Raw genomic sequence first — 461,373 nt, 5'->3', positions numbered from 1 at the left:
ACAGTTCATCATCCGGGTCAAACAAACTAGCAAATGGAGGTGCCTGTTCGGCCTTTGCCAATAACACATCATAGCTAATTCCCTGCCCCTGGCGGTCCCACTCCCGCATGCTTTCCTGCAAAATCCATAAGCCCATAATGTTCTTCAGCAGACGGAATGTTCCGCCCGCCCCGCCTTCATTCGTGAAGTTCAAGGCCAGACTCTGGCTACTTATCGCAGGATGATCTATCTCCGTACCCATCAGGGACCAGGTTCCACAGCTCAGATAAGCAAATGAACGTTCCGTTGCAGGAACAGCCACAACGGCTGAACCCGTATCATGCTCCGCAACAGCGATCACGGGAATCGGGGACAATCCCAGATCGTTACAGATACTGCTTCGCAATTGTCCAACACGGGTACCTGGCAGCACGGCTTCACCAAACAGTTTCTCCGAAATGCGAATATGCGCCAGCAACTCACTATCCCACTGCCCCGCTGATGGATTGTATAATTGGGTTGTGGTTGCATTGGTAAACTCATTCACCGCTTCCCCGGTCAGGAAATAACGTAGTAAATCCGGAATCATGAGAAAACGCTCTGCTTCATGAAGTAACGGGGAACCGCTGCGTTGAAGTGTCGCCAATTGATACAAGGTATTAAAGCTAAGAAACTGAATCCCTGTACGTTCGAAGATTCGCTGGGAGCTCAGCTCTTGGCGCACCTGATCCATCATGCCGTTAAACTGTGTATCACGGTAATGATATGGGTTACCCAGCAACTCACCATTACTGCCAAGCAGACCAAAATCAACGCCCCACGAATCGATCCCCAGGCTCTCTGGTTTTTCTCCCTGCTGTTTCACAAGTGTAAGCCCTTGCAACAATTCATGATGCAATCGCAGAATATCCCAGTGCATCCGCTCGCCAACCTTCACTGGTTCATTCTTGAACCGATGAATTTCGCTCGTTTCGATCCCTCGATCATTCAGATGTCCCAGTAACGCTCTCCCGCTCCCAGCGCCCAAATCATAAGCCAGCACACTCACCGCGCTTCACCAACCTTTCGAACCCATCCTATTTTCCAAACGGTATCTCTTGATTCAGTCCGTAACCCTGTACTTTATTCTGTATTTATTGTTTGTTTGTTTTTGTTTAATACTGTTTTACTTTATTTTACGAGTATATCACCATTGTAAGCGTTTGAATACCCTTCGGTATTTCTTTCTTTTGGGTATACCAAAAACGACTCTCTCCCACTTGGGAGGAGCCGCATTTCTTTTTTTACGTATAAAATTGACCTTTGCTTACCCCGGACTGGGGCTGTACATCTCTCTCAAAATGCTTGAATCGTGTCCCCTGATACGTCAGCATCCCTCGATCATTTTCCACCATCATGCCATAATGGTTTCCGCCAACAATTAGTTCAGTGCGCTCCCCATTGTCGAATTCAAATGTAACATAATACCGGGTAGTCGCACGGCTATCCCCGCTGCCACCTGAAACTTCCGTTCGTTTGGTCACCACCGTTGAGTGCAGGGTTAACAAGGCTGCCGCGTTATTTGACATCCCTGAGCGTATGCCTGAAATAATAACAAAAACAATAACTCCCGCAATGATGAGAAATATGGCGCCAATGAAAATCGAAGCAAATGCATTCATTGCAGCAAACTCACTAAATCCCGAAAAAAAACCACCCTGATTGCCTTCAAAACCTGGTACTCCATTCATGTCGTCAAACACACCAAAGCCGTCTACGCTTAATCGGCCCATCGATGAGGACTCGCTTGTTAACGCCATTCATCATCGTTCCTTTCCCCTTGCAAAAATAAGATGCACCGCCCCCCACGCAAGGAAGGCGGTGCATGCAGACAACCCGTTCTGCCTTGTCCGTATACTATATGAACCAGATCAGGAATACAGACGTTCAAGTTCGTCGACCAGACTGCCGACATAAGCAACCGCAGAGCGAATCGGCTCAGGTCCGGACATATCCACACCCGCAAGCTTCATTAACTCCTGTGGCGTGAGACTTCCACCAGCTTTGAGTGCATCAAGCCAGCGATCTACCGCAGGCTGTCCTTCTTCACGAATCTGCTGTGCAGCCGCTGTGGAAGCCGTCAAGCCTGCCGCATAGGTATATGGATATAGTCCCATATAATAATGAGGTTGTCTCATCCACGTGAGCTTGGCCCCTTCATCAATTACCAGATCAGGTCCCCAGAATTCGGAAAGGATGTCTCCCTTGAGCTGACTCAACGTCTTTGCCGTAATGGGCTCATCATTGGTTGCGCGTGCGTACACCCTGCGCTGTAATTCACCTTCCAGCAGATGTGTAACGAAGTTATGGTAATATGTGTTCAACAATTGCAAAATGACCCAGCGACGCATTCTCGGATTATCGGAACGCTTCAATAGATGGTCTGCCAGCAGCATTTCATTCATGGTCGACGGTGCCTCAATAAAATAAAGAGATGGCCGTGTATTCGTGAGCCGTTGGTAACGTCCCGCAAGCATGAAGTGGCCTGCATGCCCCACTTCATGGGCAAGCGTAAATGCTCCGCGCATATTGTTTGCCCATGAAATTAAGATATAGGAGTGTGAACCATATATGGAGGAGCAAAATGCCCCTGTGGATTTGCCTGCATTATCTGCGTAATCCACCCAGCGATCACGGAATGCTCGCTCTACGATCTCGCCGTACTCCGGCCCAAGCACATCAAGTGCTTCTCGAATGAGTGTGCACGCCTCATCATATGTAATGGCAGGGCTAAATTCAGGATCAAGCGGCGCCTTCAGATCACAAAACATCAGTTTGTCCAGACCCAGCTCACGTTTCTTAAGAGCCGCCAGTCTGCGCATATGAGGTGCGAGTTCCTGCTGGATAATATCGAGCACATTATTGTACATCTCTTTGCTCACTTGCTGTGGGCTGAGAAGCATATCTGTAACATCGTCGTAACCACGTAGCCTGGATAAAACAACCTGTTTCTTCACTTCGGTTGCATAACCTTCTGCGAACGTATTTTTGTAATCATTTAATGTCGAGCTGAATGCAGCATAAGCAGAACGGCGTAGCTTTGTATCAGATGACATCTCATAATTATTTTCGTAGAATGACCAGGACAGTGGACGAGTATTATCCTCTCCATCAAGAGCATCGTCAAACGTCATGTCTGCCAGTTTACCGCGCAGATAGATACGGTATGGAGAATCCAGTACCTCTCCAAGTGAGGCAAGTACCTTCTCGGTCTCTGGCGTAAGCCGATGTGCTTTTTCTCGAATCAAACGCTCCAAACTGCGTGCATACGGCTCCAATCCCGGAAGTTCTTCAAGGTAACGTTCAACGGTTCCCTCCGGCAAATCAATGATCTCCGAATTGACAAAAGACAAGGACGACGACAGATTTGATAGGATATCTCCTGCTTTAGCTGAATTCTCAATATTCACCGGATTGGTGCTGTCCTCGGACTGCTTCAAGCGGGCATAAGAAGCCGTCTTGCCGATCCGCTCCTGCAAAGCTTCACGCGCATCCAGACAAGCCAGCAATTGTTCAGCGCCTTCGCCCAGACGTCCTTTGAACGTTTCGATCTGGGCAGCAGCCAGTGGAAGTGATCGAAGCTCCTGCTCCCATTCTGCATCGGTTACAAACAAGTCTCTCAAATCCCAAGTCGTTTCCTGATTTACCTCAGCGCGTGTACGTATTTTTTCCATCTTTAGTTGTCATCCTCCTTGCATTTTCCAATATCTCTCATCGTATCATATTCCGCTCATCTATACATGACATGACCTAAAATGAGACTTTTGGTATGGATTTATGGTAGAGCAGACAAATGGATTACTCCTTATTACTCCGCTGGCAGAATAGCCCTTCGATCGCTGTTATCCCCGGATTTTTTGATTCACTTTTTTAAAGGTGAAAATCCGTTGATAAAGGCGAACGCTTCGCTTCTTAAGTCTATTTCTGCCCGCTGCGTTTGGAGTAAACTATTGATCCACTGACCAAAATTTAAAAGTAACTAAAAAAAACGCCAGGTGATGGAAGTATCCATTTACCCGGCGGTTCATTATAGAACATACTTATTTAGCTTTCTTAGAAACTTGTTTAGCTTTCTTTCCAGATTACATTTTCACCGTAATTTTTACCCCAGTTATACATCGCGTGCAGGACGGGCATCAGGCTCTGACCGTGATCGGTCAACGTATATTCCACCCGAGGAGGTACCTCTGCATACACCTTGCGCTCAATCAGCTTGTCTTCCTCCAGCTCACGAAGCTGGTTGGTCAGCATCTTCTGGGTAATATGAGGGATTAGGCGTTTCAGCTCGCTGAAACGTTTGGTGCCTTCCAGACCCAAATGCCACAAAATAATCAGTTTCCATTTGCCACCGATCACCGCAAGGGTCAATTCCTTCTCACAGTTGATTTCTTTCAGATTAATCCGTTCCTTGACTTCGGCTGCCATGGCTCCGAGCCCCCTCATCTTCAATCTTATATCGCGTATGTTACACATATCACGGGGACACTTCACACGAGGTAAGCTTTCCGCTCCATGCATGATGTAATAAGTACATTCATTCGATACAGCTATCTAGTAATTCTACTACAGCCTGGTCGGGATGCAAAGTTTAACTGAAAATCACGGATAAAACCTACACAGATGAATGACTATGTATCGCAGAAAAGACCAGAACCCTTCATAATCAAAGGATTCCAGTCTTCAACTATTCACTATTCCAGGTTCGCGTGGCGGCCAAACATATCCGCTCCGGTCATACCCTTCATTTCCATCATCGTAAGGATGAGAGCATCCATGCCGATTAATAGTCCTTGTTCGAACAACGAGCCCATCGGCTGAATGGTTACTGCCGCTCCGGAAGTTGCTGTGTCCTCTTTGGCTGAAGCCGGAAGGCGCACTATCGTAGTCGCCAATTTCCCAATCGTGGACTCTGGCTTAATTGTAATGAGTCCTACAGGTGCACCTGCTTGACTGGCCTTCTGAGCCATGGCTGCCAGACTGCCTGTCTCTCCTGAGCCAGAGCACAGCAAGAGGAAATCCTTCGAGCTGATCCCAGGTGTTACGGTCTCGCCCACCACATATACACGAAGCCCCATCTGCATCAGTCTCATGGCAAAAGCCTTTCCCATAAGTCCCGACCGTCCTGCTCCTGCTACAAAAATCTGTTCTGCAGCCAGAATATGTTCAGCCATCGCTTGCATCTCTGCATCATCGATCTGACTTAACGTGCGTTCCAGCTCCTTCAAGATGTCAGCTGCGTATTGTGTTTTGGTCATTCGCTTACCCTTGTTTAACGAGACGTTGCATTTCAGCTGCAACTGCCGCTTTGTCTGCTTGTCCTGTGATACCGCCACCTACAATAACCAGATCCGGTTGTGCTTTGATGACTTCTGGCAATGTTTCCAGCTTGATTCCACCAGCGACTGCCGTTTTAGCATTTTTCACAGCTGCTTTGATCGTTTGCAGATCTTCGAACGGGCTTTGTCCTTCAGCTTGCAGGTCATAACCTGTGTGTACACAGATGTAATCTACGCCAAGCGCATCAATTTCACGAGCACGTTGTTCAAGGTTAGGCACGTTGATCATGTCCACAAGAACTTGTTTGTTTTGTTTCTTCGCTTCTGCTACTGCACCTTTGATCGTACTGTCATTGGTTGCCCCAAGCACAGTGATCAGATCCGCACCAGCCTCAGCTGCTTTCATGATTTCATAACCACCAGCATCCATGATTTTAAGGTCTGCAAGAACTTGCAGATTAGGGAATGCTTCTTTCATCGCTTTAACCGCGTGCAAACCTTCATTAATAACGATTGGTGTACCAATCTCAACGATATCAATATATTGTTCAACCTCTTTAACCAGTGCGATACCTTCAGGGATATTTACCAAGTCAAGCGCCAATTGCAATTTCATCATTTATTTCTCCTTTGTTGTTCAAGTATGAGTCGTTCCTGTACAAATAATAATCAGATATTTAGCCTGCACCAATTTGTCTGTTCAGATGCATGCAGTGTTTGTTTTGGCTACTCACTTATTGTAGACTCTGACTATCCATTCAGGAAGTACGCACTTTGAAGTGGGGTAGTTACTTGGGCGATACTATTGACAACTTTTCGTTGTTAGATGAATCCAATATAGAATTAATTCTCTATTCCAATACGCCTGCTTACAGCAGAACAGCAGCCTACTCCTCCAATTAGATATGCAATATAAAAGACCCCGCCACATGGCAGGGTCTTTATCTTTATCTTTATCATTTTCAATCCAGCCAGGGCTGGTTTAGAAATTTATCATTTTACAGATATACAGGTTTCACGCATACCGGCTTGGATACACCTGTGCTGTGACCAGTGTATTTCAGACGTCCGCTCTCCTGATCTACCGTGAATGTCACGAGGTTGTTGGTATCGCGGTTAGCTGCAATCAGCAATTTGCCGTTAGGTGTCAGCGCAAAGTGACGCGGGTGCTCACCTTCTGCAGATACATGCTCAACCAGTGTCAGGTGACCTTTGTCTGCATCTACTGCAAATACAACGATGCTGTCATGTCCACGGTTAGAACCATATACATAACGTCCATCATTGGAAACCGTGATTTCTGCTGTTGTATTTTCTTTGCCATCATATCCATCAGGCAGTGTAGATACTGTAGACAATTCAGTCAACGTGCCCGCTGCTGCATCATATTGGAACGAAGTAATGGAAGAATCCACTTCGTTGATCACATAAGCGAATTGACCATTCGGGTGGAACGCCAAGTGACGTGGGCCTGCTCCCGGATGTGTTTTGGTTTCACTGTGCAGCACAAGTTCATTTTTGTCTGCATCAATGGAATAGATCGCGATGTTATCCGCGCCCAGATCCTGCACCATCATGTATTTTCCATCCGGGCTGAAGAATGCGGAGTGAACATGTGGCTTGTCCTGACGTTCAGGATGCGCACCTTTTCCTTCATGTTTCTTCTCGTCCAGAAGCGCTCCGACTTCACCGTTATCCGTCAAGGCTTGCAGACCTACCAGGCCGCCGTGGTAGCTGGAGAGAATCAAGTATTTGCCAGAAGGATCACGCTGGATATGACATGGTGGAGCTGAAATGGAGTTATTCCGGTTCAGCAACGTTAATTTTCCTGTAGAAGGATCAATGCTCAGAGCTACCGCTTCAGACATTTTGTTGCCTTCAGCTGACGCTGTTTCACCAATCGCATACAGTTTGTTTCCTTCAGCATCCACGTTGACAAACGTTGGGTTTTTCACGCCCGCGATGCCGTCAAGCTTGGACAAGCTGCCTGTATCCTCATTCAATTCATATGCATAAATGCCCTCATTTTCCGCTTCGGCGTAAGAGCCAGCAAGTACGAGCAAGCGTTTTGATTCACTCATTACAGTTTCCTCCTCTATGTGTATGTAATCTTGTTGCACCTCTTCTATAATAAATCTGCCATATCAAAATAGCAATCCGCTGTCGCTGCCCAGCAGGGAAATCCTTAGTTAAGCAAGGCGATTACTACACATCATCATACTGAAATCCATTCATATGAAGTGCATCTTCTGCTATGATAAGATAGGTTTTTCATCCAGAAGGGACTGAATTGCATTGCTTCACTCATTTTTACTCACGTTATACCATGTGTTCTTGCCGATCTCACTTCCCGTGATCGGAGGTATTCTGTTAAAACGCTTTAAAAATTGGGATACCCGGTCGCTCTCGACCTTTTCCCTTTATATTTTGAGCCCTGCGCTCATCTTCAATACATTGCTGCATGCAGAGATTACCTGGACGGACGTCACCAGCACGTTCTGGTTCTCTATTATTAATCTGATTGCTCTGTGGGCACTCGCCGAGCTTTTAAGCCGGATTTTCCGTCTGGGTGCAAGCGAAAAAGCGGGTCTCACCCTCGTCTCCACGTTTACAAACTGCGTGAATTACGGGCTCCCGCTTGTACTGCTTGCCTTTGGTCAGCTTGGACTCGACAAGGCTTCCGTCTACGTCATTGGACAGATGATCATTGTTAATACGGTAGGTATCTTTTTTGCCGCGCGATCCGAATTCACGGTGAAAGATGCGATCCTATCCGTTTTCCGCATGCCATCCATCTATGCTGCTGGCATCGCCATTGCACTGCGAGCGTCCAATCTGAGCCTCCCTGAAGCGCTGGATGGAGGGATCTCCATGCTGGCTGCGGGCTACTCTCCTGTCGTTCTCGCCATTCTGGGAGCACAGATGCTCAGACCAAAAGGTGCAACGGTGCCTTGGCTACCCAATGTACGCCGAGCTTTCTGGACCGGGCTTGTGGTCCGTCTCGCAGCTGCGCCAATTCTGTCCTGGCTGATACTAACCGCTCTTCAGGTCGAAGGTACGTTGTTCAGTGTGCTGCTGATCCTCGCATCGATGCCAACCGCAGTGAACGCCGTTATTTTGGCTGAACAGTTCAATGCTTCTCCGCAGTTTGTATCCCGCTGTATTCTGTGGACCACCGCTGCATCCATGTTGATGCTGCCCATTATGATTGTGATGGCTTCCTGATTAATACCGGAGGTGATACCGAAGCGATGTCCGCTTGTCGGCGTTTCTCCAACCGGCGTTCATAACGCCGGTTGAGCGCTCTGACGTAGAAGAATTTCACGACAAAGTACGAAATCACACCCAGAATGACACCAAACACGGACATGCCTGCCAGAATATCCAGTCCACCAAGCAACAATTCACTCACGGCCGACCAGTTCCCGCGAAACAGCTCCATGAATGCACTCTCATGTACCAGTCCCTGTCCCATGCTGTGAGCAGGCAATATCCATGAGCCAATTTGTTTGGCGAGTGGCATCAGAATAATAGGTAAAAACGTAAGTTTCCCGATCACATTGCCAACAATCGCTGCTGGCACCGAACCCCCAGACAGTCGCACAATCGGATAAAATACGAGATAGATCAGGGAAGCGGTCGAGATCACGATCAGTTCCAGTCCGAACCCTATGGCAAATCCGGTAGATACTTTATGGGCACCTCCGGGAGCACGTAACAATTTGAGGAAATTCAGCTTCATAGCACGTGTTAAACGTACCCAGCGGTTAGTCTTGCGCTTCTGTGTGTTCATACTGAATTACTCCTTATTTTACACAAATGACAACTTGAATCGTCTATTCTTCAGTATATCACACCGCGTTAGCTCCTGTAGTAACAATGACCGGCTGTGTCTCCATCTGGACATTACCTGCCACCGCTCGGGAGATCATACAGGAGGATTCAGCCTTATGCGCCAAGCGCTCAGCCTTGATCAGATCCGCCTCTGAAGCATCCTGGCTGAGTACAATCCGGGGTCTATGTACGATCCGTTCGTACGTAAATACGTTATTCGTAACATCTACCGTTGCTTCCGATTCAAGCGTTAATTCATCCGGTGTAATATCCGAGCGCTCCAGCATCGCTGCCAGCGTGATCAGGTAACAGGTGGAGGCTGCACCCAGCAGCATCTCGTCTGGGTTAGTTCCCGTACCGGGTCCGCCCATCTCCTGCGGAATCGATATGACCGTTTTTAATCCACCTGCATCGATTGTTCCCTCACTGTTACGCCCACCATTCCATACCGCTTTCAGATGAAAAGGATGTTTCATGACATTCATTCCTTTCTTGTTTACACACGTATACACGTAATATTCTGTTCGATCAATGCGCTAACGTGCTCTTCATCTACACCCTGATCTGTAATCACTTTGCCCACACTGCTCATCTCAGCAACTCTGGTAAACGCCTGTATGTTAAATTTGCTGGAATCTGCTAGTAGAATGACCTCATCCGCAATATGGATCATTTTCTGCTTCACCAAGGCCTGTAATTCATTGGATTCACTGATGCCTTTGGTCAGATGTACCCCTTTGCAAGACAGAAATACTTTATCCACATGGTAGGCATCCAGCGAACGTTCCGCCAGCGGTCCTACAAAAGACAGTGACTTCGAAGCCAATTGCCCACCTGTGGCAATCACACGAATCTGCTCCTTGTTACTCAGCTCTGCAGCAACCTTAATCGAGTTGGTTAATACCGTCAGTGGAATGTTTGGCAATCCTGCCGCCATATACCACGCCGTTGTACTTGCATCCAAGGCGATCCGGTCGCCGGATTCCACCATTTTCACTGCTTCGCTTGCAATTCTGCGTTTCTCTTCTGCATGGGCTATAGCCCGTTCCGGATACGGAATCTCCGACTGTAACTCATCTTTGTATTTTACACTGACCGCCCCGCCATGGGACCGTCTGAGCCTGCCCGCCTGTTCGAGCTTGTCCAGATCACGACGAATCGTCTCTTCTGTCACTCCGCAGCGCTCACTAAGTTCGGTCACACGCATGCTGCCTTGCGTATCCACCCATTCCACTATTTTCTCATACCGTTCAGCTACGAGCATATTCCTTCACTCCAAACCGTTGATTATCCAGTTAATCCTGTTCATCCATCATACCACAGAGCGATGACAAGGAGAATTTGGACCATGTGCAAAAAGAGGGAGCTTTCGCCCCCTCCATTCCAGTTCTGAAGTGTATTTTATTTATCTTCTGCCATAGGGAACCAACCTGGTGTGTGGATGATTGCATTCCACAACCCGTCAGGGATAACCAGACGTTCCTGATCGGATTTGGTCAGAATCGTCTCAATATCTTCTTCCCGTCCACTCTCGATTTTCTCAACCCAATCCGGTTCAATAATCAGCTCACGTCCAATGGCAAGCAGAGGTACTCCCGTTTGAAGCGCCTCAGCGGCCTGATCAGCCGTATGAATTGAACCTACGCCAATAACAGGCAGTTTACCGTTCACACGATCCAGAATGAATTCCATTCTCGAACGCGTATCTGCTTCGCCACGTCTTGGTTTGGACCAGAATTCGTTCAGGGAAACGTGCAGGTAATCCAAGTTTTTATCTTTCAGCGCATCCACCAGTGCATACGTATCTTCCATTGTGAGTCCCGGTGTTTCCGGTTCTTCCGGAGAGAAACGGTAACCAATGATGAACGGCAGTTTGGTATGTTCGGCAACCACTTTCTGAATCTCATCCACTACAGCAAGTGGGAATGTCAGACGTTTCTCTACACTTCCGCCCCAACGATCTTCACGCCGGTTGGAATGCGGGGAGAAGAATTGCTGGATCAGATAACCATTAGCACCGTGAATCTCAACACCATCAAATCCGGCTTCAATGGCACGACGTGTCGCTTCACCAAAGTCTTTGATAATCGAAGTAATCTCGGCATCCGTCAACTCTCTTGGTTCAGGAGATCCCGGACGCTCACTTGCAACCGCACTAGGAGCAACTACTTGACCCGCAGGTACAGCTTGTTCAGGCGTAAGACGGCCCGCATGGAAAATTTGCAATACGGCTACGGAGCCCTGTTGTTTCATGGTGTCAGCTAGTTTCTTCAGACCAGGAATGAAGCGATCATCATAAACGCCAAACTGAGCCGGGAAACCAATGCCATGCTCTGTTACATGCCCTACAGCCGTAATTGACATGCCAGCACCACCGGTGCGACGTGCATAATAAGCAAGTTCAGCGTCGGATATCGTACCATCAGCATTCGAGGACATATGAGTCATGGGAGCGAGCACGATACGGTTTTTCAGTGTAATACCAGTCGGCAGTGAAACTTGTTCAAACATCTGGTTAAACTTTGGATTCATTCGTGTTTCCCTCCTGATTATAAATATCTCTTTTAATAGATATATGAATATATGCGTTCACTTACTGTAATGATTATAGTTACGTTTCATTGCAATTGCAACTTTTCATTTTCTGAAAGGAAAAAAAAGGGCAGAGTGTCTCCAGACTCTCAGCCCTCTTCATCTTCTTCACATCATGCAAAGGATATTCAGAAACTCCGAACGTAAGCCAGCTTCTGATCCATCTCTTCCACGCATTCGTAACAATCGTGTTCATCGTTGGCGACCATTGGGGTGACTGGATACAGATTCATCTCTGTACTGTTATACGATTTCAATAGCGGTAACAACTGAGTCACCCGTGTATTGGCAGGGTCAAGCCAGGTGTTGATTTCTTCTTCGGAGAGGATGGCCGGCATTTTACTGCCAAATTCACGTGTAACCATGTTTGCGCCTGTCATAAGCATCGTGCAGGTACGAAGCGGCTCTTTCCGTGTATCTCTCCACACCTCGTATAACCCGGCAATGCCGAACAGACCCCGATCTGGCATGACAACACGAACTGCATAACTTTTTTTGCCCTCTTGCCGCCAGTAATATAATCCATTGCAGGGAATGACGCAGCGCTTGGTCTCTACCAGTTTGTAATAGGAAGGATTCTCATGCACCGTCATGAGATTTGCGTTAACGGCATCACGACCCCAGAATGGAATGAACCCCCACCGGAACTCATCCAGTACACGCTCACCATCCTGATGCAAAATAATCGGCGTATGCTGGGTTGGGCTGATATTGTATCGGTTTTTGTAATAATACATCACTCGCTGAATCTTGAAATGATCTCTGACATCGTCCAAATCGGCTGCCAATGAAAAACGGTTGCACATGTTCAAGCACTACCTTTCCCTATGAGAAGTTGAACGTATTGTTTGTAATTTTAGGGAAATTATTCATGAACATTGAACAGAAAATGACTTATTTTTACACCATTAGGGTCGGATCAAGATATATTTCATGTTTTTCACGACAAAAACAACGACCTTGGACTCATTTCAACTCCAATATTACTTGTTACTATAATAGAGAATAAAATACATTTATTGGAGGTTTTAAGTATGAAAAGGAAGTTTTTGATGAGCATCATGTTGTTCTCAGCGATTGCGATGTTTGGTAGTACCATCTATGCGGCAACCTTTCTAACCTACGGTTACCCCAGCACCACCATTCCCATTCGTACGTATAATTACGCCGCCGCATGGCAGAATCCCATGGACGCTTCCCTTACCAACTGGAACAATGCAGGTGCCAAAGTTCAATTCACCAAAACAAGTAACTCCCCAAACACCATCACCGCAGGAAACTTCAATAATACAGCATATGGTGTCAACTACGCCTCCGTATCCGGCAGTCAAGTCGTAAGCTTCCGCATCGAACTCAATGCATCCACAATCACCCCTGACGCAACCAACTTATCCAACTTCATTCAAAGCGTATTTGTCCACGAACTCGGACACTCCATCTGGCTCGGTGACAACCCGACAACAAGCAGTCCTTCCATTATGTCATACTCCCGCAACCGCAATTCCATGACACAACCCCAAACTTTTGATATCAATAACGTGAGATCCAAGTACTAATCCGCTACGAACTTATCCCAAAATCCAAGGAGGATTCCTGTCCATGAACAAAAATCGAGTATTAACACTGCTTCTCTCTTCCATTTTCATTTTATCTGCTGTTGGATGTTCTTCTGTTACACCTACCGCGTCCCCATCCGATGCACCCATGACCATTATTGCTTCTGAAGATTACCCGAGTTATGCCAGCATTGGCGACCTGTCCGAGAGAGCAAATACCATTGTGAAAGGCAGTGTTGTTGAGACTCGTGTGGAAGCTTTAAACGATATCGTACAAGTTACTGATGCTGCAAATGAGAACGAGTTAAACCCCGCGTCCGATCCGGGCGGAGAGCCATCTTCCTTTGACAAAATCTATACGATCCACACGATTCAGGTCGCTAAATCCTATAAGGGCGGTTACACTGCCGGGGAAAAACTTGAAGTGAAGCAACTTGGCGGACAACTAGGCAACACCGAGATTATTAATGATGACAACCTCAAGCTGGTTCCTACCAAAGACTATGTACTCTTCCTGGAAACGTATGAAGACACCCCAGCCAGCCTGCTCAACTCCGTTCAAAGTCTCTACGTGATCAAATCTGCCGCCAAGTCGAACCAGCCAGGTCAGCAACAATCACAGTCAGAAGTCATTGTGAGTGCAAACCCCGAGAATGACCTTACACTCCAGCTGGAGGATCTGCAAGAAATTCAGAACGAACAAAAGAGCGAATAAACTCTTATACGGTAATCACACTGTTATTTCATCTCCCTACAGGCAGTTAATCCCCTCTACTGTTCAGTCCTACATAAAATATGAAAACCGTGCTGCTCAGCAAACTGGGCGGCACGGTTTTTCTGAAGTTCCTTACTTAGACGGTGTATTAAGTCCAATAATCCATTCAGCCAGATCCTGTGTCTGTTTCAACAAGGCGATCGGATCACGGAACCAGGATTGCTCTTCCGTCCATATGTACACTTTTCCATTTTTGATTGCAGGCAATGAACCCCAGATCGGATCTGCCTGAAGGTCTTTCAGTTGAGAGTTGCTGGTCAACACAATGTAATCTCCAGCGTATTTGGAGAGCAGTTCTATGGAGAATTCATGATAAGCGCCCTGCATCAACTCGGATGGAATGTTCTTTGGTGCTTGCAATCCAAGCAATTCATAGATGTTACGTCCTCCTCGGCCCGACTGATTGCCAAAAATGAACACTTGGCGATCATATTCCTGCATAACGGAGAATGTAGCATCAGCTGGAACAACGCTCTGCACCTCCTGTTTGATTTTGGCAACCTCCTCATCAAAATCAGCCAGCCACTTCTCTGCTTCCGCTTCTTTGCCAAGGACTTTACCGAAATAGTTCACTTCATCCTTCAGTGTCGGAAATGTGATGGATGCGATCGAAACGGTTGGAGCAATCTTGCTGTATTTCTCATAAGCGGCCTTGTCCGGATTCAATGTAATAATGAGATCAGGTTCCAGCTCCATCAATTGTTCAACGGAATCCCCTATCGTTTCAAGACCATCCAAGTGACCTTCCAGATAAGGACTGTTCATTAGAAATTGGCCTCCACCAATCGGTTTGACACCAAGAGCAAGCACCGTTCCCAGATAATCTATGGCAGCAACTCGCTCCGGATGTGCAGGAATCTCTACCTCACCAAAGGTCGTATTTACCATTTGGGTTTCCACGACTGCCGGTTGTTCGGGTTCAGCCGCAGCTTCGGATGTTTCTGCCCCCTGCTGGGCTGTTCCACAAGCACTCAATGTGAGTACAAGCGCAAGCGACATGATCGCTGATTTAAAATGGTTAAACATGTTGATTTCCTCATCTCCCTTATATTGATAATGATTATCATCATCAATTAAAGGATAACGTTCATCCCCACCTGTTACAATGGATTCATTTGTTGCATTTAATGTACTTTTTGAAACTGATTTCGAGTTTTCCTGCTGCTTCAACCGATATTGCCCCGGTGTGATACCGGTCTCTTTTTTGAATATGCGATTGAAATAAAACGGGTCCATATAACCCACATACGCAGCAATCTCCTGTAATGAAGCTTCTGTGGACGCAAGCAGACTCCTTGCCTCACCCATTCGTAACCGAATCACATATTCTGTCGGTGTACATCCCGTCTGTTCCTTGAATTTGCGTGATACATATTGCGGACTGTAACTCAAGGACTGGGCAAGCGAATCAAGTGAGATGGATTCCCGGTAATGAGCTTTGATATATCGCAAAACCTGATCGGTAAGCGAAGGCTGTTGAACTTCGTTAAACATGCGACTCCGCTGTAACAAAACTAGCTGTACCAGTTGAAAAAAATACACTTTGACTTGAATTTTGCTCACTCGCTCCTGCCCTGACCAATATTCATGTATATTCCGCACAAGCTCACGTAGCTCAAGTGTATGATCCGGCACTGTCGCCCAGGACTCTTCAAACGGATTACGCTGGTTCAACATCATTCGGTACTCCACAAGCACGTTGGAGGGCAAGGTTGATTTGTACAAAATCAGATGTACCTCCATAACCCCTGTCGCTTCAAGTGTCAGACGTCTTCCTTTTCCACCATGCAGCAGCAAGAACTGGCTTGTAGTCCATACCTCTTCATCCAGCCAGACCTGACCCCTGCCTTGAACATACACAAATGCACTGGTTGGTAACACATAATTGCGTATGAACTCGTGTGTTGCGAGTGATATAAGACGCACATCAAGCACGCGAACCTGTACCTGATCCCACAGCTTGATGTCATTCTGAATTCCCATATAAACTCCCTCTCCTGAGCGATCAAACACACACAATACCTTGGCATTGTGACTAAAAACCCACCTATAATTGATAATGATTATCAATTATAACAATGATGGAACCATCTTAGAAGCCTACCTCCGTTTTTGTTAGATGCCGCAGAACAAAAAACGGTCGAAATCCCTCATAGAGAGATCTCAACCGTTCTAAAATTATGGCCTTATTATCTTTTGATAAAGTCAGCTGCCCTTCTCTACTCGACAAAAGACAATAAATACCCGTATCGTTCTTCCTCCATCTTGTCTAACGGAATAAACCGGATCGATGAACTGTTAATGCAGTAACGTTTGCCGCCGCGATCTTCGGGACCATCATCGAACACATGACCGAGGTGGATGTCACCTTCCCGGCTTCGTACCTCCGTGCGCTCCATCCCAAAGCTCGTATCCGTTGTATAGGTAACAACCTCAGGTACAATCGGTTTTGTAAAACTTGGCCACCCGCAACCGGAATCGTACTTATCCAGGCTGGTGAATAACGGCTCTCCCGTTGCAATATCCACATACAGACCGGGCTCCTCATTATCCCAGTATTCGTTACTGAACGCATGCTCCGTATCATTGTTTACCGTAACCGCATACTGTTCGTCTGTTAATTGTTCCTTTAATTGTTCATCTGTTGGACGTGGATATTGAGCCGGATCAATTCCAATCTCCAGGTCATCCAGGACAGTCATATCAATGTGACAATATCCGTTCGGATTTTTTTCCAAATAATCCTGATGGTACTCCTCCGCCAAATAATAATTCTGCAGAGGCATCACTTCCGTTACAATGGGTTGGTCATATTTTTCTTGCTCTACCGCTACAGCCTGCTCAATGATTTTGGCATCTTCAGGCAACGTATAATATATGCCAGTCCGATACTGAACGCCACGATCATTGCCCTGCTTATTCAAGCTGGTAGGATCAATAACTCGAAAATAAGATTCAAGCAATTTCTGCAAAGAAACTTGCTGCGGATCATATTTTACATGAACCGTCTCCGCAAACCCCCGGTCCCCGCGAATAACCTCCTCATAGGTTGGATTCTCTCCTTCACCGTTGGCATAACCGGAAGTCACATCCTGAACCCCCGGAATACGAGCCATATATGCCTCCACACCCCAGAAGCAGCCTCCTGCCAAGTACAAGTTACTCAGGTTTTCCTCGGAGACACTCGATGCCTTGACAGGTTGAGTGGATATCGAAGATGAAGATGAAGCTGAATGGCTCTCAGCCCTGTTTCCACAAGCAGACACAACTATCGCTATAACAAGGAGGCACAAGCCGAGCAGCGTCCTTTTCATGACACTTCCTCCCTTCTCACAAAATCTCTTGTAATGATTCCATGATCTGTTCATTGGATGCATGCCCTGGCTGCGATTTCGTTAAAATACCATCAGAGCCAATATAAAAGGAACTAGGATACGCTCTTACGCCAAATTCCTTGGCCCATACACCTTTCTCATCCAAAAGAACAGTTATGTTATCATACGGCTGTTGGTCAAACCATTCGGTAAACGCTTGGGAGGATTTCTCCCCTTTGTAGTCTGGCGTCACAATCGTAATGACTTGAAAATCATTGTCTTGACCAGCTAGATTGTTCAGGTCTTCCAAACCCGCAAGGCAGATGGAACACCAGGAAGCCCAGTATTTCACATACACTTTCTTGCCTTGAACATCAGAAAGTCCAACCGTGTTTCCTTTCAGATCAAGCAATGAAAATTCAGGAGCCGTCTCTCCCTTGTTCATCATCGTTGACGAACTCATATCGGATGTTGATGCTGGGGTTGATGATGACCCCGTTTGTTTTGATTCAGTTTGCTGTGATCCACATCCGCTCAAGATCAACAGGACTCCAGCAAATACGATTACAGATACCATCCATTTCCGTGCCATCTTCATACCAAATTCCTCCAATGATTATTGAAACCAGGTCACCAAACTGTTTAGTCGGTCTGTCATTAACAATAGTCCCATGATAATAAGAATACAGCCGGAAGTTATTTTGATGACACCCATGTACCTGTATAAACGACGTATCCGCTTCATAACATATTCCGAAAAAACGGACAGAATCAGAAAGGGAATCGCTAACCCAAGGGTATACAGGAACATGAGAAACCCGCCATACAGTGGAGAGCCTTCTCCTGCGGCGATACCAAGAATGGCCGCCAGCACAGGCCCGATACAAGGCGTCCAGCCAAAACTAAACGTCAGACCCAACAGGAACGCTCCGACATACCCTCCCCGTTTGGCTTGATTGTTTGACAGCTTTCTCTCCCGTTCCAGCCAGGATAGCCGGATCAACCCGGTTTGATAAATCCCAAAAAGCACCACGATGGCTCCGCAGATGGCAATAAACACAGGACTTGTGATCAAATTACCAACGATGCCCGAACCAAAACCGAGTAAAACAAATACCAGGGACAGCCCAAGAACAAATAAAAATGTCCGCAAAACAAGTGTAGACCGCAACCGAACCGAATTGGTGTCAGGCTGTTGCTGATTCGTAGCGTTGACCATACTTCCCGACAGATAAGATACGTATACCGGGATCAGTGGCAGAATACATGGCGCAAAAAACGATAACAATCCTGCACCAAAAACGCCGAAAAGGAATACTAAATCACTGGTCAAGTCATTCACCACCTGAATAAATACTGCGTTTGATTAACCAAGGTTAACGACTGACGTAGATCGGAAGTGTGAACCAGAAGCAGCTTCCTTCTCCTTTTGTACTCTGAACCCCGATCTCGCCACCATGGAGTTCCACAATCGATTGAGCGATGGCAAGGCCAAGCCCGGCCCCACCATTGCTCTTGCTACGTGATTTGTCAATTCGATAAAAACGTTCAAATATACGCGAAGTTTCCTCCGCTTCAATGCCTTCCCCTTCATCCGTAACTGAAATTCGTATAAACGGCCCCTTCTCTTCGGCAGCCAGAATGATTTTTCCTTCAATAGGAGAGTATTGAATGGCATTTTGCAGCAAATTGGAAAGGACCCGCTTCATTTGTGCAGGCATCATGACCGCGGCTGGCAATTTATCGGGCAAATCGATTTCAACATTCAGCGTTTTCTCGGCGAGATGAAACGAAAAACTCTCCAACGTACTGAGCAGCAACTCATCGACGTGACAAGGTTGAGGCACAAATACCTCCCCTTGCGCTTCCAGGCTGGATAATTCGAACAAGTCTTGAATAAGCCCTCCCAAACGCATTGTTTCAAGTCGTATTGTGTTCAGGTAACGTTGAAAGGTTTCTTTATCCTTAATGACATCATCCTCCAACGCTTCAACGAAGGACTGAATGGATGCCAAGGGAGTCCGTAAATCATGGGAAACATTGGCGATCAACTCTCGTCTCGCGGTTTCTGAGTGATGCAGATGATCAAAGCTTTCCTTCAGCTTGGAACTCATTTCATTAAATTGCTGTGCCAGGAGCCTAAATTCCTGCGTACCGATGAGAGGGACTTCCGTATGGAAATCCCCTTCGGCAATTCGTATCGTCTGCTGTGTAATTCGCGCAATTGATTTCTCTAATGGCTTAGTCAGCAAATATTGAAGAATAAACGAAAGTAAGCCTACCCCTGCCGTTATAGCCGATAACCAATACAATTGTTCGATCGTAAGCAGCATTTTGGAATAACTGATGAACAAACAAATTAATAATACGCCAATGCCTGTGAGACTGGACAATACCAAGTATGTGCGAAGTTTCATGAACTACCACCCGCAAACTTGTAGCCTATGCCCCAAACTGTTTTAATATATTTTGGATCAGAAGGATTCTGTTCGATCTTCTCTCGTAATCTCCGAACATGTACAGTCACCGTTGTTGTATCTCCCTCGTAGCTAAAATCCCAAATCTTGCTTAACATCTGGTTACGGGAGAACACCTGACCCGGGTGACTTGCCAGCAAATACAACATCTCAAACTCTGTAACGGTCAATTCAATGGCCTGCCCGCTGATGTGCACTTCACGCTTGGTAAAATCAATGGTAAGCCCTTCATAATTGATCGTATATTCAGATGTTGTTACAGGTGATGCCTGTGCAATTCGCATTCTCCGCAGGATTGCCTTCACACGCAAAACAAGTTCTCTCGGACTGAATGGTTTGGTCAGATAATCATCCGCCCCCATCGTCAGTCCCATCAGACGGTCCTGTTCCTCACCACGGGCCGTCAGCATTACAATGGGCACATCCTCAGTTTGCCGAATCTCGTTGCAAACTTCCCAGCCATTCTTATGTGGCATCATCAGGTCGAGCACAATCAAGCTTGGTGTTTGACTGTGCCACAGCTCAATAGCCTCCAAACCGTCCTTGGCCGTCACGACAAGATAACCTTCCCGTTCCAGATACCTGCGACAAACGTCCGTAATATTGGTATCATCATCAGCAACCAGTACACATTCATTCAAACGAACCCACCCCATATTCCAGAAAATACATTTGAGCCAATCATATCATATGGTGATGGCGATGCTTAGCCCTTAAATTACTTCATTCCCATGGCTGGCATCATGTATTGTTTAATTACAGACTCAGCCGCATACGAATTCCCTTCATGGATGACAGGCATCGATTTCAAGTTAACTTGCATACCGTCTACCATGATTTTTTTCGATCCAATCCACAATTTAATCGTTTTCCCCGCAGGCATCATCGTTTCTTCCATCATGTCATCTTTCATCATGTTGTCATCTTTCATCATCATGTCGTCTTTCATCATCTTGTCGTCTTTCATCTTCATGTCATCTTCCATCATGTTGTCGTCTTTCATCATCATGTCGTCCATTTTGCCCATATACATCAGAGTTACAGATCTATCCTTGCTGTCCCACATAATGCTGTAATCATACATTTTGGCTGCCTGTCTCAATTGAACAAGCTCCATGCCATCCTTTTTAATCGTTTTCATATCTGCAGCACTTGCCAATCCAGAAAAGGCCATAGACATCATCAATACCACTGCTACCATCACTTTTTTGCTCTTATTTGTTTTCATCATTCTTATCACTCTCCATTGGTTTATTTCTTACATGGATTACAATAAGCAAGACAGCTTACGATTCTCTAAGCGAAGTATTACGAAACCATTACGATATATAAATGGGGTCAGGATAAAAAAACGGTTGAAATCTCTCTTACGAGAGACTCCAACCGTGTCTTCTAGGTCAAACGAATAAAATCAATCATGGATCGAACCTCGATCGGTCCCGGATTTGATATCACATCATTAGACTGCATTCCCTCTCTGGACGTAAAGTGCACCTTCACCGGAATGCCAGGAATCAAGTCGAAGAAGTTATCTGAGAAGACACCCTCCACATCCGAAGATAGCCATACCTGTTTAGCAAGCACATCACTTTCCAGTACCAGATGAACGCCGTTCTCATCCGCTCCCCCGCTTACATTGATGTTTGCAGGCTGCAGAGCAAGGTCTTTGGACGGTACAAAATAGTGTTCCTGTACAATATTCGCCGCACCTTCCTGTTTCAGATCCAGGCGCAGCAGCGTGTTAGCTGTATCATGACCTTCAAGCCACTCCGCGTTACGTAATGACAGCACTTGATCTCCTGTATTAGATGCCAAGGTCACGTCATGTGTTTCATTACGATGCACCGTTCCATCGAACCCGAGCAAACGAATCTGTAACTGCCCTATTACAGGTTGTAATTGATCCGAAATGATATATATATCTGTTGTATCTTCTTTTGTTCCATCTACCGATACCAACACATCGCTGAAGCTGCGTTTCGCATAATATTGCAATGCTTTCCAGCGACCAAGGTAGTCCATACCTGCCCATGAAGCCACCGGCCAGCAATCATTCATTTGCCAGTAAAGTGTGCCCATGCAGAATGGTTTGCGGCGACGGTGTGCCTCGATCGCTGTCTTCATCGCTTCGGCCTGAAGCACCTGGCTCATATACAGGAACGATGGGAAGTCCTTCGATTCATGCATGTACATATCCATGTACTGTTTGATCAGACGATTACCAGCGCCATTCTTCTGATGTGCAAGCATGACTTCCGATTCCAGAGCAAGATCCTCTTCTTCCGCGTAAGTGCGTACTGACTTGTACTCCGGGAAAGACTGGAATCCGTATTCACTCATGAAACGACCCACATGCACGTTATAGTTCTCGAATGGTTCTACATTGTGCCACACGCCCCAGTAGTGGATATCCCCTTCGGCTGTGGACGGGTGCGCATGCTGCGTCTCATCCCCTGTCAGGGATACAAGTGGTGAAGAAGGCCAGTAATCCACACCTGGAGCATACGCTTCAACCACTTCTGGCAGCAGATCATGGAAGATGGCTTCGTAATCGGCCCAGATGCTTTCACGCTGCTCGGCAGTAAATTCCTTTTTCCAACCCCAGCCACCATTCTCAACATAGTGAGCCCACGCCGAATCAATCTCGTTGTTCCCACACCAGAGTGCAATACTTGGATGATTGCGCAGACGTTTCACATTATCAATAGCTTCATGTCTCACACTGTTCAGGAACGCTTCATCTCCTGGATACATACTGCATGCAAACATAAAGTCTTGCCATACCAGGATTCCGTATTCATCACACAGTTCGTAGAACACATCCTGCTCATAGATTCCGCCACCCCACACACGCAACATATTCATATTGGATTCGGCTGCGGATACGATCTCATGACGATAACGTTCATTAGTAATTTCAGTGATGAAGCTATCATTCGGAATGTGGTTGGCCCCTTTGGCAAAGACCGCAACACCATTCAGTTCAAAGTAAAAGGATGCTCCTGCTTCATCTTTGTCACGTACCAGCCGAATGGAACGAAGCCCAGTCTTCACTGTAGATTCAGCCACAGCTCTTTCACCTTGAAGCACTTCGGTAAGGAAAGTGTACATATGCGGATCACCAAGCCCACGGCTCCACCACAGTTTCGGTTCATCCATGGAGATTGGAATCTCCACAGTCTGAGTTCCGGGTTGTAGCGATACGGATTTTTCCCATCTCTGTCCATCTGCGCCGATACGAATAATCGTATCTACCGCTTGTGATGTCTCGACTTCCACAACAGCAGTTAATGAAGCTGAGGTAGCGCTTACTTTATTTTGCTGGATATACACATCATTGATTCGTACCTGTGTCCAACCTTCAAGACGTGCTTCACGCCAGATCCCACTGGTTACAAATCGCGGACCCCAGTCCCAACCATAGTGATACGGGGCTTTACGGGCAAAAATACTTACTCTCTTGTCGCCAAGTCCACCAACATCGGACTGATCATTCGATGCCGGTAATGCATATCCGAGCTTCTCCAGCTTAGGCAGATCTTCCTGAATTGGTGACCGAAAACGTATTCGGAGAATGTTGCCTTTCCCCTTCAATACAGCCTTTACATCTGCCTTCCACACCCGGAACATATTATCTGCTGATAACACATGCACCTCATTCACATACACATCCGCATATGTATCCAGACCATCAAACACCAGTTCCAGATGTTCCTGGGAGAACAACGCTTCGGCAACGTCAAATTCGGTCTGATATTCCCAATCTATCTTATCAATCCATTGTACTTCCTTCTCGTTTGTTCCATAAAAAGGATCTGGAATCTTGCCCAGCTTCAGCAAATCTGTATGCACACAGCCGGGCACCTGAGCCGGCATCCACTCTTGATCTTCGCAAGCCTTAAACGTCCAATTCTGAAAAACATGTGATTGTATTGTGCTCATGACAGCCTCCATTGTTGTTAGAGTTGGTAAATATTATTTTGTTAGGTTTTGTTATTATAAAAACGAATAACTTACAAAACAAAATTAACACGATTCACTTCTTATAGTCAATCTGTTTTGTAATTTAATTTGTTAAATGGTTTCTGCATAACAAAAAGACATGAAGCTCCAACCTCTCCATGTCTTTCACCTGATTTCATCTACACGTATGTTCATTGTTAGAATAGTTCATCAACTTTATATCACATTACTCTATACTGGCGTTATATTCATCACGAATAATTAATTCCGAATAGATCAGCTTGCGTTCATAAGGTTCATCCAGATGTTTGATCCGCCACAACAGCTGATCTACTGCTCTTGTTCCCAGATTCTCTTTGTTAATATGTACCGAAGCAAGAATGGGTTCATCCATCTGCGTATTGTCAAATCCGGTTACAGCACAGCGTTCAGGCACCTGAATGCCTCGACTTTGGAGTGCCTGAATGACAATGACAGCTGTATGGTCATTTGCACACACGAATACTTCAGGGATATCCTCCAGCTCCATTCCAGCAATGGATCTCCGGATCTCATCATACTCTGGTCCCAGCAACCCTTCTTGCTGTTCCCCCTCCAACTGCTTCTCTTCCAGCACCGTACGATATCCAAGCCAGCGTTCTCTAAAACTTGCCGCATCGGGCAGTTGCCCGGCAAACTTGAACTTTCTATACCCTTTTCCAACGAGCATCAGAACCAGTTCTTTCATACATTTCATATTGTCCGTAAAAACCGAGTCAGCGTATATGGCAGGGTCTTCATGATCCACCATGACAAGCGGAATACGCAGCCTGTAAATCTCCAGCAATACCGATGTCGAGATGGTGCCCACGGTAATGACTCCGCTGATTGCGTCGGGATTAAGGACCGAGAACATCCGATCTGAAGAGGGTTCTGTCAGCGTTAGAATATCCATTCCCTTCTCATTCAGCCTCTCAGAAATGCCATCAAACACTGGACCCCAGTATAAGGAAGATCGATTCTGAGAACGAATGTTGGGAAACAAAATCAATATCGTGCCTTGTCGCTCCGCTTCTGGCTTCATCTCCGTTGATATCTGTGTCTCGCCCGGATAACGCTTAGGCTCAGTTCTGAAATACCCGAGCTGCCCCGCTGTTCTGACAATCATCTCGCGTGTATGCTCACTCACACCAGGCTTGCCCGTCAGCGCACGGGAGACTGCGAATTTGGACACCCCCGCAGCATCCGCAATTTGCTGCATCGTTACTCTTTTGGCCATCCTACTCACCCGTTTTTCCTAATTTTCCATTCAGTGTAGCATAAAAAATAAAAATCAACAAAACAAGGTTATGTTATTTTGTTTTTGTTAGGTAGATGTTTATCTGTTTCACAAGGTGTACGACATAACCAAAAAAGGCCCTCTCCCCACCTTCATAGAAGATGACGAAAGGACCCTTTGTCTCCAATTATACACTTGGTGCTCCCTGATCGCCGAGTTCCGACTGTAAAACCGGGCGTTTTCTGCGCCAGAAGATAGGCTGTGGAAGTTTGATCTCTGTGATCAGAACACCGACCAACATCAAAGCTGCTCCTGCATACCCTTGCAACGTTAGCGACTCTCCTTGAAAGATAAATGCAAAGGCTGCTGCAAATAGTGGTTCGAGTGAAAAAATCAGACTTGTTCTTGTAGGAGAGGCATGACGCTGCGCGAGTGTCTGCAGAATATACCCCAAGCCACTACACAAAACACCTAACCCGAGAATGGCTGCCCAGGATTCAGCCGTATCGGGCATACGTGGCGTCTCCAGCATAAATGTAGCTGCAATTCCCCACACCGCCGCAACACCCAATTGAACTGTCCCTAATGTTAATGGATCATGCTTCGGTGTGAACTTGCCAGCAATCATGATATAGATGGCATACACAAGTGCTGCTAGTATGCAGAGAATATCTCCCGTGTGCAGACTAAGCTCATGTTGAAGCGTCAACAAGCCAAGCCCGGTAACTGCAACCAGGATACTGAGCGTCAATCGTTTGTCTGGCATACGACGATGCTGGATGGTCGTTAGGATCGGTACAAAAATAACGGCCAAACTTATCAGGAATCCCGCCTGCGATGTCGTTGTTCGTTGCACACCATAGGTGATGAATACAAATGCAGCGAATAAAGCTGTCCCCATAATCGCTCCTGCCACAAGTGTTCTGCGATCCATCTTAAACAACCGCCGATGAAAAAGAAGTCCTGCGGCAATAAAGGCAATTCCAAAACGAAATGCGACCAGATTCAATTCTTGCATGGACTCCAGGCCCGATTTCATAAACAGATAGGATGATCCCCATATGACCGTTGCGAGCAGCATCTGTATGTCCGCTCTTCTTGTTGCCTGACCTTGATTAACCTGTACACCATTCATCTTGCTTCAACCTTCATTCTATGTATTCTGATCTGTGTGATCGTGCGTCAAAGTAACTCGCCTTGGCAAGTATAAACGATCTCTTTGCATTATAAAAATGAATATTTATAATGGATTATATGAAATAAACTCATGTATCGAAAATGGGAAGGAACGGAACCATTCATGTCACTGATCAAATACGAAATTTTGAATACCGTTGTGGAGTATGGCAGTCTCACCAAAGCAGCTGAAGCTCTGAATATCACCCAATCCGCAGTCAGCCATGCCATCGCAAGTCTTGAGACAGAATGTGGTTTTTCACTGCTCCATCGCGGCCGCTCCGGTGTGCGTGTTACCGCTGAAGGCGAACGTATTCTGGGATACACCCGTGAAATTCTGCGCTGGACGGAACTCATGAATCAGGAAATCTCCCTCATTCGCGGCGCGGAGATTGGTACCGTGCGTATTGGTACTTTCGCCAGTGTGTCCACACAGTGGTTGCCGGGCATCCTGAAACAATTTCGTCTGCGTCATCCCGGAATTGAGATCAAGCTGTGGGAAGGCGATTATGCTGAGATTGAGGGCTGGTTGGCTGGAGGTGCCATCGATCTCGGATTTCTGTCCCTTGGCGATTCATCACCTTTTGAGACGATCCCATTACAAAAAGACAGGATGATGTGTATCCTGCCTCTGGATCATCCTCTCGCCTCAGAGGAGTCTGTTTCGTTTGATATTCTGCTGGAGCAACCCTTTATTCTGCCCAAGTGGGGCGGAGATAACGAGATAGAACGACTGATCCGGCAGCATGCGGCCAAGCTCAATGTCGTCTATGAAGTAGCAGAGGATCAAGCCATCATGGCGATGGTCCGGAATGGTCTCGGTATCAGCCTGCTTCCCGAAATGGTACTTCAAAATCATACTGATTCACTCGCGCTCGTGCCACTCACTGGAGATCCTTATCGTACGATTGGCATGGCCTGCCCATCTTTGGGTAATCTATCGCCCGCTACGCGACGTTTTATAGAAGAGGTGCAACAGTGGCTTGGCCCTGCTATGTAAATTTGGAGAACTCACTAGCTCTGTAGTTAAGATCGATTTCTCCTATCCGATACTCACAAATTGGATAACACCAAGAGTCAGCAGCAGTACAGATATAATCGCAATCGTGATGCCAAAACCAATCAGGAAGCGCACGCCAGGTGAGCGTTTGTTCCGCTGGCTGCCTCCCAGGTTATCCAGCTTTTGCTCAATCTGATCCAATCTTTCATTTACCTGTTTCAGTTCTTGATTGGAGTTCATTCATACATCCCCTTTTCTGTGTATTCGATCTATTCCCACACCCGATCGAGCTGATCTGCGTAGTAACGGATTGCTCTGTTATAGTCATTGATTCTCTTGTCACTTGACGTGTCCGCAAGTTGCACGAGCAGTCTTTGCATCGCTTCTGCATGTTCACCCAGATTGTAGAGCACCATGGCAAAGAAAACTTCAAATTCCCGGTACGCCGGGAATTCTTTCATGCCCGTTTCAAACCAAACCTTCGCCTGCTTATACTGTCCAAGCGTTCGATATGTACTGCCAAGTCCAAGTATTGCACCTGCTCTGTCCTCGCCAGAAAGTCCAAGACTTAGTGCCTTCTCATAATGCGGGACAGCCTCCCGCTCTAACCCAAGCGAATCATGTGCCCAAGCGAGCTGATACCAGACATTGGCATTCTCGGGTTCCTGGACTGTAATCTCTTGCAGTAGTTCAATCGCTTCCTGCACCTTGCCTTCTTGTCTCCATCGTACGGCCTGTTCCAAATTACTCATGCTGTCACTTCCCATCTTGCAATATAATTTCCACATATATGATTCAATTGTTTTATTATACCAAAAAAGCACCCCAGAGAATATGTTGTAACAACTTAAGGTTGTCCAAACGCTATTCCATCGTGTGCTTTTTCATTCGATGCAGCTTGTTATAAAAAATGGACTAAAGCATATTTCCACTGAACACTTCGATGACAGAACAACCTTCCGATCGCTGTTATCCCCGGATTTTTCGAATCATTTTAACAAAGGTGAAAATCCGGGGATAAAGGCGAACGCTTTCGCTTCTTCAGGTTCTTTCTGTCCTCTCCGTTTTGTGTAAATGTTTAATTCAATTTATATAGCTTAAGCTGAAATCTCTCTGAAAATGATCTGTTCATCGTCTAATTATGACCATACCGTATTCGCTACCATGACAATAAATACGAGCATGAGATAATTAACCGAGATCAGAAAGTTTACTTTTGCCCACTTCTCATCATCCTGTGTCTTCAGTCCGCTAAGTGTATGCACGAACCAGATCAGTCCACCGACCAGAGATACAATCAGAAATACCAGACCTACGTAGTTGTAATAATACAACAGAAATACAGCAGGAAGCAGCAGAAAAACATAAGGAATCATCTGAAACTTGGTGCGTTTCACCCCTTTAACCACTGGCAACAACGGGAAGCCCGCAGCGCGATACTCCTCTACCCGGCGAATACCCAATGACCAGAAGTGTGGTGGCTGCCACAAGAATAATAGTGCAAACAGCAACCAGGCACCTGCATCAATTTCATTGGTTACAGCCGTATAACCGATGACAGGCGGCATCGCTCCCGCAATTCCACCGAGCGACGTGCTCCACGTTGAACTGCGTTTCAACCACATCGTGTAAATCACGATGTAAGCGAACCACCCAAGCAGTGCCATCCAGCCTGATAACGGATTCACCAGGAGATACAGTACTGCTAGTCCCACAACACCAAGGATAATGCCATAGCCAAGTACAAACCCTGGTTTCAGATGGTTGATGTAATCCATCCTTTTTTTGGTGCGCTCCATCTTTTGGTCCAATTCACGATCCCAATAATTGTTGATTACACAAGCTGAAGCAATAACCAAAGTTGATCCAATCACGACCATGAGCAGAGATAACCAGTTGATATCCCATTTTGAAGCTACCCAGAATCCTACCGCCACCGCAAACACATTTAACCTTAGAAGTCCGGGCTTAGTTAATGCAATCATGTCTTTAAGCATGAGGCTCCTCCTGAACTATGTAAAAACGCCATTCCAATAATGATACATGTACCTACCATTAATTACAATCGCTTTCATGAATTTGTCATAACCAAAAAGCATCCCTCACCGTTCCAATGAACAGGAGGAATGCTTGAATGATGAATTTCATCTAATTTTATGGGATGTATTGTTGCACAATTTTAGTCACTTTTCCATCCTGCACCGTCAGATGATACGGGAATACGGACAGATCAAGAATACGGGTATTCTCATACAACGATTCGAACTTGGATAATGTCACAGGCTCATTCCACTGAATGTCTACGCCCTGCATCGTACCATCCCGATCATACAACTGCATCAACACTTCAGCATTGGCACTAACCTCAACTTGTTCCTGCTCTTTGCTATCGTTAACAATATAGTAACCATCTGGAGCACCATCTATACCAGCTTCCGGATTGCGCTGTGCAAAAATCGTATCAGCTTCTTCACCCTGATACCAGCCAATCTTGTCCACTGTCATAAACAATTTGCCGTCTTCTACATGCATACCTTCAACATAGGCTGTAAACATCTCAGAGTTCGCAACCTGTGCGTCTTTGCCAGAAGGCTGTTGAGCGTCCGTACTACCTTGAGCATTCGCAGGGGTAAGTAAATATGTAGTCAGCACAATCATGCCAAGTAAAGCAACAACTGCACCGATCATTCGTAGTTTCCATTGTTTTGTCGCGTTCTTCATAGGTAACACCTCTCCTTAATATGAACGTTATTATTCCTTAACCGGAAGTCTTGCTTCTCAAACGCTCATGTGAACTATCGATTCCAACGTTCTTTCTTTTCCTATCATACTTGGAACAGAGATTATAAAAGTATCAGCCAGATTAAAAATAGTTACAACGCGCGTCATCACTTCTGTCTGTAGTCTCCATAAACGGTAAAGAACCCTTGAAGGCATCGCCATTCAGAGGTTCTTTACTAGGGTGTGTCTTTTAAACTCAGTCAAGTGATACATGAAGGATGTCTATGTCCAAACATCTTGAAGTCCAAGCTGCCTAGTTGTGACGAATGGTCCAGACGGCTAAAGAACCGAGGACATCTTATTCGGCCTTCTGGCGCTCCTTTTATTTTGAAAGGAACATGAAACACGTTATTTGCCAAAATTCCCTGAAACACGATATTAACGGCCGTTTATACCAATATAGCGCGTCTCAGATTCCTTAGTTTGCTGCGGGACTTTCAAACCCTTGAATAAGACGTCACAGGTTCCCGCATAGATGTTAATCTTAATGATTGGGTGTGGAGCTTTGTGCCAAACGAACGAGCATATGAGCCAGCATGTGACGTTCATCTTCCTTGCCGACATTCCACAGCTCCTGAAGCAGTTTCTCTTCACGATTCCGGGGCTCCTCCCGAGCTGCCAGATAATCCGCTACTTTCTCGGCAATTTTGGCCATCTGCTCCTCACTTAGTCCAATCGATTCTCCCATGGCAATTCGCTTACCCAGGTATTCTTTGAATGCATCAAAGTTCTGTAGAATCTGTTCTCTTTCTTCCGGCGCAATCTTCTCAATTGCGTTGTCCACCTTGTCCGTTGAAACCTGGCCATCTTTATGGATTACATGATTTTCTTCATTCATTTGAATAACCTCCTGCATAATAGTTGTTTATTGGTTTGGAGCTTTAAACTTAATACTCACTGGTTATCTATAATATAAACGTATTGCAGAACTTTAATCAGTACGTTCAATTCTGTATAGATCTTCTATATATGAGCAAGTACACGTTTCAAAAGAACTACAGCGGTTAATCGTTTACATATACGTAACGGTGTTTGGATATGTTAATGAACACCTTATACAATATCGAATCAGGAGGGATTTCCCATGCGTGATAAAACCAAACATGAGAAGACAAACGATGAACTTGAACCAGGAGTAAATACCGTTATCCATCCAGACAAAAATAATCCCGGACCAACCGATATGATCGAAGGCGTGGTTGGTGATATCGTGGACAACATTCGCAAAGATTTCTCACATGACTCAAAGGGCGAGAAGTCTTCTTCCAAGTCAACGGATTCATCGGATAAACAAGCGTAATCCTTTTCTCCATAGCAAAAGTTAGCTTAAAAAGTCCTCCTGCCATACGCATGGCTTGGGAGGACTTTTTGGTAATAATTGAATAATCAGCCTCTTATCCAGAGGTACATTTCAACGTGAATCCTTTGTCATCTGCTGTAACGCCTTATGAATCCAGATCGCGGCAATGGAACCTTCACCCATCGCAACAGTTGCTTGCTCTGCGTGCAGACCCAGATCCCCGGCAATCCACACATTAGTCGCTGCCTTCAAGCTGCGTGGATCAGCTTCTACATGTTTGTTATCTGCGATTACAGCTCCAAGCTGCTCCGCCAGTTCATAGTGTACACGATTGCCTCCAAATGCGATAAATCCACGCTCCGACTCAAAGATCTGACCATCTTCGGTCAGAACACCGGTGATATGACCATCCTCAATCTGTTGCACTTCCTGGACAGCCGCTTCCAGATAACGCACTCCCGCCTCTTTCATGCTGCGATGCAGCTCTGCAGATATGGGGGCCTGCTCATGATTAATATATAACAGATCATTCGTACGCTGAATTAAAATCATTGCCATATTGGCACCTGCTTCACCAGATCCCAACAGTACCGTACGTTGATCCTGAATCTCATAACCATCGCAATCAGGGCAGACATACACGGTTCGGCCCAGCGTAGGGGTTAGTCCTGGAATGTCCGGAACTCTATCCGTGAGTCCCGTTGCCAATAACACGGTTTTGCTCCTATATTCAGATCCGGAAGTACCGAATAAATGAATATTTTCTCCCTTACGTTCCGCTTTAAAGATACGGTCTTTCTCAAAAGATACACCTGTCCGCTCTGCCTGCATCCTGCCTCGTTCTCTAAGCTCTTCACCGGATACCCCATCGGGGAAACCGAGGATATTATGATAAGTCCGGCACAACGTCGATCTGCCTTCTCCCGCGTCGATTACCAACACCTGATGAGCTGAATAACGTCCAAGTTGAATGGCTGCCTGAAGCCCTGCGAGCCCTCCACCTACAATTATGCAATCAACCTCTCGCATGCTCCTTCTCCTCCTGAACTATATACATTGAACTAAAGAATATTTACACTGCTCACTCCGATGACAAAACAACCTTCCGATCGCTGTTATCCCCAGATTTTTTAATACCTTCTACAAAGGGTAAATCCGGGGATAAGCGTATGCTTTCGATGCAGCTTTCTTTCAGAAAGCTTTTAGGCGCACGCTTCGCTTCTTCAGATTCGTTCTGTCCTCTCCGTTTTGTGTAAATGTTTAGCTCAATATATATATATTTTGTCCTTCTATACATTAAACCGTTCAGCAAAGCTTAAACGATTCCTCTTATTCCTTATCTTATACCAAAATAAACAGGCCCAAACCATCCGTAGGAATCACGGTGAGTTTGGACCTATAAGATTTATGATTACTTAGAAGTTATAAGATTCAAATCGCGATGCATTCGAGATGGCGTTCCATACATCCGCTGTTTCGCCGCCCATATACCAGTAAGCCAGTCCAGCAATTTGCCGTTGCTCACTCATTAACACTTTGGCTGATAACGAACGACTATCCTCTGCCCATATATATCTTGGCTTACCATTACTGTTGTACCCGATAATATATTGAACCAGACTTGCATCCCATCGTCTTACAGATCCCGTAGCATGCGCACGCATTCCCTGGTCTGCCAGTGTAATGTCCCAAGAACTGGTTGCTGGATTCACGGAAGACCAGTCTCGTGTATACAATGGAAGGGCCAAAATTGTTTTGGCACGTACCACCTCGGAGAGCATGGTGTCCAAAGCTTTTTCCACCCATGGAAGAGAGGCCACAGACCCTGCTTTTGGATCACCATTCCAGTGTTCCTCATATCCCATCAGCACCATATAATCCGATACAGCGCCCAGCTTGGCATAATCAAATGCATCCGTCCAATCAGTACCCAGGTCTGGCGATACATCCACAGACACAACTGCACCCAGTGCGTGCAACGTTGCCGTCAACGAGGTGACAAATGCTGTTAATCCTTCACGATCCATAGGATCGACATTCTCGAAGTCCACGTTAATGCCGTCCAGTTTATAGGTTTTGACATAAGCGGCTACCTGTGAGATCACTGCCGCTCGGTTGGCCGAACTGGATAACATCTGATGCGTAAGTGCCGAATCGGAACGATTCCCAAGTAATGGCCATAGCTGCCTGTCGGTGGCGGATGCCCAGGAGATCAATGCTGGGTCTGCGTGATCAGTTACTTTCATACTGCTGTTCAGGAAAAACCAGCGCGGGACAAGCGTATTCACTTCAGACTGTTCCACTTGCTTCTTGAACTCAGCTGTAGTGGAGTTATATTGCCAGCCCAGCTGAACGCCAAGTTCGTCCCCACGTTGTAACTGCTCAGACCATGTTTTCTTTTGTAAAATGGCATCAAGCATGACGGCTGCTTCTTCCCGCGTTACCTGGTGATGTGGTCGGAACACGCCTCCGCTTCCCCGCATTAGTCCAAGTTGATAGACTGTCTGCACATAAGGACGTGCCCAGTCCGAGATATCCGCTGCGTCAAAATACGTTGAAGATAAGAGTGATGTCTCTACCGGCTGTTGTTTTAACATCCGCACAAGAAGGGCAGCCGCTTCTTCACGCGTAATGGAAGCATTAGGCTGGAAAGTTCCCTGACCCTTACCCTCCAAAATAAAAAGATTCGTCATGGCAGCAACGTTGCCGTAATACCAAGCATTCATGCTTATATCCTGATAGGGATTTATATTATTTTTTACGGACTTCAAACCTAGCAATCTAACCGCAAACGTCGCAAACTCTGCACGAGTAACGGCTTTCTTCGGTTCAAACGTAGTCTCTGACGTACCGGCAGCAATACCTTTGGCCACCAGATGTGTAATGGCATCCTTAGCGTAACTGGTGTGCGTATCCTGAAACTGTTGCTGCACGCTTGCAGCCTGAACGGTAGAGCCGTATCCAGCCACCGATCCAAGTGTTAATAACCCGCATAAAGCTATTTTCCATATCCGTTGGTTTGTTATGTCTTTTAATCTATTATTCACATCAAAAAGCCTCGCTTCATTGGATTACGATCAACTATCATCGTATCAAATTAAAGCGAGGCCGTATGTGGTTAAATGTTGGGAAATGCGAAGCTTACTTGTGTACTTTTACGCGATCTTCAATGGGTTGGAATTCTTTCTCACCCGGTGCTGCCGTTGGTTTACCAAATGGCATCTGAGCGATCAATCTCCAGTTCTCAGGAATGCTCCATTCTTGCTTCACTTTCTCATCAATCAACGGGTTGTAGTGCTGCAAAGATGCACCCAGACCTTCTTGTTCCAGAGCAGTCCAGATTACCAGTTGCAACATGCCGTTGGATTGGTTAGCCCAGATTGGGAAGTTATCTGCATAAGCTGCAAAATTTTGTTGAAGCTGTGCGATCGCATTGTTATCTTCGAAGAAGAGAACCGTACCATATCCGCTGCGGAATCCAGTCATTTTCTCTGCTGTGGATTTGAAGGCTTCTTCATTGCCTACCACTTCACGCAAAATTTCTTCTGTGTGATTCCACAATTTATCATGTTGTTCACCGAGCAATACAACGGCACGGGATGTTTGTGAGTTAAAGGAAGTTGGTGTATATTTCACCGCTTCTTCTACGATTTCCTGGATTTTAGCATCCGAAATTGTAGATTCCTTGCTGATCCCATAATAAGATCTTCTGTTTTTCAACGCATCAAAAAAAGTTGTCATTCTTAATCGCCTCCCAATTTTTTTTCAATTGCCAACACAGTAACTATAATATAGTAACATACATTAGTCAACAAACTAATTTATTTTCACTAAATATACATTCACCGAAAACAATTCAACAAGTTTGCCCAATACAGCAATTGAAATTATCCTTCGCCCGTCTTTTTACGATAATCCGCCCGGTATTTCTCTTCAGTAGACGAGTTGCTTTTTGTCTGGTCTTTATTCTTCTCTTCCTGAGCCTCCATATTCAGATCTTCCATCGGAATTGGATCTACAGTCTGTTCTTCTTCATATCTGTCAAGCAGACTTTCGTGCTCTGTCTTATATTGTTCAGGATTGTCACGGGATTGCTCCTGATGGGTATCGCTGTTATTCTGATCCGGTGTGCGCTGTTTCATTCATATTCGCCTCCTCTAGGTTCATTACCTTTCTTTACCTGTTCTGCGTGTCCTCTAAACACAGTGGTATGCATTCCTCAAACGAAAATCAACAAAAAAAGCCAACCAGACAAGCTGGTCAGCTCAAACAAGACTTCTATGATTGGCGATGCAATTGGGTACGGTACAGATCAGGCGAACATCCCACACTTTGTTTGAACATCCGACTAAAATGCGAAAGGCGTTTGAAACCGGACAATCGACTTGCTTCTGTCACGGTGATCTCAGGCTGAAACTGAAACAAAAGCTTCGCCTGATTGATACGGCGGTCATACAGATATTTGAATATCGTCAAACCTGTCATTTCCTTAAACATACCTGCCAGATATGGCTTGGACAGATGTAATTCCAGTGCCAAATCATCCAGACCAATGTCCTTCATATAATGGGTATCCACATAACGAATAATGTGTTGGACATGCCGCTCTCTCTCCGATGAGGGAAGTTGTTCCTGGACATCACCCTGGCAGATCTCTGCTACAAAATACAACAGATCACACAGTCTGACATTCATTCGCTCTTGCCTGAAATTGCTCTGACTTTGAGACAGACGATGAAGATCATGCAATAGAGCTTCGAATTCAGAGCGGTTATCTCCCTTCAGATTGACCCGACAGTTTCTGAGTTCTTCAAATGGTCTCAGGACCTCAGCCATACGGTCCGGATGCAGGCTGCTGCGGATTGCAGACGGATCAAAATGCAGTGTGCTTCGCTCATAAGCACTGCCTGGCTTCGGATGTGGTCGATGAAGAGTCAAGCCATGCATTAACACCAGATCACCCGGCTCCAGGTTATATACCCGGTCTCCTATGATGTAGGTACATTCTCCATCATGAAAATAATAAATCTCATAATGTGGATGTGAGTGGAATCCATCTGACTTGCCTGGGTTAAATATGCTGGTGGATCGGTAACTATACTCCAGTGAAGCACTAAATTGCATCATGCTCGGCACATTCATGCACCTCCTGTTCGGAAGAGGGAAACGATTTGTGTCATGCCCCTGTAGGATATATGAAAGTGAAATTATAGAAGCTGTTTAATACTCTCTTGAATCTCGTCGATGGAGTCGATAGGTTCGAAGCGTCTGACCACACGACCCTCTGCATCAATCAGGAATTTCGTGAAATTCCATTTGATTGCATCGCCGTGTAACCATTCTGGTGCCTTCTCAGCCACCATTAATTTCAATAATTTGGCCTGTATATCTGTTTCATCAAAGCCGGCAAAAGGCCCTGATCTTTTCAAAAAGTCGTAGAGCGGGTGCGCCGCTTCTCCATTCACATCCAGTTTGGAGAACATCGGAAATTTCACACCATAGTTAATCTGACAAAAGGATTCCGCTTCCGAACTGCTTCCAGGCTCTTGCTCTGCAAACTGGTTACACGGGAAACCAATAATCTGAAGCCCTTGATCCTTGTACTGGTCATACAGCTTCTGCATGTCATCAAACTGGTGCGTATATTTACATTTACTTGCCGTGTTTACGATGAGCACAGGTTTTCCTTCATATTGATAGAGCGGGAAACGCTCTCCACTGGTTCTGGTTACGGTAAAGTCGTAGATGGTTGGCATAAGTCTAGTGCACCTCGCGATAGTTATGTAGTCATACAGCATCATATGTCATTGTTAATTATATACGAAGTTTGAACTATTGTATCGCGCAAGATAAGTTACTCTCCCTCACCACAGAAAACCCTTCTGCCACGAAAATCTCTTCGTTCAGCAAAAGGGTTATTATATGGGATCACAGTGACAGCAGATTCAGCCTTTCACGGCACTTCCGGCTACGCCCTGAATGATATAATGCTGACCCACGAGGAAAACGATGATCATCGGGATAATGCCTGCCGTTGCAGCGGCCATCATGCCGTTGTAATCCACATTATTCTCCAGAATAAAATTCTGCAGTCCGAGCGGCACGGTGTATAGGTCTTTGTCGATGAGGAACACAAGCGCATTTTCATAGTCATTCCAGTGCCAGGAGAAGTCAATGATCGCCAGCGTAGCCAACGCTGGCTTTGCCAAGGGCAGAATCAACCTGAAGAATATTCGCAGGTGACCGGCACCGTCGATGAACGCCGCTTCCGAGATCTCTGAAGGCACGGACAGGAAGAATTGCCGCAGCATAAACACCCCAAAGATCGTGAACATTCCGGGCAGGATCAATGCCCAGTGCGTATTATATATGCCGACCCATTCAAACATCAGGAACTTCGGTACAAAGAGCACCTGCGGAGGCACCATCATCATCGAGAGATAGATCAGGAACAATGTCTCCCGACCTTTGAATTGAATCCGTGCGAAGCCATAGGCTGCAAAAGCCGAGAGAAATACAGCTCCGACCGTACTAATTAGCGATATTTTCAACGAGTTCAGATAATACGTCGCAAAGGTATCCGCTCCGCTCCAGACCTTAATGTGATGCTCCCAGTTCAGGCTGGAGGGTATCCACTGGATGGGATAGGTGAATACGTCCGCAGGAGATTTGAACGACGTGCTGATCATCCAGATGAACGGCATAACCATCAGCAGGGCAAACCCGGACATCAGAATTGTCAGTATGATTTTTCGAATCTGGCTCAAGGACTCCATGCGGACTTTAACTTTAGGTGAATGTGGAGCTGTGGGCTTCGCATTCGCGGCAATTTGTTTCTCCATAACGATCCCTCCCCTCCTTAATAGTGAACCCAACGTTTCTGACCGAGCCACTGCAAAACAGTGAAGACCATAATGATGGCAAAGAGTGCCCAGCTAATGGCAGCAGCGTAGCCCATCTCGTAGTAGCGGAAGGCATTCTGGTAGATAAACAGCGACAGGACGGTTGTACTGTTCCCCGGCCCACCCTGGGTAATCGCTTGAATGATACCAAAGTTTTTGATGGTCATAATCAGCCCGGTAATCAGCAGCAAAAAGGTAGTTGGACTCACAAGAGGCCAAATCACTTGGCGTATCGTCTGCCATGGACGGGCTCCATCTATCCGTGCAGCCTCAACCAGTTCCTCCGGAATTTCCTGCAAAGCGGCCAGATAAATAATCATGTTGTAACCCAGCATGAACCAGATCCAGATGATATCAATCGCATACATGGACCATTCGGTTGTTGATAACCAGCCGGGAGGGTTCGTAATACCGATTCCGCGCAAGAAACCATTAATTGGCCCCGATGTTGGCTGGAACAGCAGCATCCAGACAAAAGCGATGGCAACACCGCTGGTGATATAGGGCATGAAATAGAGGGCACGCAGCGTTTTTTGCCAGTACACCGACTTGTTCAGCGCCACAGCTACGATAAATGCCAACCCCATCGATACCGGAACCGCTAACAGAAATACAAATGTATTTCGCAGCGCCACGCCAAACAGATCATCATTCAACATCCGGCGGATATTGTCCAGCCCGACGAAATTCGTCTCCGGGCTCATAAATTTGTAATCAGTGAACATGAGATAGAACGAATAGACAGCCGGTATAATAAAAAACAACAGCACGCCAATCATATTGGGCCCAATAAACAGATACCCGAGCCTGCTCTGCCGTTTCATCCAGGATTTATGCATATGCTCCCCCACTCCTTAACATCTGTTCTGGAATTAAGCATAACAAGATGTCCTCTAACATTTAAGGAACATAACCCTGTACCTGATATCACAGATATATGTATTTCGGCAGTTCCTTATGGGAGAGAAATAACATGGAATTGTTCTATTGTTTATATAGAAAAAACCGCCCCATTGGGACGGCCTTTGGACTCATTGCTTTTGCAATCTATTGATTCTGCTTCAGCCAGTCATTATGGCGTTTGACCATGTTCTGTACCGTTACTTCGGCAGTCTGGTTACCAAGGAAGAACTTTTCATACTCCTGTGCACGCAGATCGACCACTTCCTGCGCAATGCTGCGGACAAACGTAGGTGTCTCGTCACCGTACAACACAAATTCCAGAGACTCTTTATCATAAGAATCGGCATAATCGCCCAGCAAATGATCGATCGCAGTCTGTTGATCAACCGCATTGGAGGAAGGCAAACGTCCACCCGCAGCCATCGGCATCATTCCCCCATCGGCGTACCATTTCAGGAACTCCCATGCGGCTTCTTTATTTTTCGACTTGGAATTGATCGCAATAAAGTCACCAAGTCCTCCACTCTTCACCATATCTGCTTCTTGTGCAGCCAATCTCGGTACAGGGGCAAAGGCGATTTTCCAATCCCGCGGGAACTCGGTCATATTGTTGGATGTGCGGATCAGCCATTCGCCGATATTAATCATGGCAGACTCACCGCCAAGGAACATGTTTTCCACCGGCATTTTGGAAGTCAGCTGCTCACCGAGTGGAGGCGTAGTTGCGTCCTCTTTCATCATTCCGTTCAACGTCTCCAGCCATTTGGTAACGAGTGGATCATCGAGGTTGGAAGAACCGTCTGCCTTAACATAACCGTTCTTCACCAGAACGGAATCGAGCGGGTCTACATAGGAAGCGGTATGCTGCACCAATCCGTACTTGAAGCCAGCTGTCTTCAGTTTGAGTGCATATTCACGGGCTTCATCCCATGTCCAGGCTTTCGGTACACTCAGTCCGGCCTGATCAAGCGCTTTCATATTTAAAGCGAAGAAGGCAGCGTTTTTCTTGGTTGGCATCCCGTAATATTTTCCGTCCACTTTCCAGGAAGCCGCATCTTCACCCATTTTCTCATCAATGTTGTAGTCGGTGAACTCGCCCAGATCCAGTGCTGTACCGCCCTTGATGCGTTTATCCAGATTTGTAAGGGTATAGTTGACATACAGGTCAACGTTCTGCCCGGTGGACAGCGCCGTATCCAGCTTCAGGTTGCCATCATCGTCATTCACAAACCGCACATATTCCACCTGAATATCAGGATGCTCCGCATTCCAGGTATCCACGACTTCCTGTGGACCATTCTCGGGCGGTACCGCGCCCCACATGGTGAGCTTCACTTTTCCCCCTGCCGCTCCACCTCCGTTATCCCCACCGTTCGTCTCATTTTTACCTACACAGCCGGCAAGCAAGCCCAGCATCAGCGCACCTACGATTAATCCTGTTAATCCTTTTTTGATTCTCATCTGGTCACATGACCTCCCTGAATTGAAGTGTACCTTCCGTTACATCGTAGCAGGGACCTTGCTGGGTTCATAAGATACATATCCATGATTCGGATTGAACAAAAATACGGATTTACTTGTGCTTGCCTGAGCACTCGGTACACATATTCCTTCTACTCATCCTGTGAGTCACGAACGATGGCGATACTGGCTGGGCGTGCAACCGGTCCAACGCTTGAATATTTTAATGAAATAATTATCACTTCCGAACCCTACCCGGTAACCAATCTCCTGTACAGGAAGGTCCGTCTCGCGCAAGTATTCAGCCGCTTTCTCCATCCGTACCCCATGCAAGTAATGAATCAGGGTATGGCCGGTTTTCTTTTTGAACAGAGCACTCACATAATTCTCGCCCATCATCACATATCGTGACATGGATTTGACGGTAATGTCCTGGTCGTAATGCTGTCCGATGTACTGAATTATTTTGCTAATCTCCGGATGCTTCACAACCGGCTCTCGAACAGGTGTAAAGGGAAGATCCTTATCAGGTGAGGGCGCAGAAGAGACCGTAAGAGAATTAGGCAAATCAGGCGTTGATGTGAGAACCGGTGTGGAAGGTGGCACTTCATGATGATCTGTCTCTGTCCGGGCTTCAGTTGAAGCTCCCAGTTCTGCACTTACTTTACGGAGTGTATCACGCAGTGAATTCACACTCATGGACAGTTTCAAAATATAATTGGAAGCCCCGTATTCCATTGCACGGCGTACATATTCGAACTCCCCCATACAGGTGAGCATGACAAACTTGGTTTTTAACCCGGCCTGACGGGTCTGTTTGAGTAATTCCAGACCATCCATACCTGGCATAACAATATCGGTCAGTACCAGATCCGGTGTATCCTGTATGATCATCGCCAGCGCTTCGGTCCCGTTACCGGATTCTCCGATGACCGTGAAGCCTAGCTCTTCCCAGGAAATAATCTCTCGCACCGACTCACGTACAAATACCTCATCTTCTACAAGTAATACTTTCCACATGCCAGATTCCCCTCTCCAGTCGGCTAGTCAGATCGCTTCTGTACGTACGGCGTCGACAATAAAAAAGGAATGCTGAACCTCACTAATGTCCCCGGCTTGGTATCAATCACTTCAAGTTCACTTTGGCCTTTGAACAATAACCGCAATCGTTCTCTGAGGTTGGACAGACCGATCCCCGGACGTGTGCGGGTCATCTGCTGACGCCGGGATTCCTCCATTCCAATTCCGTTGTCTGCCACCTCCAGCATCAGCATACCTGTGTCTTGCCTGTAAATTTCGATGCGGATCTGACCAAGCTGCTCCAGTGGCCCGACACCGTGATGAATGGCATTCTCCACCAGTGGCTGCAAGCTCAGCTTGGGCACCAGCGCATACTCCAATTTATCGTCAAATTCACAAGTCACCTCAAAGCTATCGCGGTAACGAATCCGCTGAATATGAAGGTAGGCTTGAACCAACTCAATCTCGTCCTTCAGGTATACCAATTCGACCTGTGAATTCAGGCTGACTTCCAGTAATTTGCCCAAGGAAACACACATCTCGGAGATCTCTTCATTCCCGCTGCGGATCGCGCTCCATTTCATTGTATTCAATGTATTCAGGAGAAAGTGCGGATTCATCTGGGCCAGAAGCATATGAAAATGTACCGCTTCCTTTTGACGTTCCTCCGCCTTGAGTCTGTTGATCATCTGATTAGCATCATCCAGCATCGTATTAAACGTGCGTGTCAATTCCAATACTTCCCCACGGCTGCGGCCTTCGGGAATACGAATCTTGAGGTTTTTGCGGACAACCTCCTTCATCTTGTTCTGTAAGTGCGACAAGGGGCGCGTAAACGTTGCCGAGATCATAAAAGCCATCACTACAAATGCTCCTGTGAAACCAAAAAAGGTCAGAAAGTAACGTTGTTTAAGCTCGGATATCTCTGTAAACAGGATGGAAAGTGGAATGCGATTCACCATATACCAGTCCAGTGATTCGATGTACACGTAGTTAATCAGCGTATCCGAGGCTGGATCAGTCAGATAAGCCTGTGCCGGATGAAGAGCTATTTCACGCGTAACCTCCGGGGAGAGCACCGCTGTTTTGGATGAACTGGTGATGGTCTCTCCACTACCTGTAATAAGGTAATACTCCTGGTTACTCTGTGAATCCTTCAACATGGTCTGGAACCAGTAGGAATAATCAATGCTAATTCGTGCCAGCCCGTATCGCTTGCCGCCGCTATCTTTCATGTAAGCATACAGCGACAACAGATATGGGCTGGAAGATAACTCTCTAAGCACAGGGTTGGAATCCCGTGCATCCCAGCGATAGAAGAGTTCTTCCGGTTGAAGCGAGTGTGAATCCGCACCGCCTTTTGGAATGGTTATTTCCCCCAGACGCTCACGGAATTGTTCCAGATAGGGGCCATACGTCAGTGCTTTTTTGGGCAAATACGAAGTGTAAACGCTATCATGAAAATCCAGCAAGGTAAAGTACACCGAAGGATTATATAGGAAAAAACTGTTGTTGATCATCTTGAACTTTTCTTCTACCAGCGACTTGTTCTCAAGCGGCGTACGACTGTCCGGGGAGGTTAGCACATTTCTTACCGCGGAATCCTGTTCCAGAAAAATGAGCGTTTTGAAGGCAATGCTCATCTGGTCCTCCAGAGAGCGATACATCTGGACTAGCTGCTCATGACTCTGCTCACTGATTTTCTGCTCGACCAGGGATTCAATTTGCTGATAATTGTAGACATTCAATGCACTGAACGGCAAAAGAATCAACACCACAAATGCACCGAACAGGCGGTATCTGAGACGCTGTGGCAACCAACTCTTCCAATTTGGCTTCTTCATTCCTTAGTGCTCGCTCCCCTACAATTAATGACCCCATTATAGCACCTGCCTGCCATTTACAGCCGGAGTCGAATGATTTGCATGGATTTGTGATATTCGCTGCCTGCATCCATGTGAACTACACAGATATGTTCTATTGGTGTAAGCAAGAAATGAATGAGTGAATGGATGGAAGGTTGGATGGACGAGACACTTACCTCATACTTGATGTCGTTTCCGATACTCTGAGGGACTGATTCCTATGGTGGACGAAAATACACGGCTCAGATAAAATCCGTTCTCATATCCACATCTCTCAGCGATCTGCGTGAGGGTCAGACGGCTATCTGCCAGCAAAGCTTTTGCTTTTTTGAGACGAATCGCTTTCAGATAATCGGATGGTGTCTCTTGAAAGGCCTCCCGGAACCTTCGGGTGAGCTGGACTGGACTCAAAGCCAACTGTTCAGCCAACGTTCGGAGACTGACCGCCTCTCCTGCCCACTCCTCCAACAAAACTGCCGCTTCAGTCATGAGGGCATCCTCCGTGAACTTGGTTTCCATTAGCCTGCTCTGTCTGCGCTCCCATTGATACAGCCGCCACAAATCCAACATCAGATGGGTTTTCCATCCTGTTGTATCCTCATCGTTGTCCTCGCTCGCCTGACGCAGGTAGGCATATGTTGAAGCCAGACGCTTTGTATCGTTAACGAGGGATTTTCCGATTGGCGGCAGGAGATGCTCATCCTCTGCGGAGTTACAACGGAACAGCATATAGTGAAACGTCAGCGGGGTTACCGTCTCTCTGCGAAAAGGAACGTGGGGCGGACATAACACCAGATCAGCAAAACCCGCCTCTCCGCTCTGTCCATCAATCTCGTAACGAAATACACCCTCTTCAACGGCAAAGACCACCCAAGCGTCGTAGATATCTTCTGTCAGAGCAAATTCAGCTTTCTTCTTCCAGTAGATGTGATTAAGGAGGTCCATGACACACCTGCCTTTGTTATGAAATAAAGTATATGCTCGATGATAATATAGTGTATTTGAAAAGTAAATATATAGAACTAATATGAAATTATAGATATGAAATATGAAATCTGAGCTTAGGCTCATCCATATTCAATGAGAGAGGTGTTCACATGAAGCACGAACTCGTTAAACCGGATATCACCGTCATCGGGGGCGGGCTCGCTGGCGTATGCGCTGCTATATCTGCTGCCCGGCTGGGCCAGCAGGTCGCGCTGGTGCAGAATCGTCCTGTACTCGGCGGAAATTCAAGCAGTGAAGTACGCGTATGGGTCTGCGGCGCTACCGCCCACGGGATTAACCGCTATGCCCGCGAGACGGGTATCATGGGGGAACTGTTTGTAGAGAATCAGTATCGTAATCCAGAGGGCAATCCTTATCTCTGGGACTTGATCATTCTGGAAGCCGTTCGAGCTGAATCCAACATTAGCCTGTACCTGAACACGGATGTACATGAAGTCGAGGCCACTGGGGATGGAGATGAACGCATGATCACCTCCGTTACCGGATGGATGATGGGTTCTGAGCGCAAAATCCGATTCGAGAGTCAGATCTATCTGGACTGTACGGGTGATGGATTGGTTGGCTTTCTGGCTGGAGCCAAGTTTGCACTCGGTCGGGAAGCCCGCAGCGAATATGGCGAAGAGTGGGCACCAGACGTGGCTGATCAGATCACGCTGGGCAGTACACTTCTCTTCTATACCAAGGATGCTGGTGCGCCTGTCCGTTATATCCCGCCTTCTTTTGCCAAGGATATTACACAGACCAGCATTCCGATTCGCCGGGTCATTCGCAGCGGGGATTCCGGTTGTCATTATTGGTGGATTGAATGGGGCGGTGAACATGACACCGTTCATGACAATGAGCTGATCCGTGATGAACTGTGGTCCGTGATCTACGGGATCTGGGACTATATCAAGAACTCCGGCAAGTTTGATGCCGACCATATGACGCTAGAGTGGATTGGTTCTCTGCCTGGCAAAAGGGAGTACCGCCGCTTCACGGGTGACTATGTGCTCACCCAGAACGATATTATCAGCCAGCGGGAGTTCCCGGATGCCGTTGCCTTTGGCGGATGGTCCATTGACCTGCATCCCCCGCAGGGCATGTACGCCGAAGCGAGTGGCTCGAAGCATATGCATGCCGATGGCGTATATCACGTGCCGTTCCGCTCGTTGTATTCCGCAAATGTGCGGAATATGCTCATGGCCGGGCGCGACATCAGTGCATCACATGTCGCCTTCGGCACGACCCGCGTCATGGCAACATGCGCGGTCATCGGCGAAGCCGCTGGTACGGGCGCGGCGCTCTGCGCGGCCATGGGGGTATCGCCGCGCGAGCTGCACGCGAGGCATCTGGCGGTGCTGCAGCAGACGTTGCTGCGGCAGGACGCTTCCATCATCGGGGTGCGCAGCCACGATGAGCTGGATCTGGCCCGGTGTGCCAAGGTTACAGCCTCCAGCACGCTGACGGGCATCGCCCTTGAGCAGCCTGGCGAGACGTACCCGCTGGGTACGGATGTTGCCCTGCTGCTGCCTGTGCATCCAGTGCTCAGCGGCCTGGAGCTGCTGCTGGATGCATCCAGCAATACCGCGCTGACGGTAGAGCTGTGGGATACGGGGCGTAAGGAGAACTACGTCCCGCATTTGTTACAAGTTACGGCGACTGTTAACGTTACAACGGGAAATTCGCAGTGGGTGAAGCTTCCGCTCGAATGGCGACCGGAAGAACCGCAGAATGCTTTTATAATCATCCGCTCCAATAAAGCCGTCTCACTCTATCATTCGACAGAAGCACACAGCGGGGTGCTGATCTTCTTCAAAACAGAAGAAAACCACGTGTCCAAAAATCTGGAGGACCACGCCACGGATCAGCCTGTCGTATTATGGTCCATGCAAGGATTGGCGCGTCAGCCCTTCTGCTGTCGTACCCTCTCTGAGACCACGGCCTATTCAGCGGACAACACGATCAACGGTTACCATCGCCCTTATGGTGGGCCGCAACAGTGGATGTCACAGCCGATGCAGTCTGGCAAGCCAGAATGGGTACAACTGACATGGGAAGAGCCACAAACCTTGACTGAATTGCACTTGACGTTTAATGATGATGTGAACGAGGATTTGGTTAATTTACATCACCATCAGACCGCATTCCGTGTGATGCCTGAGCTGGTGTGTGATTATCACGTGGATGTTCTGACTCCGGCTGGCGATTGGACACAAGTCGCAAGTGTTCAAGAAAATCACAAAAGAAAAGTTATTCATTCCCTGGATGTCCCTGTGTCAGCTCAGGCTCTGAGAATCATGATTGATGCCACAAATGGCAGCAGATATGCCGAATTAATCGAGATTCGAGCTTACTAAACAAAAAGGAGGATACAGGAAACTGTATCCCCCATCCTCCGTACAAGTCCGCCTGATTCTATTCGGCGGTTGGAACCCGCAAACCCTCAATCAGGATAAACAACGTAAGGGCTTGTCCATAACCCATCGGACTGATTGCTATATCTTTATAAAACTGAGCATCCTGCCCCACAGGAGTACCATAGGACACCTGCTGTACAACTCCGTGATCATCAATATGTTTCAACACCGCTTCAAGCGCTCTCAAGCCATTCTGGCGATAGGATTCATCCAGGTATCCATATCGGATTCCCTTGAGAATGCCGTATCCAATCGCAGCTGTTGCCGAGGTTTCTTTGTAAGAGGTTGGATCATCCAGCACAGTGTGCCACATGCCATCCTCACCCTGAAGCTTGCTCAGTGCTCTGACTTGAGCGGTTGCTGTATCCAATAGATAGGCCTTCAGCCCGTCTTCAATCGGAATGATATTCAGGAAATCCATAACTCCCGCCGTATACCATGCATTGCCCCTTCCCCAATGAACAGCACCATAGTTATGATTTCCATTGAAATCCCAGCCATGATAGAACAAACCGGTTTCCTTGTTATATAGATATTTGATATGCACAAGGAACTGTCGTTTGGCTTCTTCCACCATGTCGGGTTTCTTGAAGTATACCCCTGCCTTCGCCAAAAATAGCACCGTCATAAACAGGGTATCAATCAGAATTTGACCATCATTGGCGTCTCCCGTGATCATATGTTGAAACGCACCATCTCCGGTTCGCAGCAGTCCATCCATGATCCAACTGCTCCACTCCTCACAGACCTGTTCGTACTCCTTGTTTCCGGTCAGCTCGCATAATGAGATCAAAGTAAGGAGCGGAGCACAGGTGTTCACATTTTTTTCCGGTAACCCTTCCATCAGCCTTGCATTATACCATGATTCCAGAAATTCTAGCACTTTGGGATCTTTCGTTGCCTCATGGAGCTGAAGCAAGCCATACAGACCGACACCTTGCGGCCATTCCCATAGATGTATGTCGATTAGTCCGATGGGAAACTGTTCATTGATGCTTGTGTTTTTCATAGACTCCATCGCTTGGGATACCTTGCTTATTCTCTCCTGCAGCACCATTTGATTCAGCATGTTGGTTATCACTCCCTTGGTTTCTTGCACACGATTCAGCGCTCCATGTCCAGTAACTTCAGTTGTCCCTTCACTCCATAACCTTCGTGTATAATTTCCTCTTCTTTAATAAGAAAAGGCTTGTTCATTCCCCATTGAATTGGACCATATACCGGGTCTGTTAGAGTGAGAGTTAAAGCTTGATTATCGAATTGCGGACTTGCAGAACAAACTTGGTTGATAAAAGCGTCAAATGACCCGAATTGCTGTTTGCTTCCTGCTCTTATAATCCAGGCGTTACGCAAGCCAGGTGAAATAAGCTCACGTTCTCTTGTCACCCCGTTGCTCTCCATACTCATCCCGTTGGCCGCATATATAGCTGCATAACCCTTATCCAAACGAGCAAAATGCCAGTTCTCATGCCTTACCCATTCCGTGAAGGAGTGGGTAGGGAAATAAGCATGTGTCCAGTCAGAGTTGTTATCCGCAGGAATATCAAACATCATCAAAGCGATCCCCTCATGCTGAACAACATCGGGCAATATCCCATTCCCAGCCCAGAAGCAAGGTCGACCATCCCCATGCTTGTATATTTCTGCCGGATGATTCACCCAGATCAGCGCCTCAGGTGACAGAGATAAATGCTGGACATGCTCCTGATAACCTGGCTTGCCTGGGCGGAAGCGACTGATTGAGGATAAGGAATATTCCTTTGTCCGACAGTGATAGAGCTTGGCGTAACCTCCCTTGCCCTGCTGATTGGCGAACACCAATTGCTGATTGTCCCCGAGCAACAGATGCTCCTGATATGCTGCTGGAGGACTGTAATCCGATAAACTCAAGGCAACATTGCTTATTGAATAATTGTTTACATTGCCAACGCCATAAGCGATCCAGCACATTGAAGTGGTACCCGCTGCATAACCACCCAGCAGTTCCTTCTCATAGCTGCGCCCAAACGTTGTGGACAAGACTCCTTGATGCATCTGAACGGTAATATAATAGAATAACAGGTCCATTGCCTTTTTGGCTTGCTGTCTGAGCTGTTCATTATGGGCAAATTCATAGATATGCAATAGCCCAACCGCATCAATCGGAATGTATGCACTTGAATTCCATTCTGCCAATCCTTCATCCAAAAAGCGCTCAAACCATAATGCAAGCCTCTGCTCTGCTTTTTGACGGTGTACTTCACCGGATTCACCACTGTTGCTGAACATTTCATCTCCAAACAGCTGTCCGGCTAACAGTTCATTGGTATGGAACAACAAGGCATGGTTCTCACTGAAGAACCACATCACATCATCGCCAGGTTCATCAATCCAATATCGATAGCCCAGAATGCTTGCTTTTACCCGATCCCAGAACGGTTCACTGAACAGACCGCTATTTCGCTCATCTCTCCAAAGACGGAACAGTCCCACCAGATAGAAGTCACTGCAATCATTCCGTTGCTCAATCCCTTCCACACCCTCAAGCAAAATGTTCTCCGCTTCTTGCAGATTGCCTCCTGTTTTGAGCATAGCGATGGCCTTATGAATATTGGGACTGCCCTTCTCGGCAATGCATCGCAGAGCCAGGGATTTGCGGGCTTCAATATCCGCAGCTTGCTGAGCTGCCTCATCATAGCTGGTATCATAGGATTGGCAGCCAAACTTCTTGGTTAGTACAACATTTGAAACTGAGATAGCCAGCGTGAAGTATACGTAATGATGACCGAGTTGATTCGTATGTGCCAGGACCAGGTCCGTTTCCTTTTCGGCGATGTGTATCGTCTTATTTTCGGTACCGTCAAAAAAATTGCCATACTGAATATCAACCTCTCTAACGATGTCCGGTAAGGGAAGCGGCAGCTTAAGCTTAATCTGCTCACCTTTGAAGAGATCCGAAGGAAAATAAGCCTGTTCGAGGGCTTCCTCTGCGGATTTTACAGACTCCGCCAAATGAGTAGCAATAGGCAGGGAAATGACCAATTCCTCATCTCCAAGATATTCCACCGCAAAAGCATACATGGTATCCCGCTCAGCTAGATCCTCCCAGCAGGCATATATTTCATTGATTCCAGCTTCTAATTCAGCTTTAATAACGATTTCCTGTTCCTTGTTACGCGTGAGTGGTGCAAAATCCGTTACCATTTCCCCATTCACCCACAACGTCAGACTGCCATAGGTCTTAATCCGCAAAGAGGCAGTATGAGCAATCGGAGAAATGAGTCTTGTTGCCGCGTAACTGCGCAGATGTGTCGGTACAAACCAAAATCCTGATTGCTCCACCCGTGGATTATTCCAAGGAGAGTACAGTGCCCAAGGCATTCCGTTCTCTTCTCCAACGAAGTCGTCTCCCGGGCTAGGAAACTCGCTCCATTGATCAAAAAATCGGTGCACAGGCTGCGTTCTCCGATGTTCTACAAATTCCTTTCTGCATGGATTCTCATGAATGGCAAAACCATCGATAAGCCAATCATTAATATCTCCCTCCATCGTTGTTGGAACAAAGGCAACAGGCTTTGTATATATGCCGCTGATCATCCAATGATTAATGACCTGATTGTGACCTAATTTCATAGGTTTATAATTCAAGGTATCCATCCCACTCCGGGTGGTATCTGACATTCAACTCATCCTTTCATTCCTGAAGTAATCATACCGCTGACAAAATACCGCTGGAAAACCATAAAAACAATGAGTACCGGAAGCATCGTGATGACAGACATCGCAAGCAAACTTCCCCAATCCACGTTGTATTCACCAATAAAATTAGAGAGCGCAAGCTGAATCGTATATTTCGATGGATCACTAATCGCAATTAACGGCCATACAAAATCATCCCATCTCCACATGAAGGAGAAGATTGCGAGCACCGCAAGAATCGGCTTCGCTATCGGAAGAATAATGCTCCAGTAAATTTTCCATTCGCCCGCTCCATCCATCCGGGCAGCTTCCAACAGCTCGTCAGGTACGGACAACAAATACTGCCGCATAAGGAACACACCTGTTGGGGTTGCTGCTGGCGGGATAATAATCGCGAGCAGGCTATTATACAGCCCCAGTGCGCTCAGCACCTTGAATATGGGGATCATAATTACCTCAATCGGAATCATGAGTGTTGAGACAAAAGCAATTAATATGATCGCGCTTCCGCGGAAGCGATATTTCGCCAATGCAAAACCTGCCATGGAGTTAATCAATAACAGTAGCAGCGTTGAGCTTACAGTTACGATCGTACTATTCATAAAATACAAGCCAAAATCACCTTTACTGAATGCCTCCTTGAAATGCTCGAAGGTGATTGGCTGCGGCCATAACTTAGGAGGGAAGCTGTACAGATCGCTATTCGTTTTCAAAGCAGAAATCACGACCCACAGGACAGGCAGGAGCCACACCACTGCGGCAACACTTAACAGACTGTAGATGAAGATTTTGACCATAGGCTTCATTACCATTACGTAGCCCCTCCTTTTGATAGACGGAATTGCAGAGCCGAGAATCCACCAATAAGGATAAACAGTATCACCGACATGGCACTGGCCAGACCGAGCTCCTGTCTGTTAAAGCCAATCTCATAAATATATTGAACAATGTAGGTAGTATCTTTGCCCGGCCCACCACCTGTAAGCGCAAACATAAGTGGGAATGCTTTGAACGCGTCAATCAGAGTCAGCATAACAACAAGCAAACTTGTGGGTTTCAACAGCGGGAGCGTGATATAGCGAAACACCTTGATTCCCGTTGCTCCGTCCAATCGGGCAGCCTCATAATAATCCGTAGGTATAGCCTGCAAACCGGCGATAAAAATGACCATGAAAAAGCCTGCACGTGACCATACTGTCGCGATGATTACAGCCGTATTTGCCCAAAAGGAAGAGGTTAAAAAACCTACAGGTTCCACACCAACCACGGTTAACAGATGATTCAAAATGCCAAATGAATCTCCGAAAATCCACTTCCAGGTCAATCCTACGATAATGTAAGAAATCATGGTCGGCCAGTAAAATACGGCCCTGAAGAACCCGCGCATTCTAATCTCGCGCGCAAGCAGCAAAGCAATGCCTAATGCTGCTGCATATATTAGCGGGACAACAATTGCTGCATAAATCCCCGTTCGTCCGATGGTCGACCAAAATTCCCGATCTCCTATAATTTTGATATAATTGTCCAGCCCGTTGAACTTCATCGGGTTCAATCCATCATAGACATGGAAGGAATAATATAGGCCCAATAAAGAGGGAAATACGATAAAGGTTCCAAAGATCAGGAGGTTGGGTAATATAAACAGATAAGGAGCAATAACGAGCTTCCTATTCTGTTTTGCCAGCGTATTTTTGTTTAATCGTTGTCCTTCACTCATCTGCTTGCCCCTTCCTTATGCGTTATTCGAAAGAGAGGCTTCACAGGAATCGCTAAGCCCCCGTATACGAATGAACCACATGGCTTTACGTTTATTGACTGCCAATAGCCTCGTTAATCAGCTTGGCTGTTCGATCCAAAGCCTCCTGCGGAGTTGCCTTATTGGATAGAACCTCAACAATATTATTTTTCAGGTCCGTTGTAATTTTGGATACAATTGTCTGTCTGGACCAGTCATTAGCTGCAAGAGGCGAACTGTTCTTCAGTTCATCCGCGAAAATTTCAAACATCTCCTTGCCAAATTCATAATTCAGGACAGCGCTGTCCTTTCGTGGACTCATAAACAATGACTCCTGATTATATTTTGAATTCACTTCTTTGGACGTTAAGTATTCAATAAATTCTGCCGCCTCCTGCTCATATCCACTGCCTTTGAAAGCCATCAGAAACTTCCCGCCTGGTACTGAAGAACGTTGTGTTCCTTTTGGCATATAGGTGACTCCCCATTCAAAATCGGTGATATCCTTGTAATTGCTGATCATCCAGTTGCCAGCCCAGTGGGTAGCCACCGTCCCGGAACGGAACAGGTTGTTTGGATTTTCCCCTCCGAGCCATACGGATTCGGGCATGATCCCTTCTTGATGAAGCTGCTTGAACTGCTCCATGCTACGAATTCCGGCTTCACTGTTAATCGCTGCTGCAGTGCCATCCTCTGTTAAGATACTTCCGCCATTCTGATACAAAAGAGTGGACCATCTATGCGGTGTAACATCCCATACCATGCCATAACGTGCTCCGCCTTTGTCCATAACCTCTTTTAACGCAGCTGTGTATTCATCCCACGTCCATACCTGGTCAGGAGAGGTCGGTACTTTGACGCCCGCTTTATCAAATAAGGTTTTGTTATAAATAAGCCCATTCGCTGTAACATCCATAGGCGCCGCTACCAGCTTGTCATTAATAACATAATAAGGTTTAAGTGAGTCAATAAATTGATCCTTGAATTGGTCCGCATTGTCCACGTAAGGTGTCAGATCAACCGCCTGATTAGCAAATGATCCGGTATCCGTGACCCGGCTCAGGGCAGGTGGCTTTCCACCGGATAACATTGTTTTTAATTTGGTTTGGATATCCTTGAAGCCAACTTCAATAAGGTTGATTTTAACCTTGGTATTGGTCTGCTCATACTCTTTAATGATTTCCTTGATGACTTCTCCTTCTTTTCCGTCAGAGAACCACAGGAAATCCAGGGTTGTTTGTTTTGGATTAGCATTGGTACCTGAATTTCCGCAAGCAGTCAATGCGATGAGTAACATGACCAATACCATGCTAGTGATGAACTTAAACGTTGTTCTTTTTGTCATATCAACATCTCCTTGGAAGGGTCTAATGAATTTTGGCTTCGTTGAGCAATTCACTTTTACGGAATAACTGTGGTGATACGCCCACATATTGTTTAAAGGCCCTGCTAAAATATACAGGTGTGTTAAAACCTAGCGTCTCAGATATGGACAAAATCGGTGCATCCGTAGACAGCAACAATTTTTTGGCCTCTGCAACTCTTTTCCGTATAACATAATTGCTTATGGTATATCCCGTCGTCTCTTTGAAAGAATGACAAATGTAGTACTTATTCAAATGGAGTGTTTTGGACAGTTCATCCAACGAAACATTCTCCGTATAGTTCTGGTTTAAATAATGAAGAACCCGGCTTACGCTTGTCTGCTTCTGGGAAGAACATAAGATAGGATTGGCGGATTGCTCACTGGTCGTTTTCCGGTAAATCCGCAGTAGCAATTGGGTAAGACTTAATTTGACCATTGTTTTGTACCCTGTATTCCCTGCCCCCATCTCCTCCTTGATTCCCTTAAATATAGCTGTGATATGCTCACGCTCCTCTGGAGGCCAATGCACCAATAACCCATTGGGATGACGGAATATGGACATCAGATTCTCCAACTGACTGACAGCAAGCATGTCCAAAAGCAATAATTCCGTGAAATTGACAAAACTTCGCTTGTACACGATTTCTCTTGAAGGATTGATTCGGTGGGGCACACCGCCTCTGAATATAAACATATCTCCAGGCAGCGGCTTATATATTCGGTCACCGATTAAAAAGGTTGCATCTCCTTGAATAAAATAATGTATCTCATACCCATTATGCGTATGAACAGGCCATTCATCCTGAAAATTATCTGCTTCTGATCGCACATAAACTTCATTTTCCTGCAAAGCAATATTCGTCGGGGTGTGTATGGTTAGCATCAGTAAAGATCTCCCTTCCCAGAATATAAAAAGCAATATAGTTTAATAATTTACAATGATAGCGCTTTACAATGAATTGTATCACAGTTATTTCTATCTAATCTGAACTATATTGCTGTATTGTTGATCACAATTGTTGAAAATGAATAGAAAGGAATTCATAGGGATTCGAAAGATGGAAACAAAAAAAAACCGCTGTCCAGCCCTTAGGCTATCACGCGGTCCATTAGCATTACCTTTCAAACCCATTCATCCCAATGGTTTTCAAGAAAAATGACTTCTTTCTCATAGTGGGCCAGATGACCCTCTTCGACCATCTTCATAAAAGCGACATCTCCATCAGCCGCACGATCAGTCAGTGTTTTACACATGAAACGGATACGGGATATGACCCAATCCTTCAAATCTGCTGGAACACTCAGCCCGTACGTAGCCATGAATAAGGTAATTCGTTCTTTTCGAACAGTTCCGTGCGCCTGGCTGGCGTATGGCGTTACACCCTTTCCGTCCATCTCTGGTGAAAAATCTGCGAGTGGAACGGATGTATACAAGACATAGGCGATATCCCACATTCGCGGACCCGGACCCGCCATATCAAAATCAATAATGCCTTGAGGACGGCCATCCTTGAACACCACATTATACGGCGCAAAATCGTTATGACATACAACTTCATCTTCAGTTACGCCTGGATATCTGTTCGTTGATACTGATGTTGTTGTAAATCCAACGGTCGCATCATGGTAACTTCTCAACAGTTTCGCGACTTCAATCAAAGATTCGTCTGACCACATATACTCTTCTAGATCAGGATAATCATTGCCTGGAACGATGCCTTCGAGGTAAGAAAGTACTTCTCGCCCTTGTTCATCTATTCCCAGAAATCGAGGGACATGATCATAACCAACCTTTTCGAGATGTAAAAGCAGTTCATGCACGTATGGATTTGGTTTGGCATACCGGCGAACCGTCTCACCTATTCTGACAACCTGATTCACATTACCTCCCGATAACGCTTCCTCCTGTTCGGACACTTTCATCCCTCCTCAAGCTAAACTTCCTTGCTATGCCCATGATTACGATTTTTCTTATAACTCCCCGGGAATCCCGCAACCAATAGTATGAATCCAACAAAGAACATGAAGTATACGAGTAAACCTGTTGGATGCTCGTTCGTCTGAGCAAACTGGGGTACGTTAGTCCCTCCTGAAGCATATCCTGCTTCTACTATAGCGACAGATACTCGTATTGAAATTCTCTCCATTGTCGAAATGAACACACTGCCAAGCATGAGGACTACACCCAAAATCTTGTTAATATTATTCATTTAATGCCTCCTTCTTGAGCCGTCCACTATTTTATGAGGTTATCTACTTAATGTCTTTCGATTCTCTAGTCCATATTCCTGCATTTTATATTAACGGTCCGTTCCTATATCATATCAAACAGCGGCGTCATCACTGACGCCGCTGTTAACGCTCTCTGTATAAGTTACGTAGCTACTACTTGGTGCAGATCCATACTATTTTCGAAAAAGGCTGACCGTTCTACATGATACAGATCATAGATTTGCTCTTTGGCATTGATCCGTTGATATACATCGGGATAGACATCATTGGCCAACTTCACGTAAGGCAGTTTTTGTACTGCTTTTCTGGATCTTATATTCTGCTTGCGTATCTTCATAAATACCGTTTCAATCCCATGTTCCAGAAACAATTCAACAAAGAAGGCTGATTTGGCTCTTTGGCTATACCCATTTCCAAAAAACGGTGATCCAATCCATGTGGCTAAAAAACCGGTTTGATGCTCAATATGATATAGATCAATGGTTCCAATAGGCTGCCCTGTTTCATTCAAAATCGTTCGGGATATCACTGTCTTTTGTTCTTCTTCAGCCATCAATTGTTTCGTCAGGAATAGATATTCCTCATACGATTGGCATGCATAACGAACGTAAGGAGAAACTGCGGGGTCCATCATTAAACTGTACAGTGAAAGGCATTCCTGCAAATCACGCTTTTTTAACATTCTGTCTACCACCTAGTCCTTTTAGTTCGCTATATCAAGCAAATTAAGTATATAAAAGCTATTGTGGGATTTAATGAATTCTGTATGTGGCTTATGTAAAATGCATTGGTAAATGTTGTTCAACTTTATCTCCGGGTAGCACAAAAAACGGCATGTCCCTTTTGAAGGAACACGCCGTATGCACGAATGCAGATAGACAGTAAATTATTGCATACCTTGCATGATCGCGTTAATGATATTTTGCTGAGTCACGGTATTATTCGAGCGGTTAAACAATGCGAATCCATGTTGACCGTTATGCCCGTTATCCCAATACACAGGAACCATTTTGTATTTCTTGGCTTTTGCTGTAACTGCTTTGGCATATGCAGCACGATAAACATTGTTGCTGGAATCGTAAGTCGTTTTATCAATGGAACCGAACTCACCAATCACTACAGGATAGCCTTGAGTCACAAATTTGTCGTACATGGACTTGAATTGCGATTCAAGATAATCCTCTTGTCCCCAAGTAGACTTTTTGGCAGGATTCGTAGAAGTTGCACCCCACTGTGTGATATTGCCGTTTTCCTCACCTGCAAAATCCCACGGAGAGTAATAGTGTGCCGAGATCATGATTCTCTTCTGCGAACTAGGAATAGCTGAGGATCTGTAATTATCTGTCGGAAGAGCAAACCCATAATTACCAACAGTGTAGTCAATGTTGGTGTTCCATCCTGGAACTAGCAACCATCTGGCATTGTTGTTACCTCCAGTCTGACGAACCGTATCCACGAAGATTTGGTTGTATGCGTTCAGATTGGCGTAATAGGCCGAGTTTGGATTGCCATAGTTACCATCAAAAACTTCGTTCATGGATTCGAAAATAAGGCGATCATTGTAGTTGCTAAACTTGGTGGCAATCTGCTGCCACACCTTCTTATATTTTTCCTTAATGGCAGTCTGATTGCCACCATTCACGAGCAGCCATCCACCCTGTACGGAATTATACCCATCACCATGAATATTGATGATCACATACAGACCTTCATTGTACGCATAGTCCACGACTTGCTGAATTCGATTCAGCCATGCCGCATTGATTGTATAATTGGGAGCGCTTCCAATGTTGTTCAAATAGGAAACGGGAATACGAATGGATTTGAAGCCTGCCGCTTTTACCTTTTTGATTAACTCTGGAGTTACCGTAGGATTGCCCCAAGCTGTCTCATTCGGTGTACCGTTCACCGCTGCTTCCAGCTGATTGCCGAGATTCCATCCTGCACCCATCTCAGATACTATTTGCGAAGCGTCCGCTGCTGATGCTTTAGCGCTCCATCCCGTAAAGACTACCGCAGCCACTAATACCAGTGCCAAGCTGCTGATGCCAAATTTCTTCCATTTTTTGAACATAACCATACCTCCGCTTATTCTATTATTTTTAACAAGCAGTGCAGTTAATCTATCCATACAGATTGAATGATTCGAGAATACGTGCCTCCTCTCCCTATCGATCAAACAAATGAATTTTTCGTCTACCACCAACATAATAACACATTTTTGGAAAATAAAGCGATATCTTTATTGTTTTTTGTGACTATTTACTACAAAATAATCCATCTATCCGTTTAAGTGGATTGCTTGGATTTGTTCTCTATCAAAATCAATAATCATGATGTGATCGCGCAAAATATGATCTCCGCAAGATATTGTTGCGCCGTAGTCGGTTATACTGTTAAATGTGATATCCACACGATAGACTTCAATTTCATTAAACCAATTCTGATGTACCTTTTCATGAAGTTCATTTTCATAATATTCTCGAAAGACAGTCTCACAAGTTGAAAACCACTTAATGTAGTCTTCTATTTTATGAACAATTGAATCTAACGGTGTATTAGTGGACACATATATTCGGACGTCATTTAACCACTCATCCTGTATGCAATGTTTGAATATTTGCACTGTATTTTGCAGAGTGTAACACCGGTAACTCTCATCACTCTCTTCTTCAAGCTCAATGAAATCATTTAACAATATGATCTTGCTCCTTTCAATGCATATTAAAATAGCTCATTTAACCACTTTACGAATTTTTCTTTCTCCTCGAACTGTGGGTAATGCGCCGACTCATTGAATACAATGAAGTCTTTGATCGGTGCATCCAATACGTCAAAATAATCACGTGCTGCATTCGCAGTAGTCATATAATCATATTTACCCGTTACAAAATAGGTAGGAATCTCCAGATGATCAACAATATCAGGTAAATTTTGATCAAATGCTTCCTTCAGTAAGATGTCTTGTGAACTGAACATCCCTGAATAAAAGCGTATCATATCCAGCCCATTGTATTCGGGATTAAAAAGGAATCCTGAAATATAATCTCTATTCTCGTTGATGAGTCTGGCTGCACCACCATACTTTTGCAACAACATTCTAGGCGTAAGTTCCTTTCCTTGCTCGATCGAGCTGCGAATTAGCTCCAGTTTTTTAACATCCTCTTCATTACCGGCTTGTTTCGCTTGCTCGTACGTGTACTCCAAACTTTCCAGTTCGCTCTGAAGTGTATTAGCCATCTGTCCAATGCCTATATAAGCGTGAAACTGAGTGGGTGCTTTAGCCGCAGCTTTCATCCCGATGTATGTACCAAATGAATGACCAATTAATATAACCTTCTCTTGACCTAACTCCTTAGATACATAATCCCTTATCGCTAACAAATCATCTACTAATACATCTGTTGTCAGATTCGAGTAATCCTCAAAAAAGTGATAGGACTTCCCACTCCCACGTTGATCGTAATGCACCACCGTGAAGTGTTGCTCAAGCTCTTTCTGATACTTCCTTACGTATGGAATCTCCGAGCATCCCGGCCCGCCATGCACAAAAATCAGGATAGGGTTAGTCCGATCAACACCCCTGATCATGACTTCATGTCCTGTACCGTTAATTTCGACCTGCTCTAACATGCTGATACTGTTTTCACCTTTAATTTTGGGTGTCCATGTGGGAAATATCAGAGCTACTATAACCATTAAAATAATACTGAATATGCTGTACTTGAGTGTTTTACGTATTTTTTTGCGCATGTAATGCTCCTTAAATATAAGTTTCATTTGTAATTCTACCAACGGTTCCTTTATCGTAACGGATACAACAATTCAACGGGTTCTATCATCAGCTCTTCTTGGAAGATGTAATTGTGATCGGCTCCAACGATACAGAGGATTCGTTTTCCTGGATGAGCTTCAATTGTATGTTTGACTCTTTGAACCATAATCTGATTACGAACCACCCATCGAAAGTTCTGTGCCTTCGCGTTTACCTGATGCAACCATTCATATTTTTGTCTGGTTACACGATCGAACTCCTTTGAATTAAAAGAAATCTCGCCAAACTGATACGTCTCCATTTGCTCTGCAAACCAGTGATCATCCCGTTGTTCAAGTTCTTTGCGTTCCACGCCCGAATAACCGTTGAATGGATCAAAAGCATTCCACACGTCTAATTCAAACCAATCTATAGGGACAAATGTGATGTTCAGCTCCTCGCATAAAGGGAAGACCAATTCCCAATACTCACTGGCTGGTTCTCCCCAGTATCCTCTGTCATGTTTATCCTTCAGATACCTCAACCAACTCTGAGGATGAACTTCACCACAAATGAGATCTGGTTTAAACTCAGTAATCACATCCTTGTAAAGAGAAAGGGAACAATGATATCGCTCCCTGAGTTCTGGATTATGAATGGTTCCGAGTATCCCAACCGTTGTCATGTGTCCAGCTCCTTTATCATGTGTATATCTTTCGGCTCTTTGTCATAAAGTTCTTGATCAATCTCGCTTGCAATCTGACTGCCCTGACTTTTATAAAAGGATACCGCTGATTTCGTCTCTGTGGAGGAGATATACAGATACTGTGCACCACGTTTCTTAGCCTCTTCACCTAACTCGTTTAGAATACGTTTTCCAATACCTTGTCTTCTGTACCCGCGTGAGACATACATCAAGTCAACTTGTAATTGATTTCGTTCTTTTCCTCTATATTGATGTGCCAGCACACCAAATCCGATTAATTGATCGTCAGCAAACGCACCATATGCCATGCCACCTTGTTCTAATTCGTACACATATCGATTTTGAATCTCTTTCAAAAGCATCTCATCCCAGTTTGAGCATTCATGATTTTGTTCAAGCTCAACCAATCGGTTCTCTCTCATTTCATAGATGAGATCAATATGTTCCGAGCGATCTATTTCCTGCAGCTGATTCACATCATCAAGGGTCAACGTTCTATACGCTATCATGGTCGTTGCCAGCTCTCCTTCCCATGTTATTTCTAAGATCCTATGGCTTTATTGATCGAAGTCTGTATTTATCAAAGACTCTTTTATCGTACAAAATAGTGTATTCCTTGTTCTCTTCAATTAGTTTTGACATATCCATTGGAACGGCTATTGTTCGTTCGTGATACTTAAATCAGCTTATTTTAATTTCAGGTAACTCATTCAAATGATTTATTTCGATAGTGTATTTCTTAAGCTTATGGTTCTCAAGTCCATCCCATCTGTCTGAGAAACGATATAACATATCTCCGAAGTTCATCCCTTCAGGTAATACATCCACAAGCTTTATTTCATCGATTTCAGACTCCGGTAAGCTCTCCAGCGATTTAACCTCAGCATAAGAAACCATACCAAAGCTCCCATTCCATTCATATACTCCATAAGGAGTTAATTCGAAGCGTACTGCCCCTGTCTCTTCATAGAGTTCTCGACTCGCCGTGTGTAAAATGGTTTCCCCTATTTCTTTGTTGCCTCCTGGGATCTCCCAACCTCCTCTTTTCCTCTTTTCCTATTTTCCTATTTTTTATAATGATGAATTTATTGTTGTATTTCGCGATCATAACTGCAAATTTGATTAACTCCGGATCGAGTTCATCTAGATCAAACCAGTGGCTCATGTTATCTCTCCTATAAACAACTATTCTTCAACATAAAATTGTTAAACCAATGAAGTGATAACAAGCTATCATTGGATATAATTGTAGTGAATACCGCAACCAATGGTAGCTCTTGGTTAACAAATATGTATTGCCCTCTTCCACCGCCCATACCCATAGCATAAAACGTTTTATTTTCAGCGTCTTCTTCCTTGTTGCTTTTCATTATCCACCACTGATATCCATACTGAGACTCTATATTTGGGATATTATGTATTGATCTAGCGATCCATTCAGCAGAGATGAGTTGTTTCGAATTCCACTCCCCATTCTGAGCGTATAACACTCCAAACTTCAGCATATCTTCGATCTTCATTCGCAAACCAAAACCACCGATCGAAATCCCTTGTGTATCTTGATACCAGTGAAAATCGTTAATACCAGAGGTGCAAATAAGTACTTTTTTGCAAATTCCGAAGTGTTCATACCAGTCGCCTTCTGCAATATGGCGCTAAGTATATGCGAACTCCCACAACTATATTTCATTTGAATTCCAGGTTCGAATTCAACAGGCTGCTCAAGAACAAATTTCGTCCAATTCTTAGATGGAATCATCGCTTCATTCCCCGAATAGTGTAGGCCCAAGGACATTGTTAATAGATGCTTAATGGTAATCCCCTTTTTGCTATCATCCAGATCGTTAAAATAGTTCACAATTGGAATATCCTCATTCTCAATGTATCCCTGTTCTATAGCTATTCCCACCAATGCGGAGAGCACACTTTTTGTAATTGAATTCACTTTATGTTGTTTTTCTTTCGTTTTTTGATTTCGATAGTATTCATATTGAATTGAGTTTTCTCGGTATATCATGCAACTCTACGCTTTATTTCTTTTGATCTCTCTTTCGAGATCATTAAATTCAGTGATATATAACACTCCCTTCTCCTGTGATTCAAAGCTCCAGTACGGTTATTAACTCATCATGACAGATTTCGCCGTTGTCTACGAAACCAAAGCTTTCATATAATTTTTTCGCGCTGACATTTTCGGGACTATAGGAAATCCAGCAATATTGTGCAGGTCCAGCTGGGTATGTACGAACAAATTCCAAAACTTCTACCATAGCTTGTCGTCCATATCGGCGGTTCTGATATTGATGATCAATCATCAGTCTCAGAATGCAATAACTATTATCCGCGATAGAGGGTAGATCATATCCAGTAATGCCATAGGTAATCATCACAAATCCTATCGGTTGATCGTCCATATATATAGCAAAAGGAAATGGATGACCTCCATTTTGCGAAAGAACATAACATGAAGCTACACTCGACAGATTGGAGGCCACGAATTGCCGTTGATCATCCGAGACCTCCAGATTAAATATTGCACGACGATTATCCAACGTAATTTTTCTCAAACTAATCATCTTATCACTTCCTAGTTGTGTTTTGTTCAGCCAGATATTCATCTATTTTACCAAATGCTCTATAGCCTTCTTCATATAGATATATTGCCCTCTGAAATGTTGAGTCTATCATTTTATTTCCAACCTGTAGATCATTTCATCATCTGAATTGGTTCTATTCTCACTAATGAAGGACATGCCCTTGTACAAGTTCTGTGCTATTTCGTTATCCCGTTCAACCGTTAATGAAATAACCTTGCATACCGGATGCTGTTTTGTAATGTAATCTAGAATGGCTCTTATAGCGCGCTTTCCCATTCCTTTGCCTTGATAGAATTGATCGATTTGAAAACCACCAATCCAGTAATTATCTGTACTATTGGGAGTGTAACTTAGATAAAAGAAACCAAAAACCTTCCCATCGATCTCAAGTACGTAAGGATCAAATGCTTCATCCCACGGTTTTATATAGGCGTAAGCTATCCCCTCAATAACAGATGGAACTAATGACGCTTGGTGTTTATACAAAGAGATCTTCAGCGCCTCTTCCCAATTCTCTCGTGTGACTGGTTGTATTTTTATATTCACCACTGTATCTCCTCTTTCGACATTCCTTAATTCATTCTAACGTTCTTTTCACTTTCACTTACAACCACTTCCAAATGATGTTCAATCAACTGTATCGCTTGTTTTTTATTCTTCGTGATTGTTGCAGTCTTATGGTTTTTGTTAATTGTACACATAACTTCTTCTATATTATATTGATGGTTCCATTTCACAATCATCTTGCATAAGTTCTTGAATGACTGCTTGTAATTCCACGGTCGCAAGCCCACTCTGGACAATACAAACCTCTTTATAATCCGATAATCTCTAATGAAAACATTTGGAGCTAATACAAAAATCAAATCCGCTTCCTGGATGGACTTTATTGTCCAATCTTTGCACTGTACTCCTTCTATGATCCAAGCTTCTGAACTGACAATAGATTGGACCAATTCATCCCTAACACTTTCAGGATATCTCAGATTTTCTGCACTTCTGTCCCATATGAGATTGTCTAATTCATAGGAAGGAATACCATATTTATCCGACAATCCTTTGGCTAATGTTGATTTCCCACTGCCGCAAGATCCAATAATTCGTATTCTCATACATATTCTTTCTTCAAAAAATGCATAGATGACATTATCAACAAATCGATTTTTCCAATAATAATGTTCTTTCAATATGCCTTCTTCACTGAAACCAATTTTCTCAAGCAACTTTCTTGATCCCGCGTTCTCTGGCTCTACAAATGCTTCAATTCTGTTTAATTCAAGGTTCTTGAATCCATATTCAACGATTTTCCGAGTTACCTCGGTCATGTAACCCTGCCGCCAGAACTTCGGTGCTAACTCATATCCCATCACAGCTTTATAATGTTGTTTCATCCAACCATGAAATCCGCATGTTCCAATAATTCTGTTGTCCGATTTCAAAGCAATTCCCCAGCGGATCACCTGACCATTTTCGAATCGTTCTTTCCTCCTTTGTATAAGTTCTTCTGCTTGTTTTATAGTTGTGAAACTTTCTACATCGTAGAATCTTGTAACTTCATCTGAAGAAAAAATATGAAATATGTCTTGGGAATCACTCTGTTTAATCTCTCTTAACAGCAATCTTTTGGTTTCTAGCTCAGGAAATCGAGTCATATTCACTTCACCTCAATCGAGTATACTGCTACATTTTTCCCAATTATATCTACGTCCTTCTCGTGTTTCATGCCATTCTTTTGCGCGACTTTCATAGAACCCACATTGCCATGTTGAATCAACGATATTAATCTTTTCTGCTTCAAGTGATCCATTCCATATTCTTTCCACGCTTTTGCTTGTTCATATCCGTAACCCATTCCCCAGTATTGCTCTACAACCCAGTAACCAACTTCTAGCTCATCAGCGCCTTCAATGATTTGAGGAATCAGTCCAGAGGTTCCAATTAACTTGTTATCCTCTTTATTGAATGCGAGGAACAGCCCTTTATCGTCTTTATTCCAGTTGATGAACTTTTCCAGACTTTGCATGGTTTCTTCCTTCGTCCAAGGTCCTCCATGTCTTATAAATTTCATCATATTCGGCTCACTTGTCATATCAAAAAGTAAATCGAAATCATTTTTGGTATATTTCCGAAATATGAGTCTTTCTGTCTCCATCATTCTCTCAGCTCCTTATGCATTTACTTCACTTCAAAATCGTTTGTTCTCGATCTACTGTCGATGTGAAAAACGCTTGTCTAATCTCTTCTCGAAATACTTCTTTATACCGATGTCTTCCAATCTGATCAAAACGCGCTTGAACTCGCTTTACGTGTTCTGTATCTGATTGTATCTTTTTCTCAATCTCTTCGTATTGTTCAAGGGTATCGTATTCCCACATCGCAAAAATTTCACTGGTTTCATCATCGATAGGCGTGTGCCATCTCCCAATCAGTCTTGATCCGTATTTCAACTGTGATGGCAGCAAAATATCATTAAATAAAGCGTTAAATTCTTCTACAAAAGAAGTCGCAATAGTATAGGTTTTTCTCCGATATATCATTATCTTCCCCTTCATATGATGTAATCGTATTCATAAATATCAAATATTATAGGAGATTTCCACTCACTCACATCCTGGTTATGGAGCTAGTGAGCAAAACTCTCATAAAACGCCTATCATATTTATTAAAATTGCCGTGCACTGATCGTTATATCAACTTTATGTCCTGTACTGCTGAAAACATAAACTTTGAAGTCGGTTGTTACCCCCACAGCCAAATTCACTTTTTTTTGAGTTCCTTTATCAATAGGAACTTCAAGTGAAGTGTTATTGCCCACGGAAATTTTCATATAAAGATTGCTCTTACTGGTATTTTCAATCCACAGATGCGCATCTTCACCGTTATCAGGGTCCATTGTAAAGGTCTTTTCATAAGAAGCATAACTACTATGATTTGTAGAATGGATGAGTTGAACGGACGAGGGTGCATTAACTGAATTTGTGGGGGACAATAATGATAAAGCTAGGCCAATTCCTAAAAACATATGTAATGACAATGTATTCCGCTCCTCTATATCGTTACTATAAAACCAAGGATTCCAATTACTTACATAATTGTACTACGAAAGCATGGGAGGGTCTATCTAACCTTAGCAGTTAATCCCATGCACCTTTATCACCAGACAGACAGTTAATACTTGTAGTTGCCAATAAACTAGAGAAAAATGATAAACTGATCTTAGTATACAGAACATATTGTAGGGGGAAAGATTTTTCACACCAACGCAGTACCTTTACTTTATCTGCGTATATTTGCTTTATATTTTATGATTGGGAGGTCATCATAATGGATTTGGTAAACAAATTTTTAAATGGATTAAGAGCAGCATTATCACCAGAAGAACTTGAGGAACTGAATACAGCGAGCGGTGCTACAAAAGAAGATATAACTACTTTAAGATCAAAATATCCAAATTGTCCAGAATCACTCATCGGTTTACTAGAAAATATTGATGGTACATATTGGAGGAAGTACGGAGGAAAAGAAATTACGGTTTGTATTCTTGGCTCAGATTTTGAAGAAGGCAGATATCCATATTACTTACTCTCTACCCAACAAATGCTCGAAAGTTCAAAAAATGAAGAAGACGTCTCTTATCTTTTAGTATACGAAGATGAAGAGTATGCCGTTGACTCTAAGATCAATCGTGAGGGGCTTCTTCCAGGGAAATACATTCACTTTTCAGACTGTATGAATAATGGTGGAACATCGAGACTTTATATTGATTTTAACCCTACTGATGAAGGTGTACACGGTCAAATTGTTCGCTTTTTGCACGATCCTGACGAATACGTAGTGATTGCAAACAGCTTTGACGAGTATTTACAGGGGCTTATTGACAGTGATTTTGTTTTTCTAAATGAAGAAGAGTAACTTCGATAGGTTTGTATAAAGTTGTACATAAATTGGTTTAGAAGAATAAAAGAGACAGCTTTTTCGCTGTCTCTTTTATAATCAAGTATACCAAGTGAAGAGTGAAGGATTATTTCACTCGATATTTCTCATTATTTATAATTTCACTTACTATTTCAGGTAATTGTGCTTCTGTAAAATGATTAGTATAGAGCTTGTTGTCTACTCTCAAATCCAGATGATTTTCAAACTCATCCAGCAGAATTATACTTCTTTCTTTCATTTGATATTCTTCTGCTCTTAGACGGTCTCTACGAATAATCGTTTGACGATCAACCATGAGTACAACATAGATTATGCGAACATTATAGTCTGCCAATTCTGTCATTAATTCATCAATGTCTTCCGGAAAGGCCACATAGTCCAGCACTACATCGTATTTATAATCCAATAAGTTTTTCACTAGACTAGATATATTTTTCCAAGTTAAGTCGTTTGTATCCTTATCAAGCCAGGGTTTACCTCGCCCTTTGACCGGAAAGTGACTAACCGCATCTCCAGAAATGTAGGCACTTTTATCTAAAGTCTGAACCAGCAGCTTGGAAGTTGTAGATTTCCCTACTCCAGGGGGTCCAGATATAATATATAGGTTTCTACTCATTTCGTATTCTCCTTACAATATCTTTTGGAAACTTCCAATATCCAGTTTTCTATCGAATTTATATCCAATCTCTTTAAACAGAGCACATTGTTCATAACCATTTCTCTCAAATAATGATTTACTTCTTGTATTCTCCATGCAAATCGTCGCAATTAAGGTATGGAACCCTTGTTCTTTTGCAATCTTCTCAATAAAACTTAATGCTTGTTTCCCCAAGCCTTTTCCCAAAATATCGGGCTTTAAATATATGGTGACTTCACCGCAAATGTCATATGCCTGTTTACTCTTATACTGGGTGATCAGAACATAGCCCATCATTTGATTGTTTTCAAGAATTATATAAGTTTTATACCGTGTATCCTTGTTCATTACAGAGGATTTAATCTGATCAAGATCTAATTCCTCCGTATGAAACGAAATCGTTGTATTCATTACATAATAGTTATAAATCTCTCTAATTTCAGGGAGGTGTTGTTCGGTTACCTCTTCAAAAGTCACAGTCGTCAATTAGGTTCCATCCTCTTCTGTTCATTTCTTCATCATATGTATGAAATACCGCGTCTAGATTTAATTCACCGGAAATATGAGGATATTCCCTGCCTTCATTATACAGATCTTCCCATATAACTTCTGACTTTATTTTAGAATCCCATTGATCAACGCGGCTTCCCATTCTTTTCTCGAGAGCACATGTACAATCATCATCATCATAAAACCCTCCTATTAAAAAAATGATAATTATTTGGATAGGACCTTTTTCAATATGAGTTCTATGATTTCACTAGTCACCAGATGATCGGTAATAATGCAAGTTTGAAATTGTTCATCCTTAAAAGCTTCAACACACTTTGGTGCTTGTTGATACTGCCAGCCTCCATATTCATCTCCGCGTTTAGCCAAACGATGATAAATTGTCTCTTCTTTAGCCGTAAGGCAAAAATGATGAATGTCCTGATCGATCTCTTTCAACCCGTTATAGATGTAATTAAAATTTTCCTCTTTATAAATGGTCATGGGGATAATTAAGTGTTTGTTGTATTTCTGCTTTACTTCTTTAGCCGTCTTTACGGTTAGAATTTTCCATAGATCGATATCTTGAAAATCATCCGTACGTTCCCTTTCCTCTCTACAATTCTCCGGAAGAAGTTTTCTGAGCATATAACCTATTTCTTCAGGATCGTAGATCATGCTGTTTGCAATTAAGGGCTGAAGTGCTTCTGCTGCAGAAGTTTTTCCCGAACCAAACGCTCCATTAATCATAATAATCATTTAATTCTTTCACTCCTATTCAATAAAATTTTTCAATAGAAACCAGATTCTTTACATACAATTTCATCCATTATAAATGTTTTCCTTCCACTTTTGTGTTACAAAATGGCCAAAACATGATGAAATCCCATTGGGTCAACCCAACGGGATTTCATCATAGTGCATTATTTTCCAATCAACCTTGAGCTTGTTAATGTATTTCCAAGTAATCGATGTATATATCCCATGTCCCGTCATCGGCTGTTACAACCAACTCAATGACCTGATTTCCCGTTCCGTGGCTGATATTATTCAGGGTATAAACCGCTGGAGCGCTTCCGCCAAAGTAAAAGGTTCCCTTCGTCTGTCCGCCAATCTTCAAATCAACTCTAGCCATGTTGGCATTGTTTGAAGCTCCACGAAGCGAGAAATTATGAGTGCTCGTTGCAAAATTCTGAGTGTATTTAACCAAATCATTGTTGGCATAAAGGACCACACCATTGAAAGGAGAACTGATATTGCCGGTGTATTGTCCACCTTTGGTCATGTTCTCAGATTCCACTTTTGTTCCGTTACTTGGGGGATTCGTAGTGCTACTATCGGGTGCGACTGCCCGACCGGTCGTTGATGAGATCATGCCGGAGCAAAGGCCACGATTCTTCAGATTTTGTGCAATCTGCGGAATGGCCTGAAGTGTCGTCTGGTACTGATCATGCATTAGAATGACGTCACCACTTTTCATCGTATTCACAGCTGCTACGATCTGAGCTGCGCTGGCACCATTCCAGTCTTGGGAATCTACGTTCCACAGTACTTCCTTCAGACCGTTTTGGCTCACAACGGATTTCAAGGTCGCATTTGTCGCACCGTAAGGAGGTCTGAACAGTTTAGGTGAACTTCCGGTAATGGACTGGATCGTCTGCTGTGTCCGAGTAATCTCTGACGACATCTGAGAACTGTTTAATGTAGTCATGTTTGGATGTGTATAGGAATGATTGCCAATCCACATACCAGCTGCTACTTGTGCAGAAACCAGAGATTTATTATTTTGCGCATTTTGTCCAACATTGAACATCGTTGCCCGTAAGCCCGCCTGCTTCAACGCGTTAAGCATGTTTGTTGTATTTCCAGATGGGCCATCATCAAACGTCAGACCTACATAACCATTCGGACAACTTGCATCTGCAGCACGAGCATCGGGCACCCCCGGAATAGAAAACAAGGTACCGAAAAGTGCGAGAGATATTACCGCCTTTGCCAGCTTTACTTTGAACATAAAATTACCTCCCTCATATTATATTCACAGCATAATACCTTCTACACTCCCTCTCTTTATCGAACTCTCACCCCTCAAAAAAGCGCTTTCAAAAGTATGTAATCCGCTACGTCCTTTCTCATAGAGAAGAGCTTTTAGTTCAAGGTGAGTTCAGTATAAACGATACCTCTATTTAAAGTAAATTGAATTTTATCCAAAATGTTCTAATTTATCACGAATTCTAGAATCGCCTGTTGTACATCTCCCGTCCAGCACTCTCCTTTGTAAAAATATCCTCCGGGGGCACCATGCGCTTCGGGAGTGTACGCCCTGCAATAATTTCTTTTGTAGCCTGCATAAGCTGAGGACCAAGCAGCGGGTTACATTCCACCACAGCGTTGATTTTCCCACTCGCCAAAATTTCAAGTGCTTTGCGGGAGCCGTCCACCGAGACAATGATAATGTCCTCTCCCGGCTTCAGCCCAACTTCTTCTATCGCTTGTATGGCGCCAAAAGCCATTTCATCATTATGGGCAAAAAGAACCATCGGCCGTTCGTCTTCCGGGACCTGAAGGAATTCTTTCATCACTTGTTTCCCATTGTCCTCCGTAAAATCGGCAGGAGCACTTTGTGAGAATATGATATCTGCTCTGGTGTCGAAAATGCTTCTAAAGCCTTCGCCACGCTGGATGGAAGGTGTAGAACCACTCGTGCCTTGCAGTTCGGCAATTCGTATCGAACCCGGATGATTTCGCATCCGATCCTGAATGTACTTCCCGGCCTTCACACCTTCCTCATAAAAGTCCGATCCAATCGTTGTTACAAAAAGTGAAGTGTCTTTGACATCAACTGACCGGTCTACGATAATCACGGGTATACCTGCATCCCTGGCCTCCTGAAGAATACCATCCCAGCCCGATTCCACGACCGGTGCAATGGCAATGACATCCACCTTTTGCCTGATGAACGACCGAACAGCCTCGAACTGTTTCGTCTGAGACTGTTCTGCATTTTTTATTACAAGGGAGATTCCCGATTCAGCCGCAGCATTCCGGATAGACGTGGAGTTTGCCAGACGCCAGGCACTCTCTCTGCCCAGTTGGGAAAAACCCAAAACAATCGGTTTCGTAGAGGTATCCCTTGCTACCGCTGATTCCATCCATTCCTCAACGGAGGGAAGAGTTTCCAAGTTGTTAGACGAGATGGGAGGAGGAACAGATTCAGACTCAGGGGTTGTGCAGCCGACAAGCAGCAGTAGAATGAACAAACACAACCCGTTCACATGTCTTCTCACTCACGCATCCCCCATCTCATTGTTATATCATTGTTTCGGTATCCGTGTTCAATATCATTTAAATTCGATCAACTTAATGCAGTGATTTCGAGGATACTCGCCGCCCGCTAAGAAGTCGTTGGAACAAAATAAAAACAAACAGCATCAGGCCAATCACAATCTTGGTCCACCATGAGCTGAGCGTACCTTCGAAGCTAATTATAGTTTGGATAGCCCCTTGGATCAATACACCAATAAAGGTTCCCGCCACATACCCTACACCACCTGTTAACAAGGTGCCTCCTATTACAACAGCGGCGATGGTATCGAGTTCAAGACCCATGGCGTGTAATCCATAACCGGATAACATATAGAAGGTAAAGACAACACCGGCAAGCGCGGAGCACAAACCGCTGAACGTGTACACCAGGATTTTGGTACGTGCAACCGGCAGTCCCATAAGCAGCGCGGATTGCTCGCTTCCGCCGATGGCGTAAACGTTGCGCCCGAACCGAGTGTAATGTGCCAGGTAGATTGCGAGCAGTACAATAACCAGAGCAATAATCACATTAATGGAGACAAAACTGCCCCCTGGCAGGGAAATTTTCGCCTGCGCAACCTGTGTGTAAAATGGATTCGTAATGGTAATGGTATCGAGACTGATGACATAACACAGCCCCCGCGCCAAAAACATGCCTGCCAGTGTCACGATGAAAGGCTGGATTTTGAAATAGTGGATGATCGCCCCCATGACTGTGCCAAACAACGCACCCATGACAAGCACCATAGGTATAACAATCGCAGGCGACCACCCTTGCTTCTCGACCAGACTTGCGCTAATGATGGTCGTTAGCGCAATTACAGAACCTACCGACAGGTCGATTCCTCCCGATACAATCACAAAAGTCATGCCAATCGCCGTGATAATCAGAAATGCGTTATCAATGAGAAGATTAAGCAGTACCTGTGTGGAGAAGAACCCCGTATACCGAAAAGAGCCTATGGCAAACATCACGGCCAGCAAGCCGAAAGTGACAAAGACCGGGAGATACTTACGATTAAGAAACATGGCGGTTAACCCCCTGTTCGGCTGGAAACTTCCGTTTTTTCCAACGGATCACCATAGAATTGCGGAATGAATCGGATTGAATCAAACATACGGCCAGTACAACAAAGGCTTTGACAACCAACGTAACTTCTGGCGGGACTCCGATCATATAGATCGTCGTTGTTAAGGTTTGGATAATGAGTGCTCCAACGACGGTACCCATTAGATAGAAACGACCACCATTGAGCGAAGTACCCCCGATGACTACAGCAAGAATGGCATCAAGTTCATACCACAGACCTGCGTTATTGCCATCCGCACTGGATACATTCGAGCTGAGAATAAGCCCGGCAATGCCGGCACACAGACCACAGAAGACATATACCGTGAGAATAACCGTTTTTGAACGAATACCTGCCAGTTGGCTCGCGTTTGCGTTACTTCCAACCGATTCAATAAACAGTCCAAGTGCCGTTTTTCTCGTCAGCAATGAGGCAACAAGCAGCACAGTTAATACGATGAAGATGGAAAAAGGTAATGCTGCAAGCGAACCTGCACCGATATAGGCGTAGTTCGCGTTGGATACAGTAATAATCTGTCCACTCGTAATCAATTGCGCAATCCCACGTCCAGCTACCATCAGAATAAGCGTTGCAATAATGGGTTGGATTCGGGCGACCGAAACCAGCGCCCCATTCCATATGCCCAAGATCAGTGAGAGACCTATAGATAATCCAAGTGCACCCAACACAAGCCAGAGCGAACTCTGATCCACTCCTCTGCTGATGCTCATACAAGCCACGGCACCGGAGATCGCTACAATAGAGCCCACGGACAAATCGATACCTCCGGTTGCAATCACCAGTGTCATGCCGATCGATACCAGAATTAAGGGCGCTCCAAAATTGAGAATATCAATCAAGCTGCCATACAGATTCCCTTCACGCATGACGAGGGAGAAGAAATCCGGAGAGTACAGCAAATTAAAGATTAAAAGTAAACCAAGCATACATAACGGCCAAAACAAATGATGTTTACGCATCTTGCCCGCCATCTCTTTAACCTCCTGCCATTGCTTTCATGATTTGCTGTTGATGGATCTGATCCCCGCTAAGTTCTTGCACTTTTTTGCGGTCCCGGATTACGGCAATCCGGTGGCTGACACGAATCACTTCTTCCAGCTCGGACGAAATGAACAGCACGGCCATGCCCTGCTTCGACAGAGAGAGCACCAGCTTCTGTATCTCAGTCTTTGCACCGATATCAATTCCACGCGTAGGTTCATCGAGAATCAACAGATCGGGGTTCATCAGCAGCCACCGTGCAAGCAACACCTTTTGCTGATTACCGCCGCTCAGATTTTTAATTAAATGCTCCGGGTTTTTCGGATGGATATTTAACAGGTTGATGTACTTTTCGGCGATCTCATCCTGTTTCTTGCGTGAGATTGGTTTGGACCAGCCTCGTGTCGCTTGTAAAGCCAGAATAATGTTCTCCCGAATGGTCAAATCATCGATTATGCCTTCGGTTTTACGGTTCTCGGAGCAAAAAGCAATATTCTGATCAATTGCATGACGCGGCGACTTGACCGTACTTCCTGTATCTACAACGAGCAGCTTGCCTACATCTGAACGATCTGCACCAAAGAAAAGGCGAGCGATCTCGGTACGACCAGACCCCAATAACCCAGCCAAGCCCACGACTTCTCCTTTGCGAATGTCCAGATCGAACGGCTCAATTGCTCCTTTGCGTCCAAGTGCCTTAGCGGTAATTAACAGTTCTCCCGACTCCGCCTGGGCAGCATCCGCTTCCTTCGGAAGCTCCTCAAGGACCTCGAGCTCCTTGCCGATCATCTTGAGCACCAGTTCCATGCGTGGAAGTTCTGCGGCTATGTACTCTCCTTCCAATTCCCCGTTACGGAGCACCGTTAGACGATCCGACATTTCGTATACCTGATCAAGAAAATGAGTGACAAAAAGAATTGCGAGACCTTCACTCTTTAATTTGTGCATAATACGAAACAGTTGCTGAACCTCGTTTTTGTCCAGACTGGATGTGGGTTCATCCAATATGAGCACTTTTGCCGAGATGCTGAGTGCTCTTGCAATTGCAATCAGTTGTTGCATCGCGACCGAATAGGTCTGTAAAGGAGCCTTAACGTCGATGGACAGATGTAATCTGTCTCGCAGAAGGTTCTCCGCATCTTTGTTCATTTGCTTCCAATTGATTTTGCCAAATCGCATCGGTTCCCGCCCGATGAAAATATTCTCAGCAACCGTTAAGTTTGGACAGAGATTGACCTCTTGGTAAACGGTACTGATTCCCGCCTTTTGCGCTTCAAGCGGACCGGAGATCGAGAGATCACGGTTATCCATGGTTACCGTTCCTTCGTCAATGGAATAAACGCCGGTCAGAACTTTAATAAGCGTCGACTTCCCCGCTCCGTTCTCACCCATCAAGGCATGAATCTCGCCCGGAAACAAGCGAAAGCTGACGCTGGATAGCGCTTTAACCCCGGGAAATTGTTTGGTGATGCCTGACATTTGCAAAATGGGTGCTTGCTCAGCCATATAACCCTCTCCTTTGTTATGGAAAAAAGTCATTTAGCGACAGCCTGGTCGAAAAATGACTTTTCGGTGTTATACGAATCTGCTTTTAATATTCGCGTGATGGCAATGCTTCTTTGGCTTGCTCTGATGTGAAGGTCGTCTCATCCGTAACGATTCGGGGTTCGATGTCTTTCCCGTCCACTACCGATTGAACCGCTTCCATTAATTGAGGTCCCAACAACGGATTACATTCAACGATAAAGTTGATTTTGCCATCAGCAGCAGCCTGCATCCCATCCTTCACGGCATCCACAGAGATAATGGTAATATCTACGCCTGGTTTCAATCCTGCCGCTTCAATGGCCTGAATTGCACCAAGTGCCATATCGTCATTATGTGCATAGAGAACATCTATTTTTTTATGTGCTTTGAGGAAAGCTTGCATGACTTCTTTGCCTTTGGCACGTGTAAAGTCACCCGATTGTGAAGCAATCACTTTAAGCTTCGAATTGGAAGCAATCAATTCCATAAAGCCCTCTTGACGGTCATTCGCTGGTGCAGAGCCTGTTGTACCCTGCAGCTCAACGATATTGATCTCGTCTTGTGTGTCCTTGTATTGGTCACTAAGCCACTGACCTGCTTTGCGTCCTTCTTCTACAAAGTCGGAGCCAATAAAGGTTTTGTAGAGGGTTTTATCCGGCGAATCCACAGCACGGTCCGTCAAAATCACGGGAATGCCTGCATCCTTCGCTTCCTTCAACACGGTGTCCCAACCCGATTCCACAACAGGGGAAAAAGCAATCACCGTCACCTTCTGTTGTATGAAGGATCGCAAAGCTTTAATTTGATTTTCCTGCTTCTGCTGCGCATCGGAGAATTTCAAATCATAACCCGCTTCTTTGGCTGAATCCTGAATCGACTTGGTATTCGCCGAACGCCAACCACTCTCCGCACCAACCTGCGAAAAACCAAGCGTAATTGTTTTGGCGCTGGCAGGTGTACTGCCATTCCCACTCGTTGAAGTTTCTTTATCGGAGCCTGCTCCTCCATTGGTACTGCTACATGCCGTGCTGACCAGCATCACCATAGCCAATGTTATGGCAAGTCCCCACTTTTTTTTGGTTCGCATGTTGTGATCCTCCCTTTTTTCGTTTCACCTTGTGGTGTGACCACATTATAGAACGCTTTCATTCCGAGCTTATATGGAGTCTCATACTTTATTTATGTAATAATTTAGTAATTTCAAAAAATGGAGTTTAGAACGTGTAATTTCTTTGTTTAATTGTGTAGTATTTAGCGATTCTCTTACATATTAGAAAATCATGTTATACTAATGATACATTTTTGATCCCTTCAGATGGAGTGGAATACGTTGAAACTCATTCAATGGATTGCTTCAAGCCTCAGGCTTAAACTACTCAGCATGTTTATCATCCTCAGTTCAGTACCACTGATCGTGGTTGGATTGATTTCTTACCACAAATCCTATACGGTCGTATCCAATCATAACAAGGCCTCGACACAGCTGGTTGCCGACCAGCTTGCCAGGAACATTGACATCTTGTTTGAGGATACGGAACGGCTGCTTGAACTGGGCAAGAACCCGCAAGTGCTTCAATACCTGTATTCTCAATCGGAGTCCTACCCGGAAGCCAAAGCCATCCTTCAGACATACAATCTTTATCGCGAAACCTACAAGTATGACAAGGTACTTAATATCTCGTTCGTGAATTTCTATGGAAAAGGCATAAGTGAACGAAAAGGCGTGTTCAAGCTGGAACGAAATCCGCTACGTAACCCGTACTTCAAGTATCTGATACAGTATCCGGATGCGATTCTGCGCATCCCTCATTCTGCAGCCTATGCCGAATATAACAGGCTGGATGGGTTTGCTTACCCTAAACAGAATGCGCTTTCAATTATAACTACGGTCAAAGAGCGAATTACACATGAGGTCATCGGGTTCATAGTGATTGATTTGAATGATTCGTTCATTGATGATTTTTTGACGAATACCCCTATTAAGGATTCCGGTTTTTTCTATATTAGTGATCAATACGGAAATACACTCTTCAGGCCGGATGCCACCCCGGCATCCATAACCATGATGGATCAGATCCGATCGGTCCCTTTACATCTACAGCACGATAGCTTTATCCTGTCTGCAGGATCCAAGCCCCAATTTGTTGTATACAGCACCTCAAAACAGACCGGATGGAAAATGATCGGGGTAGCTCCTTATCAGGAAATCATTGCAGAGGCCAATAGCATTCGCCAATTGATCATCATTACGGTTTTGTTAAGTGCTTTCTTTGCGATATCGTTATATTTTTTCCTGAATAATCGACTGATTCTTCCCATCCAAATTCTGATGAACAAGATGCGTAAAGCTGCAAACGGTTACTTGGAAGCCAAAGTCACACCACACGGCTCGGACGAAATTGCTGATCTGGGCAAAAGTTTCAATGTGATGCTGGATAAACTCAAAATGTCAATCGAAAAGAGCATTCGAGAGAATGAACAGGTGAAAATAGCTGAACTACGTACGCTACAAGCTCAGATCAACCCTCATTTCCTGTATAACACGTTGGAATCCATCCTATGGATGGCTGAAGCAGAGAAAAAAGAAAATGTAATCAAACTTGTGCAGGCCCTCTCGAAGTTCTTTCGTTTGAGTCTGAACAAAGGATTCGACTGGGTATCCATTCAAACCGAGCTTGAACATGCGCGGAGTTACTTGGTTATTCAACAGATGAGGTACCACGATATTCTCACCTACGAGATCAGCGTTGATCGTGAGCTTCAGGATTATCCCATTTTGAAAATGACGCTGCAGCCCCTGATTGAAAACGCGCTCTACCATGGGATCAAGAACAAACGCGGTCAAGGACTGATATCCATACACGGATATGTAGAGGACAATAGCATCATTCTCACCGTACAAGACAACGGAATTGGCATGTCTGCGGATCGATTGGCACAATTACGTGAAGAGCTGGAGAAGCCGGCCGGTTCACATTCACCCCAAGATAACGAGCAGGAAGGCGGATTCGGTCTACTCAATGTACATCACCGGATTCGGCTCTATTTCGGACCATCTTATGGTGTTGAAATGGAAAGTACGTATATGGAAGGCAGCACATTTATGATTCGTATCCCCAAAAGCAAGGAGGTTAACCGTTGAAAAAGGTTATGATCGTGGATGACGAAATTGGAATTCGGGAGAATATACGGAGCTGTATTGATTGGGAAAAGGAAGGTTTTCACTATTGCGGGGATGCACCCGACGGTGAGCTTGCGTTACCTTTAATTCACGAATGGGCTCCGGATATTCTGATTACGGATATCAAAATGCCATTTATGAACGGATTGGAACTGACCTCCATCGTTCGCACGCAACAACCTGATATCAAAATCATTATCATGAGCGGTCATGATGAATTCAGCTATGCCCAGGAGGCTATCCGACTTGGTGTGACCGAGTACTGTCTAAAGCCCATTAGTGCAGCAGAGCTAATCCAAATGCTGCATAAGGTCAGCAGACAAATGGATGAAGAACATCAACGCATGACAAACCGGACGATCACCAAAGAAAAACTGCTGGCCGATCTGTGCGGAGGACTCATCGGTACAACCGATGCGATTGAATCAGCCAAACAACTCTCACTTCCTCTCTCGGCCAGGTATTATACAATTGTCATTATTGATGTTCGATTAACAGATGATTCCCGGGACCCGGAATCCCTGATGAAGAAGCTGCTTCCCATACTGGAGGAAACTCGTGATCCCCACGTTGAACTTCTTCCTTATATTCGAAGCCGGACCGAGTTGGTGCTTCTGCTCAAGTATCACTCCGATGACAGCATATCCGTCTATCTCGAGCAGCTTCGCGGGCGGGTTCGTATGGAACTTGAGCATACGTTCAAATGTAATATTATTCTGGGCATTGGCAGTCAGCAGGAACGTCTGCAAGGAATTCACGTCTCTTATCTGGAAGCGGAGGAGGATAAATATATTAATCGACTCACTCTTCAGAACAGAGCTTCTCTACATGAAATTAACCTGGATGAGCAAACGACTCTTTTTCTTGACAGGAATTCGTTTCTTGAATTTCTCAAAATCGGCACCCCCAACCTGCGTGACCATTTTGTGCAGGAGTTTGCCGCTCCTTTACAGTCCTTCGACTGGAAGTCCTCCTCGTATGGCTTCTATCTGTTGAATGATCTTACGCTGGAGTCTTTTCGGCTCGCGAATCAGTTGTTCCGCATGAGTGACCATTCGGATGAGAACATTACTTCCCTGCAACAGACGATTCGGAAGATTACGTGCTGGGAGGATTGCACCCAATACCTCTGTTCCCTCCTTAACCTGTTATGGCAGAGAAGAGCAGCGTGCTCCGGAAAATACAGTGATGTCATTGATCAGGTGAAAGCTTATGTATCCCGTGAATACAATAACGAACAGGTCTCGTTGAAGATGATTTCTGCACACGTCAGAATCAGTCCAAGTCATCTAAGCAAGATTTTCAGTCAGGAAACCGGTCAAACGATAACGGAGCATCTAACCCAGATTCGAATCGGTAAAGCCAAGGAGCTGTTGAAAACAACCAGTAACAAAACCTTTGAAATTGCTTACAAAGTCGGTTACAACGATTCTCACTATTTTTCTAATATATTCAAGAAAACAACAGGTTTTACGCCAAGAGAATATCGAACTCAAGGAACCGAGGAATCGCAGGCCAGACCATCAGATATGAGAAAAGAGTCCATGTATGAATAAAGCCAGATTTGCACTTTTACTTACACTAATACTTCTGTTCCCGATGATCATTTCATCCGGTTCGGCACACATTCGCCCACAGCAGATGGCTGCAACACTTCCTGCGACTTCACCTGTAGAGAAATCTGCAGCGAGCAAAACTTTCGGTATTATCTATCCAATGACGTATCCAACCTATGAGATGATCACGAAGGATGCAACGGAGTATGCAGGGAAACACAATATTACATTAATTGTAAACGCCCCTGATGAAGCCAATACCGAACAACAGATCCGTATCATGGAGAATATGATCAAACAACATGTGGACGGGATAGCTATATCTCCTGTGGATGCTGCTGCACTTACACCCGTTATTGATGCAGCCCAAGCTGCAGGTATTCCTGTCATTACATTTGAGTCAGATGTCCCATCCAGTCATCGAATCGCTTATGTGGGCGCCGATAACTATCGCACTGGCCAGCAGTTCGCGATGACGACTACAAGATTTCTGCATAATCAAGGCATGATTCTTGTCGAGAATGGTTTGGAGGAGATGCAAGGTTTGCAGCAGCGGCTTAATGGATTCATTGATTATATCCGCAGTGAAACAGACATCGAAATCTTGGAAGTTCGTTATCATCAAGGGAATGAAGATCAAGCCATGTCCGATATGGAGAACATGATTCAAGCTCACCCTCACTTCAATGCGATTATCGGGCTCGATTTTGTTTCTGTCTCTGCCTCTACCCTGATCTGGAAAGCAAAAGGCCTTAACCGGCATTTAATTGCGTTCGGTGATAGCCCGACCAGTGAAAACGGGTTGCTCAACGGTCAATTGTCTGCCGTTATTTCGCAGAATGAAGGAGTCTGGGGTGCCAAAATGATGGAGACCCTGTTACTCACTAGCGACGGTGTGCCTGTGGAGGAATTTATTGATACGGGGATCATTGAAATAAACAAGGAAGGTAGTAATTAAGGGAGGTCCTACTGTCATTCTGATGACAGTAGGACCTCCCCTTTTAAATTTTCGTACACGTAGTTATTACATCCGTTCATGGAAGTGTTTCTCAAGAAAGATGACTCTCAAGTATGATGATCCTTTTTGAGAAGTCATTTTTTCCATTCGTTTTCTAATATGCTCATCTCGATAAGATTCCAGAAGGTATCTTCGTATCTTCTCGCATCACGAATAAGTCCTTCTTGTACAAAGCCCGCTTTTTCATAACATCCGATGGCTGAGACATTAAAATCAAATACGCCCAGACTGATCCGGTGTAACTTCTCCTCTTCAAATCCAATGCGAAGTGCCTCATCGATCATTTGCTTCCCATAACCTTTACCTTGGTATGGCTTGCCAACAAGCACCTTACCGATACGTCCTGAACGATTATATCGATCGATACCGCCAAGAGCAATATGGCCTACAATCTCCTGAGTTGATTCATCCATCACTTTATAAATGAACTTATTTGAAGTGTTCTTATCATTGGCACCCTGCAAATAATCCGACAGCTGCTCTCTGGAAAGTGGATAATGGAACTGAGGGCCGGCCCACTGGAGCAAAAATGCTTCATCCCCACTCCATTCGATCAGTTGTTCAAAATCTTCCGGTTCAAAGTATTGGAATGTAATCATGTATACCGCCCCTTCTTTTTTTATGTCATATCATATCCTATTTCAGTTCTCTTGTATCGTCATAGTTACGAGTTTCATCAAACGCTTTGTTTCTTATATTCATTTCACGAATGTAGTTTCGGACAACATTCATTGTACTAATCAAACAGATAACTCCACCCAAAATGCATATCGCGCCTATCCAATAATTCAGCTCAAAATTTACTTGATAATCAGTCGGAGTATAACTGCCAGCTGCTGCTGACTGGAATGCTGCATACCCCAGCTTGGGAATCACCTCTTCAATCATTTTCGAGATCGTAATAATCACAATTCCTAACATGATAAAGAGTAATGAGAAAATAATGTGTACACGCTTCAAAGACAAGCTACCTCCTTTACAATCCACATCGCGTGTGTTTTGGCACTACTTGCATCTTAGAAGCCGAACGACTTCGCCATCAATCAATCCCTCACTTACGCTGTGAAAACCAAGTGATTCATACAGATTTCCGGCGATACCATTTTCCGGCCTGTGTCCAATCATGATGCGTTTGCAATTCAGCGATTCTTTCATTAGATCAATCAACTTCCTAAGCGCTTCTCTTCCATAACCTCTGCCCTGATATTTTGTATCTACCATTAAAGCAAGAAGCCAGTAGTTATCCTCATGATCCGGCTTATCTGAGTATACAGCAAATCCAACCAGATCCGAATCAAAATAGATGGCCATGGGTTGAAAGTCTTCCACTACTTTGGATTCAGCAATCCAATATACAACTGGCGCGGGAAAACTTTTTTTCTGTTCTTCCGTTACATTCAGTTGAGTACATGCATACCAATTATCCACCAATACACGTTTTAAATGAATCATATATTGAAATTCCTCCTCGTGAAAATTACACAGAGGAATCCCTCCGAACCCTTCCTTGGGGGTCCTCTGCGCTAGACAAAAACACCTCTTGAACTTCATTTCTTCTACTCGGATTTGTAATGTTTCTCATATCACATCACTCCTCTCACGTTGTTGTGCAGGCCTCTTGCGACTTAAATCACCTCATGCTAAACCTTTGATTTCTGATAATTTAGGAGTATGTTTCACAAGGTCCGCTATTTCATAAGATGCATTATCTGCTAATGCATCTTTAACTGTCTCAGCCCCTCTTGTCTTCCAGATCGAATATATCCATTTGGAAAAGCCATGTGCCTTCATGTGGTGACCACGTTCCTCTATCTGCATAAACAATTTCACACTTTCCTCATACTTTTCGATATCCGTTAAAATACATGCCAAATTGTTTAACGCAATGTTGATATCTCTCTGCGAATTTCTGGAGACATTAAAATCCTCCCAGCTGCCGACCACTTTATCTTTTCTTGAAATCCGTAGTGCTCCATCATTCATTTCATCAATCCAGTCCATCGTTTCGTTTACAAGAGCTTCGACGCCCGCCAAATCCCCGGCATGATACAGATAGACCAGACGCTGTTTGTTGTATGTAATTCGGGCAAAAAGAATATTGGACCATGTCTCATCTTCTTGTATAAGCTGGTTCATATTTTCAAGCACACTGTCCATTTCACTGTATCTCTCCAAAACCCAAAGCGAACCACCCAAAGCCCGATGGCTCTCGAATCGAACACCTCGGTTGGTATCCAACTTCGGAGCATGATCGCAAGCATATTGGTACCAGTCCATCCAATGATCAAAGTAGTTCCCCAGAGATAATGACAACGCTTGTGTCGAATCCGAAACGATCCAGTGTAACTGCTCCGGGGCGAGATTTTTCTTTTCCCCATTTGAAGAATTCCTGGTGATTGGCATAAAGCGGTTCCGGCTCTCTTAACAAGGCATAACCATCTGAAATATTCCAGTAGACCCAGCCCTGTTCATGGACAGACAATTTTCTGGATTGTTCGTAGTTTTTCAGTAACTCAATCATACCCTGATGATCCCCTCGAACTACTAATTCCTGAAAAGAATGAACGATATTCATTTCCATCCTCCGTCCCTAATTAGTTTCAACCCAGCTATGTCAATGGCTTCGTGCCGCAAGCTGTAATGAAATTCATCATGGCATAGGCTTCCGGCGAATGATTTATCGCTTCAGAAGCGTGTTGCAGCTGAGCAAATTCCTCCGAACTGATCACACCTTTTTCAGCAAAATGTACAAAACGATTAAGATTAAACTGCTGCTTAAAGCCTTCTATGCCTAACAGATCACTATGTTGAAGGACGGAATCAATGTCAACATTGATGTATCCGCTCTCAGAAAGGAGACGCGGCAGACTTCTACCAATTAAACGGTTACCGCCGTGTTGTGCCACATAGTCCGAAATTTTCATTAATACCGTATGCAAAGCAGGAACATCAGGATTCACTGCTCCAAAAACGCCGTCATCCACATCAATAATGGCAAGACGGCCGCCAGGCTTCAGTACACGATATATCTCTTTTGCAGCTTCGTTTGGATTGTTCAAGTGAAGAAAGATCAGTCTTGCCACGACAAAATCAAAAGAATCATCAGGCAGATCCATCTGGTAGATGGAAGACTCTACAAATTGTAATCGCGTGGAAGGAATATCTTTCAGCCGTTCTTTGGCTTGTGCTTGCAGTGAATGATCAATCTCAAGTGAGGTAAGCTCGCTGTCCGGCAGACTGTTCAATAATTGCTCTGTAATGTAACCTGGTCCGCTTCCAACCTCCAATACACGGATTCCATTTTTCAAACCATACCATTCTAGATTTCGGAACTCTTTGGACCACCCCATTATCGCCTGCATCTTTAACCTCTCTAATTCCTCTTGTAAACTTAAAACTGCCGTTTGGATACTGTATGTTGAACATCCTTATGATTCAATTGTTCCCCTGTGGCTTGTCCCACAACCAATCTCAAGAATGGAATCCTCTTTATTAAGATTCAGGTATGTAAAAATATCATCAAACATTTCACTCGGATAGACGGGTCTATATCGTTCATATTCATCTGCTACGAGATTAAACGTTTCCTTATTTTCCAAGTTCGCATCCTCCGATTTCAATTGTGGTTTTCCTATAATACATTGACTAAACTTACCATATCTTATTATTCTTGATAGTAAGAGGATAAACCTTTCAATAAGAGAATGATGATAGTTTAAGTTCAAATTTTATATCCTAGAGGACTGAGGTGTTCTTGTGAAAAGCATATTTGATACGATCAATGCTGCTGAAATTACAGAGCGCATGGCTCAACTTAGTGAAAACTCCATCCCTGAATGGGGCACGATGCAGGTCTCTCAAATGCTGGCTCACTGTTCAGCATTTCATGATATTCCCTTAGGAAATGCTTTTCCACCTAGAGGATTACTTGGGAGACTTATAGGACGGTTCGCAAAACCAATGTTTTATAATGACAAGCCCTTGCCCCATAATATGTCTACGATCCCGACAATCATTATTGATGACCAACGACAGTTTATGGCAGAAAAAGAAAAGCTTGAGCAGCAGATTAATATCTTTCAACAAGGTGCTTCAGAAAAATTCTCCCGCCACCCCCATCCCTTCTTCGGAAAATTAACAGCCGAGCAATGGGGTAAAGGCATATACAAGCATTTAGATCATCATCTAAAACAATTTGGAGTTTAGCAGGTAATATTCGGAACTGATTGGTTTCTGGATTACATTCTAAATTAGCAATGACTCAACTTCATTAACCCAATCTCCTTCTTCGTCAGCCAGTAAAGTCCTCCAACCAAGTAGCTTAGCAGAATGTAAATTTTTCTCTTGATCATCTATAAATAGAACCTCTTCTCCAGCTGCCAGGAGGGTTTTGACCCGTTGGTATATCTCAATCTCAGGTTTGCATAAACCCACTTGATTAGAGATGGTTACACTTTTGGTAAATGAGCTTAAACAGCTCAGATTCGGCTCAATCCATTCCTTACAATGATTGCTGAGTAGATGGATATCGGCGGACTCACTCCATCGCTCAAGGTATTGAGCGGCTGGTAAGGGACCGATTGAATTGTATAAGATGTCCTTCGCTCGGCTTATTGATAATTCGGGATACATCTCCTTCAACGATTGCCAGAACTCTTCTTCCCTCATCATTCCTGTCCAGAGCTTTCGTTTGATTCCTGCAAAATGTACTTTCAAAGATTCTGCCGATAGGTTGGTTTCCTCACTCATATCTTTCCAGCACGTCAACGACATATTACTTAACAAAACCCCTGCGATATCTAAAACGATCTGTGGTCTGCCTTTCATTTTATCGACCCCCAAGTTCTAATACAACGTATAACAGGCCTTAAGTTACTTAAAAGCATCATGCGGAAGGACAGCATGCACACCCTTCACGCCATTCACAATTTGGGTGATACGCAGGTCAATTACCGCGCTTCCAAGTGCAATCGCTTCCACTCGATCTAGTCCGTACAACTCACCCATCTGCTTAATCCTTTACGCTTCAAGGTTGGCAAGATATTTCTTCAACGGTTCCATATGATGCTGGTCATGCCATATAAAATCTTTAAGGTATTGGGGAATATAAAATACGTTATCCTCTGCGTCCAAATACGTCTGATGAAGCTGTTCTTCCGATAACCCTCGAATGTCATTCATAATTTTATGGCGGTACGTGATAGCCTTATTTACGATTTCAGACGTCTCAGTGCGGTTACCGTACTCAATAGCTTTGCGATTAAACTCTTCAAAATTCATATGTTTCAACGTAACTGCCTGCTTCAGAGCAATCTTCTCAATCGCTTCTTTGTAAAAATATCGATCCCATAACATCATGTGGTTGACGATGGATTTAATCGTCCACTTCCCTTCTTCCATGCTGGAATTCCAGGTCTTCTCCTTGAGATGATTCATCGTCTTGACAAACAACGCCCATTCTTCAAAAGTTTGAAGCAAATGTTCAATTTCTTTGGTCATGATTACATTTCCCCCTTCTTTCTTTTTGAGATGATTCACTGCTCTCTTCGGTTCCGATTCATCCATCCCAAAGCATAATCAACCATCTCTCTTTGGGGTATCAGATAACTCACAGCTTCCCCTACCATTCCTTCGGTAACAGCGTTAGTTTGGATCTTAAACTCATTAAAAATCAATTCAAAATCATCTGATTCATTGTTAATATCATGGTATGTAGTCCATTGCTCAAGTCCATCCACCAGCATTTTTACTCCCCAGATTTTTTGCTTAACAAATGAATTCTGCTGTTTATATTCAGCCAGGTGCAAGGAGGTGTTACTATTTGTAGGCGCACCAAGTAACAGAATGTATCCACTCAAATCATAGATTTTTCCTAACGGAGATTTCTCATTTAATGCATAATGCAAGTTGTGATCTTCCATTATCCGTTTTGCCTCTTTCCCCCAGGCAGCAAAAGACATGTGCGGATGTGAGCTTCGAAACACACCATCTTGCTTCCGAAACACCTCAGGAATGATACCCATATACGAGGTTGGGGTTAAATCAGGATAATAAATAGGCATATTGTCTTTGATGAACTCAATTTCCGCTGAGGACAGGTTCGCGTCATGCTCTGAAGGTTCACAAAGATGTTCTGTTTGAGTGGGCATGACAATGGTTCCATTGGTTCCAACGGCTTCTTCCAGAGCTAAAATAACACTTACCGGGCCGCCTATAACCTTACCTATTGCTTTGAAGGAGGCATGAACGATTATCGTCATGCCCTTCCTTATCCCCATTGCCTTTAAATCATTAACTACACTTTTTCTTGTTTGTAACTCCATTGAAATCCTCATTTAATCCTCCAGACCAAAGCAGACAAAGTTGTCACTAGATATCGATTCCGCTACAGCTTCGTAATATAATTTTTACATATTTTTCAATGGTTCATGATGGGGCTTGAACAGCGCTGCAATAATCTTCTCTGCACATTCTTCCGGTGTGTTCATACTTGTATCAATCGAATAGCTATAGTTGATGTTTTGGGCCATAATTTGATGTTGCTCATCCGATTGCTCTTCTCTGCGATCACCACGCTCAATGTTACGCTGACGACAGATATCGAGAGGACAGTGCAGTTCAACGATATCCAGTGGATACCCTTCAAAAATCTGTTTGACTTGTTCATAATGCGGCGCGAGCTCCGGTCTTTCCACAAGAATGCCATCAATCAGAACATGCTTTCCATGGTATGAAAATACTTTTGCCGTATGATACATCATTACAATCGCTTCACTCAGATACTTCCAGTAATCCGTCTGAAGATGTTTATCACCAATCGTATTTTCAAATAAATCATTAGCCACAACATAGAAAAACGGATCATCGTATGATTGCATCGCCTCTACAATTGAAGTTTTACCAGAACTGGTTACACCGTTCAAAAATATAATTTTGCCTTTTTCCATGATAGTCATCTTCCTTGCTTAAGTATAATTTTATAAACGTAATACAGCATGTACTACGTGTGTTTCATTGATTTTTTGAGCAGCATGATCTGGCCAATATGATAGGCATTATGAATACATAGATTTGATACAACTCCCCACCATGGCGCGTTGAAATAGGCAGGGATTTCACGGGTCAATTTATGTTCTTCACTATCTTCGAGTGCCCTGTTCCAATCACTAAACACGGTTTTCAGTCTATGTAATGTCTTGCGCCACTCCACATCATTCAGGTTAGACGTATCTATGTCGAATGTATCCTCATTATTCACTGAATTCTGCCCGTTGACCTGTTCGGCAATATATCTCTCAAGCCACTTCTCATTCCAGAAAATAAGATGATTGACGATCGCCCAAATGGAATGCTCTCCCTCATTCTTTACATAAGAGGCTTCCGCCGCATTGAGGTCTGTCAAAATATCATGAAGCGGTATAAACCAGCTCTTGTCATGATAACAAGCGTTTAATTGGTCTATGAGAATAGTTTTGTAACTCATCGTTGCACCTCACTCAGATTAATATCATCATTTATCCGTTCATTGACTTCGCAATCTTCATCACAAGATCTTCTGACATATTTCTGCCAATGATCTCGTATTGCAACGCCTTCCCATGCACATCCTCTTCGATCCATATCAATTGGGAAGTTTCGTTATTGAAAATATAAAATGCTTGGACGCCACGTATGGCTACCTGTTTAACCTTAGTACCATCATGATCAGACAATGCGATCCGGCTCTTTGTTGTCCCGAAAATATTAAGTTTATAACCACCGTATTCTTTATACGTGATGCTGATGCCCACAACCTTCTTATTGGGCTTCAATTCTCGTATCACTACATTTCTGCCTGACCTGTTACTTTCTTCAATCATTTCATCGATTTCTTGCGAAGTTAAATTATCAAATCCATAAAATACATGAATGGCATCTATATCAGAATCAATCGGAAATTTCGGCTGCCATGGAGAGTAATGCCGTTGCAATAGCTCCAGACCATCTTCCCATGGAATGGCTGCATAATTGGTCTGTTGCGTGAATTGATTCTCTATAACATCTGCGGTGTAAATCGCCTTCCCGTCACCAGGCTTTAAGTCAATGACGATTCGGTCAATCGCATGATCATTGCGTAAGGATTCAATTTGAATCTTTCCAAGCACATCTCCGCTTTTGTTTTTGATATCCATTGTTCTTTCACTCCTTTGTTTTCAAAAATACCTTTCTGATCTTCATGCTATAGAAAGCTGAGACCTACAGAAGATAAAACGATCATGAGGACTCCAAATATGCAAATCGTCGGCAAGATATCCTCGTAACCATAACTTGTCGTTTATTCGTCTGAGATAAAAACCTTTTGGAAATTCATTATCCTCCGTAAGGGTTGCAGATGCTATCGTAATGGAGCCGGACGGAGCTTTGTTACCCTCTGAAATATTGGTAGAACATATCTCAGGCTGATCTAAATATTGCATTCTTAGATAAGGACCTAACTCAACCGGACAACATTCCAACCCAAGATCATTTGCTCTTCGAAAGAGCTGAAAAGTCGTAGCACCATCCGAAAATCCAAGTTGTCTGACGGTCAACTCAACCGTTTGCAAGCTTCGCTTTGTACTGGAAACTATAAATCTCTCATCATTTAACAACTGTTCTCCATATTTATTCAATAAAATAGAGTGTTGGTCCAGTTTCTGTATAAGCTGTGGTTTTGTTAATCCGCCAACGTCTACTATTCTTATTTCAACTGCGCAATCAGGGTATACTTTTTCATCTTCAATCAACATCCGTATCCCCCTAATCAAGATTACTTCTATTTGACTTTATATTTAAAACGCAGTCACTCATCTAGTTCTGAATCCGTTTACATACTAATCCTAGGTAATTGATAGCAGCAGCCCAAGGCTCCTCAGAAATTCAATTCACAATTTCCCATTATGTTACCTCCACACTTGAGATGTATAAAACCCTACCACCTCTGCGATGTTATACAAGATTTAATTTGAGCAATATGATGCTGCCCGTGCCATACAAATCTTTGAAGGGCGATATCCAATGAAATTGTACCTAACACTTCTGTTCGGAGTTTTCGTCTAAACTGATCGAGATGTAAACTATACAACAGCGTGAGAAATCGCTTGTGCAGTATCTCCATCAGCAAAATTGAATCTTCGATGGGCGTATTCCTGTAATGATGTAATGATGCCCATAAATCCTCTCGATATGAGCTTGCCATCGGTTCATCCTCAGTTAACGCTCTCTTAAATCTGATATAAGCGTTCATGTCATTGTCCGCAAGGTGGTGCACAATCTGTGTAATCGTCCAACCGCCATCACGATAAGGAGTACAAAGTTGATCATCATTGAGATGTTCTGTAACCTCTCTTATGGTCTTCGTAATTCCGGGAATTTGATCAATGATGTGGATTCTTTCCTCATTAGAGAGTTTAAGATTTGGCTCAAAGTGTCCTATCGGAAAGCGTATATTTTCATCCAAGGTTGACCACCTCTCTCCATTTCTCTACTATAGAACCAAATCATATCCAATATAACCCACAATGTTCCATTTGCGAAGTATAAAAGCAAAAAAGAAGCAACCTTTATTCTCGGGCTGCTCCTTATATTACACTACTCTCATATCTGTATTTGGATTAGAAAACTAGCACAATTAAACCTGAGTTACGAAGGTACAATTATATAAGAAGCGCCCCTATCTTGGGTAGAATGGTGCTTGTCCAGAACATCACCAAGCAAGAGAGGAGCGACTTTAAGGTGGAGTCTACCATAATGAGTGATCTTATTCTGAAAATTCAATCAAAAAAGGATGGCTTTTCTCATCAAGTGCATTATGAATTCTGTCATAGAAATTTCCCCATGTTATCATTTGCCCAACTTCTTCTAAAGTAAAGTAGCCCACCTCTTCACTTTCATCACTGGTAGTTAAAGCTCCACCAATCGGTTTTCCAGTAAATATATTGTTGCATACGCCACGCGTTATGTTCTGATACAAACCACAAAATTTAATTAATTCGATGTCAATTCCTGTTTCCTCTTTCACTTCTCGAACTGCTGCCTGCCTAATAGTCTCTCCTTCTTCAACACAACCTTGAGGCATTTCCCAACCTCTTCGACCTTTCATAAGTAAAATCTCATTATGTTCATTGAGAACGATTACACTTGCAGAAACGATAAATTTCATTCTAATTCCTCCTATGTTGGTTTAAATAACCACTCGTCCTCTAATAGCTATAGCTAAATTCCTAGAACTGAAACATAATCTTTTGTTGTTAATTGCTCTTTAATCCATACAACAAACTCTATGATTAATTCACGAAGTCTCTGAACATTATTGAGAAAATCTTGTTGAAACTCATCTTTAGAACTGCCAAAGAAGAAATATACATGTTCATTTATTAATTCCATTGTTACTTTTTCATCAAGGAGATTAGCAAACGTTTTCAAATCCTCAAGGATCACCTCCCACGTTTTCCGATGTATTTCGTTAAATGCATAATGATCATATCCAGAAAATATATTTTCTATTGATTTCTCTATATAGCCGAATACTTCTTCATCAAAGTAAATTGAGTTCTCATTCCAACATTGCCCTAGGTACTTCCCGGGTAAAACTTCAATATAACCAGTTCCTTCAAGTTCTTCCCTATCTCTTATTATCTTCATCGTTCACCCTCATTAAATAGTTTCGTCGATTTCACATACTTTTCTGTATATAAGACCCAGCGTATGCTGGGTGTGTGAATGCGGAGTTATGTGATTTCACTGCCTTCATTGAGTAAACTTATCATTTGCCTGTTGGTTTTTAAGATTATCACTTTGTCTTTATAAGGGGACAAGAAACTACAGATTTCTTTCCGATTTGTACTATTGAATTTATGATTCCAAATAAGCATTTCAATTAGTCCTCTTAATGTTTGCTTGTATATAGATCTTTCTGCGCCTATTCTTTGTTTAACAAATCTCATGATAATTCTAAAATGTCGAATCAATACATTAGTGTCTAGGTAATAAATTACATCTGCTCTTGAAAAGCTATCAGAAAGCCATTTATAATATACTCCCTCTACAATCCAACTATCATTATCAATTATTTTATGTAGTAATTTATCTCTCATGTCTGGAGGGTTCTTTCCTGAAAATTCCACTCTACTGCTCCACATGACTGTATCCAGTTCGTAATATTTTATATTTAATTTCTCTGATAAAACTTGACCAAGATATGTTTTCCCGCTACCGGTTGAACCTATAATATGAATTCTTAAAGGTCTAGACATAATTAGCTTCTCCTCTTTAATTTATTGCAGTGATTTCTAATCACCTTCCTGTTTTTATGCAGTTCAACAAACTCGGAGGCGTCTACCATAATATCAACTTCGAAATCCACTTAGCAGACCTAGGCTCCGTTAGGAGCCGTTGCTTTATGTCATACGACGGAATCTCAACTTTGAGTAACCAGCAGATGTTATCATCCCATCATTGATCTGCTATATGCTCCAATAGATCTCCAGGCTGGCATCCCAATGCCGTACATAATTTATCGATTACTTCTAACGATACATACTCATTCGTATTAAGTTTTGCCATCGTTGCCGATGAAATCCCCGTCATTTTCAATAAATCCTGCTTCTTAATCTCCCTGTCAATCAATAATTTTTGAAATGGTTTATAACTTATCATCTGGTATCCCTTCATATCCGAATTCAAGCTTTATATAGGACCTTCTCAAAAACAAATTCATCTATAATCAATTCTCATCTGATCGGAATCTTTACTTCAATGCTATACCATATCTGAAATAAACATGGCTTTAGTTCCTTCTTCTGGCTTAAATCCAAATAATCCATAGAATTTTTCTGCACTATCATAAGATATAAGCACTTTTGTCTTGATATTAGAATATCGACTAAGCATTTGTTCCATCATTCTCTTTCCAATTCCTAATGATTGATATTCTTTGTGTACTAACATGTAATGAAAATATACTGTCATCACGCCGTCAGACAATGCATTTATTAAACCAACTAATTTGTTATCATCCCATGCAGTAATAACCGTATGCGAGTTATTTATTGCTTGTCTAAGATCTTCTGGGAAATCTCCTGATTTCCAGTCCACCGAATGAAACAGTTCTTGAATTGCCTGTGTATCAATGTCTTTTATTTCTTTGAAAATAATTGTCATAATATTGCTCCTATGCTTGTTGTTTTGATTGGTAGTATTGGATAACCGTTCTTATATCCACGATGTCCCGCCACGTTAATCAGCTTCTATCTAATCCTACCTAATCCTCTATCAGCCTCTAATTGAAGTTGCATGGTTTTAGGTCCCATATACTCTTGTGCAGCCCTAAGAATCTTTTCGTCGTTACCCAATATTTCCGATACCGTAACTGAAAAAATGCTATCAATTAAGTAATCATCTTTGCAATTAGATACTTCTTCAAAATAATCAAAAATACTTTCTAGAAGCTTGTTATTTCTATTCTCGCTTAATAACTTAATAATCTCCGGCATGAATATTCCCTCAATTATGACAGTTTCTAATACCATACCGTGATTCTCAATTGATTTTTTATAATCAGTACTAGTGGAAGGGAAGAAATTTAACATTATCTTTAAAAATTCCTCCGATTTTCTAATCATGAATCCCCACTCCTCTGTATAAACTGTCTTTGAATTACGATGACGCAAGTCTGAAAATTTTTGTATTTGATTCTGTTCTTTAACACAGTTCTTAACAGAGGTTTTTGCTAATGTTCTTGTATTCACGACGTCCCACCGACTTTAAGAGACGAAGTCGCTGGGCGTGATGCGCTTAGTCGGTGCGGATGTGTACAGCTGATTCCACTTCCCTGCAGCTACCAAATACTTCTCCGAATCCTCATCTTACTTTGGCCGGACCGAGCTCCGAATGACTCGAAGAGTGAGATGGATCAGACTTCTGCGAATTACTAACCATTATCCATTTTTAGAAGGCCCATCTATGCTCCTCTGGCAAACACTCATCACAAAGTAATTGCCCTTCAACAACAGCTCCGTTATTGAGTTCATCAATATGATTTGGCTTTTCTCTATCAGTTGCCCATGAATTACATTTTGCGCATCTTCCGCAATTCATTGCTTCTGGATCGAGATATACAGAGGAACTGCTCTCCCAATGTAATTTCAAATCTCTCCTTATTGTAATTTCATTTTCTAGTACAGGAGTCAAATCCCCATCGATTTCTTTATATTCTTCGTCAGTTAAGTCAATTAGATAAGCTATATTCACAAGATATGTCTTCTTACTCATTTCTTTCATCCTTTAAATTTTCATGGTTTATACGTTCTTCGGCCTTTCGCATAACGTTCGTGCATTCACGACGCCTCAATGGCATAAGGTAGGTAGGCCGAGTGGCTCCGCCACTTTGCCAGTGCAGGGGTGATCGCCTGACACCGCTTCCTGGTTCCTTACCTTCTGGTGACCGAAGGACAGTATTGGAGTACGATGGGTGAAAACAATGTTATCCGCTGTTGCCGGCATCATTGAATTACATTCTAAAACTCTTCAATATATTGTTAGCCAAATGAATTTCTAGAAGCAGCCATTGTATTTAAAGCGTTCTCAAAATAGCGATATACTTCATCTGCGATTTCCAGAAACTGTTCAGCAGATACATCGCTATCCAAGTAACAAGCATACAGATACTCAACTAAAGCGGAGTTAATCTCACAATAGTTTAATATGGCATTCTTCATCTTAATGATTTCATCTTCCCATACCCCTGTATCTTCTAAAACCAAAGAGTATAATGCACGAATTAATCTCTTAGAGTAACCTTTAATATATCTAGTTTTCATTGCGTGATCACTAACATTAGAAAGTGATCGATGTACACGATCTACTTCCTCCTTGGTATCTGTATTTAAGTCTAAAATGAATTCTTGAGAAATGTTGATCGGGGGTACTTTTTCACCAATGTCCTCCCCATGTATACAAACACAAATGATCTTAATCCAAAAACCCCAATCATTCGGTCTACTTAATACATCATCAATCGAGCAAATGATCGTATCCATCTTAGTAACGAATGGATATTCTTCCAAAAGCCTGTCTTTAATCATTGACAATCTTTCGTAATCAATATCTTCGGGATTTGCACATACAATAGTAAAGTCTGCATCTGACTTAAAAGGTTGAGCTGTTCCTTTTGGAATCGAGCCACACATATAAATGCTATGAATCTTACCTTTAAATTCGTTAAGTATATGATCTATATACTTATCAACCAAATCCTTATATTCACTTTGTATTGTAATTCTATTTATAACTTTTTCTAATATCATATAGACTCCTCCTAAAATAAGAACTTGTTTCGGCTAACGTTGTTGTATTCCTGACGTTCAAGCAGCTTACCGTAGGGAACGAGTCAATAGACTTAGCTGATTGAATGTGTCGCCTTAATCAACTTCTCCGATATCCTTCTTGGCGACCGAGGAGCAAGTGCGACGGTGTATGAATGTACTGTGAGATAAAGTAACCTTGAGTTACCCACAAAATCTTTCTAGACTTACAGCAACACCGTTTTCATCATTATTAACGGTTATTTCATCAGCGATTTCCTTCAATTCCCTAATCGCATTTCCCATAGCAATAGAATATCCCGCCATCTTAAAGAGGCCTACATCATTATGATCATCACCAAATACAATAACGGAATCCCATTCTACATTATATAATTCACAGAGTTTAGTAATTGCCATTTCCTTAGATGCCAGAAGAGGCATGATTTGTACTAATTTATTATTATCCGTAATTAGTATATTCACTCTACCCTCGAATTTTTCAAACAATCCAGGATTGTGATTATTGCCAGTCAGAAGTATCTTCGTAGCATCATATTGCTTTAATTCTTTTAAGGGTTTTACTATGGGGTTTGATTGTGTGTTCATTGAGCTAATATAATCAAGCTCTCTTAAACTAAACCACTCATCCTTCACTTCCATAGTCAACTCAACTTGAGGGCCACACTTCAAACAGTAATCAAGAATTTCTGTAGTTACATTAGCAGGGATTGATTCATTAATTTCTATCTTGGTTTCCTTACATATCACTTGAGCTCCGTTGTAATATACAAAAGCCCCGATATCTACTAATCCTTGTGGAAGCAACCAATTAACCGCCCTCGGCGGTCGAGCTGTTGCAAATATTATTCTTATTCCTTTCTGATAACAAGATAAGACCACATCTGCGTTTCTCTTAGATACTTCTTTTTTTGAATTTAATAATGTTCCGTCCAAGTCAAGAACTACAGTTGAATACTTCAATGAATCAACTCCCAATATAAACTACTTCGTTATTTTATTTACCGTTGTTGTATTCACGAACCCGAGAGACTTAAAGGAGCGACTAGGTCGAAGACTTAGCCTCACAGGAGTTGTCTACTGGATACTACTTCCTCGAAACCCCACTGACAGACCAAGGGGCTTAGCCCCGCAGTGTGAATACGGTGTTGGCAAGATTTTAGGGGCTTCTTCGAGCTACTTTCAATGTGCTTGGTTCATTAAGATTGAGATATATTCTTCATCTTTAAGCCTTGTCACCTTACATTTCTCATTGCATTCAAATTCTAATATTCTCTCTTCAATTGTTTTATTAGAACTATCTTTAAATACGTCCTCTCTGTCATAGTGAGGGAAAATAAGCTTGTCGGTTACACCTAATGCCTTAAAATCCGTTAAATCCATTGTGTTCATCTGTGGAGTAAAGAAATCGACAATGTTAATATTCGGCCCCAGTAATAACGTTCCAGCACTTACTCCAACTATAATTACATTCTGTGCGGCCAGTGTTTTAATAATTTTATCAGCACCACTTTTCTTAGCGTAATACAATAAAGTAAATGGATTTCCACCATTGATATATATAACATCTCTATGTAAGAGAATTTGCGGGTCATCAAATTCAATATCTACAAAATTGATATGTTGAAATCCCATGTCCTTAAACTCTTGCATCGCACTTTGTGCATATCTATTAGTTTCTTTTCTAGGGGATGCTGTTGTAATAATTGAGACTTTTAATTGAGAAATATCTCCATCAATAAAATCCAGAAATTGATTTTTAATATCTTCAGTATAAAAACCACAAGAGGTTAGTAACAAGCTACTCATTTTAATCCCCGTCCTTAACTAATAGTTATCAATCTTTTAATTAAGCATTCCCCTGATTTTTGCTAACTTTTTTGTGTTCACAAACTTACGCAGCAAGTTGTCACATAAATCAACTCCCCTGCCAAAAACATCATTTTGACCAAGGGGTAACCGTAGCAGTGGTTGTCTGCTGAAATCCCTCTTCGATATCCTTCCCGCAGAGCTAGGCTCCATCAGGAGCCGCTGCTAGAATATTATGTTATGAGATGTCAAATTACTCTTCATTGCTTTCACTTTCAAATTTCTTTTCTTGATTTTGCTTAAACGTTCTTCCGTTAACATCTATCCACTCTACAGGGCCTGCTGCTTGACGGCCTAATACTACAGCAGTCGCTGCACTGATACTGGAGAAAATCGCATTCTCATTAAATATATAAAATTCCCCGCCATCAATCAGAACTCCAGTTTCTATCAATTTGTTTCTCTGCTTGATCCATCCCTCGGAAATTGAACTTGACGTCTGTTTACAGCTTTGAGATCCAGATAGAACTACATAGCCTTTTTCAGTTTCTATCAATTTAGCAGAAGCTCTTTTGCTTTTTAGCGTGTATATGATATCACTACTAACCGGAGGTGATGAAATTACATTATCATTTGATTGTTTAAGGGTAGAAGGAACCAAGAACATAAAATTAACTACTGGAAAAATCAACTTCATCTGCTCTAAAAAGTATTCCATATCTGAAATATCAGCTTCAGGGAGAGTTGTTAACTCAGGCTGTACAGCATTATCAATTTCGGCTGTTTTCGCATCCTTAGATAAAGAAATAATTCGAGATTCTAAATACTTGATATGAGATTTAGTAAGCATTCCATCCTTGCTTATAAAGGCTACAATTTCGATAAAATCCTTATCTGAATCCGCTAAGTGTTGCTTTAATCTCTTTTTAAGATTCTCTGCTTCACCTATGTATATGCGTTCATTATAGTTTTCGTTGTTAGGTAAAGATTTTAGAATGTAGACTCCTGGTCTATTAAATTCGGGTCGCTCTATGATTTTAGGCAAAGAAGAACGCTGTGAATATAAAGCCTTACCTGACCAATTACCGATTTCAATTGTTCTAGGCCCTGTTTCTGACCCATCCACAAGAAATATAGTTAGTTTTTTTCCCACTCTTGGTTTCCCCTTTAATTTGATTTCTCATAACATCATATCTACGAACTTCGTAAATATCTCTCTTATCAAACAATATCCGAACTACATATAATATAACCCATATTAATCCATCTGCGAAGTCACGAACATACTCAAAAAAAGCAGCCCCAGTGCGAACTGCTCCATTTGTTAGAAAAGACTAACCTGTTGGATGCAGTTTTACATTTGGGCTGCTCTTTCTTCGCTCAACTTTACTCATAACCTTCAGTAATCAACCTTTGCTCCCCTTCACCTAAAACATTTACTTCGCTCCGCTACTCCACACCACGCGTTCGCTCATCGCTTTATGTTGTGCAATCAGGCAGAGTTCTGCCGCTTTGAATGCATGTTCTTGTGTCATGGCTGTCTCGGTGCGATCCAGACAATCGCGAATCAGTTGACCAAAGAACGGATAACCGACCTTGCCCTTCACGCTGTAGCGAAACTCGCCTTCATGGTTTACCAGATAGACCTGATCTCCTTCCGGTTCTCTCGCTACATCGATATACTTCCGCAGCTCGATATAACCGTCCGTTCCCAGAATAACTGTACGCCCATCACCCCATGTGCCCAGACCATCCGGTGTGAACCAGTCCACTCGGAAGTAACCGGAAGCTCCGTTATCACCAATCAGAGAAGCTTCGCCGAAGTCCTCCAGTTCCGGGAACTGTGGGTGATTGAAGTTATGCACACGACTGAACCCTACCTCAGCGTCCGTACATGATGCAAACGTCAGAAATTGTTCGATCTGGTGACTCCCGATATCACAGAGAATACCGCCATACTGCTCATGCTTGAAGAACCAGTCGGGTCTTCCTCCAGCATTCAGGCGATGCGGGCCTGTACCCATAACTTGCACTACTTTGCCGATTGCCCCTTGTTCGATGAGCTGCCCCGCATAGATCGCACTTTCTACATGCAGTCGTTCACTGTAATACACCATATACTTTTTGCCCGTTCGCTTCACTTCTTCTCGTGCAAGCTTTAATTGCTCCAGCGTGGTAAATGGGGCTTTGTCTGTAAAATAATCCTTGCCTGCGGCCAATACTCTCATGCCAAGCGGCGCACGATCTGAAGGGATCGCTGCACTTGCCACCAATAACACCTCATCGTCTGCAAGCACCTCCGCTTCAGATCCAGCGACTTGAGCCTGTGGGAACTGCTTCCGAAATGCCTCCACCTTCGCCGGGTCCGGATCATACACCCACTTGAGAGTAGCTCCAGCCTCCAACAATGCCCCAACCATGCCGTAGATGTGTCCATGATCCAGCGCAACAGCAGCAATCGTGAACTCACCCGGACCACATACGACCTCTTTTGTAACGCTTTTTGGTGCATAAAACATCCCATCTTTAGCCATGTCATCCCATCCTTATTATAAAATGTTGATTACAATGAACTCGTCTTATATATCATCTTCATTTAAACGTCTGACTCAAATCAGCAGGTTGACTGCCACTGAATGCCTTGTCTTTCTTCGTCGTTGAACCAGCAATGCGTTCCTGCAGATGCTCGTAGAACAGATCCTCATCGATCGGCAGATCGACCCAGTTATCCGTCCAGGTAGACAGCAGCATAGCGTTGGATAACGTCAATCCGTGTATACCATCCTCACCGGGAGCAATAAGTGGTGCGCCTGTAAGAATCGCATCAACCCAGTTACGAATCAGACCCGGGTGACCCGTTTCCACACCTGTAATCGGGATTTCACATTTCCAGCATTCTGGCTGTCCAAAACCTCCGGTAAACCGCTGATTGAATTCAGGCTCAGATTCCCGAAGTCGCCAGAACGTAAGTTTTCCATCTTCGATCACGATTTTACCTCGGTCTCCGTTGACCTCGAATCGATTGGTACCCGGTGCTTCGCCAGTGGTCGTTACAAAGACACCTGTTGCTCCATTTTCATACTCCACATAAGCCGTTACATCATCTTCCACTTCAATGTTCCGATACTTGCCAAACGAACAGAAAGCACGCATTCGTACCGGCATCATGCCGATGGTCCACTGCCACAGATCCAGTTGATGGGGGTCTTGGTTAATCAGTACACCGCCCCCTTCACCTGCCCATGTTGCCCGCCAGCCGCCGGAATCATAGTAACTTTGGGATCGATACCAGTTCGTAATAATCCAGTTGGTACGCCGTACCTCTCCCAGTTCCCCTGAAGCAATCAAGTCTCTCAGTTTAATATAGAGTGGGTTGGTCCGCTGGTTGTACATCATGGAAAAGACTTTACCGCTGGCTGCGGCCGCTTCATTCATCTTGCGTACCTGTTTTGTATACACACCTGCTGGCTTCTCAATCATGACATGCAAGCCATGCTGGAACGCCTGAATGGCCTGTTCCGGATGATCATAGTGCGGCGTTGCAATAATGACTGCATCAATCGTACCCGAAGCCATCATCTGCTCTGCATCCTGCCAATAGGTTACCGTTGCCGGAAGATGACTGGATACCCAGCTCTCCATCTCTCTTCTTACATCACATACGGCGACCAGCTCTGCACCGGGTACTTCTCCAGCCACCAACGTTCTGGCATGTGCTGCTCCCATGTTTCCAATGCCAATCACCGCTACTCGTACGATACTCATGACTGCTCCTCCTCGTCCACACGACGCTCGATTTCGGCGAAAACGTCTGCAAAATGCTGTAACATCGCCTTGGATTCCAAGGCACCACTAAAGTCCTCAATTCCGTAGTAACCGTCATACCCAACGGCACGAAGATCTCGCACCATCTGTACCCAATCGACCATGCCTTTAGTCAGCGGTGTCCACTGACATTTCCAGGCTGTATTCAGAGCCACTCTGCTGCTTTTCTCAGTCACATTAGCCTTTTGCGAATCTTTCCCTTCTGCTTCAAACCACCCGGCATTTTTTACATGTACATGAGCCAGATAAGGCCCCAGCAACTCAAGTCCCATACGATGATTCTCATATCCTTCATGTACCATATTGCCTGGATCGTACAATACACCCACATGCTGCGGGTCGAGTGATTGCACAAGCCGATAGGCCAGCGATGCCGTCGGTGCTATCGTCTGATGATGTGTCTCTACAATCGCCTTGATGTTGTACTGTTTGGCCATATCCTGTACTTCACTCAGGTAATCAACAGCTTTACGATACAACTCAGGATAACTGGTCTTGCGATCATATCCAGGAACACCCACACGCATCATTGAAGCTCCTAAACCAGCAGCAGCCTGAAACGCCTGCTCAGTGGCAGACAGATCTCCACAGTTCAGATACGGCACAAGTGCAATGGATTTCCTACCTTGCCCTAACGCTGCTTCACGAAAAACAGGAACCTGTTCCTCCCAGCGACTCGGATCTACAGAACATCGATTATTTCTCCAGTAAGAAGGCTCTTCAGACATAGCATCTTCAGGAATTCCACGGAATCTCCACTCAATTCCATCAATCCCTGCTGCTGCCGCAGCCGATGCCAATTCTTCTGCATTCAGATCAGGGGTAGCCACCGTGAATACAGACAGTTTCATCATGATCCATCTCCTTATGTAAACGTATTCATTTCATGTCGTAAAGGCATTGTATCACTCCACTGAACGTCACCATAGGGAAAAACGCCAACAGATGAATGACAGATAACGAACAGAGCACATTCCCCATTCAGAGATAACTTCCAAGAGAATGATGTGATCAAAAATCAAAAAAGACATCCCTGGAACAGATTTGAATTCTGCTCAAAGATGCCTTGTACAATAATCATATATATAAGATGAAATTTAAGGAAAAGGTTCCCTATCAGTTATCCAGTCGCCACTTCAGTAGCTGGTTCTGGTTCTTGTACTCGTCCAACTTGCAACCCGCGCATTATCTCTCTAATCCCGATCAAAGAATACATGTTCAGCCTGTATTTTCCCCTGATCTATTGTCATGATGCCAAATGAGTATTGTTTCTGAAAACGCCGATCCGTAGGCGACCCCGGATTAAATACCAGCGTGTTATCGACGGTATGCATCACCGGGATGTGTGAGTGTCCGTAGATTACAGCATCCACATGCTGGCCTGCAAAGGTATGAATCGCATTCTGCTCCGTACCCTTTGATCCCAGATGACCGTGCACAAGACCCAGACGAAGCCCTTCCACTTCAACAATACGGGAATATCCCAGTTTTTCAGCGATTTCGGACGGGTCCGTATTACCCGCTACACCTTCAACTGGTGCATACTCACTAAGCAATGGGTATACACTCCAATCCGACCAGTCACCGGCATGAAGAATGAGATCTGCACTCGGCAATACATCCAGGAGCCTAGTCGGTAACTTCCGTGATTTACGTGAACAATGCGTGTCAGAGATGACTACAATTTTCATATAACAACCCACCTTTCCTTCGTCTTGTTGCAATCTACTCTGTCTGTGATGGAACAGCTTGCATCTGAGTACAGGAACGTTCCATATCTTCGAGTGTAATGGATGCAAAGAACTGCTCCACCTTCGCCTCGGCAACCTGATACAGATTGGTCAGCAAGCTGTCTATATGCAAGCCCACTTCACAATCCGGGTTACAATTGCCGTGAATCGGGAACAATGGACCTTCGTCCTTGGCAGCCTGATAGATCATGGCTAATGTGATTTCACTTGATGGCTTCGCTAAGTAGAAACCTCTTGTTCCAGGAGAGGAGTTCACTAATCCTGCCTTTTTCAGCCCGCCCAGAATACGTCTGACGACGACAGGGTTGGTATTCACGCTACCTGCAATATGTGCAGACGTGATTCGTTCAGGCGCGCTGAGTGACAATAACAACAAACAATGCACACTGACCGAAAAATGAGTACTCATGATTAACCACCTTTATTTAATATAATCCAGGACATGCCGACCTTATTCAGAGAACAGATCCTTTTCGGGACGTGCTCTGATCTTGAGCTGTCGCACACTGTATTCCAGTTGTTTCACAATATCATCCAGCTGTTTGCGATCAATCTTGGTTGGATCTTCCACCGGTTTCGCGGACGACTTGAGATCGCGGATCGTTAACTGCTGTTCTTGCCATTTGTCCATTAGATCTGCAATATTGGCATAGAAACGTTCGTAATCTTTGATGACCAGATCAAGATAAGCATCTACCTCATCCGGATCATAACCACGAAGTTTATAATTAAATTGTTTTTCATGTATCGATAACGCATCTAGCTGCACACCCAATTGTTTGAACAATTGTCTTTGTTTATCCAATCTTCGTTTCATATGTTCATCCATATTGACAACCTCCATTATAAGCCAAGCCGTAGTTCTATTTCCTGGGAAGAACACACGGCAATTTCTCTCTCTATTTTTTATAACACATAATCCGTCAGATATAAAACGATACAGCCCTATTCCTCACGAAAATGATTGCTTTTCTTCCAATTCGGGTAAAGACACACTACACCCCACAACGGGAAAGGAGCATGTCCTTATGAGTACATTAACTAAAGATCAACATCAAATACTGAAAAACGCCCTTTTGGAGCAACGTGAAAACTTGCAGCGTCATTTTGAATCCAGCATGGAAGACGGTGCTCCAGTCGAGTCGCTGAAAGATTCAACCGGTGAGCTGTCCTCCTACGATAATCATCCGGCAGATGCCGGTACAGAAACATTTGAACGCAGCCGTGATCTGGCGATTGACGATACATTAACAGACGAATTCAATCAAGTGAACGACGCATTGGAACGTATGGAACAAGGTACATACGGAACCTGTGTAACGTGCGGAGAAGATATTCCTTTCGAACGACTTGAGGCTATCCCTTATACCGCTTACTGTATTGACGACACACCTAATCGGGAGATCAGCAACGATCGGCCCGTTGAAGAAGAAGTGATGACCATGCCTCCAAGTGGTGCTGGAGAAGGAAGACAGCAGCGAGCGGGCAAGTTCGACAACGCAGATGCCTGGGAAGCAGTTGAAGAATATGGCACATCCAACTCCCCCGCAACCGCAGCCAAACGTGATGTGAAGGGCTACGATGAGAACATGTAACTTCGTTATGAACTGAAACGGTAGGCATCAAAATTAATTGATTCCATAGGCTGCTCCACCATTAGCCTTCCTTATCACGCATTAAAAAGCCGCCATTGGGCGGCTTTTTCTAGTTTTCTCCAAAGCAGCCTCTCACGTTTGCGGTTACTTGCTTCCAGCGATAAGGCTGAACCCATGTATTCCATCCGTTTATTCTTCCGACTCACTACCAGATGATGCAGATTCCTGTCGCTTAGACACAGATCGAGACGTTTTCGGAGTTGCTTTGTCCTTATCAGACGTAGCATTCTTTTTCTCTTTTGCATTTGTCTTAGAAGCAGGTATTTTCACTATAGGTTTGGAGAGAGCAGAGAATAACTGAAAAACCTCCTGTTCCCCTTGTCGATTCTCTTTTGTAGTATAGGGTTCACAGAGTTTTATGATGTTTTTATACAACTGCTCTACTTCCTCACGGGTTGCATACAGCGTGATGTCCGAGAGAAACATCCGATCTTCGTTTTCCGCCTGATGCATGAATCGCTGACGACTTTGTTCGAACATCTCATTTAATAATTTGAGCGTCTCGGATCGAAACACCTGTTTCAATGGAGAGTTTTCCTTATCTTCATCTTCGTGACGGAGATGGATCTCTCCGGTGAATGGTTCGTAGTATTTTGCGATAATCCCATTAATCTCACGTGTGGAAACGATGGTCAGCAGACCGATTTTCTCCAGCTTTTTTACATGATAGTGAACTTTGGCTGGCACCTCACCCATCTGGTCGGCGATCTCTTTGACAGTGGATGGTCTGCCCTGCTTGTTAAACATATTCATAATCTGAATCCGATACGGATCGGAGTAGATTTTAATTTCTTCAATTGTTGAAAGAACCTTGTGCTCCATCCCTGTATCCTCATTTCCGGGGTACCTGTTGTCCATCGATGTCTCTATTATACCGCTGCGTCAGGACTTCGGTCAAAACGAGCCAGAAATGACTTGATACAGAAAATCGGCTAAGGATCACTTCTGAATATCTTCACAGAGCACTTCGAAAACTTTTGCTAAATAACAGCATACCTGCGGACATGGCAAGCATAATACCAGAAACGATAAACAGAACAGGCATGGTCATCCAATCTGCAAGTGCTCCCGAAGCCAGACTCCCAAGGGGTGAAACACTCAAGACGAGCATACCCTGAAGGGCATACACTCTGCCCAGCATCTCCGAAGGGGTAACTTCCATAAGATAGGTGGCCAGCGGTGTTGTAGCCAGCGGAATCCCCATACCCATCAGTAGACAAAAGGCCGCTGCAACCGGCAGTTGGAAGGAAGTCATATAAGCGGGTAGTGCCGTCATCGCATAACTGAGACCCAACATGACAATACCGCTGATGACCAGCACACTTTTACGATAATTCGCTCCCCTTTGTGTCAACCATACACCACTGAGCAGCATGCCTCCCACCATCAGCCCACTAAGCAGACTTAATCCCCCAGCGCCAGCATGCAGCGTTTCAATGACATAGGGTATACGGAGAACATTAAACGGCATCAGGCAGAAATTAACGAAGGCAAACAGGATGGAGACAATTAACAATAAGGCATGTTTACGGAGAAAATGAAAAGCTTCCGCCATTTCGGAGAATATACTACTTTTGTCGGATGGAAGAGAATTTATTTCAATTGATGTTTTATCTTCATTGTTAACAGATGTTAAGGCTTCAGGGTAGCCTACTCGGCTCATAATCAAAGCACTTAGCGCAAACAACCCCGCATCAATCAAGATCGTCCAGGCAATGCCTATTGTAGCAATAAGGGCACCCGCCACTGCAAGTCCTGCGAGTTCGGCCACTCTGGTTGCGGAAGAGGACATGGCATTACCCGAAAGCAGCATCGATTGGGGAAGCAATCGGGGGACACTGGACACTTCCGCAGGACTAGTGAAGCATTCCAGCAAAGAATTCAGAATTGTAATAACAAACAGATGCCAGACTTCAAGTTGGCCCAATCCAAACAGCAGAGCTGTAATCCCCACCAACAACCCGCGACCGGTATTCGTAATCACAATCACTTTTTTGGGAGACATGCGATCAACCAAAGCCCCGGCGAACAGACCCAGAAGGATATTGGGCAAAAAATTCACCGCCAGCAACGTACCCATCAGCACTTTCGAACCGGTTAGAATGTACACCATCCAACTGTAAGCAATCGAGTCAATCGAATCACCAAATCTGGATACAACTTTACTAAGCATAAATTGCATGTACGGTCTGATTCGTATTAACTCACCCATACCTTGCTTGCCAACTGCTGTGTTATCGCTCATCCCTTTTCACTCCTCAACGTTAAAATATTTTTCATGTTAATTTTATTTTAACGTAAGTTATGCAGAAATCAATACTTCCGTGAAAATAATTTTAACGACAAGGAAGAAAAGTAAAATCTCGTTCTTCTTTCAGATGATTCGTAATCAACACAAAGATTTTTGGGACAACCTTTTTGAACAACCTCCTATAACACAAAAAAACAGACCACATGTGGTCTGCTCGGCTTGACGGATTATATTTGAACTGCCTTCATTTGCTGCCTACTTCTCAAGACGCAATTGAAATCCAGCTTGCTCAGCCTGTACCTCCAACATCAAATCACGTACCCGGTCTGCTTCATTCCCCAGGCGTTCTTCGCTGATTAGGTAGTTGGTCCATTTCAGCTCAAGTGGAAGTTCAATCGTACCCGTCAGACAATCCCACAATGCATCAAGATTACCGCCATAAAAATCCGGCAGCTTCAGCTTATCCTTTAATTGTTGATGAAGTTCAGTGCTACTCGTAAAGTCTTCTCCATCCAGAATCACGGTATTCATGGCTGCTCCTTCCTCTATTTCAAACGTGTAAATGATGCATAGTGATCTGTCGTTTTGTAGATGAGCCCATCATTGGAGTACACAATTCGATCCGAATTACGGAAGCCGGAAGTATAGTTAATATCCGCTTCGCGCCATGTACGTCCGCTGGCCGAAGGCAGCAGCCCCTCCCGATTGCCAAATGTATCCCCACCGATGCTTTTGCCAGGAGCAACTACAGCCAAGTTTCCTTTTGACGCTACCCAGCCAAGTCCTGTTGCCTGTGATTTGGTAATAAAGTTACATGGCAACGTTCCGTTTGCACTTAAATAGTTTGCTACACCTGTAAACGTATTGATGATGGTACATGTTGCAGCAGATGCCTTCTGCTGTCCGACTGGAGTGAACTGTGAACCTGTGAGGAAAACAAACGTTAACAACAATGCCAGTAATGCGGTGGATATCAACTTTTTCATCAATCCGGCCTCCCGATCCCTCAAAGTAGATGAACGTTGTCACGATATGCGTTCTGCAAGCTGTAACGGTCTAGTTGTATGTTCTGCTAGATTATAGTAAACAAGTCATCTCATGACTATTTATATCACATCATTTTGGTAGAAATATCAAATGAAGACGTTTAATTTGTAAAATATTATAATTCTAACATTTTAAGACAGAAAAAAAAGACTCTCATCCCTGAAGATGGAGTCTACTTTTCTAGTATGTTTAAACTGAGCTGACCTAATCTAATCGATCAATTGCACACGTTGACGAGTTCGAGCCGATTCCAGGCATGCATCAATAACGCGCATGTTTTGAATGGTATTTTCCGGACTAAATGGTAGGGCTTCACCTTCAAGCACAGCCGTTGCAAACGTCTCCACCTGAAGCACATAGGAATTCGACACCGATACACGCTCCTCACGGCTGACCGAATCCGTGTGCACAATAATCTGAGGTGGAATATCACTGTTCTCCCAGCCAAACACTTTTGGCAGTTCAATCCGCCCTTCCGTCCCAAGAATCTCCATCTCCGCTCGTCCTGAAGCCCACATGCCACAGTCAAAAGTTAAAGCTACTGAATTCGGAAATTCTACCAGTCCCGACGCCATCATATCCACGCCATCATGCTCGTCCGAGAATAGAGCGTGTACTGTCACCGCTTCCGGTTCCTGTCCCAGATACATCCGGGCTGCCGAGATCGGATACACGCCAAGATCGAATAATGATCCGCCGCCCATCTCTCTTTTGAACCTTACATTCTCCTTGTCATCAGCGGTATTACAGGTAAAGTTACCATGGATGGCTCTGACGATGCCTATTTCTCCACTAGCTATAATCTCTAGCACACGTCTGTGCTTGGGATGATATCGATACATAATCGCTTCTGCAAAAAGAACACCATGCTGCTCACACGCCTCGATCATTTCTGCCGATTCATCTGCATTCAAGGCAGCAGGTTTCTCACACAACACGTGTTTGCCAGCCTGTGCCGCTTTGATGGTCCATTCTTTGTGCATATGGTTAGGCAAAGGAATATAGACGGCTTCGATGTCCGGATCAGCGATGAGCTCTTCATAACTGCCATACGATCTGGCAATGCCGAGTTCTTCGGCAAGGATTTCCGCCTTTTCTTTGCTGCGGCTGGCAATCGCCAACACCTCACCACGTTCAGACTGCTGGATCGCCGGAATGACTGCATTTTTGGCAATGGTTGACGTACCGAGTACTCCCCACTGTAACTGTCTGTTCATGCTCATCTTCCTTTCGTACCGTAATTGTCCTCTTCTGCCTTGTGTAACATGCCGAGACAACGATCCAGATCCGTTTTGACCTGTTTTTTGTATAACTCAGCTTTTTCCGCACCATCATCTGTAAAATGATATAAAACGATTTCCTGAAAATCGACCTTTGGATCATTGCCTTTAAGTTTCTTTGTCCGATAAAAAACACCTTGCTGTACCAATTCATGCAGTGCCCGATATACCTCGCTCTGGGGTGGTACATAACCGTAGTCTTTGAATTCCTGCTTCATCGCCTCCAGCATCTCGTAACCATACCCCCTGTGCTGTTCAACCATCGTAATCAGATACAGCTTGATAAATGCCCGCTGTGCAATCATAAAAGCCACGTTCATTCCCCTCCTGTCAGAACCTATATATCTAGTATTATAAAACTTATGTTCGTGTTCTGCCATCTTTCTCCGCTTTGCCTCCCTTTTATCTATCTTCAAGGAGGACGAGCAAGAAATCGTGTGAATTCGCGTTAATCTGAGGGAAGCACGGAAAAAGGTTTTCTGTTGTGAATTTTTCAGGTAATGAAATTTTAATTTTTATTCAAAAGAATTAATTTCATAATACCTTTAGCTGCTTCAATCAAGGCTGGATATAGATCGAAACCGTTCAATTTGTCTATATCCAGTTACAGAAATTCATTTTAGTGAGTTATGAAATTAGTTCAAAAATTGTTTATTTCAGGGCTCAGGGAGTCGTGAGATCGAATTTTAATGACAAGAAAGTCTGTGCAAAAGCTGTAAAAGCTGTACTACCTGTGCTTCTGTATCTTGTGATCGTATACTCTCGTACACCTGAACAATCCTGTACAGGTGTGATTTTGTTGTGAATTTTTCATATGTTGATATATTCATCTATTGCGGGCAGGCTTGGGTACAGACCCCACAATCCATTTGCCCCAGCTTACACGCGAGATAAGCCATGTCAGTACACAGGATAATGTAAGAGCCAACAACCAGGTGATGATCATTCGGACGACAGGGTTCCAGCCCATAGCAACGTAAAACAACTCATCTGGAATGTAGCTATACCGCAGCATCAACATATGCATCAGATAACCGCCATACGATACACCACCAATCCATCCCAGCAATCGTGTAGCCCTGAGGTTATGCAGTTTCCCGGCCAGCTGGTACATGACCATAATGGAAGCGATCAGAAAGAGTGCCATATCAGGGCGGATCAAGCTGACTGTGTAAAATGTAATTTTGATTCCTTCCGGCTTCTGAAACTCCAGCATTAATAAATAAGTAAACCGCAGACCCAGAACAATAAACACTGTCCAGTATATCCAGCGCAATCGATGAATCCATTCATTCCAGTGCTGGACGGATAACCCCGCGGCTGCACCTAGCACAAAATAAATAAAAAAATAGAGGAAATTGCGGTCTGCATACGTTGTAAAAGCATCTGTCAGCACCGGTATATTTAGTCGTTCCATGAATTTGGCGATGTTTCTTAATTGATCCGCAAGTACCAGATACACCACACCAGAAATCAATAATGCGATCAAGCGTCCCTTGGCCTCATATCGGTTATATACATAACGAATGGCCCGCAAGAAGAGCGGAAATAACAGATAAAACTGGATCAGCATAATGATGTACCAAAAGTGTGATGTCGTTTTGCCCGTAAGCAACTTCAAGCTTAGATCTGGGATGTCATTCAATCCAAATCCGGTCCAACCACGCGGTGCTAGTGTAAAATAAATGAGTGACCAGATCAGATAAGGCACGATCACGTCGTTTACTCTTTTTCTCATGAACTGGCCATAATTCAGCTTGTCTCCCGTGTTATAAAAAAGCACCATCCCTGTTATGAATATGAATAAAGGAACTGCAAATTTGGAGAGCATCAGCAGTATGGCCAGTAACACCCCATCCTCCAGTCTCGTTTCCGGGACCAGAGAGTAATGTGCGATGGAATGCTGGAGAACCACTGCTCCAAAGGCAATTCCCCTTAAGCTCTCTATTTCTGTAATTCGTTCTTTGCGAGGCATACATTCAGCCATCCTTTCTTGGTTTTGCGATACAAACAAAGTACAATGAAGCCGTATATTTAATGAACGGAGTTGATTCACATTTCTTTAACAGACAAAGATGTAACCACTACCGATTCCAAGTATGTCCAGCAACATCTGGCTAACGAGCGAACTTTTCTGGCCTGGGTACGCACAGGTATTGCCATGGCGGGCATTGGCTTTCTTGCTGCCGGATTTGGTTTCAATTCATCGGCGTATGATCGGCTTGCACATATTGCGGCGATTATTACCGGTATCACTTCTCTGATTGGCGGCATATCCATCATTGTATATTCGGCAGCAGCCTATCATCGGAAGCGTACACAAATCAATGAACAGACGTTTCAGGCATCGACCGGATTAATCCGGTTCCTTACCATGATGCTACTGGTGATTGGACTCGCTTTGGCTGTACTGTTATATGTATTGTTATTCCCTGCTTGACTGGGTAAAAACACCATCCGACATTATTGACACCCACCCATATGCAACACAGGGACAAAAGCCGGCTTCCCTTAAGGAAACCGGCTAATGACCATCTGGTGGATCATATATGTCACTCCATTTTACAGATATTAAGTCATTGGGTTTTATTTCATATCAACCGAATTCGCGGCAAAATTACAGGAATGTATTGTTACCCAATCGCGTTGCCTTGGTTTGGGCTTCCAATCTGCGTTCTTCCATATCCAGATCCGGACGTTCGGCTGGCACATCTCCGCGATGAGCTGCTTCGGCTCTGTCCCGGTTAAGCTGGCTGTTGCCACTGAACACATCGTACACATCGGAGTCCCGATCCGTAGAATCTACGAGCAGCAGGATTTTACCATTCTGTACATACTCCTCATACTGTTTAGCGTCCTCTTCCGGAATACCAAGACCTACCAGTCCACCCACCAGTCCGCCAGCTCCCGCACCTACGGCTGCACCGGTAAATGCTGCTGCAATAGGGCCTGCGGCCAGAATGGGACCTATGCCAGGTATGGCTAGTGCACCGATACCTGCGAGCAGACCGGCTACGCCACCAAGGACACCACCTGTTGCTGCACCAGCAGCCACACCTTCAGGGGCTTTGGTACCTGTCTCTTCCCGAATAGCCTTCAGTTCATCCCGATCCTGTGTAACAACGGAGATTTCGTCTGAAGTGAATCCTTGTGCTTTCAGACCCTCGATAGCCTGCGATGCTTCACGTTCTGTATTAAACACACCTACGATTTTCTTCTGCATAGTGAATTCCTCCTCATATTATTGAGTGGTTCGCTATGTTATTACCCGCCTAAGTTTCTTTTAAACGCTCGCAAGTCAATATACTATGTGTTGATAGCAAATAATTGCTGAGGTTCATTCCTTTTATTCCTCATCATGGTGTGCCTTCAAACTCAGGCATATGATACGTTGTCAGGCATGCTCTACGTTGAAGGACGTGGGCGTCCAAATCATCTTGAAGTCCAGACTGGCTGATCCTGGTGAATTGTCCAGACGATATTCTAAGGAACCGGGGACGGCTTATTAGCCTTTGGGTCTTCATTTTAGTTTATATGGAATCGTTGATGTCTTAAAGAATGAAGTAATTCATCTACTTGCCCCGTGGTTTGGCTCGATTCGTGGCGACCGCTTCAAGTGGATTATCCGGCCAGTAGTGCTTCGGATAACGACCTTTCAGGTCTTTTTTGACGTCAAAGTACGTCTCTCGCCAGAAATTCGCCAAGTCTCGTGTGACCTGTACAGGTCGCTGAGCCGGTGATAATAGGTGGATGGTCAACGGGACTCGCCCACCCGCTATACGCGGTGTCTCCTGTTGTCCAAACATCTCCTGTAATCTTACCGCCAGCGCCGGGTCCTCTGGACGACTGTAGTCCACGGGAATACGAGAACCACTGGGCACCTGTATATGCGTCGGCGCTTCATCGTCCAGTTGTTGTCGTTGCGTCCAGCTCAATCCACCCAGTAATACATCCTGCATCGACAATCTCTTCAGGTCGGCTGCCGATCGCATGCCTATCAGATAAGGGGTAAGATGTTCTGCCAACTCTTCTGTTAGATTATCTTCGATCAGGTCGGGCCACTCAGGTAGATGGAGATGCAGGAACCGCAGCCTGTCCGCAAGTTGTCTGGATGTTTTTGTCCAGGGCAAACAATCAAGCCCTTCCATCCGTATTCCGGTTAACAGTGCTTCCAGCACCTGATCTTCAGGTGGCTGTGCAATACTGCTCTCTTTAATCACAAGGGCTCCAATACGAAGTCTCTTATGTGCGCGAACGCTGCGGGTATTGGAATCCCAGGCCACTTGTACTTCATTGTGCAGCAAGTGCTGCCCTGCCTGCACCAATGTCTGCTCCTGCAGCGGCGCAGCCAGCAGGATGCGAGCATCTGCGCCCTGGTCGTCTGCCTCGGCTGCGACCAGATACGCTGAACGGCTCAGCGATTCTGTCGCTGCGAGCCGTACGCCGCGGCCGCTGCTCAGCAGATAGCGGCCGTCCTCCCGGCGTTGCCCGATCCGGTCCGGATAGGCGAAGGACAGCAGCAATCCGCAGCTGTCCTCATCCGGCCGCACCGGATCGGCCGCCGGGCCGAGCGCCGAGCGCAGCTGGCGGCTCTCCTGGAGCATGCGCCGCACGGCCGCGCCGTCTGCGACAGCCGCGGCCGCTTGAGACATGCCGCTGCTGTCCGCGGTCAGCAGCGCCTCTACGCGCGGGCGGAGGTCCGTGCCCGCGCCTGCACTGCCACTGCTGCGAAGGCCCGCAGGCTCCTGCAGCAGTGCCGCCAGCATGCTGGCGTAGCTGGCCAGCCCAAGCTCCGCTGCGCGGAGCAACATGCTGGCCAGTCGCGGATGCACGCCAAGCGTGTTCATCCGCCGCCCGAAGGGCGTGATGCGGCCTGCGTCGTCCAGGCCGCCCAGCTGGCGCAGCAGCGCCTGTGCCTGGCCGTAGGCGCCGTCAGGCGGGGTGTCCAGCCATTGCAGCTCTGCTGGGGACTGGACACCCCAGACGGCAAGCTCCAGCGCCAGCGGCGCAAGATCCGCGGAGGTGATCTCCGGGCGTGCTGCCTCAGGCAGTCCCCCGTGAACCTCTTCGCTCCATAGCCGATAACACACCCCCGGGGCAATTCGCCCTGCACGCCCCCGCCGTTGATCGGCTGACGCCTTGGACACCGGCAGGGTGACGAGTCGGCTCATGCCGGTGCGCGGCGAGAATGCCGATGCACGACTCAGCCCTGCGTCCACCACAATCTTAACTCCAGCGAGTGTGAGGCTGGATTCCGCAATGGAGGTGGACAACACCACTTTGCGCGCGCCCTCAGGGGCCGGCCGTATGGCCTCATCCTGTTGTTCCACCGGCATACTGCCATACAGGGAATGAACATTCACATGTCCAGGAAGAGATCCATTTGATAACTCCCGTTCTGTACGGTGTATCTCTCTTGCGCCAGGAAGGAAAACAAGCACGTCCCCCTCCTGTTCGGCTAATGCCCTGTTCACCGTCTGAGCCGTGAATTGTTCCAGTGGCATGGCTGTTGGTTTCGGTACATATCGTGTTTCCACCGGAAACGTACGGCCCGGACAATGAATTGATCTTGTGCCTTCACCAAGCAATGCACAGACCGGAACAGGATCAAGGGTTGCCGACATGATCAACAGTTTCAGATCCGGACGTAACATCGCTCGCGATTCCAAGGCCAGAGCCAGACCCAAATCCCCATGTAAATGCCGCTCATGGAATTCATCAAATATAATCATCGCCGTATCCTCAAGACCCTGGTCCTGCTGCAACATCCGGGTCAATACCCCTTCCGTCACAACTTCAATCCGTGTCACCTGACTCACCCGGGTATCCATGCGTACACGATATCCTACCGTCTGCCCCGCCTTTTCCCCTAGCGTAGCCGCCAGTCTCGATGCAGCCGAACGCGCAGCCAACCTTCGGGGTTCCAGCATAATGATTTTCCGTCCCGCGACCCACGGCTCCTCCAGCAAAGCCAGCGGTACAACCGTCGTTTTTCCCGCTCCTGGCTCTGCAATTAACACACCTGTATCTTGATTCCGAAATAACTGTCTTAATTCAGGAATAACCTCTTGTATCGGTAACTCTATATGCATATAATCGCTCCTAATGAATGTACCCTACTGCTCTTCAGTATCTCTATTCGAATGTTAGCATTATAACAAAAAAAGCCGTTCCAGAGGAACGACTATCGCAGACATATCCTAAGACACGACTTAAGTAAAATGGAATTTATCCAGAATGCTCACTTAGCTGAGCAATGATTCGGCACCATCAATGACGATCTCTGCTCCGGTAATATGTCTGGATTCAGACGAAGCGAGGAAGCTTACCAGATCCGCAACATGTTCCGGCTGACCAGGTCCATCTGCAAGTGGCTGCTGGCCTTCCGGGAACTCCATTGGAATAATGATCTGTTGCAGATCATCCGTTTTGACCGTACTTTGATCGATATTGGTCGCAATTGCTCCCGGACAGATCACGTTAACACGTATCTTGAACTTCGCGAGCTCAAGCGCCGCCATCTTCGCAAAAGCAACCTGCCCTGCCTTGGATGTGCTGTACGCCGACATACCAAAGCTTGAGAAGCGTTGATTGCCGTTAATCGAACTTGTAATGATAATGCTGCCGCCACCCCGTTTTTTCAAGTGAGGCAATGCATATTTAACGGTGAAAAATGTGCCATCCAGGTTGGTTGTAATAATCTGCTGCCAATCTTCAACCTGAATCTCTTCAATGGGTGCCGATACCCCATTAATGCCCGCATTGGCAAAAACAATATCCAAACCGCCGAATAACTCAACGGTTTCCAGTACAGCCTTTTCCACACGTGCCGGGTCGGCAATGTCTACATCAAATGCTCTTGCCGCACCAGGGTGCAGCGCATTAATCTCTGCTTCCGTTTCCGAGATCCGATCATTCACCAGATCAAACAATGCAACATGTGCACCCTCTTTAGCCAGCTTGACTGCAGTGGCCTTCCCAATCCCGGAGCCTGCTCCGGTAATAATTGCAACCTTCCCTTGAAACCGTGACTTGCCGTTATGTTGTGTCATTATCCATTCCACTCCTTTGATTTAGCAATTATGTAAGAATGTACGTTCAAGCTCAAAATCAATTCTTCACAAGATTACCCAAAAAGAGTGTCTTTTAAATCAACACCAGCAAGTTTTTTCACCGTTGATCTACACCAACGTCACAGCAACTTCAGGATCAGTCCACAACTTTATAACCGGCACTCACCATTCCAGCTCAATGAAAGCGGCATCATCTTCAAGTCCGCCCGTATGTGTAGCATCCAGCAGTACCTGAATGTGTTCATCCGGGACATAGGCTTGAATGGCATCCAGGTCGTTCAGTCCATCCGTATATAACTGGAGCCGCAGCGAATCGCCTGCTGAACCTTTTGTCTCATAGATGTGCGGCTTGCCACCCACGGGACCATCAAGTGTAGACCAACGCTCATTCGTTTTGCAATGTGCCTGGAACATGTCAGACTGTTCCTGATTATTGCGCCAAAGGCGAATACGTGAATCTCCTTGCCACGCTAACCACACACGGCTTTTGCGTCCTCCTCCCGTGAGCTCAATCCGCCCACAGACATACATGGCCTGGCTCCCACGGCTTCGTTTTTCCATTAATACTTCACGCAGTAACAGAGGGGAACTTTCCAGTGGTTGTAATTTCTCCAGTTGCTCGGATGCAGGAAGGGTCAGATCATGAAGAAGACGTTCCACGGCCTCAACCGTCGGATGCTGCGTCGTTTCCAGCCAATCCAGCAAAGCATTTCCCAGAAACCGTGCTGCAAAGTCGCCCAGATAACTCATGCCTACTCCATCACATAATACAAAATTGCAGACATTCCCATTCATGCGGACCGCAGCAAAATCCTGTCCGGAATCACCCTGATTAACCGTCTCTGCGGCTCTGCCGTAACCATATCTGCACTTGAATGCACCTTGATAACGAGTTAATGGCTGTTCTCCGGTCTGCACACTCACATACCGAAAGTTGCCATGCCGTTGCTCGACATGGCCCCCCTTATCACCAGCAGACAATGTTGCCAATCGTATCGCTCTCATGATTCCCCTCCTATCTAACAGGCGTAGCAGCGGACATCTGGAACCCGATCGATACCAATTCTGCACAGGTACCTGGCAGCATCATGAGTGCACCGGGAGCAAGCAAATAATCAGCTTCAACAAGCATTTCCCGATAACTTTCGGGCAGGACGGATGACATATTCCGCAGCTTCTCTCCATGCTCATCCTGTAGATTCGTTTCCGAAGAGATTCCCTTCCATCTTCGAGGTTCAGCAATTGGCCCATCCAGCAGATGATCCGATATAAAAATATTCTCGACCAACACATTGCCGTCCGGCACACTCATGCCCATGATTCTCTTGGCAATCGGTTCGGGATCTTCACCTGTAGCCACCCCATCGGTCATGTGGCATACAAGTGGCGCAGGACAGTCCTGCATATTCGGAATCTCGGCCTGTAGAATCTTTTCCGCCTGCAGGAAAGCCTTCGCAGAATCTGAAAACCGTCTCGGTGTCAGGTCAGGCAAAGAACCAACTGCAGCAATTTCGTCAATCCCTTTGATTCCGTTCAACAAGTCATATACATCATCACTGTAAGCCAATATGGCTATACGATAGCGCGGTGTCAGACGATTTCCCTTAGTAGACCGAAATACCATTTGCCGGATCGCGAGAGATAAGGCATCATAGACGACGTCAATCCGTCGACGATTTTCCAGAACCATGTTCATGGAGGCGCTAATATCAATTAAATATATAATAAGTGCAGGTGTACGCTGTGATGCTTGAATCGTGTAGTTCATCTAGGATGAGTCACCTCCATCATTCACGTGTTATTTTATAAGAAGTTGTTCAAAAAGTCCTCTTTTGATTACGATGGATGCCTGTAGGCATCATCAGCATCGAATATGAAATTCAGCGAATAAGCTTATGCTTACGAAGTATGTTTCTTTCGGAAACATTTTAGTTGCTCACGTAGTTCTTCCTACGCTCCGCTACTCCATTTCTAGCTTCATCCCATCTTCTCGGTACTGAAAACCGCCCTTTTTGAACACGTATTATAAGTTAGGCAACGTGTAGCTGTTGTTGCTCAGGAATTTGTTAATGGCACTCATTCGAGCAGCCACTTTGCCGACACCTTTGAAATAGGAAGCATCGGTATTGTAGAGATTTTTGAAATCACGGGCATATGCTTCCGCATTTTCAATTTTTCTGCCTTTTTGCGCGTTATACGTCTTATTGTAATGAGCAATCAGCGTGACCACATTCTGGGCACGTTTTTTCTTCAGAGCTGCTTTTTGAGCAATTTCCTGTTGACGTTTAACTTCAGCTGCCGCTTTACGCTCCGCTTCCTGTTTTGCAAGCTTCGCATCATTCTCTTTTTTCCAGACCAGATAAGCTTCGTATTTCGCCTGTTTATCGTACTTCTCCTGCTGCGCTCTCTTAGCGGCTTCTTTCTTCTGCTGTTCCTGCTTCACCAGAAAGGCCTCATATTTCGCCTGTTTGTCGTACTTGGCCTGTAACGCCTTACGTTCTTCTTCCTTTTTCTTTGCTTCAGCTTCCTTCTGCTTGGCTTCAGCGAGCTTTTTCTTTTCCTCTGCGTCCAGTTTTGCAGCATCTGCGGCCTTTTGCTTCTCTTGTTCTTCCTGTTGTTTGAGCGCAGCTGCCTTTGCTGCTTCAGCCTCTTCCGCAGCTTTGATATCTGCCAGTCGTGTGGCTTCCTGCTGTTCTTTCTGCTTCACCTCTGCCTGATCGGCGAGTATTTTGACCGTTGGCACGCCACCTGCCAGCAATACAATAAGCACAGCAGAGGATATCATGAACTTTTTGGATCTGTAGAATGGCACAGGTACAGGTTTGTCTGTGTCTTCTTTTGGATTAAGCTTGGCATCCAGTTCCTTGATTGCAGCCTCCACTTCCATCTGCATCGCGCTGTTATGAGGAATAAAATGATAAAGCGAGCGGTACACTTCCAGTGCTGCAGCCGGTTTATCTTCATCCTCCAGGGCTCTTGCTTGCAGGAACAGACGGTTCACAACCGCTTCCTGATCGGGAGAGTGCGGCGTTTGAGGACGGTTCCCGTCTTGCGTATTCACCGGTTCAATTACTGGTTCTGAGCTCTTTTTCAGATTCACATCAGCTTCGGACGGATTGGCAGCTTCTTCTTCCGATGTCGCAGCAGCAGCCGCATTGGCCTGATTCACGTCTACCGCAGCCAATGCAACATACCACTCACCAAACGTCGGGCAGCTGCTCAGATCGTGACTTTCCCAAGCTCGAATGAACAGATCGGACAGTTTGGAACCCCAACGCTTCTCAAGGGACTCCCGCATCGCATAATAGCGTTCACTCACCGTTTGCATTTCATGCTGGTCAAAATAACTTTCGCCCCACGCTTTCTCTACAATCACAGGGTCCGACCAGCTTAACATTTCAGCAATGATAACAGCTCCGGCAAATCGGTCAGCATATGAACTCCACAAACCGCTGTGCACTGTTCGATGGGCTGCATAACCGGGTGACCCGGCAAGCAGGGCATCCGGACGATCCATCTTGGAACCGTACATCTGCTCGACATCCACAAGTTCTACCGCAGACGCCTTCCCCAGGTTCTCCACTTCGGAAAAAAACGGAATCATTACATTGGGAGCGGACATATCACAATGAGCCAGTCCACGTTGTTCCATAGCCGAACCCGTTCCAGCAAGCGCTCTAGCCAGCTTCAGGCTCTCCTCAGCCGTCAACTGTCTCTGATCACTGATCACATCGAACCAGGTCTGACCTTGCACCCATGGCATCAACACCGCATATAACAGATCGGGATGTTTTCCAATGAGCGCTCCGTTTCTTTCCGGAGTGAGCACATCACGCTTGCATACCTGCAAACCTGGCAGTTCACTATAAGACTCCATATGTTCAGACTGATATACCATAGCCGGAATACGGAATTTAGGAAAAAAGACTTTTAGTGCTTTGGACCCATGAATGGAACCATTACGGGGTATCAACTGATAAACAATCCCCTGCCTTCCGGCTTGGGCATAAGCCAGACCCGGCGCAGCCGGATGTTGCCCAATCGTATAGGCAATGTCGTTAATCACCACTTCATCCCCGGGATTTGGTTGAAAAGACATGCTTATCCCTCTCTCTGTCCTAGTGTCATAGTTGCAACAAAAACCGGGTGTTGTGAAAACGCCCGGTTTTTGCTGTAGTTGTACATCTTCAGCTTGCTATCCACCTATAATTCAGGACGAATTCAGACTTCACATCGGCCTGATCTATGTAAAGCAGATTAACGAGCTTGGTCAGCTGTACGGAATTTGTTAGCAATAGCTGTAAGTTCAGCGCTGATACTGTTCAGCGTTTGAACGAATGATTGCATTTGTTTGCTAGCTTCCTGGAACTCCTGGAAGAAGCGTTGCTTTGTCATACCTTCCCATTGTCCTTCCATGCTTGTGATGGATTGAGTCAATGTAGATACGATTTGCTGACTTTGCTCACCGCTTTGTTTAAATTGGTTGGAAACCTGATCAAGCTGCTCTGGGGTAACTAAAATACGTCCTGCCATTTGTAAATTCCTCCTTGGTTTGTGCAATTAAATTTTTAGCTTGTTCAAATTGTACTATACCAGGATCGATCGGACAAAAGCCGAAGGACCTAATCCTATTTACCCCATTTTCAGCATTTGAAACTTCTCCTAACAGCCTATTTACAAAAAAAAAATTCACTTTCTGCTGTTACTTTCATTTACTTTGCTCAGGAAACCACAGGCTCGGTCCCTCTTCTCCCCCGAAAGGAAGGATCTGTGAATCTCCATGCTACAGGCTCAGGCTGCATAGCCTGCACCAGTGTAGCCGGGGAGCCATCAGGCGGAGCGGCATCCTGTACACGATATACGGCCGCCATTGCGGAAAGGGGATCGGATACTACAGCTACAGTTGCAGAATGTGCAGGCATGATTTCTCCTGTACGATTGTTCTGAAGAACATTCAGCATATTGACCGCATTACCATAGGCTGTGTTCACATGACTCAGCACGGAACGATACTCCATGTCTGCCTGCTGGAATAACAACGCTTTGCGTCCCAGCTGTACGCTTAAGTCCATTAATCGACGCAGCGCATCCTCGCCCAGTCGTTTACTGTGATTCCATTCATTCATCACCGCTGCGCGGGATTCAACCTCCCACTCCAGCGAATGAATCGCCTGATCCAACACTGTCATCTTTTGCTGTATTTGCTCCGCTGCATACTGAATCTGCTTGCTCAGTGCCCGAAGCACATCCGGTTCCACACGAATGCGCATTTACCATCACCTTTCCTCTTCCCCTGCAGGCTGTTTAAGCCAGTCCAGCAGCATCTCGTGAAACTGTTCTCTAGTCGTCAGTGCTGCAACAAGCCAATCATCTGAAGCCGCAGTGCTCATCCGGAACAACCAGTTGGAGACCGCACTTGCAGCAAATGCTGCCGACTGTGATTTCCACCCATCTTCATTCCATACAAGCAACCTAAGCTCCCCGTCTGACTCCTTACCCACCAGACAGCGTGCCAGTGCAAGTGAGCCCTCAGGATCACTTGTCTCCTGCTCGAGCTCCTTTGCTACGGTCTGTATCCCGCTGTTTTCGAGCTCATTCATGACATCATAAAATTTTTTCTTGGAGCACATTAGGGCCGGTTTCTCCGCAGGAGAATGGCCGCTCCATTTCATCCGCTCTATCAGAACATCAATGGCTTCACGAACACTTCCCAGATCGCTGAGCCGGAACGAGTCCGGTACGTCGTCAACACGGGAAACTTCAACGACCCGCTCATCCGTGCAATGGATATAACTCTCATACGACTTTCCGTTGATCGTGTAGCGAATCCAACAAGCTCTGTCGGACAATCCGGCAATGGCTACCCTGGAGAAAACGGTCGGTGTCATGATCAGCTCATCGGTATCCTGATCCCGAATCAGATATCCTTTGTCCAGCAGGGAGGTTTTGACACGCTCCCACTCCATCGCGATATCCTCCGCCATATAGCCGCGAAACGGATCTTCCACACCAAGCAGTCGGTCTGAACCGAGAATACCAGCCAGGAAAAAAAGTTCCTTTGTTTGCAACGTGACTACCTTTTGCTTAGAATCATGAACCGTCAACATTATGAGCCACCTCCCCTCAAACTACAACATGCCATCGGTCACGAATTTCAGAAATCCAATCGGTCATTTTCCAGCTGTCATCACATGGAACTGCACCTTTAACCCTGGAATATTTACGTTTTACATAATAACCTTGACCCGGAGGCAGTACCTTCAGCCCACCTGTACTACCTCCAGATTCGGAATAAGGTATACGGAAGAACGAGAGATCGTTAGGGTCTAAAGTCCCGAACAGCATTCCGCTCTGGGAAGCCTTCACATCCGTTACCCAGTCAGAACCAAAGGTTGGGAAGTCTGCCGGAACCCCGGACAGAATCACGTGTACACCGCGATCCCTTCCTTGACGAACAATCGCTCCCAATTGATCTTTTACATTAAAATCGTTTAGCTGCTTGGACAAGGTGTCCGCATCGTCGATAACGAGCACAAGTTCCGGTCCACCGGAAATCTCGCCTCTTTTCAGAACTTCATCGTACAACTGTTGAATCACAGGTGCAAGCTGTTCTTCTCGCGATACATGTCCACGGACATGGGGCAAACTGCTGATTTCCCCCAGCCCACCTGAGCCATAACGCATATCTACTGTGTATATTTGCACATCTTCCGGAGAAGCATGATAAGCCAGTGATAACATCCATGTCAATAAAAATGTCGTTTTGCCGCCTTCCATCGGACTCGTTACCATGAAATGCGGACCTTCACGCAGATTAAGCTCGAATGGTTCCAGATCATCCGTAAGCAGTCCCACAGGAACAGTTACAGACGATGTATCCCAAGCCTGACCATAAGATCCTGTCTGAATGAGCAGATCTTTCAGTTTGATCTCTTCCGGAAGTGGAGCAATCTGCGGCGCTTCTTCGCCTGTCCAGCCTTGGCGAATCTCAGCAATCGTACGGCGCAGTGCAGATGAACGCTTGCCCTCATCTGCCCCGGAAGAAGGTAATGCCGCCTGGAACATTAACGGAGGCACTTGCCCTTTGACCAGACCTCTTCCTGGCGGAAGTTGACTTGGCGCCTTGGAAGGTCTTCCCACGGCATAATAATAATCGCTTGGATCGGATAACTCAAATGAAACCGCCTTGGGAATATTGCTTCTGAATTTTTCAAATACATCTGTTACCCGATTCGCAGTAAGCACAAAGGTGATACCCAGACTTCCGCCTTCACGCAGGATCGTCTCCAGAAGTTCATTTTCTTCCGGATAGGCATTGCGGAATGAAAGATAACCATCAATAACGACCACAACCTGCGGGACTGCGGCGTGAGCTGAACGGCGGTACGCCGAAATCGTTTTAACACCCGCCTCCGAGATGATATCTTTACGTTGTGCTGACAGCTTGAGAATATAGCGGAATAATCGCTTGATCCGGTCTTCCTCTTCAGCCATCATCACGCCACCGATCTGAGGTAGTGCTGCAAAATCCTTCATCATACGGCCCATGTCGATAATGTAACCATGCCAAGGCTCCGTTCTATGGGAACGTGCCAGGGACATAAGCAAGGTCTGAACAAATGTTGTTTTGCCCAGTCCTGGCATGCCGTACACGACCAGATGTCCTTGATCCACAGGCAATGCGAGCGGCTGCTGGCGTTGATTCGGGAGATCATCCAGCAAACCCACCAGTGGTTTCAAACCACTCGCTCCGCCATCAAGCAGCAAATCCCGATTCTCTTCTTCCTGCCAGTCCTGAAGACCTTCCCATTCCAGTGTCTCTGGTAAAGGTGGCAACCATGGTCCTGGCAAACGACGGATACCCGCATCCGCTGCAGACTGTGCAACATAATCAATAAATACCTGAAGCTGTTTCGGAACATCTTCCCCTTTGAGAACGGCTCTGCGCTCACCAGTTAACAGAGGCTCCCGCTTACCGTTCAGGCGCACTTCCATAACAGGCAATACCGTCGTTGAATCCTCCTGCTGGTTATATGGTGCACCACTCCAGGCAAATTGCATTTCTTCAAACACTTCATCACTACCAACCTGGAAATATCCACGACCAGGCTTTGTAATCCAGGCAGCATTTGGAATCTTGATCATGTCCCTGCTATCTCCCTCACTCTGTACGCGAAGGCAGATCCGGAAGCGCGAATTACTCCATATTTTATCGTCCACAACACCAGCAGGCTTTTGGGTTGCCAGAATTAGATGAACCCCTAGTGTCCGGCCAATGGCCGCGATACTGATCAATTCATCCATGAACTCCGGCTGATCCCGTTTCAATTGAGCAAACTCGTCAATGATAATAACCAGATGTGGCAGTGGCTGTTCATGTCTGGAACGCAGAATTTTATAATATTCATCAATATGCTGGAGATTTCCCGCATCATTTAATATCTTTTGCCTTCTGACCAGTTCGGCACGAAGTGAGATATTCGCCCGCTCGATCAGATTCCCATCCAGATTGGTGATCGTCCCTACCACATGAGGCAGATCGACAAATGTGTTGGACATACCGCCACCTTTATAGTCAATCAACATAAACGCCAGATCATGTGGATGGAATTCAGCAGCCAGTGAAGCTACGATGGACTGGATGACTTCACTTTTACCTGAACCAGTTGTACCTGCAATCAGACCATGGGGACCATGACCCTGACGTTCGATTTTATCATGCAGGTTAAGAGCAATTTTTTTGCCACCAGCTCTTACGCCCATAGGAACGGGAAGTGTGTCAGGATATCTTGTCTGTCCCCACCTGGACACCACATCCAGTTCCTCCACACGTGATGTGCTCAGCATATCGAATAACGGGAGCAGTTGCGGGATATCCGACGCAGATGAACGCTTCAAACGAATCGGTGACATATATCGGGAAAGTGCCTCTGCCATCTCCTTCGAGATTACATCAGGCTTGTACGTTTGCTGAATAACATCCGCATCTTCCGTTTTTTTGATATACACCCCTTTGCCTTTGGAGGCATCCATAATCAACTGACAATGCATCGGTAGAGACTCCTTGCGATTAGCCAGTATGATGGTGCATACATCAATGTCTTGAGCCGACTCCAGCAGCAGCGGAAGTAACGGTTCTTCTTCAATCAATTGTGTATCGGAGAGAATCACAACGTAACATGGCGTTTGTATGCTTTTCTTGTAGCGGTCTTCCTTATTGTTACGGCGCCGGTTCAACACGGAAAACAAGCTGTCCGCTAATTGATGCGCACCGCTGTGCCTGTCGGCCATATAGCGTTGTCCTTGGTCTTCATCCCAGATATGGGGCATCCAGCGAAGCCAGTCCCATTCCTTGCTGTCCTTCTCTTCATAAAAAGCAGCAAGCTTCAGTTCATCCGGGGAATGGCGTACCGTCAGTTGTGAGATGATGACTCGCAGGGAAGCAAGCACTTCCTCCCGATCACCGACAAGTCCCATAACCTTCGATTGGAACAAAGGCAATGTAATGGAAGCATCCGGTACCGTCTGGAATTCAGCCGCAAGTTCATGGGCCGCTTCAATCAGCTCATCCTTCTCATAACCATCAATCCGCGGAACCTGAAGTTTGATGCGGAATGGAATCTCTCCCGTACCAATGCGCACCTGAAGGAAATCATCATCCTCTGGTGAACGCTCCCACAAGGAACTGTTCCGGTTCTTCACCACTTGAAGACACACACCCGGATCACCATGAATTTCGTACAGGCTCTTCACTTGCTCCGCCTGAGCTTCTTTCAGTTCTTCCCGGTGTTTGTCCAGTTGGGCAAGATACATTATTTTTCGTTCTTCCAATTTTTTGCGATATGATTTCTTGTTGCTCAGATACACGAAGAATGGAATGGTGTAAGAAGTAAGCATCATCATGACCGTCATCATCTGAAACATCATATAATTACTGTTATTCATTTTGCCGGTCATATTGATATATACGTAGAAACCAATGCTGACCATGGTCATCATGATCGGCACAATAATGGATATCATGGAAAACGTGGGTTTGCTCGGTTCTGTTGGAGGCCTGAGTATTTCGAGTCTCTCTTCCTTGAGAACCGGTGTCATTCTTGGAGAACGCTGATATAACACATTCACGAAGAGAAGACCTCCTTTAGTTAGTTCAATAATGAATGTATACGTTCAAAAGCCCTATTTGTTGCTGTCCTGCTGAAACAATGAACGTCTTCCATATACAGGCGCTTCTTCTGAAGTCGTTGAAAATGCCCGCTGGACACGTACGCAACTGCCTTGCCGCAACCCGGTTTCCATTAACTGCTGCGCGTTCTGTGGAGAGAACCACAGACCTTCCGGAAACTTGGCTTCAAGGATGTACTGAATGCCGTCGCCCGGTGCCTGTCCAAAAATGCGAACGCCGAGTAATGTCTTCAAATGTTCGATGGTACATTCGTCCGGAACATCGATGTCGAACCATTCTCCTTCCTCGCGGCCGGAATACACGGTTAGAATCATCCGAATCCCTCCCATGGTCTCATATGTAAATTGTCCTAATGTCAGATTAAATCAAAAAAAAGAGAATGAATCGTTATATCAACCCTATTTTCTTACATAAACACCCTGTTTGCAATGTACCACCTGTAATTTTGTTACATATGACCCACGTATATATTAAAATATCGTACGTTCGACTCAGAACTTTCGTGGCAGTTATGCAATTAAATATTGCGAGGATACGAAAATTATCGTTTTTTGTTCCATTTAAATGGTAATTAAGTTACGTATTTCAGGACTTTTATTCCTTCGCTCACAATTGAATTGTGAACACTTTTCAAACATTACCCACCTTTATGTTTTCATAAGCTGATTTTAAGGTAATTTTAAGCATTGGAATTTAATATTAGCTGTATGAAATAACAACCGTGAGGTGATTTCAAGTGAGAACCCTAATAACCTTTCAAAACAAATCAATCCCTGTATATTTTAATCAAGAAAACAAACAACCTATGCAGAAGACATTAAGATTGCTTAGCAGTGCTCTTGAGCATAAAATTAGCAACGGTAAACGCGCCATTCAAAAATGTCTGCATTCTTTAATTAGTATTGAGATTGTTAATGGAGAAGCCATTCTCCACAGTCGAAGTGAAAACGACTCCCTTGCTTTATCCTTATATTAAAAGGAGTCAAACAAGACACAGTCAGTACAAGACATGAAAAAGGAAGCTGTCGTTATTAAACTGTACCCTATGTAAAGGACATTTCTAAAAAAAACTATATGGCTTCAAGAAGATGATCTCTGTATTGTACAGGGGTCATCCTTTTTAGGTTCCACTGGTATCTATAGTGATTATAGTAGGTCATATAGGCTTTAACTTCACGTTTGACTTCGTCTAACGTGGCATAGCTCTTTAAGGAAGTTTCATCCTTAAAATGACCAAAAAACGACTCCTGCGGTGCGTTATCCCAACAATTTCCTCGTCTTGACATGGATTGTCCAAGCCCCATCCGTTTCACTTTCTTCTGAAAATCCGGATGAGTGTAATGCGTACCTTGATCGGAATGAATGAAGGCATTACGACTCTTCTTGAATTTGCGATTTTTCTGTAAGTGAAGCAACGTGTTTGTCGCCAGATCCATCGTCATTCGCTCCGACACATGATAAGCCAAAATTTCATTGGTGGAACTATCCTTAATGGTGGACAGATAGGCGCGTTTCCCTTGGCCGTAACTTAAGTATGTAATATCTGTTAGAAGTACTTTGCCCGGGATGCCTTGTTTGAAGTTGCGTTGTAACAGGTTAGGCATGGTTCGATGTTCATGGGTTGCCTTCATCATTCGTTTGTAGGGATTAGCTCGTCGATGAGGGCATACAATATCGTATTTTTTCATGATTCTTCGGATGCGCTTGAGATTCCAAATGATCTGAAATTGTCCTTGCAGCGTCATCTTAATGGAACGAGCGCCCTTGTTACGTTTCTTAAACTGGAAGGCTTGACGAATGTACACACCTATTTCCTCATCAACCTGTTCCTTCTTCGTGCGTCTGTGAATGGCTGAAGTGCTCCAGTATCGGTAATATCCGCTTTTGGAGACCCCAGCAGTCTCACACAGAACACTTACCATTCGCTGAAGATGGTATTTCTCAATCACGGTTCGGATTAACCTGTATCGAAGGCTAGGCGTTAGTTTTACTCGTGGTTCCACCCCCGTTCGGCCAGGCGAATCTTTTTTAAGAGTTCATTCTCTGCTTGGAGCAGGTGAATCTGCGCTTCGAGTTTCGCGTTCTTTTCTGCCAAGGTTAACTCTCGTTTTAGAGACTCTCCTGAATGTTTGCCTCGTGTATCTTGTAAGCCTATAGCCCCTTGCTCGTTGTAACTGGCTCTCCATCGGTCGGCTGCGGCTTTGACCCGAGTCATTCCAATGATCTGAACGTCAAATCCACAAGTCTCAAAGATCTCTCTAGGCAGCCTTTCTTGCTGATTTAATGTAATAAAGAGTTGTTTGAACTCGTCCGTATAAGTGATTCCCTTGGTCGAAACAGACTTCACATAGGGATTTGTAGCAAGTTGCTCTAGTTCGCTTGTTGTAAATGTTTTCTTACTCATTAATCGTTCTCCGTCCTTGTCTCGTACATGGTATATAACAAAAATACCCCATAGAGAGACTTTTTTAAAGTATCTACTCTATAGGGTACAGTTTATATAGACAAGCTTCCTTTTTTGAGTTGTATACACGTTAACAGCGGATCGCAATTATTATCAGCCATCACTCAGTGCAGTTTGCTCAGGACATAGGCGGCATCATGTTCTTCCGCAATCTCGGCTTTACGAATACGAATGACAAACAGCCGAACCAAATTGGCACGTGTATGTTCTTCCTGACAGGTATTCAGTTTCCTCAGAATAAAGCGGTCAATGGACATGAATTTAAAGCCCCTTTGCCATTGGATTTACGGATCGATTCCTCCGTGTATCCATAAATAACCAGATAGCGTCAGCCCCAAACAGCTTTTCCACTCTTATGTTAAGCCATATTTTGCCGAGGTGTAAAATTGTGCAAAAAGCCCGTCTCACCAAGCTGGAGACGGACTTTCGCATGAATTGTCGATCTTTTTGTAACCCACTCTAATCATTCATAAATGCCCCTGCTAGTTCACCCTTTTTCGACTTATTTCACTCCCGGATATTCCCGATATTGGTGCTGAATGCTGATCCAACGAGTACGTGTAAACTTCTCAATCGCCCAATCCCCACCGAAACGTCCAATCCCTGAAGCTTTTTCACCGCCAAACATCACATGCGCTTCATCGTTCACAGACTGATCATTTACATGCACCATACCAGATTCAATGCGCTGGGCAACCTGATATCCTCGATTCAGATCTCTGGTAAATACGGAACCACTAAGTCCATAAGGCGTATCATTCGCCAAACGTACAGCTTCCTGCTCATCATGAGCCTTCATGATCACTGCTACTGGGCCAAACAATTCCTGCTGCACGATATCCTGTTCAGGTTTAACATCGGCAAGTACAGTAGGAGACAGCACACTGCCTTTACTGGTCCCCCCGAGCATTAACCGTGCGCCCTCGGCCTTGGTTTTGTTCACAAGCTCCAGCAGTCGTTCTACCTCTTTTTCCCGAATGAGAGGACCCACAAGTGTGTTGGCATCCGTTGGATCACCTGCCTGGACATTCTTCGTTTTGGCAACAAATGATTCGACGAATTGGTCGTAAATATCGGCATGCACAATGATACGATTCAGAGCCATGCAGATCTGTCCCTGATGCAGAAACTTGCCAAAGACCGCCGCTTCGGCAGCACGTTCAATATCCGCATCTTCCAGCACAACCATGGCGTTGTTGCCGCCTAGTTCCAGTGCTGTTTCTTTTAAATGTTCACCCGCCAGTTTACCGATCCCTTGTCCAACTTCTGTGGAACCCGTAAATGAAATTACTTTGGGAACCGGATGAGCGACAAAGTAATCCCCGATCTCGCTGCCACTTCCGGCAACGACATTCAGCACGCCCTCAGGCAGACCAGCCTGTTCAAACAAATCGGCAATGAGCCAACCTGCCGTAATCGGAGTGTCTGATGCCGGTTTAATCACCACACCATTACCAAGAGCAATCGCTGGAGCTACAGATCTCAGGCATAGATGCAAAGGGAAGTTCCATGGCCCGATAACACCAATTACTCCCTTCGGCTCACGAACCACACGGTTCTCTTTGCCAGGGGTATTGGACGGGATGATCTCACCCTTCATGCGATAAGGAAAAGATGCTGCTTCGTCCACAATGCGTTTAGCCGCTGCAAATTCCGCCTCCGATTTGATTCGGGTACTCCCGGATTCCGTGATCAACAGTTGAATGATCTCCTCTTTTCGCTCTGTCATCAGGGATGAAACTTTACGCAACACCTCTTCTTTCGCAGCAGGTAATGACTTCGCCCATTCAACCGAATTTTTCTGAGCTGACTCATAAGCCTTATCTATGTCTTTTTTATTGGAAGAGCGCCATGTGGCAATAACTTCTCCCGTATAAGGATTGATATTCTCCATTGTTTTCTCACCGGAGCCATCTACCCATTGGCCATTAATATATTGTTTCGTCCATGTTGTATGTTCAGTGTCCATTAAAGTCATGTGAATACGCCTCCTGATCAAGATAAAATGTCGCACCTGCACAACGGTGTAATACATCATTAACCTTGTTCAGAATTACGCAAACGTGCAGACCTGAATTAGCTATTCCATTCTTTAAGCTTAAGGGAAACAATACATTTCACACTATTCTGTCGCCATCTGGACGTCTTTCAACAGTCGGGCAGGTTCTTCTCTCCAAAGAGGCTCAAGTCTTCCCATCCGTAGCCAACTTCGATCAGATCTTGACCACCAATGCGGATGGACTGTGTTTGGACTGGAGTACCTCCCATCTTTTCATAGAAGCGACAAGCTGGATTACGCTCCAAAGCCCATATGATCATACGTTTCATATTGTGGGTCTGCAGATGATGAACGACATGTGTCGCCAGTTGCTGACCTATCCCCGTTTGTTGTACTTCCTTCAGCAAATATATGGCGTACAACTCTCCATCATAAGCTAATTTGCCTTCACGCTCCCTACCCCCACAGGCAAATCCGACAATGTTCCCATCATGCTGTTCAGCTACTACCAAGATCTGATCCTTTTCGCCAGAACGAATGGTCTTCTCCCACTGGGACAATCTTGATTCTATAGTCAAATGATCCAAAAAATCGTCAGGCACAATTCCCCGATACGTTGTTTTCCAACTCTCTGTATGTACATGGGCTATTCCTTGCGCATCCCCTTCACGCGCCCGCCTGATCAGCATAGCTATCACTCAAATTTACCATATTATATATTCATCTTTCTATAATTCCAAACTCATCCACTGAACTAACTCTTATAAAGTAAAATCCGGCCCTACGGCCGGATCGTTACTCTCGTGCCTACAGATACCTTGGAAGACAGATCCAATACATCCGAGTTGTACATGCGTATACAACCATGGGAGACGGATTTGCCAATAGACCAAGGCTCATTGGTTCCGTGTATCCCATAATGGGGAGCAGACAGTCCCATCCAGAACACGCCAAATGGCCCACCTGGATTAGATTGTTTGTTAATAATAGTGAACTCCCCGTTTGGAGTCTGCGTGAGCATCTTGCCGGTGGCTACGGGATAACCTTTAATCACCTGATTGCCATCCAGAAGATATAACATGTGGTCAGACAGATCTACAATAATCCTGTAATCTGGCATAATGACATCCCTCCTGACCTATCTTATGCAAGATACTGGATGATGCCCGCCTGATTTCATGCTTCCTCCCACTCTTTCACACTACGGGAGTGCTTGGGTTTGCGACTATTGGCCGGTTTGCTGGAGGCGGTACGCCTTCTGGATGCCACTTCTTCCTTGCGCTGCTGATATTGCAATTCCTTCTGCATTTTCAGATAATTATTCAGCCTTTTTTCATCCAATGAACCGTCCTGTATGGCCTCTTTCACTGCACATCCAGCTTCCCGTGTATGACTGCAATCCAGAAATCTGCACGTGGCGGCAAGTTCTTCAATTTCTCCAAACGCATGCGACAGTCCATCATTGCCCTCATCCCAGAGATTAAGCTCGCGCATTCCTGGAGTATCGATTAATACGGCGCCCTGTGGAAGTACAAACATCTCCCGGTGTGTTGTCGTATGTCTCCCACGGCTGTCTCCCTCGCGGACGGATTGCGTAAGCTGCAGATCCTCACCCATCATCCAGTTCACCAGCGTAGACTTGCCACTGCCAGAAGATCCTGTGAGCGCAACAGTCAACCCTGGGTGCAAATATCTTTCCAGTAAGGATTTCCCTTGACCCTCCACTGCAGATATCGCAAGCACTTCAACGCCTGGAGCAATTCCTTCTACACTTCGGATCTGTTCTTCCACATTGTTGCACAGATCACTTTTGCTCAAGACAATGACTGGCCTCACGCCACCATTCCAAGCCATCATCACGTATCTTTCGAGTCGTCTAAGGTTGAAATCATGATTAAGTGCAGCCACGATTAACAGTGTATCTACGTTTGCGGCGATTAATTGTTCCTTGGTCACTGGACCTGCCGCCTGTCTCGATACCCTGCTCCGACGTGGCACCAGATTGTGAATAATAGCTTCTTCACCTGCCTGACCTGTAATCGCCACCCAATCGCCAACCGCTGGAACCAAGCTGGTCTCCAGACTATCATGACGCAGTCGACCCGAAATCCTTCCCCAGCATTCGCCCTCTTCTGTAATCAAACGTTGCAGATGTCCATGGTCTGCGATAATTCTGGCTGGTTTTCTCTCCTGCTCTTCCATCCCTGTCTCTTGCCACAGTTCCTGCCACTTTGCAGACCAGCCGTACTTCTCAATATGGTTATCTAAAATAAAAATTCCTCCCAAAATAAGTTTGTTTACTTCGTTCAAGCCGAGTGAACAATCATCTCCGGTTCAGATCAAAACAAAAAAACCACGAGTAGAAATACACCCGCGGCAATAAGTAGTTAGCCGAATCAAGATCATCCCTTCTTGCAGATCTAACGGACAGAATACTTAAGCATCCGATATAAACCATTCAGGAACACCCTTTTATCGGCAAACAAAAAAGCCACGGGTGCGTCACCCGTGGCTTCATCTGAGCATGTGATACTTCACGTTACAATGGATATTGCTATCCAGCTAACGCAAAATTACATGCTTTGATCCGTTCCGGAGACGCTGTTCATATTCAAATTAACGTATACTGCATTTAAGTTTGTCATAAACAATCGCCTCCCTTGTAGAATTATCCATTATGTTACACACTGAGCTTTACAGTTGTCAAGCCCAAATTATTTTTACCACCAGCCCACTTTATTTGACCTGATCCCAGCGTGTCCACATTTCCTTCGGATTCAATTCATAGATATCCTCTTCCCGATACATGAACTGATGCATGATAAATTCCCGCCGAATCGTGGCAAAGTCTTCATGGTATTGCTTTATAAATGTATTGATTTCTTTTTCCGTATACTTCCGACCAAATTCAAGCTGCTCGACCAGATGACCAAGTACAATCAGTTTTTTCTTGTATTGAGCCGGAATCTGACGCAGTCGTCCATCTTTGGAGAAAAAATTTCTCATGACCGACGCTTTCAATGTTTCGTTCACATCACTCATATCCGTAACCTCCTCTCGGTTAAAGATAAAATCAACCGAAGCCTGTGCATTCTCGCGGATAAAGGAAGGATTGAGTGTGAAATACACTGTATTTTTCTCCCGTCGTTCCTTAATCAGCGCCGCCTCTCTCAGCTTGGATGCATGATGTGTCACGGTTGGCTGTGACAGATTCAGCCGCTCGGCAAGTGCCTGTCCGTGCAGTTCACCCTGTGCCAACAACAGCAGCATGCGAAGCCGGGTCGGGTCAGCCAACGCTTTATGATAAGCCACAATTTTCTCCAGTTGCATCATCGTTCGTCTCACTTTCATTTAGATATACATCTAATTTGATATTAGTCTTTTCTTCTCTGCACGTCAACTCCTTTGGTTTCAAGTAAGCTTGTCTAATTAAACTACACGCTTGAACTGGCATTGGCTCGTTATTTACGGTAGGATTATATTGCTTGAAATAAGGAGGATTAAGAACATGGAAGATGTCATTATTATCGGCGGAGGCCCATGCGGTCTGTCTGCTGCCATTGAATGTGAGCGGCTGGGACTGTCCGCTGTGATCGTTGAGAAATACAATATCGTTCAATCTATTTATCTGTATCCAACCCATATGCAGTTTTTCAGCACAGCCCCATTGCTTGAGATCGGAAACGTTCCGTTCAGCACACCTAATGATAAACCGTTTCGTTATGAAGCACTTGCCTATTATCGCAGGGTAGCCGAACATTTTGGTCTGCGTGTTCATAACTATGAGGAAGCCCGTGAAATTAAACGCAAGGATGATGGTACGTTTGAGGTACATACGCTCAATCGCCGCGGGGAGGCCATCGTACACGTTGGACGCAATGTCGTTGTAGCTACCGGTTATTTTGACCATCCTAACTATCTGGGCATCCCTGGAGAAGATAAAGATAAAGTAACCCACTACTTCCGGGAAGCCCACCCTTATACCCGTACACGTGTCGCCATTATTGGCGGAAGCAACTCAGCTGTGGATGCAGCCATGGAACTGGTTCGGGTCGGAGCACATATCGATATGGTTTATCGCGGCAGTGGTCTGTCCCAGCATATTAAACCATGGGTACGTCCGCTATTCGAGAGCATGGTGACAAAAGGTCGTATCACACTGCACCTGGAATCACGCGTGAATGAAATACTGGATGATTCGATTCGTCTGATACACACGGATGGTTCCACTCGGGAGCTGGATAATGACTTCGTACTGGCAATGACCGGCTTCCGCCCGGATCGTCAACTACTCACTTCGGTAGGTGTGGAGATGTCTGATGATATGGATAAACCTCTATTTGATGCACAAACGATGGAAAGCAGCGTACCTGGTGTATATGTAGGCGGAGTCATCGCTTCGGGTCGTAATGCCAATGAAGTCTTTATTGAATCCGGGCGCTGGCATGGACGTTATATTGCGGAACATATCGTTAGCAAACAACGTGGACAGACTGAAGGGAAATGAAAACAATGGATATGACTTCCCTGCTGTTGCTCGTATTTGCGGCTCTCGGGATTATCAGCAGCAACACACCTGTGACCGTAGCGATGGTATTTCTGTTGTTGCTACGAGTCCTGAACCTGAATCAGGCTTTTCCATGGCTTGAAAAATACGGACTTACACTGGGCATTATCATTCTGACCATTGGCGTGATGGCACCTCTTGCCAGTGGCAAGATGAGTCTGCAGACGATCGGCGAGTCTTTCCTGCACTGGAAGTCACTGCTCGCCATTGGCGTAGGATTATTGGTGGCATATCTTGGAGGACGTGGCGCTACGCTGATGGGTACACAGCCAACTGTCGTTGCAGGGCTGTTAATCGGAACGGTACTTGGGGTTGCCCTGTTCAAGGGTGTACCTGTGGGTCCATTGATTGCGGCGGGAATTTTATCATTGCTACTGGGCAAATCCTGATTGAAGTTGTGAAGGTTGTGACCTGACATGCTATGCAGATTGGCTGTATTTCCCACCGTTGTGTGATATACTTCTATTCATGCAAATCATGTACACGAGTCTACAGCAGAATAATGCATATTGAGGTTATGCTGTTGCATGAAATATAGATTCACTTTGCAACTATTAATGGCGCAGGAGGATTCAGGAACCATGTCACGTCAGTTTATTACAGAAGCCGTGATGGTGGCCATTTACGGTCAATTGTTAGCGCCGCCCGCGCCTGTTGAATATATTGTTCCTTATACCACCATCCTTGAGCTATATGAATTCCAGACCAGTCCTGATCCCATGATGGATAACCCGGCAGATGATCAGCATGTGAAATCCAAAATCAATGAAATGATTTCTTATTTCGAGGAACCGCTGAATAAGAAAAAAATAGAGCGTGCGTTACTTGTTCCATGGGCCAAAAGCCCCTCCATTTTATTTGGTGACCAAGTATCCATTGCCATTATCAATGCAATAGATACGGCACAGTACGGGGAGTATTTCGATCCCATTGAGACCGAACTGCTGCTGACATCTCAGCGCCTGAGTATCCCGATTCTCACCGATCAGGTTGAACTGATTGCACGCATAATTGAGTCTGAATCGCCTGTACAGGTATTTGATATTGATGATTTTGATTTTGCGATGGATGATGAACCACTGGATCAAGTGTAGTTCATGCTCTGAGCACCTGAATTGGTTTTTTAAAAAAATGACCTTGGCATCCACTTTATCGTGCATGCCAAGGTCATTTTTTTTTTGCGGTCAACACTTATTTTATTCTGCAATATCCCGCGCTAACAGGATTCGGCTAATCTGATTAAGAGGTGGTAACGACTCCAGCGCAAAAAACTTCAGACCTGCATCACTATTTACACGCGACTCTACAAGGTCATCCTGAATGATCACTGTCCGGAACAGAGCAATGACATAATACTCTTCATCTCCGCTTGAATGCAGATACCGAAGTTCAGGCCCCGAATAGAGACCTTCAAGTGTCATGGTATCAGCAGTCCAACCTGTCTCTTCCCATAACTCCCGATGTGCAGCATCTTCAATGGCCTCACCCGGGCGCATCTCACCTGCTGGCAACCGCCAGTGACCGTGTTCAGCATGCTGAATCAGCAGTAATTCACCTTGTTCGTTCTCAGCCCGCACAGCCGCCTTTACAACAATATGAGAGCGTTTTGCGATATACTGGGCCAAATCTCGTGCTGGCAGATTCACTGCTTATCCCCTCCTCCTACTCGGAAGCCGGTGGCGACCTGTAATCCATCTATTACTTAGCAGAATACTTCAAGGATTAGGGTATGTCTCAAAATCGCCCTAGACTTCCGTATAACGGTATTCGATATCCTGACCTTCATCAACGATATCCACATGCAGTTGGTGCCCTTTCAGATACCAATAATCGTGATCTTCCATAAAGAACTGAATTCCCGACACTTCGGTTTGATCCGCAGGATGTCTTGGTTTCTCCACAGCAATACCTAACGAAAATCCAGGATGAAGACCTCCGCCAGAGCTATAACGGGCAAAAAAACGGATGCTGTCCCCCTCGTTCAAATTCAGTTCTTCCTTGTACCAGCGAGCAGCTTGATCGGATACATGTATGGTACTCATTTGGTGTCAGCTCCTTCTGTATATATATGTTCCATCATATCTCGACAGGGACTTGAATACAAACCCGAGAGAGCATATAAAGACAAATTAAGTTGTGAAAAATGTTTGACAGATTGTAAAAGCTGGTGTTAAGATGCAAACATACGAGGTCTACATTGTATTTATTTCCAAAAAAAGAAAGGGTGATTACGGTGTTTAACAAACATATGATTGGTCAATTCAGCACACAACTAAATACCGGAGCACACCCGAAATCATTATTCCGTTCATAAGTCGGCATGACAAGGCGTTCTTTCATTAGAACCTCTGTGATGTATACTCACAATCGAACTTATATATGGTGACGGCTCTGTTCTCTGAGCCATGCTGCCGTATGATTATATGAAGACATACCGCCTGCGTGCGGTATGTCTTTTTTTGTGGGTACATTTCGGCATACATGAACGGAATTTGCATTTCTCGGACATCGAAAGGAAGGGATAACACTTGTTCTCTGTACTTAAAAACCTGGCCTGGTTCTTCCGGCTGGAACGCAAACGATACCTAACCGGTGTCATTTTGCTTATTCTGGTGGGCATTGCTGAACTGCTGCCTCCCCGTCTTCTTGGCAATGCCATCGACGAGATTGTGCGCGGTTCCATTACCGGCACCTCACTTACCCGTTATATTTTGCTTATTCTGGGAACGGTCATCATTATCTATCTGGTTACATACGTTTGGATGCACAAACTGTTTGGTGGTGCCAACCTGGTTGAGCGGCTGCTTCGTTCACGCTTTATGGACCACTTGTTACGGATGACTCCTCCCTTTTTTGAGAAAAACCGAACAGGAGATCTGATGGCTCGGGCCACCAATGATCTTCGTTCCATTGCTACTACAGCAGGCTTCGGCATGCTGACTTTAACAGACTCTACAGCCTTTCTGGCCACCGTATTGTTCGCCATGGGGTTCCTGGTTAGTTGGAAACTGACCCTGGCGGCAATTCTGCCATTACCTTTTATCGCCATTGCCATGATGATCTATGGTAAAGCTGTACATCAACGTTACACCCTGGCACAGGATGCATTCGGAGATATGAACGACCAGGTACTGGAATCCATCGCCGGTATTCGCGTCGTGCGTGCCTATGTGCAGGAACGTCTGGACGAGAAACGGTTCGCCGATGTGACCGAAGATGTGTATCGCAAAAATTTGGCTGTTGCCAGAATGGATGCCCTATTTGAACCTACCATCCGCCTCTTCGTTGGACTCAGTTATGTGATTGCACTTGCCTACGGCATATATCTTGTATTTCATAATGAAATTACCCTGGGAGATCTCGTATCGTTCAATATGTACCTGGGGATGATGATCTGGCCCATGTTTGCCATCGGCGAATTAATTAACCTGATGCAACGTGGTAGCGCTTCGCTTGATCGGGTCAACGAGACTTTATCGGTAGAACCTGCCGTACAAGATGTTGATCAACCTGCTCACGTTACGAATCCAGCAGAAATTGCGATGCAGGATGTTACATTCCGTTACCCAAGTTCCACTGTGGACAATCTCAGTCACATCAGCTTTTCGTTGCGACGGGGTCAAACATTAGGTGTTGTGGGTCGTACGGGTAGCGGTAAGTCTACTTTGCTCAAACAACTGCTTCATGAATACCCTGCCGGTTCGGGCACATTAAGCATCTCGGGTCATCCAATTCAGGATATCGCCAAAGATGACTTGCACAGCTGGATTGGGTACGTACCACAGGAACAAGTTTTGTTCTCCAAATCAGTTCGTCAGAACATTCAATTTGGTAAACCTGGGGCCAGTGATGAAGTTATCATGGAAGCCATTCGTACCGCCGCTTTTGACGGTGATCTGGGAACCTTGTCCGATGGACTGGATACACTCGTTGGTGAAAAAGGAATCTCTCTGTCCGGTGGACAGAAACAGCGGGTATCGCTGGCGCGTGCCTTTATTGCTAATCCTGATATTCTGATCCTGGATGATGCCTTATCTGCTGTCGATGCACGTACTGAAGCCAAAATCATTGAAAATATACGCAACAAACGCTCGGGCAAAACCACGCTGATCTCGACTCATCGCCTGTCTGCTATTGAACATGCTGACCGAATCATCGTACTGGAGCACGGGAAAATTACGGAAGAAGGCACTCACCAGGAACTGTTAGCCATGAACGGCTGGTACCGTGAACAGTATGAACGGCAACAGGTCGAGTCCAATCTGTCCACGTAGGAGGTCAATTCATTGAAGTCTAATACAGGCAAAAGGCTGCTTGATTACGCCTTGAAAGCCAAAGGAACATTTATCGCTGCATTAATTATGCTTACCATTGGTGTTGCGGCCGAGCTTGCCGGGCCGTTCATCGCCAAATCCATGATCGACAATCACTTGCTCGCGATTGAGCAGCCTTTCTATGAGACAACAGCTTCAGATGAAGCCGCAGTATACAACGGTAAGAACTACAAACGCGAAGGTTTGTTCGAACCGGATGAAAACAAAGGTTCGGAAGTGCGGGTTTTACAAGCCGGCAGAAGTTTTTATTTTGTAAACGAACCGGTAAGCGCACCTGACGGGGACCGCACATATACGGATGGAACCCTCACGGTTACACGCGCAGGTGAAGTGACAGGCCAATATGCGGCAACACCGCTGTCCGCTGGTGAACTGTTTGCTTTTTACAAACCGGAGATGCCCAGCATCTATCAATTAATTGTGTATTACATGATCTTCCTCGTGATCTCGGTCATTATGGAGTTTGGTAAAACATTCTGGCTGCAGTCCTCGGCCAACAAGGTCATTCAAAGACTGCGTAACGATGTGTATGCCCATATTCAGCGACTGCCGGTGCACTTTTTTGATAACCTGCCCGCAGGTAAAGTTGTATCTCGGGTCACGAACGACACAGAAGCCGTCAAGGATCTGTTCGTTGCCGTTCTTTCGAACTTTTTCTCAGGAATCATCACGATTACAGGTGTGTATGTCGCACTCTTCCTGCTTGATGTTCGCCTGGGTCTAATCTCATTATTCGTTGTGCCGATGCTCATTACATGGATTGTGCTCTATCGCAAATTCGCCACTCGTTACAACACGATCATTCGATCACGACTGAGTGAGATCAATGCAATCATTAACGAGTCCATTCAGGGGATGTCCATTATCCGCGTATTCCGCCATCAGAAACAAACCAAACAGGAATTCGAAGATCTGAATGATGACTATATGAAACACCAGAACAAAATGCTGAACCTGAATGCCTTCACCTCACACAACCTGGTTAACGTATTACGGAATATCGCCTTTGCGGTGGTCCTGTGGTACTTCGGTTCCAGTGTGCTGGATGGCACAAGTATTATCTCACTGGGTGTTCTATATGCCTTCGTTGATGTTCTGGGGCGCTTGTTCCAGCCAATTACGGGCATGGTGAATCAGCTCGCCAACCTGGACTCCTCCCTCGTATCTGCTGGTCGCGTCTTTGAGCTGATGGATGAAAAGGGAGAAGCTGTAACGGATGGCTCCATGCCAAGATACAAGGGGAATGTTGTCTTCGACGATGTATCCTTTGCCTATAAAAAGGATTATGTGCTTAACAATATCTCGTTTAAAGCATCCCAAGGTCAGACCGTCGCTCTGGTCGGTCACACCGGTTCAGGTAAAAGCTCAATTATCAACCTGCTGTTCCGGTTCTATGACCCGCAAAAAGGCAAGATCACGATTGACGGTCAGAACGTCAAAGATCTGCCTAAACAGTGGATTCGCGAGCATATGGGGATTGTATTGCAGGACCCGTATCTCTTCACAGGCACCATTGCTTCCAACGTCAGTCTCGGCGATGAGAAGATCTCCCGTGAACGAATTGAACAGGCGCTGCGTGATGTAGGCGCTGAACGTATACTGGCTCATTTGCCTCAAGGCTTTGACGAACCTGTCATCGAAAAAGGAAGCACATTATCCGCTGGACAGCGTCAATTGATCTCCTTTGCTCGTGCACTGGCGTTTGATCCTGCCATCCTCATTTTGGATGAAGCGACAGCCAATATTGATACGGAAACGGAAGCATTGATTCAGAACGCACTCGAAGTCCTCAAAAAAGGACGTACCACCTTCATCATTGCTCACCGTCTCTCCACCATTCGTTCAGCAGATCAGATTCTGGTTCTGCATCGCGGGCGTATCGTTGAGCAAGGTGCACATGATGAACTGATGGAGCTTAAAGGCCGCTATTTTAAGATGTATCAGCTTCAGCAAGGTGCGCAAGCAGCGGGTGCAACTAGCGAGAATCCGTCGGGCGAGATCATTCCAATCTCAACCTCCTTTGCCGGAGGCAATGCATAACAGAGTAAAACAGAAAGCTCTTTAAGTAACCAATCAAAATGATGTACTCGACGGCAACACAAAAACCGATCTACACAGCTACCTCAGGGTTTGCGGTGTAAATCGGTTTTTTGTATTTTCATCGGGATTCAGGTTCCGATACTGTTTATTTCGATTTCGGCCAGACAAAAAAAAATCCGCGTGCAACCTCATGGCTGCTGCGGATTGTCTATCCATCCTTTGATCGTATATCCCATGTACATCACGGTCTCTCTTGCGAGAAAAGGAAACTTGCTGCGCCAGGTTCGATACGCCGTAGTTCGTGTCGGAGATGGTACGGCATCCATACCCAGTCCGGTAGCCAGCTTCATGGCCCGTTTCATATGTAACGGATCACTCACAATCGTATAGGTTTGATATCCGGCCTGTTCTCCTATTGGAATTGAATTGATCAGATTCTCCTCGGTGATTCTGGATTTGATCTCTACACGAATGTCCGCTGGATCTACTCCATGTTCAATGGCATACTTCTGACCAACTTCAGCCTCCGTATGTTCTCCATCATCACCTGACCCGCCTGTAAAAAGCAGATTACGAACGGTACCCTGACGGTATAATTCAATCGCGTGTTCAATACGTTCGCGAAATACAGGTGAAGGGTCATCCCCCGCCACGGCTGCGCCCAGAATGATCGCTGCATCCGATACCCTGGATGAGTCCTCATTCGTATAGGCTGATATACGTACTGCCGTAACTACAGTCCACAGGATTCCAACTAATACTATAGCCAGAGCCGTCATTAATATCCAGCGTTTCGTTATCCGTTTGCTTGTCATTCATCCTCTTCCAAAGCCCTTGCTTGCATACTCTCGGTATGCATCCGCTCCAGCGTTTGCAGAGCTGCTGCGGATTCGGCATCCAGACCAAGCTCTGCGATCCAGGCACCCGTATATTGCTGAAGTCGGATCTCCAACTCCTGTGCACGGTCTTTGAAATCCTCCAATTCCTTAATCATGCGTGAACGTCCTTCCGGACTGAATGTCTCGTGAATTCGTTCCTTGAAATAATGATGTACAATACGGTTACGTTGTTGCCATAATTCATTCAACTGGCGAGTCTCTTCCTCAGAGAATGTAAAATGATGGCGCACTTCGTGAATGAGCTGCCCCAGTGAACTGCTCATCTTTCGTTCGTACAGATCTTCCAGATCCTCTTCAGACACGGCTTTGCCCTGAGACATTTTCATTAATAAAATCAGATTGACCAGCTGCTGTTCAAGCGCCTGCCCGTAGTACACTGCCAATCCGTAATAGGCAAACAATTCCCTGGAGTGTTCGCTGTCCAGCATGTCACCATTCTGGATATCTGTATTTTGCATATGCGAGCGCCCCCTTCAACCGTACAATGTTAACCATTCCATGTCCCTCTATCCTAACCAAACCAAGAGCAACATTCAAGTTATCGGGAAGCGCGTCTCCTAACTCCGCAGATCTCTTCTTCCGGACAGCCACACATGGATGATTAGTAACCCTAATGCATAGAGCACAGTCCACAGCATAACCGAGACAAAAGAGTCCATCTTTGATTCATCAAATAACATCATCTCACGAACCAGATAAAAGGCTGGTGGAAGAATGCGGCCAAGCCATTCTAACGATTCAGGCAAACGTTCACTTAAGGAACCTTGGATAAACGATAGTAATAATACAATAATGAGAGCAGGCATACTGCGACTAAGCAAGGGAATGTACGATTTTTGAAAAAATACACTGATGCCTAATCCCAGCAGTGATAATCCCAGATGTCCTAACCAAGTCATCATCCACTCCTCACCTGTAGGTTGTCTCTCGAACATTCCCGCGAACACGGGATACAGCACAGTGATTACGGTGAGCATGAATTGCATTATCCAGGCACAGATGAGTTGACTTATTACAACCTTACGCCTGCTTCCTGTATGAAGGACGAGTAATTGATACTGCTTAGCAGGTTCGGTATTCATCACCATTACTCCGAGCCAAGCAGCTGCCAGAAATAACAGCATAGCCGTGACACTGTAACTGTCCGCAATAGGGTTGGGTTTGTAGGAATAGATCAGCAGCATGGCGATGATATAAAAGATAACCGGTGCAAAATATTTCTGTGAGCGAATGTGATGCCTTAACAAATATCGGGTCAGATAGATCATTCGGCTTCTCCCCCCGCATCATCCATGGAAGAGCTAAAGTCCACAGATCCTGTGACACTTCCACGACTCGCATGTACAGCTGGATGTTGTCCTTCCAGCAGACTTTCCATATGTAATTGACTTTCTTCCTGTTGTACAGACACAACCGAACCTCCGGATGCCAGAATCATTCTGAGGACATCATCTGTTGATTGTTGAACTACTTTCCAATCCCACAACCAAGCATTGGATTTCTCCAAGCTCGTATTACGGACTAAAGACAGGACTCCCCGTTGTTGTAAAATGGATGGATCGTCAGCCAGATCCTCTCCAGCTTCCATCAGACTTTGAATACGTACAACGGGTTCGCCAGCTTGAAGTATATCTTCACGACTCCAGTAGCGGAGCACGCTGCCTTTTTTCAACACAATTACCTGGTCTGCCAAACGTTCAATAAGCAACGGTTCATGACAAGCTGTAACGATGGATGTCCCTTCATCCTTCCATTGCCCCAATAAGGATACAATGCCCTCTTGAGCTGGAATATCCAAGCCTGATAAAGGTTCATCCAGCAGCAAAAGTCCACCCGGTCCAGGTAACAGGGCCTGAATCAAATTCACTTTTTGCAATGTGCCCTTGGATAATAGGGGTAACTTCTGATCGATCGCGGTATCCAGATATAAAAGTTCACTAAGTTCTCTAATCCGCTCACGCAGTATTTCGGGGCGAATGCCCCGAATCCGTCCCATGTCCCACAAGTACTCTCCAGAAGTAAAGGGTAAACGTGGCAAGCCATCTACTGCATACCCATCAGAACCCTTCATTGTGCGCTGTATCGATCCTGTATCGGGTAACAAAATACCTGCCAACATACGTAGCAACGTACTTTTGCCAGAACCGTTTCTGCCAACAAGTACAGCACATTCTCCCTGCTTCACTTCCAGGTTAATTTCATCAAGTACTTGAGCATTACCTAATCGCTTGCTCACTCGTTGAAGCAACATACCTCGACCTAATGAGTCTGGTACATCTTGATTGGCTTTCTTGAAAAGTCCACGTGTACTCCATATCACCTGGGATCACATCCGCTCTGGAGCTTGCACACCTAGCAAATGTAAACTGTACGCGAGGCGTTCGGCAGTCCGTTTGGCCAATGCCACCCTGAAGGATCTTACATCAGATGACGCATCTGCAATCCGTTCGGCGTGATAGAAGCGGTTGAACGCTTGAGCGACATCTATTGTATATTTGGCAATGACCGAAGGCTCATTCCGATGAATTGCTTTTTCCAGATACTCGGGATATTCACCAAGCAGTTTCAGCAATGCCCATGAGGTATCTCCGATACAGGATGGAGTGGTCACTGTGTCAATCTCACCATCCGCAAGACTGGGGTTAGACAGAGGGTTTTCATTTTCCACGCGGATCGCCTCTTCTGCCTTGGCAAGCACACTTTGAATCCGGGCATGGGTATACTGCACATAAGGTCCGGTCTCTCCTTCAAAACTCACCGCATCCTCCAAGGAGAAGTCCACATCGTTTAACCGACTATTACGCAGATCACCGAAGACAATGGCACCTACACCAACCGCCTCAGCCACCTTCTGAGGGTCCTCCAGATTCGGGTTTTTCTCCTGGATAATCTGCAAAGCACGAGCGACTGCCTCATCCAATACTTCCTGCAAAAATACGACTTTACCCCGGCGGGTAGACATTTTCCGTCCCTCAAAACGCATTAATCCAAACGAAATATGTTCACACTTCGCAGACCATTCATGACCCATCCGGGATAGGACCGCAAATACCTGTCGGAAATGTAACTTCTGCTCACCTCCGACCACGTATAACAACCGATCTGCCTTCATCACCTCATGACGATAAACCGCCGTAGCTAAATCCCGTGTAGGATAGATTGTTGTTCCATCTTTTTTGATAATCAGGCACGGGGGCATGTTCTCATCCTCCAGACGTACCACGAGTGCTCCATCACTCTCTTCAAGTAAACCTTTTGCCTTCAGTTCTTCAACCACTGCACCCATCTTGTCATTGTAAAAGCTTTCTCCCAGCGTATGGTCGAACTGTACATTCAGACGTTCATACATCCGGTTGAATTCCTTCATGCTAACTTCCACAAAGAACGCCCATAACCGCTGTGCTTCATCATCTCCCTGCTCCAGTTTGCGGAACCAATCCCGTGCCTCAATCTCCAGAGAAGGATCATTCTCCGCCTCATCGTGGAAACGCACATACAGCTCAAGAGACGTACGGATCGGGTCTGCCTGCAACGCTTCATCATTGCCCCACCGTTTATACGCTGCGATCTGCTTGCCAAACTGGGTTCCCCAGTCTCCCAGATGATTCACACTTACAGAGGTATAACCCGCTTCGTTATACAACCGATACAGTGCTGCACCGATTACAGTAGAACGCAAATGTCCAATTCCGAAGGGTTTTGCGATGTTAGGGGAAGACATATCAATCACAACACGTGAGCCTTCGCCAATCTGAAGCTTACCAAATGCGGCATCCCCCAGTTCTTTCAGCAGATTCGGCGCAAGCTTCTCCCGATTGAATCGGATATTTACATACGGCCCAGCGGGAGTCGCTTCAATTCCAGATGCCTGCAGACTTGTTGCGAGCTCGGTCGCAATGACTGCCGGTGCTTTTTTTAATGACTTCGCTAATGCAAAACAAGGGAATGCTGCATCCCCCATCTCTGCCTGTGGTGGGACTTCCAGTAATCTCAGAACCTCTTGTTCATTCAATCCCGTTAAAGGGGCAATATCGGCCGCAGCCTTCTTCATCAACATGTCAAACACTCCTTATCCATTCATGATTGGCTGAAAATAAACACAAAAAAGCTCTCGTCTCTAAATAAGAGACGAGAGCTGACTTAACAGTTCCCGCGGTACCACTCTAGGTGAACAGCTACTCCTAATATACATCAACATGCATACCTGTAGAACCTGTTCCGCTCGATGCGTATAACGGTCGCAAGCCGAATTACCCTCAGACAGATATGACCTATCCCCAATCGGGATAAATTCATCTTTTCGGATAACCATCTCACGGGTGCGGTTCACTCAGGTCATGTCATACCGGCTTCCACCTCTCCCGGCTCGCTGTCATGTATGGATCTGGCTACTCTCCCGATCGTTGATGTTCTTCGTTTCAATTCATTGCCATCATTATACATACCACGATCAGACTTGGCAACCTGCATTAAAAATCCCCTATTGAAAGGCAACACAGAGGCACATCGTCTCAAATGCCTGTGTTCACTGCCTTCACTTAGGGGATAACGTCATTATCGGTTTTAATTATATATTCCAGTGAAATAATATTTACGCCACTGCTGCCATTAACCGGCAAGCTTCTGCACATCTGCGGCAAGCCTCTGCACATGCTTGGCAGTGATCATGGTGGTGTTTGCCACACTCTGCGGCGCAAGCTTCACAAGCTTTCACACACAATTCGCATATTTCAGCAATGAAATCACTTCCACGTGTCATCGCTTGTGCAGCAAAACTGCAGATCTCCGCACATTCCCGATTCAAACGAATACAATCACGCAGCATCGCCAGATCATATTCTTTCAGACTCGATATGTAACATACGTTGCAAGCATTCATGCACTCCAGGCAAGCATCGATACATTGTTGATATTGTTGTTGTGTCATTTAAAGTTACCTCCCAGGCAAAGTTTGCTATGCATCTTAATACCCAGTTCGGAGGAATTTTGAATCATCTAACCTACTTTATCGCTTCCAATTCCAGTAATTGGTCACGAATGACAGTTTGGTCAAAATGTTCACCTATAAACACTGCAACATTAGGGACATCTCCCTGAGGTGTGATCTTCATGTAGTCCGATTCGCGGTAGGCATACTGGAACCAGAAACGGCTCGCCGTATCACTAAACGATAAAATGCCTTTTGCCCGATACACATCCCGTGGCAAAGCAGATACAAATTGTTCAAATGCTTCGCTGTTCACCGGATGACTGAAATAATGCGTATATACCATAACATGTTCGTGTGATGCATGAGGCGCGGAATGCTCGTGACTGTGGGCATGGACATGGCTATGGGATGCGTCAGTATTCGTATCATCGCCTTGAACTGTATGATCTGTATGTTCATGACCATGACTGCATCCATGTGTACCACAGGCTTCTGTATGCACATGATGCTCTTGGTGAGCCGGCTTGCCTGCTTCAGAAGCTGAATCACGTACATGCACGTCTGCCCCGCTGCGAAGCAGCAGATCCATCTCCACCTCACATTTCACTGTAGGAATTACAGGTGCGAAGCCATTCCATTTTGCCAAAAGCTGTTCCAGATCTTGCAGTTCCTGTGCACTCACCCGATCCGTTTTGTTCAAGAGAAGCACAGACGCACAACGAATCTGCTCCTGCATCAGTTTGAACGTCTGCCCCTTCTGCTCCTGATACAGACCAGATAGATGTGCTGCATCCACAACGGTAATGAGACTTTTCAGTTCCAGTCGCATGTAGAGTGAGGTCTCCGTTACCGCATCCAAAATCTCCATTGGGTTCGCGGCACCGGTGGCTTCTATAATGATCACATCCGGTGATTCCTCTTGAACGAGATCAGCAAGTTGCAACCCCAAGTCACCACGTACGGTACAACAGATGCATCCACCTAACATCTCTGTCATCGGAACGGTGGAATCCACAATCTGACCATCCAGATTGACTTCGCCTAACTCATTCATAACCACTGCGGGACGCAAACCCTGCTGTTGCCAATGTTCAATCAACTGAACAAGCAGTGTTGTTTTGCCACTCCCCAAAAAACCTGACAGTATATATACAGGTATGGATTGTTCTTTTAAAATCGTTTCATTCATGCGTATACACCTCTCTGATTGTCCTTCTTGTAACCTGATCTTTCTATATCTAGCGAGTGTACACCATCCCGCATTCGTTGTGCAATAACGTTCAACTCTTCTCCAGTACATTGCCTGATTCTAACGGATGGTCTATGCTATGAGGACATGTTGATTGAAGGAGGAAGTTTCATGACTAATTCAGTGGAACAACATCGCCAGGAAGCCCCTGACACGGTATCGTGCATGATTGTTACGGTGTCGGACACACGCACTAAAGACACTGACACCAGTGGCCAGCTCATGCACCAGCTTCTGAATGAAGCCGGTTATCAGATTGTTGAATACATCATTACACCAGATGAAACGGAGAGCATTCGAACCATCCTGCAAGATGCAGCCGTTCGTGATGATATTGAAGCCGTGCTGCTTAGCGGCGGAACAGGGATTGCACCCCGAGATACAACCTACGAAGCGGTGTCCTCACTACTGGACAAGGAACTCCCGGGCTTTGGTGAGATCTTCCGTTTTCTCAGTTACACCGAAGATATCGGTTCCGCTGCCATCCTGAGCAGAGCCGTCGCTGGAACGATTGGACGCACAGCTGTATTCTCCATGCCAGGTTCCAAAGGAGCTGTCAAATTGGCCATGGAAAAACTCATTTTGCCCGAGCTACGGCATGTGATGCGTGAAATATATAAACCCGTCTGAAAGATCAGACGGGTTTTAGGGTTTATTTTCAGCTGTACGGTAAGGATTGAAAGTTTTCTGTGCTCCCATCTTCTCCTACCTTAATTGCTCCAACACATGTTGGAATACCTGCATAACATCCTGTTCATACTTATCCTTTTCTCCACCAGAAGCTGTATAAACGAGTGATACATATCCTTTGCTGCGAATCGTTGTCCGTCCAAGCGCATTCTCCAAGACAGCCTCATCCCGATCCTCACTATACATTTGTTTCATGCTGGCAGCTCGTGCAGCCTTATCACTGAAAATATGAACTTTCACGATGTGTCTGCCACTTCCATTCAACAAATACATATAAGAGATCCCACCATGGCCGTCATCGGCAGACATATTATTCATCAGCTGAATGCCTTTTGATTCAAAACTCTTACTGATCTCACTCACCAATTCACCGTTTAATCCGTGTCCTTGATTCTGTGCCCGCATATTTCCTTCATCTGTCGCTTCGCGGGTATAGACCTTCCGCTCCTGTTCAATGGATGATGCCGAACAAGCCACCAGGGACCAGATACTTGTGATCAACACGCCACTTACAAGTACCGACTTCATTGTTTTTCCAACCAGACCTCGCCCTTTTCTACCAAACCACATGCCAATCCTTCCTTTCCAGCCACGTGTACTGTGACCCAATCAGGTAGAATTAGCATGTCTAAGGACTTAGAATCTTATGCGGATGGCAGATCTGATATTGTATTGACCACCGTACGACCTACTGCACCACCTTGGAGTATCGTCTCCAGTGTATGAGGTAATTGGTCTAGAGAAATCTCCCGGATTCCCAGTTCCAGTGCGCGCTCCGGTTTCCATTCTCCACCGAGCAGTTTCCACAATCGTTCCCGACGTTCCATTGGACAATATACAGAGTCTATACCTATAAGCTGGATGCCACGCAAAATAAACGGAAGTACCGTGGACTCAAAAGCTGTGCCTCCGGTTAAGCCGGATACCGCTAACGCACCTCCGTATTGAATCTGTTTCAATCGCTCCGCAAGAGCTGGTCCTCCTGTTGGATCAACAACTCCCGCCCATAGCTGTTTCCCCATGGCTCCTTTAGCTGGAGCATCAGCTTCTTCACGAGTAATAACCTCTGAGGCCCCCAAGTTTCGGAGCAATGACTCCTCCTGATCTTTCTTGCCTGTACTGGCTGTTACTTCGAAGCCCAGTTTCGCCAGAATGGCAACTGCCATACTGCCAACACCACCCGTTGCACCCGTAACCAGAACCTTGCCCATCTCCGGTGTCACTCCAGCCTGTAACAGCGCCTCAACCGAAAGTGCAGCCGTAAATCCTGCGGTTCCAATTGCCATGGCTTCTTTCTCACTGAGACCCGGTGGCAGAGGCACCAGCCATTCACTGCGCAGACGAGCATACTCGCTGTACCCTCCGTAATGGGATACGCCAGGTTCAAATCCTGTACTGATCACCCGATCTCCCGGTGCAAAACGTCCGCTTACCGATTCCTCTACCGTTCCTGCCAGATCAATCCCCGGTACCATGGGGTATTCACGAACGACACCACCCTTCTCAAGGGTAGCGAGCCCGTCTTTATAATTGACACTGGAATACTGCACCTGTACCGTTACATCTCCATTTGGCAGATCTTCCTTCTTCAGTTGCTCTATAGCTACTTTTACTCCCCCCTGGTCTTCTTTGCGGACTACATATGCGTTAAAATGATTTTTCATCGATAGCCACTCCTTCTTTGGATTTTATATTTTTCCATTAAGCACATGAATTGTTCGCATTCAGGCTTAAGGGCTACCTTTTACTTCTGCATTCTTCAGATGTTAATGATCAGGCTATGTCTCTTCTGAGCGTCAACAGATAGATTAGTGGACCCACAATAGGGAAGATCCCTGCCGCTGCCCAAGCTGCTGAACGTCGACTCACTTCAGTATCCCTGTATATCCCAATCATCGAAAGTAAGGTCAGCAGTACAAAATCAATCGTCATGATATGTACAAAGGCAGATTGATTGAATGCTTCCATATATACATCCGGATGGCCTTGCGTCACGGCATAAAGTGCCGTCCCCAGCGTCAATAGCAGAAGCACTACATGCGTCAGCTTGTGGGCTGCTCCCCGTCCAATTCCCGACTCCCGCTGACGACCAAAATCTAAGCTTGCGTAACCCGAAGCTCTATTTGCGGGTGATAACCATGCATAATAGGGAAGCAGCGCAAAAGCACCCAGTCCGAAAGAAAGTATAACAAAAGGCCAAGCCGGTACACGGCCACCTCGTTCTTTCACAGATGTTCTTAACAGCATACAGGCATAAACCGCCGGGAAAATACCTAACCACGAAAACACCGTAAGTAACCAAGGTTCTTTGTTTTGCATTGTGATCAGTTCTTTGAATATCGGATCACTTCCAGGTGACTGCCCCGGTGCCACCAACAATGCATAGGCAATAAAAGCGATCCAGACCAGTCCTAATATCCATCTCATGTCTGCACCTCCTCTTACTTTCATCCCCTACAGCTACGGGATTGAAACAATGCGATGCAGAATTTGGCGTCTCCTGCGCTTTCCCGAGAAATAATTACTGCTTTCCCCCTACAACCTCTTGAATTGGGCATGACTATTTCCAGTATAGCCTGTTACCTCGGCAGTCTGTCCATGAGATTTCTTACATCACTGGTCCATCTCATCGGGATCATATTAAAAAGGCATAAGCCAGTATTCCTCACTGGTTATGCCTCTCTGTAATTCTTATGAGTAGATCATTCCTCTGTGGATTTCACATGTTCCGCAATGAGCTTCTGCTTCATATTCCATGCCGCAGGGCTGATGTTCACACGGTAGATCTCCGGGTTGAGCTTCCGCTGGTATTCAGGCCAGAAAAGGTCCATCTGCTCTCGATGATACTCACGAATCTCATCCAAATTAGGCAGTTCATACACTTTGCGTCCGTTCACAAAGATCGGCTCCAGCATATTTACCGCTTCGTAGCGGGTAACCGTCTTTTTCAGGTAAGGGTGTAGCGGGTTGAACAGCTTGAGCGGTCCGCCCTGTAGCGGCTGCTCTTCATCTGGATAGCAGATATAATCTGCAATCGCTTTGCCATGTTTCGGATCAATGATCCGGAACACTTCCTTTTTACCTGGAGTGGACACCTTTTCAGGATTGGCAGATATTTTGATCGTAGGCAACATGGCACCGTCCACTTCACGCTCCACCAGTTTGTACACTCCACCCAAAGATGGCTGGTCAGAAGCGGTAATCAACTGTGTACCAACACCCCATGTATCAATCCGTGCTCCTTGAGCCTTCAGGTTGAAAATCGTATTTTCATCCAAATCATTGGATGCAACAATTTTCACATAATCCAGGCCAGCCTCATCCAGCATCTGACGTGCCTGAATCGACAAGTACGCTAGGTCACCACTGTCGAGACGAATGGCATTCATCTTTTTGCCTTGGCTCTCCAGCTTCTTGGCTGTCTTGATGGCGTGAGGTACTCCACTGTTCAACGTGTCAAAGGTATCAACCAGCAGCGTAACCTGATCAGGCAACACTTTGGCATACACGTCAAACGCCTCCTGTTCGCTCATAAAGCTCTGTACCCAGGAATGGGCATGTGTACCTGCTGTTGGGATCCCGAAGCGCTCTCCGGCCAGCATATTAGACGTTGCATGGAAGCCTGCCACATACGAGGCACGTGCGCCCCAGATGGCAGCATCCGCTTCCTGCGCACGCCGTGTGCCGAATTCGAGCAAAATATCCTGCTGCGCTACCTGTTTGATCCGCGAAGCCTTGGTTGCAATCAACGTCTGATAATTCATGAAGTTAAGTATCGCCGTCTCCACCAATTGAGTCTCCATAATGGAGCCTTCTACCCGAATGAGCGGTTCGTCAGGGAAAACAATTGCACCCTCCTTCATGGAATGAATCGTTCCCTGAAATGAAAACTGGAGCAACTCTTCCAGAAAGACCGGATCGTAATTTTCCTCTTGTTTGGATAAAAATTTGATGTCGTCCATCGTGAACCGAAGCTGGCTGATATAGTTCACAATACGTTCCAATCCGGCAAATACTGCATATCCGTTGCCAAAAGGAAGTTTGCGGAAATAGGCTTCAAATACCGCCTTCCGCTTGTGAGTACCATTCACCCAATGGGCGTACATCATATTGATCTGATATTTATCCGTATGTAAAGCCAGGCTAGTTGTCTGCATTTGTCTCATCCTCTCTGACTTCCGCTCGTGCCCCCAGAATTCATCTGTGGACACGGGTTAACATATGGAGACTTATTCTTCATGATTCTGTTCATCCGTATTAAACAAACAAGTCTCCCGTAAAAAACTCTATACACCATTCACCACATTCATCCGGTTCCTAACGTGAGGTCAACCAAACATGACTATGGAGTAGATTAGGCCAAGACTGTCTCGCTCGCCTTAACCACCGAAGCACCAAGGCTGGAACGAAAATGTCCAAGTGCCCACTCATGCCCTGCCGGATTGAAGCTGGCAACAGCATCTTCATATACCGTAATATGAAAACCCTTATTGTAAGCGTCCACTGCGGTATGCAATATACAAATATCCGTGCATACCCCAATCAGTGCAATATCCGTAATACCACGTGCACGCAGTCTGAGTTCCAGATCGGTCCCACAGAATGCACTATATCTCGTCTTATCCATCCACTGTATATCCGTTTTCCGTTCTTCCATCACTTGGGCAAGACGACCATATAACTGTCTTCCCTCCGTATTACGGATGTTATGAGGTGGGAAAAGTACAGTCTCCGGGTGATACGGATCATTCTCTTCGTGCAGGTCCACAGCCATAATCACTTCATGTTTATTCTTACAATAGGCTTCAGTTACAGCCGCAATCGTCTCTTCGATCTCTATTGCCGGCTGACCTACTGGCAAAGAACCTGTCACAAAATCCTTCGTAAAATCAATGACAATCAGTGCTTTCATCGTCAACACTCCCTTAGCCCAGAAATGGTTGATCCTGATTCAGATTGACACATCTACACCTTATTACGTATAGATGGAAAGGCGTGGTACGAGTTCTGTAAAACGATATAGCTGCGCCGGACGCTGCGAGTACTGGTTGGAACTCACCAGGTTCCCCTCTTCATCCCGTACTTCTTCCACAATGCCTTTACGGCTGCGGGTAGACGTAATCTTGCGAATGAAGTTTGGTTCTTCAAAATCCGGCACAACACTTTGAATAACCTGATATAATTCACTTAATGTAAAATCACGTGGCAGAAACTGACGAGCAATCGTCGTTTCCAGCATCTGCTGTTGAATACGTCGATAAGCATCTTCAATGATTGTTCTGTGATCAAAAGCCAGTTCCAGTTCTTGCAGCGCCTCCTGGATGGTGAACAATCCAACATCCTCAGCATCATCTGCTGCTTGGCGTTGATCCAGCATCCATTCTTCCACAAGCGCGAAAAATGCGTGAGAGATAATCCAGCCCCTCGGGTCACGACCTGGCTGACTGTATACATTCAAGTACTCCAGATGTCCACCGTCTACACCTGTCTCTTCCATCAGCTCACGCTTAGCTGCACCATAGATGGATTCATTCTCCTGACAAAATCCACCGGGTAATGCCCATCTGCCTGCAAAAGGCCAGCCTTTGCGCTTGATCAGCATCACTTTCAGTTCCCGAATGGGAAGTGTCTTCGTCACCGTCTTGCGCTCCCGCTTGGTTAAGGTGAACATAACGATATCCGCAGGAACACCATCGGGGGTACGATATTTTTTGGAACTATAAGCACGTGCTGCTTGTTCGTCGCTCTCTGCATTGAAGTGTTCGTAGTTTTCGCTCATGGGCACCACCGACTATTTTCATTTTGATAATTTCATTATGACATAATAATATCTTTTGTCAACCGCAGGATTCGTGCGTTACGTTCTAGGGCGTGCTATGCGGAATGTCGCCGTAGCCATGCATCCCAACGTACCCGATTCATCACGAACCTCCGAATGAGTCGTAACACTGCGTCCAGCTTGATGCAGTACCGTAGCTGTCACCATTAATTCCCCTTGTTTCATTGGTGCGAGAAAATGTACGTTCAGATTCGTTGTCACACAGCCGTCCACTTCCATTGCTGCTGTTGCAACCATACCCATCGCCTGGTCCATCAGTGAAGTTAATACACCCCCATGTATAATCCCCATGGAGTTGGTATGATGTTTACCTGCTGTCAACGCGATCTGTACTTCTTTGCCGTCTCCTTTAATATAACGACAGCCGAGAAATCCCCAGAATCGTCCGTCTCCGTCTTCCACCATTTTGTCCAAAATACTCATTATTCATTTCTCCTTTATTCACTGTACGTATCAAGCTCTCTTGATGTCATGTGCCTTTATCATTAAAAATCAGCTGCGCCACACAAAATAACCCCACAGCGTGGAGCTTTGCTTGGAATTATATTCCGAGTACTTGGCGATAGCCACTCCACGTTAACGGTTATGTAATGTCAAAAAAGGCGCGGACAGCGTCCGCACCCTTCCGTCATTTAACCGCAACTGGTCGGAGGTGAATCCGTTCCAGCCTCCACGTTTACTTTTTCAGAAACCGTATCCCGGATTACGGAGATCACTAGTTGAAGCAAGTAGTTGATGTCACTCTGGCTCTGCTGGAATTCCGTAACCAATGGAATACTGTCCAGTTCGCTTTGCAGATCTTCAATTTCCTGTTCAATTTTGCTGACCATCTCCACATTTTTGAAGCTTTCAAAAGCAACAATCTCTTTTTGTTTTTTCTTGATCGTTGCAATCAACTGCTGGATGCGCTCATGATCCCGAATTTTGGTTTCAGCCTGTTGAAACTGTCTAACTTCCTCACTCGTTCCGAGCATATCAGCCAATTCTTTGGCTTTTCCCATAATGTCGTCGCGTATGACCAGATTGCGCGTATCGTAGGTTGGCATTCCATAATGGTTGTACTGCACTTCTTCCTGCGCCACTGAAATCGCTCCATTCTATGAGATGATATAAGATGAATACTCACTGTTGCTCTAAGTTCAGCTGACTGCTGAGTGACCGCTGCGGTGTCGGATCGTTCTTTTGATCGCTGTTGTCTCCGAATTTTTTCGATTGAAATGTTCAAGGTTAAAATTTGGAGACAAAGGCGAACGCTTCGCTTCTACAGAATCGATTCCGTCACCTTCGCTACGCTCAACCGTAACCCCGCCAAGTGCAAAAATCATTCATCTTATTGGTGTGTGTATTACTGATTGGCAGCTACCGGCTCAGAGAGCAGGTTGCCCCGAATATAAAAAGTCATCGGATCGGTGATTTCCACTTGTACAAAAGTACCGATCAATTCTTTAGGTCCTTCAAAATGCACCAGCTTGTTGCTGCGCGTACGTCCTGCCAGAACTTCGGAATTCCGCTTGCTCTCGCCTTCAACGAGCACTTCAACGATTTTGCCGCGTTGCTGTTCATTGCTTCGGTGGCTGTATTCGTTGATCGTTTCGTTCAAGCGCTTCAAACGTTCCTTCTTCACTTCCATCGGTACGTTGTCTTCCATCACCGCAGCCGGTGTACCTTCCCGTGGGGAATAAATAAAGGTATAGGCAAAATCATACCCTACTTCACGGACAAGGGAAAGTGTATCTTCAAACTGTTCTTCCGTTTCCCCCGGAAAACCAACAATAATATCCGTTGTCAACACAACATCCGGGATGGCCTTTTTAATTTTGTCAGCCAGCTTCAGATAGTGTTCCCGGCTATACTTGCGGCTCATACGTTTGAGTACTTCCGAACTGCCAGATTGCACCGGAAGATGAATGTGCTCCACCAGGTTTCCACCCTTCGCCAGCACTTCAATCAAGCGATCATCGAAGTCACGTGGGTGACTGGTTGTAAACCGTACTCTTGGAATATCAATCTGGCGAATGGCATCCATCAAGTCACCAAAGCTGTAGTTCAGGTCGGTGAAATCCTTGCCGTACGCATTCACATTTTGACCAAGCAACGTGATCTCCTTAAAGCCTTGTCGTGCCAAATCCCTAACCTCGGCAATGACATCTTCAGGACGACGGCTGCGTTCTTTGCCCCGTGTGAACGGAACGATGCAATATGTACAGAACTTGTCGCAGCCATACATAATGTTCACCCAGCCGCGCATACCCTCACGTTTCTTCGGCAGGTTCTCGATAATGTCGCCTTCCTTGGACCATACCTCAACAACCATTTCTTTGCTGAACAGCGCTTCCTGGATTAGATGTGGCAGTCGATGCACATTATGTGTACCAAAGATCATATCCACAAATCCATGCTTCTGCATAATTCGGTTGACGACGCCTTCTTCTTGGGACATACAACCGCATACGCCAAGTAACAATCCCGGACGTTCGAGTTTTAGCGTTTTCAAGTGACCAAGCTCACCAAATACTTTATCTTCCGCATTTTCCCGTATGGCACACGTATTGAGCAGAATAACATCAGCTTCTTTGCGATTCTCTGTAGCCTGATATCCCATAGACTCAAGCAGTCCTTTGATGGTCTCCGAGTCATGCTCGTTCATCTGACATCCATACGTATATACAATATAATGTTTGCCGTTCCCTATGTTTTTCAGTTCATCGGGAACGGCATTTTCGTAAAGCACCTGGACGTCTTCCTTGCCCCGCTGTTTCTCCTGACGATGATTGGGTTCCGATTTGATGTTAATCTCACGGCCCCGGATTCTTATCTTTTTGCTGAATTCATCTTGCGAAATTACTTTGGCATCCGAGAAATCAAAATATTGGGAGTAATCCTTTTTTGAGTCTTTAGCCATTTCCTTCGGTCACTCCTTACAGCCTCTATTAATAAAAAATCGTACATTCATCCCTGTTCCACATGAATTTCTTGCGTGGAACATTAAAAGAGCATTACAGCAAATTATAGCATGAATTGGGCTGTAGTTCCACATCCAAACCGTATGTCCCTTCGTCTAATCCGAAACATGCCATGCGCAGAAGAACACTCAGAAAACACAAAAACCTGAGCCTTGCCATCAGGGCTGGAATTAACCGGCCCCTGTTGGCTGTGCTCAGGTTTATATGTTATTCAGACCGCCCCAATTGGCGGCTGAAGCTATTACATGTAATTAATCGATGATTTCAGCAGTGTCGCCATTACGAGCGCCAGCAGCGTTAGCTTCATCTGTATCAATATGCATGTCCAGTGCAAAAGAATCGGATACACGAGCAAGTACATTTTCCAGTACAAGACCGCGATCTCCGCCAAGGCGAACTTTCAACATTTGTTTGTCCTCGATACCCCATTTAGCAGCATCAGAAGTATGGAAGTGAATGTGACGAGCAGCAACGATAACACCTTTTTCAATTGTTACTTCGCCAGCAGGACCTTTAATTGTGATTCCTGGTGTACCTTCAATGCTTCCAGATTCACGTACAGGTGCTTTAACACCAATCGCAAATGAATCTGTCATGGAGATCTCCAGTTGCGTTTCAGGGCGAACAGGTCCAAGGATACGCACTTTATCAAACTGTCCTTTCGAACCAATTACCGCTACAGTTTCGTTAGCAGCGTATTGGCCAGGCTGGGACAGAGGTTTAAATTCAGTCAGTTCATAACCTTTGCCAAACAAAATTTCAACGTGCTCTTGGGATACATGAATGTGACGGGCAGATACGCCCACAGGTACTGTTTTACTCATTGTAAATTCACTCCTTGTTTATCTATGGCCTGTACTCAGGCTCTTAACAATCCAATGGTATTATACCCCTTTTTGGAGTGAAATGAAAACGAAGTGGTGAAAATTCATGAAATACACTTATTTCGCCATCATTCCCCTCCTTTATTTGGAAAACCAGTTTCAATTCAACACATTTAACACACACCAGTTCACTATTTCATGGAATTGCCCTTCATCTGCATCTTCGGATTGCTCTCTGGCAAGTGTTCCCTCAGATAACTCATCGCATTCCCCCACAACCAGCCACGAACCAGATGTTCATCATAATGTTTGAGCAGGATTTCCATCAGTCTCGGATAATGTCCTGAATGTTCCAGTTTCTGAATATACGTTGAAATTCCATCAAAATCAGACCCCATCATCAGATGATGCTGCCCGCCGAGAGAACAGAATTGCTCAATATGAGGCAGCAGATCTTCTATACGTACTTCCCCCTCCTGCTTTACAAACCAGGGTACAAACGTCAGTCCGATCCGCCCTTCCCGGGCAATGATAGCCTGAATCTGATCATCTTTCAGATTACGCACATGGGGACACACGCTATAACTGTTGGAATGGGAGGCGATAAAAGGACGTTTGCTCAAATCAGCCAGTTCCCAGAAACCTTTCTCTGTCAGATGTGACACGTCGAGCAGCATTCCGATTTCATTACACTGGTGCACCAGCTGCTTCCCTTTCTCGGTCAGACCTGCTCCACGTTTCTCCATTACTCCGTCAGCCGCCCAATTGGCATAATTCCACGTTAGTCCAATAATTCGAACGCCCATCTGATAACATAACTCCAGATAGAACAGGTTGCCCTCCAGGCCATCCACACCCTCCAGTGTGATTAATCCCCACGGACCCTCTGTTTGCCCCACCTGAGCCACCTGTTCACGCCATAACAACGTCTGTGTGCCGTCAGGCCGCTCCTGACTTCCCTCTACACGTCTACGATAAATCTCCAACTGTCCCATCACATGTTCAAACTTGCCTCTGCCCAGCACTTCGGGTAAATAGATGGCGAACGCCTGCAACCCTACATTCCCCTCTTTCAAACGTTGCAAGTTCACATCCAGTTGTGGAGCATCTTGGAATGAAAGAGCAGGCTGCATCAAAATTTTGCTCAGTGCATCACAGTGAAAATCAGCTACACGCCAATCAGACATGGACATCTTAAACCCTCCTCCATATGTTATTGCAAAAAAAACGCAAAAAAACCTGTCTACATCGTAAACAGGTTCAATGCATACTGCATGTATTATCTGGGCTCCACAATCAGCTTAATGGCCGTTCGGTCCTCGCCGTCAATCACAATGTCTGTAAAAGCTGGAATACAAATCAGGTCAACTCCGCTTGGTGCTACAAATCCCCGGGCTATCGCTACCGCTTTAATGGCTTGGTTCAGTGCTCCTGCTCCAATTGCCTGCAGTTCAGCATTTCCACGTTCACGAAGAACCCCTGCAAGAGCGCCGGCTACAGAATTAGGATTGGACTTTGCTGAAACTTTTAATACATCCATGGTAAGTACCTCCCTGGGAATGTTGAAAGTTTGTTTCCACTTACTAGATGTTATTCGCGGGAGGCAAAAAAATTCCTTCTTTTTAGACGGGTTTCCCTGCAAAAAGGGACAATCCCCCTATTCCATGCGCCACTCGTCCTCCGTCAGGCGAATTTTTTCGATGCGTGTTGCCGCACCTGTGGCTTCATCAATTTCAACAAAAACACCATGGAAGTGCCATTTGCCATCATCCACAACAAAACGTACAGGTAGCTGGGTGTAGAACTTACGCAGCACGGCCTCACGCTCCATACCCAATATACCGTCACGAGGCCCTACCATGCCTGCATCCGTCAAGTAAGCTGTTCCTCCAGGCAAAATCCGATCATCATTACTTTGTACATGCGTATGTGTACCTACAACGAGAGACGCACGTCCATCCAGATGCCATCCCATGGCAATCTTTTCTGACGTCGCTTCAGCATGCATATCGACCAAAATACATTTATGGTCTTGGCGCAGCTCATCTACAATTTCATCAGCTACACGGAATGGACAATCCAGAGCAGGCAGGAACGTTCTTCCTTGAAGATTGACAATCGCTAGCTCTTTCCCTTCGCCTTTGACAACCGTGTACCCTCGTCCTGGTGTTCCTGGTGGAAAGTTCGCTGGACGAATCATGCGGGGCTCATCATCTATAAAATCAAAAATATCCTTATTGTCCCAAGTATGATTACCAAGTGTAATACCATGTACTCCCCAGTTGAAAAACTCATTTGCAATTGCACCGGTAATGCCACGACCTGCTGCCGCATTTTCACCATTCACAATCACCACATGTGGCTTATACTTCGATTTCAGGTAAGGTAAATTTTCCTTTAATGCCTTACGTCCCACGTTACCTACAATGTCACCAATAAACAAAACTTTCATTGATTACTGCCTCCTCAATTCCTGCAAAGTCCTCTTACTTCAAATGTGGAACCTTTGCAGGACTCTATCTCATGCTCCATGATGTATAGTTGCCTTTTAACAGGCTATCAACAGGAAAAGTGGCCCACTACTGCGGCCACTTTTCCGTAATGCTCTATTTTGCGTATTCAACCGCACGGGTTTCCCGGATGACGGTGACTTTGATGTGACCCGGATAGTCGAGTTCATTCTCAATCATCTTCGTGATGTCACGGGCTAAGCGGAAGGCTTCAGCATCATCGATCTTCTCAGGCTGTACCATAACGCGAACTTCGCGTCCGGCCTGAATGGCGTACGATTTCTCGACACCTTCGAAGGACTCTGAGATTTCTTCCAGCTTCTCCAGTCGTTTGATATACGTTTCCAGCGTTTCGCGGCGTGCGCCTGGTCTTGCTGCGGAGAGCGCATCTGCTGCGCCAACCAACATGGCAATGACCGAAGTCGCTTCGCAATCTCCGTGATGGGACGCGATACTGTTGATTACAACCGGATGTTCTTTGTATTTCTTCGCCAGTTCCACGCCAATTTCGACGTGTGATCCTTCCACTTCGTGATCCAGCGCTTTACCGATGTCATGCAATAGACCTGCACGTCTTGCCAGAGTTACGTCTTCTCCGAGTTCGCCAGCCATCAATCCAGCCAGATAAGCGACTTCCATGGAATGTTTCAAGACGTTCTGACCGTAACTTGTACGGAACTTCAACCGGCCCAAAATTTTGATCAGATCCGGATGCAGACCATGCACGCCCACTTCAAAGGTAGCTTGCTCACCGTATTCACGGATGCGCTCATCCACTTCTTTGCGGGATTTCTCAACCATCTCTTCAATCCGTGCCGGGTGAATACGTCCATCAGCCACCAGTTTCTCCAGGGCAGTACGGGCGATCTCACGGCGAATCGGGTCAAAGCCCGACAGAATAACAGCTTCTGGCGTATCATCGATAATGAGGTCAATCCCTGTAAGGGTTTCAAGCGCACGGATGTTACGTCCTTCACGACCGATAATCCGGCCTTTCATTTCTTCATTTGGCAGGGTAACAACAGATACCGTTGTTTCCGCTACGTGGTCAGCCGCACAACGTTGGATGGCGAGTGTAATAATCTCGCGGGACTTTTTGTCCGCTTCTTCCTTCGCTTGTTGTTCAATGTCCTTGATCATTTGAGCCGTCTCATGACGAACTTCCTGTTCTACGTTGGACAGTATGATACTGCGTGCGTCTTCCATGGTGAGGTTGGATATACGTTCCAACTCTGTCACCTGGTTTTTGTAAATCATTTCGATCTGCTGCTGAGTCTCATCAATTCGTTTCTCTTTGTTAGCCACTTGCTCTTCTTTACGTTCGAGTGATTCCAATTTTTTATCCAGCGACTCTTCTTTTTGCAACAATCGTCTTTCTTGTCGTTGAATTTCATTCCGACGTTCACGAGTGTCTTTTTCAGCTTCAGCGCGAATGCGATGGATTTCGTCCTTCGCCTCCAGCACCGTTTCTTTCTTCAGTGCTTCTGCCTCTTTCTTCGCGTTCTCCACGATTTGTACGGCAGCTTGTTCCGCACTAGAGATTTTAGCCTCTGCAAGAGATTTGCGAATAAAATATCCTACTCCGAACCCAATGAATAGCGCGGCTGCAACGAGAGCGATCGTGATTGCAATTTCCATACTGTTCACCTCCTCGTTGGTTCCTCCAAGGCATTCCTTGGGTCAATTTGCAGTTTTCAAACCTTACATATGTTTGGGAATAACGAATACTCACGGCGATCCCCCGCCGATTTTCATTTCACATGTACATGTTTCCACGTACTATTCACTGTTTCCAGCGAACCCATAATTAAGAATGGTATAAATCTTAAGAAACCGAAACCGCTTTTTTGGAAGGAAAAAGGGTTGTCCATTTCTTACAGACTCATGTCCATTTTAGTATTTGACGAAAGAAATTGTCAAGAGAATGCAGTATAGAGACTCTAGTCTGCTAATCCCATAACAACGCTTCGTCATCTTCAGGGTCCCCAGCCTCATCTTCTTCAATTAAACAATTCACGACCTTGCGCACCATATCCATTGAAAAACCACGTCTCATTAGGAAGGGAAGCGTTTTATTTTTCTTCTCTTTGACGTCCCCTTTGACCTGATTCCATTTTTTGCGTCCTGCACTCAAGGCAGTCTCAAATTCCGCATCTGTACTGATCCCTTCTAGTGCCTCAACAATGAGATCATTGGCAATGCCCTTTTGACGCAGCTCTTGCCTTATCCACAGTTTTCCCTTCCGCTTGCCCTCCATACGCTGTCTTGTCCATTCCTTCGCAAATAGATCGTCATCCACCAGGTTCTCCCGCTCAAGCCGATCCAGCGCCTCTTCAATCAAAGGTGCAGCAAACTCCTTCTGACGAAGTTTCTGACTTAATTCATGGCGCGTACGTGGCTTATGTTCCAAAAAACGCAGAGACTGTGCATACGTCCGCTGTCGCTCATCAGCTACAATGATTTCCTCCAGATCCTTCTTCATAAACGTATTACCTTGAGTCATCCTGTATTTAATCATCACATCTTCAAGAACCGTAATGGAGTGGTTGCCAAAAGTGATTCGATAACGAGCTTGCCTGCTCTTCGTTCGTTCTACACGTGTAATAATCAGTTCTTCGTTGTCCGGAAATTGGGATAGGCCGTCCTGTTCTGCTTCTTCATATAAATCCTCGTCATGTTGATCCATTCTGGTCTCCCCTTTCATAACATTTTCATTCTGACTACGCCAAGCACATCTTCACATAAGACATAGAACACTAATAATACAAAAGACCGGGAACTCTGCCCGGCCTTTACTCCACAGTTAGCGTGCCAACAGCCCCTGTCCATTGGGACAGGGGCTGTTGGACAGCACGAGTACCCCACTACAATCCATTATCCAGATTGATCCAAGCTCAATCAGATAAGTTTACGGAGTCCAGTGGGGAACACCCTCAGGATCCTCCCTACAAGGGAGGTTTTGAGAGATTACTCGTTGATTTCAAACAATTCTTGTTCTTCTGCTGCTTCTTTTTGTTGCTCTTCACTCGTTGGCGCAGGAACTGCAGTAACCAAGTTACTGGCTACACGAATTTTTTGTTCAATGATGTCAGCAATATCTTTATGCTCTTTCATGAACTGCTTGGCGTTCTCACGACCTTGTCCTAAACGCTCGCCTTCGTAGGAGTACCATGCACCACTTTTATTAACGATGTCCAGCTCTGTACCAATGTCAATGATACTGCCTTCTCTCGAAATACCCTCGCCATACATGATATCCACTTCCGCTTGTTTAAACGGAGGTGCCACTTTGTTTTTCACAACTTTAATACGAGTACGGTTACCAATCATGTCATTGCCTGATTTGATACTCTCAATACGACGCACATCCAGACGTACTGTGGAATAAAACTTCAGAGCACGACCACCAGGTGTTGTTTCCGGGTTACCAAACATAACGCCGACTTTCTCACGAAGCTGGTTAATGAAGATTGCGATTGTTTTGGATTTGCTGATTGCACCAGACAGTTTACGCAGCGCCTGAGACATCAAACGCGCTTGCAAACCAACGTGTGAATCACCCATTTCGCCTTCAATCTCTGCTTTTGGAACCAATGCGGCTACAGAGTCAATAACGACGATATCTACTGCACCACTGCGTACAAGAGCTTCTGCAATTTCCAGCCCTTGCTCACCCGTATCTGGCTGAGACAGAAGCAATTCATCAATATTAACACCAAGTTTGCTTGCGTATTGTGGGTCAAGAGCATGCTCGGCATCGATAAATGCAGCTTGTCCACCCGCTCTTTGTACTTCAGCGATAGCATGCAATGCTACGGTTGTTTTACCAGAGGATTCGGGTCCATATATTTCAACAATACGGCCTTTAGGCAAGCCGCCTGTTCCTAATGCAATATCCAAAGCCAAGGAACCGCTGGGAATAATTTCCACATTCATATGAGTGGACTCACCCAGTTTCATGATGGATCCTTTACCAAATTGCTTCTCTATTTGACGGAGCGCCATATCAAGCGCGGCACGACGGTCTGACAATAAGCTCACACCCTTTACTGTTTATAAGATAATAATACCTTGTTTTAACACGTTTGCCAAGCTTTTTTTCGAACATACATTCGTTTTTTTTGTAAAGGCCGAGGCGCCTCTTCCTCAAGGAAACTTTCCATTAAACAGAAAAAAGAACCGTAAACAAGGCTTTAAAGCCTAATTCTACGGTTCTTCCGTCTTCCTTAATTATACTTGCTTGGAACTGTAAATGCAATTGAAGCTATTAACTAATCAATCCATCGCCACAAGTTTTTGCCATAAGCGATAGAGAATCGCTTTGGCTGAACGAATGCGAACCGTCTCACGATTACCATTAATACGCAGCTCATGAATTTCCGTCTCTTTTCCACGTTCGGCAAGAGCGATGAAGACAAGTCCGGGTGGTTTGCGTTCCGAATATCCCGGTCCAGCTACACCGGTAACAGCCAGGCCAAAATCAGCATCGCCAATCATGCGGATCTGCTCAGCAAGTACTTTTGCAACCTCAGGACTTACCGCCCCAGGTGCATCTTCACCTTCCAGATAATCATGAGGCACATTCAGCAGCTTTTCTTTAATTTCATTGGAGTAACAAACAATTCCACCTTTGAGCATTGACGCACTTCCGGGTACAGAGGTCAGACTTTGCATGACAAGCCCTCCTGTACAGCTCTCAGCAGCGCTGAGCGTCAGCCCCATGTCAGACATCATGGTTACAATCGTGTACTCTATAGGCACATCCTCGTTCGCGTAGAGATGTTCTGTCAAACGCTCCCGAATCTGAACCTCCATCGCATCCAGCTTCAGCTTCGCCTCTCCCTCACTCGCAGCCTTTGTGGAGACACGTACCGTAACTTCGCCTTCGCTCGCGTAAGGAGCAATCGTAGGGTCTGTCTGCGCGTCAATCAGATCCAGAAGTCGATCTTCAAGAGCAGATTCACCAATACCTGCGAATTTGAGCATTCGGGAATAGATCGGCATCTCTTCTGTGAGTACATGCTGGAACAGCCAAGGTTTGACTTCCTGTTCAAACATTGGAATCAGCTCTTTAGGTGGTCCAGGCATCACAACATAATATTTGTCATTGTCAGAAATCGCATTTCCTGCCGCAAGGCCTGTTTCGTTGGCCAGAGGTGTTCCGCCATCAATAACGATCGCCTGACGTCGGTTATTCTCTGTCATGTCCACATTACGATCTCTGAAAAAGCTCTCAATTTTGTCCATAGCCATTCGATCTGTATGCAGTTTCCGGTTAAGAACAGCTGCGAGCGCATCCTTGGTCAGATCATCTTGGGTAGGTCCGATGCCACCGGAAAATAAAATAACGTCTGCACGGCTCTGCGCAATGCGAATAGCTTCACTAAGCCGGTTCAGGTTATCCCCAACCACCGTTTGGAAATATACATCGATCCCCATCGCAGCCAATTCACGGGATAGGTATCTGGCATTGGTATTGACGATTTGTCCAAGCAGTAGCTCTGTGCCAACTGCAATGATTTCTGCCTTCATTGAGCATCCTCCTGTACACGTGGTGAGTGATCAAAGGGCAATAGGATAATTTCCTATTGCCCCTGACCCAATGCTTCCTTCATGATTACCCATTTAAGAACAAACCATTATGCTTTTGTAAAATGAAGCAGGTTTTTGTTTTTGATAAAGTAATCGATACCCGACCAGATGGTAATAAGCGCTGCTGCCCATACCGCGATAATATCGACGTGAATACCCGTGTATGAAAACGGGAAATTGTTCAACAGCAACAGCACAATCGCCACAATCTGCACTACAGTCTTCAGCTTGCCCCAAGCACTGGCGGCAACAACCGAACCATCCAGCAATGCAATTTGACGCAAGCCGGTAACTGCAAATTCACGACTAATAATCACAACTGCAATCCAGGAATCCAGCTTGCCCATCTCCACAAGCGAGATCAAAACTGCAGTAACCAGCAGCTTGTCTGCGAGTGGATCGAGCAGTTTCCCCAGATTGGTAACCATGTTATTTTTCCGCGCAAGGTATCCGTCAATTCCATCTGTGCTTGCGGCGATGATAAAAATAACAGCAGCAATCAGTTGATTATACGGAAGCGACAAGCTTCCAAGCTGCAACGGCTCTGGATAAAATGGAAAATCCACGAGCAGGAACACCATCAAAAAAGGGATTAAGCAAATTCGTGCAAGCGTAATCCGGTTGGGTAAATTCACAAGACGCCCTCCCTCATATCCTCCATTACTCCAAACAATCATCATAATCCCGTTATCATCATCCGGAACATGAAATGTACAAGTTTCAATGTCAATCCATATTAACATGATCCCACTATGTAGAAACGCAAAAAATAAAGTCAACCGCTCAAAAGCAAAACGCTTTAAACGTTCCGGTGACTTCCAGAAGATGTACTGCTTTTCACAAAGTCAGCAAACGATGAGGACTGGACTTGATGCTTGACTGCCAGCAATGCACACTTAGTATAATATACGCCCAATACCGTGTCAAAAAACACGTTGGCTACAGAAAGGCCATATTATTTGAAATTTGTATATTGCAAATCCAGAGGCAGGTTAGCACCATTTAACAGCTGCATGACAGCTTGCAAATCATTTTTACTCTTACCAGTTACCCGGAGTTGGTCTCCCTGAATCTGACTCTTCACCTTCATCTTGGAATCCCGAATCAGGATATTGATTTTCTTGGCGATGTCCTGATCAATCCCCTGTTTAAAATTCAGACGCTGGCGGACTGTACCAGAAGACGCTGGCTCTACCTTTGCGTAATCGATGTTTTTCAATGGTAGACCACGCTTCGCCATTTTGGATTGCAGCACGTCAATGACAGCCTTGAGTTTGGTCTCATCATCAGATACGATCGTTAACGCATCCTTATCCAGTTTCAGGCTGCTCTTGCTGCCCTTGAAGTCATAACGAGTGCCAATTTCCTTCTCGGTTTGTGTAACGGCATTTGTCAGTTCTTGCAAGTCCATTTTGGACACGATATCAAATGAATTTTCTGAGCTCAAACCAGTCACCCTTTCAGTTAATCGTATGTTCTGTAACATTATAGAGGATACCTTAAGCAAAAGTCTAATTTCAAGCTGTTTACACAAAGAAAAAAAGCATTTTTGGCTTCCACTTGAAGTGGCTGCCAAAAATGCTTTGCTGGTCCAGCTTCCAACTAATAGCGGCTGCGGTTGGGCTGTCTGAACATATCGAGCACACCCAAAAGTACATGTGCAAGTCCAAAACCCAATATTCCGTAACCCCAAGCACTTGGAGTCAGGTAATAACCCAGGAGGCTGACAATGATCCCTAAACCTGTTACGATCCAGCTGACTGTCACAGCCATCCACCTCACTTCACCAAAAGTTAACTGCAAGTTAAGACACGATTATTGTCTCCTGCAGTTGACCGGGTTATTCGCTACCCGTGGTACCCCCTGTAGCATCCGTTGATCCATTTTCAACACCTGTGGAAGAAGTAGTGCTACTACTGTCTTCACCAAGCTTCAAACGGATCCGATTGGTCGCCTTGCCATCCGTAACAACTTGCCCGCCAACTTCAATCGTGGTCGCTGCAGCGTAACCAGACTTAATATACATGCCTACACTATCCAACTCAAAGGTATAGCTGTCACCTTCGGCTGTGTTACCATACTCCAACTTCTCTCCACTGGAGTTTTCGCCTTTATACACTTCCAGCCAGCTATTACCTGTTGCTTTGATCGTAACCGTTACAGGTTGCCCTGCACTACCGTTAACTTTAAAGTTCGTAATATTCCCTGATTTCCCATCTTCTGCAACAGTCACATTAGACGGTGAATTGTCAGTTGGTTTTTCCTCAGTTTCATCCGTCTGTCCGTCCGTTTGACCATCAGTTTGACCATCAGTTTGGCCATCAGTTTGACCGTCCGTCTGTCCTTCTGTGTCAGTACCGCCACCGTTACCGCCAGCGTCGCCTTCACCAGTACCGTCAGTACCTGAATCTGTCGCAGGCGGATTAGATGCCTGTCCGTTGTCGGCAGGTTGATCCGGTTTATCTTCAGGCTGTTGTTGACTGTCTGTAATTTTGACTGAATCAAGCCCCTGATTATCTGATTCATCACCATTGTTATACACCACGTATACATACAACAGCACTACGATCAAAACAGGGAATGTCCACATCAGCGCAACAGACATCCACCGATTACTTCGCTCAACCGGACGGCTGGAACGCTTCTGAATAACCGGTTCCATCGTTGCTTCCGTCTCTTCTGCGGGTACGTCTTTTTTGTGTCCCTCCAGCAGCTCATCAGGGTTCAGTCCCACAGTCTCCGCATAGGTTTTGATGAAAGCACGCACATAGAAGCTGCCCGGCAGCACTTTATAGTCTCCTGCTTCTATGGCCTCCAGATACCTCTTGCGAATTTTTGTCATTTCCTGTACATCGTCAAGACTCATCCCTTTTTGCAGCCGGGCCTCCCTTAACTGCTGACCCAGTTCAGACATGCCATCTCCTCCTTATGTTTATCTCTTGAGTTGTTGCTAATCTATTCCATGATTCCGTACGGTTCCTTACAATTCATCGGTGTAGCTAGCCGTAAACGTATCATAAATAATTTCTTCATTCGGATTGTTGCGAAGTTCAATTATAATATCAAAATCATTAAAATCATATTCGGATTCCTGAACAAAAATATCCGGATGTTCAATAACTTTGGTGCTAGGCATGGACATAATATCCTGCAACAAATTGTAATGCCGCTCACTTGAACGAATCGTACTTACAATTCCGTCGATAATGAACACATTGTTCGGGTTCAATTCGTCTTCGGACATTTGACTCCTTATCGTCTGACGAAGAAGTGTGGAGGAAACAAACGTCCATCGCTTCATTGCACATACGCTGCCCGCAATAATAGACTCCGTTTTGCCAACACGAGGCATTCCGCGCAAACCGATGACCTGATTGCCTTCCCTCTTAAATACTTCACCCAAAAAGTCCACAAGTAACCCAAGTTCATCTCGTGTGAAACGAAATGTCTTGCGATCATCCGAGTCACGGTCAATGTATCTGCCATGACGCACGGCCAGAATATCCACCAATTTAGGTTGACGCAAAGCCGAGACGGTGATGCTGTTTACTTTGCCAAGCATTTCACCAAGCAAACGGATCTTTTCATCATCATCCGATTCAAGCAGCATGCCTCGAGTTTTGCCTTCAACACCGTTAATGGTCAATATATTCACTTCAAGCATCCCCAGCATAGAGGCAATATCGCCTAACAAACCAGGTCTGTTCTTATGTATTTTATATTCCATGTACCATTGTTTAGATTCCATTTCAACACCCCGTAATGCATTATTCCACATTATTCGACAGCAACAGAACGTGTCCACTGGACAACAATCTGAGACATCTTCTAAAAATGGGTCACGTTAATGATATATAAAATGAAAATGAATTACAAGAACAGCTCTGTAATCCGTTTGTAATCATTAGAGAAAAGCCCCCTTGCGGGAGCTCTTCATCTGTAATCTTATGCGTTTTGTTTGGCCAATTTGACCATCAGGGTCGCAATCGTACGACGCTCATCTGCATCGCCGACATCCCATAACTCTTTCAATGCCCGGTTGGAATGGTTCGCCGGATCGACTTTCTCATCAAGGAAGTCGCCGATTTCATACGCAAGTTTGTTGATGGTTTCTTCACTCATCCCCATCTTCTCTGCTTGCAGTACGCGGTCACCCAGGAACTTCTTCCATGTGTCAAAACTGGAGAGCACTGTTTTTTCTGTTGACATGATAAATCCTCCTTAGATGACGCATGAGATTTAAAATCAACAGTTGTAATATGTGCTTTCGAGACATTTTATATACGAGCAATTTGAAAATAATCCGGAAGACGGCCGCTTCTCGGCAACCTTCACCTGTTTCGTTCATAGCCAGTCAAGTTTTCTTGCTTTTTTACGTTAACCAACCGCCATTTGGACTGATGATCTGCCCATTGATATAACCCGATTCAGGGAGGGCCAGAAAATAAACCAGTGATGAGATTTCATCAGGTTGAGCAAGCCTTCCTGCCGGAATTTCCTCTTCCAGCATCTTCAGTTCACTCTGATCCAGATGGTTCAGCATGGATGTCTGAACGGCTCCAGGAGCAACGGCATTTACGGTTACTCCGGAAGGTGCGAGTTCTTTCGCAAGCGCTTTGGTGAATGCATTCACCCCACCCTTGGTTGTGGAATACAGCACCTCACAAGAAGCACCAGACAGTCCCCAGATTGACGATACATTAATGATTCGGCCATACCTTTGGGAGATCATGTGAGGCATCATTTCCTGTGTACACATAAACGTGCCTTTGAGGTTAATCGCCATCACTTCATCCCAGATCTCCTCTGTAACATCAGCCAACATTCCGTAGTGTGAGATTCCTGCATTGTTCACAAGAATATCAGGCATAAGATTATGCGACTCGAGCTTCTCACGCATGCGCTCAATCTGTTCACGGCTGCGAAGATCCGCAGACACGGTCATGATTTTTCCACTGCCCTGTTCCATGCACCGTCTAGCGGCTTCATTCGCTGCTTCATGCGATTTCATATAGTGTATAACAACATTCATTCCCACTCTGGCGAAGCGTTCTGCGATCGCCGCTCCAATACCACCGCTTGCGCCAGTTACCAGTACAGTCATTTCCCCGATTGCCTTCAATTGTCCTGTTCCCCTCTCCATATCAAGGACTCACGACTAGCGATACAGCCAGTTGATCCCAGCGAATATGCTCTCTCAGTCTGAGATTTACATCTTCCAGTGTAATCGATTCATAGAGCGGGAGCATATTGAAAAACTCACCGCCACGGAATTGCTGACGTGTAAATTCATGCGCAATGTTCTCCGGAGAATTGAGCATACGCAAATATCCGCCTATTTTCTTTTTGCGTGCACGTTCAAAATCTGTGGATTCGAACCCTTTTTCTACAATGGCATCCACTTCTTCACGTATACGCGCAAGCAGTTGATCCGGGTCTTTTGTATCACCACCAATGGCTGAAAACGCATATTGCGGCGAACTGTTATACTCATGTCCAAAGCTGTCCGAGATCAGATCTTCATCGTAGAGCTTCTGGAATAATCGTGTGCTTGAGCCAAACAAAAGATCCATCATCAGCTGCGTGGTCATATCTCGCCGTAACAATTGTTCCCCGGTAAGTCCAACGTCCGTCTCCTTGAATCCAAACAGACATTTGGGCAGTGAAACAGCCAGTTTTGCTTCCCGTCTGGCTTCTCCTACCTGCTCAGGCTCCGGTTCGAAGAAACGTTGAATACTCCCCTGTGGCTTATAATCCTTCTGCTCCTGGTTCGATCGAACCATATCAATAACTTCTTGTGGATCTACACCACCCACCACAAACAAGAGCATGTTACTCGGGTGATAGAAGGTGTTATAACACTCATATAACATCTCTTTGGTGATTGTACGGATGGACTCCACCGTTCCTGCAATATCGATATGCACTGGATGTTTCTGATACATGGCCTCAATCAATCCAAAATAAACACGCCAATCCGGATTGTCAGCATACATATCAATTTCCTGTCCGATAATGCCTTTTTCCTTTTCAACATTTTGATCCGTGAAGTAAGGATTTTGCACAAAGTCGACTAATGTTTGTATATTTTCATTCACATATTCAGTCGCTGAAAACAAATAAACCGTCTGATCAAAGCTCGTAAATGCGTTAGCTGAAGCACCATGAGACGCAAACGTGGCAAAAATATCTCCTGTTGGTTCTTCGAACATTTTATGCTCGAGGAAATGAGCAATCCCATCCGGAACCTTCACTTCTTCCTTTCCTTCAACCTGAAAATGATTATCCACCGATCCATACTTGGTTGCAAACGTAGCATACGTTTTCTGGAATCCCGGTTTAGGCAAAATATAGACATGCAGTCCGTTATCCATTACTTCGTAATATAGTGTCTCCTGCAAATGCTCATACCGAATGCTCTCCACCGATTATTCCTCCTTCTCATCCCGCAAGAAATAAATCGTATCCAGGCGGAATTGTTCTGCCGCCTCACGCACATCTTCCTTGCTAATATGTTCTACCTGAGCCAACAATTCTTCAGCCGTTCTCTCTTTGCCGGACAACTGTCGATTGAAGTCATAAGCGATCATCTCAAAAGCAGAATCCTGCATTTCCTTAAGCAGGTTACGGATCATTGCTTTGGTCTGGGACATTTCCAGATCACTGATTGTACCACTTTTCATTTCTTCCAGCTGCTGCTTGATGATAGTGACAGCCTTCTCATAATTAGGGATTTCAATCCCGGATTGAATCGTTGCAATACCCTTATGTCCGTCATAACGCGAAGACGCGTAATACGCCAGACTTTCTTTTTCACGAACATTGACAAACAGTTTGGAATGAGGATAACCACCGAGAATCCCGTTGTACATTAGTGCTGCGGCATACTGAGGATCTCCATAAGTGATAGATGTACGGAGTCCCATATTGAGTTTTCCCTGACTCACATTCAGTCGCTCCACAACGGTCTCCACTTCCTTATCTCCTCGAACCGCTGCCTGTGTCTGATAATCAGAGGAGGACGTTCGATCTACATTGAAATGACGCTGAACAAGGTTCTCGACCTCCTCCAGTGTCGTATCCCCTACCACGTATAGATCCATACTCGCCTTTTGCAGCCACTCCTGATAAGACGCAGTCAGTGTGTCAGGCTCGATTCCGGGCAGAGCCTTTCGCTCACCCAGTGGGTGAAGACGGTACGGCTCGTTCTTGCACATTTCCTCAATACTGCGTTCAGCGGCATAGCGCATTTTATCATTCACGATGGACTCCAGCTTTTTACGAACAGTCTCTCGCTCTGCTTGTACATAAGACGTCCTGAAATGTCCATTCTCCTGTGCAGGTCGTGTAAGAACCTCTCCAAGGAAGGCAAATGAACGATCCAGTAGCTGCTCATCCCCTCCAACAAAGGAATCATTAATGGTATCCATTCGGAACTGTACAATCTGATAATCCCCGCGTTTATAGACATCAAAACCAAAACCTGCTCCATACAGATGCTCCAGTTGCTCACGAAATTGCGTTGTTTCCGGATAGGACTCCGTGCCGCGTCGCAGAACAAAAGGTGTCAGCGCTACTTTGGTTACTGTATCTTCCCGTAAGGGAACTCCTGCATATAGCGATATAGCAAACGTTTTGAAACGTTTAGTCGGAAGCACATGTATACGAAACTCTCTCTTGTTACCTCGTTCGAATCCTGATGTATTCAAATGTCAAAACCCCTTTACGGCGTCATTTATCATGCAATCGTATTATGCTAAACGTAACAACCATTTTAACCCATTCAAAAGGCAAGAAGCAACCGAAGTCACGCCTTCTGGTTGCTTCCAACATCATCACATACAAAAGATATGCTGTCCGATTGTTTTCACTTGCGGGCGGGTCCAGATCCATTTGGATGTTGCTGTCTTCGGGTTAAAATAATAGAGACATCCACCGGACGGATCCCATCCATTCAGGGCTTGCTCAACTGCCTTTTTGGCTTGTGCGTTCGGTTCCAGATAGATCTGTCCGTCCGCTACAGCCGTAAATGCGCCTGGTTGAAAAATTACACCAGAAGGTGTACTTGGAAAACTTGGTGAATTTACGCGATTCAAAATTACTGCTGCTACTGCGACTTGACCTTCAAACGGTTCACCCCGGGCTTCACCATATACAGCGTTAGCCATAATCTTGAGTTCATTCTCTGAGAGACCAAGGGCATTGGCAGATCCCATATTATCTTGCTCTTTATCTGCCGTATTGTTGCTGCCTCCACCCCCACCTGAGGACTCCTTGTGTAGCGGCGGCTCTGTTGGCGACCATTTAGTTGACGCATTGTACAGCTTGAGCTTGGTCTCAGCTCCAACCACACCATCTGCCTTCATGCCAAACTCGGATTGAAACCATTTAACGGATTTCAGTGTGCTGCTGCCAAAATTACTGTCGATTTTACCATTGTAAAATCCCAGGTACTTCAGACGCCCCTGAAGCTCATATACATCCTGACCATAACTTCCATATTTCACTGTATTGCTGCTAAACGTAGGCAAGGCCTTTTCTTCTACCTGCGGTGTACGCTCGGCTGAACTTTCAGTTGCTGTATTCCCAGGAAGCAAATAACGAATTCCCAATGCGGATATCAGCAAAATAGCAGTGAAAAGCCATAGGTTCATTTTTCGCATCGACTGTGCTCTACCTTTCTCTTGTGGGATTAACAGAATCGCTAAGGTTATTATGACAAGCCTGCTTGTTTCCTATGCACCAAATCATCCGATCTTTGGAGTAGATGGCAAAACTTCAGTCTACTGAGCAAGCAAAAAGCCCTCAACCAATACGGTTGAGGGCTTAAACGATTCGTTGTAACCATGTTACATGTTACACTACGAGCTTATTTTATTCTGCTGATACTGTTCAAGTGAAATCAGTACTTCCCTTGGTTTGCTACCCTCGTAAGGACCAATAACGCCCCGGGTTTCCATGGAGTCAATCAAACGTGCGGCACGGGTGTATCCTACTCGCATTCGACGTTGTAGCAGAGAAACAGACGCTTGCTTGGCCTCCAGAATAATCTGTACTGCCTTTTCGTATAACTCGTCCTGTACTTCATCTTCAGCCTGGATAGAGTCATCCACCTCAGGTACAAGGGACTCATCATACTGTGCTTCACCTTGACCACGTACGTAGTTTACAATATTCTCGACTTCTTCATCGCTCATAAATGCACCTTGTACACGAACCGGTTTTGATGCGCCCATTGGCATGAACAACATGTCTCCACGGCCCAACAGTTTCTCAGCCCCACCCATATCCAGAATCGTTCGGGAATCGACTTGGGAGGATACGCCGAAGGCAATCCGCGATGGAATGTTAGCCTTGATTACCCCGGTAATAACGTCAACAGAAGGACGTTGTGTGGCAATAATTAGATGGATTCCGGCTGCACGAGCCATCTGAGCAAGTCGTGCAATGGCATCCTCTACATCTCCGGCTGCAACCATCATCAGATCTGCAAGCTCATCCACAATGACAACGATATAAGGCAGAACAGCCGCAGGATTATCTTTCATCAGATTATTGTAACCCTCGACGTTACGTGTGCCTGATTTGGAGAACAGTTCATATCGTTTCTCCATCTCAACCACAATCTTTTTAAGAGCAAGTGACGCTCGTTTAGGATCAGTTACTACTGGTGCCATCAGATGTGGAATTCCGTTATATACGTTCAACTCAACCATCTTGGGATCGACCATCAGAAACTTCACTTCATCCGGCTTGGCTTTGTACAATATGCTGGTAATAATTCCGTTAATACACACCGACTTACCGGAACCTGTAGCACCCGCGACCAGCAAATGGGGCATACGAGCCAAGTTACCAATAATCGTCTGTCCCGAGATATCTCGGCCAAAGGCAATGGTCACTTTGGATTCTGCATCCTGGAACGTTGCTGTCTCCATTACTTCACGCATCGTTACAACCGATACTTCACCATTAGGTACTTCGATACCAATCGCAGACTTTCCGGGAATCGGTGCTTCCATCCGAATATCTTTTGCCGCCAGAGCCAACGCGATATCATCAGTTAGGCTGACAATTCTGCTGACTTTAACACCAATATCAGGTTGAATTTCATACCTTGTAACAGCAGGGCCCCGTACCACTTCAAGCACTTTGGCACGAACACCAAAACTCTCCAGTGTAGCTTCCAGCTTGCGTGCTGTCTGCATATAATCCTTCTGGTCACCCGCCTTGCCCCCATTGTTTGGCTTGGCAAGGAGACGGAATGATGGCAGCTTGTACGGCTTAGGAGGTGGCGGTGGTGGTTTCACCGGTTGTGTGTCCTGCCCTTCAGGAGTTGGAGTATCTGTTCCCTGCATTGCATCATTAGGTACTTCTTCTCCACTCTGAATCTCATCCACAGCATTCATCCCGTTTGTACCCGCATCGGATGCAGACCACTCCGTCTCTACCAGTTCATCCGTTATTTTAATGGCATGCTCGTCCTGTTGTACTACGTTTGGATCGGCCAGATTATCCGGGAAAGGATAAGCATCGTCCAGATCATCTTCAATGCTTGCCTCTTCTGTTCTGACGTGCTCGAAAAAGTCTCGAATGATCGGCGCTGAGTTAGGTTTAGCCTGAACAGGAACACGTGATGAAGCTGATTTGTTCACTACGTCTTCGGTCGCATCCTGCCACGCCTCTACATTGTGATCTTGTTCGGCGCGGTACACAATCTGTTCTGTTTCTGCCGAATCGACCTCATCCATTTCACGTCCTGATGTCGCCTGTTCCCGTTTAGCTCCCCATTTTCCGAAAAGTTGGAAGAATATGGGCGAGTTTCGTTTTGGCAGATGCTGTTCCTCTAATTCATCCTCATACTCGTCTTCGTCATCTTCAACAGGAACAGGGACCACTTTACGAGCGTTACCTTTTTTCCTTCCATCAGACGCTGAAGCAGAACGTACAGAGGGCCTCGACTCCAGCTTCTTGTACATCGAACTCCCGGCATCCCAAATCTTTGTACGGAATATTCGTATCAAATCCACATAAGATAGACTCGTAATCAGCATAAAACTGATGATAAACATGACAATCATGATGAGTCTCGCCCCAAGACTGCCGAACAGCCACAGGAAAAGAGCAAATTGCCCAGCTCCAAGATAACCACCGCTGATGTCCTTGTTAAGCATGGAGTCCCTCTCACCTGGCGCAGCAGGGGTTAGCAACTCGGTTTGCATATCATTATGTACCTGCGTAATCACAGCACCAGGCTCAAGCGCACCAACCGGAATGAGCTTCTGGTGCATTGCAGAAACAGTACTCATGAGAGTTAAAGCAAAGACCAGCAAAACAAGTCCTGTCTTGCGTGTGGTCCAGCCACTCGGCCATTTCCGGTGAATCATCACCATGAGACCATAATAAATACCAACAAGTGGAATCGCAAAATAAAACTTACCAAGCATCAGTCCGAACATCTTGGAAAGCGAACGTCCAACGGTGGCTTCACCCGATAATGCAATCACAGCAAGGGTTATAAGCACAATCCCGTATATCTCATATTTTAAAACGCCACTAAAACCAGCGCCCTTTTTTTTCCTCTTTTTTCTTCTGGCCAAAATCAGGTCACCCCCAGAAGAATATTATACCATACAAATATAATCCGTACATATGTTCTTTTTCTGCTCAATTTGTCTGAATTCGTCGTGTTATGCTGACCCCGAGTTACCAGAAAGCGGGATGGTTGAACCCGGCATATTGGCAGGATTGAGATAGGCTTCAAGTGGACAATCCAGCAATCGTACAATAACAGCTTCATTATCATTCACTGGTCTCACCTGCATTAATAATCCATTCATCTTGATCTCTCTCGTATCTTCACTCTCTTTCCACATGCCTGACCATAGTTGTTCAGGGGGCATCACGGTGTATAGTGTCATTGGGTATAACCTCCCGCTTGCAGGGTCTGTCTGTTGTCGCCTATGAGCTGATTTAACTGCGCAATGGCCTGACCAATGCCGCCAACTGCATCCATTAGTCCATATTTCACTGCATCTGCGCTTCCTACAGCTGTACCAATATCCCGGTTCAACTCACCGGTCTTAAACATCAGTTCCTTGAACATCTCTTCAGATATATTTGAATGTGAAGTGACGAAACGAACAACCCGTTCCTGCATTTTCTCCATGTACTCAAATGTCTGAGGTACACCAATGACAAGACCGTTCATCCGAATGGGATGGATCGTCATCGTGGCACTTCCAGCAATGAGAGAATACGTCGAAGCTACAGCGATCGGAACTCCAATGCTATGCCCGCCTCCAATGACCACAGTAACCGTAGGTTTGCTCAGAGAAGCAATCATCTCTGCAATAGCCAGACCCGCCTCTACATCTCCACCTACCGTGTTCAGAATGATCAGAATACCTTCAATACGCTGATTCTGCTCTGCAGCGACAAGCTGTGGAATAATATGCTCGTACTTTGTTGTTTTATTTTGTGGTGGCAAAATTAAATGCCCTTCCACCTGTCCAATAATGGTCATACAGAAGATGTTCGATTCGCCTGCTGGCGACTGTGTCTGCCCAAATTGCTGAATAGCCTCCGTCACGGGAGAGATGTCCTTCTCCTCCCTGATCGGCATTTCCGGTGCTTCAACCTCCGGCTGATTGGATTTTGACGCCTGCTTGTCATTCATACGTTCATTCATTTCATTAATCCCCTTCTCCAGAAACATTTAATGTATTTCCTTAGTATGGGGAATTTTCCAACCGCCTTATACCCGCAACATCAAATTGCCTCACATTGTGGCAATCTCCTTGAAAAACGCAAAAAAAGCCCCTTCTCTACGAGGAACCGTCCAATATTACTCGTAGAGAAGGGGCGACTGTGTGCCTGAATATATGTTTTTGCTTATTTTAAACTTCCATAATGATTGGCAAAATCATCGGTCTACGACGAGTTTGCTCATACAGGAAGCGTCCCAATGCATCTTTAACATTCGTTTTGAGTGAAGCCCACTCGTTAACGTTCTCACTCATCAACTTCTGCAATGTGCTGCTAACGATCCGGTTGGCCTCATCCAGTAGTCCTTCCGATTCACGTACATACACAAATCCGCGAGAGATGATGTCAGGACCGGAAACAATTTTTCCATCCTGTTTGCTCAGGGTTACCACAACAACAAGGATACCATCTTGTGACAACAATTTGCGGTCACGAAGTACAATGTTACCCACATCGCCTACACCCAAGCCATCGATCAACACATTACCTGCAGTAACTTTACCCGCTCTACGTGCTGCTCCACCTTGAATTTCAATCACTTCACCGATATCCGTGATGAAAATGTTCTCAGGTTCTACCCCTACAGATTCAGCAAGAACCGCGTGGCGACGCTGCATACGGAATTCACCGTGAATTGGCAAGAAGAATTTCGGTTTCATCAGGTTGAGCATCAGTTTCAGCTCTTCCTGGCTACCATGACCAGATACGTGGACGCCACTGTTAGCACCGCTGTAATGCACGTTAGCACCCAGACGGAACAGTTCATCAATCGTACGGCCTACATATTTTTCATTACCTGGAACTGGTGTTGCTGCGATAATAACGGTATCACCTGGCAGGATGTCCACTTTACGGTGTGTGGAACGAGCCATACGTGTCAGTGCTGACATTGGCTCTCCTTGACTTCCTGTACAGAGAATTACGACACGATCAGCTGCCATCTTACCTACTTCTTCAGGTTCAATGATCATGCCATCCGGAATCTCAAGATAACCCAGTTCTGAAGCAATACCAACCACATTCACCATGCTGCGTCCGATAACTGCAACTTTACGTCCAGTCACTTCTGCTGCATTGATCACTTGTTGGATACGGTGTACGTTGGAAGCAAATGTCGCTACAACAACACGTTGACTAGCTTTACGGAAGATATCTTCCAGAACGATACCCACATTTTTCTCCGATGGTGTGAATCCAGGTTTCTCAGCGTTTGTACTGTCGGACAACAGCGCTAACACGCCATTTGTTCCGATCTGTGCCATACGCTGAAGATCTGCATATTGACCATTGACTGGAGTATGGTCGAATTTGAAGTCACCTGTGTGAACAACTGCACCTTCCGGTGTTTCGACACATACACCAACAGAATCCGGAATACTATGGTTAGTAGCGAAGAACGATGCTTTCAGAACAGATCCAAGTTGGATCTCGGAATCAGCATCAATCAGAATACGTTTTGTTTCACCCAGCAGATTCGCTTCTTTCAACTTGTTTTCTACAAGTCCAAGCGTAAGTCTTGTTCCGTATACAGGAACATTCAGATGTTTGAGAACATATGGCAGACCACCAATGTGATCCTCATGTCCGTGAGTAAGGATAATTCCTCTTACTTTGTCACGGTTCTCAGTCAGGTAAGAAATGTCAGGGATGACAATATCAATACCAAGCATATCTTCTTCCGGGAATTTAAGACCAGCATCTACGACTACAATGTCGTTGGCGTATTGGATGACGTACATATTTTTACCAATCTCGCCTACGCCGCCCAAAGCAAAAATCATCAGTTTATCGTTATTATTTTTCTTAGACAAATGAATCTAAACCTCCTATGGTAGTTGGACGTCGTACCTTATTATTTATTGTAAGTTAAGAAAAGTAGTCTATACATCACATACCCACCTATCGGGATGAATGCAAAAGAACACCTTTATTCACGATATTTGGAAGAAGTTCTTCGAAGTTATTCCCTTTGACCAACAAGTTGGATTTGAAATTCCCTCTTAGCCGTTCCTTCCTTTTTCACCGCAAAGCTACACCACGAAACGATGTCGCTTTCAATTTCAAAAAAATACCGCACCCAGTCACTTGACATCATTATACATGATTAAAAACAAAAAAAACAAGTCACTCTCTCGTTAACCTGTAGGTTTCCCCTTAGCATTCGAAAAGAAACCTCACATTACTCGTAAAAAAAAGAACCGCAGCCTCTACGAAGAGGAGCGGTTCTTTTGCTGATCTGAAGGATATTCCCATGATTAATAAAATAGTCCATAAGCAGCCAAAATGATTACAAATTAAGCAAACCTTTGATATAAACCTGCTCCTCTTCCGTTGGCGGAATAAGGGGCAATCGTACAGAACCAACGTCTAGACCACGTAATGTCAGCGCATATTTCACCGCTACCGGGTTTGGTAGAGGCTGTGGACACTCAAACAGGCCTTTGAACACTGGGAACAACTGCTGATGAATCTGAGCAGCCTCAAGAGGTGCTCCGCCATAGAAGGCATCAATCATTTTCTTCATTTCTGCCCCTACGACATGACTGGCCACACTGACAATTCCATGTGCTCCAACCGCAATCGCTGGTAAGCCTGAAGCATCATCACCGGAATAGACTCTGAAATTCTCTGGAGCACTTGTTGCAATCAGCGTAACCTGCTCCATAGACGCACATTCCTTCGTAGCGACGATATTAGGTATCTGCGCAAGACGAAGTGTTGTCGCTGCTGACAGGCTGGTTACAGTCCGCCCAGGCACGTTGTAGAGCATAATTGGCAGCTTGGTAGAGCCTGCAATCGCTTCAAAATGTTTGAACAAACCTTCTTGGCTAGGTTTGTTATAATACGGAACTACCAACAATATGCCATCCACTCCGGCACGTTCAGCTTCCTGTGTCAAATGGATGGAATGTGCCGTGTTATTGCTTCCCGTTCCGGCTATAATTTTGCACCGACCGGCCGCATGTTTCACTGCAAATTCGAATAATTGAACTTTCTCAGTATCACTAAGTGTTGGAGACTCCCCTGTTGTTCCAGAAACCACAAGCGTCTCCGACTTTTGATCTGCAATCAGATAGTCGATTAGACGTGCCGTTTCCTCCCAATGAATCTCTCCTTGTTCATTGAACGGAGTGACCATTGCTGTAATCAATCTTCCAAAGTCCAATTCGATTCCTCCTTCAAAACAGGTTTGGCTCCTCTAACTTCAGTTATTTACAAATGAAGTTCGAATGAGGCGTGAAGTGCCCTCAGGGCCTGAACCATATCTTCTTTTTTTACGAGTACCCAGATCGTTGTATTCGAATCTGCCGATTGCAAGATCTGAATGTCTGCCAGTGTCAAGGACTCCACGATTCGAGCCATAATTCCAGGTACACCATTAATGCCTCCGCCAATGACGGACACTTTGGCACAACCGGACAAGCTTTGTGGCTTGAGACCTATCTCCTGCAATACCTGTATGGCTTTCTCGGAATCACTGTCAAAAACCGTATAGACAACTCCCGAGGGGGTAACATTAATAAAATCAACACTGATTGAATTCTCTGCCATGGTTTTGAACACTTTAAGTTGCAATCGATCTGCACCACCACCAGGCACATCCACCGTAATTTGCGTTACATTGCTCACGTAGGCGATGCCTGTTACATAACGGTCAACAATGCCTGTCTGCACATCCTGAAATCCTTCCGGATGCGTAACCAGCGTTCCTTCCGTGTCTGCAAAAGTAGATCTTACCCGCACTGGAATTTGGGATTGCATCGCAATCTCAACCGCACGTGGATGGATTACCTTGGCCCCGTGGTGGGCCATGTTACAGATCTCTGCATAACTCACAACAGTCAGTGGACGTGCATCCTCAACAATTCGCGGATCAGCGGTAAGTATCCCGTTCACATCTGTGTAGATATCCACCATTTCAGCACGTAATGCTGCACCGAGAGCTGTAGCAGACGTATCACTTCCCCCACGACCCAATGTCGTGAAGTCTCCGTTCTCTGTCTGCCCCTGGAATCCGGTTACAACAACGACACGGCCGAGCTGAAGCTGCTCCAACACACGAACAGGACGGACATCCAATATCCGGGCATTCCCGAAATTGTCGTCCGTCACAAAACCTGCTTGTGCGCCGGTCAGCACTGTAGTTGGAATGCCTTCATGTTCGAGTAAACTGCTCAACGTTGTCGCAGATATGATTTCACCACAGCACAGCAGTAAATCCTTTTCGCGTGCGGATAGTGCGTTTCCGTTCTGTGCAGCCCAGTCCAGCAATGTATCAGTCGCATATGGCTCGCCGCGGCGGCCCATCGCAGACACAACGATGACCAGACTCAATCCTGCTTCAAGTTCACGTTTAACGTGACGGAGCACATGCTCTCTCGCCTGAACAGTGGAGAGAGACGTGCCTCCGAATTTCTGTACCATGATACGCATCTTTATTCCTCCATTTGTGTACGCAAGAAGACTGGACACGGGTCAAATCAACAAATGGATCACTCTAGGGAGCGTTCTGATGCGATAATTTCAGCATTTTATACGAGGTCATGACGCATACATTCACAATAGACCTCTCCCGCTTGCTTAACCTGTACTGCCCGCAAGCAGGAATGCCTTATATACAGGAACGTGGACATAGTAGCTGTTCAATCCAGCATATCGTCCCCCATGATTTTCTTTGTCTCTCGAACCCCTTCATTTCTCCAAGCGCATAAACGTTGTCACCGAATCATTGTTCCATCAAGCCTGTGAAGAACGCTCCACAATCATCGGCTGCAACTGTTTGCCCTCAAGAGCACTCCAGCAAGCCTCTGGAATCAATTCCATTTTGGCGACTAACGAGTTTGGTTTTTTCATTGGATCGTCCTGCCCAAATGGCACAAAATACAAATATTTGGCCACGAGCAATTTGGCGATATTCGCAGCATTCAAGCCCAGACCGTCATTCGTGGAAATCGCGAGCACAAGCGGACGCTGATTGCGCATCTGCGCTTTGGCGGCCATTAGCACTGGACTGTCGGTCATCGCATTAGCCAGCTTGCTTGTTGTATTCCCTGTGCATGGAGCAATCACCAGCACATCAAGCAACTTGGAAGGCCCTAATGGCTCCGCTTCAACAATTGTAGAAATGATATCATTACCTGTTATATCTTTCAACTGTTTTTGCCAATTTTGCGCCGTACCAAAGCGTGTATCCGTCGTCAGAACCGAATTCGAAATAATCGGAATGACGTTGGCACCTTCAGCTACGAAGCGGCTAATTACCGGCATAACCTCTTCAAACGTACAATGAGAACCCGTAATTGCATAACCTACCGTTTTTCCCTGCCAGTTCATGATTTAACCTCCCGTGCGTTCTGTTCTTCCAAAAGCAAACGGATCAACGCGTCGGCAATAATGCCGCCAGCCGTTTTGGGAGCAACAATGCCGGGGAGGCCAGGCGCAAGTAGCGCTTTGATACCGCGTTTGTCAGCATACCTGAAATCACAGCCGCCAGGAGCGGATGCGAGGTCGATAATGACAGCCTTTTGCGGCATTCTGGACAGGATTTGTGCTGTGATTATCATAGTCGGTATCGTATTAAAAAGCAAGTCAACTTCCCCGGTTTGAGCGGCCAAATCCGTTGTCATGAAAGGCTTCCAGCCCATTATTGTAGCGCGGGCAGCATCCTCTTCCCGCCTGATTCCCACCCGTACATTTGCTCCAAGTCCCTGCAATGTTTTGGCCATTGTGAATCCTGTTCGACCAATGCCAAGCACAATGCATTCCGAACCATGGATTGTGAAGTCCGTCTCCCGAATAGCTATGGCGATGGCTCCCTCAGCTGTTGGAATAGAGTTGTAAAGTGCAATATCATCACGATCAAGTACTTCAACAAGTCGCAGCCCATTTTCAAGACAAAGTTCGCGCAGGAACGGCTTTGCCATACCTGTGAACACAATACAATGCTCTGGTAATGCTGCAATATGTTCCTTTTTCAAATAGATCGGTGTGTCACTGAATGAAGTACTTACTTTCCCCTGATCATCGCAACCGACGACAGGCAGTACCAGTACATCTGCGGAAGCAAACACTTCGTCCTCCAGTTCCTGGTGCTCAATCCCTGGAATGGAACGCTCTATTTTATCGAAACCCACCACACTTACCGTTGCATCCAGCTCAGCGCACTTTTGAATGACTTCAAGCTGCCGCGCATCTCCGCCCAGGACTACAATCCGGACTCCGGTCAGCATCGGGACGTCACTCCTTTCACCACATGTATGCCTTATCGTATGCAAGGGCCCACAGGGGGGTGAAAACAATAATTGCATTCCACCGTCCGTTTCTCGAATGTAAAAAAGAGCCGCCCCTGTCAGGGACGACTCTAAAGAATGGGTATATTTACGCTGCTTATTTCCCGGTATGACCAAATCCGCCTTCGCCACGTACCGTTTCCGAAAGTTCATTCACTTCCGTCAATTCAACCGCAGGCACGGTCTGGAAGACAATCTGTGCGATGCGCTCTCCCCGTACAATCGTGAACGGTTCCTGACCCAGATTAATCAACAGCACTTTAACTTCTCCGCGATAATCCGCATCAATGGTCCCCGGTGTGTTAAGGCAGGTAATACCATGTTTGAATGCCAGTCCGCTCCGAGGACGGATCTGTGCTTCCAATCCAGCTGGCATTGCCATCGCAAGTCCGGTAGGAATCAGCGTACGCTGACCCGGGTGCAATACAACATCTTCCTGAAGTGCAGCTACTACATCAAAGCCGGATGCCAGCTCCGACATTTTTTGAGGCAGTTTAATATCTTCATTGCCCGGCAGTTTCTGTATTTGAACGTAATGCAACAAAATCATCCCTTCTCAATCCAGCGATCGTCTTATCTGAAGCGCCAACCATAGCAAGTGCAAAAGGCTCAGCAAACATCAGATCAAGTACCGCGTTAATATCGTCCATGGTAACTTGCTCAATTTTGGTGATCATCTCATCCAGCGTATGGTGTCTGCCCAGCATGAGTTCGTTTTTACCCAGACGATTCATGCGACTGCCTGTGCTTTCCAAGCTCAGAATCAAGCTGCCTTTCAGCTGTTCTTTTCCTTTACGAAGTTCATCTTCGGACAAGCCGTTAACAGCCAGGTCGCGCAGAACCTCTTTGGTCAGATCGAGCACTTCTTTGGTCTGTTTTGGTGCTGTACCCGCATATATCGTGAAAAGTCCGCTGTCCGCATGAGAGCTATGATAGGAATACACGGAGTACGCAAGACCCCGTTTCTCACGAATTTCCTGGAACAGTCTGGAGCTCATGCCTCCACCAATGGCGTTATTCAGAACAACCATAGCGAATTGCAGCGGATCACCGATTTTACAGCCCGGGAACGAAATACAGATATGATTCTGTTCCGTTTTCTTTTTGTGAAAGAGCTGTCCACTTTGGAAGGCTGGCATCGTGACTGCTTCCGTTACCCCATTTACATCAAAAGCACCAAAATGCTTCTCCATCAGATCGATTACACTGTCATCAATATTACCCGCGATACTAATGACCGTGTTCTCAATCGTGTAGTGCTCCTTCATATATGCACGCAGATGACTGGAATCCATCGCTTTGAGACGTTCTTCCGTACCCAGGATTGGGTATGCGAGTGGATGCTCACCATAGGCGGCCAAGGCCATCAGATCATGAACCATATCATCCGGCGTATCTTCATACATTGAGATTTCTTCCAGAATGACGTTTTTCTCCTTGATCAATTCACCATCATCCATTTTGGAGCGGAAAAACATATCAGACAATACATCAACCGCAATCGGCAAATGTTCATCCAACACTTTAGCATAATAACACGTGTATTCTTTGGAAGTGAACGCATTCACATTACCGCCAATCGCATCGAACTGCTCTGCAATCGCCTTGGCATCATAACGATCTGTTCCTTTGAACAACATGTGTTCAATAAAATGTGATACTCCGTTACTTGCAGGTTGCTCATTGCGCGAACCTGTCTTGACCCATATTCCGAAAGACACAGAACGGCAGGTCGGTATCTGTTCCATGACAACTCTGAGGCCATTGCCCAGCTGAATTTTTTTCATGGTTGGCCCTCCTACATCTCTATAATTGCCTTGATCTCAACCTTGAAATTGAAATCGACATTTGGTTCCAACTGTTTGATATTAACAAAAAAACAACGTTCACTCAACCGCAGACGTATTTACACGTTCCGAAGACAACGTCTCACTTACTGTTCCGAGCACCAGACCTTTGGCCCGTATGGATTGAATCATGCCCTTTAAAGCTCCCGAAGAAGCAGCTGTAGGGTGCATTAGAATTAACGTGCCTGCCTCGGTATTTTTTGCAATTTTAGCAACAACGGCATCCGGGCTTGGCTTACGCCAATCCACAGTATCTACTGTCCATAACACGGTTTGCAGCCCCATGGATGAAGCAATGTCAACGGTCTTCTGATTAAAGTCACCGGAAGGCGGAGCAAACCAACGATTCTCTACACCCAGTGTTTTATGGAGCAGATCCTGGGTTTTGCTAATTTCCAGCTTGGCCCGTTCTGCGCTCAATCGACTCATATTCGGGTGAGAATACGCATGATTGGACATCTCATGCCCACGCTTCTGAATTTCTTTGGCCAGTTCAACGTTTTTGCTTAACCAACTTCCATCCAGAAAAAAAGTAGCCTTCACTTTCTCGGCATCGAGCGTATCCAGCATCGGTTTAATGTATTCGTTCCCCCAGGCCACATTAATCATAAAAGAAACCATCGGTTTGTTTGCATTTCCCCGATAGATCGGATGTGCACCCAAATCTTTAAGCTGAATCTCCGGCTCAATCTGACGGTAGACATACGCTATTTTGGTATTCAACGTTCCACTCAGCGCCTTACGGTATGTCGCTTCCACATCAATCTCCATGCCATTATAACCAGGAATTGCTTTCCATACCCGATCCACTCTGGCATTCACCGGAGCAATTTTCGTTTCAGCCGCTTTATCCCGAATCGCAGACAACAGCGCATCTTCTCCAGTTGCTTCCTTAAACATGTCAAAAGCATTTTGCGTACCTGGCCCATCACGGATCTCCGTAATGTATGTACGTACACTGCCAACTTGTCCGATCAATATGACCGCAGTCACACCCGCCAGAACAGCCGCCAGCTTTTTGGATTGGTTTCCCACAGCTCCATCCTCCCGCCGTCTTTGTCCCCATCATATGAGGACAAGGGCAAGAATATGAATGCTAAGCCATGTTTTCATCCTTGCTTTACGTATTTAAACGTTAAAAAAAGAGCCAGAAATTCACATTCTGTCTCTTCATTCAATCTATCCATTTATAACCTGTCGCTTCGGTATCCTAGGATTGAGCCGGAGCTTCAGCAGTCAAAACTGCTTTACGGGACAAGTTGATTCGACCTTGTGGGTCAATTTCCGTTACTTTTACCGTAATGGAATCACCGATAGCTACAACATCTTCCACTTTGGCAACACGTTCAGTTGACAGTTGCGAGATGTGTACCAGACCTTCTTTGTTCGGAAGTACTTCAACAAATGCACCGAATTTTTCTACGCGTTTTACTTTGCCGACATAAATCTCGCCGACCAATACTTCGCGCACAATACCTTCGATGATCGCTTTGGCTTTATCATTCATCTCCTGGTTGGAAGAAGCGATAAAGACACGTCCATCCTGTTCAATATCAATTTTAACACCGGTTTCTTCGATGATTTTATTGATAATTTTACCACCTGCACCGATAACATCACGGATTTTGTCCGGGTTGATATGCATCGTTGTAATTTTAGGTGCATATTGTGATAACTGCTCACGTGGAGTTTTCAAAATTTCGTTCATTTTGCCCAAAATGTGCATACGACCTTCTTTGGCTTGCGCCAATGCATCAGACAAAATTTGACGATTAATACCAGCAATTTTGATGTCCATTTGGATTGCAGTTACACCTTCAGGTGTTCCAGCTACTTTAAAGTCCATGTCACCGAGGTGATCTTCCATACCTTGAATATCACTCAGAATGGATACATGATCTCCATCTTTGATCAGACCCATAGCTACACCCGCAACTGGAGCTTTGATTGGTACACCTGCATCCATCATAGCTAAAGTGCTGGCACAGATACTTGCCTGAGATGATGAACCGTTGGATTCCAGAACTTCAGATACCAAACGAATCGTGTATGGGAAATCCGTTTCGGAAGGAATCACTTTGGAAAGCGCGCGCTCACCCAGAGCACCATGTCCGATTTCGCGACGGCCTGGAGCACGTAATGGACGAGCTTCACCTACGCTGAATGGTGGGAAGTTATAGTGATGCATGAATCGTTTCGTTTCTTCAAGACTGATTCCGTCCAAAATCTGAACATCACCCAGTGCACCCAGTGTACAAACGCTAAGTGCTTGCGTTTGACCGCGCGTAAACAGTCCTGTACCATGTGCACGTGGCAACAGAGATGTATCACATTCAATTGGGCGAATTTCAGCAAGTCCACGTCCATCCGGACGAACTTTATCATGCGTAATCAGACGACGCACTTCTTCTTTGACGATATCGTGCAGAACTTCCTTCACGTCTTTGAACAATTCCGGACTTTCAATATATTTCTCTTCAAAGTGAGCAACGGTTTCGTCATTCACTACATCGATTGCATCTTGACGAGCATGTTTCTCGGCGATTTTAACCGCTTCGACCAGACGAGCGCTGGCGAATTCACGCACGCTGCTGTTAACTTCAGTATTAACGGTACGCAACTTAACAGCCATTTTTTCTTTTCCAGCAACTTGCACAAGTTGTTCGATTACAGCAATAATATTTTGGATCTCATCATGTCCAAACATGATTGCTTCGAGCATCACTTCTTCCGGCACTTCGTTTGCTTCCGCCTCAACCATCATGATGGCATCTTTGGTTCCTGCAACGACCAGTTCAATATCACTGACTTCAAGCTGTGCAATCGTTGGGTTAATGATGAACTCGCCATCAATACGTCCAACTTTCACGCCACCAATCGGTCCGCTGAATGGAACATCCGAAATACTCAATGCTGCCGATGTACCAATCATTGCAGCAATTTGCGGTTCGCAATCCTGATCCACACTCATAACGATATTCAGAACTTGTACATCATTCCGGAAGCCTTCCGGGAACAAAGGACGAATTGGACGGTCTGTCAGACGGCTTGAAAGAATGGCTTTCTCACTCGGTCTGCCTTCACGTTTAATAAATCCTCCCGGGATTTTACCTACGGCGTACAATCTTTCTTCATAGTTCACCGTTAATGGGAAAAAGTCCAGATCTTTCGGCTCACTTGATGCTGTCACGGTACACAATACCACGGTATCCCCGTATGTTACCTTAACGGCAGCATTAGCCTGCTTGGCCAAACGCCCGGTCTCAAGCGTAAGCTTTCTTCCACCAAGCTGCATTTCAACACGCTGTTCCATGAAACCCCTCCTTATATTCGTTCCTAATTCAATGGATTCTGCATATTTACAGTATTTCCTGCTTGTCCTGCATTCATTAGCTATGTATGGAACTTTCAACATGCTAACCTGCACAACAAAAGCTCCTCACGGAGCCCCATCTACAAATATATGGCAACATGTTCATCTACAAAACAACCCGGCTGTAGGTTCCGCTTGTCCTTTTAGACAAAAGAATGACGGATAACAGCCAGGTTGGTTTTGAAAACATGTACGATAATTAACGACGCAATCCGAGTTTTTCGATCAGTGCGCTGTAACGTTTAACATCTTTGTTTTTCACGTAAGCCAAAAGCTTACGACGTTGACCTACCATTTTCAAAAGTCCACGACGTGAGTGGTGGTCTTTCTTATGCGTACGCAAGTGGTCTGTCAAACTTCTGATGTTTTCCGTAAGGATAGCAACTTGCACCTCTGGAGATCCTGTATCGGACTCGTGAGTTTTGTGCTCGTCGATCAGTTGTTGTTTACGTTCTTGAGTCAATGCCATCCTATTCACCTCCTTCAATATAATCGCCATTAGCCTCGTCACCGCCGGTGAGAGCAAGCAACCAAGCCAAGGTTAATGTTGTCTTAATCGACAACGTAGTACAGTATATCATAATTGCCTAGTTAAAGTAAATGTAAACATGCATTTAATCCTGAACCTTTAAGATAACAGGCGGCCGGCAGTTAATGCATCTTCACGAATTTGGCTAATCAATGCATCAATGGAGTCAAACTTTCGTTCTGCACGAATATAGTGAACGAGCTCAACCTTTAGTTCCTGGTCATACAAGTGTCCATCAAAATCAAGCAGGTGCACTTCAAACGTAGGTTTCATCCCGCTTTCGTGAAACGTAGGTTTCACACCAAGATTCATTACGCCATGCAGTTCCTGTTTGCCATACTGCACACGAACAGCGTAAACACCCTTCGACGGGGTAACGTAATGATCCGTGAGTTCAAGGTTGGCTGTAGGAAATCCAATCGTTCGTCCACGCTTCTCCCCATGAATGACGGTTCCTCTGATGCTGTAAGGTCGACCAAGCCACTGACTGGCCTCATCCATCTCCCCACGCTTCAACAGGCCACGAATGAGAGAACTGCTCACTTTTTCACCATTTAACAAGAACGGAGGAACGGTTTCCACCGTCATCTCTCCTTCTCCCAAAGTACGAAGAAGTTGTTCATCCCCTGCACCCTTGTGACCAAAACGGAAGTCAAAACCCACCACCGCTGTTCGTGTCTGAAGAGGAATCAACAGGTCGTGTACGAATTGTTGCGGCGTCAACCGTGAGAAATCTTCATTGAACTCCACCACATAGAGTACATCAACGCCCATTCCTGCCAAGATATCTTCTTTATCTCTCAAGGGAGTTAAATAACCCTCGTAATCCCCTTTGCGCATAACTTCCTTCGGATGTGGATGAAAGGTCATGACCGCTGCCTGCATGCCCGTTTCCCGCGCAATGCGGACAGCTGATAAAATGACACTTGCATGTCCGAGATGCAGTCCGTCGAATTGACCAATCGCAAGCACTTGGGGCAGTGTGCTCAGCTCAGTCGAATGTAACGTCTGCGGATAGGTTAGCATTACGGTTTTCACAATCATTCACCTGCATTTCACTAGATAGGCCAAGCTTGAGCATCACCACAACTCCAAGCCCGAAACCTCTTTATTCCGGCAAAAAGACTTTAACTGCCCTCACCGTTGGTTTTAGTTCATCCCGCTCAAATATCCCCAGAAACGTACCATCCTGAGCATACAACCGCATTAACCCAGGTTGCTCTACAGGTGGTTCCAGAAGACGTGCAGACAGTTTCTGACCTTGAAGTGCTCCTTTGGTCTGTTCTTCTCCAACCTTGTGGGCCGGAATTGAAGAAATAGCCTCGTCAACAGGAATCAGCGCCTCCGCTAAAGTCCCGTCAGCCATAAGTTGTTCCACTTCTTCAATACGAAGACAACGATCTGCAGAGATACCTGCCGATATTGTACGCTCCAGTTGAACCATGGTCGATGGATATCCGAGTTGCCGGCCAATGTCTACACACAATGTCCGAATATAGGTACCTTTTGAACATAAAGCCCGGAAAGATATATCGGTGGTCTCACCCTGAGTCTCAATCCCTGTAAGTTCGAGCTCATAGATTGTGACCTCACGACTCTTACGCTCTACCGTCTTACCTTCACGAGCAAGCTCATAAAGACGTTTGCCGTCTACCTTTACCGCAGAATACATGGGTGGTACTTGAGAGATCGTGCCCAGAAACTGCTCTAGCACCTGTTGAACCTGTTCCTGTGTTACTTCCACAGTCGTTTCAGCCCGCTCAATGACTTCCCCTGTCATATCCTCTGTGTCAGTAGAGAGTCCCAATCTGAGCGTAGCCAGATATTCCTTCGGAAGCTCCTGCATGTACTCCACCACACGTGTCGCCCGTCCAAGACAGAGCGGCAGAACGCCTGTAACTTGTGGGTCAAGTGTGCCCGTATGCCCAATGCGCTTCATTTTGAGAATGCGACGCATTTTGGCTACAACATCATGAGAAGTAAATCCCGCCGGTTTATATACCGGAAGTACACCTTCAAATGGCTTTACCATTGTGAGTTCACCTGCTTCAGTACTTTTGTGACAATATCATCAAGTCTGCCTTCCAGACGACATCCGGCTGCAAGCACATGCCCGCCTCCGCCAAAGGTCTGGGCTAGTGCAGCAACATCAATCTTGCCAGCTGAACGCAAAGAAACCTTGACCGCATTCTCGTTGATGACTTTGAAAAAGATACCAACTTCCACGCCCTGAATGTTACGCGGATAATTCACTACCCCTTCAAGATCTTCATTAGCTGCTCCACAAGCCACCATATCATCTGGTGTAATAACAACCCAGGCTATCTTTCCATCATCCGTCATCTGCAGGCTTGATAGTGCCTGATTCAAAATCCGAACTTGCGGAAGAGTCACCTGCTCCAACAAGGTCTGGGCAAGATAGGGTCCATCCACGCCATGTTCAAGCAGTCTGGAGGCCGTTGTCATTACATTTGGGCTGGTGTTGGCATAGCGGAAGCCACCTGTATCCGTAAGCAATCCTGTATAAACTGCCGTCGCAACATCTTTATCCCATGTTACTTGGAACAGGTTAAGAAAATCGAACAAAATTTCAGCGGTTGCAGCAGCATCTGACTTAATGATGTTGACTGTACCATAACCGTCATTTGTAGGGTGATGATCAATATTCAAAATAACAGCATCGTCTTCGAAATAATGACGTGTCAAACCTACTCTGGCAAAGTCTGCACAATCCACACAAATAACAGCTTTATATTTTCGCTGCGGTGGTTGTTCGGTCATGTTCACAATGTTGCCTGCTTCCCACAAAAAATGCATACGCCCGGGAATTTCGCCTTCATTAATCATCGTGAATGTCTTACCCAGACATGACAGCAGCCAGCCCACCGTTACCGTCGAGCTGACTGCGTCACCGTCCGGCTGTACATGCGACACGACCAGGTAATCATCATGCTCCAGCAGAAATTGCTTTCCGGCCTGGAGCGCCTGTTCATAAGTGTGCATTGCCGTCTCCTCTATTCTGTTACTGGGATTCGTTCTTGTCGGAACCAATATCGCCAAGCAGCTTCTCAATTCGGCTGCCATAAGCGATGGATTCGTCAATCTTAAATATCAACTCGGGAACATGCCGGAACCGGATACGTTTGCCCAGCTCGGAACGCAAAAATCCATTTGCTTTTGCCAGAGCTTTGAGCGTGTTATCTTTTTGTTCCTGCTCACCGAAGACACTCAGATAAACTTTGGCTTGCGACAAGTCTCCTGTCACTTCGACTCCCGTTACCGTAATAAAGCCGATACGTGGATCTTTCAGTTCAGACTGGATGAGCAGACTGATTTCTTTCTTGATCTGCTCGCCCACTCTACCTGTACGAATCTTAGCCATCGTTGTTCACCTCATGCTTCCTTGCTTATCGTTGTACTGTCTCCATAATGAAGGCTTCGATAACGTCGCCCTCTTTGAGATCATTATATTTATCCAGTGTAATACCGCACTCGTAACCTTGGGCTACTTCTTTGGCATCATCTTTATAACGTTTCAGGGAATCCAGCTTACCTTCGTAAAGGACAATGCCATCACGAATCAGGCGTGCTTCCGCAGAACGCGTAATTTTACCCGAGGTAACCATACAACCAGCGATGGTACCCACTTTACTGATGGAGAACGTGCTCCGAACTTCAGCATGACCGATAACTTTTTCTTTGTAGATCGGATCAAGCATACCTTTCATCGCTTGTTCAATTTCTTCGATAACACTGTAGATTACGCGATGCAGACGAATGTCTACTTGCTCTTGATCTGCAGTTGCTTTCGCCTGGTTATCAGGACGAACGTTGAAACCAATCACGATGGCATTGGATGCTGCTGCCAAAATGATGTCGGACTCCGTGATTGCACCAGCGCCGCTATGAATGATTTTCACGCGTACACCTTCAACTTCGATCTTCGCAAGGGAACCTTTCAATGCTTCAACCGAACCTTGTACGTCACCTTTGATGATTACGTTCAGATCTTTGATCTCGCCATCTTTGATGTGTTGGAACAGATCATCCAACGTTACGCGAGTATGTGTACCCAGATCGGATTCACGTTGCGTAATCGCACGTTTGTCAGCGATGGAACGCGCTTTGCGCTCATCTTCAAACACCATGAATGGATCTCCCGCACCTGGAACTTCAGTCAAACCTGTGATTTCAACAGGTGTTGAAGGTCCAGCCTCTTTCAGACGACGACCTTTGTCATTGACCATCGCACGGACACGACCGAAGCAGTTACCTGCTACGAAAGCATCGCCGACTTTCAATGTACCGTGCTGTACGAGGATACGTGCAACTGGGCCACGTCCTTTATCCAGCTCGGCTTCAATCACTGTACCACGGGCACGTTTGTCCGGGTTCGCTTTGTATTCGTTCACTTCTGCAACCAGCAGAATCATTTCAAGCAGACCTTCCAGACCCATTCTTTGTTTCGCTGACACGTTAACAAAGATGGTATCTCCGCCCCACTCTTCAGGAACGAGTTCATAGCTAGTTAGTTCTTGTTTCACTTTGTCTGGATCAGCACCCGGCTTGTCAATTTTATTGACAGCCACGATGATTGGTAGCCCAGCAGCTTTGGCATGGTTAATCGCCTCAATTGTCTGTGGCATAACACCGTCATCCGCAGCTACGACAATAATCGTCATATCCGTAACTTGTGCGCCCCGTGCACGCATCGCTGTAAACGCTTCGTGACCCGGAGTATCCAGGAACGTGATCTTTTTGTTGTTGATTTCAACTTGATATGCACCGATATGTTGCGTGATTCCGCCTGCTTCGCCATCGGATACATTCGTTGAACGAATAGCATCCAGCAAAGTAGTTTTACCATGGTCAACGTGACCCATGATCGTAACTACTGGTGGACGAGCCTGCAAGTCAGCAGCATCATCATTCTCTTCCAGTGTTTCGAAACGGTCATCTTCAAGCACAATCTTCACTTCAACCTCAACACCGAATTCACCTGAAAGCAGAAGGATCGTTTCGATATCAAGCTCTTGGTTGATTGTTGCCATAACGCCCATAGCGATGAGCTTTTTGATAACTTCGGAAGCATCCTTATGGAGCAACTTCGCTGTTTCACCAACAGTCATATCACCACGAACGATGATTTTCTTAGGTGTGTTATCAATTTTTTCACGTTGTTGGTACTGTTGTTGATTTCTGTTGCGGTTGTTCTTGCCACCACGGTTACCACGGAAGTTGCCGCCACGGTTGTCATCATAACGACGTCCACCGCCACCGCTGTTCGAACGGTTACCACTATTGTTGTTGCTGCCAGTAGTGCCACCTGGGCCGCTTCTACGTTGGCCTTGTCCTTGGCTCTGACCTTGGCCACCGCTACGGTTGCCAGCAGTACCTGTATTACCACCGCTGTTAGGTCCTGAAGTTCTTACCTGACCGCCACCGCTGTTATTCGGACGTTGACCCGATCCTTGCGGACGGGATGCAGTACTGCTTTGTCCACCTTGAGCTGGTCTTGGACGGTTAGTTGATTGTCCTCCTTGGCTTGAGCCTTGGGAAGAGTTCGTTCTGTTGCGGCTGTCTTGGCCGCTGGGTCTTTGGGTGCCATTGTTATTGTTGGAATTTGGTCTATTGTTCATACCTACCTGCTTTTCCTGTTGTATTTTTGTTTGTACGGGACTACCGGATGGGTTACTGCTCTTCGGCGTGTTCACTCCGCCGGCCGGCTTGTTGCTGTCCACTGGTTTGTCACTGCGCACTGCCGAAGTAGCAACTGGTTTTGCATCGTTACTTTGTTTCGAAGCAGCAGTGGATTTTATATCTTTAAAAAATTGTTCCACCTTACCGACTGAACCATTCTCCATGACACTCATATGATTGTTTACGGGAATTTCCAGCTTTTTAAGAATGGTTATAATTTCTTTACTACTCATATTAAGGGACTTCGCATATTCATAAACTCGCAATTTATCCTTGTTTTCCTGTTTACTCAATATACTCCACCTCCGACATTATACCGACTTGCTTGGAGATCATTTTTGCAAACCCTCGATCCGTTACTGCAAGAACAACACGCGTGTCTTTACCGATACTTGAACCCAGACTATCCCGGTCAAATCCGATCAACAGAGGAACCTTATAAGTTCCGCATTTATCGCGAAATTTCTTTTGTGTATTGGCTGAGGCGTCACCCGCAACAATAACCATTTTAGCTTCGGAAGAACGGATCGCTTTAAGTACAATTTCTTCACCTGTTACAAGTTTACCTGCACGCATAGAGAGTCCCAAATAAGATAGCGTTTTAATATTAGTCATGTTCACGCTCCTGTGCTGCTTTGAATTCATCCTCAACCGCGATGAAGTCAGCTGCTAATTGCTCGTAAATTTCAGGTGAGACTTTGCCTTTCAACGCCCGATCCAAAGCCCGGTTTTTGAGTGCGAGCTTAAAACAGGACTCTTTGCCGCATAAATAGGCACCACGTCCGGATTTTTTGCCAGTCAAATCGATCAGCACTTCATCCTCTGGCGTTTTAACAATGCGAATCAGCTGCTTTTTGGGCATCATTTCTTGGCATGCCACACATTTGCGCAGCGGCACTTTTTTTGGTTTCATACGTCAGCGCCCCCCGTACTTTACTTTAGTCGACGGAGACGGAATCCTGATGCATTTCAGAAGAAGAATCTTTTTCTCTGCCGAATTCCTGTTCCGCCTGGCTCTCGCTCTTAATGTCGATTTTCCAGCCGGTTAATTTGGCTGCCAATCTGGCATTTTGGCCTTTGATACCAATTGCGAGCGACAGTTGATAGTCCGGAACGATAACCCGAGCCATCTTTTCTTCCTCAAATACATGAACTTCCAATACTTTGGAAGGACTCAGTGCATTAGCAACATATTCGTCTACCTGATCGGAGAAACGAACGATGTCGATTTTTTCACCGCGCAGCTCACCCACAATGGTCTGCACGCGCATTCCCTTAGGACCTACACAAGATCCAACTGGATCCACTTCCTCGTTGCGGGAATGAACGGCAATCTTGGAGCGGAACCCTGCTTCGCGAGCGACGGAGCGAATTTCAACTACACCGTCAAAGATCTCAGGCACTTCCAGTTCAAAGAGACGTTTCAAGAGGCCCGGATGGGTACGGGACAAAATGATTTGCGGCCCTTTCGTCGTATTCTCGACCTTGGTGATATACGCCTTAATACGGTCACCATGAACAAACTTCTCGTTCGGCATCAATTCGGTCAGCGGTAAAGCCGCTTCGATTTTGCCCAGATCGATGTAGATATTGCGCAAATCCTGACGCTGCACCACTCCCGTAACGATATCTTCTTCCTTATCTACGAAAGCGTTGTAGATCAGGCCGCGTTCGGCTTCACGAATCCGCTGGGTCACTACCTGTTTGGCAGTTTGTGCCGCGATACGTCCGAAATCACGCGGCGTAACTTCAATCTCCGCAATATCTTCCAGCTGGAAGTGTGGGTTGATTTCTCGTGCAGCAGGCAATGAAATTTCGGTACGTGAATCCAGGACTTCTTCCACGATCAATTTACGGGCATACACTCGAATAACTCCCGTATTACGGTTCATGTCAACACGCACATTCTGGGCCGTGTTGAAATTCCGCTTGTAGCTGGAAATTAGTGCAGCCTCGATCGCTTCAAACAGCACATCCTTGCTGATCCCTTTTTCCCGTTCCAATTCATTCATTGCTTCAATAAAATCCATACTCATGAATGTTGATCCCCCTTTCAAACATGGCATCTCATACGTAAAACGGCGAAAGGCTCTGAACTCATGAGCACCTTGCCGTTATCGTGAGATGTGTCTTTTTCATTAATAAAGTGAACAAGGCACTTAAAACAAAATAGCTAGGCGCGCACTGGCAACCTTATCATAAGAAATGGCATGCTGTTTTTTGCCTGCTTCGATCACGAGTTCCTCGTCATCAAAGGAAAGCAGCTTGCCTTCAAATTCCTTCAATCCGTTCACCGGCTCGTAGGTTGTAACAAAAACATTTTTGCCTACAGCTTTGGTAACGTCCTCAGGTTTTTTCAGTGGACGCTCCGCACCGGGAGAAGACACTTCAAGGAAATAGATGGTTGGAATCGGATCGTTCTCATCCAGCTTGGCGCTCAGCTTTTCGCTGATCAAGACGCAATCGTCGATGTCGATGCCACCCTCTTTGTCGACATACACCCGTAAAAACCAGTTGCTGCCTTCTTTGACGTATTCGATGTCAACCAGCTCGAAGCCTTGTTCGTTCAAGTAGGGTTGGATCATTTCTTCCACGGTAGATTTAATGTTCGTTGTGCTCAAAACCAATAACCTCCAACTTAGGTTACACCAGCAAAAAAGCACTGGCAGATTATTCAATACCCAAGATTCTTGTATACCAAAGACTAAAGAGTGGGTTTCCCCACTCTTTAGAAATTCGTACTATCTCGTTCACTTCAAAAATTATAACATAGTCTGGTAATAGTGACAAGTAAGCGATGGTTCTGGCAGTTTACTTACTAATGAAGGAAAAATTACGTTCCCCCAGCAATCGCTATGTTTAGATCCAAATTCAATCCTAGAAAAGAGAAAGCTGATTGCTCTCTGGCAAGCCACGGAAACATCCCATATTGGACAGGAGTTCAACAATGGTCTTACTTGCTTTCGACTTCTGCTGGAAGTCCTCAACCGATAGAAACTCACCATGATCTCTTGCTGCAGCAATGTTGCGAGCAGCATTATCCCCGATTCCTGCCAACGCCGAAAATGGAGGGATTAGTGATTTTCCGTCAACGATGAACTTTGTCGCTTCCGAACGGTATAAGTCAATGGATTTCAGCGAGAATCCGCGTGCTGCCATTTCCAGACCCATTTCCAGAACAGGTAACATGTTTTTCTCTTTTGGAGGTGCCTGGAAACCTAATTGCTCAATTTCCGTAATTTTGCGATAGATCGCGTCATATCCCTGACACATCAGTTCGATATCAATCTCATCTGCCCGAACGGTAAAGTAGGTTGCGTAATATTCAATCGGATGATACAGCTTGAAGAACGCCGTACGTACTGCCGAAATAACATAAGCGGCCGCGTGTGCCTTCGGGAACATGTACTGGATTTTGAGACACGAATCAATGTACCATTGAGGCACTTTACAATTCTTCATCTCGTCAATCCATTCCTGCGGCAGGCCCCGTCCCTTACGAACACTCTCGGTAATCTTAAATGCCAGACTTGCGTCCATTCCCGTTTTATAGATCAGGAATAACATGATATCATCCCGACAACCGATCACCGTCTTAATGTTACACGTTCCGTTCTTAATCAGATCCTGAGCGTTTCCAAGCCATACGCCTGTACCATGGGACAATCCGGAAATCTGCAATAAATCGGCAAAAGACGTCGGCTGGGATTCGACAAGCATCTGACGTACAAACTTCGTTCCCATCTCTGGCACACCAAACGTCGCGACTGGCGACCTAATCTGTTCCGGTGTAACACCCAGAGCGTCGGTTGAGTTAAACATGCTCATGACTTTGGGATCATTCATCGGAATGCTCGTTGGATCGACACCTGTCAAGTCCTGCAACATCCGCATCATAGTTGGATCATCGTGCCCCAGAATATCAAGTTTCAGCAAGTTTTCTTCAAAAGCATGATAATCAAAGTGTGTGGTTTTCCACTCCGCATTAACGTCGTCAGCTGGAAACTGAACAGGTGTAACGTCTTCGACTTCGATATAATCAGGTACCACGACAATACCGCCGGGATGCTGTCCAGTACTCCGTTTCACCCCAGTACAGCCAGAGGCCAAACGATTCAATTCAGCTCCGCGCCATTTCTTGTGATGTTCTTCCTCATACTTCTTGGCAAAACCAAATGCTGTTTTCTCAGCCACGGTACCAATGGTACCCGCACGGAAAACACTCTTCTCACTAAATAGTACTTTCGTATAGTTATGAGCATGAGGCTGATAATCACCAGAGAAGTTCAAGTCAATATCGGGAACTTTATCTCCTTTAAATCCAAGGAAGGTCTCAAACGGAATATCTTGGCCTTCTCCTTTAAGTGTGCCACCACAATCCGGACATTCTTTCTCTGGAAGGTCAAATCCACTTCGAACACTGCCGTCCAGGAACCACTCGCTGTGTTTGCATTCTGAATTCACACAAATATAATGTGCAGGTAGTGGATTAACCTCGGATATACCCAGGAATGTAGCAACAACAGAGGAGCCTACCGATCCCCGTGAACCTACGAGATAACCATCCTGATTCGATTTTTTAACCAAGCGTTCCGAGATCAGATAGTTGGCAGAAAAACCGTATTTAATAATTGGAATGAGCTCTTTCTCTAGTCGTGCCACGATTACTTCTGGTAATTCCTCGCCATAGATGGACTTGGCAGTATTATAACAGGTATTACGGATTTCTTCGTCCGCACCTTCCAGAATCGGAGTAAACAGTTTGTCCGGGAACAGCTTAATTTCCTCAAATCGGTCAGACAACTCCACCGTATTTGTAACAACGACCTCGTATGCTTTCTCTTGACCCAGGAACTGGAACTCTTCCAGCATTTCCTCTGTCGTTCTAAAATGTGCATCCGGTTTACGCTGATCTTTCAGTGGACTAAATCCTGTAATTCCGTGAATGGTGATATCCCGATATAACTTGTCACGTGGTTCCAAATAGTGCACGTTACCTGTGGCTATGACCGGTTTATTCAGTTTTGCACCTATATCGATAACTTTACGGATCGCTGTTTTGATTTCTTCGGGCGTAGCCACCAACCCTTTATCCACCAAATGCATATACATGGTAAGCGGTTGGATCTCCAGTATGTCATAGAACTCAGCGATCTCTTCTGCTTCTTCGAGCGATTTGTTAAGCACCGCTTCGAAAAATTCCCCTTTTTCACAGCCCGAAATAATAACAAGACCTTCACGCAAATTAATCAGTTTCGATTTGGGAATGCACGGTACCCGCTTGAAATGTTCCGTATGAGAGAGAGATACCAGCTTATATAGATTTTTCTTGCCGACATCATTCAATGCATAGATTCCACAATGGAAAGGTCTTGTATTCGACAAGTCGACACCTACATAATCATTCAAGCGATCAAGCCTTGTTAAACCTTTCATCTGAGCAGCATCATTTAATAATCCGATCAGTATACCCGCGAGTGCAACCGTATCATCTATGGCACGGTGATGACTTTCGAGTCCAACCTTATATTTATCCGCCATCGTATTCAGACGGTGGTTCTTATTTTTGGGAAATAACAATCGCGCCAGTTCCAATGTATCAAGGACCGGGTTAGGAAGCTCTGGCAATCCAATTTGCTTCAGGGAAGCCTGGATAAAGCCCATGTCAAAACGTGCATTATGCGCAACAAGCACACCATCACCAGCAAACTGCACAAAGTCACGGATAACAGGCTCCAGCTCAGGTGCGTCTTTTACCATGTCATCATTAATATTGGTCAACTGCTGAATGTTGTAGGGAATGCGTTCATGCGGATTCACAAATGTTGCAAACCGATCGATTTCCTTACCATCTTGCATCTTCACTGCTGCAATCTCAATGATTTTGTTCTGTGTTACCGACAAACCTGTGGTCTCGATATCAAATACGATGTATGTTGCTGTTTGGAGATCCAATGGCTGAGGAGCCATTACAACGGCAACAGAGTCATTCACGACATTGGCCTCAAGGCCGTAGATCATTTTAATCCCATTTTTCTTGGCAGCCTTGGAAGCCTCAGGATATACCTGCACCCCACCATGATCACTGACAGCAATCGCCTTGTGTCCCCACTCCGCTGCCATTTTCACGTATTTGTCGATCGAAGTTACAGCATCCATCGTGCTCATTGTAGAATGCAAATGGAACTCTACCCGTTTCTCTGGTGCATTATCCTTGCGAGACGGCGGTGCTTTGACTTCTATCAGATCTGAAGGGATCATGGCGAGTTCAGGAATCTGCATAAACCGGTCATACTCTACACGGCCACGCACTTTCACCCATTTACCGTTAGCCAGCAAACTGAGAATTTTAACATCCTCTTTTGTTTTGGCAAACATCTTCATTTGCATGGAGTCCGTGAAGTCGGTCAGGTAGAAGGTAAACAACGTATTTCCGTTTCGCAATTCTTTGCGATCCAGACCAAATACAGAACCTTGAAGCGTGACCTTTTTCTCTTCATCCTGGATTTCCTGCATGGGTACTGGTGGCTCCTTAATATCGTAACCCATTTGCAAACGCAGATCACCCTGCTCCTCATCCACCGGGATTTCTGTGTCCACTTCACTCATCATCTTCTCGATGACCTCAAGTTCCTCTACACGTTTTTGGGCCTGGAACTGTTCCATGGCCTCTTTATTACTTCCCACTTCACCCACTTGCATCTTGATGCGAAGAGGTAAATGAAAGTACTTATCATAGAATTTTGTAATAGCCTGATCAATCTGTTTCTTACGAGCCAACTCCATTGACGTTGCATCACTCATTGTCAGTTGTAGAAGATCCTCTTCACATTCAAAGGTTGTCCGGTTCATCCAACCATTTACAGATGGAATCTCACGGGTAACCCACTCCAGAAACAGATTCCAATATTCACTGACGATATCACCATTTTGTACTTGATCCGTGTATTTGAAGCCAAATGAAATTTTGGCAATATGATTCATCTTCTCTTGAATATGCAGGCAAAATGTGCGATAGATTGGAGCGGGTACCAACGTATCCTTCGCAATCAGAATATTCCATTCCCGATTACTTCGATTGGTCTCTACTTGTTCAATCCATCCATCCAAAAAATAGGGCTCTAACAGGCCAGCCGGGAGCTCTGCCTGTTTCATCAACAACTCAAACCGTTTTCTCTTCTCCTCGAATCCGCTCATCGTGTTCCTCCTTGTACCCCCTTAAAGCATGAAAAGCCCCTGCATTCAAAAATGTCACCGATCCGAACTCGCACCGACTCATTTTATCCGACAGAAGCTCTCCATTCATTACTTAAACGGTGAATAAGTGCTTTTAGTCAAGAAATCCTGACTTAGTATGCTCTTGCAAACACAACCGTGTGTTCTGCCTGTTCACCACAAGCCAGGCACGTATGCTTTTCTTCCGCAGGCTTGAACGGAATGTTCCGGCTTGTTGCGCCTGTGACTTCTCTTACTTTATCTTCGCAAGCTTCTGAACCGCACCATCCAGCCAGTGTAAACCCGCGTTTATTTTCCATCAGTTCTTTCATCTCATCGAGTGTATCCACGGAGTAGAAGTTATCCGACATAAATGTGCGAGCACGCTCTAACATATCTACTTGGATCTGTGTAAGCATAGCCTGGATCTCTTCTACCAGGTTCGCTTGTTCTACCACTTTCTTCTCACCTGTGATCCGTGATACGAGTACACAAACGCCATTTTCCATATCACGTGGACCAATCTCCAGACGAATCGGAACACCGCGCATCTCGTATTCATTGAACTTCCAACCTGGGCGAACATCGCTGCGATCATCCATTTTCACACGAACTCCAGCTTTTTTCAACTCAGTGAACAACTCATCTGCACGCCCAACAACAGCATCACGCGTTTTCGGAGGTCCAATTGGAATCATGACCACTTGTGTTGGTGCCACTTTAGGAGGAAGTACGAGACCACGGTCATCTCCGTGAACCATAATTAATGCACCGATCAAACGTGTGCTTACTCCCCATGAAGTAGTGTAAGCCAGCTCCAGCACATTATTGCGGCTAAGATACTGGATTTCAAATGCCTTTGCAAAGTTCGTCCCCATATAGTGAGATGTACCTGCTTGTACAGCACGTCCATCCTTCATCATGGCTTCGATCGAGTACGTATCCACCGCACCCGCAAACTTCTCGGACTTGGTTTTCTGACCCACAATTACAGGAATAGCCAAGTATTCCTCAACCACTTCACGATAAATCTCAAGCATTTTCATCGTTTCTTCACGTGCTTCTTCTTCCGTCTCATGCGCTGTATGACCTTCCTGCCACAGGAACTCACTTGTGCGAAGGAACGGCAACGTTCTTTTTTCCCAACGAACTACGTTAGCCCACTGGTTGATCAGTACCGGAAGATCCCGATAAGACTGAATCCACTTGGAATACATGTGACCGATAATCGTTTCGGATGTAGGACGGATTGCCAGACGTTCTTCCAGCTTCTCTCCGCCAGCTTCCGTAACCCATGGTAATTCAGGGTTAAAACCTTCCACGTGCTCTTTTTCCTTTTGAAAGAAGCTCTCAGGAATGAACATCGGGAAGTACGCATTGCGATGGCCCGTTTCACGGAAACGACGATCCAACTCATCCTTAATATGTTCCCAGATTTCAAAACCGTCTGGTTTGAACACAATACAACCGCGTACGGGTGCATAGTCCATGAGATCAGCTTTTTTGATAACATCAATGTACCAGCGTGAGAAATCCTCACCCTGTGGTGTGATTTCAGTCACGAACTGTTTATCATTTTCCTTTGACATAAGACTCCAGCGTCCTCCCATAACGACTATCTCTGAATGTCCAGAGCGTAGTCCAACCGTAATTATCCGTTAATTAAACGTAATATATCATTGTAAGTTACTGCCAGCATCAACACAAACAACATCGCAAACCCGATAAAATGCACCATGCCTTCGCGATTGGGATCAACAGGTCTGCCGCGCAGCGCTTCAATTCCCAAAAATACCAGACGGCTGCCGTCCAGTGCAGGTATTGGTAGCAAGTTAAATATCCCAAGATATAGACTCAAAATCGCTGCCCATCTCGTTAACTGCTCAATCCCTTGTTTAGCAATTTGCCCTGTCACTTCAAATGTACGAACTGGGCCACCAATATCATCCATGTTGAATTGGTTGATCAGATGTTTGAAACCTTCAAATATTATTTTGGTTGTATCAACCATGGCCACGCCTGAGACTTTAAATGTCTCTACAAATCCAACAGATCGGGTTGGTAGCGTAGGTACGATTCCCACTTTACCGCCCTCTTGTCCTTCTACAGCACGTGGAGTAATCGTTATATTAAACGTATCCGAACCCCGGCGCAGCGTCCATTCCATCGGCTTGTCTTTAGAATCGGCAATCATCGACACCATTTTTTGTGAATCCGTACCAATTGCAGTACCATTGATGGTTTCGATAATATCGCCCTTTTGCAGGTTTGCCTGATCGGCTGCCCCACCTTCAAGCACTTCACCAATTTGAAGATTTTTTGGATTTCCCACCGGAACTCCTGCCATCTGCGCATATACAGCAAACAACACAAAGGCCAAGATAAAGTTCATGAGTGGGCCCGCAAAAATAGCTAATGCACGCTGTCCAACAGTTTTGCTGCCGAATTGACGATCTTTCGGTGCAATCTGCGTTTGTTTACCACGACTTACCAACATTGCTTGAGGATGAATACGATACGCCTGAATCTCACCATCTACATCCAGTTGAAGCTTCAGGGCGTTCTCCATATCAATGGAGATGACTTCACCACGTATTACATTTTTACGGTTATCCAGCTGGTCCAGATAGATCATCTTCACCTGGTCATCCGCTGATCTTACCGCAATGGTCTGTCCTTCCTGGATCTCTACCAGTTCCGGATCTTCCCCTGCCATCCGTGCATATCCACCAAAAGGCAACAAACGCAATGTAAACTGGGTCTCGTTTCTTTTATATGAGAACAATTTGGGACCAAAACCGATCGCAAACTCCCGTACAAGAATACCGGCGCGTTTGGCAAAATAATAATGCCCCCATTCATGAACCGTCACGATGACAAAGAACATGAGCACCGTTAGAAATACCACTTGTATGGTTTCCAATCCCTATCCATCCTCCTTCACGGCACATACCGCAGTCTGTCCCTCTAGATTATCATTATTCTCTGATGCCGCACAAGAGAATCACTTCTTCCAATTTGTTATGAAAAAAGAGATTACAGACTGGCCGCAAACTTACGGCTCTCCTGATCACAACGCGCGATCTCATGCAGATCAGGCTCGTCCACATTGTGGTGTGCTTCCAGCACAGAAGCAATAATATCTTCTATTTTAAGGAATGAAATCTCTTTACGCAAGAAACGGGCTACAGCAACCTCGTTGGCTGCATTAAACGCCGTTGTTGCGGTTCCTCCCATTTTACCACACTCATATGCCATTCTTAAACACGGGAACCGTTCCATATCCATCTCACGGAAATGTAATTTTCCAGCTTGAGCAAGAGACAGACGCTGTGCTGGTGATGGCAAGCGGTCAGGGTAAGTCAGTGCATATTGAATGGGAACTCGCATATCCGGATTCCCCAGTTGTGCGATGATGCTGGTGTCATCAAATTCCACATAGGAATGAATAACACTCTCTGGGTGAAGCAATACATTAATCTGATCATATCGAAGACCAAATAACCAATGTGCTTCAATGACCTCGAGACCCTTGTTAACCATCGTTGCCGAGTCTATCGTAATTTTGGACCCCATTGACCAATTCGGATGTTTAAGCGCATCCTCAATAGTCACGCTCTTCAACTGTTCACGTGTAAGATCCCGGAATGATCCGCCTGATGCGGTGAGCGTAATGCCTGCCAAGCGTTCTCTGTTTTCACCATTCAAGCATTGGTATATCGCAGAGTGCTCACTATCGATGGGTAGCAAAGAGATTCCTTTGGCAGCCGCTCTTGTAGTAACAATATGCCCCGCCGTAACCAATGTCTCCTTGTTGGCCAGCCCGATCTGTTTGCCTGCGTCTATGGCAGCAAGCGTTGACTCCAATCCAACACTCCCCACCACCGCTGTAACAACCGTATGCGCATCGGTTCCTGCCGCAACTTCTACGAGTCCCTCAGTGCCATAAAACAGTTGCGTTCCTGCCGGCAAATGTGGAGCTACCTTCTCCGCCAATTCTTTGGACCCCACCGATACTTTCTTCGGCCGGTAACGTTTGGTTTGTTCGATCAGCAGGTCTGTATTGCCTCCGGCAGCCAGTCCCTCCACTTGAAAGAGTTCTGGATGCATGTCAACTACATCCAGTGTCTGGGTTCCAATGGAACCGGTTGACCCGAGAATCGCAATTTTTTTCATGCTGCACCTCATCTTTAATTATCAATGCCTACAACGAACAATGCTGTTATCTCAGACTCATGTTCTTCTTTAGTAGGGCAATAGCATTAGTATATGTACGAATGGAAAAACAACAATCCAGCTGTCGCACCGATCAAGAATGCCTCCATGCCCTGGGAGAAGACTGCCTGAATCCTTGATATTATATACACGTTTGTATGCAGACTGGATCAAGTCACCCATCTGACCTACAACTGCACAGGCAATTCCGATCACAATCGCTCTCTGCCAGGAAAGCAAACCATCTGATACTAATGCAAAAATAACAGAAGTAACAATTGCAATCAAGATGCCACCCAGTGCACCCTCCACGGTTTTGTTTGGACTGATGGAAGGCCACAGTTTGTTTTTACCAATTAGTTTCCCTACAAAATAAGCTCCTGCATCACTGGCCCATATGGAGCCCAGCAACAGGAACGTCCAGAACAATCCATGATGCAGATGTCTGGATTCTGCAATGTAATAGAAACCGATCCCTATATACAACACGCCGAGGAAAAGCATCGCCACTGTATTCACGGGAAGCTTATTTTTGGTGACAACCGAAGCTGTCATCAGCACAAGCATTACTATCCAGATGACCTGAAATAAGGATAACGGTCTTGCCTCCCAAAGCATTTCCCAAGGAAACACAATGGCAAAAACACCAGCATATCCAATCAGGGCCACACCTGAAAAAGGCATCACCCCGGTCATTTTAACAAATTCATAATAACCGATGAGAGCCATAAGCAGTACCAAACCATGGTACCAGGGTCCGCCCAGCATGCAAAAACCTAAAAACAACACACCTGCTATGATTCCTGTCGTTAATCGCTGTTTCAACGGCTTCATCCTCCATCTATTTCAAACCGCCGTAACGCCTTGTTCTGCGCTGATATTCGGCTACTGCTTCAAGCAAATGCTTTTTGCCAAATTCGGGCCAGTATATATCCGTAAACCATAATTCACTATATGCAAGCTGCCAGAGCATAAAGTTGCTTAATCTCAACTCTCCGCTCGTCCGGATCAGCAGATCCGGATCGGGCATGTCAACCGTCAGCATATGTCTATCAATGAGTTCTGGTGTTATGTCCTCTGCCGATAGTTCCCCCGATTTCACCTGCAGAGCGATCTGTTTAACACAATCCGTCATTTCACGACGACTTCCATAGTTCATTGCAAAGTTCAAAACGAGACCTGTATTATGTTCCGTAAGACGAATGGCTTCCCGCAAGGCATTAATGGTATGAGAAGGTAAATGTTCCTCTTGACCCATCATGCGAATGCGCACATTTTTTTCTATAAGTTCATCCAGCTCTATGGCTAGAAATTCTTGCGGAAGTCGCATCAGAAAATCCACTTCTTCTTTTGGACGCGTCCAGTTTTCTGTCGAAAAAGCGTACATCGTCAGATATTTGATGCCCAGTTCATCCGCCGCGATGGTCGCACGTTTGACCGCCTTCATGCCATTTTGGTGCCCGGCTATACGCGGGAGTCCCAAACGTTTGGCCCATCGTCCATTGCCGTCCATGATGATGGCGACGTGCTGCGGGATATTGTCCTCGGATATAGTCAGCGTTTCCTGCTTGTCAGCCCCATTCCACCACGACCGAACCCGTTTGATCATTCCTGTTCCTCCAAAATCCCTGAAGTTTCTTTATCTGAAGCTTGGAAAAAGAGACAAAACCCCACCGTATTGGAGGGGCTGCGCTTGTCTTACACTTCCATGATTTCTTTTTCTTTGGCAGCGAGTACCTTATCGACTTCAGCAATAAACTTGTCGGTCGATTTTTGGATATCGTCCTGATGTCTCCGGGATTCATCCTCGGAAATATCTGACTTTTCCATTTTCTTGATGTCATCATTCGCGTCACGGCGAATGTTACGAATCGCTACTTTACCTTCTTCACCGAACTTTTTCGTCAGCTTAACAAGTTCCGCTCTACGTTCTTCCGTCAATGCCGGAATAGACAAACGGATCATGCTACCATCATTGGCTGGAGTAAGACCCAGATCCGATTTCATGATGGCACGCTCGATGTCACCCATGGAGGATTTGTCCCAAGGCTGAATCATCAGGGTACGGGAATCCGGAGTACTGATATTAGCGAGTTGATTCAATGGCGTCATTGCCCCATAATACTCTACCTGAATTCGGTCCAGAAGAGCTGGAGTTGCACGGCCTGCACGCAAAGTAGCCAAGTCACGACGCAATGCTTGAATTGCTTTTTCCATACGCTCTTCGGCATGTTGTTTAACCGCTTGTGGCATTAATCTACACTCCCTTTAACGATTGTTCCGATACGTTCGCCCAGAACAACACGTTTGATGTTACCTTGTTCCGTAATGGCAAATACGATCAACGGGATGTTGTTGTCCTTACAAAGCGAGGATGCCGTCGAATCCATTACACCAAGGTCTTTGTTAAGAATATCCATGTAGGTCAACTGATCAAATTTCACAGCTGTACTGTCCTTAAACGGATCTGCTGAGTATACACCATCAACTTTATTTTTGGCCATCAAGATAACTTCTGCTTCAATCTCCGCTGCGCGCAGTGCTGCTGTTGTATCCGTGGAAAAGAACGGGTTACCTGTACCTGCTGCAAAAATAACGACCCGGCCTTTCTCCAGATGGCGAATAGCTCTACGACGAATATAAGGCTCTGCAATCTGTTGCATTGCAATAGATGTCTGTACACGCGTAGGCACTTCAATCTGTTCCAAAGCATCCTGCAGTGCCAGCGAGTTCATCACTGTCGCCAGCATACCCATATAATCGGCAGTTGCACGATCGATGCCTTTTTCGCTACCGGCAATTCCACGCCAGATGTTTCCGCCGCCACATACAATAGCAACCTGTACACCAAGTGCAACAACCTCTTTTACCTGTTGGGCAATCGACGAGATCGTATCTGCATCAATACCGTAGCCGTTTTGACCGGAAAGAGACTCTCCGCTGACCTTTAAGACTACACGTTTAAATACTGGCTGTTCCAATTATTCACCCTCCACTTTGAATTGAACACGCTTGGTGTTCAACCAACAAAACTTCTCGCGCATGGCCTCCTGCTTAAAAAGAAAGGAACACAGTTGTGTTCCGCTCTTTTAGGAAAAACGTTTAACCGGTAAGGCACTGTTTTCCTGAGATATAAGGGAGTTTACGCTTCGAAGTTTCATCATTCTTATATCTTCGAAAATCAATTTTGCTCGCCGGTTTATAGAAACCGTCTTATTTGTTTACTTGGGACATTACTTCTTCTACGAAGTTGTCTACTTTTTTCTCAAGACCTTCACCCAGTTCGTAACGAACGAAACGACGGATGGAGATGTTTTCACCAATTTGGCTGATTTTTTCGTTCAACAATTGAGAGATCGTTTTGTCTGGATCTTTTACGAAAGTTTGTTCCAGCAGGCAGTACTCTTCGTAGTATTTACCGATACGGCCTTCAACCATTTTTTCAATGATTTTCTCTGGTTTGCCTTCGTTAAGAGCTTGAGCTTTCAGGATTTCTTTTTCTTTTTCCAGCTCATCTGCAGGAACTTCTTCGCGTGTAACGAATTTAGGATTAGCTGCAGCGATTTGCATAGCTACATCTTTAACGAAATCCTTAAATTGATCCGTTTTACCAACGAAGTCAGTTTCACAGTTAACTTCAACCAAGACACCAATGCGTCCACCAGCGTGGATGTAAGATTCTACAACGCCTTCAGTGGCTGCACGGCCTGCTTTGCTTGCTGCTGCAGAGAGACCTTTCTCACGCAACAATTCAGCTGCTTTTGTTACATCACCATTTGCTTCTTCCAGTGCTTTTTTACAATCGAGCATACCAGCGCCCGTTCTTTCGCGAAGTTCTTTTACCGCACTCGCATTAACTGCCATTATAAATTCCCTCCAACATTAAGTATTGTACGTACACTCTAAAAAAAGGGCAGTGAGAGGTTATCCACCTGCCAACCACCCTTTTCATTTAGTTTATAACATATGTTCGAATCTATTAAGCGGAAGTTTCTTCGCCTTGGTTAGCTTCGATTACTGCGTCAGCCATTTTACCTGTCAGCAATTTAACAGCGCGGATCGCGTCGTCATTACCTGGGATAACATAATCGATCTCGTCCGGATCGCAGTTAGTATCAACGATACCTACAATTGGGATACCCAATTTGCGAGCTTCCGCAACAGCGATACGCTCTTTGCGTGGATCGATGATGAACAGGGCGCTTGGCAGGCCTTTCATATTTTTAATACCGCCCAAGAATTTCTCCAGACGATCTTTTTCTTTGCGAAGCAAGATAACTTCTTTTTTAGGCAATACAGCGAATGTACCGTCTTCTTCCCAAGCTTCCAACTGTTTCAAACGATCAATACGTTTTTGAATTGTTTGGAAGTTAGTCAGGGTACCGCCAAGCCAGCGTTGGTTAATGTAGAATTGACCAGCACGTTCAGCTTCTTCTTTAACGGAATCTTGAGCTTGTTTCTTAGTACCCACGAAAAGAATTTTACCATTCTCTCCTGCGATTCCTTTAACGAAGTTGTAAGCCTCTTCGACTTTCTTCACCGTCTTTTGCAAGTCGATGATATAAATTCCGTTTCTTTCAGTGAAGATATAACGATCCATTTTTGGGTTCCAACGACGAGTCTGGTGACCGAAGTGTACCCCAGCTTCGAGAAGCTGCTTCATGGAGATTACTGCCATCTTCACACACCTCCTAATATGGTTTTTATTGTGTCCTCCGCCGGCATCATTTTTCGCCAAGACTCTCCATAAGGAAAGCACCCTCAACAAAATTAGCACATGCGTGTGTTTTAACACCGTTATCTAATATAGCATAATTGACTGTCCGATGCAACAGTCTTTAAAGCTAAAATCTACTTTTCGTTTTTTGCTAGTATCGAATCATTTTAAACTTGATATGTAACTCAGGCGCTAATTATTATCAAGCTTTGAAAATGCACCGTTTAATACGCAAAAACCGTCCTGTCCGAGCATGCTCAGTTTGACGGTTCTTTCGTAATTTTTGCGATAATGGATTTGAAACTTTCGCCTTTTTCAAGCGCATAGGTACCCACTTGGATTTTCGTATTGATTCGCTCAGCTTTGCCAGCCTTGATGAACGCTTGAGCATCATCTACGATTCCCGCGGTTTTTAGGTTTGCTGCAACGATCGCCAGACTATTGCCTGAGCGTACCTTGAATGATACTGTTGCGCCTTTCGGATTGCTCGGCGTTACAGGTTCTGTTGTCTTCGGCTCAGTTATCTCTTTTTGCCCTTCACCTTCACTTGCAGCAGGCTCTTGTGGCTTCTCAGGCTCTGCGGGTGTTTCCGTAGAGGTTACTGTCTCCGGCGGTGTTGCTGTTTCCCCTTGCAACTCACTGCTTTCTTGCTTTTTCTTCTCTACCCACTCAGCTTCTGTGAACAATCCCTCTTCAGAACCAACCACCTTCATATCCAGGCTTTTTGCGACTGTTTCAAGCTGTTCTTTGGTCATATTGGCGGTCTGCTCAGGGTCCAGATTACTATCCGATAATGCATTTTGTCCAACTGTGGCCAGTTGTAGCAAAACCGCACCAATAATCAAGCCGCTCCCTATACCAATCCATAAGGATCGCTTGTCCATGACTTAGCTTTCCTCCCGTTCTGCCAGTTGCAGTATTAACTGTACCTCACCACGCTGAATGCCTGTCTGCTTGGATATGGCATCCATCGACTTACCCTCAGCATGTAGATTAAAGAGTTCTGCATATCGATCTTTAATCGACTCACTCCCAGGCAAAGATTCGACTTCACTGGTCTGTTCGTCTGCTTCTAACGCCTGCTGGGCCGCCTCTGCTTGTACACTTTTCACGAGCGCTTGTGCTTGCAAACCTTCGGAAGATGGTACGGATACATTACCGGAGTGTGGAACAGGTGCAGCGACAGGTTCGTTCTTTTTGCTCTGTTCCAGCTGATCCAACCGCTGCTGTAATTCCTGAAGTTGCAATTGCATACGTTGATCGGCTGCTGTCGCTTCTCCCTTCATTTCAGCTACACGTTGAATAAGAGCATCATTATCATTTTCGATCTCGGTCATGTAGTGTTCAAGCGTAGATTCCATCTCCTGCACCAGTTGATGCCCAGGCTCTTGCGCCTTGTTTTTCCGAGGCATAATACAAGCATAGGCGATGGCGCAGGCCCCTAATATGACAATAATGATCCATGGTGACAAATTGGGTTCTCTCCTTCTGATTCAACCATCGGTGCGCAAGATTCCATATCCATAACAACCATTTATTATAAAGACAGATCTATGTGTTTTCCCTTGTACGGGTGCTCTGCAGGTTTGACAGTTTCTTGAGCCTGAGCAGACTCCTGTCCATCGGAACCACTCTGCTGATCCCCATCATGGTTATGACCATCACGCACCGAAGTCTGTGAAGTTTCGTCCATTGCTTCACTTCGTTGCCTTGCTTCATTTGCTTCTTTCGATGTTTGCTCTGCCAAAAGATTCTGATCCGTAATCGGTCGCTGCTGGGCTTCACTTTGATAACGTCCCGCTTCACTTGTTCGTGGTACCGCAATCTGCAACTCCACTGCTTTGAAACTCATACGCTCACCTCACGGTTTCGAATGGATTTCTTCCTGTGCCTGAATGCTGTACTTAAACGTATGGAACCATCGTAATATCACCATCGTGATAATAAAATGAAATTCGACTCACTGGATCTTTAATAAATTTCGTGTATCTGCCGATAACTATTTTAGAGCCTCCATAAATCATCTTCAGAATATCAACACGAGCCTTACTTGTATCTTCAAGTGCCTTTTCAATTTCAAAGATACGCGTTTTCGTTTCTTCACTTATACGAAGAGCAGATTTCTGCGTAGCATTCAGCTTGATTCGCATCGACATCTTATCTGGAGTGAGTTGTCCAGCGGCAGCTAATTGATCCAGCAATGTCAAAGCTTTCTTCGTTTTATCCAAGGAATCCATCTGCTCTCTGACTTCCTTGCGCAAATCATTGAGTTCGTTACGTAGCTTTGGTAGCACACCAACTTCAATGGAAGTGACCGTGGACATGCTGTTGCCCACAACACGCGCTGAGACGTTCTGACCAGCCTGGATCGAGCCACCAACGATAAGACCTTTGGTGCCCGCACAGATGACACCATGGCCAGCACGAATATTGGAATGCATAATACTTTGGGAAACCAGAACATCTTCACCGGCATCTACGTTACCTTCTTGAATGAAAGTACATTTAACATTATGGCCTGCTTGTACCAGTCCTTTGTTATAACCAATAATACCACCGGTAATTTCGATTGAGCCGCCTGCTTCCAGTTCAGCTCCTTCGACACCTCCGACAACACGAATGTCACCTGCTGCTTTTACTTTAAATCCGGTAAGTACATTGCCTCGTATGACAACTGTGCCTACAAAGTCAATATTACCGTTATTGTAGTCAACGTCACCATTGACTTCATAGACCGGAAACACATTCAGTTTGTTACCGTCCGTTTTGGTAACCAGCCCATCCAGTGCAGCATACATCGCAGAACCATCCGGGTTAATCACAACGTTTTTCCCAACTTTAAACCGAGCTTCTTTTCCCGGACGATAAGGAATTTCCTCACCTGTTACTGCCCTGCCTGGTATGCCATCGCTAGGAGCGATCCGCTCTGCAATGATCTGACCACTACGGACATTGTTTAACCGGGTCACTTCTTTGTAATCGACGGTTCCATCTTCCGATTCCAATGGTCGTCGTTCATTCGTATCGTCCATCCCAACCAGGACCTTGATGAAGCCATCTGTTCCTTGAATGGGAGCGACACCCTCTGCAATCTTATATTTATCTTTCAAATAGGTTTCAGGGTTGCTCACAAAAAGTAATAATGCCTCTCGCGATACACCTTGTTTGATGCCCTTGTTCGCCACAAATTGTTCAAGTTCATCGATCGTGCAGGCAAAGCCTTCTTCCTCTTTGGAAAATTCAAGGTAGGCTGTGCATTTGTCGTCCGATAAAACAATGTTTAAACATTGTTCCAAAGCAGTCCGCTGTGTCACTGCAATTCTTCCCCCTTTTAGACTTTCCACTCCCCAAACTCCAATGATATTACTTCTCTCTATTAATCTTTACGCATCAACAAATCTTTCTGTTTGTCCAACGTGCCGCGTAATCGTAATATTGCCTTGGAATGTAACTGGGATATACGAGACGGAGAAAGAGACATAACCTCAGCAATTTCACTAAGAGAAAGATCTTCGTAATACAAGAGTGAAACAACCGTTCTCTCTTTTACCGTCAACTTGTCAAGCCCTTGCACCAAAGCTTCCTTCAAATAAAACTCATTCACTTTATAATCCGGGTTTTTGGCTTTCTCATCCACCATCAAAGACAGACGAGTCTCAGACTCTTCCTCACGAATTGGGTCCTCCAGCGAGCAAAGTGACATGACTGCCACTTCCTGAAGCATATGTTGAAAATCTTTAGTGGACACGTCCAGGTACTCGCTCATTTCCTCATCACTAACAGACCTCAGATAACTTTGTTCCAGCTGTTGGTAGGCGTCTTCAATTCGCTTGGCCTTCTCACGCACAGAACGCGGAACCCAATCTCCTTGACGCAGACCGTCAAGAATGGCTCCGCGGACCCTCCATGATGCATAAGTTTCAAATTGCAGACCACGTTCATAGTCGAACTTCTCCAATGCATCAATTAACCCCATAACGCCATTGCTCTCCAAGTCATCCTTGGGAACATTTTTGGGTAAACCAACAGCCAGTCGACCGGATACATAATTTACAATATGAAGATACTTTTCAATCAACGTTTTCTTGGCATCAAGATCTCCATGTTCTTTCCACTTTTCCCACAGATCAGAATGGTTCAAATGTGAAGCTTTACGCTCGTTCAATTGCTTTCACCCTCCTTATTTGTCTGTCAGGTGACGAACGGCCTGCGCCAATTCCTCCGGATCCTTGGTCCGGACAAGTTTAGGCGGATCCAAAGGGGCGAATCCCGTTGGAGCTTTCGTCTCAGATGGCGGAAGATCGTCCCCAGATGAAGCGTTCTGTCCACTCTTGAGCAAATCATTCAGCTCTTGTCCATCGTCTTCGATTTTAATGTCCACCTGTGAACCTCTTTGATCTTGAGCATTTGGTGAATCATAACCATACCCATTTCCCTCGATCTGAGGGTTCAGCAGCAATCCCAATCCCCAGCGTAAACCATATGCAAGGACAAACCAGGCTACGAATCCGATCAATCCGCGAATTAAACTGGTCATCAGCACATTGCTGCTGTATGCTACAAAAAAAGTAAGAATAAACCCAACGATGCCTGCTCCAAGATTAATGCGGTAGTTTCCTATCATAGTCTTATAATTCCTTTACACCCATTTGTACACTTCGAATAGTCAAAAGTCCAGTTTCACAGTCCATCTCAATCGTTCGTCCATAATTCCCACCCGTATCTTCTGCTAGAAGAGGGATATTGAGTTTTTGAAGCCACTCTCGACAAGAATCTGCATTCCTTGGTCCAATGCGCATTGTATCTCCTGCGCCAGCAAAGGCAAACATCTGAGAGCCCCCGGCCATTTTAGACACAATACGTGAGTGAGAAGCGCCTAGTTTTATCATCTTTTCCAAAAGCTCAGGCAACGCCGTATCCGCATATTTCGCAGTGTTCAGTTTCCCTTCACGGGCGATCTCTGAAGTAGGAAGCATGACATGCGCCATTCCAGCCAGCTTCAAATGTGGGTCATACATTGTTAATCCCACACACGAGCCCAAGCCCGTCGTACGGATTACACCAGGAAGATGAGCGATGTTTAAATCCGCCATACCGACTTTAACGACGCTTTTGTCCTCAATCATGGCTCAGTGGCACCCCTAGCGATTCAAATATCTTTGCAAAGGATGGTGGATCCGGAATGAGGAAAAACTGACCCTCAACTTGATCTTCACCTTCAAAGAAAGATGTGTCAATCAACAATGCAGCGTCACCCATCTCGCCAAATTGCAGCAAGCCATAACTTAGAATGGCACCCGCCATGTCGATGGCAAGTCCAGGAACAGTTGGATACATAGACAACTTCGTGAAATCTGCCAAAGAAGAAAGATAGGATCCAGCCAAAATATTTCCAATTTCGGAAAGCGCTGATTGTTCCATATCTGTAAAAGCGAGTCCTTCTTTTAGATCAAACCCGGCAAGTCTATTCAACAACATTTTAGCAGCCTCTGGTGTCATCATAAAGAAAAGATTTCCCGGTGCTTCGCCTTCTACACGAAGAAACACGGTAACCACGATGCGTTCATCTCCGCCCACTTTTTCGGCAACTTCTTCAAAAGGGAGCATTTGTACTGTAGGTACACCCATGTCAATCGGTCTGTTGAGGAGTTGAGACAACGCCGTTGCGGCGTTGCCTGCTCCAATGTTACCGACCTCTTTGAGCACATCCATCTGGAATACCTCAAATCGGTTGAACATCTCCACGGTACTAGCCCTCAACACTTTCCAGCTGTACAATCTCGCTTTTATTTAATACTTCGTTTAGGTTGAGCATAATCAACAAGCGTGAATCCTCCAATTTAGCAACACCTCGCAGGTATCTTGCTTTGACGCCGCCAACCACTTCTGGTGGGCTATCGATTGCACTGCTCTTAATATCAATAACATCATTGGCAGAATCTACGATAAAGCCAACTTGCATGTCGTCTACACCTACGATAACAATACGAGTCTGATCCGTGTATTCCGTTTCCGGAAGGGAGAAACGACCGCGTAGATCAATGACCGGAATTACAACACCGCGTAGATTAATAACTCCTTTTACAAAGGAAAGTGTCTTGGGAACACGGGTAATTGGCATCATGCGCTCAATCGTCTGAACCTTATCTACCTCAATACCATACTCTTCGGAACCCAATTTAAAGACGATGACTTTCAACTCTTCTTCCATGTAAAAAACCTCCCTATTAAATGTAAGACTTAGCTCTATGCTTATTTAATAAATGCATTAGGATCAAGAATCAGGGCTACTTGTCCATCTCCGAGAATGGTTGCTCCAGAGATTCCTTCAATAGCAGGAAGATAGGTTCCCATTGATTTGAGAACAATCTCACTCTGTCCAATAAATTCTTCAACAGCTACGGCTGCAAGACGGTCGCCTTTGCGAATCACGACAATTTCTGTTTCCTGCTCATCAGCGTCATTGAAATCCGGTACGGAGAAAACTTCGCTCAAGGACAAGTACGGAATCAGTGACTCACGGAACGTGATCATTTTATTGCCGTGAATATTACGAACTTGCTCACGTTGTACAATGGCCGTCTCTACAATGGAGGACAACGGAACAGCGTATTTCTCTGAACCAAGTCGTACAAGCATTGCAGCAATAATGGATAGAGTCAATGGAAGCTGAACAGAGAAGTTCGTGCCTTTGCCTGGAGTTGAATGAATGGTTACATTACCGCCAAGCGAAGTGATCTTCGATTTTACTACATCCAAGCCAACGCCCCGACCAGAGATATCCGAGATAATATCAGCAGTACTAAAACCAGGTGCGAACAACAGTTGATTTACTTCATCGTCACTCATCTTGGCACCTTGTTCTTCGGTTACAACACCACGTTTGATCGCGGTTTTCAAAAGCTTGTCGCGATAGATACCTTTACCATCATCTTCAATCTCGATAAATACGTGATTCCCACTGTGGAAGGCACGCAGGTTTACTGTACCCATCTCTGGTTTACCTGCAGCTACACGCTCTGCAATGGATTCCACACCATGGTCAACCGCGTTACGCAGTAAATGCACAAGCGGATCACCAATCTCATCAATTACCGTACGATCCAGTTCCGTCTCAGCACCTGTAATCACCAGATCGATTTTTTTATCAAGTGTCTTAGCCAGATCACGGATCATGCGCGGGAATCGATTAAATACAGTATCTACCGGAACCATCCGCAATTTCAGTACAATATTTTGCAAATCTGTGCTAACTCGACTTAAATGAGCTACTGTATCGGATAAATCATTGTTGCCTGTTTCACTGGCCAGTTGCTCCAGACGTGAACGGTCAATCAACAATTCGCTGAACAGGTTCATCAATACGTCGAGACGTTCAATATCCACACGAATGGTACGTGAAGGTGCAGCAGCTTGCTTCGGTGCAGCTGTTTTAGCTGGTGCCGTTGTGGTTTCTTCTTTGGGTACAGAATTCTTATCCGGCGAAGCAACCTCAGCTACAGCTGTTGGTGCGGGTGGCGCTTCAACTGTAGCTGCTACCTGATTGGCCATCTGCTGAAGAGTCTCCTGATCCAGTTGAATGAGCTTCGCACTTTCAATTTCAGAGATACTCATGATGCCTTCTTCCAGTTCGTGCGCCTCTTTAGTTGTTATGTAATACAACGAGAAACTGCGCTCAAACTTCTCCTGCTCAATATCCTGAACGGATGGGTAAGCCTTAACGACTTCACCTGAACGTTCCAGCATATCAAAGACCATATAAGCCCGTACACCTTTTAACTGGCTATGCTCGCTAACAAGCACATCCACGTAGAACACACGATGACCTTCGGCGATCGACTGATCCAGCACTGAATATTGGAATTCATCCAGCTCCACAGCCGAAGAAATTGAAGCGTTAGCTGGCTTGTTTGTTTCTGTAGCAGGTCCGTCTCCATTTGTCATTTCACCATTTTCAATGGCCTGAAGTGAAGCTACGATTGCCGACACATCTGCTTTACCTTGTCCACCTTCGGTAATATCCTGAACCATGGTTTCCAAAGCATCCAGACTCTTGAACATGGTATCAAAAATGTAATCCTGCATTTTCAACTTCTCATTACGAACCAGATCCAACACATTTTCCATTTTATGTGTCAGTGATGCCAAATCTTCAAAGCCCATAGTTGCTGCCATACCCTTCAAGGTATGAGCAGAGCGGAATATAACCTGAACTATGCCCAGGTCTTCCGGATTGCCTTCGAGTTGAAGCATGTTTTCGTTAAGCGATTGCAGATGATCATTAGACTCATCAATAAACATGGATAAATATTGGTTCATGTCCATTGTGAGGCACCTCCTCCGTGAGTTACACTCCGTTATTTCACTGCTTGAACAAGTTTAGACGCAATCTCCTGCAATGGCAGAAGATGACGAACGCATTGCAGCTCTACAGCAGAACGCGGCATACCATATACAACACATGTTTCTTCATTCTCGGCAAAGGTTGATGTAACTCCAGCTTCGTATAATCTCTTCATCATACGTGCTCCATCACTTCCCATTCCCGTGAGCAAAACAAGATGCCTTTGTAAAGATGTAAACGGCAGAAGTGACTCAAACATCGTATCCACTGAAGGTCTATGGCCATTCACTGGTTGATCTTCAGTCAGCTTCACGATAAACTTCCCGTCTGCTGTTTTGTTAACTTTCACATGGAATCCGCCGGGTGCTATATAGGCAGTTCCTTTTTTCAGAACCATGCCCTCTTCAGCTTCAACCACATGCAGTGGACTGAATGTATTTAATCGTTGAGCCAGAGAACGTGTGAAGTTGGGCGGCATATGCTGCACAATAATAACCGGTGCAGGCAAATCAGCAGGCAACTGCTCAAGCAATGTTTTGAGAGCCCTCGGTCCACCCGTAGAACAACCTATTGCCACAAGTTTGTTGAATGGTCCTTCCAGCCCCCCTCCACCTTTGGGGACAGGATTAGGCTTGATTACATCCTTGGCTTTTGCAGAGGCAGAAGTTGCCGCTATTTGATCGGCTGCCACTCTAGCTGCATTAGGTAGTCGAACTTCCTTTGGAGTCTGTACCGTATTAGCTGACCTCACTGCTTTTTCTGCCTTCGTCCCCAGATTACGCTCAGCCTTCGGCAAAGGCTCTGATTTGTTCTCTACGCGACCTGGTTTTGAAGGTGACAATGGTTCAATTGCTTTCTTTGACTTGGCCTGAAAAGCTTCAGTCCGCTCTCGAAGAGAGTGTTGACTCGTCTGGACAGGTTCGATCGTTTTTTTCACAGGTTCCGCTCGATCCCTAGCCGGCAGTTCTTTCTGCACTGGCTGAGTTGGGGGAGCAACTGCTCCTCGCAACATGTCTCTATTTTTCATGGATAACTCACGATCAGCTTTTCTTTTGATCTCATTCATCGCAGCACGCATGCGCTCAACCAAGGCTTTACCGACTTGAGCAATATCCTGGTCATGTGAAATAGATGGTTTGCGAATGAAGTCAAATGCCCCGGCTTCAAGCGCCATAATGGTTTCTTTCATACCTTGTTCATTGATACCAGAGAGCATAATCACAGGAACGAAAGATTCCTTCATAATTGATTTTAAAGCATCCAACCCATTCATTTCGGGCATCTCAACGTCCATTGTAATAATATCTGGTTTCAATTCCAGTGATTTTTGAATCGCTTCTCTACCGTTTGATGCCGTTGCCGTAACCTTGAATTCCGGATCCGCTTGGATCAAATCCGTAACAATCTTACGCATAAAAGCGGAATCATCGACAACCAATACTTGATACACCGCCATGTTGTGTCACCCCTGTTTCCTTTATTCAGAAATCATGTTGTTCGTTTAAGCCACTTATTCATAAATCCCCTGATTCCTGTCAAGGTTCCGGATCCCGGAGTTGCAGGTACAGCCAGATAACGAAGAGCAAGTTTCTCTATATCTTTGGAGGCTTTGGCATTGGGATAAGCCAGACTATAGGGCATTTGCCTTTTAACCGCCTTGACTACCTGGGCGTCTTCTGAAATATACCCAAGTAGCGGAATATCCGTCTGCAAAAACCGCCTCGCCACTCCAGCTATTTTATCTGCCACCCGTTCCGCTTCTCGTTCGTCTTCCACCCGGTTAACGATCATCCGAAAGGGCGTAGCATTTTCCTGGCCGTGCATAACTTTGACTAAAGCATAAGCATCGGTTATTGAAGTCGGTTCAGGTGTAGTTATAATCAGGCATTCATCAGCAGCACCGATGAACTTCATATTCTCTCTGGAGAGTCCTGCCCCAGTGTCAAAGATGACATAATCCATTTCCTGGGCAATATCCTCGACTTGACTGGCGAAAAACTCCAGATCACGATCAGACAATGAGAACAACTCTTTCATGCCTGATCCCCCAGCAATGTAAGGCAAGCCACTGGCACCCAGTTGTATGATTTCCCTTATGGATTTATGTCGGTACAACAGGTGGTAAAGATTATAGGAAGAAGACGTACCCATAAGAACATCAATATTAGCCATTCCAATATCAGCATCAAATACAAGTACCTTTTGCCCCAAAGCCTGCAATGCCAAGGCAAAGTTCAGTGTGAAATTGGATTTACCAACACCTCCCTTACCACTGGCCACAGTAATGATTTTCGAGGATCGAATATCTCGCTCAATGCCTTCCAATTCCAATGGCGCGGAGACCATACTTCGAAGTGCAGCTGCCTGATCCTTCATTGTGACCATTCTCCCAGCAACTGTTTAGACAACGAATCTGCATCCGGCTTCAACAAATCGTCCGGAACATTTTGTCCATTTGCCACATATGCGAGCTTGAGTGGAAAACGGTGTAACAAGTTAAATAACGGACCGCAACTCCCAGTCTCATCCATTTTGGTGAAAATCACCTTATCTAGACCATATTTACTGAAATGTTCCGTAATCTGAACCATATCAGCACTTTTGGAAGTCATACTCATGACCAGAAAGGTTTCGCTATTCTCTACAGGAGCAAGCAAACTTTGCAATTCCGAAACAAGTAATTCATTTCTGTAGTTTCTACCCGCTGTATCCATAAAAATCAAATCACAATTCTCTAATCGAGAAATGGCACGTTGTGTATCACCGGGTGATTGTACCACCTCAAGTGGAACATTCAGTATAGATGCATATGTTCTAAGCTGTTCTACCGCCGAGATCCGATACGTATCTGATGTAATGAATCCAACTTTACGCTGTTTTTTGAACATTTGTTCAGCAGCCAATTTTGCAATTGTCGTTGTTTTCCCTACACCGGTTGGTCCAGCTACATAGACGATTCGCGTGGTAGGAAGAATGCCTTCTTCAATACGTTGCTCCAAAAAGTGCATAACCTCAAGCTTCACTATTTGCTCTACATCCTGTTCTTTCAATCCATCCTCAGACCATTTTGCTTGAATTGAATCAAACCAGGATTCCCATACTTCAGGCCAAACATCTTGTTCTGTCAAACGTTCTCGGATCGTATGCAGTTCCTCTGGCACAGGATCCGCAGAAGTACCTTGCTTTGAAAGCCTGGTTACCATCTGTTTAAGATCCTGCAATTCAGTCATCAACTTATCCTGCTGCAGGTCTGAACCTGTTGGCTTCGGACCAGTTGCTGAACCCGAAAAATCCGCCCCTTGCGGTCGCGGTTTATGATCCGTGCTCGAAGAACCAGAGCCGCTGTCTATGTCTGAACCGATATTACGCGATTCAAACACAGACGGCGCAGCCGCAGATTGGTCCTGTGCACTTTGATCACCTGTACTCATTGTCGCCGACTCATCAGAAGCCGCAACAAACGAACGAGCTGTTTGCCGATAAGCCTCAGGTACAAATGCACGAGGTACAGGTGTGAATTGATTTTGTACTGGCTTTGTTGTTTGCTTGTTTTCTTCCTTATCCACTGCAGCTACAACTTCGATCCGTTTTTTGCGAAACATTCCCATTACACCGCCCACCTTAATCTCTTTGGTGGACAGAATAACGGCATCACTTCCCAGGTCTTTGCGAATTTGAAGCATAGCTTCGGGCATGGTCTCAACAACGTATTGTTTTACTCTCATAAGTTCACCACCCCGATACTTTGAATTTCAACATTCGGCTCCAACTCGCTGTAGGAAAGCACAGGAATGTCCTGCATAGTACGTTCAATAACCTGACGCAGATACATCCGAATGGTTGGAGAAGTTAATACAACAGGTTGCTGACCTGATTGAATCAAACGGTTCACTTGTTCACTGAGCTTCTGATATACACTTTGTGTAGATACAGGGTCCAGCGCAAGATAACTGCCTTGATCCGATTGTTGCACACTTTCAGCAATTTTCTTCTCAAGACCAGGTCCAACCGTGATCACTCGAAGTGTCTCACCTTTTTGAGAGAACTGCTGAGTAATCTGACGTGAGAGGGATTGTCTGACGTATTCAGTCAGCACATCAGGATCCTTCGTATACGTACCATAGTCAGCCAGTGTCTCGAAGATGGTAACCATATCCCGAATAGATATTTTCTCACGCAATAACTTGGCAAGCACTTTCTGTACATCACCAATGGAAAGTAGAGAAGGGATCAGTTCATCCACAAGGGCAGAATAGTTCTCTCTGAGATTATCCACAAGTGCTTTTGTCTCTTGTCTTCCAAGTAACTCATGCGCATGTTTCTTAATCAGTTCCGTCAGATGTGTAGCCACAACGGAAGGCGGATCAACGACCGTATATCCTGCAAGTTCCGCTCTGTCTTTGGTTACTTCATCAATCCATAGTGCCGGAAGTCCAAAAGCAGGCTCCGTCGTTTCAATACCTGTCACAGACTCCTCATCATAGCCAGGACTCATGGCAAGGTAATGATTCAGCAACAGTTCTCCTCCGCCTACCACATTACCCTTGATTTTGATAACATACTCATTGGGTCTTAGCTGGATATTGTCTCGAATCCGTATGACCGGAACGACCAACCCAAGTTCAAGAGCACACTGCCTCCGAATCATAATGATCCGATCCAATAAGTCCCCACCCTGCTGATTATCAGCAAGCGGGATTAAACCATAACCAAATTCAAACTCAATAGGGTCCACCTGAAGCAGGTTAATTACACTTTCAGGACTTCTAACCTCTTCAATCTGCTGTTCTTCTTCCAACTGTTCTTCCGCTACTTGTTTCAAATTCAGATTATTCTGCATACGCCACGCGGCATATGCCAACACACCTGCCAACGGAAGCGTAGTAATAACATGAATGGGTGTGAAGAAACCGAGCATGGCGATAACGAAAGCTACGATATAAATAAGTATTGGATATGTAAACAGTTGCCCTGTAATATCATCTGCCAGGTTTCCTTCGGATGACGCTCTGGTGACGATAAGTCCTGCTGCTGTGGAAATAAGCAGAGCAGGGATTTGGCTTACCAATCCATCTCCGATCGTCAGTACAGAGTACGTTGACATTGCATCTGCAAAAGCCATCCCATGCACAGTCATACCGATTATAAATCCACCAATGAGATTGATCAGGAGGATGATAATACTTGCAATTGCGTCACCTTTTACGAATTTACTTGCTCCATCCATCGCTCCATAGAAATCGGCTTCACGTTCAATTTTGGAACGACGCTCACGAGCTTGTTGCTCGTTGATCAGACCCGCATTCAGATCCGCATCAATACTCATTTGTTTACCAGGCATCGCATCGAGGGTGAATCGGGCAGCAACTTCAGCTACGCGCTCAGACCCCTTTGTAATAACGATAAACTGAACGACAACGAGGATCAAAAACACAATAAATCCAATCGCAATTTGCCCACCAGCAATCCAGCTACCAAAGGTAGCAACTACAGCTCCGGCATCCCCATCACCAAGGATTAGCTTGGTTGTCGAAATGTTCAGTGCCAGTCGGAATAGTGTAGTGATCAACAGCAAAGCTGGAAAAATAGAAAACTGCAACGCTTCTTTGCTGTTCATGGCAACAAGGAGTATCATCAGAGCAATTGAAATATTCACGACCAGCAACAAGTCCAACAGCCAGGGCGGGATCGGGAGAATCATCATCAACACAATGCCAATGATACCCGCAAGGACAGCTATATCTTTAATCTTCAATGAATGTACGGCCTCCGATCCCCTTTTATTTCGTTCTGCCCTTTAGTTTATATACATAAGCCAGCACTTCGGCTACCGCTTGAAACAAATCGGCCGGTATAGCGTCACCAATCTCGGCTCTCTGGAACAATGCTCGTGCTAACGGCTTGTTTTCCATCGTAATAACACCGTTTTCTTTGGCAATTTCCTTAATACGCAAGGCGACATAATCCTGACCTTTGGCAATAATCTGCGGTGCCTCCATCTCGGAACCTTCATACTTTAGCGCAACCGCGAAGTGGGTCGGGTTCGTGATGATTACATCCGCATTCGGCACTTCCTGCATCATACGCTGCATAGCCATACGACGCTGACGTTCCCGAATTTTACCTTTGATCAGCGGATCGCCTTCCATTTTCTTGTACTCATCCTTAATGTCCTGCTTGGACATGCGAATCTTCTTCTCATGGTCATACTTCTGATACATGTAATCAAATATCGCAAGTATCATTAATGCCACTGCAATCTTGATACCAAGACTTAAAGTGATCGACGCAGCGAAATGTAAAATAGCATCCAATGAAAAATGAGAAAGTGATGCAATATCTGACTGGTAGCCTTTAATTGTACTGTAAACGAGATAACCGATAATCGACATTTTCAAAATGGATTTAGCAAATTCCACTAATGAGCGGAGAGAGAATATATTTTTGAAACCTTTAATCGGGTCCAGTTTCTCAAGTTTTGGCTTCAAACCTTCCCCTACAAGAAGAAAACCAACTTGCATGTAGTTAACGATCAAAGCAACCAATAACGCACCCAGCAAAACGGGAGCGATCAGTAACAAAACTTCAATGCCATAGCGCATCATAAGCGCCATCACATTCTCTCCGGTGATATCCATACTCAATCGATTGATAAAGATATCTGTAAACAGACGAACTATACGTTCTTTATAGAAATTGCTGAATACCATCATGATCAAAAACGCGATTAGGAGAATGGATGCGCCAGATAGTTCAGCACTTTTTACAACCTGTCCTTTTTTTCGTGTATCCTGTCTCTTTTTCGGGGTAGCTTTCTCCGTCTTCTCCCCTGAAAACAACTGGAGGTCGAGTTGAAGTTTCATCCGTGTCTTTTCCTCCGTTTCACTCAGCCGGGCCTTTGTCCAATGGTTCCAAGCAATTTTTCCATCGATCTGAAAATCGCTTCGAACAATTGACTAAATACAAAGGAGAAACTGGGAACCAGCAAAAGCAAAATAGCAAGACCAACGAGTAACTTAAGCGGCAACCCAACTGCAAATACATTAAATTGAGGAGCAGTTTTGGCCAAAAAACCCAATCCAACATCCGTCAAAAACAACGCAACTACAATTGGAGCCGACATCTGAAAAGCCAGCATAAATGATTGACCTAAGGTCTGAATCAAAAATTCAGCAATACTTCCATCTGCCAACCGTAGGAAAAACACATTCGATAATGGTACCCACCGGTAACTGTAAACTATCGCATCCAGCAAATAATGGTGTCCATTCATCGTCAGAAACAGAAGCATTGCAAATGCATACTTCAAGTTACCCGTAAGTGGAGCTGAAGCACCTGTCATTGGATCATATACATTAGCCATACCAAAACCGATCTGTAGATCGATAAAGGTCCCCGCAGTCTGGACAGCCGTCATCAACAGATAAGCCACAAAACCTAAAAGCAGGCCAATTAAAATCTCTCTGATGATCAATAAGACATAGCTCAGGTCTGTAGGCACGGTCTGGTCTATTCCATAGATCAGATAGACAGACAATGTGACAAATGCAGAGATACCAATTTTAACTGAAGCCGGCACATTTCGAGCCGAAAAAACTGGTGCAGTTACAAAAAATGATGTGATTCGACAAAACATAAGCAGAGCGACAGGGAAACTTTGCAACAATGTCTCCATCTGCTAAAGCCTACCCTATGTATCTGTATAGATTATCGAGAATGTTAAACGTAAAATCGACCAAGATATTTAAGATCCAAGGTCCAAACAAAAGTACTGCCAGAAGTACGGCAACAATCTTGGGCACAAAAGCTAATGTTTGTTCCTGAATTTGAGTTGTCGCTTGAAAAATACTGATTGCAAGTCCTACAACCAGAGCTAGTATAAGCATGGGTGCGCTGGCCAGCAATGACGTGTATACCGCTTTCCCGGCCAGACCGATAATAAATTCCGAAGTCATGACCGTCCTCCTTTAACTTTCCGGATCAAGTATTAAAACTCAGTAACAGTGACTTGACAACCAGATACCACCCGTCTACAAGGACAAAGAGCAGTATTTTGAAAGGTAATGAGATCATGACCGGCGGAAGCATCATCATCCCCATTGCCATGAGTGTACTCGCGACAACAATGTCTATAACCAGAAACGGAATAAAAATCATAAACCCCATCTGGAATGCTGTCTTCAACTCACTGATTACATATGCCGGCACCATAACAGTAATTGGGATATCCTGATAGGTCTTTGGTTGTTCAGTCTGATTGTACTTCATAAACAGTAACAGATCTTTTTCTCTGGTATGACTAAACATAAATTTCTTTATGGGATCAGCTGCTTTTTCAAGTGCCTCGGTTTGCGTAAGCTCTCCCTGGAGATAGGGCTGAAGCGCTACCTGATTTATGGAAGACAACGTCGGCGACATAATGAAAAGTGTCAGAAATAGCGCCAAACCGACCAGCACCTGATTCGGTGGCATTTGTTGTGTACCTAAAGATGTACGTATAAAACCGAGCACAATCACAATCCGAGTAAAACTGGTCATCAGTACAAGCATTGCTGGAGCAATACTAAGCACCGTAATTAACAGAATGATGGACAGTGAACTCGTGCTTGGTGTCCCTCCATCACCGTTTCCAATCTGAATATCAATATTCGGAATGGGTTCGGCAAAGGCAACCGTTACAGATGCCAGACTGATAAGTCCTAATAAACAACACGCTAACCAAATCTTTTTCTTCATGAATCCCTCGACCGATCTGTAGTATTGTCTTTATCCAGGAGCTTTTCCATCTTCTCTTTACGGTTAGGCATCTGCCGAAGTTTGGATTCAAACATTTCGTGAAAAGAAGTTGTGTCCTCTAGTTCCATTTCCCGCGGCGGTTCTTCTCTACGGAAACGTTTTGTGAGCTTGGCAATGAGAGGTGAGAGATTCCCTTGTTGTGCAGCAGCATCTCGTTCGAAGGAATCAATGATTCTTTGCGCCTCTTCCAGATCTGAAACCTTATCTACCAACTGAATGTCTTCACCTACACCAAGCAGATATACACTTCCACCAATTTCAATAATTTGCAGCGACTTGTTTTGCCCCAGTCCAACCCCGCCCAGGGTACGAATTGTGCCGTGCCGGAACATTTGCTGATTCCGTTTGTTTAAAAAACGGATCAGATAAACAATAAGGGCCAGGATGACGGCCAGGACAACAATCACCCATACAAGCTGTAAATAATAATTGGTTCCCACGCCAGCTCCTCCTGGAATATCACCCTGAGCCATCATCATGTCTCTTAAACGCCCAGTGTCTTGCTGATCGCTTCGATAACCCGGTCAGATTGGAAAGGTTTAACGATAAAGTCTTTGGCACCTGCTTGAATAGCGTCGATTACCATCGCTTGTTGCCCCATCGCGGAGCACATAATTACTTTAGCGTTAGCATCAATCTTCTTGATTTCTTTCAAAGCTGCAATGCCATCCATCTCAGGCATCGTAATATCCATTGTGATCAGATCCGGACGAAGCTCTTTAAATTTCTCAATTGCTTGTGAGCCATCCTGTGCCTCACCAACAACCTCATATCCATTTTTGGACAAAATGTCCCGGATCATCATTCTCATAAATGCAGCGTCGTCTACGACTAAAATTCGGTTTGCCATCTTGATTCAAGTCCTCCCTAAATTGTGCTTATTGTAATTTCTGAATTCGGTCCCATTGGCTAACGATATCTATAACACGAACACCAAAGTTTTCGTCAATAACGACAACTTCTCCCTTGGCGATCAGTTTGTTATTCACCAAAATATCGACAGGTTCCCCGGCTAACTTATCCAGTTCGACAATCGAACCCTGTGACAGTTCCAAAATATCTTTAATTTGCTTCTGGGTCCTTCCTAATTCTACGGTGACCTTAAGGGGAATGTCCATCAATAAATTCAAATTGTTTTCGTCTACCTGACCATACGCCCCGTTTTGCAAATTGGCGAATTGAACTGGTTGTACGTTAACATTCCTATTTGGCATTCCACCGTAATGTTGAGGTGCACCATAAGGTTGCTGCGGGGGCATGCCATACGGCTGCTGTGGCGGCATTCCTTGAGGCATACCCATCGGGGCCTGTCCATATCCGTTATAGTCCTGAGCAGGCTGTTGTGGAGCTTGTGGAGCCTGTTGGTGCTGAACGGGCGGCTGCTCCGCAACCGGTGGTGGCGTTGCTGGTACAGCTGCTGGCGCAGGTTCAGGTGTTGATGCCACTGGTGCGCTGGCAGTTGACTCCTGAGCGCCTCCAATCAGCATATCTACCATGTTTTTGGCAAAATGTACTGGAAGCAACTGCATCAGATTGGAATCGATCAGATCCCCGATTAACAAACGAAATGAAACTTGGATAAGGGTCTCATCTGCTGGAAGATTACTTACACCCTCTCCACTCTCCAGATTGAGAATATCGATTCCCGGAGGGGAAATATTCACAAAACGATTAAAAATCGTGGACATTGAGGTTGCAGAGGAACCCATCATCTGGTTCATCGCTTCCTGTACCGCACTAATATGGATTTCATTCAGTTCTTCATCGACCGGATTTCCTTCACCACCCAGCATCAAATCAGCGATGACTTGAGCATCTCTCTTCTTGATAACAAGTGAGTTAATGCCTTCGAATCCATCCACGTAATTCACATGAACGGCAACATGCGGCTTAGGAAAAGCTTCTTCAAACTGCGTTCGACTAATGATAGAAACTTTAGGTGTTGTAATATCTACTTTGAGGCCTAATAGCGTGGATAAGGCTGTTGCCGCGCTACCAAATGTGATGTTACCAATCTCCCCCAAGGCATCCTGCTCCAGCTCGGTCAAAAAATCATCAACCGTCTTTTCAGCGGGTTCCGAGCTGTTTATCGATTCCGATTGCCTGAGCAAAGCATCGATTTCTTCCTGGGATAAATAATCCTTACTCGTCAAATTCTTCAACTCCTTCGGTGACAATCTCGTCTATTTGCACAGCCACACGGTCCTTGATTGTCCCCGGACTGCCCATGTATTTCAGTTTGTCACCCACTTTAATGGAAAGTCCCTCATCAACCGGTTTGTTCAACGTAATGACATCGCCAACCGACAGACCCAGAAATTCTGCAATTGAAATTCTGGATTCTCCCAATTCCGCAACGATGGGTAACTTGGCTTTGTTCACACGCTCTTTTAGAGCATCATACTCCTCCGGAGCTCTCGTTTTCTTCTCCGAAACAAACCACTGATGAGTTGACAACCGTGACATAATAGGTTCAAGAACGACATGCGGTATACATAGATTGATCATGCCTGTCGTGTCACCAATTTTGGTACTGAGCGAGATCAGAGCAATGGTCTCATTGGGAGATACAATCTGCATAAATTGCGGATTGGTCTCGAGCGCTTCCATCCTCGGGGTAATATCCAACACGGTCTTCCATGCTTCTTGCAAACTTTCAAATGCACGGCTGAATATTCGTTCCATGATGGTCGTTTCAATCTCCGTCATCGATGCAATCTTTGTTGGAGCACTCCCGGTTCCACCAAGAAGGCGATCCAACATAGCATATCCCACGTTTGGATGGACTTCCATCACCATTCGTCCCTGTAGTGGCTCCGCTTCAAAAATGTTCAATATCGTCATCTTAGGAATAGAACGGATAAACTCATCATAAGGCAACTGTTCGACCTGAACGACATTGATTTGAACGAACGTCCGCAGTTGGGCTGAAAAATAAGTGGTGAGAAAGCGTGCAAAGTTTTCGTGAATACGAGTCAAGCTTCTGATATGGTCTTTGGAAAAACGCACTGCCCGCTTAAAATCGTACGATCTAATTTTCTTCTGAGTTTCTTCCTTCTTCAATTCTTCTGCGTCCATTTCACCAGAAGAAAGGGCTGCTAATAGGGCGTCAATCTCATTTTGTGATAATACATCCACCATGTTCTCACCCCCTTACAGGTCTACAGCGTGTTCTGTTCATTACATTGGCGCCATTACAAAAGCTGAAAAACTGGTGCTGCTCAACTTACCTTCAGGTAAAGCTTCATTAATTAGTCCCGTCAATCTCTCATTAAATTGTATGCGGCCCTTCGCTGTAGCCAGCTCCTCAGACTTTGTATCCGCAAACGTCTGAATGATAATAGGCTTCACTGTAATTTCTTTGATTTTCTCGAAATCTTCTTTGGCTGTTTTGTCTGACAACTTGAATGAGAAGCTGACAACTACAACATGATCCGTATCAGCCAAATTGGTTTTAATTTCTCCAAGCTCAGAGGAAACCTCTACAATCTCATCCGCAGTCATCTTCTTGGCTTCTGAAGCCGCCGCCGTATGTGTGTCGTCCTTATTTCCGTTCTGTCCTTGCATAAATACAAACACAACCACCACAATGAGTGTTATCGCCAGCAACATTGTTGCAAGCCAGGGCATCATTTTTTTCATCAGGATTCCTCCGTTTGCTGCACTTTAATAGTGGCTGCCTGAACCCCGATTTCACGGTTGTAATCTTTAATCTTGGAAATAACGTCATCGGCTTTTTCAAGCACAATCAGTCTCTTTCCAGTTACCAGAGTAATATACGTATCCGGCGTCTCTTCCACAATTTCAACCATCAGCGCATTTAACCACATGGGAGAACCATTTAACCGCGTAACCGAAATCATGCTAAGCCCCCTTGATCAGAGTGGGAGGAGCAAGCTCCCCCACGTTTTAAAAATTCATTAATCAGCTATTAACGTTTCAGGTTAACAACTTCCTGAAGTATTTCATCCGACGTTGTAATGATCCGGGAGTTTGCCTGGAATCCACGTTGAGCTACAATCATCTCAGTAAACTCTCCTGTCAGATCCACGTTAGACATCTCGAGCTGTCCAGCAATGATTGCTCCTGTTCCGTCCTCAGCACTGTTCGCTGTTAATGGTTCCAGCGCCCCATCCGGATTCGCGTTTGCTGTCATACGGTACAAGTTGCCCCCAATTTTCTCAAGGCCTTCTGGATTGACAACTTTACCTATTCCAAGCTGTGGACCTGCTTCGATGGTTCCGTCTGCCATGGTTTGGTTAATTGTTCCATCCTGACCTATCGTGAAGGAAACCACATCATCCGGTATCGTAATATTTCCACCACCATTATCCAGAACAAACAATCCATCCGAAGTCAAAAGGTTACGTGCAGCATCCACATGGAAATCCCCTGCACGAGTCAGGTAAGGTATTTCCTGATCTTCACTCAAACGTACCAAGAAGAATCCATCTCCATTAATCCGAAGATCTGTTGGATTATTCGTTGTCATTGGGCTACCTGCCAGATGCAGCGTATCAATTGAACCTACCGTTACACCAAGACCGATTTGTTTCGCATTGACACCACCACTTGCATCGCCAGGGGCAGTTACCCCTGCCGTTGTTTGGCTCATAATATCTTTGAACATAACCCGACTGCCTTTGAAGCCAACCGTGTTTACGTTCGCAATATTGTTACCAATTACGTCGAGTTTTGTTTGGAAACCCCGCATCCCGGAAACGCCTGAGTACATTGATTTTATCATTTTAAAAAATCCTCCCAGTCTTCATTTGGTTACCGCATCAGTCGGTCAGCGGCATTCCGGCTCCCGAGAAGGGCCAGCCGGTTAAGAAATGATTACGGCACTATCAATCTGAGTGAACACATTATCCTTCATGCTCTCACTATCCATAGCTGTAACCACAGTACGATTTTTGACATTGACGATAAAAGCCATATCCTGCATTAAAATCAATGACTCTTTGGCTCCTTTAGCAGCAGCTTTGTCCAAAGCAGAACCAATCTGTTCCATTTGCTCGGTCTTGAGTTCAATACCACGCTGTTCCAATCGTTTGGCAGCATGATTGCTCAATTTCAGAAGATTATCTTCCAGCACCTTTGCAAAAGGTTTTTCGGGTATGACCGAAGCTTCTCCCGTTTTGGGTCTTTGAAGCATATTCGGTGTAATCGGGCCTGCGTATAATTGTCCAACCGTTATGCGATCACTCATATCGTTTTCCCGCTATCTTCCGTGTCACCCGTTTCAGTGGATGATTCAACTGGCTGGCTCTCGTTCGTTTCAGGGGTTACGTCCTGAACGTTCTGTACCGGAGTTTGACTCTCTTCTGCCTGTTTTGGATAATTCACCTGAATGATCTCATCCAGCTTAATCTCGTCTTTGCCCACTTTTGCGTATTGAACGCTATCTCTTACAATGATGGAATCTACAATACCCTGGCGAAGAGTTCCGTTATCATCTTTATTAGAAGAAAGCCAACTTACCTCCATGCCAATCATGCCGGATACAGCACCAAGTGACTGGTTCAATGTTTTGAGCTGGGTAGAAATATTGACCAGTTGTTCCACTGAGCTGAACTGTGCCATTTGAGCGATAAATTCCTTATCCTCCATCGGCTGCATCGGGTCTTGATTTTGCAGCTGGGTAATCAGGATTTTTAGAAACTGATCTTTACCCAATTCTTTTGTTGCAGCACTTGTAGTTGCTTTATTGGCTGCCGAATAGTTCGGCCAGGTATTATTCGTTGAAACAATTTCATTAGCCATTTGCTCACCTCATTTCTGTTTAAGCCTTAGCACTAAATGTATCTCTCTGTAATTCATTTCCTTCGACTTGCTCGCTACGCCAGTTACGCAATTCTTCTTGAATTCCTGCTGTAGCTATAGCATCATCCGATTGTTCCTCACGCTCACGCGAACGGCGTTGTTGCTGAGAGTTACTTCCCGGCTGACGGCCTCCGTCCTGATACATCTGTGATCCGATTGAACTGTTCTGAGTAACCTCAAGTCGTTCCACTTGAATTCCCTGGGCTTGAAGTGAAGAACGTAGCTGCGTCATTTGTTGTTCAAGCATGTCTTTAGCCATCGTGTGCTCAGTCATAAACCGTGCAACCAACTGCCCGTTCTGCAAGGTAATTTGAACATCCAACTTCCCTAGATGCTCAGGCCGAAGTGAGATGGTCGCCTCGGAAAATCCTTTTTGCTGGACAATATCCAGCTTGTTAACAACAAACTGTGTCATTTCCTTGGCAAACTGTGATGTTTGCATTACAGGTTCAGCCGGTTTTCCTGCTGTTGTACCTGATGAACGCAAGGACAGCTCTCCTGCAGTAATGATGGTTGAGTGTTCCACTTCTCCACCTGCATTTGAAGCAGATGTGGTAACAGCCTCATCTTTCACCTGGGTTCCAGAATTCGCCACTGCCGCAACAAGAACTTGTGGTACAACAGAATCCTGTTTGGATGATTGAAGCGAAGTATTTGGAGCGACTTGTGCAGACTGATCCTTAACTGCAGTCAATGTATCCAGTATGGATTTCAGTTCAGTCCATCCTTTGTTACTCGCGGTATCCACTCCAGCCTCTTGAAGCTGACTCTGCAGAGATTGTAACAAATGTTTGAATTCAGGAGCGTTCTTCGCAACGTTACTCTCAGGATCATTCATTCCAGCTACTAATTGTGTAAGCATATCTTGCAGAACAAAACGTACTGCTGCCGGATGCTGCGACAGTTCAATTGCGGGTACTGTATTTACGCTTTCCGCTCCGTTCGAAGACTCGTCAGAACCTTCTGTGTTAGTACCTGAAGGATTACTTAATTGTGTATACAGCTGTTGAATCAGAGTTTGCAAACCTGCAAGTAGGGATGGGTCATTTTCCAAAGCTTCGTCAAGTGAATCCAAGTCCGTGAACAACGAATTCAGTATAGCCGTGATTGATGCCGCTTCTCCTTCTTCACTTGTAGCAAAGGAAAACACCAACGGATTGGCAGTTAAGCTTCCAGTAGCGCTTGAACTATCACCTTCTGTGTTTCCTCCAGATAACGATTGTGCAAGAGTTTGGAGAAATTCACCGCTAGCACCTGCAGCTGAACCTTTAGATTGTGCTCCGGTTGTCTGACCTGCTCCTGTTGCTTTTGCAGATGCTGTGGATGCCATTTGATATACAATCGACATTTATTTTCACCTCCTCTCGGTTATACAGTAATCAGTTCTACTTGTTGCCCATTAATTTGTTCAAAATTTTTGCAGTTTCAACCGAGTCCTCTGAAGACATGTTCTCAAGCAATTGAGAGCGTGTTGCATCATCTACTGAATTCAGGATGGTCAATGTTTTGTCAGGACTTAGCTTGTATGTTTCCAATAATAGCTTGGCACCACTTGAAGCAGACATCGAAGCAAATGTTTGACTAAGCTGGTTTTTATCCAGGTTTTTGCTTGTGGTTGTGGATGCAGTTGAAGTTGCTGCGGTTTCTTTCTTCAATCTGGATTGCAGCGCATCCAGTGCCAGATCCCCGGACGGTTTGGCATCCTTCATCATCATGGTGACATCGGCTGCTGTTTTCGGGTCCATCTTTTCAAGCACCTTGGTCCGAGCAGATGACTGCATGGCATTCAACAACAATACCATTTCCTCATTCGTCATATTTTGCAAAATCGGTGCAGCTTTGCTTGGACTCATGTCCGCATACATTTTAGCCAAATCTTTGATTTGCTTTTGATAATCGGATTCCGTTTCCGGCGTTGCTGCCGTAGCTGTTTCAGCCACTTTTTCCGCATCATCCAACTTCTTCTGAAGGTCCGTTGCTTTCTTCGCTTCAGTTGTTGTCGCTTCCTGTGCTGCCTTAAGTTCTGTTTCTTTTGCCGTAACTTGGGACTTCAGCTTTTCGATTGTGGCTTCAGCACTTTCAACCTGCTGCTCACTTTTCTCCAGCTTATCTTTCTCAGGGTCCAGCACAGGATCAGGTACCCATTCCTTAACTACCGGGATCTTGTTGGCGAATTCAAACAAATTATTACGAATATCTACATTAAAAAGCGTAAGCAATACGCCCAGCAATACTACGGTGAATACAATCGGGATGGAAATCATGAGAAATTTTTCCCAGCCGCCTCCCGATTCTTTTTCCATGTCGCTATCGTCTTTAACAGCCATCGTTCATTCCTCCTTCACGAGACAACTTCGCGTCCGGCTCACATCAATTCGCGCGTCCGGCTTTGGCAGCGAAGCGTACAGTAGCCATCTCGTCCAGATCGTTCTGTTCCCGGAGGAGCATATCCTGCTGAAATTTGATCTTGGCCTTGTCTCTCGCTCCAAGCCATACTTTTTCATCAACCATCTTACCGTTCAGAAACGTCTGATTCCGCTGCACATTGACCTGAGCATGTTTAACATCATTGTTTTTACGTGAAATGCACTCGTCAAGATGATGTACATATCGCTGCATCTCCTGCAGACTGTTTACAGACGCTGTATTTTCCGTAGCAGATTGAATAATCCCGACCAGATTATTTCTATCGTTCAGAAGTTGTATCAGATGTTCTTCCTCCGTCTGAAGTTTACCGATCGCTGTGGATAACATCCACTCTGCCTGTGTTTTTTCATTACTCTTCAGGTCAACAACTTTCTGGAAATGATATCGAAATTTCATCGCTTAACCATTCATCTCCTTGCAAATTCAAGAATCAAACGTTCCTGCACTTCACTTAAGGTGACTTTCTCGTCGACTTTCTGCTTGGTAAAGTTCCATATACTATCAATCTGGTCTATGGATTCATCTATGGCTGCATTTGATCCCCGCTGGTAAGCTCCAATATTGATCAAATCTTCAGATTCTTTGTACACAGCCATCAAACGTTTCATATTATTAACGGCTTCCAGCTGCTCTTCCGGAGCAATATCTTTCATAACACGACTTATGCTGGCTAACACATCGATCGCTGGAAAATGACCTTTATTTGCAATGGATCGGTTTAACACAATGTGGCCATCCAATATACCCCTCACCGCATCGGCGATCGGTTCGTTCATGTCATCCCCATCAACCAGAACGGTGTAAAAGGCTGTAATCGAACCGGTAGGTCCTGTACCCGCCCGTTCAAGAAGTTTGGGCAAACTCGCAAAAACCGATGGCGTATATCCTCTCATTGCCGGAGGTTCACCTACGGCCAGACCAACTTCCCTTTGTGCCATCGCATATCGGGTTACCGAATCCATCATGAGCATCACGTTCATTCCACGATCTCGGAAATACTCTGCAATAGTGGTAGCAATAACTGCTCCCTTAATCCGAATCAGGGCAGGCTGATCTGATGTTGCAACAATGACTACGGAACGTTCCAATCCTTCTGGACCCAGATCCCGTTCAATAAAGTCACGTACCTCACGTCCACGCTCACCTACAAGCGCGATGACATTGACATCCGCCGCGGTATTACGAGCGATCATGCCCATCAATGTACTCTTACCAACACCAGAACCGGCAAAAATACCTACACGCTGTCCCTTACCTACGGTCAGCAATCCATCGATAGCCCTTACACCAACACCCATCGTTTCAAGTACACGTGGACGATCCATTGGATTGACCGGAGTATTGGAGGTAGAATACATCGGCATTCTGGATGGGAGGAGGGAACCGTCCAGCGGTTGTCCAAGTCCGTCCAATACTTTACCGAGCAATTCAGAGCCTACCTGAACACCGAGTGGTTTACCCGTACCTACTACATCGCAACCAGGGCCGATGGATTGAAGTTCACCCAGTGGCATCAGCAGCACTTTGTTATCTCGAAACCCAACAACTTCGGCTTGAAGAGGCTTGGCCGATTTACCAGGATAGATATAACATACGTCACCTATACTTGCATCTGGCCCTTCTGACTCCACCATAAGACCAATGACCTGAGTAACTTTGCCGTTAATACGAACAGGATCGAATTGGCGCAAATGTTCCATATATCGCTGTGAACTAAGAACCTTCATGTTGATTTTTTCGCTCCTCATCCTCAAGTGCTATGCGGACCAGTTCTTTTTTAATCTCAGCAAGCTGTGTATCAATTCTCGCATCTACACTTCCAAACGAAGAACGAATGACACATCCCTTATCTTTGACCGTTGAATCAGGCAAAATCTGCAATTCTGCCTGAGAGTCAATAGACAGAGACAATTCTTCACGAGCTGCCTGTACAAATGTAAACTGATCAGGTGCCACACAAAGTGTGATCAAACCCTGCTCCCGTTTACGTGACAAACTCTGACGAATCAGTTCCAATGTATGATCGGGTTCAATGGTAAGTTGCTTGTCAATGACTTTCTCAGCGATCCCGCAAGCAAGCTCCACGAGGAACGGTTCAGCTTCCTGAATGATCTGATCTTTAGCTACATAAGCTTCCTTGAGCACTTCCTGGGCTTCAATCATCATCTTTTCGATCTGCACCTGGAGATTCAGTTCAGCTTGTACTTTGCCTTCATCAAAACCCTGTTGAAAACCTTGTGAACGTAGCGCTTCTGTCAGATGTTCATCCTGTTGTCGTTGTTCCTGCCACCAGCTGTCGATCTGTTCACGGGCCTCTTGAAGCATGCGCTCTGCCTCTTCTGAAGCTTCACGTACTTGCTTTTCTGCAAACTCCTTGGCATCTTCCAGCATTTCTGCGGTAAGACGTTGTGTTTCTTCGTCCACGCGTGCTTGAAGCGTTTCTGCCTCAGAACCTTCAGCACTATCACCGTATAATTCCGTTTCAGACTCCTCAGCACCACCATAATGATGGTGATTTTCAAGTTTTTTGCGGTCATCAACCGGTACATACTGGAAAGATTTAATCAAATTAGACAATGATATCATCTCCTCCACCGCGTGCGATAATGATCTCACCGGCTTCTTCCAATCTCCGTATCGTTCCTACAATACGTGTCTGAGCTTCCTCAACATCACGCAATCGCACAGGCCCCATAAACTCCATCTCTTCTTTGAATGTTTCGGACATCCGCTTCGACATGTTCCGGAACACAGCATCCCGAACCTCTTCGCTTGCCACCTTGAGTGCGAGTTGCAAATCTGCGTTGTCGATATCCCGGATAATACGCTGGATCGAACGATCATCCACATTGACGATATCTTCGAATACAAACATACGTTTTTTGATTTCCTCTGCAAGCTCTGGATCCTGAATTTCAAGCGAGTCCAAAATGGTACGCTCTGTACCCCGATCGACTCCGTTCAGAATCTGAACGATCGATTCGATACCACCCGCATTGGTGTAATCCTGCGTTACGGTAGAAGATAACTTCTGTTCCAGAACCCGCTCCACTTGAGAGATAACTTCTGGCGAAGTACTATCCATAACAGCCACCCGGCGAGCGACATCTGCCTGTTTCTCTTGTGGCAAGGATGATAGAATCGCTGCTGCCTGTTCGAATTGCAGGTAAGACAGAACCAGGGCAATCGTTTGCGGGCTTTCATTCTGAATAAAGTTCAAAATTTGATTCGGATCTGCTTTGCGCGCAAAGTCAAATGGTCTAACTTGCAGCGTAGCTGTCAAACGATTAATGACTTCAAGTGCTTTTGATGAACCCAGAGCTTTCTCCAGGATTTCTCTCGCATAATTGATACCGCCCTGAGAGATATATTCCTGCGCCAGACAGATCTGGTGAAACTCGGCCATGATCATGTCCTTTTCGGAAGAATCAACCTTGCGAACGTTGGCAATCTCCAACGTAAGTTGCTCAATCTCCTCATCACGCAGATGTTTGAAGATCTGAGCCGATACTTCCGGACCTAATGTAATCAACAAAATTGCTGCTTTTTGTCTTCCAGTCAAACCTTGACTGCTTGCCTTCGCCAATGCGTTCACCTCTATTCGTCAGCCAGCCATGTACGCAGCAGATTGACGAATTCGTCTGGCTTTTTCTTGGCCAAACTCTCCAATTGTTTGCGCACCTGACTTTCGTTCGTTACACTGTCCAGCGTAATGGACGGGAACTCTGTTGCTATTGGAAGAGGAATCTCTTCTTCTTCCACTTCGTTTTGTTTGCGGCGACGGCGTACTAACAAAATAACTACCGCTGCGATCAATGCCGCTATGAGTGCGCCTCCACCCCACATCATCGTTGAGGAAAGCTGGAAACCTGTATTGTCTGCAGAGGCAGTTTGGAATCCTTGTGACATGACTGATACTTTCTTTGTCAGATCGGCGTCACTTATTACAGTGCCTGAGTCTGCCAGTGAAGCACGAACAATGTTAACCAAAATGTTCTCAATTGCGTCCTGAACCGGTCCCTGTAATTCTGTTTCTCCATTCGGTGGTTCAACTGCAACGTTAATGGTTAAGTCTTTTACAGTATATGGACTGGAAATGATATCCTTGGCGATTCGATTAACATCGTAGTTTATAGTGCTTGATGATTCTTCAGAGGTAGAATTACCGGTTGCATCAGATGATGGGTAACCCGGAACTTCCTCTTGTCCTGTGCCAGCAACACCACCTGTTGGGTTGCTTGCGCCAGTGTAGCTCTTTTGAATCTCCTGCACACTGATCTCGATGCCTTTCATATTATCTACATCAACAGGTGTGACCAGATTTTCCTTACGTGTTTCTTTGTCAAAATTAAGCTTGGAGGCTACCAAAACATTAACTTTGTCTTCCCCTACAATCTGGGAAAGGAATTGCTTTACGTTATTCCGGACATCGTTTTCAAATTTTTTCTGTAATGCCATGTTTTCTTGAACTTCGGAAGACAACCCGCCACTGCCACCTCGGGCAGTTGGAATCAATTCTGCTTCATCTGTGTTCGTAATCGTGATGTTCTCAACAGGCAGATTAGGAATTGCAGTCTTAACCAAGTTAAAGTAGCCATCTACCGCTGCCTGATTTGGGTGATAACCCGGTTTGAATTGGAGAGCTACCGATGCTGATGCTTTGTCTTGTTCTTCTAAACCAGCAAAAATGTTATCTTTCGGCATATTAACGAGTACTTTAGCATCCTGTATTCCTTGCATCCGCTGAAGTAACTGTTCAACTTCTCCGTTTATAGCGTTGTTGTACTTTACATCAAACTCTTTATCTGTCATCCCGATAGGTGATGATGACTCCTCAAATGACTTATACCCTAATGAACCATTCTGAATAATCCCTTGAGATCCAACATTGACCTTTGCGATTGCAACACTTGTACTCGGTACGGATATGGTCTTGCCATCTGAACTTAATTTGTATGGAATGCTAGATGAATCTAGATAACTAATCACGCCCGCTGAATCACTTGCATTCAAATCTGTAAAAGCAACTTCATATTCCGTCTTGGACAATTGCATCGTGAGCACAACTGCAGCCAAAATCAGAAACAGGAAGGTGGATATAAATAATACTTTTTGCTTTTTGCTAAAACTATTCCAATACTGGGATGCCTTATCCCTGTACTGGGCGATTCTCTCATTCACTCTGTCACCCCATCCGAAACTTTGCTTAGTCTGTCCTTACTCAACCCCAGCCGTTTCATGGGTTGACGATCAGGAGCAGCATCGCAGCTGCTTTGTTGTAATGATCAGCGCTACTATCGAAGCGCAAGTAGGTTGTTTTATAACTGCGTTCGCATAACTTCCTGGTATGCTTCAACCACTTTGTTTCGGACTTGAGTTGTGAGTTGTAGGCTTAACAAGGCCTGTTCTGAAGCAATCATCACTTGATCCACATTCGCTTTGCCGACCAAAAATTGATTCGACATTTCATGCGATTGAGCCTCCTGTGCTGCAACGGACCCTAATGCATTCTGTAAGTATGTACCGAAGCTCTGAATGGTTTCGGCTGGTGTAGAAGGCTTACTTTCGGTTGCACTCTTCATCTGTAGCGGTTGTATCCCCTGTGTGCTAAACATGTTGTTCTGAATCATTAATGTCCCTCCCCTTCATCCTGGTTTGTATTTTTCTTATTTTCATTTCAAAGCAACTTATCTTCCAATCTCCAAAGCTTTGGAGATCATTGCTTTGGTTGAATTCAGTGCTGTTACGTTTGCTTCATAGGAACGGGAAGCAGAGATCATGTCGACCATTTCTTTCGCAATATCCACATTAGGCATAAATACATATCCTTCTGCATTGGCATCCGGATGAGAAGGGTCATACACAGGCTTCAAAGGTGACTGATCCTCGCGAATCTCCGTTACTCTCACGCCATCTCCTGAACCGCTACCTCTCATCTGATTTTGCAGCATCGTACCAAATGACGTTTTATTCGGCTCAAGCACAACCATTTTACGTTTGTAAGGGACCGCTTCACCATTGGATACGCTCGCGCGCGTCGTCTCTGCGTTGGCAATGTTGGAAGATATAACGTCCATCCGCAACCGTTGGGCTGTCAGAGCTGAGCTACTGATACTAAAACTATTACTAATGTTCAATTTAGGTTATCTCCCTTCCACGCCAACACGCATGATTTTAATTTGTTCGTTCACTTGTTGAATATAAGCGTTATAACGCAACTGATTCTCCGCCAGAAGACTCATTTCTCTGTCTATGTCGACATTGTTTTCGTTGTTATTCATGGAGGTTGACTGGTCCATATTAACTACTGGCGTTGGTACGGAAGAGGAAGGACCTATGACAAAATGCCTTGCATCAGTTACTTTACCCTTAAGAACAGGCATATCTCCATTCATTTGCCCTTGTAACATTTCTTCAAAAGAAACGTTCGAGCGCTTGAAATACGGGGTATCGGCGTTCGCGATGTTGTCAGCAATTGTTCGCTGTCTGATATTGGACGCATCGAGTGCACCTTGCAATCTTTTAAAACTGATATCGTTTAAAAGATTCACAATCCCCCTCCTCTCTTTAGAAGTTATGGAAAAAGATTGAATCTTCTTCCTTGAAAATCCTAATGTTTTTTCGACAAAAACATTCGTCTTTACACGGTTTTCTAGGACTTAAGTAGAATTAACTCTGATGTTGTCGTATAACATAAGTTTCTTCGAGTTTGGGATATATTACAATAAGAAAAAAGCCCTATCTTTTCTGAAAGACAGGGCTTTTTGTGTATTTTCTGCAAATTATGAATTTTTTCGTAAATGTTCAGGCCCAAAACAAAAGTATGTTAATACTCTCCCTGATTGTTCTTAAACATTCTTAAAATAAAAAAAACCTTTCTCGTCTCGGCAGCACTGTATAAAGCCTGTAATTATGTATATTTTCGAAATATTCATCGTTGATAATGTTAGAATTTTTTGCCGTTAGATTAAGGGTTTAGCGACTACATGATAGGTATGCATATGAAGCTGTGTATTAATCAATTGACAAGTTATCTTTCACGAATTAAGATTTCTCACCAATTCTACACAACACTTTCTTAACAATTAAGTAGGGTTTACGTATTTTGATCCCCAGAAAACAATTGGTGACTTCGTACTTTTCTATAAATTCTTTTTTTGCGCATTTACGCAACATTTACCAATCTGTCAACTAAACCGATGCCCAGACTTGGAATAAGAAACATTCTTTTAATGGGAATGACTGGATATAAAAATTAGAAATAACTACCACTCCGATAGGTTTTAACACGCTTTGCATGCGGCACAAGTCCTAGGTTTTGTCGATCCAGACAACAACCACACATCTTTTATCGGCTATCTCATCGAAATCCTTTAGATAGAAACAAAAATAAACGATATGTCACCGGTCGGAGAGATAACCTTTTACGATTCGTCTAAGGAATGATTATCCTTCGTCGATCTCGTAAGTGTTCTCTACGGTCCAGTGCATATCGTTCATTCATTCGACCTTTTAGCAATTACATTGCAAGCCTATATCACAGGATATACTGACTTAAATCACGATCAAGTGCAATATCATTCAATTTCTCACGGACATACTCCGGAGTAATCACCATACGTTCCAATGTAAGCTCAGGTGCCTCAAAGGATAAATCCTCCAAAAGCTTTTCAAGAATTGTATGCAATCGACGAGCACCTATATTTTCTGTATTTTGATTGACGGATTCAGCCAATTTGGCAATCTCGCGAATGGCCTCATCCGAGAACTCAATCTCAATATTCTCGGTGCGCAACAGATCCACATACTGCTTGGTCAGTGCATTTTGGGGTTCAGTCAGAATGGATACAAACTCCTCCAGTGTTAGACTGCTTAGTTCCACACGAATTGGGAAGCGTCCCTGAAGCTCGGGAATCAGATCAGAGGGTTTAGCGACATGGAATGCGCCAGCTGCCATAAACAGAATATAATCCGTTTTGACAGGGCCATATTTCGTCATTACTGTAGAGCCCTCTACGATAGGCAGAATGTCACGTTGCACACCCTCACGGGATACATCGGGTCCACTACCGCGTCCTTGACTGGCAACCTTGTCGATTTCATCGATGAAAATGATACCTGTCTGCTCCGCCCGGCGAATGGACTCCTGGGTAACATCATCCATGTCGATCAATTTCCCTGCTTCTTCCTGGATCAACACTTTGCGCGCTTCTTTAATAGCGAGTTTACGTTTTTTCGTACGACGAGGCAACAAGCTACCAAACATCTCCTGCATGTTCATGCCCATCTGATCATTACCTTGACCAGCAAACATGTCCATCATGTTAGGCGCAGTGTCTTCGACATCAATTTCAATGATGTCATCCTCCAACTTGCCAGATAACAGATCAAACTTGATCTTACGGCGGCGTTCGGCAACCCCAGTATCCGGTTCTGGTTCATCCTGTTCCTGAACGTTGTTACCATTATTCCCAAAGATCATCTCAAAGGGATTACGCTGATTCTTGGACTTAGACTGTGAAGGAGCCAAAATATGTACAATTCGCTCATTGGCCGCTTCTTCAGCTTTGTCCTTCACTTTTTCAGTCCGCTCCAGCTTCACCATCCGCAGTGATGTCTCAATCAGATCACGCACCATCGATTCAACGTCACGGCCAACGTAACCTACTTCGGTGAACTTGGTAGCTTCCACTTTCACAAATGGGGCACCTACCAGTTTAGCAAGGCGACGGGCGATCTCCGTTTTACCCACACCGGTAGGTCCAATCATCAAGATATTTTTAGGCACAATGTCGTCCTGCGTATGCTCAGGCAAAAGGCTACGCCGATAACGATTACGAAGGGCTACGGCTACCGATTTTTTGGCTTTCTTTTGACCTACAATATACTTGTCAAGCTCTGCAACAATCTGTCTCGGTGTTAACGCTTGAGTATTCATATTGCTTCCCTCCTACCAGTATGTTGAATTTATTTTACCTAACAAGGACAAAGAATCCCCTAGACGTCCTGGAGCAGATTACAGAATCATGCTCCACTACGGGAGATTTCTTTGGCTTATAACTCTTCTACAATAATATTACTGTTCGTATATACACATAGCTCCGAGGCAATCTGAAGCGATTCACGCGCAATATCTTTTGCTTCCAGGTTTACTGCATGACGTTTCAACGCACGCGCAGCAGATAAGGCAAAGTTTCCACCTGATCCGATAGCGATAACGTCATCATCAGGCTCAATAATTTCGCCGCCACCTGAGATGAGCAACATGCCTGTTTTGTCCATTACAATCAACAACGCCTCAAGCTTGCGCAAGATCCGATCCTGACGCCAATCCTTGGCAAGCTCTACAGCAGCACGCTGCAAGTTACCATGGTGCTCCTCCAGCTTACCTTCGAATTTCTCAAACAGGGTGATCGCATCCGCCACAGAACCAGCAAAGCCAGCAACAACCTGTCCGCGGTACAAACGTCTTACCTTCTTGGCTGTATTCTTCATCACAACACTTTGGCCCATGGTCACCTGACCATCTCCTGCGATTGCAGCCTTACCATTATGACGAACAGCACAGATCGTTGTAGCATGAAATGACATATCCATGATATCAGCATCCTCCCACGAATAATTTATACGCGTTCCGGAACAGTTAGACCTTCTGCCTCAGCAAAACTCGTGATGCCATCCAGTGCACGCTGTGCAAGAGCTTCATTTTTTTCCTTTTTGTTACGAATCTTCGTTTCAAGCTTCGGCAACAAACCAAAGTTTGCGTTCATTGGTTGGAAGTGCTTGAAGTCAGCCGTTGTAATATACTGAGCCATACTCCCAAGTGTTGTTTCTACGGGCAATACCACCAATTCCTGCCCAAGTGCTGCTTTGGCTGCGTTCATGCCGGCAATAAGCCCTGATGCAGCAGATTCCACATAACCTTCTACACCCGTCATCTGACCTGCAAAGAACAAGTTAGGACGCTCTTTAAACTGATACGTCGGAAGAAGCAGTTTAGGAGAATTAATAAATGTATTACGGTGCATTACGCCATAACGAACGAACTCTGCATTTTCAAGTCCAGGAATAAGGGAAAAGACTCGTTTCTGTTCTCCCCATTTCAGATGCGTCTGGAAGCCAACCAAGTTATACAGGGTTCCAGCTGCATTGTCCTGTCTAAGCTGAACAACCGCATGTGGTAACTCTCCTGTATGAGGGTTAACCAGACCTACCGGTTTCATTGGACCAAACAGAGCTGTCTGTTTTCCGCGTTTCATCATCACTTCGATTGGCATACAGCCTTCAAAGTAGATTTCTTTCTCAAACTCTTTTAATTGAGCAACCTCAGCAGTAATGAGAGCTTCATAGAAGACATCAAACTCTTCTTCTGTCATGGGACAGTTCAGATATGCCGCTTCGCCTTTATCATAACGGGAAGCCAGATACACCTTGTTCATATCAATTGAATCTTTTTCGATAATCGGTGCAGCTGCATCATAGAAGTAGAAATACTCTTCTCCCATTAGTGCCTTGATTTGCTCAGACAATGCGGGTGAAGTCAGCGGCCCCGTTGCAACAACAACGATGCCATCTTCCGGCAGAGAAGTTAGTTCCTCATTCACCACTTCGATGAGCGGATGCTGGTGCAACGTGGATGTAATCTCACCTGAAAATCCATCCCGGTCCACAGCAAGTGCCCCACCTGCAGGAACTGCATGTTTGTCTGCTGCTGACAATACAAGAGAATTGAGCATTCTCATTTCTTCTTTTAACACACCCACTGCATTGGTCAATCCATTCGCACGCAGCGAGTTGCTACATACCAGCTCTGCAAATTTATCCGTATGATGAGCTGGCGTTTTCACAACAGGTCTCATCTCGTATAATTTTACGCGTACGCCGCGACTTGCAATCTGCCAGGCCGCTTCTGTTCCTGCAAGCCCGGCACCAATAACGGTTACTTGTTGTTCATTTGTCAAAATCATTTACCCCCATAAAGCAATTTCATATTTCACTATAATTGAATTGATTCACATATATACTAATCCGCTGATTCGTCATCCGGTTCATCCACCGGCTCCTGATGATCACATGAAGTACACTGCAATCGTGCTCCCTTTTTGTTCCGCTTTTCAATCATTAGCGATCCGCAACTTGGACATGGTTTGGCTGAAGGTCTGTCCCATGAGACAAAATCACATTCAGGATATTTGTCACAACCGTAGAAAATACGTCCTTTTTTGCTACGACGCTCAACAACATGACCTTCCTTACACTTCGGACAAGTCACGCCGATATCCTTGATAATCGGTTTGGTATTCCGGCAATCAGGGAAGCCAGAGCACGCAAGAAACTTGCCAAAACGCCCGAGTTTATAAACCAGCGGTTTGCCGCACTTCTCACAGATCTCATCTGATACTTCGTCTTCAATCTCGATTTCTTTCATTTCTTCTTCCGCAAACTCAAGGCGCTTCTCAAAAGATTCATAGAATTCTGCGAGTACTTTGACCCAATCCTCGGAACCTTCCTCAACATGGTCAAGATCACCTTCCATGTTTGCGGTAAACTCTACATTCAGGATTTCCGGGAAAAACTCTTCCATCTGTTCGATGACCAGTTCACCAAGCTCGGTTGGCATGAATTTCTTTTCCTCTATCGCAACATATCCGCGCTTCTGAATGGTCTCCAGTGTTGGCGCATATGTACTCGGACGCCCTATACCCAATTCCTCAAGCGTCTTAACCAACCTTGCCTCCGTATATCGGGGTGGCGGTTGTGTAAAATGCTGTTTTGGCTCAATCTCCTGCTTATCAAGCACATCTCCACTTTTCAACGGAGGCAGCAGACGATCTTCATCAGTTGTACCATCGTCGTTTCCTTCAACATATACCTTCATGAAACCTTGGAACCGCACCTTCGAACCTGCTGCACGGAAAATGGTGTCCCCCGCAGCAATATCTACAGAGAGTGTATCCAGGATAGCCGAGGACATCTGGCTCGCTACAAAACGTTCCCATACCAGTTTATACAAGCGGAACTGATCGCGACTCATGAATGACTTGATTGAGTCAGGATCACGCAGAATTGAAGTTGGACGAATTGCTTCATGCGCATCCTGAGCATTAGCTGCTTTTTTGGAATAGTTTCGTGGAGTCTCAGGTGCAAATGGCTCACCATACTTACCAACGATATATTCTTTGGCTTCTTCTTGTGCAGATGCCGCAATTCGTGTGGAGTCCGTACGCATATACGTGATGAGACCTACTGTGCCTTCTTTTCCAAGGTCTACACCTTCATATAGTTGTTGGGCGACCGACATCGTCTTGGAAGCTCTGAAATTCAATTTACGTGCCGCTTCCTGTTGCAGAGAACTCGTCGTAAACGGGGCGGAAGGGTTACGGCTCCGTTCTTTCTCTTTAACTTCCTTGATCGTAAAGTCGGCTCCTTCGATCTGTTTCAAGATCGCTTGCACTTCCGCTTCACTACCCAGCTCTGTTTTGGCCCCGTTCAGTTTATGAAACTTGGCTTCAAACGGATTGCCGTCTGCTGTCAGTTTAGCGGTAATGCTCCAGTATTCTTCCGGCTCAAAATCATCAATTTCATTTTCACGATCTAAAATGATTTTTACAGCCACGGACTGAACCCGGCCTGCAGACAAACCTTTTTTCACTTTCTTCCATAATAACGGACTAATTTTATATCCAACGAGTCGATCCAGAATACGTCTTGCCTGCTGCGCGTTAACCAAATCCATATTGATTTTCCGCGGCGTTTTGAACGCATCTTTGACCGCCTGTTTTGTAATTTCATTAAATACAACCCGGCAATCTGCCGTATCGTCCAGTTCAAGGGCATGGGCCAAATGCCATGCGATAGCCTCACCTTCGCGATCCGGGTCAGCTGCGAGATACACTTTTTTCACTTTCTTCCGTGCATCCTTCAGTTCTTTCAAAATTGAACCTTTGCCGCGGATCGTAATATATTTCGGATTAAAATCATTCTCTACCTCAACGCCGATCTGACTCTTTGGCAAATCGCGAACATGCCCCATCGAAGCTTTTACGATGAACTTGCTGCCTAAATATTTGCCTATCGTCTTCGCCTTTGAGGGCGACTCCACGATTACGAGTGCATCCGCCATAGGTTCATCCTCCTCTCAGTCATGAAACTGTCATGAAACTGTTTCTGTAAGCTTATGCATAGTTAATAACTTCTGCTAATTATATATTTCCACACACTGCGTAGGTTGTAGCTTCGTCATACCCTCGCGTATTTAGTGCCTGGTAATTGGCTAATCTGCTTTTTTATGATTAAAGATAACAGAACTGAATGCAAATGTCCAAAATCCCAACCAAGCAGCTCAACTAGTTGATCCAATGATTGTTCTCCCTGTTCCAACAGATAAATCACACATTGTTCATCTGGAGTGAGCTTAACCTCAGCGAATATCCCTCGCCCGGAAGGCTCGGTTGTTTCGGTCGAACGTCCTCTATTGTAAGGAAGTTGTTCTGCATTTGGCAAGCCCAATCGATACTCTTCCAATACATCTGCTGCACAAGTGACCAATTTGGCCCCTTGACGGATAAGATTGTGTGCTCCCCGACTTTTCGGTGATGTGATAGGTCCAGGGACTGCAAATACATCCCTGCCTGCTTCAAGCGCAGCATCTGCTGTAATGAGTGAGCCGCTGCGAATGTCAGCCTCAACAACCAATGTTCCCAGTGTCAGACCGGCAATGATTCGATTCCGTTCCGGAAATAATCCCTGGCGTGCTATTGTACCTGGTGGATATTCCGACAAAAGCAGACCTGTCTCCGCGATTCGCTCTGCGAGGCTTCTATTTTCGGGTGGGTATATATGATCAATCCCTGTTCCGAATACGGCAATCGTTTTTCCTTTAGCACGTAGTACTGCCTCATGACATACGCTATCAATACCGCGGGCAAGCCCGCTTACAATCGTCAGTCCTGCATTGCATAATTGTTCTGCCAGCTTCTCTCCAACTTTGCGCCCATACACGGTTGGCATACGAGTTCCCACCATGGCAATAGACGAATTGTGTAGCAAACTAACATCCCCTCGAGCATACATTACCCAGGGAGGCTGAACGGTTTCCTTCATTAATATGGGATAATTCTGATCCAGATAAGTAATAACCTCTATCCCCAGATTGTAAACGTGTTCTCTTTTACTCTCAATCCAATCGATAGTAAATTGGCTAGCCAAACGTGCAGCCTGATCTTTGCGCAAGCCTGCTGCGACCCAGTCGCTTTCCCCATAATTCAATAGATCGGGTAATTCATGTTGTCCCAGAATCAGTTTCGAGATCGTTTTCTTGCCAATACCCTCCATCTCATGTAACCCAAACAAGATCCATCGTTCTTCCATACCATAAACCTCCCAAAGCGGGAAGAGATCTTCCCTCATATTGTGTGTTAAGTGACCACGGAATGCAAGCGTTTACGCAGGTGGGAGACAATTCCTCCCCTTTTTGCCGTAAAAAAAACGCAAAAAAGCAACCCTTCGCCCTGTTTAAGGACAAAAGGTTGCTTACCTTTTCCGTAACCATAATAGTCGGTCTACCAGAAATAGATCATTTCCGAGCCGTTTCTTCTATTATAACGAAAAAGAATTAATGTGTCGTGCACAAATTCAAAATACCGCGTTCCTCAAGTACACTCACCAAAGTCGAACCCATCTCAGCAGGAGTTGGTGCTACTTTGATTCCACATGATTCCAGCTTCGCAATTTTCTCTTTGGCTGTACCTTTACCACCAGAGATAATAGCGCCAGCATGGCCCATCCGTTTGCCTGGAGGCGCTGTTACGCCACCGATAAAGCCAACAACCGGTTTGGTCATGTTTTCACGTACCCAATCTGCAGCATCCTCTTCAGCTGTACCACCAATCTCACCAATCATGATGACCGCATGAGTCTGTGGATCTTCATTGAACCGTTTGAGGATATCAATGAACTCGGAGCCTTTTACAGGGTCTCCCCCGATTCCTACAGCAGAGGATTGTCCAATGCCACGTGTCGTCAGTTGATGAACGGCTTCATAGGTAAGTGTTCCACTACGGGAAACAACGCCTACGTGCCCCGCCATATGGATATAACCAGGCATGATACCAATTTTACATTCTCCTGGTGTAATGACACCTGGACAGTTTGGTCCGATCAGGACGGTATTTTTGCCTTCCATGAAGCGGTCAACCTTGATCATGTCAAGAACCGGAATACCTTCTGTAATACAGATTACGAGGTCCAGCTCAGCATCAACAGCTTCCATAATGGAATCTGCTGCAAATGCAGGAGGAACGTAAATGACGCTCGCTGTTGCGCCTGTAGCTTCCTTCGCTTCCTCCACAGTGTTGAACACCGGCAGACTAGCTACTGTACCGTCTTCCAACGTGATATCCACATTAGTTCCGCCTTTACCCGGTGTAACTCCGCCTACCATCTGGGTTCCGTAGTCCAATGCGCCCTTCGTGTGGAACATTCCCGTTGAACCCGTAATGCCTTGCGTAATGACTTTTGTATTTTTATCGATCAAAATACTCACGTTGCTTCACATCCTTACGGTTATTTTTCAATTCCCGGACAGCTCCGGTACTAAGGAATGAACTTATTTTACGAGGGCAACAATTTTCTGTGCACCATCGGCCATGGAATCAGCAGGAACAATATTCAGGCCAGATTCACCCAGAATACGTTTGCCAAGCTCCACGTTAGTTCCTTCAAGACGAACAACCAGCGGTTTGGTCAGGCCAAGCTGCTTCGCGGCTTCAACAACACCATTGGCGATAACATCACAGCGCATGATGCCACCGAAGATGTTAACAAAGATCCCAGCTACTTTGGCATCGGACAAGATGATCTTAAATGCTTCAGTCACCTTCTCCGTTGTCGCACCGCCCCCAACGTCAAGGAAGTTGGCCGGGTCTCCACCGTAGTATTTGATAATGTCCATCGTTGCCATCGCAAGTCCCGCACCATTGACCATACAGCCGATGTTGCCATCAAGTGCTATGTAGCTGAGGTCGTATTTGGAAGCTTCGATTTCTTTTTCATCCTCTTCATCCAGATCACGCAGTTCCAAAATGTCTTTGTGACGGAACAGGGCGTTGGAGTCAAAGTTCAATTTTGCATCTAGCGCGATAACGTTTCCATCTCCGGTAACAACGAGAGGATTGATCTCGGCAATAGAGCAATCTTTTTCGACAAATGCAGTGTACAGCGCGAGCATGAACTTAACAGCTTTGTTCACCAGTTCATTCGGAATCTTAATGCTGTAAGCCAGTTTACGGGCCTGGAACACTTGCAATCCAATAGCAGGGTCAATAATTTCTTTGAAAATTTTCTCAGGTGTAGCTTCAGCTACTTCTTCAATCTCAGTACCGCCTTCTTCGGAAGCCATCATAACTACACGGCCTGTGGCACGGTCCACAACAACACCCACATAATACTCTTTGCGGATATCGCATCCTTCTTCAATCAGAAGACGTTTCACTTCTTTGCCTTCTGGTCCAGTCTGGTGTGTTACCAATACTTTGCCCAGAATTTCGGAAGCATAGGCACGAACTTCATCCGTACTCTTCGCCACTTTTACGCCGCCGGCTTTACCCCGGCCACCTGCGTGTATTTGCGCTTTAACAACAGTCACCGGACTGCCCAGTGCCTCTGCGGCCGCAACCGCTTCATCGACTGTATAAGCAACCTTTCCGTTTGGAACGGTAACTCCATACTGTTTCAGTACTTCTTTTCCTTGATATTCATGGATATTCATTCTCGAATCCTCCTATCAACATGACTGCAACAAGGCGGGTTGGTAGACTAACAAAAGACAAATGTTGACTATTTTCACTTAAACCCAATTCATTGTAACACGTTTTTAAAACGCTTTCCTTAAAAAATTAATGGTTAATAGACAGTATTTTGATATGAGTATGATCCCATATTGTGAATGCTTGGGTATATATGGAAAAAACCTCAGCTAAAAGCTAAGGTTTCCTTGATCTAAAACTACATTTTATTTTTTGGCTGCGTTCGTGTTGGTTTGGTGAACTTTCTCCAGCAACCCTTTGAACTGACCCAGCAAAGCTTCAAACTCTGTACTGTTCAAACACGCATCACCCTGAATGGATTCAGGTATGGATAATGCCTTGTTCCGCAGCTCACGGCCGGAGTCGGTTAATGTAATTAATACTTTTCGTTCATCCTGAGCAGAGCGTTCGCGATTAATAAGTCCTGCTGACTGTAACCGTTTGAGAAGTGGTGTCAACGTTCCCGAATCGAGATAGAGTGCCTCCCCGATCTCCTTAACCGTACATTCTTCACGTTCCCACAATACCATCAGAACCAGATACTGTGAATACGTTACGCCGAGCACCTCGAGATAAGGCTGGTACATCTTCGTAATCTCCCGTGAACAAGCATATATGGCAAAGCATAATTGGTTATCCAGCTTCAAACTGTCAGTCTGCATATATCTTTCTCACCTGCCTATTGTGCATTCTATTCCTTATAAAAAAGGAACTATAAATCTATCTTATCACAAATTAGAAAAAAAACAGAATAATTGAGCACAAATGATTTTACTATTCAATTTAATTATGATAAATTAGATTGTGTGAAATATAAAAAACGAATAGATGAGCCGTAAGTACATCTCATAATTCGATAAAAATATTACATAAGGTCCATGGAATACATTCGCGTTTTCTCGGGCCAAATTTGATAATCATAATGAAAGTTTAATACGTAACCATTTTCGCCAAAGCTATTTAATGATTTCCTTCCAAAAATAAAATTCAGGGATCAGGAAAGATGACTACAGCAATGAGAATGACAGGTTGACTCCATGATTCCTTTTATATAAAATGCTTAATAGAAGCTGAGGAAGCACCTTAATTCGTAGACTGGCCCGTATTATGCGGAGTCAAGAATCGAGTGAGGTGTTTCTTTGTTATGTATGGAAAATTACACAGTGCGTGTTTGTACGGAATCGATGGTGTACTGATCGAGGTGGAAACCGATTTATCCAATGGTCTGCCACAGACATCCATCATCGGTTTACCGGATTCAGCTATTCGTGAGGCCGTTGAGCGTGTCCGTGCAGCGATTAAAAATTGCGGATATCAGTACCCTTTACAGCGGATCACAATCAATCTGGCCCCCGCTGATCTGCGCAAGGAAGGATCTTCCTTTGATCTGGCCATTGCTATTGGTTTACTTATGACAAGCGGTCAGCTTGTACTGCCTCCCCAGGAACGGACACTAGTGGTTGGCGAACTGGCGTTGGACGGTTCGATCAGGTCCGTGCCCGGCATTTTATCCATGGTGGACCTGGCCAAACGACAAGGCTTTACTTCTGTGCTCCTGCCTTTGGATAACGTAGAGGAAGCGTCACTGATTCGAGGTATCCAGGTGTTTGGCATTCGACATTTACAGGATATTGCTCCGGAAAATTTAGATCAATCTGCAAGTTCGGTTGGAATACCCAATAATTCGAATGCAGGACCAGTCGTGTTGAAAAATTATGCACACCTCGCTGCGCCTATAACGGATAAGACTCATAAGATGGCGGATAGGAAGCCGAGACAAACACCATTATTTGCAGACGACTATAGCGATGTTCTGGGGCAGCACCATGTAAAACGCGCGCTTATGATTGCTGCAGCAGGCATGCATAACATACTGCTCGTTGGACCGCCAGGCACGGGCAAAACGATGTTAATCAAACGTCTGCCCTCCATCCTTCCTCCTTTGTCAGAAGATGAAGCGTTGGAAGTAACCAAAGTATTAAGTGCTGCAGGCAAATTAAAAGAAGCGCCTCAAGGCCTGATTGCAGACAGACCTTTTCGCTCCCCTCACCACACGATATCCACCTCTGGTCTGATTGGAGGCGGTGGTATCCCAAAACCAGGTGAAGTGAGCCTTGCCCACCGGGGAATATTGTTTCTGGATGAATTACCTGAATTTCAGCGCCAAGTGCTGGAGGTATTAAGGCAGCCGTTAGAGGATCGCACAGTGACAATTAGTCGGGCTCGCGCTGCATTCACCTTTCCGGCCCAGTTCATGCTTGCATGTTCCATGAATCCCTGTCCCTGCGGATATTTGTCCGCTCATTCGGAGGAACAACGATGCATATGTAGTCCAGCCCGTGTTGCCGCGTACCGAGCCAAAATTTCAGGACCACTGCTGGACCGTATTGATCTTCAGGTTGAGGTTCCTCCACCAGGCGAGTGGCGCAAGTCTGCTGCTTCCCCTTCCTCTGAAGAAATGCAGGCAAATGTGATCCACGCTCATCAAATTCAGGCTAAACGTTATGCCAAAAGTTCGGTTCGTTGGAATAGCCAGCTTTCAGGCACGCTTTTGCGACGAACGATTCATCTCCCCCAAGAGGCAGAACAACTGTTAGAGCAAACGCTGCAAACGTTAAACCTGAGCATGCGTGCACATGATCGGATTATCAAGATGGCACAGACAATTGCCGATCTGGACCATGAAGGTGAAATTGTGACAGCTCATGTGGCTGAAGCCATCCAGTATCGTCAATTGGATCTTAATTTATTTTGAAGCTATTTTAGAAGCATATGGAGGAAAGAACAGGCCGATTTACCCAAAGCAGTGTTATGGCATGAAACTGTAAACAGCAGAGGAAGATCGAGAAGAATTCCTTATGCAAATTCTACAATGCGGATACGCCAACACGACAAAAAACGTACAAGCCCTTCTCTTCTGTGAAGAAAGGTACTTGTACGTGGATTTCCCTGAAACATAAGGGATCGTAAATAGCTAAGGTTTTTAATAATTTATTATTCGAAAAGAGTGAGTTTCTCCTTAGCTGGTGTGCGTTCTTTGGCAGAAGGAATAACATCAGGGTATCCCATATAAATCATACCTACAATCTTCTCTCCCGCCTCTATTCCAAGCGATTTGCGGAATTTGGGAGCGTACAAGAATGGCTTGGTCACCCAGAACGTTCCAATGTCTTCACTCCAGGCTGCAAGCATAAAGTTCTGAACCAATGCACTGACCGCAGCAAAGTCTTCGTCCCAGATATTCTGTCTTGGATCTTCTTCCAGCACGACAAGCATAACGGATGGAACTTGCATAATATTGGGTGAAAATTTGTTGTCTTCTCCCATTTCTGCATCAATAGCCTCGGCCAGTTTCTTCCGTCCATTTCCGGTAAACAACAAAAATCTCCAAGGTTCACGCAGTTTATGGTTAGGAGCCCAGACTGCCGTATCCAGCAATTCTATAATCTGCTGTGTAGGAACAGCTTCTTTTTTGAATTTTTTCACCGTACGACGGTTTTGAATCGCATTTCTGACTTCATTTGTTGTTTTCGTAGCTTTACTCATCGGCCGTACCTCCCTGATTATAAAATCATTTGCAACCGCAATAGTGATTCGCGGCCTAGTACACTCATTATAATTTCTTTATGACATAAAAAATAAATTCCAGTTTACCTTCTTGATTATACACCCATCTGATCACGAGATTCAAAGGGGCGGCAGAGGTCATTACCGTTAAGTTCATTACGAACAGAAAAGACGACTCTGAATCTTGATTCACCACGAGGGATCATCAAGTCAGAACCGTCTTTTATTCTCATGTTGTTATTCATTCACATATCTTATCAACAAGTAATCAATCGTCGTAACTCGCCCCTTCAAACGTGCCATTCCCTTCAAATGTGCCATTAACAAAATCCATTTTGTTGTACTTCTCCTGGTTACCTGCAACATCTGTACTATAGTACTCTACCACCTTGACATCAGGGGCATAAAACTTGACGGGTCCTTCATAGTTCTTCCATTCTCCCCCATTGATTCGATATTGCGTTGTTTTTACGCCCGAACCTTTGACTTCGTCTGTTGCCTGAAGTCTGAATGTAAATCCTTTGATGTATATTTTCCCGTTCACAGTATCTGTAATAGGAACTAATCTGTACTTGGTTACTGGAGGTGTAATATCTGCATCCTTCTTAAGTACGATATTAAACGTATTATGATCTCCTTTTACAAGAGTAACGCTTAGGCTCGTTTTTAGATATCCTGCTGCTTCTCCCGTTATCGTTCTGGCCCCTGTTGGTACGCGCTTTATAAAATAATCGCCTTGAGCATCTGTCGTTGCCGAACCGCCAGCATAAACTTTAGCACCAGTTATCGGATTGCCCGCTTCATCTATTACTTTTCCACGCACGTGTGCCGCCTCTGCCAAAACAACATCCTTTCTCAAGGTTCCCCCCTCCCGGACACCCAAGCGATCCTGTTCATATAGCATATAATCATCGGCATCTACCCATATTGCAATGTTCGGATTATAGGCGTAATCAATTCCTGTAACCGCATATCGACCTTGCTGATCAGTTTTCACTATACGATCAAAGACACTTGTTACTTTTATACGAGCATCTGGAACAGGTCTGCCCGCCTGATCTTTGACTGTTCCTACAATCGTGGAAGGTTCATAAATATGAAAATCAAGCTGTTTTTGCTCTCCACCCCTTAAACTATAGTAAGTGTGATGTCGATACGGCACATACCCCTCTGCTTCAACTGAAAAGGTAAATACAGTATAGTTCTCAACGGATTCAATAATACGATAATTCCCACTCTCATCTGTCTCCACGCTGTGTTCCTTATTCCCATAATCAAGCCAATACTTGACTGTGGCGTCCTTGACAGGCAATCCCTGACGATCAATCACTTTACCTGACACACTAACCGCATTGTCAGATTCAGCAGCATAAGAAACTCCGGAATACATGATTCCAAACAAAATGAAACATAAAGATAGTGTACTTAGTCGAATTATCCATTTGATACTTGTCTGCATCTTCCACTACACCTCACCATTTATTTTATTGATCAAACATTCCTCTTTAACCTCTTAAATTAACTGACCATAAGTTCAAGCTTCCAGAATTCTCCGTCCCAAACATATTGCCAAATCCCCTGTCCACCGTTCATGGTCTCGCTGATATCCAGCACTTCCATCCGAGGGCACTCCCATACTTGTTTTACTGTGTTGTTCGAAGTATTCTGAAGCTCTTTCATACATCCCACCAACCTCTCTTTAAATTTTTCAACGTTCTTATTTTATTACAAATGATACGATTTGTATCTAAAAATTCTGAAATACAATGATTTTATTATCAATGCTCTATTTTCTCCGTTTTGTGATTTCATAGTTAAATCAAAAAAAGCCGCAGTTCCTGTATAAATAGGAATTGCGGCTTTAGTATATTAACTAATTTCAAAACTAAAACAATGCAAAGATAAGACATAATTAAACTTGTACTTCGAAATCACTGACCGACTCACACTAAAATGATACAAATCGTATCTATTGATACAGCAATAACTTCGAGTGTAATTCTTAAAAAGCATTAACAATATGATTCAGAGAGACAATCTCTCCTGCTTGATCAAGCATTACGGCAATTACATCAAAACGGATCTGAAGTTCCGTCTCTCCCGTCATTTGCAAATACACGGATGCGGTTGAACGCACCTGCTGCATTTTACGCATATCAACCGATTCCTGAGGTGTACCGTACTGAACGGCTCCACTTCTGCTTCTTACTTCCACAAAGATAATCAGGCCCTCGCTGGAAGCAATGATGTCAATCTCACCGCTACGGCAACGCCAGTTCTGTCTAATGATCCGATAATCGTGCTCTCGCAACCATTGACAGGCAGCCTCTTCACCTAATCGGCCTTTCTGCTGTCGTGTGAGCTTTAATCCTGGCTCCTGACCCAATCTACGTTCTACCATGACTCATTTTCCTCACGTCCTGAGGCCATGCGATCTGCACGGTAGACGTACGTTAGCACCTCTGCGACCAGTTGATACAGTTCTGCCGGAATCTGTTCATCCAGATCCAACTTGGAGAGTACCTCCACAAGTGCTGCATCCTCCTGAACAGCCACGCCGTTTTCTCTGGCTTTATCCAGAATGGCTTCTGCCACTTTGCCGCGCCCCTTGGCTACAACAACAGGCGCTTCGCTCTCTCCAGGGACATATTTTAGGGCAACCGCCTTTTTGGAGAGCAGGTCCGGTTGTGACGACTCGTCTTTCATACCTTCAAGTCCACCCCTTTGTATCGTTCAGGACTATAGTCCGAGGCCCTCGTTTTTCGTTCCGCGCCCGGCTCCTGGCCGGCAGGCCACGGTTCCGCCTTGAAGGTCAGCAGTTGATAGCCCAGCTTGTCCAATGCCTGATGGATTACCTCTCGTCCACTCTCCAGGAGCGGTCCCATTCCTTCGCGATCATTCAATACACGCAGACTGACAATGTTATTAACCACATGCACATCTACCAGAGTAGGCCCAAGACTTTTCATGTCCAGATCAAACCATAGACGGCAGTTGGACGCATCCAGCTCTCCACGTTGACCTCTGCGAGACTGAATCTGAACAGACGCCGTTTCTTCCCCGTCCGGTCCAGTGATCGGAATAAACCAGTGCATCTGTGCAAAAGTAGCACTGCGATCTGTCGTTAGCAATAACTGCTGACCTGTCAGATACTGCACGGCCTGTCCGGCGGCATCCTTAAGCGCTGCTGGTGCACCTTCGCTGCTGGCAAGCTGCAGCAGCAAGCCCTTCAGCGTGTCCGCATTCGCCGGACTCGCCACATCCCCTACGCGCGGCTGCGCTACCGCGCCGTGAACGGCCTGCTGCTCGTGCTCCGCACCGAGCAGCTTCAGCACGCGCCCCACCCACGGGTCCCCCTCGTGGGTGACAGGCGCGTGCACTGCCGCAGCTCCCGCAGGTGCTGCGGCAGTACCGCCAGCCGGCGGCGCATCAGCGCCGGCTGGCAACGGCTGCGGCACGCCTCCGGCAGCCACAGCCGCCTGGCCGCCCTGCGATGCAGGGGCGGCCTGTGCTGCCGCACCAGGCTGTGCCGGTGCGGCAGTGGACGCGCTGCGCAGGGCGTCCAGCAGCGTCAGCAGCTTGGGCGCCAGCTGCGCTGCCGTAGGCGCTGCTGGCGCCGCCTGGCCTGCTGCGGACGGAGTCCCCGCAGCAGCAGGCGTTTCAGCGCGGCCGTCAGTTCGCCCGGCCGCGCCTGCTTCAGGCTGGCCTGCACTTGCACGGCCAGCCACAGATTCTGTAGCCGCGCCTGGGGTTCCCGGGCGGCTCACAGCTTGCCCCGCGTCAGCCCCGCGCGGGCTCTCGCCAGGTATTCCGGTTCCAGACGGAATACCGGCACCTCCTTTGCCAGCCGTTTCAACGTTGCTGGCAACTGCCTTTGCCCCGGCTTCAGCATTTCCTGTACCTCCGCCAGTCTGCATGTTTCCTTTCACCGCAGTACCTGCATCCTCTGCCCCACTATCAGTCATGGATATAGATCCTGCCAATGCCGCTTGTCCTTGTTGCGTTGACAAAGTAGGTGTTCCGGTTCCAGTCATCTGACGACCATTGCCTGATGTAGCCAGTCCTTCTTCTGTCTGTGATGCATTCGGTACTACAGGTGCACCAGCCATGACTGCTGGTTTCAACGTAGCAGATTGTTCTCCAGTCAGTACCTGTTTACCTGTTGTTTGTGTCAGCATCGTTTCCAACTGGTCAGCCAACCCGCTTAATAACTGATGCAGAGGGGGGCCAAACACCGTCTGGTGTAATCCTTTTACTGTTTCCGCCGTAACCGGAAGGCCACGCTGAAAAGCAATTCCTGTCGCCTGCACCCATTCTTCCACAGGGACCTGTGCAGGTTTGGCAGTCATCATATTTTGAACCATTGCCACATTATCTTTCGTTAGCGGCACTCCGCTACGCTGCATGGCAAGTAACAGTTCCCGGTTCCCTTTTGTATCCGGTAGTCCTACATCCTTAAGCAGGTTGTTCAGCGAAGCTTGTGGCAGCTCAGCAAGTGTTCCGGACATAGGTTTCATTACCGTTATGCCATTTTCACCTGAAGGCTGCACTTGAAGTAACGTGGTCTCACCCGGACGGAGTGGAGTCTCCAACTTGGCGCGCACCTGCACACCTTGAATCTGCAGAACTGCTTCTCCCCCATCATCGGATACACTAACGACGGAGCCACGAACCACCTGACCTTCCTTTAATTCAAGCGGTTTGGCATTGCCGGGTTTACTATCTCCCATTAACCCCTTTATCATGGAACCGATATTCAAATCTCTCCCCCTCCTTTCTTTAAACCTGTGTTAAAACAACGATTGCTGCTCTCCAAGCAGGTTGCCCAGAAAACTGCGCCGATGCATCGGGGTTGCCCCCAATGCCATAATTTGCTCCCGATGAACTTTTGTTGCATATCCTTTATGTATCGACAAACCATATTCCGGATATAACGTATCCCATTCTTCCTTGCACAGCCGATCTCGCGTTACCTTGGCAATAATAGATGCCGCTGCGATCGATTGACTATTGGCGTCACCTTTAATAATGGACAGTTGAGGTACATTCACATCCACCTTCTCGGCATCCACCAGCATATAATCAGGAGTTTCTCCCAATGCTTCAACAGCTCGTTTCATCGCAAGTCTCGCAGCCTGCTTGATGTTAAGCCGATCAATTGTCTCGGCATCCGCGTACCCGATACCTACCGCCAGCGCTTTTTCCATAATGACGTCATATAATGCATCACGTTTTTTCTCCGTTAATTTCTTGGAATCATTCACACCTTCCAGGATGAGATCCTTCGGTAAAATAACTGCAGCTGCGACAACATCCCCAAACAAACATCCCCGTCCTACCTCATCAATACCAGCAATACGTTCAAATCCACTGTCCCAATACTCCCGCTCATAGAGCAACAGATCTCGAGGTTCACTGGCTTCTTTTTTCTTCTTTGGTCCAATTGGGTTCTCCAGTAGATTCAACCCGATCTCTTCTTTATTTTCAACCATAACGTTCATCTCCTCTACCCACGCTTTTTCAGCATGTGTATCACTTACAATTTTTTATAATATAGACGTATATCCTCTGTCTTTTGTTCTGTACAACCTGTCTCTCACAGCAAAACTTTTCCTTGAGGGTTTTCAATATAAAGATAGTGATGTCTTCATTTATCGGTATTTGATGGTTTAAATTGAATATATCAGACCTCGTGTATTCTAATTTGCACCACCATTCATCATAGCACGATTCTGACGCACCTGATATATAGGTCTGCCAATTCCATAAAGCGCACTGTTCTTCAATCCTCTTCCATTTTATCGTTTTCGACGTATGTTCCAGCTCTACTCCCACGTTGGTATACACAAAAAAACGACCGCTCCCGGTAATCCGGTAACGGCCGCTTCTTTCGGCACTTGTATATATGAAATGAACAGATAAAGATAATGATCTTCATCGTGTAGAGTCCATTTTTTTAATAGGGAGCTTCCATAGAAAAACGTCCCATTTTACCCGCCCGCAGTTCACGCAGAAATGCTCGTGATGCCTTTTCCAGATCAATGCGTCCACCGCTTACAATGCAACCACGGATACGGCCGACTTGTTCCATAATCGCAATAACACTGTCCGAATCATCTGCATCCCTGGAGAACTCCTGAAGTCCGTATCTCTCTTCCAAAGCGTCCCAGTAATAACGCATCAGATAACTGATTCCAAAAAAGGCGATATCCTCTGCATTCAGAATTTCTTCTTTGATCGCACCAGTTACGGCAAGACGATAACCTACATTTTGATCTTCGAACTTAGGCCAAAGAATACCTGGAGTATCCAATAACTCCATTTCTTTGCCTACCTTAATCCACTGTTGCCCCTTCGTCACACCAGGACGATCTCCTGTTAACGCAATACTCCGTCCAGCCAGTCGGTTAATCAGTGTTGATTTACCTACATTGGGAATCCCTACGATCAACCCGCGAACCGCACGAGGATTAATCCCTTTAGCAATTTGACGGTCAATTTTTTCTTTAAGAAGAAGCTTCGCCTGTACCGGAATGTCTTTAACATTAGTGCCTGTCGAAGCATCTACAGGAAAAGCAGTAATTCCTTCTTTTTTGAAATATTCAATCCATTCTTGCGTCACTTTGGCATCTGCCAAATCCGATTTGTTCAACAAAATCATCCGGGGTTTATCCAGCAATATTTCGTCAATCATCGGATTACGGCTGGAGACAGGCAGACGGGCATCCAATAGTTCGATGACCACGTCGATGAGCTTTAACTTATCCTGAATCTGGCGTCTGGCTCGAGTCATATGACCTGGAAACCATTGTATCGTCACCTTGTCTTCACCTCATTATTTACTTCAATTTCAGTGGTTGATCCACTTGATCTCACCGATCGGCCAGAAAATCACATCTGCACGACCAATAATATCTTTTAACGAAACATAACCGATCATACGGCTGTCTGTACTATTTGGACGGTTATCTCCCATGACAAACACATGACCTGCAGGCACTTTGCCATCAGGGAACTGCTCATTCGGGAAATCCTTCACGTTATAGGTTCCACCATTTGCTTCAGCTGCATCAATGGCTCCTTGAATATACGTTTCATCAACCTTTTTACCGTTAACCATCACGGTATCGTCCTGAACCTCAACGGTATCACCTTCTACAGCAATAACACGTTTAATGAAATCCCGACCTTCGGATGGTACGTGGAAGACGATAACTTCACCGCGCTTTGGTTCTCTGATATCATATAAGATCTCGTTGACGATCACACGTTCACCCGTTTCAAAATTCGGCTGCATGGACGGACCGTCCACAACAAACGGTTTGAAGAGCAACCACCGAATGAGAATGACGAGAACTAATGCGATAACAATGGCTTTAAGCCATTCAACAATTTCATTTTTGGCTTTTTTGGATCGACTGTTTTTCTCTTCGGCAGGATTGCCCCGGTCATGTTGAACTTCTTGTTCCATTCAAGATCTTCCTCTCTTCACAGTACATGTTTATAGCAGTACACACATCCAGCATTCTGTATCGTTCCAATAACTCAATGGATGGATACAAAACATTCACATCAGTTATGTAATCTTTCACCAAGCATTACAGTACATTTAATCCACAATTCAAATGTTTTCCAATAACTGATTTTACAAGCCTCCCGGACTATTCCCGCATGCGTTGCCATACCATTTTACTCGGAAGTGTACCTCCGGTTCAACTTTTCCCGGACAAAAACGAAAAGGGCTTGTCTCCAAGCCCTTCCCGGTATCCGTTATATTAACGAATTTCTTTAATTCTCGCTGCTTTACCGCGTAGTTCACGAAGATAATAAAGCTTCGCACGACGAACTTTACCACGGCGAGCCACTTCGATTCTATCGATTTTTGGGGAATGAAGCGGGAAAGCTCTTTCCACACCTACACCGTAAGAAATTTTACGAACTGTAAAAGTCTCACTGATTCCACCACCACGGCGTTTAATCACAACACCTTCGAACAATTGGATACGCTCACGAGTTCCCTCGATTACCTTAACGTGCACTTTCAAAGTGTCACCAGGACGAAAACTCGGAATATCCTTACGAAGTTGTTCTTGTGTAATCGCTTGAACGATATTCATCTATGACTCCCTCCTTCCGTACAGGCGTTCATACTTCTTCCAGAGATCACCTTGTCTCCTTCATTATCCATAGAGGACCGCCGTATTCCACATAACAGACTTATTGTATCACGCAGCATATCAAAACACAAGAGAAATTAGACAGAATGCCTATTGTTCAATCAGCAACGCTGATACTCATCTCCATCTCATGTTGACCTCATTCTAAAATACATTCTCTCATATGGATCATGAATCAACGTTCTCATCTGCAAGTCAACCTGATGCAGGAAAAAATACTGTAACTTCCCGTGTAGCAATATCGTCTATGATATAACTTATTGACCACTTTAAAAGGAGAATCCCAAGACTCATGAAATATTGGAATAAGATCACACTGGCCCTACTTGCCATGCTCACATGCTCCATTACACTATATGCATATGCCGTAACTCATCCAACGAATGCACTGTCACACAAAGCCTGCACATCCTGGGACATAGTCAAACGCAAAGCATTCGAGCTGTCACACACTGACTTCTCTAACCAATCTGCGCTGGATCGTTCTACCTTCAAGATTGAACAAGGTACGGCTACAGAAGTCCCTGTACTGATGTATCATTACATAGAGCCCAAATTGAATAATCACGAGACAGATAATAAATCCATCATTAATCTGGAGGATTTTGAGCAAAATATGAAATACCTGCATGATGAAGGCTACCAAACGATTACACTGAATCAGCTTGAACAATATGTTAACGGGAGAATTTCCCTACCACAGAAGTCCATTGTCATTACCTTTGATGACGGATACCAGAACAATTATACATTAGCTTACCCTGTGCTTCAGAAATATAATTTTCACGCCTCGCTGTTTGTCATAGGCAGTAAAATTCAAGATCAACCTTCGGAATTTGAGCCCGCCATTAACAGTTTCATCTCCAAGCCAGAGATGCAGGCGGCAACTGACGTATTTGAATTTAACAGCCACACCTATAACCTGCATCACAAGGGATTTATGCGCTGTGGTAACAGTGTGCCTGTCGGTCTGGACACCAGCCTTCTGGATGATGATATCCAGCATATGAAGCAAACCGGAATCGACACACCTTATCTGGCCTATCCATTTGGTTATACCAGCACACAGATGATCTACAAGTTACAACAACATGGATATCGCATGGCATTTACCGTAAAGTCTGGATTTGTGCATCCAGGAGATCATCCCATGAAGCTGCCTCGCTTGACGGTCTCGACAGGTACTGATCTGGCGTCCTTGCTTCAACCCGAATCCAGTCCGCAGAACGAATTACCTGCATCGGAGAATGACCAGTGAAACCTAGAGTTTAACTTCACCGCCTGGATACAGAGTCGAGCTATACAGCCTTTTGAGCTGTGGCTTGGCTCTTTTTGCATCGGTAAGTGATAATGTCATCGGAGAACTGGAATAAATCACTGCTTCCTTTGCGTCATAGATGATGATCTGTTCCTGTCCGGTCTGAACCAGATCTGCATGTACTACATATCCCTCTTTCGGGAATTCAGTAACCGTTTTCATATTTCCATCCACCAAAGAAGGCAACACATCTCCACCTCGGCGATAAGCCAAAATATAATCGAGTCCACCTTCATCCCATTTACAAACAGGCTCTATAATGGTTAACCAACCACGAGTCGTGCGATTTTCTTTCCAAATTTCTCTCCCTGCGCTATCCAGCATGAACATTCCATCCTTACCATTCTCATCCCCACGGACAATCCGGTCCAGACCTGCAATCTGTAAACCTTCCATTCCAGTACAAAAATGACCTAACGCAATATGCTGTGATTCAATCGAATCTTCATAACGCCACTTCTCATTACCATAGCGGTCCATCATGACCGTAACACTGCCACCGATAACAACCTCAACTTCCCCATCACCGTCAACGTCTCCAAACCATATACAGTCAGCATGATCATCGAGATTAAGACAAGACCATAATAACGTCCCATCATGATCCAACATGTCATATCCGGCCATCACTTCATCTTTCCCATCTCCATCGATATCATATACCCATGGAAAATGTCCTGGATTCCCTTCATGCTTCCATAACAAATTAAAATCATGGTCAAGTGCCCATAACGTCTTATAGCGGTCTTTCAGTATAATGTCCATTCTCTGCTGGTTACCCGTCAGATTGGCGAGAATAATACAGTCATGTGCTTCATCACCTGGCAGATCACGTGTTTCTTTGATCTCTCCGGTCCGGCCATCCAATACGAGAAATTGTTTGTCCATCACACACAATACTTCATTATTTCCATCTCCATCCCAATCTGCGACCTGAGCGGGATAGTCTGAACCCGGACCACCTGCATCGGGATCGGGAGTTCCGACCTGCCATAGTAATGTTCCTTCCAGATCAAACACAGTCAAACAACATACCTGATGCGGAACATACCGATCGTCTATACCCCCATCTGCCTGTACCAGCAACATTTCAAGTCTACCGTCCCCATTCAGATCTCCCAAAAGCATTTTGCAGCGTTCTCCGGCTTGGCTAATATCTACTCTGGCGATTTCATAAGGCTGATGATTCATAACCTTCCTCCTCAGCTATCTTTATTATTGAATTCCAGCTGAGTTCACCATAAAGAAAATCCCTTTCTTTTACAACCCCATTTAGAATCATGCAAAAAAGTTCAAAGCTGCAAAAAAGTGCCTACGTAATTAAACGATGTAAACGAATGATTTTAAACCCACTCTAAAAACTCAAGGCGATTGCCAAAAGGATCATTTATATAGAAACGTCTTACACCTTCATCTGCCCTTGCTTCGTCATCGACAATATGAATTTGGTTATGAATGAGATGTTCACGCAACTGATCCAAATGTTGTACATGAAATGCCGGATGAGCTTTTGTGGCGGGAATAAAGTCTCTTTGTACTCCAATATGCACTTGGTGTCTGCCACACTCGAACCATACACCACCACGTTTTCTCAGAATTTCAGGTTTAGGAATCTCCGTCCAGCCCAGTACTTTATTGAAAAAATGACGCGCCTGCACTTCACAATCTTCTGGTGCTGCGAGCTGAATATGATCAAGACCAATAATATTGTACATTCATACACCGCCTTTCGTTTCACTTAATGAAACCTAGTTTCATTAATTATATTTTTATCTTATAGAATATACCAATAAAAATCCAGTATTCTTTTCAATGTACACAAAAAAAGCCAACCTGTGGTCTTACCCCTGTCAAGTAGACAGATGGAAAAAAGCTATGCTGCCAGTGCGCATCGATATTCAATCGGTGCGCGCTGTTTGAGTTTGGCTTGAAAACGTCGGTAGTTGTAATGGTACATATAATCTTCCACGGCTTGTCGAATCTCTGCTTCTGAATTACACTGGTTAAGGTACAGCTTCTCTGTCTTGAGATGCGAAAAGAAGGATTCGATGCATGCGTTATCCAGGCAGGTTGCTTTGCGAGAGTGGCTGCCCTTCACGCCGAATGCTTCTAATCGTGTGTTGTACGCCTGAGACGTGTATTGGAAGCCTTGATCCGAATGGAGCACGGCTTCCGAAACGTCTCTTTTTTGTGTCCATTGTTCCACCGTATCCAATACGAGCTGAACATCGTTCCGTTTAGATAATTGCCAAGCTACAATTTCGTTGTTGAACAAGTCTTGAATGACAGACAGATAAACGAATGTGTTTCCATCCGAAATATAAGTAATATCCGTCACCATTTTTTGCTGGGGGGCTGTGGCATGAAATTTGCGCTTCAGGCGATTCGGATAAATCACAGATGGCGTATAGCTGGACTTCTTCCGCTTCTTACGAATGACCGATTGGATCGATAGTTCCCGCATGATTCGCCATACTTTCTTGTGATTAACGTTCAGACCAGCCTCCCAGAGCGCCGTTGTCATGCGAGGATAACCAAACTCTCGGTTTGCAAAATGAATAGCCATCATGTGTTCTTTGATCTCACGATCACGGTCTTGTCTTGCGTCTCGCTGCGGCTGTGTTGCTCGCCATTTGTAATAACTGGAACGGGGTATTCCTGTAATCGATAATAGGCGTGTAATGCTATGCGAGCAGCGCAATTCGTCTATGATATCGTAGTTCTCCCGTTGGCTCAGCGCTTCTCCTTTACTAGATTTGGATACCGCTTTTTTAAATAATCCACCTGTGCTTGAAGGTAGTCACGTTCTTCTTCTACACTGCTAAAGGCAGTACGGGGACGTCCTTTCATTGGATTCGGAACATTGTTTTTTCGCTCATCGAACGCTTCCCCGTTTTTCCACTTTTTCACCCACACCTTCAGTTGTGAACAGTTTCGAATTCCTTCGCGTTCAGCTACCACTTTATAACTTGAAGACCCTTCGACATAGGATCTAACCGCATTCAATTTAAATTCTTCGGTATACGTCTGAAATGTTTGTCCTTTTTTTGCCATAAAAATATCCCCTCCAAGTGTCACTTGAACCCTCATGATAACATGAAGGCTTTTTCAAGTGTCTACTTAAAGGGGATAATACCACCTGTGGGTATCAAGGTTGGCCTTTTGCAACTCTGGATATTTAATATTTACGTGTTTAACGATTATACTTACTCTGTGCCATTTTCACGGTTTGAGCTTATCTTTTTCAGCCAAACTCGCTCTTTGTCCGTCAAATCCGCTGTTTCCAACATCTCCGGTCTGCGCTCCAGCGTACGAAGCAAAGATTGCTCTCTGCGCCACGCCTCAATGTTCAGGTGATGTCCTGACAACAGCATGTCCGGTACTTTCATGCCTCTAAACTCGGGTGGACGTGTGTAATGTGGGTATTCCAAAAGTCCAGTGCTGAAGGAATCCGTCACGGCACTTGTCTCATTGCCAAGCACACCGGGTATAAGACGTACGATGCTGTCGATCGCAACCATAGCAGGTAACTCCCCACCCGTGAGTACGTAATCACCAATGGATAGTTCATCCGTCACGAGAAATTCGCGGATGCGCTCATCGTAACCTTCATAATGTCCACATATAAAAATCAGATGATCTTCCTGCACAAGTTCTTCTGCTTTCTTCTGTGTAAACGTCTCACCTTGCGGACACATTAGAATGATACGTGGAGGTTTCATCGATGCCGCAGCTTCTCCGCGTTGCTCCAGAACATCTTCTACAGCAGCAAAGATCGGATCTGGTTTTAGCACCATGCCTCCACCTCCACCATAAGGGGCATCATCTACTGTATTATGTTTATTGGTCGCATAATTACGGAAGTTGGTTGCACCGAGGGACACCAGCCCCTTCGTTTGGGCTTTACCCAAAATGCTTGCTCCAAATACACCGTCAAACATCTCCGGGAATAGCGTTAATACATCCACTTTCATGTTACAGCAGCCCTTCCATCAGGTGAATCTTCACTTGCTTCTGTTCGATGTCCACATCAAGCACTACATCATCAATAACGGGAATCAGCACTTCTTTACCTGCTGGCGTTTTGACAACCCATACATCATTGGCACCCGGAGTCAAAATTTCAGAGATGGTTCCAAGCGTTTCACCCTCTTCGGTGATGACCGAACACCCAACGATTTGATGGAAGTAGTATTCACCTTCGTCCAGCTCAGCCAGGTTCTCTTTTAACACTTTGGCCATGCCGCCTTTAAACTTTTCTACTTCATTAATATTGCCGTACTCTTTCAGACGAAGAATATACATATTTTTATGCAAACGTGAAGACTCCACGTTAACCATGACTGGATGATTATCTGGTGTAAAGAAAAACAACTCTGCATTTTTCGCGAAACGCACTTCCGGGAAATCGGTTAAAGGCATGATTCTCACCTCACCGCGAATTCCATGCGTATTAACGATTTTACCTACATTCATAAACTCTGCCATACGTTCCTCCTACGAAATTAAATCAAACTAAACAGCTACCTCGACTCTCGTACGGTCGTTCCGGCGACGGTTCGTTCTTTCGATCGCTGTTACCCCCTCATTTTTTGAACTTACTTTAAAAGGTGAAAATGAGGTGATAAAGGCGAACGCTAACGCTTCTCCAGAATCGATCCCGTCCCCTGCACTGCTCCGAAGTCACTCATACCCAAAAATATTTTAATTCAATATCTAATCCAAACGTATTAAGTTCAGCATGCACGAAAAGGGGCTAGGACATGCATCCTAACCCCCTTTCGTATATCTTTAAGATATGATATCAACGGTAACCCGTTTATCCATCTTAACTGCTGCTGATGTGACGACCGTACGAAGTGATTTCGCGATTCGTCCCTGTTTACCAATTACCTTCCCGACATCGTCAGGATGAACGGTTAACTCATAAACGACAAGCCGGTCTTTCTCAACCGTCCGAACCGTCACATCTTCCGGATGATCGACTAAAGCCTTAGCAATTATGCTTACTAATTCTTCCATAGATGACCCTCCGAATCAGCACTTTATTTAGATAATTTAGACTCGTGGAACTTCTTCATCACGCCCGCTTTGCTAAGCAAGTTGCGGACAGTGTCAGATGCTTGTGCACCGTTTTGAAGCCATGCCAATGCTTTATCTTCATCGATCTTAACAACAGCCGGTTGTTCAACCGGGTTGTAGTAACCGATCTCCTCGATAAAACGACCGTCACGTGGGGAACGGGAATCCGATACCACTACGCGGTAGAAAGGAGCTTTGTGAGCACCCATACGTTTCAGACGAATACGAACTGCCATTTGAAAATTCACCTCCTTCAATGAAATCTGTATATGATCCAGCTTCGCTTAAATCAACGGAAAGGAAACTTCATTCCTTTACCCATACCTTTAAGCTGCTTCATCGCTTTATTTTTACCGCCTTTAGGTCCCATCATATCCGAGAACTGTTTCATCATGCGGCGCATCTCATCAAACTGTTTGATCAGACGATTTACTTCAGCCAGAGATGTTCCGCTTCCGGTAGCAATACGCTTCCGGCGGCTATGGTTGATCATGTCCGGGTTGCGTTTCTCCTCGGTCGTCATTGAGTAAACGATCGCTTCGATCCGGCCCATCTGTTTATCATCAACCTTCAGATCCTTGGCTTGTTTCATCTTGCCCATGCCGGGGATCATATCCATGATCTGATCGATTGGTCCCAGCTTTTTCACTTGATCCATCTGCTCCAGGAAATCTTCAAACGTGAATTCTGCATTACGCATCTTCCGTTCCATTTCCTTGGCTTTATCGGTATCAATGTTTAATTGTGCTTTCTCAATCAGAGATAACATATCACCCATACCGAGGATCCGTGAAGCCATACGTTCCGGGTGGAACGGCTCCAAGGCGTCAAGTTTCTCTCCAAGGGAAGCAAACTTGATTGGACAACCCGTAACTGCTTTGACGGAAAGTGCAGCACCACCACGAGTATCGCCATCCAGCTTCGTCAGGACAACCCCGGTCAGATTAAGCTGCTGGTTAAAGTGTTCTGCTACGTTAACCGCATCCTGACCTGTCATGCTGTCTACGACAAGCAGTACTTCATCCGGATTCACTACGCTGTGAATCTGGCGAAGTTCTTCCATCAGTTCTTCATCAACATGCAGACGTCCAGCTGTATCGATAATGACATAGTCATTACCGTTATCTTTGGCATGTTGGAGACCTTGACGTGCGATCTCAACAGGGCTTGTCTGATCTCCCAGTGTGAATACCGGCGCTTTGATCTGCTCGCCAAGTACTTGCAACTGTTTGATAGCTGCCGGACGATAAATATCGCCTGCAACAAGTAATGGTCTGCTGTTTTGCTTTTGCAGCATTTTAGCCAGTTTACCCGATGTGGTTGTTTTACCAGCACCCTGCAAACCAACCATCATCAGCACCGTAGGCGGTTTGTTCGCTTTAGCCAGTTTCGCTTGGCTTCCACCCATCAAATCCGTTAGTTCCTTGTTAACGATGTCGATGATGACCATTCCTGGCGTGAAGCTCTCCATCACTTCTTTGCCAACAGCCTTCTCTTTCACCTTGGCGATGAATTCCTTGACCACTTTGAAGTTTACATCCGCTTCGAGCAATGCCAGACGTACCTCGCGCATAGCCTCGGCTACGTCTTCATCAGACACCTTGCCTTTGCCGCGCAGCTTGCTGAACACATTCTGTAATCGGGTCGTTAATCCTTCAAATGCCATGATCCCACCTCCTTAAGCTTTAATACTGTTTTCAAGACCGATACGTTCCGCTCAGCCAACTTTTCATTCACTAAGCTGAGCAACGATATCGTGTATTTGTTTGTTGTTATCAATGGAGACGCCTGCGCGTTCCAATGCATTTTTCAAATCTTCAAGATTGCGATTACGCCGTTCATGCTTTTCCAGCAAGCCCAGCTTGCTTTCGTAATTTTCCAGCACTTGTTCGGCACGCTTGATATGCTCGTATACCGCCTGGCGGCTGATCTCAAACTCGGCTGCAATTTCACCAAGTGAGAAATCGTCATGAAAGTAATACTTTAGAAAAGTCTGCTGTTTCTCGGTAAGTAACAATTCATAAAAAGCAAACAGCAAGTTAATCCGGTTTGTCTTCTCAAGCCGATTTTCTTGACTCACATCGGGGCACTCCCTTCGTCAAGGAAAAACACTTTACACTCTTGCAACGTTCCTAATAATACCTAAAACAAATCAGGTTGTCAAGCAAAAATACTTGTCACAATAAAAACAGCTCTGATGATATGTTATTTCGATGTTTAACAGGTGGTTTATGCCCTTTTTCACAACTAGCAAATTCAATCTGTATCTCTGCAATCCACCTCTATTTAGAAGAAAAAACGAATGCGTCTCAGTCCTGGAGATGCATCCGTTTATGGTGTTCTAACGAAGAGGTGTCAGGTACAGCAGTACCATAAAGAAATGAAGAATACTGCCTGCTAGCACAAAGAGATGCCAAATCGCATGGTGGTACGGAAATCCACGCCATACATAAAAGAGCGTACCCAGTGTATACATCAGGCCTCCAGCAACCAGCAGCACAATGCCGCCTGTAGGAATGGCAGCCATAAGCGGTTGCCAGGCAATAACGATGAGCCAGCCCATCGCAATATAGAAAATCGTGGACATGAATAGAAACCTTTTCGTAAAAAATGCCTTAAAGATCACGCCGAATAATGCGATTCCCCAGATTATACCGAACAGGGTCCATCCAAGTGTACCGCGAACAGCAATAAACAAAAGCGGAGTATATGATCCGGCAATAAACAAATATATGGAAGAATGGTCGAAAATCTCAAATAAATCTTTCACTTTTCCATCTTTCCATGCATGCACGAGTGTAGAGCTTGTATAGAGCAGCAGCATGGTGATCCCGTAGATCGTGAAACTGACCACATGCCAGGCCGTGCCTTTCATACTTGAAAATACAATCAATATCACCAGTGCAGCTACACTGAGTGCAGCGCCGATTCCATGTGTCACCGCATTGGCGACTTCTTCACGGCGAGAATAGGTATACGTATTGGCCATTTTCAACCGTCCTTTCTAACCCTTTAACATTGCCTTCTTTATACCTCCATTATACACGTATTGCCAGTGACATTACACGTGACACTTATCACGTATATCACTGGCAATACGGTTAACATTATTAATTCAAACTATTATTAATGATTCTAGGAATTAGCTTCCTCTTCTTCAGCACTTTCCGCTGGCTGTTCCTGAATCAATCCGGCGAACAAAGCATGCACAAATTGCTCCGAATCAAACGGCTGCAGATCATCAATTTTCTCACCCAGTCCTACGAGCTTCACAGGCAAGTCCAGCTCCTGACGGATCGCAACAACGATCCCGCCTTTGGCTGTTCCATCCAGTTTCGTCAATACGAGGCCAGTTACACCGCTTTTCTCACCGAAAAGTTTAGCCTGATTTAAAGCATTTTGACCTGTTGTTGCATCCAGTACCATCAGTACTTCATGCGGAGCATCCGGAATCTCACGCTGAATGACACGATAGATCTTGTTAAGCTCGTCCATCAGGTTGGATTTGTTTTGCAGACGACCTGCTGTATCACAGAGCAGAACATCCGCACCCCGTTGTTTCGCTGCTTGTACCGCATCATACATAACCGCTGCTGGATCAGAACCAGATTGCTGTTTGATCACATCGACACCAGCACGTTGTCCCCATACTTCCAGCTGTTCAATAGCTCCTGCACGGAACGTATCTCCAGCAGCCATGATGACTTTTTTACCTTGTTGTTTAAATCGATGTGCCAGCTTGCCAATCGTTGTTGTTTTACCAACACCGTTAACACCAACGAACAAAATGACGGTAATGCCATCCGGGTTCATTTTCAATTCGTTATTCTGTTCACCGCGAAGAAGATCCGTCAGTTTCTCGGACAATACAGGCTGCAGCTCAGCCGCGTCCTCAATTTTGCGTTTTTTCACCTCAACGCGCAGGTCTTCGATCAGATTCATGACTGTATTCACACCAACGTCTGCTCCGATCAAAATCTCTTCCAGTTCTTCATAGAACTCTTCATCGATTTTTTTGCGGCGGATTACGAGATCCGACACTTTTTCCACTAACCCTTTACGTGTCTTTTCCAATCCATCCTTGAACTGTTTGGTGACCGACTCCGTTTTGCTTGCAATGCTGTCTCTCAGCTTTTTAAAAAAACTCATAAAGCCCCTCCATCGTGTCCATAATCTAAGCGCTTTTGCAAAAATGCTCAATCTGAATGATTTTCAATGATTACAATGAGTTCATTTGTCTCGCAGGTTTGGATCAGATCAGGCAATTACTGCTTCCTCATCTTCCAGTTTAACCGAAACAAGCTTGGATACTCCGCCCTCTTCCATTGTAACACCGTACAGCACATCTGCCTCTTCCATCGTACCTTTACGATGGGTAACAACGATAAACTGTGTCTGTTCGGAGAATTCACGCAAGTACTGGGCAAAACGTACGACGTTAGCTTCGTCCAGTGCTGCTTCTACTTCATCCAGCACGCAGAATGGTACAGGTTTGACATGCAGAATGGCAAATAATAAAGCCATCGCCGTCAAAGCCCGCTCCCCACCGGATAACAGTTGCAGGTTTTGCAGTTTCTTGCCTGGTGGCTGAGCCACAATATCTATTCCCGTTTCAAGCAAGCGCTCCGGGTCCATCAGAACAAGGTCAGCACGTCCCCCGCCAAACAGCTTGCTAAACACGGTACCAAACTCACGGCGGATGGCATCAAACGTGATCTTGAATCGCTTCGCCATCTCGTCTTCCATTTCCCGAATAACCTGATACAACGTTGTTTTAGCTTCCACCAGGTCATTCTTCTGTTCACTCAGGAACTCGTATCGCTCATTGACTCGCTGGAACTCCTCAATCGCTCCCAGGTTCACATCACCCAGGGCCGATATACTACGCTTCAGCTTCTGTACCTCTGCCTGTGTATGCTCCACGTCTTCCGGCACAGGATAACGCTCTTTGGCCAGTTCATAGCCCAGTTCGTATTCATCCGTCAGTTTTCGAAGTATATTTTCCAGCTCAACATCCAGCCGGTTCACGGAAATTTCCGTCTGTCGCATCTGCTCTTCCACAGCTTTTAACTGCGTGCGCTGTTCCTTCGTTTCGCTCTCGGCAAGCTCAAGCTTCTTCGACAACTCACTTCGGGCAGCACGTTTGAAGTCCAGCTCCTGGGAAGCTTCCGCTTTTTTCAGCTTGTACTGGTTCAGATCTTCAATCTGCTTAACACTCTCGGTCTGTGTTTTCTTGAGATCTGCTTCCATCGAAGCCAGCAACGTGCGATTCTGACGAAGATCTTTCACCAACGACTCCACTTCCCGCTCCAAACGTCGCAATTGTTCTCCATTGGAGAATCGCTCCTGATCAAGCTTGCCTTCGCGCACTTTCAATTCGGTGAGTTGGCTCTGCAATTCTTCCTTCGCGGATTCATTGGCTTTCCGAGCAAACTCAGCTGCATGAATGGCACGATGGGTCGCTTTTTCTTCCTCTTCAAGCTGCTCCAGCTTCTTCACAGCGACGATACGAGCCGTATCCAGCTCTTTGATCTCTTCGGTGAAGCCGCTCTTCTCCTGCCCGGCAACGGCAACCTGTTCAAGCACATGGCGAAGCTCATGCTCTACCTGCTTCATTTCCATCGAAGCCTGCTGTTCTGCATTTCGGGTATCGTCACCGGACTGACGAAGTTCATCCAGTTTGTCCTGACACTGCTCCAGTTGAACTTTTACATCATCCACACTGCGATGCAGTTTCACGATCTGATTTTCGGTATCCAAAATATCCTGGTCGAGCTGGTCCAGCTGCCGTTTCCGACTGAGCAGACTCACATTTTTCTTGTGCTGGCTACCACCCGTCATGGAACCACCGGCATTGACCACGTCACCTTCAAGGGTCACGACACGGAAACGATACTGGCAACGAGCCGCAATTTTATTGGCAACCTCCAGCGTTTCGGCAATAATAACATTACCGAGCAAGCTGCCAATGATCGAAGCGTACTTGGATTCGAATTGTACAAGATCAGCACCGATCCCCACAAAACCCTCCATACCTTCGATCATGGAACGTTCAGCCGCTCCAATGGCACGAGGACGAATGACATCCAGAGGCAGGAACGTTGCACGCCCCAACTGGCGTTGCTTCAGGAAAGCGATTGCCTGTCTGGAAACTGATTCATTTTCCATGACCACATGCTGCAAGGATGCTCCCATTGCAGTCTCTACGGCAAGTTCGATCTTCTCGGGAACTTTAACAAGTTCAGCCACAGCTCCATGAACACCATTGAGCGTACCTTTACGTGAAGCCTTCAGGACCTCCTTGACACCCAGCATGAATCCGTCAAAATCATCCTGCATCTCTTTCATCGTATCGCGGCGGGAGACTTGAGCTTCACGCTTCTGTTCCCATTTACGGACCGTGCCTCGACTTTCTTCGAGCAGCTTCTGCAACGACTGAAGTCGTTCACTTTCCGTAATGTAACCACCACGCAGATCACTGATTTCTTTGCCCAAACGAACAACTTTTTTCTCAATGTCCGCTTTGCGACTTTCCAGTGTCTCTTTCTGATCTTCCCATTTGCCTGATTCTTCAGCCGCGCGATTCATCCTGCGCTCCAGCGTTTCTTTCTGCTGATCCACATAACGAATTTCATTGCGTGTCTGAGCCATCTGATTCATCAGTTCCAGCAAATTGCCTTTGAGGCTTTCCTCTTGCTGTTGACTAATGCCACCTGTAACACCGATGAGTTTGGCTTCTTCCTGAGACAACTGATTTCTCACATCATTCAGTTCATGCTCAAGCTTGCCAAACTTCTCACGCAGTGCAAGCAGCTCCGTTTCCCGTTCGCGATGTCTCTCTTCACTGGCGGCAAGCGTTACTTTGAGCTGCTCCTGATTCGTTTGCAGATGGTGTGAGCGCTCCTTGAGCAATTCCCCAAGCCCTTCACTTTTCTCAGTCGCTTCACTGAATTGCAATAAAGCGGCTTGCAGTTGCTCTGTCTCTGTTTCCAGGATACGCAGCGCATTCCGATCATTTTCCAGCTTGGCATCATGCGTAGAGACAATCGCTGCCAGTCCAACCTCTTCCTGCTTCAGGGATTGCAGTCGCTCATTCGCCTTACTCCAGGACGCATGGATCTGTTCGATCTGGTACACATACATGGAAATTTCCTGTGATTTGAGCTGTGAACGAAGTTCCTTATAATGGATCGCTTTCTCCGATTGTTCCTTTAGCGGTCCAATCTGATCTTCCAGTTCAGTCACCAGATCATGAATCCGCAGCAAATTCTGCTCTGTCTCATCCAGTTTGCGCGTCGCATCCCGCTTGCGGGATTTATATTTAACGATACCTGAAGCTTCTTCAAAGATGCCTCTGCGATCCTCTGAACGGGTACTCAGAATCTCTTCGATTCGCCCCTGTCCAATAATCGAGTAGGCTTCCTTACCGATGCCGGTATCCATAAACAACTCCGTAATATCCTTCAAACGACAAGATTGCTTGTTAATAAAATATTCACTATCTCCGCTGCGATGTACACGACGAGTCACCGTCACTTCACCAAAATCCAATGCAAGTGCGTGATCCTCGTTATCAAGTGTTAGCGACACCTCACCGAAATTAACGGCCTTCCGTGCGTCACTGCCTGCAAAGATGATATCTTCCATCTTGCCACCACGCAGCGACTTGGCACTCTGTTCCCCCAGAACCCAACGGATTCCGTCCGATATATTACTCTTGCCACTTCCGTTCGGACCTACAACAGCCGTAATGCCACGAACGAATTCCATCTCCGTTTTGTCGGCGAATGACTTGAATCCACCCAATTCAATCCGTTTTAAAAACATAGGGTTTCTCGTCACCTCCTCTTGCAAATTTCAAGTATTGCATTCAAGCGCTAAATAAATTGAACAATTGTCATTACACATGATCACTCCAATTGCAGTACCATCCTCCGATCGCTCTTATCCCCAGATTTTCTTGATTCCCTTATCCAAGGGAAAAATCCGTTGATAAATGCAGAGCATATGCTTCCGATGTAGCTTTCTTTCAGAAAGCTTTTAGCTTCGCTTCTTCAGATTGGTTCTGCACTCTTCGTTTTGTGTAAAATAAGATTCAACTTATGAGTTAACGATCAGGCAAACTCCCCCTGAACCTCTTTACAAAAAAAAGAGCAAAAAGCAGTCCGGCCGATTACTTCCGCCGGGGCGGACCCGCGGGCTGCTCTTTGCTCTTCGTTTGTCTATGCGCTATCGGTTAAGCTCCGGCTTCCGGAAGCTTCAGTCGATCAAGTGCTGCAGATGCAGCCTGTTGTTCCGCTTCCTTTTTGGAACGTCCTGTACCTCTGCCAAGCCGTTCTTGACCCATATGGACCTCCGAGACAAACTCACGTTCATGGGCAGGTCCCCGTTCCTCAACGATACGGTATTCCAAAGCTCCCATATTGTGATGCTGAGTAAGTTCCTGCAGTTCCGTTTTGTAATCACTCATTTGCAGCTTGCTGCCCAATACGATTAATGGGAAGACATGCTGGTCGAGAAATGTCCGGACAGGCGCAAGCCCCTGATCCAGATACAATGCACCAATGAAAGATTCAAACACATCTGCCAGCAGAGCCGGCCGTGTCCGTCCTCCAGTTAGTTCCTCACCTTTACCAAGAAGTACATACTGCCCAAAACCCAACGCTTCAGCAAATTTGACGAGGGAAGGCTCACAGACAATGGATGCCCGCAGCTTAGTTAATTCACCTTCCGGACGGTTAGGATACAAATGATACAAGTACTCCGATACAGTCAGTTCCAGCACGGCATCGCCCAGAAACTCCAGACGCTCGTTGTCCTGATGCTGACTGAACCGGTGTTCGTTTACATAAGAAGCATGGGTAAACGCTTGTTTTAAAAGCTGCCTGTTGTCAAATTTGATTTGAAGTTTATGTTGTAACTGCTTCAGATCTTCACTCAAACGAACTAGCCCCTTATGCTTCAAATTTTTTGAGAATAATGGTGGCATTGTGACCGCCGAATCCAAATGAATTGGACATGGCAATATTAACTTTGGTTTGACGTGGAACATTTGGTACATAATCCAGATCACATTCTGGGTCCTGATTTTCCAGGTTAATCGTTGGAGCCAGTGTCTGATGTGTCAGTGACAATCCGCAGATGACCGCTTCTACACCACCAGCAGCGCCAAGCATGTGGCCCGTCATGGATTTAGTGGAACTCACGGCGAGCTTGTACGCATGATCACCAAACGCCTTTTTGATTGCAAGCGTTTCGGATCTGTCGCCTACAGGCGTCGAAGTTCCGTGTGCATTAATGTAGTCTACTTCTTCAGGCTCAATACCCGCATTACGAAGTGCCATCTTCATGCAACGTGCTGCTCCGTCCGGATCTGGTTCTGTCATGTGATGTGCATCACCTGTCAGACCGTAACCGATCACTTCACCATAAATGCGTGCACCACGTTTTTGAGCATGCTCCAGGGATTCCAGAATCAGAACACCAGCGCCTTCGCCCATAACAAAACCATCACGTTCTGTATCAAAAGGACGACTTGACTTCGCAGGATCATCATTACGTGTAGACATTGCGCGCATCGCACAGAACCCTGCAAGACCCGTTGGTCTGATTGTTGCTTCCGCACCACCACAGATCATGGCATCTGCATCACCATTCGCAATCAGCTTGAAGGAATCTCCGATGGAGTGTGTACCTGTTGCACAAGCAGTAACAACATTAATGTTAGGACCTTTGGCACCAAGAGAAATGGACATTTGGCCTGAAGCCATGTTGGAGATCATCATGGGAATAAAGAATGGGCTTACCCGTTTTGGACCTTTTTGCAACAATGCGTTATGTTGGTCCTCCCACGTACCCAATCCACCAATACCTGATCCGATGGATACACCGAATCGCTCTGCATCAATATTCTCGTTAATTTTCAGACCACTGTCTTCAACGGCTTTGAAGCCGGCTGCCACAGCGAACTGTACAAAACGGTCCATTTTGCGAGCATCCTTGCGATCCATATATTCTTCCGGGTTGAAATCCTTGATCTCGGCTGCAATCTGTGTCGTGTATTCACTAACATCAAACGCCTCAATCTGAGAAATTCCGGACTTTCCTGCCATTAAACTGCCCCAGAACGTTTCCAAATCTTTTCCGAGCGATGTCATTACGCCCATTCCGGTAATTACTACTCTTTGTTTCAAACCGAGTCACCTCTATATCGACTGCATTACGCAAGTATTTTGTGGGAATATCCGCAAACAGGCATCTATTCAACCAAGATAGGCCTGTTTGAGTAGAGCTGCTTGCGGAATGAGAAAAACCAATGAATGATGAGAAGTCCCGCCTGTTCGAAAACATGTGCGGGACTAAAAATGACTTTAGGTATGAGATTGTATGTAGTTTACAACTTCACCTACGGTCGTGATTTTTTCTGCATCTTCATCAGAGATTTCCAAATCAAATTCATCTTCCAATTCCATGACCAATTCCACTACATCCAAAGAATCAGCACCCAAATCTTCTTTGAAAGATGCTTCAAGTGTAACTTCAGCTTCGTCTGCGCCCAAGCGGTCGACGACGATGCGTTTTACACGCTCCAATACATCGGACATCCGGTTCACCTCCTTCTTTGGTATTATACGAGAATCGCAGGCAAAATGCCATAGAAGACATATGCGGCTCCCGGCCGGGGAACCCGGCCTTTTTCCGGCATTTCGGATCGTCCAGCGCCTGTTCCCCGACTATTGTTCAAGTCCGGGAAGAATTACATGTACATGCCACCATCGACATGCAGCGTCTGCCCTGTCATATAAGATGAAGCCTGTGAAGCCAGGAAAGTGACTACACCGGCGATTTCATCCGGCTGACCCAAACGGGACAACGGAATACCACTTAGCATACCGTCCACCAGCTCCTGGGACAACTCTTTTGTCATATCTGTCTCAATGAAACCTGGTGCAACACAGTTAACTGTGATTCCACGAGAAGCCAGTTCACGAGCAGATGCCTTTGTCAGCCCAATGACTCCTGCTTTGGCAGCAACATAGTTTGCTTGTCCAGCATTACCGAGCACACCTACAACCGAGGAGATATTGATAATTCTTCCCGACCGTTGTTTCATCATTGGACGTGTAACCGCCTTAAGGCAGTTAAACACACCTTTAAGATTGGTTTCAATAACCTGATCGAATTCTTCCTCTTTCATACGCATGATCAGATTATCACGGGTAATACCGGCATTGTTCACCAGAATATCAACGTTTCCCCATGCTTCGAGTGTAGCTTTGACCATTTGTTCAGCTTCATCCATCAGGCCAACATTGGCTTGAAGTGTAATCGCTTTGACTCCTTTGGCACGAATCGCTTCCGCCACTTCCTCAGCTGCCGCTTGACTACCCGCATAATTCACGGCTACGTTCGCTCCAGCTTCAGCAAGTGCCAGTGCAATACTGCGCCCAATGCCCCGGGATGCCCCGGTAACGAGTGCATTTTTACCTTCTAATGGTTTAGACATAATCATTCCTCCTTTCCCCAAATCTATATCAGTTCAACCAAAGAATGTTTACACTTGCCACTCCGATGACAGAATAACCTTCCGATCGCTGTTATCCCCAGATTTTTTCTGTCCTCTCCGTTCTCATGTAAAAAGTTTAGTTTAACTCATATAACTCCTTCTAATTCACTTGCCGTTGCTTCGAGCGTTTCAATACTGTTCACATTGTACAATTTTACGGTTTTATCTGTTTTTTTAATCAAACCGGTCAATACACTGCCAGATCCAATCTCGATGAACGTATCCACGCCTTGCTCAATAAGCCATGTCACACTGTCTTCCCATAATACAGGAGAATAGACCTGAGCTGTCAACAAATCCTGAACCTGTCCATCCTCTGCAGGTCTTGCAGTCACATTAGCGACTACAGGGACCGCTGCCGGTGAGAACGTAACGGTTTTCAGTTTCTCTGCCAGCTTCTCAGCTGCACCCTTCATCAATGAAGAGTGGAACGGACCGCTTACTTCCAATGCAATGGCGCGTTTACCGCCTGCTTCTTTCACTCGTCCCGCGACAGCAGCTACGCCCTCCTTCACACCAGAAATGACGATTTGTCCCGGACAATTAATATTGGCAAGTTCAACCGCATGACCACTTTCAGATACGTCACGGCAAAGCACCCCCAGCGCTTCCCGATCCGCACCCAACACAGCAGCCATCGCTCCTTGTCCACCTGGTACTGCCTGTTCCATATACTGACCACGTGCCCGTACAGTGCTCACTGCGTCAGCAAACGAAAGAACGCCCGCTGCCACCAGTGCACTGTATTCTCCCAGACTGTGTCCAGCCGTATAGTCAGGCTGAATTCCTTTTTCTTTGAAAGCTTCAAGCAAGGCAATACTTGCTGTCAACAGAGCCGGTTGTGTATTTGATGTCTGTTTCAACTCGGTCTCCGGTCCTTCAAATACAAGGTTGCTCAGCGAGAAACCCAATGTTTCATCTGCTGTGCGAAAAATTTCAGTTGCCGCAGGCACGGACTCATACGCGTCCTTGGCCATGCCTACAGCCTGTGATCCCTGTCCGGGAAATACAAATGCTATTTTACCCATCTCATTCATCTCCCAGATGTCTATTTTACCAAACGAGTACCGATGCACCCCATGTCAAACCGCCACCGAATCCAACCATCAGAACGGTATCTCCGGCTTTCATGCGACCTTCCTCCGCAGCTTCTACCAGAGCAAGCGGGATGGAAGCTGCCGATGTGTTTGCATACTTATCCACGTTGACTACAACCTTTTCTTCAGGAAGTTCAAGTCGTTGCATCGCAGATTGGATAATCCGAATATTCGCTTGGTGAGGAACAAACAGATCCACATCCGTACGCTCCATGCCAGCCTTGCGTAATACCTCAATGGTAGCCGTCCCCATGACACGTACCGCAAACTTGAACACTTCACGACCGTTCATGTAGATGTAATGTTTTTTATTTTCAACGGTCTCTGCGGAAGCAGGCAGACGGGAACCGCCGCCTTCCATCTGAAGAAGACTACCGCCAGCACCTTCGGCACCGAGATCGAATGCTTTGAAGCCGCGACCTTCCGGAACTTCACCAACGACTACCGCGCCTGCTCCATCACCAAAAAGGACACATGTGTTGCGGTCTGTATAATCCGTAATGCGAGACAAGCAGTCTGCACCAATAACAAGTGCATTGTTGTACATACCGCTTTGGATGAAGCTCGTAGCACTAGCCAAACCGTATACAAATCCGGAACAAGCAGCCGACAGATCAAATGCCGCGGCACCTTTTGCACCCAATTTGTCCTGCAAGATGCAAGCTGTCGATGGGAACGAAGAATCCGGGGTAATGGTTGCAACAATAATCAGATCAAGATCACTGCCTGTCATGCCTGCAGATTCAAGGGCTTTAATAGCCGCTTCGTATGCCAGATCAGAAGTTGCCTGATCGGGTGCAGCGATGTGACGCTCTTTGATTCCAGTACGACTGACGATCCACTCGTCATTGGTATCGACCATTTTCTCCAGATCGCTATTTGTCAAAATTTTCTCAGGCACATATTTCCCTGTACCAATAACCCCTACTGGGCGCAAATTATTCATATCGTCACTCACTTCCCGCTAATTTCCTTAGATATGCTCTCTACCAGCTGATTCTGCACTGCAATCCGAGCTTGACGCACAGCATTTTTGATGGCATTGCCATCAGCAGATCCATGACTTTTCACAACCAGTCTACTCAAACCAAGGAGTGGCGCTCCGCCATGCTCCGTATAATCCAGCTTACGTTTCAACCCACGCAGCTCAGGCATTAGTACAGCTGCAGCCAGTTTACTTTTGAGAGAAGATGAGAATTGTTCCTTAAGCAAGGCGAAAATGGCACCTGCTGTGCCCTCTAGCGATTTCAGCAGGATATTCCCTGCAAAACCGTCACATACAAGCACATCACAAGCACCAGTCAGCACATCACGTGCCTCAACATTACCGACAAACCGAATTGGGAGTTGTTCCAGTAAAGGGTATGCATGTTTGGTTAACTCATTTCCCTTGCCTGGCTCTGTTCCTACATTGAGCAAGCCCACTCGTGGGGACTCAATGCCCTGTACTTTTTGCCGATACAAACTGCCCATCAGGCCATATTGTGCAAGGTGCTCCGGTTTGGCATCCATATTCGCTCCTAGATCCAGCGCAAGCACACCTACATCATCAATCGTTGGAATCATAGGCGCAAGCGCCGGACGTTCAATGCCTGCCATGCGACCTACAACAAGCAAACCCGCTGTCATGAGCGCTCCAGTATTGCCCGCCGAGATCATCGCGTCCGCTTCGCCCTCTTTCAGCATACGGCCTGCGACCACCATGGAGGCATCCTTTTTGCGACGCACTGCTTTGACGGGTTCATCATCCGAACCAATAACTTCGGAAGCATGCCGGACCGTAAGATTGGCAGGTCTAACACCTGACTGACTCAAAAGAGGTTCCAGCTTGGCTTCATCGCCGATCAGGACGATCTGTGTATCCGCCCATTCCGTGGCTGCGGCAATCGCACCTTCTACCGTTGATGCAGGTGCATTGTCGCCTCCCATGGCATCAATGACGATTTTCATTCCAAATGACCTCCTTCTCCGCTGTCTTCTCCACCTGAATGGTAGATTACAAAGTTGCCTTGAAACACCATTTCTTCACCTACATAAGTGAATACTTCCACTTTGGCTTTGCCCTTTTGACCCGGAATCGATCTCACATAAGCCTTTGCAATACATTTCTCTCCCAAATGAACCGAACGGACAAAGCGAATGTCTGCTGATGCAGTCAACGCGATCTCGTCATTAATAATCGCTACAGCCAAGGAGTTAGCCTGTGCAAAGACATAGTGTCCACGTGCAATGCCTGTTCTGGAAAACACGTGTTCTTCCTTAATCTCAAACAGGGAAATCCCGCTTTTATCCAGCTGTAGATCCACAATATCACCGATAATCTCATGCAAGGGCAACGAGCGTACCTGATCATACGAGAGCTCTGCCATCAGTTTCATGCGTTCCCGAAGTTCAGGTATTCCAAGTTCCAGCCTGTCAAGACGAATCGTCTGAATACTCACCTTCAATTGGCGTGTAAGTTCCTGATCCGTCACAAACGGGTTCTCTTCTATCATTTTGGTTAACTGCTGTTGCCTCTGTCTCTTCGGTACACGTTCGATGCCTGACACCCCCCGCTGTATCGTTTACGGAACCGTCCCGTCCGGCCAGTTCAACCATTCTTTCGTGTTGCTTCTATAGTTGCATCCCTGGTCACCAGGGTCGTTCTCAAACGGATTATGGTTCATCTATATGTAACGTCAAATCTTAGAACCTGGTACTAAACTATAGTATATCTCATCCCGTATCAAAAAGAAAGACTGGCCTAACAAAAACAATACACCCCTGTGAAGCACGGATTTCATGCCTGCCAACTCCCTCTATAGCCACCCTCTAATCCAAAAAAAGTAGCACCTCATCGAAATGAAGTGCTACTTAATGTCCAACTATTATTGAGAGATGATCTCTCTTGCTTTGTACGTTCCGCACACTTTGCACACGTGGTGACTAAGTTTAAGTTCGCCACATTGTTCACATTTCACCATGCCCGGTACAGCCAATTTAAAGTGAGTGCGACGTTTGTCGCGACGCGTCTTGGACGTTCTCCGTTGAGGTACTGCCATTATTCCCACCTCCTTATCAAAATCAACCTTTGCAGGTAGTTGTTACAATGTTCGATTTTCAATCATGCTCATTTAAAAAAATCCTTGAGCCCTGCAAGCCGCGGATCGATAACCTGGTTATCACAACCGCAGTCACCTTCGTTCAGCTCATGGCCACACTTGGGGCATAACCCTTTGCATGTATCGCTGCATAGCGGTATAAACGGAAGATCCAGCAGAAAAGCTTCCTCAGCATAACCCTTCAGATCAACGCTATCTCCATCCACATAGAGCGTATCATCGTCTTCGTGTAATCCCTCTGGCTGTTTTCCCTGCTTGAATTGCTCATGAAAATCAATATGAAAATGTTCATTGATCGGCTTGAGACAACGGGAGCACAACATGTCCACTCCTATGGTCAGCTTGCCATGAACATCCACAACGTCACCTTCTCTGAATTCTGCAGATAAATCCGCAGTCAGCGGGGTAACGGCTGTGATATCTTGTCGGTTAGAAACCAGTTCCTTGATATCCCACTGTTCGTTAAACTTCAGCGGGCCATCACTGGTAGCCACTTTGCGAAATGGCATTAACATTTCCATCACTCCAAACGAAACCAATTTCATAATTCGTATCAAACGTATCACGACAGTTATACAGGTCAAGCCTTCTTTTGTAAAGCAGTAAATCCTGACTGTATGTATTCTGACGCTTCATCGTTAAAAGTATTATGAAATTGACTTAACAAACAAAAATCATTATACCGATTTTTCAAGACGTTTGTCAACACTTTTAACTTTACACCCTTTTTAAAACCAATGGCTCAGAACCGTTTACTCCATCTGGTCTATTATAGACTCACTTCAAGATAAACTACAAGTCGTCATTTTAGTTGTAGTTCCTTGCAAACATCGGTCACATTTCGTTAACGTTTAGTGTGATCTATATCACACAGACCTACTTGCTCCCTATCTATACTTGCTATAAACCGAGGCACGATCAGCTCCATGACCGATTTATTATCCAACTATTTCATATCATATCGGGAGGGAAAATATATGTTAAATGAGCACACAATTAGAATCATTAAATCTACAGTCCCCGTACTTGAAGTCCACGGCGAAGCGATCACACGCCACTTCTACGAAACGATGTTCACAGCTCATCCGGAACTGCTGAATATTTTCAATCATACAAATCAGAAACAGGGGCGGCAGCAAGCCGCCCTCGCCAATATGGTGTACACCGCCGCCCTTCATATCGATAATCTGTCCTCCATCTTGCCTGCCGTCCGGCAAGTTGCACATAAACATCGCAGCCTGGGTATCGTTCCCGAGCAATATGCGATTGTCGGCACCTATCTGCTTCAAGCCATCAAAGATGTGCTTGGAGATGCGGCAACGGATGAAATTATCACGGCGTGGGGCGAAGCCTATAATGTCATTGCAGGCGCCTTTATCGGGATCGAACAGGATATGTATACAGAAGCGAAAAACCAGACAGGTGGCTGGGAAGGATTCCGGACATTCAAAGTTGCCAAGAAAGTTCAGGAAAGCGAAGTCATCACGTCCTTTTATCTCGTTCCAGCCGATGGTCAGTCCATTGCCAGTTATGAACCGGGACAATACATCAGCATCAAAATCCAGCCAGAGGCACAGTCATTTACCCAGATTCGTCAGTATAGCCTTTCAGATGCCCCGGGTAAACCCCACTATCGCATTTCCGTTAAGCGTGAACGAGGTGTGTTAGAGCGCCCTGACGGAGTTATCTCGACGTATCTACACGATCACATTGAAGAAGGCAGTCAGGTGGAGATATCCGCTCCTGCTGGCGACTTCACGCTAAATGCAGACGATCAACGACCTGTTGTTCTCCTGAGTGGTGGTGTCGGTCTAACGCCCATGATCAGCATGTTAAATACGCTGGTTAACTTGAACGATAACCGTGCAATTACATTTTTACATGCAAGTCCGAATGGTCAATCTCACGCCTTCCGTGATCATGTGAACAGTCTGGCCGAACGTAATCAGGGCGTTAAAGCTTATTATTGTTATACTCAACCTGAGGGTTCTGATCGTACGAACAATCACTTTCATAAGGAAGGTTATATGGATGCGGCCTGGCTTCGTCAAGTGATCGATGAACTGGATTCCACTTATTATCTGTGCGGACCCGTTTCGTTCATGCGGGCAGTGTATACGGAGCTTCAGGCGCTTGGTGTTGCAGCGGACAACATTCATTATGAATTTTTCGGGCCCAAAGCAAGTCTTTCTCCCGCACCGGAAAGTGTCTAAACGTTGTGAAATGTGATTAGCTCCTAATGTATAAGTGTATAGGTACGTGTCCTATCCTGCTGATTTATCAAGGTGAAGAGGACGTTCGTCGATTATCAAAAATGTGTACTATACAATAGATTTGCAGGCACACAGTCTGACATCCGTTGATGTTGGATTTGTGCCTTTTTCTTGTCTGAATTGGTGCATGATTTGATCTAATACATGACATCCCCTATGATGGAATGGATGTTATACATACTCGGTTATCCAATCGAAAGGAGGACGTCTAATCATGAAAGCCGTAGGCGTCATTGTTGAATATAACCCCTTGCACAATGGGCATGTTTATCATTTGCAGGAAGCTCGGCGGCTAAGCGGCGCAGACGCCGTTGTTGCGGTCATGAGCGGCCCTTTTCTCCAGCGTGGCGAACCCGCCATCGTAGGTAAAAGGGCACGCACCGAGATGGCGCTGCACGCAGGCGCCGATCTCGTGCTTGAACTGCCGGTTGCCTACGCGGTCCAACCGGCCGAGTGGTTTGCCTTCGGTGCGGTCTCGCTGCTGCACCGCACCGGCATTGTGGACTCGCTCTGCTTTGGCAGCGAGTCCGGCGACCTGGACAGCCTGCAGCGCATTGCGCGCGTGCTGGCTGTGGAGCCCGCAGGGATGCGCGAGGACATCGCGCGCCGCCTGCGGGAAGGCGCCAGCTACCCCGCCGCGTACGCAGGCGCGGCGGCGGCGCTGGCGCCCGGCGGCGTCGATGCTCACGACGCCGCTGCACTGCTGGAGCAGCCCAACAATTCGCTTGGGCTGCACTACCTGATCGCGCTGCAACGACTTGGCAGCGCGATCCAGCCCTTTACGGCGGCGCGTACCGGTGCCGCGTATCATGAGGCGACGCCCGGGCCGGGGGCGATCGCCAGTGCTACAGCCGTCCGCCGCCTGCTGATGGCGGACGGACCCGATGCCGCCGCACCATACGTGCCGGCGACAACCCTTGCCATTCTGCATCGCGAATGGCAGGAAGGGCGCGCTCCCATACACTGGGAGCGCTTTGCACAGCCGCTGTTGCACCTTGCGGCCACCCGCCGTGCCTCCGAGCTGGAACGCATCGCCGAAGTCACGGAAGGCCTGGAACACCGGGTGAGCCGTGCACTCGCTCAGCTCCCGGAGCCTTCAGTCGAAGCACTCCTGAATGCAATGAAGACCAAACGATACACACGCACCAAACTCCAGCGTATGCTCGCCCACCTGCTCCTGAATCACACCAAAGCCGAGTGTTCACCAGAGCAATTGGCTGCCGGACCTGGATATCTCCGAGTCCTCGGATTTAATACTCAAGGACAGAGCCTGCTTAAACAAATGAAGAAGACCGCGTCACTGCCTGTTGTACTGAAACCGTCGACGTTCACACACAATCAACTTGAACTGGATATACAAGCTCAGGTTGCGTATGGGCTCGCTTGCGAGCATAAGGACACACGCAAGATGTTCAGTGACTACTATGAGTCGCCAGTGAGACTGTAATCCGCTTTTGACCATAAGGCTTCATCTCTAACGAGCTTTTTTCCATCATCAAACAGATCATTGATATCCACTATTCGTTACTCAACTATACAATTTTAAAAAATCCCCTTGCTGCACGCCACTCAGGCACCTCGCAACAAGGGGATTTCCTTATTCACTTCTCTTGTTCTCTTAATTCTTTTTCTCTTAACTCTTTTCGTTATCTTTACCCCTTTGGGTCTATTAAGTCTGTTGATCTTCTCAATCTCTTGATCACACTTCATTCCACTGTAATCAATTATTCGAATTCATCCGTACTTTATCCATCCGGTTCAACGCTGGCTCGATCTCTTCCCGCTCGATGATAACCTATGATTTCACGGACAAGGTTTTCAGGTAAGCCAGCGCATCTTCCACCGTGCTCACAGGCACAAGTTTCATTTTGGTGCCAATCTGTTCAGCCTTGGCTGCTGCTTCCTTATAGTTATCCTTCGGCACAAAGAAAATCTCGGCTTCTTTTCGGTCAGCGGCTACAATCTTGTGCACTACACCGCCAATGGCACCCACCACACCATCCTTGGTAATGGTACCTGTACCCGCAATTCGATGCCCCTTGGTCAGATCTCCAGGTGTTAACTGGTTATAGATCTCCAGCGTAAACATCAAGCCGGCAGACGGACCACCAACCTGAGTATCTGTGAAAGAGATCTGTTTGTTCGGGTCTTCAGCTTTCACCTTCTGAACCGCACCGATCATTACTCCGAGTCCCGAGCGGGCTTCACCCGTTTTACTGTCTTTTACCTGAATCAGTTTCACGTCCCGGCTAATGGTCTCCCCACCACGTTCCAGTTGCATTTCGACCGTATCTCCGACTTTTTTATCTTTTAACTGGGCAGAAAGCACCGTATTATCCGGCGTAGCTGTTCCATTCACTCCCAGAATAATATCGCCCGGAGCAATATCTCCTTCCGGTTTTGGGTCTTCGGACAATCCAAATACAAAGATATGTTCAGGTACAATAGAGTACGTCACACCAGCCTGCTCATATGCAGCCTCCATTGCGGAGGATTGTGAGTCACTCATGAACCACACCTGTTCGGCAGAGTATTCCGCTTCGCTTTTGCCGCGCAGTCGGTCTTCCTTTTTATCCACTTGAGCATTTTTATTGAACAGAGAGGTTCCTAGCAAAAACACATTGGCATATGTTGCCGACACGGTTGTCATCATGAACACACCGCGTTCTTCCTGGTCTCCACCCTTAACGGTTACCATTGGTTTTACTTCATCTGCACTGCCAGGCATATATATGATATACGGCGTTGGCATGTACACGGCAACATAGACGACCAGAGCCACCACGATCACAAAGATCGAAGCTCTGAATCCGCCAGATTTCCGAATCCGATTCATCGCATGAGCCTCCGTTCTTTGTATCTCTATAATAAGCGATCGTAATTCCATCCTGTTTAATCATTTTTTTCAAGTCTAACACTCTGGTCCTTGTGCATACAATGGTACAGGCCGGATAGGCCGCTGTATACAAAATCCTGTCCGGTCAAGGCCGAACCGCCCTTCGGGCGTTATTCGGCCGTCCATAATGATTAAGATGCCGAATCGGCGTTATCTGATATGAGGTGAAACGATGACATTACAGAGCGAGGTTAGAGATTCTGGCCCGTTGCGAACGATAATCCTAAGTACTGGCGCTTTAATGTTGGTCATTGCGGTAGTTGCTTCCCCCAAAGAAGCGTTTGATGCCTCTATTCAAGGTCTGGATATATGGTGGAAAATCATCTTCCCTGCCATGCTCCCGTTCCTCATGTTATCCCAAATGCTCACTGCGTTTGGCTTCACCCACGCGATCGGCGCCTTGCTTGGACCGTTAATGCAACGCTGGTTCAGACTTCCAGGCAACGCAGGTCTGGCGATTGCCGTAGGCATGTGCGGCGGATTTCCCGCAGGAGCAGATGCGGTATCCCGTTTATTTCAGGATAGACAAATTACCGCCAAGCAGGCGGTTGTCCTTGCGGCGGCATCTCATTTTGCCAATCCAATGATGATCATTTTGGTCGTTGGTGCTGCTTTTCTCCACCAGCCAGCGGCCGGATATTTTCTACTCGTGGTCCACTGGATCAGCGGCTGGATTGCTGTCATTCTTGCCACACGTCTCCTGCCTGCACCTGGTAACCAGACAAACAAGGTTGGCTCAACAGCCGTACAAGCAGATAACAGCTCTCTTGATTCTCAGCCTGCAAATTCCACAAGTCGCTCATCTGCACCGAACCACGCAACGTTCAAACGACGCAGTATATGGTCCGATATGATGATTGCAGCCAGGGAAGCCCATCGTCGTGATGGAAGGGGATTTGGCAAACTGTTAGGTGACACCGTATCCCAAGCTGTGCAGACCTTGATGATGACTGGAGGATACATGATCGGTTTTGCCGTGTTTATCCGGCTGGTCTCCCTTTATCTGACGCCCGGGTCCTCTGCTGCGCTGTGGCCAGCTTTCTTTGAGCTTCATCTGGGCACCTATCATTTGAGCCAGACTTCACTTACACCCATGCTGCTCATGTCTCTACTTGCAGCCGTTCTGGGATGGGGTGGTTTATGTTCCCATCTGCAAGTCTCTGCTGTCCTGAAAACAACTGGTCCGGGCACCAAATCGATGTTGTACTTTGCTGGAGTTCGCCTGACTCATGGCTTAATCGCCTTTTTTATCAGTCTGTTCCTATGGATGCCGTTCAGCCGTTATAGCACAGAAGTCTGGACCACATTACAGACGAATGCAGAGCAGAACCTCACGACACCATTCGGTTGGCTATTCATACATAGTCCAGGTAACACATACACGATCAACACCATTTGGAGTGTCTTCCCTGTTGCATGCATGGGTCTTGCGTTACTTCTTGCAGTCATGGTTAGTCTATCCGGTCTTACCTTCTGGTTTAACCGCCGGTTTTCTCGCTGATTTTCTGACGGAGCGCAGCTTCCACTTCAGGTGAGACAAGATCTGTAACATCTCCATGATAATGAGCAATTTCTTTGACGATGCTGGAACTTAAATAGGAATATTTGGGATTTGTCATCATAAATATGGTTTCCGCATCTGGGTTCAACTTGCTATTGGTCGATGCCAATTGCAACTCATATTCAAAATCAGTTACCGAGCGTATACCGCGGACGATGACCTGAGCTTCCTTTTGCCGGACGTAATTGGCTGTCAGATCGCGGAAACTGTCCACCTCCACATTGGGTAGATGGCGGGTTACTTCCGTAATCAGTTCTTTGCGTTCCTCCACCGTAAACAGCGGATTTTTGCTCATATTGTTCAACACAGCCACAATGACGCGATCAAATTGCTTCGACGCTCTGGCGATAATATCCAGATGTCCCATCGTTACGGGATCAAAACTTCCAGGATATACGGCGATCCGTTCCTGTCGATGTATCATTTCAGTCATGAGGAGCCTCCTCTTCCGGTGTAATGGATTCTCCATCTTCAACTGCTTCAGGCGCATAATAATAGATGGATACTGCCGTCTCCCCATACAAAGCCTTGCGCGTTTGTTCAAACGGGCCGAATTGCTCAGGGTAATCATGTTTGGATTCATATTCAAGCACGATGGTTGCTTCGGGTTCCAGAAGCTCCAGTTCGTGCATGGTCAGCATTAACTCGTGCCCATTCTTCATGCGATATGGAGGGTCGAGAAACACCAGATCAAACGTTGTGCCTCGTTTTGCGAGTGCCTTCAACGCACGACCTGCATCATTACGATATACGGCCGCCTGGTCTTCCAGCTTGGTCGCCTTCAGATTCATGCGGATAACTTCAATACTTTTTGATTCCAAATCAACAAAAACAGCCTTGTCCATGCCGCGGCTCAGCGCCTCAATACCGAGACCTCCACTGCCTGCAAACAGATCCAATGCTGTGCCGCCCTCAAAATAAGGACCAACCATGCTAAATAACGCTTCCTTCACCTTGTCGGTGGTTGGCCGCGTACCCGTGCCAGGAACAGCCTTCAGCGGCCTGCCTTTTGCACTCCCAGATACCACTCTCACTTGACGAGTCACCTTTTCTCTATGTAAGTTTATTGATACGACTATCGTACCACATTCGGGTTCAGTTTGAAAAATGTGCGGTCTTCATTTCCCTTGGAAAATTGTTGACGAATTGTTGACGCATATGTATAAAAAGGAAACAATCGGGCGATTCTATAATTATCGACATCACAAGTGTCGTAGACAACCGCGGAGAAGACTTACGTTTCCCCATAAGCTCTTCGTCCGGTTTCTCCTCTCCCATGAAAAAGAAGCTCTCGAAAGAGAGCTTCTTTTTGTTGTTTATGTTTTCATTTATTTTGCTAGTTATACTTTTCTTCAAATTCACTTATTTCGGCTTCCTCTTCGGTCTGCAACCATCCAATCTCCCTCAGCCACATGCCCATATCTGCAATAAATTCATTTGTGTTTAGATGTTCAATCTTGTATTTCTGTATCTTTTCACTTAAAAAAACATAAAACTCATGGCTTAACACATACCGTTGTTTGCTTTTGCTTAATGTCTTATACCGATCCTCGCTGACCACCAGATCAAAATAGATGACATTCTCCTTCTTCACATGTCTGACCGTCGACTTCCGCTCATATTCTTCAGGAAGACACCTGAAAACAAAGAAGAGTTCAATATCGACTATTTTATATTTGCTTTCTGCTTTATCAAAAACAGGCTGCAACTCATCCGAAAGATTGGCAACTTGCGTTAAACCTGAAGTGTCAGTTGATTGGCCCAGAATCATCACTAAACTCCTCCTTGTTCATTTTCACCATTCATAATGAAACTGAAAAAGGTTGACTAGTGATGTAATCTCCGTCAACCTTTCCTATGTTCATCCTTCTTGTGCCTCATCCCAACGTAGCAAGACCTTACGAGTTCAGCTCTCGATGTTTTCGATTGGAGAGTCGCAAATTAATCAATGGAATGATGAGTACAACAACCGGTAAGAGAAGATTTATTGAACCATTCTTAATCATCATGAAGGTAATAAACAACACGGCGAGCCAAGTCATAATCTCCGTCATTTCATATTTGGTTAACGTCAGTTTGAATGCTTTTTTCGAAATGAAACGAATTAAGAAATATGCGATCAAGCTATAGAACAGGATCATTCCCAAGATGGCAACAAGGATTATGAGGTACATATCCACCATAAAAATCTCACCCGACCCTTATATCTTTTTCCTTAATTTTACCATATAAGCAATAGGGTGTCATTCCTAATTCCGAACCAGCGTCTCTTCAAGCTGGCAATCTACGTTTACTTCTCTTCAACAACAATCGTTGCATTATAGATCACAACACGTTTCCCATTGAGATCAAATAATACTTTATTCCCGTATTCCGTATCTTCCACGTCAATTTTGCCATCATAGGTCTGAATCAATTCACCGTTATTGCTGTACACTTTAACAACCCTCTCCAGGCCACCCGAGTTATTGGACCTCATCGTTTTGAGTGCACGTTCACCTGAAGCGGTATTGAAATACCATATGAAACATCCAACTATGATGCCCAAGAAGACCAACACCGTCACCCATATACCTGTCTTTGCTTTTTTACTCATCTTGACCCCCCCCTTATGTTTCCTGTCTCGTACATTACGAGGTTGGAGAGAGAACGGTTTCATACAAAGCCTCTCAAGCTGTTCATTGACATAACAAAACAGAGGCCTCCGATGAGCGAAGACCTCTGTTCTTTATAGAATACATTCTTTATTCTGTACGATTCTTTTACTTACAGTGCACGAATGACAAATTCAAATGTCAGTTCGCCGTCTGAAGGGATCAGGTATTCCGGATGAACCGGAGCACCCCAGCTATCATCACCGCCAACACCCATTTGTTTACCTGCTACAGTCACGACCGTATAGTGCACAGGAGGCAATTCGTACGCATGTTGTGCGTTCTCCAGCTCAAATGCCGTATATGGTGAAACATTCAGCTCAACCGGAGTTCCGGATGCTTCAATTTTGAAGCCACGTCCCACGTTGTCTGTCAATTTGGCCCAACGTACGCCCGTACGGTTGCCTGATTCCTGTGGTACCAGATATGGAGCCATGGTATCAGCTACCTTGCTGCCGTGGATACCGAGACGTGCGCCAAATGCGCGGTCTGCATAGTTTTCTTCGGGTCCCATCGCAAGCCATTCCACGTTTTCGAAGTCAGGTGATGTTCTGAAGGACAATGCATGAATTGGCAGATTTGGCAATCCGGCTGTACCTTTGTACGTATTATGAACACGTACACTTCCATCTGCATGAACGGTATATACCACTTTTACTTGTACATCCTCCGAGATGTTGAGCTTGTACGTGAACTCGATCCGGTATTGATCCGGTTTCTGTTCCGCTTTCCACTCTACAGAACGTGGCATCAGGCTCGCTGCATACCAGGCGCCCAGTTCAAAGCCCATCGCCATACCTTTGTCATTATCCGTCATTGCACGCCAGAAGAGTGGTGCAGGTGGTACAGCAATCGTCTCGCGACCAGACAATTTCAGGGAAACCAGTGTCCCAAACTGTTTGGAGAACAGCACATGTGTCTTGCCGGCACGAACACCGATGTTAACGTCACCTTCGATAACTTGTACATCACTTACAAGGTTCAAGTCGACTTCAACTGCATCATTTACCTGATCCTGGGTGAAAATAAACTGTCCAAATGCCACTTCTTCGCCTTTGTCAGCCCACAGTGTAGCTTCTTTTAACACAAATGCAGTGTTCACAGCGTACTCGCCGCCTACCAGAGCTTCTGCACCAAGCGGAAGTTTCACTACCGTCTCGCTTTGGGCATCCACGTTGACTTCCAATGTTCCACGCAGCACTTCATGTCCCTCCCGCTCCAGGCTGTATACCAGTTCCAGCGCAGATGTATCTGCGAACAGATTACCGTTCACGATTTTAACACCTTCACGATCCGGGAACAGCTTGATGTTCTGGTACAGGAATTTAACCTCCTGCATTTTCGCAGTTACTTTACGGTCAGCATGGACGATACCGTTGCCACAGAACGAATAGTCTGATGGACGATCACCAAAATCTCCGCCATAAGCGAGGAATTCTTTGCCGTAACGATCTTTTTTGTAAATCGATTGATCGATGTAATCCCAGATGAATCCACCTTGATACATTGGATATTTGTCTTCCAACTCCGTATATTTGTGCATACCACCAATGGAGTTACCCATGGCATGCATGTACTCACAGCTGATATACGGCTTGGTCGGGTTTGCATTCAGGAATTCCTCAATGTCTGCCGGTTTGGCATACATGCGAGACTCCATATCACTGGTCTCATCGAAACGGCGATCATGGAATACACCTTCGTAATGTACCAGACGTGTTGGATCAGCTGATTTGAAATATTGGGATACTTTGTAGATGACTTCACCACCATGTGATTCATTACCACATGACCAGATCAGAATGGACGGATGGTTTTTGTCACGCTCCACCATGGATACAGCGCGATCCATAACGATATCATGCCATTCCGGTTTGTCCCCTGGAATAACCCATGAAGGCTCAACGGCGCCAAGCTTCTGCCAAGATCCGTGTGTCTCCAGGTTCATCTCGTCAATAACATAGAGTCCGTATTCATCACACAGCTCATACCAGAGACTTTGGTTTGGATAGTGTGACGTACGTACGGCATTCATATTGTTTTGTTTAATCGTACGAACATCCCACAGCATATCTTCCTTCGTAACCGCACGTCCACGACGCGGGTTGAACTCATGGCGATTCACACCTTTGAATACGATACGTTTACCGTTGATGTGCATCACTTTATCAATCATTTCAAATGTACGGAAACCAACGGCTTGAGGAACAACCTCAACCAGTGTACCCGCAGCATCATATACACGAATATAGAGACGGTACAAGTATGGAATCTCTGCGCTCCACAGGTTCACTATGCCGATATCTTCACGAAGACTTACTTGTCCATCGTTAACTTTGGATTCAAACGTTTTAACGGTATTGCCTTCACGATCACGAAGTTCAGCCTCTACGCGCGCTCCTGCAACCGCATTTCCTTCCAGCTTCAGATCCACTTGCAACGTACCGTTAGTGTAAGACTTGTCCAGATCTGTGCGAACATGAACATCACGAACGTGTGCAGTTGGGACGGTATACAGATACACATCTCTGAAAATACCGGAGAAACGCCAGAAATCCTGATCTTCCAGCCAGCTGCCTGTGCTGCGTTGATACACCTCAACCGCGAGTTTGTTCTCTCCATCCTGGAGGAATGGCGTCAGGTCAAAATCAGATGGCGTGAAGCTGTCTTCCCCGTATCCTACGAATTGTCCGTTAAGCCATACATAAAATGCAGACTCTACACCTTGGAAAGAAATATATACCGGATTCGACTCCCAACCTGTCGGCAGGTGGAATGTGCGAATGTAACTTCCAACCGGGTTTTTATCCTGTGGTAATGCCGGTGGACGAATGTCGTTCAAACCATCCCAAGGATATTGTGTATTTACATATTGAATCTGACCGTATCCTTGAAGTTGGATATGCCCCGGAACTTCAATATCATCCCAGCCTTCACTGGAAAAATCGGATGTATAGAAAAACTCAGAACGGCTGTCTGGACGAATCGCATAGTTGAATTTCCACGTACCATTCAGATCATAACGCATGGACATCGCGCCTGAACCTACAGCCTCATCCATCGTTTGGTAATAACGGTGATCGGAATAGGCATGAAGACGGTTCACCTCAAATACACTTACGTCCCCCAACCAGTTGATATCTGCCTTTGTTGCTTTCATCGGCTCTCTCTCCCTTTAAAACGTTATAGTTTGACTTATTCAAGGTTTACTCTGAATTTCCTTTTTGCTTTACATAAACAAAAAAGACAGAGGTACGCCATAACAGCGCCCTCTCTTCTTTCCTGCACCCGTCATTTGCACGGATTATGCTGTTTTCATTACTTCACTGAACCTACCATACCTGCAACAAAATGTTTCTGCATGATGAAGAAAACGATTGCTGTAGGTAGTGTTGCAATAACGATTGCTGTCATGATTACTCCGTAATCCGGAGAATAACCAGCACCGAGGTTCGAGATCAACAGTGGAATCGTTTGTTGGTCAGGTGTTTGCAATACAATGAGTGGCCACAGATAGTTGTTCCAGCTACTCATGAAGGTAATAATTGCTGCCGCTGCATATGTTGTTTTCATGGTTGGCATATAGATTTTCAGGAAGATCCCAAGTTCACTCAAACCATCAATACGTCCAGCTTCCAGCAAGTCTTTCGGGAACATTTTAGTGTTCTGACGGAAGAAAAAGATCAGGAACGCTGTTGCAATGGTTGGCAAGATCACTGCTGCCATGGTGTTAATACCGATAACCGGTGCAACTCCCGAGATTGTTGCAAACATACGATACAGGGGTACCATAATCGCTGCAAACGGGATCATCATGGATAACAACAGGATATTAAACACAATGTCACGAGACTTCGTGCGATATACCTCGAAGCCATAACCTGCCATGGAACCAATAAACAGTGCCAAGAGAGTGGAGACCACAGAGATAATCGCCGAGTTTCCGAGAGCCTGTACCAGATTCGTCGAATCAATCAGTTTGTTGAAGTTATCAATGAAAGCTGAACCCGGTAACAATCTGCCTTTCGTTACATCGACAGATGCATTTGTTGAACTGACCAGCATCCAGAAGAAAGGGAAAATGGATACAAAGGCGACGATGGATAGGAACACATACGTGAAAATCCGTTTTGCTTTAGCTTTAGCCATTTTTATTATCACCTGCCACTTTAAACTGGATGATGGACAATACAATAATCAAGATTACGATGGAATACGACACTGTTGCTGCATAACCGAAGTCCGGTGAATATTTGAACGAAAGGTTGTAGATGTATTGTGAAATCGACATGGTCGCATTACCTGGACCACCTTTGGTAATATTCATGATCTCATCAAAGATTTGCAATGTACCAATCGTTGATGTGATGGACGTGAAGAGGATAATCGGTTTAAGCAAAGGTACTGTGATTTTGAAGAATTGTGTAAAAGCATTCGCTCCGTCAATTCTTGCAGCTTCATAGATCGATTGATCGATGTTTTGCAGGGATGACAGATAGAAAATCATGTTATATCCGGTCCAACGCCAAGTAACGGCGATTATGATCGTAATTTTAGCCCAGAACGGGTCTGTGATCCATTGAATTGGATCCCCAATAATGTGCAAGCCCATCAGGAATTGATTTACCATTCCATCTGGTGCGAACAGATATTTGAATACAACAGAGTACGCTACCAATGAAGTTACACAAGGCAAGAAAATCGCTGTACGGAAGAAGCTCCGAAAACGTAGTGTGCTGTCATTCAGCAATACGGAAATAAACAAACCAAGAATAATCATTACAGGCACTTGAATAATCAAGTAGATAAATGTATTCGATAATGCTGTACGGAATGTTGTATCAACTAACAATCTTTTGTAGTTAGAAAGGCCCGAAAATTCAAGATTGGCTCCTACACCAGACTTGAACGATAAGAGCAGCGCTTGAATCATCGGGTAGAAGTAAAATGCAACAATCCCGACAACAGCCAGCAAAACAAAAGCCCATCCAGTCAAATTATTTTTCTTTTGGAGACTGTCTCCTGTATTCATGGCTTTCACAGTATGGCTCCTCTCTCTCCATGGAACATGGGTAGAACCCACGGAGCCTCTCGCCATATCCGGTTCGACTTGCGCCGGACGTGGGAGACGGCTCCGATGTTTCCTAGGGTTCTATAAGTTACCTTGGGTATCTTAGTTTAATTGTGCTTCAGCTTGTTTTTGTGCATCAGCCAGAACGTCATCGATTGATTTACCGTTCAGGAATGCTTGCATTTCTACAACCAGAATATCTTCAATGGCATAAGTGTTGATACCATAGTTTACGCTTGGAATTTCTTTCGTCCAATTCGCAAAGTCTGTGAAGATTTTTTGTCCGCCGAAGTACTCGTCTGCTTTGGCATACGCGTCACCATCAACTGCTGGTTTGTACGTACCAATTGCGCCGATGTTGTTCAACAGATCTTGATACAATTGTTTGTCAGAACCAAATGTTTTAGCTACAAAATCAGCTGCTTGATCTGCACCAGGAACGTTGTTCATAACATACCAAGAGCTACCACCCAAGTTGGATGCGTGAACAGAGTTTGCTTGACCAGCCATTTTCGGTATTGGAGCTACAGCCCATTTACCGGATTGGGAAACTTCTTGACGTACAGATGGTGAGAACCAGTTACCTGTAGGAATTGTTGCTACGCTACCGTTATTGGCGTTGGCAACGAATTGACTCCAGTCAGAGTGCAATTTAACAATGTTGGCATCCATCATTGCTTTGTAAGTAATAAACGCTTCTTTCAGAGCGGCATTAGTTGCAATGTCAGGTGTTTTACCATCTTCTGCGGAATACCATTTACCTGCAGTTTGGATCATCATACGAATCAAACCAAGGTCATTCGGGTCAAGAGAAAGAAGCTCTTTACCTGTTTTAGCTTTTACGTCTTTACCAATTTGGATGTAGTCATCCCAAGTGATGTCTTGCAGATCAGCTGCTTTGTAGCCAGCTTGCTCCAGCAGATCTGTTCTGTAGTACAAACCAGCAACGCCGGAGTCAAATGGTACTCCATATTGTTTGCCATCAAAAGCTGTTGGTCCGAGTTTGTAATCTGCAAAGTCGGAAGCCGTGATGTTGGAAGACAGATCTTTGAACGCATCCGGATATGCATTCAAGAAGCTTTGTGAACGATAGTCTTCAATCAGAACTACGTTTGGAAGACCGCTGGCAGTTCCGGAGTTAAGCCCCGTGTTCAGTTTCTGGATGATATCAGCTTGAGCGTATTCAATGATGTTGATTTTCACATCAGGATTTGCTTTTTGATATGCTTCTTTTGCTGTTTCCATTGCAGCTACGTTAAAAGCTTTGTCCCAAGCCCAGACTGTAATTTCGTTTGTTTTTTCGTCACCACCACTAGCAGAATTACCTCCGCCACCGGATGAACATGCGGACAACAGCAGTACTGTAACGAGCATCAATACCCACATTTTTTTCAAAACATTCAACTCCCCTTCGACCTCTTTGTGTGTAATTTGTTTACGTTTTCTGAAAGCGGTTGCTTTCGATGTATTCATCTTATCATTCCCATATCTTCATTCGTTAGTAATAATTTTGTACGGATTTGTCATCTTATTGCCACAATGAAAACCTTTACAGAAACCGTTTGCATTAAATTTGGCTTTTTGTAATTTCTTTTGATTTTGTAATTTCTTGATCTTGAAATAGTACAAATATGTATTTTACTTTACCTCTGACACGCGAAAATCCCCCGCCTCTGTAAAAAACAGAAGCGAGGGATCTCGATTTTAGTGTATTCAATCGAATCAGGTTTCGATTCAACTCGTGATTAAAGGCAGTGTAACGGTGACTCTCGTTCCTTCCCCAACCGTACTCATAATGGTGACACCATAAGGTGAACCATATAATAACTCAATACGGTCATGTACGTTGCGAATACCAATACCACTGAATAGTTGACGATTGTTCTTTGGATTGGGCAACGTTTCTCCCATGACAAGCCCTTCAATTCCATCACCATTGTCCATAATCTCACAGATGAGTGATTCTCCCGCTCTGGAAACCATGACATGAATTGTACCCATTTCTTTCTTGATGAATCCATGGAAAAATGCATTCTCAATAAACGGCTGTATGACCAGCTTCGGTACATGGTAATGTGTACAATCCGGAGCGACGTAGAAAGCTGCTTTAATCCGGCCTCCATATCTGACGTGATTAATGAAGACATAATTTTTCAAATTCTCGACTTCTTGTTCCACTGTAACGGTCTGACTCACATCACTAATTGTATTCTGTAGTAATCCGATCAGCGCATTAATGGTCTCCGCTGCCCTGTCCTTGTTACCTTGTTGCACCAGAACTTTGACAGAAGCAAGTGTGTTGTACAAGAAGTGCGGATTAATCTGACTCTGTAAAGCTGCAAGTTCTGCGTTACGTTGTTCATGCTGGGTCTGCACTAATTGATCCACATAATCATGCAACTCATCAAGCATGTAATTGTAAGCATGACCAAGCTGCCTGCTCTCGTAGCTTCCACTCACTGGAATATAGTTGTCCAGATCACTTTTCGTAATATTGGACATCTGCTTCACAAGTCTGCGCAGGGACTTGGTAATCTGGCTGGTGATGAGAAATACGAGAATAAGAGCCCCTACAACAATTACTGCACAGATTAGGGCAACCGTCTTCATGTCGATGAGTTGACCCATCGCCAGATCCTTATCCACGACATTGACAATGTAAAACCGATAGAACGGTAAATACTCCGATAGAACAACGCTATCCTGATCCATCACACGAGCATTGATACTTCTCGGAGACGTTTTGTTCATTTCTCGGGCATAGGACAGCAAATCCAGCTGAGTTGTCCCAATCCAGTCTTCACGATTCGAAGATACAATCTCACCTTTTTCGTTCATAATAACCACGTCATTGCCTCGACTAGTAAAGCTGGCATAGAACTGACGGAACGCCTCTTCTCTCATCGTGACATAAAGTGTACCGTATATTCGGCTGCGGGTCCGATCCGTCAGTGCTTTCGTGGCAGAGATCATCTGCTGACTTCCGACCGTTGCATCGTTTTGGTAATCATCAAAGATAAGACGACTCGGCGTCTCAGCGGCTTCCACCGTGATCGGTTCATCTTTCAATTCATCCACTGACATCTCAAGGTGAGCACGATTGGTGGAATAACTCCGCCCATTGATCCCGATAATCGTTATCCCTACTTCATACGATTCCGTTATCGATTGAACGCGGTCCATCGTTTCCCGCATATTATAGAAGGATTTGGCCATCGTGAGGGAATCGGCATCACCTTCGGACAGGAATCCTCGGATCGATCCACTCTGCGTCACATTATTCGATACGGCAGCAATGGCCTCATTAAAGGATTCAAAATTTGTTTTGATCTGATTAAGCACCTTGGAATTTGTGATACTGAACGTCTCAGTAAACAGATTGGTTGACATGTGAATGGTCGTCCATAAGATGAGTACAGAAACGAGGACAATACTGACCACCATAACCAGAAACAACTTGGGAAACAATCCGAGACGAGATAATTGGTTCATCCATTTCTTCATGATCTTATCCTTCTGACTTTATGCCCAGAATTTGCGCCGGTATCGGCTTGGTGATAATCCGGTGAATTTTTTAAACACTTTGCAAAAGTAACTATGATCGGAATAACCTACCATACTGCTAATCTCAGAGATCGTTACATCATCGGATCGTAGCAGTTCCTCGGCTTTTTCAATCCGAATTTTATTTAAGTATTCATTAAATCCTTCTTTTTTGTGAGATGAGAAATAACTGGATAAATACGATGGATTAAAATGAAAATGCTTGGCTACTTCAGCCAGCCCGAGCGGCTGATCAAAGTGCTCATGCATGTAATCCAGCAGCATCTTCATGTTGGGATCACTTCGTTTTGCACCCGCACCAACGGTGCACTCCTGAACTTCCGTCATGAATTGGTCAAGCACAGTCATCACTTCGTCCAGACTCGAAGCACCATCCACATTTTTAAAATACGTATATTTGCTCTCTTCCAGCCCCGCAGACTGGACATCCATATCCGCGAGGGTAATGGTCACGTTAAAGATCAAGTTACCGAGAAATGATTTGATCTCAAACACATCGGCAATATAATCCCGTCCAAGTGTTTTTGCATGATCCTGTAAATACTCCCTTGCCGCTTCGACCCGGTTACGCTTCACATGCTGCAAAAACATATTTACATTAAACTGGTAACCTGCGGGATGCATTGGAGGCAGTTCACCATACACCAGGATTGGTCGATCCTTATAATAGAAGCGATATTCAATCAGCTTAATCAGGCGTTCCCGGTAAACAACACCCATCTTTTCAAATGAAGTAAAGCTTTCACTAAGCACCCAACCAGGACTGCCTTCTCCTGCTGCATTTTCACTGGCCAACTGTCTGATCCGTTCAAGCATCCATTCATCTCTCGCAGGATCGACATTAAGAAGCATCACAGGTAATGTACCCTCTGCGGGAACCATTGCACATTCTACTTCAGGCAGATCACTGCGGAGCTTGGATTCAATCTGTTCCTGATCCATCTTCAGTGGATTCCCTCCAGCACCCACGGGTTTATACACCAGCAAGCGAAAGGATTCATACGGAAAGGTATCTCGAATGATCGGCATTTCGCTATCTTCATCCAGTGTGAATCCGGACAGCATCTTCTCCATCAGTTGCCCAAGTCTCCAACCATCATGCGACGGCTCGAACTGTAACTCCGGAATTTTACCCGCTGTGCGTTGAAGGACCTCCAATAATTCATTTGTATCCAGCTTTGGTTTCAGTATATAATCGGCTGCCCCATGCTGAAGCGTAGAACGTACATACTCGAATTCACTGAAGCTGCTAAGTACAATAACTTCAATCTGCGGATTACTGGCTTTTAGTGTACGGACAAACGTTTCTCCATCCATGACAGGCATGACAATATCGGTGATCACAATATCCGGTTTTAACAGGTTCACCTGCTGTAATCCTTCTTCACCGTTGGAAGCTTCACCCACAATGTTAAATCCTTCCGCTTCCCAGTTCATATGGTGCTTTATGCCCTGCCTTACCAAGAACTCATCGTCAACAATCAGCACCTTGCACAACCGGTTCATGATCGCGACCCCCTTGTCTAATCTTTCCTCTATATCTGTACAGGCTATACCAACTATTATATATCGGTTATAAACACTTTCCAGTGTTAGCGGTTACATTAATTTTAAATTGATTGTACATCTTTTTATATCCTAAAACGATCCTTTAAGCAATGGTAACTATCTATAGTTTACACTATATTTCGACAAAATAAGAAGCCCCGACTCGCCATTTGATCATCTGGCGAATCAGGACCCCTATTTCAATCCTTTATTTCGTTAAATCACTCACTTATGGTTCAATTCCCCATTGGAGACTTCCCGCGATATAACCGGTGACTTTGGACCAGTCCGTATAGGAAGTCTGACTACCTGCAAAAGAATAATCATCTGTTTGGGTATAGTTGGTCCAATTGTTCTTGGAGATGCGCGTATGGATTTCCGTACTTTGTCCTGCATTCAGTGTTCCAGCCGAAGCTGTGAATCCGATCTCAAGCACGTGATCAGCACCCGTCCGTACTGGATTGAGTGCACTGAACGTGCCTGTTACATTCACACTGCCAGCCGTCGCCCAGTCAGCGAAGAAGTTCTGAGGCTGTTCACCGTTTATCGTGTAATAGTATCTGATTTTCACATCAGACAGATTCAAGGCTGTAGTACTCGTATTTGTCAGTTTGAATTTGGGACTAATCGAGCTGCCCGTTGCTGAAGTGTTGCTGTTAAACATCTCAATGCGTATGGTTCCAACAGGTGCAGCTGTCGTGTCTTTAATGAGCAGATTCAAGGTCGCAGGAGCGCCTGCGCTGAATTGAAAGGTTAGCGTCGCTGCGCCATTTGGCAGTGAAGCTAGGTAGTTTTTACTTAATACGACCTCATTGCCTGTCAACGTGTAATCTGTACCTGAAACCAGCGTTGCATTCCCGTTGCGAATGGATGCAAGTGTATTGCCGTTAAGTGTTAACGTGACTGGAATATTAACCTGATTGTCTGCTTTGCGATCAAATTCGGCTGTAACCGGTGTAATCACAGAGTTGGTCACTGGTGTACCCCCGCCGTCTCCTCCGCCATTGTTACCTCCAACACGGTCAGCATACAAAATTCCGCGGCCATTTGTTCCAAGATATACTCTTCCATACAAACGCGGATCACCCGTAATTGTAGTTACACGAGCATACTGGTGCTGATCATCATTGATACGAACCCAATTGGCACCACCGTCATCGGAGCGGAAGAATCCACGTGTTCCATCGATCTGTGCAACCGTGTATAACGCAACAACGTTCTGCCCAGGGGCGGCTTTACCAAATCCGATACTGTCTGCTTCCTCTACATTGGCAAGCTTTGTGAATGTTGCTCCTGAATCCGTGGAATGCCATAATCCGTAAGGACCTTCTTCCTCACTGCCACCTGCAAACCAGAGTTCGCCCTCAACACCTGGAACGGCATCCAGATCGGCATTTCCTTCCATCGGGAGTCCGGTCGCAGGTGATGCCGTGAAGGTAGCACCACCATTCACACTTACATAGATTTTACCCGCTGCAAATCCATAGAATTTGTTTGGATTGACACGATCCGAAATCACTTTCGCCTGTGCAGGTATCCCCGTACTTGCCGTCCATGAATTGCCGCCAGTCGAATAATGTACGCCTTTATCTGACGTGCTCCATACGAGTCGGTTACCATTCGCAGAGATCGCTACGGTTCCCCCTCCGGTTGTGCCAGCAGGTTCTGCATTGGCCTTATACCACGTAGTACCTCCGTCACTGGACAAACCAATGGATTTTGCATTTGGATCAGCAGCATAATCTGCTTTACCTACGCGAACCATCGTATTGGGACTTAACTCTGCAAAATCCAGACTTTCTGTGGAAGAATAGTTTGGGCTCGTAAATATGGTGTCTGGTGCCTGATCCAGATTGTTATGACGGAATCCGGAGACATCCCCCACTCCGCTTATCAAATGTGCACCACTTGGCGGGCTGATCAGATCCAGTACGGCAATCTCCTCAACCCCCTTCGCCATCACTGAAATATTGATTTTTTCGTCATCATCCCAGTCTGTCAGGTTCTTCGTTCCATAGATCGTAGCACCTGTTCCATACATCATGCGATCCGAATCAAACGGATCAATCTCCAGATCACCGATCATCCAGCCCAATTTTGGGCTTGTTTCGGGTGGGGCAGGATTGGTGCCAAATGTGAGCCATGGCGCTGCCGAAATATCCTGTGTATAACGTAACTTCCGGTTCGGATATCCTTCAAATTCCCATATGCGTGTCCACGTCGCTCCGCCATCTGTACTGCGGAACAAAGTGGCATCCGGCCACCAGGAATTCAATGTCGCAACCATCAATGTACCGGGATTCTGTGCATCAACAGCCAATCCGCCATATCCAAAATAATTATCCGTGCTGCTGCTTGGAACAGGGCTAATGTTGGTCCAGACACCTGTCGATGTGGCTAGTTTCCACACGTCACCTTTTTCCCCATCATACGGTCCAACACCATCGCTGTACGTAATATAGAGGCTTCCGTCTGAATCAAACACGCCATGATGCGGAATATAACCTGTAGGTTGACCAGCAACAGCTGACCAGGTCAGGCCGCCATTTGTGCTGCGATATACGCTTTGATCTTTATCCGCAACGCCTACATAGATCGTCTGGGTTGCCTGCCCTGCCGAACCGCTTGTTTTGTCAAATGTAATCCATGCCAGACCTACGATGTCACTTGTGTATTCATTCGAAGGGTCTTGTACATAATTTCCCGGATTCGGGAAGCTTGTGACTTCGTTCCAGGTCACACCGTAATCGGTACTTTTCCATAACCCATTACCACTTCGTGCACCGAAATACAGGATACTGTTATCATTCGGGTCCACGGTCAGGCGTTCTCCCATCGAACGTCCCGGCATGTTGCCGCCCACTTTGAACGGAAGTGTTGTGGTCTGCCATGTATCTCCCCGGTCCGTAGAGCGCAAGATGGAGCCATTATTTTGGTCCCACGAATTCGTATACGTTCCAACTGCCATATACACCCGATCGGGATCAACCGGGTCCGTAGCCAGTGCGTCCACACCATTCTTGTTCCAGTCATCCCAGCCGACAAAATCCGTTAAGGGTATCCACCTCTCGTCAGCCGCATTCCAGCGATAGGCTCCCCCGATATCCGTACGGGCATAGATCAGATCCTTTTCCGACTCGTTGAAAATAATGCCCGGCACAAACCCGCCACCTGCACCCGTCACCACATTTTTCCACTCATAGGCTTCACTTGGTGCCGCCGCTGTGGTTCCAGCAAGTCCTCCCAGCGAGGCGGTTACTACGGCAACCGTCAGGCTCATCATTCGCAATTTCCCCATAAACGTTCTCATATCAACTTATCCTCCTCTTCTACTTCGTTACTGCATTTCGGTCTATCCCCGCTGTCTCATCGTGCTGACGATGGCGTGCCAGACGAATCAATGCATCCCTTGATACAAGGAGCCTCACCCCCTTCCAGTCATCATGTTAAGCGCTTACATGATTGTTCTTAATTCGCGGTTATCTGGATAATACTTTCAATAAATAACATTCGCTGGCAATCTCCAAACCCCTCTGTCGAAATTCCGATTTTTGTAAAATATTTTCAGTGTTTAAACTTGTTTATACAACAAAAAAAAGATGCTGTTAGAACAGCACCTTTCGACATTTTATATAAGAGTAAAAAAAAGGAATCGTTTCTTTCCTGGCAAACCAGGCAAAGGTTCACTGAGGTTCACTACATAATTGGCACCTGTTTATTGCTGGCTACCATAAGTGTGAGTCTCCTGCCCTTTAACTCCCGGTCTGATGACAAAAAGTGAGCCCGCATCCGGTGTCTCTTTCAGACGTTCTTCCTTAATCCCTATCCGTGCAGTTGTAATGTATAACTCTTCGAGATCCGGTCCACCAAAACAGCAGGATGTTACCTGATCTGCCGGCACCTCGATCTGTTGCAACAATTCTGATGTATGCGGGTTCCAACGAGTGACTCTTCCTCCGCCCCAGTGCGCAACCCACAGCATGCCCTCACCATCAACCGTCATCCCATCCGGAAAACCGAATTCCTCCGGTATTTGAATGATACTTGTCCGATTTTGTATGGTACCTGCCGTCAGATCAAAACCAAACCGGTCAATAGAACGTGTCGGGGTATCAATGTAATACATGGTCTGCCGATCCGGACTCCAGCCCAAACCGTTGGATGTAGACACACCTTGTACCATTGTGCGAACGGGTTGCCCTTGCTCCAAACAATACAATGATCCGGCTTTGCTCTCATTATTCATGCTCATTGTGCCTGCCCAGAAGCGGCCCTTCGCATCACATTTTCCATCATTAAAACGATTCGTATCCTTATCTTGTTCAGGGTCCTCAATGGCATGCAGCTCACCCGTAAGCAAGTGATACGTATGGAATCCACTGCGTAAAGCAACCACAACTTCGTCACCACGATAGGGAACAACAGCCCCGACATGTTCACCGACATCATAAGACTGATCCTGCCCTGTAACCGGATCATACACATGCACCTTGAAGCTTTCAATATCTACCCATAACAATCGATTGTTCTCCGCATCCCAGCTTGGACCTTCCCCCAGTAATGCCTGGGTTTGTACTGCTACAGTTACGTCGCTCATGCCCTCACGTCCTTATTCAGATTTGACGCCGCCTGACCATTCGAATCCGATGGCATCCAAGAATGCTTTGGACAGAACCATATGGCCCGTTGCATCCGGATGTACCCGGTCATAAGTCAGCACAGACGTATAGAAATGATCCCAAAATGGAGCAAATGCAGCCTGTGTATCCACATACACTGCATCATACTCACTCGCTACCCTGCGAACTGCTTCTCCGTAGATATCCATCGTTGCCCGCATCGGATCTTCCGGGTTGGCTTCAAGATAATAAGGCGTCATTAGTACCAGACCTTTCAGGTTGGGACGAACCGAAGCCACCAGTTCACGCAATGTGGATTCGTATTCTTCAAGAAACACATGTGAGTCTGTTGATAATGGGTTGTCGAACTGACGCCATACATCATTAATGCCGATCATGATCGTCAGCCAGTCCGGTTTAAGGTCCAGCACATCACGATCCCAGCGCTGTTTCAGATCACGAATCGTATTTCCACCATTACCCACATTCTGGACACGCAACATCAATTCCGGATAGATGGACCGCAAGAGGGCATAGACTTGCGCTACGTAACCATGGCCCAGACCTGAACTGCCTTCGCCTACAGGATGTTCCCGACCACAATCTGTAATCGAATCCCCGATAAACAGAAGCTTGTCATTTTTCTGCAATTTCATCGTTATTTTCTCCTTCGCTCTAAGGCGTTAATATACGGATTACTCGATTGGTTAGGACCGTTCACTTGCTATCAGCCAATAAAATTACCAGCCCTGATTCTTGAGCCATGTGAGACACAGATCCGACCATACCCGAATCGCGTGGTTATCCTCAGCCAATCCCAGACCATGTGAACCTTTCTCAAAAACGTGCAAGTCATAGGGAATGCCATGCTCGCCCAAAGCAAGTGCATAACGCAAGCTATTCTCCACAGGTACTGCCTGGTCATCGCTGGTATGCCAGATGAATGCTTCTGGAGCATCCGCTCTCACCTGTTGTTCCGCACTGAAAGCCTTGATCTGCTCGGCTGACGCATCAGGCCCAAGCAAATTCTCACGGGACCCAGCATGTCCATAGGACTCCATCGTAATGACCGGATAACAGAGAATAACTCGATCCGGGCGTGAACTTTGGCGTTCAATAAGGTCCTCATGATCCGGTTGTCCCTCGTCATACAGCGTTCCCAGTGTTGCTGTGAGATGTCCGCCTGCGGAGAAACCAAGCACTGCAATCTTGGCAGGGTTGATGCCATACTGCTCAGCATGAGCACGAACATAACGTATGGCACGCTGACCATCTGTTATAGGTGCAGGATGCTGGTGAGGCGCCACCCGATATTTCAGGACAAATGCACTTATACCTGCACGGTTCAACAATTCGGCTATTGGAGCACCCTCATGATCAGCCAAAAATCCATAGCCGCCACCTGGACATACAATGACAGCGCTCTCGGAACCGGGCTGAATAAATGGAATCAAATGTGGCATTTCGTCTTCATGGCCCTGGGCTGCATAAGGTGCAGCATGATCCCATAAGAGTATAGTTGTTGTCATCTTCAATCATCCTCTCCAAGTAGAACGGATACATGGGTCCGTTTAAACGTTTTCGAATCTCAGGAATCGATACCATCATAACGGTAATGACCCTAACGCATCAATACCTTCCTGGCATCACTTTTTGTTTATTTGGGTACATGTTAGTACAAATTACGGAACTGTTCAGGAGTCACCCCCTCAATCCTGCGAAAGGTTGCTACAAAATGGCTTGCATCGCGAAACCCTACCCTAACTGCAGTTTCCCTAATCGTGGGTCTATAGTCTGCGGTCATGATTTCCTTGGCTTTGCGAATGCGCAGCAAAATAAAATAACTGTAGGCTGTCATGCCAAAGGACTGCTTGAACAAGGTGTTCAGATGTCTGGATGAGATCCCTGTGAGGTCAGCCATATGTTCGAGCCCAATCTCGGGATTCGCATAATGCTGTTCCATGAATGCAATGAGCGGAGCAAGTCTCTCCACAGAATGTGAGATGGAAGAACGATTGCCCGTCATGCCATGTTTTTTGAGCAAAATCAGAAATCGGTATATATCCGCTGACGCCTCGAGTCCCGACAAATCCTGATCACTTCTGATCGAATCCAGCACTTCCTGGCCGTAATCATTGAACGGACTGCTCTGCTCCCACTGATAGAACGCCGCTTCACCCAGACTAAGTGACTCCAAGATTGCCGGACACTGGGAACCACCAAATGTTATGTAAAGTGTCTCCCACTCTCCTTGGGCGCGCACATACTCATGCGGTTCATTCGGCGGCAGCAAAATACCGGATGCTTCCCCCAGTACGACCGTGGACCCGGCAAACTTGAATTCTCCGGCTCCCTTTACTGTCTGAAGCCAATGGTAACAGGGATACCCCACAGGTCTGGACACCTTCTCCTGATTGCCGTTATAACCCAGGCTCTCAATATAAAGGGGCAAGGGCTGATCACGTGATGTCATGAAATATCGTTGATGTCGGGGGGAAATAAACATAGGATGCCTCCTTGGTTATAAGCTGAAATACACTTCCGTATTCTTATATCAGCCATTACTTTTATTATATTTTAAAAGTCATATATATCATATAATATAGGATTATTCTTATACAAGAGGTGAACACATTGATTAGTAACAAACTGCCCAAAATGTTCTACGGGGGCGATTACAACCCGGAACAGTGGGATCACGAAACCCACCTTGAAGACCTGCGCATGTTCCAATTGGCAGGTATTGATATTGCCACAATCAACGTATTTTCATGGGCACTAATTCAGCCTGATGAAGTTACTTACCGTTTTGAAGAACTCGACCAACTGATTAATCGTTTATATGAAAATGGTGTCTATATATGCCTTGCAACAAGCACGGCTGCACATCCGGCTTGGATGGCAAAGAAATATCCAGACGTGCTTCGTGTAGATGCCGATGGACGCAAACGCAAATTTGGGGGGCGCCATAATTCCTGTCCCAACAGCCCGACCTATCGCAAATACGCTGAGAAGATTGCGGATAAACTGGCCGAACGATACAAGGATCACCCCGCGGTTCTCGTATGGCACATCTCCAACGAGTATGGTGGTGAGTGCTACTGTGACAACTGTGAGAAAGCGTTCCGCGTGTATCTGAAAGAACGCTATCAGACTCTGGAACAGGTCAACAAAGCATGGAACACGAATTTCTGGGGGCATACCTTCTACGATTGGGACGAGATTGTATTACCAAGCAACCTGAGCGAACATTGGGGTAACAACAATTCAACATTCCAGGGAATTTCACTGGACTACTCCCGCTTCAACTCCGACAGCATGCTGGATTGTTATCTGTTGGAATACGAGGCGATCAAAAAACACATTCCGGACTCCGTCGTTACTACCAATCTGATGGGATTCTTCAAGCAATTGGACTATTTCAAATGGGCAAAATATTTGGATATCGTCTCCTGGGACAGTTATCCTGGTCTCGCCACTCCTGTCAGCTTCACGGCAATGGCTCATGACCTCATGCGCGGACTGAAGGATGGCCAACCGTTCATGCTGATGGAACAAACACCAAGTCAGCAGAACTGGCAGCCATATAACTCACTGAAACGTCCAGGTGTCATGCGTCTGTGGAGTTATCAATCTGTTGCGCACGGGGCCGATACCATCATGTTCTTCCAGCTTCGCCGCTCCATCGGTGCCTGTGAGAAGTATCATGGTGCAGTTATTGAGCATGCTGGACATGAGAATACACGTGTATTCCGCGAAGTCGCTGAGCTGGGCAAGGAATTGCAGCTCCTTGGAGATACCACGCTGGATGCATCTGTTGAATCCAAAGTAGCGATTGTGTTCGATTGGGATAACTGGTGGGCCATCGAAAAATCAAGCGGACCTACGGTTGCCCTGAACTATGTGGATCAGATCCATAAATACTACGCAGCCTTCTTCCGCCGCAACATACAGGTAGATATCATCAGTGTGGATACGGATATGAGCAAATACGACATTGTCCTCGCCCCTGTTCTTTACATGGTTAAACCAGGGTTTGCCGCCAAACTGGAGAAGTATGTTGAAGCAGGTGGAACATTCCTGACGACCTTCTTCAGTGGCATTGTCAACGAGAACGATCTCGTGACCACAGGTGGATATCCGGGAGAACTCCGTAAACTGCTCGGAATCTGGGTGGAAGAGATTGATGCCCTGCTGCCTGAGCAAAAGAATCGCATTGTCCTCAAAGAAACCTACGGCGATCTTGAAGGAGAGTATGGCTGCGGCATGCTGTGCGACCTGCTGCACAGTGAAGGAGCCGAAGTCATCGCGGAGTATGGAAACGACTTTTATAAAGGCATGCCTGTTGTGACACGTAATACCTTGGGTCAAGGTGAAGCCTGGTACGTTGCATCCGACCCGGATGAACGTTTCCTGGATGGTTTGCTGGGACAGCTTGCAGCAGCCAAGAACGTAGAGTCCTTGCTTGAGACACCAGAAGGTGTTGAAGTAAGCGCACGAACCAAAGACGGCAAACCCTACCTGTTCGTCATGAACCATAACGCAACCACGCAATCCTATGATCTGGGAACAGCTAAGGCACATGATCTGCTCACCAATCGTGAGCTTTCGGGAAGTGTTGAGATTGAAGCCCGTGGGGTGCAATTACTCGAAATGAAATAAGCGATTTCGCTTAATTCGAATCATTTGGAATAATATAATGTGATAAAACACCCGTGATACAAAGTGTCACATATTCGTTCCTTTTATACTTGTTATTGTCTTCAGCGAGGATATTGGTATAGATTTCAGACCTTTATCGTCTTCTGTAAGCCAAAAGCTGCTACTTCCCGTATCCGTCTACACCGGATACGGGTTTTTGGCATGATCTGTGGTCTTTTTGATAGAAGGAAATATCAGTATGCAAAGCGAATTGGACGAGAAACACATTTTAACAAAGCCTGCCGGAACATACTTGTGAATCCTGATGCTGATCCATTATAAAATAATGAACAGTTGAGATATATTGGTGACACTCATGATGTCACTTATTCGTTGTTACAATAGAAATATAACTACGACATCACTTTCCGGCGGCGCAGATCGAAACGGAGTGGCTGACATGAACAGAACAAATCGGCTTGCTGCCATTGTAATGGCATTACAGCATGGTCACGAAACGGCACACTCATTAGGCGAGAAATTTGAGGTTTCCCGTCGCACAATTCTCCGGGATATTCAGTCCCTCTCCGAGATGAATGTGCCCATTATTGCCATTTCCGGTCCGGGAGGCGGTTTCAGACTTATGGAGGGTTACGTATTACCCCCACTACAGCTGGACCCGGTAGAAGCAGCGACGCTCCTATTCGCTCTTGAAGGTCTAAGTCGCTACGCCGACACACCCTTTCATGAGAAACGCTGGACCCTGATGAACAAAGTTAAGGCCATCATTCCGGATGATATTATGTCGCGAATTGATCCTATGCTCCAACAGCTGTATCATCATATTCCAGACCGCAATTACATTCTTCCTCATCTGGACGCACTGCTGGCATGCATACCCGAACACGAGTGGCTCAGTGTGCTGTATCGCTCCGTATCGCGTCAGCGATGGTTGCATATCTGTCCCTCACGGGTATATGCTTCCTCCGGCTTTTGGTACTGTGAAGCATATTCCCTCGAACATGGTGAACAGCGTCTGTTCCGGGTTGACCGAATTACCGATGTCAAAGCGATCGAACCACAGGATGCACAGGTGCTTCACGAACAGGCCGAGCAACAGCAGAGCAAGCCGATCCCTCCAGAACAGCAGCCAACCCTGGTTAAGGCACAACTGAGTTATCGGGGAATGATTGAAGCTGAACAGGACGAGCATATTGGTGAAAAGATGATTGAAATTGCCCCGGATCTCTGGGAATTATCATTCCTTTGTCCACCAGGGGAATGGGACTGGGCCGTACGATTCTTTTACCGATTGGGACGTGAAGCTGAAGTGATCGAACCCCTCCAACTTCGCAGTGAGATTCGTCAGCATGCCGAGGAAGTGAGCCGGAGATACCTTGCTTCAACCAAGTCGTAGCCTGGACTACACACAAAAAGGAGCCTACTGATATCATGACATATGAAGCCGTTATAACGTACGAAGAAGCAGTACAGCGTATCCAGTCTATAGGGCTGCTGCCTCTGGCACCACTATTTGCCGAATATCCTTCTCTGTCATCGCTAACCCCCAAAGAACATTGGCACAAGGATGATGAATTCGATCCCTGGTTATGGCGTTCACGCCTGGCTGAGGAGGGCATTGCTGCCTATGGAAAATTTGTCAAAAAGAAAGCGCTTCTTGTCTCATCGGAATACTTCCCTTGGGTACACCGACTGCTTGCCGACTCCAGAACCATCAAGGAACAGTATGAAGCGGGTCTACTCTCCCGTGAAGCGTTCAAACTCCATGCGTTAGTTGCAGAACAAGAAGGCATCGATGGACGTGCCTTGCGATCACAAGCCGGTTTCGGGGCAAAAGAGGACAAAAAAACATTTGACCGTGGACTTCTGGACCTTCAGGGCTGTGCAGCCATTGTGATCAGTGGCACCAAAGAAAAAGAAGGGCTCGCAGAAGGCAAAGTCGCCTGGAACAGCTCCGCATACGAGACTGCTGGTCACTGGATGGAACGTCACGGCATTAAGCCATTTGAAGGCAGCATAGAAGAGGCACGTGAACTATTGATTGTGCAACTACAACAACATGCTTCACCTGCCGCATTATCAAGCATCTCCAAAGCGCTTGGCATCCGTGGAATCTAAATAAAGCCAATCCCGGTTGTAGTGCAAATTTCAACCGGAATTGGCTGTGGTTCATCATATAATGCAACCCAGACGATCAACAGCCCCCATCGACAATGGATTTAGAGAATTACGCCATCCTTGAATATGGCAATCTCCCGGAATCCATGCTGCTCACTGAGTGTGTGTGACCGTCCTGAAGCAATGTCAATCAGCTGGCTGAACAGCTGCACTTTCACCTCATCCATCGTGCGCCCCTCCAACAGCTGGCCTGCGTTGAAATCAATCCAGTGTTTTTTGCGATTCGCCAGATCAGATTGGGTCGCAATCTTGACGGTAGGTACCGGACCTCCGAAGGGAGTCCCCCGCCCTGTTGTGAAGAGCACAATATGTGCACCCGCCGCAGACAGTGCCGTTACAGATACCAGGTCATTACCCGGTGCTTCTACAATGTTCAGACCGGTTTGAGTTACACGTTTGCCATAGCGCAGCACATCGACTACGGAAGAACGTCCTCCCTTTTGCGTACATCCAAGTGACTTTTCCTCTAGCGTTGTGATGCCACCAGCCTTATTCCCAGGTGAAGGATTCTCATAGATGTTCTGGCCATGGTTTACAAAATATTGCTTGAATCCGTTCACAAGGTCTACCAAATCGTGAAATACCTGTTCATTGGCAGCCCGGTTCATTAAGATCGTCTCCGCACCAAACATCTCCGGAACTTCCGTCAGAATAGCCGTACCCCCGGCAGCAACCAGCATATCAGCAACCGCACCGACCAGCGGATTGGCTGTAATGCCAGATAAACCATCGGAACCACCACACTTCAAACCAATTTTGAGTTTGCTGAGCGGAAGCGGCTGCCGTTGTTCATGTTCAGCGATCTCCACAAGTTCTTCCATCAGTCGAAGCCCTTCCTCAAGCTCGTCATCCGTTTCCTGTGCTTTGAGAAACCGTACTTTGCCTCGGTATTCCGGAGCAATACACTCACGGAATTCATCGACCTGATTGTTCTCACAGCCCAGACCGATGACGAGCACGCCTCCTGCATTCGGATGCTCCACCAAGGAGGCCAGCAACTGTTGTGTATACTTCAGATCATCACCAAGCTGTGAACACCCGAATGGATGCGGAAAGTGAAATACACCATCTACCCGGCTTCCAAACTGGGACTGACCCATACGTGCCAAAGCTTCACACACTTTATTGATACATCCAACCGTATTCACAATCCAGATCTCATTACGAATACCTGCGTCACCATTGGGGCGCAAATATCCATCAAATGAGCGCAGATGTTCCGGAGGCATGTCCGTCTGAACCTGCGCGCCCGGCTGATACTCATATTCAAGCAATCCGTGCAGACCCGTCTTCAGGTTATGACTATGAATCCAGCTTCCCTGCTCAATCTGCTCTTGGGCAATCCCGATGGAGAAACCATACTTCATCACATCATCACCCGGTGCCAGGGTATGCACAGCAATCTTATGCCCCTTCGGCACGTCATCGAGCAATGTAAAGGAAACACCGTCTGGCAATGTAATACATTCTCCTTTGGCATAATCCCGAAGCGCTATAATGACATCATCCTGTGGTTGAATGGCAATCCAGTCATTGATTGTACTTGTTGTGTTCATTTCCCTTCACCTTCCAATAATCCGATTTCACGAACAAGTGCTGCACGCAGCCCTTCTCTTGCATCCAGATTTTCGCCCCAGATCAGGGTATCTGACAACACAGCCGCTACCCGGTTATCCAGTTGCTCCTGATCCCTGTTAAGCGTGTCATAACCGTCCCAGTGTGAAGCCAAAGCAATCAGGACATCCGGGTCATCCCGCAGCAGAATATCCTCCCCATTCAGTCGTTGTACCTTGTAACCTTCTGGCGTATTTACCGGACGATAGAGACACAATAATCCAGCAAACCCTTGAATTAAACGTTCTGGCCAACTTCCCTGATTTTGCTCGTAAGACAAAAGTGTTGGCAGCACACGCACCTTGAATTTTCCGATCGTATTCAAAGCAATATCTTGCAATTTGTGATTAATATACGGGTTAAGGAACCGTTCGAACACTTCTTCTGCATACTGGTCCAGCTGATGATCGGGCATATCCAGAGCAGGCACGATCTCCTGATGCACAGCTTCCCTGATCCATGTGCCAAAATGTGGATCTTCCATCGTTTCTCTCACATGCTGCTTGCCTTGCAGAATGCCGAGGGATGACATTAAGGTATGTGCCCCATTCAAAATACGAACCTTTCGTACCTGGAAAGGCTTCAGATCTTTCACCCAATGTACATTAAGACCTGCCTGCTTGAGAGGAAGTTTTTTGTCCAAGGATTCATCACCCTGAATGGCCCAGAAATGATATGGCTCTGCCGTATTAATCAACTGGTCCTCATACCCCCAACGATTTGTCAGGGAATCGGCTTCCTCCTGGGTCGGCGCACCTGTGACAATTCGGTCTACCAGATTGTTCAAGAAGTGATTATGGTTCTCGATCCATGAACGGAAGCCATCCGAATACCCATAATCCTCACTATGACGGAGGACACAACTGCGCAGCACATCACCATTGCCTTCAAGCAGCTCGCATGGCAGATGAATCAAACCTCTGGATGGATCACCATCAAATTTCAAATATCGCTGATGCAGGAAAACCGTTAATTTCCCCGGAAATGATTGGACCGGTTCACCCTCGATATAGTCCGCATACGTATATTTCAATCCTGATTCGGTTGTATTGGAAATAACGAACTCAAGTGAAGGCAGTTCCGCCAAGTTCAGAAAGGCATCCCATTCCTCATACGGATTGATACACTGTGAGAAAATAGAGATCAACTCTGTCCGCTCAACCGGCTTTCCTTGGGACAGACCACGCGTAATCATTGTATATAACCCATCCTGATCGCGAATCTGCTCCAGCTTGGCCTTGCCTCCCGGTCGTGGTTGGGTAACAGCTACACTTCCATGGAATTTGCCTTGTCTGGCACTCTCATGAAGCATCCAGTCTGCAAATCCCCGCAAGAAATTACCTTCTCCGATCTGCAAAACCTTCACGGGACGCTCCATAATCTCCTTGCACTTGCGCTGACCATCGCTCCCCAGTAAATTCAGCTTCAACCTTGGCCGTTTCGTGCTCGCCGACATGGACACTCACCTCATCGATTATTTGTACTGTCGGAATGCAGCTCGAAGGCTCTGCACCCTTTTATTGTAAACGCTTTAAATTCATTGTATCATCAATAAAAGGAAATTAAATTGCTTATATTGCGGTAAATATACTCTCTCATGACCAGGTATAACATCTCGTTGAAGACGATCGTCTGGAAAGGAGTCTTTATGGAACGTTCACCTGTTCGTACGACTATTCAAGCAGAATCCGGTATTCCGTTCCGCCTGGTGTACAGCGACACCAAATCCCCTCAGAACGAATTGCCAGATCACCTTCACGACTGGCATGAAATTATCTATGTATATCGGGGGCAGGGAAGCATCTTTATTGATACTGGACTTGAGAATATGCAAGAAGGAGATCTGTTCATTATACCGGGCAGCACGGTTCATCGAGCCTTGCCGGATGCAGGCAATCCTGTCACATCTTCCGCATTGTTCTTCAGCCCGGGATTGCTGGCATCCACCGCCGGAGGTGCTGCTTCTTCTTTGCTAAGCCTGTTTGAACGTTGTCGTAAACAACGCGTGTATAAGAGACATCTGAACACAGAGGAGCAATCACAGGTGGCCGCCCTCATTGATGATATTCAGACCGAATTCCAGCTCGGTCATCATCTAAGCGCACATGCGGCTCTGTTAAGGCTACAACTGTTGCTTATTTTTCTGGAACGTCTGGAAGCTGCGGGACCTGCGAATCCGGGTAAATCCGCTCCGGGTCCCTCCTGGCTCTCTTCTACGATCTCTCATATTGACGATAACCTTCGGAATGGCCTTTCCCTCCCTGAACTGGCGCAGTACGCCTCTGTATCCCCTGCCCATTTCAGTCGTGCCTTCAAACGATACACAGGTATGACTCTAACGGATTACGCATTAGCGCGAAGGGTCATTATGGCGAAAGAGCATCTGGTGCAAGGTGATGAGACGATGGCAGCCGTTGCCGATGCTTGCGGGTTCGACAGCCTGCCCCACTTTTACCGTCAATTCAAAAAATTAACCGGTACAACGCCCGCAGCTTACCGCAGAACCATGAACAGTTCTCGTTAAAATAGAACCAGACTGGACGTAGGTTCCTGGGTCTAATCATATATATCCACATATTCTTCCATATGGAAGATGTGGTATGATAATCTGGATTATTACTTGTCGGAAACATTGCATTCCGTTGTCAGAGGAGCTTAGCATTCCATGTTAAACGAATTAAATCGCAGGAATATTGGTTTCTTCGCCCATGTGGATGCGGGGAAAACAACCACCACCGAGCATATGTTATTTGAGAGTGGTGTCGTCCGCAGTCCGGGACGTGTAGATGACGGAACAACAGCCACAGACTCCTTGGACATTGAGAAAGAACGTGGCATATCCGTTCAGGCAGCCATGACCTCTCTGATCTGGAAGAACACCATCATTGACCTCATTGATACGCCTGGTCACATCGATTTCAGCTCCGAAGTAGAGCGAACGCTACGGGTAATGGATGGCGCTATTCTCATTCTGTCGGCAGTAGAAGGCATTCAGTCCCAGAGTGAAGCCATCTGGCATGCCCTTCGTTCACTTCGCATCCCAACCATCATTTATATTAATAAAATGGATCGGGTTGGCGCATCTGCCCCAGCGGTAATGGAGCAGATTCGTTCCAGCCTGTCCCCTTTCGCATGCGAAATCCAAACGTATCGGCTCCAGGAAGATTCATTTCATGGCATCGACTCCCTATGGAACCCGAATCAAGATTCTCTGTCAGATGGCACACCTTCCATTCCAGGTCTGGTCGAGATCCTTGCCGAGCTGGACGAAGAGGTCATGGAAGCCTACATCCAGGAGACTCCGTTATCGCAAAGGGATCTGAATGAAGCATTCCTGCGGTATGTGCATCAGGGTGAGATGTTCCCTGTGTGTTATGGCGCTTCCGGCAAAGGAATTGGTGTCACGGCATTGCTGGACATGGTCCTTGCATTCCTGCCCCCACCTGCACAACCAGTGGATTCTCCCGTATCGGGTGTTGTATTCAAGATTGAACGTAACCGTACGATGGGTCGCACGGCTTACGTCCGTATGTATGCTGGCAGCTTACACAATCGGGATACCATCCATAATTCGACGCGGGAGCTTGAAGAGAAAGTGACGCAGATTCGCCGCATGGATGGACGGAAATGGGCGGATACCGGTGCCGTTCACGCGGGGCAGATTGCTGCGCTGTACGGACTGAGTGACACACATGTGGGTGACATTATCGGCAATCCTGAGGGTGTACCTCCTCTGCCACAGATGGCTGTACCTTTGCTGACCGTACAAGTACATGGCAAGGACCCGGCACGTTACCCCGATCTTGTTGCAGCATTGCAAGAGTTGACGGATGAAGACCCCTTACTCGACCTGCAATGGTTGCCGGAGGAACGTGAACTGCATCTCAAGGTCATGGGAACCATTCAGCTTGAGATTTTATCCAGCCTGTTGCTAAGTCGTTTCGGATTGGATGTCGTGTTTGATCCGCCATCCGTCATCTATAAGGAGACACCACGTACAGCCGGAGAAGGTTACATCGCCTATACGATGCCTAAGCCCTGCTGGGCCATCCTCCGCTTCAAGATTGAACCTTTGCCTCGCGGAAGCGGTCTGATCTATGCCTCAACCGTAAGGACAGATGATCTGCTGTTACGTTATCAGAATGAAGTTGAACGACGAATTCCGGAAGCCTTGTCTCAAGGTATGCTCGGTTGGGAAGTCACCGATCTGCGCATCACGCTGGTGGAAGGGGAACATCATGTCTGGCATACACATCCGCTGGATTTTGTCGTAGCCACGCCTATGGGAATCATGGATGGATTGTCGAGAACAGGTACCACGTTGCTGGAACCCCTTCTTCAGTTCCGGCTGACGGTCCCGGAAGAATACGGCGGTAAGGCCCTTAGCGATCTGGTACATATGCGGGCAACCTTCGAAGCCCCCGTCATTGGTAGCGGACGTTGTATCATTGAAGGAGTTATGCCTCTTGCCACCTCAATGGATTATCCGGTGAAACTGCGTTCCGAGACAAGCGGACGCGGGGTGCTTACGACTTCGTTTGCCGGATACCAGGATTGTCCTGCGGATGTGAATCATGCTCGCAAACGCAGAGGAGTTAACCCGTTGGATCAGTCGAAATATATTTTAAGTGTACGAAACGCGATTACATCATAAATGGAGTTGAACCTGTGCTTATTAAATTTCTTATCTTTGGCCTTCTATGGCGGATTGTAGGTAATCCGTTCATTGCCATCCTCATTTTACTCGTTATACTGTATTTCCTGGATCGTCGTTACGTTGGGGTGTTCCCAAGCTTCACGAAACCTCTCAAACGTATGCGTAACATCTCCCGGCTTCGGCAACAGCTTGCCATGAGTCCTAATGAAGTTTCTTCCAAGCTTGAACTGGCTCGCCTGTTAATTGAGCGCAAGCGTTACAGTGAGGCACATGCCTTATTGCTTGAACTGGAGCGCCCATACGAACAATCGGCTGAGTACTGGGAGGCACTAGGGACGACTGAGCTTCACCTGGGTAACATCGAAAAAGGCGAACGTCATATATTACAAGCTCTCGAGATCAATCCCAGAGTCAAGTATGGACGCCCGTACCTAACCCTTGCTGGAGCGTTCAAAGATACGCATGAGGACAAAGCGCTGGATTATGTGCATCAGTTTCAGGAGATTCATTCCTCTTCCAGTGAAGCTTATTATCTGCTCGGCTCGGTTCACCGTTCCCTCGGACGCAATGCAGACGCGAAGCAGGCATACGAGCAATCGTTGAACGTTTATCGTTCGTTACCCAAATACAAAAAACGTCAGGAGCGCCGCTGGGCTGTCCGCAGTTGGTTCCGCAAACGTGGATTGTAATGTCATCCGCTATACGCTGTAATCTTCATACATCACTTTTCTAACCAATAAAAGTGCACTGATCTCTGCCCTCGTATGAGCAGAAACAGTGCACTTTTATTCTTAACAACGATATTTAATACACCAATATCTCATGCAGTCGTTCTTCATGAAGACGCATCCAGTCAATCCGCTGTTTGAGTTTCACAATCTGCTCCACAGCCACTTCCGGCTCATCTGTACCCTCAAACATCCGACTGATGAAATGCATGACCACATCCAGACTACGCAGCAAAATTAATCGAGGTATGGCCAGCAACTCTTCCGGTTCCAGGCTGACCTGTTCCCGAAATCCCCTGATCAGTCCCTCCTGTGCCTGCCACATCCAATCTTCACTCTTGTCCATGGTAAGGAGGTCAGACATCGGAACAGCCAGCTCCATTACCCGCAAGTCCCATGTCGCAAATTCAAAATCCAAAATGGCACAGATTTCACCATCCAGCTGCTGATCTACCAATACATTCGAGGCATTCACGTCCCCATGAACCAATTGATGCGGCAGATGTTCCATACCACGCAGAGCTTCAAAAAGATCTGGCAGCGCATCTCTCAGTTGCTTCAATTCATTCGCACATGCGGCCAATTGCTCGGGCGGCGATGTGCATAGCTGTAATAATCGTTCTGGTGAACAGAGCGGATACGCATCCTGAATTCGATAGTATGGTGGATACACAGGTTCAAGTGGTATATCCAGCGTAGCCATAACAGAAGACAGGGCCCCCGCCGCTTTACCGAGCCCTATCAATTGATCTGGTATATGCCAGATGGGATTGACGCCTTCCCTATAATGAAACAGAGTCACGATTTTGGTATGACCTGTGAGGGTATCTTTTACAGGAAGGAATGTACCTCTCTCACCAGATAACCGCCTTACAGGTGAAGGTGTATCAAGCTTAAAGTTCGAACGTTGGAGGGCTGCCAGCACCTCGTGTTCAAAGGCGATTTTCATCGGATCATTATGTGTTTCATATTGTCTCATGACGTAATTAGTCCCGTCTACCTGGAGCATGTAAGTAGAATTATTCATCCCACCCTTTCCACGCTCGCCTTTCCAGTCCGATGTGAAACCATATAAGGCCAACACTTCGGATATACGCTGCTGCTCTGAAGGATGGAGGGAACCGGAATCGATGTTTTGCACCAAAAATTAACCCCTTTATCTCACAAAATGGAACGGTCTTCTATTTATCTTAAAGGAAGTCCATCGCTTGGTCTAGTTCTGCTCCAAAGTGATCAAGAGAATGGATAGTATCCCGTCCGATTAAGCTGCTCTGCAATGACACGATATCCTCTTGCATTGGGATGTACTCTGTCCCAGAACAACAGTTCACGCTCACGACCTTCAAACCTGTCATACACCTGAGCACACGCATAGTTTCCCGATCCCGCACCATTCAAAAACGAATTATATTGGCGTACCCAGTACGCAGCTTCCGTCGCTTGTGGATACGGGTTGTACAATCCGATGGATCGGACCATATACTCATGGTTACCCTTTAACTGCCGAATGTGCCGCATGATCTGGGATACATTACTGCGGGTTTCTCCGAGCACCTGTGTCATTTTGCTGGCATTTGGAATGCCATTACTTGCTTTAAACGTACGAATCAGATCATTCCCGCCAATGGATAGGGTAATGATATCCGCTTCACGGAGCGATTGCCGTACACAGGGATGCGAAGAGATCATCTGCAACATTTCCCCCGACGTCAGTCCATTCACGCCCATATTTTCCATGGATACAAACGTACGAACATTCATTTCCGCCATTCGCCGATATAAAGGAACAAAGCCGGTGCCCAGCAACGCTCCTGTACCTACCGTTAATGAATCGCCTATAGCCACATATCGATATACCATCCCGTCGCCCCTCTCTGCTGTGATGTCTCTGAACAATAATGAACTGCTCTATATCTTATGATGAGTGGGACGACAAAGCGCGGGACGGTGTCCTTAGGCATGCACCTTTCTTTTGCACAAGTTGCAGCTTTCCTGTAGAGGCAAAAAATAAAAAAGCCCTGCCGCATAACGCGGCAGAGCCAGATTCATTGCAATGCATTACATGCCTATGGTCCGATCCGAATCAACGGAATCTGATTGTTCCTTGTTCGGGAATGGCCACCAGTTGGCCCGGCCAAACATCTTCACCATCACTGGGACGAAGAATGGCAGGAACAGCAGAGAGTACAAGATCAATCCGCTAAGGACTACTGTGGCAATCTGCATCATCGAGAGAACACCGGATGGATACATGGCAGCAAATGTACCGCTCAGAATGACCGCGGCAGATAGAATAACGGTGCCCATGTTTTTCATCGCGTACAACATGGCATCCTGTACTTTCATGCCTTTGTTCTCATTGAAACGGTCCATCAGGAAGATGCTATAATCCACACCGAGTGCAATCAGCATAACAAATCCGAAGAACGGAGTAACCCAGCTGATGCCTGCGAATCCGAGGATATTAACAAAGATCACTTCGGTTAACGCCATCGATGTGAAATAAGCCAGTAATAAGGAAACGATCAGATACAATGGCATAATGACTGAGCGGAGCAGCACAACCAGAATAATAAATGTGCCTGCCAGCATCAGCATTACAGTACGTGTATAGTCGTTATTCGAGATCTCCTGCAGATCTGCAAATGTGCTGGTAACTCCGCCTATGGCGATGTCTGCTTTTTCAAGAGTACTGCCTTGTACCGCGCGATGTACAGCCGCCTCAATGTCAGGGACACGATCAATGGCTTCTGTTCCGTATGGATTTTCGGCGAAAATAACATCAATCGTCATCGTTTTCCGATCTTCAGACAGATACGTATCAAATACCTGTGTGAAGTCTTTGCTGTTCAGTGCTTCATCAGGAACGTACCAACCTGCCAGATCGGAATCTGGTGAATTTTGCAATTGCGTCAGGTAGTCCTGCGCTGAATCCAGTCCCCCGGATACCTGTTTAATACCATCGACACTTTGATTCAAGCCATCTGTCAGTTGTGTTAGCTGACCACTCAGATCCGAGAAGCCTTGCTGAATTTTCTCCTGACCACCCTGAAGCTGGCCAAGTCCATCCTGTATGGAAGGAATTTCGCTAATCACTTTGCCTTGACCATCTGCAGCCTGTTTGAGACCGGATTGCAACTGACCAATTCCTGTTACAATTTGACCCAGGCCATCGGCAAGCGCCTTTTGTCCGGCTGCGGCGGAGGCAAACCCTTCATTGGCCTGATTAATTCCAGCAGCGGCTTCCCCAAGTTTGGTCTTAATCTGACCCAGACCTTGAGCAAGCTGCGCTGTGCCAGAACCTGTTTCACCAATCGTGCCTTTAATACGCTGGTAATCAGCATCTTGCTGCAATTCAGGATAACGCTCTTCAAGTGCTGTGAAGGATTCGGACAGACTGGTTAGAGCTGATGAAACCCCGTTCAGCTGTTGTTCCAGTTCGCGGGTTCCATCCCCCAGTGCAGCGACTCCTGCTCCCGCCTGACGATAGGCTTCAAGCAACTGATTGTTCGCCTGTGCAAGTTGATCTGCACTTGTTTTGGCTTGCTGGAGCCCTGCCTTCAGATCCCCTGCACCTGCCGAACCATCTCGAATGCCTTTTTCAATCTGCCCAAGTCCCTGACTGAGTTGCGTGATACCCGATTGCAACTGGGAGGTTCCTTTGGTAAGTTCACCTGCTCCATCAGCAGCTTCTTTTAACTGTGGTTCATTCTTACTTAGCTGACTGCTGGCTTCACTCAGACCATCACGGATTTTGTCCAGACCCGTCTTGCCTTCACCCAGTCCATCCGATAATGTTCCCACTTGCTGTGTAACTTCAAAATCTTTAATCTCATCCCCCGTAGGTCGTGTCATACTGCGGACACCAGCGACTCCGGCTACTTTCTCTACTTCCCGGCTAATTTTCTCGGCAACGGCCATATACTTCGCATTATCCATCGCTTCATCGTTCTGAATAACGATCTGACCTGGCAGCGATTCACCCGGACCAAAGCTGTCAGAGATAATGTTGAATGCTTTTACGGAATCATATTTCTCACCAATCTCATCGAGACTATTAAACGACAGTTTGCCATCGTAGGTTGCCAGAAGAGGCACACAGACAGCTGCAACGATGAGCAGCGCAGCCCATGGACGTTTAAGTGAAAAGCGACCAGCTGCACCATAGATCTTGCTCTCGGCGTGTTCAAGTGAACCCTTCGACGGCCAGAATAACCTCTTGCCCAGCACCGCCATGAAGAATGGCACGATAGTCACCAAGGCAAGCATCATCACAGCAATACCTACAGCTACGGCAACCGCAGAACGGTACAACATAAACTGGGCAAATCCGATTGCAATGAATCCAACCAGTACAGCTAGTGCTGAGAAGAGTACCGTTTTACCGGCAGTACGATAGGTGGCAATGATGGCATCCCACGTATTCTCATGATGAGCCAGTTCTTCCTTGAACCGACTGATCAGCAGGATGCAGTAATCCGTACCAATCCCGAACATGACGGCGACCATAAAGATCTGTGTAAATGTGGATATCGGGAAGTCGAGCCCATCCACCAGGAATGCAACAATCTGTTGCGATACAATGTAACTGATCCCCACCGTCAGCAGCGGTACAAACGGAGCTACAAACGAACGGAAGACCAGGAACAGAATGAGTAAAATAAAGACAACGGTAATATATTCCGATTTCTTAAGCCCCTCTTGGGAACTTTCAATGGTGTCCTCATCAATCAGACCTTTACCGGTTATGTAGTGCTCCACATTGACGGACTTCAATGCTTCATTCAGGTCTTCACGCATTTCCTTGACCGTACGATCTCCCTGATCAATGGATAGCGATGTTAGAATCGTTTTGCCATCAGCTGAGATCATCTTCTCTGACAGTTCAGGCTGAGAGAAAGGTTCCAGAATGGACAGAATGCCCAGCTTCTCCTTGTCGGCCTCCAAGTTTTTAACGGCCTTCTCTGCTTCTTGTTTCCCCGTGGTACCCAGCCCATCGGGATTATAGAATACAAGGGCGATCTGGCTGCCTTGCTGCTCTCCCTTTTGTGCTGCAGCTTCATTCAGAATCGCCGCTGCCTGGGTGGAAGAGTACCCTTCCGGAACCGAAAACTGTCCCTTTTCCCGAATCAGTTCACTCATGTTAGGGGCGGTAAACATCAGCACGGCAGCTACAACAACCCATAGCCCCATTAACCACCATCTTGCTTTTAGTATCGTTCTCATTCGTTCTCCTGTCCTCCTTCATGCGTTAGCAAAGCTGCAAGCTTCTCAAAAGATTCAATGAAAATCCGAACCTCTTCCGGTTTAAAATGAACCAGATACGGCTCCAGAATCTGCTGTATTTCCTGTTCTGTTTCCCTGTATACCTGTCGTCCGGTATCCGTCAGTGTCAGATATACAACGCGGCGGTCGCGTTCATCCCCGGCCCGATGGACCAAATCGCGATCCACCAGCTTGTTGACCAAAGCAGTAATGCTGCTCTTGCCTATGCACAGAAGCTCTGCCAGATCAGAGGGTGTGCAGAAAGGTTTCTCTTCAATCAGACGAAGTGCGCAGAACTGATCGGTCGTTATGGTCTGCCCCACTTGTTCGCGTATCCGCGTATCAAACCGCTTATTGACCATAAAGGAAGCATCCAAATAGCGGTTCACCAAACTTTTTGCATCCGGTGTAGTCATTCTTCATTCTCCTTTCCCGAATCTATATAGTTCACTTAACGAACTATTCTTCTGTGAAACTATTCTATAATGAAACAATCTCACAAAGCAATACTTTTTTCCTGCTTTTTTGATGAAAACGACAAAAAAACAGGACGTCCGACTCAGCTCATTGCCAAATCCAACATCCTGTAATGATTATAATCCATATATTCCTAAAGTAATAAAAGGCCTCTGTGCTACTCTTCGTCTGTATCTTCCTCTTTTTCGAGCACACAACGGAATCGCTCCACACCTGGGTATAATTCACCCAGACTATATACCACAAACCCCGTATTCCGATAAAACTCGACGGCTTCCAGCTCGGTCTCCGCAATCAGTCTATCTGGATTGTATGTTGCCAACAGCTGTGAGATCATACCACGTCCATAATTTTTAAAGCGGTTTTCAGGTAAAACCGAGATATGATGAATGGTAACCTCACTTGTTCCTGTTTTCTCATATCCAATCAGACCGATCAATTGTCCCTCATCTTCGTAACCGGCCATTTGCAGTTCGTCTCTCTCTACATATTGTTGCAACGCACGGTTCAAGTGATCCGGATCAGGAAAGACCGAGTAGGACAACAGCTCCTGTACTTCCGGTTCCTGTATGCGTGATTTCAGATTAATTAACACCTTGATTCCTCCTATACCTTGCTTGTTTCCGTTATCGTATTGTAGTCGTTAGCCTCTAAAAGTTCAAGTCGTGTGCCGATTCAGCTCCGATTGAAGCACAGTTGAGATGTTATCCGATACGTTGATCTGCGCCAAATGATAGGCATCCAGCAGCGCACCCCCAACTGCCAGCAAGTTACTGGTTATGTATTGAATTCTTTTCCCTTCGGGCCTATAGGCAGCATCCAGTCCTTTCTGAACAGCCTCCACCATATATGGTGAACGCAGACAGCTTCCGGTAAGCGTCATGGACACTGTGGGCTGATCGAAACAGGATGCCAGCATGAGGATTCCCACAACAGCCGTATCGGCAGCCGAGTCGCACACCCTAACTGCGAGGGGAATATTGCGAGTAGCAGCTTCAGTCACCATAGACGCCATCTGACCAAATTTTCGGTTGGTCGCCTGTTTATTTTCGGCAAAACCGGCTATCCCCAGCGCAGCGAGCTCTCGAATTGAGGCAACATTCCAATACGTTAAAACCTGCTCAACCCATTCTTGATCCTGCAACTCATAACGTCCAGCCAGTATGGAATGAACCGTGTCGTAAGCCAGAAAACGTGCTGCTGTCGGCGCATAATGACCGAACTGATCATTGCGGAGCCAAGCTCCCTGTTCGGTTCTGCCAAGGATCAGAGATCCTGTTCCTCCAATAGCGACAATACCTGGCTCACCGTCGAAGGCCGCTGTATGTGCGATGTGCGTATCGTTTACCGCACTGATCCTGCCTGTAATCCCCGTACGAGCGAGTAATGCCTCCGCCCAAACTGTATCTTCAGGTCGATTCAGACCTGCCATTCCGGCCTGAATGGCAGCGATCTGATCTGATTGGAGTCCAGCCTGAGTTATGGCTTCAGCGATACCCTCCAGCACATTTTGCTCAGCATTGGTATCGTGATAACGGTTGCAACCATTCTTTTGCACATAGGATACAATCTTCCCGTTCTGATCTGCGACAGCCACACGCGTGTGGCTCCCTCCTCCATCGATCCCTATTACATATGTATTCATCCTTAACGATCTCCCTTCAAACCACACATTAAGAGTGCCGGGTCCATGGTCAGGTCCCGGCAGAGAATTCATTGCTTTTGTACAGCAAAACGAAGCAGTTCACAACGAAATTGTGTCGGTTCATCATACTTTTCCTCTTCAATCGTCTGTGTAACATGTTCCTGAAGCAGAATATTCCATCCTTTGTAGACATCCTCCAGCAATGCGATCGCTTCAACTGTCGACAAGTTCAGTTCAATTAATGGTTCAATCTCCTTGCCTGTATTGATTTCTTTTTCCTCCACATTGGTACTCATGGTAATACAATGAATACCACCTGTGCGAGTTCCGGCCTGTAACCGGTCTATCGCTTCCATGAAGGCTTGCTTATTGGAGACATGCTCCAGACAAGAACAAGCAGCGATATAATCAAAATAGTTTGGTTCCACAGCATAATGTTCAACATCTGCTTTCACTGCCTGCACGATATGATCAACCTGATATTCTTTCGCATACTTGCGAAGTCCGTCTACTGCCTCATCCAGCAAATCCACACCGATGACTTCACTGTTCGTTTTAGCAAGACGCTGTGCAATCGGTATCGTATGCCTCCCCACTCCGCATCCCAGATCGAGGACACGCAATTCCTCCTTGTGAGCAAGTAGACGTTCCAGCATATCCATCACCATAGGCATGGGCCTCGACATCCAGGTACCGGAGGCGAATAATTCATTATTCTGATAGAAGTTGGAATGATAACCTGCCTCTGCTTTTCGCGCAGTCTCAAATTGTTCGTTTCCCATCAAGATACCCCCATCGTTTAGAAAATGATTTGCATCTTCTACTTAATACCCAGATTGTCACAAAAAAATCAATTAAAAGCAGGCGACAGATTTTTCTTCATAAAGGATTCCAGTGCCGCCTCATATCCAGTGCGATCGACTTGAAACGCTGTGCCATGGCCCGCACGGGGGACGGTCAGCAATTCCTTTTCGGTTGGGCAAGCTTCATACAACCTGTACACCATTTCCGTTGGTACAAACGTATCAGCCTCACCGTGGATGAATAACACGGGAACGTTAACTTTGGCAAGCTGCTTGAGAGCCGAAGCCTCTCTAAAGGAATACCCTGCTTTCCATCGGGAGATTAGACTTGTGACAGGTATAAACGGAAATGCAGGAAGCTTGTATAATTGCTTTAACTGGAACGTCAGTTCTTCTTCTACGGATGTATACGCACAATCAGAGATAATCGCTTTAACCTGAGTCGGCAGGGCTTCACCACCTGTCATCAGTACGGTTGCTCCTCCCATGGATATGCCGTGCAATAGGATTTCCCCTTGTGTACCCACTTTTTCAAGCACCCAGTTGGTCCACTTGACATAATCCTTCCGATCTAACCAACCAAAACCGATGATATCACCTTCGCTCCGGCCATGACCCCGATCATCTGGCATGAGTACGTTATAACCGTGCTTTTCCGCATAAAACCGGGCAAACCCAGCCATTTCTCTGCCTCTCCCCGAATAACCATGTGCCAGAATAACCGTCTGATCCGACCCTTTATTGGAACCGAGCCATGTACCATACAGTTTTAATCCATCATGTGATTGAAGAGATATCTCTTCTGTAGGCTGAGCATCCAGCCACTTCAGGTCAGAAGCACTGCTAATGATTTCATTGTCCGGTTCAGGCATCAGATTCGGATTATCCACCAAAAATGTTTTTGGCGTACGGCGAATGGCCGTTTTGAAAAAATAAAGCCCACCTGTCCACAGAAGAGCAAGAACGATCAGTACCAGTGCTGCAAGTACGTAGAATAACATGAACGAGTCCTACCCTCTTTCCTCATTAAGATATGTTCAATCTTTACTTATTTGTTGCAGTGATGCACATGCTGCTTGATAGGCGGGTAACAAAGCATCCAGCAAAGGTTCTGCTTTCCGTGATTGACCTTCCTTCGCGAACTGCTCTACCCGGGCAAACAAAGTTGATAAATAACGAATCCCCAGACTCAGACTCCCTGATTTCAAATCATGGGCTACCTCGGTTGCAGCAACATGGTCGCCCGACACAATATGTCTACGCAGCACCTCAATCTTTCCGGGTGTTTCGGTACGATACATGTCCAACAATATACCGAGGAGTGTACGATCGCCATCGGTGTTTAATTCCGCAATCTCATGTACGATGCTCATATTTAGTACCTCGGTTGGTTCGGAGGATTGCTGCCACTTCTGGATCATCTTACTCAGAATTTCCAGCGTGAAGGGTTTGCCAATAAAGTCATTCATCCCGACTTCCATACACTTGTCTTTCTCTTCCTGCATCACATTACCTGTCATTGCAATAATGGGTGTGGTATGGCGCATTTCATCCATTTCTATAGAGCGAATTTTGCGTGTTGCCTCCAAACCGTCCATTAATGGCATCATATAGTCCATGAGAATCAAACTGTATTTTTTGCTGAGAAAAGCAGCTATTGCCTCTTCCCCATTCACTACAGCGTCCACTTGGGTTATTCCCAGTTTTTTGAGCTGCAATATAACAAGCTGCCGGTTGATGACATTATCATCGGCCAGCAATACAGATACAGAAGGAGCTTCATCATCCATATTCTGCCCCTGATGCTCTTGAGTGGAAGCAACGGACGGGTTAGTGGACTGGTTACCGTCTTTCTTACCAAGTGTAAGTTCGAACCAAAATGTTGATCCTTCACCCTCCTGACTGTCTACTCCAATCTGACCTTCCATCAGTGTAACGAGCGACCTGCAGATCGATAATCCAAGGCCCGTTCCTCCATATTCACTTGAGCGTCCTCGTTCAGTCTGCATGTAGGGTTGAAATAACTGGTTCTGATCTTCTTCCGAGATACCAATCCCCGTATCTTCGACTTCAAAGCGAATCATTTGTGTAATCTCATCATCTTTCATAAGGGTGACTCTTATCCGCACCGTACCTTCTGATGTGAATTTGTTCGCATTCTGAATTAGATTGATCAGTATCTGTGTGATTCTCGTTGAATCCCCTACAAGAAGAGTAGAGATTCTGGGGTCACAGTCTATCGATAACTGATTTCCGTTCTTTCTGACTTGGGGTTCGAGCAAACGAATAATATAGTTTATCGTCTCTTGCAGATCCACTTCTCCCAGTTCAAGTCGCATCTGACCCGCCTCAAGTTTGGACAGATCCAGAAGATCCTGAATTAGCTTAAGCAGCAGTTTGGCAGCATCCTGTATAACGGAAACGGAATTCTCCTGTTCTTCAGACAAGGGGGACAACTTAAGCATCTCAGCCATCCCCAATATTCCATTTAATGGCGTGCGAAAATCATGACTGATGCCTGCAATAAATGCGTTTTTTGAATCACCCGCATCTACTGCTTGCTGACGTGCAGCTTCAAGACTTTTATTGTTCTTCGCAAGCAGACGCTGGAGTGTCACCAGTTCATTATTCATATCCGAGAATTCCGAGAGTGTCCGTTCCTCTTGCTCTTTACTCCTGATCATCTGATCCGATAACTGCTCAATCGTTCTGCGTAGCCTCTGTATCTCTCCGCTCTCATTAGACATCACATCATCCCTCTCCTAATCCCTAACCATATCAAGATGATTACATGCAGCTGGCTGAGCCAGTAATTGTTCTGCAACCGCTACCGCTTCATCGGCTCCTGGAGCATAACCGTCAGCTCCTATCGTTTTCCACAACTCCTGATCAATATTGAAGGGATATCCCCCAACCATAATCTTCACATGTGCCGTTGCCGGATGATGACGGATCAGATGAATCAACTCTTTGGCCAGATGAAGGTGATACGTCATCGTAACTGAAATCGCAACAACATCGCCCTGATGCCGCACTATAGCCTCTATTACACTTCCATTGGGAACATTGGCTCCCAGATAGTGCGTATCCCAACCTTCCATCTCGAACACATCTGTGAGCATACGCAGTCCGATCTCATGTTGTTCACTGCCTACACAGGTAGCCACTAGTTTTTTATCCTGACCTGTATGAATCAACCAGCGGGAATAAAGACGTGAAATGAATGACTGGGTCGCTGCCGTACAAAAGTGTTCTTGCCCCACACTGATACGATGGCATTGCCACAATCGTCCAATTTCATATTGGGTGGGCTGAAAGATATATCGATAAATATCACGAATCGTCACCCCAGCTTCTAACTGGGCTTCAATGATCTCGAAGGCTTCTGTCCGTTTATTCTCCAGCAAACACTGTAAGTACGATTGCGCGGCATCTGCATATGGCATGGATTCGTTGATGTAACCCGCCTGTGACTCCATGTGTGTTGCTCTATATATTCCCATCTCCAGATACTCGAGCAGAAGTGCCTTTGACGGATGGTCAAATTCTTCTTCCAATGTCTCTTTGATCAGATTGAGATTAATAATAAGGTCTTCTGGTGATACCTTATAACCCTCAAGTAGAACTTTCAGCCAGGCAATATAATGAGTAAACAGACCTGGACTCTGTACGAGCGCACTTTCTGCCAAATAGTTCAAGCTATACTCCGAATCCTGTTTGGTTCGCATTTTTCCATTCTCGCCAAATCGCTCAAGTAAATCAGGCTGTCTGAGATACTGTTTCTCCGTTATTTTATCAGCTAAGTTTGCAGATTCTTGGAGCAATCGTTCTCCTGCTTCTTGATGACTCATAGATGCCCCCCTCCTCATACCCGCATCACACTCAATCTTCATTCGTGGCTAATCCAGAATGAGATCAATGTTAGCTAACTTGCAATCGGGATAGGTTCTTCTACTTATTCCAATCCATCCATTCCGCTCTTAATTGTTCTGTTCCATTATACATGAACTTTCGATAATCATTTTTTACACACGATGGATGTATAGAACAATCTTCCTATATTATGGAGAGCCTTGCAAGTCAGTCAGCCAGTATATGCCTGTACTTTTCGAGTTCCACAAAAAAACTGACCTGCGTTATGAACGCAAGTCAGTTTTCCCTTCTGCAGCCAGTCCCAGCTTCTTCAACATCTTAATCGCATCCACTTTCTCAGAAGGATCAAGTCCTTCCAAAGCATCAATGATGACCTGATGATGTTGAGGAAATATCTGTGTGAACAATTCTCTTCCTTCCTCGGTTAACTCAGCGTAAATGACACGCCGATCTTCCTTGGATGGTCGACGAAACAGCAGATTTTTATTTTGCAACTTATCTACAACGTACGTAATATTACCACTGGACATCAAGACCTTTTCACCAATCTTTTGCAATGCCTGCGGTCCCTTATGATATAACAAATCAAGCACACCAAATTCTGTCGTATTCAGTCCGTGACTCTGGATGTCCCGATTGGAACGTGAGGTCACAGAATTGTAGGCCCGAACAAGAACCACGAATAATTGTAAAGACAGTTCCCGGTTGTCCTCCGTGTTCAGCATTTCAATAATCCTCCATCAGTTGTTTACATTTCGGCTCGTATGGGGGGCCAGCTTCTGCTCCCACTCCTCACGGAGCATCCCCATACGAATTGAATCATAGTACTGCCCACGAACGATACGACACTTCCGCATTCGCCCCTCCACCTGAAATCCGGCTTTCACAGCCGCACGCATCATTCGTTCATTACCAGACCAAGTAGTCAATCCAACCCGAACCAAAGGCAGCTGTTCGAACAAATGACTTGACCACATGACAAGTGAACGTGTGCCAACCCCACGTCCCCACTGAACAGATCTGTATATTACAATCCCCATTTCCAGCCACATGGATAACTCATCTTCTATGTAATAGCTGATTGTACCCACAATTTGTCTGTCGGATTCAATGATACGGATTGATACGGGTTTGGAATCGCCTGGATCTACGTCCATACGTTTGAGCATACCTTGTTCAAAACTTTCATAACTTTCGTGTTTAAGTGGGTAATAGGGTGCATCCCATTGCTTCCATTCAGGTACGTCATCACTGTAGATCAATTCATAGAGTTCTTTCAGATCCTGTTTCTCCACACACCTGAGTACAAGTTCACCATCAACGATTGGCAGTTCTTTCATACGATGAAAAGCACCCTCTTCCATATTAAGAACGATGAAGCTCTTCGATACTTCCGTCCGCATTGGCAAGAATGACTGTACTAGCCATATCCACAAATAGTCCGTTATCAACAACACCTGGTAACATGTTCAATTGAACATTAAGATCCGCAGCGTGATCAATCGCCTCCAAGTGGCAATCTGCTATCAGGTTTCCGTTGTCTGTCAGATAACGTTGCTGTCCATCCATCCGCCACTGTGGTTGACACCCCAATTTTTCGAGCGCCTGGAAGGTCCACTCAGAAGCAAATGGAACCACCTCAACTGGAAGCGGGAATTTCCCCAACTTTTGCACAGCTTTGCTGCCATCCGCCACAATAATCAATTTGTCACTATTGGCTGCCACGATTTTCTCACGCAAAAGAGCCCCGCCCCCCCCTTTAATCAGGTTAAATTCGGGATCTACTTCATCAGCGCCATCAATGGTCAGATCCAGACGCCCAATCTGGTCAAATGGTACGATGGGAATCCCCCATTCACGGGCAAGTTTGTCCGAAGCCTCTGAAGTGGCAACCGCTTGAATGTTCAATCCATCGCGTACCCGCTCACCGATTCGGCAGATGGCATAATAAGCTGTTGAACCTGTACCCAATCCAACCTTCATTCCATCCTCAACATATTCTGCCGCACGCTCTGCTGCTATCTGTTTAAGATTCATCTATAAACCCCCGCTGCTCATAATTTGAGAAATGCATATGTAGTTATTATAGATAAAACCGCTTCCGATGTATATCCGTGCCTTCTGTTGCATCTTTGCCAACATATTTTTGTTTGGTTGAAGGATGTATTTTTACCCACCATGTTATAGAATACAGAATGAAGCTAAAAAATGGGAAATTTTAAAATAAACAGTTCTAAATACCTATAAACCATCTGATATGTCCATAAATACGTAAAATATTAAAAAAATTTTAACGATACTATTCAATTTAACGACATTTTATACGACATATTAATTATAGATGTGTTTTAATAATTAGACACCTATGGTTCATACGGTACATAAGTCTCTACGAAAGCGACTGATAAACCAAGACCATGGTCGCATAAATTTCCTTTGGAGGGGATCACGGAATGATCTAGTTCACTGTACCAATGCAAACCTAAAGTTTCTTAATTTAAAGAAGATCAGGAGTGGAATTTAGTGAAATCATTAAGTTGGAAAAGCATGTCGTTTTTCTCCAAAAATTTGTTACTCTCATTTACTAATATCGTTATCATCGGGGTAGCACTTATCGCAAGCAGTTACTATTTTCAAAAAACAGTTCTTGTTGATCAACTGCATGGACAGGTGGAGCAAATTACCAAGAAGTGGGCTGAAGATATCAATCCTGCCGAGGTACAAGCTGCTATTACGGAAGGTAGCTATGATGGAGCAACACAAACGAAATTACGAGCGTATTTCGATGAAATGCAAGAATATTATCCTAACATTGCACAAGCCTACATCTTCGGTGTTGAGCTCGGTGGCGATAACAAGAGATTAACTTCCCTTGTAGCGATGCCGACCAACCTAAGAGAGGCTTTTCAAAGTGAGAACGTAAATATTGGTGACATGTATGAGCAGCCAGTCGTTGTAGCCAATGCACTGAAAGAAATGCTTAATACGGATCGCCCAACATTCACAACATTTTATTCTGATGATTTCGGTACATGGACAACCATTGCATATCCTATCAAAGACAGCAACGGTAAGATTTTCTCATATTTTGCCGTTGATGCAGATGCATCAGCCGTACCCGCGGGACTGAACTCCTTGCTCAAAAACGGAATTATCATCCTTGTGGCCTTCTTGCTGTTATTCCTGATTATCCAATACCTTGTAGTTAAAAACACACTTTCCCCTATCCGTCACTTGATCAAAGGAATTGATGACGTCAGTCGGGGTAATTTGAATGTCAACATTCCGACAGGCAAAGACGATCTGGGACTCGTTAACGAGAAGTTCAACACCATGGTTCGCAAAATCAACGATACGATCGTAAAAGTGCAAATCACATCTCAAGAAGTAAATCAGTCTGCCAAAGAGCTATATGAAGTTTCCGAGCGCAACAGTGAGAATGCAGATTCTATTAATAATAATGTGACTCAAATTACTTCCAACATTCGTTCACAGGAACAGGCAACCCGGGATAGTGCACGTGCCATGTCCGAGATGGCTACCGTAATCCAGACGATTGCCAGCAGCTCGGCAAGTGTAGCGGATGAAGCCTATGAGATGGAACGTCGTTCGCAACAAGGTAACAGCGTTGTCCGTCAGGTATCTGAACAGATGAATCTGATTACGGAATCGGTTAAGAATACCGCTTCTGCCATTGAGGTTCTGGAGAGTCGTTCACAGGAAATCGGCGATATTCTCAATATTATCTCGGGAATCTCCAGCCAGACCAACTTGCTTGCTCTTAATGCATCCATTGAAGCAGCTCGTGTTGGTGAAGAAGGAAGAGGATTTGCAGTTGTTGCAGGTGAAGTACGCAAACTTGCCGAGCAGTCTGAACAAGCAACCAGCCAGGTTGGCGTGTTGATCCAAGAGATTCAAGCTGGAATTAAACAGGCTGTACGTGCTATGGAACAAGGTACTTCAGAAGTAGATACAGGGCTCAGCGTAGCCGATCAAACAGGACAACTGTTCGAAGATATTTTAGAAGCAGCGAAAAAGGTATCTAATCAGATTCAGGAAGTATCAAGCGCGACGGAAGAAATCTCTGCGAGTACGGAGGAAATGACCGCTACAGCAGACGACTTGTCTTCAAGCGTAAGTAAGACAGCAAACAGCAGTGAACAGATTTCCTCATCTGTTGATGAGCAAAAAGCATCTTTGATTACACTGGTAGACTCCTCCACACGTCTTAACAGCATGTCTGAGGAACTCCAAGAATTGATCTCTCATTTCAATGTAAGCAAACAATAATTCAAATCCAAAAACATTCGGTTTGAACCAAGGAGGAATAACTGAAGTGATTGAAAACCAAGCATCTTCTTCCCATTCCACGGAATCTAGCTTGCCAGTTCTGCAGATTCCACTGGATTTTGGGCGACGTCAACAATCATTCTCTTATCAGTCTGCTCAAATCACATTACATGCTTCTCTGAGCCGTGAACTTAAACAGAAGTATGGAGAACAGATGGTGTACCCGGTACTCCTCTCAGCTTATGCAGCCTTGTTATTCCGATTGTCAGCTGAACAGGAACTTGCCATAGGTATACTTTCCCCAGATCAGGCAGCTTCCTATCTTTCATTACAGATTCAGGGAAAATTGACCTTCAGCCAACTATGTCATGAGGTGTCAGAGCAGCTCAAGATTGAATACACGTTGCAAAACGGTGGATACCCTGAAACGTTTTTTATGCTGAATAGTGTGCAGTTGCCTCAAGCTCCTCAAATATTAAACTGGAACGTTCGAGATGATCAGAACATGCTCATTCTCGATCTGTTCTATGATAGTTCACTGTTGAAAGAGTCTACCGTGCTGAGATATGCAGAATATTATCAGACTCTTCTACTCGCCCTAGTGCGTGACGGTGAAAAAGCAATCGGTACGGTAGATATTCTTTCCGCCTCAGATCGATTGCTTTACCGTGAAATGAACGATACTTCTGTTCTCGAACCAGAGAACCAAACGGTTCATGGCTGGTTCGAAGCAACGGCAGCGGCATATCCGGATTCACCGGCGATAACATCGCCATCCAAAAGTTATACGTACAGGGAATTGAATGAACGAGCTAATCAGGTTGCACGTGTTCTGTTATCCAATGGATTGCAGAAAGGTGAATTCGTCAGTATCTTTATGGATCGAAGTCTGGAGACCATCATCTCTCTGCTTGGTATTCTGAAAGCAGGTGGTGCATATGTTCCGATCGACCCTGAGCATCCACAAGAACGTAACAGTTATATCGTGGAAGATACGGCGTCCTCATTCGTGCTGACAACGGAGGCTTCTTATGCCCAAGCTTCCAGCTTGTTCTCCAGTATAGCTACGGTCCGTCAGATTCTCGCTGTGGATGGTCGTTTAGCCGGATTTGCTGCAAGTAATCCCAATCTGGATATTCAGCCAGATGATCTTGCGTATATTATCTATACGTCAGGGTCGACCGGTAAACCCAAAGGTGCACTGATTGCCCACCGGGGTGTAACCAATCTTGGCAGTGTGGTTCAGCGTGATTGTGACATTCAACCAGGTGATGTATTAACCCAGTTTGCCACATACAGCTTTGATGCATCCGTGTGGGATACCATTGGCGCCTTGTTCTATGGAGCAGAATTATATCTATTGTCTGCGGAAGAACGTGTATCCGTTGAAGAGTTCGCAAGTGCAATTGAACGGACAGGAACAACCATCATTACGATACTGCCTACGATTTTCTTCAATCAGCTTGCTTCCTACTTATCCGATGAAGGTTTCCACAAGCTGGCCAAAGTCAGAATCATTACTGTAGCCGGAGAAGCGTTATATGGTGAACAAGTTCGTGCCTTCCAGCGTAAATTTGGAAACCAGATTGATATTGTTAATGTGTACGGACCTACCGAATGTACAGTAGCCACAACTACTCACCGCATCAGTGAGCAGGTTCCCGAACATGTGGTGAACATCCCTATCGGTAAACCGATTCATAACTATAAAGTATACATTGTAAATGAAGAACAACAGCTCTGTCCCGCAGGTGTACCTGGTGAGGTATATATTTCTACCCCTGCACTGGCCAAAGGTTATCTGAATCAGCCAGAACGTACAGAGCAAGCATTCATTGAGAACCCGTTTGCCATAGGTGAGAAAATCTACAAATCTGGCGATATTGCCAAATTGCTGGATTCCGGGTTGCTTGAATATGTTGGTCGCAGTGACTCACAGCTAAAAATTCGTGGTCACCGGATTGAGATTGGGGAGATTGAAGATCACTTTGCACGGCTTGATCAGATCCAGAACGTTGCCGTCATTCCGAAGAAAGAATCCGACGGACAAAATATGCTGGTTGGTTACTTTACATCGAAAGATGGCAGTACGCTCTCTGTTTCGGACATCAAGGCAGAACTGACGGAGAAACTTCCTTCTTATTTTGTACCGAAGTGGATCTGTCAGCTGGATGAAATGCCGATTGCACCGACTGGAAAAATCAATCGCAAAGCGATGGTATCCCTGCCTCATGTGGAACGACATGAAGATCGTCCTGACCGAGTCATGCCTGAGACGGAGACGGAATCCATTATCCTGGACGCATGGAAAGAAATCCTTCAGCATGATGACTTCGGTGTCGAAGACAGCTTCTTCAATATTGGTGGGGATTCACTCCGGGTCATTCATGTACTGGTCATTCTGAAGCCACATTATCCGCAACTGAAAATTGCCGATTTCTTTGCCGAGAAAACAGTCCGCGCTCTCGCTCGTCGTGTGGAAGTATTGTCTCTCAGTGCAGCAGAAGTTACGGATTCAGTGGTGACCGATGGTATGATTACACAATTATCCGAACACCCTGTGGAGCTAACATCCCAGTTGGGGTATCCGCTCATTCGTGAACCTGAGCATGTGTTACTGACCGGAGCAACTGGTTATCTGGGCTCTCATGTGCTGCAACAGTTAATTCTGAATTCCAGTACACGAATCTACACCCTTGTTCGTCGACCATCCAATGGAATAACTGCAATGGAACGTTTGACTAACGTACTGGAAGGTTATTTCGGCAAACAACTGACTGACCAGCTCTCCACTCGTGTGGAGATTATTGAAGGGGATCTCGAACAACCTAATCTTGGTCTGTCCGCTGAACAAACGGCTTATGTACAGGATCGAATTGACCGTGTCATCCACTGCGCTGCAGACGTACGTCATTTCGGAGATGCCGACCAGTTCGCCAAAACAAACGTGGAAGGAACGGTCGCATTGTTAGACTTGATTCGCAGCAAACCAGGTGCTTCCTTCCACCATGTATCCACGATGGGTATTCCGGAAGATCTGGCACTCAGCGGACAATGGGAATCTTCCCTGCAATATTTTCGGTTCCCGGCTGACTTGCATGTGGACAACCTGTATTCGGACAGCAAGCTTGAAGCCGAGAAAGTGCTCATGATTGCCGCTGAGCAAGGTGTACCTGTCAGCATCTATCGTGCAGGTAACCTCACTTGCCACTCTGAGACTGGACGCTTCCAGTCCAATATTGATAGCAACGCCTTCTATCGTATGATCAAAGCGATGTTATTGCTCGGTAAGGCTCCTGCAGCTGACTGGATGGTTGATTTTACACCGATTAACTATGCAAGTGAAGCGATCGTTCATCTGGCCTTACGTCAGGATACCGCCGGTCGTGTATTCCACATCTGTAATCCGGAGCCTATCCGCTATGATGAGCTGATCCGTTCTGTGAATCGGGCTGGTTACGAAGTCGAGACGCTACCATTCGCGGATTACACACGCTGGTTGTTCGATGCGAGCATCAGCAAGGAGCCGGAAGCTCTTCAGTTGGCTATTGCACAGCTTGAAGGCGACGGTGCGAAGGATTCAGCATATGTCTATGCTTGCCCTGTCACAACGGCTTATGTGGAGCCTGCCGGAATCTCATGTGCGAGAACAGATGATCGCTTCATCTCCGCCATGTTGGACTACGCCGTTCAGATTGGATATTTCCCGTCTGCAATCCGGCACCATAACGGCACTTCTACAGCGATGGAGTAAGTTTCACTTAATCATTAGCATTAATTAATAAATAAGGTCATACGAAGAGAAGCCATCTATCGTCATTCACTGACGATAAGATGGCTTCTTTACTTCGCATTTTTGGATCATTCTTTTAGACCCATCGGATAATTGCAATAATGGCGAGATGCGCAGGATAGAAATAGCGCCACACCCAACGTGGACCTTTCATACGGAATCCCGCTTGGTAATACTGAGCAATAGCAATGCCGGCGGTTGCGAGCACACTATACATTTGCACAGAGCTGTTATGCAGCAGAAGATATAGTGCATTTAACAAGACATGTGCCACGACAAGTACAGGACCCTGGAAATAGCGGAATAACAGAACCAATAACAACCCGTACATCCCGTAATCCATTTGGCTAATTTCCATGAACCAACCTGCTCCAATTACAATCGGAATCCCCAATAGTTTGGATGGCAATTTATCAATAACGAATAATACCAACAGGGCTGACCATAATGTCCATACCACGTTCAGAGAATAATGATTAAACGCAGCCATGAACGGCACCTGTGATATGATCGCGATCCAGAACAGCCGCCATATGTATTTTTGCACGTCTCGTGTATGTTTATAACCGATATATACTGCAAATGCATAGATTGGAAAAGCGATACGACCTATGATCCTCAACTCTATAATATGTGGAAAAAAGACAGCCCCTATATGATCAATTAACATCGTGATCATGGCAATCCACTGCATCATTTTGCGACTCCCCTCCCTTGTTCCCGACGACACGAGTCTGCCATTCATTTATATAGTGCGTCTTTTTGAGCAACCTCTTATACATTAAGTTCATAATACATGAATTTGGTATCCTGTGCATATCCTTCGGATTCATATAAAGCTTGGGCTTGCTTGTTATTTAACTCAGTTGACAGTGATATACGAAGAACTCCACGTTCAGATGCCAATTGCTTGGCTGCTTGCAAGAGCTTCCTCGCAATGCCTTGCTGACGATAATTCGGATGCACATATAGATCATTTAGCACCCAGACAGGCCCCATCGATACCGAACTGAAACTGGGATATAGCTGAACAAATCCAGTACAAATTAAGCCATTCGTGAGTGGCTTTTCTGCTACCAAAATCACCGATTCATGGCGTTCCATTCGTTCTCCAATATACTGACGTGCTGCCTGAATGTCAGCATTTTGGTTGTAGAACATCCTGTACTCATTGAACATTTGTCCCACTTCGTTACAATCTGAAAGACCCGCTTGTCTGATTCGATGCTGCATTTCACTCAACTCCTCTGGGATGGAGACCATCGTCTCATCGTTTGTATTTCTTCAATTGTAAAACAGTCCCCTCCCTTTCCCCATTCATCATCTGTATCAATGTTTGTAGTATCCAGAACTTTTCTCTAGAGATACCGAACATTCATCGTTCGGAGTATATTTCAGTCGAAGCGTTGCACACTATAGTATCGCTCATAGCGGACAGGCAACCGAGCCATTCATTGATTTAGGAGGAAGGGATCTATGAAAGAAAGCATTCTGATACAGGTGCAATCACGTCTAATCGGCGTGGCAGATATGATCTATCAGCCTCTTCAGATCGGTCCGCTCCATTGCACTTTGCTCTATATTCAATCTATTGTCGATACACAGATCATGCGTGAAGCTATTGTCAAGCCTTTGCTTGAGGAGGCTGCACGGAACGAGGTCGGTCCCGATTTCATTACGCAAGTCGTGAGCGGAACCTTTTTTTCTCTTGAAAACGAGCACAGGGATTCAGCGGAAACGTTGGTAGATGATATCGTAACCGGTAACGCAGCACTCTATATCGAAGGCATGTCTGGCATGATCATTTTTTCAATTCAATATTATCAGAAGCGCTCCGTACCTGAATCAACAAATGAAGTCGTCGTCGTTGGCCCCCAGGAAGCATTTATCGAAGATATTAATGTAAATATGTCTCTGCTGCGACACAAAATCAAACATTCCGATTTTAAAATGATCAAATTTACCATCGGCAAATATACCAAAACCGAAGTTTTTGTTATTTACATTCAAGGATTATGCAAACCTGAGATTTTGGAAAATGTATTAACCAGTCTGGGTGAGATTGATATGGACAGCAGTCTCGGGGTCAGCTATCTATCAGAGTTTCTGGAAGACCATCCGCTTTCTCCATTTCCACAGTATCAATATACCGAAAGACCAGATACCGTTGCAGCTGCTCTCGTAGAAGGACGAATCGGGGTCATGCAGGATGGAACACCCTTCTCCCTGCTTATTCCAGTCACATTTTTCTCTTTGATGCAGTCGTCCGAGGACTATTATCAGCGGTTCCATTCGGCTTCATTTATCCGAATTATCCGTTTGCTGTTTGCCGTCATTGCTTTCCTGCTGCCCTCCGTATATGTAGCAGTTACTACATTTCATCCCGAGATCATTCCAACCAATCTGCTCATTACAATTGCCTCCGCGAGAGAGAACATTCCTTTTCCGGCATTAATTGAAGCCTTCATTATGGAGATTACCTTCGAAGGATTACGTGAAGCCGGAATACGTATTCCCAAGCCGCTTGGACAGACGGTTTCTATTATTGGCGGTATTGTCATTGGACAAGCTGCTGTACAGGCAGGTATAGTCTCTGCCCCTTTGGTTATTGTGGTGTCCATTACAGGCATTGCAGCCTTTATTATTCCGCATTTCGAGTTAGGTCTGGCCTTCCGACTGCTCCGCTTTCCTGTCCTGTTGATGGGTGGAACACTGGGCCTATTCGGTGTAGTCATTTCTATCTATCTGTTGTACTGGTATATGGTCAGCATGCGTTCATTTGGTGTTCCGTACATGCAGCCTTTTGCCCCACTCGTCCTGCGTGATTTTAAGGATACGTTTATTCGGGTACCTTGGTTCTTGATGAAAAAACGAACCAAAGCCTATGCGACCGATAATGAAAGGAGGCAGGATACATCATAATATTTCGAAAGTCTCCCCTTCCACTTATGGTCGTCATTATTTGTTGTCTGTTATGTACCGGATGCTGGTCGAAAGTCGAGATTAATGAGCGCACCTTTATTACGGCCATGTACGTGGACAAAGCAGATACTCCTGGAGAGATCGAGGTCACCCTTAGCATGCCGCTCCCCAATCGTCTTTCTCCCGAAGGTGGGGGTACAGGCAAAGATCCCTATGCAGCGGTTTCGGCAACTGCACCGACAATTGCCGATGCGATAGAGCGTATCCAGACAGACTTGACACGTAAAATATCCTGGGGACATACGCGAGTGATTGTCTTTGGCCAAGCTTATGCACGTGAGGGGATTGAAGACACGATGGAATGGATTGCACGTCAGCCCCTTTTCCACCTGAGCAGCTACGTAATGGTTGCGAATGGCAGAGCCAAGGACGTTTCTGATCTGACTCCGGTGTTCGAAGAAACGCCGAGTGACGTGCTTCGGGAATTCTCCACCGAGGAAAACCTGCTAAAAACCCAGGTGTTAAGCATATTTACATCCGATAAAATGAATCAGGGATTTGCCTCATCGATGTTAGGCAGCAAACAAACCAACATGGTCAGTGAAGAGGGAGAATCCAAAAAGTGGGTCAGTCAAATCGGTGGCTCCATATTCAGTCAGATGCGGATGGTTGGAACACTCTCACCGGATGAAGCACGCGCTGTTGCCTGGGCAGGACAAAACCTGGATTCGATGACCATTTCGGTTAGAACCAAAAAACAAAAAGCAAGCATGAAGTTATACCGCATGCATTCGGATATACATGTAAAGCTCCAGAATGGTGAACCACATTTTGTAATCAATTTGTCGGGCAAAGCGGAGTTGAATTCGGTCATTCCTGTACTAAAGGCCGAAGATATTGTTGGGATTAAGGACATTGAACAAGCTGCTAATGAAAAAGTGAGTGCTCATCTTACTCAGGCCATTCAAACCGCGAAACACCAAGGCTCCGACATACTCATGCTTGGATATCGGCTCGAATGGAGATATCCGAAGGTATGGAAGAAGCTGCGGCCTACATGGATCGACTATGTAAAGAATGATCTTCAGTTTACTGTCAACACAAATATCAACATTCAGTTTGTTGGCTCGGAGTCAAGCTTCTAGCTTGCACGGGAATGGATTTTTAAGGAGGTTACATACGTGTTAGCCGTTTTAGTATTTGCGGGACTGTATTTACTGGATTGGTCATCTGTAAAAACAAGCAAAAAAACAATCAGACGTGCCTATTTCATACTGCTCGGCCTATTTCTCGTATGGAACACGCTCGCTGTAAGCTGGTCAGCATGGCCTAATCCCAATGATGTAATCCAGTTGGTCTTTGGCTGGGCTGATCACATGATTAAGAAAGGAGATTAACCATGAACCATCTGACTGCGGGGCAGGGTTACCGCTTCATGTTTGTTTACCTGTATTCCGAACCCATTGCCTTTCTTCTGCAACGTTTATTCAAAATGAGTGGCTATCAGGGATGGTTATCCACGATCGGCGGATTTTTAATCAGTCTGATTTTTCTGTTCTTTACATACCGTTTGGGTTCCATTAACCCCGACAAACCCTGGATTTCCTATGGAGAAGATATCGTGGGCAAGGTTGTGCATCGCTTTTATATCGGGTTAATTGTAATGTTGTGTATCTACTTGTTGTCCATTGATGTGGAGAATTTCATTATCTTCCTGCAATCGATGTATCTGCCACAGACTCCGATATGGTTAACATCAACCCTCACTTTGCTGTGCATCTGCCTGACTGCGCGTTCAGGATTGGTTACCATTGTATTTATGTCGGAAGGTATTTTTCTGGTACAGCTTCTCACTTCCGGCTTACTTATTCCGGCGGTTGGGGGTGGGGGCAATCCTGGCATACTGCTTGCGATGGCAACCCATCATGATCTGGGTGAGATCATGATGGGTTCTTTGTCCACCATGCCATGGTTCTCCGAATGGATGTTTTTCCTCTTCCTCGCACCGGTCGTTGCTTTCAGGCGTCCTATGCTGAAAAGCATGTTATTTGCCGGCATCACCGTTGTTATATTCATCGTTGTATTCTGGATATTCATCTTGATGAATTTTGGTCCGTATGTTGCCGCCGGGCTTCGCTATCCTTTACTTGAGATGGTACGCTTTGCGCGATACGGAGATTTTCTGGATAATCTGGACCCTGTTCTGATCGCAATTTGGTCAACAACGATGTTCACTCGCAGCTCATTTCTGTTGTATGTCGCTTCCGTCTGTCTCTCCAAACTCAGCGGGATCAGGCAGCAAAAATCTGTTGTGTATCTAATTGGGGGAACGGCTGCTGCCATTGTCCTTCAATATGCCAGAGATGCCGCCTCTTACGAGTTGGCTATCCGCTCTTACGCTGTACCTTTGTACACGGTACTTATCGAATCCATGCCCATTCTGTACGTTCTGGTATACTGGCTCCGCAATGGCAAAAATAAAAAGGCGACCAGAGCATCCACTGCTCCGTCGCCGTAATTATTCAGTTCGATTCAGCATTCTGCTGTTCCTGACCAGGATCAGCATCGGGGAAAATGACACCTTTCTTCAAAATCAGATTGGCATATTGCGCTCGCTCACCAGTTGCAACAATCACATAGGCATTCGAAGCACGTTTATAAAAATCAAATCGCTCTTCATGATCAAAAGCATCCGTTATTCCTTCATATTCTTCAATCAACCGGCGATAGTCTTCCCATATAATCGGGATCACCTGGTCCCCTTCCACAACCTGCATGACAGCAGCGGGACGCTTAGCATAGGTGTCCAGTGGATATAATTGCAGGATGGCATCCAGCAGTTCAACGACTCCCAGTGCATCACAGCGTACCAGTCGCTTGGCATGACTGGCTGCGGGGAAATTGCCATCCGCCAGAACCAACTCGTCTCCATGGCCCATTTCGGACATGATTTTGAGTAACTCTGGAGGTAATATTGCGGGTATATTCTTTAGCATGCACAGCTCTCCTTGGTCATCTCCAACATTTGTTAGAGCAAATTGGTTTTCTACATTTTTCAAGCACTCTAGACATCGATTCCATAAAAGCGGTTTCATTACTATTCTAACAGTATTTTCAGATCATTGCACAGCGTACCCGTACGTTCAATATGAGAATATTTCATTTTGACAAAAATACTTGTTTAACATATAGTTGTTATAACAACTAATTGATTGGGACATTTTATTAGGGAAGCGAGGTCTAGCAATCACATGGACTATACACTGGAACAATCTGTTGGATTCATGCTGGGTTTCACACATCGTAAAGCTGTAGCTTTACTTGCAACACGATTCAAACCTTATGATATTACGACAGAGCAATTTTCTGTTCTCTTTAATGTTGACCGCGGTGAAGGTGTGAATCAGAAGGAGCTCGCTGCACGTGTCTTCAAAGACCAACCCACCACTGCGCGGATTATTGATCTGCTTGAGAAAAAAGGCTGGGTAGAACGCCGGACCAGTGAACAGGATCGCAGAGCCTATCTGTTATATCTCACCACAGAAGGCAAAGCGTTAATTGATATCCTCGTTCCGATTGAAAGAGAAATGAATAAAGAACTTGCTGAAGGTATACCCGAAGACCAGATGGAAGCATTTAAACATACTCTTTCCCTCATTAACCGCAACTTGTAATGAATCACAACTCAGGGGGAATACATCATCATGAAAGAACAATCTACACAAGTTAGACTATGGACCACCGATTTTATTCTGCTGATGCTGTGCAACTTCTTGTTGTTCTTGCAACTGCACATGATCGTCTCTCCGCTTCCGTCCTACGTTCAGGAGCGATTTCACGCCAATGCATTTGAAGTAAGTTTATTCACATGTCTGTTTGCACTAAGTGCCATTGCAGCCCGTCTCTATTCCGCGAAAGCACTGGAGAAGGGCCTTCGTAACGCCATGATCTATATAGGCCTGTCCGTAGCCCTGCTGGCAACGCTCGGCTATTATTTTGCTGCCGGTATAGCTGTGCTCTTGTTGCTGAGAATGTTGTTTGGTATCGGGTTTGGTATGAGCAGTACCGCTTTTCCAACGATGGCCTCGGACATTGTGCCTGTCAAACGAATGGGTGAAGGTATGGGTTACTTTGGTCTATCGACTAGCCTGGCTATGTCTATGGGGCCAATTATTGGGGTCACTCTGCTACAGGGTGCTGGATTTGTAACCCTCATGTTATGTACTGCGGGTGTCCTCGCTGTGATCTATCCACTGAGTTATTCGCTGACACGCAAAAAAGCAGTCAGAACCGATAACAGTACAACCATCATGCCACAAGCCACAACAAGTGCTTCAGGGTCCAACCCAAAACAGAAGACACCTTTCAACCGCAAGCTGATTCTGCCCAGTGTGCTGAATTGCCTATTATCCATAACCTATGGTGGGCTTGTTGGATTCATCGTTCTGTATGGCAAGGAAGCCAATCTGGCCAATCCTGCGCTGTTCTTTTTGTTCAATGCACTCGCCGTGTTATTGGTTAGACCCTTTGCAGGACGGATCTATGACACTAAGGGTCCAAAAGCACTTCTCATTCCAGGGGCTATATTTATTGCTGTTGGCCTCATTCTGCTCTCGTATGCAACCTCCATGTCCATCTTGTTCATTGCTGCCTTTATCTACGGGATCGGCTATGGTTCCATGCAGTCATCTCTGCAGACCTGGATGATTCAAGTTGTATCTCCATCTCAACGGGGTATGGCTAACGGTATGTTTTTGAACTCGCTGGATCTGGGTATCGCAACCGGTGCCCTTCTTCTTGGCGCCATTGCGGCCATAACCAGTTATACCGATATGTATCGATATTCCGTGATGTTTATGATTCTGTTCTTGCTTATCTATCTGATTCAGGGAAAACGAAGCGGCAGCTTCTCCATTGAACCTCATGCTCTGCTCGCTCATACGCATATACCTGCAACAAATACAGATCAGCCCAAGGATTCGGAACATAATACGCAAGATACCAGAAATAAGAAATAAACCCGTCCATGGGAATGACACGATTATGTGCTTTATTCTTATGATCAAGAAAACGCGTTTACACCGAGAATGCATACTTTCTCAGGCGTAAACGCGTTTTTTATGGTCCATGGTATTCAATTAAAGATAAGAATGAATTGTCGGCTAATACCATCCATCTAGAGCGGACTTTTCTTGCGCCGTATAGGAGCATAACCTCGACTCGTCTCAATCCGATCGATATGCCGTTCATCCTGTTTATGTCCGCTTCCTGAAGTAGGTTGGTCTCCCTTATCGGGTTTGACCGCAAATAAGGTGAGCAATGCCCCCACAGCTCCAGATGCGGCGAGCACACCAAAAAGCCAAAAATGTTGAGTGCCAATCAACAGGGACACAACTGGAGGACCAAGCGATACACCGATAAATCGCATGCTGCTGAACAAACCTGTAATTGTACCACGCTGTTTCTTATCCACACCTTCAGTAATAAGGGCATCCAGACATGGTAAGGTTGCTCCTACTCCGGCACTTCCTAATGTGAACAGTCCCAACACAACGTAGATATTATCGAAAATCCCAATAACACCCAGCGAAACGGTTACAAGAACAAGTCCTGCGAATCCGAGCCATTTCATGCGAGGCTTACTCTTTCCAATCCACTTTCCTCCGAAAAAGGAAAAAAGACATAAGGCTGCCAACGGAATCGCAAGTACAAGACCTTTTACGACCCCTTTCATGGCGAACTCGCTCTCCAACGTCTCGGATAGATAATAAAGCACACCAAAAAGAATAAACATGCAGATTCCACCGATTGCAAACAAGGCGTATAACCATCGACCTTTTTCTTTCAATACGTCCCGAATGGAAGCCACAAATTCCGTAAAGGTGGGTGGCTTTTCTTTTTTCTTGGGAGACTTCACCAGGAAAATAACCAGAATCACCGAGATTAAACACAATACAGGAATAGCCATAAATGGTAAGAACCATAGCCAAACAGCCAGTGCTGCACCCAAAATTGGACTTAACACTTTACCAAACGTATTCGAGGTTTCAATGATTCCCAGGCTTTTGCTAACCTGATCTTCATCATTAAACATGTCCCCAACCAATGGAATGACAATAGGGAATGCGCCGGCTGCTCCAACCCCCTGCAATAACCTGCCACCCAAAATGGTCCAGTAAGCTACATTTCCATCCAGAATCCATGCACCTACACCAGCTACAGCACCCCCGACGGCTGCAATGATGAGGCTGGGAATAATGACTGCTTTTCTGCCAAAACGATCCGATAAATACCCTGCGAGTGGAATAAGCAGGATGGCAACTACAGCGTAGACTGTAATAAGCATACTGACCTTGAATGCAGATACCTTCAATTCACGTTCAATCTGTGGCAAGATCGGTATAAGCATGGAGTTACCCAAGGTCATAATTAAAGGGATGGAAGCAAGTGCGACGAGGTCCCACTTTTTATCATTCATACCACAACCACCTTTACAGGTTCTACACACAACAGCATTATTGTGCTTGTTTCGGAGGTTGATTATTCAGGACATGCTACAACTACAACAATCTAAAGTGCCGTAACGCTGCTCCACCTTTGAAAATAATGTACAGCTCATTCACCTTATGTGGCGCCTCAAGCGAACACTGGACTGTTGTCCACTTGATATCTTTCCCATTCACACTGCCTCCAGGTCCAGAAACTTCACATACACCGAGCAGTTCGCCCTCCAGTCCTCCAGAACGAATCTCCAGACTGCCCTCTTCCCCAAAAGCTGCCACTCTGGCTTCAAATCCTTGTACTTCTTGAACAGCATTATGGTTGAAAGCGATCCAGGACAACTGCGTCTCTTGATATAAGGGTTCTTCCCGAATGATTGCCCGAACTGCCGAACGCCCTTCCAGACATTCATCCAGTAGAACACCTGCACAAGCATCGTAATTCTCGGCAAAGGTAAGCAAGTGTAGCGGACGATCAGGAATCGTCTCACCTTCAATCTCAATATCAGCCGACTGACGTATATCTGCGGAAGAACGCCCTGCCAAGATGGCCCAGGTTGATGTCTCCAGGCAGTATCGATCTCGGGTAACATCCCATAGCGCCAGCTTCTGAACAGGGACTTCTAGACTTATCGTAACACGTGTCCCTGCTTTGACATGAACACGGCGGAAAGCAAGCAGTTGCTTCTGAGCACGTTTCACTCGGGAGGTATGCGAAGATCCATAGATCTGTACGACTTCATCACTGTCACGTTCACCTGTATTGTGTACCTCCACCTCAATTTTCAATTGATCTGTGGTGGTGGATTCCTCTGTAGCACTGCGACTTACACGAATCGCTTCGTATTCGAATTCCGAATACGTCAGGCCATGACCAAATGCATATTGAACCGGTCCTTCATGATACATATAGGTCATGCCATTCTGAATGATGTCATAATCCATCATGTCAGGAAGCTGTGATTCATCTTCATACCATGTCATGTTCAATCTGCCTGCCGGGGCGTAATGACCTAACAGCACATCTGCAAGCGCGTTCCCCAGTTCCTGACCTGCATGTGTCATATAAACGATTGCGCGGGCAATACCTTTCAACTCCTGCAAGGCAAATGGATAACTGCCCATAATGACAACCACTGTATTGGGATTGGCTTCACACACAGCTTTGACGAGCTCGACCTGACTCGGCGGAAGCAGAAGACTTGGGCGGTCAATTTCTTCTTTGCCGTTGATGTAAGGGCTGTTGCCAACAACAACGACAGATGCCTGACTGCTACGTGCAGCTTCTACAGCTTGTTGTATTCCGCTTGTCACAATATCAATATTGAATGCAGAAGGTATCTGTGTATTGCCTGGTGATTGACTTGCGTGTCCAGAGTCACCAATATCATTCGGATTTGTACCTGTAGCTGTAGTCTGTTCTCCTTGTGGCCGGAGTGGAGATACAGCAGACTGTCCCTGATATTCGCTCAGTCCAACAGGAATGCCGTTCCACGTCCGCAAGGTGTTACTTCCATCCGTTAGAGGATCTATGCGAACAACTTCCTTCACGAACCAGCCACCAATCTCCGGTGCATTTGCCTGATAGATACCTTGCTCGGTTAAGCTAACGTATCGATTATTGTTCACACTTCTCAGCGTATGACTTCCCCAACCCCAATCCTGATGTACAAATTCGGCGGCTGTAGGTACACTGGCTTCCGGTACAGCGACGAGTGTACCTTCCGCACCCAAGGTAATAACCTGACCGTCTGTTGTCTTCAGCTGAATACGGTCATTCCCATCTGCATACGTTATGTCTGATTGAGGTAGTCGATTACGCAGTCCATCGAGGACGGATACACGATAAGGCAGTGTGCCACTGTACCAATCGGTATAGACAACATCCGCAAGTGGTCCAATCACACTGATTTTCTGCAACGCTTCTGGCTGCAACGGAAGCAATCCATCATTTTGGAGCAAAACAATGGATTCCGCAGCGGCACGATAACTGAGTTTGGCGTGCTCCGGTGCACATAATACCGACTCGGGAATAGACGCATATGGATTTTGCCCCGACTGATCCAGTTGTCCAAGTCGCATCCGCACACCAAAGATGTTACGAATCGCTCGGTCCAAATCAGTGACCTCCAACAGATTCCGGTCAAGAGCCTCCTCCAGAGCAGATACAACAAGATCAACTTCATCTGTAAGACAATCCACTCCTGCCTTCAACGCACCTGCTGCTGACTCGGCATGGCTGGTATGATAACCATGATAATTCACCGTCTGTGACAGGTCTCCACCATCACATACAATGAAACCTGGCATCGCCCACTCACCCTTAACCACATCATTCACATATGGACTTTCAATGGCAGGTGTACCATTGATGGAATTGTAAGCTGTCATCATGGACAAGGCTCCACCTTCCACAAATGGTGTCTCAAATGCTTTCAAATAATATTCCCGCAGATTGCGCGGATCGATGCTGGATGAACAATTCAGCCGATCTTTCTCATTATTATTGGCAAAAAAGTGTTTCAATGTCGCGACCATTTTCAGATAAAAAGGATCATTCCCCTGCATACCTTTGACGAGAGCCGCCGACATTTCTCCCGTGAGGACCGGGTCCTCGCCATATCCCTCTTCCGTTCTGCCCCAGCGTGGGTCACGTTCCAGATCAACCGTTGGTGCCCACAAAGTTAACCCGTGAACTTCAGGATCACGGTGATGATATGCCCTCGCTTCATCGCCAATGACTGAACCAATCTCCCGCATAAGTCTCGTATTCCAGGTACTTGATAGACCGAGCGGTTGTGGAAATACCGTTGCCTCCCCTTTCCATGCAACCCCGTGTGCAGCTTCGCCCCCAACGTTGTAGGCTGGAATGCCCAGTCTTGGTACAGCTGCTTCGCGTGTAGGAATTAGTCTGATCTTCTCCTCCGTTGTCAATCGTGCAATCAGGTCATCCAACCTTTCCTCAAGTGAAAGTGACGCATCCCACATCGGGTATTGATGATACTCCTTCATCCTTCATTCCCCCTGCGAATTAGTTAAGTCCAAGTTTCTTCCATTGCTCCAGTAAATCCAGCGTGCGCTGGCGATACTTCTGACCATCTTCAGGTTGATTGACCTGATGTTCATGAACGTAGGCATTAAAATACGAAGACAGTATTCGATAGGCAAGCCTGCGTGCCTGTCCTTCAGCGGATGAGTCCAGTGGACGATCATATCCTTCATGAAAAGCCGCTGATTCTGACGACAATATGGCTTCAAACTCCCTGTCTGCAAACATGGAACGATCTCCGTCAATGATGGCCGCAATGTTTAGCTCACCGTTTTCTACATGAACAAGCACGTTGGCTTCCCACAGGTCATTATGAACGAGTACCGGACGGGTCACTTGATCAAATAAGTCTTTATTTTTGATGAAAATAGCAGCGATATCTTCTCCCACACCTGACATATAATCGACTTGTGCCGCTTTAAGTGCCGTTTCTTCTACAAAAGAGTGCAGCACCTCGGACCATTGATCCGATCCTTTAATCGTCCCATCCCCCTGCGGCCAGCCAAACGAAGCACCCTCGACCTGATGCATGATGGCGGTATAGGCGCCAAGCTGATGGTACAATCGCTCTTTGTTTATATCTGAAATCGATGCGTGATCCAGCTGCTTACTCGGGATAAACTCCATAAACATGTACGTTCTTGGGATGATTGATCCGCTGTCATCACAGGCGATAATGTTGGGAGCAGGAATGCCTGCGTTACGGTAATATTCATACACAATCGGTTCAGCCGCCATCATCGTGCGTTCAAAAGAAAATAGGGGATCACTCGCAGAACCAGCCTCCATCTCTCCCCGCTCTGGTGCCAAACGTAAAATCACATCCGTATAGGATGTATGTTCAAGGTGAATCCGATAGGTTGTATTAAAAAGTCCACCTTGCAGGAGACCAAACTCCTTCACTTTGGTATCGCTTCCAAAATGAATTTCTACCAGTTGATGCAGCATCTCTGCTGATATCGTGCAATGCAAACCGGAATTCATTGTACTCATTTCATTCAATCTCCTATCATCGTAGACAAACAGACGGCACCTTTCGGCACCGTCCTTTTCTTCTACTATATCATGTTACAGTTGGATTGTAAGCGCGCTTGCGCCTGTTGCTGCTGTAACAACAACACCATTTGCACCAGACACTTGGGAACCACCTTCAACGCTGGATACACTTTCAATACCGCGAAGTACGATGTTCCAAGGTTTACCTGCACCTTCAGCACGAACATCCAGCACTGATCCCTTACGTGTAACGTTAACTGTCAGCTCCTGTTCAGCCGCTTGGTTCACAACGACCGCTTGAGCCGTTTGACCATCAGCCAGTTCGAACAAGTGCAAGGACACATCATTTGCAAAGTCGTAATCCGGTTTACTATCCACAGCACCGACAGCGATCAGACTGTTTGGCTTAATCATCATTGGCAGTGTTTTAAAGTCATGGTTTTCACTGATCCAGCGTCCACCTTGTACTTTCGCTCCTGTCAGATAGTTCGTCCAAGTTCCTTCAGGCAGGTAATAACGCACATCACCCTCCTTATTGAAGATTGGAGCCACCAGAATCGAGTCACCAAACATATATTGCGTATCCAGGCTGTATGTTGTTGGGTCCTCTGGGAAGTCCAGCAGCATAGCGCGCATCATCGGAATCCCTTTTACCGTTGACTCTACCGCAGAATTGTACAGGTACGGCATCAGGCTGATTTTGAGTTTGGTAAAGTCACGAACAACGTCCACGGATTCCTCGTCAAACAGCCAAGGCACACGATAGGAAGTGCTTCCGTGCAGGCGACTGTGTGAAGATAACAGTCCGAATTGTACCCAGCGTTTGTATACGTCAGGGCTCGCTGTGCTTTCAAAACCACTGATATCATGGCTCCAGAATCCGAAACCGGAAAGTCCGAGCGAGAGGCCACCGCGAAGCGATTCAGCCATGGATTCATACGTGGAAGAGCAGTCACCGCCCCAGTGAACCGGGAACTGTTGACCACCTGCTGTTGCAGAGCGTGCAAACAGGGCAGCTTCGTTTTTGCCAATCTTCTCTTCGAGCAATTCAAATACAGCTTTGTTATAGAGCTGTGTATAATAGTTGTGCATTTTAACCGGATCAGAACCATCGAAGTACACAACATCTGTCGGAATTCTTTCGCCGAAGTCGGTCTTGAAGGAATCTACACCTTGATCCAGCAGGACTTCCAGCTTGCTCTTATACCAGTTCACAGCATCCGGATTCGTGAAGTCAACCAGAGCCATACCTGCTTGCCACATATCCCATTGCCATACGCTGCCATCAGCTGTTTTCACCAGATAACCGTTCTCCATACCTTCATCGAACAAGTAGGATTTTTCTGCAATATATGGATTGATCCAAGCACAGATTTTAAGGCCCTTCTCTTTCAGACGTGCAAGCATGCCTTCCGGATCCGGGAACATCGCTTCATCCCATACGAAATCAGACCATTGGTATTCCTTCATCCAGAAGCAGTCAAAATGGAATACAGAAAGTGGAAGATCACGTTCAGCCATACCATCTACGAAATGATTAACCGTTGCTTCATCATAATCCGTTGTGAATGATGTTGTCAGCCACAGACCAAAAGTCCATGCCGGTGGAAGCGCTGGTTTACCTGTTAATTTCGTATAATTATCAAGTACATCCTTTGGATTGTCACCGCCGATAATGAAGTACTCCAACGTCTCGCCTTCTACGCTGAACTGAACTTTAGATACATTCTCGGATGCAATCTCATATGATACGCGTTCAGGATGGTTTACAAATACGCCATATCCTTTATTGGACAGGTAGAACGGAATGTTTTTATAGGACTGCTCACTGCTTGTACCGCCGTCCTCATTCCAGGTATCGACGATTTGACCATTCTTAACAAACGGCGTGAAGCGCTCACCGAGTCCGTAAACGTATTCACCAATACCGAGATCAAGTTGCTCGCGGAAGTATGCTTCCTTACTTGGACCTGTAATATAACCAGCTGCTCTTTGACCGCTACCTGTAATGCGTTTTCCTCCATATAGGAAGCTAACGTCCCAACCGTTTGTTTTGTCGATTTGAACTTCCAGGTTGCCACTTTTCAAAACAGCACCTTGTTCATTTTTTGAGATCTCAACGTTGGCTTCTTGTGTGTTAAGCTCAAATACAGGCCCTTTTTTCACGCCGCCCTTATGGTGATTCAAGGTTACACGAATAACGTTAGGCATTGGTGAGCTGTACGTTGCTTTCAGCAATGTACCGTTCAACGTGTCGCCTTTGCTGCGAATATATTTAGTTGCCGCATATACGGTCACAGAATTATTTTTTTGCACAATATCACGAATGTCAGTCGGGTTTTGAATCTGGTACCCTTCACGAGTCATCCAGAATCCATCAGTAAATTTCATGTTTTCTTTCCCCCTTTGGTTATATTATAATAATATTGATATTAATAACGAATTTCTTCTCTTATTTTGACCAAATATATCACGATTTTGATAATAAACATCCGATTCTTGAACATCATCACCAATCTATGGAAACGATTACATTAATAATGATACAAAAGGAGAAGCCGATATGGAACGTGAACGATTACGGGAAGACCGGATTCACGGCAATGCCATGTATCCCGTCAGTGTGTACCCGGATATTCAACAACTGAACGGGGATAGCATTCTCGATTGCCACTGGCATGATGAGATGGAGTTCACTATGGTGACCCAGGGCTGCGCCGTCTTTCAGATCGATATGAACACTGTTGAGGTTCAAGCTGGAGAAGCCATTTTCATCAATCGAGGTGAGATTCATGCGGGGTATCTGAAGGGCGATGTGCCCTGCGTATTCTCTTCCATTGTATTTAATCCCGAGCTGCTTGGCAGCCGTACCTTCGATACAGTCCAAGAGAAATTCATCGGTCCACTAGTACGCAAAACGGTGATTCCCCCCAGTCATATCAAGGCAGATGAGGATTGGGGACAAGAAATTCTGGATCTTCTGAAACGTATATTTGCAGACCATGCTACCCGAACCGAAACGTGTGAAATGTCAACAAAAGCGTACCTGTACCTCATATTTTCCAGAATGTTCGAACATATGAAACCTGCTCCGCTCAAAGGCACCGTGGCTACAGGGAGTCATGACAAGGTAGAGCGCCTGAAATCCGTGCTCGGTTATATCCACAAACGTTATCCTGAACCATTAAAGCTGAAAGAACTGGCCGATGAAGCCAATATGAGCGAGGGACACTTCTGCCGTTTCTTCAAACAGATGGTGCAGAAAACCCCTGTAGATTACATTAACTATTACCGTGTTCAACAGGCCTGCGTTCAGCTTGAGAATACAGATCACAAGATTGTTGATATCGCCATGGATGTGGGTTTTGAGCATCTAAGCTACTTCATCACTACATTTAAAAAGCATAAAGCCACCACACCTTCACAGTATCGCAAAATGTTCTATGAGAACGTGGCCATGGATTCTGCCCTGGTTCAGGTGTAAAAGAAGAAGGTGCTCGCAGCTATTCAGCTGCAAACACCTTCTTTTATCAACTTCCAATTCCCGAAAACTAACAAAGTAACGCTCTGAGACCATTGTTTCAGTTAGAACTCTTTCATATATTACTTCAAGCATTGCGCTAAGGAGCTTACTGGTGTCTCACTTTTTCAGGGTCTTCCATGAAGTGTACTCATGTACGGAGAAACCGTTAAAGGACGTATGAACTGAAGCCATTTTTTCGACCAACTTTAATTGTGTTTCCATATAAGCAGATCCCTCTTCATAAAAAGTAATGAAGTCGCCTTCCTTACTTTGCTTTGTCTCCACCGCGATCGAGATCGTCTTGCCAAGCAGAGCTGCTTCTGCAAGTTCATCCTTCGCTACACTATAGATTGCAGAAGCTGTATCGCGGTAAGCCATAATGGTGATGGAATCAAATTTGCGAATCATCCAACTGCTTACGGCCATCGTGGAACCCGGGATTTTGTAGTTATCGAGCCAGAAAGGCAGATCAGCCGCTACCGGCATCTTCATCCGTGATGCTCGCTCAACAATGTACTCCACATTGCCTTGCCACTGGGTAATTACACTAGCCTGATTGATTTTCCACTGCGGGTGCACATGTGGCTCAATATCCAGATGGATACCAGCAAACTTCTCATTAGGCAACGCCTGCGCCTGATATGCCTCAATCCAGTCCAGGAAAGAAGCAATCTGCTCCCGGCTTTCCGTCAAACCCCAGGCTGATCTTCCGTCCATGACATCCACCGCAATATTCTTGACTCTCGCCTGGCGGATAAAACTTTTATACTCAGGAATCTTTATATCCCGGTTTATCTGCAGATAGATCGTATTGATCTTGTTCGCTGTAGCGTAATTTAACACCTCTTGAGGATTACTTCGGATCTGGGTCGTATCCCACACCCAAGTCGCTCTCACCGGCACATCAAGTTCTCCATGAATCGTTGCATAACTGTCGACTGAACCATCCGCAATGGCTTTGGAAGAACAGGCTGTACTCACACACAGGATCAAACAACTCAGTAATAAGATAAAACGGTAACCCCTTTTGCTTTTCATATTTGTACACTCCCTCTGAAGTTATCAGCTCTGACGTGCAAATCTGGATGAAATTGTGTCGTTTCATATTCATTTAATGGATACTTATTAGGTACGACGAATTTGGATTGCTTTTATATGCAATATCATCTTCAAGACTTACGACGAAAGAATCATATAACTATATTTCGGGAATTCGTAGTTCTGTATGTATAGTTCAAAAGTCGCAATTATTCATTATTTTCAAATTCAATCCTTATTTCAGCATGACTTCAGTCATTATTGCCATATGTACACCAAGCTCCAGAAGACCTAGAAAGCGTTTTCTCCTAAAACACACCAAAAAACCGCCCTAAGGCGGCTTTATATGGAACCCTATTTAATGATGTTCTAGTCGACATTTCCGTTCATTCATTACCCGATGGAGCTACAGGTGTATTCTCAACCACTTCATCGAAAAGGGACACCAGTTCTATACCTTCTGCCGAGATCCGCACAAGCCCCTTGTCGGACAAACGTAATTCCGGAATTACAACCAGCGCCAGCAACGAAAGCGTCATGAACGCATTATTCAACGTACATCCTGCGGACTGTAAAGCTTCACTGACTGCTGCCGATTGGGCTGCAACGACTTCGAATGGCTCGGTTGACATCAAACCTGCAATCCGCAGCGGGAATTCGGTTACACCTGCTACCGTTACCACGGCGACCCCGCCCTGCATACGAATGACGCGATTACCGGCTTCAGCCATTAACGCATCATCATTACCGATAATCAACAGATTGTGACTATCATGAGCAACCGTCATTGCAATCGCTGCCGGTGATGTGAAGCCGATGCCTCCAACAAGCGCTACCGCTCGATTCCCGGTTTGTTTGTGACGCTCCAAGACCGCAATTTTGCATACTTCCCCTGAAGTTGAAACCACAACCTTGCCGTTCTCTACGGAGACTGGCAGGTGTTTCTCCTTAGTATCCACATGGTTCTCTGTCACATGAATGATTTTGGCACCAATCGTCCCCTCTTGAATCGGTGCAGCCAACTCCAGATCTTCCGGCTGAATATTAGCTTCTAACTTCACCGTGTTCAGCGCTTCCTCAGGGTACGTGAAGCTGTCCCATACCGCCGTCATCTTCCCATTCTCGGCTACAACTTGCCCGGCAGCAATCGTCATGCCTACACGTACATCCGCCAACCGACCGTCCAGCAGAATAATATCGGCTATATTGCCCGGAATAATCGCACCAATGTCGCGCGCAACACCAAAGCGCTCAGCCGTGTTAATGGTTGCCATCTGGAAAGCCGTAACCGGCTTCACCCCTTGGGAGATTGCGAGACGAACAACAAAATCCATATGTCCTTCTTTGAGCAAGGATTCAGAGCTTCGGTCATCGGTCACCAGCATCATCCGGCGTGTATCCAGTCCAAGCTCAGTGCAGGCTTTGATTGTCTCAGCCACATCATGCCATGCTGAACCTTGGCGCATCTTCGCGTACATCCCGAGTCGCAGACGTTCAACCACATCTTCCTTGGTCACACATTCATGATCCCCTGTAACTCCACTCGCTGCATACGCTGGCAGACGCCAGTCATCTGCAGCCCAGGTGAAATGACCGTCTGCCACTTTACCTGCCCGGAGCGTTGCCTGTATCTCACCAATCATCGTCTCATCCCCATAGACCACTCCAGGGAAGTTCATCACTTCACCAAGACCAATCATGTCCGGACCCCAGGAAAGAGCCTCAGCTACCTCTTCAGGCCCGATATAAGCACCTGTTGTCTCCAATCCTGGATGCGTGGAAGGCACACAGGAAGCCACCTGCATATAAGCTGCCATCGGTGTGGTCCGTGCTTCATCTAGCATCAGTCTCAGACCTTTCAGACCAAGCACGTTGGAGATCTCATGTGGGTCAAAGAAACCTCCGGTCGTGCCTGAAGGCAACACCGCTCTCGCAAACTCGGTTACTTTCATCTGTGTACTTTCAATATGGCAGTGTCCATCCAGCAGACCAGGAGCGATATACTTACCGTTTGCTTCAATAATCCGCGTATGTTCTCCGATAGTGTGGCTTACATCTTTACCGACATAAGCGATTCGAGCTCCCTGTACAGCTATGGACATCTCAGGCAAAATCTCGCCCGATATCACGTTTACCAGCGTACCTCCCCGAATGACCAAAGTCGCTGGCAAATCTCCCCGTGCTGTAGCGACCAGATCCGGTACACAATCGGCCATAAGTGGCCGTTCAAAAGATGGTTTGTTCATTTTGTTGCCTCCTTTAATAAACGATCCAAAAAAAATATATTGTTACGATTATATGAGTCCGGACTTCATGTGTAAAGAAAAATCACATCGATTGTGCTTAAATACAAATTATGCAGACGTATTTATCCACGGGACCCAATCCTTACGAATTCACGTTAGGTATTTTTATCAATACGATCACCTATATGGCTGTAACCTCATCACGTATAATTCCCTCGCTAAGCTAGCTTCTTCCCGATATATGTATCATATACAGAAAAACTCCCGTTCCATTGAACGGAAGCCTTCTTCATGCATATGAAGTGTTATGTCAGTCCACTTGCGTAGCAGACACCTTGCCAAGATCATACTGTTCTTCCGACTGGGCGGTAATGAACGGACTCGGTGTGCCCACACAGTAAACGTGCAGCAGATGCATCGCTCGTGTGCAAGCCGTATAGAACAACTTGCGTTCATGCTCCTGAGCATACTGCTCCGCAGAGCCATCATAGATCAGGACAGCATCGAATTCCACACCTTTAGCCAGATACGCCGGGATCACATGAACACCCTGCTCAAAAGCCAGCGTCGTTTTTTTGATTAACTTCGGTGCTATGGGTAGCGCCTTACTCAATGCAGCATGTACGTCTCTGCTCTCTTCGGCGGTTTTGCAGATAACTGCAACCGATTCGTACCCTTCCTTAATCAAATGCTTCAAGTCTGTCGTGATGACATTCATATGACGCTCTGAATCAGAAGAAACGATCACTTTAGGTTTCTCACCGCTACGGTTAAATGGAATAATCTCTTCCCCACCAGGCACCATGCCACGTGTAAACTCCACGATCTCCCGGGTAGATCGATAACTTCTGGTAAGCTCAATGACTTCCGTGTTGTCTGGTCCGTACAGGTTAGTCAAGGGTCCTGTTCCACTAAGTACTGAAGAGTGGGCATAGATTGCCTGATTAAAATCACCAAGTGCTGTTATTTTCGCCCGTGGGAACAATCTCTTCATAAATGCCAACTGAAACGCGGAATAATCCTGGGCTTCATCAATAATGACATGACGAATATTCGAGTTAATATGGAATCCAAGCATAAGCTCACGCAAGTACAAGTATGGCGTAATATCTTCATATGCCAACTCCTGAAGCTTCAATCTGCGTAACGTCATCTTACAGATTTCATCCCATTGAGCAGGCAGCGATTCGTCACCCAGCAATCGCTCCATCTGAGCCTGATCGTTGAATAGATGTGCATATAATTGTCTTATATCAACGAATCGTAAGGACTTAATCCATTTTCGCAACGGTTTGAGTCGGTCACTGACCACCATACGTGCCAGAATCCCTCTTTCCTGCTCGAAGTCATTAAACGTATGGGTCTTTCCTTTTTGCTTGCGCTTCAACCGTTGGTACGCACGTTGCAGATCCTCCGGCTCCATCAGATCAAGCTGCTGATCAACCCAAGGCGCATCCAGTTCACCTTTACCAAAGGCAGACAGTTCTTTCAGCATCCAGTCCCGTAACATCTCCAGTCGACTCACCAGCTTAACGGATGACTCGAAACTGTAGAATTTCTCAGCCATAGCCTCTGACGTGACAATCGCTCGGCCCTGAAAGCGAACCGGCTTGAATTTCATGCCACCTGACAACATACTTTCCTTATAACGTGTAATCACCTTGAGGAACGTTTCGGACGACTTGAAGCGAATGCTGGACATGCGAACATCGTAATCGGGATCTTCCGTCCCCGTAAGTACATATTCGAGTTGAATAAACGGATCTTCCAGTTGATATTCACGACCCAAACGGCGCTCCAGATACTCCTGGAAGGTCGTTTGCAACATGTTTTCCTCCCCAAGCTCAGGCAGTACCGTGGAGACATAACTGTTGAACATTGGATTTGGTGAAAAAAGAACCATCTGATCCGCTTGCAGATGCTCGCGGTATTTATAGAGAAGATATGCCACACGCTGGAGCGCCGCGGATGTTTTGCCACTGCCGGCTGCGCCTTGCACAATGAGCATACGTGTCCGGTCATTACGGATAATCCGGTTCTGCTCCTTCTGAATGGTCGCTACAATACTCTTCATCTGTGCATCCGAAGTTCGACTGAGCACAGCCTGCAACAACTCATCACCAATCGTAACCCCTGTGTCAAACATAAACCGGATACGACCATCCCGAATGACAAACTGTCGCTTCATCTCTATATCACCGCTGATCTCCCCACTGGGTGTATGATACGTGATTGGACCCGGTGCTCCGTCATAATACAGGTTGGAGATTGGCGCACGCCAGTCGTAGACCAGAAAAGATTCTTCCTTCTCATCCAGCAACGATGCAATGCCGAGATAAATGCGTTCTGCATTTGGATATCCATCTTCCTTAAAATCAATGCGTCCAAAATACGGTGAATGATGCAGTCGTTTCATTTTATCCAACGCAGCCGCTGTATTGAGATGGCTACGCTCCCGATCGGACAATACCTGTGACTGCTGCCGCATGCTGGTTGAAGTCTCCCCAACATCATCCGCTTCGCTAAAGTTCATCGTGACTTCGTCCCAGAAGTCTTTTCTCATGCCAACCACTTCGTCACGGAAGGAACCAACTTCATCTTCCAGCGTTGAGATCTTGCGTTCAATCTGATCGGTCACGGTGTTGACCCGTTGTTGTTCCACATTCCATTGCTGATCTGTACTCATATGTTAATAGCCCCTCTTTCCCCGGATTGTGTCCTCAAAATCCCATTTGACAAGCCCGAAAAGGCAATGGTATAATTATTAGAAAGTAAACATTTTAATTATATGTTAATTAGTTCTAATTTTCTGAAAACCATTTTTTATTGTACCAGTGACAACGTCCCGATGCAAGCGGAGGCGTTTTTTGTTGTTTTCTTCTTCATTATTACCCAATCACCGGGTCCTCAACTGACTTAGCTACTCTTGCCTACTTTCGTAATTCTTCAATCGTCTCTTTCCAGCGTGTAATTGCTCCAAGTTCATCTTTTAATTGAAAGGTTATTCCTGAAGTGATCTCCGCATATGGCGCGTAATCCACACGTACATGGAGCACTTGTGCTTCAAAACGATCTCTCGGATGGACAGCCCCCTTCATCTCAGGCAGCCGTTCTACTTCTGTACGAATATGCAGCAATCGATGTCCTTGAACCGCAATCAAGGTAGCCTTGCCTGTTTTGCTCATGTTCATACTGGTCTGTGTACCCTGCCATAAAGCCAGTCTTAGCTGATGCGGATTTATCGCAATCACTTCCCCCATACTAATCATCGCCTGATGCGGCCACTGATCCTCGGATACGGTCAGCAGTTGCATGGCTTCATGCTGTTTATGCGCCAGATTTGTCCCACTCAACCATTCCATTAGTCCAGCGTCCAATTCCTCTATAATCATGTCTCTATCCCTCAGTTCGTTAATATTCATTCATGCCCTTCAGCCGTATGTATGACAAAACAACCCGGACACGATTGTCCGGGCAATGTTGTAACTACATTGTATATGATCGCCAAGCAGGTGCGCAATTCGCATTAAGGCCACTTAAGCCAATTCAAAATTTTATCCTGTGATTCTTTGTCTTCGCTAGCGCTATGCACATGTTCGGCAAGTCGATTCAAACGTTCCAGCTGATATCCGTAATCATAGATCGCAGCAGCCACGATGGACAATCGTAACATCCCTTCCTTGTCGATATCAAACTGGGTGATCGCCTGCTCCATGAAACGGTCATTATCCAATACAAACTGTGCGGCCTCTTCACCATTAGGCTTCAGCTTATCCTCGAACTTGAGCAGTGCATGCTCATGGAATTTGATAACCAGTTCAAGATGTGAGTCAAAAAACTGATCCATGGCCGTTGTCCGCGGTGCCTGGAAATAGTGGCGTTCCACCGAATCCAGCACCTCATACCCTTTTTGCAGACTCAGCAGCATTTGTTTGTAGACCACCATCTGACGAGTTTCGCTGAATTTCGAACGTTTCATCTTTTTCTGTTCCTCTTCGAACAAGTTATACTTGTCGGACAAAGACTTAATGGAACCGCCCAGGTTGCTTTTCTCCTCCCGGAATACAACTTCCTTGATCTCATCCGAGATCGAGGTTCGCAGAAGCAACGACATACCGCTGAATACACTATGGATCTGCTTCACGAACTGAACCTTCGGTTTCGGCGGAAATACCGTAATGTTGATGAGAAACGCCGATACAATACCAACCAGTGTCAACAGAAAACGATTGAGTGCAAAATGCCAGTCACCCGATGCTTCCATAATGGATACAACCGTGACCAGTGTCAGGCCAACCGTCTCACCCATATTCAATTTAAGACAGATCATGATGACAAGTACAATAATTAATCCAACAGCGATTGGCTCATTGGACAACACCATGCCCCCCACCAGGGCGACAATAGCTCCCAGCGTGGTCGTTTGCAATTGATCCAGGAAGTATTTCCAGGAACGATAGATGGAAGGCTGCATGGCGAATATAGCCGCGATTGCGGCAGGCACGGGAGATTGCGGGTTCAAGAACAGACTGCTTAGGTACAAGGCAAGCGTGACCGCGATCCCCGTCTTAAGTACACGTGCACCAAACGACATGGTGATCACCCCTCCTCTTTACCGAACCTGAAATTTTACATTTGATAATCATGTTCATTATTACCCCATATTTCTTTTTTTGCCTGAATTCATTCAGGAGAACGATTTATTGTACCATGTAAGGTCTTCCGTTGCCATGTCATAAGTCAGAGGTATTATGAAATTGATTCCTTTATGTATGTTCATACACATTATTAACCCAAAAAGAAGCAAATCTTCAAAATGGATTTTCACCACTTCAAAGATTCGCCTCTGTTACTTATGATACCTCTGTGGAATGCTCATGCTTATTATGCCTGCCTAACGGTCCGTGCCCTCCCATTCCCTTTTGAACTGGTTCACGAACTGCACCATATATTCATGACGCTGTTCCGCCAGCTCCCTGCCATAGGAGGTATTCATCAGATCCTTGAGCTTGAACAACTTCTCGTAAAAGTGATTTATCGTTGTGCTGCGCCCATTGCGATATTCCTCACGGGTCATCTGCTCCCGTGGGGGAAGGGACGGATCGTACATCTCGCGCCCTCTGGCGCCTGAAAAGGCAAAGGTTCGCGCGATCCCAATCGCACCCAGTGCATCCAGTCGATCTGCATCCTGAACAACCTGTGCTTCAAGCGAACTGACCGCAGGACGCTGACCTCCCGCATATGAGATGGTGCTAATAATACCCACAACCTTATTACGAATATCCGGGTCAAGAGGCTGGGTATCCAACCAGTCATTCAGTTTGGCCATCCCGGCTTCCAAGCTCTCATTCAGCTTCTCATCCGGTACATCATGTAATAATGCAGCCAGCTCACAGACAAATGGATCTGCACCCATGCGGTGAGCGAGTTCAACCGCAAGTGCCGTTACCCGTTCAATGTGCGGCCAGTCATGACCATCACTATGCTTGGATGAGTCCCCTTGAACAAAGGATCGGGCGGCGCGCAGAACAGCCTCTCCTGCCGTTATTCCATCTATATTATGCATGTGCCCTAATTCTTGCAGATTCCCACCAGGTTGAAGAGGGTTCTCTGACATCTTACGATTCCCCGCCTTCACGGGCCTGTTCACGAGGAATACGTCGAGCTACACCCGTCTTAATAGCTGCTTCAATTACACGACTGCGCATCGATTTGACTACTTTATCATTGAACACACTCGGAATAATGTAATAACGTGTACGCTCTTCGTCCGTAATGGCCGAAGCAATCGCTTGCGCAGCTGCCAGCTTCATTTCTTCATTAATTTCGGTGGCTCGGCAATCCAAAACTGCCCTGAACATGCCCGGGAAACATAACACATTGTTAATCTGATTCGGATAATCGGATCGTCCTGTTGCCATTACAGCAACAATGTCTTCCACCAAGGCAGGCATAATCTCAGGCACCGGGTTTGCCATTGCAAAAACGATTGGATCTTCTGCCATGGTCTGTACATCTTCGCGAGTTAACAGATTCCCGCGGGATAGGCCAATGAACACATCGGCTCCACGAATGACATCACGCAGCGAACCAGTCTCCAGTTCGGGATTAGTACGAGCTGCATAATCACTCCAGACTTCATTTTCATAGGTTTGTGTCCGTACAATTGCACCTTCACGATCGACACCTATAAGCCGGCTGGCTCCCGCGGACAATAATATATTGCTGCATGCCACACCTGCTGCACCGATACCACAGACCACAATCTTCACATCTTCAATGGACTTGCCCACCAGTTTGAGTGCATTGATCAGACCGGCATATAACACAACCGCTGTGCCATGCTGGTCATCATGAAATACAGGAATGTCCAATTCCTCATTCAGACGACGTTCAATTTCGAAACAACGCGGTGACGAGATATCCTCCAGATTAATGCCGCCAAAACCAGGTGATATCGCTTTCACAGTACGTATGATTTCCTCGGTATCCTGTGTATCCAGGCAGATTGGGAAAGCATCCACACCAGCAAACTGTTTGAATAACATCGCTTTACCTTCCATGACAGGCATCGCTGCACGGGGACCAATGTTGCCCAGTCCAAGTACCGCACTGCCATCAGATACGACGGCTACAGTATTCCGTTTAATTGTCAATGAGAAGGCTTTGCCGGGTTCTTCTGAAATGGCTGAACATACACGAGCCACATCCGGAGTGTACACACGTGACAGATCTTCCCGGTTTTGAATCGGGGTCTTTGGTGTTACTTCGATCTTACCGCCCAGATGAAGCAGGAACGTCCGATCCGATACATTAATAATGGACACACCTTTAAGCTGGCGCACCCCTTCTATAATTTTACTGTTATCTTGTGCATCTGTAACTGCGACCGTCAAGTCGCGCACGCTTACATCCTGATTGGTGGAAATCACGTCGATGGCAATGATGTCTCCCCCAGCTTCCGAGATGGCCGAAGCCACTTCGCCAAACTTGATATCCTTAGTTGTCATTTCCAGTCGAATAATAATGCTGTTACCATCCAGATTTCTTTGATTCATTTCCATTCCTCCCAGACTGAAAGTCTTGAGTTACATGTTACGTGTTTGTCTTCGCTGCGCGGACACGTTTATCCTTTATCTTGTCCAGAAAAAGTGGTTCAACAGCCAAATGCATAAAATAAAAAAGATGCCCTGAACACCAATGCAGGCGTTTCAGGGCAATCTCTTTCTATCCTAACTCCGTTTATAAAGTAAGGATGAACTTATATTATTTCCGGGCAGCCGGTCTGCGCAGAACACAAATGTCATATGGCTTCAAGCTGAGACTTGCTTCCACAGCATCACCACTGAGCAGATCGGTATAGGATTGTCCATCTAGTTCAATCAGCTTCTCATCTGGTGTGTAGTTCTGTACAAACACATAATCTGCTGTACCATCTGTACGTGTATGTGCCGTTGTTCCGGCAGGCAACTCGGTTTCAAGTCCACGCTCAATGTTCAGGTCAGCGATTAGTTTCGCATAGAAATCATCATAGAATGGCGCTTTCAGACGTGTCGCTACGTAATATGCTTTTCCTGAACCCAACTGGTTAACCGTCAATGCCGGACGTCCGGCATAAAAGTCAGAACGGTACGTAGCCAGTGACTTCGCGCCTTCCAGATGAATCAGATCACACAGTTCAATTGCATCATACGCTGTATTGAGTTGAAGCTCATTGCCCTTCTCCGGAATGATTCCGTTCAGATCACGGTCATGCAATCCGTCAATTTCCTCGGACCAGATGCCAAGTGTCTTACGAAGTGGGCCCGGGAATCCACCCAGGAAACACAGATCGTTTTCGTTAACAATACCAGACCAGTAAGTTGCTACAAACGTACCGCCTTGTTCTACAAACTTCTCAATGCGTTCCCCAACACCTTCACGTACCAGATAGAGCATTGGCGCAATCAGCAACTTGTACTTGGACAGATCTGCTTCCATATCAATAACGTCTACAGCAACTCCCTTTTTCCAAAACGCTTCGTAATGCTCTTCCACGGTCTGCTCATACTTCACACCGATATTACGCGGACCCTGGGAATCATTAACGGCCCAGCGGTTTTCCCAATCAAATATGATTGCAACTTCTGCCGGAACCGCTGTTCCTACAATGGCTTCCATGCCTTCAAGAGCCGTTCCTACGTCGGTGACATCTTGGAACACTCGAGTGTGTTCCGTTCCTACGTGGTCTACCACCGCACCATGAAGTTTCTCACTGGACCCCCGGCTTTTTCTCCACTGGAAGTACTGAACACTATCGGAGCCGTGTGCCACAGCCTGGAGAGAAGAGAGCAGATGCATGCCAGGTTTTTTCAGCTTGCTAACATCTTGCCAATTCGTTGAACTTGGAGTACTCTCCATCAGCAAGAACGGCTGACCGCCTTTGATGGAACGAACGATATCATGCATCATGGCGATCCGGGATGCCTGTTTCGCGTCATCATCTGCATCATGCCAAGTCGGATAGCTGTCCCAAGAGAGGAAATCCAGAATATCGGCGAACTTCCAATAGTTCAGACCACCATAGAATTCCATCAGGTTTGTTGTGACTGGCAGATCAGGATTCTGAGCTTTCAATGGTTTTGTTTCATGCACGATAAAATCAGCTGTCTGATCCGTAACGAAACGGCGCCAATCCAGATTCATTGCGTGTACCTGTGTCTCACCGTGTGGAGCCGGAGATTCCACTTGACTCCAGTCTGTAACCGTATGGCTCCAGAATGTGGTCCACCACGAATGATTCAGTTCATCGAGTGTTTTATACTTCTTCTGAACCCAACCACGGAATGCTTCCTGACAATAATCACAATGACAGTCTCCGCCGAACTCGTTCGAGATATGCCAGCCGATTACAGCCGGATGATCCGAATAACGTTCTGCCAGTTTTGTGTTGATCGCAGTAACCTTCTCACGGTATACCGGGGAAGTATAACAATGATTATGACGGAAACCGTGGAGATTACGGACACGTTTCTCAGAGACACGGAGTACTTCTGGGTACTTGGCGGACATCCATGCTGGTCTCGCACCACTTGGTGTAGCCAGGAATGCATAGATGCCATTAGCTGCAAAACGATCCAACACCTGATCCAGCCATTCGAATGTATATACGCCCTCTTCCGGCTCAAGGGATACCCACGAGAAGATACCAATGGACATCACATTACACTTGGCAAGCTTCATCAAGCGAATATCTTCTTCCAGAATTTCAGGATAGCGGAGCCATTGCTCCGGGTTATAGTCTGCGCCATGCAACATGTGCGGGGCTTTGGAACTTACAGGTGGAAATTTGTATGTCATAAGGACAACTCCCTTGCTTTAATTACTGTTTTTTTAGTTTATATACGATAACGATAACAACGACTTCACAGACGATACATATTACGCTAGATTACACGTATGACACGACATCTGATTCTTCAACAGACGCGAGTGCTGTAAACGATTCCAACTTGCGACCTTTAAAATCAAACATGGTGAGGTTGCCCCAGTTATTCGGATGACCGACGGACCATTCTTCTTTACTTGGTATCCAGGCAGGTTCCCAATAATAGAATCCGTGCCCCAAACCACCAGGAACTTCGCGAATAATCTGCAATAGATCCTTCAGATATTTGGTCTGTCCCTCTACACTTGCAGGGTATCCTGGTAACAACATATCTTCCTGATTCAAAATCCATTCAATGCCTTCCGGCTGCTCCAGCGTCCATGGATAAGCGGTTTCAACTACATTGATCGGTTTGCCATAACGCTCAGCCAGATCATGCAGATTGTCACGTAACGCTTCGAGTGTGCCATGCCACCAAGGGTAATACGAGAGACCAATGATATCGAACTCCACACCCAGTGCTTCAAAGCGATCGTAAAACTTGCGGCTCTCGGCGTTATCTCCACCACGATCAATATGTATCATAATCTGAATATCCGCGTCAACGGATTTGACCGCAGCAATTCCGTACTTCACAAGGCCTGCAAAACGCTCCCACTGTTCATCCGTATCATGCTCTTCTCCACCGACACGTCCCTCATTCCATAACATGCCTGGTGTAATCTCGTTGCCCACCTGCACCATGTCTGGAAGCGCATCGTGTTCCTTCAACGTTCTCAGAACGTCAGCCGTATACATGCATACCGCACGTTGAAGCTCTTCATAGGACAGATTCTCCCATGCTTTCGGCTTCCATTGATTGGCTGGATCAGCCCAGCGATCAGAATAATGGAAATCAAGCAAAAACTGCAGGCCCTGTTCCTTGATCCGTTTGGCTACCTCCACCGTCCGCTCCAGATTGCAGAATCCACCAACAGGATCATTCCAGATTCGAAGTCGTATCGCGTTAGCGTCATTAATCTTCAGGATGGACAGCAAGTCTTGTTCCTTGCCATCCACATCACTATAACTCCCGCCATGCTGTTCGATTTCATCCATAAAGGACACATCCATTCCCAGAATGAATGTCTTTTCCGTCAAGTTGCTCACTGTATCAACCTCCAATAATTTGGGGTACAGGCTCAGCCTTTAACTGAGCCCAACGTCATACCTTTGACAAAGAAACGTTGCAGGAAAGGATACACAATCAATATCGGTGCACTTCCGATGAAGATCTGAGCTGCCCTTACCGTGGTTTGAGAGAGAGCTTCCATTTCTTTTGGATTCATGCTCATGCTACTCATATCACGTCCAATAATGACCGTTTGCATAAATGTAGCAAGTGGATAATCCTTGGCGTTATTCATGTAGAGTAATCCATCAAACCAGGAATTCCAGTGGAACACCATACTGAACAATGCAATTGTTGCAATGGACGGCATCGAAATGGGAAGGAAGATCCTGAATAATGTTCTGAAATGGTTAGCTCCATCCATCAGCGCCGCTTCCTCCAGCTCTTTTGGAATACCGCGGAAGAAGTTCAGCATCAAAATGACAAGGAATGTATTCACTGCCCCTGGGAGTACCAGTACCCAGAAGGAATCCATCAACCCGATCTTCTGGATAACCATGTAAAATGGCACCAGTCCCCCGTTAAAAATCATACTGAATACAAAAATCCAGGAGTAGATCGTTCTGCCTTTGAATTCACTATTCTCTTTGGACAACGGATACGCCGCCAGGAACGTAATCAGCAAGGTAATCGCTGTACCAATTACTGTACGTAGAAGTGAAATCCAGAGCGAGTTCAAGAAAATTGGATTGTTCATCGTCTTTTTGTATGCCTCAAGTGAAAAACCTACGGGCCAGAGATTGACCAGATTGGCGTCGGCAGCAGCCTTTGTACTAAAGGATACTGCCAGTACATGAATCATTGGTACAATACACATAATGGCGACCAAAATCAGAAAGCAGGTATTGACTATATTAAACACGCGATAAGGCAATGATTTATGATACATCGTGGTCCCTTCTTTCTCTGTTCATTCGTTTAGAATATGCGATATCCAGCGTATTTTTTGGCTAAGCTGTACGATACAAGAATCAAGATCATACTAATGACCGATTTGAATAATCCGATCGCGGTTGCAAAGCCCATCTCACCATTCTGCATTGCGGAACGATATACGAATGTATCAATGATGTCACCCGTTTGATATACGAGCGGGTTATACAAGTTGAATATCTGGTCAAATCCGGCATTCAGTACGTTACCAAGTGCCAGTGTTCCTACAACCATCAGCATCGGCACAAGCGAAGGGATTGTAATGTGCAGTGTCTGTTTCCAGCGTCCTGCTCCGTCAATTTCCGCTGCTTCGTACAATGCTGGATTAATTCCGGCAAGGGCAGCCAGAAAGACAATCATGTTATAGCCAAATTCTTTCCACACATCTGTCAGAATGACCGTAGATCGGAACCAACTGTTGTCTCCCAGGAAGAAATATGGCCCGAGTCCAAAGGTTCCCAGAACCCGGTTAACCAAGCCGCCTGTTGACAACAGATCTATCAAAATCCCGCCCAGAATGACCCAGGACAAGAAGTGAGGTAAATAGACAAGTGTTTGAATCGTTCGCTGTACAGCCATCTTGCGAACCTCATTCAAAAGAATGGCAAAAACAAATGGAACAAATAAATTAAAAATCAGTTTAAGTACAGCAATAATCAATGTGTTCCAGATGACCTGTAAGCTGTCTTCACGTTCAAACAAATATCTAAAGTTGTCCAGCCCAACCCATTCAGAACCGCTAATCCCAAGCCATGGCTTGTAGTTCTGGAATGCCATAATAATCCCGCCCATAGGCACATAACTGAAGATAATCAGAAAGATAATGGCTGGCAACAGCATAACGTGGAATGGCCAAGTGCGTTTCAAAGTTCTCATGATTGCTCCCCCTGTATTTCTTCCTACTCAAGTACTCCCTGAGTGGCTTATAAAGCGATTATATCAACCTTTTACGGGGTCCAAACAGCACATAAAAGCAATATAAATGGCACAAATTCAACCACTTTGCCTTAGCATGAATAAACATAAAAAAGCGCCCAGACGTTAGTCGTCTGGGCGCTGCTTGTAACTATTTTTTCACACTGTCATACCATTCGTTAACCTCTTGCGTGATTTGGTCGCCGCCACCCGATTTCCACGTTTGTACAAAGGTATCAAACGCATCAACCGGATTTTTGCCATAGATAATTTCGTTAAATGCTTGATTCTCGATTTTGTTCAGATAGTCAAGCTTGGATTTCATTGTCTTTGTTGTTGGACCTGTGAACATGTTTTTGAAGGAAATTTCTTCTTGGCTAAGCAAGACTTTCGCTGCTGCTGGAGTTTCTTTACCGTAGTTGACAGCAACATCTTTTTCAAGCTTGGTTTCAGGCTCTTTGCCATTGGCCAAATTCATCAGAGCTTTCATCTGTGCATCTGGAATACGAGCACCGTCACGAACAAGCAAATAACGTACAACGTTAACATATCCGCCTTCGATCTCGTCAATCGGCATTTGTTTTCCATTTGCATCTAATTGATAGTCATAGCCTGCAAACAGACCATTGTCATAAGGGCTACCTGGTGCCGGGTCTGCATAATTGTCGAACAGGTAGTTCTGGTACGTAAAGAATGCTTCTGGGTGCGCCATGTCTTTTTTGATCAACGTAACACCATTAACGAACTGTGTCCCGTGACGCATCGCTTTGCCTTCAGGACCAGACGGAATTTCAATCGGTTTCCACACGGCACTCGGTACATTTTTCACTGTATCGAGAAGTGGCCATCCACTCATCCAGTAAGGTCCTGGAATAATACCGGCAGTTCCTGCAACTGCTGGCTCTGCTGTTTTGTTCTCATCCCATAGAGCTGCTTCCTGCGGGATATATCCTTTTTTGAGCCATTCGCTCAATTTGGTCAGACCTTGTTTCATACCCGGATTGATGGAGCCATACTCCAGCTTGCCGTCTTCCCCCAGATTCCATTGGAACGGCAATGTTCCATATGCTCCGAAGATCCAGGATGGGTCTCCCATCCATGTATTCATGGAAGTTTTGAAACCAATGCTGAGCGGAGTGACTTTATCAGGAGCCAAACCGTCAGGGTTATTATTTTTGAATGCTTCCATAACAACTTCTAATTCATCAATTGTTTTTGGCGCTTTCAGATTTAGCTTGTCCAGCCAATCCTGACGAATCCACAATAGATAATCATTGTTGTAGGCATAGTCCAGAACAGGGATACCCATTCTTTTGCCATCACGACTATATTGGTTCCATACGTTTGGATCTTGTTCAATTGCTTTTTTCCATGTATCCGAAGCATACTTATCGAACAGTGGCCCTACTTCTTGATACATTCCAGAATCAATCAGATCCTGAGCAAGCAGATTATCACCCACGTTTACAATATCAGGCATTTCCTGTCCTGATGACATCGCAAGACGAAGCTTGGTTGCAAATGCTCCGTTTGTATCTGTAACTGACCACAACGATTTGATTTCAATACCGAATTGATCTTTGGCCCACTTGGTTGCCACGTTATTTTCCATGGATTCGCCATTTTTGAATTTCAGCTCTGGATCAATTCCCCAGGCTGTTGTAATCGTAACTGGCGGATCGTATTTCTCTTTGTATTCGTTTTCAGTTCCTGTTGTGTTTGAAGCTGCATTATCTCCGCCTCCACTGCCTCCTGAACATCCTGCAAGAACGACAGTCAGACACAGCGTTGTAGCGAGAAGCGACAAGAATCTCTTTTTCGTTGATTGCGCTCTCATGTTGTTCCCCCTTAAATCGTTTTGGTTACCCTTTCATTATAGGCTGACCAGGCCTTTGAGCCTATGATACGAAATCAAGATTTCTGCACCTTTGCCAACCTATATTCTGGAATGTTGTTGTAATTATGCCTGATCCCGAAATTCATTTGGTGTCATACCATAATGTTTTTTGAACATTTTGCTGAAATATTGCGGATTTTGATAGCCAAGCTCACTCGTAATCTCGTATATTTTTTTGTTGCTATTCTTAAGCAGATACAGAGCACGCTCCATGCGCATACGAATCATGTAGTCCCCAAGACCTTCCCCAGTCTCTGCCTTGTAAATTTTCGATAGATATACGGGGTGTAAATATACCTTGTCCGCAATCATCTTCACTGACAGATCCTGTCCTGTATCTCTTGTCACCAACTCCTGAACCTGCTTGATCACATGTCTGCGGCTCTGCACACCTTCCTGATCGGACAACTCTTCCTGAAGCTTTGCCAGCATCTCGGTTGCCCAGCGCCGCAGCTTCTCGGGTGATTGAATCAACTGATGGGCAAGGAGCAGATCAAATCCCGCATGATCAATCTCATGCACCAGATGCCCCTGTTTATGGGCGATATACATAAATGCATTGGTTACCGACAGATACATCTCATACACATGTTCTCTGGACAATCGAACCTGTTCTGCCGCGTCAAAGACCGTGTTCAGCTTACGCGCTGCCGCTTCCCATTGCTTGGTCTCAAGCAATTGCGGAAGTACAGGCGGTTTGTACAGCTCTTCGAGCGCCTGCGTTGCATCATTCTCCGGTCTTTTGCTGAGTGCCTGATCCATGTCCATATATATAATCTTGTGTTCTTCCGGTCCTGAAAGGACAAGCGAACCCAGACTTTTTCGATAAGCTGCTGTCAACTCGTTAAAGGGAAATGACGGTGTAACTACCATGGACAGATCTCCCTGTAAATATCGAATGACATGCTCACGGAAAGTTTCAGCTGAGATTCTCAGCGTCTCCACGTCCATCTGCGGAGCTACGATCTGATCTTGATTCTGCAAGAACATAACCAGACACTCATGGGGTCCGCGACCAAACCACACGTTAAATTGCTCTCCGAGTACTTCCTCAGCAATATTACCTACCGCAAAATCCATCAGATCCAGAGACTGCTGGTCCATTGATGAGAAACGTCCTGTTAGGCGAATCAGCATCATCACAGCCGATTGTTCCGGATCAATATGAATCTCATACTGTTGCAGTTGTTCTCGAAGTGCCCTCGCCGTGATTTCACGTCCCAGCAGCAGATCATGCATGAGATTTTCCCGTAAAATTTTATAGTCAGACTTCCGGCTGTATAAGAGCCGGTGATATTTATCGAATTCATCCCATTCATCGCGAAGAGACGTGATGGCTGCCGACACGGAACTCATAAATTCATCATCGTTTACGGGTTTCAGGATATAATCCGCTGCCTGCAATTGAATAGCTTTCTTCGCATAAGTAAAATCACTGTGACCGGTCAGCAAGATACAGCGGATATGAGACCAGCGTTTGCTTACCTCTGCAATGAGATCCAATCCTGACATACCAGGCATTCGAATATCGGTAACTACGATGTCTACTGCATTTTCCTCCATAATCTCCAGCGCTTCCTTACCGGATGCGGCACGCAGCACGGTCGTTACCCCAAGTTCTCCCCAGGGGATCGTAAGTTCCAGACTTTCTGTTACGTATGTCTCATCATCTACCAGTAATATATCAATCAAGTGATTCACTCCCTATTTCGTTCATTCTGCCAATGGATTCCATCGTTCATCATACGCTGCACATTCCAAGTGCTTATCCTTCATTCTCCAGAAGAAACTCCTGCTCGGCAGGCCATGACAGCGTAACTCGTAATCCACCAAGTTCCGATTCCGTTACATCCAGCCCAGCCTGCTCCCCATATCGAAGCTGGAGTCTCTGATTCACATTCCACAGGCCACAGCCCATCTCCTGATCCATAGTTCCCCTGAGCTTATTCAGAAGCGCCTCACGTGCCTCCTGCGTCATGCCTTGCCCATCATCTTCTACCACAAGAACCATGACACCGCCCTGTTTTTCCCCGGATACTCTTATTTCTCCGGCTTCCGCGTCCGCCTCGATACCGTGAATCACCGCATTCTCCACTAGTGGTTGCACGATGAGTGGCGGTACCTCCTGTCTTAACATCTCATCAGTCAGATCAATCTTGTAATGAATGCGGTCCATACGCATCCGTTGGATCTCCAGATAACAGCTGACAAATTCAATCTCTTCTGTCAACGGTACCACGTCCCGCTCCTGTCTTGTCGTATACCGATAATATCGCGATAGATTATGCGACATCGCTACAACAGCGTCCATACGCTTGAGTTTCGCCATACTTGTGATGAAGGAGAAACAATTATAGAAGAAGTGCGGGTTAATCTGCGATTGCAGCTGCTTCAACCGAGCTTCACGCACATGGATCTGTTCCAGGTAAACGTGCTCAAACAACTGCTGGATCTGCTCCACCATCAAGTTGAAACGTTCGGACAGGAAACTGAATTCATTGCGGCCCTTTGGCTTAATTCTCACGGAATAATCTTCCTGCTTCAACCGCTGGAACCCGCGAATGAGTTGTTTCACTGGTACCTGCACCTGAACATAGAACAAATACGCCACACCAAAACTCATTAACAACAAACAAATCATGGAAGAATAGAACAGCATATTTGATTGGTGAATGGGCTTCAGAATATCTGATAGCGGCATATAGTCCACCAAATACCAGCCTGTTGTACTTGATTTCACCGTGTTGACCATGTAAGGCTCGTTCCCGATCACTACTGTACGATTATCAACGTCCTGAAGTTTATGGATGGACAGTTCTTCCATCAACTGATTCGTTAATGAACGGTCTGAAGTCCGGTTATAGATAACCCCCGACTCTTCACGGAAATAGAAGGGGTCATGCCTGCCATCGTCCTTGAATTTGTCCAGCATATCCCGAATGTTATCACTATCAAACTCCAGTTTAATAATCGTTTCCGCATGATTAGCCGGGTCTTTAATACCATATGGAGATACCGTAATCCAGCTAAACATGAACCGATCATCTTCTCCATCCTGAATTTTGCGTACATCCCAGCCGGAAATGATATTTTCCCTTAGCGCTTCTTTATCGTAAGAACGTGCGTCCCTTTCGGAAACCACCCTACCCAGCGAAGGAGAATACAGATATAATTTCGTGGCCCAATTGGATGAGCTTTCCTGAATACTCAGCTTATTCTGAATACGTTTGACCAGGTTGATCGCATCTAGGTCAAAGTAATTACTGTCCGCATAGATTCGCCGGAAGCTGCCAATATCAGGATCATGTATGAGCAGATTTGGCCATGAGGATAACAGTTCGATGTGTGTGTTCACTTGATTTTGGAAAAATTCAAGCTGGTTACTATTCGATCGATTCAACTCGTCTCTGAGAACAGCTGTTGTTTTGTGATTGGAGTACCAGTACAGAAGCACTACAGGAATCAGCATAATCAGAATAAGAATGACCATTTTGGAAAACAGGTTTGTCCGATATGACATCTTTTCATCTCACCTTGTCTAAATTTGTCGTGACATTAATTGTAATGATGTAAGCGCTAAAGACAAACTATTTTTTTGAGACAAACCGATTCATTATCTAGCGTAAGCGTTACCAATTCAAGGGGGAAGGAGATAAAACCAACATTTCTGCACTAATTGCAACTTCCACGCACAAAAAGAGCCAGCGATTAGCCAGCTCTCTCTAATTTCAGTATATGCCTTTGATCTTTCTATTCTACTCAAACCTTATTCCACTTCTGTTTATGTAATTATTCTTTTTTACTATAAAAAAATCAACTATGGAATATCATAATCAAATACCGTATTCGCTCCATCCACGCCTACATCCAGCACAATATCCATAAGCTTCCCATTGACGAACAGAGGAGATTCCGCTTTCCCGTAAAACTCCAACTTGCCTGTAAACGTTCCATGGGGTTCAATCTCAACATGTACCGGCCTTAACTGGACAGACTGCAAGGCTTCCAACAGTGGATCGTCCTTAAACTTATAACTGCGTGCGAGATCAGGCAATAACACGGCGGATACGGAATCTCTGCCGTAATTTTTGAGTGTCAGGTCACAGGTGGCTCGGGTCTCACCCGTTTTCAGCACGTTAAAGGTACAAGAGCTTGCATTCTGTACATAGGATACCGCATTAATGCCTGTAGCTCCCCACTTGGCTACATACATCAATTTATCCGTCATGTACGAATAACTGAGAATGATAGCGATAACTACGATCCATAACCCTTTTGCAAGACCGGGGAATGATTTCCCGATTTCTTTGCGTGTAAGGTAGAAGCCGCAGGCGAAAATCCCCAATCCTAGGAAAAGTGTGATATGTACACCACTTAAATAAGACGTAGTATACGGTGATATACCTATTGCTGACAGCATGGTATCCCCAACAGAAAAACCAAGATGATGGTTAAATGTAAAGATGATAGCAAATAGCAATAAAGCCCCTGAGAACACAAGTCTGGTTCTCGACACACGAACACCCCCTAATCAACCACCTTATTATATCATATTTTTCCTATTTATGATTAACAATCCAAATCAAAAAACAACAATAAAAAGGACGTCTTCGGTTGTTCACCGAAAACGTCCTCCATTTTCACCGCTGACAAGAGCTTGTAATAACACAAGTCTCTCTGTCATGGCTGACGATCATTTATTGCTTAGACAAGAATGCATCAAGTTGTTCCTGTTTGGCTGCAATAATTTTATCAATTCCCGCTGCTTTCAATTTCTCCAGATATTTCGGAATCATCTCATTTGGATCAACGGCACCCGATGTCATACCCGGCTTGAACTGTTTGTTTACGTTGTTGACCGCAGCAATTTCATTTTTGACAGATTGGCTGTTGAACGTAAAGCCCAGTGCTGGCGACTTCACACCTTTGGCGTTAAACTCTTTGAACTTCTCCCATTTCTGTGGATCTTCATTATCCCAGAGGAAGTTCAGGAATTGGTTACCCAGTTGCCATTGTGCACCTGGATTGTAGGTACGACTGTTGGCATCTACGCCATCAGGGAGAGCAATGATATTATCCTGTCCGTCTTTTTTCACATAATGTGTACCTTCAATTCCGAAGTTCAGCAAGTTGTTAATTTCCTTGTCCGAATGCAGCAGGTTAATGACCTGCATCGCTTTCTCCGGTTGCTCGGAAGAACGGGAGATTGCAAGCATCGCTCCAGATGCATCACCCGTCGTGATTGTTGGCTGTGTCATCTCAATCTGAGTGAGTGGGAAACCCACATACCCTTCTTCTTCTTTATCCTTGCCTGGCTTCATGCCATCTGTCCAGAGAAACGCTTTTCCAGCCTTCGCCTGGTCTTTCGGGAACACATTGGATGTAGCAGCATCACTGTTGATATATCCCGCTTGATACCACTTGCGAGCGAGTTCAGCCGCTTCTTTGAATTCAGGGGTCTCCACTTCATTCAGCACCGTTGTTCCGCCTGCTGTTTTGGAGATGACTCCAGGTACGGAAGCATCACCGAGATAATCCCAATCCAGATTCTCCAATAGCCCGTTACCATTGGTATTGGACATATAGAACGGTGTAATGGCTGGCTCGTTTTCCTTAATTGTTTTGAGAAGTGGCTCCAGATCAGCCCATGTCTTTACAGCTGTCAGGTCCAGCTTATACTTGTCAGCCAGATCTTTACGTACCAACACACCACGTGTGGCCGCGAGTTCCTTATTCGTAGGAACGCCGTAATTCACGCCGTCCACCTGGGAACCTTCCAGAAAGGCAGGGTCCAGGTTTTTCTTAATATCCTGACCATGTGCATCAAGCAGATCATTCAACGGCAAGAATGCGCCTTTAGCTACATTCACCGTGTAGTTCTGCCAAGCTGCTGTGAAGATAATGTCTGATTTTTCACCTGAAGAAATCATGAGATTCAGCTTGTTATCCCACTGTCCCCAGTCAATCGCATTGATCTTAAGCGTGGCCCCGATCTTTGGTTCCATCTTTTTGTTAATCTCGGCTTCCACCAGAGCGACATCCTTCTGTGGTGTCCCTGGGTAGAACAGTGTCACTTCATAGGGTTTGCCCCCACCTTCACTTGCTCCTCCGCCTTCTGCGCCAGGTGTTGTTGTTCCACCTTTGTCTGATGAGCAAGCAGCCAGCACCAGGCTCAGCGTCATCACCGTTGCCATCATGCGTGACCATACCTTTAATGATCTAACCAATTGAACCCCTCCTGTCATGTGTTGAACCATACAACCGAATTCCCCAATTCACAATTAAACCGATAACTACTTCTGTATATGCCCTTTCAGTCCATCTTCATTTACCTTGCCCACTCCGCTAACCGGTTCAGAGTTATCCCTTCACAGCGCCAACCGTAAGACCTTTGATGAAATAACGCTGGAAGAACGGATATGCCAGTACAATTGGACCAATACCGACCACAGCCATCGCCATTTGCAGAGTTTTGTTAGGCAGATTCAGCAATCCACCCTGCGACGAAATCTGTGAAGAGACGTTGGAGTTGGTTGTTAAATATTGAATATCGAGCAGCGTCCGGTACATAAGGTACTGAAGGCTGATCGTCCGGTTATCTGATATAAAAATCATGCTAAGGTACCAGTCATTCCAGTAATTCAATGTACTGAACAACGCGACGGTTGCCATTACGGGAAGAGAGAGCGGAAGCACGATACGTGCAAACGTTCTCAATTCTCCCGCACCATCAATCCGAGCCGATTCCAGAATGGACACCGGAATGGAGTTCGCGAAGAATGTACGCATGACCAGTACAAAGAATGGGGATAGCAGTAGCGGCATAATGAGTGCCAGTAGGGAGTTTTTCAGATCCAATACGTTGACATAGACCAGGTACCAAGGTACCAGACCCCCATTGAACAACATTGTGAAGAAGATGAAAAAGGCGAACCAGCCCCGGTAAGGCAGATCTCTCCGTGAGAGCGGATACGCATATAATGCGGTCAACGCAACACTTGTAATGGTACCTACAACGGTAACGATAAAGGATATACCATACGAGTGAATGATCTGATCCATATCTCTGAACAGAAACTCATAAGCCGTCAGGCTGAATTTCTCTGGAATAAGCTTATATCCATTGGCAATTACTGTTGTCTCGTCCGAAAATGAGATGGCGAAGACAAGCAGGATCGGCACGATACAGGCAATGGCATAGAATAGAAACATCGCATGAATAACGGATGCGGAACGCTTCGATACGGCTAGTGGATCACGTGATTTCACAGCTGACTTGCCTCCTCTCAAAATAATGCATTATCTTTATCAATTCGCCTTACGATGGTATTGGATACAAGAACCAGCACAAATCCAACGATTGCCTGATATAGACCGGCTGCTGATGACATCCCGATATCTCCACCGATAAGGAACGTACGATATACGTAGGTATCCAGTACATTCGTTACAGGGAACAGCGCTCCCGATTCCAATGGAACCTGATAGAACAGACTGAAGTCTGCATAGAATATACGACCAATTTGCAATAACGTCATAATGACGATTAATGGCACGAGAAACGGAATGGTAATGAAGCGTATCTGATGCCATTTGGTTGCTCCATCGAGCACAGCTGCTTCATAATATTCTTCATCGATACCCACGACAGCTGCCAGATAAATGACGGCATAATATCCAATATTCTTCCATGTGTTCACCAGTGGCAAAATATACGGCCAATACTTCGGCTCTGAATACCAATCGATCGGCTGACCGCCAAACATCTGCAGAATCGTTGAGTTCATGAAGCCTGAATCCTTGCCCAGAAAAGCCAGTACCAGATAACTGACCACAATCATGGACAGGAAATATGGCAATAACATAAGTGATTGATATAACTTGGACATTGCCTTGTTCTTCACTTCATTGAGCAGAATAGCAAGCCCGACACCTACAAAGAGATTCAGTGCAATGAACACCGTGTTATACGCGAGTGTATTTCGGGTAATTTCCCATGCATCACTGGTTGAGAACAAATATTTGAAATTGTCCCATCCACTCCATGGGCTACCCCAAATACCATCAGCATAGTTTACATTTTTGAATGCGATCAGAACGCCGAACATCGGCATATAGTTGTTCACCAGCAGAAACAGGACCCCTGGCAAGAACATGAGATACAGCACCTTGAATTTGCCAAGATTGTGCCACACCGACTTGCGCTTTCGGACTGTTTCTCCCGGTATTTCCGATATCCGTACTCCCTTACCCGCCTGGGGTTGTGTCTTCATAACTTGTTCTCCCTCACTCCTCTTGAATTCTTCCTCAGGATGAAGCTCCGTTGCGGCTCCTGTGGTTCAAGTATACGGCGGGGCGAGTAAGACCTCTATCTGCTGTGGTGACCTGTTGACTTATCAAATTATGACTTTAGTGTCAAAATAAACAAATCAAAAGGCGCAGCATGCTGCGCCCTGAACTATACGGTACGTGACTGTTTTCGAAACTCCTGTGGCGTTATACCCGTGCACTTTTTGAACATTTTGGTGAAATGCGAGTAATTATAGTACCCCACCTTGCCAGCGATATCCGTCACTTTGACGGTGGACTGGGACAACAATGTCTTCGCTTTGGCTACTCTGCCCTGCAGGATAAACTCAGATAGGGACATCCCCTTCTCTTTCCGAAACAGACGGGATAGATAAGCGGGATTGAATCCGGCAAAAGCTGCAAGCTCCTCTCGCATAAGTTCTTCACCAATATGAGTTTCAATATAAACGCACAACTGATCTACAATGGTCATGGGGCTATGATCGTCCGGGTACAACACCGGGATAACACGATCAATCAGATCAGACGTCCACTGCTTCAACTGCGGCAACGACCTTGTCACCATCCCCTCTTCCGGCTCCCGTTCACCCGGATACAGACTGCGTATGGACACGTTTTTCTGATGAAGCAACGGATAGACCACATGCAGCATGGCATGATAGTAGAGATGCAGCATTTCAGGAGACAAACCCTCCTGGGCAGCAAGCAACTCAAAAATCTCATCCACACGTTCTCGCAAATCCCCTACTTTACCCGTCTCAAAAAGAATAGATAATTCCGAAAACCATGGAATAGGCAAAAAGCGATCTTCCTGATCTCTTCCCCGCTCATCATAGACAAACACTTCTTCAAGCTCCTTAATATTGCGCCGCTCCATATCCATCAGTTCATTTAACATGCCTTGCAGCTCAGTTACAGCAACCGGGGCTCCAACATAACAGGACAACCGGCAGTAGAAATACGTACCACATTCCTGAATATACCCCTGACAACGTTGTGCCACTTCGCTCGCACTCGGAATGATACTGTCTTGCTCGTAAGCAAGGACAATATTTAATCCACTTTGATCCTGAAATACCTCACCGGGCTTGTCGCCAAGCAGCATCTCCTTGGCTGCATTACGAAGGGCATATTCCAATACCTCTTCGTCACGCAAATCAAAGTCACGCACCCATTCCTCTACCGAGATCACAATGGGTAACACACGAGCTTGCGGGTCAATCTCGGCACCATACAATTCTGCGAGCTCTTGTAGCCGTTGTTCGGTTAACGTGATACGCTGAGAGATGGCATCTTTCCAGAAGCGTTCTGTCAGCAGCGGTTTATGGGTTTTCCAGCGTTTGTATACGGTCTCATAAACTTCGTTGGTACGGGTACGCTGCTCTCCATCCTTGATCTTCTCCACCGCCTGGGTTACTACCTTAATCAATTGATCCGCTGGAGCCGGCTTCAACACATAATCAAAGCTGTTTAGCTTAATTGCTGTCTGAGCATAATCGAATAAAGCATGCCCTGTCAGGAAAATGGTCAGTATACCTGGATCATGTTTCAACACCCAACTTTGCAGGTCAAGCCCTGTTTCACCAGGCATCTCGATATCACAGATCATGATATCAATAGCATCTGCCCTTAAAATCTTTCTTGCCTCTTCGGCATCACCAGCACTGTATACCTGGTCAATGCCTGCTGCTTGCCAATCGACTCCTTCAACCATTGCTTGTAATGCATACACTTCATCATCCACGATCAACAGGTTCCGCATAGGCTCCCCCTTCTTCCTCTTCGGTCTGAGCGGGTAAATCAATGATGACTTTGGCGCCATGATCCACCTCATTGCCAAACTGCAAACTGGCTTGATCACCATACTTCACTAATAGCCGATGAGCCACGTTCCATATCCCGATATGCTGTCCATTCGGGTCTTCAGCGTATTGTCCATGTTGCAGACGCCCCAACAATTCCTCATCAAATCCGACGCCGTTGTCCACAATCATCAGTTGAAGCACCGTCCCATCGACCTGACCGGACGACTTCTCATCGAGGCGCGCCACGATCCGAATGACAAAGGCTTGTGTCCGGCGCTGAAATCCATGAATAATGGCATTCTCCACAAAAGGCTGAATGGTTAATGGCGGAATCACATAATGTCCCAGATTCGGTTCAACATCCAGTTCAAAATCGAATCTGCTTGGAAACCTCAGCTTTTGAATTTCTAAGTAATGACGAATGTGCTCCAGCTCTTCATCCAGACGAATAATACGTTTGCCTGCACGCAGACTGAATCGAAAATAATCGGCCAGATGACCCGCCATCTGCTGCACCAACTCATGCTTTTGCAAGGAAGCCAGACTATGAATAATATTGAGTGAATTCAGGTAAAAGTGAGGATTGATCTGCATCTGCAGTTGTTTGAACTCGGCCTCCCGCGTCCGCAGCTGTTCCTCATACACATCAATCTTCAGATGCCTGATTTCACTGGTCATTTGATTGAAACTTCGTGTCATAAATTCAAGCTCAGAGGAAGATGGCGGGTCCAGCTTCACATCGAGATCTCCACGACTCACCCTTCTCATGCCTCGAATTAACGCATTCATCGGGCGGAATAACAGATGCCGCAAAAAGATCAGTGCAGTAACCAGAATTACTGCCGCACCAATGGGGAGCAGACGAATGATCTGCTGGAAAAACGGGAGGTTACGCATCATGTCTTCCTCAGGCAGCAGCACGATATAATTCATCTGGGACATGGCCGAGGCAGTACCCAACATCAAATATTGACGTGCTTCTCCCTTATTCACAACTTCAGAGATCACCTGATACGGATTCTTCAAGCCGGGAAGATGTGCTGCAGCCAGCTGAATCTGTGCAGTATTCAATGTGGAATCCGATAGTGCCCCACCATCTGTTCCAACAATGACTGCACCTCCCCGATCTCCGGATTCAGTGAATTGTTGTGTATGATTCAGTGCATTCATATCGACAAGTGCACCTGCATAGAACTGTTGGTTGATTCGCACCGTTTTCACCAGCGCATTCCACGTCCCGCCACGCACGATGCTCCATTCCGGCTTCTGGATATCCCCTTCCAATTGCTGCATCTGGACTGGCATACTCTCCTGCACAACCGACTTTTTGACATCATAATTGCCTGAAGTGGCGAGCAGAAGATCATCATTCACGGCATCGTATAGAAAAAAAGAATCGATTAGATTATAAAAACCGATATCTGTCATGAATTTGTTCATAATCCGTTGCTTTGCAATGATATAATCACCGCTGCCGTATTTCAGAAAAAACAGAGAGATAATATCCGGGTCCCGCTCGCCCAGACTATATAAATACCGATTCGTCTCCTGTAACACACGTTCATTCTGCTCCACACTCTTGGCGAGATGATTCATATTGGTGAGGGATACTTTGTCACGTACAACTTTCATGGCGTAGACATTGTTATAATAAAGCAGCATGAATAATGGCAGCATGATCAATGTAAGACCCACTATAAATTTAAAACGAAGTGAACGGATTAAACTCATGGATTATGGATTCCCGCCCTCTTAGAGGTAGTTCAAAAAGTCCGCTGTACTGAACCAGACTTTTTGAACACACACTTTATTTCAACATAGTTTTTCTATTTTCTTCCTTATGATGGCATGTTTATTGTAATCACCCCTGCTTGCCATTGTCTATGGGGTCCCGTGACCTTCACATATCAATTCTGGTGACTTTCATCCGCTCCAATTTCAAGAGTAACACGCTTCATGTTGTAATAAATTCTCCAGTTGTAAAATAAATCCTTCATTTATAGCTCAGAAGCTTCTCCCTAAAAATAAATGCTGCGGCAAGCCCCGGACTCCATGAACGCCCGATCTTGACATGCATACGATATATCACTCCTCGGGTTAGTCACCAGGATGTAGGGAGGCCTGTTCGATGAATATTCAACTCACTGCGTTACACTATGTCTATCTGGCATTTATCGTCTTGATCATCGCCGTAATGATCCGGCGCAGGGACACCACGATCATCTGTGTTGCGGGTATTATGACCATTGGACTTCTGGCAACCGAAACCTTAAGCGGGTCAGTTGCTGGGATCTTCAGCAGTTTTATCTATGCAACAAAAGAATTGCTGAGTACGATCTTCATCATCTCGATTATTGTGGCAATGAGCCGTGTTCTGATCAGAACAGGCATTAATGAGGTCATGGTAACACCCGTCACCCGGTTTATCCGTTCTCCTCAGGTCGCGTATTGGGGTATCGGATTGATCATGATGGTAGTATCACTATTTTTCTGGCCATCCCCAGCCGTAGCACTCGTCGGTGCAGTACTGCTTCCTGTAGCCGTGCGTGTAGGTCTTCCTCCGATTGGAGCTGCTATTGCCATGAACCTGTTCGGACATGGGATTGCACTGTCGGGGGATTACATTATTCAGGGAGCTCCCAAACTTACAGCTGATGCGGCGGGTATACCGGTTACTTCCGTCATGACGGCCAGCATACCTCTGGTCATCGTCATGGGAACGGTATCTACACTTACAGCCTTCTGGATGCTGCGCAAAGAGATGAAATCAGGTTCACCTGCTCATTCCCCAAACGTTATATCAGGTACCATGAGCACGGAACCTTCTTCCTCATCAGAGGCTGTGTCTACTTCTCAACCAGGCAATTTGTCTGTTGAACGTCAAGCAATTTCACTCCGTTTGCAAAAAGCATTCGCTCTGCTTATCCCTCTGTTATTCGCAGTTGATGTGATTCTGATGTTTGTATTGAAGTTGCAAGGCGGCGACGCAACAGCTCTGATTGGCGGAACCGCTGTGGTTATATTGATCGCTGTCACCCTTGCCGCACATCGTCATGCCGGACCAGAGGAAACGACCAATTATTTAATAGAAGGATTTCAGTTTGGTTTCAAGGTGTTTGGACCGGTTATTCCTATAGCTGCATTTTTTTATCTGGGAGATGCTGCGATTACGGAGTTGTTCATCACCCCTCTTCCTGAAGGTTCACACGGGATCGTGAATGACCTGGGGGTCGCACTTGCTGGGCTGGTGCCATTAAATGATACGGTGGGCGCCATTACAATGACGGTGACCGGAGCAGTGACCGGAATGGATGGTTCGGGGTTCTCGGGGATATCCCTGGTTGGCTCGATTGCGTCCATGTTTGCAGGATCGGCAGATTCCGCACCTGTGCTGACAGCATTAGGTCAGGTTGCAGCTATATGGGTGGGTGGTGGAACCTTGATTCCATGGGCATTGATTCCTGCTGCTGCAATCTGCGGCGTCAATCCTTTTGAACTTGCAAGACGCAACCTGAAGCCTGTACTGCTGGGACTCACGGTAACAACAATTGTAGCCATCTTTCTAATCTGACCAAAAGTTATGCTAAACCGTTTAAAAAGACGTGCGTGAACGTGCCCAGTTCCAGAGATCTTCTCGCTGCATCTCGGCCAGATGCAGCATGTCCACATATGGATCTCCCTGTAATCCAAGAACAGAAGCAAATGCAGGCTCCGTCTTCCACCCTGCCTGTTTCAGTCTGCGGATCTCACGGTGTCCCGCGTCTCCCCACAGTTGCAACAATCTCCACTCTACGATCATATGTAGGTATGCATTCTGCCTGTTAACTGGCACGGATTGGGCAAAAATCTCCACAGGCCAATGTCCCACTTGCAAATTACAAGTCACATAAGGACGTTGGTCTGGAAGATCCCCACCACGTACACATTGAAATTCAGCAACGGCTCCGATTCGATCGTATATCTCGGCTTCAAACATATCCAGATCCTCTGCATAACACAGCAGATCCAGATCACTGCCCGGAAGATCAATATCAATCGGTACCGTTCCTGCTGGATATGGGTGATAGTCAGCTAATATATCGAGCAATCCACTGCACTGCAACACATGATAGGCGTCCTGCTGACGTGCATTACCCGAAGCCAGATGTGCCATTACTTCTGCGGTAGTACTCATCTCCCCGCCTTGGGCCACAGTTAGTTCGTGCCTCCTGTAATGACCTGTTTCACACGTCCCACTTGACCGCTCGTCAGTCGTACTTTAATTCCGTGTGGATGCGTAGGTGACTTGGTTAACAGATCCTTCACAATGCCACGTGTCAGCTTTCCTGTAGCTTGGTCCTGCTTCAGCACAATGTCCACTTCCAGACCTGGTTTAATATTTACACGTTGTTGTCCATTCATTATGTTCGCTCTCCTCTATGTCGTGATTCATACCATGTATACTATATAACCCTTAAACACAAAGCTCCATCTATTGTAGACGTTTTGGTTTCAAAACAAAAGGGACATGGCAATAACCTCCTAAGGATAATTCCATGACTGATATGAAGACCAAGATAAAGAAACCGCAGGTCTCTTCATCTGAGACCTACGGTTTCTATTTGGATTGGCCATGTTCAGGGCTGCACATGCTTCAGAATAGACGAAGGCGAAGTTCCATCCTTCGCAGCTTCGCGTGCCTTCACAGCAAGCAGCTCAGACACCGTCACGAATTGATATCCCTGCTGCTGCAACTTCGGCAAGATTGTTTTGAGCGCAGCTACCGTATGGGACTTGCCTTCCACTTTATCGTGGAAGAGTACAATATCCCCATTACGCGCATTATTCAGTACTTTTTTAACAATGGCCGATACACCTGGAGAAGCCCAGTCCCGTGTATCCTGATGCCAGGACCAGAGTACAATGGTATACCCTTTTTGTTTGGCAGCCTGGATGACCATGTCATTGTAATAGCCGCCCGGTGGCCTGAACAACAGGGGACGCTCCGCGCCTGCTTGAATGATGGAACTTTCTGCTTCGTTCATATCCTTCATGTACTTGTCCGCACTAGTTGATCGAACTGCATACGTGTGCGCATACGTATGATTGGCGATTTCATGCCCTTCGAGCTGTTCCTGCTTAATCAGTTTAGGAAATTTATCTGCCCATTTGCCAAGTACAAAAAAAGTTCCTTTAGCATGATACTGCTGTAACAAAGCCAGGATCTGCGGAGTCTGAATCGGATCTGGCCCATCATCAAAGGTAAGGGCGATGAGTTTATCCTGTGTGGGAACTTCCCACACAATCTCTCCTCGTTCCTCATAATACTGACGGTTCTTCTGTACAGGCTTTGCATAGGCAGAACTGCTACCCAGCAAAATAATTAGCGTGAACATTCCGATGACTCGGGCTGCCTTCAGGTTCATGTGGTGTCCTCACTTTGTCTTCATACGTAAACTCCCTGTTAGCATTTCCCGATTCACCCGAACTCATTAACGAAAGATCTGATCCACGACTGCAATTTCCTCAGCAGTTAATTCCACATTTAATGTTTGCAGATTGTTAATGACCTGCTCAGGTCGCTTGGCACCCGGAATCAATGCATCAATAGAAGGCTGAGTCAGGTACCAGGCCAGAACCAGATGGGCGACCTCAACATCCTTGGATTGTGCTATGCTGCGCAGTTGCTCAACTTTATCGAGATTGTCAATGAAAGCTTCACCTGTGAACAGCGGGTTCTTTGCCCGTCCATCCTGAAAAGTTGTATTGCGATTATATTTCCCGCCCAGCAGTCCCGCTGCCAGAGGGAAGTAAGGAACAAAAGAAATGTTATGCTCAGCCGTATACGGCAACAGCTCTTTCTCCGCATCTCTTTTGAACAGATTATATTCAGATTGCAGTACGTCTACATGCCCGTCCTTGTTGGCTTCACGCAACTGATCGATGGAGAAGTTGGATACACCAATGGCACGAATTTTGCCAGCGTCTTTCAATTGTTTTAACGTATCTACCGCTTCATCCTTAGGTGTAAGTTCATCCGGAAAGTGGATGTAGAACAGATCAATGTAATCGGTTTGCAGACGTTTCAACGCCTCATCCACGGATGTTTTCAGAAAAGCAGGTGAGTTATCTATGACAATTTTGCCATCCACTAATTTATGAGCTGCCTTGGTTGCAATGATGGTATTCTGCCGCTGACCGGTTTCCTTCAGTACTTCACCAATCAGTCGTTCGGAATGCTCCGGTCCATAGATGTACGCCGTATCCACAAAGTTAATACCTTGTTTCAAAGCTGTACGAACCACTTCCTTACCTGTCTCATCATTCAGCATGTCCGGATATATATTATGTCCGCCTACTGCATTCGCACCCAATCCAATGGGATTCACGATCAGATCCGTCTTGCCCAACCGAATTTGTTGTTCTGCCATGTCTCATCTCTCCTTCACTGATCGAATAAGTACAATTTAGTTGTAACGTCTTTCTTGTCCCATATTATATCAAACCATTTAGCATATTTAAAATATCGGATTTATCGGATTAGGTATTTTTCAGCGCAGTTGCTTCCACGTCGTTAATAAACCGGCGCAGTTTCGCAGCCACATCACGGGTGATTTCGCCGTTTTCATACAGTTGTTGCACTGTATTGCGCTGTTCCTGAATCGCCACCATCTGCAACTCCAATTTCTCCTGATTAAACGGATCTTCCGTTTTACCCTGGTTCCAGGTGCGCAATTTGGCAATTACACGCTCATACTTGGCAATGACCGACAGTGCGACGACTCGATTCCCATCATTCATATGAGCACGAATGGCCTTAATTGCCGCTTCGGAGGTCCGTAGCTTCACCTGACGGAACAGTTCTGCATTTTCAAGCATGAATGGTTGATTCGGCTTCTGGGACCGGTTGGTGAACAGATGTCCTAACACACGCCCGATCTCGCTGATCGACGTCATGAACTGAGTGTTTGCGCGATTCGCCAGCATCATTTCCTTGCGATCCAGCCAGCTATCACATTTGAAGGCCGCATCAGAAGCAATTGCATTTTCGTCCAGCATTACTTCAACTTCTTTACGCTCCGCCCGGGTGGCGATCAGGTTAATAGCCGTTTCTTGTTTCTGAATATCTTTGCGTTTACCGGCGGTGAGCTGACCTGCGGCCTGCCTGATGTATTTGGACAGATCTGAGACGACCGCGAGAGCCGCAGCTTTGTTCTCATCGTTCATTTCGGATTTGACAGCTCGTATTGCCGCATTCAGCATAATGTCATGTGCTTTTCGTTCTGACTTCTGCGGGGTTTCTTCTGTGGATTTCCCATCGTCCTTGGCCAGAACTGGAAGAAACACACTCGCCGCAATCAGAGAGAAGAGGATAACCCCTGCCGCCAGGAAAATAATCAGATCCCGTTCAGGGAAAGGTGATCCATCCTGAAGCACATAAGGAATGGAGAACGCACCCGCCAATGTTACAGCCCCCCGCACCCCAGAGAGGGAAATGATCGTAATATCCTTGAATCTGGGCCTGCCAATAGAGGATTTGGTACGAAGCAATTCATTCCCTTGCCAGAACAGATAGATCCAGAGGAAGCGCAGAACCAGCAGTAACACCGAGATCAAGCACACATATCCCAACACCTGCAGATTATTAAACGAAACATTTTCAAAAATGGTACTCAGCACATCCGGTACCTGTACACCCAAAATAACAAACACAAGGCCATTTAGTATAAATAAAATGACTGACCATGTGCTCGCAGATACCACCTGCATTTTCAACTGAACCGATTCAGCGCGGTCACGCTCAATGGCGTGGATAATACCGCCTGCCACTACCGCAAGAATACCTGATACTCCAATTTCTTCACTCACCAGATAGATGATAAATGGCGTCAGGATTTGCAGCAACATGTGAATGGTCACATCTTCCATGCCCAGTCTACGGATCCATACCCCGAGCCTGATTAACAGAAAAGATAACAATGCCCCGACAAGAAGTCCGCCAATCGCAATCAGAATAAAACTGAAGGTTGCCTGCGCCAGGGAAAACACACCTGTAACCGTGGCTGCAATCGCGAATTTGAAGGCCACGAGGCCGGATGCATCATTCATTAATGCTTCACCTTCAAGAAGCCTATGTATGCCTTTGGGCAAATGTACCCGCCCTGCCATGGCGCCAACGGCAACAGCGTCTGTCGGCGACAGTATGGCTGCAAGAGCAAAAGCAGCAGGTAACGGAATCGAAGGAATCAGCCAGTGAATGGCATATCCCGCCACGACCACCGTCACGAATACAAGCCCCAGCGCAAGCAGAAGTATAGGTGCACGCAAATTCCATAATTCATTCCTTGGTGTTCGCTTACCGTCGTTGTATAACAAAGGTGCGATGAACAGCACAAAGAACAATTCCGGATTCAACGGCAGATGAACACCTGCAGGAAGCAAAGCTATAGCTACACCAAGCACGATTTGAATGAGCGGAACGGGAATAAAGGGTACAAACCGGTTTAAAATATTGGATAAACCGATCAGGACCAGTAAGACAAGTACGGCAATAAATATTTCCATGATGACAGTCCCTTTCCGCTATAGAAGTGGTGAAACCTTTGTTGTATAGGTTTATTTTAACATAATCCAGACTTTGTTATAAAAATATTGTCATATTCATATAACCCATTTAACTGCTCTCAAACTAGTTTATATAATTGAAACTAATCATTTACACGACAACGGAGAGGACAGAAAAAACCTGAAAAAGCGAAGCGCTCGCCTTTATCCCCGGATTTTCCCCTTCGGAAAAGGGAATCAAAAAATCTGGGGATAACAGCGATTGGAAGGTTATTCTGTCATCGTAGTGTCAGTGTAAATAATTTTTAGTTCAACTTATATAGATTAAAGATTTCTGATGGATTCTGTATATAAGATGTTACAATATGCTCAGGACAATACCCGTTTGGAAAGGAACTTGCATCTATGGCATTTGGAATTATACGACAGGAGCTCGCTGCGTGGAAGGAACAAGTGGCTCGTGGTGAGATTGCGTACCTCACTCATTTCTGGATTGACAACCGATTCCCCGGTATCACCAGTGTCACCAAAGTTGGCTGTGCAGATCTGGAACGTCTCGAGCGTTGGTGCAATGATCATGGGCTGAACCCACGATACATTCATCGGCGGCAGCCATTCCCCCACTTTGACCTGATGGGCAGCAAACAAAAAGAAGTTTTGATCCAGGAAGGCTTTACGGATCATGTGGTTCGCTTTCATTTGTAACCAACTCAAAAACGCCAGTCTTCAAGGTTCATCCCCCCGCAATTAGGGACGAACTCATGAGGACTGACGTATTCAAGGAATCAAGTCATATATGGACTATCGGTGGATCTGCTCAAACGACTTCATGTTCTCCAGCAGTTTCAGTTCAATTTTCTTCAGCATGCCAAACATCTGCTGTTGCTCCTCTTCGGAAAGTGCTTGCAACAATTCCCACGTCATTCGGCCGCGATTCGCATTAAGTGTCTTGGCAAGCTGCACGCCTTCATCCGTTAAGGACAGCCACACAATTCTCCGATCTTCTTCACTGCGCACCCGCTGGATCAACCCTTCCGTCTCCAGTTGATTCAGTACAATGGTGGTTGCGCCGGAAGACAAACTGAGTTGTCTGGCCACATCAACCGCCATGCAGCGTTTTTCACGTAAAATCATGCCCAATATATGACTTTTTGTCGGATTCAGTTTACAGTTGGTTTCGTTCTTCTGCTGCTGATCCAATACTTTATTTTTATATCTGAAGAAGGCCTCCAACAATTGATCCACATTTGCCAATTGAGAGTTTCGCTCCGTATCCGGGCTCATAAACGTTCCTCCGCCTTTCATCATAACCTACCTTATATTGTAACATATTTACACTATGATGTTTGTGAAAAATGCGCTTGTATCCGACACCCTATCGTTGACTGCAAGACTCTTGTTTTATTTTGGTTTTCACCTATTGCATTATGGCAACGGGATTGTTTATAATAACCTATATCTAAAGTTACTTTTAGTTACTTAATGATTTTAATAAATCTGTTGTTATAAAGTAAATAAAGCATCACCATTATACTGCAAGGGACTTATGCACATGAATCAGAATACACAATCTCAACTCAAAACAGATGTTTGCATCGTCGGCGCTGGACCTGGCGGTGCTTTGCTTTCTTATTTACTGAATCAAAAAGGAATTTCCACGATGCTCATTGAGCGGCAGCCCCATCTGCACAAGTCGTTTCGCGGGGAGTTGCTCAATGTGGACGGCGAAGCCATTTTAAATAAACACGACCTCTATTCCCTCATTCAGCAACGCGGAGCGCTGCTCTTGGAGCAGATTCAGTATTGGGAAAATGGGCAGATTATTCATACGGTATCACCGGGCTATGGAGAATCTCATGTTGGTATTCATGTACCCCAAGATCATCTCCTGGAAGCCATCGTGTCGCATGCTCAGCAGCACAGTTCATATGAACAAGTACTGTTCAATACGATTATGACCGGTTTGTTACGAGACAAGAACGGCCAGGTCGTGGGTATTAACATTCGGAAGAACGGCGTTCCTGCCTCCATTGAGGCATCTGTTATTGTGGGTGCTGATGGCAGATACTCTGCTGTACGTAAACATTCCGGTATGACCCCGGAGATTCGCAAGCACGGGTATGATCTGCTCTGGGCGCGCATTCCGGCACCCGTAGGCTGGGAACCCGCTGTTCGAATGGCCAGCATGGATGGTCAACAGCTCGCCCTGTTCTCACAGTTCGGCGGTTATGTTCAGATTGGATGGAACATTCCCGAGGGGGCTTACTCCAAGCTGCGAGAGCAGCCGATTGCTCCTTTTGTAGATAAACTTGTATCTGCTTTTCCTTGCCTGTCTGATTCAGTAGCAGCCAACATCCAGAGCTGGAGTGATTTTGTTCTGTTATCTGTTGAAAGCAGCTATTGCAAGTCGTGGGCACAGGACAATGTTGTACTCATCGGTGATGCCGCTCATACCATGACACCAACCGGTGCGTTTGGACTTAATGCTGCGCTCGAAGATGCGGATGTGCTCTCCGAATTACTTGTCCAAATGGCTGCAGATCAATTCCGTTCCACTGCACAACTTCAGGAACTTCAGACGATTCGCGGTGCAAAGGTACAGCAGCAACTTGCTCGGCAAGTGGAGATGGAATCCTCTTTCCAACAGCGTTATGAATCCTTTCTCTAAACCCAGTTAATACGGATTAAATGCCTATATGCCCAAACAGCCGATCACTCCCTCATAGAGAAGAATCGGCTGTTTGGCTTGTTGGTTTATCTTTTTTATGTAATTCCGTATCCTTCTTCATTTTCGTTTGCGTGGAGCAAACGTGTCTTCTCTGGGTGCTTCTTGTACAGTATCGACGTCCTTCGGATAGGATGAGATGTTATCTTTTTCATATACTGCTTTCTCCAGATTGCTTAAGCGGCGCAATACTTGTTTGCTTTTACGAACGATATATACAATACCAATAATCAGCAGGATCAACATCAGAATGAATATGACCATCTCGGGATAAAAGACAAATGACATGAATCCACCTCCTTTTGAAAACGATTTCTTTCTATCATTCTACCCTTAACGATCCAAGATGTGAACCCGATGGGAAGTACCACTTGTGGACTAAGGACAAAACTACCTTGACACGACGACATGATCTCACCTGCTGCAAAAGTAAAAAAGGTGGCATCCCTGTTCAGGATCACCACCTTGAACCTCGAATAAGATTCGAAGTCTATTCTTATTATTTTATCCTTCTCTGCCGTTCATGGCACTAACTCGAAGTTCTTTCAGAGGCAGAGACGACTGCTCTGGATGACGAAGCCTTACTGTTCGACTCTCACCAGGGAGCAGATCGAAATAATTGTCACTGAATCGGACACGCCCAAGGGGAAGCTCCAGCTTCACCAATCGTGCAATCGCTCCACTGGCCGTAACCGTGACAGACTGCTCCTCTTCGTTCACATGTACGCTCAATTGCGACTCTGGCAACGTCACATCCTTGGGATCACGCAAGAAGTATCGATTGCTCGGTGCCGCAAACCCTTCAGATACCAACTCAACCATTACTTCCTCCGCACGTCTGCCCTGTAACACCTCTACTTCAGTTAATTCAGCAATACACCGTGAGGATTGGGATGTTACCTCAACAGCATGTGAGCTGGAGTAGATCTTCTCTCCATTCAATGCATAGACATTGAGTCGAAGCTCCCCCTTCAAGACGTCACATGTATCGTTCACAACCCACAACGCAAGCGGCTCCCCCGGCTCATGCTCCAGTGACAACAGGACAGGATGAAAGAATATTTTCCCATAATAAAAAGATGCCTTCGGCAGCAGTTCATAATCAATCATGGACCAACTTGTCCCTGGCCAACTGTCATTCAATTGCCACACAAGCGCACCGCTGTTACGGTGATTAATACGTCGGAAATGTTCAATTCCATAGCGCAATCCTTCTGCTTGAGTCAGCATGGAATAGTTCATGTATTCCTCTATATTTTGCGGAATCCCTGTATAACCCTCCATTAGCAAAATGCCTTTCTGGTGATTGGTATCCTTGTTACGATAGGCCATCTCCGGACTACCCCAGTAAAACTGCCCTGCAGGCATATTTTTCTCCAGCGTGTAACGATTGGCCGAGGCATGCATGCCAAATTCACTGCTGAACAACGCATGATCGTTTTTGTAATTTTTGAACGTTACACCTTCAATACTGTAGTCCAGCAACGGCGGCTCTCCATGCTTCCTTGGATAGACCGAACCATGCCATACCTGCCAGTTGTGACGATCCCCCACATCCGGGTCATTCGCATCCTGACCGTTGCTGTCCCCGAACGGCGAAGAAGGCCAGTACGGACGAGACAAATCCAAGCGCTCCAGCACTTCAGGGATTAGCTCATGATATATCTGTTCGCCGTAGAACGGACTGGTAATATCTCCACTCGCCGACTTCATATCATAGAGCCAATCAATCTCGTTATTCCCACACCAGATGGCAAGCGAGGCACGGTTACGCAGGCGCAGGACATTGTTTTCTACCTCTTGCCGTACATTATCCATGAAATCACGATTGAAATCCGGGAACAATGCGTTCGCGAATGCAAAATCCTGCCACACCAGCACCCCTTGCCGATCACACTCATCGTAGAAGACATCCTTCTCATATATACCACCAGCCCATACACGCAGCATGTTCATATGACCTTCCACCGACAGCTCCACAAGCTCACGATACCGGGAGTTTGGGATGGCACCAATCAGATGATCAGCCGGAATCCAATTTGCACCCTTGGCGTATACTTTGACTCCGTTCAGAATAAAAGTAAATGCATCCTCACCCTGTTCATTGTGAAGAGCCAGCTCTATCGTTCGTAACCCATAAGGCTCGTTATAACGATCCACCTCAACGCCATCGGCGTATAATGTAACCTCCAGGGTATACAGATACGGCTCACCCAGATCATGAGTCCACCATAACTGAGGTGACGTAACGTTTAATGTGGTATCTGCCTTACCACCTTCTAGAGGTAGTTCAGTGGCACATGCCACTTCGTGTCCGCTCCGATCCAACAGACGAATATTACAGGTCGCAACCACAGCCTGCTCACGTTTCTGTCTGCTACGGTAAGACAAGACCGACTTCACATCCGCCGTGACGCGTAATACAGCAAGCTCTGAACTGACTGATTCCGTACGAGCATACACACTTTCCAGCTTGGCGATTGTTCGTTTTTCCAGCCGTACAGCACCCCAGATCCCCACCGTAACCATACGTGGACCCCAGTCCCAGCCAAAGTTCATCGCTGCTTTGCGCAACCATGGTCGTTCCTTCGTATACGAGGACCAGTCGAAGGTTTCTTTGTCCCGGTGATGCAGGTGAAGCGGATCAAACTTGACAGCAATCGCATTCCAGCCGCTGCGTACCAGAGACGTTACATTAAACGTATGTGACATAAGCATATTGGCCGTTTTCCCAACTTCATGGCCATTGACATATACCGTTGCAAACGTATCCAATCCTTCGAACACCAATTCAAAGTGCTCCTCGGTCTCTGCATCTTTCACCAGATTGAAGGTTGTGCGGTACCACCATTCCTTTTGCTCAATCCAGCGACTTTTGGCATCATTATGTCCGTAATAGGGCGGATCAATGATACTGCGTTCAACCAGTGCAGCGTGTACATCGCCAGGCACTTCAGCCCCAATCCAGAAACGGTCATCCAGTGCAGCAGCTGCCACATCCATTGCCCGCTTCTCTCCAACTTCAAAATGCTGTATCTTCCATTGTCCCGATAAATCCTGACTTGAACTATGGGTCTTCATCAGTATGCCCTCACTCTCCAATATCTCTGAGTAATACCATATCGAAAACGTTTGCAGAAATGCAAGACATGTTTCCCAATCTCCTCATTTCTAACTTCCCGAAGGCTTAAACGACATTGCCTCCTCGCGATATTCACTCGGGGTTTTGCCCGTATGTTTTTTGAACAGCCTGCTAAAATATTTCACGTCCTCGTAACCGCTGATGGCAGCGACTTCACTGACCTTCGCTGGAGACACCGCGAGCATATCCATCGCTCTTCGTATACGCATATCGGTGACAAAATCTCCGAAGGTCACACCCATTTCTTTTTTAAACAGCTCACTGAGGTGACCCGGATGCAAATGAACATGTCCAGCTACCTGCTGCAGATTAATATCCTGCGCCAATGAAGATTCAATATAACCGATAGCCCTCTGCACATGGGCAGCCTGTCCCTGACCCATTCGGCTATGATAGACATGCATCAGACCATACAGATGATGGAACAGCATATCCCCGAGGTCACCGGCTTCAGCATCCGGTTCCGGCAACCAGGGCTCAAGCCTTGCGGGTTCTTCATGCCCTGTGGCTCGCATTGTGCGAGTCAGCCAGCGATGACCTGCAATGACGGCTGAGTGCAAACAAGCACTGAACGATTCTGGTGTGACCTCCGGTTCCGTAACAAGATTAGCCACAAGTTCCCGCGTCCATGTCGTTAACGTGACTGAATCATTATCCAGCAATATTGTACCAAGTCTGGTCTCCTCTTCGTGCGTAAGTACAGTTTTACCACCTTGACGATCCTGAACGTGCTCATAATGCCATACTTTGTAATTCATCAAACCCCGATATCGGAATGCAGCTGAAGCAGTTCTGTAGCTTTCGTGCAGATCTGCATATCCACGCACAGGCAGACCTACGGCTGCGCGTAGGGTGCACTTCAGTAATTGCTCCACCCGACGTAATGCACTCTCCAGCCTGAACGTATTTTCATGTTCCACAGGCGGCCATGAAACTACACAAATAATTTGCTGTTTCTCTACATGAGCAATGGCACCAGGTAACATATCCTCCAGGGTATTCTGCACCGCAAATCGTAATAGCGCATCCGAGGATCGATCCCAACCCTCTGCTCGAAGAATAATGACTTGTCTGAGAATCTGTTCATCATCAAGGCCACCAACCCCTGCCTCTTTTCCAGCATCAGATCGCAAGAATGAAGGAAAATAGCCCGAAGCGGTGTCACCATCAATGATCCATCCAGCAAATAACCGCTCCCGATTCTCCCGCATAAGCTGGCCCTCTCTGGACTTCTCTGCCCAATGTTCCGTGATTCGCTGTTTGGCCTGTAATACGGTCTTGATGATCTCTTCCGGCTTGCTTGTTTTGAGCAGATAATCTGTGACTCCTTGGCGAATCGCCTGTTGCGCATAAGAAAAGTCATCGTATCCAGACAAAATAATGACCTCCAGCTCAGGTAGCAATCTCAGGCCCTCTTCTGCCAGTTCCAGCCCTGATCTACCTGTCATCCGAATATCCGTCATCAGGATATGCGGACGTTCCTCAGCCATGCGTGTTAACGCCTCCTCTGCCGAAGCAGCAGGTTGAAGAAGTTCAATTCCGAGTTCATGCCAAGCGATAACGCTGGCAAGCCCTGTACGGATAATCACTTCATCATCAACAATTAATAGTCTCATGGCGAACCCTCCAAGATTGGAATGGAAAACGAAATCCGAGTACCTCCCCCAACCCTGCTGTCTACTTCAAGCTGTGCATCCGCTCCATAATGGAGCAGCAACCTCTCATTCACATTGCAGAGCCCATAACCGCCTTGGTTTAGCTGTTTTTCCGGCTGTTTTCCCTTCCATTCCCTAATGCTTATCCTTAATTGTTCCAGCATGTCCGGCTCCATGCCGACACCATCATCCAGCACGAGCACATTCATCCGTTCATTATCCGGGTCCTTGCGAATCATTATGGTGATGGTGCCTACGCCTGCTTTGGGCTGAATGCCATGAATCATGGCGTTCTCAACAAGCGGTTGCAGCAATAGCTTCAGCATCATTCGCTTCTCAAGCGCTGGATCTACGATATAATGCAAAACAAATTGATCAGGGAAACGAATCGACTGCACACGCACATAATGGCGAATATGAGCAATCTCCTGTTCCACAGGGCAGTAATCCTGACCATTGTTTAAACTGATGCGTAGAAAGTCACTCAAGCCCTCAACCATATCCGCGATCCGCTTCTCTTCAGACATCAAGGCAATCCAATGAATTGAAGAGAGCGTGTTATACAGAAAGTGCGGGTTAATCTGCGCCTGAAGCACCCGAAGATCCGCTTCTTTTTTGCGAGCCTCACCTCGAATAACCTCTTCCTTCAATAACTGAATATGTGCACCGAGCAGATTGTAACTCTCCCCAAGCCTGCCAATCTCGTCATCACTTTCAGATCGAAACAAAGGAAGCGGGCGTTCCGGATCAATTCGGGACAGATGTCTGGTAAGCACACGAAGCGGCCTCGTCACACGCCGCACCGTAAACCAGACCAAGCCAGCACTGATCACAGCAGACATGGCAACGGCACACCCCGTTAGAATAAGGATATACCGATTCTCCGACTTGTACTGGTCATAAGAGACTGTTCCAACCAACGTCCACCCCGTCAATTCTTCCGGATAATAGAGCAATGTCCGTTTATCGTCACCACTGCCATACGTGGTGGTTCCGCTACCGCCATCCTGAATTAACGTTGTGACTCCTGGTTCGGCCTGCTCCAGCTTAAGTCCAAGCCGGGATTTGTCCATCGAAGACAGAATCTCTCCAGAACTGCCGATGAGCTCCAGTCTGCCTTGCCCTCTGCCTAATCCCAGAGCGGCCCATCCCTTGGATATGGCCTTCTCATCCAGACTAATGGCTAACCAGCCGATGGGTCGATAATCATGGATACTGCGAATTGGCCGAACCAATGTGATCACATTTTGAATACCCGCGTAATTCTGAACCGGGTATACTCCCGTCCATTGTTTGACTGCTTCACCACTGGGAACAGAGGGATACGAAAGGTTGGATTCATTGGATTCATACCAGGTAGCGGTTGACAATGTAGCATCAAAACCTCCCGGATATATCGCGATGTTGGCGATATATTTCTTGGAAGCCGCCAGATTGGTCATCCTGCCCAGGATATCCACCCGGTCCAGCTCATGATCTTCATTGTGGCTAAGGTACTGCTGGATGTCCCGTTCTCCAATCAGGAAAATGGAGAGATTCTCGGCATCCTGCAGCATATAACGAAGATTTGCTTCCACCTGTTTCAGCGTATCCATGCCGGACAGCTTTGTTTTTTGCTCTGTGATGCGGGAAGAGATCAGAAAGGCGAACAGGCCCAAGGCCAGCAAAGGCACAATCATTGAAGCCGTCACAACGACGGATAGCTTCCTTTGTAACGAAGATGTGAGCCAGCGTGCCAAACGTTTCTCCTCCTCTGGATGCGCTTTCGCTTATCCTTTAACAGCTCCTGCGGTCATGCCTTTCATAACCTGTTCCTGGAATATAAGATACAGAATAATGGTTGGAATGACCGACAGGGTCATGGCAGCAAGCGTTAATCCGTAATCCGTCTGATATCCATCCGCAAAGTTCGCAATGGCCAGCGGTAACGTTTTCAATCCGGTTTTGTTGATGAACACAAGCGCAAATGAAAAGTCATTCCACGCATGCAGGAAACTCAGGATCGTAACCGTGGACAACGCAGGGACGGACATCGGCAGCATAATTCGGGTAAATAGTCCCCACAGGCCTGTTCCATCAATAAAAGCCGCCTCTTCAATGTCACGTGGAACACTTGTCAGATAAGCCGTAAGCACAAAAATTGCCGTAGGCAGTGCAAAAGCCGTATAAGGTAATATTAAGGCCCAGTACGTATTTAACAAGGACATCTGTTTCATTAGAATAAATAAGGGGACAAGTGTACTATGGATCGGAATGAGCATGCCAACAACAAAGAAGGTCATGATTAACCCTTTCCAGCGAAACTGGAAACGAGCCAGGATGAATGAAGCCAGCGCTGCAATAAACAGCGTCAGAATAAGAGACCCCACCGATACGATTAGTGAATTGCCAAAAGCGGTCCCCAGCCTGGAGCTTTCCCATGCATTGCTGAAATTGGCAACATTCCAGTTTTCCGGCAGTCCAAAGGGACGGCTATAGAAATCTTCATTTGTTTTGAATGCACTAATTACGAGCCAGTAGAACGGATACAATGTTAAAATACCATAGACCGTTAGCAGCGTCCAAACAATTCCGCTACGTAGGCGACGAATCGGATGGCCCGAGCTGCTTCGTGGTGATGGCATGGATACAGGTGTCACGCGCATGATAGCCCCTCCTCTCTATTGATTCTCTTTTCGTTTGCGACTGGTTAACCACTGGCTTGTTCCGATCAGCAGTAACGAGATCAGTACGATGGTTGTTGAGATCGCACTACCAAAACCATATCGGTATGTTGTAAAGGTTGAATTGTACATATACGTTGCAAGCAGTTCCGTCGCATGTGCCGGACCACCCTTGGTCATGATGTAGACCAGATCGAATGATTTCAGACTACCCGAAATACATAGAATGATCGCAACCTGAACCGTACCCCAGATCATGGGCAATGAGACCGATACCAGCTTCCGGATTCCTGAAGCACCGTCTATTTTGGCAGCATCATGAATCTCGCCGGGAATATTTTGCAGTGCCGAGATAAAGATAATCAGATACAACCCAACAAAGCTCCAGAGCAGCGGTGGTACCAATGAGAAAATGGCAATCTTGTCATCGGACAGCCATTGCAGCTTCCAACTTTCCAGCCCCAGGGCGTCCAGCAGAAAGTTCAATATCCCGATCTGCGGATGATAGATATACTGCCAGATCATACCGATAACTACAGTGGATAACACCATCGGCAGAAATACGGCTGAGCGCAGAAACCGCTGTAATGGATTGCTTTTGTGTAAGATGACCGCCAGCATCAGCGCTAACGGAATCTGTCCAAACACCGATGCCAATACAAAAATAACGTTATTTTTCAGTGCCCGCCAAAACACAGGATCATGCCAGATCTCCACGTAATTATCCATACCAATGTATTTCGATGCGCCGATGCCGGACCAGTTGAAGAAACCGTAGTATGCCGACCATACGACCGGTACAAATACAAACAATGCATAAATGATGACTGCCGGGGCCAGCCCCAGCATAATAAAACGCCGACTTCGCAGTGCGTTCATCTGTTCACTTCCCCTCCTTGAATGCCTTTCTCAACTTGCAACTGACTATCTTATCCATACTTAAAACCCCTCCCCTGCCGGGAAGGGGTTTTAACGAATGGTTACTGACTAACTGCATTGGCTTGAGCCGCCTGAATTTTAGCTGCAATGTCTTCGGCCTTACCGCCCATAAGCAACTCTTGCAATGCATTATTAATAACCTCAACCGTTGCCGATCCCAGCTTGGAATCGTATACTGGCGTGATTTTCACTTCCTGCATCAGATCATATAATTCAACGAACAATGGATGTGCCTTGGTTTTGTCCAGATCAATCTTGTAACTCACCAATGTGCTGCTATCCAATGTGGCCTTCTGACCATCAGGTCCTGCCAGCGCGTAGAACAGCTCCATTGCTGCCTCTTTTTGTGCACCGCTCAGCTTTTTACTTACACCCAACCCGGTTCCTACTACACCGGATGTTGTTCTTGGTTCACCCTGACCTCCGTCCACTGGAGGAAGAATCGTAATATGGGTGTTGTTCAACACCTCTTCAGGTGCATTGTTCACCAGATTTGCCAAGGCCCATCCGCCGTTCATGACCATCGCTGCCTTACCTTGGAAATAAAGCTGCATCATCTGTGTCTCATCGATACTATTGAATCCATCCTGGAATGCCTTGGTGTTGCCAAGCTCCTGCATCTTGTTCAAGGCTTCAATAAATTGCGGATCGGTAAAGCTTGCACCCTCTTGTGCTGTCGCTTTCAGGAACCAGTCCGTGTCGGTAATCCGATCAGCCAGTGTACTGAATATCGTTGATTGAGCTACCCAGTTGGCTTTGTTGCCAAGTGCCATGGGAATGACTTTATTTTGATTAAAAGTAGCAATCGCTTGTTCCAGTTCCGCCCATGTCTCAGGCACTTTTACGTTGTACTGCTTGAAAAGAGCTTCATTGTAATAGATGAAGGAACTCGGCGCCAGATTCATGGGCACGGAGTAGATATTCCCGTCCACAGTGTATCCATCCAGTGCATTCGGGATAAAGTTGTCTTTCCACTCCGGCTTTGCGTCCAGCTCTGCATTAATGGGCTGTAACAGGTCACCTTTCACAAATTCCTTGGTCATGGCATCCGGCCACATCACGAACAGATCTGGCATCTCGTTAGCAGCTGCCACCGTACGAAGCCGGGTTTTGAGACCATCTGTTGGCAGACCTTCATCCACAACTTCAATATCTGGATGCGCCGCGCGAAAATCTTCAATTATTTTGCGCATCGCAACCGCCTTTGCATCCTGTCCGGTCCAGTTGTGCCAGAGTGTGACGGTTACTTTGTCATTGCCGCTGCCTCCTTCTGAAGTGTCTCCGCCAGCACAGCCAGCCAGAATAATGGAGAACAATGTTATTGCCAGGAAACCCGAAAGCCATTTTTTCAACATCTCTATAATCCCCCTCGGCGATTTGAATACACTTATTGTAAATGGTAACGCTATCATACCGTAAGGTGACGATCCACGGATGCAGGGGTGAAAAATATCGGTTCCCCTGTTTGGAATTTACTTTGCTGGCTTATTGTTCATAACATATAAAAAGAGCCCTCACAATGAGAGCTCTTTCTTGTTGCAGCCGTCGGTAGCTTCACCCCAGGCTATATATATTGAATAAGTGCTAAATCGTATTAAATATGGATTGCGTATTATTGGATACTGTTCTTCACCAGTTCTGCAAAAGCTTCGGACCCTTGCGTAGTGAGATGTACGCCATCTTTTTCAAAATATTCGTCATGTCCCTCACTTGCACTGTTCCAGTCAATCAACGAGACATTGGTGTATTTGGATGCTGCCTCATTCAACGCCCTGTTCACCGTTCGTTCCCACGGACGAGGTACGCGCACAGTAACCAGATATACCCGATCCTCATCCTTCAGATAATCAAGCACAGCATTCAAGTTTTTGGAGTTAAAGGAACCATTCGTCCCGAGCTCCAGCACCACTTTGCTGCCCATTTGGTTATTTTGCTTCAGACCTTCCAATACATCGCCTGCCTGCCACATCTGACGACCGACATGTCCGTCCACATACACTCCCGATATACTTTGCTCCAAGTACGGTTTTGCATCCAAAATCACCGAATCTCCAATGACGGTATAATGAACCTTGCCATCCTGGGCAGGAGGAGCCGTTTCTTCATTGTCCTGAGATGAATCAGGTGTGTCATCCGCATGATCTGTATCATCGAATTGATTCGCCCCGGCGTCATCCGGTATATCATTCTCGTTCGTCACGGATTCATCAGCCGGCTTATCTTCAGACTGACCGTCCTTGCCAGGATTCACTGAATTGTCTTGTTCGTCAGGTTTTGAATCTGGTGCAGGCTCTCCTGTTGGCTTCTCATTTTTCCCCGGATCATCTTTCGTTCCTGCTTCCAGTTTATGGGTATGAGCATCGTTCTTTTGGCCAGAGCCTGACGTTGCTGTAATAGCTGGCAACACATCCTGTCCCTGTTCCTCCGCTACGGAATTCTCTCCATTCAATGTGTTGGACATCGATACCGAATGGGAGTCGGAGTTCGCTGCATGTGAGACCATCATCTGAGATACCGTATAGGACAACAGCAGAATCGTCATCAACAGACCTGCACGCTTCCACCATACGTTACGTATACCGATCGATGACCGCCCTCTTCCCCATAATCGGGACCAAGAATCACGGAATCCATTGTACCGAATCGGATTTTCAATATATTTAAGGGACAATGAGGCCAGTACAACCGTTGCAGCAACCTGTAAAATGATTCGTACAGGATGTGCTCCTCCCGTATCCACCGCGGGATTGGTTAGCATAATAACAGGATAATGCCACAGATATAATCCGTAGGATCGCTCTCCGATCCAGCGTAATGGCTTCGCGCCAATGATACGTGCCAGGAGAGACGATGGGTGAGCCAACACCGCTACCAGCAACGTTGTTGCAATAGCCTGAAGCACCATGCCCCCTTGATACAGAAACGGATCATATTCACTGCTGTTCAGCATCATGTAGATTAACAAAGCAAGCGCAGCAAGTCCCGACACATCGAGCACAAGCCGGTTCATGCCAGACAGAGAGCTCGATAGCTTGCGACTAGGCCACACCACGGCAAGAGCAGCACCAGCAAGCAGTGCAAATGCCCGCGTGTCTGTTCCATAATATACACGGCTCGGGTCCAAATCCGGATTATACATGATGGCCATTGCGCCAGCAGATAATTCAGCTGCGACGACAATGAAAACGACCAGCCATCCCTTTCTTTTGAACACTACGATTGCTGCGATCAGTAGAAGAGGCCATATAAGATAAAATTGCTCTTCCACAGCCAGCGACCAGAAATGTCCAAACGGTGATGGAGGGCCAAAACTTTCGAAATAGGAAACGTTGTGAAAGATATACCACCAATTGCTTATGTATAATACACCCGAAACGATATCACCACGAAGCGCAGCAAGTCGGGATGGGTCTGTACAAGCTAACCAGATCATCACCACAGCTGTCATGGTCAGCATGCCTGGAAGCAAACGCCTTACCCGTCTTACCCAGAAATCACCGAGTGAAATGCGTCCATGTTCCTGCCACTGTGACACGAGAATATCTGTAATTAAATATCCCGAGAGAACAAAGAATATACCTACACCGAGCAGTCCGCCCGGAATAAAATCCAAATTCAGATGATACGCGATTACCGCAAGTACAGCGATGGCTCGCAAGCCGTCAAGTCCGTTCATATGTCTCTTACGATTTAACGATTGTGACATGCATGCCCCTCCTTGTTACTGTGAGTCAACAACATCGGTGTTGGGGGCATAAAGGAACTCCTGATCGTTCTGGTTGTCATTAACATACGTATTGCACCTTCCATCTTTCATTTACAACATTAGAAAAGCCTCTGTTTGAAGCACGATCCGATGATGCTACATTCTGTGTAAATTCTATAATCTTAAAGAAGACGAGTTGCCTGTCCATTAAGTTTAATTATTAAAATATTCTTTATATTCATTCGTGAGTTCACGTTTAGCATTATACGCCCGAAATAAGCCTCATACTTTACAGGAATAGTTACAAACGATTAAACCGATGTAACCTTTCCTGCCAGCTCATATAGCTGTAAAATCATACTCTAATTTTGTCGTTAAATATAGTACTTTTCATCGAGTGGCTAAAATTACCTGTCCCGCTTGCGCAAACCAGCATACCCACGCACACATCGATTGAAACAATTGAATTCATAACAAAAGGCTGCCGACTTGCTCAGCAGCCAATATCCATTATAAACCTATGTCAGACCGGATTGAAAGTTTTGCTCATAATTGCTTCTTCTTGCCTAGGACCCTAGAGGTGGAACGGGTGAATCTTTTCTTCTGTCCGCGCATCCATGATCCGGTATGCTGAACGCCCTGTGTACATTGGGATTTGCAACTTCTCCAGATCAACCATTCCATTCTCTAGAAAGTACTTCTGATCCTGATATCGCTGCAACACTTCCCCTGCAATCCATTCATGGTCACCATATGTCGTAATATCCATAACCTTGCATTCATAGGCAAAATAAGCGTCTGTCAAAATCGGTACACTTACCTTGATTCCTTCCTCATACGGAATGCCGAATCTTGTGAATTTATTCGTATCTCTTCCGCTGAACGTTCCTGCAGCTTGAATCCACTCCGAACGATGACCCGGCAGAAAATGAACACCGAATACGCCACTCTTCTCAATGAGTTCATAGGAGAATGTTTCCTTACGAAGGGAGATGCCATATACGCCTGGTGATGATCCGATGTATGTATGCCATCCAGACGCCATCACATTCTGAACTCCCTCATGACGTGAAGTCACCACCGCTACCATTCCAGGATAAGAATAAAATATGGGTTCTTCTATCGGCTGACGCATCTAATCCCCTCTCTTCTTCGTTATAAACACAACTTTAATTATAAAGTAAAGATGCTGGTTGAAAAAGCGCTTTGCAGAGGATTTCGCTATAAGCAACACACATCAACTATCATGTTATACTGAGATGGTCAATTTCTAAAAATACGATACTGGGAATGTGATAGGATATGGTCAAATCAGTCAAATATACCTCCTAAATAAAGACATTATTCAAATTTAGGAGGTTATAACTTATGTTTAATTCAATCGTGTTAGATCAGTGGGATCGAAAGCCATACTTTGACCACTACTTGAATCAGGTCAGATGTACCTACAGCATAACTGCTAATCTGGATATCACGCTATTGATCACCAAACTCAAGCTTAAAGGATTGAAGTTCTATCCCGCTCTTATTCATATGATCTCTACGGTCGTCAATGCACACAGGGAATTTCGAACCTGTTTTGATGCCGAGGGGAAATTGGGCTACTGGGACGAAATGTCTCCGAGTTATACGATTTTTCATGAGGACAACAAAAGTTTCTCAACGATCTGGACAGCATTCCATGAAGATTTCGAGACGTTCCACAATCGTTATCTGGAAGATATGAAGAATTACAAAGATCACAAACAATTTGTTGCCAAACCCAATGAACCGCCAAATACATTTCCCGTTTCCAGCATTCCCTGGGTGAACTTTACGGGATTTAATCTGAATATTTACAATGAGGGAACCTACTTGTTGCCTATTTTCACGATGGGAAAATATGTTCAACAAAACGATAACGTCTATCTTCCCTTATCTGTTCAGTTACACCACGCCGTGTGTGACGGCTACCATGCTGGCGTTTTATTTAATGAATTGCAATCACTTGCAGATCGATGCCAGGATTGGTGTTAGTTAGCTAAATGACAAAAAGGCATTCCTGACTTCGTAATGGAGTCAGGAATGCCTTTTCTTTTTTACTTTTTCCAAATGCTATTTAATTGCACTTACTGTACCCACAGTTGCTGCATGTTTTGCATCCTTCCACATTCATCAGGGATGCCGAGCCGCATGAAGGGCATAAATCTCTCGATTCGATAAAGCTTTTCTGATCCTCCACTTTGGGATACGTGCTCTCCACTTTGTTCTGTTCTTGTACTGCTCCAGTTTCGTTCTCCTGCACATTGCTCTGTACATGACTTTCCAATGCTTTGGCGACTGCATCAGCAATCGATTCAACCCGGTTGGCTCCGAAGCCAATCGCGCCCGAACCACCGATTCCCTTGAGATGTTTGATCAACAGTTCAACCTTGTGCCCATGATCTCCGTATCGAAGGAACAGAGAGCATACTCGACCGAGTGCTTCAGCCATCGCAAACACGTCCGAGCCCGCTTTGCCCACGTTCAGGAAGATCTCACCCGGCGTTCCCTCCAGATCATTGATCGTAATGTAAGCCATCCCAAATGGCGTATTGATTTTGTATGTCGCACCGCGCAGTACTTGAGGACGGTTTCTGTATTGTTTATCCAGCACTGTAGAAGAGGAAGGGGGTTGCTCGGAAGAATGCGTGCTAACACCATCCTGGCTATTGGAAGTTCTATCACTTGCCTGTACTTCAGCATTATTCGGGTTTTCTATTACAGATACGACTGTCTTCTCTTCAGCTTCCGCCGTGTTCTGATCTTCAGCCTGGGTCGCTTCCTTCTTCGACGTGGACAACACCTGCACATCCCTGCTGCCGTCGCGATATATCGTTACTCCCTTGCAGCCTAGGTCGAAGGCCAGTTCGTACAGCTCAGCCGTGTCCTCCACTGTAAAATCAGCCGGACAGTTTGCCGTTTTCGAGATCGAACTATCCACCCATTGCTGAATGGCAGCCTGCACCCGGATGTGATTTTCAGCCGACAGATCCATCGCCGTTACATAATAATCTGGTAAGGCTTCACCCGGATGTTCATCCAGCCAATCTTGTGCAATCGGTACGAACTGTTCATCATAACCTAGACGGCTTTGACGGAAATACTTGAAGGCGAAATACGGCTCAATACCTGTTGATGTGCCCACCATCGTACCTGTACTTCCCGTTGGCGCTTGTGTGATCAGTGTGACATTTCGAATGCCCTGTTTACGAATGGCCTCTCCCACTTCAGGGTACGTCGCCACCATATTTTTCATGAATCCACTCTTTAAATACGGTTCAGCTTCAAAAGCTGGGAAAGCTCCCTTCTCTGCTGCAATCTCTGCCGATGCCAGATAGGCCTCCTTCGCCATGAATCCATACAGTTTATCCAGAAAAACAAGAGATTCAGGACTGCCGTATCGAATACGCAGCTTAATCATCAGCTCTGCCAGTCCCATCGTGCCAAGCCCAACCCGGCGTTCACGTTGTTGATTCAGTCTATTTTCCTCAAAATGATATGGTGTTGCATCGATGACATTGTCCAAAAATCTAGCCGAGATGCGAGTGGTTTCCGCCAGTTCATCCCATGCCACATCATGATTTGTTTCATCGTAGAATTTGGACAGATTAATGGCAGACAGATTACATACACCCCAGGCAGGCAGACCCTGTTCCGCGCATGGATTAGTACAGATGATCGGGTTAAAGTACCAGCTGTTGGACATCTGGTTATAGTACTCCATGAATACCACACCAGGCTCTGCCGATTTCCAGGCTGATTCAATAATGGTATGCCAGATTTCGCGCGCCTTCAGTGTACGATAGTGCACCACCGAATGACCTGCTGCTTTCCATTGCTGCATATCCCCGTTCCACTCGGTGTCGTAGTCCGGATCGTTCGTATCGGGGAAAACCAAGTCCCAATCTCCATCCTGCTTGACAGCCTCCATAAATGTGTTGCTCACACATACAGACAGATTGGCATTGGTCACCTGCCCCATCGTTTGTTTCACGGTAATAAAATCAAGCACATCCGGATGCCAGTCATTCATCATGAGCATGAGCGCACCACGGCGGCTCCCACCCTGTTCAATCAGTCCAGTCGTATAACTGAACAATCCGCCCCACGATACGGAACCGCTGGATGATCCGTTGACACCTTTCACCACCGCTCGGCGAGGACGCAAAGAGGACAAATTAATGCCAACGCCTCCCCCACGTGCCATAATCTCCGTCATCTCGGTCAAAGTCTTCATGATGCCACCCCGACTGTCTTGCGGAGACGGAATGACATAACAATTGAAAAGTGTCAACTCATCGCTTGCCCCCGCACCGGCAGCAATGCGGCCTCCGGGTACTAACTTCCAATCTTCCAACACGGAGCGGAACTTGGACTCCCACGTTGCCCGCTGATCCGCTGTGGATTCGACAGAAGCCATCGCTTTGGCAAGACGGTCCCACATCTCTTCCGGTGTTTTTTCTATGTTGAGTGTCAATTTCTCCACGTTTGTCTCGATGATCTCTCCGCTTCGAGTCCTTACCTGTACAAGCTGACCCTGACGTTCTATGATTTCGCCCACTTCCTTGGTTGGGAACTTCGGATCATCCTTCGTTAATACCAATACCACATCTCCGACCTTGGCATGATTCGAATCGGCGTCCTTCCAGGCGTATCGGTCCAGAAATATTTTTTCGCTGAGTCCTTCTAATGGGTACGATCGTTGGTTCGATTTCATCGCTACGTTCAACCTCCCGAAATAGATCTCCATTTTCACTATAAGAGTAAATTATGATAAAACACCACATATAGTGATATAAAACCAGTATATTACACCATATATTGATTTTCCATAAGACTTTTATCACAGACTTTATTTTATAGACTCCCCTGCTCGGACAAACTTCTTCACACACCCTCATACGCATGAATACGATATCTGTGAATTTTTTGGCACACAAAAAATCTGGGGATAACAGCGATTGGAAGGTTGTTCTGTCATCGTAGTGTTCGTGCAAATAAACTGTAGTTCAACTTATATAGTTATGAACTGACTCTCATTCGTCCATACTATTACCTACGAATAAAACGTCATCACGTATGGCAGGGGAGGAAACACCATGAACCGGAAAAACCCGCACCACACGAATCAACCTGTAGCCGAGCTGCCCGTTCCGCTGGAATTTGATCGAAGCTGGATTAATCAATTGGAATCACGACTGGATAAAGGAGGTCCTTGGGGGGATTATCGACTCTTCCAACTGGGCATTCAAGCCGAAGAAACCAATCTGATTCCCAATTTTGACGAGATCCAGTGTTTGAAGCATCTACAAGGCCTTACTCCACTTCCTCATCAGATGGACACTGCACGCAGAGTATTATTTGAAATGTCAGGCCGGGCCATTCTCGCCGATGAGGTGGGTCTTGGCAAAACCATTGAAGCCGGTCTCATTCTGAAAGAATATATGGTTCGAGGTCTCGTATCCAAGGTACTCATTCTCGTGCCAGCGTCTCTTGTGCTGCAATGGGTACGGGAGTTGAATTCGAAATTTGGCATCCCTGCTATTGCCCAGAAAAAGGCCTATTCCTGGCAGAATGAAGTGGTTGTTGCTTCCATGGATACAGCCAAACGTGACCCGCACAAAGATATGCTGCTGAATACCGATTACGACATGATCATTATTGACGAGGCTCATAAGCTCAAAAACAAAAAAACAACCAACTATCAATTCATGCTGAAATTGCGCAAAAAGTATTGCCTGCTGCTCACAGCTACACCTGTGCAGAACGATATGAGTGAATTGTTCAATCTGATCAACCTGCTGAAGCCCGGTCAACTGGGTCGTCAGGGTGACTTTGCGGCCAACTTTGTTGTAGACAAGCGGGTTCCGAAAAATCAGGAACAGCTTAAGAACGAGTTATCCAAAGTCATGATTCGTAACCGCCGCGGCGAAGGCCCCGTTCAATTTACCAAACGGAACGTCTCCAACGTGAATCTGCAATTATCGCCCGAAGAACAAGCGCTTTATGATGGTGTGACTTCCTTTGTCAAAGACCAGTACCAGGAAGCTGGCGGCAATCTGAGCAGCATGCTCTCCCTTGTTACATTGCAGCGTGAAGTGTGCAGCAGTCGGGATGCTGTATTTGTGACGCTGGTTAATCTGTCGAAGAAACTTCCGCTGGACTCTCCCCTTCGGGACAAGATTTGGGAACTCGTTGCCCATATTAAAGCGATCAAGGAAAATACCAAAGCCGAGAAAACAATGGAACTGATTCGGAACATGAATGAAAAAGTAATCATCTTCACCGAATACCGGGCCACGCAGGAGTATCTGCTAAACTATTTCCGCAACAATGGGCTTACGGCTGTACCCTATCGGGGTGGTATGAATCGTGGCAAAAAAGACTGGATGATGGATCTCTTCCGCGGGCGTGTGCAGGCCATGATTGCAACCGAAGCGGGTGGTGAAGGCATCAATTTGCAATTTTGCCATCATATGATCAACTTTGATCTGCCTTGGAACCCTATGCGGGTAGAGCAGCGGATCGGCCGGGTACACCGGCTTGGGCAGCAAAATGACGTGAACATCTTCAATTTATCTACGACCGGAACCATTGAGGAACATATTCTGAGTCTGCTGCATGAGAAGATCAATATGTTTGAAATGGTGATCGGCGGGCTGGATGTCATTCTCGAACGGCTGGAGAAAAAGGAGTCTATTGAGAAAAGTTTGTACAAAATCATATTGGAATCACAAACTGATGAAGATATTCGCAGTAAAATGGACTCACTTGGACAATCGCTGAACTCCATTCAACGTGAGGTTGCCGATGAAGGCCCTGACGTATCCGGGTTGTTAGATCTTCGCAAAGGAGGTAGCTAACTCATGACCATGTCTCCCCATGAAGTGCAGGCATATGTTCTCACCTATCTGGAAGCACTCGATTGTCAGATTATGGAGAGTTCCCCTGCCCATGTTACAGTCAAACTCTCGCCTGAGGCGGACAAAGCGTTGACCAATCGCCCCTATTATTGGGGGTTCGTGGAACGAACCGGAGCACCCGCTGAGACGATGTCCTTTACATTTATATTTGATCCTGACAGGTATCAGCAGGCCATTGAAGCAGCAGAAGCCAAAGCTGCGCAAGCATCACCTCCTGTTGTGCCTAACCCTGCTGAAACGAATGGCATAACCAACGGCAGTCCTCAAGGCGAGCCACCAAAAGAAACTATTCTAGGCCGTTACTTCGGTATTACGCCATCACTGCCACAGCTGGGGCCAGGACGAATATTACGTGAAGAAGTGGTGTACGGCAGTCGCAGACTCCAGCAGATTTTCGGCGCTGCCCGTGAAGGCGGTGCCTTCGTGAATCTGTTCGAACAGGCTGCCAAACGGCAATTGCGGGCTACAGCGCCAGCCGTATATGAGCCTTGGCTTGGTGTGTGTTTCAAGGTGGAATTCGCCTGTGATTTGAAACGGGAGGAATTGCATTTTCTCGGCATCTCCCTACGCTCGGGTGAAATTATAGAGAAATTCGGCACCAAGCTGAACCGACGTGATCTCAGTCCAAGACTTGCGGAGAACATGCATGTGCAGACAGCTAAAGTTTCGATATTTGACGCCGGAGCTGCTCTGGAATCTCATTTGACAAACCGCTTGCTGGAACTCGATTATAGCTGGGCCGAGAAAGCCCAAGAGCGGCTTGATCTGGAGCTGGACGTGTTGGACACCTACTATGAAGCAGTACTCCGAGAAGATACGCCTGAGGTAGAATCACCAGGTAAGACAACCTCAGACACGGAGAATGTCCATTCTAACCGCACGCCACCTGTACCACTGAAAAAAGTTCTGGATATCACTAACGCTAAACCCATTGGAGCAGATGTAGAACTGGCGGCAGAAACCGCAGTACCGATCGACTCCGAGACAGATGCCGAAGAAGAGAAAACAAAACAGGCGGTAATAGATCGTGAAGCTATGAAATTGCAGTATGAGACACGCCGGACCGAGATGATCTGGCAATATGAACCCAAAGTGAAAGTGACTGCCATTAGCAGCGGTATGTTTCACTTAAGATAGACGAAGACACTACTTTTCCTGCAAATGCTGGCAAAAGTAGTGTTTATTCATGATCAGCTGCCCGACAGGTTGCGGCAACCTTTGCATAGCCTGTCCCCTAGAATGAAACTAGGAGCCGCTCAGGTAACGGATAAATGAAAAGTAGGTGTAAATTTGAAACGATTCTTTCATACGTGTTGGAACAACGCTCGGAAAACAACCTGTATAACCTTGGGCTTGCTCAGTTGTCTTGCCCTATTCTCTTTTTGGTCGATAGCCAATGCAGAGGAACAAGAAACGTCTTCACTGTCCCCCGCATCATCAACAGAGTATAGTCCCGAACATCTTGCCGTTGAGAATGACAAATTAGCTCCCGCTGCTGTACAACGGTTTGCAGAGCAACAAGCTGTTGCACTTGGCTCAGTTGATACCGAAGCGCATTGGAAGAACGCCGACCTGGACTTCTACCCTCTGGGTCCGGGTACACATAGCTGGCTCGTTCAAGCTGAGTTTGAAGGCAAACCGATCGGATATATGATTATTACAGTCACAGAGCAGGGTCAGATGATGCTTAGTGAATATGGTCATGGAGAACAGTCACCATACAACAATGAACTTCTTGGACAAGCCTTGGATCGACAACATGTGAACCTTGAGGCATTACTTGCTGGCGGAGGAGAGCTTCATCTTGGTTATACTCTTCCCCTGCTGGCTTATTGGAAAGTGGAACAACCTAACCATCCTGCACTTTATATTGATGCTACGAACGGAGATTTACTACCGTCAGAGTTCCTGAACCTGCTGGAGGCTGATTCCAAACAGACCTCTGTCAGCATAACTGATTTATCCACAACACCATCTTTATCAGTCGACCCACTTCATCTCCGACCCGTCTTTAATCCGACTGACAATCTGTTGTGGATTACCTCCAAGCCTGTTGATGCCGACCGGGCAAAAGATGTGATACAACACGGGGAGAATCAAGAGATTGTTTTCTCAGCGGGTGATCGTAACGTTGTATATGGCGGTCCTCTACCTGTTAGCGGGTATCAGCTGTGGCATACTGATCAGGTAGCAGAGTCTATTCTATATGTAGCGCTAGGTGGAAAATCATCCATTCAACGATTTGTCCCTTTGAGCACATTGCAGCAAGATGGCCATTTTTACATCGTAAATCCTTGATCATCAGCTAACTCTTAAGATACAGTCCAGTCAGATAAACTGTTAAACAACAAATAAGACGCCTTCCCATTATATTAAGGGATTGCGTCTTTTGGTTTTACATTAGTGAAATAGGTAAGCTATGGTCACCCTTTGCCCGAAGAACTTCGTTTATGAGACTTTGTATCGAATTCTTTTTCCTTTTTCCCCACCCACAGGGATACAGCGAAAGGGATCATACCAAACCACTTCATCGCCCACGGCTCTTTCCTTTTGGTGCGACCTTTCCGCTCATCCTTCGGTGTATCGATATAATGAACAACACGCTGCGTAATGTATTTTACCAATTCATCACTTTTGGCCATAATTCTGCCTCCTTCGCTCCTGCACATTTGCGGAGCTTACGATAGTTCTATTGTGTGCAGGATGTGGACTGGTTAAACATTTTTTTATTTAAAGAAGTATGAAAACCCTCAGAATGCACAGTCTAATGCCAAAGGTATCCATCGAGTCACTAATCTGAAATTCGATACCTATTCCATGAAGGAGTGTGTATTCCCATGTATAAGCTGCTGACCGCTTCGGTAGCCTTGCTAATCAGCTTCCATTGCCTTCTCATGCTGCCCCATGTGGCTTATGGAAAAGCAGCCCCGTCCCAGAACAGTCCATCCATGCTACCAGTGACCGATGGAGATGCATATCGCTCAAGTCATCATGCCTTTGCAGCACCGGTTATCCTGCTCGATGTAGGCCATGGCGGTATTGACGGTGGTACGTCAGCCCAAGGTGTGTTGGAAAAAGATATCAACCTGGCCATTAGCCAAAAGGTCTATCTGCTGCTTCGCAGCAAAGGTTATGCCGTTATCATCAATCGACTTGGTGATTATGCACTTAGTGATGAGAACCGCTGGCTGAACAACCGCTCCCGTCATACCAGAGATCTTGCCCAACGTAAAAGCCTTAGCGAAGAAGTAAGTACAGATATCGTGGTCAGCATTCATGCGAACTGGAGTCCCCGATCGAATGTACACGGCCCGGTGGTACTACACCAGAAGGAAGGCAGGAGTTATTTGCTGGCCCAATCCATTCAGGATGCCATGAACAAGTTGTACGGAACGGAGCACAGGATCGTATGGGGCAAGCCCTTTTATTTATTGAATTACGTGAAACAACCTGCCGTTATCGTCGAAACCGGATTTTTGAGCAATGCGACAGATCGAGCCAGAATGAGTGATCCCGCTGAGCAAAAACGAATCGCCCAGTCCATTGCCGATGGCATTATTTATTATCTGTCGGTAGTGTAGGAGCAGAATGCCATTGCCACACATCTCGAACCAGATCACCGATTCCCACAAATTGAACCTGATTTTGCAGACGGGAGACGGATTCACGAATGACTGCGGATGTGTTCATCCCCGAATGACCGACATGACCAATGACAACACAGATATTCTTATCGATCGCACGCTGAGCAGCCAGATCCAGTTGTTTGCGAATGTGTTGCTTAGAGTTTTGATCATCCAAGAAAATGTCATTACCTACAGGTGGCATATTTTTGGATACGGCCAGTTCCCCCACCACGGAGCGAAAGTTCGTACGGCTGTCTACAAAGAAGAGGCCCCGCTCCTTGCATACATCGAGTACAATGGACATGATGCGTTTGTCCGAAGTAATTTTGGAACCCATATGATTGTTCATGCCAATGGCGTGGGGCACATCATCAATCGCTTTCTCCACGCGTGAGCGGACTTCTTCATCTGTTAGACTGGATGTGATTGCACCCGGGCCCAGCCATTCAGGTCGTCCTTTCTTGGGTTCCATGGGCATATGCACAATCACATCCATCCCCTTTTCATGTGCAGCTATCGCATCTTTCTTCGTTGTTGGCAAAAAAGGCATGACCGCTACCGTTAATTTAACTGGCATCGCCAGGATTTCTGCCGTACCCCTCATGTCATTACCAACATCATCGATGATAATCGCTAACCGTTTGTCATTCGATGGGGACTCTGAAGCTGCCGCTGTAGGCCCTCCTGCCGATATGCCTGCGTAAAACACAATCAAAAATGCCATGATACCTACAATGAATCCATAATTCTTTCTCTGTTCCTTCATCATGATTCCTCCCCGTAACTTCTGTGATCTCATTGTTTGATAATGAAGGGAGGATTATGTAAGCCAAAGCCTTCCTTAATAACAATATCCCCGCCATTGGAGACCTCTGTCTCAAGCGAAGATCCCCATCATTCCCGTTTTCTCCTTTGCATTCAGACAAAAACTGTCATTGAACAGTTAGAGAATAGAGATTAATTAGAAAAAATACTGTAATTTGTCAGGTTTTCAGTTTAGGAATTATTTAGTAGAATCAACAAATGAAAGAGGTTATGTGCTGCATTTCTTTCCTATGATTTATGGAAGGAGGTTTTGAAAGGGTTTACATAAAATAAATGCCAGACAATCCGCTATTCTTGTTTGTTATCCCTGGTCGCGGTTTCTCTATGTAACCATTTACTATTATCGAGGAGGATGAAAGTAGTGAAATTCAAACTAAAAAAGACGATTAATGTTCTTTTGGCCTGTTTAACAGCTCTGCCTTTGATGTTAACCCCGACAAATGTGTCAGCAGCCAGCGATGCCAACATTAATTTGTCCTCGGAAAAACAGCTAATCAAGGGCTTTGGAGGCATTAACCTTCCTGCCTGGATTGGTGATCTGACTCCCGCTCAACGTGAAACTGCTTTTGGTAATGATCAGAATCAGTTAGGCTTCTCAATTCTCAGGATTTACGTCGATCCAGATTCTAATAACTGGTACCGTGAAGTTGCCACAGCCAAACGGGCTATCGAAAAGGGTGCTATCGTATTCGCATCCCCATGGAATCCTCCAAGCAGCATGGTTGAAACGTTCAACCACAATGGAGACACAAATGCCAAACGCCTGAAATACGACAAATATGCCGCCTATGCGCAACATCTGAACGACTTTGTAACCTACATGAAAAATAACGGCGTAGATTTATATTCCATTTCTGTGCAAAATGAACCGGATTATGCTCATGACTGGACCTGGTGGACTCCACAAGAGATCCTTCGATTCATGAAAGAAAATGCCGGGTCCATTCAAGGTACCAAAGTCATGGCGCCTGAATCCTTCCAGTACTTAAAGAACATATCCGACCCAATCCTGAATGATCCGCAGGCGCTTGCCAACATGGACATTCTGGGAGCGCATACGTATGGAACACAGATTTCGAATTTTGCCTACCCTCTCTTTAAGCAAAAAGGAGCCGGTAAAGAACTGTGGATGACTGAGGTGTATGTTCCAAACAGTGATAACAACTCAGCAGACCGCTGGCCTGAAGCATTAGACGTTTCCTATCACATGCACAATGCCATGGTAGAAGGTGATTTCCAGGCCTATGTGTGGTGGTACATCCGCAGACAGTATGGTCCGATGAAAGAGGACGGTACCATAAGCAAACGCGGGTATAATATGGCTCATTTCTCTAAATTCGTTCGTCCAGGCTACCTGCGAGTCGATGCAACGAAAAATCCGGATACGAACACATTTGTCTCAGCCTATAAAGGTGATAACAAAGTCGTCGTTGTGGCAATTAACCGTGGAACTTCAGCCACAAGCCAAAAATTCGTTCTGCAGAATGGTAATGCCTCCACTGTGTCCTCATGGATTACAGACAGCGGTCGAAACTTGGCAAGCGGAACCCCGCTTACTGTATCCAATGGAGCCTTCACGGCACAGCTCCCACCTCAGAGCGTAACAACGTTTGTTGCCAACGTTACTGGCGGTAATAGCGGCGGGAATACAGGCAGTGGCACTACGTATGAAGCAGAGACCGGAACCTCACTTACGGAAGCTGCCATTGAAACAATCTACCCCGGTTACACTGGCTCCGGGTATGTTAACTTCAATGCGATGACTGGTTCGACCATTCAATGGAACGGCATTAATAACACTACAACAAGTACCAAAAACGTAAAGTTTCGTTATGCGCTGGAAAGCGGCACTCGGAACCTCGACATTTTTGTGAACGGAACCAAAGTCATCAGCAACGAGCCCTTTCCAGCTACGGGAAGCTGGTCCACTTGGGTTGAAAAAACAATACAGGTCCCCATGAACACGGGGACCAATACATTGAAAGTGGTTACCACTGGATCGGAAGGACCGAATATTGATAGCGTTAATGTTACCGCAGCACAATAAACGTTCCGTATGGCTGATGGAAGACATTTGCTGAACGTGCAGCTAAGCACTAACCTCTTGGATACTCGAGTCTAAAGTTAGTGTTATATCAAAAAATGCAAAAAAATACTCCTTAAGCGTTAACTTAAGGAGTATTTTTATTAGATGCGGTCGAGAGGACTCGAACCTCCACGGGGGGTTAGCCCACACGGACCTGAACCGTGCGCGTCTGCCAATTCCGCCACGACCGCATATTGTATCTCCGTGATCAATATCGGCGACAAGAAGTAATATATCATGTGGAATCTATCATGTCAACAATGAAAATAATTACAATAAAGCCCGAATCGAAACAGACGTCCATTTCGATTCGGGCTTTACCTTTAACTGCTAATAGTTTGGTTCATTATAACGGAAACATAATACAAATTACAGCTTGGAAGGCCAGTTACCGTACCAAGCATAACCGCCTCTTCTTTCTTTATCAATATCACTTAGTTTGTATTTAACGACCCCGTCACGACCAATAAAGATCGGTTTATCCGTTCCCACTTCGTAGAAACGAGCCCAGATCGGTGCAGCTTTGGAATCAGCGATAATTTTGCTGTCTCCGTTTGCTCTTTCATACTTGTAACCCGTAATCTTCACTTTGTTAAACCATGCTTCAGCTCCCTTAATGGATGCCGTAATTTTAGCGGTAGCAGGTCTGGTTTTCAGGAATTTAACAATCGTTACACTCTCTCCAGCCGTCAGTGATGGTACTTCATAGATTCTTGCGCTTGCCGGTTTAAGAGAACTGGAATCATGTTGTTGTCCCCATGCTGTCAGCTTACCGCCTGAAACAACCTGTGTATTCAGAATTGCATCTACACCTTTGGCAACTGAGTTTTTACTGCGGTTAGCAAGTGTGCTGTCGATAAACGAGAAATCACCTTTGCGTGTCGCTACTTCATCCAACATGATCATTACATTAATCATGGCATCATCATTGTAAGTGATGTGCTTGTGATATCCGGAGCTTTGGTAAACTTGTGGCCATCCGCCGTTTGAATACTGCATGTTGATCAAAAAGTTAATTCCTTTGATTGCAGCTGTGGAGTAACGCGGATCATTCGTCTTTTTAAATTCCTTCGCCAATCTTCTAATTTCTGAGTATGTAGCCTTGTTGTCGATCGTGGACTTCGCCCACTCTCCACTTGTCTGTTTATAATCTTTTCTCCAACCTCCATCCGGCAGCTGGTTCTTCAAAATATCAGAAATACTCGCTGTAGTACCCGATGCATCCGCAGCAGATACCGTCCCTACAGGGAGAACTGCCATTCCAACTGCCGAGAACACCATCGTGCATGCCAGGACAAAAGTAATTATTTTCTTCGCTTTCAAATGTAACACTCTCCTATGTTCGTTTTTATAAATCTTCCACTTTTACTTACCTATGATACGCGTCCCCAAACCTCCTTTATTTGTATTTATCACATAATAAAATCAATTTTAATCCAATATGTGGATTGGATAATCAGATAATATGCAAAAAATCGATTTTTGTCAATATATGCAACTTAATGAATATAATCTCTCTAATTCTACATAACGGGATAGTTCTTTTAACTCATGACAAACCTATTTATTTATCCAAATTCGTCTTAAACGAATCAATAATGACGTTTTTGTCATGAATGATACCCAAACTTGATCCCTTCTTTCATATAAAAACCTTAATTCCGCTAACATTGAGGTATTACGAAGGGTTTTAAATAGGTTTGACAATTACGCATTTATGCAATATAGTTTCAAATAGTTACAAAAACTTAATTATTCATTGCCGAGTTTCATGTTTGAAAACGGGGGAACCAATTTGGGTGAATTATTCTTATACATAGGAAATATAGGGAACCTTCTACCGAACCCTTAGCTAACTCCGTAGGCATCGAAGGGAGAACATTGATTTTGAAAAAACTGATTATCTCCATTTTTGGAGCAGCTGTATTATTTACATCCGGGGCAACAAGCACAGAGGCAAGCAGTATCAACTCCGTAGTGAACAACATGACAGGTATACCTTACAAATGGGGTGGCACAACTGTAGCCGGCTTCGACTGTTCTGGTTTTATGAGATATCTTTTCAACAAATACAGCATTGAATTGCCACGTACTTCTCAGCAGCAAGCCAAAGCAGGTACGCCTGTATCCAAGAGCAATGTTCGGACAGGTGATCTGGTGTTCTTTAATACAACAGGCAAAGGCATTTCACATACAGGTGTATATATCGGCGGCGGACAATTCGCTCATGCCTCCAGCAGTAAAGGTGTAAGCATCACAAAGTTATCGAATCCATACTTTAATGACCGCTATGTAACAGCACGTCGGGTAACTGGACAGTTTATGTATGATAAAATGTTGGGTAAAATGTAATTCACATACAAAAAGGCATCGGTTATTAACCGGATGCCTTTTTTGTACTTAAAAATGTATGTTGCATTACTTACTAATGCAGCGCCTTCTGCACTCGCATCGCACCCTGAGACAGTGCATGTCCTCCTCCAACAGCTCCGGCCACCGCAACGGTCTCCATAATCTCCTGATCTGTTGCACCCTTAGCACGGGCTTCTTCTACATGGTAGAAGGTACATACCTCATTGTTGGCAAACAATCCAATCCCAAGCGCAATTAGCTGTTTTGTCTTCGCATCAATCACGCCAGGTTGGAAACATTCTCCGGTAAACTCATGATATGACTTCACCACACCTGGCAGTACATCGCTTAATGCTCCAATCTGATCCTTGTAGGCATGAACTTTATCATTCATCAATGTCATCGCTTGTAGCACACCCTCTCGGCTATAGTTACAGATCTTCCTCACTGTACCTATCTTCTCTCCCGAATGAGTCAATTATGCCAAGAAATCATGGTAATTCCAAACATTTAACGCTCATGGCTCTGCCATAATTATAAGCTGTTACTCACTAAGTGGACTCTGGCGCGGCTCGCTGAACAGCTGATAGCTGTAACCTCGGTCCAGCTTAACGACACGTCGATTCTGACGACGGATAAGTACCTGCTCGCCATCCCAGGCAACCACAATCCCCTTCACGTCGTTCGATTCCAGCTCGTCCCGTACTACTCTAACTTTCTCACCTGACAGACGCAGAGCGTCCAATTCTGTATCACTAATCATATTCATGGCTCCTATATTTCAAATTTATTTACAAAAAGAGACCTAAATGAAAAGTCATTTAGGTCTCACGTGACTGTATTGGACTGTCATGTCATTCGAAATTATGTCCCGACTGAAAGTTACCGCTGCGCGTGCTCTTTGCTGTCGTTCTTCTCAAACCAAAAATCAAGCACTTTGGCGGACATCACACGTTCTTCAAGGTACTCCACTTGATGCGGTGTAAATTGTTCTTTCCAAGAGAAGGACAACTCTTCGCACAAGCCTACAATCGTCAGTAATTCTGACCAGGCAACATAGCGTTTGTACCAGAAAAATTGAGGATGTTCAATCATATAGGGATAAAGGTCATCGAATTCCGTATGTTTACAATCCAGGGCACGTTCAAAATGAACTTTCGATTCCGCCAGCTTATCATTAAAAAATTGTTCTGTTGCCAGTTGGTTCCCCATGGTGTTGCCTCCTCTCCCTAACATAACCCCATTATAAATGAAATCTGCGGTCATGCAAAGGCATAGTTCAAAAAATAGGCCCTATTCCTTTAAAATGTCACATTTCGTTATCGTCAAATTGTACCGTACCATCGTTCAGGGAACGAATGCGTACCAAGGCTTCCACCGGAATACCCTGTTCACGAATCGTGTGTGCCCCTGCTTGGAAACTTTTCTCGACCACAACGCCGAATCCGACAAGTTCCGCACCGGAACGCTCGATAATTTTGATGACGCCACGAGCGGCATCTCCATTGGCAATAATATCATCAATGAACAAAATGCGGTCATTCTCATGAATGAACTCGCGGGATACCATAATGTCAGTTACAATTCCTTTGGTAAAGGACGGTACACGTTCACAGTAAGCATCAGGATCAGCCAGAAGTGTTTTTTTGCGACGGGCGAATACAAGGGGCACCCCAAGTTCATAGGCTGCGGCAAACGCAACCGGAATCCCTGAGGATTCTACCGTGATTACTCGAGTTACTCCACTTTCACGAAAACGGGCAGCAAACTCACGTCCCATCTCCATCGTTAATGCAGGATCAATCTGGTGGTTCAACAGACCATCCAGCTTTAATACTTGATCCGAGATAACCACACCTTCTTGTAAAATTCGTTGTTTCAATAATTCCATGATTTGACCTCCCAAGCCTATCCTATGAGGTAAAAGTATCATATATCTATCTATAAGTTCAAGCGAAATTGCCTGGGCGCTGTCCTTGAGACACAATTCAAGCCAAAGCTCATTATCGATTGTCATGACTTTCGTGGGTCAAGCATACCTTGTACCATGGTACCCGCATGTCCAAACTATACAGGGGCCTGAGAGGGGAAACACATGAAACAGGCATTTCGGGTGCTGCAGATCGCATTTACATACATCGGAACGGTTGTTGGAGCTGGCTTCGCTACAGGGCAGGAAATTTTGCAGTTTTTTACCCAGTATGGCAAATGGGCCACCGTCACCATAGGCTTATCCACCATGCTCTTTGTCTGGTTAGGTACCAAAATGATGCTGATCGCTCACGATACCGGTTCCCGCTCTTATGAGGATCTGAACAAACATTTATTCGGCCACAAGGCGGGCAAATGGATCACCTGGGTGACCCTTCTCATTCTCATTGGCGTGAACAGTGTCATGCTTGCCGGAGCAGGTTCCGTTTTTGTTGAACATCTGGGTTTGCATTATCAGACAGGTCTGATCGTCACACTTGTAGGGTCATATCTGCTTCTCGGTCGAGGCATTCAGGCCATCCTACAAATGAATAGCATTGTCGTGCCCATGATGCTCCTGTTATCTCTGCTCATGATCACCAGTACCATCCATCATCCAGGTGCTTCCCGATTCATCACACTGACGACAGATTCAAACCCTATTCAAGTGTGGCTGTCTCCACTGTTGTATACTTCATTCAATCTGGTGTTGGCTCAAGCTGTTCTTGTGCCTGTAGGTAACCAGATTCGTAGTCGGAATGTGCTGAAGTGGGGTGGAGTATTGGGTGGAATTGGCGTAGGTTTCATGCTGATGGCAGCTCATTTTGCCATGTCAGCCCAAATGCCCGGCATCATTCAATTCGAAATCCCGATGGGCAGCATTGCCTTTCAACTTGGATGGGCAGTGCAATCTGTATATGTATCCCTTATTTTCATGGAAATATTCAGTACCTTTGTAGCCGATATCTATGGAATGACCTTGCAACTCAGCCAACATATACGTGTCCATCCCCGTTTCATTACATTAACCATTATGATGTTGTGTTACTCACTCAGTCAGTTTGGATTCAGTTCCCTGCTGTCCATCCTTTACCCCATCTTTGGAAGTATGGCATTAATCTGGGCTGCCAAATTGGTACTGAACCGCTGGGGCGCCTTTCGTAGACGCAACAATATATAAATCTCACGGTCCATGTACTTCATGAATATGAGCATCTGTTTGCCTCATAACCACAAGTCATCGCAGGTACTCTTTCCTTAAACATGACAAAAAGCCGCTGTTTATCACAGCGGCTCGCACTTTTTGCTCTACGTTTTAAGCTTTGCTAGGAAACTGTAGATACATCTTTTTTAACTCATTGACCGATCTGCCAAGCGAGTAATGTGTTTTGGCTTTTTCACACGCCGAACGGGCAAGTTCATAACGATAAGCCGGGTCCAGCATCACTTTTTCAAGCGCTTCAGCTAATGCAGAAGGATCTTCTGCCGGTACAAGCAACCCATTGCTACCGTTCTCGATCTGTTCAGGTATTCCACCTACATCCGTACCCACAAGGGCAAGACAACTCAGCGCCGCTTCAGCGAAGACAGAACCAAATGCTTCTGCCCGTGAAGGAAGTACAAAAATATCAAAGAATGGCATGAATTCCTCAGGGTGCAGTGTATAACCATAGAAAATGGTCTCATTATAGATCCCTAATCGTTGCGCCAATTCTTCCAGATCAGGACGAATCGGTCCATCTCCAATAATATGTAACACATAATCATGACCTCGGCCCTTCAGTTCCGCACAAGCTTTGAAAAGAATATCCAACCCTTTTGCCGGAACAAGCCGACATACCGTGACCAGTTGTGGTATCGCATTATCATGAGGAATCGGCTTAAACCGCTTCTCATCAAATCCATTGGGAATCACACCGATGACATCAGGTTCCTTCACGTAGGGAGCCAGATAACGACGGAACGAATCCGACACCGTTAAGAGGCGCTCTGCCTGGTGTTCGAGCTCACCATATATCGCAAGCAGGAATCGATGCTCCGGTCCATCCGTTTCAATGCGTCCATTAAGGATTAATTCTCGTTCATAACTGGAGTGTATCGTCTGAATGAGGGGTGTATCCGGGAAAACCGTTTTCATCGCAAGTCCTGCAATTGGGTGGTGGGCATGGATCAGATCATAGGGCTTCTGAATACGCAGTTTGGTCCACCATAGATAATCACGATAAGTTTGAATATATTTTTGGACAACAGGACTATCCTGATACTCCGTCCAATCAAACGTTTCGAACTGAACTTCCTCTCTGCCCTTATTGCGAATTCGCTTTGGCAACGAGAATAGATCCATTTCCCACCTCGGGGTTGTAAATCTCTCTTGCATATACGGAATCATAGAGGATACACCTCCGGGCTGCTCCGGAGGAAAGAAAAGCGCCTGCAGCAATCTCACCGTTAGTTTCCCCCTTTCTAACTTACGTAATGCTCCACTATCCATTATGACATAGGGAAGCCGGAACATCTATATTACGATAACTCGTATATACAACATATTCATGAAACGTTCCCCTCAGAAGTAAAAGCTTTAATCCAGCAGTCAACCACTCGCGCTTGTCGTCAACATATTCATTGGATAACCAGAATTTCAGCTCCGTAGCTCCACGGGCTTCTCATATGTACTGTAACCATCGGTCTCTTCCAAAAAAGTATACCCGTTCCGCGCGTAAAAGGCGTTCAACGTAGCATTGCTCGCTCCGCAATCTAACCGAACAGTATGTTTGCCTTCAAAATGTATGCCGCTGCTGGACCATTGCAAAATGGACCGTCCGAGACCGCTCTGAGCATATTTTCTTCGAATCGCTAGCCGATGCAGATAAATTGCACCATCCTCGGCATGAGCTTTTGAACCCCAAAGATGAATATCCCAAGGGCTTGGCTGAACCAAAAGGATGACCATCCCCGCTACGTCCGCTCCTTTTTTAAATACAAACACATCCCCACGCCGGATTGCCCCTGCCGTATCATGTGAATCTTCACCTTTAAGCAAAGCGTTCCATTGGGAAGAACCTTGGCTCTGTAACCACTCGGCTGTCTCCACCAGCAGCGACATCACATCCTCCGTATCTTCCGGCTTCGCCTGAACCGCTTGAAAACCATCGTTAATATATTCGCTACTGATCCTGAATGAGTGCATCATTGTTCTCCTTCCGCTTCCTGATCTCTGTTAAACTAATGGTACTATACCGGGAAATGAATTTTTCGTCAAAATGAGAATAAAAAAAAGGTAAAAGGCGGTTGCCCTTTACCCATCTATTCTGGCTTCATCGATAATCTGATTTCGATACAACATCGTCAGGTGCAAGGTATCAAACTCCATTTCCTTGTCCAACTCCTGCATCAACACTTCGACCAGGCTCTTTCGCTGAATGCTGGTACCAGGAACCTCGTAATCAATGTATCCCGTCAGATCGGAATGAGAAGTATCTATTGTTGCTGTTCCCACAGGCAATCCACCTCGTTCCTGAAGAAAAAGCTCATATACCCGGAACTCCCGATCCTTACGCTTCAGCATGACATAACATGTTTCTTCAGCAGCTTCCAGCTCATCCAGATCCGATTCATCGGTATCCTCAAAATCCTCGGAGAAATCGCGATGTACCCACTCTAGCGTCTCGAGTTCGTTGCCCTGATGCCACATGCGGATCGTAATCGTATCGATGATATCTTCATCCAGCTCTCTGACCAGCAACTCTGCCGCAGCTTCCAATTGATTCTCTTCCGGCTCGTCATACCAGTGTATTTCACCTTGTACATCAGCGCCATATTGTTTTAAGGAAGCTTCTGCAAGTTCCTGCCCTTCGACATCATTGAAAATATACGTCGATATGCTGCGTCCTGCGCTTACCATTTCCATCTCCAGAACCTGATCCCGATCTTCATATGTAAACGATTCGGCTTGTGAAACAGGGATTACCTTACTTCCACTGCTGTCTATATCGTCATAACTGCCTTCGTCATGATTCATATCTTCAGACGGCCACACGGTCTCTGACTCAGGCTTATGCAGAACCGAGTGTAATGAACCACAACTAAGCAGCACTTCATAATAAGCAGCTTCCAACGCATCTGCAAGAGATCGGACATAGGCATGCACTTTTTCCACGATACGTTCCTCTGTACCATCTGGCAGAGACTCCTGCTCGATCTGAAGACTACCTGATAAACGATCTCCTTCTCTGTACACAAGGAAAAGTGAGCCTGCATATTGTCCATTGACCATCACGTCCTGTACTTCTCCACCTGATGTCCGCAGGTCTGCAACCAATTCCACATCATAATTCATCACATGTCCTCCTTCATTCCTAACGTTATTCTCTTAGGATGCCCCTAAAGACGGTAGATTATGAGGGAAGCGTGCATTTCAAAAATAAGATGTAGGTTAGATGGATAACACATATTTTTGGATTGCGTGTGCCACACCCTGCTCGTTATTGGAGAGTGTAACCTCGTCCGCAGCAGCTTTCACCTCGTCCGGTGAGTTATCCATGGCAATGCCTTTGCCCGCAAAGGTCAGCATCGTAATATCATTGAAGTAGTTGCCAATCGCCATGATCTCCGAGGGCATGATTCCCTTCGATTCGGCAAGCCTTTTAAGCGCAGCGCCTTTGGACGCTTCGGGATGCATCAGATCAATAAAAAAGTCACCACTCCGTGTCATATAATAAGGCAGATTCCAAGTTGACCATTCCTGAAGTACTGCATCCATCTGTTCAATCGGACCAAATGCAGTGAATTTCGCCAGCGGTTCTGTCATGTCAACCCACTTGGGTAACTTCAGTGGCTCTGCCATAAAGTTGTAATACATCTCACGCACCTGCAAACCCAAACCTTCTGGTTGATCCACATACAGACCAAATGCTGTATTGATGTCAAAATGTACTCCATTGGTTCGACAGTAGGATATGATTGGCTCCAGTCCTTGTCCATCTAATGCAAAATGATGAACCACCTCACGGGTATCGACTTGCGCAGTAACGGCGCCGTTATGCGTAATCACATATCCATCCAGTCCCATCTGCTCCATAAAAGGAATCGTGTTGGCAGGACCTCTACCTGAACACAGGACAATCTCTGCTCCCTGACGGGAAGCTTGGATCAAGGTCTCCTGAGTCCATTCGGTAAGTTCATGATGATCATTCAGCAGTGTTCCATCTACATCTAGTGCAATTAATTTATAAGTCATTCTGGCTTCATCCTCATCTGTTAGTGGTCGCACCCACCCAAACCCTCCCTTCCGAGGGAGGGCCCCAGAGGGCTCTGCCCTCTGGACTCCCGTCCTGCTCACCGGTGTTAGGTCGGGTCTTGCTATGTCACGGTTGTCGTAGGAACGCTTGTTGCCGGGCACACCGCTGGTCAGCGGCGGTCCCGCCCAAGCTTAACCGGGACCATTACGGGCAGGGCTCCGCTTTCTGCCCGGCTCCCTGCTTCACTTCGCGAAGGACGGGAGCTTTCTCGCCTTCGGCGTTAGTATCGGGGCTTTGCTTCCCTCCACAACTCCCTGCTTCACTTCGTGAAGGACGGGAGCTTTTTCGCCTTCGGCTTTAGTATCGGGGCTCCGCTTCCCTCCACGACTCCCTGCTCCGCTTCGCGAAGGACGGGAGCTTTTACTTCCGCAGAAGGCTCAACTCGTCTGCGGTTAGTTCACGATAGCTTCCAATAGTAAGATCGGAAGCTAGTTCCAGCTCACCCATGGCAACGCGTTTCAGATAGATCACACGCTTGCCTACCGCCTGAAACATACGTTTCACCTGGTGAAACTTCCCTTCGTGAATAATAAGCGAGATCGACGAGATCGTGCCTTCTTCCGTTTCTTCCTGACCAAGTATAGTCAGTTCGGCCGGCAGCGTCTCGTATCCGTCATCCAATTGAATGCCCGCCTTGAAACGTTGTACATCCGCTTCATCCACGTTTCCCAGTACACGGGCTTCATAGGTTTTGGGCACATGCTTGCGTGGAGATAACAGATCATGGGCAAGTGGACCATCATTCGTGAGAATGAGCAGTCCCTCCGTATCCTTATCCAGTCGTCCCACAGGAAAAGGATTGAACACCCGATCCTCTTTGCGCAGCAAATCCAGTACCGTCTTATCTCTGTTATCCTCGGTAGCAGACACGACACCCGGAGGTTTATGCAGCATGAGATAGATCATCTCCCGATACACAATCCGCTCGCCATCGGCTTCAATGACGTTGACCTCAGGGTTCACCTGTACACCACTGTCTTTCACCGCTTTGCCGTCCACATGGATTCTGCCTTGTTTCACCATCTTTTTGAGTTCACTTCGTGTTCCCACACCCATATGGCTTAATATTTTGTCCAGACGCAGCGTTTGTTTGCCTTTTCCACTCATACCGATGTCCACCTCCACCCTGCCGGATATTCATTCTTCAGTACACCATCCAGCCATTTCCCCCAGCCAGCAGCATAACCTTCTACACATACAAGAACGTACCCTTTGGCAACCGTATCCGCCTTGAGCACCACTCGTTCTTCTTCCATATTTAACGTTTCACCCTTGAGATACCTCACGGCTTCGCCATCAGCGGATGACAGATTTACGCTTCGCCGTGCTTCAGATGCATTCAGAGCACACGCAAGCGGGTGGGACGGAACAAATCGTCCATTCTTGATCGTGCCCATAAACCAGCCTGGACGAATGACTTTCAGTCCCTCCAACCGAGCTGCACCAACCGATGATTGATACACACGATCTCCATAACATACCGTCTCTCCTGTTAACTCAATCTCCAATTGTTCTTTCATAAACTGACTGTAGATCGCAACCGGATCAATACTTGCCGAATCAGCTCCGCGTCCCTGACCCCGTTCCGATTTACGTCCACCGTGATCTTTACCTTTTTTGCCCTGTTTACCCGAATTCTTGCCGCCCCCAGCCTGTCTGTCATGGGACTCTCGGGATTCGATTCGCAACAAACGTTCCTTTTTACGATCAGCCTTGGTCATAGCAATTGAAGAAGCAGCAATAGAGTGATCCTTGTTCCCCTCTACTTCAATCCTGGACACATCCACGACCTGTCCATACTCCATTGCTCCTTCTTTAACTACTCCAGGTTGATCTGTTTCTAATCCTTGTCCTGCACGATGCTCCAATACAGCGACATAATGTCCCTCTCCTTCCAAAAGGTGAGGCCACAATCTTACGGTTCCACGCGTTTGATCCAGTACAGCTTCCGTCTCTTCAGCCTTCTCCGGCATCATCTGACGTACCCATTCCGGACGTCCTGGAGCAAATCCTGTCTCTTCAGGAATGTCCATGACTACGAAATCATGGTTTATATTCAGGAACTCCGCAATCATTGCTTCGTTTTCCTCCGGCGCAAAGGTACATGTCGAATATACGATGGTTCCTCCCGGGGCTAGCAACCGTGCCGCAGTCTCCAAGATATCCCGCTGCATGAGCACACATTTTTCCACCGAATGATGTTCCCACGATTTCACCATGTCTTCATCCTTGCGGAACATGCCTTCACCTGAGCAAGGCGCATCAATTAATACTTTGTCAAAATAATGAGGAAATGCATTTGCGATCCGCTCTGGCGACTCATTCAAAACAACGGCGTTACGCACCCCGTACAATTCCACGTTTTTGGCCAGCGCTTTGGTGCGTTCCGCATGGATATCGTTCGTGACAAGCACGCCCTTGCCTTGCAGCTTTGCTGCAATCTGTGTCGTCTTGCCTCCCGGAGCTGCACACAGATCAAGCACGCGATCTCCAGGTTCCACTTGCAATAATTCAACGGGAGCCATTGCACTTGGTTCCTGTATATAATACAGACCTGCATGATAATAAGGGTGCAGCCCCGGTTTAACACCATGAGGTACATAGAATCCTGTCTCACACCACGGAATAGGTCTTAGATCAAACGGAGCAATCTCATCGAATTGTTCCATCGATATTTTTAGCGTATTCACTCTCAGTCCCGCATGAGGAGACTGTTCATAAGATTTCATAAATTGTTCAAACTCATCGCCCAGCAAACTTTTCATTCGCTCAGCAAATATCAAAGGTAACTTTACACCCATATTCCCACTCATCCTGTCTTGGTAAGATTGCAATATCGTTTTATTTTATCATATCCAAGCTTTGCTTTCCTATCATATCGTATCTATTCCACTACAGCGTGTAATGTAGTATAATGGCAAGTAGATTGATTCCTGAGCAAAAATTCGGGTGTTTATGCATATTATCCCAACCTTTATTTTTGCCCAAACTATATTTCGATATGATCGATGGGGGATGTCCAATGAAATCCAAGAAGAAAAAGAAAAGTGCTGCGATCCTTATATTCCTGGGTATTTTAATCATTATGATTGCAGCACTGGTTGTCGTAGACCAGCAATCCAAGAAACAGATGGATTCAGTGGAAAATGCTTATGGCATCGCTGCTTCCAAGCTTAATCCAGCTACAAGGGAGCTACTTAGTGATCCCAACTATCAACAAATTATTGTTCCCACTGATCTCAAAGCCAAAATCGATAACAAAGACAGCTTTTTTGTTTATTTCTTTGCTTCCGACTGCTCGCACTGCCGTGCCACAACACCTCAGTTGATGCCACTGGTTGACAGTGAAGGTATTGAGCTTCCACAGTTCAATCTGCGTGAATTCGAAGCAGGATGGACTGATTACAATATCGAGTTCACACCTACACTCGTCTATTATGAGGCTGGTGTCGAGAAAGACCGTATGGTTGGCGGACTGCAAGAAAATGGCAGTGACCAAGGCTATACACTGGACGATTACAAACAATTTTTCCAAAAATATAAAGGCAGTGCTGCTCCTTCGGCAAGTTAACTGCTAGTTCCGTTTCCACAATATCTACAATCAGGCCTTGTATCACCGATACTGTTCTGTTGAAGGACAGGCTGTGCCACCATGCAATCATCTGAATATGACGCAACATTCAAAAACACCCCGATCTTTCCCTTTACAGGAATCGTCGGGGTGTTTCATAACCATGGAACTTCATATCCATGGGATGCTCATTTGAATGTTAACGCTGATTACGGTTCAACTTTTACTCTGATCCATCGCCTTCATCTTCTCTTCGTATATTCGCCCTCTGGTAGGACTCCGGCGCTGCGGAATATTAGGTTTTAACTCAAGCGATCTTCTAGATATCTCTTGTTCCAAGACCTCATTAACAATTCGTATGGATAAATCCCTGTAAGTCACAGACTGAACATCTGATTGGGACAGTTGCTTCACGATTTCCTGTACATCCCGTACCAAAGCCCCTAGGTCTATGCCCAGAACCGTAGCAGGATAAGGTTCCAGAAGATCAAGTGAGCTCTGTAACATCATCGTTGCTCCGCGGAGATTGCCATTCCTGAAGTGGTATAAACCAACCGCAACTTGCAACAACCCTTTATAGAGAGAATCCCGGTTACGTTCAAGCCACAATTCTTCCAGCACCTCATGGCACTCGAAATAATCCTGATCACGATTGAAGTAGATTAAGTAGTCAACGTACAGTGGCTCATAGATGCTCATCCGGGTTTTCGCCCTTTCTGGCGTTGTTCAGAAGTTTCTTCACGTCATCCAGCAAGTCTTTGAGCCCTTCCATATCATGCCGTTCCCAGTAATCGTTAAATCGCTTTTGTGCTTCAATTGCTTCACTGACAAGATGGTAGAAGTATAATTGATGAATGATATTCAATGTTCTTGACACGATATTGGAATCATCCTCAAATGCCTTCTGCGCCTCCAAAATCTGTAGACGAATTGCAGACATCTCGTTGTCCAGTATAAACGCCGCCTCAGCCGTTTTTTTCAGCCTGGTTCTCATCTCATCAGGTAACCCTTCCCGAAACTTGTAACTCAGCGAATGTTCAATGGTAGCCCAGAAGTTCATGGCAAGCGTCCGGATCTGTATCTCGGCCAAAACTTTCTTTTGTCCAAGAGCCGTCTGAACGGGATACTCAATAATCATATGGAAGCTGCGATAGCCGCTCTCTTTGAAATTCGTAATGTAATCTTTCTCAATGAGTACCGTGAGATCCTTACGACCTCGAATATACTCGGCAACCCGACGGATATCATCCACGAACTGGCACATAATGCGGATACCTGCAATATCCTCGATGCCTGTTTCCACGTCATCAAGCGACACATTCAGTCGTCTGGATTTCTCCAGAATACTGGATATTTTTTTGACACGACCGGTAACGAATTCAATCGGGGCATACTCTTCCCGTTTTTTCAGCTCCGCCCGCATTGTCTTAAACTTGACTTTTAATTCCTCTACCGCTTGTTCATAAGGAAGTAAAAATGTACCCCAGTCTCTACCGTCCATGCTTATGCCTCCTGTCTCTATAGCGTCCCCTGTTCTATTCCATTATACATGATGTTTGGTGGGGGGAAGAGTCCCGAACCATTTTACGCTCTTCCATGCTTCTATATTTTCCATCCGGGGATCCACATTCCTTCTTAACGATGCTCCGCACCAACCGCTTCAGAGATATGACGATAACCGTCCTTTCGAAGTAACTCACGCAGTCCGGCATGAATACGCCGATTCACCTCAGGTCCTTCGTAGATCAATGCAGTATATATTTCGACCAGACTTGCTCCGGCTTTAATTTTCTCGTATGCATCCTCACTTGTGAAAATACCACCTGAACCGATGATCGGAAGTTTGCCTTCGGTCTGACGATAGATCTGACGAATAATCTCCGTAGAACGCTCACGCAGAGGTTTACCACTCAGACCGCCAGTTTCCTTTGCATGTTGGTGAGAAAGTCCTGTACGACTAATGGTTGTGTTCGTTGCAATAATGCCAGCAACACCGCTGTCTGCAATTGTGCGCACCATATATTCAAGTTCCTGATCATTCACATCCGGTGCGATCTTCACCAGAACGGATTTGGTCGCTCCACCCGCTCGTGCATGCTGCACATTCATCTCGTTCATAACCGCAGCGAGCAGTTCCTTCAATTCATTCCCATGTTGCAGATTACGCAAATCCGGTGTATTTGGTGAACTGATATTAACCACGAACAGATCAGCATAATCGTATAGTGCCTGAATGCACTTCGAATAGTCCAGGTGAGCTTCCTCATTAGACGTTGCCTTATTCTTGCCGATGTTAACAGCCACTGGAATTCGCCGATCCTGTAGACGTGCCAATTCACCTGCCATCGCTTCCGCACCCAGATTGTTGAAGCCCATTCGGTTCACCAAAGCCTCATCTGGTGGCAAACGGAACAGCCGTGGTTGATCGTTACCTGGTTGTGCAAGTGGTGTCACGGTTCCCACTTCCATGAATCCAAATCCGATGGAAGAAAAGCCCGTTACGGCCTGTCCGTTTTTGTCCAGACCCGCAGCCAGACCAACAGGTGTAGGGAAATGACACCCAAACATGTCAACAGCCAGATCAGACGTTTCACGAACGCCGTACATCACTCGCAGTCCGGAAGGAACCGGACGGATGCTACCCACGCCACTAAGGCCGCCAATAATCAGATGATGGGCCTGTTCAGGGTCCATTTTGAACAACAAAGGTTTAGCAAGACTTCTGTATAACAAATCACTCACTCCGTTCTGGTCCGGTACGCCAAAAAGCCGTTTTCCGTCTTTTCATATGTAAAAAACACTCTACACACAAGTCTATCTGTTTCTTATTAAAAAGGAAAGTAGTTTGCGCATAGACAGCACAAATCGAATAATACAAAATGCTCACAAGAAATCCACCCGCCCACTGGTAATGACGAGTTGAATTCTTTACAATGAGAGCATGGTTACTCTACACCAGTTCTATTCCAAATAAGGAGGAATAACTCATGGCTCCCAAACGTAAACCACCTGCATTACAGCAAAAGAAAGAAGAAGTGAATCGCAAAGCCATTGCATGGACTGCAGCCAGTGTAGGCGGCTTGATCATCATCATTGGTGCTCTTATCATTATTGCCAACATGTAGATGATTCAGGCTGAATCCATCTGATTCTACATATCAAACAGATCAATTCAGCCAGTGATACGTTTTGTTCGGATTATTCTGCTTTGGAACAAGTGTATGCTGATAACGCTGCTTTGCTTCTGGAACAAGCGTCAGATCTGGCAGTACATCTTCTCCAATGCGTACCGGAGTGCCTTGCGGAGCAAGAGCGAATAACTCTTCTACATCTCCTGTATGCATTCTCACACATCCAAGGGACTCATCCAGTCCGATACTGTCTGGCTCGTTTGTCCCATGGATGGCATAATTCGTATTCGAGAGCTGCATACCTCTGCTTCCAAACTCACCGTTCGAGCGCCCATTCGGATTAACCACTTTATCTGTGATGACAAATGAACCCTCCGGTGTTCGATCACCGCCAAGTCCCACATCATACATACGAACAATGGTATCCCCACTGATTAATGCAAGTTTATGTTTATCCTTATCAATAACAATCTCCAGCGGTTCCTGCAAAAAAGGCTGACCTCCCAGCGTATCTGCAAAAGCGGCATTGTTGCCTTGAGACGAATTCAAAGATGTTGAACCGCTCTCTTTACCACTCGAATCGTTCTTTCCTTCCTGTGCCTTTCCTTGATGCTGAGCTAACAGCTTCGGAAACATCTCGGTCATCCCTGACGCAGTCTCTCCCAGAATATTGTTCGGAAATGGCTGAGCCATTTGCGTTACACTCTTGGGCCAAACGTCATTTTTTTTGCGATAGGCAACGATTGCACTTGATAAGGATGCAGCTGCTTCCTGCTTGGCGGTCCACGCCAAGGCCATCTTTTTGATTTTCGGTGTAATTTCAGGAGGTTCACAGTTACATTGCTTGGCATCATAACTCTGTGCAGTCAATTTCCCGCTTGTATTGGTTTGTACTATGTATTTCACAGGCATATTTCGCTTCCATAAAGACCAGTCATCCGAGGTTTGCATACCCAGTACAGCAGAAGTCTCTACTTTTGGACCAGACCCAGACCAGGCAGCTGCGAGAGCAGCCTCGCCATGATTACCTCCACCAAATGCCGCAGCAGTGAACACATTGCTTGGCGCAATGGATGCAGTCCCAGCCTGTTGATCCGCTTCTACAGGCGCTGCGATATCATCTGTGGATTCCAGTGCTGCTGACAGTGCGTCGGCCGCTTCACGACTGAAACCCGGAGCGTCCGCAGGTGGCAGACCTGCCAGCACAAGCAGCATGAACAACGTAAGCCACATTTTGCGTCTACGTTGTTTTTTCTCTTTTTGCTCGGACATCTCGACCAGTTTATCCTGATAGTCTACCCAGATGTCAGCAGGAGCTTTACTGCGTTCAAATGCCTCATAAACCTCGCCCGCTTGCTGAAAGCAATAATTGGCTTTGGCCTCCTGTCCTTCGCCCAAGTACTCCTTTCCGAGCAAGTACCAAGCCATTTTATTGTCTGGATGTTTCTTGACATATGTTCTTAGATGAGTATTTTGCATCCGATCCTCCACTATTTCGCCTTTTTCCGTATATCATTATATATCGGCATAACCAAGCGTTGAATCCATAGGACTTGAGTACCCGGTGGAAAAAAGGGGGTTCGACAATGTTCGTCCTTGATCCATAGTCAGATAATCACAGTTAAATGAATGCAAAAAAAAGCACCTTCCCTTGTCGTTAAGACAAAAGAAGGTGCTTTGTGTTCATAGGAGAAATACTTAGCCTTCTTTATTGAAAGGCTCGTCCGCTACTTTGATTGAATCTGTAGGGCAGCCATCGCATGCATCCTGCATATCATCAAACAAGTCGTCTGGAATAGCTTTGACACCATGGTTAGCATCGCCGTCAAAGATAACTTCTGCCAAACCTTCATCATCATAATCGTAGATGTCTGGAGCCGTTGCTCCACAAGCGCCACATGCGATGCATGTGTCTTTTTCAACCCAAGTATATTTACTCATTTACATTCTCTCCTCCTAAAATTCGAAACGTACAGTGTCTTTATCTAGAAACATATTAATACAAAGTAAGGATAATTACAAATCATTTTGCAACCACAAGTCTCTATTATCCCTTATTTAATCAAGACTTTGCAAGTTATCTTTTTGCAGGGAAGTACCGCGCACTTTATGATTGCGAAGCAACACGGAAGGATCGTCTCCAAGCATGCCGGCGGTCACAACAGCATTCTCACCAAATTTATCACGTAACTGATCCATAATCCGAATGAGATTGTCCTTCTTGGGCTTCTGCTCATATTCGAACAAGTCCATCTGTACAGCCGATTCTTCTCTTGGAATCAGGTTTTGAAGTGTCACACCCAACATGCGTACAGGCTTGCCACTACCCCAATGCTTCTCAAATAGTTTACAGGCCTCACGGTAAATGACCGTTGCATCCTCCGTAGGAACTTCCATTAGACGTGATCGGGTGATTGTCTTCATATCCGGTGTCCGGATTGTAATCTGAATACCCTGGCTGAACATTTCGTGCTTGCGCAACCTTCTGGCTACCTGGTCACTTATATTGAGGAACACTCGATGAATCTCATTCATATCCGATACATCCGCCGGTAAAGTGGTTGTATGCCCAATGGATTTATTGGCCTCACGTTCCGCGTGAACTGCGGAGTGGTTAATGCCATTGGCGGAATTTTTGAGCCATGTTCCATTAACTCCAAATAGTTCGGTCAACATGTTCTCATCCGACTTGGCCAATTGACCAATCGTTTCAATGCCCAGTTTTTTTAGCTTTTCAGCCGTTTTTTTGCCAATGCCAAACATCTCGTTGCATGGTCTGTGCCATAGAATCCGGGGTACGTCCCTCATGCGCAAAATGGAGATACCATTCGGTTTTTTCAGATCCGAAGCCATTTTCGCCAATAATTTGTTGGGTGCAATGCCAATGGAACATGGCAGTCCCAATTCATCCTTGATTCTACGCTGAATGCTCTCCGCAATCTCCATTGGATTCCCGAATTGCCTTGAACCTGTAATATCAAGATAACATTCATCAATGGATGTAGCCTCAAGTTGAGGCGTATAACTATACGCAATCTGCATGAACGCTCTTGAATATTGACGATACAAATGGAAATCAGGACGAATCACAATGAGATCAGGGCACTTTTTCATGGCTTGGTGCACAACCATACCTGTTGAGATGCCTCGATTACGAGCGGCATATGAGCAGGTTACAATTACACCCTTTCGCAGTTCACTGCTGCCCGCAACGGCCGTTGCTTTTCCTCTATATAAATCTGGTTCCTCGGCTTCATGTACAGAGCAGTAGAAAGCATTCATATCGACATGCAGAATCACCCGTCCGGCTGCAGGGTAATATTGATCCACATTTGCTGGAGGATTGCCGTCTGAAGACATCATGAACCCCCGCCCTTTCTTGCACACTAATTAATGAAACGAATTTCTTTCTTCTATAGTATATCAAACCCGTTATGTTAATTCAGTCACGAACATTTATTTTCTGCGAGATCTGATCAGAGACCGAATAATCAACCAGCCTACACTTACAAAAAGAATCAAAGTGATCAGGGCAATAACTGTACTTTCCCATACAAAACTCAAAATTATCCCTCCTTTTCTTCCATATATTCCAATTAAAACTCAATAATAGATTATAACATACATTCGGATTATGATTACCACCCTTCTTTTTTCTCTAAAATCCGTTAATTGTTACATGAAACTGCGATTTCTATGTAGCATTTGGCTATAATGGTGCTATAATAATTAATTATACAAATTGACGACTTTAGGACAAATCAGCGCATCGAGTTTAACACAGTGTAGCGTTGCCGAATCGAAGGATTCGTTCACTAACGTACTTAACAACTTTTCCCAACTTACAATCCAATCTTTTAAAAGAGCGCTTTATCTCAAAGGAGGATCTTCATGTCAAAGGCCATTTCCATCTTCGATACGACTTTACGTGACGGCACACAAGGGGAGGGTGTCAGCTTATCGGCAGACGACAAACTCAAAATTGCCAAGAAGCTTGATGACCTGGGTGTCCATTATATTGAAGGCGGAATTCCCGGCAGCAATACCAAGGACATTGAGTTTTTCAAAAGAGTCAAGGAATTAAACCTGAACGCAAAGGTTGTTGCTTTTGGCAGTACCCGCCGAAAAGGCAGTGTTGCTAGTGAAGATGCCAACCTGAAGCGCATGATGGAATCTGGTGCTCAGGCTGCAACTCTGGTTGGTAAATCATGGGACTTCCATGTGCACACCGCTTTGCAGACTACATTGGAAGAAAACTTGTCCATGATCTATGATTCCATCGCCTATCTGAAACAAAATGGTATGGAAGTAATCTTTGACGCAGAACACTTCTTTGACGGATTCAAACATAACCCGGAGTATGCTCAAGCAGTCTTGACCAAAGCTCACGAAGCTGGAGCGGACTGGCTCGTTATGTGTGATACCAACGGCGGGACGATGCCAAACGAGGTACACGAGATCGTATCCACACTGCATAGAAGCCTGCCTCATGCACATCTCGGCATCCATACACATAATGATTGTGAACTGGCTGTGGCCAACACACTAAGCGCTGTACAAGCCGGAGCCCGTCAGGTGCAAGGAACGATGAACGGTTATGGAGAGCGTTGCGGTAACGCCAATCTCGCATCCATTATCCCGAACCTGCAACTGAAACTTGGTTATGAATGTGTTACTGAGGATTCCATGAGACAACTTACAAACGTGGCTCGTTATGTTAGCGAGATTGCCAATGTGAATATGCCGATTAATCAGCCTTATGTTGGCAATGCTGCTTTTGCTCACAAAGGTGGAATTCACGTCTCTGCCATCCTGCGGGATTCACGTACCTATGAACACATCGTGCCTGAACTGGTTGGTAACAAACAACGTGTGCTGGTCTCTGAACTTGCCGGACAAAGTAACATTGTATCCAAAGCACAGGAACTGGGGCTTGAGTTCGATCCAAGCAGTGCCAATTCACGTCAGATTATTGAGAAAATCAAAGACCTGGAACATCAGGGTTACCAGTTCGAAGGTGCAGATGCTTCGCTTGAATTGTTAATTCGTGAAGCGAACGGTGACATGAAAGAATTGTTCACTTTTGAATCATTCAAAATGCTTGTGGAGAAAACGGCAGGCAAATCCGTTGTTTCTGAAGCTTTTGTCAAAGTGAATATCGCTGGAACAAGCGCTTATACCGCTGCTGAGGGCAATGGTCCAGTTAACGCACTCGATAACGCGCTTCGGAAAGCACTGGTGCAATACTTCCCTTCACTTGCCAATATGCACCTCTCGGACTACAAAGTACGTGTACTGGATGAGAAAGATGCCACAGCCGCCAAAGTTCGTGTATTGATCGAATCCAAAAATACGGAGAACACATGGAACACTGTAGGTGTATCCGAGAACGTAATTGAAGCAAGTTGGGAAGCACTCGTACACAGTTTCCGCTATGCTTTGCTTCAAGAAAAATTGCTGGATGAGCCGGGCACACTCCCTATTCCTGCTCATGGGATAAGCAACCACTAAAATGCATGTCCAAAAAAGCTTTTTTTGAACAACCTTTTAACGCTTATTTCCCGGAAAATAAAAAGGAAGCCTCTGTACCCATGATTCATGGATGCAAAGGCTTCTTTCTTTGCAGAAAATTAATTCGCAATTAACTTTTTAATCTTACGCTCCAACTCTTTTTCGGGCAATATGCCCAGAACAATCTCCTGTATAACTCCTCTGGAGTCAATCAGAACATTCGTGGGAAAAGCCACCCCATTGTATTGAGCATACACAGTCCCCTTCTCATCCAAAGGAATAGGGAATGCCAGTTGGTACTCATCCACAAAAGCTTTGGCATCCTTGAGTTTATCGTATGATGTCACATTAACACCGTAGAGGTTAAGCTTATCCTTGTATTTTGCAGCCATTCTATTCAGCTCTGGAGCTTCCTGCTTACACGGCTCACACCAGGATGCCCAGAAACTTACAAACGTGGCCTTATCTTTGGCACCGCCCACACTGTACGTCTTCCCATCCATTGCTGTCAGAGAAAAAGCAGGCGCCAGAAGACCCGCACGTGGTCCCGTCTCTGTAGGCATGGGTTCTTCCTGCTTAAAGACGGCTGCAATGCCGTCACCCTTATTCTGCGCCAGTGCAATACCAACCAGCAACACAACACCAAGGAGTATGTATATGTTTCGTTTCATAACCCGCCACCCTTTTATATAATTAGCATATTGAAACTGAAACCGTAATTTCTGCACATGCTAAGTGTTTATCACGCTCTATGACAGTTCACTAGAACATGATTCCCCAATGTTCTCTTTATTATTGTACCCTTTTCCTTTAAAATTTTACAATCCGCATTACAGAAAATAAAATGAAAAAGGACTCCTGCCTAAGCAGGAGCCAAAGAGAGAGGGGTGAATACAAATGGCAGCACTTCACGGGCAGCAAAACGTCTTCTACATCCCTTCTTCCGTAGAACAAGAGATGTCAAAGCACATGTTCCTTTCGCTGCCACAAGAAGCCTGCGGGGTTATGCTGGGTGAAACCGCAGCGGGCGGTATACGAATCAGTCGGTTTCAGCCCATTCGTAACGTAGCACCTGACCCGCTGCACCATTTTACTCTGGACGATGCCGAATGGATTCGGTGCATATTCTCCGAGCCTAAGCTCATTGGTATCTTCCATTCTCATCCGCAGACAAGGCCTGTTCCTTCCTTAGAGGACATGCAAGCTCTTCCGGCCTTCGCCGGTTTGCTTCAAATGTACCTCATCGGCTCACCTGACCTAACAAGCGGGTTGCGATCTCATATGCAGCTCAACGGTTATAAGATTGAATCCTCGAAGGAATCGCAGGATCCGGCACAACGCGTTGTACCTTCATACAATCTGCTTCCCGTTCCGTTATGCGTGACTTAGCTGGGTATACAGATCACCCAAAGTTTCCACATTTTTACGAGTCATGTCCTCCAAGTAGCAGGACCATAACTGCGCAGTCATTTTCGAATCTTCCAGTGCATGGTGACGCCCATAGATCGGAATCCCTCTGGATTCCAGCAATTCATCCAGACCATACCCCGGCCTGCTTGGTTCAAGCCAGCGGGCCAACATCATCGTATCAATTAAACGATGTGTCAGCCTTACTTTTGAAGTCCGCCACAGAGCAGCATTCAGAAAAGCTCGGTCATGCGCACTTGCGTGTGCAATCAGAACATTTCCACCTACAAAAGACATGAAATCATGCAGCCCTTCCAGCAAAGTTGGTGCGTCCAGCGTCATCTCCTGTGTAATACCTGTAAGTTCAGTAATATGTTCCGGAACCGCAGTCTTGGACTGCACCACCGTATAGAACTGTTCTCCTTCCAGAACTACACCACCATGTATACGGACCGCACCAAATGAGATAATCTCATCCCCATGCTGGGGTGAAAATCCCGTCGTTTCCAGATCAAATACAACTGCGTCCAGCTCATTTAGAGGTGTATGCAGAACCTCAGGTCTGCGCTGTTCTCTCATCATCGAACGGATAAACGCCATGTGTTGCGCCGTAGGGGCTCCCATAATGGAAGCGATGGCGGAAGGAACCCCTCCCTGACGCAGCGAATTCCAGAATCCTGTATTGCCCCTTGCCGGCTCTCTCATGGACGTCTCCTTTCTGCAAAACGCAACTGTCTTTGCAAAGCACGATGCACTCGTCGTACCAATCCGAGCGTATCCCTGAGCTCATAATGAATCTGCTTTTGTTTCATCTGTTTCTCATCCAGGAACCCACTGCTATGTTGCAAATCCCCTTGAATGACAACCGGTGTACTTCTGCGAAATTTCAAAGCGGCAAAGAAGGCCCGCTGGCATGCATCCAGTAATGTAAATGGAACAGCTTCAAGTGAAGTCAATCTCTCCATTCTTTTTAACGTAGATGACTCCTTGATCCCATGTTGCAAAGCCAAATAACGGGCACTGTTCACCAGCGGAATGTACAAACCATACTTGACATCAAATCCGCCTGCATGTTCACCAAATCGTTCTGTGACCACACGTCCAAGTACATTTAATGTAGCTTTATGTTTAACCGTATTGCGAAGAACTGCATCCGAAAGTTCAGGAACCAATCTGAACTGTTCATAAAAAATCGTGATCCATTCCTCCGCCAGACTTTGCTCACCTGCAACAAAACGCATGTCTGAAGCAATAATCAGATTACGAACAGGCTCCCAATTCAGATCCGAGCTCCAATCTGCTAATTGTTGCTTCCATGACGCCAGCGTTTTTCTCCAGAGGGGCTCAGAGCACATGACTTTGCCTTCGCACTTGGCGTAACCAAGCTCTTCCAACATATCCGTCATACGCTGTCCGAGCTGAGCAAAATATTCCTCTTTACCTTCATGCGGAGTATCGCTAATGATCATGCCATTATCCTGATCACTCCATAACGTTGCTTCTTCCCTGCCGGAACTGCCAAATACGATAAAGGCATAGGGGACGGGAGGTTGGCCGAAGCCTTCCTCAACCATCCCCTGAATGCATAACTCTACTGCTTTCCGTGCAATCCGGTCATGCAGTTCATTTACCATTTGGTACCACTCGATCGGCGACAAGGAAGCGGACAACAATTCCTGGAGCTCGTTCTGTAATATCACACGTGCCTGGCGCAGCTCTTGAGAAGACACCGCACCATCGATTCCCTGATAAGACCAGGAATAGTTTGTATACGAGATGGGTTCCATCATGTCCAGCCTCCTTGAAGCATGATTCAGCATCATTCACTTCAGGAGCTGAACGTACCACCATTGGATTTAGAATCTGCATTTTTCATTTGTTCAGGGTATCCGTAAGTACCGTGCTCACTGATATCCAGACCCATTGTTTCTTCTTCTTCAGTAACACGGATGCCCATGATCGCTTTCATTCCGCCCAGAATAATGAAGGACATTACCAGTACGAAGGCAAAAGCACCTGCCAGACCGAGAAGCTGTACGCCCAATTGGTGGAATCCACCGCCATAGAACAGACCCGCTTGACCTACACCCGCATTCTCGGCAAGTTCAGGAGTAGCGAACAAGCCCGTGGAGATCGCACCCCACATACCAGCAATACCATGCACGGAGAAAGCGTAGATTGGATCGTCAATTCCTTTACGATCGAAGTACTGTGCTGTGAAGAATGTGATGATACCCGCCAAAGCACCGATAACCAGAGCTGCCCAAGGTTCAACGAATGCACATGCTCCTGTAATCGCAACGAGTGCCGCAAGCACACCGTTTAACATGCTAGGAATATCGGACTTACCAAGTACTGCCCATGAGATCAACAGCGCAGCAACACCACCAGCTGCTGCAGCTACGTTAGTAGTTAATGCAACATAACCGAAGAATCCATCCCCCATGGCAGACAATGTACTACCTGGGTTGAACCCGAACCAACCGATCCAGAGGATAATAACCCCGAGTACGGAATACACTTGGTTGTGACCTGGAATGATGTTGGGTTTGCCGTCTTTGTTATATTTACCAATACGTGGTTTCAACAAGATGGTAGCTACCAATGCTGCAGTTGCACCAGTCAAGTGAACAACCGTCGATCCTGCAAAGTCTTGCATACCCAGCTCAGCCAACCAGCCGCCGCCCCATACCCAGTGAGCAACAACCGGATACATGATAATGGTATAAAGAGTACCGAATACAATATATACGCTCATCTTTGCACGTTCAGCCATACCACCGCAGGCAATGGCCAGAGATACCGCCGCAAAAGCGAGGTGGAATACGAATTTAATAGTCAGTGGAACATCGGAGAAAGCCAGTGATTCGAAGGAAGCAGCCATCTTGTCACCACTCAGGAAGAATCCTGTTGTTCCAAAGAAGCTGTTACCATTACCGAAACCAAGACCGAAGCCCAAAGCCCAGAAGGCAATTACTGAAATTCCCAATGTCAGGATGGTCTTACCCGCAATGTGTCCTGCATTCTTCATTCGTGTTGAACCCGCTTCGAGTAAAGCAAATCCCCCTTGCATCAAGAACACGAGTACAACAGCCAAAAACGTAAAGGCTGAGTTCAAACCACTTTGAAGTTCAATGTTAGTCGGGCCCTCCGCAGCCGCAAATGCGCTGACCGGAAAAGCGAACAAAGTAAGCATTACTAACACGGAAACCAACCATTTCTTTCTCATATACCCCACTCCCTCTTATGTTAAGTTTCTTCACATAACGTGAAACTCTTAATGTCATTATAAGCAGAAGAGAGGAAAGTTGACAAGAGTATTTTCATCAAAACTGAAAATTATTTCTGGGAATAAAGTCATACGTCTTTTTCTTGCACTTAAGTACATAATCACATTCTATGAGTACATAGATATAGAAATGCAGTATGCTGATTGCCAAAGCATAACGTTTGACTGTACGGTTAAAGATCATGTATCATACTTATTAGTAAGAAAAATTGGGCGTAGTCTAGAAATTCACAAGTGGAAACTACAATTCCCTACATTTGAACTTGCAAGCGAGGTGAATATCATTGGGGATATGAAACTTTTTCGGATTGGCGAACTTGCCAAGACCGCTGGTGTTAGTGAACGGACGATTGATTATTACACAAAGCTTGGACTAATCTCTCCCGAAGAACGTACACAAAAAAATTATCGTCTCTATAGTAATGAAACTTTAACGAGGCTTGAACGTATTGTACAGATGAAACAAGAGAAGTATAGTCTCGACGAGATTAAGCAATCTCTTGAGAAGTGGCGTCTGGTTAGTACAGAAGAACAAGTTGCCAGCAAATTGACAACGTTGGAGCTTCATGTACAACAACTTGAGCGAGAGGTTAACGAACTCAAACCGCTACTTGGAGAGATGAAACCTGTACAAGCACGTAAAATGATGGCAGGACTCCTCACCAAAAGTGCCGGTACAATGGAGGCACTAAAAATCTTGCTTGAGAACACCATGATGTAGCTTATTCTTAGAAAGCGGAGGAATGAATATGAGTTTTAATAACGGTATGTTCGTATTGATCATTATCGCCTTTTTGCTCTCTTTATGGGCGCAATTTCGCGTTAAAGGTACGTTTAGACGTTGGTCGGAGGTACCGAACCAGAACGGAATGACTGGTTACGATGCCGCTCGCCAGATGCTTGATGCTAACGGCCTGCATGATGTTCCAATTGAACCTGTACGTGGTACACTCTCTGATCACTATGATCCGATTAATCGGGTTGTACGTTTATCGGAACCAGTATATTATGAAAACTCAATCTCAGCTGTTTCGGTAGCGTGTCATGAAGTTGGCCACGCCATTCAGCATAAAGAAAGTTATCCGATGCTGGCACTACGTCACCGGATCTTCCCAATTGTGAACTTTGCATCCGGATTAGCTCCATTCCTGTTGATTGCAGGATTCATCTTCAATGCCATGAACCTTGTAGGTATCGGTATCATCTTCTTCTCCGTAACTGTAGCATTCCAACTCATCACTTTACCGGTTGAGTTCAATGCAAGTAACCGTGCTAGAGAGATTATGGTATCCGAAGGGTACATCCGTAATGAAGAAGAAAAAGGGGTTGCAAAAGTTCTGAATGCCGCAGCCTTGACTTACGTTGCTGCAGCGTTGATTTCGCTGCTTGAGTTGATTCGTTACATCGGAATCTTCAACAGCCGCGATTAATTGGATACTTAATACAACAAAAAACAAAAAACAATACCCCACCGTTAATCGGATGGGGTATTGTTTTGTTGTAAACCGAAATAATCAAGCAAGAATGAACGAAAGGACTGAGCAACCAGCGGCAGTTTATCATGCGCACGATGAATTAACCCGATAGTTCGCGTTACTTTTGGATGGGAGATAGCCACATGTGCCGGTTGCAACGGATTCGTCTGGAATAACGCCATCTCAGGCAGCAGACTGACCCCCATGCCCGCAGCGACCAATCCGCGGATGGTGTCGGTCTCTTCCCCTTCAAAAGCGATCTTGGGTGTAAAACCAGCTTCCAGACAGGCATGCCACACAATAGGACGAAGAGAATAACCTTTGCTAAACAGTACAAATTTATCATCCTTGAGTTGTTCAAGTGCAATTGTCTCTTCACCAGCTAACGGGTGATTAGGAGGAAGGATGGCATGTAATTCTTCCGTGAGTACTATATCTCCATCCACTTGATCATGCTTCTCTGGAAAAGGAGAAATAAATGCCAAGTCTACCTCTCCGGATAACACATCACGAATCAGTGTAGGGAACATCCCCTGCTTGAATCTGAATTTCACGTTGGGGTAACGCTGACGGAAAGCTGCCACCACGGAAGGAATGAGATGTATCCCCAGGCTATGCGGAAATCCAATTCGAATCTCTCCATGCTCCGGGTCCAGAAACTCATGAACTTCCCCGACTGCCTTGTCCAAATCTTTCAAGATACCTTCAATTCGTTTGCAAAAAAGCTGCCCTACTGCAGTCAACTGCAGATTTCGCCCCTTTTGCATAAAAAGGTCCACGCCCAGTTCTTCTTCCAGCTGATGAATCTGACGACTCACCGCCGACTGTGCCACATGCAACTCTTCAGCAGCCTGTGTTACATGTTCCTTCTGTGCCACTTTCAAAAAGTAATGCAACTGTCTTAATTCCACTCGCCTGATCGCTCCAATCTGTTATACCCTACTTATCCTTGATTGCATTCCATCTTGAGAACGTTCTGACTACCGCTTTAAGCTACGGGGTTTCCACAATCTGATCAACAGTCCGTAAATAAAGAACCCACCCAACAATCCGCCAAGGTGAGCCATCCAGTTGATGCCCGACATGGCAAAGGAGAATATGATCCCGAATAAAAGCAATGTGTACATCGTTTTGCGCGAAGCCTCGTCCATCATCGTTCGCTGGAACAGCGCTACATACAGGAATGCACCATAGACGGCATAGATCGCTCCTGAAGCACCTACCGAGATGGTAATACTCCCAACCGAGTTGTACCACGCTACAGCAAGAATATTACCCAATACACCGCCACCCAGGTACAATACACCATACCTTACCGACCCGAGCAACCGCTCCATCGGTGGAGCAAATACAATTAACGCAAAGCTGTTAAACAATAAATGACCGAAGCCCGCATGCAGGAACATGGATGTAATGTAACGCCACCATTCATGCGCGAACAGTTCATGATTCGTAAGTGCCCCGAATTTCAGCAGCACCATATTGTTCGTTGATCCACCGTTCACCGTTAACACAATAAACATGACTACATTGGCAATTAAAAAAAGCGACGTCAAAGGGAAATACTTCAAATAACCTTTCCAGTTCTCATAGCGAATAAATATCATAAATTTCTTCTTTCACTCCACCCTGTTCAGATCGGACTTACATCTCTGATCCATCGTAATGGTACATGTCCGAATTGGACAATGCCTTTCATAAAAGATTATAATGGATTTTGGCACGGATCACCAATTTATAAGGAGGAACATTATTATGACACAAGAACGTACAGGCGCAGCCACATTTAAAGGCAACCCTATTACATTGATCGGACCCGAACTGAAAGTGGGCGATCAAGCACCTGATTTTACACTGAGCAAGAACCTGGTTGAAGATGCTTCTCTGAAAGACTTCGCAGGCAAAATCAAATTAATCAGCGTTGTTCCTTCCCTGGATACTGGCGTATGCGATGCGCAAACTCGTCGTTTCAACGTGGAAGCTGGAGAACTCGGAGACAATGTTGTTGTCTTGACAGTAAGCGTTGACCTTCCGTTCGCTCAGGCCCGTTGGTGTGGAGCAGCTGGTGTTGACCGCGTAGTTACATTGTCAGACTACAAAACACGTTCTTTCGGTGAAGACTACGGCGTTCTGATCAAAGAATTCCAACTCGACATGCGCTCCATTTTTGTTCTGGATGCCGAAGACCGGATTACATATGTGGAGTATCTGCCTGAAATGACAGACTCCCCTAACTTCGAACAAGCGATTGCAGCTGTAAAAGCTTTGCTGTAGAAGTAATCATACGTTCAGAACAAAAGCGAGGAAGGTTAACCTTCTCTCGCTTTTTGTTATTTATCATCTATTTCAATCATTTGCTTTATACTTGCTTAGCTTTTTATCCAGTACAGAGAATAAGTTCATGATCGTGCGATAGTTAGAGCCCAAGTCTCCAAGTGAACCACGGGAAGCTGAATACATATCCACTGCACTACGAACAGGACTTACCGAGATAATGGAAACTGTAATGTCCATCGTCCGTCCAAAGGTAGTCCGCTTCTCCAGAATAACTTCTCCAACAGAAGGCACTTCGTGCAGTACTTTATAACCCGGAATCTTTTTGAGTGTCGAAGAGACCTCTTCCCAGGCTCTGTCTTTGGATAAGTTATAATACCGTGTTTTTAATTTGGGATCCTTGGCTCGATCGCTGGTCCCCTCCATGCTGCGGATGATACCGACGAGCGTTCTCTTTAAGGTCAAGACCCTTCCTCCTTTGATAGTAACCGTTCCATTTATGTATCTTAGTGTAACATTGTTCAAGTAGTAACAAAAGGGCAAGCATCATATTTATCATAAAACCAATCAAAAACATTCATCACAACTTAAAAACACCCTGAAATTCCTTCTGAAGAGGAAAAGTCAGGGTGCTGTACATAAAATTTAGGAACCCGCCTATGCCGTCCGGCTACATTGTCTTATGAACCTGCTTGGCAGGTGGGTGACCGCAAAAATGCTTTTTGAAGTCCCCATGTCGTATAGACAGGGCTTTTCAGCAACATTCTGTGTTGATCTCCCGAAGACATCATCATTGGTTCAAAACAACGAATAACCGAAACGTACATCGCAGGATGTACAATTATTATATCCCTAACTGTGTAAAAAGTAAATGGCGATCCATCATGTTTTATTTGTGCAATGTAATGTTTTTGTCGTCTGATGGCTCAGATGTTTCACCATTCTCTGCTGATTGTTCAGCCAGCGCAGCAGCTTCCTCTTCTTCCTTCTTGAGTTGCATCTTCTCCATCTGCTCCTGCATCTTGTTGAAGGTTGCGTAGAAGTTAAAGAAAGCGAACCAAGCAATGATGCTGATAATGAAGAAAACGAACAAAACCGGATAACGGAAACCGATGTAGAACAGCAATCCACTTCCCAGCAATGTGGAAAATACACGGAATGGTCTGATCAGCGTAAGCAATACCGCGTTTTTGATAATGAGTCCGATGGACATATGATAATGTACAACCATCGAGAAAAAGTTAAAGAGTGATACAAATAACAAGAGAAGCAGTACTAACATGATGATTCCTACGAGCTGCATATTGCGGAACTGCGTCATGTACACGGTATAATCCAGATACATAATCGCGAACAGCAGTGTGTAAAAAATGCCCCCAATTAAACTTTGCTTGTAGTTTTCCTTGTAACCTACAAAGAAAGTACGGAAGATCGGTACATCCGTATCGCCCATATTCCATTTACGAACAACCGTAAACAGCGCCGAAGTCGCCGGGAACAGTGTAAGCGGTGCCACAATAGCTATAGCCCAGTTCATTTGCAATGATTCATTTGCGAGGTTCTGCTGCATCACGAGCAGTTTCATAATCAAGAAAAACAAGAACGGAGACGAACAAATAGCCCACAACAGATTGGTTGCGGCCAGTCTCGTAATCCACTCTGTAAGCCGGTAGATCCCACCCATAGCTCCTTTAAATTCCAAACATTTCTCCTCCTCTGCAGCCTTGCGTATTACCTGAAGTCTAATATTAATATACCTTATTATATATAGGAAAAGCCAGCACTTCCCGAAAACAGATCGTCATTACCCTTAGCTAGCGCTTCTGACCGCTTCTGATAGTAAAATA

Annotated in this window: 438 protein-coding genes, 1 tRNA gene, 1 other RNA gene and 1 riboswitch (1 of these 441 running past the window's edge); of the genes, 58 read left to right on the top strand and 382 right to left on the bottom strand. The window is 45.7% G+C overall.

Features of this window, described 5'->3' with window-relative positions; all coding sequences use genetic code 11:
- The 7 genes from AC4E8D_RS12860 to AC4E8D_RS12830 form a co-directional block, all read right to left on the bottom strand.
- Positions 1–1,027, bottom strand: partial view of a rhamnulokinase gene (locus tag AC4E8D_RS12860; protein ID WP_076216147.1) — the 5' portion only. The gene continues 467 nt to the left of window position 1, outside the view; only the first 1,027 of its 1,494 coding nucleotides appear in the window; it begins with the start codon at positions 1,025–1,027; its stop codon lies beyond the left edge, outside the window.
- A 235-nt stretch (positions 1,028–1,262) separates the two neighbouring features.
- Complete coding sequence (locus tag AC4E8D_RS12855) at positions 1,263–1,778, bottom strand: DUF2500 domain-containing protein (RefSeq protein WP_256704335.1); 516 nt, start codon at positions 1,776–1,778, stop codon at positions 1,263–1,265.
- Between the two features lie 111 nt (positions 1,779–1,889).
- Positions 1,890–3,692 (bottom strand): oligoendopeptidase F, encoded by a 1,803-nt coding sequence (gene pepF / locus AC4E8D_RS12850; RefSeq protein WP_221825014.1) that lies wholly within the window; start codon positions 3,690–3,692, stop codon positions 1,890–1,892.
- Between the two features lie 391 nt (positions 3,693–4,083).
- The gene (locus AC4E8D_RS12845; RefSeq protein ID WP_062833989.1) at positions 4,084–4,443 is read right to left on the bottom strand and encodes a winged helix-turn-helix transcriptional regulator; all 360 of its coding nucleotides are present in this window, start codon (positions 4,441–4,443) and stop codon (positions 4,084–4,086) included.
- Positions 4,444–4,709: 266 nt separating this feature from the next.
- The gene (hxlB, locus tag AC4E8D_RS12840; protein WP_221825015.1) at positions 4,710–5,273 is read right to left on the bottom strand and encodes a 6-phospho-3-hexuloisomerase; all 564 of its coding nucleotides are present in this window, start codon (positions 5,271–5,273) and stop codon (positions 4,710–4,712) included.
- Between the two features lie 4 nt (positions 5,274–5,277).
- Complete coding sequence (hxlA, locus tag AC4E8D_RS12835; RefSeq protein ID WP_036670570.1) at positions 5,278–5,910, bottom strand: 3-hexulose-6-phosphate synthase; 633 nt, start codon at positions 5,908–5,910, stop codon at positions 5,278–5,280.
- A 382-nt stretch (positions 5,911–6,292) separates the two neighbouring features.
- Positions 6,293–7,375 carry a lactonase family protein gene (locus AC4E8D_RS12830; protein ID WP_490206286.1) on the bottom strand — a complete coding sequence of 361 codons (1,083 nt, stop codon included), beginning with the start codon at positions 7,373–7,375 and terminating at the stop codon, positions 6,293–6,295.
- Between the two features lie 214 nt (positions 7,376–7,589).
- Here AC4E8D_RS12830 and AC4E8D_RS12825 point away from each other — a divergent pair, with 214 nt between their 5' ends.
- The gene (locus AC4E8D_RS12825) at positions 7,590–8,519 is read left to right on the top strand and encodes an AEC family transporter (protein WP_047842630.1); all 930 of its coding nucleotides are present in this window, start codon (positions 7,590–7,592) and stop codon (positions 8,517–8,519) included.
- On the opposite strand, the gene AC4E8D_RS12820 is transcribed toward AC4E8D_RS12825, so the two are convergent.
- From AC4E8D_RS12820 to AC4E8D_RS12800, 5 genes are all read right to left on the bottom strand, one after another.
- Complete coding sequence (locus AC4E8D_RS12820; protein ID WP_076327803.1) at positions 8,497–9,087, bottom strand: DUF2062 domain-containing protein; 591 nt, start codon at positions 9,085–9,087, stop codon at positions 8,497–8,499. The two genes, AC4E8D_RS12825 and AC4E8D_RS12820, sit on opposite strands and share 23 nt — an antisense overlap.
- A gap of 58 nt (positions 9,088–9,145) precedes the next feature.
- Positions 9,146–9,604: an OsmC family protein gene (locus AC4E8D_RS12815; protein ID WP_490206285.1), complete on the bottom strand. Its 459-nt coding sequence runs from the start codon at positions 9,602–9,604 to the stop codon at positions 9,146–9,148.
- Positions 9,605–9,624: 20 nt separating this feature from the next.
- On the bottom strand, positions 9,625–10,392 hold the full coding sequence (locus AC4E8D_RS12810; protein ID WP_237175822.1) for a DeoR/GlpR family DNA-binding transcription regulator: 768 nt from the start codon (positions 10,390–10,392) through the stop codon (positions 9,625–9,627).
- A 137-nt stretch (positions 10,393–10,529) separates the two neighbouring features.
- Complete coding sequence (locus AC4E8D_RS12805; RefSeq protein ID WP_221825020.1) at positions 10,530–11,660, bottom strand: NADH-dependent flavin oxidoreductase; 1,131 nt, start codon at positions 11,658–11,660, stop codon at positions 10,530–10,532.
- A gap of 188 nt (positions 11,661–11,848) precedes the next feature.
- Positions 11,849–12,526, bottom strand: a complete 678-nt coding sequence (locus tag AC4E8D_RS12800) for an SOS response-associated peptidase (RefSeq protein ID WP_036608866.1) — start codon at positions 12,524–12,526, stop codon at positions 11,849–11,851.
- Between the two features lie 228 nt (positions 12,527–12,754).
- On the opposite strand from AC4E8D_RS12800, the gene AC4E8D_RS12795 reads away from it, so the two are divergent.
- Positions 12,755–13,276: a zinc metalloprotease gene (locus tag AC4E8D_RS12795; protein WP_237175823.1), complete on the top strand. Its 522-nt coding sequence runs from the start codon at positions 12,755–12,757 to the stop codon at positions 13,274–13,276.
- A 43-nt stretch (positions 13,277–13,319) separates the two neighbouring features.
- Positions 13,320–13,991, top strand: coding sequence for a hypothetical protein (locus AC4E8D_RS12790; RefSeq protein WP_490206284.1), 672 nt, complete (start codon positions 13,320–13,322; stop codon positions 13,989–13,991).
- Between the two features lie 132 nt (positions 13,992–14,123).
- Here AC4E8D_RS12790 and AC4E8D_RS12785 read toward each other — a convergent pair whose 3' ends face one another.
- The 10 genes from AC4E8D_RS12785 to AC4E8D_RS12740 all read right to left on the bottom strand — a co-directional run bounded on the left by AC4E8D_RS12785 (position 14,124) and on the right by AC4E8D_RS12740 (position 26,198).
- A complete protein-coding gene (locus tag AC4E8D_RS12785) occupies positions 14,124–16,034 on the bottom strand; it encodes an AraC family transcriptional regulator (RefSeq protein WP_490206283.1) in 1,911 nt (636 codons plus the stop codon).
- Positions 16,035–16,270: 236 nt separating this feature from the next.
- The gene (msrB, locus tag AC4E8D_RS12780) at positions 16,271–17,365 is read right to left on the bottom strand and encodes a peptide-methionine (R)-S-oxide reductase MsrB (protein WP_405132092.1); all 1,095 of its coding nucleotides are present in this window, start codon (positions 17,363–17,365) and stop codon (positions 16,271–16,273) included.
- Between the two features lie 16 nt (positions 17,366–17,381).
- Positions 17,382–17,963 carry a redoxin family protein gene (locus tag AC4E8D_RS12775; protein ID WP_449004401.1) on the bottom strand — a complete coding sequence of 194 codons (582 nt, stop codon included), beginning with the start codon at positions 17,961–17,963 and terminating at the stop codon, positions 17,382–17,384.
- An 18-nt stretch (positions 17,964–17,981) separates the two neighbouring features.
- The gene (locus AC4E8D_RS12770) at positions 17,982–18,707 is read right to left on the bottom strand and encodes a cytochrome c biogenesis CcdA family protein (protein WP_339185385.1); all 726 of its coding nucleotides are present in this window, start codon (positions 18,705–18,707) and stop codon (positions 17,982–17,984) included.
- A gap of 34 nt (positions 18,708–18,741) precedes the next feature.
- Positions 18,742–19,782 (bottom strand): sensor histidine kinase, encoded by a 1,041-nt coding sequence (locus tag AC4E8D_RS12765; protein ID WP_405132090.1) that lies wholly within the window; start codon positions 19,780–19,782, stop codon positions 18,742–18,744.
- On the bottom strand, positions 19,779–20,483 hold the full coding sequence (locus AC4E8D_RS12760; protein WP_017688950.1) for a response regulator transcription factor: 705 nt from the start codon (positions 20,481–20,483) through the stop codon (positions 19,779–19,781). Before AC4E8D_RS12760 ends, AC4E8D_RS12765 begins: the two co-directional genes overlap by 4 nt.
- 77 nt (positions 20,484–20,560) lie before the next feature.
- Positions 20,561–21,073, bottom strand: a complete 513-nt coding sequence (locus AC4E8D_RS12755; protein WP_339307993.1) for a hypothetical protein — start codon at positions 21,071–21,073, stop codon at positions 20,561–20,563.
- A 161-nt stretch (positions 21,074–21,234) separates the two neighbouring features.
- The gene (locus AC4E8D_RS12750) at positions 21,235–23,784 is read right to left on the bottom strand and encodes a beta-mannosidase (RefSeq protein WP_490206282.1); all 2,550 of its coding nucleotides are present in this window, start codon (positions 23,782–23,784) and stop codon (positions 21,235–21,237) included.
- Between the two features lie 247 nt (positions 23,785–24,031).
- Positions 24,032–25,063 carry a LacI family DNA-binding transcriptional regulator gene (locus AC4E8D_RS12745; protein ID WP_490206281.1) on the bottom strand — a complete coding sequence of 344 codons (1,032 nt, stop codon included), beginning with the start codon at positions 25,061–25,063 and terminating at the stop codon, positions 24,032–24,034.
- A 187-nt stretch (positions 25,064–25,250) separates the two neighbouring features.
- Positions 25,251–26,198 carry a DMT family transporter gene (locus AC4E8D_RS12740; RefSeq protein ID WP_490206280.1) on the bottom strand — a complete coding sequence of 316 codons (948 nt, stop codon included), beginning with the start codon at positions 26,196–26,198 and terminating at the stop codon, positions 25,251–25,253.
- Positions 26,199–26,363: 165 nt separating this feature from the next.
- Between AC4E8D_RS12740 and AC4E8D_RS12735 the strand changes: the two genes are divergently transcribed.
- Positions 26,364–27,239: a LysR family transcriptional regulator gene (locus tag AC4E8D_RS12735; RefSeq protein WP_339184367.1), complete on the top strand. Its 876-nt coding sequence runs from the start codon at positions 26,364–26,366 to the stop codon at positions 27,237–27,239.
- Positions 27,240–27,281: 42 nt separating this feature from the next.
- On the opposite strand, the gene AC4E8D_RS12730 is transcribed toward AC4E8D_RS12735, so the two are convergent.
- From AC4E8D_RS12730 to AC4E8D_RS12710, 5 genes are all read right to left on the bottom strand, one after another.
- Positions 27,282–27,479: a DUF3040 domain-containing protein gene (locus AC4E8D_RS12730; RefSeq protein ID WP_237175835.1), complete on the bottom strand. Its 198-nt coding sequence runs from the start codon at positions 27,477–27,479 to the stop codon at positions 27,282–27,284.
- Between the two features lie 29 nt (positions 27,480–27,508).
- Entirely contained in the window at positions 27,509–27,991 is a 483-nt protein-coding gene (locus tag AC4E8D_RS12725) for a tetratricopeptide repeat protein (protein ID WP_490206279.1), read from the bottom strand.
- A 387-nt stretch (positions 27,992–28,378) separates the two neighbouring features.
- Positions 28,379–29,236, bottom strand: coding sequence for a heme o synthase (gene cyoE, locus AC4E8D_RS12720; protein WP_339184361.1), 858 nt, complete (start codon positions 29,234–29,236; stop codon positions 28,379–28,381).
- Between the two features lie 157 nt (positions 29,237–29,393).
- Positions 29,394–29,960: a hypothetical protein gene (locus AC4E8D_RS12715; RefSeq protein ID WP_490206278.1), complete on the bottom strand. Its 567-nt coding sequence runs from the start codon at positions 29,958–29,960 to the stop codon at positions 29,394–29,396.
- A gap of 544 nt (positions 29,961–30,504) precedes the next feature.
- The gene (locus AC4E8D_RS12710) at positions 30,505–30,858 is read right to left on the bottom strand and encodes a DUF3243 domain-containing protein (RefSeq protein WP_036609024.1); all 354 of its coding nucleotides are present in this window, start codon (positions 30,856–30,858) and stop codon (positions 30,505–30,507) included.
- Positions 30,859–31,104: 246 nt separating this feature from the next.
- Here AC4E8D_RS12710 and AC4E8D_RS12705 point away from each other — a divergent pair, with 246 nt between their 5' ends.
- A complete protein-coding gene (locus tag AC4E8D_RS12705; RefSeq protein WP_490206277.1) occupies positions 31,105–31,320 on the top strand; it encodes a hypothetical protein in 216 nt (71 codons plus the stop codon).
- Between the two features lie 111 nt (positions 31,321–31,431).
- Here AC4E8D_RS12705 and AC4E8D_RS12700 read toward each other — a convergent pair whose 3' ends face one another.
- The 12 genes from AC4E8D_RS12700 to AC4E8D_RS12645 form a co-directional block, all read right to left on the bottom strand.
- Positions 31,432–32,349, bottom strand: coding sequence for an NAD(P)/FAD-dependent oxidoreductase (locus AC4E8D_RS12700; RefSeq protein WP_490206276.1), 918 nt, complete (start codon positions 32,347–32,349; stop codon positions 31,432–31,434).
- Positions 32,350–32,735: 386 nt separating this feature from the next.
- Complete coding sequence (locus tag AC4E8D_RS12695; protein WP_490206275.1) at positions 32,736–34,367, bottom strand: S-layer homology domain-containing protein; 1,632 nt, start codon at positions 34,365–34,367, stop codon at positions 32,736–32,738.
- Positions 34,368–34,461: 94 nt separating this feature from the next.
- Entirely contained in the window at positions 34,462–35,061 is a 600-nt protein-coding gene (locus AC4E8D_RS12690) for a nitroreductase family protein (protein ID WP_405132086.1), read from the bottom strand.
- 146 nt (positions 35,062–35,207) lie between these two features.
- Positions 35,208–35,462, bottom strand: a complete 255-nt coding sequence (locus AC4E8D_RS12685) for a hypothetical protein (protein WP_221825065.1) — start codon at positions 35,460–35,462, stop codon at positions 35,208–35,210.
- A gap of 136 nt (positions 35,463–35,598) precedes the next feature.
- The gene (locus AC4E8D_RS12680; protein WP_047842609.1) at positions 35,599–36,462 is read right to left on the bottom strand and encodes an AraC family transcriptional regulator; all 864 of its coding nucleotides are present in this window, start codon (positions 36,460–36,462) and stop codon (positions 35,599–35,601) included.
- A gap of 65 nt (positions 36,463–36,527) precedes the next feature.
- Positions 36,528–37,076: a glutathione peroxidase gene (locus AC4E8D_RS12675; RefSeq protein WP_076216217.1), complete on the bottom strand. Its 549-nt coding sequence runs from the start codon at positions 37,074–37,076 to the stop codon at positions 36,528–36,530.
- A 189-nt stretch (positions 37,077–37,265) separates the two neighbouring features.
- Entirely contained in the window at positions 37,266–38,162 is an 897-nt protein-coding gene (locus tag AC4E8D_RS12670; protein ID WP_237175844.1) for a carbohydrate ABC transporter permease, read from the bottom strand.
- A gap of 17 nt (positions 38,163–38,179) precedes the next feature.
- Positions 38,180–39,061 (bottom strand): carbohydrate ABC transporter permease, encoded by an 882-nt coding sequence (locus tag AC4E8D_RS12665; protein ID WP_074094700.1) that lies wholly within the window; start codon positions 39,059–39,061, stop codon positions 38,180–38,182.
- Positions 39,062–39,269: 208 nt separating this feature from the next.
- Positions 39,270–40,586, bottom strand: coding sequence for an ABC transporter substrate-binding protein (locus AC4E8D_RS12660; RefSeq protein WP_490206274.1), 1,317 nt, complete (start codon positions 40,584–40,586; stop codon positions 39,270–39,272).
- Positions 40,587–40,754: 168 nt separating this feature from the next.
- Positions 40,755–41,606 (bottom strand): response regulator transcription factor, encoded by an 852-nt coding sequence (locus AC4E8D_RS12655; RefSeq protein WP_490206273.1) that lies wholly within the window; start codon positions 41,604–41,606, stop codon positions 40,755–40,757.
- Positions 41,607–41,629: 23 nt separating this feature from the next.
- Positions 41,630–43,450, bottom strand: a complete 1,821-nt coding sequence (locus tag AC4E8D_RS12650; protein ID WP_490206272.1) for a sensor histidine kinase — start codon at positions 43,448–43,450, stop codon at positions 41,630–41,632.
- A gap of 198 nt (positions 43,451–43,648) precedes the next feature.
- Positions 43,649–44,416, bottom strand: coding sequence for a helix-turn-helix domain-containing protein (locus AC4E8D_RS12645; protein ID WP_490206271.1), 768 nt, complete (start codon positions 44,414–44,416; stop codon positions 43,649–43,651).
- A gap of 152 nt (positions 44,417–44,568) precedes the next feature.
- Here AC4E8D_RS12645 and AC4E8D_RS12640 point away from each other — a divergent pair, with 152 nt between their 5' ends.
- Positions 44,569–46,818 (top strand): FAD-dependent oxidoreductase, encoded by a 2,250-nt coding sequence (locus tag AC4E8D_RS12640; protein WP_490206270.1) that lies wholly within the window; start codon positions 44,569–44,571, stop codon positions 46,816–46,818.
- A gap of 58 nt (positions 46,819–46,876) precedes the next feature.
- On the opposite strand, the gene bglB is transcribed toward AC4E8D_RS12640, so the two are convergent.
- The 24 genes from bglB to AC4E8D_RS12520 form a co-directional block, all read right to left on the bottom strand.
- The gene (gene bglB / locus AC4E8D_RS12635; RefSeq protein WP_490206269.1) at positions 46,877–47,947 is read right to left on the bottom strand and encodes a beta-galactosidase BglB; all 1,071 of its coding nucleotides are present in this window, start codon (positions 47,945–47,947) and stop codon (positions 46,877–46,879) included.
- Between the two features lie 35 nt (positions 47,948–47,982).
- On the bottom strand, positions 47,983–50,490 hold the full coding sequence (locus tag AC4E8D_RS12630) for a hypothetical protein (RefSeq protein ID WP_490206268.1): 2,508 nt from the start codon (positions 50,488–50,490) through the stop codon (positions 47,983–47,985).
- Between the two features lie 53 nt (positions 50,491–50,543).
- A complete protein-coding gene (locus tag AC4E8D_RS12625) occupies positions 50,544–51,368 on the bottom strand; it encodes a carbohydrate ABC transporter permease (protein WP_017688979.1) in 825 nt (274 codons plus the stop codon).
- The gene (locus AC4E8D_RS12620; protein ID WP_074094691.1) at positions 51,368–52,273 is read right to left on the bottom strand and encodes a carbohydrate ABC transporter permease; all 906 of its coding nucleotides are present in this window, start codon (positions 52,271–52,273) and stop codon (positions 51,368–51,370) included. The genes AC4E8D_RS12625 and AC4E8D_RS12620 overlap by 1 nt, the downstream gene beginning before the upstream one ends.
- A 91-nt stretch (positions 52,274–52,364) precedes the next feature.
- A complete protein-coding gene (locus tag AC4E8D_RS12615) occupies positions 52,365–53,636 on the bottom strand; it encodes an ABC transporter substrate-binding protein (RefSeq protein WP_490206267.1) in 1,272 nt (423 codons plus the stop codon).
- Positions 53,637–53,658: 22 nt separating this feature from the next.
- Positions 53,659–54,540, bottom strand: a complete 882-nt coding sequence (locus AC4E8D_RS12610) for an AraC family transcriptional regulator (protein WP_091031576.1) — start codon at positions 54,538–54,540, stop codon at positions 53,659–53,661.
- A 239-nt stretch (positions 54,541–54,779) separates the two neighbouring features.
- Positions 54,780–55,580: an aminoglycoside phosphotransferase family protein gene (locus tag AC4E8D_RS12605; protein WP_490206266.1), complete on the bottom strand. Its 801-nt coding sequence runs from the start codon at positions 55,578–55,580 to the stop codon at positions 54,780–54,782.
- 11 nt (positions 55,581–55,591) lie between these two features.
- Entirely contained in the window at positions 55,592–55,867 is a 276-nt protein-coding gene (locus AC4E8D_RS12600; protein WP_091031581.1) for a hypothetical protein, read from the bottom strand.
- A 164-nt stretch (positions 55,868–56,031) separates the two neighbouring features.
- Positions 56,032–56,571: a GNAT family N-acetyltransferase gene (locus tag AC4E8D_RS12595; protein ID WP_490206265.1), complete on the bottom strand. Its 540-nt coding sequence runs from the start codon at positions 56,569–56,571 to the stop codon at positions 56,032–56,034.
- A 204-nt stretch (positions 56,572–56,775) separates the two neighbouring features.
- Positions 56,776–57,963 (bottom strand): glycoside hydrolase family 5 protein, encoded by a 1,188-nt coding sequence (locus AC4E8D_RS12590; protein ID WP_490206264.1) that lies wholly within the window; start codon positions 57,961–57,963, stop codon positions 56,776–56,778.
- 207 nt (positions 57,964–58,170) lie between these two features.
- Positions 58,171–58,587 carry a hypothetical protein gene (locus AC4E8D_RS12585; protein ID WP_237175856.1) on the bottom strand — a complete coding sequence of 139 codons (417 nt, stop codon included), beginning with the start codon at positions 58,585–58,587 and terminating at the stop codon, positions 58,171–58,173.
- Positions 58,588–58,613: 26 nt separating this feature from the next.
- On the bottom strand, positions 58,614–59,642 hold the full coding sequence (locus AC4E8D_RS12580; RefSeq protein ID WP_490206263.1) for an alpha/beta fold hydrolase: 1,029 nt from the start codon (positions 59,640–59,642) through the stop codon (positions 58,614–58,616).
- Between the two features lie 50 nt (positions 59,643–59,692).
- Entirely contained in the window at positions 59,693–60,328 is a 636-nt protein-coding gene (locus tag AC4E8D_RS12575) for a hypothetical protein (protein ID WP_237175858.1), read from the bottom strand.
- The gene (locus tag AC4E8D_RS12570) at positions 60,325–60,858 is read right to left on the bottom strand and encodes a GNAT family N-acetyltransferase (RefSeq protein ID WP_490206262.1); all 534 of its coding nucleotides are present in this window, start codon (positions 60,856–60,858) and stop codon (positions 60,325–60,327) included. The genes AC4E8D_RS12575 and AC4E8D_RS12570 overlap by 4 nt, the downstream gene beginning before the upstream one ends.
- 172 nt (positions 60,859–61,030) lie before the next feature.
- Positions 61,031–61,345 carry an NUDIX hydrolase gene (locus AC4E8D_RS12565; RefSeq protein WP_490206484.1) on the bottom strand — a complete coding sequence of 105 codons (315 nt, stop codon included), beginning with the start codon at positions 61,343–61,345 and terminating at the stop codon, positions 61,031–61,033.
- Positions 61,314–61,514: a hypothetical protein gene (locus AC4E8D_RS12560; protein WP_490206261.1), complete on the bottom strand. Its 201-nt coding sequence runs from the start codon at positions 61,512–61,514 to the stop codon at positions 61,314–61,316. Before AC4E8D_RS12560 ends, AC4E8D_RS12565 begins: the two co-directional genes overlap by 32 nt.
- 10 nt (positions 61,515–61,524) lie before the next feature.
- The gene (locus AC4E8D_RS12555; RefSeq protein ID WP_260633024.1) at positions 61,525–61,869 is read right to left on the bottom strand and encodes a serine hydrolase domain-containing protein; all 345 of its coding nucleotides are present in this window, start codon (positions 61,867–61,869) and stop codon (positions 61,525–61,527) included.
- A complete protein-coding gene (locus AC4E8D_RS12550; RefSeq protein WP_260633025.1) occupies positions 61,866–62,366 on the bottom strand; it encodes a serine hydrolase domain-containing protein in 501 nt (166 codons plus the stop codon). The genes AC4E8D_RS12555 and AC4E8D_RS12550 overlap by 4 nt, the downstream gene beginning before the upstream one ends.
- 82 nt (positions 62,367–62,448) lie before the next feature.
- On the bottom strand, positions 62,449–62,925 hold the full coding sequence (locus AC4E8D_RS12545; RefSeq protein ID WP_221825098.1) for a GNAT family N-acetyltransferase: 477 nt from the start codon (positions 62,923–62,925) through the stop codon (positions 62,449–62,451).
- A 108-nt stretch (positions 62,926–63,033) separates the two neighbouring features.
- Positions 63,034–63,492 (bottom strand): GNAT family N-acetyltransferase, encoded by a 459-nt coding sequence (locus AC4E8D_RS12540; RefSeq protein WP_221825100.1) that lies wholly within the window; start codon positions 63,490–63,492, stop codon positions 63,034–63,036.
- 26 nt (positions 63,493–63,518) lie between these two features.
- Positions 63,519–64,598: a GNAT family N-acetyltransferase gene (locus tag AC4E8D_RS12535; RefSeq protein ID WP_397376303.1), complete on the bottom strand. Its 1,080-nt coding sequence runs from the start codon at positions 64,596–64,598 to the stop codon at positions 63,519–63,521.
- A 2-nt stretch (positions 64,599–64,600) separates the two neighbouring features.
- A complete protein-coding gene (locus tag AC4E8D_RS12530; RefSeq protein ID WP_260633026.1) occupies positions 64,601–65,101 on the bottom strand; it encodes a GNAT family N-acetyltransferase in 501 nt (166 codons plus the stop codon).
- Between the two features lie 25 nt (positions 65,102–65,126).
- On the bottom strand, positions 65,127–65,483 hold the full coding sequence (locus AC4E8D_RS12525) for an NIPSNAP family protein (protein ID WP_221825102.1): 357 nt from the start codon (positions 65,481–65,483) through the stop codon (positions 65,127–65,129).
- A gap of 125 nt (positions 65,484–65,608) precedes the next feature.
- Positions 65,609–65,980: a hypothetical protein gene (locus AC4E8D_RS12520; protein WP_221825105.1), complete on the bottom strand. Its 372-nt coding sequence runs from the start codon at positions 65,978–65,980 to the stop codon at positions 65,609–65,611.
- A gap of 290 nt (positions 65,981–66,270) precedes the next feature.
- On the opposite strand from AC4E8D_RS12520, the gene AC4E8D_RS12515 reads away from it, so the two are divergent.
- The gene (locus AC4E8D_RS12515) at positions 66,271–66,858 is read left to right on the top strand and encodes an SMI1/KNR4 family protein (protein ID WP_490206260.1); all 588 of its coding nucleotides are present in this window, start codon (positions 66,271–66,273) and stop codon (positions 66,856–66,858) included.
- A 109-nt stretch (positions 66,859–66,967) separates the two neighbouring features.
- Here the strand turns inward: AC4E8D_RS12515 and AC4E8D_RS12510 are convergent, their stop codons facing one another.
- The 9 genes from AC4E8D_RS12510 to AC4E8D_RS12470 all read right to left on the bottom strand — a co-directional run bounded on the left by AC4E8D_RS12510 (position 66,968) and on the right by AC4E8D_RS12470 (position 76,000).
- Entirely contained in the window at positions 66,968–67,498 is a 531-nt protein-coding gene (locus tag AC4E8D_RS12510) for a P-loop nucleotide/nucleoside kinase family protein (protein ID WP_221825111.1), read from the bottom strand.
- Between the two features lie 12 nt (positions 67,499–67,510).
- The gene (locus tag AC4E8D_RS12505; protein ID WP_313771520.1) at positions 67,511–67,996 is read right to left on the bottom strand and encodes a GNAT family N-acetyltransferase; all 486 of its coding nucleotides are present in this window, start codon (positions 67,994–67,996) and stop codon (positions 67,511–67,513) included.
- 240 nt (positions 67,997–68,236) lie between these two features.
- Positions 68,237–68,767, bottom strand: coding sequence for an AAA family ATPase (locus tag AC4E8D_RS12500; protein WP_221825117.1), 531 nt, complete (start codon positions 68,765–68,767; stop codon positions 68,237–68,239).
- 190 nt (positions 68,768–68,957) lie between these two features.
- Positions 68,958–70,022: a polysaccharide deacetylase family protein gene (locus AC4E8D_RS12495; RefSeq protein ID WP_339307965.1), complete on the bottom strand. Its 1,065-nt coding sequence runs from the start codon at positions 70,020–70,022 to the stop codon at positions 68,958–68,960.
- Positions 70,023–70,242: 220 nt separating this feature from the next.
- The gene (locus tag AC4E8D_RS12490; RefSeq protein ID WP_221825122.1) at positions 70,243–71,295 is read right to left on the bottom strand and encodes an ABC transporter substrate-binding protein; all 1,053 of its coding nucleotides are present in this window, start codon (positions 71,293–71,295) and stop codon (positions 70,243–70,245) included.
- Positions 71,296–71,368: 73 nt separating this feature from the next.
- Positions 71,369–72,343: a galactofuranose ABC transporter, permease protein YjfF gene (yjfF, locus tag AC4E8D_RS12485; RefSeq protein ID WP_017689006.1), complete on the bottom strand. Its 975-nt coding sequence runs from the start codon at positions 72,341–72,343 to the stop codon at positions 71,369–71,371.
- The gene (locus AC4E8D_RS12480) at positions 72,333–73,376 is read right to left on the bottom strand and encodes an ABC transporter permease (protein WP_083657362.1); all 1,044 of its coding nucleotides are present in this window, start codon (positions 73,374–73,376) and stop codon (positions 72,333–72,335) included. Before AC4E8D_RS12480 ends, yjfF begins: the two co-directional genes overlap by 11 nt.
- Positions 73,377–73,380: 4 nt before the next feature.
- Positions 73,381–74,892, bottom strand: a complete 1,512-nt coding sequence (locus AC4E8D_RS12475; protein WP_221825124.1) for a sugar ABC transporter ATP-binding protein — start codon at positions 74,890–74,892, stop codon at positions 73,381–73,383.
- Positions 74,893–74,977: 85 nt separating this feature from the next.
- Entirely contained in the window at positions 74,978–76,000 is a 1,023-nt protein-coding gene (locus AC4E8D_RS12470) for an ABC transporter substrate-binding protein (RefSeq protein WP_221825125.1), read from the bottom strand.
- 243 nt (positions 76,001–76,243) lie between these two features.
- Here AC4E8D_RS12470 and AC4E8D_RS12465 point away from each other — a divergent pair, with 243 nt between their 5' ends.
- Genes AC4E8D_RS12465 through AC4E8D_RS12455 form a run of 3 tightly spaced genes read left to right on the top strand, consistent with a single transcriptional unit; the run spans position 76,244 to position 80,608 of the window.
- The gene (locus AC4E8D_RS12465) at positions 76,244–78,055 is read left to right on the top strand and encodes a cache domain-containing sensor histidine kinase (protein WP_221825126.1); all 1,812 of its coding nucleotides are present in this window, start codon (positions 76,244–76,246) and stop codon (positions 78,053–78,055) included.
- Complete coding sequence (locus tag AC4E8D_RS12460) at positions 78,052–79,650, top strand: response regulator (protein WP_339184289.1); 1,599 nt, start codon at positions 78,052–78,054, stop codon at positions 79,648–79,650. The genes AC4E8D_RS12465 and AC4E8D_RS12460 overlap by 4 nt, the downstream gene beginning before the upstream one ends.
- Positions 79,643–80,608 carry a sugar ABC transporter substrate-binding protein gene (locus AC4E8D_RS12455; protein WP_490206259.1) on the top strand — a complete coding sequence of 322 codons (966 nt, stop codon included), beginning with the start codon at positions 79,643–79,645 and terminating at the stop codon, positions 80,606–80,608. Before AC4E8D_RS12460 ends, AC4E8D_RS12455 begins: the two co-directional genes overlap by 8 nt.
- A 134-nt stretch (positions 80,609–80,742) precedes the next feature.
- On the opposite strand, the gene AC4E8D_RS12450 is transcribed toward AC4E8D_RS12455, so the two are convergent.
- The 7 genes from AC4E8D_RS12450 to AC4E8D_RS12420 form a co-directional block, all read right to left on the bottom strand.
- A complete protein-coding gene (locus AC4E8D_RS12450) occupies positions 80,743–81,267 on the bottom strand; it encodes a GNAT family N-acetyltransferase (protein WP_339307959.1) in 525 nt (174 codons plus the stop codon).
- A 37-nt stretch (positions 81,268–81,304) separates the two neighbouring features.
- On the bottom strand, positions 81,305–81,628 hold the full coding sequence (locus AC4E8D_RS12445) for a hypothetical protein (protein WP_339307957.1): 324 nt from the start codon (positions 81,626–81,628) through the stop codon (positions 81,305–81,307).
- Between the two features lie 45 nt (positions 81,629–81,673).
- On the bottom strand, positions 81,674–82,120 hold the full coding sequence (locus AC4E8D_RS12440; protein WP_339307955.1) for a GNAT family N-acetyltransferase: 447 nt from the start codon (positions 82,118–82,120) through the stop codon (positions 81,674–81,676).
- Positions 82,121–82,303: 183 nt separating this feature from the next.
- Positions 82,304–82,945 carry a hypothetical protein gene (locus tag AC4E8D_RS12435; protein ID WP_490206258.1) on the bottom strand — a complete coding sequence of 214 codons (642 nt, stop codon included), beginning with the start codon at positions 82,943–82,945 and terminating at the stop codon, positions 82,304–82,306.
- Positions 82,946–82,952: 7 nt separating this feature from the next.
- Complete coding sequence (locus tag AC4E8D_RS12430) at positions 82,953–83,243, bottom strand: hypothetical protein (protein WP_339307951.1); 291 nt, start codon at positions 83,241–83,243, stop codon at positions 82,953–82,955.
- Between the two features lie 34 nt (positions 83,244–83,277).
- Complete coding sequence (locus AC4E8D_RS12425; protein ID WP_490206257.1) at positions 83,278–84,018, bottom strand: methyltransferase domain-containing protein; 741 nt, start codon at positions 84,016–84,018, stop codon at positions 83,278–83,280.
- 78 nt (positions 84,019–84,096) lie between these two features.
- Positions 84,097–84,267 (bottom strand): class I SAM-dependent methyltransferase, encoded by a 171-nt coding sequence (locus tag AC4E8D_RS12420; RefSeq protein ID WP_339307947.1) that lies wholly within the window; start codon positions 84,265–84,267, stop codon positions 84,097–84,099.
- A 157-nt stretch (positions 84,268–84,424) separates the two neighbouring features.
- Between AC4E8D_RS12420 and AC4E8D_RS12415 the strand changes: the two genes are divergently transcribed.
- Positions 84,425–84,874, top strand: coding sequence for a DUF1569 domain-containing protein (locus AC4E8D_RS12415; RefSeq protein ID WP_339307945.1), 450 nt, complete (start codon positions 84,425–84,427; stop codon positions 84,872–84,874).
- A 39-nt stretch (positions 84,875–84,913) separates the two neighbouring features.
- On the opposite strand, the gene AC4E8D_RS12410 is transcribed toward AC4E8D_RS12415, so the two are convergent.
- The 26 genes from AC4E8D_RS12410 to AC4E8D_RS12285 all read right to left on the bottom strand — a co-directional run bounded on the left by AC4E8D_RS12410 (position 84,914) and on the right by AC4E8D_RS12285 (position 103,224).
- Positions 84,914–85,495 carry an HAD-IA family hydrolase gene (locus AC4E8D_RS12410; RefSeq protein WP_339307943.1) on the bottom strand — a complete coding sequence of 194 codons (582 nt, stop codon included), beginning with the start codon at positions 85,493–85,495 and terminating at the stop codon, positions 84,914–84,916.
- Positions 85,496–85,540: 45 nt separating this feature from the next.
- Positions 85,541–85,675, bottom strand: coding sequence for a hypothetical protein (locus AC4E8D_RS12405; protein WP_260633027.1), 135 nt, complete (start codon positions 85,673–85,675; stop codon positions 85,541–85,543).
- A 12-nt stretch (positions 85,676–85,687) separates the two neighbouring features.
- Complete coding sequence (locus AC4E8D_RS12400; RefSeq protein ID WP_339307941.1) at positions 85,688–86,167, bottom strand: DinB family protein; 480 nt, start codon at positions 86,165–86,167, stop codon at positions 85,688–85,690.
- 35 nt (positions 86,168–86,202) lie between these two features.
- A complete protein-coding gene (locus AC4E8D_RS12395) occupies positions 86,203–86,991 on the bottom strand; it encodes an AAC(3) family N-acetyltransferase (RefSeq protein ID WP_339307939.1) in 789 nt (262 codons plus the stop codon).
- 84 nt (positions 86,992–87,075) lie between these two features.
- Positions 87,076–87,615: a phosphotransferase-like protein gene (locus tag AC4E8D_RS12390; protein WP_221825142.1), complete on the bottom strand. Its 540-nt coding sequence runs from the start codon at positions 87,613–87,615 to the stop codon at positions 87,076–87,078.
- Between the two features lie 53 nt (positions 87,616–87,668).
- Positions 87,669–88,151: a DinB family protein gene (locus AC4E8D_RS12385; RefSeq protein WP_221825143.1), complete on the bottom strand. Its 483-nt coding sequence runs from the start codon at positions 88,149–88,151 to the stop codon at positions 87,669–87,671.
- Between the two features lie 31 nt (positions 88,152–88,182).
- Complete coding sequence (locus AC4E8D_RS12380) at positions 88,183–88,839, bottom strand: DUF4367 domain-containing protein (RefSeq protein ID WP_221825144.1); 657 nt, start codon at positions 88,837–88,839, stop codon at positions 88,183–88,185.
- A gap of 42 nt (positions 88,840–88,881) precedes the next feature.
- On the bottom strand, positions 88,882–89,436 hold the full coding sequence (locus AC4E8D_RS12375) for a helicase (protein ID WP_221825145.1): 555 nt from the start codon (positions 89,434–89,436) through the stop codon (positions 88,882–88,884).
- Positions 89,437–89,618: 182 nt separating this feature from the next.
- A complete protein-coding gene (locus AC4E8D_RS12370) occupies positions 89,619–90,146 on the bottom strand; it encodes a YfiT family bacillithiol transferase (protein ID WP_221825146.1) in 528 nt (175 codons plus the stop codon).
- Between the two features lie 300 nt (positions 90,147–90,446).
- Positions 90,447–90,848 carry an NUDIX hydrolase gene (locus AC4E8D_RS12365; protein ID WP_221825147.1) on the bottom strand — a complete coding sequence of 134 codons (402 nt, stop codon included), beginning with the start codon at positions 90,846–90,848 and terminating at the stop codon, positions 90,447–90,449.
- A 53-nt stretch (positions 90,849–90,901) separates the two neighbouring features.
- On the bottom strand, positions 90,902–91,330 hold the full coding sequence (locus AC4E8D_RS12360; RefSeq protein ID WP_221825148.1) for a hypothetical protein: 429 nt from the start codon (positions 91,328–91,330) through the stop codon (positions 90,902–90,904).
- A gap of 86 nt (positions 91,331–91,416) precedes the next feature.
- Positions 91,417–91,941 (bottom strand): P-loop NTPase family protein, encoded by a 525-nt coding sequence (locus tag AC4E8D_RS12355; protein ID WP_221825149.1) that lies wholly within the window; start codon positions 91,939–91,941, stop codon positions 91,417–91,419.
- Positions 91,942–92,140: 199 nt separating this feature from the next.
- Positions 92,141–92,344, bottom strand: a complete 204-nt coding sequence (locus tag AC4E8D_RS12350; RefSeq protein WP_079346583.1) for a helix-turn-helix domain-containing protein — start codon at positions 92,342–92,344, stop codon at positions 92,141–92,143.
- A 102-nt stretch (positions 92,345–92,446) separates the two neighbouring features.
- The gene (locus AC4E8D_RS12345) at positions 92,447–92,848 is read right to left on the bottom strand and encodes a GNAT family N-acetyltransferase (RefSeq protein ID WP_076249971.1); all 402 of its coding nucleotides are present in this window, start codon (positions 92,846–92,848) and stop codon (positions 92,447–92,449) included.
- 86 nt (positions 92,849–92,934) lie between these two features.
- On the bottom strand, positions 92,935–93,435 hold the full coding sequence (locus AC4E8D_RS12340; RefSeq protein ID WP_260633028.1) for a DUF7674 family protein: 501 nt from the start codon (positions 93,433–93,435) through the stop codon (positions 92,935–92,937).
- Between the two features lie 199 nt (positions 93,436–93,634).
- On the bottom strand, positions 93,635–93,958 hold the full coding sequence (locus tag AC4E8D_RS12335) for a hypothetical protein (protein WP_221825150.1): 324 nt from the start codon (positions 93,956–93,958) through the stop codon (positions 93,635–93,637).
- Positions 93,959–94,224: 266 nt separating this feature from the next.
- A complete protein-coding gene (locus AC4E8D_RS12330; RefSeq protein WP_221825152.1) occupies positions 94,225–94,992 on the bottom strand; it encodes a nucleotidyltransferase domain-containing protein in 768 nt (255 codons plus the stop codon).
- 201 nt (positions 94,993–95,193) lie between these two features.
- On the bottom strand, positions 95,194–95,973 hold the full coding sequence (locus tag AC4E8D_RS12325; protein WP_221825154.1) for a Cof-type HAD-IIB family hydrolase: 780 nt from the start codon (positions 95,971–95,973) through the stop codon (positions 95,194–95,196).
- A gap of 219 nt (positions 95,974–96,192) precedes the next feature.
- Complete coding sequence (locus AC4E8D_RS12320) at positions 96,193–96,819, bottom strand: Type 1 glutamine amidotransferase-like domain-containing protein (protein WP_221825157.1); 627 nt, start codon at positions 96,817–96,819, stop codon at positions 96,193–96,195.
- Positions 96,820–97,072: 253 nt separating this feature from the next.
- Positions 97,073–97,972: a GIY-YIG nuclease family protein gene (locus tag AC4E8D_RS12315; RefSeq protein WP_221825160.1), complete on the bottom strand. Its 900-nt coding sequence runs from the start codon at positions 97,970–97,972 to the stop codon at positions 97,073–97,075.
- Positions 97,973–98,255: 283 nt separating this feature from the next.
- Complete coding sequence (locus AC4E8D_RS12310) at positions 98,256–99,353, bottom strand: Gfo/Idh/MocA family protein (RefSeq protein WP_221825162.1); 1,098 nt, start codon at positions 99,351–99,353, stop codon at positions 98,256–98,258.
- A 58-nt stretch (positions 99,354–99,411) separates the two neighbouring features.
- Positions 99,412–100,584: a Gfo/Idh/MocA family protein gene (locus AC4E8D_RS12305; RefSeq protein ID WP_221825164.1), complete on the bottom strand. Its 1,173-nt coding sequence runs from the start codon at positions 100,582–100,584 to the stop codon at positions 99,412–99,414.
- Complete coding sequence (locus AC4E8D_RS12300) at positions 100,581–101,495, bottom strand: sugar phosphate isomerase/epimerase family protein (RefSeq protein WP_221825222.1); 915 nt, start codon at positions 101,493–101,495, stop codon at positions 100,581–100,583. Before AC4E8D_RS12300 ends, AC4E8D_RS12305 begins: the two co-directional genes overlap by 4 nt.
- A 342-nt stretch (positions 101,496–101,837) precedes the next feature.
- Positions 101,838–102,335 (bottom strand): metallophosphoesterase family protein, encoded by a 498-nt coding sequence (locus AC4E8D_RS12295; protein ID WP_221825166.1) that lies wholly within the window; start codon positions 102,333–102,335, stop codon positions 101,838–101,840.
- A 34-nt stretch (positions 102,336–102,369) separates the two neighbouring features.
- On the bottom strand, positions 102,370–102,804 hold the full coding sequence (locus AC4E8D_RS12290; protein WP_017689053.1) for an Rrf2 family transcriptional regulator: 435 nt from the start codon (positions 102,802–102,804) through the stop codon (positions 102,370–102,372).
- A gap of 42 nt (positions 102,805–102,846) precedes the next feature.
- Positions 102,847–103,224: a DivIVA domain-containing protein gene (locus tag AC4E8D_RS12285; protein ID WP_017689054.1), complete on the bottom strand. Its 378-nt coding sequence runs from the start codon at positions 103,222–103,224 to the stop codon at positions 102,847–102,849.
- A 199-nt stretch (positions 103,225–103,423) separates the two neighbouring features.
- On the opposite strand from AC4E8D_RS12285, the gene AC4E8D_RS12280 reads away from it, so the two are divergent.
- On the top strand, positions 103,424–103,990 hold the full coding sequence (locus AC4E8D_RS12280) for a TraR/DksA C4-type zinc finger protein (protein ID WP_036609176.1): 567 nt from the start codon (positions 103,424–103,426) through the stop codon (positions 103,988–103,990).
- A 189-nt stretch (positions 103,991–104,179) separates the two neighbouring features.
- Here the strand turns inward: AC4E8D_RS12280 and AC4E8D_RS12275 are convergent, their stop codons facing one another.
- From AC4E8D_RS12275 to AC4E8D_RS12245, 7 genes are all read right to left on the bottom strand, one after another.
- Positions 104,180–104,872, bottom strand: coding sequence for an ArsR/SmtB family transcription factor (locus tag AC4E8D_RS12275; protein WP_221825167.1), 693 nt, complete (start codon positions 104,870–104,872; stop codon positions 104,180–104,182).
- Positions 104,873–105,005: 133 nt separating this feature from the next.
- The gene (locus AC4E8D_RS12270; RefSeq protein ID WP_221825168.1) at positions 105,006–106,295 is read right to left on the bottom strand and encodes an MFS transporter; all 1,290 of its coding nucleotides are present in this window, start codon (positions 106,293–106,295) and stop codon (positions 105,006–105,008) included.
- A gap of 261 nt (positions 106,296–106,556) precedes the next feature.
- Positions 106,557–106,832 carry a barstar family protein gene (locus AC4E8D_RS12265; RefSeq protein ID WP_221825169.1) on the bottom strand — a complete coding sequence of 92 codons (276 nt, stop codon included), beginning with the start codon at positions 106,830–106,832 and terminating at the stop codon, positions 106,557–106,559.
- Positions 106,833–106,846: 14 nt separating this feature from the next.
- The gene (locus AC4E8D_RS12260) at positions 106,847–107,287 is read right to left on the bottom strand and encodes a ribonuclease (protein WP_076318556.1); all 441 of its coding nucleotides are present in this window, start codon (positions 107,285–107,287) and stop codon (positions 106,847–106,849) included.
- 270 nt (positions 107,288–107,557) lie between these two features.
- Positions 107,558–108,565, bottom strand: a complete 1,008-nt coding sequence (locus AC4E8D_RS12255) for a Gfo/Idh/MocA family protein (RefSeq protein WP_221825171.1) — start codon at positions 108,563–108,565, stop codon at positions 107,558–107,560.
- A 2-nt stretch (positions 108,566–108,567) separates the two neighbouring features.
- Positions 108,568–108,942: a replication termination protein gene (locus AC4E8D_RS12250; RefSeq protein WP_036609188.1), complete on the bottom strand. Its 375-nt coding sequence runs from the start codon at positions 108,940–108,942 to the stop codon at positions 108,568–108,570.
- A 512-nt stretch (positions 108,943–109,454) separates the two neighbouring features.
- The gene (locus AC4E8D_RS12245; protein ID WP_221825173.1) at positions 109,455–110,603 is read right to left on the bottom strand and encodes an acyltransferase; all 1,149 of its coding nucleotides are present in this window, start codon (positions 110,601–110,603) and stop codon (positions 109,455–109,457) included.
- A gap of 72 nt (positions 110,604–110,675) precedes the next feature.
- Here AC4E8D_RS12245 and AC4E8D_RS12240 point away from each other — a divergent pair, with 72 nt between their 5' ends.
- Positions 110,676–111,068, top strand: a complete 393-nt coding sequence (locus tag AC4E8D_RS12240) for a YidH family protein (protein WP_017689063.1) — start codon at positions 110,676–110,678, stop codon at positions 111,066–111,068.
- A gap of 177 nt (positions 111,069–111,245) precedes the next feature.
- Here AC4E8D_RS12240 and AC4E8D_RS12235 read toward each other — a convergent pair whose 3' ends face one another.
- From AC4E8D_RS12235 to AC4E8D_RS12185, 11 genes are all read right to left on the bottom strand, one after another.
- The gene (locus AC4E8D_RS12235; protein WP_221825175.1) at positions 111,246–111,851 is read right to left on the bottom strand and encodes a general stress protein; all 606 of its coding nucleotides are present in this window, start codon (positions 111,849–111,851) and stop codon (positions 111,246–111,248) included.
- Positions 111,852–112,200: 349 nt separating this feature from the next.
- Complete coding sequence (gene hrpB / locus AC4E8D_RS12230; RefSeq protein ID WP_221825178.1) at positions 112,201–114,720, bottom strand: ATP-dependent helicase HrpB; 2,520 nt, start codon at positions 114,718–114,720, stop codon at positions 112,201–112,203.
- A 153-nt stretch (positions 114,721–114,873) separates the two neighbouring features.
- The gene (locus AC4E8D_RS12225) at positions 114,874–115,680 is read right to left on the bottom strand and encodes an SDR family oxidoreductase (RefSeq protein ID WP_221825180.1); all 807 of its coding nucleotides are present in this window, start codon (positions 115,678–115,680) and stop codon (positions 114,874–114,876) included.
- Between the two features lie 183 nt (positions 115,681–115,863).
- Complete coding sequence (locus AC4E8D_RS12220) at positions 115,864–116,706, bottom strand: hypothetical protein (protein ID WP_221825183.1); 843 nt, start codon at positions 116,704–116,706, stop codon at positions 115,864–115,866.
- A 10-nt stretch (positions 116,707–116,716) separates the two neighbouring features.
- Entirely contained in the window at positions 116,717–117,469 is a 753-nt protein-coding gene (locus AC4E8D_RS12215) for a vWA domain-containing protein (protein WP_124114120.1), read from the bottom strand.
- Positions 117,470–117,724: 255 nt separating this feature from the next.
- The gene (locus AC4E8D_RS12210) at positions 117,725–119,800 is read right to left on the bottom strand and encodes a protein kinase family protein (protein WP_221825185.1); all 2,076 of its coding nucleotides are present in this window, start codon (positions 119,798–119,800) and stop codon (positions 117,725–117,727) included.
- Between the two features lie 158 nt (positions 119,801–119,958).
- On the bottom strand, positions 119,959–120,234 hold the full coding sequence (locus tag AC4E8D_RS12205) for a WXG100 family type VII secretion target (protein WP_017689071.1): 276 nt from the start codon (positions 120,232–120,234) through the stop codon (positions 119,959–119,961).
- Between the two features lie 188 nt (positions 120,235–120,422).
- Positions 120,423–120,971, bottom strand: a complete 549-nt coding sequence (locus AC4E8D_RS12200) for a WXG100 family type VII secretion target (protein WP_017689072.1) — start codon at positions 120,969–120,971, stop codon at positions 120,423–120,425.
- 6 nt (positions 120,972–120,977) lie between these two features.
- Positions 120,978–121,808, bottom strand: a complete 831-nt coding sequence (locus AC4E8D_RS12195; RefSeq protein ID WP_221825187.1) for a hypothetical protein — start codon at positions 121,806–121,808, stop codon at positions 120,978–120,980.
- Positions 121,809–121,824: 16 nt separating this feature from the next.
- Positions 121,825–125,829, bottom strand: a complete 4,005-nt coding sequence (gene essC / locus AC4E8D_RS12190) for a type VII secretion protein EssC (protein ID WP_490206256.1) — start codon at positions 125,827–125,829, stop codon at positions 121,825–121,827.
- Positions 125,830–125,883: 54 nt separating this feature from the next.
- The gene (locus AC4E8D_RS12185; RefSeq protein ID WP_221825192.1) at positions 125,884–126,204 is read right to left on the bottom strand and encodes a hypothetical protein; all 321 of its coding nucleotides are present in this window, start codon (positions 126,202–126,204) and stop codon (positions 125,884–125,886) included.
- A gap of 422 nt (positions 126,205–126,626) precedes the next feature.
- On the opposite strand from AC4E8D_RS12185, the gene AC4E8D_RS12180 reads away from it, so the two are divergent.
- Complete coding sequence (locus AC4E8D_RS12180; RefSeq protein WP_074094612.1) at positions 126,627–126,866, top strand: hypothetical protein; 240 nt, start codon at positions 126,627–126,629, stop codon at positions 126,864–126,866.
- Between the two features lie 94 nt (positions 126,867–126,960).
- On the opposite strand, the gene AC4E8D_RS12175 is transcribed toward AC4E8D_RS12180, so the two are convergent.
- The 7 genes from AC4E8D_RS12175 to AC4E8D_RS12145 all read right to left on the bottom strand — a co-directional run bounded on the left by AC4E8D_RS12175 (position 126,961) and on the right by AC4E8D_RS12145 (position 133,683).
- Positions 126,961–128,294, bottom strand: a protein-coding gene (locus AC4E8D_RS12175) for an IS3 family transposase (RefSeq protein ID WP_339183318.1) whose coding sequence is annotated in 2 segments (ribosomal slippage) — positions 126,961–127,892 and positions 127,892–128,294 — 1,335 coding nt in all. Because the reading frame shifts where the segments join, the coding sequence is not laid out codon by codon here.
- 164 nt (positions 128,295–128,458) lie between these two features.
- Entirely contained in the window at positions 128,459–128,611 is a 153-nt protein-coding gene (locus AC4E8D_RS12170) for a hypothetical protein (RefSeq protein WP_164783094.1), read from the bottom strand.
- Positions 128,612–128,856: 245 nt separating this feature from the next.
- A complete protein-coding gene (locus tag AC4E8D_RS12165; protein WP_221824091.1) occupies positions 128,857–130,332 on the bottom strand; it encodes an aldehyde dehydrogenase family protein in 1,476 nt (491 codons plus the stop codon).
- Between the two features lie 170 nt (positions 130,333–130,502).
- Positions 130,503–131,042, bottom strand: coding sequence for a GNAT family N-acetyltransferase (locus AC4E8D_RS12160; protein ID WP_221824093.1), 540 nt, complete (start codon positions 131,040–131,042; stop codon positions 130,503–130,505).
- A 92-nt stretch (positions 131,043–131,134) separates the two neighbouring features.
- Positions 131,135–131,473 carry a L,D-transpeptidase gene (locus AC4E8D_RS12155; RefSeq protein ID WP_076249779.1) on the bottom strand — a complete coding sequence of 113 codons (339 nt, stop codon included), beginning with the start codon at positions 131,471–131,473 and terminating at the stop codon, positions 131,135–131,137.
- A 56-nt stretch (positions 131,474–131,529) separates the two neighbouring features.
- Positions 131,530–132,555 (bottom strand): ribosome small subunit-dependent GTPase A, encoded by a 1,026-nt coding sequence (gene rsgA / locus AC4E8D_RS12150; protein WP_397376293.1) that lies wholly within the window; start codon positions 132,553–132,555, stop codon positions 131,530–131,532.
- A 534-nt stretch (positions 132,556–133,089) separates the two neighbouring features.
- Entirely contained in the window at positions 133,090–133,683 is a 594-nt protein-coding gene (locus tag AC4E8D_RS12145; protein WP_221824285.1) for a DUF2087 domain-containing protein, read from the bottom strand.
- Positions 133,684–133,861: 178 nt separating this feature from the next.
- Here AC4E8D_RS12145 and AC4E8D_RS12140 point away from each other — a divergent pair, with 178 nt between their 5' ends.
- The 3 genes from AC4E8D_RS12140 (at position 133,862) to AC4E8D_RS12130 (ending at position 136,014) form a co-directional block, all read left to right on the top strand.
- Positions 133,862–134,860 carry a YpdA family putative bacillithiol disulfide reductase gene (locus AC4E8D_RS12140; RefSeq protein ID WP_221824095.1) on the top strand — a complete coding sequence of 333 codons (999 nt, stop codon included), beginning with the start codon at positions 133,862–133,864 and terminating at the stop codon, positions 134,858–134,860.
- Between the two features lie 5 nt (positions 134,861–134,865).
- Entirely contained in the window at positions 134,866–135,309 is a 444-nt protein-coding gene (locus AC4E8D_RS12135) for a DUF441 domain-containing protein (protein WP_036609212.1), read from the top strand.
- Positions 135,310–135,501: 192 nt separating this feature from the next.
- Positions 135,502–136,014 (top strand): hypothetical protein, encoded by a 513-nt coding sequence (locus AC4E8D_RS12130; protein WP_036609214.1) that lies wholly within the window; start codon positions 135,502–135,504, stop codon positions 136,012–136,014.
- Positions 136,015–136,116: 102 nt separating this feature from the next.
- On the opposite strand, the gene AC4E8D_RS12125 is transcribed toward AC4E8D_RS12130, so the two are convergent.
- Both AC4E8D_RS12125 and AC4E8D_RS12120 read right to left on the bottom strand, forming a co-directional pair.
- Positions 136,117–136,566 (bottom strand): NUDIX domain-containing protein, encoded by a 450-nt coding sequence (locus AC4E8D_RS12125; RefSeq protein ID WP_221824097.1) that lies wholly within the window; start codon positions 136,564–136,566, stop codon positions 136,117–136,119.
- Positions 136,567–136,665: 99 nt separating this feature from the next.
- Complete coding sequence (locus AC4E8D_RS12120; RefSeq protein ID WP_036609218.1) at positions 136,666–136,962, bottom strand: HesB/YadR/YfhF family protein; 297 nt, start codon at positions 136,960–136,962, stop codon at positions 136,666–136,668.
- 486 nt (positions 136,963–137,448) lie between these two features.
- Between AC4E8D_RS12120 and AC4E8D_RS12115 the strand changes: the two genes are divergently transcribed.
- Together AC4E8D_RS12115 and AC4E8D_RS12110 are read left to right on the top strand one after the other, a co-directional pair.
- Positions 137,449–139,194, top strand: coding sequence for an ABC transporter ATP-binding protein (locus AC4E8D_RS12115; RefSeq protein WP_221824099.1), 1,746 nt, complete (start codon positions 137,449–137,451; stop codon positions 139,192–139,194).
- Positions 139,195–139,206: 12 nt separating this feature from the next.
- Complete coding sequence (locus AC4E8D_RS12110; RefSeq protein WP_221824101.1) at positions 139,207–141,294, top strand: ABC transporter ATP-binding protein; 2,088 nt, start codon at positions 139,207–139,209, stop codon at positions 141,292–141,294.
- Positions 141,295–141,482: 188 nt separating this feature from the next.
- On the opposite strand, the gene AC4E8D_RS12105 is transcribed toward AC4E8D_RS12110, so the two are convergent.
- The 8 genes from AC4E8D_RS12105 to AC4E8D_RS12070 form a co-directional block, all read right to left on the bottom strand.
- Positions 141,483–142,109: a YdcF family protein gene (locus tag AC4E8D_RS12105; protein ID WP_221824103.1), complete on the bottom strand. Its 627-nt coding sequence runs from the start codon at positions 142,107–142,109 to the stop codon at positions 141,483–141,485.
- Positions 142,106–142,651 (bottom strand): hypothetical protein, encoded by a 546-nt coding sequence (locus AC4E8D_RS12100; RefSeq protein ID WP_053061520.1) that lies wholly within the window; start codon positions 142,649–142,651, stop codon positions 142,106–142,108. The genes AC4E8D_RS12105 and AC4E8D_RS12100 overlap by 4 nt, the downstream gene beginning before the upstream one ends.
- A 99-nt stretch (positions 142,652–142,750) precedes the next feature.
- Positions 142,751–143,461, bottom strand: a complete 711-nt coding sequence (locus tag AC4E8D_RS12095) for a hypothetical protein (RefSeq protein ID WP_221824105.1) — start codon at positions 143,459–143,461, stop codon at positions 142,751–142,753.
- A complete protein-coding gene (locus AC4E8D_RS12090; RefSeq protein ID WP_260632963.1) occupies positions 143,458–144,444 on the bottom strand; it encodes an ABC transporter ATP-binding protein in 987 nt (328 codons plus the stop codon). Before AC4E8D_RS12090 ends, AC4E8D_RS12095 begins: the two co-directional genes overlap by 4 nt.
- Positions 144,445–144,519: 75 nt before the next feature.
- Positions 144,520–146,250, bottom strand: coding sequence for an arginine--tRNA ligase (gene argS, locus AC4E8D_RS12085; RefSeq protein WP_339307918.1), 1,731 nt, complete (start codon positions 146,248–146,250; stop codon positions 144,520–144,522).
- A 278-nt stretch (positions 146,251–146,528) separates the two neighbouring features.
- Complete coding sequence (locus AC4E8D_RS12080; RefSeq protein ID WP_260632956.1) at positions 146,529–146,663, bottom strand: hypothetical protein; 135 nt, start codon at positions 146,661–146,663, stop codon at positions 146,529–146,531.
- A 121-nt stretch (positions 146,664–146,784) separates the two neighbouring features.
- Positions 146,785–147,120, bottom strand: a complete 336-nt coding sequence (locus tag AC4E8D_RS12075) for a four-helix bundle copper-binding protein (RefSeq protein WP_036609230.1) — start codon at positions 147,118–147,120, stop codon at positions 146,785–146,787.
- 73 nt (positions 147,121–147,193) lie between these two features.
- The gene (locus tag AC4E8D_RS12070; RefSeq protein ID WP_221824111.1) at positions 147,194–148,312 is read right to left on the bottom strand and encodes a CobW family GTP-binding protein; all 1,119 of its coding nucleotides are present in this window, start codon (positions 148,310–148,312) and stop codon (positions 147,194–147,196) included.
- Between the two features lie 171 nt (positions 148,313–148,483).
- Between AC4E8D_RS12070 and AC4E8D_RS12065 the strand changes: the two genes are divergently transcribed.
- Complete coding sequence (locus AC4E8D_RS12065) at positions 148,484–149,002, top strand: MogA/MoaB family molybdenum cofactor biosynthesis protein (RefSeq protein WP_221824113.1); 519 nt, start codon at positions 148,484–148,486, stop codon at positions 149,000–149,002.
- Between the two features lie 75 nt (positions 149,003–149,077).
- On the opposite strand, the gene AC4E8D_RS12060 is transcribed toward AC4E8D_RS12065, so the two are convergent.
- The 105 genes from AC4E8D_RS12060 to AC4E8D_RS11540 all read right to left on the bottom strand — a co-directional run bounded on the left by AC4E8D_RS12060 (position 149,078) and on the right by AC4E8D_RS11540 (position 256,304).
- Entirely contained in the window at positions 149,078–149,632 is a 555-nt protein-coding gene (locus tag AC4E8D_RS12060) for a hypothetical protein (protein WP_221824116.1), read from the bottom strand.
- Positions 149,633–149,706: 74 nt separating this feature from the next.
- Positions 149,707–150,726 carry an oxidoreductase gene (locus tag AC4E8D_RS12055; RefSeq protein ID WP_221824117.1) on the bottom strand — a complete coding sequence of 340 codons (1,020 nt, stop codon included), beginning with the start codon at positions 150,724–150,726 and terminating at the stop codon, positions 149,707–149,709.
- Positions 150,727–150,835: 109 nt separating this feature from the next.
- Complete coding sequence (locus tag AC4E8D_RS12050) at positions 150,836–151,489, bottom strand: hypothetical protein (RefSeq protein ID WP_221824119.1); 654 nt, start codon at positions 151,487–151,489, stop codon at positions 150,836–150,838.
- A gap of 275 nt (positions 151,490–151,764) precedes the next feature.
- Positions 151,765–153,219, bottom strand: a complete 1,455-nt coding sequence (locus AC4E8D_RS12045) for a nicotinate phosphoribosyltransferase (RefSeq protein ID WP_490206255.1) — start codon at positions 153,217–153,219, stop codon at positions 151,765–151,767.
- 197 nt (positions 153,220–153,416) lie between these two features.
- On the bottom strand, positions 153,417–153,974 hold the full coding sequence (locus tag AC4E8D_RS12040) for a cysteine hydrolase family protein (protein WP_221824123.1): 558 nt from the start codon (positions 153,972–153,974) through the stop codon (positions 153,417–153,419).
- A 63-nt stretch (positions 153,975–154,037) separates the two neighbouring features.
- Positions 154,038–154,841 (bottom strand): NUDIX hydrolase, encoded by an 804-nt coding sequence (locus AC4E8D_RS12035; RefSeq protein WP_062833857.1) that lies wholly within the window; start codon positions 154,839–154,841, stop codon positions 154,038–154,040.
- A 78-nt stretch (positions 154,842–154,919) separates the two neighbouring features.
- A complete protein-coding gene (locus tag AC4E8D_RS12030; protein WP_221824125.1) occupies positions 154,920–155,324 on the bottom strand; it encodes a PaaI family thioesterase in 405 nt (134 codons plus the stop codon).
- A gap of 209 nt (positions 155,325–155,533) precedes the next feature.
- Complete coding sequence (locus AC4E8D_RS12025; protein ID WP_197997748.1) at positions 155,534–155,947, bottom strand: YlbF/YmcA family competence regulator; 414 nt, start codon at positions 155,945–155,947, stop codon at positions 155,534–155,536.
- 93 nt (positions 155,948–156,040) lie between these two features.
- On the bottom strand, positions 156,041–156,226 hold the full coding sequence (locus AC4E8D_RS12020) for a hypothetical protein (RefSeq protein ID WP_221824127.1): 186 nt from the start codon (positions 156,224–156,226) through the stop codon (positions 156,041–156,043).
- Positions 156,227–156,246: 20 nt separating this feature from the next.
- A complete protein-coding gene (gene miaB / locus AC4E8D_RS12015) occupies positions 156,247–157,803 on the bottom strand; it encodes a tRNA (N6-isopentenyl adenosine(37)-C2)-methylthiotransferase MiaB (RefSeq protein ID WP_221824130.1) in 1,557 nt (518 codons plus the stop codon).
- Between the two features lie 312 nt (positions 157,804–158,115).
- Positions 158,116–158,688 carry a phosphate propanoyltransferase gene (gene pduL / locus AC4E8D_RS12010; RefSeq protein ID WP_221824132.1) on the bottom strand — a complete coding sequence of 191 codons (573 nt, stop codon included), beginning with the start codon at positions 158,686–158,688 and terminating at the stop codon, positions 158,116–158,118.
- A gap of 191 nt (positions 158,689–158,879) precedes the next feature.
- Positions 158,880–159,881 carry a dipeptidase gene (locus AC4E8D_RS12005; protein ID WP_405132049.1) on the bottom strand — a complete coding sequence of 334 codons (1,002 nt, stop codon included), beginning with the start codon at positions 159,879–159,881 and terminating at the stop codon, positions 158,880–158,882.
- Between the two features lie 86 nt (positions 159,882–159,967).
- Complete coding sequence (locus AC4E8D_RS12000; RefSeq protein WP_007430104.1) at positions 159,968–160,228, bottom strand: stage V sporulation protein S; 261 nt, start codon at positions 160,226–160,228, stop codon at positions 159,968–159,970.
- 117 nt (positions 160,229–160,345) lie between these two features.
- Positions 160,346–161,140: a TIGR00282 family metallophosphoesterase gene (locus tag AC4E8D_RS11995; RefSeq protein WP_036609256.1), complete on the bottom strand. Its 795-nt coding sequence runs from the start codon at positions 161,138–161,140 to the stop codon at positions 160,346–160,348.
- 154 nt (positions 161,141–161,294) lie between these two features.
- Positions 161,295–162,836 (bottom strand): ribonuclease Y, encoded by a 1,542-nt coding sequence (gene rny / locus AC4E8D_RS11990; protein WP_036670418.1) that lies wholly within the window; start codon positions 162,834–162,836, stop codon positions 161,295–161,297.
- Positions 162,837–163,146: 310 nt separating this feature from the next.
- Positions 163,147–163,884 carry a regulatory protein RecX gene (locus AC4E8D_RS11985; RefSeq protein ID WP_221824134.1) on the bottom strand — a complete coding sequence of 246 codons (738 nt, stop codon included), beginning with the start codon at positions 163,882–163,884 and terminating at the stop codon, positions 163,147–163,149.
- A gap of 281 nt (positions 163,885–164,165) precedes the next feature.
- Positions 164,166–165,230 (bottom strand): recombinase RecA, encoded by a 1,065-nt coding sequence (gene recA, locus AC4E8D_RS11980; protein ID WP_036609261.1) that lies wholly within the window; start codon positions 165,228–165,230, stop codon positions 164,166–164,168.
- Between the two features lie 243 nt (positions 165,231–165,473).
- Positions 165,474–166,730 carry a competence/damage-inducible protein A gene (locus tag AC4E8D_RS11975; protein ID WP_036670416.1) on the bottom strand — a complete coding sequence of 419 codons (1,257 nt, stop codon included), beginning with the start codon at positions 166,728–166,730 and terminating at the stop codon, positions 165,474–165,476.
- Positions 166,731–166,837: 107 nt separating this feature from the next.
- The gene (gene pgsA, locus AC4E8D_RS11970) at positions 166,838–167,425 is read right to left on the bottom strand and encodes a CDP-diacylglycerol--glycerol-3-phosphate 3-phosphatidyltransferase (protein WP_221824136.1); all 588 of its coding nucleotides are present in this window, start codon (positions 167,423–167,425) and stop codon (positions 166,838–166,840) included.
- A 320-nt stretch (positions 167,426–167,745) separates the two neighbouring features.
- Positions 167,746–168,237: a YajQ family cyclic di-GMP-binding protein gene (locus AC4E8D_RS11965; protein WP_017689115.1), complete on the bottom strand. Its 492-nt coding sequence runs from the start codon at positions 168,235–168,237 to the stop codon at positions 167,746–167,748.
- Positions 168,238–168,392: 155 nt separating this feature from the next.
- Positions 168,393–168,557, bottom strand: coding sequence for a hypothetical protein (locus AC4E8D_RS11960; RefSeq protein WP_167350848.1), 165 nt, complete (start codon positions 168,555–168,557; stop codon positions 168,393–168,395).
- A gap of 73 nt (positions 168,558–168,630) precedes the next feature.
- Complete coding sequence (locus AC4E8D_RS11955) at positions 168,631–169,704, bottom strand: RodZ domain-containing protein (protein WP_221824138.1); 1,074 nt, start codon at positions 169,702–169,704, stop codon at positions 168,631–168,633.
- A 66-nt stretch (positions 169,705–169,770) separates the two neighbouring features.
- Entirely contained in the window at positions 169,771–170,538 is a 768-nt protein-coding gene (locus AC4E8D_RS11950) for a DUF3388 domain-containing protein (protein ID WP_047842510.1), read from the bottom strand.
- 197 nt (positions 170,539–170,735) lie between these two features.
- Positions 170,736–170,999 (bottom strand): DUF3243 domain-containing protein, encoded by a 264-nt coding sequence (locus AC4E8D_RS11945; protein ID WP_076208865.1) that lies wholly within the window; start codon positions 170,997–170,999, stop codon positions 170,736–170,738.
- 163 nt (positions 171,000–171,162) lie between these two features.
- On the bottom strand, positions 171,163–171,933 hold the full coding sequence (ymfI, locus tag AC4E8D_RS11940) for an elongation factor P 5-aminopentanone reductase (protein ID WP_076326809.1): 771 nt from the start codon (positions 171,931–171,933) through the stop codon (positions 171,163–171,165).
- 1 nt (position 171,934) lies between these two features.
- Positions 171,935–173,215 carry an EF-P 5-aminopentanol modification-associated protein YfmH gene (gene yfmH / locus AC4E8D_RS11935; protein ID WP_221824140.1) on the bottom strand — a complete coding sequence of 427 codons (1,281 nt, stop codon included), beginning with the start codon at positions 173,213–173,215 and terminating at the stop codon, positions 171,935–171,937.
- 3 nt (positions 173,216–173,218) lie between these two features.
- Complete coding sequence (gene yfmF, locus AC4E8D_RS11930) at positions 173,219–174,499, bottom strand: EF-P 5-aminopentanol modification-associated protein YfmF (RefSeq protein ID WP_221824142.1); 1,281 nt, start codon at positions 174,497–174,499, stop codon at positions 173,219–173,221.
- A 126-nt stretch (positions 174,500–174,625) separates the two neighbouring features.
- A complete protein-coding gene (gene sleB, locus AC4E8D_RS11925) occupies positions 174,626–175,453 on the bottom strand; it encodes a spore cortex-lytic enzyme (protein WP_047842506.1) in 828 nt (275 codons plus the stop codon).
- Positions 175,454–175,651: 198 nt separating this feature from the next.
- Positions 175,652–178,390 carry an FtsK/SpoIIIE family DNA translocase gene (locus AC4E8D_RS11920; protein WP_490206254.1) on the bottom strand — a complete coding sequence of 913 codons (2,739 nt, stop codon included), beginning with the start codon at positions 178,388–178,390 and terminating at the stop codon, positions 175,652–175,654.
- A 90-nt stretch (positions 178,391–178,480) separates the two neighbouring features.
- A complete protein-coding gene (locus AC4E8D_RS11915) occupies positions 178,481–178,711 on the bottom strand; it encodes a YlzJ-like family protein (RefSeq protein WP_336764907.1) in 231 nt (76 codons plus the stop codon).
- A complete protein-coding gene (locus AC4E8D_RS11910; protein ID WP_145321357.1) occupies positions 178,708–179,415 on the bottom strand; it encodes a ClpP family protease in 708 nt (235 codons plus the stop codon). Before AC4E8D_RS11910 ends, AC4E8D_RS11915 begins: the two co-directional genes overlap by 4 nt.
- Positions 179,416–179,689: 274 nt before the next feature.
- Positions 179,690–181,369: a ribonuclease J gene (locus AC4E8D_RS11905; protein ID WP_076208870.1), complete on the bottom strand. Its 1,680-nt coding sequence runs from the start codon at positions 181,367–181,369 to the stop codon at positions 179,690–179,692.
- Positions 181,370–181,845: 476 nt separating this feature from the next.
- On the bottom strand, positions 181,846–182,724 hold the full coding sequence (gene dapA / locus AC4E8D_RS11900; protein ID WP_490206253.1) for a 4-hydroxy-tetrahydrodipicolinate synthase: 879 nt from the start codon (positions 182,722–182,724) through the stop codon (positions 181,846–181,848).
- A gap of 47 nt (positions 182,725–182,771) precedes the next feature.
- Entirely contained in the window at positions 182,772–183,992 is a 1,221-nt protein-coding gene (gene dapG / locus AC4E8D_RS11895; protein WP_036670402.1) for an aspartate kinase, read from the bottom strand.
- A gap of 303 nt (positions 183,993–184,295) precedes the next feature.
- The gene (locus AC4E8D_RS11890; protein WP_076208872.1) at positions 184,296–184,892 is read right to left on the bottom strand and encodes a dipicolinate synthase subunit B; all 597 of its coding nucleotides are present in this window, start codon (positions 184,890–184,892) and stop codon (positions 184,296–184,298) included.
- Entirely contained in the window at positions 184,889–185,788 is a 900-nt protein-coding gene (gene dpsA / locus AC4E8D_RS11885) for a dipicolinate synthase subunit DpsA (protein WP_076208873.1), read from the bottom strand. The genes AC4E8D_RS11890 and dpsA overlap by 4 nt, the downstream gene beginning before the upstream one ends.
- Positions 185,789–185,945: 157 nt before the next feature.
- On the bottom strand, positions 185,946–186,392 hold the full coding sequence (dut, locus tag AC4E8D_RS11880) for a dUTP diphosphatase (RefSeq protein WP_221824149.1): 447 nt from the start codon (positions 186,390–186,392) through the stop codon (positions 185,946–185,948).
- Positions 186,352–187,635 carry a M16 family metallopeptidase gene (locus AC4E8D_RS11875; RefSeq protein WP_062833834.1) on the bottom strand — a complete coding sequence of 428 codons (1,284 nt, stop codon included), beginning with the start codon at positions 187,633–187,635 and terminating at the stop codon, positions 186,352–186,354. Before AC4E8D_RS11875 ends, dut begins: the two co-directional genes overlap by 41 nt.
- A gap of 99 nt (positions 187,636–187,734) precedes the next feature.
- Positions 187,735–188,730 carry a polysaccharide deacetylase family protein gene (locus tag AC4E8D_RS11870; protein WP_047842504.1) on the bottom strand — a complete coding sequence of 332 codons (996 nt, stop codon included), beginning with the start codon at positions 188,728–188,730 and terminating at the stop codon, positions 187,735–187,737.
- A gap of 175 nt (positions 188,731–188,905) precedes the next feature.
- Positions 188,906–191,008, bottom strand: coding sequence for a polyribonucleotide nucleotidyltransferase (gene pnp, locus AC4E8D_RS11865; protein ID WP_101313440.1), 2,103 nt, complete (start codon positions 191,006–191,008; stop codon positions 188,906–188,908).
- A gap of 259 nt (positions 191,009–191,267) precedes the next feature.
- On the bottom strand, positions 191,268–191,537 hold the full coding sequence (gene rpsO, locus AC4E8D_RS11860; RefSeq protein WP_056700672.1) for a 30S ribosomal protein S15: 270 nt from the start codon (positions 191,535–191,537) through the stop codon (positions 191,268–191,270).
- A gap of 159 nt (positions 191,538–191,696) precedes the next feature.
- The gene (locus AC4E8D_RS11855) at positions 191,697–192,635 is read right to left on the bottom strand and encodes a bifunctional riboflavin kinase/FAD synthetase (RefSeq protein WP_397376292.1); all 939 of its coding nucleotides are present in this window, start codon (positions 192,633–192,635) and stop codon (positions 191,697–191,699) included.
- Positions 192,636–192,705: 70 nt separating this feature from the next.
- Positions 192,706–193,629 (bottom strand): tRNA pseudouridine(55) synthase TruB, encoded by a 924-nt coding sequence (gene truB, locus AC4E8D_RS11850; protein WP_221824151.1) that lies wholly within the window; start codon positions 193,627–193,629, stop codon positions 192,706–192,708.
- The gene (locus AC4E8D_RS11845; protein WP_221824153.1) at positions 193,623–194,600 is read right to left on the bottom strand and encodes a DHH family phosphoesterase; all 978 of its coding nucleotides are present in this window, start codon (positions 194,598–194,600) and stop codon (positions 193,623–193,625) included. The genes truB and AC4E8D_RS11845 overlap by 7 nt, the downstream gene beginning before the upstream one ends.
- Before the next feature lie 19 nt (positions 194,601–194,619).
- Complete coding sequence (gene rbfA, locus AC4E8D_RS11840) at positions 194,620–194,979, bottom strand: 30S ribosome-binding factor RbfA (protein ID WP_017689140.1); 360 nt, start codon at positions 194,977–194,979, stop codon at positions 194,620–194,622.
- Between the two features lie 25 nt (positions 194,980–195,004).
- Positions 195,005–197,590 (bottom strand): translation initiation factor IF-2, encoded by a 2,586-nt coding sequence (infB, locus tag AC4E8D_RS11835; protein WP_221824155.1) that lies wholly within the window; start codon positions 197,588–197,590, stop codon positions 195,005–195,007.
- A complete protein-coding gene (locus tag AC4E8D_RS11830) occupies positions 197,583–197,912 on the bottom strand; it encodes a L7Ae/L30e/S12e/Gadd45 family ribosomal protein (RefSeq protein WP_017689142.1) in 330 nt (109 codons plus the stop codon). Before AC4E8D_RS11830 ends, infB begins: the two co-directional genes overlap by 8 nt.
- Positions 197,905–198,210 carry an RNase P modulator RnpM gene (rnpM, locus tag AC4E8D_RS11825; RefSeq protein ID WP_017689143.1) on the bottom strand — a complete coding sequence of 102 codons (306 nt, stop codon included), beginning with the start codon at positions 198,208–198,210 and terminating at the stop codon, positions 197,905–197,907. The genes AC4E8D_RS11830 and rnpM overlap by 8 nt, the downstream gene beginning before the upstream one ends.
- A 25-nt stretch (positions 198,211–198,235) precedes the next feature.
- The gene (gene nusA / locus AC4E8D_RS11820) at positions 198,236–199,333 is read right to left on the bottom strand and encodes a transcription termination factor NusA (protein ID WP_062833827.1); all 1,098 of its coding nucleotides are present in this window, start codon (positions 199,331–199,333) and stop codon (positions 198,236–198,238) included.
- 123 nt (positions 199,334–199,456) lie between these two features.
- Entirely contained in the window at positions 199,457–199,918 is a 462-nt protein-coding gene (gene rimP, locus AC4E8D_RS11815) for a ribosome maturation factor RimP (protein ID WP_047842499.1), read from the bottom strand.
- 256 nt (positions 199,919–200,174) lie between these two features.
- The gene (locus AC4E8D_RS11810; protein WP_405132038.1) at positions 200,175–204,494 is read right to left on the bottom strand and encodes a PolC-type DNA polymerase III; all 4,320 of its coding nucleotides are present in this window, start codon (positions 204,492–204,494) and stop codon (positions 200,175–200,177) included.
- A 152-nt stretch (positions 204,495–204,646) separates the two neighbouring features.
- Complete coding sequence (gene proS / locus AC4E8D_RS11805; RefSeq protein WP_490206252.1) at positions 204,647–206,101, bottom strand: proline--tRNA ligase; 1,455 nt, start codon at positions 206,099–206,101, stop codon at positions 204,647–204,649.
- 62 nt (positions 206,102–206,163) lie between these two features.
- A complete protein-coding gene (gene rseP / locus AC4E8D_RS11800; protein ID WP_490206251.1) occupies positions 206,164–207,435 on the bottom strand; it encodes an RIP metalloprotease RseP in 1,272 nt (423 codons plus the stop codon).
- A 113-nt stretch (positions 207,436–207,548) separates the two neighbouring features.
- Positions 207,549–208,688 carry a 1-deoxy-D-xylulose-5-phosphate reductoisomerase gene (locus tag AC4E8D_RS11795; protein ID WP_490206250.1) on the bottom strand — a complete coding sequence of 380 codons (1,140 nt, stop codon included), beginning with the start codon at positions 208,686–208,688 and terminating at the stop codon, positions 207,549–207,551.
- A gap of 69 nt (positions 208,689–208,757) precedes the next feature.
- Entirely contained in the window at positions 208,758–209,552 is a 795-nt protein-coding gene (locus tag AC4E8D_RS11790) for a phosphatidate cytidylyltransferase (protein ID WP_490206483.1), read from the bottom strand.
- A 16-nt stretch (positions 209,553–209,568) separates the two neighbouring features.
- Entirely contained in the window at positions 209,569–210,336 is a 768-nt protein-coding gene (uppS, locus tag AC4E8D_RS11785) for an undecaprenyl pyrophosphate synthase (protein WP_017689151.1), read from the bottom strand.
- Between the two features lie 89 nt (positions 210,337–210,425).
- Positions 210,426–210,980 (bottom strand): ribosome recycling factor, encoded by a 555-nt coding sequence (frr, locus tag AC4E8D_RS11780; RefSeq protein ID WP_017689152.1) that lies wholly within the window; start codon positions 210,978–210,980, stop codon positions 210,426–210,428.
- The gene (gene pyrH, locus AC4E8D_RS11775; protein WP_076208883.1) at positions 210,980–211,708 is read right to left on the bottom strand and encodes a UMP kinase; all 729 of its coding nucleotides are present in this window, start codon (positions 211,706–211,708) and stop codon (positions 210,980–210,982) included. The genes frr and pyrH overlap by 1 nt, the downstream gene beginning before the upstream one ends.
- A gap of 232 nt (positions 211,709–211,940) precedes the next feature.
- Positions 211,941–212,591, bottom strand: a complete 651-nt coding sequence (tsf, locus tag AC4E8D_RS11770) for a translation elongation factor Ts (RefSeq protein ID WP_036609326.1) — start codon at positions 212,589–212,591, stop codon at positions 211,941–211,943.
- A gap of 115 nt (positions 212,592–212,706) precedes the next feature.
- Positions 212,707–213,405: a 30S ribosomal protein S2 gene (gene rpsB, locus AC4E8D_RS11765; RefSeq protein ID WP_017689155.1), complete on the bottom strand. Its 699-nt coding sequence runs from the start codon at positions 213,403–213,405 to the stop codon at positions 212,707–212,709.
- Positions 213,406–213,701: 296 nt separating this feature from the next.
- Entirely contained in the window at positions 213,702–214,328 is a 627-nt protein-coding gene (locus AC4E8D_RS11760) for a hypothetical protein (protein WP_221824165.1), read from the bottom strand.
- Positions 214,329–214,331: 3 nt separating this feature from the next.
- A complete protein-coding gene (locus AC4E8D_RS11755; RefSeq protein WP_221824167.1) occupies positions 214,332–214,916 on the bottom strand; it encodes a hypothetical protein in 585 nt (194 codons plus the stop codon).
- A gap of 65 nt (positions 214,917–214,981) precedes the next feature.
- On the bottom strand, positions 214,982–215,296 hold the full coding sequence (locus AC4E8D_RS11750) for a hypothetical protein (RefSeq protein WP_076208886.1): 315 nt from the start codon (positions 215,294–215,296) through the stop codon (positions 214,982–214,984).
- Between the two features lie 52 nt (positions 215,297–215,348).
- Positions 215,349–216,758 (bottom strand): flagellar assembly protein A, encoded by a 1,410-nt coding sequence (locus AC4E8D_RS11745; protein ID WP_221824169.1) that lies wholly within the window; start codon positions 216,756–216,758, stop codon positions 215,349–215,351.
- A gap of 62 nt (positions 216,759–216,820) precedes the next feature.
- A complete protein-coding gene (locus tag AC4E8D_RS11740) occupies positions 216,821–217,609 on the bottom strand; it encodes a FliA/WhiG family RNA polymerase sigma factor (protein WP_339184077.1) in 789 nt (262 codons plus the stop codon).
- 15 nt (positions 217,610–217,624) lie between these two features.
- Complete coding sequence (locus AC4E8D_RS11735) at positions 217,625–218,068, bottom strand: hypothetical protein (RefSeq protein WP_076208888.1); 444 nt, start codon at positions 218,066–218,068, stop codon at positions 217,625–217,627.
- Positions 218,069–218,072: 4 nt separating this feature from the next.
- A complete protein-coding gene (locus AC4E8D_RS11730; RefSeq protein ID WP_017689162.1) occupies positions 218,073–218,570 on the bottom strand; it encodes a chemotaxis protein CheD in 498 nt (165 codons plus the stop codon).
- The gene (locus AC4E8D_RS11725) at positions 218,563–219,183 is read right to left on the bottom strand and encodes a chemotaxis protein CheC (protein WP_091034987.1); all 621 of its coding nucleotides are present in this window, start codon (positions 219,181–219,183) and stop codon (positions 218,563–218,565) included. The genes AC4E8D_RS11730 and AC4E8D_RS11725 overlap by 8 nt, the downstream gene beginning before the upstream one ends.
- Before the next feature lie 10 nt (positions 219,184–219,193).
- The gene (locus AC4E8D_RS11720) at positions 219,194–219,655 is read right to left on the bottom strand and encodes a chemotaxis protein CheW (RefSeq protein WP_036609340.1); all 462 of its coding nucleotides are present in this window, start codon (positions 219,653–219,655) and stop codon (positions 219,194–219,196) included.
- Between the two features lie 41 nt (positions 219,656–219,696).
- Positions 219,697–221,769: a chemotaxis protein CheW gene (locus AC4E8D_RS11715; RefSeq protein ID WP_490206249.1), complete on the bottom strand. Its 2,073-nt coding sequence runs from the start codon at positions 221,767–221,769 to the stop codon at positions 219,697–219,699.
- 32 nt (positions 221,770–221,801) lie between these two features.
- Positions 221,802–223,244 carry a chemotaxis-specific protein-glutamate methyltransferase CheB gene (cheB, locus tag AC4E8D_RS11710; RefSeq protein ID WP_490206248.1) on the bottom strand — a complete coding sequence of 481 codons (1,443 nt, stop codon included), beginning with the start codon at positions 223,242–223,244 and terminating at the stop codon, positions 221,802–221,804.
- 32 nt (positions 223,245–223,276) lie between these two features.
- On the bottom strand, positions 223,277–224,164 hold the full coding sequence (locus AC4E8D_RS11705) for a MinD/ParA family protein (RefSeq protein ID WP_076208891.1): 888 nt from the start codon (positions 224,162–224,164) through the stop codon (positions 223,277–223,279).
- Positions 224,161–225,513, bottom strand: coding sequence for a flagellar biosynthesis GTPase FlhF (gene flhF / locus AC4E8D_RS11700; protein ID WP_221824175.1), 1,353 nt, complete (start codon positions 225,511–225,513; stop codon positions 224,161–224,163). Before flhF ends, AC4E8D_RS11705 begins: the two co-directional genes overlap by 4 nt.
- Positions 225,510–227,543 carry a flagellar biosynthesis protein FlhA gene (gene flhA / locus AC4E8D_RS11695; protein WP_091017288.1) on the bottom strand — a complete coding sequence of 678 codons (2,034 nt, stop codon included), beginning with the start codon at positions 227,541–227,543 and terminating at the stop codon, positions 225,510–225,512. The genes flhF and flhA overlap by 4 nt, the downstream gene beginning before the upstream one ends.
- Positions 227,544–227,568: 25 nt before the next feature.
- Positions 227,569–228,651, bottom strand: coding sequence for a flagellar biosynthesis protein FlhB (flhB, locus tag AC4E8D_RS11690; RefSeq protein ID WP_179088479.1), 1,083 nt, complete (start codon positions 228,649–228,651; stop codon positions 227,569–227,571).
- A gap of 23 nt (positions 228,652–228,674) precedes the next feature.
- The gene (gene fliR, locus AC4E8D_RS11685; protein WP_036609353.1) at positions 228,675–229,463 is read right to left on the bottom strand and encodes a flagellar biosynthetic protein FliR; all 789 of its coding nucleotides are present in this window, start codon (positions 229,461–229,463) and stop codon (positions 228,675–228,677) included.
- Between the two features lie 10 nt (positions 229,464–229,473).
- On the bottom strand, positions 229,474–229,743 hold the full coding sequence (fliQ, locus tag AC4E8D_RS11680) for a flagellar biosynthesis protein FliQ (RefSeq protein WP_047842485.1): 270 nt from the start codon (positions 229,741–229,743) through the stop codon (positions 229,474–229,476).
- A gap of 25 nt (positions 229,744–229,768) precedes the next feature.
- Positions 229,769–230,524, bottom strand: a complete 756-nt coding sequence (gene fliP, locus AC4E8D_RS11675) for a flagellar type III secretion system pore protein FliP (RefSeq protein ID WP_017689173.1) — start codon at positions 230,522–230,524, stop codon at positions 229,769–229,771.
- Positions 230,521–231,057, bottom strand: coding sequence for a flagellar biosynthetic protein FliO (locus AC4E8D_RS11670; protein ID WP_143760270.1), 537 nt, complete (start codon positions 231,055–231,057; stop codon positions 230,521–230,523). Before AC4E8D_RS11670 ends, fliP begins: the two co-directional genes overlap by 4 nt.
- Before the next feature lie 11 nt (positions 231,058–231,068).
- Complete coding sequence (locus AC4E8D_RS11665) at positions 231,069–231,434, bottom strand: response regulator (protein ID WP_017689175.1); 366 nt, start codon at positions 231,432–231,434, stop codon at positions 231,069–231,071.
- A 28-nt stretch (positions 231,435–231,462) separates the two neighbouring features.
- The gene (gene fliY, locus AC4E8D_RS11660) at positions 231,463–232,737 is read right to left on the bottom strand and encodes a flagellar motor switch phosphatase FliY (protein WP_150367668.1); all 1,275 of its coding nucleotides are present in this window, start codon (positions 232,735–232,737) and stop codon (positions 231,463–231,465) included.
- Complete coding sequence (gene fliM, locus AC4E8D_RS11655) at positions 232,727–233,725, bottom strand: flagellar motor switch protein FliM (protein ID WP_221824176.1); 999 nt, start codon at positions 233,723–233,725, stop codon at positions 232,727–232,729. The genes fliY and fliM overlap by 11 nt, the downstream gene beginning before the upstream one ends.
- A 39-nt stretch (positions 233,726–233,764) precedes the next feature.
- On the bottom strand, positions 233,765–234,226 hold the full coding sequence (locus AC4E8D_RS11650) for a flagellar basal body-associated FliL family protein (protein ID WP_221824177.1): 462 nt from the start codon (positions 234,224–234,226) through the stop codon (positions 233,765–233,767).
- Complete coding sequence (locus AC4E8D_RS11645) at positions 234,226–234,447, bottom strand: flagellar FlbD family protein (protein ID WP_076208897.1); 222 nt, start codon at positions 234,445–234,447, stop codon at positions 234,226–234,228. Before AC4E8D_RS11645 ends, AC4E8D_RS11650 begins: the two co-directional genes overlap by 1 nt.
- Before the next feature lie 68 nt (positions 234,448–234,515).
- Complete coding sequence (gene flgG, locus AC4E8D_RS11640) at positions 234,516–235,331, bottom strand: flagellar basal body rod protein FlgG (protein ID WP_047842482.1); 816 nt, start codon at positions 235,329–235,331, stop codon at positions 234,516–234,518.
- A gap of 81 nt (positions 235,332–235,412) precedes the next feature.
- Positions 235,413–235,796, bottom strand: a complete 384-nt coding sequence (locus tag AC4E8D_RS11635; RefSeq protein ID WP_221824178.1) for a TIGR02530 family flagellar biosynthesis protein — start codon at positions 235,794–235,796, stop codon at positions 235,413–235,415.
- Positions 235,793–236,350: a flagellar hook capping FlgD N-terminal domain-containing protein gene (locus tag AC4E8D_RS11630; RefSeq protein ID WP_221824179.1), complete on the bottom strand. Its 558-nt coding sequence runs from the start codon at positions 236,348–236,350 to the stop codon at positions 235,793–235,795. Before AC4E8D_RS11630 ends, AC4E8D_RS11635 begins: the two co-directional genes overlap by 4 nt.
- A gap of 19 nt (positions 236,351–236,369) precedes the next feature.
- Positions 236,370–237,758: a flagellar hook-length control protein FliK gene (locus AC4E8D_RS11625; protein WP_339184054.1), complete on the bottom strand. Its 1,389-nt coding sequence runs from the start codon at positions 237,756–237,758 to the stop codon at positions 236,370–236,372.
- A gap of 37 nt (positions 237,759–237,795) precedes the next feature.
- Complete coding sequence (locus AC4E8D_RS11620; RefSeq protein WP_339184051.1) at positions 237,796–238,737, bottom strand: MotE family protein; 942 nt, start codon at positions 238,735–238,737, stop codon at positions 237,796–237,798.
- Between the two features lie 43 nt (positions 238,738–238,780).
- Entirely contained in the window at positions 238,781–239,233 is a 453-nt protein-coding gene (gene fliJ, locus AC4E8D_RS11615) for a flagellar export protein FliJ (RefSeq protein ID WP_076208901.1), read from the bottom strand.
- A gap of 11 nt (positions 239,234–239,244) precedes the next feature.
- Positions 239,245–240,564, bottom strand: a complete 1,320-nt coding sequence (fliI, locus tag AC4E8D_RS11610) for a flagellar protein export ATPase FliI (protein ID WP_036609365.1) — start codon at positions 240,562–240,564, stop codon at positions 239,245–239,247.
- Positions 240,551–241,414, bottom strand: a complete 864-nt coding sequence (locus AC4E8D_RS11605; RefSeq protein WP_339184047.1) for a FliH/SctL family protein — start codon at positions 241,412–241,414, stop codon at positions 240,551–240,553. Before AC4E8D_RS11605 ends, fliI begins: the two co-directional genes overlap by 14 nt.
- Complete coding sequence (gene fliG / locus AC4E8D_RS11600; protein WP_047842476.1) at positions 241,407–242,423, bottom strand: flagellar motor switch protein FliG; 1,017 nt, start codon at positions 242,421–242,423, stop codon at positions 241,407–241,409. Before fliG ends, AC4E8D_RS11605 begins: the two co-directional genes overlap by 8 nt.
- Positions 242,424–242,434: 11 nt before the next feature.
- The gene (gene fliF, locus AC4E8D_RS11595) at positions 242,435–244,018 is read right to left on the bottom strand and encodes a flagellar basal-body MS-ring/collar protein FliF (RefSeq protein WP_036609370.1); all 1,584 of its coding nucleotides are present in this window, start codon (positions 244,016–244,018) and stop codon (positions 242,435–242,437) included.
- A gap of 137 nt (positions 244,019–244,155) precedes the next feature.
- Complete coding sequence (gene fliE / locus AC4E8D_RS11590) at positions 244,156–244,467, bottom strand: flagellar hook-basal body complex protein FliE (protein ID WP_017689190.1); 312 nt, start codon at positions 244,465–244,467, stop codon at positions 244,156–244,158.
- 57 nt (positions 244,468–244,524) lie between these two features.
- Positions 244,525–244,974, bottom strand: a complete 450-nt coding sequence (gene flgC, locus AC4E8D_RS11585; protein ID WP_017689191.1) for a flagellar basal body rod protein FlgC — start codon at positions 244,972–244,974, stop codon at positions 244,525–244,527.
- A gap of 6 nt (positions 244,975–244,980) precedes the next feature.
- Entirely contained in the window at positions 244,981–245,388 is a 408-nt protein-coding gene (flgB, locus tag AC4E8D_RS11580; protein WP_076208905.1) for a flagellar basal body rod protein FlgB, read from the bottom strand.
- A gap of 986 nt (positions 245,389–246,374) precedes the next feature.
- Entirely contained in the window at positions 246,375–247,775 is a 1,401-nt protein-coding gene (hslU, locus tag AC4E8D_RS11575) for an ATP-dependent protease ATPase subunit HslU (RefSeq protein ID WP_076208906.1), read from the bottom strand.
- A gap of 116 nt (positions 247,776–247,891) precedes the next feature.
- On the bottom strand, positions 247,892–248,434 hold the full coding sequence (gene hslV, locus AC4E8D_RS11570; RefSeq protein ID WP_062833786.1) for an ATP-dependent protease subunit HslV: 543 nt from the start codon (positions 248,432–248,434) through the stop codon (positions 247,892–247,894).
- Positions 248,435–248,460: 26 nt separating this feature from the next.
- Entirely contained in the window at positions 248,461–249,804 is a 1,344-nt protein-coding gene (trmFO, locus tag AC4E8D_RS11565) for an FADH(2)-oxidizing methylenetetrahydrofolate--tRNA-(uracil(54)-C(5))-methyltransferase TrmFO (protein ID WP_372238347.1), read from the bottom strand.
- 56 nt (positions 249,805–249,860) lie between these two features.
- Complete coding sequence (gene topA / locus AC4E8D_RS11560; protein ID WP_237175966.1) at positions 249,861–251,960, bottom strand: type I DNA topoisomerase; 2,100 nt, start codon at positions 251,958–251,960, stop codon at positions 249,861–249,863.
- A 116-nt stretch (positions 251,961–252,076) separates the two neighbouring features.
- Positions 252,077–253,207, bottom strand: coding sequence for a DNA-processing protein DprA (dprA, locus tag AC4E8D_RS11555; protein ID WP_490206247.1), 1,131 nt, complete (start codon positions 253,205–253,207; stop codon positions 252,077–252,079).
- 244 nt (positions 253,208–253,451) lie between these two features.
- Positions 253,452–254,381, bottom strand: a complete 930-nt coding sequence (gene sucD, locus AC4E8D_RS11550; protein ID WP_221824186.1) for a succinate--CoA ligase subunit alpha — start codon at positions 254,379–254,381, stop codon at positions 253,452–253,454.
- Between the two features lie 63 nt (positions 254,382–254,444).
- Complete coding sequence (gene sucC, locus AC4E8D_RS11545) at positions 254,445–255,605, bottom strand: ADP-forming succinate--CoA ligase subunit beta (RefSeq protein WP_036609384.1); 1,161 nt, start codon at positions 255,603–255,605, stop codon at positions 254,445–254,447.
- A 243-nt stretch (positions 255,606–255,848) separates the two neighbouring features.
- Positions 255,849–256,304, bottom strand: a complete 456-nt coding sequence (locus tag AC4E8D_RS11540; protein WP_076208912.1) for a MarR family winged helix-turn-helix transcriptional regulator — start codon at positions 256,302–256,304, stop codon at positions 255,849–255,851.
- Between the two features lie 482 nt (positions 256,305–256,786).
- Here AC4E8D_RS11540 and AC4E8D_RS11535 point away from each other — a divergent pair, with 482 nt between their 5' ends.
- Positions 256,787–258,397, top strand: a complete 1,611-nt coding sequence (locus AC4E8D_RS11535; protein WP_339184034.1) for a YifB family Mg chelatase-like AAA ATPase — start codon at positions 256,787–256,789, stop codon at positions 258,395–258,397.
- Positions 258,398–258,636: 239 nt separating this feature from the next.
- On the opposite strand, the gene AC4E8D_RS11530 is transcribed toward AC4E8D_RS11535, so the two are convergent.
- The 10 genes from AC4E8D_RS11530 to rplS all read right to left on the bottom strand — a co-directional run bounded on the left by AC4E8D_RS11530 (position 258,637) and on the right by rplS (position 267,326).
- Positions 258,637–259,188, bottom strand: coding sequence for a nitroreductase family protein (locus AC4E8D_RS11530; protein WP_221824188.1), 552 nt, complete (start codon positions 259,186–259,188; stop codon positions 258,637–258,639).
- 289 nt (positions 259,189–259,477) lie between these two features.
- Positions 259,478–260,611, bottom strand: coding sequence for a carboxypeptidase-like regulatory domain-containing protein (locus AC4E8D_RS11525; RefSeq protein WP_490206246.1), 1,134 nt, complete (start codon positions 260,609–260,611; stop codon positions 259,478–259,480).
- Between the two features lie 116 nt (positions 260,612–260,727).
- Entirely contained in the window at positions 260,728–260,889 is a 162-nt protein-coding gene (locus tag AC4E8D_RS11520; protein WP_139331839.1) for a paeninodin family lasso peptide, read from the bottom strand.
- 322 nt (positions 260,890–261,211) lie between these two features.
- Positions 261,212–261,610: a YraN family protein gene (locus AC4E8D_RS11515; RefSeq protein ID WP_339184029.1), complete on the bottom strand. Its 399-nt coding sequence runs from the start codon at positions 261,608–261,610 to the stop codon at positions 261,212–261,214.
- Positions 261,604–261,915 carry an EscU/YscU/HrcU family type III secretion system export apparatus switch protein gene (locus AC4E8D_RS11510; protein WP_036609395.1) on the bottom strand — a complete coding sequence of 104 codons (312 nt, stop codon included), beginning with the start codon at positions 261,913–261,915 and terminating at the stop codon, positions 261,604–261,606. The genes AC4E8D_RS11515 and AC4E8D_RS11510 overlap by 7 nt, the downstream gene beginning before the upstream one ends.
- Positions 261,912–263,969 carry a DNA ligase gene (locus tag AC4E8D_RS11505; protein ID WP_339307885.1) on the bottom strand — a complete coding sequence of 686 codons (2,058 nt, stop codon included), beginning with the start codon at positions 263,967–263,969 and terminating at the stop codon, positions 261,912–261,914. Before AC4E8D_RS11505 ends, AC4E8D_RS11510 begins: the two co-directional genes overlap by 4 nt.
- A gap of 30 nt (positions 263,970–263,999) precedes the next feature.
- Positions 264,000–264,701: a ribonuclease HII gene (gene rnhB, locus AC4E8D_RS11500; protein WP_260632959.1), complete on the bottom strand. Its 702-nt coding sequence runs from the start codon at positions 264,699–264,701 to the stop codon at positions 264,000–264,002.
- A gap of 464 nt (positions 264,702–265,165) precedes the next feature.
- Positions 265,166–266,029 (bottom strand): ribosome biogenesis GTPase YlqF, encoded by an 864-nt coding sequence (gene ylqF, locus AC4E8D_RS11495; RefSeq protein ID WP_221824193.1) that lies wholly within the window; start codon positions 266,027–266,029, stop codon positions 265,166–265,168.
- A gap of 30 nt (positions 266,030–266,059) precedes the next feature.
- Complete coding sequence (gene lepB, locus AC4E8D_RS11490; protein WP_017689211.1) at positions 266,060–266,680, bottom strand: signal peptidase I; 621 nt, start codon at positions 266,678–266,680, stop codon at positions 266,060–266,062.
- A gap of 304 nt (positions 266,681–266,984) precedes the next feature.
- Positions 266,985–267,326, bottom strand: a complete 342-nt coding sequence (rplS, locus tag AC4E8D_RS11485; RefSeq protein WP_024630190.1) for a 50S ribosomal protein L19 — start codon at positions 267,324–267,326, stop codon at positions 266,985–266,987.
- Between the two features lie 352 nt (positions 267,327–267,678).
- Here rplS and AC4E8D_RS11480 point away from each other — a divergent pair, with 352 nt between their 5' ends.
- On the top strand, positions 267,679–268,644 hold the full coding sequence (locus AC4E8D_RS11480; protein ID WP_221824194.1) for a polysaccharide deacetylase family protein: 966 nt from the start codon (positions 267,679–267,681) through the stop codon (positions 268,642–268,644).
- Between the two features lie 3 nt (positions 268,645–268,647).
- On the opposite strand, the gene AC4E8D_RS11475 is transcribed toward AC4E8D_RS11480, so the two are convergent.
- From AC4E8D_RS11475 to AC4E8D_RS11365, 23 genes are all read right to left on the bottom strand, one after another.
- Positions 268,648–269,895, bottom strand: a complete 1,248-nt coding sequence (locus AC4E8D_RS11475) for a hypothetical protein (protein WP_221824195.1) — start codon at positions 269,893–269,895, stop codon at positions 268,648–268,650.
- 152 nt (positions 269,896–270,047) lie between these two features.
- Positions 270,048–270,419, bottom strand: a complete 372-nt coding sequence (locus tag AC4E8D_RS11470; RefSeq protein ID WP_221824196.1) for a VOC family protein — start codon at positions 270,417–270,419, stop codon at positions 270,048–270,050.
- Positions 270,420–270,577: 158 nt separating this feature from the next.
- On the bottom strand, positions 270,578–271,414 hold the full coding sequence (locus AC4E8D_RS11465; protein ID WP_405132377.1) for an IS3 family transposase: 837 nt from the start codon (positions 271,412–271,414) through the stop codon (positions 270,578–270,580).
- Positions 271,415–271,437: 23 nt separating this feature from the next.
- Positions 271,438–271,758: a transposase gene (locus tag AC4E8D_RS11460; RefSeq protein WP_373865008.1), complete on the bottom strand. Its 321-nt coding sequence runs from the start codon at positions 271,756–271,758 to the stop codon at positions 271,438–271,440.
- Between the two features lie 152 nt (positions 271,759–271,910).
- The gene (gene trmD / locus AC4E8D_RS11455; protein WP_339184024.1) at positions 271,911–272,678 is read right to left on the bottom strand and encodes a tRNA (guanosine(37)-N1)-methyltransferase TrmD; all 768 of its coding nucleotides are present in this window, start codon (positions 272,676–272,678) and stop codon (positions 271,911–271,913) included.
- A 1-nt stretch (position 272,679) separates the two neighbouring features.
- Positions 272,680–273,192, bottom strand: coding sequence for a ribosome maturation factor RimM (gene rimM, locus AC4E8D_RS11450; RefSeq protein WP_091031941.1), 513 nt, complete (start codon positions 273,190–273,192; stop codon positions 272,680–272,682).
- Between the two features lie 303 nt (positions 273,193–273,495).
- Positions 273,496–273,726: a KH domain-containing protein gene (locus AC4E8D_RS11445; protein ID WP_017689218.1), complete on the bottom strand. Its 231-nt coding sequence runs from the start codon at positions 273,724–273,726 to the stop codon at positions 273,496–273,498.
- A gap of 23 nt (positions 273,727–273,749) precedes the next feature.
- On the bottom strand, positions 273,750–274,022 hold the full coding sequence (rpsP, locus tag AC4E8D_RS11440) for a 30S ribosomal protein S16 (RefSeq protein WP_017689219.1): 273 nt from the start codon (positions 274,020–274,022) through the stop codon (positions 273,750–273,752).
- Between the two features lie 53 nt (positions 274,023–274,075).
- A complete protein-coding gene (ffh, locus tag AC4E8D_RS11435) occupies positions 274,076–275,452 on the bottom strand; it encodes a signal recognition particle protein (protein ID WP_062833767.1) in 1,377 nt (458 codons plus the stop codon).
- Positions 275,453–275,515: 63 nt separating this feature from the next.
- A complete protein-coding gene (locus AC4E8D_RS11430; protein WP_413409656.1) occupies positions 275,516–275,866 on the bottom strand; it encodes a putative DNA-binding protein in 351 nt (116 codons plus the stop codon).
- Positions 275,867–276,127: 261 nt separating this feature from the next.
- Positions 276,128–276,775, bottom strand: coding sequence for a PAQR family membrane homeostasis protein TrhA (trhA, locus tag AC4E8D_RS11425; RefSeq protein ID WP_221824199.1), 648 nt, complete (start codon positions 276,773–276,775; stop codon positions 276,128–276,130).
- A 146-nt stretch (positions 276,776–276,921) separates the two neighbouring features.
- Complete coding sequence (ftsY, locus tag AC4E8D_RS11420) at positions 276,922–277,935, bottom strand: signal recognition particle-docking protein FtsY (protein ID WP_091031943.1); 1,014 nt, start codon at positions 277,933–277,935, stop codon at positions 276,922–276,924.
- Between the two features lie 108 nt (positions 277,936–278,043).
- A complete protein-coding gene (gene smc / locus AC4E8D_RS11415) occupies positions 278,044–281,613 on the bottom strand; it encodes a chromosome segregation protein SMC (protein ID WP_221824201.1) in 3,570 nt (1,189 codons plus the stop codon).
- A 409-nt stretch (positions 281,614–282,022) separates the two neighbouring features.
- Positions 282,023–282,727 (bottom strand): ribonuclease III, encoded by a 705-nt coding sequence (gene rnc, locus AC4E8D_RS11410; protein ID WP_036670338.1) that lies wholly within the window; start codon positions 282,725–282,727, stop codon positions 282,023–282,025.
- A 13-nt stretch (positions 282,728–282,740) separates the two neighbouring features.
- Positions 282,741–283,979 carry a beta-ketoacyl-ACP synthase II gene (gene fabF / locus AC4E8D_RS11405; protein WP_062833763.1) on the bottom strand — a complete coding sequence of 413 codons (1,239 nt, stop codon included), beginning with the start codon at positions 283,977–283,979 and terminating at the stop codon, positions 282,741–282,743.
- A 177-nt stretch (positions 283,980–284,156) separates the two neighbouring features.
- On the bottom strand, positions 284,157–284,390 hold the full coding sequence (gene acpP / locus AC4E8D_RS11400; protein WP_024630176.1) for an acyl carrier protein: 234 nt from the start codon (positions 284,388–284,390) through the stop codon (positions 284,157–284,159).
- Between the two features lie 152 nt (positions 284,391–284,542).
- Positions 284,543–285,292: a 3-oxoacyl-[acyl-carrier-protein] reductase gene (fabG, locus tag AC4E8D_RS11395; protein WP_017689228.1), complete on the bottom strand. Its 750-nt coding sequence runs from the start codon at positions 285,290–285,292 to the stop codon at positions 284,543–284,545.
- A 146-nt stretch (positions 285,293–285,438) separates the two neighbouring features.
- Positions 285,439–286,380 carry an ACP S-malonyltransferase gene (fabD, locus tag AC4E8D_RS11390; RefSeq protein WP_221824202.1) on the bottom strand — a complete coding sequence of 314 codons (942 nt, stop codon included), beginning with the start codon at positions 286,378–286,380 and terminating at the stop codon, positions 285,439–285,441.
- A gap of 25 nt (positions 286,381–286,405) precedes the next feature.
- On the bottom strand, positions 286,406–287,395 hold the full coding sequence (locus AC4E8D_RS11385; RefSeq protein ID WP_091034990.1) for a beta-ketoacyl-ACP synthase III: 990 nt from the start codon (positions 287,393–287,395) through the stop codon (positions 286,406–286,408).
- Positions 287,396–287,403: 8 nt separating this feature from the next.
- Positions 287,404–288,399 carry a phosphate acyltransferase PlsX gene (plsX, locus tag AC4E8D_RS11380; RefSeq protein ID WP_047842458.1) on the bottom strand — a complete coding sequence of 332 codons (996 nt, stop codon included), beginning with the start codon at positions 288,397–288,399 and terminating at the stop codon, positions 287,404–287,406.
- The gene (gene fapR, locus AC4E8D_RS11375; protein ID WP_047842457.1) at positions 288,396–288,944 is read right to left on the bottom strand and encodes a transcription factor FapR; all 549 of its coding nucleotides are present in this window, start codon (positions 288,942–288,944) and stop codon (positions 288,396–288,398) included. The genes plsX and fapR overlap by 4 nt, the downstream gene beginning before the upstream one ends.
- A 372-nt stretch (positions 288,945–289,316) precedes the next feature.
- Entirely contained in the window at positions 289,317–289,490 is a 174-nt protein-coding gene (gene rpmF / locus AC4E8D_RS11370; RefSeq protein ID WP_017689233.1) for a 50S ribosomal protein L32, read from the bottom strand.
- Between the two features lie 68 nt (positions 289,491–289,558).
- Positions 289,559–290,065 carry a YceD family protein gene (locus AC4E8D_RS11365; RefSeq protein ID WP_221824203.1) on the bottom strand — a complete coding sequence of 169 codons (507 nt, stop codon included), beginning with the start codon at positions 290,063–290,065 and terminating at the stop codon, positions 289,559–289,561.
- A 462-nt stretch (positions 290,066–290,527) separates the two neighbouring features.
- Between AC4E8D_RS11365 and hmpA the strand changes: the two genes are divergently transcribed.
- On the top strand, positions 290,528–291,763 hold the full coding sequence (hmpA, locus tag AC4E8D_RS11360; protein WP_221824204.1) for an NO-inducible flavohemoprotein: 1,236 nt from the start codon (positions 290,528–290,530) through the stop codon (positions 291,761–291,763).
- A 274-nt stretch (positions 291,764–292,037) separates the two neighbouring features.
- Positions 292,038–293,270, top strand: coding sequence for a nucleotidyltransferase (locus AC4E8D_RS11355; protein WP_221824205.1), 1,233 nt, complete (start codon positions 292,038–292,040; stop codon positions 293,268–293,270).
- A gap of 348 nt (positions 293,271–293,618) precedes the next feature.
- Here AC4E8D_RS11355 and AC4E8D_RS11350 read toward each other — a convergent pair whose 3' ends face one another.
- Entirely contained in the window at positions 293,619–294,659 is a 1,041-nt protein-coding gene (locus AC4E8D_RS11350; RefSeq protein ID WP_221824206.1) for a SepM family pheromone-processing serine protease, read from the bottom strand.
- Positions 294,660–294,891: 232 nt separating this feature from the next.
- Between AC4E8D_RS11350 and AC4E8D_RS11345 the strand changes: the two genes are divergently transcribed.
- The gene (locus AC4E8D_RS11345; protein WP_221824207.1) at positions 294,892–296,220 is read left to right on the top strand and encodes a nucleoside recognition domain-containing protein; all 1,329 of its coding nucleotides are present in this window, start codon (positions 294,892–294,894) and stop codon (positions 296,218–296,220) included.
- Here the strand turns inward: AC4E8D_RS11345 and coaD are convergent.
- The 16 genes from coaD to AC4E8D_RS11265 all read right to left on the bottom strand — a co-directional run bounded on the left by coaD (position 296,198) and on the right by AC4E8D_RS11265 (position 316,242).
- Positions 296,198–296,704, bottom strand: coding sequence for a pantetheine-phosphate adenylyltransferase (gene coaD, locus AC4E8D_RS11340; protein WP_085981453.1), 507 nt, complete (start codon positions 296,702–296,704; stop codon positions 296,198–296,200). The two genes, AC4E8D_RS11345 and coaD, sit on opposite strands and share 23 nt — an antisense overlap.
- Position 296,705: 1 nt before the next feature.
- Positions 296,706–297,314, bottom strand: coding sequence for a 16S rRNA (guanine(966)-N(2))-methyltransferase RsmD (gene rsmD / locus AC4E8D_RS11335; RefSeq protein WP_036609474.1), 609 nt, complete (start codon positions 297,312–297,314; stop codon positions 296,706–296,708).
- Positions 297,315–297,616: 302 nt separating this feature from the next.
- Positions 297,617–298,051, bottom strand: a complete 435-nt coding sequence (locus AC4E8D_RS11330; RefSeq protein ID WP_221824208.1) for an Imm44 family immunity protein — start codon at positions 298,049–298,051, stop codon at positions 297,617–297,619.
- Between the two features lie 127 nt (positions 298,052–298,178).
- Positions 298,179–298,454, bottom strand: a complete 276-nt coding sequence (locus tag AC4E8D_RS11325) for a hypothetical protein (RefSeq protein WP_339307878.1) — start codon at positions 298,452–298,454, stop codon at positions 298,179–298,181.
- Positions 298,455–298,570: 116 nt separating this feature from the next.
- Positions 298,571–298,876 carry a hypothetical protein gene (locus AC4E8D_RS11320; RefSeq protein ID WP_017689244.1) on the bottom strand — a complete coding sequence of 102 codons (306 nt, stop codon included), beginning with the start codon at positions 298,874–298,876 and terminating at the stop codon, positions 298,571–298,573.
- A gap of 170 nt (positions 298,877–299,046) precedes the next feature.
- Positions 299,047–302,094: a beta-galactosidase, LacZ type gene (gene lacZ, locus AC4E8D_RS11315; RefSeq protein ID WP_221824210.1), complete on the bottom strand. Its 3,048-nt coding sequence runs from the start codon at positions 302,092–302,094 to the stop codon at positions 299,047–299,049.
- A gap of 158 nt (positions 302,095–302,252) precedes the next feature.
- Positions 302,253–303,083: a carbohydrate ABC transporter permease gene (locus AC4E8D_RS11310; protein WP_036609483.1), complete on the bottom strand. Its 831-nt coding sequence runs from the start codon at positions 303,081–303,083 to the stop codon at positions 302,253–302,255.
- The gene (locus AC4E8D_RS11305) at positions 303,076–303,966 is read right to left on the bottom strand and encodes a carbohydrate ABC transporter permease (RefSeq protein WP_036610887.1); all 891 of its coding nucleotides are present in this window, start codon (positions 303,964–303,966) and stop codon (positions 303,076–303,078) included. The genes AC4E8D_RS11310 and AC4E8D_RS11305 overlap by 8 nt, the downstream gene beginning before the upstream one ends.
- A 141-nt stretch (positions 303,967–304,107) precedes the next feature.
- Complete coding sequence (locus AC4E8D_RS11300; protein WP_490206482.1) at positions 304,108–305,391, bottom strand: extracellular solute-binding protein; 1,284 nt, start codon at positions 305,389–305,391, stop codon at positions 304,108–304,110.
- Between the two features lie 348 nt (positions 305,392–305,739).
- On the bottom strand, positions 305,740–307,509 hold the full coding sequence (locus tag AC4E8D_RS11295; RefSeq protein ID WP_490206245.1) for a cache domain-containing sensor histidine kinase: 1,770 nt from the start codon (positions 307,507–307,509) through the stop codon (positions 305,740–305,742).
- An 18-nt stretch (positions 307,510–307,527) separates the two neighbouring features.
- The gene (locus AC4E8D_RS11290) at positions 307,528–309,075 is read right to left on the bottom strand and encodes a response regulator transcription factor (RefSeq protein ID WP_221824214.1); all 1,548 of its coding nucleotides are present in this window, start codon (positions 309,073–309,075) and stop codon (positions 307,528–307,530) included.
- 271 nt (positions 309,076–309,346) lie between these two features.
- Entirely contained in the window at positions 309,347–312,427 is a 3,081-nt protein-coding gene (locus AC4E8D_RS11285; protein WP_445252495.1) for a cellulose binding domain-containing protein, read from the bottom strand.
- A 405-nt stretch (positions 312,428–312,832) separates the two neighbouring features.
- Entirely contained in the window at positions 312,833–313,714 is an 882-nt protein-coding gene (locus tag AC4E8D_RS11280; RefSeq protein ID WP_339307875.1) for an SMP-30/gluconolactonase/LRE family protein, read from the bottom strand.
- Positions 313,715–313,726: 12 nt separating this feature from the next.
- On the bottom strand, positions 313,727–314,392 hold the full coding sequence (locus tag AC4E8D_RS11275) for an SGNH/GDSL hydrolase family protein (protein ID WP_047842445.1): 666 nt from the start codon (positions 314,390–314,392) through the stop codon (positions 313,727–313,729).
- A gap of 84 nt (positions 314,393–314,476) precedes the next feature.
- A complete protein-coding gene (locus tag AC4E8D_RS11270) occupies positions 314,477–315,265 on the bottom strand; it encodes an alpha/beta hydrolase (RefSeq protein WP_339183996.1) in 789 nt (262 codons plus the stop codon).
- 143 nt (positions 315,266–315,408) lie between these two features.
- A complete protein-coding gene (locus AC4E8D_RS11265) occupies positions 315,409–316,242 on the bottom strand; it encodes an AraC family transcriptional regulator (protein WP_339183994.1) in 834 nt (277 codons plus the stop codon).
- 128 nt (positions 316,243–316,370) lie between these two features.
- On the opposite strand from AC4E8D_RS11265, the gene AC4E8D_RS11260 reads away from it, so the two are divergent.
- The 3 genes from AC4E8D_RS11260 to AC4E8D_RS11250 all read left to right on the top strand — a co-directional run bounded on the left by AC4E8D_RS11260 (position 316,371) and on the right by AC4E8D_RS11250 (position 320,516).
- On the top strand, positions 316,371–318,398 hold the full coding sequence (locus tag AC4E8D_RS11260; protein ID WP_490206244.1) for a beta-galactosidase: 2,028 nt from the start codon (positions 316,371–316,373) through the stop codon (positions 318,396–318,398).
- A gap of 439 nt (positions 318,399–318,837) precedes the next feature.
- Complete coding sequence (locus tag AC4E8D_RS11255) at positions 318,838–319,794, top strand: helix-turn-helix transcriptional regulator (protein WP_339183989.1); 957 nt, start codon at positions 318,838–318,840, stop codon at positions 319,792–319,794.
- Between the two features lie 35 nt (positions 319,795–319,829).
- Positions 319,830–320,516 carry an AlkZ-related protein gene (locus AC4E8D_RS11250; protein ID WP_339183987.1) on the top strand — a complete coding sequence of 229 codons (687 nt, stop codon included), beginning with the start codon at positions 319,830–319,832 and terminating at the stop codon, positions 320,514–320,516.
- A 101-nt stretch (positions 320,517–320,617) separates the two neighbouring features.
- On the opposite strand, the gene AC4E8D_RS11245 is transcribed toward AC4E8D_RS11250, so the two are convergent.
- Both AC4E8D_RS11245 and AC4E8D_RS11240 read right to left on the bottom strand, forming a co-directional pair.
- On the bottom strand, positions 320,618–322,132 hold the full coding sequence (locus AC4E8D_RS11245; protein WP_339183985.1) for a UxaA family hydrolase: 1,515 nt from the start codon (positions 322,130–322,132) through the stop codon (positions 320,618–320,620).
- Positions 322,129–323,646, bottom strand: a complete 1,518-nt coding sequence (locus tag AC4E8D_RS11240) for a tagaturonate reductase (RefSeq protein WP_339183983.1) — start codon at positions 323,644–323,646, stop codon at positions 322,129–322,131. The genes AC4E8D_RS11245 and AC4E8D_RS11240 overlap by 4 nt, the downstream gene beginning before the upstream one ends.
- Before the next feature lie 141 nt (positions 323,647–323,787).
- On the opposite strand from AC4E8D_RS11240, the gene AC4E8D_RS11235 reads away from it, so the two are divergent.
- From AC4E8D_RS11235 to AC4E8D_RS11225, 3 genes are all read left to right on the top strand, one after another.
- On the top strand, positions 323,788–324,714 hold the full coding sequence (locus tag AC4E8D_RS11235) for an AraC family transcriptional regulator (RefSeq protein WP_133384292.1): 927 nt from the start codon (positions 323,788–323,790) through the stop codon (positions 324,712–324,714).
- Positions 324,715–324,855: 141 nt separating this feature from the next.
- A complete protein-coding gene (locus AC4E8D_RS11230; protein ID WP_490206243.1) occupies positions 324,856–326,844 on the top strand; it encodes a GTP-binding protein in 1,989 nt (662 codons plus the stop codon).
- A gap of 14 nt (positions 326,845–326,858) precedes the next feature.
- Entirely contained in the window at positions 326,859–327,536 is a 678-nt protein-coding gene (locus AC4E8D_RS11225) for a tetratricopeptide repeat protein (protein ID WP_026081149.1), read from the top strand.
- 115 nt (positions 327,537–327,651) lie between these two features.
- Here AC4E8D_RS11225 and AC4E8D_RS11220 read toward each other — a convergent pair whose 3' ends face one another.
- From AC4E8D_RS11220 to rpiA, 13 genes are all read right to left on the bottom strand, one after another.
- Positions 327,652–328,716, bottom strand: coding sequence for a phosphotransferase (locus tag AC4E8D_RS11220; RefSeq protein WP_490206242.1), 1,065 nt, complete (start codon positions 328,714–328,716; stop codon positions 327,652–327,654).
- 92 nt (positions 328,717–328,808) lie between these two features.
- The gene (locus AC4E8D_RS11215; RefSeq protein WP_490206241.1) at positions 328,809–329,435 is read right to left on the bottom strand and encodes a GDSL-type esterase/lipase family protein; all 627 of its coding nucleotides are present in this window, start codon (positions 329,433–329,435) and stop codon (positions 328,809–328,811) included.
- 198 nt (positions 329,436–329,633) lie between these two features.
- Entirely contained in the window at positions 329,634–332,801 is a 3,168-nt protein-coding gene (locus tag AC4E8D_RS11210) for an MMPL/RND family transporter (protein ID WP_490206240.1), read from the bottom strand.
- A complete protein-coding gene (locus AC4E8D_RS11205; RefSeq protein WP_221824248.1) occupies positions 332,798–333,256 on the bottom strand; it encodes a MarR family winged helix-turn-helix transcriptional regulator in 459 nt (152 codons plus the stop codon). Before AC4E8D_RS11205 ends, AC4E8D_RS11210 begins: the two co-directional genes overlap by 4 nt.
- A 218-nt stretch (positions 333,257–333,474) precedes the next feature.
- Positions 333,475–333,912 (bottom strand): GNAT family N-acetyltransferase, encoded by a 438-nt coding sequence (locus AC4E8D_RS11200; RefSeq protein ID WP_339307863.1) that lies wholly within the window; start codon positions 333,910–333,912, stop codon positions 333,475–333,477.
- A 63-nt stretch (positions 333,913–333,975) separates the two neighbouring features.
- Entirely contained in the window at positions 333,976–334,962 is a 987-nt protein-coding gene (locus AC4E8D_RS11195; protein ID WP_339307861.1) for a BadF/BadG/BcrA/BcrD ATPase family protein, read from the bottom strand.
- 68 nt (positions 334,963–335,030) lie between these two features.
- The gene (locus tag AC4E8D_RS11190; protein ID WP_339307859.1) at positions 335,031–335,744 is read right to left on the bottom strand and encodes a class I SAM-dependent methyltransferase; all 714 of its coding nucleotides are present in this window, start codon (positions 335,742–335,744) and stop codon (positions 335,031–335,033) included.
- A 68-nt stretch (positions 335,745–335,812) separates the two neighbouring features.
- The gene (locus AC4E8D_RS11185) at positions 335,813–336,766 is read right to left on the bottom strand and encodes an alpha/beta hydrolase (protein WP_339307857.1); all 954 of its coding nucleotides are present in this window, start codon (positions 336,764–336,766) and stop codon (positions 335,813–335,815) included.
- 36 nt (positions 336,767–336,802) lie between these two features.
- Positions 336,803–338,512: an ATP-binding protein gene (locus tag AC4E8D_RS11180; protein WP_339308667.1), complete on the bottom strand. Its 1,710-nt coding sequence runs from the start codon at positions 338,510–338,512 to the stop codon at positions 336,803–336,805.
- Between the two features lie 15 nt (positions 338,513–338,527).
- Entirely contained in the window at positions 338,528–339,616 is a 1,089-nt protein-coding gene (locus tag AC4E8D_RS11175) for a cobalamin B12-binding domain-containing protein (RefSeq protein WP_339307855.1), read from the bottom strand.
- Positions 339,617–339,901: 285 nt separating this feature from the next.
- A complete protein-coding gene (locus tag AC4E8D_RS11170; RefSeq protein ID WP_017689273.1) occupies positions 339,902–340,363 on the bottom strand; it encodes a MarR family winged helix-turn-helix transcriptional regulator in 462 nt (153 codons plus the stop codon).
- 15 nt (positions 340,364–340,378) lie between these two features.
- On the bottom strand, positions 340,379–340,978 hold the full coding sequence (locus tag AC4E8D_RS11165) for a GNAT family N-acetyltransferase (protein WP_486095334.1): 600 nt from the start codon (positions 340,976–340,978) through the stop codon (positions 340,379–340,381).
- Positions 340,979–341,003: 25 nt separating this feature from the next.
- Positions 341,004–341,675 carry a ribose-5-phosphate isomerase RpiA gene (gene rpiA, locus AC4E8D_RS11160; RefSeq protein ID WP_047842431.1) on the bottom strand — a complete coding sequence of 224 codons (672 nt, stop codon included), beginning with the start codon at positions 341,673–341,675 and terminating at the stop codon, positions 341,004–341,006.
- 510 nt (positions 341,676–342,185) lie between these two features.
- Here rpiA and AC4E8D_RS11155 point away from each other — a divergent pair.
- Positions 342,186–343,928, top strand: coding sequence for a methyl-accepting chemotaxis protein (locus AC4E8D_RS11155; protein ID WP_339301755.1), 1,743 nt, complete (start codon positions 342,186–342,188; stop codon positions 343,926–343,928).
- Between the two features lie 46 nt (positions 343,929–343,974).
- The gene (locus AC4E8D_RS11150; protein ID WP_490206239.1) at positions 343,975–347,682 is read left to right on the top strand and encodes a non-ribosomal peptide synthetase family protein; all 3,708 of its coding nucleotides are present in this window, start codon (positions 343,975–343,977) and stop codon (positions 347,680–347,682) included.
- A gap of 115 nt (positions 347,683–347,797) precedes the next feature.
- Here the strand turns inward: AC4E8D_RS11150 and AC4E8D_RS11145 are convergent, their stop codons facing one another.
- The gene (locus AC4E8D_RS11145) at positions 347,798–348,418 is read right to left on the bottom strand and encodes a TraX family protein (protein ID WP_237176010.1); all 621 of its coding nucleotides are present in this window, start codon (positions 348,416–348,418) and stop codon (positions 347,798–347,800) included.
- A gap of 77 nt (positions 348,419–348,495) precedes the next feature.
- Positions 348,496–348,954, bottom strand: a complete 459-nt coding sequence (locus AC4E8D_RS11140) for a GNAT family N-acetyltransferase (protein WP_260632960.1) — start codon at positions 348,952–348,954, stop codon at positions 348,496–348,498.
- A 243-nt stretch (positions 348,955–349,197) separates the two neighbouring features.
- Between AC4E8D_RS11140 and AC4E8D_RS11135 the strand changes: the two genes are divergently transcribed.
- Genes AC4E8D_RS11135 through AC4E8D_RS11120 form a run of 4 tightly spaced genes read left to right on the top strand, consistent with a single transcriptional unit; the run spans position 349,198 to position 353,161 of the window.
- Positions 349,198–350,643 (top strand): spore germination protein, encoded by a 1,446-nt coding sequence (locus AC4E8D_RS11135; protein ID WP_221824268.1) that lies wholly within the window; start codon positions 349,198–349,200, stop codon positions 350,641–350,643.
- A 26-nt stretch (positions 350,644–350,669) separates the two neighbouring features.
- On the top strand, positions 350,670–351,788 hold the full coding sequence (locus AC4E8D_RS11130) for a Ger(x)C family spore germination protein (RefSeq protein WP_490206238.1): 1,119 nt from the start codon (positions 350,670–350,672) through the stop codon (positions 351,786–351,788).
- 36 nt (positions 351,789–351,824) lie between these two features.
- Positions 351,825–352,040 carry a hypothetical protein gene (locus AC4E8D_RS11125; RefSeq protein ID WP_221824272.1) on the top strand — a complete coding sequence of 72 codons (216 nt, stop codon included), beginning with the start codon at positions 351,825–351,827 and terminating at the stop codon, positions 352,038–352,040.
- A 2-nt stretch (positions 352,041–352,042) separates the two neighbouring features.
- A complete protein-coding gene (locus tag AC4E8D_RS11120; protein ID WP_339183945.1) occupies positions 352,043–353,161 on the top strand; it encodes a GerAB/ArcD/ProY family transporter in 1,119 nt (372 codons plus the stop codon).
- Between the two features lie 4 nt (positions 353,162–353,165).
- Here the strand turns inward: AC4E8D_RS11120 and AC4E8D_RS11115 are convergent, their stop codons facing one another.
- On the bottom strand, positions 353,166–353,639 hold the full coding sequence (locus AC4E8D_RS11115) for an RbsD/FucU family protein (RefSeq protein ID WP_221824276.1): 474 nt from the start codon (positions 353,637–353,639) through the stop codon (positions 353,166–353,168).
- 255 nt (positions 353,640–353,894) lie between these two features.
- Here AC4E8D_RS11115 and AC4E8D_RS11110 point away from each other — a divergent pair, with 255 nt between their 5' ends.
- Together AC4E8D_RS11110 and AC4E8D_RS11105 are read left to right on the top strand one after the other, a co-directional pair.
- Positions 353,895–354,317, top strand: a complete 423-nt coding sequence (locus tag AC4E8D_RS11110) for a MarR family winged helix-turn-helix transcriptional regulator (protein ID WP_076208963.1) — start codon at positions 353,895–353,897, stop codon at positions 354,315–354,317.
- 30 nt (positions 354,318–354,347) lie between these two features.
- Entirely contained in the window at positions 354,348–355,661 is a 1,314-nt protein-coding gene (locus AC4E8D_RS11105) for an MFS transporter (RefSeq protein ID WP_237176017.1), read from the top strand.
- A gap of 158 nt (positions 355,662–355,819) precedes the next feature.
- On the opposite strand, the gene bcbE is transcribed toward AC4E8D_RS11105, so the two are convergent.
- From bcbE to yicI, 4 genes are all read right to left on the bottom strand, one after another.
- Positions 355,820–357,121: a bacillibactin exporter BcbE gene (gene bcbE, locus AC4E8D_RS11100; protein ID WP_237176018.1), complete on the bottom strand. Its 1,302-nt coding sequence runs from the start codon at positions 357,119–357,121 to the stop codon at positions 355,820–355,822.
- 82 nt (positions 357,122–357,203) lie between these two features.
- Positions 357,204–360,155, bottom strand: a complete 2,952-nt coding sequence (locus AC4E8D_RS11095) for a glycoside hydrolase family 3 C-terminal domain-containing protein (RefSeq protein ID WP_490206237.1) — start codon at positions 360,153–360,155, stop codon at positions 357,204–357,206.
- Between the two features lie 19 nt (positions 360,156–360,174).
- On the bottom strand, positions 360,175–361,185 hold the full coding sequence (locus tag AC4E8D_RS11090; RefSeq protein WP_490206236.1) for a phosphotransferase family protein: 1,011 nt from the start codon (positions 361,183–361,185) through the stop codon (positions 360,175–360,177).
- Between the two features lie 75 nt (positions 361,186–361,260).
- Positions 361,261–363,579 carry an alpha-xylosidase gene (gene yicI / locus AC4E8D_RS11085; RefSeq protein ID WP_490206235.1) on the bottom strand — a complete coding sequence of 773 codons (2,319 nt, stop codon included), beginning with the start codon at positions 363,577–363,579 and terminating at the stop codon, positions 361,261–361,263.
- A gap of 172 nt (positions 363,580–363,751) precedes the next feature.
- On the opposite strand from yicI, the gene AC4E8D_RS11080 reads away from it, so the two are divergent.
- The gene (locus AC4E8D_RS11080; RefSeq protein WP_490206234.1) at positions 363,752–364,672 is read left to right on the top strand and encodes a helix-turn-helix domain-containing protein; all 921 of its coding nucleotides are present in this window, start codon (positions 363,752–363,754) and stop codon (positions 364,670–364,672) included.
- A 156-nt stretch (positions 364,673–364,828) separates the two neighbouring features.
- Here AC4E8D_RS11080 and AC4E8D_RS11075 read toward each other — a convergent pair whose 3' ends face one another.
- The 20 genes from AC4E8D_RS11075 to AC4E8D_RS10980 form a co-directional block, all read right to left on the bottom strand.
- Entirely contained in the window at positions 364,829–365,749 is a 921-nt protein-coding gene (locus AC4E8D_RS11075; protein ID WP_490206233.1) for a hypothetical protein, read from the bottom strand.
- A gap of 386 nt (positions 365,750–366,135) precedes the next feature.
- Entirely contained in the window at positions 366,136–367,995 is a 1,860-nt protein-coding gene (locus AC4E8D_RS11070) for an adenine deaminase (RefSeq protein ID WP_490206232.1), read from the bottom strand.
- Between the two features lie 310 nt (positions 367,996–368,305).
- Positions 368,306–370,681, bottom strand: coding sequence for an RNA polymerase recycling motor HelD (helD, locus tag AC4E8D_RS11065; protein WP_490206231.1), 2,376 nt, complete (start codon positions 370,679–370,681; stop codon positions 368,306–368,308).
- Positions 370,682–370,925: 244 nt separating this feature from the next.
- The gene (locus tag AC4E8D_RS11060) at positions 370,926–371,417 is read right to left on the bottom strand and encodes a pyridoxamine 5'-phosphate oxidase family protein (RefSeq protein WP_339307841.1); all 492 of its coding nucleotides are present in this window, start codon (positions 371,415–371,417) and stop codon (positions 370,926–370,928) included.
- A 104-nt stretch (positions 371,418–371,521) separates the two neighbouring features.
- The gene (locus tag AC4E8D_RS11055; RefSeq protein ID WP_017689291.1) at positions 371,522–372,589 is read right to left on the bottom strand and encodes an FUSC family protein; all 1,068 of its coding nucleotides are present in this window, start codon (positions 372,587–372,589) and stop codon (positions 371,522–371,524) included.
- 300 nt (positions 372,590–372,889) lie between these two features.
- Complete coding sequence (locus tag AC4E8D_RS11050) at positions 372,890–373,612, bottom strand: HD domain-containing protein (protein ID WP_490206230.1); 723 nt, start codon at positions 373,610–373,612, stop codon at positions 372,890–372,892.
- Position 373,613: 1 nt separating this feature from the next.
- On the bottom strand, positions 373,614–375,053 hold the full coding sequence (locus tag AC4E8D_RS11045) for an NAD-dependent malic enzyme (protein WP_490206229.1): 1,440 nt from the start codon (positions 375,051–375,053) through the stop codon (positions 373,614–373,616).
- A gap of 208 nt (positions 375,054–375,261) precedes the next feature.
- On the bottom strand, positions 375,262–377,334 hold the full coding sequence (locus AC4E8D_RS11040) for a beta-galactosidase (RefSeq protein WP_490206228.1): 2,073 nt from the start codon (positions 377,332–377,334) through the stop codon (positions 375,262–375,264).
- A gap of 91 nt (positions 377,335–377,425) precedes the next feature.
- Complete coding sequence (locus tag AC4E8D_RS11035) at positions 377,426–378,511, bottom strand: glycoside hydrolase family 53 protein (protein ID WP_490206227.1); 1,086 nt, start codon at positions 378,509–378,511, stop codon at positions 377,426–377,428.
- A 32-nt stretch (positions 378,512–378,543) separates the two neighbouring features.
- Positions 378,544–379,422 carry a carbohydrate ABC transporter permease gene (locus AC4E8D_RS11030; protein WP_036670224.1) on the bottom strand — a complete coding sequence of 293 codons (879 nt, stop codon included), beginning with the start codon at positions 379,420–379,422 and terminating at the stop codon, positions 378,544–378,546.
- 29 nt (positions 379,423–379,451) lie between these two features.
- Positions 379,452–380,342, bottom strand: a complete 891-nt coding sequence (locus AC4E8D_RS11025) for an ABC transporter permease (protein WP_017689297.1) — start codon at positions 380,340–380,342, stop codon at positions 379,452–379,454.
- 190 nt (positions 380,343–380,532) lie between these two features.
- Positions 380,533–382,218, bottom strand: a complete 1,686-nt coding sequence (locus tag AC4E8D_RS11020) for a type 2 periplasmic-binding domain-containing protein (RefSeq protein ID WP_221823458.1) — start codon at positions 382,216–382,218, stop codon at positions 380,533–380,535.
- 123 nt (positions 382,219–382,341) lie between these two features.
- On the bottom strand, positions 382,342–383,970 hold the full coding sequence (locus tag AC4E8D_RS11015) for a response regulator (RefSeq protein ID WP_490206226.1): 1,629 nt from the start codon (positions 383,968–383,970) through the stop codon (positions 382,342–382,344).
- A 73-nt stretch (positions 383,971–384,043) separates the two neighbouring features.
- Complete coding sequence (locus AC4E8D_RS11010) at positions 384,044–385,798, bottom strand: sensor histidine kinase (RefSeq protein ID WP_490206225.1); 1,755 nt, start codon at positions 385,796–385,798, stop codon at positions 384,044–384,046.
- Between the two features lie 297 nt (positions 385,799–386,095).
- Positions 386,096–386,794 (bottom strand): hypothetical protein, encoded by a 699-nt coding sequence (locus AC4E8D_RS11005; protein WP_339183920.1) that lies wholly within the window; start codon positions 386,792–386,794, stop codon positions 386,096–386,098.
- A 181-nt stretch (positions 386,795–386,975) separates the two neighbouring features.
- Complete coding sequence (locus tag AC4E8D_RS11000; RefSeq protein ID WP_490206224.1) at positions 386,976–388,505, bottom strand: ABC transporter substrate-binding protein; 1,530 nt, start codon at positions 388,503–388,505, stop codon at positions 386,976–386,978.
- 133 nt (positions 388,506–388,638) lie between these two features.
- Positions 388,639–389,547, bottom strand: coding sequence for a carbohydrate ABC transporter permease (locus AC4E8D_RS10995; RefSeq protein ID WP_017689303.1), 909 nt, complete (start codon positions 389,545–389,547; stop codon positions 388,639–388,641).
- 17 nt (positions 389,548–389,564) lie between these two features.
- Positions 389,565–390,551, bottom strand: coding sequence for an ABC transporter permease (locus tag AC4E8D_RS10990; RefSeq protein ID WP_076208980.1), 987 nt, complete (start codon positions 390,549–390,551; stop codon positions 389,565–389,567).
- 185 nt (positions 390,552–390,736) lie between these two features.
- On the bottom strand, positions 390,737–392,350 hold the full coding sequence (locus AC4E8D_RS10985; protein WP_221823446.1) for a response regulator transcription factor: 1,614 nt from the start codon (positions 392,348–392,350) through the stop codon (positions 390,737–390,739).
- Positions 392,325–394,124 carry a sensor histidine kinase gene (locus AC4E8D_RS10980; protein ID WP_221823444.1) on the bottom strand — a complete coding sequence of 600 codons (1,800 nt, stop codon included), beginning with the start codon at positions 394,122–394,124 and terminating at the stop codon, positions 392,325–392,327. Before AC4E8D_RS10980 ends, AC4E8D_RS10985 begins: the two co-directional genes overlap by 26 nt.
- A 397-nt stretch (positions 394,125–394,521) precedes the next feature.
- On the opposite strand from AC4E8D_RS10980, the gene AC4E8D_RS10975 reads away from it, so the two are divergent.
- Positions 394,522–395,964, top strand: a complete 1,443-nt coding sequence (locus tag AC4E8D_RS10975; RefSeq protein WP_339307824.1) for a hypothetical protein — start codon at positions 394,522–394,524, stop codon at positions 395,962–395,964.
- A 21-nt stretch (positions 395,965–395,985) separates the two neighbouring features.
- Here the strand turns inward: AC4E8D_RS10975 and AC4E8D_RS10970 are convergent, their stop codons facing one another.
- The 5 genes from AC4E8D_RS10970 to AC4E8D_RS10950 form a co-directional block, all read right to left on the bottom strand.
- Positions 395,986–396,567 carry a DUF4269 domain-containing protein gene (locus tag AC4E8D_RS10970; RefSeq protein ID WP_490206223.1) on the bottom strand — a complete coding sequence of 194 codons (582 nt, stop codon included), beginning with the start codon at positions 396,565–396,567 and terminating at the stop codon, positions 395,986–395,988.
- Between the two features lie 20 nt (positions 396,568–396,587).
- On the bottom strand, positions 396,588–396,794 hold the full coding sequence (locus tag AC4E8D_RS10965) for a YwbE family protein (protein ID WP_221823438.1): 207 nt from the start codon (positions 396,792–396,794) through the stop codon (positions 396,588–396,590).
- Positions 396,795–397,009: 215 nt separating this feature from the next.
- On the bottom strand, positions 397,010–397,798 hold the full coding sequence (locus tag AC4E8D_RS10960; RefSeq protein ID WP_490206222.1) for a polysaccharide deacetylase family protein: 789 nt from the start codon (positions 397,796–397,798) through the stop codon (positions 397,010–397,012).
- 66 nt (positions 397,799–397,864) lie between these two features.
- Positions 397,865–398,803, bottom strand: a complete 939-nt coding sequence (locus AC4E8D_RS10955; protein ID WP_221823434.1) for an aldo/keto reductase — start codon at positions 398,801–398,803, stop codon at positions 397,865–397,867.
- Between the two features lie 109 nt (positions 398,804–398,912).
- The gene (locus tag AC4E8D_RS10950; RefSeq protein ID WP_490206221.1) at positions 398,913–400,937 is read right to left on the bottom strand and encodes a Na+/H+ antiporter; all 2,025 of its coding nucleotides are present in this window, start codon (positions 400,935–400,937) and stop codon (positions 398,913–398,915) included.
- 405 nt (positions 400,938–401,342) lie between these two features.
- Between AC4E8D_RS10950 and AC4E8D_RS10945 the strand changes: the two genes are divergently transcribed.
- A complete protein-coding gene (locus AC4E8D_RS10945) occupies positions 401,343–401,642 on the top strand; it encodes a hypothetical protein (protein WP_490206220.1) in 300 nt (99 codons plus the stop codon).
- Between the two features lie 96 nt (positions 401,643–401,738).
- Here the strand turns inward: AC4E8D_RS10945 and AC4E8D_RS10940 are convergent, their stop codons facing one another.
- Positions 401,739–402,221, bottom strand: coding sequence for a MarR family winged helix-turn-helix transcriptional regulator (locus AC4E8D_RS10940; protein ID WP_221823428.1), 483 nt, complete (start codon positions 402,219–402,221; stop codon positions 401,739–401,741).
- Between the two features lie 268 nt (positions 402,222–402,489).
- Between AC4E8D_RS10940 and AC4E8D_RS10935 the strand changes: the two genes are divergently transcribed.
- Positions 402,490–403,605, top strand: coding sequence for an FAD-dependent monooxygenase (locus AC4E8D_RS10935; RefSeq protein ID WP_449003881.1), 1,116 nt, complete (start codon positions 402,490–402,492; stop codon positions 403,603–403,605).
- A gap of 117 nt (positions 403,606–403,722) precedes the next feature.
- On the opposite strand, the gene AC4E8D_RS10930 is transcribed toward AC4E8D_RS10935, so the two are convergent.
- The 9 genes from AC4E8D_RS10930 to AC4E8D_RS10890 all read right to left on the bottom strand — a co-directional run bounded on the left by AC4E8D_RS10930 (position 403,723) and on the right by AC4E8D_RS10890 (position 416,902).
- Positions 403,723–403,950 carry a hypothetical protein gene (locus AC4E8D_RS10930; RefSeq protein WP_047842410.1) on the bottom strand — a complete coding sequence of 76 codons (228 nt, stop codon included), beginning with the start codon at positions 403,948–403,950 and terminating at the stop codon, positions 403,723–403,725.
- 216 nt (positions 403,951–404,166) lie between these two features.
- Positions 404,167–406,743, bottom strand: coding sequence for a beta-mannosidase (locus AC4E8D_RS10925; RefSeq protein WP_490206219.1), 2,577 nt, complete (start codon positions 406,741–406,743; stop codon positions 404,167–404,169).
- Between the two features lie 90 nt (positions 406,744–406,833).
- On the bottom strand, positions 406,834–408,420 hold the full coding sequence (locus tag AC4E8D_RS10920; RefSeq protein WP_221823419.1) for a helix-turn-helix domain-containing protein: 1,587 nt from the start codon (positions 408,418–408,420) through the stop codon (positions 406,834–406,836).
- Positions 408,417–410,198, bottom strand: coding sequence for a cache domain-containing sensor histidine kinase (locus AC4E8D_RS10915; RefSeq protein WP_490206218.1), 1,782 nt, complete (start codon positions 410,196–410,198; stop codon positions 408,417–408,419). The genes AC4E8D_RS10920 and AC4E8D_RS10915 overlap by 4 nt, the downstream gene beginning before the upstream one ends.
- A gap of 30 nt (positions 410,199–410,228) precedes the next feature.
- Positions 410,229–411,083, bottom strand: a complete 855-nt coding sequence (locus AC4E8D_RS10910; RefSeq protein ID WP_164783106.1) for a carbohydrate ABC transporter permease — start codon at positions 411,081–411,083, stop codon at positions 410,229–410,231.
- Between the two features lie 36 nt (positions 411,084–411,119).
- Complete coding sequence (locus AC4E8D_RS10905; RefSeq protein ID WP_221823414.1) at positions 411,120–412,001, bottom strand: carbohydrate ABC transporter permease; 882 nt, start codon at positions 411,999–412,001, stop codon at positions 411,120–411,122.
- 101 nt (positions 412,002–412,102) lie between these two features.
- Entirely contained in the window at positions 412,103–413,416 is a 1,314-nt protein-coding gene (locus AC4E8D_RS10900) for an extracellular solute-binding protein (protein WP_221823412.1), read from the bottom strand.
- 257 nt (positions 413,417–413,673) lie between these two features.
- Positions 413,674–415,767, bottom strand: coding sequence for an acyltransferase family protein (locus AC4E8D_RS10895; protein ID WP_221823409.1), 2,094 nt, complete (start codon positions 415,765–415,767; stop codon positions 413,674–413,676).
- Between the two features lie 574 nt (positions 415,768–416,341).
- Positions 416,342–416,902, bottom strand: coding sequence for a flavin reductase family protein (locus tag AC4E8D_RS10890; protein ID WP_221823407.1), 561 nt, complete (start codon positions 416,900–416,902; stop codon positions 416,342–416,344).
- Positions 416,903–417,135: 233 nt separating this feature from the next.
- Between AC4E8D_RS10890 and catA the strand changes: the two genes are divergently transcribed.
- Positions 417,136–417,783 carry a type A chloramphenicol O-acetyltransferase gene (gene catA / locus AC4E8D_RS10885; protein WP_221823405.1) on the top strand — a complete coding sequence of 216 codons (648 nt, stop codon included), beginning with the start codon at positions 417,136–417,138 and terminating at the stop codon, positions 417,781–417,783.
- Between the two features lie 82 nt (positions 417,784–417,865).
- Here catA and AC4E8D_RS10880 read toward each other — a convergent pair whose 3' ends face one another.
- Positions 417,866–420,505, bottom strand: coding sequence for an adenosylcobalamin-dependent ribonucleoside-diphosphate reductase (locus AC4E8D_RS10880; protein ID WP_339307807.1), 2,640 nt, complete (start codon positions 420,503–420,505; stop codon positions 417,866–417,868).
- A 382-nt stretch (positions 420,506–420,887) separates the two neighbouring features.
- On the opposite strand from AC4E8D_RS10880, the gene AC4E8D_RS10875 reads away from it, so the two are divergent.
- The 3 genes from AC4E8D_RS10875 to AC4E8D_RS10865 all read left to right on the top strand — a co-directional run bounded on the left by AC4E8D_RS10875 (position 420,888) and on the right by AC4E8D_RS10865 (position 425,009).
- Positions 420,888–422,651: a DEAD/DEAH box helicase gene (locus AC4E8D_RS10875; RefSeq protein WP_339307805.1), complete on the top strand. Its 1,764-nt coding sequence runs from the start codon at positions 420,888–420,890 to the stop codon at positions 422,649–422,651.
- A gap of 3 nt (positions 422,652–422,654) precedes the next feature.
- Positions 422,655–423,848, top strand: a complete 1,194-nt coding sequence (locus tag AC4E8D_RS10870) for a YqhG family protein (RefSeq protein ID WP_490206217.1) — start codon at positions 422,655–422,657, stop codon at positions 423,846–423,848.
- Positions 423,849–424,058: 210 nt separating this feature from the next.
- The gene (locus AC4E8D_RS10865) at positions 424,059–425,009 is read left to right on the top strand and encodes a hypothetical protein (RefSeq protein WP_339307801.1); all 951 of its coding nucleotides are present in this window, start codon (positions 424,059–424,061) and stop codon (positions 425,007–425,009) included.
- Positions 425,010–425,134: 125 nt separating this feature from the next.
- On the opposite strand, the gene AC4E8D_RS10860 is transcribed toward AC4E8D_RS10865, so the two are convergent.
- The gene (locus AC4E8D_RS10860) at positions 425,135–425,353 is read right to left on the bottom strand and encodes a YqzE family protein (RefSeq protein ID WP_221823397.1); all 219 of its coding nucleotides are present in this window, start codon (positions 425,351–425,353) and stop codon (positions 425,135–425,137) included.
- Between the two features lie 195 nt (positions 425,354–425,548).
- On the opposite strand from AC4E8D_RS10860, the gene AC4E8D_RS10855 reads away from it, so the two are divergent.
- The gene (locus AC4E8D_RS10855) at positions 425,549–426,292 is read left to right on the top strand and encodes an N-acetylmuramoyl-L-alanine amidase family protein (RefSeq protein ID WP_339307799.1); all 744 of its coding nucleotides are present in this window, start codon (positions 425,549–425,551) and stop codon (positions 426,290–426,292) included.
- Here AC4E8D_RS10855 and AC4E8D_RS10850 read toward each other — a convergent pair.
- Complete coding sequence (locus tag AC4E8D_RS10850) at positions 426,267–427,061, bottom strand: divergent polysaccharide deacetylase family protein (protein WP_397376285.1); 795 nt, start codon at positions 427,059–427,061, stop codon at positions 426,267–426,269. The genes AC4E8D_RS10855 and AC4E8D_RS10850 overlap by 26 nt on opposite strands.
- Positions 427,062–427,514: 453 nt before the next feature.
- Between AC4E8D_RS10850 and xynC the strand changes: the two genes are divergently transcribed.
- Entirely contained in the window at positions 427,515–429,209 is a 1,695-nt protein-coding gene (gene xynC / locus AC4E8D_RS10845; protein ID WP_260632896.1) for a glucuronoarabinoxylan endo-1,4-beta-xylanase XynC, read from the top strand.
- 145 nt (positions 429,210–429,354) lie between these two features.
- Here the strand turns inward: xynC and AC4E8D_RS10840 are convergent.
- Positions 429,355–429,439 (bottom strand) — tRNA-Leu (locus tag AC4E8D_RS10840).
- 178 nt (positions 429,440–429,617) lie between these two features.
- Complete coding sequence (pelA, locus tag AC4E8D_RS10835) at positions 429,618–430,580, bottom strand: pectate lyase (RefSeq protein WP_313771489.1); 963 nt, start codon at positions 430,578–430,580, stop codon at positions 429,618–429,620.
- A 418-nt stretch (positions 430,581–430,998) separates the two neighbouring features.
- Positions 430,999–431,130: riboswitch (cyclic di-AMP (ydaO/yuaA leader) on the top strand.
- Between the two features lie 5 nt (positions 431,131–431,135).
- Between pelA and AC4E8D_RS10830 the strand changes: the two genes are divergently transcribed.
- On the top strand, positions 431,136–431,600 hold the full coding sequence (locus AC4E8D_RS10830) for a C40 family peptidase (protein ID WP_036609611.1): 465 nt from the start codon (positions 431,136–431,138) through the stop codon (positions 431,598–431,600).
- A 73-nt stretch (positions 431,601–431,673) separates the two neighbouring features.
- Here the strand turns inward: AC4E8D_RS10830 and AC4E8D_RS10825 are convergent, their stop codons facing one another.
- The 4 genes from AC4E8D_RS10825 to AC4E8D_RS10810 form a co-directional block, all read right to left on the bottom strand.
- Positions 431,674–432,003, bottom strand: coding sequence for a carboxymuconolactone decarboxylase family protein (locus AC4E8D_RS10825; protein WP_017689352.1), 330 nt, complete (start codon positions 432,001–432,003; stop codon positions 431,674–431,676).
- Between the two features lie 141 nt (positions 432,004–432,144).
- Complete coding sequence (locus AC4E8D_RS10820; protein WP_036609613.1) at positions 432,145–432,363, bottom strand: hypothetical protein; 219 nt, start codon at positions 432,361–432,363, stop codon at positions 432,145–432,147.
- Between the two features lie 119 nt (positions 432,364–432,482).
- Positions 432,483–432,812 (bottom strand): hypothetical protein, encoded by a 330-nt coding sequence (locus AC4E8D_RS10815; protein WP_074094470.1) that lies wholly within the window; start codon positions 432,810–432,812, stop codon positions 432,483–432,485.
- 97 nt (positions 432,813–432,909) lie between these two features.
- Positions 432,910–433,491 carry a xanthine phosphoribosyltransferase gene (locus AC4E8D_RS10810; protein ID WP_490206216.1) on the bottom strand — a complete coding sequence of 194 codons (582 nt, stop codon included), beginning with the start codon at positions 433,489–433,491 and terminating at the stop codon, positions 432,910–432,912.
- Positions 433,492–433,695: 204 nt separating this feature from the next.
- On the opposite strand from AC4E8D_RS10810, the gene AC4E8D_RS10805 reads away from it, so the two are divergent.
- Positions 433,696–434,751, top strand: coding sequence for a YkvI family membrane protein (locus tag AC4E8D_RS10805; RefSeq protein ID WP_221823389.1), 1,056 nt, complete (start codon positions 433,696–433,698; stop codon positions 434,749–434,751).
- 135 nt (positions 434,752–434,886) lie between these two features.
- Here AC4E8D_RS10805 and AC4E8D_RS10800 read toward each other — a convergent pair whose 3' ends face one another.
- The 6 genes from AC4E8D_RS10800 to AC4E8D_RS10775 all read right to left on the bottom strand — a co-directional run bounded on the left by AC4E8D_RS10800 (position 434,887) and on the right by AC4E8D_RS10775 (position 441,669).
- A complete protein-coding gene (locus AC4E8D_RS10800) occupies positions 434,887–436,017 on the bottom strand; it encodes a glycosyltransferase family 4 protein (protein WP_221823387.1) in 1,131 nt (376 codons plus the stop codon).
- 192 nt (positions 436,018–436,209) lie between these two features.
- A complete protein-coding gene (locus tag AC4E8D_RS10795) occupies positions 436,210–436,758 on the bottom strand; it encodes a GNAT family N-acetyltransferase (RefSeq protein ID WP_221823548.1) in 549 nt (182 codons plus the stop codon).
- A gap of 108 nt (positions 436,759–436,866) precedes the next feature.
- Positions 436,867–437,907, bottom strand: a complete 1,041-nt coding sequence (locus tag AC4E8D_RS10790) for a hypothetical protein (protein ID WP_221823386.1) — start codon at positions 437,905–437,907, stop codon at positions 436,867–436,869.
- 96 nt (positions 437,908–438,003) lie between these two features.
- Positions 438,004–438,807 carry a Cof-type HAD-IIB family hydrolase gene (locus AC4E8D_RS10785; protein ID WP_076209498.1) on the bottom strand — a complete coding sequence of 268 codons (804 nt, stop codon included), beginning with the start codon at positions 438,805–438,807 and terminating at the stop codon, positions 438,004–438,006.
- A gap of 421 nt (positions 438,808–439,228) precedes the next feature.
- Complete coding sequence (locus AC4E8D_RS10780; RefSeq protein ID WP_405131972.1) at positions 439,229–439,975, bottom strand: pseudouridine synthase; 747 nt, start codon at positions 439,973–439,975, stop codon at positions 439,229–439,231.
- Positions 439,972–441,669 (bottom strand): RsmB/NOP family class I SAM-dependent RNA methyltransferase, encoded by a 1,698-nt coding sequence (locus AC4E8D_RS10775; RefSeq protein WP_221823382.1) that lies wholly within the window; start codon positions 441,667–441,669, stop codon positions 439,972–439,974. Before AC4E8D_RS10775 ends, AC4E8D_RS10780 begins: the two co-directional genes overlap by 4 nt.
- Positions 441,670–441,890: 221 nt before the next feature.
- Here AC4E8D_RS10775 and AC4E8D_RS10770 point away from each other — a divergent pair, with 221 nt between their 5' ends.
- Entirely contained in the window at positions 441,891–442,439 is a 549-nt protein-coding gene (locus AC4E8D_RS10770) for a thioredoxin family protein (protein WP_047842389.1), read from the top strand.
- 216 nt (positions 442,440–442,655) lie between these two features.
- Here AC4E8D_RS10770 and AC4E8D_RS10765 read toward each other — a convergent pair whose 3' ends face one another.
- The 3 genes from AC4E8D_RS10765 to AC4E8D_RS10755 all read right to left on the bottom strand — a co-directional run bounded on the left by AC4E8D_RS10765 (position 442,656) and on the right by AC4E8D_RS10755 (position 445,172).
- The gene (locus tag AC4E8D_RS10765) at positions 442,656–443,138 is read right to left on the bottom strand and encodes a DUF309 domain-containing protein (RefSeq protein WP_221823379.1); all 483 of its coding nucleotides are present in this window, start codon (positions 443,136–443,138) and stop codon (positions 442,656–442,658) included.
- Positions 443,125–443,940, bottom strand: coding sequence for a GTP diphosphokinase (yjbM, locus tag AC4E8D_RS10760; protein WP_036609636.1), 816 nt, complete (start codon positions 443,938–443,940; stop codon positions 443,125–443,127). The genes AC4E8D_RS10765 and yjbM overlap by 14 nt, the downstream gene beginning before the upstream one ends.
- Before the next feature lie 134 nt (positions 443,941–444,074).
- Positions 444,075–445,172: a quinone-dependent dihydroorotate dehydrogenase gene (locus tag AC4E8D_RS10755; protein WP_076209015.1), complete on the bottom strand. Its 1,098-nt coding sequence runs from the start codon at positions 445,170–445,172 to the stop codon at positions 444,075–444,077.
- A gap of 254 nt (positions 445,173–445,426) precedes the next feature.
- On the opposite strand from AC4E8D_RS10755, the gene AC4E8D_RS10750 reads away from it, so the two are divergent.
- Positions 445,427–445,564: a hypothetical protein gene (locus tag AC4E8D_RS10750; protein ID WP_017689367.1), complete on the top strand. Its 138-nt coding sequence runs from the start codon at positions 445,427–445,429 to the stop codon at positions 445,562–445,564.
- Between the two features lie 42 nt (positions 445,565–445,606).
- Here AC4E8D_RS10750 and AC4E8D_RS10745 read toward each other — a convergent pair whose 3' ends face one another.
- The 3 genes from AC4E8D_RS10745 to AC4E8D_RS10735 all read right to left on the bottom strand — a co-directional run bounded on the left by AC4E8D_RS10745 (position 445,607) and on the right by AC4E8D_RS10735 (position 448,930).
- Positions 445,607–447,049 carry a L,D-transpeptidase family protein gene (locus AC4E8D_RS10745; protein ID WP_339307782.1) on the bottom strand — a complete coding sequence of 481 codons (1,443 nt, stop codon included), beginning with the start codon at positions 447,047–447,049 and terminating at the stop codon, positions 445,607–445,609.
- Between the two features lie 219 nt (positions 447,050–447,268).
- Positions 447,269–447,511, bottom strand: a complete 243-nt coding sequence (locus AC4E8D_RS10740) for a ferredoxin (protein WP_017689369.1) — start codon at positions 447,509–447,511, stop codon at positions 447,269–447,271.
- 117 nt (positions 447,512–447,628) lie between these two features.
- Positions 447,629–448,930 (bottom strand): DNA polymerase IV, encoded by a 1,302-nt coding sequence (locus tag AC4E8D_RS10735; RefSeq protein WP_221823544.1) that lies wholly within the window; start codon positions 448,928–448,930, stop codon positions 447,629–447,631.
- A 531-nt stretch (positions 448,931–449,461) separates the two neighbouring features.
- Here AC4E8D_RS10735 and cimA point away from each other — a divergent pair.
- Positions 449,462–451,081 carry a citramalate synthase gene (gene cimA / locus AC4E8D_RS10730; protein WP_490206215.1) on the top strand — a complete coding sequence of 540 codons (1,620 nt, stop codon included), beginning with the start codon at positions 449,462–449,464 and terminating at the stop codon, positions 451,079–451,081.
- Positions 451,082–451,200: 119 nt separating this feature from the next.
- Here cimA and AC4E8D_RS10725 read toward each other — a convergent pair whose 3' ends face one another.
- The gene (locus AC4E8D_RS10725; RefSeq protein ID WP_339183846.1) at positions 451,201–451,752 is read right to left on the bottom strand and encodes a TlpA family protein disulfide reductase; all 552 of its coding nucleotides are present in this window, start codon (positions 451,750–451,752) and stop codon (positions 451,201–451,203) included.
- A 226-nt stretch (positions 451,753–451,978) separates the two neighbouring features.
- Between AC4E8D_RS10725 and AC4E8D_RS10720 the strand changes: the two genes are divergently transcribed.
- Positions 451,979–452,470, top strand: a complete 492-nt coding sequence (locus tag AC4E8D_RS10720; RefSeq protein WP_339183843.1) for a M67 family metallopeptidase — start codon at positions 451,979–451,981, stop codon at positions 452,468–452,470.
- On the opposite strand, the gene AC4E8D_RS10715 is transcribed toward AC4E8D_RS10720, so the two are convergent.
- The 3 genes from AC4E8D_RS10715 to AC4E8D_RS10705 are packed head-to-tail and all read right to left on the bottom strand — an operon-like array spanning position 452,456 to position 455,717.
- Positions 452,456–453,193 carry an exonuclease domain-containing protein gene (locus AC4E8D_RS10715; RefSeq protein WP_017689374.1) on the bottom strand — a complete coding sequence of 246 codons (738 nt, stop codon included), beginning with the start codon at positions 453,191–453,193 and terminating at the stop codon, positions 452,456–452,458. The genes AC4E8D_RS10720 and AC4E8D_RS10715 overlap by 15 nt on opposite strands.
- Positions 453,190–454,275 (bottom strand): DUF294 nucleotidyltransferase-like domain-containing protein, encoded by a 1,086-nt coding sequence (locus AC4E8D_RS10710; RefSeq protein ID WP_490206481.1) that lies wholly within the window; start codon positions 454,273–454,275, stop codon positions 453,190–453,192. Before AC4E8D_RS10710 ends, AC4E8D_RS10715 begins: the two co-directional genes overlap by 4 nt.
- A gap of 41 nt (positions 454,276–454,316) precedes the next feature.
- Entirely contained in the window at positions 454,317–455,717 is a 1,401-nt protein-coding gene (locus tag AC4E8D_RS10705; RefSeq protein ID WP_221823363.1) for an ammonium transporter, read from the bottom strand.
- A gap of 352 nt (positions 455,718–456,069) precedes the next feature.
- On the opposite strand from AC4E8D_RS10705, the gene AC4E8D_RS10700 reads away from it, so the two are divergent.
- Together AC4E8D_RS10700 and AC4E8D_RS10695 are read left to right on the top strand one after the other, a co-directional pair.
- On the top strand, positions 456,070–456,498 hold the full coding sequence (locus AC4E8D_RS10700; RefSeq protein WP_076209500.1) for a MerR family transcriptional regulator: 429 nt from the start codon (positions 456,070–456,072) through the stop codon (positions 456,496–456,498).
- A 28-nt stretch (positions 456,499–456,526) separates the two neighbouring features.
- Entirely contained in the window at positions 456,527–457,207 is a 681-nt protein-coding gene (locus AC4E8D_RS10695; protein ID WP_036609646.1) for a zinc metallopeptidase, read from the top strand.
- A gap of 44 nt (positions 457,208–457,251) precedes the next feature.
- On the opposite strand, the gene gltC is transcribed toward AC4E8D_RS10695, so the two are convergent.
- Positions 457,252–458,163: a glutamate biosynthesis transcriptional regulator GltC gene (gltC, locus tag AC4E8D_RS10690; RefSeq protein WP_036609648.1), complete on the bottom strand. Its 912-nt coding sequence runs from the start codon at positions 458,161–458,163 to the stop codon at positions 457,252–457,254.
- A gap of 69 nt (positions 458,164–458,232) precedes the next feature.
- Positions 458,233–458,859: a rhomboid family intramembrane serine protease gene (locus tag AC4E8D_RS10685; protein WP_036670140.1), complete on the bottom strand. Its 627-nt coding sequence runs from the start codon at positions 458,857–458,859 to the stop codon at positions 458,233–458,235.
- Between the two features lie 148 nt (positions 458,860–459,007).
- Between AC4E8D_RS10685 and tpx the strand changes: the two genes are divergently transcribed.
- The gene (gene tpx / locus AC4E8D_RS10680) at positions 459,008–459,526 is read left to right on the top strand and encodes a thiol peroxidase (protein ID WP_036609653.1); all 519 of its coding nucleotides are present in this window, start codon (positions 459,008–459,010) and stop codon (positions 459,524–459,526) included.
- 72 nt (positions 459,527–459,598) lie between these two features.
- Here tpx and AC4E8D_RS10675 read toward each other — a convergent pair whose 3' ends face one another.
- The 3 genes from AC4E8D_RS10675 to AC4E8D_RS10665 all read right to left on the bottom strand — a co-directional run bounded on the left by AC4E8D_RS10675 (position 459,599) and on the right by AC4E8D_RS10665 (position 461,228).
- The gene (locus tag AC4E8D_RS10675; RefSeq protein ID WP_017689382.1) at positions 459,599–459,991 is read right to left on the bottom strand and encodes a DUF1499 domain-containing protein; all 393 of its coding nucleotides are present in this window, start codon (positions 459,989–459,991) and stop codon (positions 459,599–459,601) included.
- A gap of 181 nt (positions 459,992–460,172) precedes the next feature.
- Positions 460,173–460,364: non-coding RNA, 6S RNA (ssrS, locus tag AC4E8D_RS10670), on the bottom strand.
- Between the two features lie 51 nt (positions 460,365–460,415).
- Positions 460,416–461,228: a YesL family protein gene (locus AC4E8D_RS10665; RefSeq protein ID WP_221823361.1), complete on the bottom strand. Its 813-nt coding sequence runs from the start codon at positions 461,226–461,228 to the stop codon at positions 460,416–460,418.
- Positions 461,229–461,373: the final 145 nt, after the last annotated feature.

It is taken from the genome of Paenibacillus sp. SRL342, assembly GCF_984798905.1.
This window is presented reverse-complemented; position numbering and strand designations above follow the sequence as displayed.

Bases quoted from the DNA above. Each gene is read 5' to 3' on its own strand.
- AC4E8D_RS12855 (WP_256704335.1), bottom strand. From the start codon at position 1,778: ATGGCGTTAACAAGCGAGTCCTCATCGATGGGCCGATTAAGCGTAGAC.
- pepF (WP_221825014.1), bottom strand. From the start codon at position 3,692: ATGGAAAAAATACGTACACGCGCTGAGGTAAATCAGGAAACGACTTGG.
- AC4E8D_RS12845 (WP_062833989.1), bottom strand. From the start codon at position 4,443: ATGGCAGCCGAAGTCAAGGAACGGATTAATCTGAAAGAAATCAACTGT.
- hxlB (WP_221825015.1), bottom strand. From the start codon at position 5,273: ATGACCAAAACACAATACGCAGCTGACATCTTGAAGGAGCTGGAACGC.
- hxlA (WP_036670570.1), bottom strand. From the start codon at position 5,910: ATGAAATTGCAATTGGCGCTTGACTTGGTAAATATCCCTGAAGGTATC.
- AC4E8D_RS12830 (WP_490206286.1), bottom strand. From the start codon at position 7,375: ATGAGTGAATCAAAACGCTTGCTCGTACTTGCTGGCTCTTACGCCGAA.
- AC4E8D_RS12820 (WP_076327803.1), bottom strand. From the start codon at position 9,087: ATGAACACACAGAAGCGCAAGACTAACCGCTGGGTACGTTTAACACGT.
- AC4E8D_RS12815 (WP_490206285.1), bottom strand. From the start codon at position 9,604: ATGAAACATCCTTTTCATCTGAAAGCGGTATGGAATGGTGGGCGTAAC.
- AC4E8D_RS12810 (WP_237175822.1), bottom strand. From the start codon at position 10,392: ATGCTCGTAGCTGAACGGTATGAGAAAATAGTGGAATGGGTGGATACG.
- AC4E8D_RS12805 (WP_221825020.1), bottom strand. From the start codon at position 11,660: ATGAATCCAAAGTTTAACCAGATGTTTGAACAAGTTTCACTGCCGACT.
- AC4E8D_RS12800 (WP_036608866.1), bottom strand. From the start codon at position 12,526: ATGTGCAACCGTTTTTCATTGGCAGCCGATTTGGACGATGTCAGAGAT.
- AC4E8D_RS12795 (WP_237175823.1), top strand. From the start codon at position 12,755: ATGAAAAGGAAGTTTTTGATGAGCATCATGTTGTTCTCAGCGATTGCG.
- AC4E8D_RS12790 (WP_490206284.1), top strand. From the start codon at position 13,320: ATGAACAAAAATCGAGTATTAACACTGCTTCTCTCTTCCATTTTCATT.
- AC4E8D_RS12785 (WP_490206283.1), bottom strand. From the start codon at position 16,034: ATGGGAATTCAGAATGACATCAAGCTGTGGGATCAGGTACAGGTTCGC.
- msrB (WP_405132092.1), bottom strand. From the start codon at position 17,365: ATGAAAAGGACGCTGCTCGGCTTGTGCCTCCTTGTTATAGCGATAGTT.
- AC4E8D_RS12775 (WP_449004401.1), bottom strand. From the start codon at position 17,963: ATGAAGATGGCACGGAAATGGATGGTATCTGTAATCGTATTTGCTGGA.
- AC4E8D_RS12765 (WP_405132090.1), bottom strand. From the start codon at position 19,782: ATGAAACTTCGCACATACTTGGTATTGTCCAGTCTCACAGGCATTGGC.
- AC4E8D_RS12755 (WP_339307993.1), bottom strand. From the start codon at position 21,073: ATGATGAAAACAAATAAGAGCAAAAAAGTGATGGTAGCAGTGGTATTG.
- AC4E8D_RS12750 (WP_490206282.1), bottom strand. From the start codon at position 23,784: ATGAGCACAATACAATCACATGTTTTTCAGAATTGGACGTTTAAGGCT.
- AC4E8D_RS12745 (WP_490206281.1), bottom strand. From the start codon at position 25,063: ATGGCCAAAAGAGTAACGATGCAGCAAATTGCGGATGCTGCGGGGGTG.
- AC4E8D_RS12740 (WP_490206280.1), bottom strand. From the start codon at position 26,198: ATGAATGGTGTACAGGTTAATCAAGGTCAGGCAACAAGAAGAGCGGAC.
- AC4E8D_RS12735 (WP_339184367.1), top strand. From the start codon at position 26,364: ATGTCACTGATCAAATACGAAATTTTGAATACCGTTGTGGAGTATGGC.
- AC4E8D_RS12730 (WP_237175835.1), bottom strand. From the start codon at position 27,479: ATGAACTCCAATCAAGAACTGAAACAGGTAAATGAAAGATTGGATCAG.
- AC4E8D_RS12725 (WP_490206279.1), bottom strand. From the start codon at position 27,991: ATGAGTAATTTGGAACAGGCCGTACGATGGAGACAAGAAGGCAAGGTG.
- cyoE (WP_339184361.1), bottom strand. From the start codon at position 29,236: ATGCTTAAAGACATGATTGCATTAACTAAGCCCGGACTTCTAAGGTTA.
- AC4E8D_RS12715 (WP_490206278.1), bottom strand. From the start codon at position 29,960: ATGAAGAACGCGACAAAACAATGGAAACTACGAATGATCGGTGCAGTT.
- AC4E8D_RS12710 (WP_036609024.1), bottom strand. From the start codon at position 30,858: ATGAATGAAGAAAATCATGTAATCCATAAAGATGGCCAGGTTTCAACG.
- AC4E8D_RS12705 (WP_490206277.1), top strand. From the start codon at position 31,105: ATGCGTGATAAAACCAAACATGAGAAGACAAACGATGAACTTGAACCA.
- AC4E8D_RS12700 (WP_490206276.1), bottom strand. From the start codon at position 32,349: ATGCGAGAGGTTGATTGCATAATTGTAGGTGGAGGGCTCGCAGGGCTT.
- AC4E8D_RS12690 (WP_405132086.1), bottom strand. From the start codon at position 35,061: ATGACAACTTTTTTTGATGCGTTGAAAAACAGAAGATCTTATTATGGG.
- AC4E8D_RS12685 (WP_221825065.1), bottom strand. From the start codon at position 35,462: ATGAAACAGCGCACACCGGATCAGAATAACAGCGATACCCATCAGGAG.
- AC4E8D_RS12680 (WP_047842609.1), bottom strand. From the start codon at position 36,462: ATGAATGTGCCGAGCATGATGCAATTTAGTGCTTCACTGGAGTATAGT.
- AC4E8D_RS12675 (WP_076216217.1), bottom strand. From the start codon at position 37,076: ATGCCAACCATCTACGACTTTACCGTAACCAGAACCAGTGGAGAGCGT.
- AC4E8D_RS12670 (WP_237175844.1), bottom strand. From the start codon at position 38,162: ATGGAGAAACAAATTGCCGCGAATGCGAAGCCCACAGCTCCACATTCA.
- AC4E8D_RS12665 (WP_074094700.1), bottom strand. From the start codon at position 39,061: ATGCATAAATCCTGGATGAAACGGCAGAGCAGGCTCGGGTATCTGTTT.
- AC4E8D_RS12660 (WP_490206274.1), bottom strand. From the start codon at position 40,586: ATGAGAATCAAAAAAGGATTAACAGGATTAATCGTAGGTGCGCTGATG.
- AC4E8D_RS12655 (WP_490206273.1), bottom strand. From the start codon at position 41,606: ATGTGGAAAGTATTACTTGTAGAAGATGAGGTATTTGTACGTGAGTCG.
- AC4E8D_RS12650 (WP_490206272.1), bottom strand. From the start codon at position 43,450: ATGAAGAAGCCAAATTGGAAGAGTTGGTTGCCACAGCGTCTCAGATAC.
- AC4E8D_RS12645 (WP_490206271.1), bottom strand. From the start codon at position 44,416: ATGGACCTCCTTAATCACATCTACTGGAAGAAGAAAGCTGAATTTGCT.
- AC4E8D_RS12640 (WP_490206270.1), top strand. From the start codon at position 44,569: ATGAAGCACGAACTCGTTAAACCGGATATCACCGTCATCGGGGGCGGG.
- bglB (WP_490206269.1), bottom strand. From the start codon at position 47,947: ATGCTGAATCAAATGGTGCTGCAGGAGAGAATAAGCAAGGTATCCCAA.
- AC4E8D_RS12630 (WP_490206268.1), bottom strand. From the start codon at position 50,490: ATGAAATTAGGTCACAATCAGGTCATTAATCATTGGATGATCAGCGGC.
- AC4E8D_RS12625 (WP_017688979.1), bottom strand. From the start codon at position 51,368: ATGGTAATGAAGCCTATGGTCAAAATCTTCATCTACAGTCTGTTAAGT.
- AC4E8D_RS12620 (WP_074094691.1), bottom strand. From the start codon at position 52,273: ATGAGTGAAGGACAACGATTAAACAAAAATACGCTGGCAAAACAGAAT.
- AC4E8D_RS12615 (WP_490206267.1), bottom strand. From the start codon at position 53,636: ATGACAAAAAGAACAACGTTTAAGTTCATCACTAGCATGGTATTGGTC.
- AC4E8D_RS12610 (WP_091031576.1), bottom strand. From the start codon at position 54,540: ATGCTAACCATACACACCCCGACGAATATTGCTTTGCAGGAAAATGAA.
- AC4E8D_RS12605 (WP_490206266.1), bottom strand. From the start codon at position 55,580: ATGAAAGTGTCCGAACAGGAGGAAGCGTTATCGGGAGGTAATGTGAAT.
- AC4E8D_RS12600 (WP_091031581.1), bottom strand. From the start codon at position 55,867: ATGAATAATATTAACAAGATTTTGGGTGTAGTCCTCATGCTTGGCAGT.
- AC4E8D_RS12595 (WP_490206265.1), bottom strand. From the start codon at position 56,571: ATGTTAAAAAAGCGTGATTTGCAGGAATGCCTTTCACTGTACAGTTTA.
- AC4E8D_RS12590 (WP_490206264.1), bottom strand. From the start codon at position 57,963: ATGTTCAAAAAATGGAAGAAATTTGGCATCAGCAGCTTGGCACTGGTA.
- AC4E8D_RS12580 (WP_490206263.1), bottom strand. From the start codon at position 59,642: ATGCGCAAAAAAATACGTAAAACACTCAAGTACAGCATATTCAGTATT.
- AC4E8D_RS12575 (WP_237175858.1), bottom strand. From the start codon at position 60,328: ATGACAACGGTTGGGATACTCGGAACCATTCATAATCCAGAACTCAGG.
- AC4E8D_RS12570 (WP_490206262.1), bottom strand. From the start codon at position 60,858: ATGATAGCGTATAGAACGTTGACCCTTGATGATGTGAATCAGCTGCAG.
- AC4E8D_RS12560 (WP_490206261.1), bottom strand. From the start codon at position 61,514: ATGAGCCACTGGTTTGATCTAGATGAACTCGATCCGGAGTTAATCAAA.
- AC4E8D_RS12555 (WP_260633024.1), bottom strand. From the start codon at position 61,869: ATGAAGATCGAAGATATGCTGAAGTTTGGAGTGTTATACGCTCAGAAT.
- AC4E8D_RS12550 (WP_260633025.1), bottom strand. From the start codon at position 62,366: ATGATATACCGAGAAAACTCAATTCAATATGAATACTATCGAAATCAA.
- AC4E8D_RS12545 (WP_221825098.1), bottom strand. From the start codon at position 62,925: ATGATTAGTTTGAGAAAAATTACGTTGGATAATCGTCGTGCAATATTT.
- AC4E8D_RS12535 (WP_397376303.1), bottom strand. From the start codon at position 64,598: ATGACTCGATTTCCTGAGCTAGAAACCAAAAGATTGCTGTTAAGAGAG.
- AC4E8D_RS12530 (WP_260633026.1), bottom strand. From the start codon at position 65,101: ATGATGGAGACAGAAAGACTCATATTTCGGAAATATACCAAAAATGAT.
- AC4E8D_RS12525 (WP_221825102.1), bottom strand. From the start codon at position 65,483: ATGATATATCGGAGAAAAACCTATACTATTGCGACTTCTTTTGTAGAA.
- AC4E8D_RS12515 (WP_490206260.1), top strand. From the start codon at position 66,271: ATGGATTTGGTAAACAAATTTTTAAATGGATTAAGAGCAGCATTATCA.
- AC4E8D_RS12510 (WP_221825111.1), bottom strand. From the start codon at position 67,498: ATGAGTAGAAACCTATATATTATATCTGGACCCCCTGGAGTAGGGAAA.
- AC4E8D_RS12500 (WP_221825117.1), bottom strand. From the start codon at position 68,767: ATGATTATTATGATTAATGGAGCGTTTGGTTCGGGAAAAACTTCTGCA.
- AC4E8D_RS12495 (WP_339307965.1), bottom strand. From the start codon at position 70,022: ATGTTCAAAGTAAAGCTGGCAAAGGCGGTAATATCTCTCGCACTTTTC.
- yjfF (WP_017689006.1), bottom strand. From the start codon at position 72,343: ATGTTTCTTAATCGTAAGTATCTCCCGGTCTTTGTCACTTTCGGCTTG.
- AC4E8D_RS12480 (WP_083657362.1), bottom strand. From the start codon at position 73,376: ATGGCGGGCAAGATGCGTAAACATCATTTGTTTTGGCCGTTATGTATG.
- AC4E8D_RS12475 (WP_221825124.1), bottom strand. From the start codon at position 74,892: ATGGCTGAGCAAGCACCCATTTTGCAAATGTCAGGCATCACCAAACAA.
- AC4E8D_RS12470 (WP_221825125.1), bottom strand. From the start codon at position 76,000: ATGCGAACCAAAAAAAAGTGGGGACTTGCCATAACATTGGCTATGGTG.
- AC4E8D_RS12455 (WP_490206259.1), top strand. From the start codon at position 79,643: ATGAATAAAGCCAGATTTGCACTTTTACTTACACTAATACTTCTGTTC.
- AC4E8D_RS12450 (WP_339307959.1), bottom strand. From the start codon at position 81,267: ATGATTACATTCCAATACTTTGAACCGGAAGATTTTGAACAACTGATC.
- AC4E8D_RS12440 (WP_339307955.1), bottom strand. From the start codon at position 82,120: ATGATTCATTTAAAACGTGTATTGGTGGATAATTGGTATGCATGTACT.
- AC4E8D_RS12435 (WP_490206258.1), bottom strand. From the start codon at position 82,945: ATGGACTGGTACCAATATGCTTGCGATCATGCTCCGAAGTTGGATACC.
- AC4E8D_RS12430 (WP_339307951.1), bottom strand. From the start codon at position 83,243: ATGAATATCGTTCATTCTTTTCAGGAATTAGTAGTTCGAGGGGATCAT.
- AC4E8D_RS12425 (WP_490206257.1), bottom strand. From the start codon at position 84,018: ATGGGGTGGTCCAAAGAGTTCCGAAATCTAGAATGGTATGGTTTGAAA.
- AC4E8D_RS12410 (WP_339307943.1), bottom strand. From the start codon at position 85,495: ATGAAAGGCAGACCACAGATCGTTTTAGATATCGCAGGGGTTTTGTTA.
- AC4E8D_RS12405 (WP_260633027.1), bottom strand. From the start codon at position 85,675: ATGGGTGAGTTGTACGGACTAGATCGAGTGGAAGCGATTGCACTTGGA.
- AC4E8D_RS12400 (WP_339307941.1), bottom strand. From the start codon at position 86,167: ATGACCAAAGAAATTGAACATTTGCTTCAAACTTTTGAAGAATGGGCG.
- AC4E8D_RS12395 (WP_339307939.1), bottom strand. From the start codon at position 86,991: ATGGAGTTACAAACAAGAAAAAGTGTAGTTAATGATTTAAAGGCAATG.
- AC4E8D_RS12390 (WP_221825142.1), bottom strand. From the start codon at position 87,615: ATGGAAAAAGGCAAAATTATATTTTTGAACGGTGTAACCAGTTCTGGT.
- AC4E8D_RS12385 (WP_221825143.1), bottom strand. From the start codon at position 88,151: ATGAGTTACAAAACTATTCTCATAGACCAATTAAACGCTTGTTATCAT.
- AC4E8D_RS12380 (WP_221825144.1), bottom strand. From the start codon at position 88,839: ATGGATATCAAAAACAAAAGCGGAGATGTGCTTGGAAAGATTCAAATT.
- AC4E8D_RS12375 (WP_221825145.1), bottom strand. From the start codon at position 89,436: ATGTTGATTGAAGATGAAAAAGTATACCCTGATTGCGCAGTTGAAATA.
- AC4E8D_RS12365 (WP_221825147.1), bottom strand. From the start codon at position 90,848: ATGAAATTTATCGTTTCTGCAAGTGTAATCGTTCTCAATGAACATAAT.
- AC4E8D_RS12360 (WP_221825148.1), bottom strand. From the start codon at position 91,330: ATGAAGATAATAAGAGATAGGGAAGAACTTGAAGGAACTGGTTATATT.
- AC4E8D_RS12355 (WP_221825149.1), bottom strand. From the start codon at position 91,941: ATGTCTAGACCTTTAAGAATTCATATTATAGGTTCAACCGGTAGCGGG.
- AC4E8D_RS12350 (WP_079346583.1), bottom strand. From the start codon at position 92,344: ATGATAAGTTATAAACCATTTCAAAAATTATTGATTGACAGGGAGATT.
- AC4E8D_RS12345 (WP_076249971.1), bottom strand. From the start codon at position 92,848: ATGACAATTATTTTCAAAGAAATAAAAGACATTGATACACAGGCAATT.
- AC4E8D_RS12335 (WP_221825150.1), bottom strand. From the start codon at position 93,958: ATGAGTAAGAAGACATATCTTGTGAATATAGCTTATCTAATTGACTTA.
- AC4E8D_RS12330 (WP_221825152.1), bottom strand. From the start codon at position 94,992: ATGATATTAGAAAAAGTTATAAATAGAATTACAATACAAAGTGAATAT.
- AC4E8D_RS12320 (WP_221825157.1), bottom strand. From the start codon at position 96,819: ATGAGTAGCTTGTTACTAACCTCTTGTGGTTTTTATACTGAAGATATT.
- AC4E8D_RS12310 (WP_221825162.1), bottom strand. From the start codon at position 99,353: ATGGCTAAAGATGGGATGTTTTATGCACCAAAAAGCGTTACAAAAGAG.
- AC4E8D_RS12305 (WP_221825164.1), bottom strand. From the start codon at position 100,584: ATGAGTATCGTACGAGTAGCGGTGATTGGCATTGGAAACATGGGAGCA.
- AC4E8D_RS12300 (WP_221825222.1), bottom strand. From the start codon at position 101,495: ATGAAACTGTCTGTATTCACGGTGGCTACCCCTGATCTGAATGCAGAA.
- AC4E8D_RS12295 (WP_221825166.1), bottom strand. From the start codon at position 102,335: ATGAAAATTGTAGTCATCTCTGACACGCATTGTTCACGTAAATCACGG.
- AC4E8D_RS12290 (WP_017689053.1), bottom strand. From the start codon at position 102,804: ATGAGTACTCATTTTTCGGTCAGTGTGCATTGTTTGTTGTTATTGTCA.
- AC4E8D_RS12285 (WP_017689054.1), bottom strand. From the start codon at position 103,224: ATGGATGAACATATGAAACGAAGATTGGATAAACAAAGACAATTGTTC.
- AC4E8D_RS12280 (WP_036609176.1), top strand. From the start codon at position 103,424: ATGAGTACATTAACTAAAGATCAACATCAAATACTGAAAAACGCCCTT.
- AC4E8D_RS12275 (WP_221825167.1), bottom strand. From the start codon at position 104,872: ATGGAGCACAAGGTTCTTTCAACAATTGAAGAAATTAAAATCTACTCC.
- AC4E8D_RS12270 (WP_221825168.1), bottom strand. From the start codon at position 106,295: ATGAGCGATAACACAGCAGTTGGCAAGCAAGGTATGGGTGAGTTAATA.
- AC4E8D_RS12265 (WP_221825169.1), bottom strand. From the start codon at position 106,832: ATGAATACCGTGATTCTGGATGGAGAAGACTTTACGAGTAGCACTGAA.
- AC4E8D_RS12260 (WP_076318556.1), bottom strand. From the start codon at position 107,287: ATGAAAAAGTTGATATCCACCGCATTACTGGCATTGTTGTTAACGTTT.
- AC4E8D_RS12255 (WP_221825171.1), bottom strand. From the start codon at position 108,565: ATGAACAGACAGTTACAGTGGGGAGTACTCGGTACGTCAACCATTGCC.
- AC4E8D_RS12245 (WP_221825173.1), bottom strand. From the start codon at position 110,603: ATGCCTCGCAAAGAACGAATTACAGAAATAGAGAGCTTAAGGGGAATT.
- AC4E8D_RS12235 (WP_221825175.1), bottom strand. From the start codon at position 111,851: ATGCAGAAGAAAATCGTAGGTGTGTTTAATACAGAACGTGAAGCATCG.
- hrpB (WP_221825178.1), bottom strand. From the start codon at position 114,720: ATGCATATAGAGTTACCGATACAAGAGGTTATTCCTGAATTAAGACAG.
- AC4E8D_RS12225 (WP_221825180.1), bottom strand. From the start codon at position 115,680: ATGACACAACATAACGGCAAGTCACGGTTTCAAGGGAAGGTTGCAATT.
- AC4E8D_RS12220 (WP_221825183.1), bottom strand. From the start codon at position 116,706: ATGAGAGCGATACGATTGGCAACATTGTCTGCTGGTGATAAGGGGGGC.
- AC4E8D_RS12215 (WP_124114120.1), bottom strand. From the start codon at position 117,469: ATGAACTACACGATTCAAGCATCACAGCGTACACCTGCACTTATTATA.
- AC4E8D_RS12210 (WP_221825185.1), bottom strand. From the start codon at position 119,800: ATGTCTTTTCAACCAAATCCCGGGGATGAAGTGGTGATTAACGACATT.
- AC4E8D_RS12205 (WP_017689071.1), bottom strand. From the start codon at position 120,234: ATGGCAGGACGTATTTTAGTTACCCCAGAGCAGCTTGATCAGGTTTCC.
- AC4E8D_RS12200 (WP_017689072.1), bottom strand. From the start codon at position 120,971: ATGCGCATTCGTGTGGAACCGGATGTGCTTCGGGCACTGAGCAAGCAG.
- AC4E8D_RS12195 (WP_221825187.1), bottom strand. From the start codon at position 121,808: ATGTTGACGGTTCATGATTCTAAGCAAAAGGTAGTCACGTTGCAAACA.
- AC4E8D_RS12185 (WP_221825192.1), bottom strand. From the start codon at position 126,204: ATGATTCTAACCGTGTATTCCGGCCGCGAGGAAGGAGAATGGTTCGAC.
- AC4E8D_RS12170 (WP_164783094.1), bottom strand. From the start codon at position 128,611: ATGTCCATTGACCGCTTTATTCTGAGGAAACTGAATACCTGTCAGGAA.
- AC4E8D_RS12165 (WP_221824091.1), bottom strand. From the start codon at position 130,332: ATGACTTTAATGGACACTGAACATACAACATGGACGAAACAATATATT.
- AC4E8D_RS12160 (WP_221824093.1), bottom strand. From the start codon at position 131,042: ATGCTGATCAGGCGGGCGCGTGAAGGGGATGCGCAAGGAATAGCCCAT.
- AC4E8D_RS12155 (WP_076249779.1), bottom strand. From the start codon at position 131,473: ATGCCAGATTACAGGATTATTGTAGATCTGTCTGACCACATGTTATAT.
- rsgA (WP_397376293.1), bottom strand. From the start codon at position 132,555: ATGGAAGAGCAGGAGAGAAAACCAGCCAGAATTATCGCAGACCATGGA.
- AC4E8D_RS12145 (WP_221824285.1), bottom strand. From the start codon at position 133,683: ATGCAACTGGAGAAAATTGTGGCTTATCATAAAGCGTTGGCTGACCCG.
- AC4E8D_RS12140 (WP_221824095.1), top strand. From the start codon at position 133,862: ATGGAAGATGTCATTATTATCGGCGGAGGCCCATGCGGTCTGTCTGCT.
- AC4E8D_RS12135 (WP_036609212.1), top strand. From the start codon at position 134,866: ATGGATATGACTTCCCTGCTGTTGCTCGTATTTGCGGCTCTCGGGATT.
- AC4E8D_RS12130 (WP_036609214.1), top strand. From the start codon at position 135,502: ATGTCACGTCAGTTTATTACAGAAGCCGTGATGGTGGCCATTTACGGT.
- AC4E8D_RS12120 (WP_036609218.1), bottom strand. From the start codon at position 136,962: ATGAGTACCATACATGTATCCGATCAAGCTGCTCGCTGGTACAAGGAA.
- AC4E8D_RS12105 (WP_221824103.1), bottom strand. From the start codon at position 142,109: ATGACAAGCAAACGGATAACGAAACGCTGGATATTAATGACGGCTCTG.
- AC4E8D_RS12100 (WP_053061520.1), bottom strand. From the start codon at position 142,651: ATGCAAAATACAGATATCCAGAATGGTGACATGCTGGACAGCGAACAC.
- AC4E8D_RS12095 (WP_221824105.1), bottom strand. From the start codon at position 143,461: ATGATCTATCTGACCCGATATTTGTTAAGGCATCACATTCGCTCACAG.
- AC4E8D_RS12090 (WP_260632963.1), bottom strand. From the start codon at position 144,444: ATGTTGCTTCAACGAGTGAGCAAGCGATTAGGTAATGCTCAAGTACTT.
- argS (WP_339307918.1), bottom strand. From the start codon at position 146,250: ATGTTGATGAAGAAGGCTGCGGCCGATATTGCCCCTTTAACGGGATTG.
- AC4E8D_RS12080 (WP_260632956.1), bottom strand. From the start codon at position 146,663: ATGCAGGTTGCCAAGTCTGATCGTGGTATGTATAATGATGGCAATGAA.
- AC4E8D_RS12075 (WP_036609230.1), bottom strand. From the start codon at position 147,120: ATGACACAACAACAATATCAACAATGTATCGATGCTTGCCTGGAGTGC.
- AC4E8D_RS12070 (WP_221824111.1), bottom strand. From the start codon at position 148,312: ATGAATGAAACGATTTTAAAAGAACAATCCATACCTGTATATATACTG.
- AC4E8D_RS12065 (WP_221824113.1), top strand. From the start codon at position 148,484: ATGACTAATTCAGTGGAACAACATCGCCAGGAAGCCCCTGACACGGTA.
- AC4E8D_RS12060 (WP_221824116.1), bottom strand. From the start codon at position 149,632: ATGTGGTTTGGTAGAAAAGGGCGAGGTCTGGTTGGAAAAACAATGAAG.
- AC4E8D_RS12055 (WP_221824117.1), bottom strand. From the start codon at position 150,726: ATGAAAAATCATTTTAACGCATATGTAGTCCGCAAAGAAGACCAGGGG.
- AC4E8D_RS12050 (WP_221824119.1), bottom strand. From the start codon at position 151,489: ATGAGATGGATATTAGGACTGGTCTGGATCGCTTTTATTGCCTATGCA.
- AC4E8D_RS12045 (WP_490206255.1), bottom strand. From the start codon at position 153,219: ATGCAGACAACTAGCCTGGCTTTACATACGGATAAATATCAGATCAAT.
- AC4E8D_RS12040 (WP_221824123.1), bottom strand. From the start codon at position 153,974: ATGAAAGCACTGATTGTCATTGATTTTACGAAGGATTTTGTGACAGGT.
- AC4E8D_RS12035 (WP_062833857.1), bottom strand. From the start codon at position 154,841: ATGAGCGAAAACTACGAACACTTCAATGCAGAGAGCGACGAACAAGCA.
- AC4E8D_RS12030 (WP_221824125.1), bottom strand. From the start codon at position 155,324: ATGAGTATTTTGGACAAAATGGTGGAAGACGGAGACGGACGATTCTGG.
- AC4E8D_RS12025 (WP_197997748.1), bottom strand. From the start codon at position 155,947: ATGCCAACCTACGATACGCGCAATCTGGTCATACGCGACGACATTATG.
- AC4E8D_RS12020 (WP_221824127.1), bottom strand. From the start codon at position 156,226: ATGATTTTTGCACTTGGCGGGGTTACGGTTGAGCGTAGCGAAGGTGAC.
- miaB (WP_221824130.1), bottom strand. From the start codon at position 157,803: ATGGCTAAAGACTCAAAAAAGGATTACTCCCAATATTTTGATTTCTCG.
- pduL (WP_221824132.1), bottom strand. From the start codon at position 158,688: ATGAGTAAAACAGTACCTGTGGGCGTATCTGCCCGTCACATTCATGTA.
- AC4E8D_RS12005 (WP_405132049.1), bottom strand. From the start codon at position 159,881: ATGTCCATGTCTGATTGGCGTGTAGCTGATTTTCACTGTGATGCACTG.
- AC4E8D_RS12000 (WP_007430104.1), bottom strand. From the start codon at position 160,228: ATGGATGTATTAAAAGTTTCAGCAAAGTCCAATCCTAATTCTGTAGCC.
- AC4E8D_RS11995 (WP_036609256.1), bottom strand. From the start codon at position 161,140: ATGAAAGTTTTGTTTATTGGTGACATTGTAGGTAACGTGGGACGTAAG.
- rny (WP_036670418.1), bottom strand. From the start codon at position 162,836: ATGGAAATTGCAATCACGATCGCTCTCGTTGCAGCCGCGCTATTCATT.
- AC4E8D_RS11985 (WP_221824134.1), bottom strand. From the start codon at position 163,884: ATGGATCAACATGACGAGGATTTATATGAAGAAGCAGAACAGGACGGC.
- AC4E8D_RS11975 (WP_036670416.1), bottom strand. From the start codon at position 166,730: ATGAAGGCAGAAATCATTGCAGTTGGCACAGAGCTACTGCTTGGACAA.
- AC4E8D_RS11955 (WP_221824138.1), bottom strand. From the start codon at position 169,704: ATGTCTGAACTGGGTCAGCAGTTAAGGGAGGCCCGGCTGCAAAAAGGG.
- AC4E8D_RS11950 (WP_047842510.1), bottom strand. From the start codon at position 170,538: ATGGAATCTAAACAATGGTACATGGAATATAAAATACATAAGAACAGA.
- AC4E8D_RS11945 (WP_076208865.1), bottom strand. From the start codon at position 170,999: ATGTCAACAGAAAAAACAGTGCTCTCCAGTTTTGACACATGGAAGAAG.
- ymfI (WP_076326809.1), bottom strand. From the start codon at position 171,933: ATGGAGAGGGGAACAGGACAATTGAAGGCAATCGGGGAAATGACTGTA.
- sleB (WP_047842506.1), bottom strand. From the start codon at position 175,453: ATGCGAAAAATGAACCTATGGCTTTTCACTGCTATTTTGCTGATATCC.
- AC4E8D_RS11915 (WP_336764907.1), bottom strand. From the start codon at position 178,711: ATGACACTATACACCGTGATGCCCCCTGAACAACTATGGTCAGGCATG.
- AC4E8D_RS11910 (WP_145321357.1), bottom strand. From the start codon at position 179,415: ATGCCGATCAGGGAGGAGAAGGACATCTCTCCCGTGACGGAGGCTATT.
- dapG (WP_036670402.1), bottom strand. From the start codon at position 183,992: ATGCGTATCATGGTACAGAAATTCGGAGGCACGTCTCTCTCCACTGTT.
- AC4E8D_RS11890 (WP_076208872.1), bottom strand. From the start codon at position 184,892: ATGAACTGGCAGGGAAAAACGGTAGGTTATGCAATTACGGGTTCTCAT.
- dpsA (WP_076208873.1), bottom strand. From the start codon at position 185,788: ATGCTGACCGGAGTCCGGATTGTAGTCCTGGGCGGAGATGCGCGGCAG.
- AC4E8D_RS11875 (WP_062833834.1), bottom strand. From the start codon at position 187,635: ATGAAAAAAATTCAGCTGGGCAATGGCCTCAGAGTTGTCATGGAACAG.
- pnp (WP_101313440.1), bottom strand. From the start codon at position 191,008: ATGGAACAGCGTGTTGAAATGCAGCTTGGTGGAAGAAAGCTTACGCTT.
- rpsO (WP_056700672.1), bottom strand. From the start codon at position 191,537: ATGGCATTGACTCAAGAACGTAAACAACAACTGATCGACGAGCACAAA.
- truB (WP_221824151.1), bottom strand. From the start codon at position 193,629: ATGGTAAAGCCATTTGAAGGTGTACTTCCGGTATATAAACCGGCGGGA.
- AC4E8D_RS11845 (WP_221824153.1), bottom strand. From the start codon at position 194,600: ATGCACACTTATGAACAGGCGCTCCAGGCCGGAAAGCAATTTCTGCTG.
- rbfA (WP_017689140.1), bottom strand. From the start codon at position 194,979: ATGGCTAAGATTCGTACAGGTAGAGTGGGCGAGCAGATCAAGAAAGAA.
- AC4E8D_RS11830 (WP_017689142.1), bottom strand. From the start codon at position 197,912: ATGACTAATATTAAAACGCTATCTTATTTGGGACTCTCTATGCGTGCA.
- rnpM (WP_017689143.1), bottom strand. From the start codon at position 198,210: ATGAAACCAAAAAAAGTGCCGCTGCGCAAATGTGTGGCATGCCAAGAA.
- nusA (WP_062833827.1), bottom strand. From the start codon at position 199,333: ATGAGTATGGATTTTATTGAAGCAATGAATGAATTGGAACGGGAAAAA.
- AC4E8D_RS11810 (WP_405132038.1), bottom strand. From the start codon at position 204,494: ATGAGCGGATTCGAGGAGAAGAGAAAACGGTTTGAGTTGTTGATGAAA.
- proS (WP_490206252.1), bottom strand. From the start codon at position 206,101: ATGTCAAAGGAAAATGATAAACAGTTCGTGACTGAAATCACACCACAG.
- AC4E8D_RS11795 (WP_490206250.1), bottom strand. From the start codon at position 208,688: ATGAAAAAAATTGCGATTCTCGGGTCAACCGGTTCCATTGGAACCCAG.
- uppS (WP_017689151.1), bottom strand. From the start codon at position 210,336: ATGATCAAACGGGTTCGGTCGTGGTGGAATGGGGCTGACAAGCAGGAA.
- frr (WP_017689152.1), bottom strand. From the start codon at position 210,980: ATGCCACAAGCGGTTAAACAACATGCCGAAGAGCGTATGGAAAAAGCA.
- tsf (WP_036609326.1), bottom strand. From the start codon at position 212,591: ATGGCAGTTAATGCGAGTGCGGTAAAAGAACTTCGCGAAAGAACGGGC.
- rpsB (WP_017689155.1), bottom strand. From the start codon at position 213,405: ATGGCAGTAATCTCCATGAAGCAGCTTCTCGAAGCTGGGGTACACTTC.
- AC4E8D_RS11760 (WP_221824165.1), bottom strand. From the start codon at position 214,328: ATGGACAAGCGATCCTTATGGATTGGTATAGGGAGCGGCTTGATTATT.
- AC4E8D_RS11750 (WP_076208886.1), bottom strand. From the start codon at position 215,296: ATGAGTTTCAAAGCAGTGGAGTTGCAGATTGCGGTACCACGAACAAGT.
- AC4E8D_RS11735 (WP_076208888.1), bottom strand. From the start codon at position 218,068: ATGATAGGAAACTACCGCATTAATCTTGGAGCAGGCATCGTTGGGTTT.
- AC4E8D_RS11730 (WP_017689162.1), bottom strand. From the start codon at position 218,570: ATGATTGAGGACAAAAGCGTCGTTAAAGTCGGTATGGCGGATTTAAAC.
- AC4E8D_RS11725 (WP_091034987.1), bottom strand. From the start codon at position 219,183: ATGTTCAACCGATTTGAGGTATTCCAGATGGATGTGCTCAAAGAGGTC.
- AC4E8D_RS11720 (WP_036609340.1), bottom strand. From the start codon at position 219,655: ATGGAAGAAGAGTTGAAAGTCATCGTCTTTAAATTGGGTTCCGAAGAG.
- AC4E8D_RS11715 (WP_490206249.1), bottom strand. From the start codon at position 221,769: ATGGACATGAACCAATATTTATCCATGTTTATTGATGAGTCTAATGAT.
- cheB (WP_490206248.1), bottom strand. From the start codon at position 223,244: ATGGCGGTGTATCAAGTATTGGTTGTCGATGATTCCGCTTTTATGCGT.
- AC4E8D_RS11705 (WP_076208891.1), bottom strand. From the start codon at position 224,164: ATGAAGGATCAGGCAGCTGCACTTCGAAGTATGGTCTCCGCGCCATTG.
- flhF (WP_221824175.1), bottom strand. From the start codon at position 225,513: ATGAGAGTAAAACAATACGTTGTTGAGACCATGCCCGAAGCTATGCTT.
- flhB (WP_179088479.1), bottom strand. From the start codon at position 228,651: ATGAAACTTCAACTCGACCTCCAGTTGTTTTCAGGGGAGAAGACGGAG.
- fliR (WP_036609353.1), bottom strand. From the start codon at position 229,463: ATGGAGACATTGTTGCAAAGTTTCCCTGTCGCTCTGCTTATGTTTTGT.
- fliQ (WP_047842485.1), bottom strand. From the start codon at position 229,743: ATGACTTCGGAATTTATTATCGGTCTGGCCGGGAAAGCGGTATACACG.
- fliP (WP_017689173.1), bottom strand. From the start codon at position 230,524: ATGAAGAAAAAGATTTGGTTAGCGTGTTGTTTATTAGGACTTATCAGT.
- AC4E8D_RS11670 (WP_143760270.1), bottom strand. From the start codon at position 231,057: ATGGCTCAGGGTGATATTCCAGGAGGAGCTGGCGTGGGAACCAATTAT.
- AC4E8D_RS11665 (WP_017689175.1), bottom strand. From the start codon at position 231,434: ATGGCAAACCGAATTTTAGTCGTAGACGACGCTGCATTTATGAGAATG.
- fliM (WP_221824176.1), bottom strand. From the start codon at position 233,725: ATGGTGGATGTATTATCACAAAATGAGATTGACGCCCTATTAGCAGCC.
- AC4E8D_RS11650 (WP_221824177.1), bottom strand. From the start codon at position 234,226: ATGAAAAAAATGATGCCCTGGCTTGCAACAATGTTGCTGGCGATAACA.
- AC4E8D_RS11645 (WP_076208897.1), bottom strand. From the start codon at position 234,447: ATGATTTCGGTTACGCGGTTAAATGGTTCTCCCATGTGGTTAAATGCG.
- flgG (WP_047842482.1), bottom strand. From the start codon at position 235,331: ATGATAAAATCAATGTACTCAGGCGTTTCCGGGATGCGGGGTTTCCAA.
- AC4E8D_RS11635 (WP_221824178.1), bottom strand. From the start codon at position 235,796: ATGAGTGATCGCATAACGGTTGGACAATTATACGCAGGCCCGATTACA.
- AC4E8D_RS11630 (WP_221824179.1), bottom strand. From the start codon at position 236,350: ATGGCTAATGAAATTGTTTCAACGAATAATACCTGGCCGAACTATTCG.
- AC4E8D_RS11625 (WP_339184054.1), bottom strand. From the start codon at position 237,758: ATGTCGATTGTATATCAAATGGCATCCACAGCATCTGCAAAAGCAACA.
- AC4E8D_RS11620 (WP_339184051.1), bottom strand. From the start codon at position 238,737: ATGGCTGTTAAAGACGATAGCGACATGGAAAAAGAATCGGGAGGCGGC.
- fliJ (WP_076208901.1), bottom strand. From the start codon at position 239,233: ATGAAATTTCGATATCATTTCCAGAAAGTTGTTGACCTGAAGAGTAAT.
- fliI (WP_036609365.1), bottom strand. From the start codon at position 240,564: ATGAAGGTTCTTAGTTCACAGCGATATATGGAACATTTGCGCCAATTC.
- fliE (WP_017689190.1), bottom strand. From the start codon at position 244,467: ATGATTCAGAACAACATGTTTAGCACACAGGGGATACAACCGCTACAG.
- hslU (WP_076208906.1), bottom strand. From the start codon at position 247,775: ATGAATACTCAAGCGTTAACACCGAGACAGATTGTTGCAGAGCTTGAC.
- hslV (WP_062833786.1), bottom strand. From the start codon at position 248,434: ATGGATATGTCATTTCATGCTACAACGATCTGTGCTGTTCGTCATAAT.
- trmFO (WP_372238347.1), bottom strand. From the start codon at position 249,804: ATGATTTTGACAAATGAACAACAAGTAACCGTTATTGGTGCCGGGCTT.
- topA (WP_237175966.1), bottom strand. From the start codon at position 251,960: ATGGCGGATGCACTCGTAATCGTGGAGTCGCCCTCAAAGGCGAAGACG.
- dprA (WP_490206247.1), bottom strand. From the start codon at position 253,207: ATGGAAGAACGATGGATCTTGTTTGGGTTACATGAGATGGAGGGTATT.
- sucC (WP_036609384.1), bottom strand. From the start codon at position 255,605: ATGAATATCCATGAATATCAAGGAAAAGAAGTACTGAAACAGTATGGA.
- AC4E8D_RS11540 (WP_076208912.1), bottom strand. From the start codon at position 256,304: ATGCAGACTGACAGTTTGAAGCTGGATAACCAATTATGCTTTGCCATA.
- AC4E8D_RS11535 (WP_339184034.1), top strand. From the start codon at position 256,787: ATGTATGGAAAATTACACAGTGCGTGTTTGTACGGAATCGATGGTGTA.
- AC4E8D_RS11530 (WP_221824188.1), bottom strand. From the start codon at position 259,188: ATGAGTAAAGCTACGAAAACAACAAATGAAGTCAGAAATGCGATTCAA.
- AC4E8D_RS11520 (WP_139331839.1), bottom strand. From the start codon at position 260,889: ATGAAAGAGCTTCAGAATACTTCGAACAACACAGTAAAACAAGTATGG.
- AC4E8D_RS11515 (WP_339184029.1), bottom strand. From the start codon at position 261,610: ATGGTAGAACGTAGATTGGGTCAGGAGCCAGGATTAAAGCTCACACGA.
- AC4E8D_RS11510 (WP_036609395.1), bottom strand. From the start codon at position 261,915: ATGAAAGACGAGTCGTCACAACCGGACCTGCTCTCCAAAAAGGCGGTT.
- rnhB (WP_260632959.1), bottom strand. From the start codon at position 264,701: ATGGTTGAAAATAAAGAAGAGATCGGGTTGAATCTACTGGAGAACCCA.
- lepB (WP_017689211.1), bottom strand. From the start codon at position 266,680: ATGGAACAAGAAGTTCAACATGACCGGGGCAATCCTGCCGAAGAGAAA.
- rplS (WP_024630190.1), bottom strand. From the start codon at position 267,326: ATGAATATCGTTCAAGCGATTACACAAGAACAACTTCGTAAGGATATT.
- AC4E8D_RS11480 (WP_221824194.1), top strand. From the start codon at position 267,679: ATGAAATATTGGAATAAGATCACACTGGCCCTACTTGCCATGCTCACA.
- AC4E8D_RS11475 (WP_221824195.1), bottom strand. From the start codon at position 269,895: ATGAATCATCAGCCTTATGAAATCGCCAGAGTAGATATTAGCCAAGCC.
- AC4E8D_RS11470 (WP_221824196.1), bottom strand. From the start codon at position 270,419: ATGTACAATATTATTGGTCTTGATCATATTCAGCTCGCAGCACCAGAA.
- AC4E8D_RS11460 (WP_373865008.1), bottom strand. From the start codon at position 271,758: ATGGCAAAAAAAGGACAAACATTTCAGACGTATACCGAAGAATTTAAA.
- trmD (WP_339184024.1), bottom strand. From the start codon at position 272,678: ATGAAAGTGGATGTATTAACGCTATTCCCGGAGATGTTTGACGGTGTA.
- rimM (WP_091031941.1), bottom strand. From the start codon at position 273,192: ATGGCAGAGTTTATGAATGTAGGTAAAATCGTTAATACGCATGGAATT.
- AC4E8D_RS11445 (WP_017689218.1), bottom strand. From the start codon at position 273,726: ATGGAAGAATTAGTAAGCATAATTGCTAAGGCTTTAGTCGATCATCCG.
- rpsP (WP_017689219.1), bottom strand. From the start codon at position 274,022: ATGGCAGTTCGTATTCGTCTGAAACGTATGGGTGCTCACAAAGCTCCT.
- ffh (WP_062833767.1), bottom strand. From the start codon at position 275,452: ATGGCATTTGAAGGATTAACGACCCGATTACAGAATGTGTTCAGCAAG.
- trhA (WP_221824199.1), bottom strand. From the start codon at position 276,775: ATGGCCAATACGTATACCTATTCTCGCCGTGAAGAAGTCGCCAATGCG.
- ftsY (WP_091031943.1), bottom strand. From the start codon at position 277,935: ATGAGTTTTTTTAAAAAGCTGAGAGACAGCATTGCAAGCAAAACGGAG.
- smc (WP_221824201.1), bottom strand. From the start codon at position 281,613: ATGTTTTTAAAACGGATTGAATTGGGTGGATTCAAGTCATTCGCCGAC.
- acpP (WP_024630176.1), bottom strand. From the start codon at position 284,390: ATGTCCGATGTATTGGAGCGTGTAAAACGCATCGTCGTCGACCGCTTG.
- fabG (WP_017689228.1), bottom strand. From the start codon at position 285,292: ATGTCTAAACCATTAGAAGGTAAAAATGCACTCGTTACCGGGGCATCC.
- fabD (WP_221824202.1), bottom strand. From the start codon at position 286,380: ATGGGTAAAATAGCATTTGTATTTCCCGGACAGGGATCACAGGCTGTA.
- AC4E8D_RS11385 (WP_091034990.1), bottom strand. From the start codon at position 287,395: ATGAATAATTTGCGCCCAGTAGGGGTTATTGGTACAGGGAAATATGTG.
- plsX (WP_047842458.1), bottom strand. From the start codon at position 288,399: ATGAAAATCGTCATTGATGCCATGGGAGGCGACAATGCACCTGCATCA.
- fapR (WP_047842457.1), bottom strand. From the start codon at position 288,944: ATGATAGAAGAGAACCCGTTTGTGACGGATCAGGAACTTACACGCCAA.
- rpmF (WP_017689233.1), bottom strand. From the start codon at position 289,490: ATGGCAGTACCTCAACGGAGAACGTCCAAGACGCGTCGCGACAAACGT.
- AC4E8D_RS11365 (WP_221824203.1), bottom strand. From the start codon at position 290,065: ATGTTAATGCCATTTCGCAAAGTGGCTACCAGTGATGGCCCGCTGAAG.
- hmpA (WP_221824204.1), top strand. From the start codon at position 290,528: ATGTTAAATGAGCACACAATTAGAATCATTAAATCTACAGTCCCCGTA.
- AC4E8D_RS11355 (WP_221824205.1), top strand. From the start codon at position 292,038: ATGAAAGCCGTAGGCGTCATTGTTGAATATAACCCCTTGCACAATGGG.
- AC4E8D_RS11350 (WP_221824206.1), bottom strand. From the start codon at position 294,659: ATGAATCGGATTCGGAAATCTGGCGGATTCAGAGCTTCGATCTTTGTG.
- AC4E8D_RS11345 (WP_221824207.1), top strand. From the start codon at position 294,892: ATGACATTACAGAGCGAGGTTAGAGATTCTGGCCCGTTGCGAACGATA.
- coaD (WP_085981453.1), bottom strand. From the start codon at position 296,704: ATGATACATCGACAGGAACGGATCGCCGTATATCCTGGAAGTTTTGAT.
- AC4E8D_RS11330 (WP_221824208.1), bottom strand. From the start codon at position 298,051: ATGATTCTGGGCCAATCAACTGACACTTCAGGTTTAACGCAAGTTGCC.
- AC4E8D_RS11325 (WP_339307878.1), bottom strand. From the start codon at position 298,454: ATGTACCTCATAATCCTTGTTGCCATCTTGGGAATGATCCTGTTCTAT.
- AC4E8D_RS11320 (WP_017689244.1), bottom strand. From the start codon at position 298,876: ATGAGTAAAAAAGCAAAGACAGGTATATGGGTGACGGTGTTGGTCTTC.
- lacZ (WP_221824210.1), bottom strand. From the start codon at position 302,094: ATGAAAGCAACAAAGGCAGATATCAACTGGTTGGGGGACGTAAGTGTA.
- AC4E8D_RS11310 (WP_036609483.1), bottom strand. From the start codon at position 303,083: ATGGCTAAAGCTAAAGCAAAACGGATTTTCACGTATGTGTTCCTATCC.
- AC4E8D_RS11305 (WP_036610887.1), bottom strand. From the start codon at position 303,966: ATGAATACAGGAGACAGTCTCCAAAAGAAAAATAATTTGACTGGATGG.
- AC4E8D_RS11300 (WP_490206482.1), bottom strand. From the start codon at position 305,391: ATGTGGGTATTGATGCTCGTTACAGTACTGCTGTTGTCCGCATGTTCA.
- AC4E8D_RS11295 (WP_490206245.1), bottom strand. From the start codon at position 307,509: ATGAAGAAATGGATGAACCAATTATCTCGTCTCGGATTGTTTCCCAAG.
- AC4E8D_RS11290 (WP_221824214.1), bottom strand. From the start codon at position 309,075: ATGAACCGGTTGTGCAAGGTGCTGATTGTTGACGATGAGTTCTTGGTA.
- AC4E8D_RS11285 (WP_445252495.1), bottom strand. From the start codon at position 312,427: ATGAGAACGTTTATGGGGAAATTGCGAATGATGAGCCTGACGGTTGCC.
- AC4E8D_RS11280 (WP_339307875.1), bottom strand. From the start codon at position 313,714: ATGAGCGACGTAACTGTAGCAGTACAAACCCAGGCATTACTGGGGGAA.
- AC4E8D_RS11275 (WP_047842445.1), bottom strand. From the start codon at position 314,392: ATGAAATTGCAGAAAAATGACAAGCTTCTGTTTATCGGGGATTCGATT.
- AC4E8D_RS11270 (WP_339183996.1), bottom strand. From the start codon at position 315,265: ATGACAACAACTATACTCTTATGGGATCATGCTGCACCTTATGCAGCC.
- AC4E8D_RS11265 (WP_339183994.1), bottom strand. From the start codon at position 316,242: ATGTTTATTTCCCCCCGACATCAACGATATTTCATGACATCACGTGAT.
- AC4E8D_RS11255 (WP_339183989.1), top strand. From the start codon at position 318,838: ATGAACAGAACAAATCGGCTTGCTGCCATTGTAATGGCATTACAGCAT.
- AC4E8D_RS11250 (WP_339183987.1), top strand. From the start codon at position 319,830: ATGACATATGAAGCCGTTATAACGTACGAAGAAGCAGTACAGCGTATC.
- AC4E8D_RS11245 (WP_339183985.1), bottom strand. From the start codon at position 322,132: ATGAACACAACAAGTACAATCAATGACTGGATTGCCATTCAACCACAG.
- AC4E8D_RS11240 (WP_339183983.1), bottom strand. From the start codon at position 323,646: ATGTCGGCGAGCACGAAACGGCCAAGGTTGAAGCTGAATTTACTGGGG.
- AC4E8D_RS11235 (WP_133384292.1), top strand. From the start codon at position 323,788: ATGACCAGGTATAACATCTCGTTGAAGACGATCGTCTGGAAAGGAGTC.
- AC4E8D_RS11230 (WP_490206243.1), top strand. From the start codon at position 324,856: ATGTTAAACGAATTAAATCGCAGGAATATTGGTTTCTTCGCCCATGTG.
- AC4E8D_RS11215 (WP_490206241.1), bottom strand. From the start codon at position 329,435: ATGGTATATCGATATGTGGCTATAGGCGATTCATTAACGGTAGGTACA.
- AC4E8D_RS11210 (WP_490206240.1), bottom strand. From the start codon at position 332,801: ATGAGAACGATACTAAAAGCAAGATGGTGGTTAATGGGGCTATGGGTT.
- AC4E8D_RS11205 (WP_221824248.1), bottom strand. From the start codon at position 333,256: ATGACTACACCGGATGCAAAAAGTTTGGTGAACCGCTATTTGGATGCT.
- AC4E8D_RS11195 (WP_339307861.1), bottom strand. From the start codon at position 334,962: ATGAATACATATGTAATAGGGATCGATGGAGGAGGGAGCCACACGCGT.
- AC4E8D_RS11190 (WP_339307859.1), bottom strand. From the start codon at position 335,744: ATGGGAAACGAACAATTTGAGACTGCGCGAAAAGCAGAGGCAGGTTAT.
- AC4E8D_RS11185 (WP_339307857.1), bottom strand. From the start codon at position 336,766: ATGTTATTCTACGTACTTGCAGCACTGGTACTGATCGTTCTTGCTCTT.
- AC4E8D_RS11180 (WP_339308667.1), bottom strand. From the start codon at position 338,512: ATGTCTAATGAGAGCGGAGAGATACAGAGGCTACGCAGAACGATTGAG.
- AC4E8D_RS11175 (WP_339307855.1), bottom strand. From the start codon at position 339,616: ATGAGTCATCAAGAAGCAGGAGAACGATTGCTCCAAGAATCTGCAAAC.
- AC4E8D_RS11170 (WP_017689273.1), bottom strand. From the start codon at position 340,363: ATGCTGAACACGGAGGACAACCGGGAACTGTCTTTACAATTATTCGTG.
- AC4E8D_RS11165 (WP_486095334.1), bottom strand. From the start codon at position 340,978: ATGAAAGAACTGCCAATCGTTGATGGTGAACTTGTACTCAGGTGTGTG.
- rpiA (WP_047842431.1), bottom strand. From the start codon at position 341,675: ATGAATCTTAAACAGATAGCAGCAGAGCGTGCGGCAGAATATGTTGAG.
- AC4E8D_RS11155 (WP_339301755.1), top strand. From the start codon at position 342,186: ATGTCGTTTTTCTCCAAAAATTTGTTACTCTCATTTACTAATATCGTT.
- AC4E8D_RS11145 (WP_237176010.1), bottom strand. From the start codon at position 348,418: ATGATGCAGTGGATTGCCATGATCACGATGTTAATTGATCATATAGGG.
- AC4E8D_RS11140 (WP_260632960.1), bottom strand. From the start codon at position 348,954: ATGCAGCATCGAATCAGACAAGCGGGTCTTTCAGATTGTAACGAAGTG.
- AC4E8D_RS11135 (WP_221824268.1), top strand. From the start codon at position 349,198: ATGAAAGAAAGCATTCTGATACAGGTGCAATCACGTCTAATCGGCGTG.
- AC4E8D_RS11130 (WP_490206238.1), top strand. From the start codon at position 350,670: ATGGTCGTCATTATTTGTTGTCTGTTATGTACCGGATGCTGGTCGAAA.
- AC4E8D_RS11120 (WP_339183945.1), top strand. From the start codon at position 352,043: ATGAACCATCTGACTGCGGGGCAGGGTTACCGCTTCATGTTTGTTTAC.
- AC4E8D_RS11115 (WP_221824276.1), bottom strand. From the start codon at position 353,639: ATGCTAAAGAATATACCCGCAATATTACCTCCAGAGTTACTCAAAATC.
- AC4E8D_RS11110 (WP_076208963.1), top strand. From the start codon at position 353,895: ATGGACTATACACTGGAACAATCTGTTGGATTCATGCTGGGTTTCACA.
- AC4E8D_RS11105 (WP_237176017.1), top strand. From the start codon at position 354,348: ATGAAAGAACAATCTACACAAGTTAGACTATGGACCACCGATTTTATT.
- bcbE (WP_237176018.1), bottom strand. From the start codon at position 357,121: ATGAATGATAAAAAGTGGGACCTCGTCGCACTTGCTTCCATCCCTTTA.
- AC4E8D_RS11095 (WP_490206237.1), bottom strand. From the start codon at position 360,155: ATGAAGGAGTATCATCAATACCCGATGTGGGATGCGTCACTTTCACTT.
- AC4E8D_RS11090 (WP_490206236.1), bottom strand. From the start codon at position 361,185: ATGAGTACAATGAATTCCGGTTTGCATTGCACGATATCAGCAGAGATG.
- yicI (WP_490206235.1), bottom strand. From the start codon at position 363,579: ATGAAATTTACTGATGGATTCTGGATGACTCGTGAAGGGTACCAGATT.
- AC4E8D_RS11080 (WP_490206234.1), top strand. From the start codon at position 363,752: ATGGAACGTGAACGATTACGGGAAGACCGGATTCACGGCAATGCCATG.
- AC4E8D_RS11075 (WP_490206233.1), bottom strand. From the start codon at position 365,749: ATGAAAAGCAAAAGGGGTTACCGTTTTATCTTATTACTGAGTTGTTTG.
- AC4E8D_RS11070 (WP_490206232.1), bottom strand. From the start codon at position 367,995: ATGAACAAACCATCTTTTGAACGGCCACTTATGGCCGATTGTGTACCG.
- helD (WP_490206231.1), bottom strand. From the start codon at position 370,681: ATGAGTACAGATCAGCAATGGAATGTGGAACAACAACGGGTCAACACC.
- AC4E8D_RS11060 (WP_339307841.1), bottom strand. From the start codon at position 371,417: ATGAATATTAACGAACTGAGGGATAGAGACATGATTATAGAGGAATTG.
- AC4E8D_RS11055 (WP_017689291.1), bottom strand. From the start codon at position 372,589: ATGTCGTTTGGTGCACGTGTACTTAAGACGGGGATCGCGGTCACGCTT.
- AC4E8D_RS11050 (WP_490206230.1), bottom strand. From the start codon at position 373,612: ATGTCAGAGAACCCTCTTCAACCTGGTGGGAATCTGCAAGAATTAGGG.
- AC4E8D_RS11045 (WP_490206229.1), bottom strand. From the start codon at position 375,053: ATGAATCAAAGAAATCTGGATGGTAACAGCATTATTATTCGACTGGAA.
- AC4E8D_RS11040 (WP_490206228.1), bottom strand. From the start codon at position 377,334: ATGACATACAAATTTCCACCTGTAAGTTCCAAAGCCCCGCACATGTTG.
- AC4E8D_RS11030 (WP_036670224.1), bottom strand. From the start codon at position 379,422: ATGTATCATAAATCATTGCCTTATCGCGTGTTTAATATAGTCAATACC.
- AC4E8D_RS11025 (WP_017689297.1), bottom strand. From the start codon at position 380,342: ATGAGAACTTTGAAACGCACTTGGCCATTCCACGTTATGCTGTTGCCA.
- AC4E8D_RS11020 (WP_221823458.1), bottom strand. From the start codon at position 382,218: ATGAGAGCGCAATCAACGAAAAAGAGATTCTTGTCGCTTCTCGCTACA.
- AC4E8D_RS11010 (WP_490206225.1), bottom strand. From the start codon at position 385,798: ATGTCATATCGGACAAACCTGTTTTCCAAAATGGTCATTCTTATTCTG.
- AC4E8D_RS10990 (WP_076208980.1), bottom strand. From the start codon at position 390,551: ATGAAGACACAACCCCAGGCGGGTAAGGGAGTACGGATATCGGAAATA.
- AC4E8D_RS10985 (WP_221823446.1), bottom strand. From the start codon at position 392,350: ATGCGGAACCTGTTGATCGTGGATGATGAAGTGTATGCATTACAAGCA.
- AC4E8D_RS10980 (WP_221823444.1), bottom strand. From the start codon at position 394,124: ATGAGTTTAATCCGTTCACTTCGTTTTAAATTTATAGTGGGTCTTACA.
- AC4E8D_RS10975 (WP_339307824.1), top strand. From the start codon at position 394,522: ATGAATATTCAACTCACTGCGTTACACTATGTCTATCTGGCATTTATC.
- AC4E8D_RS10970 (WP_490206223.1), bottom strand. From the start codon at position 396,567: ATGAGTACTACCGCAGAAGTAATGGCACATCTGGCTTCGGGTAATGCA.
- AC4E8D_RS10965 (WP_221823438.1), bottom strand. From the start codon at position 396,794: ATGAATGGACAACAACGTGTAAATATTAAACCAGGTCTGGAAGTGGAC.
- AC4E8D_RS10960 (WP_490206222.1), bottom strand. From the start codon at position 397,798: ATGAACCTGAAGGCAGCCCGAGTCATCGGAATGTTCACGCTAATTATT.
- AC4E8D_RS10955 (WP_221823434.1), bottom strand. From the start codon at position 398,803: ATGGCAGAACAACAAATTCGGTTGGGCAAGACGGATCTGATCGTGAAT.
- AC4E8D_RS10950 (WP_490206221.1), bottom strand. From the start codon at position 400,937: ATGGAAATATTTATTGCCGTACTTGTCTTACTGGTCCTGATCGGTTTA.
- AC4E8D_RS10945 (WP_490206220.1), top strand. From the start codon at position 401,343: ATGGCATTTGGAATTATACGACAGGAGCTCGCTGCGTGGAAGGAACAA.
- AC4E8D_RS10940 (WP_221823428.1), bottom strand. From the start codon at position 402,221: ATGAGCCCGGATACGGAGCGAAACTCTCAATTGGCAAATGTGGATCAA.
- AC4E8D_RS10935 (WP_449003881.1), top strand. From the start codon at position 402,490: ATGAATCAGAATACACAATCTCAACTCAAAACAGATGTTTGCATCGTC.
- AC4E8D_RS10930 (WP_047842410.1), bottom strand. From the start codon at position 403,950: ATGTCATTTGTCTTTTATCCCGAGATGGTCATATTCATTCTGATGTTG.
- AC4E8D_RS10925 (WP_490206219.1), bottom strand. From the start codon at position 406,743: ATGAAGACCCATAGTTCAAGTCAGGATTTATCGGGACAATGGAAGATA.
- AC4E8D_RS10920 (WP_221823419.1), bottom strand. From the start codon at position 408,420: ATGAGACTATTAATTGTTGATGATGAAGTGATTATCCGTACAGGGCTT.
- AC4E8D_RS10910 (WP_164783106.1), bottom strand. From the start codon at position 411,083: ATGCCATCACCACGAAGCAGCTCGGGCCATCCGATTCGTCGCCTACGT.
- AC4E8D_RS10905 (WP_221823414.1), bottom strand. From the start codon at position 412,001: ATGAACGCACTGCGAAGTCGGCGTTTTATTATGCTGGGGCTGGCCCCG.
- AC4E8D_RS10900 (WP_221823412.1), bottom strand. From the start codon at position 413,416: ATGTTGAAAAAATGGCTTTCGGGTTTCCTGGCAATAACATTGTTCTCC.
- AC4E8D_RS10895 (WP_221823409.1), bottom strand. From the start codon at position 415,767: ATGTCACAATCGTTAAATCGTAAGAGACATATGAACGGACTTGACGGC.
- AC4E8D_RS10890 (WP_221823407.1), bottom strand. From the start codon at position 416,902: ATGCGTCAGCCGATAGAAGAACCCATATTTTATTCTTATCCTGGAATG.
- catA (WP_221823405.1), top strand. From the start codon at position 417,136: ATGTTTAATTCAATCGTGTTAGATCAGTGGGATCGAAAGCCATACTTT.
- AC4E8D_RS10880 (WP_339307807.1), bottom strand. From the start codon at position 420,505: ATGAAATCGAACCAACGATCGTACCCATTAGAAGGACTCAGCGAAAAA.
- AC4E8D_RS10875 (WP_339307805.1), top strand. From the start codon at position 420,888: ATGAACCGGAAAAACCCGCACCACACGAATCAACCTGTAGCCGAGCTG.
- AC4E8D_RS10870 (WP_490206217.1), top strand. From the start codon at position 422,655: ATGACCATGTCTCCCCATGAAGTGCAGGCATATGTTCTCACCTATCTG.
- AC4E8D_RS10860 (WP_221823397.1), bottom strand. From the start codon at position 425,353: ATGGCCAAAAGTGATGAATTGGTAAAATACATTACGCAGCGTGTTGTT.
- AC4E8D_RS10855 (WP_339307799.1), top strand. From the start codon at position 425,549: ATGTATAAGCTGCTGACCGCTTCGGTAGCCTTGCTAATCAGCTTCCAT.
- AC4E8D_RS10850 (WP_397376285.1), bottom strand. From the start codon at position 427,061: ATGGCATTTTTGATTGTGTTTTACGCAGGCATATCGGCAGGAGGGCCT.
- xynC (WP_260632896.1), top strand. From the start codon at position 427,515: ATGAAAGTAGTGAAATTCAAACTAAAAAAGACGATTAATGTTCTTTTG.
- AC4E8D_RS10825 (WP_017689352.1), bottom strand. From the start codon at position 432,003: ATGACATTGATGAATGATAAAGTTCATGCCTACAAGGATCAGATTGGA.
- AC4E8D_RS10820 (WP_036609613.1), bottom strand. From the start codon at position 432,363: ATGATTAGTGATACAGAATTGGACGCTCTGCGTCTGTCAGGTGAGAAA.
- AC4E8D_RS10815 (WP_074094470.1), bottom strand. From the start codon at position 432,812: ATGGGGAACCAACTGGCAACAGAACAATTTTTTAATGATAAGCTGGCG.
- AC4E8D_RS10810 (WP_490206216.1), bottom strand. From the start codon at position 433,491: ATGGAATTATTGAAACAACGAATTTTACAAGAAGGTGTGGTTATCTCG.
- AC4E8D_RS10805 (WP_221823389.1), top strand. From the start codon at position 433,696: ATGAAACAGGCATTTCGGGTGCTGCAGATCGCATTTACATACATCGGA.
- AC4E8D_RS10795 (WP_221823548.1), bottom strand. From the start codon at position 436,758: ATGCACTCATTCAGGATCAGTAGCGAATATATTAACGATGGTTTTCAA.
- AC4E8D_RS10790 (WP_221823386.1), bottom strand. From the start codon at position 437,907: ATGAATTATGATGTGGAATTGGTTGCAGACCTGCGGACATCAGGTGGA.
- AC4E8D_RS10785 (WP_076209498.1), bottom strand. From the start codon at position 438,807: ATGACTTATAAATTAATTGCACTAGATGTAGATGGAACACTGCTGAAT.
- AC4E8D_RS10780 (WP_405131972.1), bottom strand. From the start codon at position 439,975: ATGAGTGGAAAAGGCAAACAAACGCTGCGTCTGGACAAAATATTAAGC.
- AC4E8D_RS10775 (WP_221823382.1), bottom strand. From the start codon at position 441,669: ATGGGTGTAAAGTTACCTTTGATATTTGCTGAGCGAATGAAAAGTTTG.
- AC4E8D_RS10770 (WP_047842389.1), top strand. From the start codon at position 441,891: ATGAAATCCAAGAAGAAAAAGAAAAGTGCTGCGATCCTTATATTCCTG.
- AC4E8D_RS10765 (WP_221823379.1), bottom strand. From the start codon at position 443,138: ATGAGCATCTATGAGCCACTGTACGTTGACTACTTAATCTACTTCAAT.
- yjbM (WP_036609636.1), bottom strand. From the start codon at position 443,940: ATGGACGGTAGAGACTGGGGTACATTTTTACTTCCTTATGAACAAGCG.
- AC4E8D_RS10750 (WP_017689367.1), top strand. From the start codon at position 445,427: ATGGCTCCCAAACGTAAACCACCTGCATTACAGCAAAAGAAAGAAGAA.
- AC4E8D_RS10745 (WP_339307782.1), bottom strand. From the start codon at position 447,049: ATGCAAAATACTCATCTAAGAACATATGTCAAGAAACATCCAGACAAT.
- AC4E8D_RS10740 (WP_017689369.1), bottom strand. From the start codon at position 447,511: ATGAGTAAATATACTTGGGTTGAAAAAGACACATGCATCGCATGTGGC.
- AC4E8D_RS10735 (WP_221823544.1), bottom strand. From the start codon at position 448,930: ATGTCTTCAGACGGCAATCCTCCAGCAAATGTGGATCAATATTACCCT.
- cimA (WP_490206215.1), top strand. From the start codon at position 449,462: ATGTCAAAGGCCATTTCCATCTTCGATACGACTTTACGTGACGGCACA.
- AC4E8D_RS10725 (WP_339183846.1), bottom strand. From the start codon at position 451,752: ATGAAACGAAACATATACATACTCCTTGGTGTTGTGTTGCTGGTTGGT.
- AC4E8D_RS10720 (WP_339183843.1), top strand. From the start codon at position 451,979: ATGGCAGCACTTCACGGGCAGCAAAACGTCTTCTACATCCCTTCTTCC.
- AC4E8D_RS10715 (WP_017689374.1), bottom strand. From the start codon at position 453,193: ATGAGAGAGCCGGCAAGGGGCAATACAGGATTCTGGAATTCGCTGCGT.
- AC4E8D_RS10710 (WP_490206481.1), bottom strand. From the start codon at position 454,275: ATGGAACCCATCTCGTATACAAACTATTCCTGGTCTTATCAGGGAATC.
- AC4E8D_RS10705 (WP_221823363.1), bottom strand. From the start codon at position 455,717: ATGAGAAAGAAATGGTTGGTTTCCGTGTTAGTAATGCTTACTTTGTTC.
- AC4E8D_RS10700 (WP_076209500.1), top strand. From the start codon at position 456,070: ATGAAACTTTTTCGGATTGGCGAACTTGCCAAGACCGCTGGTGTTAGT.
- AC4E8D_RS10695 (WP_036609646.1), top strand. From the start codon at position 456,527: ATGAGTTTTAATAACGGTATGTTCGTATTGATCATTATCGCCTTTTTG.
- AC4E8D_RS10685 (WP_036670140.1), bottom strand. From the start codon at position 458,859: ATGATATTTATTCGCTATGAGAACTGGAAAGGTTATTTGAAGTATTTC.
- tpx (WP_036609653.1), top strand. From the start codon at position 459,008: ATGACACAAGAACGTACAGGCGCAGCCACATTTAAAGGCAACCCTATT.